This window comes from Sphingobium boeckii (genome assembly GCF_014199215.1).
Taxonomy (GTDB): Bacteria; Pseudomonadota; Alphaproteobacteria; order Sphingomonadales; family Sphingomonadaceae; genus Sphingobium_A; species Sphingobium_A boeckii.
Genome location: NZ_JACIJC010000005.1, coordinates 56190 through 512795 on the forward strand (window position 1 = coordinate 56190; position 456606 = coordinate 512795).

Genomic DNA, 456606 nt, shown 5'->3' on the forward strand with positions numbered 1-456606 from the left:
TCTTGCCGCCCACCGACGAATCGACCTGCGCGAGCAAGGTGGTGGGAATCTGCACGAAGCCGCAGCCGCGCTTCAGGATGGCGGCGGCAAAGCCGACGAGATCGCCGATCACGCCGCCGCCCAAAGCGATGACATGATCGCCGCGCTCCACCTCCAGGGTCAGCAGCAAATCGGTCAACGCTTCAATCTGCGCCCAGCTCTTGGTGGCCTCACCAGGTTCCAATATCACCGTCTCGATCGTCAAGCCCGCAAGAGCCGCCGACAGCCGCGACATTTGCGCGCTCGCCACATTTTGATCGGTGATGATCACCGCACGGCCGCGGCTGAGCCAAGGCGCGAGCAAATCCCCCGCCCGGTCCAGCGCACCGTTTTCGATTCTCACGTCATAGCTGCGATCGCCAAGCGAAACGGGGATGATCGTCATGGCTGTGCGGCCCTTTCGGCAAGCGCGTGGAGGATATTGTCCACGGTGATGTCATGAGGCGACGGCTGGCTGCGGATATGGATCGGCGCGAGCGCATAGACGGGATTGCGGATCGCGGCGAGTTCTCCCAGCACGGTCTCTGGATCCTTGTCTTTCAGCAGCGGACGGCTGTCGCGCCGGCCCACGCGATCGGCCAGCACCGCGATATCGGCATCGAGCCAGATGGCCAGCGCGCGCGCCAGGATCAGCGCGCGGGTTTCCTCCTGCATGAAGGCGCCGCCGCCGGTCGCGATGATCTTGGGTGTGCCGTCGATCAGCCGCGCGATCACGCGGCGTTCCCCGTCGCGGAAATGCGCTTCGCCATAGCGTTCGAAAATCTCGGTGATGGAGAGTCCTGCGGCTTCCTCGATCTCGTGATCCGCATCCACGAACGGCAAGTGCATCCGGCTCGCCAGACGCCTGCCCACGGTCGATTTGCCCACGCCCATCAGGCCGACAAGCACGATCGGCTGGTTCGGATATGAAAGAGGGGCGGTTTGATGCTGCATGGCGGCGCGGGCTATACACAAGCGGAGGGGGGCACGCAAAAGGGGAGGCTTGAAACGACAAGAAAGAGAAGGTCCACCCCCAGCCCCTCCCGGAAAGTCGGTAGGGGAGAAATAACGCGCGATCTCGCTCCCCTTCACGCTTTCGTGGAGGGGCTGGGGGTGGGCTTTCTTCCCTTTTCCCCTTGCCGCCCGCGCGCAGCGGCAGCATAGGAGCGGCATGTCCCGCAGCGCCACACTCCTGATCATTGTGCTCGTCGTCATCATCGGCGGGCTCTATGTCCTTTCCACCATCGACGCCGAGCAGCCGCAGACGCGTGTCGAAAAGCCCATCGCCAATGAAGCCCTTGCGAAATAGGGTTTCGCGCCTTGCCCTGATCGCGGCCGGGATCGGCCTGGTCATCGGCATCCCCGCGATCGGCCAGGACGCGCCGGAATCGCTGTTGCCACCGGGGTTTGGCGATCCCGTCACCGCGCCGCCACCGCCGCCCGTGTCGTCACAGCGCCCTTCCACGGCGACACCCGCGCCTGATAGCGCCACGCCACGCCCGTCCGCCTCAGATCCGCTCGCGCTTGACGGGCTTGAGGAGACGGCCGACGAAGCACTCGAGACTGTCGCATTGCCCACCATGCCCGTGGTGCCGCTGGGCAATGTCGGTCCGCTGACCGCTATGGACGGTGGCCTGCCGGCGGATGCGTTCGGCGGAACCAGTGGCGCGTCTCTGGCCACGATGATGCACCGGCTCGATGCGCCCTTGCCGTCGCGCTGGGCCTCGATCCTGCTGCGCCGGACCCTGCTTTCCAATGTGCCGACGCCGGCGGGGATCAAGCCGGCGGACTGGATTGCGGAGCGTTCATGGCTGTTGCTGCGCATGGGCGAGGCCGACTCGGCGCGTCTGCTGGTGCAAAGCGCGGATCCGAGCCAGTTTTCACCCTATCTCTTCGAAATCGCGATGCAGACCTATCTGGCGCTGGGCGATCCGGGTGGTCTGTGTCCGCTGGCCGATCCCGCCTCCGGGGTCAGCCGGGAAACCGCCTGGATTCTGGCGCGTGCGATGTGCGCCGCGCTGGGCGGCGAGCCGGGCACCGCAAGCGCAGCGATCGATCAGGCCCGGCGCGCGCGCCTCGACGGACGGCGCACCTTCGATCTGCTGCTGGCTGAGAAGGTGGTCGGCGCGGGTGTCGATGGTCGCCGCTCCGTCACGATCGAATGGGAGGGCGTGGACCGGCTGACAAGCTGGCGCTATGGGCTGGCCACTGCCACGGGCGTGGCCATTCCCGCGCCGTTGCTGACCGCAGCGCCGTCGCGCGTGCAAGGCTGGCGTGCTTCTGCGCCTCTGCTGCCGGATAGCGAGAAACTGGATGCGGGGCGTCGTGCCGCTGTGCTCGGCGTGCTCTCCAGCGCGGCGCTCATCGATCTCTATGGCGGGGTGCTGGACCGCACCGATCCGTCCGAAATCTCAGCCTCGCCAGCGACCAAGGTGCGCCGGGCCTTTACCGGCAGTGACGAGGGGCAACGCATCGAAGCGATGCGCGATTTGTGGACCGCATCGGAAGATCGCACCGAACGCTATGCCGCGCTGATCCTGACGGCGCGGGCGGCCGCGATGGTGCCCGTGAATCAGGATTATGCCGAGGATGCGCCGCGCCTGATCGGCGCGATGCTGAGCGCCGGTTATGATACGCGCGCGGCGGGCTGGGCCGATGTGGCCGGAAGCGGCGAAGGCTGGGCCTTGCTGGCGCTGGGCGCGGCGCGGCCGGTGGTGCCGGTCAGCGCGTCTGGTTTCGGGAGCTATGCGGGCAGCGTGGATCCCGTGAAGGCGCGGCTCGTGCTGGCGGGGCTGGCGGGGCTGGGCCGGTTGAATGCGCAGGATGTCGCCGCCGCGGCGGGCGATCTAGACGTGAATTTGAACGCGGAGAGCCCTTGGAGCCTTCTGCTCGAATCGGCGGTGACGGCGAGGCAACCGGGGACGGTGGTGCTGCTGGCAGCGATCGGGATGCAGACGTCGGACTGGCGCAATGTGCCGCCGGCGCACCTCTATCGCATCATATCGGCGTTGCGGCGGGTGGGCCTTGAGCCCGAGGCCCGCATGATCGCGGCGGAGGCGGCCGCGCGGCTGTGACCGGGGGGGGCGGTCAGGATCGTGCGCTGATCGACCGATTTCTGGAGATGCTGGCGGCGGAGGCGGGTGCCGCGCGCAACACGTTGATGGCTTATGGCACGGATCTGAACGGCGCATCATCGCTGCTGGGCGGCAGGCTGGGCGATGCGGATAAGGACGCTCTGGGCGCACTGGCCGAATCCTGGTTGCCGCTGGCACGGTCCACGGTTTCACGAAAATCCGCGGCGCTGCGCCGTTTCTACGCGTTTCTGCTTGATGAGGGTCTGCGCCCGGACGATCCCTCCGCGGCGCTGCCGCGTCCGACCGCGGTTCGGCCGTTGCCCAGGATCTTGGGCCATGAGGATGTCGGCCGGATCTTTGCCGAGATCGATCGCGCGCTGACGGAGGCCCATGCCGGCCCGGCTGCCTATCGCCTCGCGGCCTTGATCGAGTTGCTTTACGGCTCCGGCCTGCGCGCGACCGAGCTTGTCTCCTTGCCGCGCAAGGCGATTTCGCCGGATCGGCCTTTCCTGATCCTGCGCGGCAAGGGCGGGCGGGAGCGGCTGGTGCCGATTTCGGATCGTGCGCGTCATGCCGTGGCGACATGGGGGGCATTCGTTCCCGGCGATTCGCTCTGGCTGTTTCCCTCGGGCAAAACGCATCTCAGCCGGGTGCGGCTCTTTCAGTTGATCCGCGAACTGGGCGGGCGGGCGGGCATTCCGCCGGAACGGATCAGTCCGCATGTGTTGCGTCATGCCTTCGCCACGCATCTGCTGGAGGGCGGCGCGGATCTGCGCGCATTGCAGGCTATGCTTGGCCATGCCGATATCGCCACCACGCAAATCTACACGCATGTGGACAGCCGCCGCCTGGTGGAACTGGTCAACAGCCGCCATCCGCTGGGCGAGATGAAGCCACGCGTTGACGCCGGCGCGCGCCCGGCTTAACCGCCAGAGCAATGACAAGCTTTCTCGATTTTGAAAAACCGATTGCCGAGCTGGAAGCGCGGATCGCCGATCTGCGCGAGACCGCGGAGACCGGCATAGACATAGACGCCGATGTCGCGCGGCTTCAGGTGAAGTCCGACAAATTGCTGCGCGAGACCTATGCGCGGCTGACCCCGTGGCAGAAGACGCAGGTGGCGCGACACCCCGAGCGTCCGCATTTCAAACATTATGTGGCCGGGCTTTTCGATACGTTCATGCCATTGGCGGGCGACCGCGCCTTTGCCGACGATCAGGCGATCATGGGCGGACTGGCGCGGCTGAAGGGCCGCCGCGTGATGGTGATCGGCCATGAAAAAGGCGACGACACGACGAGCCGGCTCAAGCATAATTTCGGCATGGGGAAGCCGGAAGGGTATCGCAAGGCGATCCGGCTGATGCAATTGGCCGATCGCTTCGGCATTCCGGTGGTAACGCTGGTCGACACATCGGGCGCATTTCCGGGGGTCCAGGCCGAAGAGCGCGGGCAGGCCGAGGCGATTGCGCGATCGACGCAGCAATGCCTGGAACTGGGCGTGCCGATGATCGCCGCCGTGGTCGGCGAGGGCGGATCAGGTGGTGCGGTGGCGCTGGCGGCGGCGAATCGCGTGCTGATGTTCGAACATGCCGTCTATGCCGTCATCTCGCCCGAAGGCTGCGCCTCGATCCTGTGGCGGACGGCGGACAAGGCGGCCGATGCGGCCGAGGCCATGCGGATCACCGCGACCGATCTTCAGCGGCTGGGCGTATGCGATCGCATCGTGCCGGAGCCGATGGGCGGGGCGCATCGCGATCCTGCAGCGGCGATCGTGTCACTGGGCGATGCGCTGAATGCGGAGCTTGATGGCCTTGCCGGGCTGTCCGCAGACGAATTGCGGCGGCAGCGGCGTCAGAAATATCTTTCCATCGGCGGCATCTGACGCGGGATATTACGGAACCGTCCCTATTCCGGCCCGTTTGTATCGGGCATAGCCCACCATCGAGGGGCATACGGAAAAGGGGAGCCTGACATGGCCAGAACGAGACTGATTGCCGCCATATCGCTGGCGAGCCTGACGACGCTTGCGCTGGCCGCAGCGCCGGGCGGGGCGCAGACCCAGACGGTCAACACCATTTCCGCCAAGGACAAGCAGACCGGCGCGCAGGCACATCCGGAATTGCTGCAGGAATTCGGCGGTGCCTATAATGGCAGCCAGGCGAATTACGTAACGCGCATCGGTCAGAAGATCGCATTCCAGTCCGGCATCGCCGGGAGCGAGCGGGAATTTACCGTGACGCTGCTCAATTCGCCGGTCAACAACGCTTTCGCCATCCCCGGCGGCTATGTCTATGTCACACGCCAGTTGATGGCGCTGATGAATGACGAGGCCGAACTCGCGTCCGTGCTCGGCCATGAAGTCGGTCATGTGGCCGCCAGACATGGCCAGCAGCGGCAGAAGACGGCGAGCCGCAATGCGATTATCGGCGCGATCCTCCAGATCGCGACTGGCGTGGCGCTTGGCGGCGATTCGCAAGTGGGTCAGTTGCTCCAGCAGGGGATCGGCAGCGGCGTGCAACTCGTCACCCTGAAATATGGTCGGACCCAGGAATATGAAGCCGATGATCTCGGCATCAGCTATCTTGCGCGCGCGGGCTATGATCCCGCTGCGGCATCCACGATGCTGGCGTCGCTTGCTGCGCAAACCGCGATCGAAGCACGGGTGCGCGGTGGCGATGCGCGCTCCACGCCCGAATGGGCCAGCACGCACCCCGATCCCGGAAGCCGGGTGAAGCGCGCGTTGACCAAAGCCAAGGCGACGGGAAAGATCAGGGGGGTGCGCAATGCTGATCCATTTCTGACGGCACTGAACGGCGTGTTGTATGATGACGATCCGCGCCACGGGATCACCGAGGGGCGTAATTTCCTATATCCCGATGGCCGCTTCCAATTCACCGTGCCGCAGGGTTTCGGGATGGCGAACGGATCGAACGCCGTGGCGATCACCGGCAACGGCGGCAGCCAGGCGCAATTTGCCGGCGGGCCGATGCAGGGCGGAACCTTGGCGGCGCATGTGGATTCGGTATTCCGTGGGCTGGCGGGCAAGAATGCCGCGATCAATTACGGTCAGATCCAGCGCACGCGGATCAACGGCATGGATGCGGCCTATGCTTCGGCGCAGGCCAAGGCCAATTCCGGGCAGGTGCAGGTCACGGTGTTCGCCTATCAACTCGACGGCAACACCGCTTATCATTTTCTGACGCTCACGCCCGTGGGCTCAGCGAACGGTTTTGATGGGATGTTCCAGAGCTTCCGGCGGATGACCACGGCGGAAGCGGCCGCCGTGCGTCCGCGCAAGGTTCAGGTGGTTTCGGTGAAACGCGGAGACACGATCGCCTCACTGTCGGCGCAGATGGCGTATGACAGCTACCGGCGGGAGCGGTTCCTGGTGCTCAATGCCCTGACGTCCGGCGCGGCGCTGCGGACGGGCCAACGGGTGAAGATCGTCACCTATTGAGCGCGTTGCGGCAGGCATAGAAAAAGGGCGGTGGATCGCTCCACCGCCCTTCTGTCTGTAAATTCAGGCTTCTTACGAAGTCTTCATCTTGGCTGCAGCGTTGTTCATCGTCGAACCGATCTGGTTGCCCAGAGTCTGGAACGCGGCAACGCCAGCAACAGCGATAAGAGCGGCGATCAGGCCGTATTCGATTGCAGTCGCGGCCTTGTTGTCGCCGAACAGCTTGCGCAAAATCTTCATAACTAGTCTCCTTGGTCCAACTTCATTTCCCGGTCGATGTAAAGTTGCCTCCAATCGACGATTCCGGATTTAAGCCGCGGGCGTTACGAAAAGGTAAACCCGCGAGATATTTTAATTTACATGTTGGTTTTGGCGGCAGTGGCAATGTTGCCCCATGCCCCATGAACCGAATCGCCGAGCGCGGAGAATGCGCCAACGCCGGCGACGGCGATCAATCCGACGATCAATCCATATTCAATGGCCGTAGCTGCCCGGTTATTGGCAGCAAACGCGGCGATTCCTCGATGAATCCGCATCATGGCTAGTATTCCTGTTCCCTGGTCCCTCCAGAATACGTTACCGGAAGTTAACAACTTATTGTCGGGGTCGAGATTGCGGATGGACATGTTGCTGGTGGTCGCTGCGGCGCTGATTGATCGCGATGGGCGCGTGCTTGTGCAGCAGCGCAGCGCATCACGATCAATGGCGGGGCTTTGGGAATTTCCCGGGGGAAAAGTGGAGCCTGGCGAAACTCCGGAAGCAGCCTTGGTGCGTGAATTGCACGAAGAACTGGGGATCGATACGGAGACTGCGTGCCTCGCGCCCGCCGGTTTTGCCAGCGAACCCCTGGGCGGGAAACATTTGATGCTATTGCTCTATTTGTGCCGGAAATGGCGCGGCGTGCCGGCGGCGCTCGATTCGGACGGTCTCAAATGGATGCGGCCGCTTCAATTGCACGGGCTGGCGATGCCGCCCGCTGATCGCCCCTTGATCGGATTGCTGGAGGCGCTGGTCTAATTTCTGGGTTTGAGTGCAGCCGCGAGCGAGGTGGTGGCGCTGCCGCGGCGGGCGGGCAGGGGCTGCTCCGGTCCCGGCGACCATGCGGTCAGGCAGACAAGGTCGAATCGCTCGCTGACCTTGCCATCCAGATCGGCGCGATCCGCGAAAGCCGCGGCGACTGCGGTCAACCAGGTGCGCGTGAGCGGCGTGCGCGTGGAGGGGAGCAAATTCGTGAGACCCATGCCGCGCAGATCGGCGAACAGCGTGAAGATATCGGAATAGCGCACCGCAAGACTGAGGCCGTCTGATACCGGCAAGGCGAAGCCGGCGCGGGCGAGCAGATCGCCCCCGGCGCGCACGTCGATCTGCGGGTGAATGCGCGCGTAGACGCTTTTGCCTGTCGCCATATCCGCTGCGATCATCGCCCCCTTGAGCATCGCCAATGTGCCTGCGCCGGGAAAAACCGCCAGAAACAGCCCATCCGGCTGCAGCACCCGGCGGATCAGCGTCAGCGCGCCGGGCAGATCATTCACCGATTCGAGTCCACCCGCCGAGATCACCAGATCGAAGCTGGCATCGGCAAAGGGCAGATGATCCTCGTCACACAGCACGCCGCCCGAAGCGTGCGCGAAATCGAAGCCCGGATCGGCGGTGGTCACCCGAATGCCGCGCCCGCGCAACGCGGCCGCTAAAACGCCATCCGCCACACCCAGATCGAGCGCGTGCGCGAATGTGCGCTTCACCCCATCCAGCCGGTCGAGCAGTTCCTCCTCCATATGGCGGCGCAGGAAATCATGATCGCGAAACAGGCAGGCAGCCCGATCCCGGCGGATACGGCGCAAATGGCGATCGAAGATTTCGGGGGCGGATTCGGACACGCCGGGCTTGTGCAACGTGCCCGCGCGATGGACAAGAGCGGGATGAACGCCGCTTCGGTTCTTTTGCGTGTCGCGCGCGATTTTGCGCTGCCGGCGCGCTGCCCCGGTTGCGGCGTGGTGGTAGAGGGGGATGATCGCTTCTGCCTGGAATGCTGGAGCGCGCTCGAATTCCTGTCCCGCGACGGATGCGATCTGTGCAACATGCCGATGGGCGGTGTGGAGGGCATGACCTGCGGGCGCTGCCTGGCGCAGGCGCCCAGCCATGATGGCGTGCGCGCGGCGGTCGGCTATTGCGATATTGCACGGGGTGTCGCGCTCAAGCTCAAATATTCGGGACGCCCGGCCATGGCGCGGCTGATCGCGGCGCAACTCGTTCGGCATTTCGATCCCGCGCCGGGCGATCTTCTGATCCCCGTGCCGCTCCATCGCTGGCGCATATGGTCCCGCGGCTACAACCAGTCCGTGCTGATCGCGCGGGCGCTGGCGGGGCGGGCAGGGGGTGACCTTGCGATCGACGCGCTGATCCGCACGAAGCGCACGCCGCTGCTGCGCGGGCTGGGCGCGGTGGAGCGCGCGAAGATGATGCGCGGTGCGTTTGCGGTGCGCAAGGATGCCAGAGCAAGCCTCGCGGGGCGGCACATCTGGCTGGTGGACGATGTTTATACCAGTGGCGCCACGGCAAACGCCTGCGCCAAGGCGCTCAAGCGCGCCGGCGCTACCCGTGTGACGATCCTGTGCTGGGCGCGGGTTTTGCGCGCAGATGATTGACATTGCGCGGATGGCCTCTCACCTGAGTGGAGAAGCGATTGGACATCATGATGGCGAAAATCGAAATCTATACCAAGGCGTTCTGCGGCTATTGCGCGCGGGCCAAGGCGTTGCTCGGCAGCAAGGGCGCTGCGTTCGAGGAATATGACATCACCATGGGCGGCCCGAAGCGCGGCGAAATGCTGGAGCGCGCCAATGGCCGTACCACCGTGCCGCAGATCTTTATCGACGGGCGGCATATCGGCGGATCGGACGATCTGTCCGCGCTGGATAGGCGCGGCGAACTCGATGGTCTGCTGGCGGGCTGATCCGGCATAATGCGCGTCGCCCTGTTACAGATGACCAGCGGGATCGATCCCGCGCGCAATGCTGCCGCCCTGGTCTCTGCGATTGCGGACGCAAAGGCGGGCGGGACAGATATGCTGTTCACGCCCGAAATGTCCGGCCTGCTCGATCGGGATCGCAAGCGCGGATCGGGGCATCTGTGCAGCGAGGCTGACGATCCGGTGTTGCAGACGGTGCGCCACGCCGCGGCCGCGGCGGGCCTGTGGGTGCATATTGGATCGCTGGCGCTGAAGGGCGAGGGTGCGGACGGGCGGCAGGTCAATCGCGGCTTCATCATCGATGATTGCGGTGCCATTTGCGCGCGTTACGACAAATTGCACCTGTTCGACGTCGATCTGCCGAGCGGAGAAAGCTGGCGTGAATCGGCGGCTTATGCGCCGGGCGCGCGCGCTGTCGTCGCTGATACACCCTGGGCACCGGTCGGTCTTTCGGTCTGCTATGATCTGCGTTTCGCCGCGCTTTATGCCGCGCTGTCCGACGCGGGGGCGACCATCCTGACGGTGCCCGCCGCCTTTACCGTGCCGACCGGGAGCGCGCACTGGCATATATTGCTGCGCGCCCGTGCGATCGAATCCGCCTGCTTCGTGATCGCCGCCGCTCAGGCGGGCACGCATGAGGATGGGCGCGAGACTTTCGGCCATTCGCTGGTGATCGATCCCTGGGGTGAGATCTTGCTCGATATGGGCGACACTCCGGGCCTGGGCTTTGCCGATCTCGATCTCGCAAGGATCGCGGAGGTGCGCGCGCGCGTGCCCGTGTTGAAGCATCGCCGCGCCATTCCCGTTGTGGAGCGCGCGCAATGATCGTGTTCGATCTGAAATGCGGCAATGCGCATGTGTTCGAAGTGTGGTTCGGATCGAGCGAGGATTATGAGGCGCAGCGCGCGCGCGGACTGGTGAACTGCCCTTATTGCGGGGACGGGATCATCGAAAAGGCGGCTATGGCGCCCCGCGTCTCGGCCAAGGGCAATACGACGGCCGCGCCATCGCAATCGCTGCCCGTCGCCATGCCGGATCAGACGCCCGCGCCGGCCGAGATGAAGGCGATGCTGGGCGCGCTGGCGCGGATGCAATCCGAAATGCTCTCGAAATCGCAATGGGTCGGCCGGAAATTCGCGGACAAGGCGCGCGCCATGCACCTGGGCGAAACCGATCACAGCCCGATCCATGGCGAAGTCTCGATCGGCGACGCCAAGGCGCTGCAGGAAGAGGGCGTTCCCGTCGCCGCCTTGCCCTTTCCCGTGGTGCCGCCCGAAGCCCAGAATTGACGCCGAGGACTTGGCCCGGAATTGACCGGCGCGTCGCGTCCGCCTAACCAGCCCAAGGCGCACCCGTAGCTCAGCCGGATAGAGCATCAGATTCCTAATCTGGGGGCCATGGGTTCGAATCCCGTCGGGTGCACCAATCTCCTCCGAAACGGATCAGACGGCAGGTCGGGCATCTCGACTTGTTGGAAAATGTTGCTGATATGTTCTCATTCCATCGGCGAGTGAGGCGGATAAATGCGCGCCCCTTATTACATCGGATCTCCTCAAAGGCTGGATGCCGTGGACGCGTGGTTTTGGACCAATGGTCAAATCCAGCTTAAAGTTCGAAAATAAACGGAAGAGCGGAAAATGACGGGCAGGGAACGCGCACCCATCGACGAAATTGGAGAGTTTCTGGTGTCCGTGGCAGAGGGGTCGAAAGGTGACATTTTGCTTTTTGCTGAACTCGACTACGGCGTGATCGGGGCATCGATTTTCGTCGATAAAGGTAATTATCTGAAATATGTAGATTTTCTTGAAATGGATGGCCGATTTTCCGACGCGGTATTCGAATTGTGGGAAGCGCAAAAGACGAAGGACCGTTGGGCGGAAATCGAGTATTTCATACATGAAGGGCGTTTCGAGATCCGCTATATCTATGCCGAGGAAGTCGGCGACGAACCCTACAGATTGGAGCGCCGCGAAGCCGTGCTGCGCAGATATTTCGGAGATAAGCCCGCGGTCTATCCGCCGCCGCCCGATGATATCCATACGTACAAATTATAGCGTCTGGCGCATGATGACTCCAGGTCGATCCACCCCCGTCATTGCGAGCGCAGCGAAGCAATCCAGAGCGGCATATGCCCCCCTGGATTGCCGCGTCGCTACGCTCCTCGCAATGACGGGTTCAACTCACGTCATCACGCTCTAGCGCCGCGAGCTCTTAACGCCCGCCATCCTTGGCAAAAGCTGAAAGCGCGCCCAAAACGCCGCCCTTGATGAAGGGCAGCCACAGCAATGTGATCCCGATCATCAGCGGAAAAATGATCGCCAGAGATTGCCACAGCGGCATCAGCCAGAAGGCTTCGATCAAGAGCACCGGTGCCAGAATGAGATGGCCCACCAACAGCACGGTGAAATAGGATGCAGCGTCGTCGACGCGGTGACGGCCATTATCCTCGCCGCACTGCGGACAGGTGGGCGTTACCTTCAGATAGGCATGAAACAGCGGCGCGTCGCCGCACGCCGGACAGCGCTTGAGCAGACCGCGTTTGATCCGGGTCGACGTGGATAGTGCTGTATTCATGCGTCGTCACCTCGCGCCCGTCCAAGACTCAATCGCACTCGCCGGGGAAAGTTTCGGTGTCTATCTGGGCCTGCAGCGCAGGCGGATAGCGGGTGCCGCGTATCGCATCGCCTTCGAACAGGGAATCGATCCGGGCGAGAATGTCCGCGCCGATCACCATATCGCCCGCGGCCATGTTGTCTTCAAGGTGTGCGATACTTCGCGTTCCGGGAATCGCGACGATATCGCGGCCGCGCGACAGCACCCAAGCCAGCGCAAGCTGAGCGGGCGTGCAACCGGCCTCCGCCGCCAACGCATTGAACTGCGCAACGGCCTTCAAATTGTGGCCGAGCTGCGGTTCCACGAACCGGGGCATCCCGGCGCGGATATCGCCTTTGGCATAATGATCGTCATGCACAGCATCCGCCAGCAGACCCCGTGCGACGGGGGAGAAGGCAACGAAGCCGATGCCGAGGTCGCGGCAGGCGTCGAGCACGGCGATCTCGGGATTGCGGACGCAGGGCGAATATTCGGTCTGCACCGCGGCGACGGGATGCACGTCATGGGCGCGACGGATCGTGGCAGCAGACATTTCGCTCAGCCCAATCGTGCGGATCTTGCCCGCCTCCACCGCGCGCTTGAGTTCGCCGACCGAATCCTCGATCGGCACGGCCTTGTCGAGCCGGTGCAGATAATAGAGATCGATCACATCGGTGCCGAGCCGGATCAGCGCATCGTCGAGCGTCTTGCGGATGGCGGTGGGCGATCCGTTCAGGCCGCGCTGGCCATCATACATGTCGAGCACGCATTTGCTGGCAAGCGTGAATTCCGATCGGCGGTGCATCACGGCCTTGTTGAGGAGGCGCTCGTTATGGCCCATGCCATAAAGCGCGGCGGTATCGAGGAAGGTGCAGCCCAGATCCAGCGCGCGATTGAGCAATGCGATCGCATCGGCCTCCGATGGCGGCACACCATAAGCATGATTGAGGTTCATACAGCCAAGGCCGATGGCCGAAACGCTGAGGGGGCCGATCTGGCGATTGTGCATGAAGGCTCGCTTTACAGTCTGGATGGGCGCTCTCTACGGCATTTCGCGAGGCGCGGAAATGGCGGGACTCGCCCTTTGCGAATGCGGGCGATCACTGACGTTCGATTATTTGCGCGGACGCCAGAAGATCACGCGCCACACATAGGCCGCGATGATCACGATGATGACCGCCATAGAGACCGGGCCGACATAATCGTCCACCCTGTGAAAATTGCGGCCCAGCACCCAGCCGGCGGTGGCGAGAACCGCGGTCCATCCGGCGGTGCCGATCGTCGACCACAATACGAACGTCCAGAGCCGCATCCGCAGCAGCCCGGCGGGGATCGAGATGAGCGAGCGCATCGTCGGCAGCATCCGGCCGAAGAAAACGAAAGCGGAGCCATATTTGCCGAACAGTTTTTCGGCGCGCTCCACCTCATACCAGTCGATCGTGAGCCATCGGCCCCAGCGGTCGATCAGCGGCTTGAACCGGTCGATCCCGATCACGCGCGCGGCGAGATACCAGAAATAATTGCCGAGCATCGCGCCCGCCGTGCCCGCGGCGATCACGATCGGCAGCGAGAGATTGCCCTTCGCCGCCTGCAATCCTGCCACCGACATGATCACTTCGGACGGGATCGGCGGGAAGACGGTTTCGAGGAACATGAGAAAGGCGACGCCAAGATAGCCGCTCTGTTCGATGAGATTGACGATCCAGTCGCTCACCGCGCGGCCACGCGCTTTTCGATCGCGTCCCAGATCATCGCGCTGGTGTCGGTGCCGTTAAAGGCGTCGATCGCGACGATTCCGGTGGGGGAGGTGACGTTGATCTCGGTCAGCCATTCGCCGCCGATCACATCGATCCCGACGAAAAGCAGGCCGCGCTTCTTGAGCGCAGGCCCGAGCACGGCGCAGATCTCATGCTCACGCGCGGTCAATGCGGTCTTCGCCGCGACTCCGCCCACCGCCAGGTTGGAGCGAATTTCGCCTTCGCCGGGGATGCGGTTCACGGCCCCCGCAATCTCGCCATCCACCAGCACGATGCGCTTGTCGCCCTTGGTGACCGAGGGGATGAAGGCCTGGATCATGTGCGGCTCGCGATAGGCGGTGTTGAACACCTCGATCAGCGACGAGAGATTCGCGCCGTCGCGGCCCACCTTGAAGATCGCCTTGCCGCCATTGCCATGCAGCGGCTTGACGACGATCTCGCCGTGCTGGGCGAGAAAGGCGCGGGCGTCGTCGATCGAGCGGGTGACCAATGTGGGCGGCATGAATTGCGGATAATCCAGCACGAACACCTTTTCCGGCGCATTGCGCACGGAAGCCGGATCATTGACCACCAGCGTCTGGTCAGCGATCCGCTCCAGCAGATGCGTCGCGGTGATATAGCCGAGATCGAAGGGGGGATCCTGCCGCATCAGGACAACGTCTATATCGCTGCCCAGATCGATCCGGGTGCGCGGGCCGAAGCTGTAATGATTGCCGGCCAGACGCTGCACGGTAACGGGATCGGCCATCGTCCATACGTGGCCATCGGCATAGCTGAGATCATGCGCGGCATAATGAAACAGGCTGTGCCCGCGCGCCTGGGCGGAGAGCATCAGCGCGAAGGTGGAATCGCCCGCGATATTGATGCTGGCAATGGGGTCCATCTGGACCGCGATCCTGAGGCTCATGACATTCTCCGCTGTGATGATGCGCCTTTAGGCGAGGGCAGGGGCGCTGTCACCGCCTGATCACCCATGCCAGACATTGGTCAGATGGCGCGGCCAGGCCCAGGGGTGGATCAGCATCACATCGATGCGGATGTCCACGCCATCCGGCGCATAGCGGGCGGCGAGCAAATTTGCCGCGGCGGCCACGCGCGTCAGGCGACGGCGGTCGATCGCGATATCGAGTTCGGCCAGCGTGGCGCGGGTCTTCACTTCGATGAAGGCGATCATGTTGCCACGCCGCGCAATCAGATCGACCTCGCCAAAACGGGTCTTGGCGCGGGTGGCGAGGATGCGCCATCCATGCAGGCGGAGCCACCAGGCCGCGATGATTTCGCCGCGCCGCCCGCGGATTTCGGCGCGCCGGCGTTTCACCCGCCGTCTTTCAACTCCATCGCCCGGGCATAAAGCGTGCGGCGGTCCAGCCCGAGCGCCTTGGAGACTTCGCCGGCGGCGCGGGCGGGGGAGAGGCGCGTCATCGCTTCCGCCAGCGCGGTATCGCCATCGGCTTCGCTGGCGGGCGCGGCTTCGCCCGGCGGGGCGACAACGATCACGATCTCGCCTTTGGGCGGGGCATCGGCATAGCGCGCGGCGAGCGCGGAGAGGCTGTCCGTCACGCATTCCTCGAACCGTTTGGTGATCTCCCGCGCTACGCCGGCCTCGCGGTCTCCCAATCCTTCGGCCAGCGCGGCGAGCGCGGAAGACAGGCGCGGACCCGATTCGTAGAATACCAGTGTCGCGCGCACCGCCGCGATCTCGGCAATAGCATCGGCCCGCGCTTTCTGTTTCGAAGGCAGGAAACCCATGAACAGGAAGCGGTCGCTCGGCAGGCCCGCCAGCGTCAACGCGGCGATGGCGGCGCAGGGGCCGGGGATCGTCGTCACGGTTACGCCCGCCGCGCGTGCATCGCGCACCAGCTTGAAGCCCGGATCGGAAATCAGCGGCGTGCCCGCATCGCTCACCAGCGCCACCGATTCGCTCGCCATCCGCGCAATCAGAGCCGGGCGCACCCGATCGGCATTGTGATCATGATAGGGGGCCATGCTTTTCTTCACGCCCATGTGATTGAAAAGCTTGGCGGTTACCCGGCTATCCTCGCAGGCTATCACGTCTGCGGCAGCAAGCGTCGCAGACGCGCGCGGCGAAAGATCGGAAAGATTGCCGATGGGCGTCGCGACGATGTAAAGGCCGGGTTCTAGTTTTGCGTTCATAAGGGGAGTGTCATGGCAGAGGCGGTGCTCAAGCTGCAACCGGCGCGCGAAAAATCGCGGCAATCAATCTGGACTGTGGCGGCATTGTCGGCGCTGATGCTGGCATCCGCCTGCCAGATGGTGCCCAAGGGCAAGGGGCCGATCACCACCGCGCCGCCGCCCAGGGATGTGGTGACGCCGATCGGCGAACTGCCCGAGGATCAGCAGCGCCATCGCATCGCCCTGCTCGTGCCGATGACCGGCGCGGACGCGGGTGTCGGTCAGTCGATCGCCAACGCCGCCAACCTTGCGGTGCTGGACACCGGCGGCAAGGCGATCCGGGTGACCACTTATGATACCGCGCTCGGCGCGGCGGCGGCGGCGCAAAAGGCGATTGCGGATGGCAACAAGCTGATCCTCGGCCCGCTGCTCGCGGCGGATGCGACGGCCATCGCGCCCATCGCGCGCAAGGCTGGCGTGCCATTGCTCAGCTTTTCCAACGATGTGAGCGTGGCGGGCAATGGCACCTATGTATTGGGCTTTACGCCGGTGCAGTCGATCGAGCGTGTGGTCGATTATGCCCGCTCAAAGGGTGTCGATAGCTTTGCCGCGCTGATCCCGAGCGGGGTTTATGGCCAGCGGACGTCCACCGCTTTTCTGCGCGCGGTGGAATCCTCGGGCGGCCGCGTGGTTTCGATGCAGAATTATGATCGCTCGCAAAAATCGATCAATGCGGCGGTCACCAAGCTCCAGCAATCCGGCTCCTATGATGCGCTGATGATCGCCGACAGCGGCGGCGTCGCCATCCAGGCCGCACCGCTGGTCCGCCAGAAGGGCGGCGCGGCGGCGCGTATCCTCGGCACCGAATTGTGGAACACCGAGCCACGGCTGCTGACCGCGCCGGCGCTGCGCGGTGCATGGTTCGCCAGCGTTTCCGACACACTTTATACCCAATTTGCCACCAAATATCGGGCGCGTTACGCCCGCGCGCCCTATCGGCTCGCGAGCCTTGGCTATGATGCGGTGTTGCTGGTGGTGCGTGTTGCGCGGGACTGGAAAGTCGGCAGCGCATTCCCGGCCCGACAATTGTCAGACAGCGGCGGCTTTGGCGGCGTCGACGGGGCTTTTCGCTTCGGCAAGGATGGCGTGGCGGAACGGATGCTGGAAGTGCAACAGGTCGATGCTGGCAAGCTGACGATCCTTTCGCCCGCGCCGGGCAAGTTCGGGCAGTAAGGCAAATTAAACCCGCTTGTTTCGAGCGAAGTCGAGGGCCTGTCACGTGACAGGCCCTCGACTTCGCTCGGGACAAGCGGAAACCGATTAAACCGCCACGATCTCGGCCAATATCCGGTCCAGCACCGGCATACCCTGATCGGTCACCATCAGCGCCGACCCTGCGCGCCTCATGAGCCCATGGCCTTCCAGCCGCGCCACCGCCGTGCCATCCACCAGCGTGTCTTCCGCAATCCCGGTGACCCCGGCGATCCGCGCGAGATCCACGCCTTCCCGCAGCCGAAGCCCCATCAGCAGCGCCTCGGATGCGCGCTCCGCGGGTGCCAGCGCACCCTCGCTCTGATTGCCATGGCCGTTGCGCGCCACGGCATTCAGCCAGTTTTCGGGCTTCTTGTGCCGGATCGTCGCCATGCCGCCGCGCCGCCCGTGTGCACCCGGACCGACGCCGGCATAATCACCGTAGCGCCAATAGGTGAGGTTGTGGCGACTCTCCTGGCCGGGGCGGGCGTGGTTGGAAATCTCATAAGCGGGCAAACCTGCCGCGGCGGTCTGGGCGCGGGTCTGTTCGAACAGATCCGCGCCGTGATCGGGATCGACCGGCGGCAACTTACCCTGCGCCGTCAGCGTTGCAAAGCGCGTGCCGGGTTCGATCGTAAGCTGATAAAGCGAGAGATGGCCGGTGCCGAAAGCCAGCGCGCGCGCGAGTTCGGCCTCCCAATTCGCGAGCGATTGTCCGGGACGGGCATAGATCAGATCGAAGGTGGTCCGTCCGAAATTGGCTTGTGCGGTATCGAGCGCGGCCAGCCCTTCCTTCACATCGTGCGCGCGGCCGAGGAAGTGCAAAGCCTCATCATCAAGCGCCTGAAGACCGAGCGAAACGCGGTTGATCCCGGCCAGCGCCAGATCAGCGAAGCGCGCGGCTTCAACGGAGGAGGGGTTTGCCTCCAGCGTGATCTCTACGTCCGGGGTGAAGCCCCAATGCCGGTCGGCCGCCTCGATGAGCGCGGCCACAGTAGCGGGCGGCATCAGCGATGGCGTGCCGCCGCCAAAGAAGATGGAGCTGAGCGGACGCCCAGGGATCAGCGCGGCTTCATGCGCCAGATCGGTGAGAAGCGCGGATTTCCAGGCGTGCTGATCCACCTGCTCGCGGACATGGCTGTTGAAATCGCAATAGGGGCATTTGGAGACGCAAAAGGGCCAGTGGATGTAGAGGGCAAGCGGCGCAATATGCCCACCCGCTCGGGCTGAGCCTGTCGAAGCCTCTTCCTTTGGCAAATCCGGAAGAAGGGAAGGCTTCGACAGGCTCAGCCCGAACGGTGGTGGGGAGGTGCCCAATGCTTTCAGAAAACTGCCGCGACGAGCTTGGCGAAGGCATCCGCCCGGTGGCTCATGGCATGTTTCTTCGCCGGATCCATCTCGCCGAACGTCACTTGATGACCATAAGGCTGGAACACCGGATCATAGCCAAAGCCATGCTCGCCACGCGGCGGCCAGACCATCACGCCATCCACCCGGCCCTCGAAGCTCTCGATATGCCCATCGGGCCAGGCGAGCGACAGCGCGCAGATGAAATGGGCGTCACGGCCCACATCCTCGCCCACGGCTTCGATCTTCTGTTCAACCAGCCGCATCGCTTCGCCGAAATCCTTGTCGGGTCCCGCCCAGCGCGCGGAGAAGATCCCCGGATCGCCGCCCAGTGCCTCCACGCACAGGCCGCTATCGTCGGCCAGCGCGGGAAGGCCCGAAAGATCGGCGGAAAAGCGCGCCTTCAATTCGGCATTGGCGATAAAGGTCGTGCCCGTTTCCTCGGGCTCTGGAATGTCCAGTTCGCCCGCGGAGACCGGCTCCACGCCATAAGGGGCCAGCAGCGCGGCGATCTCGCGCAGCTTGCCCTTGTTATGGCTGGCGATCACGAGCTTGCCGGGAGCGAGCTTGCGGATCGCCTGCGGGCCGGGTTCACCACTCATTTCGCACTCCTCATTTTGCGCTGCTCATTTAGCAGTTGCCGCCGCCTGCGCGGCGAAGATGTCCTTGCAACCCATGCGGGCGAGGCGAAGCAGACGCAGCAGCGCTTCCTCGTCATAGGTCTCGCCCTCGGCCGTCGCTTGGGCTTCGGCGATATTTCCGTCTTCGGTCAGCACGAAATTGGCATCGGCCCCGGCATTGCTGTCTTCGATATAATCAAGATCGAGCACGGGTGTCCCCTGATAGATACCGCAGGAAATGGCGGCGACCTTCTGCTTGATGGGATCAACCGTCAGCAGCTTCTTGTCCATCAGCGCGTCCACGGCCAGGCGCAGAGCCACCCACGCACCAGAGATCGACGCGGTGCGCGTGCCGCCATCGGCCTGGATCACGTCGCAATCAATCGTGATCTGGCGCTCACCAAGTGCCTTCATATCGACCACGGCACGGAGCGAACGGCCGATCAGGCGCTGGATTTCCTGCGTGCGCCCCGATTGCTTGCCCTTGGCGGCTTCGCGGCTGTTGCGCGTGTTGGTCGCGCGCGGCAACATGCCATATTCGGCCGTGACCCAGCCTTCACCCTTGCCGCGCAAGAAGGGCGGAACCCGCTCTTCGATCGATGCGGTGACGAGCACCTTGGTATCACCGAAACCGATCAGGCACGACCCTTCGGCATGTTTGGTGAAACGCGGTTCGATGCTGATCGTGCGCATCTGATCGGGGGTGCGGCCGGATGGGCGCATGAAACTCTCCTTCGGGATGATGTGGCGGGCGCTTTAGCATTCCTTGTGCGTCATGCTAGCGAAAGCTGGATCGGATGGCGGAAGCGTGTAGCGTTCGGTCTTGAAAACAAGAGGATGCCACCGATGAAAATTCTCAAGACTCTGCTCATCATTATTGGGGTGTTGGCCGCGCTGATGGGATTGCTGTGGATCGGGCAGGGAACGGGATGGGTCCGCTGGCCGGCCAGCAGCTTCATGATCGACCTGTCCGAATGGACCGTGCGGGGCGCGATTCTGGCGGTGATCGGGCTGGCGATGATCCTGATCGCGCGGCGGATTCGCTAAGCAGGGTTGGGCATTTGGGGAATCGGCCCTAGATAGGGGCGGATGACATCAGCCCCCGTATCCGAATTGACCGACCGCGCCCGCGACATTTTTCGCGTGGTGGTGGAAAGCTATATCGAAAGCGGGCAGCCGGTCGGATCGCGCACCATCTCCAAATTGTCGGCGCTCAACCTGTCTCCCGCCTCGATCCGCAACGTCATGCAGGATCTGGAGGAGTTCGGCCTGCTCGCCGCGCCGCATACGTCGGCCGGCCGGATGCCGACCGAGAGCGGTTTGCGGCTGTTTGTGGATGGCATGATGCAGGCGGCCGAGCCCTCGGCACAGGAACGCGCCGCGATCGAATCGCAGGTGCAGGGCGCCGGGCCGATCGAGGAGGCGCTGGCGGGCGCGACGGCCGCATTGTCCGGCCTGTCCGCTTGCGCGGGGCTTGTTCTGGTGCCCAAGCGCGAACCCATTTTGAAGCAATTCGGTTTCGTCCAGCTTTCGCGTCAGCAGGCGTTGGCCGTGCTGGTGGGCAGCGATGGCTCGGTGGAAAACCGCGTGGTCGAACTGCCCATGGGCATGACGCCCTCCATGCTGAGCGAAGCAGCGAATTTCATGAGCGCCACCCTGTCCGGCCTCACGCTCTCCGAGGCGCGTTTGCGGATGGAGCGGGACATCGGTCGGGACAGGCAGGCGCTGGACGCGGCGGCGCACGAACTCATCACGCGCGGGCTGGCGGTATGGTCCGAAGATGGCGCGCAGCGCCCGGTGCTGATCGTGCGCGGTCAGGCGAATCTGATCGATGCGGACACGGCTGCCGATCTGGATCGGGTGCGGCAATTGCTCGACGAATTGGAGGGCAAGGAAGAGATCGCGCGCCTGCTGGATAGCGCGCGCAGCGGCGCGTCCACCCGCATTTTCATCGGTTCTGAAAATAAACTCTTTTCGCTTTCCGGCTCGTCCGTGATAGCGGCCCCCTATCGTGGACAGGATGGCAGGGTGATCGGCGTCGTCGGCGTGATCGGTCCCACCCGCTTGAACTATGCCCGCGTGGTTCCCATGGTGGATTTCACCGCACAAACCTTATCGAGATTGATCGGATGAACGAAGAACAGAATCTGGACGAAACCCTGCGTGAAGAGACGGCAGAGGCGGCCCCCGAAGTGAAGGAGCATGACCGTCTGGCTTTGCTCGAAGAGCAATTGGCCGAGGCGAAACAGGCCGTGCTCTATGCGCAGGCCGATACGCAGAATGTCCGTCGGCGCCTGGAAAAGGATGCGCAGGATGCCCGTGCCTATGCCGCGACGAATTTTGCGCGCGATGTGCTGTCGGTGGCCGACAATCTCCAGCGCGCGCTGGAGGCGATCCCGGCCGAGCTGCGGACCGATGAAAAGTTCAAGGGACTGGTGATCGGGCTTGAGGCCACGGGCAAGGAATTGATCAACGTCTTCGAACGCAACGGCATCACGCGCATCACCGCGCTCGGCGAAACGCTCGATCCCAACAAGCATCAGGCCATGATCGAACTTCCCAGCGCCGACGCCGAACCCGGCACGATCGTGCAGGAAATGCAGGCCGGCTACATGATCAAGGATCGCCTGCTGCGGCCGGCACTGGTGGGCGTTGCCAAGGCAGGGTGATTTTCGTCCGGCGGCAGGGATCTGGGGGCGTGAGCATGGTTTATCAGATGTTAGGGCTCCGCCCCTTATTGCCATCGGCATGATGAACGCCATGATCGGGGCTGCGAAACGCATGAGCTGGCGCAGGTTGTATGGCATGGCGACCAGCAACACTGGCATGGTCGCCAGCACTGTGATTATCCAGAATTTGATCCGGTTGATCAGCAGCCTGATCCTGACGCGCCTTCTCGATGCCGAAGTCTATGGCGTGGTCGGCATTGTCATGGCGGTCGCCGTCGTGTTTGGATTGCTGTCCGATCTCGGGTTTGTCGCCTTTCTGATCAGGAGCGACAAATCGGTCGATTCCGATTTCCTCGATGAAATATGGTCGCTGCGGCTGATCCGATCGATCATCCTGACAATTCTCGTGATCGCGGGCTCCGGCCCTATCGCCGGCTATCTGGACAAGCCGGAACTGCAAATGGCCATTGCCGCGTCTGCCGGCATTTTCATCACTGAAGGTCTCACGTCTCTGGGTTTCGCAACAGCGGTCCGGTCAGGCAAAATTATTAAAATTACCATCTATGATCTTACCAGCGGCATCCTCCAGACCATCGTAACCATCATACTTGCCTATTATCTGCGAAACTATTGGGCGGTGATCGGTGCTATTCTAATCGGTGGTGTCTTAAGGGGTTTCTTGAGTTATATCGTATTTCCCCAGAGTGGCCGGCGCTGGAAGTTCAGCAAATCTCGCGCGATTGAGCTAGGGCGTTTCTCGCGCTATATCGTCGGCTCGAGTGTGCTCACCCTCATATTAGGGCAGGCTGACAAGGTTTTGCTGGCTCGATTTCTGACGCTGGAAGCGCTGGGCTTTTATATCATCGCATCCACACTCGCTCAAATCCTCAACGGATTTGCAGGCCCGTATAGCGAGCGCATTTTATATCCCAATTTCTCGCGGATCATGCGGGAAGAGCCTGGCGAAATCAGACGGCAATACTATGCGTCGCGGACCAAGATCAATTTCCTATACCTGCTGGCTGCGGGCGGGCTGATTACATCAGCGCCGCTTATCATCGAGATGCTCTACGATCCCCGCTATCGTGAGGCTGCTATCTATATGCAATTACTTGCTTTTTCTGGCGTGTTTTCGCTAAATAATCAGGCGGCAAACTGGGTTTTGATCGCGCTGAACCGGATGTGGATCACCATGATGGTCAATGTCGTCCGGATTATTTGGCTGGTTGGTGGCGGAGCGCTGGGCTATTATTACTACGGCAGCCTCGGCTTTGTGGCTGCTGTGGGCAGTGTCGAATTTTCCGCCCAACTTTACAGCTGGTGGGCGCTCTATCGCGCCGGCTTGTTAAGCATACGCCAGGAGGCTGCCATGATAGGTCTCGTCCTTGTCGGTGCGCTGATGGGTTATGCCGTGAACATGTTAGGGATGGAGATGATTGGTGGTATTTGACCAGTTAATATTTTATGTGATGATAATCAATTTTTAGATGAATAGATCAATGGTGCGTAATAGCCGATCTTCCGACAAGTAAAACCCTTCTCCTGAGGTATCCGCCGTCGCTTGCGCGTACCTTAATCCTACGATGTCGCAATGCGCCTTTAATATCCAGTCGACTCGGGAAGGAGGTTGAATAGCGAAGACCGTACTATTGTGTGGCAGGGTCATGATAGCGTGGCAGAGCGCTGATCCTTCGACAGAAATCACGAAAGGCGCATTGAGGAGTAGTGGCAAAAAGATTTCCGGTCTTTCCTCATGGGGGGTAGCAATAGCAAAACCCCGCCTTGCCAGTTTTTCCGCCAGTTCATCCTGATTCACCAAAAGCCGCGCTTTTCCACCAACTCGCTTCAGAAATACTGGCGCGCCTTGAGGGAGTTCCGGATATTGGGCTCTTATCCTTTTTCTGAGACGCAGTGACCGCTCAACACGACCTACATTGGCGCCCATATCGTCGACGATCCATAGATTTTCTATCTTTACGTTATCAAATAGCTCCAGGCTAGTATTCGTCATACTTCTATAGAAAGGCTCATCTGTCCAAGGCGCACGCGTAAGGCCCATTGGCTTTTTTACGAGATCATCGGCAAGTAATTCCAAGGCCTGTCCGTCAGTAAGCCAATGCCCGAAATACTTTTCACAGACATAATTTGTTGCAAGCATTGCGTTGCTAATCTCGGCTGATTTACTGATTAAAATGCCACGTCTCGGCACATCTGTTATGGCCTCATAGGCGTTGTTCAAATATACGGTGCCATCAATGATGCGTGCGTTTTTATAACATCTGCCAATGGTCGCAGCGTGAATTTTAGAACCGCCAGCTGCTATGCTGTGGTATTGATCAATCGACATTCCTGGCGTGAATGCTTTCCACCGATCAGGGTCGTCAGGCAGATGAATGATGGGAGCGGAATAGCTCTCGGAAGATGGCGAAATTTCCACTACTTCGTCTGCTAATCCAGCGAGCGAGTTGGCTTTCACGATTTTGTTACGGATGCGGGACCATGCCGGTAGCGCTGATATCATATTTGCCGCCGATGTTCTGTTTTTCGGCCGACATCCATTTTTGCCAGCCGAACCAGATGTTCGACTCGGTTGATAAAAGTACTTTCTACGTCGTTTCGCGAAGAGAGATTTCGGGCTTCCCACATCATTTTCCCTAATGTAGCTCTATCTGCATCAAGGGCAAGCACCGCGCGAGCCAGAGCATATGGGGATCCCATCCGAGCAGACCGCCCTATTGGCGCGAGGTTGAGCAGGCCCATGAACGCTTTGTTTCCATAACCTGAAATAGGAACTCCGCATCCCATTGCCTCCATATATGTGCAGGATGGATCCGCCTGTCGGTGGCAGCACAGGAAAAGATCAATGTCGTTCCGGAAGAAGGGCACGAGTGCTGTTTTAAAATCGATAGGCGGGTGGATCCGGACATGGCTTGCGAGTTGGGATTGTTTTATCCGGTCTTGCATGGATTGTTCCAAGGACCCGGAACCAAAAATATCGAGCGAAAAATCGCAACCTGCGAGGCGTAACTTCTCGGCAGTATATATGAGATGGTCAGAGCCCTTCATGGGATCCAACCTTCCGGAAAATCCGAGACGGAGCGGCTGGCCCGCTTTCAATCTTTCTATTTTTCTTTCGATCTCAACATCGGTCGCCATTAAGGCGCGCGGCATCCGGGTGTCGAAATAAGTTATCAAATCCGGTGTCAGCGAGGCGTATGCGTTGCCGGCCGGTGTCCCGTTGGCCTGAAGACCTGAAGCTTTGCGGAAGGCGCGCCTCCGATCCCTTTCGGACAAACATGTCCAGACAGCGGATTTAATTTTGGAAAATTTTGTGCCTTTATCGAGGGCAATAATCTGTAGACGTGTTTCGAGAATATATTCGATGAAATACACCAGTGGAACGTCAATTTTTTTACAAATGTCGGCTAAAGGAAAATCGAGAAAATTGTCTCCGGACGCGGCTATTATCGCAGCATTAGTCAAATTGATCTCGTCGATTTCGCCATTATTTGTTACTATTTGAACATCAAAAGGCAAATCTTCCAAGGTATACTCCCGGCCGAATAGGATGGCTGATCGATCGCCTTCGCGGAATAGGGTCAGCACACGACCCGGCCAAAACCTCGCGTATAGTTCGAGGCCAAGTACCGCTTTTTCATCCAGATAATATCCCGAGGTGGTACGGTTGCCCGGCACACTGGGAATGATGAGAAGCATGGGGGCATCCGCTGCGATTGGCTTGTTCATACGCAGATTCTTGCAATGAATGGATGAAGATACGCTTCACACCCCTCAAAATTCCTCATGCGCCACATCCACCTCACGCACCCTGCGCTTCTGTCGCGCCGCGTCGATCAGCACGCGCAGTTCTTCGCGGCGGGCCTTGGCGTTGTCGATATGCGGGAGCGACAGTGGTGCCGTGCGCGTCGTTTCGTCGCTGGAGGTGAGCGTGATCGTGCCGATGTTGGCCCATTGATTGATCAGCGTGAAATCGAGTCGGATGTCCTTCACGCGGTAAAGCTCCACCTCGTCGATGCTTTTGACGAAGATGCCGCGGCGGACGATCAGGCGGTCCGGCGTTACGTCATAGGTGGTGGCGAGATTCTGGATCCATTTGACCAGCACGATGATCAGGCCGATCCCCACGAGGCACAGCAACAGCGTCGCCCAGCCCGCGATTGTGCCGCGCAGCCAGCCCCAGGTGGAGGAACGGAAGCTGTCTAATATCTGGCTGGCCATGCAATTCTCCCCGCGAATCCAGTGGTTGATAACAGATCAGGTGCGAAAGGGCAGTATGCTCTCATATTGCGCGAGCGGCGGCGCGCCGCGCACCAACGCGCCCTCCCGCAGCATCCAGGCGTGCTTGACGATTTCCGCCTGCTGCTCGATGCCATAGCGTTCAAGCGCCCATCCGGGCTTGAGACTGTAATCATAGCGGCAGAAGGGGTGGCGCTTGAGCGGCAGGAAGATGCCCTTTTGATATTGCCACACATGAGTCATCTCATGAATGAACAGCGCCTGGTCGGACAGGCCGGCCTGGCAGAAATCGTCGCAAAACAGCCCGCCCTTGGGATGGAAATGGATATGCCCCATCGGTGCCATGGTCACGCGCCTGGGCTGGAAGGGCCACCATTTGCTATCATGCAGGCGCACGCGGTCATAATCGATCGCGCTACCGAACACCGACGCCGCGAGCCCGGTTTCCGCCGGGGTGAGCGGGCGTCCGCGGCTCAAGGCTTGTCCTGATCCTTCGGTCCCTGGCCTGCGGCATAGATGGGCGCGTCCACGATCAGCCGGTCTCCGCGTTGAAAGGTGAGCACCATGCGCAGCGCGCCGCCGGGCTTGGCGGTGGAGCGCAGCTCGAAGAACATCACATGCTTGCCGCCAGGCTTGAATTCCACCGTGGATTTGGCGGGGACGGGGACATTGCTGAGGGGCTGCATCGTCATCATGCCGCCATGGCTCATGCTCTCGTGCATTTCAGTGCGGATCGCTGTGTCGGTGGTTACCGAAATGAGCGCGTCATCGGCCGGTCCGCCGTGAATCGTGAAATAAGCGGCCGCAGGATTGCCGCCGACCGCCGGAAGCGTCACCCAACTCTTGTCGACGTAAAGTTCCTCTTCCTTGGCGCAGGAAGCCAGCATTACTGCGGCGATCGGGGCTAAAGCGAGCAGACGGATACGCATGAATTCGGCTCCTGAATCGGCAAGGCGAACAAACTAGGCGCGCGATACGCTTGCGACAAGAAAAAGCCCACCTATATCGCCCCGGTAACATGGGTGTTGCGGGGAAACAGCCGCGCACCCGTTTGAAGATCAATATGGGGCGAATGAGGACGATTATGGGTAAAGTTATCGGGATCGATCTGGGCACCACCAATAGCTGTGTGGCTGTCATGGAGGGCGGCAAGCCCAAGGTGATCGAAAATGCGGAAGGCGCGCGCACGACGCCGTCGATCGTGGCTTTTGCCAAGGATGGCGAGCGTCTGATCGGCCAGCCGGCCAAGCGCCAGGCTGTGACCAATCCGGAAAGCACGATCTTTGCGGTGAAGCGCCTGATCGGCCGCCGCTTTGACGATCCGATCACCAAGAAGGACACTGAATTGGTGCCCTATACGATCGTGAAGGGTCCGAATGGCGACGCATGGGTCAAGGCGGGCGAGGATTATTCGCCTTCGCAGATCAGCGCCTATATCCTGCAGAAGATGAAGGAAACCGCCGAGAGCTATCTGGGCGAGACCGTGACCCAGGCCGTCGTCACCGTGCCGGCCTATTTCAACGATGCCCAGCGTCAGGCGACCAAGGACGCCGGCAAGATCGCCGGGCTGGAAGTGCTGCGCATCATCAATGAGCCGACCGCAGCAGCGCTGGCTTACGGGCTTGAGAAGCAGGACGGCAAGATCATCGCGGTGTATGACCTTGGCGGCGGCACGTTCGACATCTCGATCCTCGAGATCGGTGACGGCGTGTTCGAAGTGAAGGCCACCAATGGCGATACCTTCCTGGGCGGCGAAGATTTCGACGCCAAGCTGGTCAGCTTCCTCGCGGAAGATTTCAAAAAGGCCGAAGGCATCGATCTCACCAAGGACAAATTGGCACTGCAGCGTCTGAAAGAAGCCTCGGAAAAGGCGAAGATCGAGCTGTCTTCCGCGGCATCGACCGAGGTCAATCTGCCCTTCATCACCGCCGACGCCAATGGGCCGAAGCATCTGGTGAAGAACATCACGCGCGCCGATCTGGAGCGTCTGGTGGATGATCTGATCAAGCGCACGCTCGACCCGTGCAAAAAGGCGCTGGCCGATGCGGGCCTGAAGGCTGACGAGATCGCCGAAGTGGTGATGGTCGGCGGGATGACCCGTATGCCCAAGGTGCGCGAAGTGGTGAAGGGCTTCTTCGGCAAGGAGCCGCACACCGGCGTGAATCCCGATGAAGTGGTCGCCATGGGTGCCGCCATTCAGGCGGGCGTGCTTCAGGGCGATGTGAAGGACGTGCTCCTGCTCGACGTGACCCCGCTGTCGCTGGGCATCGAGACTTTGGGCGGCGTGTTCACGCGCATGATCGATCGCAACACCACGATCCCGACCAAGAAATCGCAGACCTATTCGACCGCTGACGACAATCAGCAGGCCGTGACGATCCGCGTGTTCCAGGGCGAGCGCGAAATGGCGGCGGATAACAAGATCCTCGGCCAGTTCGATCTCGTCGGCATCCCCGCCGCACCGCGCGGTGTGCCGCAGATCGAGGTGACGTTCGATATCGATGCCAATGGCATCGTCAACGTCCATGCCAAGGACAAGGGCACGGGCAAGGAGCAGCAGATCAAGATCCAGGCATCGGGCGGTCTCTCCGATGCGGATATCGATCAGATGGTCCGCGATGCCGAGCAGTTTGCCGAGGAAGACAAGAAGCGTCGCGAGGCGGCCGAAGCGAAGAACAACGCCGAAAGCCTGATCCACACGACCGAGCGTCAGCTTGAAGAACATGGCGACAAGATCGACGAAGCGCTGAAGGGTGAAATCCAGTCGGCGATCGACGAAGCCAAGGCGGCGGTCGAAGGCGGCGAGCCCGCGACGATGACCGAAAAGGCGCAGGCGCTTGCGCAGGTTGCCATGAAGCTCGGCCAGGCGATCTATGAGAAGGAGCAGGCTTCGGCTGCATCTCCTTCCGCCGACAGCGAAGAGAAGAAGGCCGATGACGATGTCGTCGATGCCGAATTCTCCGAAGTGGACGACAACAAGGCATAAGCGTGACACGGTTCTCGACTTCGCTCGAGCCAAACGGCTTTGGGGTTGAACCCTGTCCGTTTGTCCCGAGCGAAGTCGAGGGACGTTGTTTAGCGGGGGCGGCATGAGCACGCAGACCGATTATTACGAACTCCTCGAAATCGAGCGCACCGCCGATGACGGGACAATCAAATCCTCCTATCGCAAGCTCGCGATGCGGTTTCACCCGGACAAGAATCCGGGCTGCGATGATTCCGAGGCAAAATTCAAGGCGATCAGCGAAGCCTATGATTGCCTGAAGGATCCACAGAAGCGCGCCGCTTATGACCGGTTCGGCCATGCGGCGTTCCAGAATGGCGGGCCGGGCGCTGGCGGCGGCGGACAGGGCTTTGAAGGCTTTACCGATATCTTCGAAACGATCTTCGGCCAGGGCTTTGGCGGCGGCGGGCAGCGGCAAAGCAGCCGCCGCGGCGCAGACCTGCGCTATGATCTCGAGATCACGCTGGAAGAGGCGTATAACGGCAAGCGCACCGATATCACGATCGACGTGTCGGCCGCGTGCGAACCCTGCGAAGGGACGGGTGCCAAGCCCGGCACCAGCGCCAAGGCCTGCACCACCTGCAAGGGGCATGGCAAGGTTCGTGCGCAGCAGGGCTTCTTCGTGGTCGAGCGGGCGTGCCCCGCCTGCCACGGCGCGGGTCAGGTGATCGCCGATCCATGTCCGTCATGCCGCGGCGAGGGCCGGGTGGACAAGGAAAAGACGCTCGAGGTCAACATCCCCGAGGGAGTCGACGAAGGCACGCGCATCCGCCTGACCGGCGAAGGCGAAGCCGGGGCGCAGGGCGCGCCCGCCGGCGATCTCTATATCTTCATCCATGTGAAGCGGCATTCGGTGTTCCAGCGCGACGGGACGACATTGTTCGCGCGCGCACCGATCAGCTTCACCACCGCCGCGCTGGGCGGCAGCATCACCGTTCCGGGTCTCGACAAGGTGGAGCATGAAATCCGCATTCCCGCAGGAATCCAGTCGGGCAAGCAGATCCGTCAGCGCGGTGCCGGTATGCCCGTGCTCCAGGGCCGCGGCAATGGCGACATGGTCGTCCAGATCGAGGTGGAAACGCCGACACGGCTCAGCACCAAGCAGAAGGAATTGCTCCAGCAATTCCGCGAGACCGAGACCGGGGACGAATGCCCGGAATCGCAGGGCTTTTTCTCGAAGATCAGGAATATGTGGGACGATCTGACGGACTGAGGCGCGTTGTCTCCTCAACCGTTTGTCCCGAGCGTAGTCGAGGGACGTGGTTAGGGGGACTGACGTCCCTCGACAACGCTCGGGACAAACGGCGCGGGTGGCTATCGCTCATCCCCCCGAAACAACAAAGCCCCGCCGGGCGATTGCCGGGCGGGGCTTCGGTAGGGGTGAAGGCATCACCCCGATCGCACGCCGCAGCGTGCCATCCTTTACACGATCAGAACGGTGCTGAGCGCGAGGGCCTGGGTAGCCAACAGCAATACGATGCTGGTGACAGCTTCAAACGTCTTCATTTTCATTACTCCAAGGCGGACGATTGCGCCCGCGCCATCGCTCATGTCTTGCGATGTGGTCGACATAAGATTATTTCGCTTCGTCGCAACTTTGAAACGTGCAATCGCAGATGCAATAAATGCAATCGTATGGCATGATTGCGGCGACGGCACGTTGCGGCGCAGCAAATCGTAGCTCCAGCCTGTCATCCCCGCGAAAGCGGGGATCCCGCTGCCATTTTAGAGCGCGATGACTTTAGGTCGATCCAACCCGTCATTGCGAGCGTAGCGAAGCAATCCAGGGCGGTTTTGCCATGCTTGGATTGCCGCGTCGCTGCGCTCCTCGCAATGACGGAGACATGTAATGTCATCACGCTTTAACTGCAGCATAAAGAAGAAGCGGGATCCCCGCATTCGCGAGGATGACGGAGGAATCGGAAAGCTTACGCCGTCTTGCCGAACACCCGCGTGAAGATCGTATCGACATGCTTGAAGTGATAGCCGAGATCGAATTTCGCCTCGATCTCCGCGTTGGAGAGCGCGGCGGTCACTTCGCCATCGGCCTTGAGCAGTTCGAGCAGCGAGAGTTCGCCGTCCGATTCCCACACCTTCATCGCGTTGCGCTGGACTAGGCGATAGGCATCTTCGCGGCTCACGCCAGCCTGGGTCAGGGCGAGCAGCACGCGCTGCGAATGGACCAGGCCACCCATCTTGTTGAGGTTCTTCTCCATCCGCACGGGATAGATGACGAGCTTGTCCATCACGCCGGTCAGGCGCTGGAGCGCGAAATCGAGCGTGATCGTGGCATCGGGGCCGATATAGCGCTCCACCGAGGAGTGCGAGATATCGCGCTCATGCCACAGCGCTACATTCTCCAGCGCGGGCACGACATAGCCGCGCACCATGCGCGCAAGGCCGGTGAGATTTTCGGTCAGCACCGGATTGCGCTTGTGCGGCATCGCCGACGAACCCTTCTGGCCGGGCGAGAAATATTCCTCCGCCTCAAGCACTTCGGTGCGCTGCAGATGGCGGACCTCGGTGGCCAGGCGTTCGATCGACGAGGCGATGACGCCCAGTGTCGCGAAATACATGGCGTGGCGATCGCGCGGGATCACTTGGGTGGAGACGGGCTCGACCGACAGGCCCATCTTTTCCGCCACATGCTCTTCCACCTGCGGATCGATATTGGCGAAGGTGCCGACGGCGCCGGAAATGGCGCATGTGGCGATGTCGGCGCGTGCGGCGATCAGTCGTTCGCGATTGCGCGCGAATTCGGCATAGGCTTGCGCCAGCTTGAGCCCGAAGGTCACCGGCTCGGCATGGATGCCATGGCTGCGCCCGATCGTGGGGGTCAGCTTATGCTCCATCGCGCGGCGCTCGATCACCACCAGCAATTTGTCCAGATCCTCGATCAGAAGATCCGATGCGCGGGCGAGTTGCACATTGAGGCAGGTGTCCAGCACGTCCGAACTGGTCATGCCCTGGTGCATGAAGCGCGCCTGATCGCCGACATTTTCGGAAACCCAGGTGAGGAAGGCGATCACGTCATGCTTGGTGACCGCTTCGATCGCGTCGATCGCGGCCACTTCGATCACCGGGTTGGTCGCCCACCAATCCCACAAGGCCTTGGCGGCTGCCTTGGGCACCACGCCGAGATCGGCCAATTTGTCGGTGGCGTGGGCTTCGATCTCGAACCAGATGCGGAATTTCGACTCGGGCTCCCAGATCGCGGTCATGGCGGGGCGGGAATAACGGGGGACCATGGGAACCTTTCAAGATGTAAATCGCGCCGTCGCGTTTCGCGCACGGCTCTGGCTGGGGCGGGCGATAGCAGGGGCGGGCCGGGGCTTCAATCATCGCCAGCGCACGACATGTCGTCCAAGAAAGGGCTGTGGCGGATACGGGCCGGAAGCGCCCCTCGCCGCATGAAATCATCAGTCGGAGAGTATCGATATGTTGCGTCACCTCATCGCCATCGGCGCGCTGGCCATCGCCGCCCCCGCTTTCGCGCAGGACGCTGCGCCCGCGCCGACCGCGCCGCCGGATATCGCGGCGATTGTCCAGGCGGATTGGCCGGCCTATGATCAGGGGGCCAAGGGCTATCTGAACCAGGCCGAATTCTCGACCTGGCTGACAGCGCTGAAAACTAATTCGGGCGGCGCGGACGATCCCGCCAAAACCACGAAATGGGTCAGTGATTCGTTCAAGGTGACCGACAAGGACAGCAACGCCCAAGTCACACCCGCAGAATTGACGGCCTTTTTACAGTCTAAAGCCAAGCCGCGTTGACGAAATCGGCTCGACCCCGTGCCGGCGATCTGCCGAATCAAACACTTCGGGGTCGAGTCGAGTATGGCAGACGGTGAACAGACTTGTGTGTCAGGAACCATCACCCGCTGCACCCGTTATTCTTGTGTCCGCTATCACACGATTTCCCTTGATCGTTGCGACACACGAACACTTGATTCAGGAGAGTTATCATGATTCGTACAGTTCTTCTTGCGAGCGCCTTCGCTTTCGCCTCGCCCGCTCTGGCCCAGCAGACCGAAATGCCCGCAGAGCCTATGATGGATGCGCCGGCCGAGGCGACGACCGAGGTCGTGACCGAGACCCCCGCGCCGGATGGTGCGATGCCTGATACGGCGACGACCACCACCACGGCGGAGGCGACCGCACCGGCCAATGCGACGACCCAGGTCGCTCAGGTCGTCGAGGCTGATTTTCCGAGCTATGATCTCGATAAGAATGGCGAGTTGAGCCAGGCAGAGTTTGCGGAATGGATGCTGAAGCTGAAGGCCGCATCGCCAGCGCAGCAGGGCGCGACCACGGCGGAGGCCGATCTGAAGGCCTGGACTGGTCAGGCGTTTGCGCAGGCCGATGTCGATAAGAGCCAGGCCGTCAGCAAGGGTGAGTTGACCACCTTCCTGTCTGGCTGATCGAACCAGAGTTCGTCACGCGGCGGGCGGCTTCGAAAGGAGCCGCCCGTTGTGATTCCGGCATGTTTCGCATCCGATGCGTCCCGACTCTCCTCCCGGCCTTCCGGAAGGACGCTCGATGAAGACTCCCCTCCCGGCCTTCCGGGAGGGGCTGGGGGTGGGCCTTTTTCTGATCGCGATGAAAAAGAGCCACCCCCGACCCCTCCCCGAAGGCGTGGAGGGGAGTTAGAAAGGAAAAGGCTTCGACAGGCTCGGCCCAAACGGAATTATGGGCGTCCTCTCCATTTCACAGCAGCCCCGGCGCGCTTCACAGCAACCCCAGTGCGCGCAGGCTCGCATGGCCCTGCGCGCCGATGATGATATGATCGTGCACCGCGATGCCGAGCTTCTTGCCGGCTTCCGCGATATCGCGTGTCAGTGCGATATCCTGTCTGCTGGGGGAGGGATCGCCCGAGGGGTGATTGTGGACCAGGATGATGGAGGCGGACCCCAGGTCGATCGCCCGCCGGATGACCTCGCGGACATAGATCGCCGCCTGATCGACCGATCCTTCGCTCACCATCTCGTCGCGGATCAGCATGTTGCGGCTGTTCAGATGGAGCACGCGCACGCGCTCCACCCCGATATGCGCCATGTCCGCGCGCAGATAATCGAGCAGCGCCTGCCAGCTTCCCAAAATGGGACGTTCTGCCACTTCGGCGCGGAGCAGTCGGAGCGCGGTTGCCTGCACGATCTTGATCGCAGCAATCGCGCCTTCGCCCACGCCATCCACACGGCGGAGCGATTCGGCATCGGCCGACACCAGCCCGCCAATGCCGCCGAACTCGGCAAGCAATGTCTTCGCCAGCGGCTTGGTATCCCGCCGGGGAATCGCGGTGGCGAGCAGATATTCGATCAGTTCGTGATCCAGTAGGGCATCGCCGCCGCCCTCGATCAGTCGCTTGCGCAGGCGCGCACGATGCCCCGCATTATCCGCCGCGCCGGCTTCATCCCGTTCATCCCCGCTCATGGAATGCAAGCCTATAAGGCTCGATACGCAATCGCAACGCTTGGACGGAATCGATTGATCCAAATGCGGAAATGGTGCGTTGTGATCGTCTGAGAGGAAACAGGCTTCATGGGTCGCACGGGCAGGGATAACGACAGGGCGTGAGCGAGAAGGACGGCCTGATCGAAGACATTGCGGACGAGGTGGAAGCACTTGCGCAGGCGGCGGCGTGGCCGAAGCGCAGCCGCAGGCGTCGCAATGTCGCGCTTGGTGTGGCCGTGGTAGTGCTGGCCGGGCTGCTGATCGTGTGGACCCAGCGCAAATCGATCGCGCAGAATTTCGTGGCGGATGCGCTGGAAAAGCGCGGCGTGGACGCGCGTTACGAAATCACCAGGATCGGTTTCCGCACGCAGCGCCTCGAAAAACTGTCGCTCGGCAATCCGCGCGATCCCGATCTAACCGCAGACTGGGCCGAAATTACCACCAGCGTCGGCCTTGGCAGCGTAACAGTCACAGGCATCCGTGCTGGCGGCGTTCGGCTGCATGGCACATTGGTGGGCGATACCTTCTCCTTCGGCCAGATCGACAAATTGCTGCCCGCGCCCACGGGCAAGCCCTTCACGCTCCCTGATTTCGATCTGGCGCTGCAGGATGCGCGGATGCGGCTCGATCTGCCCAATGGACCGATCGGTCTGAAGCTGGAGGGGAATGGCAATCTCACCGGCGGATTCAAGGGCAAATTGGCGGCGGTGACGCCTTCTTTGACCTTCGGCGATTGCGCGCTTTCGGGGGCGACGGCCTGGCTCGATCTCTCCGTCGCCAATCGCCAGCCCAAGGTGTCCGGACCGGTGCGGGCCGAGAGCTTCGCGTGCAAGGAGTCCGGGCTCGCGCTGACGAAGCCGGAGGCGAATGTCGACGCGCGGCTGAACGAGGCGCTCAATAGCTGGAAGGGCAATGCCCGGCTTCAAATGGCGCGCGCCAGTTATGCCGGCAATGTGCTGGATTCGGTGAGCGGTGCGGTCGGCTTCGATGGCGGACGGCGTGGCACCAATGGCGGCGTGGATATGCGCGCGCGGTCCGTGTCCGCGGCCACGGTCAGCGGGCAGGAATTGCGGCTTGATGGCAAATACACGCTGGGCAAGCAACGCGGTGGTGGCCAGTTGATCGCGCTCGGCGGCAAAATTTCGCTGGAGAAGGCCGCGCTGGATCGCGCGACGCTCGCGCGGATTGCCGGCTATGGCGATGCGGCGGATGGCACGCCCGTCGCGCCGCTAGTGAAAGCGTTGGTCGATGCGGCCACGCGCGCGGGAAAATCGGCGCGGATCGATGGCGATTTCGCGGTGGAGCAGGCGGGCGGAGCGGGTTCTCTGAAGATCGCGGCGCTCTCCGTGATGAGCGAGAGCGGGATGCGCATGGCGCTGAACGGTGGTGACGCCAGCGCCGTCGCCCTCGGCTGGCCCGGCGCCGGCGCGATCCAGGTCAATGGCCGGCTGTCGCTGGGCGGCGGCGGCTTTCCGACAGCGGACGTTCAATTGCAGCAGGCCGCACCCGGCGCAGCGGTCCGCGGGGTCGCCACGATCCAGCCTTATGCCGCAGACGGCGCGCAACTCGCGCTGACGCCGGTGCGTTTCGATGCCGGCCCCGATGGGCGCACCCGCTTCGATACGCGGATCACGCTGGATGGCCCGTTGGGCGACGGTCAGGTGTCCGGGCTGACCTTGCCGGTAAGCGGCCGGCTGGACGGGCGCGGTGGCATGTCCATCAATCCCGGCTGCGCGCCGCTCTCGATCGCCTCGCTCAGCGCCGCGGGGCTCGTGCTGGGCGCGAACCGCGTCAATCTGTGCCCGCATGATGGCGCGGCGCTGTTTGCGATGTCGCCCAGCGGCCGGATGAGCGGCGGGGTGCGGATCGCGGCACCGCGCCTCACGGGGCGCATTGGCGCAAATCCGGTGACGATCACGGCGGGCGGGCTTCAGTTTGCGCTCGCCAGTCAGGCCATCACGGCACAGACGGTCGCGGTGCGGCTGACCAGCGAGACTGCGGTCACCCGGCTCGATATCGGCACGCTGGACGGGCATTTCGGCCGCAAAGGCGGGGCAGGGCGCTTTGCCGGCCTTGGCGGGCAGATCGGCGCGGTGCCTCTGATCATCTCCGAAGCGTCTGGCGGCTGGGGCTTCGCGAATGGAGCGCTCAATCTGGATGGCGGGCTGCGCCTCTCCGATTCCGCCGTCGAGCCACGCTTCAATCCCTTGCTGTCGGACGATTTCAAACTCGATCTGGTCAATGGCAAGATTGCAGCGCGCGGGCTTTTGAAAGAGGCGCGCACGGGCATTGCGGTCACCGGCGTGACGATCGCGCATACGCTGGGCAATGGTATCGGTCATGCCATGCTCGATGTGCCGTCGCTCACCTTTGGCGACGCATTTCAGCCCGATACGCTGACCCCGTTGACGCTGGGCGTGGTCGCCAATGTGACCGGCACGATGAAGGGGCAGGGGCGGATCGACTGGACGGCAAACGGTGCCACCAGCAGCGGCGTTTTCAGCACGACCGGCACCAATCTGGCGGCGGCGTTCGGCCCCGTTACCAATCTGAGCACGGAAATCCGCTTTACCGATCTGCTTGGCCTTGTCACCGAGCCCGGTCAGCGCGCCACGATCGGGGAGATCAATCCCGGCATTCCGGTGAAGGATGGCGTGGTCCGCTATCAGTTGCTGCCCGAGCAGCGCGTGCGGATCGAGGGTGGCGACTGGCCCTTCGCCAATGGACATCTGACGCTGGATCCCACCACGCTCGATATGGCGGCCACAAAGCCGCGCAATCTGACCTTCCGGGTGAGCGGCCTCGATGCCGCGGCCTTCCTCCAGAGCTTCGAATTCCAGAATATCAACGCCAGCGGCATATTCGATGGCGTACTGCCCATGGTGTTTGACGAGCATGGCGGACGGATCGTGGATGGCCGCCTCGTCGTGCGCCAGGGCGGCGGAAATCTGGCCTATATCGGGGAAGTCTCGAAGGAGAATCTTGGCCTATGGGGCAATTTCGCCTTCGATACGCTGCGGTCGGTCGATTATCGCACGCTGGAGATTTTGCTGAGCGGCGATCTGGCGGGAGAGATGATCACGCAGATCGGTTTCACCGGGCTGAGCCAGGGGGAAGGCACCAAAAGCAATTTCCTCACCCGCAAGATCGCGGCGCTGCCGATCAAGTTCAACGTGCGGATCGCAGCGCCCTTCCGCCAGCTCGTGTTTTCGGCACGGTCCTTTTACGATCCCACCTTGCTGATCGAGCAGAATCTGGGCGCATTGATCAGCGCGCAGGAGGGCGGTCCGCCCTCGTCCGGCGGCGAAACGCCCGATCCCGTCGTTCAGCCGTCAGAAAGCGAGACCAAGCCATGAAGCGTGCGATGTTGACCCACAGGCGATCCGGTGCGACTCCAGCGCTTATGCTGAACCGAACCGGACTGATGATCGGCCTTGGAGCCTTGATGTGCGCAGCCCTTTCCGGGTGCATCACGTTGAAGGCACCCGAAAAGCCGATCGAGATCAACCTGAACATCAACATCAAGCAGGAAGTGGTCTATCGTCTCGATGGCGAGGCGAAGAATCTGATCAAACAGGAAGCGGATATTTTCTGATGAAACGCGTGATGACGATTGGATTTGGCTTTGCCCTGGCCGTATCGGCTTTGGCGGGCGCGGCCCATGCGCAGCGCGATCCGGCCTATGAAGCTGCGCGCGCCTCGGGCCAGGTCGGCGAGCAGCTCGATGGCTATCTCGGCGTGGTGGGCGCGCAAAGCGGCGATATCCGCAAATTGGTGAGTGCGCTGAACATCAAGCGCCGGGACGCCTACACCAAAAATGTGCCCCAGGGATCGTCGATCGAGGATTTCGCGTTCATCACGGGCTGCAACCTGATTGCGAAAACGACCGTCGGCGAAAAATATCAGGCACCCGATGGTCAGTGGCAGACCCGTGGCAGCGCCGCGCCGCAACGCCATTCGCGCTGCCCGTAAGCCGATTCGCCTGTCGACCCGGTCCGGCGGGCCGGCGACGCCGCGACGCCGTTGTCCTTTTGACCGCTATTTTCAAAGCGCGTGAGCGGTCGGCGTTGGATTTAAGCGCATCACCCGCGCGATAAATGCCCGGTTTCCCGGTGCTGCGCCACAGCGGTTGACTTGAATGCACTCCCTTCCTAAACGGACCGCGCCTTGGCGGGCTCGCTCGTCGGTTATGCCGCGTCCCGGCTTCAATCTGGAGAATGGACTGGCATGACGGAACGCGAGACCGGACAAGACCCCATCGGCGAAGATGCGCGGCTCCAATCGCTCGAACAGCGGTTGAAACAGGCGCATCAGGACGAAGCGGTCAGGACAGGGGCAGCAAACGCAGGCCAGGATGCGAATACGCGTCTGGGCAATCGGGTGCTGGCCGAACTGATCGGGGGTATGGTCGGCGGCGCGCTGATCGGCTGGGTGATTGATCGCTTTGCCGGCACATCGCCCTGGGCACTGTTGGTGATGCTGTTCCTCGGAATTGTCGTTGCCTTCAGGAACATCATCAGGATTTCGAACCAGCGCCCGGATTAGTTTTCGGGCGCTTTGGTTGCATAATTGGGAATTTTCGCGTGGCGGCTGAAGCAGGTAAAGTCGATCCGATGCACCAGTTCACGATCGAGCCGTTATTCGGCACCGATCACTGGGCGATTGCGGGTCACAATATCGCGTTTACGAATTCCGCCCTTTGGATGGCGATCACGGCCGTGGTGCTGTGGCTGTTCATGCTTGGCGGGATGAAGCGGGCGCTCGTTCCCGGTCGCTGGCAGATGGCGGTCGAGAGCATGACCGGCTTCATTGATGGGATGCTGTCGGCGAATGTCGGCCCCGCGGGCAAGAAATACGTGCCCTATATCTTCTCGATCTTCATGTTCATTCTCTTCGCCAACCTTTTGGGATTGCTGCCTTTGGGGCTGATCGGGGTGCATCCGTTCACCTTCACCAGCCATTTCACGGTCACCGGCGTTCTGGCGATCCTGAGCTTCTCGATCGTGCTGATCGTCGGCTTCTGGCGGCACGGCCTGCATTTCTTTTCGCTTTTCGTGCCGCATGGCACGCCCTGGTGGCTGCTGTGGCTGATCCCGTTCATCGAACTGGTGTCGTTCATGGTCCGCCCGTTCAGCCTCGCGCTGCGGCTGTTCGTGGCGATGATGGCGGGTCACGTCCTGCTTGAAGTGCTGAGCAGCTTCGTGATCAACAGCACCAATGCCGGCGCCGGCTTCGGCCTGGCGATCGGTGTGCCCAGCTTCATCCTGATGATCGCGATCTGCGCGCTCGAAATGCTGGTCGCCGCGATCCAGGCCTATGTGTTCGCCTTGTTGACGTCGCTTTATATCAACGATGCGGAAAATCTTCACTGATCCGGGAAATTCCCTGATTTCAATCCACTAGAATCTGAATTTAAGAAAAGGAGTTATTATTATGGACGCAGAAGCAGCAAAGCTCATCGGTGCGGGTCTGGCAGCAATCGGTGCCGGCATGGCCGCCATCGGCGTGGGTAACGTGTTCGGTTCGTTCCTCGAGAGCGCCCTTCGCAATCCCGCAGCCGCAGACGGCCAGCAGGGTCGTCTGTTCATCGGCTTCGCGGCTGCCGAGCTTCTCGGTCTGCTCGCATTCGTCGTCGCGATGATCCTGATCTTCGTCGCCTGACCTCAAACCGTTCGCCCCGATCCCGTCGAAGCGCTGCTTTGACCGGGGCCGGGGCGTGCGGAGCTAAACGGACCCTGAAATGCCCCAGATTGCCCAGATAGCCGCAACCTATGCGTCGCAGATTTTCTGGCTGCTGCTGATCTTCGGCGCCGTCTTTTTCGTGATCGGCCTGGGCATGGTGCCCAAGGTGCAGAGCACGGTGGACGCCCGTGACAAGCAGATTGCCGGCGATCTCGCCGCTGCCGAGCAAGCCCGCAAGGATGCGGACGCGCGCGAGGAAGCCTATCGGGCCAAGACGGACGCCAACCGCGCGGAAGCGCTGAAGGTCACCCAGGCGGCCAAGGCCAAGGGCATATTCGACTCCGAAACGGCGCTTGCCAAGGCCGATGCCGAGATCGCAGACACCGTGTCTGCGGCCGAAGCGCGGATCAAGGCAGCGTCCGATGCCGCCAGCGCGGGCATCGAAACCATCGCGGCGGAAGCGGCGCAGGCTATGGTTGCCCGGTTGTCCGGTGCCAATATTACCCCGGCCCAGGCGGCCATTGCAGTAAAGGCGGCTCTGGCCAATGGCTAACGCAGCAGCATCCGGCTCGGCCGAAGTGGCAGCCAATCTCGCGCACGCGGATACGTCGGAAGGCCTTGAGGCCCATGGCGGTGTCCATGCACCGGAACTTTCGGCGCTGGGTCTGAACCCGGCGGCATGGGTATCGCTTGCGATGCTCGTGTTCATCCTCATCCTGCTCTGGAAAAAGGTGCCCGCCCTGCTGGGTGGCGCGCTCGACAAGCAGATCGCGACCATCCGCGAGCAGCTCGACGAAGCCAAGACGCTCCGCGCCGAAGCCGAAGCACTGCGCGCGGAATATGAAGCCAAGGTGAAGTCCGCCGAAGCCGAAGCGACCGTGATGCGCGAACATGCCGAAGCCGAAGCGAAGCAGATCCTGGCCGATGCCAAGGATCACGCCAAGGATCTCACCGCGCGCCGTACCAAGATGGCCGAAGACAAGATCGGCGCTGCCGAACGCGCGGCGATCGCCTCGGTCCGCACCAAGGCCGCCGAAGCCGCCGCCGCTGCAGCAGCCTCGCTGATCGCGCAAGGCCATGGCGCCGCACAGGACAAGCCGTTGGTCGATCAGACCATCGCCGGTCTGGGCACGCGCCTGAACTGAGCGCTCGGGCATCATCGGCGGCACGCAAACGGGCAGCCATTGGCTGCCCGTTTTCGTTTGTATCTTGTCCCATCGCGCGATGGGCTTGCGTGCCGATCAGGCGGCGAGTTGATAGAGTTCTTTCTCGCGGGCGATGAGGATGTCGGCAAGCAAGCCATACGCCTCGCCCCAGGCTGACAGAACCTCATCCGTGGCTGCGTCGCCCAGGATATCGCGGATGGCCGGTAATAGCGCGGCTGCAACCATCGGATAATGCTCGGGCTTGACCCCAGTCTGAATATGGCGATGCGCCATGCGCTCTACCGCACCGGAGAGCGCTTCCAGCTTGTCTACATTTTCGGCAAATCCAAGAATCGCCTGGGCTAGGCGCTTGGGTTGCTCGCCGCTTTCCTGAGCAGCCTGATCGAACAAGGCGCGGACGTCGGGATCGACAAATAGGCGCTCATACATGCGTGTTGTGATCTCCAGGCCATGCTTGCGCAGGGCAGGGGCCGTGGCTTTCACGATTGCGATGGTTTCGGGCTTTAAGGTGTCGCTCATGTCGGGCTCCTAAAGATGTAATTGAAATAAATCTATAAGCTGAAGAAAGATGGAAGCGCAATATATCTTTGTTGGCGCATTCGCTTTCCGCTGCTAGTTTTGGACTATGCGATTGACGCTTCACACGGATTACGCGCTTCGCGTCCTCATTTATCTGGCGGCGCATGAGGGCCAGCGCTGCTCCATCCCTGCCATCGCGCAGGGCTACGATATTTCGCGCAACCATCTGATGAAGGTGGTCCATGTTCTGGGCCGGGGCGGTTTTATCAAGACGGTGCGGGGTCGTGGCGGCGGCTTTCAGCTTGCCCGGCCGGCATCCGAGATCAATATCGGCGCCGTCGTGCGCCACACCGAAACCGATCTTCGGATCGCCGATTGCGGCGCGTGCGTGATTGGTGGCTCTTGCGGTCTTACAGGCGTGCTTGGCCAAGCCGTGGCGGGGTTTTTACAGGTGCTGGACGGTTTTAGTCTGGCCGACATCGCTCGCGACACCAAGGGCTTTAGCGAATTGATGTTTCCGCGCACGCGTCCTGATGTTGGGGCACCGGCATAGCCGACGGACGCACGACCATTGTTTCGGGCCGCTGATTATTCGATTTGGTGCCATTAAGGTGCGCGTGCGGTTTGCACGCCGGACTTTGCGCCCCTAAATCCCCTCCATGTCAGCGCCCCAATCTCCCGACCGGTTCAATGAAGACAAGGCGACCTATGCGGTGCGCGGATCGGACAAGCCCGATCTCGATGCGGGGGTGGCGGCGATCCGCAATGTGCTGGCCACGCTGCCGACGCGGCCCGGCGTCTACCGGATGCAGGATGCACGCGGCGATGTGCTTTATGTGGGCAAGGCGCGCGCGCTGAAGCACCGGGTGACCAATTATACCCAGGTCAATCGCCTGCCCAAAAGGCTGCAGCGGATGGTCGCGCAGACGCGATCGATGACGATCGTGACGACCAACAATGAGGCCGAGGCGCTGCTGCTGGAGGCGCAACTCATCAAGCGCTATCGCCCGGCGTACAACGTGCTGCTGCGCGACGACAAGAGCTTCCCCTTCATCCTGCTGCGCGCCGATCATGCCTTTCCGCGCATCCAGAAGCATCGCGGCGCGCGCAAGGCGAAGGGGCATTATTACGGCCCCTTCGCCAGCGCCGGAGAGGTGGGGCGCACGTTGAATGCGCTGCAGAAACTGTTCCTGTTGCGAAGCTGCACGGACAGTTTCTTCAACAATCGCGATCGGCCGTGTTTGCTTTATCAGATCAAGCGCTGCTCGGCCCCGTGCGTCGACCGGATCAGCCGGGAGGATTATGCCGGGCTGGTGTCCGAAGCGAAGGATTTCCTCGGCGGCAAGGCGACCCAGGTGCAGGCGCGGCTGGGCAAGGCGATGGAGCACGCCAGCCTCAATCTCGATTTCGAGCAGGCGGCCGTGCTGCGCGACCGGCTGAAGGCGCTCACCTTCATCCAGGGCAGCCAGGCGGTGAATGCCGAAGGGGTGGGGGATGCCGATATCTTCGCGCTGGCTAACAAATCCGGGACGATGTGCATCCAGGCCTTCTTCATCCGCGGTGGGCAGAATTGGGGACATCGCAGCTTCTTCCCGGCACATACGCAGGACGTGCCCGAGGATGAGGTGCTCGCGAGCTTTCTCATGCAATTTTACGAGGATGTGCCGCCGCCGCGCACGATCCTGATCGATCGAGAATTGCCCGAGGCCGAACTGGTGGCGGAGGCTTTGTGCGAGCGCGCGGGGGGCAAGGTGGCGATCTCCGTCCCGCAGCGCGGCGATCGCGCGCGGCTGATGCGGCAGGCCAGCCGCAACGCGACGGAAGCGCTGGACCGGCATCAGGCTGAAAGCACGACGCAGGCCAAGATCTTCCGTGAAATGGCCGAATTGTTTGAGCTGGAAGGCCCGCCGGACCGGATCGAGGTCTATGACAACAGCCATATCCAGGGCAGCAATGCCGTGGGCGGGATGGTGGTCGCGGGGCCGGAGGGGTTCCGCAAGGGCGCCTATCGCAAATTCAATATCAAGCGGCCCGACACCGCGCCGGGCGATGATTTCGCGATGATGCGCGAGGTGATGGAGCGCCGCTTCGGCCGCGTCCAGCGCGAGGATCCGGATCGCGAGGGGCAGGAATGGCCCGATCTGGTGCTGATCGACGGCGGCAAGGGGCAGGTGAGCGCGGTGAAGGCCGTGCTGGACGAACTGGGGATCGAGGATGTGCCGATCATCGGCATCTCCAAGGGGCCGGATCGCAACGCCGGGCGCGAAACCTTCCATTTTCCCGATGGTCGTGAATTCACGCTGCCCGTCAACGCGCCGGTGATGTTCCATCTCCAGAGACTGCGCGACGAGGTGCATCGCTTCGCGATCGGCGCGCACCGGGCCAAGCGCGCCAAGGCGATCGTGACGAGCACGCTGGACGAGGTGCCCGGCATCGGCCCGGCGCGCAAGAAGGCGCTGCTGATGCACTTCGGCACGGCCAAGGCGGTGAAGAATGCCGCGCTGGAGGATCTGCAAAAGGCACCGGGCGTCTCCACCGCGATGGCGCAGGGGATTTACGATTTCTTTCATGGGGGCGGGTGAGTGGGTGGGGATGGCGGGAGTCTAACTCACCCTCTGCCAAAAACGCGCTTCGCCCTCCGGATCACACGATAGGCCACGGATTTGCCGATATTATGGTCCGGAAAAGCCTTGGGTGCTTTCGGCTCAAGGCCCAGTCCGCGCAGCACATGGTTCATGCCGCGCGCATCGGCCTCCTGATAGCTCCAGCGCGAGCGCCAGGTGATCGAGAAGGAGATGGAGACATCCGGCCCGTTCTTCACCCAATGCGGCGCTTTGACCGGCACATGGAGCGCATCGCCGGGCGTCAGCCGGAAGGCTTCCGCCTTGGTGCTGAAATCGTCGCGCCACGGCAGGTTGCGATGGCCGCCCATGTGGAAGGTTTCGTGATGCTCGCCCGGCACGATGCGCTCGTCATGCGCGGGGCAGACGGTCATCACCTTGTCGCCGCGGATCTGGAGCAGGATATTATGCTCGGGATCGAAGTGGAAGGGGGTCACGGCGTCAGGGGAAGAGATGAAGATGAACCCGGCCTGCGTCAGCATCGGCCCCGTGGCGGGATCGGTCACGGGATGAAGCGCGGCCAGCGTCTCTTTCAGCAGCGCCCGATAGGCGGGATCCTGCTCGACGAATTTGAGCACCATCCACGATCCGTTGCGTTCGATCGAACGGATCGTCTCGGCGATCGACAGCCTATTGGCCGGAATATCCGCAGGATCGATACCGATGGGCAGATCGGCGCGGTTATATTCCACCGTATCGGGTGTCATCCGCTGGGCCAGCGCGACCAGCGCGTCGAGCCTCAGCAGAGGATGGTCCGTCAGATCATGGCGCAGCAGCCCCGGATGCGCGGGATAGAGCGTTGCGAAGTCATCGAGCGATGCGGCGGAGAAAACGGGCTTCATCATGAGCCTATGCGCCGTCGCGCCGGGCCGGCATGACCCGCCGGACGAAGACGAGCGCGTTTTCGGCCATGCGGCAGCCATGGAACAGCAAGCCGCGCCGGACCCCGCCGAGCGGGATCGAGACGCGGACAAGCGCCCGGCGCTCCGCCCACAGGCTGTTGATCATCGGATGATCCTCCACCGCGCAGCTATCCATCCAGGCGATGCCGGGGCGCTCGAGCATGTTCAGATTTTCAAGCTGGATGAGCACGCCCGGCGAAAAGCGGGCATAGGCTTCGTCAAAGGCGATCTTGAACGAGAAACTGCCCGGCGGGCTGAGCAGATTGAGCAGCATCGCGATCGGCTGGCCATTCAGAGAGAGCTTCACGAAATCGAGCTGTCCCGCCGTGGCGGCACCCTTGACGATCGCGTCGAGAAAGGCGCGGGTTGCGGCGGTGCATCCCAGCGCGGATCCCGAGCGCCCTTTCCAGCCGCTCATCTCCAGCGCCAGAAATGCATCGCACCAGCGCGCGGGATCATCGCCGGGACCAAAGCGCGCATGGCTGACCGTGCCCTTTTCGGCGAGGCGGGCGGCGAGGCGGGCGATCTCCTTGCGCTTCTTCTTGCGCACGGTCGCTTCATAATAGGCCGTCGGGCCGAGATCGCTCTGCAGCATCGCACGGGCGACACGGTGCACCACATCCACGCGGCGGCCCGTGGCGCGCAGCCCGGTCATCACCGGTCCGTCCTCCACCAGTCCGTTGATATGCAGAAACCCCGGTGCCCATTCGGCCTGATCGAGCGATTCCAGGATCGCGGTCCAGACATCGGCCTCATGGCCCGCCCGGATCAGCGGCGTGCCCAGAAAATTGTGAAAATGCAGCCAGTTCTGCACATGGCGCACCGGCGCACGGCCATAGTTCCGGGCGATCGTGACAGGCATGAGCCCGATCAGCGCGCGTCCCTGCCATATGGCGAGCATCCGGATCGGACCGTCCCCTGCCAGATGCCGGATGGCGGGCATCATGAACCAGCGCGCGGCAAAGCAATTGGGTTCGGCGGCATGGGCGGCCAGATCATCCCATAAGGGTGCCCAATCCTCCGGAATGTCGCGGATCGCGCGCACTTCGACGGAGGGCGCAGGGCCGAGCGGGCTGGGGGCCGGCGTCGCCCCGGCAAAGGCGCTGGCGGGCGATTGCTTCATGCGCCCGCCCGATCGAGCGCTTGCACGATCTCCGGCCCCCTGATGGCGGCCACGCCCTCGCGTGCGAACAGCGCAAACACACCGTCCCACCACGCCCAGAAGCGCTTCAGATCGGCGGCGTCACGCACATAGGGCGTATGACCGATCTCGACGCTGGGGGTATGGAAGGACAGGCTGAACAAGCGATGCCCCGCGCCCAGCAGGATCCGGATCGCCTCCAGCACATCGGGCAGCGGCATATCCTCGGGCGTCAGCGCGATGCGGTTGAGTAGACCCAGCCGGGCAAGCGGGCCACGCAAGGCGGGGGAAGCGTGCAGACCGGGAAAGCGCCGCAATCCGCCCAGCCATGCAGCGGTCAGCGGCGCTTCCCACAAAGGCCCGGCCACATGCCATGGCCAGATCGGATGATGCGAAAAATCAGCGCCGCCGGCCGCGCGGTAATCGAACAGCGCGCGCACCGAGACGTCGAGCCGATATCCCGCCTCGATCAAAAGATCGGCGGTGTGTTCGCCAATGCCATAGCGGCCAGCGCGATAGATGATCGGGCGCTGGCCTGTCGCCTGTTCGATCCTGTCCGTCAGCGCATGGAGCTTGGCGCGTTGCAGCGGGCGGGGCAGATTGCCGGTGAAGCTGTTGCGATCGCTGATATCCTCGTCGAACGGCGGGTTGACCCAGGGGTGAAGCTGCGTGCCGATGTCGCAGGCGTCGCCATCCGCCATGGCGCGCAGGATGGTGGCGCTGCGGGGGTTATCCACCACGGGATAATCGACCATATAGCAGGGGATCGCCCCGTGATCGTTGAAGCGGCGCGTCGCCTCAGGCAGGCTGGCGATGGCGCTGGTAGCGATATTGGTGCGGGCGAAGGGCGCGTTCCAGTCAAACTCTTCCTCCGCATCGCCGAAGATCACGAAGCGGCGGCCGAAATCGGCGGGCAATGGCGCGCGCTGGTCCGCGCGCGGCGGCATATCCAGCCGCGCAGGGGCGCGGCGCGCGGCAAAGGCTTCGTGCTTCATGCCGCTGCTTCTAGCGGGCAATGGTTACCGCCCGCTTGCCAGCGCGCGCATATCGCATAGGAAGTAGGTCATGCGTATCGAGGCCCAGGCTATCATCTGCGCCGTGCGATCGCATGGCGAACATGGCGCGATCGTGCGCGCCATGACGGAGGCGCACGGTCTGCTCGGCGGCTATGTCCGCGGCGGGCGTTCGCGCACGATGCGCCCCGTGCTGATGCCATCCAACATCGTGATGGGCGATTTCCGGGCGCGGACCGAGGATCAACTGGCCGGGCTGACCGTGGAATTGATCCACAGCCGCGCCCCGCTGATGGCCGAGCCGCTGGCCGCCGCAGCGCTGGATTGGGCCACCGCGCTCACCGCCAGCGCGTTGCCGGAGGGGCAGCCCTATCCGCATATCTATGGCGCGCTGGATGGTGTGCTGGGCGCGATCGAAGCCGCGCCCGCCGCGCGCGGCTGGGCCGTGGCGCTGGCGCGTTATGAGGTGCTGCTGCTGGCGGAACTCGGCTTTGGCCGCGCGCCATCCGTGGTGATGCCCGCGGATCCGGAATGGCGCGATATATTGGGCGCATTGCGTGAGACCGGGCAGGCTTTATCGGCCAATATCTTCGCTGAACGCCGGATTGACGTCATGGCGGCGCGGGAACGTCTGGTAGACCGGCTGAAAAGGGCGGTTGCGTGACGCGGTGAGGGAGGGCATTGGCTTTCGCAACTGACACGCACATCGTTTGCCCGGAGCCTGTCGAAGCGATTTCTTCTCCTTTCCAGCAAGATTGCGAAGAAGAAATGGGCTTAGACCGGCTCAGCCCGAATGGATCTTTGGAGATTTTAGAACGCCATGTTGATTGCCCTGCTGCCCGGAGACGGGATCGGACCCGAAGTGATCGCCGAAACCGTGCGCGTGCTGGATGCGGCGGGATGCGGGCTGGTGTTCGAGACCGCGCCGGTGGGCGGGGCGGCTTATAAGTCCACTGGTCATCCGCTGCCCCCGGCCACGCTGGAACTGGCGCGGCAGGCGGATGCGATCCTGTTCGGCGCGGTGGGCGATCCCGATTGCGATGCGCTGGAGCGGCATCTGCGCCCCGAACAGGCGATCCTCGGTCTGCGCAAGGAATTGTCGCTCTTCTCCAACCTCCGCCCCGCCAAGCTGTTTCCCGAGCTGGCCGATGCTTCCGCGCTGCGCCCCGAAGTCGCGCGCCAGATCGATATGGTCATCGTGCGCGAACTGAATGGCGACGTCTATTTCGGCGAAAAGGGGATGCGCAAGACCAAGGACGGTCTGCGCGAAGGCTATGACATCATGAGCTATAATGAGTCCGAAGTGGCGCGGATCGCGCATTCGGGTTTCAAGACGGCGCAGGCGCGGCGCGGCAAATTGTGTTCCGTCGATAAAGCCAATGTGCTCGAAACCTCGCAATTGTGGCGCGATGTGGTGATCGAAGTGTCATCGGCCTATCCCGATGTGGAATTGAGCCACATGTATGTGGACAATTGCGCGATGCAGCTCGTGCGCAATCCCGGCCAGTTCGACGTGATCGTGACGGGCAATCTCTTTGGCGACATCCTCTCCGATCAGGCCAGCATGTGCGTCGGATCGATCGGGATGCTGCCCTCGGCCTCGCTCGATGCGGCGGGCAAGGGGCTGTATGAGCCGATCCATGGTTCCGCGCCCGATATCGCGGGGCAGGGCAAGGCCAATCCGCTGGCGACGATCCTCTCGGCCGCGATGATGCTGCGCTATTCGCTCGATAGGCCCGAACCGGCGGACCGGATCGAGGCCGCCGTGAGCAAGGCGCTGGCCGGTGGCGCGCGCAGCTTCGATCTGGGCGGCACGATGAGCACGGCCGCGATGGGCGAAGCCGTCATCGCCGCATTGACCTGAACACCCAAGGGAATAGAGAAACACGGCGATGAAGAGAAAGACCGGCCAGGATCGTTCGATCACCAAGCATTGGCGTCCCGCCACCCAGGCGGTGCGCGGCGGCACGGCGCGTTCCGAATATGGCGAGACGAGCGAGGCTTTGTTCCTCACTTCGGGCTATGCCTATGATTGCGCGGGCGATGCCGCGGCGCGCTTTGCGGGCGAACAGCAGGGGATGACCTATAGCCGCCTGCAGAACCCGACCACCGAGATGCTGGAACAGCGCATCGCCCTGATGGAGGGTGCCGAAGCTTGCCGCGCACAGGCTTCGGGCATGGCGGCGATGACCGCGGCGATGCTGTGTCAATTGTCGCAGGGCGATCATGTCGTGGCCGGGCGCGCCGCCTTCGGCTCGTGCCGCTGGTTGACGGATAGTCTGATGCCGCGCTTCGGGATCAGCACCACGATCATCGACGCGCGTGACACACAGGCGTGGCAGGATGCGATCCAGCCCAATACCAAGGTGTTCTTCTTCGAAACCCCCGCCAATCCCACGATGGATATCGTGGATATCAAGGCCGTGTGCGATATCGCGAAGAAGGCCGGGATCACCACGGTGGTGGACAATGCCTTCGCCACGCCCGCGCTGCAGCGGCCGATGGAATTCGGCGCCGATGTCGTTGCTTATTCGGCCACCAAGATGATGGACGGGCAGGGCCGCGTGCTGGCGGGTGCGGTGTGCGGCACCGAGGATTTCATCAACAACATTTTGCTGCCCTTCACGCGCAACACCGGGCCGACGCTCAGCGCGTTCAACGCCTGGGTGGTGCTGAAGGGGCTGGAGACGCTCGATCTGCGGATCAACCGCCAGAGCGAGAATGCACTGAAGGTCGGCGCGTTCCTGGAGAGCCGCGTACCGCGCGTGCTGCATCCGGGGCTTGCCAGCCATCCCCAGCATGAGCTGGCGATGCAGCAGATGAGCGCCTGCGGACCGATCTTCTCGCTCTATCTGGATGGCGGACGCACACAGGCGCACGGCCTGCTCGATGCGCTCAAGCTGGTCGATATTTCCAACAATATCGGGGACAGCCGCTCGCTGATGACTCATCCCGCCTCCACCACGCACGCGGGCTTGAGCGAAGAGACGCGGCTCGCCATGGGCGTGGATGAGGGGATGCTGCGCCTCAATGTCGGGCTTGAGGATCCGCAGGATGTGATCGAGGATTTCGACCAGGCTTTGAAAGCCGTGGGGCTTTGAAGGCGCTTTTCCCTTATGCGGAAACGACGCGCGGCGTGGTCGTGCGGGTGTCGGTCAGCTATCTGCCCGAACAGTCGGAGCCGGATAAGGGGCGCTGGTTCTGGGCCTATCATATCCGGCTGGAGAATGAGGGCGAGATGACCGTGCAATTGCTCACCCGCCATTGGGTGATCACCGACGGACGCGGCGCGCGGCATTCCGTGGAAGGCGAAGGCGTGGTGGGCGAACAGCCCGTGCTCGCGCCGGGCGGCTCCTATGACTATGTCTCCGGCTGTCCGCTCGCCACGCCCACGGGCGCGATGCAGGGCAATTATCATATGGTGGGCGAAGATGGCTCAGCATTCGATGTGAAGATACCGCGCTTTCCTTTGCTCGCCCCGGTGAATGCGGGATGACGTTGTTGTTCCAAACACCGTTTGTCCCGAGCCAAGTCGAGGGACGTTTGTCGCGTCACCAACGTCCCTCGACTTCGCTCGGGACAAACGGCATGGGGTTGCCATTGTGAAACGCACCCATCTCCCCCTGAACGGCCTGCGTGTGCTCGATGCCGCCGCACGCCATCTGAGCTTTACCCGCGCGGCCGACGAACTGGCGGTGACCCCCGCCGCCGTGGGCCAGCAGATCCGCGCGCTGGAGGATACGCTGGGCGTGGTCCTGTTCCGCCGCACCGCCAAGGGGCTTGAACTGACGCCCGAGGGCGAAGGCGGGCTGGGTGCGTTGCGGGCGGGCTTCCTGCAATTCGAGGAATCGGTGCGTGCGATGCAGGCCGGGCAATCCTCCAAATCGCTGACGATCGCAGCGCCGCGGGATTTCACGGCGAAATGGCTGGCCTCGCGCCTCGCCAAATATGGCCGCACCGACGCCGATCTGCGCTTCACCCTGATTGCTTCCGAAGGCGAGATGGATTTCACCGAGGCCAATCTGGATCTCGCGATCCGCCTGGCCGAGGGGCCGGGTGAAAATGAGGGCTTGAAGCTCGCGGACGGGGCCTTCGTGACCATAGCCGCGCCCGAAGGCGCTGCGGACACGCGCATCGCCTGGCCGGGCTGCCCCGCAGACGAAGCCGGGGCGATGCTGCGGGTTTCGGATGCCGGTCTTGCGATCGAGGCCGCGATCAACGGCTTTGGCCGTGCCTGCGTCCCGCAATTGCTCGCCGAGACGGATATCGCCGCAGGCCGCGTGAAGGAAAGCGGGCGTCAGGCGTCGCCTTTGGCCTATTGGCTGATCGCGCCGCTGCCGCAGTGGCGCCAGAAAAAGGTGAAAGCGCTGGTGGAAGCGCTGACGGCCGCGTGAGGCCGCCGCCGCCCGATCTGTCCGATCCCGTCCAGCGTGCCGCATATTCGCGCGAGCTGGCGGGCGTGGCGCGCAAGACGCGGCTGCTGGGCATCGCCATCGCGCTCGCAGGGGCGGGCATGGCCTATTATACCAAGATCCACGACACCAAGCCGAACCGGCTGGCGACGATCCTGATCGTGGCGACCGGCTTCGGTGTGCTGGGCTTCGGGCTGATGCGGCGAAAATTCCATCATGTGATCCGGATGCTGCCGCCGCCGGAATGATCACGCGGCGAGCGTTGCCAGACGCCGGATGGACCGGCTGTAACAGGCCATCGCCTCCCGGTTCCAGCCTATCGCTGCGCAGAGCGCACTGGGGATCACGCCCGCCCAATAGGTTTTCAGCCACACGCGCTGCGCATCGGGCCGCTCGTTGATCCGCGCGATCATGGCCGGAGCCAGCGCGTAATAATCGCGGATCAACGCGTCGCCGCCGGGCAGGCGGGGCAAAGCGGTGTCGCGGAAGCGGCGCAGCGTCTCCAATTCCCAGCAATCGTCGGCCAGTCCGATCGTCTCCACCGCAGCGGTGGTCACGAAACAGCCGCTCCCGCCCGTCGATATGGATTTCTTGACGCATCCCGGCGGCAATGCGCTTTCGACATAGGGCTTGCCCATGATGGCGTTGTGATTGGCATCGCGATATTTCTTTGCGTTCAATCTGGCGGTGTCGAAGCCATAGTCGGCCACCTGAACGCCATTGCTCAGCACCACCACGCGGATCTTTTTCTTGAAGATCGCCGGTGATGATCCGTCATCGAATTTGCGTTCCAGCGACACAAGCTGCGGCGTCGCGCTGGCGAAGGGCACCACATCATTCTGCCAGACCAGTTTCTTGCCCTGATAGATGGCGACGCGGATCGGCATTCGGGCTGTGCGGCCGGGCACGGAGAGCGAGAGATACAATATGTGCGATGCCTGATGGAAGCCGCTCACAGGATCGAGTCCATAATGCTCTTCGATAAAGGCAGCGCGGCCGCCGTAACGGTCAGCCGTGCCGACGGACCGGCCGCCGGTCGCGAATTTGGCGGAGAGCGGCGTGATGGTGGATTTTCCGGTCGGTGCGCGATCAAGCGTATAGCGCCCGCCAATCACGTCATAAACGCCCTGATATGTGCTTGTGACGCCTTTTACGGTGACGGTGCGTTCACAGCCGATGCGATAGCCGATGATATCCGATTGCGCCCAGGCAGAGACGGGAAGGCCAATCAGCGCAAGTCCGGCCAGCATCCGTCGGCGGGTGGCGGTAAAACGAGTCATGCGAAAATTCCCCCAGACAAATGAACGCGGTGCGACCCGTTTTTAAGATGCCTGTTGAAAGGAAAAGCCGCCAGCGAAAAATGCGGGCGAGAACGCCGGGATCAGGCGTCGATCACCTCTTCGTCCACCTGCGCCGCATTTTCCTGGATGAACTGGAAGCGGTGTTCGGGGTGCTTGCCCATCAGGCGATCGACCAGATCCTTCACCAGCGCGCGCTCTTCATATTCCTGCGGCAGCGTGATGCGCAGCATATTGCGGCTCTTGGGGTCCATCGTCGTTTCGCGGAGCTGGATCGGGTTCATCTCGCCCAGCCCCTTGAAGCGGCTGACCTCCACCTTCTTGCCCTTGAATTCCTTGGCCTCGATCTCGGCGCGGTGGTCGTCATCGCGCGCATAGGCGCTCTTGCTGCCCGCCACGAGCCTGTAGAGCGGCGGCTGCGCCAGATAGAGATGCCCGCGCCGCACCAGCTCGGGCATTTCCTGGAAGAAGAAGGTCATCAGCAAAGTGGCGATATGCGCGCCGTCCACATCGGCGTCGGTCATGATCACCACGCGCTCATAACGCAGGTTTTCGGGGATGCACTTGTCGCGCGTGCCACAGCCCAGCGCCTGGATCATGTCGGCGATCTCGCTATTCGCGCTGATCTTGTCGCGATTGGCGGAAGCCACGTTCAGGATCTTGCCACGGATCGGCAGGATCGCCTGCGTCTTGCGATCCCGCGCCTGCTTGGCGCTGCCGCCGGCGCTGTCACCCTCGACGATGAAGATTTCGGTGCCGGCGGGATCATCGGACGAGCAATCGGTCAATTTGCCGGGCAGGCGCAATTTGCGCGCGGAGGTGGCGGTCTTGCGCTTCACCTCGCGCTCCGCCCTGCGGCGCAGGCGCTCGTCCATCCGCTCCAGCACGAAGCCCAGCAGCGCCTTGCCGCGGTCCATATTGTCCGAGAGATAATGATCGAAATGGTCGCGCACCGCCTTTTCCACCAGCGTGGCGGCTTCGGGCGAGGTGAGACGATCCTTGGTCTGGCTCTGGAATTGCGGATCGCGGATGAATACGGAGAGCATCAGCTCGGATCCGGTCATCACATCTTCCGCCGTGATGTCCTTGGCCTTTTTCTGGCCGGTCAGCTCGCCGAAAGCGCGTATGCCCTTGGTGATCGCGGCGCGCAGGCCATTTTCATGCGTGCCGCCGTCGGGCGTCGGTATGGTGTTGCAATACCAGCTATAGCTGCCCTCGGACCATAGCGGCCAGGCGATCGCCCATTCCACACGGCCCTGTTCATTGGCGAAATCCTGGCGGCCCGAGAAGAATTCGGCCGTCGCGCATTCGCGCGGGCCAAGCTGTTCGCGCAAATGATCGGAAAGGCCGCCGGGAAACTGGAACATGGCCTCGGCGGGCGTGTCGTCGGTGATCAGTTCGGGCGCGCATTTCCAGCGGATTTCGACGCCGGCGAACAGATAGGCCTTGGAGCGGGCCAGTCGATACAGCCGTTGCGGCTTGAATTGGAGAATGTCGCCGAAAATTTCGACATCGGGCACGAAGGACACGCTGGTGCCGCGCCGATTCTGCGTGGGGCCGAGCTTTTCGAGCGGGCCGAGCGTCAGCCCCTTGGCAAAGCGCTGGCGAAACAATTGCTTGTTGAGCGCCACTTCGACCACGGTGTCTGACGACAGCGCATTGACCACGCTGATGCCCACGCCGTGCAGGCCGCCCGATGTGGCATAGGCCTTGCCCGCAAACTTGCCACCCGAATGCAGCGTGCTCAGGATCACTTCCAGCGCCGATTTGCCCGGAAACTTCGGGTGCTCATCCACCGGAATGCCGCGGCCGTTATCGACGATGGTCAGCCGGTTGCCCGCGTCCAGAGTCATCTCGATCCGCGTGGCATGGCCTGCCACCGCTTCGTCCATGGCATTGTCGAGCACTTCTGCCGCCAGATGATGCAGCGCGCGTTCGTCGGTGCCGCCCACATACATGCCGGGCCGGCGGCGCACGGGTTCAAGCCCTTCGAGCACTTCGATGGACGAGGCGTCGTAAGCGCCGCTGGTCTGGGAATTGGAAGCGAACAAATCGTCGGACATGACGATGCTATAAGGGGTGCGGAGTCACGCTGGCAAGCGGCGCTTGGCCAAGGGCGCGCGTGGCAAAAAAGTCACGGTTTTACATTTTCGTGAAATATCCGGGATCGAATGCTGCAGTGCGGACGTTAGGGGGCCGCTATCAAGCCAGTAGGAGTTGCGTATGCGTACCAAGTTTATCGTTTCGGCATTGGCCCTGAGTATGGGTCTCGCCGCAACACCAGCCTTTGCCCAGTCCACCGCGGAAGAGACCGGCTATAACGGCGTCTATGTCGGCGGATCCTTCGGGGCCAGCCTCCAGGGCAATGACAATGGCTCGAGCATCCTTTTCGACAACAATCTCGACGGCACGTTCGGCGATACGGTCAACACCGCGGCCGTCCCCCCGGTCAATGCCTTTTCGCCGGGTTTCTGCAACGGCCGTCCGACCAGCACCGCGCCTGGCACGGGTTGCACGAACGACAAGGACGATATCGAATATTACGGCAATATCGGCTTTGACCGTCAGATGGGCAGCTTCGTGATTGGCGCGGTCGGCGAATTCGGCAAGAGCGAACTCAGCGACAGCGTCACCGCATTCAGCACCACGCCCGCATCCTACACGATGACCCGCAAGCTGAAGTATAATGCGGGCCTGCGTCTGCGCGCCGGTTACACGCCGAACAACACCACATTGTTCTACGTCACGGGCGGCGGTGCCTATGCCAAGGTGAAGAACAGCTTCACCACCACCAACACCGCGAACAGCTTCAGCGACAACGGCAATTCCGACGCCTGGGGCTATAGCGCCGGCGGTGGCGTGGAGCAGAAGATCGGTCAGAATTTCTCGATCGGTCTGCAATATCTCTACACCGATCTGAAGGACAATGATTATCGCGTCGCCGTAGGGCCGGGCACGGCATTGCCGACCAATCCGTTCCTGCTCGCCAATCCGGCAGGCACCGATTTCCGTCGTAGCGACGATAATTTCCGCTTCCACAGCATCCGGGCGACAGCAGCGTTCCGCTTCTGATATCCGGATCTCGCTCAAATGGGGTCGGCGCTTCGCGTCGGCCCCTTTTTTGTCTTTGCCATAGTTACGGATACGATATGATATGATCTCGGGCCTGCGAATGGCTTGGGCGCACGTATCCGGGGAATATTTCATTTACCCGAAATATTAACCCGCCCTACACCCGCTTGCCCAAGAAGCGGCGTCGCCCCGTGCGAGCGTGATCCGTCTATAAAGGATCGCAGTCGTGGGGTGCGAAAACGATCAATTAAAGGGGTCGCACCCGGATCGCTGACGAAAACAGGGGCATTTGGGGGGGGCACTCATGCCGGAAAAACCGGTGACGACGACCGCGGCCAGCCTGAGCCGCAATTTCGGGCTCTGGCAGGAAAAGGCCATGAACCAGCCGGTGATGGTCACGCATCATGGCCGGCCCCGGGCTGTGCTGATCTCCGTGGAGACCTATAACAGCTATAAGGCAGGCGGCGGGGGCGATCCCGCGCCCGATGGCGACGATTCCCTCGTGATTGATGCCGTGGCGCAGTGCTTCGTGGCGCTCGATCGCGATTTCATCGTCCGCCGGGTCAATCGTGCCGCGACGGTCTATTTCGGCCGGAGCGCGGCGGCGTTGCTGGGGCGCCCGCTCACAGCGCTCTATCCAGCGGTTCAGGATATGGCGCGTGCGCGGAGTTTTGCGCGGGTCTTGCGCACGCGCCAAAGTCATAGCTTCGATATTTTGTCGATCGTCCATCCAGACCAGCGCATCAGGGTGGATGCCTTTCCCTATGGCAGCGGTGTCGGCTATCTTTTTCAAGCGCTTCCGGGCGATGAGGCGAAGCAGCAGGCGGCGGAAATCGAAGCATTGAAAGATCTGTTTGGCGCGCACGGATCGGCGGCGATGATCCGGCTATCTTTGCGGGGCTGCATGACGCGCTTCGACGACACCCTGATGCGGATGACCGGTCTGGCGGAGGAGCGACTGATCTCGGCACCGCTGGCCGATATCGTAATTGCGCAAGATCGCACGGCGCTGTCCCGCGCGGTAGAAAAGGTGCTGGAAGGGAAGGGGGCAACCGCCCTCGCGGCCGCGCTGGTGCGCGGATCCCTCGTCACCATCGCCATCGCGGAGACGCGCAGCGATTATGCCATCGACGGCGCGACGGTGCTTGTCACACCGCGCGCGCCGGATGAATAGGGCGAATTAGCGGACCCGCGGGCCGCCGAACGGCAGCGGCGGCGGGGGACGGCGATCGCGGCGCGGAAGCTGCGCCTGATAAGCCTGGCCGCAATGCTGGACGCAATAGGGGAAGCCGGGGTTCACCTGCACGCCGCAGAAATGGAAATCGGGCTCGCCCGGATGGCCGATCGGCCATTTGCAGATGCGTTCGTTCAGATCGAGCAGGCTGGTCTTGCCCGCCATCTCCGCGCTGGGCTTGGCAGGGACCAGGCGGCGCGGCGGTGCGGGCGGGATCGGCGGCTGCTGATCACCCGGCCCCTGACGCAGGAAGCCACCGGGGCCGACCGAACGCAAGACCGGTTCGCGGGGCGCGACGGGCGCATCGCCCGCTGCCGGTGCAGCGCCGATCGGTGCGGATGCGGCTGGCGCAGGTGCCGGGCGCGGCGCGGGCGGCGGCGCAGCCACGGGGGCGGCGGCCGCCGGCCTCGGTTCACGCGGCGGCACCGGCTTGCGCACGGCGGGCGCGGAAGCCGTTTTGCCTTCCTTCTCCTTCACGGGCGACGGACGTGATTGCAGGCCAAGGCGATGCGCCTTGCCGATCACGGCGTTGCGGCTCACGCCGCCGAGTTCCTCGGCGATCTGGCTCGCGGTCAAACCCTTTTCCCACATCCCCCTAAGGCTATCGATGCGTTCGTCGGTCCAGGCCATTGCTGCTCCTAAATAAACAAAACGGAATCCGAAGATTCCAGACCCGCTATGGCGGCTTGCGGGGGAAGCCGACAGCCGATAGGCGATCAAGGCATGAACGACCAGCCCGAATCCGCCCCGCATAGCGCATTTCACCACGCCCCGGGCGAGCCGGTCATCCGGAACGTCAATTGGGGCGGGCTGAAGGCTCTCTATATCAAGGAGGTGAGGCGGTTCTTCAAGGTCCAGCTCCAGACTATCTGGGCACCGGCCATCACAACACTGCTTTTTCTGGTGATTTTCACGGTGGCGCTCGGTGGGTCGGGCCGCACCGTGCTCAATGTGCCCTTTCCGGATTTCATCGCGCCGGGGCTGATCATCATGGGGATGATGCAGAACGCGTTCGCCAATTCGAGCTTTTCGTTGCTCGTGGGCAAGATCCAGGGGACGATCGTCGATTATCTGATGCCGCCGCTGTCCACCGCTGAATTGCTGGTGGCGCTGGCCGGCGGCGCGCTGACCCGCGCCATTCTGGTCGGCCTCGCGGTCTGGGCGGCCATGGCGCTGTGGCCGGGCGTGCATGTCACCCCGAAACATCCGTGGGCGGTGGTCTGGTTCGGGGTGATGGGATCGCTGTTCCTCGCGCTGCTCGGCATCCTCACCTCGATCTGGGCGGAGAAATTCGATCATGCCGCCGCGGTGAGCAATTTCGTCGTCGCGCCGCTGTCCTTGCTGTCAGGCACATTCTATTCGGTCGACAAACTCGCGCCCTTGTTTCAGACGATCAGCCACGCCAATCCCTTTTTCTATGTGATCTCCGGCTTCCGCTACGGTTTCTTGAGCGAGGCCGATTCGCCCGTGCTGTTTGGCGCCGGCCTGATCCTGGCAATCAACGCGGCGCTGGGTGGTTTGTGTTACGCTTTGCTCAAGTCCGGCTGGAAGCTGAAGAACTGAACGAAAAGCGGTCCGGATCGCCCTTTGAGCGGGGTAACGGCGCGCTCGCCGTCACCCCGGGGTAAACAGCGCATCAAGTTGACGCCTCGCCCGGCATAAAGGTATATGCCCGCTCGCGTCAGGCGACCGTCATGGGTCGCCTTTTTGCGTTTTCGGCAATTCTGCCAGATGCAGGAGTTTCCTTCGATGACCATTACGCCCCTGATGCCCGTCTACCCGCGGTGTGCAGTGCGTCCGGTCCGAGGCGAGGGCTGCTATCTGATCGGCGAGCGCGGCGAACGCTATCTGGACTTTGCCGCCGGCATCGCTGTCAACGCTCTTGGTCATGGCCATCCGCATCTGACCCAGGCGATTGCCGAGCAGGCGGCGACGCTGATGCACGTCTCCAATCTTTATGGTTCGCCGCAGGGCGAGGCGCTGGCGCAGCGCATCGTGGACGTGAGCTTCGCCGATACGGTGTTCTTCACCAATTCTGGAGTCGAGGCGATCGAATGCGCGATCAAGACCGCACGCCGCTATCATTACGTCAATGGCAATCCGCAGCGGCACAAGCTGATCACCTTCAAGAACGCCTTCCACGGCCGTTCGCTCGGTGCGATCTCCGCTACCGACCAGGCCAAGATGCGTGATGGCTTCGAACCGCTGCTGCCGGGCTTCGCTTATGCCACGTTCAACGATCTCGAGGGCGCGCTCGCGCTGATCGACGACGAGACCGCTGGCTTCCTGGTGGAGACCGTGCAGGGCGAGGGTGGCATGACCGCGGGCACGCCGGAGTTCATCCAGGGACTGCGCAAGGCGTGCGACGAGCATGGCCTGTTGCTGATCCTCGACGAGATCCAGTGCGGCTATGGCCGGACCGGCAAGATGTGGGCCTATGAGCATTATGGCATCACGCCCGATATCATGACCGTGGCCAAGGGCATCGGCGCAGGCTTTCCGCTGGGCGCGTGCCTGGCCACCGAGGATGCGGCCAAGGGCATGGTCGCTGGCACGCACGGCTCCACCTATGGCGGCAATCCGCTGGCGATGGCGGCCGGGCAGGCCGTGCTCGATGTGATGCTGGAAGACGGCTTTCTCGATCATGTCGTCACGATGGGCGATCGGCTGCGGCAGGCGTTCGAGCAATTGATTCCCAATCACGATCATCTGTTCGAGGAAATCCGCGGCAAGGGGCTGATGCTGGGCATCAAGATGAAGGAGCCCGCGATCAGCCGCGATTTCGTGGCGCATCTGCGCGATCATCACGGCCTGCTGACCGTGGCCGCGGGCGAGAATGTGTTCCGCGTGCTCCCGCCCCTAGTGATCGGTGAAGACCATATCGCCGAGTGTATCGAGAAATTGTCGGCAGGTGCGGCAAGCTATCAGGTGCCGGGCACATGAGTGCGAACCCACACCACACACCGTTCACCCTGAGCCTGTCGAAGGGTTTTATTTCCTTCTTCGGCAGGCAAATGAAGGGCAGGGCTTCGACCGGCTCAGCCCGAACGAGTGTGTTTGCATCCATCTCCGGGAGCGCTGTTCCATGACGCGGCATTTTCTCGATCTCGCGGATGCGGGCGGAGACGCGATTGCCGCGATGATCAACGATGCGATCGATCGCAAGGCGGCGCGCAAGGGCTGGCCCAAGGGCAAGGTGGACGCCGATGCGCCGCTGGCCGGTCACACGCTGGGCATGATCTTCGAGAAGAATTCGACGCGCACCCGCGTGTCGTTCGATATGGCGATCCGGCAATTGGGCGGCACCAGCGTCGTGATGGATGCCGGCACCATGCAGCTTGGCCGCGGCGAAAGCGTGGCCGATACCGCGCGCGTGCTCAGCCGCTATGTCGACGCAATCATGATCCGCACGGACGATCATGCCAAGGTGCGCGAAATGGCGGATTATGCCAGCGTGCCGGTGATCAACGGGCTGACCGATGTATCGCATCCCTGCCAGATCATGGCCGATCTGCTCACCGTGATCGAGCATGATAAGGCGCTGCCGGGCTCAAAATGGGCGTGGCTGGGCGATGGCAATAATGTGCTGCATTCGATCGTCGAGGCGGCAGGGCTGATGAAATTTTCGGTCGCGATCGGCTGCCCCCAGGGCTATGATCCCGATGGCACCTATGTCGAGGCCGCGCGGGCGCGCGGCGCGGATATCCGCATTTGTCGCGATGCGCGCGAGGCCGCTGCCGATGCCGATGTGGTGGTGACCGATACCTGGATTTCCATGGGCCAATTACATGCCGAGGAGAAATTGGCGGCGATGATGCCCTTTCAGGTGTCATCAGACCTCATGGCCCGGGCGAAGCGCGATGCGCTGTTCCTCCATTGCCTGCCCGCGCATCGCGGAGAGGAAGTGGTGGATGCGGTGATCGACGGTCCGCGCTCCGTGATCTGGGATGAAGCGGAGAACCGGCTTCATGCGCAGAAATCGGTGCTTTTGTGGGCGTTCGGCAAGCTTGGTTGAAGACGGGATGATAAACCCCATCTTCGTCATTCCCGCGCACGCGGGAATCCCGCTTTTCCTTGAAGTATCATAAGAAGAAAGAAGCGGGATTCCCGCGTGCGCGGGAATGACGTGAAAGTGAACTGATGGATACTAATCTCGATACCCTGATCGGCTTCACCATTCCCGCCCGCCATGCGCGGGGACGGGTGGCGCGGCTTGGTCCGGTGCTGGACGAGGTGCTGGCGGCGCATGGCTATCCACCGGCGGTTGAAAAGGTCCTGGCGGAGGCGCTGACGCTGACGGCGCTCCTGGGATCCACGCTCAAGAATGACGACGGCCAGATGACGCTGCAGGCGCAGACCGAAAAGGGCGTGATCGATCTGCTCGTCTGCGACTATCGCGGCGGCGCGGTGCGCGGCTATCTCAAATTCGATGCCGAGCGGCTGGCCGAAATGCCCGCCGATCCCACGCTCTTCGCCCTGTTCGGCAAGGGCTATCTGGCGATCACGTTCGATCAGGCGGAATCGGGCGAGCGCTATCAGGGCATCGTCCCGCTGGAAGGCGCGTCGCTGGGCGAAGCCGCGCAGAATTATTTCTGCCAGTCCGAACAGATCCCCAGTTTCGTGCGCATCGCCACCATGCACGGCCCCGATGGCTGCCGTGCGGGCGGGATATTGATCCAGCATCTGCCCGAGGGGGAGGAGGGGCGCGAACGCCTGCATGTGCGCCTTGATCATCCCGAATGGGATCATGTGCGCGCGCTGGGCGAAACCATCGCCGATGCCGAACTGGTCGATCCCGCGCTCGCGCTTGATGATCTGGTTTGGCGGCTGTTTCATGAAGAAGATGAGGTGCGCATCATCCCCAGCGCGCCGATCGCCAAGGGCTGCCGCTGCAATGCCGCGCATATCGCCGATGTCATCGGCCGTTTTCCGGAAGACGAGCGCCGCGCCATGGCCGACGATCAAGGCATCATCAGCGTGGATTGCGCCTTTTGCGCGCGCGTCTTTCCGATGCCGCTCACGCTGGTGCAGAATTAACGGTCAACATCGCCTTGTAGCGGACGAAACTCTTATTATCTTATCGTAACGAGTGAGTCGTGGTGTTCTGGGACGCAACCACGGCGGCCGGCTCTTCGAGGGGTTTAATGATGCGTTCTGTCCGTTTTCCTGCGCGCCTGTCGGCGTCGATCGTTCTGGCGGCCGTGAGCCTGCCGGCGTCCTCCCAGCCTGCGCCGCCGCCGCTTGCCGCGCTGAAATCAATCGAACATGGCCTGTGGGAATTGCAGGAAAAGGGCAGCAAGGCCGCACCGCAGCGCCTCTGCGTGCGCGATCCGATGATGTTGATGCAGGTGCGCCATGGCGCGTCCGTCTGCTCGCGCTTCGTGGTCGAAAATGCGCAGACGCGCGGGACGGTCTATTATACCTGCCCTGGCGCTGGGCATGGCCAGACGTCGATCCGCGTGGAATCTCCGCGGCTGTTCCAGCTCGATTCCCAAGGGATCATCGACAAATCCCCCTTCAATGCGAGCTATGAAGGGCGTTTTGCCGGGGTCTGCCGCTGACGCTCTGGCCGTTAACTATATCTTCAGCGCGCCTATGCCATGCAGTGTAGGTGCGGTTTTCGGCACATTTTCCTCCCAAGCAGGGTAACACCCCTAAACTGGGCCGCTTCTCCGAAATGGAAGCGGCCCTTCTGTTATGCCATGCAGGGTCTTGCCAGTGATGACCGCAGGGCGTAGCGCCGCGCGCATCATGGAAAATACCGCACCCTCGGGCGCCCGGCGCGCCGTCGTCCTGCTCTCGGGCGGTCTCGATTCGATGGTCTGCACGGGATTGGCGCGCGAAGCGGGGTTCAGCGTGCTGGCCCTGACGGTGGATTACAACCAGCGCCACCGGATCGAACTCGCCGCCGCGGCGCGCGTGGCCGCGGCGCTCGCAGTGGAGCGCCATATCGTGCTGCCGCTCGATCTGCGCGGCTTCGGCGGCTCGGCGCTCACCGCCGATATTGCGGTGCCGCACCATGGCGTGGACGATACCGGCATCCCGGTCACCTACGTGCCTGCGCGCAATACCATCTTCCTGTCGGTCGCTCTGGGTTGGGCCGAGGCGGCGGGCGCGCGCGATATCTTCATCGGCGTCAACGCACTTGATTATTCGGGCTATCCCGATTGCCGTCCCGAATTCATCGCCGGCTTTGAAAAGCTGGCCGATCTGGCAACCAAGGCGGGTGTCGAGGGCGAACCCTTTCGCATTCATGCCCCGCTCCAGCATATGGGCAAGGCGGAGATCGCGCGCGAGGCCGCCCGGCTGGGCCTCGATAGCGGCATGAGCTGGTCCTGCTACGATCCAACGCCTCAGGGCAAACCCTGCGGCACCTGCGACAGTTGCCGCCTGCGCGCCAAGGGCTTTGCCGAAGCCGGGCTGATCGACGCCGGGGCCGCATGAGCTATGCGGTCAAGGAAATGTTCCTGACGCTCCAGGGAGAGGGGCGGCAGGCGGGACGCCGCGCCGTCTTCCTGCGCTTTGCCGGCTGCAATCTGTGGACCGGACGCGAACAGGATCGGGCGGACGCCGTCTGCCGGTTTTGCGATACCGATTTCGTCGGCATGGATGGCACTGATGGCGGGCGCTATCCCGACGCCGCGGCGCTGGCGGCCAGGGCCGCCGCGCTCTGGGGCGATGATCGCGCCATGGCCTATATCGTGTGCACCGGGGGCGAACCGCTGCTCCAGCTCGATCGCGCGCTGATCGATGCGCTGCAAAATGAGGGCTTTGCGGTGGCGGTGGAAACCAATGGCACGATCGCCGCGCCGGCGGGGTTGGACTGGATCTGCGTCAGCCCCAAGGCGGGGAGCGATGTGCTCCAGCGCTCAGGCAATGAACTGAAGCTGGTCTGGCCGCAGCCGGGCAGCGATTTCGAAGCGATGGAAGGCTGGGATTTCGAGCATTTCCTGATCCAGCCGATGGACGACGAGCGCGGCGCGGCCAATGTGCAGGCCGCGATCGATTTCGCGATGCAGCGGCCACTGTGGCGCTTGTCGCTGCAGACGCACAAGGCGCTGGGGCTGCGGTAAGGGCGATATTTCCTTTAAACCGTTTGGTTTTATTGAAATCTATTGCGAGAGCCGCCCTCAGCTTTTCTTGCACTTCTTCTCGCGCCCCTTCTTGTCATAGCAGCGCGTGTCCACGGCGGGCACGCTGCCTTGATATTCGGCAACGTAGAAACGCCGGATATGCTGATCCCATGCGGGGCTCAGGCTCTTGCGCAATTCCGCCAGCCGGGCGGCGGCGAGCGTGCCGAGACCGCCCTTGGGCGTGAACAAGGCCGCGCGGCCGATGTGGCTAGCGGTGCGGCAAAAGCCATATTGCCCGCCCACGGTGGAATAGCTGATCGACACCTTGGTGCCATATTTATCCAGCGCGACCAGACCGGCACCCGGGCTCTTGCTGGTGCGCTTGAAATAATTCTTCAGCGTTTCGTAAGAGCTGTTCAGCTCCGCCTTATGGTCTTTCAGCAGCACCACATATTGGTTCACGGTGAGCAGCGATTCCTGAAACTGGCATTGCAGCGCGGCCAGATTGAGGCCGGTGCGCAGGCTCCAGACCATGGCGGCGCGCAATTCCTCCGGTCGTGCACCGGGCAGGGGCACGAACAGGCCCGTCTCAGTGCCGGTCACCGGCGCACCGCGATAATCGGGCGGTTTTATGAAGAATTGCGCAGCGGCGGGGCTTGCGGCCATGAAGGACATGGCGAGGGTGATGGCGGCGCGGGAAAATTGCATCTTCTGGCGGACCGTTTTGGTAAATGACATGGCGCTATGCCTAACCGATTTTATCGCAGGCTCAAGGGCGAAGGACGAATTTGTCGCCGAACCGATGGCCCGTCCGCCCGGCATAATTGTTACGGATATGAAAATGGCCGCCCGGTCTCCCGGACGGCCACATCGGCTTTCCCCAAAAGGAAAGCGAACGGATCACATCGCGTTCGAGGCGTTCGACGCATTCATGTCCATGGCATTCACGTCAGCAGCCATATTGCCGTCCATGGCGTTGGTGCCGTCCATGGAGGTCATGCTGTCGTTGGTCGTGCCGTTCATCATGGTGTCGTCCATGGCGTTCAGCTCGGTCACATTCACGCTGTTGTCGGCGGCCGGCTCGGTCTTGCCGCAAGCGGAAACCAGCAGAGCGGCGCTGGCGATCATCGCCCCGGTCATCAGCTTCGAGATCGTGTCACGCATTAGAAACTCCTTAGTTTGTTCGGATCTGGATGGCCCTGTTGCCCTGTGCCAAATCTGCGCGAAGGGTAAACACAATCTATCCGGGCCTCAACCCTGTGTTTGTGCGGTCTCCAGCCGGGTCAGAAAATCGGGAAACCGGCGTTCAAGCGCGCGATCCAGCGCTTTCATGTCTGCAGCATGACCCAGTTTCGCCAGGCTGGTGACGGGATATTCGGCGATCCCGCACGGCACGATGCCCTCGAAATGGGACAGGTCGGGGTCCACATTCACCGAAAAGCCATGGAAAGTGACCCAGCGGCGCACGCGCACGCCGATCGCGCCGATCTTGGCTTCGCGCCCATTATCATTGGTCCAGATGCCGATCCGGCCGGGCGCGCGCCATGATTTGACGCCGAGATCGGCCAGCGCATCGATCACCCAGCCCTCGATCGCATGGACATAGCAGCGCACGTCGCGACCGCGCGCCGCCAGATTCATCATGACATAGCCGATGCGCTGCCCCGGCCCGTGATAGGTATAGCGTCCGCCGCGGCCCGCGGAGAAAACGGGAAAGCGCGGATCCAGCAGTTCGACGGGGTCAGCGCTGGTGCCGCCGGTGTAAAGCGGTGGGTGTTCGAGCAGCCACACAAGCTCTCGTGCATCGCCCGCGAAGATCGCGGCCGCGCGTGCTTCCATGGCCGCCAGCGTTTCCGGATAGGCGGCCAGCGCATCCGAAACGCGCCATTCGACCGAGTCTGTCGTGATCATGGGCTTCCTTGACTTGGGAAGGGCCAGCGATCAAGTCTGCGCCGCCGCGCCGGTCTCCGGGCGGGCGCGTTCCAGGGGAGTTTCAATGGCGGGTTTGTCGATCAGCAAGGCTTGGGATGAAACCGCGGCCTTTGTTGGCAGGGAAGGGGGGCTGCTCTTTCCCGTGGCGTTCGTTTTCCTGGCGCTTCCGGCGATCATCGTCGGCCTGATGATGCCCACCCAGCTCGAATCCGCCAAGACCATGACCGAAATGATGGCGTTGATCCAGCCGATCCTGCCCCGGATCTTGGGCGCTTTCCTGATCACCACGATTATCGGGCTGCTTGGCGGATTGACGCTCTACACGCTGACTCTGAAGCCCGCGGGCACCAGCGTCGGCGAAGCGATCGCCTTCGCCATGTCGCGCTTCGTCGTGGCACTCGGGGCCACCCTGATCCTGTTCCTCGGCTGGATCGTCGCCTGCATTCTCCCTTATGCCATAGCGCGTTCCGGCGCGGGGCCAGTGGCCGGCTTGCTCATTCTGGCGATGCTGCCGCTGGTGATCTTCGTCGCGATCCGGATGATGATCATTTCCGCGGTCGTCATCGGCGAAAACCTGGGGCCGGTGGGCACGATCCAGCGCGCCTGGGCGCTCACGAAAGGCGCGTTCTGGAAATTGTTCGGATTCGTCTTGGTGTTCGGGATCGTCGTGATTATCGTCTCGCTCGTCGGCGATATGCTGTTCGGGCTGGTCGATCTGGTGATCGGGCAAAACACTACGGGGATCGTATCGCTCATCGGCGGCGCGCTGCTCAATACGGTGATCAACGTCTATATGCTGGTGATGACCGCGCGGCTTTATCGTCAGCTTGCCGCCTGAAGCATCGGCACATGCGGCGCTGTGTCGCGCGGCAGGATGCCCAGCACGCGCGGATCGTCGAACGTCTCCACCGAGCGCGCAAACGGCTTGAACCCGGCTTTCTGGTAAAAGCCCAGCGCGCCGGGGGAATCGAGCGTGCAGGTGTGCACCCACAGCCGTGTGATCCCCTTGCGCCAGCCCAGCGCCATGGCCTGCGCCATCAGCCAGCCGCCATGGCCCTGGCCGGCAAGCTCCGGGATCAGCCCGAAAAACCCCAGCTCGCATTCGCCGCTTTTGCGGAAATCGAGTTCCAATATGCCGACTTCGATTCCCTGCCGGTCGCACACCGCGTAAATCTCCACCAGCGGATCGTGGATGATCGCGATCAGCCGCGCCTCATCCATGATCAGCCGGGAAAACCAGAGCCAGGGCGCGCCGATTCGCCGGAAGAGCTGGCGGTATTTATCCGCCGCGGGCGCTGTCCAGCGGTTCAATCGCAGGATGGATTGAGGCATTGGCCGCGCGCGCGGACGCTCCAGCATTTCGAGCGACGTCACCACGCACGCCACCTGATGCGTCGCGACCGGGATCAGCCCCACGCCATCACCCCCATGTGGCTTCGGGCGGCAAGCTCATCAGGATCGCGTCGATATTGCCCCCGGTTTTCAGGCCGAACAGCGTGCCGCGATCATAGACGAGGTTGAATTCGGCATAGCGCCCGCGCCACGCCAGCATCTGCGCGCGGTCCTCGGCGGTCCAGGCCAGGCCCATGCGCCGTCGCACGATCTGCGGATAGATATCGAGAAACGCCTCACCCACATCGCGGGTGAAGGCGAAATTGGCGTCGAAATCGCCCTCCAGATGATCGTAGAATATCCCGCCTACGCCGCGGTGCACCTTGCGATGCGGGATATAGAAATAATCATCCGCCCATTGGCTGTAACGCGCATAATAATCAGCGCCATGCGCGTCGCAGGCGATCTTCAGCCGCGCGTGGAAGTCCTGGGTGTCCTGTTCATAGGGCAAGGGCGGGTTCAAATCCGCGCCGCCGCCGAACCAGCGTTTGGTGGTGTTCAGGAAGCGCGTGTTCATATGCACCGCGGGCACATGCGGGTTCGCCATATGCGCGACCAGGCTGATTCCAGTGGCGAAGAATTTGGGATCTTCGTCTGCGCCATGGATGGTCTTGGCGAAATCGCCGTCCAGCGCGCCATCCACCGTGGACACGTTGACGCCCACTTTCTCGAATACCTTGCCCTTCATCACCCCGCGCACGCCGCCGCCGCCCGGCGTGCCATCCGGGTTCGCGCGGTCCCATGGCAGATATTCGAACGTGGCATCGCTGCCGGCCTCGCGCTCGATCGCGATGAAGGCAGCGCAAATCCGGTCGCGCAGGGATTCGAACCAGGCGCGCGCCGCCGCCTGTTCGGGGTCGAAATGTGTCAAAACAGCGGTTCCATCCAATGGCCGTTTGTCCCGAGCGCAGTCGAGGGACGTGGGATTATGCACAAACGTGTCTCGACTGCGCTCGACACAAACGGAATTTGTCGCGGTTGAGGGCTCAGCGGGGCGCTCACTCCGGGAGCCCCCCGGTCTGTCTCAACGCTTCGGTGAGGGCGATGCCAGCAGCCATGCCGACATTCAAGGATCGAAAGCCGGCGCGCAGCGGGATCTTGATGCGCAGATCGACTCCGGCGTGCACGGCCTCGGGGACACCGCTGCCCTCCGATCCCATCAGAAGAATGTCATCGGGCGCGAATCGGGCGTCGTGCAGTCGCTCGGCGCCCTTGGTGGTCATCAGCACCAGCCTTCCGGTGCGCTGCGCCTGGAAATCGGCCCAGCTTGCATGGCGCATGATTTCCGCTTCGACGGCATAATCCATGCCTGCACGCGCCAAGCGCTTGTCCGAGAACGCGAATCCGCAGGGTTCGATGATATCGACAGGCACGCCGTAACAGGCGGAAAGGCGCAGGATCGCCCCCACATTTCCCGCAATCTCCGGCTGATAAAGAGCAATCCGCATCCGGGCTGATTAGGCCAGTCGGCATGTCCGTCACAAGCCCGTCAAATTGGCTGTTGGAATGTCGCGATTCCTTGGCTATCAGGCCCGCGAGCCGCGTCGGTCGACGGGGCGTGCTGAGGGGCATTGTCGTTTACCAAGCGCAACAGCGCAGGCGATGTCTCTCGGAATTTCGTTTCGAAGCGCAAGGGCATTTGAATGGCAACGCTTGAACAGGGCGCACCCGCGGACGCGGAGCATGGCGATGGCGTAAGACGTCGCGACTTCATCAATATAGCTGCGGTCAGCTTTGCGGGCGTTGGTGCCGCGACGCTCGTCCTGCCGCTGGTCAACCAAATGAACCCGTCGGCTGACGTGTTGGCGCAGGCATCCGCCGAAGTGGATGTCTCCGCGATCCAGCCGGGTCAGGCGATCAAGACCATTTTTCGCAAACAGCCTTTGTTCGTGCGTCATCTGACGCCCGCAGAGATCGCCGCTGCCGATGCGGTGGCGGTCGATTCGCTCCGCGATCCGCAGACGCTCGAAGAGCGCACGGCCGCCGGCAAGTCGCAGTGGCTGATCACCATGGGCGTGTGCACGCACCTCGGCTGCGTGCCGCTGGGCGCGGCCGAAGGCGAGAATCGTGGCGAATTCGGCGGCTATTTCTGCCCCTGCCACGGCTCGCATTACGATACGGCTGGCCGTATTCGCAAAGGTCCAGCACCGCTCAATCTGCAGGTGCCGGAATATACGTTCACGTCAGACACCGTCGTTCAGGTCGGGTGAGGTAGAAACAGATGAGCTTTCCCTGGGCTGAGCAATATGCGCCGAAGCATCCCTTCATGCGCTATATGGACGAGAAGCTGCCTTTGCCGCGGCTGGTGTTCAACGCGGTCGGCGGCGGTTATCCCGTTCCGCGCAATCTGAACTATTTCTGGAATTTCGGCGTTCTCGCCGGCGCGGCGCTGATGATCCAGATCATCACGGGCATCGTGCTTGCGATGCACTATGCCGCCAATGCCGGTGTCGCCTTCGATAGCGTCGAGCATATCATGCGCGACGTGAATTCGGGCTGGCTGCTGCGTTATGCGCACGCCAATGGCGCATCCATGTTCTTCATCGTGGTCTATCTCCACATCTTCCGCGGCCTTTATTACGGATCGTATAAGGCACCGCGAGAGATGGTGTGGCTGCTCGGCCTCGTCATCTTCCTGCTGATGATGGCCACCGCCTTCATGGGCTATGTGCTTCCCTGGGGGCAGATGAGCTTCTGGGGTGCCAAGGTGATCACCGGCCTGTTCGGCGCGATCCCGCTGGTGGGCGAGCCGATCCAGACCTGGCTGCTGGGCGGCTTTGCGCCGGACAACGCCGCGCTGAACCGCTTCTTCTCGCTGCATTTCCTGCTGCCGTTCGTGATCCTGGGTGTCATCATCCTCCACATCTGGGCGCTGCACATCCCCGGTTCGTCCAATCCGACGGGCGTGGCCGTGAAGGGGCCGCAGGATACCGTGCCGTTCCATCCATATTACACCGCCAAGGACGGCGTCGGCCTCGGCGTGTTCATGATCGTGTTCTCGCTGCTGCTGTTCTTCGCGCCGAATTTCCTGGGCCATGCCGATAACTATATCCCGGCCAACCCGCTTTCGACGCCGGCGCATATCGTGCCTGAATGGTATTTCTGGCCGTTCTACGCCATCCTGCGCGCTTTCACGGTGGATTTCATCCTCCCGGCGAAGCTCTGGGGCGTGCTCGCGATGTTCGCATCGATCCTGCTGCTGTTCTTCCTGCCCTGGCTCGACAAGTCGCCGGTGCGCTCGGGCAATTATCGCCCGCTGTTCAAGAAGTTCTTCTGGTTCGGCCTGATCCCCTGCGTGCTGATCCTGGGCTATTGCGGCGGTGCGCCGGCGGAGGAGCCCTATGTGATGATCTCGCAATTGGCGTCCGCTTATTATTTCGCGCACTTCCTGATCATCCTGCCGATTATCTCGAAGATCGAACGGCCGCTGCCGCTGCCCAATTCCATCACTGAATCCGTGCTGGCCAAGCACACCGACGGCACTCTGGGCGATGCAACGCCCGCGCCTGCGGCATAAGGGAAAGATCCATGGTTCGCATTCTCGGTCCCATCGTCGGCCTCGGCTTCGTAGGCGTCCTGCTCTGGTCGCTCATGTGGGGTGCCATCGCCTTTGTTCAGGAGCCGCCCAAGGCGACGGCTGAACATGAATTCCACAAGCATCCCGAAAAGGTGGACTTTTCGTTCAACGGGCCATTGGGCAAGTTTGATCAGGCGCAGCTCCAGCGCGGCCTTCAGGTTTACAAGGAGGTCTGCTCCGCCTGTCACTCGCTGCGTCTGGTATCGTTCCGCGACCTGACCGCGCTTGGCTATACCGATGGCCAGGCCAAGACGCTGGCGGCCGAATGGTCGACCGAAACGCCGAGCATCAATCCGGAGACGGGCGAACCCGCCACGCGCAAGTCGATTGCGTCGGATCGCATTCCTTCGCCTTTCCCGAACGAAGTGGCCGCCCGCGCCGCCAACAATGGCGCGCTTCCGCCTGATCTCTCGCTGATCACCAAGGCGCGTCACGATGGCTCGAACTATGTTCACGCCCTGTTGACGGGTTACAGCGCGCAGCCAGCGGCATTGCTCAAGCATTTCCCTGAAGCCAAGACGGGTGAGGGTCTGCATTACAATCCGTATTTCGCAAACTTGAACCTTGCCATGGCACCACCGCTGACGGCCGAGGGCCAGGTGAGCTATGCGGATGGCACCAAGCCCACGGTCGACCAGATGGCGAAGGACGTTTCGGCGTTCCTCACCTGGACTGCCGAGCCCAAGTTGCAAAACCGTCATCGCACCGGCCTGGCAGTCCTGATCTTCCTGGTGATCTTCACCGGGCTGACCTGGATGGCCTATCAGAACGTCTGGCGCGACAAGAAGCATTGATCGGGGTCAGCGCCGCAGATCCCAGGCGGATCTGAAAGGCGCTCACCTGAACCCTACCGGATTTCCCGCAACAGGATCCGGTGCGCGGTTTGATTTGATCCCGCCCCGTCGCGTGCTGATCGTCAAGGATCTGATTGCCACCGGCCGCTCGCAGCCATCAAGCTTGGCCGGCTGCAAGACTGCAGACAGCCGGTGTGATGGTGCGAGCCTGGTGGCTTTTGACGGGGATTAGAGCGCAAATGCGGCTCAAATTCACCGTTTGTCCCGAGCGAAGTCGAGGGACGTGGGGCTTTGGTCTAACTCTCCGGCAAAGGCCGCGTCGCCACCATCGCGATCGTCGTATAGACCATCACCGGCTCATCCTTCTGGTTCAGCACGGTGGTCTTGGTCTTGAACGTGCCCATTTCCGGGCGACTGCGCGATTGTTTCTTTTCCAGCAACTCGGTTTCCAGGCTCAGCACATCGCCGGGATAAACCGGCTTCAGCCAGCGCAATTCGTCCACACCGATGCCGCCGAGGCTGGCCATCTTGCTCACGTTGAAATTGTCGACGATCATCCGCATCGCCATGCCCGTGGTATGCCAGCCGCTGGCGGCGATCCGGCCGAAATGGGTCTTGGCGGCGGCCTCGTCCGACAGGTGAAAGGGCTGGGGGTCGTATTTCGAGGCGAAATCGATCACGTCCTCGCGCGTCACCTCATGCCGGCCAAAGCGCGCGACCGTGCCGACAACCATATCCTCGAAATATTGCATCAACGCCTCCGGTTAGGCGTCTCTTCAAGCGGAGGTGCGCGCAAAGATCAATTGCTGTCTGCCCGAAGGATCGCGCCCAGCGTCCGCATGTCGCCGTCATTGGAGTGGGGCGTCACCCCGATCAGCCGGGCCAGCATGGGATAGACGTGCACATTGTCGAAGCGATCGAGCCGCAATCCTGTGTGGAAGGCGGGGCCGGCGGCGATGAACAACGCCGCGATGCGCGCATCGTCCGGATCATAGCCATGTTCACCCTTGATATAGGTCTTGGGATTTTCGGGGAAGCTCCAGCCGGTATCGGCCAGGCAGAGGAAGGGTGGGCTGCGCGGATGGGTGCCGAATTTGAAGCGGGCGGGAATGTCCTTGCGCGCCCAGCAGGACAGATGCGGCGGTGGATCAGCGAGCCGCGCGGCGACCTCGGCCTCCTTGCCGGGCAGGGGATAGATATCAAGCAGCGGCCCTTCGGTGATCGATTCCATGATCGCGGGATCCACCACCAGGCTGCGCGGCCGGATATGCTCGGGCGGGACGGGGGCCATGCCATGATCGGACACGATCACCAGATTGGCCGGCTGGTGCAAGGCGGCCAGCGTATCGACCAGCCGGCCGATCTGGCCATCGACCTCGCGGATCGCATCCTGCTCCTGCGGTGATCCATAGCCCTGATTGTGAGAGCGCTGGTCCACCACATCGAAATACAGCGTCATGAACGCCGGGCGTGATGCGATGGGACGCCGCACCCAGTCCAGCACGGTCTCTACGCGCTGAAGGCTCGTAATCGCGCTATCGAATGGCCACCACCAGGACGGGCGCTGGCCACGGATCGCGACGTCGGAACCCACCCAGTGCATCATGCCGGTGCGAATGCCCGCGCGTTCGGCCTGCAGCCATATGGGATCGACCGCATCCCACCAGAAGGGATCGCGATTGGTCAGCGGATCGGAATTGCGGAAGGTGACGCCGGGCCTGGCGGGATCGCGCATCTTCTGATCCACGATGCCATGCTTGTCGGGGCGCAGCCCGGTGACGAGCGTGATGTGATTGGGGAAAGTGTTCGACGGGAAACTCGGCCGCATCGATCCGCTAACACCCGCGGCCGCCAGCGCATCCAGCCGCGGGGTCACACCCTGACCCAGCCGGTTTGCACCCAGACCGTCGATCGAGATGAGGATGGTGACCGGCGGGCGAGACTCCTGCAGCGCCAATGCGGGCGGCGCGGCGCGGGGCAGGGTGGCGCATCCGCCCAGCAGGGCGGCGGCCAGCGCGGCGATTATCAAACGAAGCAAGGCAATCTCCCGTGACACGACAGCCGATGGCGCGTTGGTGCTACAAGAGGATGACAGGATTCAAAACCATCCTGTCATTCCCGCGCAGGCGGGAATGACAGAAGAAAGGCAATAGACCTCAGACATTGAACCTGAACAGCAGCACATCGCCATCGTGCACCACATAATCCTTGCCCTCGGAGCGCAATTTGCCCGCATCGCGGGCACCGCTTTCGCCCTTGTAGGTCACGTAATCGTCAAAGCCGATCGTTTCGGCACGAATGAAGCCGCGTTCGAAATCGGTGTGGATTTCGCCGGCCGCCTGCGGGGCTTTCGCGCCCTTGTGCACGGTCCAGGCGCGCGCTTCCTTCGGCCCCACGGTGAAGAAGGTGATCAGGTGCAGCAATGAGTATCCGGCGCGGATAACGCGGGCGAGGCCGGTTTCGGCCAGCCCCAGATCGGAGAGGAATTCCGCGCGATCGGCGGGGTCCATCGTGGCGATTTCGGCCTCGATCGCGGCAGAGACGACCACCGCTTCGGCGCCCTCGGCCTTGGCCTTTTCGAACACCTTGGCGCTGAGCGCATTGCCCTCGGCCGCGCTCGATTCCTCGACATTGCAGACATAAAGCACCGGCTTCGACGTCAGCAATTGCGCCTGATCGAACACGCGCTGTTCGTCTTCATCCTTGGGGACCGTCAATCGCGCGGGCTTGCCTTCACGCAGCAGATCGAGCGCCTGACCCAGCACGGAGGCTGCCACCTTGGCCTCCTTGTCACCCTGCATCGCTTTCTTGGCGAAGGCGGGAACGCGCTTTTCGAGGCTTTCGAGATCGGACAGCATCAATTCTGTTTCGACCGTCTCGGCGTCGGCGATCGGGTCCACCTTATTTTCGACGTGCTGGATATCGTCATCGATGAAACAGCGCAGCACATGGACGATCGCATCGACCTCGCGGATATTGCCGAGAAACTGGTTACCCAGTCCCTCGCCTTTGCTCGCGCCGCGCACCAGGCCCGCGATATCGACGAAGCCAAGCTGGGTTTCGATCTTCTTGGCCGAACCCGCAATTTCCTGGAGCTTGTCGATCCGCGGATCGGGCACCGCGACATTGCCCACATTGGGCTCGATCGTGCAGAACGGATAATTGGCCGCCTGCGCCGCCGCGGTCTGCGTCAGCGCGTTGAAAAGCGTCGATTTGCCGACATTGGGAAGCCCAACGATGCCGCAACGAAAACCCATCTAAAAATCCTTCTGGTGTCATCCTCGCGAAAGCGGGGATCCAAGGATGCCCGTGCGAGTCTCGAATATCGTATGGATTCCCGCTTTCGCGGGAATGACAATGCGGGTCAATCGGAGGATTTGAGCCGCAATGCCACGTCGCTCATGAACCGCGCATCATTGCCCTGCGCCAGCCACGCCGCCTCTGCCGCGATCGCGCCGAGCATGTCGCTCAGATCCTCGATCTCCGCCTTGGTATAATTGCCCAGAACATAGCCGTGGACGCGGTCCTTATGACCGGGATGGCCGATGCCGATGCGCACGCGGCGGAAGTCGGGGCCGATATGCGCGTCCATTGAACGCAGACCATTATGCCCTGCCGTGCCGCCGCCGGTCTTCACCTTGACGCGGAAGGGATCGAGATCGAGTTCATCGTGAAACGCGGTCACGTCGCCCGGCTCCAATTTGTAGAAGCGCATGGCCTCGCCAATGGATCGGCCGCTTTCGTTCATGAAGGTGGCGGGTTTGAGCAGCAGGATCTTTTCGCCGCCGATGCGGCCTTCCTGGGTCCAGCCCTGGAACGCCTTTTTCACGGGGCCGAAATCATGCACTTCGGCGATGGCGTCCACCGCCATGAAGCCCGCATTGTGACGGTGCATCGCATAGAGCGCGCCGGGATTGCCGAGACCTGCCCAGATTTGCATGTGCGGTCCCCGGTCTCAATCCTCTCCCCGCAAGGGGAGAGGATCAGAGGTGTTATGCGCCTTCGGCTTCGCCCTCGGCGTCAGCCGCAGCGTCTTCGCTCGAACGCAGCGCGGATGGCGCGACGATCGTGGCGATGGTGAAATCGCGATCGGTGATCGCGGATTCAACGCCCTTGGGGAGCTTCACGGCCGAGATGTGGATCGAATCGCCCACATCGAAGCCGGCCAGCGAGATTTCGATCTGCTCGGGGATTTCCGCCGCATCGCAGTTCAATTCCAGCTCGTGACGCACGACGTTGAGAACGCCGCCGCGCTTGATGCCGGGCGAAGTCTCTTCATCGCTAAAGTGCACGGGCACAGCGACGGTGATCTTAGAATGTTCGCTGATGCGCAGGAAATCGACATGGATCGGGCGATCGGTCACGGGATGGAAAGCCACGTCCTTGGGGAGCGTGCGCACTTTCTTGCCGCCCAGTTCGAGCATCACGACCGTGTTCATGAAGTGGCCGCTTTGCAACTCCTTCACCAGTCGCTTCTCCTCGATATGAATCGAAACGGCGTCTTCCTTGTTTCCGTAAATGACGGCAGGTACGCGGCCCTCGCGACGATGGGCACGGGAGGCTCCCTTGCCAGCCCGATCGCGCGCTTCAGCCGACAGCGTAAGCAGATCGCTCATGTCATGTCTCCAAATTGCTTGGTTGGTTCACTATGCCCCGCCGCGCCTCCAGGGATGACCATGACGGGGAACGCGCGCCTATACGGGGCAGGGCCGGGAAAAGCAAGGGATGGGGTGGATTGCGCTGCCCACCTCATTCTACGCGCATCAGAAATCTCCGTTTGTGCCGAGCGCAGTCGGGGCGCGTTGCCGCAAGTGCAGGTGTCTCGACTGCGCGCGACACGAACGGTTTTGGATAGCCCTAGGCAAGCCTCACTGCACCCGCGTGACCTTGAGCCCGTCCTTCGCCAGCATCGCCTGCACCGAATCCGCACCCACCAGATGCCCCGCGCCGACCGCGACCATCACGGTGCCGGGCGTTGCCAGTCGCTGCTTTACCCAGCTCGCCCAATTGGCGTTGCGCTTGGTCAGCAAAACGTCCGCCAGTTCGGGGGAGGCCTTCATCTCGTCATCGAAGGTAGCCGCGATCCGCTGTGTGTCGCCGCTCGCCCAAGCGGCGATCATCTGCGTGAATTCGGCGCTGGCGTCCTTGTTGCTGTTGACCACGCTGCTCAGGAACGCGCGCTGCGTCGCTTCGGGCAATGTGTCGAAATAGCCGAGCTGCTGGGTCACGGTTTCCAGCCCTGAAATGGGCTTGTTCGCCGCGCGGAAGGTGGCGGTCAATTGCCGCTCCACGCCATTGTTCGGGCTCAGATTGAGGTCTGCCACCATATTGGAGGCCAAAGCGAGCGATGCGGCCCATGTCTCCATCCGGTCCAGCGACGCCATCGGGATCTTGCTGCTGGCGACCAGATCGCTCAAGGCAGGGCGCTCGGCAGCGGGCACCCGATCGAGCAGCGGGGGCAGGCCGGGGGATGTCGCCAGCGCCTGCATGGTCTTGGGATCCTGGGCCTCCGCGCCATCCACCACGATTTCCAGCACCAAGCTGTCCGCGGTGGCCAGCGCCGCTTCGAACGGGCGGGTGCGCCATTGATAATCCTTGGGCAACACATGGATCGTGCCGAAGAGATAGATGGTGGTGTCCGCATCGGCCACCTTCCACAAGGCGGGCTTGGCCTCGGACACCGCGACCTCGGCGGCTGAACAACTGGCGACCAGGGGGAGCGCGGCGAGGGCGGCAAGCGCCTTGCGGATAAAACGGATCATGGAGCGGGATATCGGGAGCGGGGGCGGGCGGGGCAAGGGGAGTGGATGGAAAGCATGGGGTTTCCCCCAAAGACCCGTTGTCCCGAGCGAGTGGAGGGACGTGGGTAACAGTTCCAACGTCCCTCGACTACGCTCGGGACAAACGGTTTAATTTTTATATTTTACCCGCACCGCTTTCAGCTTCATCGCCTTGAGCTTCGCCTGCACGCTGTCGCGCCCCGCCAGATGGCCCGATCCCACCGCGACGAACACCGTGCCGGGCGCCTCCAGTCGCGCGGCGATCCAGTCCGCCCAGCGCATATTGCGGTCCGCGAGCAACAGTTTGTTGAGGGCGGGTGTCATGCCGTCTGCTTCGTTCATATCGGTCGCCAGCTTGCGTGTCTTGCCTCTGGCCCAGAGCGCGACGAGCGAGTCGATCTGCGCCACCATATCGGGCATCCCCTTCACGGTGGCGTTGAGATAGATGATCTGGTCCGCCTCGGGAAGCGCGTCGAACAGGCCGAGTTGCTCGTCCACCGTCTCCAGCCCGGATACGGGTTTCCCCGCGGCGGTGGCGGCTTCGGTCAACACGGTCTCCACGCCGTTCGCTGCGCCATAGCCCGCATTCTGCAAAGGCAAGATGCCAATCGTCACCGCCACGAACCACGGCTTGAACGCCTCGAACGCCTGATAGGGGATATGATGGGCCTCGATCGCCGCGAGATAGGCGGTGCGATCGGTGTCGGACAGGCGCGTGGTCAGCGCGCGCTTCTGCGGGTCCACCGCATATTGATTGACCTTGCCCAGCATCGCGGCATCCGAAGGCGTCACCATCTCGATCACCAACTCGCCCGAAGCGTCGAACGCGGTCTTCACCGCATCGTCGAACCAGGAGAGGCCGGGTTTGAGCACATGGATCGTGCCGAACAGATAGATCGTCGTATCTGCATCCTTCACCACCCATAAAGCGGGATCGGCGTCCACCAGCCGGACGGCCGGCGCTTGGGCCAAAGCGGGGGCGCTGCCGATCAGGAGCATGGCGGCGAGGGCGGTCAGGCGGCGTTTCAAAATGCTGGGCTTTCTTTCGTCTTTGGCTTTCGTCTCTGGAACAGAGCGTTACACGGCGACTCCTTAACGAAGAAGCGCCAATCATGCGGGCGGCTGTTGACCCTCAACGCCCCATGCGCCAAAGCGCGCGCGTAATTTACTGCATATGCGAAGGCATGGAATTGACCGAATCGAAGCCCCTCAGCTTCCAGGATCTCATCCTCACGCTACATGCTTATTGGGGCAAGCAGGGCTGCGTGATCCTTCAGCCCTATGACATGGAAGTGGGCGCGGGCACGTTTCACCCGGCGACGACGCTGCGCGCGCTCGGCCCGAACCATTGGAATGCGGCCTATGTCCAGCCCAGCCGCCGCCCGACCGATGGCCGCTATGGCGAAAATCCGAACCGGCTCCAGCATTATTACCAATATCAGGTGATCATGAAGCCAAGCCCTGCCAATCTGCAGGAGCTGTATCTGGGTTCGCTTGTCGAGATCGGAATCGATCCGCTGGTGCACGATATCCGCTTCGTCGAGGATGATTGGGAAAGCCCGACGCTGGGCGCCTGGGGGCTCGGCTGGGAAGTGTGGTGCGATGGCATGGAGGTCACGCAATTCACCTATTTTCAGCAGATGGGCGGCTTCGATTGCAAGCCGGTCGCGGGCGAACTGACCTACGGGCTCGAGCGCCTCGCCATGTATATCCAGGGTGTGGACAGCGTTTACGATCTGAAATTCAATGATGCCGGCGTGACCTATGGCGATGTGTTTCTCGAAAATGAGAAGCAGATGTCCAAATGGAATTTCGAGATTGCCGATACCGAGAAGCTCTTCCGCTGGTTCAAGGACGCCGAGGCCGAATGCCAGAAGTGCATCGCTGAGGATGTGCCGCTGGCCGCTTATGATCAGGCGATCAAGGCGAGCCATGTGTTCAATCTCTTGCAGGCGCGCGGCGTGATCTCGGTGCAGGAGCGCGCCAGCTATATGGGCCGCGTGCGCGATATGGCCAAGGGCAGTTGCGAGGCCTGGATGGCTGGCAACGGGTGGGCGGCGTGATGCGGTTTCAACCTAGAACCGTTTGTGTCGAGCGCAGTCGAGACACGTCTGTCGCTGCACCACGTCCCTCGACTTCGCTCGGGACCAACGGGGTAGAGGTCAACCCTTTATGACTGATTTCCTGCTCGAACTGCGCTGCGAGGAAATCGCCGCGCGGATGCAAGTGAAGGCGTCGGATGATCTGGCGCGCCTGTTTGCCGAGGAACTCGCCAAGGCCGGTCTCAAGCCCGCGTCGATCGAGAGCTTCGTCACGCCGCGGCGGCTCGCGCTGATCGCACGCGGCTTGCCTGCGCAGACCGAGGCGGTGAGCGAGGAACGCAAAGGCCCGCGCGCCGATGCGCCCGAACAGGCGCTGGCGGGGTTTCTGCGCTCTACCGGCCTCACGCGCGAGCAACTGGTGGAGCGGCCCGATGCCAAGGGCGTCGGCATCCTTTTTGCGGTGATCGAAAAGCCGGGTCGCGCCACCGCCGACGTGCTGGCCGAAGCCGTGCCCGCGATCGTGCGCGCTTTTCCCTGGCCCAAATCGATGCGCTGGGGCGCGGCGAGCCAGACGACCGAGAGTCTCCGCTGGGTGCGTCCGTTGCAGGGGATTGTCGCGCTGTTCGGCGACGATCTGGTGCCGCTGGAGATTGACGGCCTTGCGAGCGGCTACACCACGGTCGGCCACCGCTTCCATCATCACGGCGAGATCACGATCGGCAATGCCGATGATTATGCCGTGAAATTGCGCGCGGCGCATGTGATCGTCTCGCATAAGGAGCGTCAGGCGATCATCGCGGAGAAAGCCGCCGAGGCTGCGGCTTCAAAGGGTTATACGCTGATCGAGGATCAGGGGCTGGTCGCGGAGAATGCGGGGCTGACCGAATGGCCGGTGCCGCTGATCGGCGCTTTCGATCCGGCCTTTCTGGAGGTGCCGCCCGAGGTGATCCAGTTGACGCTGCGCATCAATCAGAAATATTTCGTGCTGCGCGATGGTGCCGGCAAACTTGCGCCCGCCTTCATCTGCACCGCCAATATCGAGGCGAAAGACGGCGGCGCCGCGATCGTGGCGGGCAATCGCAAGGTGCTGGCAGCACGGCTGTCGGATGCGCGCTTCTTCTGGGAGCAGGACAAGAAGACCCGGCTTGAGGATCACGCGAAGAAGCTGGAGCGGATCACCTTCCACGAAAAGCTGGGCACCGTGGCCGACAAGGTGGAGCGGGTGGCGAAGCTGGCACGCTGGCTGGTGGAAGAGGGGATTGTCGGGGGAGAGAATACCTCTGGCACATCCAATCCCGTTGGTGTCGAGCGCAGTCGAGACACGTCCGGTGCGGGCGACCAACGTCCCTCGACCCTTCGGCTTCGCTCAGGAGAGCCTTCGCTCGGGACAAACGGTGATTTGGCCGATCTCGCCGAACAGGCCGCGCGCCTCGCCAAGGCCGATCTCGTCACCGAAATGGTCGGGGAATTTCCCGAACTCCAGGGCGTGATGGGCGGCTATTACGCCCGCGCCGAAGGCCTGCCCGATGCGGTCGCCGACGCGATCCGCGATCATTACAAGCCGGTCGGCCAGGGCGATGATGTGCCGACCGCGCCGGTGACGGTGGCGGTGAGTTTGGCGGATAAACTGGATACGATCGTTGGATTTTTTGCTGCTGGCGAGCAGCCGACGGGATCAAAGGATCCTTATGCCATCCGCCGTGCGGTTTTGGGCATCTTGAGAACTATTCAGTTGGGCGATTATCGAGTTCTGATGATCAAAGTGCTGGCACGTGCGGCAACACCTATTTTGGGCCAATTGTTGGAAGAGCCGTATTTATCGAATTACGATGCTCATAATTTAGTGGGGCGCGGTTTTGTTTCTCAAAAGCCATATCTCGACGATAACCAGAAAATTACGGGAGCGGGTGCCTACTTTCGATCGACCGTGGTGCATGGGTTGCCAGCGCTTGCGTCCTTTTTCGCAGACCGTCTTAAGGTTCAGCAGCGTGAAGCCGGCGTCCGTCACGATTTGATCGACGCCGTATTTGCGCTGGGCGGAGAGGACGATCTTGTCCGTCTGCTTGCGCGGGTGAAGGCGTTGCAGGCGTTTGTGGAGACCGGGGAGGGGGCGAACCTGCTGGCGGGTTACAAGCGCGCTGCGAATATTCTGAAGAAAGAAGGCTTCTCCAATCCCTCTCCCCCTTCAGGGGGAGAGGGGGGAGCCGCGACAGCGGCGGAGGGAGAGGGGGACCGTTTGGTGTCTGGCGACTCCCCCCGCTCCCCGGCTCGCGAGGCTCGCCGACCCTCTCCCCCTGAAGGGGGGGAGGGTTATGCACCCGAACCCGCGGAAGCCGCGCTGCTCGCCGCGCTCGATGCCGCCGAACCCGCCGCCGATGCAGCCATTCAGGCGGAGAATTTCGAAGGCGCGATGGCGGCGCTGGCCAGCCTGCGCGCGCCGATCGATGCGTTTTTCGAGCATGTGACGGTGAATGATGTCGATCCGGCCAAGCGGGCAGCGCGGCTGGGAATGCTCGCGCGGGTGCGCGATGCGGTTCACCGCGTGGCGGATTTTTCGAAGATAGAGGGGTAAAGCCCTCTTTCCTTTAGGGGCGAGGGTTGGGAGAGGGGCGTTTTCATCGACAAAAGGGCCGGCGCGCGAGGACACTCCCCCTCGCCCCGGCCCTCTCCCCCAAAGGGGAGAGGGAGCAAGAATGACCCAATATGTGTATCGTTTCGGCGGCGGTGTTTCCGAAAGCGGCGAGCGCGACAAGAATCTGCTCGGCGGCAAGGGCGCCAATCTGGATGGCATGGCCTCGATCGGCCTGCCGGTCCCGCCGGGCTTCACCATCACCACGGAAATGTGCACGCGCTATTATGACGATGGCGAGGTCTTTCCCGAGAGCCTGCGCGCCGAAGTCGCCAATGGCATCGCGCATATCGAGAGCGTGACGGGCAAAAAATTCGGCGACAATGCCGACCCACTTCTGGTGTCGGTCCGTTCGGGCGCGCGCGTCTCCATGCCCGGCATGATGGATACGGTGCTCAATCTGGGTCTCAATGACGAGACGGTGAAGGGTCTGGCGGATGTGTCCGGCGACGCGCGTTTCGCCTGGGACAGCTATCGCCGCTTCATCCAGATGTATGCCGATGTGGTGCTCGAACTCGATCATGGATCGTTCGAAGAAGCGCTTGAAATCGCCAAGGAAGACAAGGGTTTCTTCCTCGACACCGAATTGACCGCCGAAGATCTGAAGGCGCTGGTCGGCGCATATAAGCAACTCGTGCAGGATCAATGGGGCAAGCCCTTCCCGCAGGATGTGCATGACCAGCTCTGGGGCGCGGTCGGCGCGGTGTTCGGATCGTGGCAGTCGGAGCGCGCGAAGGTCTATCGCCGGCTCAATGCGATCCCGCATGATTGGGGCACTGCGGTCAATGTGCAGGCGATGGTGTTCGGCAATATGGGTGAAACCTCCGCGACGGGCGTGGCCTTCACGCGCGATCCCGCGACCGGCGAGCGCGCTTATTATGGCGAGTTCCTGATCAATGCGCAGGGCGAAGATGTGGTGGCGGGCATCCGCACCCCGCAATATCTGACCACCGCCGCGCGCACCCGCGCCAATGCCAAGCCGCTGTCGATGGAAGAGGCGATGCCGGAGGTGTTCGGTGAGCTGGCCAAGGTGTTCGATCTGCTCGAAAATCATTACACCGACATGCAGGATATCGAGTTCACCGTGGAACGCGGCAAGCTCTGGATGCTGCAGACCCGTTCGGGCAAGCGCACTGCCAAGGCGGCGCTCAAGATCGCGGTCGATATGGCGAGCGAAGGGCTGATCACGCAGGAAGAAGCGATTGCGCGCGTCGATCCGTCGGCGCTCGATCAATTGCTCCATCCCACGCTTGATCCCAAGGCGGTGCGCGATGTGCTCGCCAAGGGGCTGCCGGCTTCTCCTGGCGCGGCCTCGGGCATTGCGGTGTTCGATAGCGACACTGCCGAGAAGCGCGCGGAGATGGGCGAAAGCGTGATCCTGATCCGCACCGAAACCTCGCCGGAAGACATTCACGGGATGCACGCAGCCCGTGGCATCCTCACCGCGCGCGGCGGGATGACCAGCCACGCCGCCGTGGTGGCGCGCGGCATGGGACGTCCCTGCGTCTCCGGGGTCGGCACGCTGGCGATCGACGCCAAGGCGAAATTGATGCGCGTGGCGGGCCGCGAGGTGCGTGAGGGCGATGTGGTCACGATCGACGGCTCCACCGGCGAAGTGATGTTCGGCGCGGTCGATACGATCCAGCCGGAGCTGGCAGGCGATTTCGGCACTCTGATGGTGTGGGCGGACAAGGTCCGTCGCCTGAAGGTGCGCGCGAATGCGGAAACGCCGCTGGATTGCACAGTGGCGCGGGAATTCGGCGCCGAGGGCGTGGGCCTGTGCCGCACCGAGCATATGTTCTTCGACGCTGCGCGGATCACCGCGGTGCGCCAGATGATCCTGGCGGATAGCGAGGCCGGACGCCGTGTGGCGCTGGAGAGACTGCTCCCCGAGCAGCGCAAGGATTTCACCGAGATTTTCGAGGTGATGGCGGGCCTGCCCGTGACGATCCGCTTGCTCGATCCGCCGTTGCACGAATTCCTGCCGCATGAAGAGGCCGAGTTTGACGAAGTGGCCAAGGCTGCTGACGTTTCGGTGGATACGCTCAAGCGCCGTGCGGCGGAGCTGCATGAATTCAATCCGATGCTCGGCCATCGCGGCTGCCGACTGGGCGTGACCTATCCCGAGATTTATGAGATGCAGGCGCGCGCGATCTTCGAGGCCGCGCTCGATGTGGCGGAGACGCCGATTCCGGAGATCATGATCCCGCTGGTGGCCACGCGGCGCGAGCTGGAGCTGATGAAGGATCTGGTCGATCGGGTGGCCAAGGAGGTGTTCGCCGAACGCGGCAAGACGATCGACTATCTGGTCGGCACGATGATCGAACTGCCGCGCGCGGCGCTGATGGCGGGCGAGATTGCCGAAGTGGGCGAATTTTTCTCCTTCGGCACCAATGATCTGACGCAGACCACATTGGGTGTCTCCCGCGACGATGCGGGCCGTTTCCTCACCACCTATGTCGACAAGGGCATCTTTGCGCGCGATCCGTTCGTGAGCCTGGACGTGGAAGGCGTGGGTCAGTTGATCACGCTGGCAGCGGAGCGGGGGAGGGCGACGCGCCCCGACATCAAGCTCGGCATTTGCGGAGAGCATGGAGGCGATCCCGCCTCGATCGCCTTTTGCGAGGAAACCGGCCTCGATTATGTATCGGCCTCGCCCTATCGCGTGCCGATCGCGCGGCTGGCTGCGGCTCAGGCGGCGCTCAAAGCCCGCTGACACGAAAACGGGGGCTGGTTTTACCCGGCCCCCGATCGTTTTACGCTTAATCTACTCTTACACGAACGCCGATACAGGGGCGGCTTACATCTTGCCGCCGATCAACGTGTCGGAGATCTGACAGGCCGCCGGGCCAAGAATGACGACGAACAACACCGGCAGAATGAACAGGATCAACGGCACGGTCATGATCGCCGGAAGGCGCGCGGCTTTTTCCTCGGCGCGCATCATACGCTCGTTGCGGAATTCGGCTGAAAGCACGCGGAGCGCCGAGGCGAGTGGCGTACCGTATTTCTCGGTCTGGATCATGGTGGTCACCACGCCGCGCACAGCTTCCAGATCAATGCGGCGTCCCAGATTCTCGAAAGCCTGGCGTCGTTCGCTCAGGAATCCCAGCTCGATCGCGGTCAGCGTGAATTCGTCGCCCAGTTCGGGATAGGCCTTGCCCAACTCCTTGGCGACGCGGCCGAAGGCGGCGTCCACGGTCAAGCCGGCCTCGGCGCAGATCACGAGCAGATCGAGCGCATCGGGCAAACCCTTGCGGATCGCGTCGGTGCGCTTGGAGATCAGGTTCTGGACATAGAGATCGGGTGCCTTGTAGCTCAGGATCAGCGATCCCGCGGCCAGGCCGAGCTTCTTGAGCGAACTCCAGTCTGGAAACCAGTCGAGCAGATAGACGCCGATGCACACGGTGCCGCCCAGAACGATCGGCAACAACAGCCGGCTGAAGATGATCGTGACCGCGAGATCCTTGGAGCGGATGCCGGCCTGCGCCAGCTTGACCTGTGCGGTCTTCAACTGCTCGTCCTGAAGCACTTTCAGCGACTTCAGGAAGGCGCGCATCCGATCGGTGGTTTCGCTTTGATGGACCAGCTTGACGCGGCGTTTCGCGGTGGAGGCGACGATACCGGCCTTCAATTGTTCGCGGCGTTCGTTGAGCGCCTTCACGCGCTTGGCCATGGGATCGCGCACCGTGGTCGCCGCATAGAGCGCCACGAGGATCGCCAGCGTCGCCACGGCGGACAGCAAGGTTGCGACCCAGAGGATATCGACGCCCAAAAGCGTCGGTCCGGCGGATGGTTCGTTCATGATATTATCCTCCCGCCCGTTAAATTTCGAAGCTGACCATCTTGGCCATGATGCCGGCACCGATGCTCATCCACACCAGGCCGCCGATGCCCGCCACGATCAGGCGCGGCTCGCTGAAAAAGCCACCCATATAATCGGGGCTGATCGAATAGATCAGGCCGAACACCGCAAAAGGCAGCACGCCGACGATATAGGCCGAGGCCTTTGATTCCGACGACATGGCCTTGATCTTGAGCTTCATCTGCGCGCGCTTGCGCAGCACTTCGGACAGGTTGGAGAGCGTTTCGGAAAGGTTGCCGCCCGTCTCGCGCTGGATCGCCAGCGTGATGCAGAAGAACTGGAATTCAGGCGTGCCGATCTTGTCGGCGGTTTCCTGAAGAGCGGCGTCCATCGTTCGGCCGATCCGCATCTTGTCGACCACGGCGCTGAATTCCTCACCCACGGGGCCGGGCAATTCGTTGGACACCACGCCCAGCGTCTCCGAGATCGGCAGACCGGCGCGCAGACCGCGCACCAGCAGATCGATCGCATCGGGAAAGCGGACGTTGAACTGGGTGATGCGCCGCTTGATCAGGAAATTGACCGCCATGTGCGGGATCGCCAGCCCGGTGAGAACGCCGATCAGCAGACCCAGCGCCAGCGGTGCGCCTTTAAGGATGACCAGCCCGCCGAAGACGAATGCTATGGCCAAAGACGCCGTGCCATATTGGCTCATCGTCCAGGATTTGCCGGTGCGCTTGATCCGCGCCTTAAGCATTTCGGGGCGCGGCAGGAATTGCGCGGCGAGGCCGTCCATCTTGGTGCCACCCAGGCGATTGTTGATCGCACGGCGCATCTGCGCCTCGATCATCGCGCTGCCGGAACCGGCGTGGCGGTCCTTCATTTCGGACAGCCGGCGCGATTGGATCTTCGCCTGATCCGGCCCGGAAAAGGCCATGAACACCATGAACGCGGTCAGCACGATGCCGCACGCCATCAGGACGGGGAGTAAATTCTCCATCTTTTGCCTACCGCCTCCAGCCTAGTTCCAACATAAGCGCCCGCCAATCAGAGCAGAACGCCGATCAATTCTTCGCAGGCTTCGTGCCCTTTTTGGGCATGAGCGATTTGAAATCGCCGATCTTGCCCAGAAGCGACCTGTTCTTGCCTGCTGCGCCAGCGTCTTCCGCCTCGGTTTCCACCGCAGCGAGCAACCGGTTGGACAGATCGACGATCGCCGCCGAAATCTTGGAGCCCTTGCTGGCTTCGGCCAGCGGCTTGCCCAGCTTTGCGGCCTGGGATGCGAGCTTCTGATCCATCGGGATCACCAGATCGATCTTGCGCTCGATCGAGCTTTCGAAATCCTTGCGCGCCACTTCGGGAGCGCCGGTCGAAGGGACGCGATTGGCCACCACGATCACGCGGCATTGCGGCGCATTGCTCTTCAACCAGGAGAGGATCCGGATCACGTCGCGCGCGGCCGCCAGCGTCAATTCGGTGACGATGACGCAGGCATTGGCTTCCTGCAGAAGATGCGGATGCTGGACCAGCATGTTGCGCGGCAGATCGATGACCGTGCATTCATAGACCGCACGGATTTCTTCCTGAAGTTGGAAATAGGCGGAGCCATCGGTCAGCATCGTCTGGTTGAGCGGGGCTTCCGCCGACAGGATCGCGAGCTTGTCATTGGCGCGGACCATGGCGCGCTCGATGAAGAGGCCGTCGATGCGGCTTGGGTTTTCGATCGCATCGGTCAGGCCGCGGCCAGGCTCGAGATCGAGCGCCAGCGCCCCGGTGCCGAAATGTACGTCGAGATCGAGCAGCGCGGTCGATCGCTGTGATCTTTCGCCAAACAGCCATGCGAGCGATGTCGCGATCGTCGATGCGCCCACGCCGCCACGCGCGCCGATGACCGCTGTCATCAGATGCGGGCGCTCCACCGAAGCCTCGGCATGTTTGGGTGCATTGATGATCGACTGCGCATTCGCAAAGCTATCGCGAAGCTGATCGGCGCTGAAGGGCTTGAGCAGATAATCCTGAATGCCGCTCGCCACGAGATCGCGGTAAAGGCGCACATCGTTGACCTGGCCGGCCGCGATTACAACCGTACCCGGCTCGCAGACCTCGGCCAGCGCGTTGATGTCGTTCAGTGGATCGCCGGATTCGGACAGATCGACGAACAGGATGTTCGGGCTAGCGGAAACGGAGAGGGACTGGACCGCATTGCGCAGCCCGCCCTTGTTCACCTTGTCAGGTGACCAGCCCAGTTCGACCGCCACATTGCGGATCATGTCGGCCGTGGGCTCATCGCAGACATAGGCGTTGAAAGGCTCGCGCAATGCCGCGGCACGAGCTGGATTCCAGGGTGCGTTCATGACTTACTGACCTTTCGATGATACGGCTTCGATAGCACCCGCGCCGGTCGGTGCCTTGTCGCGGAAGGCCTTGATTGCCTTGGACGAAGCACGGCCATCGGTGCCGCTATTCCCCGTCTGGCCCTGGATCAGGTCTACCGGATTTGCGATCATCGCCGCGAGGTTTGCATTGGTGGCGCAGCCGTAATTGGACATGGACGAACCGCCAAATTCGGGCTGGGCCGGCCGGCTCCAGTCAGGGCATCCCGGCACCGAAGCGCTCATGCGGCTGACCACCACGCGGACCATCCCGTCTCCGACCGTTCCGGCAGTCACCGGCGCGGTCTCACTGGTCAGGAGTCCGTAGCGCGCCGCCGCACTGGCGACATCTTCGCGGCTTGCGGCATTGCCATATGGGTTTCGATCGTCGACAGAAACCTGATCGCCATAGCCCAGTCGCAGAGACTCGAACCAGTCATTCAGACGCTGTTGCTCGCCGCTCGCGAGGCCGCCATTGCCACCCTGCCGTAGATCGAGCGCATAATCGACGCGCGAGACGACCGGCTGATGCACGGATTCAACCGTGGGATTGTAGGTGCCGGCACCGCAGCCGCCCAGAGCCAGGCTCAGGGCGAGCATTGCAGGAGCCGCAGCGTTGCGCAGAAGAATGTTTTGCATCTTTTCGCTCCCGATCATTCGAAGGTGAAGCCGGGGGCCGCGCTTGCGCTGGCCTTGCCCGCTTCACTGGATTTGGTGGCGAGCGCCACGCGCTCCGGCATCGTGCCTGGCGCAGGTGCGGGCGTCTCGTTCGCGGGCAAGGATGCCGTAGGATCGATGCTCATGCCCGGCTGCACGGTTTGCGGATTGCCCATGGATGGCACGGGACGCTTGCCGCCGGTGACGCCTTTGAAAGACTGACCCAGCAAAAAGCCTTCGGCATCGTTCGGCGTTCTGTTCCCGTCGATCGGCAGCGCGATCTGGTTGGCAGACACCGGCTTGACCAGATAGGGCGTCACCACGATTACAAGCTCGGATTCCTGACGCTTGAAGCTCTTGGAGCGGAACAGCGCACCAAGGATGGGCAGGTCGCCGAGAAAGGGCGCCTTGTCGATCGTGCTGCTGGCGCTGTTGCTCAGAAGGCCGCCGATCATGAAGCTCTGGCCGGAACCCAGCTCTACGGTCGTTTCCGCCCGTCGCGTCAGGATACCTGGAACGTCGAAATTGTTCAGCCTGATGCCGCCGGTGGTGGATAGTTCCGACACTTCGGGACGCACACGCATCGAGATGCGGCCGTCGGCGAGCACGGTGGGCGTGAATGCCAGGCTGACACCATATTGCTTATATTCGATGGTGATCTGACCAAGCTGCTGCGCCAGCGGGATCGGGATTTCGCCGCCTGCCAGAAAGCTGGCGGTTTCGCCCGACAGTGCAGTCAGATTGGGATTGGCCAGCGTGGTGACGAAGCCATCCGTTTCAGCCAGATCAAGTGCTGCCTCGACATTGACGCCGAGCAGGTTTTTGATGAGGCCGAGCGTGGAACCCGAACCCGTACCTGTAATGATATTGACCGGGCCACTGGTGTCGAGCGCGTTCGCGCGCCCTTGCGTAAAGACGAAGCCGCCGCCGCTCGCCAGCAGGTTCAAACCCACGGACTTCGAGAACCCGCGGCTCACTTCAGCGATGCGCACCTGCAAATTCACCTGCAGCGGGGTCGCCGTCTTGAGCCGGCTGATCACCTGCGTGCCCGTGCCGACAAAAGCCTGTGCGAGACGCTCGGCTTCCGCCGCATCGTCCGGGCTGGCGACGGTGCCGGTGAGCAGCACCAGGCCGTTCATCGGGGTCGCCTTAATCTCCGAATCCGGCATGGCCAGTTGGAGCATGGAATCCACGGTGCTGATGTTCAGGCCGACGCGAACATTGGCGGAATAGGCCACTGCGCCCGATTTGGTGGTGGCATAGACCGTGGTCTCGCCCGGACCCTTGGCGAAGATGTAGAGCTGCGTTGGCGAACGAACCTGCACATCGGCCACGGCGTCATTCGCGACGAACAGATCGGACATGGGCGACGACAGCGTGACCAGAGTGCCACGACCCGTCGACAAATTCAGCGTGTTGGCGGGCTGCGAAGCCCCCGTAGGCGCGGCGTCGGCCGGCGTTGCCGCCGTGCTCGCCATCCCGAGCACCAGAACCGCGGCGAGCGCGCTCCCGAGCGATCGGTGCATCATCGTGTTGGCAATGCGCATGTTACTTCCCCCCCACCGGAACGACGGTGACATTGTTGCCGCGTGCAACCCGGACAATCGGGCCTGTCGGCTGGCTCATGACGACGGTGGCACCGTCGGCGGTCGCCGTGACTTTGACGGCCACCGGAACGCTGCGCCGCGAAAAGCGGGATACGTCGGCACCGGTGACGAATGTCGTGCCGGAGTCGCTGGGACGCGTGGCGATGGACGCCAGCATCTGCTTCTCGGCTTTCGGATCTTTGCCCTCGGGCAGCGTGACTTCGCCGGCGGCGATGGCGCGCTCAAGCTCGGCCGTATTGTCGGCGATCGAACGCAGCGACAGAGACAGCGAGCCCATGGTCTGGGCGACCGCGATCTTTTCGGCGATCTTCGGCGTGGCTTCGAGCGTGATCGAGGAGAAGGTCTTGACCTCGGTCTTGCCTTCCTCGTTCGTCGAGTCCGTGCGCTGATCGGTGGCGAGCACGCGCAAGTTGCGCAGGATCGTTTCTGACGCCTTCAAGGACTGGCCTTCGCCTTCGATCTGCTGCGACAGCAGAAGATCGATGCGATCGCCCGGAAACACGAAACCGGCAACGCCGCTCTGCGTGGAGACCGAGACGGTCACGGCCCGCATACCGGGGCCAAGCGCTGCAGCAAGGAAGCCGCGATCGCCGGGCTTGACGAGTGCGCCCTGCGTGATCGGCTGGCCGGCGGTGATCGCATAGCGCACCACGGTGCCCGTCATCGCGGCGGGATCGGCCTCGCCCTTGATATAATAGGCGCTCTGGATCAGCTCCTTGGGCCAGGGCTGGAAGCGAAAGGCGTCCGGCTCGATGATCGTGCCGACGGGCAAGGCCCGCGTGGCGACCAGCACCTGGGGACCATCAACCACTGCCGCGGCTTCAGCCGTCGGCGCGGATGAACCGCTGAACATGTTCTTTGCCATGATGGCCGTGACTGCTGCGATCAGCAGCGCACCCACCAGCAACGCGATCTTCTTTACATCCATGACGACTAACGCCTCCTGAGAAGGACCCCCCAAAGGCCCTTGGTCGCTGTTTCAAGCAAAATGGTTAAAATTCGATGCACCTAAAACCCAGAGCCCCCCGGCTGCGATCGCGACCGCGTAGGGGATTTCCAGATTGTCTTTTGATTTCCTGATCTTGTGCACGACGGCCATGGCCGCCGTAAGCACGCCGCCGGCGATCGACATCACCAGCAGCATGAAGATGAGCTGTTGAAACGGGAGCCATAAGGCGAGGGCGCCGATCAGCTTCACATCGCCGCCGCCCATCGCGCCGATGGCGAACACGCCCGCGAAAATGGCGAAGACCAGCGCCGCGACGGCGATCTGGATCGCCATATCCGGCCAGAGCTGATAGCCGCTCGCCCACCAATAAAGCGGGGCGGCCAGCGCGATACCGGCGTTCAGCCAGTTTTCGACGATGCGGCCCCGGATATCGGTGAATGCAGCAAGGAGCAGCGCGCAACCGAGCGCCGCCACCATCAACTGCGTAAGAATTCCCCCATTCATGGCTCTGGGGTCTAGACGCTATGCCTTACGAAACCGTAACCACGACCTATGCAAAGCGTAAACACTTTCCGCCGTGTGATTCCCCAGGATGCGGCGCTTTCGATGCTGCCCGCGGCGGATGGATGGCCCCTGCGGCGCTTCCTCTGGCCCGTGGCCGACGCGCCGCGCGGTGCGCTGCTTTTTGCCGGCGGGCGCGGCGACATATTGGAGAAATATCTCGAGGCGCTGCACCATTGGCATGACCGCGGCTGGCATATCGAAAGCTTCGATTGGCGCGGGCAGGGCGGCTCGGGTCGGCTGGGTCCGGACCCGCGCGTCGGTCATGTCGAGGATTTCAGTCTTTGGATCGATGATCTTGCGGACCGGTTCGCCGCGATGAAGCGGGAACAACCCGGCCCGTATGTGATCGTTGCACACTCCATGGGCGGGCATCTGGTGATGCGCGCGCTGATCGAGCGGCGGATCGCGCCCGATGCGGTGGTGATGTCGGCACCGATGCTGGGGCTGCAAAGCGCGCCCTTCACACCGGGCATCGCGGCGCGCGTGGCGCATTTCATGACGCGGATCGGCGCACCGGCGCGGGCGGCCTGGAAAACCAATGAGCGGCCGGCGCGTCCTGGTGCATCGCGCAGAGCGTTCCTCACGCATTCGCAGGAGCGCTATGAAGATGAACTCTGGTGGAAGGCGCAGCAGCCGGATCTCGCACTCGGGCCGCCAAGCTGGCGCTGGCTGGAGCGGGCCTATCGCTCCACGCTCGACAGCTTCCTGCCGGGGCGGCTTGAATCGGTGGAAATCCCGATTCTTTTGCTATGCGCCGATCAGGATCGGTTGGTGAGCCCCAAGGCGATCCATGAGGCGGCGAAACGCCTGCCGCACGCCCGATTGATCCGCTTTGGCAATGAATCCGCACATGAGATCTTGCGCGAAGTGGATAAAGTGCGCGAACGGGCGTTGCAGGAGGCCGATATTTTTCTGGATGAAATGGCGCCAAAGCTGTGAACGGATATGATGTCGCCATCATCGGCGCGGGGATTGCAGGTGCCAGCCTGGCGGCCGAGATCGCGCCTCATGCGCGTGTCGTTCTGCTGGAGGCAGAGGCCCAGCCGGGCTATCATTCCACAGGGCGATCGGCCGCGTTCTGGAGCGAAACCTATGGCGGGCCGCTGATCCAGCCCCTGACCAGCGCCTCCGGCCCGGCGCTGCGCGATGGCGGGTTTCTGGAGCCGCTGGGGTCGCTGCATATCGGACGGAAAGAGGATCGTGCCAAAATGGACGCCTTTATCGCGGCGTTCGAAGGCAGCGGCATTCCGCTCGAGCCGACCGATCCGGCCAGGCTGGTGCCGGGGCTGCGGCCTGAATGGAGCGAGGGGCTGCTCGAACAGAGTTGCGCTTACATCGATGTGGCAGCGCTGCACGCGCACTTTCTGGCCACGGCGCGCCGGCATGGCGCGGAATTGCTGTGCCGCGCCGCGCTGACGGGCGGGCAGCGGCTGGGTGCGTCCTGGTTACTGGAAACCACGGCGGGCGCGGTGCGCGCGGGCGTGGTCGTGAATGCGGCGGGCGCTTGGGCGGATCCGGTGGGCGTGATGCTGGGCGCAAAACCGCTGGGCATTCAGCCCTACCGGCGCACGTTGGTCCAGCTCCGCACCGAACCGGAATCGGTGATGGGAATGCCGCATGTCGTCGACATTGGTGGATCATTTTACTTCAAGCCCGAGGCGGGCGGAAAATTATGGCTGAGCCCGCACGACGAAACCGCGGTGATGGCGTCTGATGTTGCGCCCGAAGAGCTGGACGTGGCGATCGCGATCGACCGGTTCGAACAGGTCGTCGATTGGCGCGTCGCCGCAGTCGAACGCAAATGGGCGGGCCTGCGTAGCTTCGCGCCCGATCGGCGGCCGGTTTATGGCTTCGATCCGCTTTTGCCGGGCCTGTTCTGGTGCGCGGGCCAGGGCGGCTTCGGCATCCAGACCGCGCCGGCCGGGGCGAAGGTGGCCGCTGCGCTGCTGCTCGATCGCACACCCGATGCGGCGGTGCGGGGGATCGACGGTCAGGCTTATGGCGCATATCGCTTCAACACTCTTTGACAATTGAAGCTTGGCTTAGGCGATGCGGCCCGGTTACGCTGCGCGTTCCTGCATCCATGGAGAGACCCGATGGCGCACAAATTCGTGATCGAAAAGAACAAGTCCGGCGAGTTCGTCGCAAAGTTCAAATATAACAATGAGATCATCTTCTGGACCGAGGGCTATGCCAGCAAGGCCTCGGCGCAGAATGCCATCGACTCGATCCTGAAGAACGGCCCCGGTGCCGAAGTCGAAGACAATAGCTGAGCGTTCCGCCCCGCGCTGGTGTCAGGGCCGGGCGAAGCTGTCCGCCGCCGCGCTTGCCAGCCGGTCTGCGCGTTCATTGTCGACATGGCCCGCATGGCCCTTCACCCATTTCCATTCGAGCCGATGGGGCTTGGCGGCCGCCAGCAATTCCTGCCACAGATCCGCGTTCTTCACGGGCTTGCGGTCCGCCGTGCGCCAGCCATTCTTCAGCCAGCCGTGGATCCATTTGGTCAGACCATCCATCACATAACGGCTGTCGGTGGTCAGCGTGACGCGGCACGGGCGCTTGAGCGCCTGAAGCGCGCGGATCGCACCCATCAGCTCCATGCGATTGTTAGTGGACAGCGCCTCGCCGCCCGAAAGGTCCTTTTCGCGTTCGCCCATGCGGATCACCGCGCCCCAGCCGCCGGGGCCGGGATTCCCCTTGCACGCGCCATCGGTGAAAATCTGGACGTGTTCCATCTCGTCGCTCATCAGTCGATCAGCGATCCGGCAGGTGCATCGCGATAGAAATCGAGACGACGCAGAAAGGCGAGCGGATCCTTGCGCGTTACCATCGCGTCCGCGGGCGTGTTCAGCCAGTCCCAGGCGCGGGTGAGCAGGAAACGCAGGCACGCGCCCCGCGCCAGCGCGATGAACGCCGCGCGCTCTTCCGGCGAAAGGCCGTGACTGTCCTCATAGCCGGCGATCAGCGCATCGGAGCGGTCACGGTGAAAGCCGCTGCCATCGTTTTCGAAGCACCAGGCGGCATGGGTGACGGCCACATCCCAGGCGCGGATTTCGGTGCAGGCGAAATAGAAATCGATCACGCCGGTCACCTGATCGCCCAGCATCAGCACATTATCGGGAAACAGATCGGCATGGACCACGGAGCGGGGCAGGTCGGTGGGCCAATGCTGGTCGAGATAAGTCAACTCGTCCGCCACGCGCGCGCCAAGGCCCGGCGCGATCGCGTCCAGATCATCGCCGCAGCGCGCCGCGAGTGCGTGCCAGTCGCCGATGCCCATCGTATTGGGCCGTGCGCCCTCGAACCCGTCCAGCGCCTTGTGCATCTGGCCCAGTGCCGCGCCGGCCGCACGCGCCTGAGGGGCGGTCGGATGGCTGACGGAGACGCCCGAGAGAAATTCGATCAGGCAGGCGGAGCGCCCCGCCACCTGCTGGATCTGCACGCCCTGCTTGTCCTTGATCGCGCGTGGCACGGGATTGCCGGCATCGGCCAGATGATCGAGCAATTTCATGAAAAAGGGCAGATCGCCCACATCGACGCGCTTTTCGTACAGCGTCAGGATGAAGCGGTCCGTGGTCGTATCGACCAGATAATTGCTATTCTCCACACCCTCGGCAATGCCCTTGGCGCTCACCAATGTGCCGGCATCATAACGCGCCAGCAGCACGCCCATCTCTTCGGCGGAGACCTGAGTATAAACAGCCATGGGAAACGCTCAGGCGGCTTCGAGGCCGCGGGGGAGCTTGAAGGCGATATCCTCGGTGGTCGTCGTCACCTCGCGTTCGGTCACAGTGTAGCGTTCGGCCAGCCGCTCGACCAGTTCGCGCACCAGAATCTCCGGCGCCGATGCGCCCGCGGTGATGCCCAGGGTCTTTACGCCCGCCAGCCATTCAAAATCCAGATCGGCGGCGCGCTGGATCAGGCGTGCGGAAACGCCTTCGCGCGCGGCGACTTCCACCAGCCGCACGGAATTGGAGGAATTGGGCGCGCCGATCACCAGCATCGCCTCGCAGGCATGAGCGATCGTCTTCACCGCGGCCTGGCGGTTGGATGTGGCGTAGCAGATATCTTCGCCGCGGGGCTGCTGGATTTCGGGAAAACGCGCGAGCAATGTGCTCACGATTTCGGAAGTGTCGTCCACGGACAGTGTGGTCTGGGTGAGGAAGGACAGGTTCGCGGGATCGTCCGATTTCAGCGCCTGCGCATCTTCTACCGTCTCGACCAGGGTCATCGAGCCTTCGGGGACCTGGCCAAAGGTGCCGATCACTTCGGGATGGCCCTTATGGCCGATGAAGATGATGTGCCGGCCCGCCGCGACCAGCCGTTCGGCTTGGCGATGGACCTTGGAAACCAGCGGGCAGGTGGCGTCGAGATAGGAAAGCCCGCGCGCCGCCGCCTTGGCGGGAACCGCCTTGGGCACGCCATGCGCGGAAAAGACCACGGGCACGTCATCGGGCACTGCATCCAGCGATTCCACGAAAACCGCGCCCTTGGCCTTCAGGCTGTCCACCACGAACTTGTTATGAACGATTTCATGACGGACATAGACCGGCGCACCATATTTCTCGATCGCCAGCTCGACGATGCGGATAGCGCGGTCCACGCCCGCACAAAAGCCGCGCGGCGCGGCGATGAGAAGGTCCAGGGCGGGGCGCTGTGCGGAGATTTCTGTCATCGCCGACGCCTTTACGCGATTGCTTGCTTGCGCGAAAGCCGCTTCCTATTATCCCGACAACCTCTTACCGGAATATTCACCGAATTTGCAAAGTTTCGAGGATTTCGCCTGTGCATCGTTTCAAGCCGCTTATCGTCTGCTCCCTCATCGCCCTGCTTGCAGGCTGCGCCAAGGATGGGGATATCGACGCCACCGGTGGCATCACGGTCACGCGCACGGCCTGTCCCGCGGTCGGCATCCCACAATATACCGGTGATATCACGGTGTTCGATCCCGTCACGAGCCGCGCGGCCAGCGCGATCGACGTGGTCGCATCCATTACCAATCTGCGTTCCACCTGCAGCGGTGATACCGGCGCAGATGTGGTGACCAACGCCACGTTCGACGTATTGGCGACACGCCGCAACACCAGCGGCGCACGTCAGGTGACCTTGCCCTATTTCTCCACCGTGATCCGCGGCGGCCGCGCCGTCATCGCCAAAAGGCTCGGCCGAATCACGCTTGATTTCGCCGATGGCCAGGCGCGCGCATCGGTCAGCGGATCGGCCAGTTCGGTCGTGAACCGCGCCGCCGCCACCTTGCCCGACGACATCCAGAAACAGATCACCAAGAAGCGCAAGCCCGGAGATGCGGACGCGGCGATCGATCCGCTGGCGCTGCCCGCGGTGAAGGAAGCGGTCAGCCGCGCGAGTTTCGAATTGCTGATCGGCTTCCAGCTCACATCGGATCAGCTCCAATATAACGCGACGCGCTGAATAAAGCCGGATTGACTCGAATCACCTGCCCGCCCAAGGCTGGGCGGGTCATCGGCGGGCAACCGCCGGGGATCGCGCGGGAGAGTGTTTGACGGGCTTGCCCATCGATCCGCCGAAGGAGCAACCGCCCCGGAATCTCTCAGGCCAAAGGACCGCGCGAACCGAGTGACACTCTGGAAAGAGTTCCGGCATCAAGCTGGAGCCGCCGAAGGGGTAAGTGCAGGCGCTCAGGCGCGGCATGAAAGCTCTCAGGTTCCGTGACAGAGGGGGCAGTGAGGCAGGGTGCGTCGATGCGCCGCGTCTTGCTGTCTGCCATGATTGTCCGGAGTGCCCATGATGAGCGAAGTCCCGAGCGAAAACGCTGAAATCGAAGATGAGGTGATCGACACCGAGGCACCGTTGCCGCTCGATGCGTGGCACCGCGCGCGCGGCGCACGCATGGTGGCCTTCGCGGGCTATGCCATGCCGATCCAATATGAAGGGATCATGGCCGAGCATCTGTGGACGCGCGAACAGGCGGGCCTGTTCGATGTGAGCCACATGGGGCAGGTGCTGTTCACCGGCGAAGGCGCGGCGCAAGCGCTGGAGGTGATGCTGCCCGGCGAGATCCAGGCGCTCAAGGCCGGTCAGATGCGCTATTCGCTGCTGCTGAACGAGGAGGGGGGCATCCTCGACGATCTCATGATCACCCGGCGTGCGGACGATCTTTACATGGTCGTGAACGGCGCGACCAAATATGACGATATCGGCACCTTCCGGGATGAGTTGCCCGATGCGGTGACCATCAATTTCCTGGAGGATCAGGCGCTGATCGCGCTGCAGGGGCCGAAAGCGGTGGACGCGCTGGCGCGGATCGTGCCGGGGGTGGAGGCCTTGTTCTTCATGCAGGCGGCCGGTTTCGCCTGGCATGAGACACCGCTCTGGATCAGCCGTTCGGGCTATACCGGCGAGGATGGTTTCGAGATTTCAGTGCCCGCCGATGCCGTGGTGGCGTTGGTAGAGGCGATTGCCGCCCAGCCCGAGGTGAAGCCGATCGGGCTTGGCGCGCGGGATTCGCTGCGGCTGGAGGCGGGGCTGCCGCTTTACGGTCATGATCTGGATGAGAACGCCAATCCCGTGATCGCCGATCTCACCTTCGCGATCCAGAAGCGCCGCCGCGCGGAAGGCGGCTTCCATGGCGCTGAGACGATCCTGCACCAATTGGCCGAAGGTGCGCCCTCGAAGCGCGTGGGGCTGACGGTCGCCGGGCGTATGCCCGTGCGCGAGGGCGCGAAACTGTATCAGGGCGATGCACTGGTTGGCACGGTGACCTCGGGCGGCTTTGCGCCCAGCGTGAACGCGCCGATCGCCATGGGCTATGTCACCGTCAATCTTGCCATTGCCGGCACCGCGCTGGAAGCCGAGGTGCGCGGCAAACGCGTGCCGGTCACGGTCGCGTCCATGCCTTTTATTCCCCATCGCTATCATCGCAAAGGAGCTGCGAAATGAGCCGTTATTTCACCGAAGATCACGAATGGATCGATGTTGACGGCGAAGTCGGCACGGTCGGCATCACCGAATATGCGCAGGAGCAATTGGGCGACATCGTGTTCGTCGAAGTGCCCGAGGAGGGCAAGGAACTCGCCAAGGGCGATGACGCCGCAGTGGTTGAATCGGTGAAGGCCGCTTCGGATATCTACGCGCCGGTCTCCGGCACGGTATTGGAAGGCAATTCCGATCTGGCCGATGAGCCCGCGCTGGTGAACACATCCCCGGAAGAGGATGGCTGGTTCTTCAAGCTGACGCTGAGCGATGCGGAAGAGCTGGAAGGGCTGATGGACGAAAGCGCTTATCAGGCTTTTGTCAGTAAGCTTTAGCCAGAGAAAAAGCCGTTTGTCCCGAGCGAAGTCGAGGGACGTACTGCGGCCGGGTGTCTCGACTTCGCTCGACACGAACGGATTTTTGAATGCGATATCTCCCCCTCACCAACGAAGACCGCGCTGCCATGCTCGCGCGGATCGGTGCCTCCTCGATCGACGATCTGTTCGTGGACGTGCCCGAAGCCGCGCGCCTGTCCGGCCCGATCGCGGGTTTGCCGAACCACGCCAGCGAAATGGCGGTCGAGCGGCATATGGCCAAGCTCGCCCGGCAGAATCTGTCGGCGGGGGAAGCGCCCTTCTTCCTGGGGGCGGGAGCGTATAAGCATCATGTGCCCGCATCGGTCGATCATCTGATCCAGCGCGGCGAATTCCTGACCGCCTACACGCCTTATCAGCCGGAAATCGCGCAGGGCACGTTGCAGATGCTGTTCGAATTCCAGACGCAGGTCGCGCGGCTCTATGGCTGCGACGTGGCCAACGCCTCCATGTATGACGGATCGACCGCCTGCTGGGAGGCGATCGTGATGGCACGGCGCGTAACTAAGCGCGGCAAGGCTTTGCTGTCATCGGGTCTGCATCCGCATTATGTGTCGGTGGCGGAGACCATGGCCAAATTCACCGGCGACGCGCTGCAGACCGCATTGCCCACGCTGTCCGCAGAAACCGATGCGGAGGCGCTGCTGGAGGCGATCGATCGCGATACATCCTGCGTGGTGGTGCAATATCCCGATATCCTCGGCCGCATCGCCGATCTGTCCGCCATCGCGGCGCGGGCGCATGAACATGGCGCGCTGCTAATCGCGGTCGTCACCGAACCCGTCGCTTTGGGTGCGTTGAAGGCACCGGGCGACATGGGCGCGGATATCGTGGTGGGCGAAGGCCAGTCGATCGGCGTCGGCCTGCAATTCGGCGGACCCTATGTCGGTCTGTTCGCTTGCCAGGAACGCTTCGTGCGCCAGATGCCCGGCCGCCTTTGCGGCGAGACCGTGGATGCGGAAGGCAAGCGCGGTTTCGTTTTGACTCTCTCCACGCGCGAGCAGCATATCCGCCGCGAGAAGGCGACGTCCAATATCTGCACCAATTCTGGGCTGTGCGCGCTGGCCTTCTCGATCCACATGACCCTGCTCGGCGAGCGCGGCCTGCGCGATCTGGCGATGCTCAATCATGGATTGGCGGTGCAGGCGGCGGAGACGCTGGCGGCGGTGCCTGGGGTCGAACTGGTCAATGACAGCTTCTTCAACGAATTTACGCTCAAGCTCTCCAAGGAAGCGCGTCCGGTGGTCCGCGATCTGGCGGAGCGCGGCATATTGGCCGGCGTGTCACTGGGGCGGCTCTATCCGGGGGCGGACGCGCTGGCGCACGGGCTGATCGTCGCGGTGACCGAGACGACCACATCGGAGGATATCGCGGCGCTGGCCGCTGGCCTGAAGGAGGCGCTGGCATGAGCATCAACCAGAGCGGATGGAAGCCCGCGATCGGCGACACCCAAGCGCCCGCCGCCGCCACCTACACCGGCAATCGCGCACTGATGCTGGAAGAGGCGCTGATCTTCGAGATTGGCGACACCCGGACCACGGGCGTCGATTTTTCTCCCTCTCCCCTTCAGGGGAGAGGGCCGGGGAGAGGGGAAGTCGGCGCAAGTGCAGGTGACGAAAATGCCCCTCTCCCAACCCTCTCCCCTGAAGGGGAGAGGGCTAACAGGCTCGGTGGACTCGAACGCACCGCGTCCTTCGGTCTGCCCGGCCTGTCCGAACCCGAAACGGTGCGCCATTATACGCGCCTCAGCCGCCAGAATTACGCGATCGACCTCGGCCTGTTTCCGCTCGGCTCCTGCACGATGAAGCATAATCCGCGCCTCAATGAAAAGGTGGCACGGATGCCCGGTTTCGCCGATCTGCATCCTTTGCAGACGATGGACACCGTGCAGGGCGCGCTCGGCGTGATTCACGAACTCGCGCATTGGCTCAAGACGCTCACCGGGATGCCAGCGGTGGCGATGAGTCCCAAGGCCGGCGCGCATGGCGAACTCTGCGGCCTGCTCGCGATCCGCTCTGCGCTGGAAGCCCGCGGGGACGCGCGTTCGGTGATCCTCGTCCCCGAAAGCGCGCATGGCACCAATCCGGCGACCGCGGCTTTCTGCGGCTATGGCGTGGAGAATATCCCCGCGACCGCCGAAGGACGCGTCGATCTGGCGGCGCTGACGGCGCGGCTGGGTCCGGATGTGGCGGCGGTGATGATCACCAATCCCAACACCTGCGGCCTGTTCGAGCGCGACATGAAGGCGATTTCGGATGTGGTCCATGCAGCGGGCGCGCTGGTCTATTGCGATGGCGCGAATTTCAATGCCATCGTCGGTCGCGTGCGGCCTGGCGATCTCGGTATCGACGCGATGCACATCAATCTGCACAAGACCTTTTCCACCCCGCATGGCGGCGGCGGTCCCGGCTCCGGCCCGGTGGTCTTTTCCGCCGCGCTTGCACCTTTTGCGCCGCTGCCCTTCGTCGAAAAGACCGACGCCGGCTATGTGCTGGTGGAGGAGGAGACCGCGGGCGAGCATCATGCGCAGAATTTCGGGCGGATGACGGCGTTCCATGGTCAGATGGGCATGTTCACCCGCGCGCTCGCTTATATCATGAGCCATGGCGCGGATGGCTTGCGTCAGGTGGCCGAGGATGCAGTGCTCAATGCCAATTATATCTTGCGGAGCCTGGACGGCGTGCTGGATGCGCCCTTCGGTGCCAGCGGCCCTTGTATGCACGAAGCGCTGTTCGCCGATGATGGCCTGGCCGAAGGGTTCAGCACGCTGGATATCGCCAAGGGGCTGATCGACGAAGGCTATCATCCGATGACGGTCTATTTCCCGCTGGTCGTCCATGGCGCGATGCTGGTGGAGCCGACCGAGACCGAGAGCAAGGCTGCGCTTGATCAGTTCATCGGCGCGCTGCGTTCGGTGGCGGAACGGGCCAAAGCGGGCGACGCTGCGCTCAAATCCGCGCCGCATTTTGCGCCGCGTCGCCGGCTCGACGAGACCCTGGCCGCCAGAAAGCCAGTGCTGGTGTGGAAAGAGCCGGTCGTGGCCGAGGCCGCGGAGTAAATGGAGGCGTGACCGGATCAGAGCCCTGGTTCGTGGCCGAGGCCGGGCCGGAGGCGAAGAAATATGCGCCCGCCACGCTGCGCAATCGCGATGCGATCGTGGACGTGTTGCGCGGAATACTCCCCGAAACCGGCCTCGTGCTGGAGATAGCGAGCGGGAGCGGGGAGCATATCGTCCATTTCGCGCACGCCTTTCCCAAGCTGGACTGGCAGCCGAGCGATCCGGATGCGGAAGCGCGGCGCTCGATCGCGGCATGGACGGCTGAATCGGGGCTCGCCCATATCCGCCCGCCGATCGATCTGGACGCTGCCGCCCCGGATTGGCCGATCGCACGGGCCGATGCGATATTGTGCATCAACATGATCCACATCAGCCCCTGGGCGGCGACCGAGGGGTTGATCGCAGGCGCGGCACGATTGCTGTCGCCGGGCGGCGTGCTCTATCTCTATGGACCGTTCATCCGCGCGGGCGTGGAAACGGCGGAGAGCAATCTGGCGTTCGATGTCTCGCTCAAGAGTCGCGATGCGGAATGGGGCATCCGTGCGCTGGAGGATGTCACCATGCTGGCGGCGGGGCAGGGGCTTCGGCTTGATCAGGTCGAGGAGATGGCCGCGAACAATCTGTCGGTGGCGTTTCGGCGGGAAGATAGGCGGAGGGACTGAGCCGCAACGGACGTCATCGCCGCCGAAAACAGTCCGCGCTGTGATCGTTCACGATCCCCACCGCCTGCATCCAGGCATAGACGATCACTGGTCCGACGAATTTGAAACCGCGCTTCTTGAGCGCCTTGGACATCGCTTCGGACAGATCGCTCCTGGTCGGGAAGGTCACGCCGTCGCCGATGATCGGCTGGCCGCCCGCCATGCCCCAGACGAAATCCGCGAAATCCTCGCCCGAGTCCTGCATCGCCAGATAGGCGCGCGCATTGCCGATCGTCGCCTCGATCTTGGCGCGGGCGCGCACGATCCCGGCGTCGCCCATCAGCCGCTCCACATCCTCCGGCCCGAAGGCAGCGACCTTCACCGGATCGAAATCGGCAAAGGCGGCGCGAAACGCGGCGCGCTTGCGCAGGATGATCAGCCATGAAAGCCCTGCCTGAAAGCCATCGAGCATCAATTTTTCCCAGAGCGCACCACCATCCCGCTCTTCCACGCCCCATTCGGCATCGTGATAGGCGCGCATCAGCACGTCATTGTCGGCCCAGGCGCAGCGCGTGTTCATGCCAAGCTCCTTGGTGCCAGCAGGATGACACCCGCGCCCGCCAGGCAAAGCGCCGCGCCCGCCAGATCCCAGCGATCGGGCCGCACGCCCTCGATCCGCCACAACCACACCAGCGAGGCCGCGATATAAACCCCGCCATAGGCTGCAAAGGCGCGTCCCGCGGCGGCGGTGTCCACGCGCGTGAGCAGCCAGGCGAACAGGATCAACGCCGCAATTCCTGGCACCAGCCACCAAGCGGATTTGCCCAGCTTCAGCCAGGCCCAGAAGGCGAAGCAGCCGGCGATCTCCGCAAAGGCAGCGGCGCTATAGACGAAGGCGGTGGTCATCGCGCCGGAGTGCCGCGACGCGCGGCGGGGCGCAAGCCCGTCAGTGCGGTCGATAGAGATAATCGTCCGGCAGTCCAAGGCGACGGCAGGACTGGATCGCGGGGGATTCGCGCAGCATCAGCCGTTCGCTGGAGCGTGCCACAGCACGGACCAGCGCGCGTTCGCCGGGTTTCAGAGACCAGTCCGCGCCCAGATCGAGCCGCTCGCGCAGCCAGCCTGGCAGGATATCGATGGCGGCGCGGATCAGCATCCGCTGCATCGGACGCGCGACCGCCGGAAAGGCGGGCACATGGGCCATGATATCCAGAAATTCCGCTATGATCGGCGATCCGACCAGCTTGCGCTCCATCCCCGCAAACAGCGTATCCAGCGCCACCTGCGATCGCGGCGCACCAATTGCACCGTAAAGCCGTGCGGCGGCATATCCTTCCTCCAGCATGGCATTGCGGTCTGCCAGATTCAGCGGGCGGACGAAGCCGTGATAGGCCTCCATAAAGCCATAGCTCGCGGTGGCCTGCACCCAATCGAGCAGTTCGGGATCATTGGCATCATAGGCGATGCCGCCGCTGGTGTGACCTGTCACCCGGCCGTGCGCGCTGACCACACGGGCGATCATCGTTTCCGCCTTGCTGCGTGGGCCATAGACCGTGACCATCGCAGCCAGACCCGTGCGCTGAAGCCGGGCGAGCGCATCAGTGCGGAAATTGCTATGCTGCCACACGCCATCGCGCACGCGCGGTTCGGCAAGTTCGAGCAACACGGCGGCGATGCCGCCGATGAACAGCGAAACCGGATTCTTGAACACGCGCCAGGAGACGGATTCGGCCGCAATCAGCGCATTTTCGCCGCGCGGTCCAGCAAAATCAACGACCGGCCCGGCCGCGGGCTGCAGAAAGGCGTGCGCCATGCTGTCCATGCGGCGTTGCAGCGGATTGGGCAGTGCCAGGGCACCTGTGGATTGAAACATTGGCATATCCTCCGCTGCATCAATGCTTGAGCGCGTCAGATGGGTGCAAAGACCTGATTTGATGGAACGCCGTGCGCCTCGATCAGGCGCTAATCCGCTGCGGCCGTGATCGTCGCTGTATTCTGGCGGGATAGCCGGTGTTCACGCCACACGATGTAAAGCCCGCTGGCGATGATGAGCGGCGCGCCCAGCCAGGTGCTCGTGCCAGGCAGCACGCTGAACAGCACATAGCCATAAAGCGTGGCCCAGATCAGGCTCGAATAATCCATCGGCACCACCACCGAGACGGGTGCCCAGCGCAGCGCAGCGGTGAGCGCCATCTGCCCGAGCCCGCCGACGGTCCCGATGCCCGCGAGCAGCGCCCAGCTTGCCGTGTCATGCGCTTGCGCGAAAAAGAGATAGGCGGTGCCGAATACGGGCACGGACAGGAGCGAAAACCAGAAGACCGTGGTCGGCGCGGTTTCGGTCTTGCCCAGTTCGCGCAACTGGATGCTGATCACCGCGACCATGAATGCCGCCATCAGCCCCACCAGACCCGCATAAAGCGGGAAATGCCCATGGCCGGGCTGCACCACGATCAGCACGCCGATGAATCCCAGGATCACCGCACCCCAGCGGTGGATCCCCGCCACTTCCTTCAGGATCAGAACGGAGAGGATCGTGGCGAAGATCGGCACGGTGAATTGCAGCGTCGTCGCCTCCGCCAGCGGGAGGAGCACCACCGCCCCGAAATTGAAGGTCATGCCGATCATGCCGAAGATAGTGCGCGTGATATGCCGCGGCAGACGGCGGGTTTTGAGCGAGAGGATGCCCGGACCGAGCAGCACCCACAACAGCACCACCGGCACCGCGAGTAATTGGCGGAAGAACATGATTTCCACCAGATGCACGCCGCGCGCCGAGGCCAGCTTGATCAGCGCCCCCATGCTCGCGAGGCAGAATATCGCGAGCAGGCGAAGGCCGAGCGCATAGAAACGGCGTTCGACGCGGGGGGAGGGGGCTGACGGCATGGGGCGCTTTGGAAGGTTTTGCTTCAAAAATACATCCCGTGGTTTAAGGCGACGCGATCAAAATCCGAATTCGTTCGACCCAATGGAAAGTGGCTCCCCTTGAAACACGCGCTCAACATCACCCGCGAACAGGATTTCGCCGCCTGGTATCAGGCTGTGATTTCGGAGGCCGATCTGGCCGAGGAATCGGGGGTGCGCGGCTGCATGGTGATCCGGCCCTGGGGCTATGGCATCTGGGAACGCATCCAGAAATTGCTCGACGCCGAGATCAAGGCGACGGGACATGAGAATTGCTATTTCCCGATCTTCATCCCGCTCTCTTATTTCGAGAAGGAAGCCGAGCATGTGGAGGGGTTCGCCAAGGAGATGGCGGTCGTCACGCATCATCGGCTGAAGGCGGACGGTAATGGCAAGCTCGTCCCCGATCCCGAATCGAAGCTGGAAGAGCCGCTGGTGGTGCGCCCCACGTCGGAAACGGTGATCGGTACGGCTTTTGCCCGCTGGGTACAGAGCTGGCGCGATCTGCCCGTGCTGATCAACCAATGGGCGAATGTGGTGCGCTGGGAAATGCGCACGCGGATGTTCCTGCGCACCAGCGAATTCCTGTGGCAGGAAGGCCATACCGCGCACGCCTCGGCCGATGAAGCGCGCGAAGAGACGTTGAAGATGCTGGAGGTCTATCGCCGCTTTTCGGAAGAGTGCCTCGCCGTGCCCGTGGTCGCCGGCGAAAAGCCGGAGAATGAACGCTTCCCCGGTGCCGTCGCCACCTATTCGATCGAAGCGATGATGCAGGATGGCAAGGCGCTGCAGGCGGGCACCAGCCATTTCCTCGGCACCAATTTCGCCAAGGCGCAGAATATCCGCTTTCAGAACAGCGCGGGCGAACAGGAACTGGCGAACACCACGAGTTGGGGCGTTTCCACCCGCATGATCGGCGGCGTGATCATGGTCCATGGCGATGATGATGGGCTGCGCGTGCCGCCGGTGATCGCACCCTATCAGGTGGTGATCGTGCCGATGCTGCGCGATACGGACGAGGATGCGGCAATCCTCGATCATTGCAAGGCGCTGGCGCTAGAACTCAAGGCGCTGAGCGCGTTTGGCGAGCCGATCCGTGCGCTGGTGGACGGAAAGTCCGCCAAGGCCAAGCGCTGGACCTGGGTCAAGAAGGGCGCGCCGCTGATCGTGGAGATCGGCCCGCGCGACATCTCCGCGGGCAATGTCTCCCTGATCCGTCGCGACCGTCTGTATGACGCCAATGGAAAACTGGCCGGCGCGGCGGTGTCGCGCGGCGATTTCGTGGCCCAGGCCGCCGCGCTGCTGGTGGAGATTCAGGATGCACTGCACGGCGAGGCGACCGCACGACTGCACGCCAATATCGTGCGCGGCGTGACCGATTTCGCAGGCTTGGAACAGCATTTCGCCAGGGGCGGAAAATTCCCCGGCTGGGTGGAAGTCCAATGGTCCCGCCCCACGGGCGCGGGGCTGGAGGCGGTGGCCGAACGGCTCAAGAAGCTGAAGCTCACCATCCGCAACACCCCGCTCGCCGCCGCGCCGGCCGACGGCACCTGCGTGTTCAGCGGGGAGCCGGCGGTGGAGCGGATCCTGATCGGGCGGTCTTATTGATATGTCGCTGAAGCATCTTGCCCTGTTCGCTTTGGCCTTAGCCGCACCCGCCATGGCGCAGACCGATGCGCCGCAGGGCGTCCCCGCCGCTGAGACGCCCAGGCCCGTGACCGTCAAGGTGACGCTGACCACCAGCCAGGGCGCGATCGTGGTCGAGGTGGAGAAGGAACGCGCGCCGATCACCGCGGCCAATTTCCTGCGATATGTCGATCAGAAGCGGCTGGATGGCGTGACCTTTTACCGTGTTATCAATCAGGGCGGTGATTTCGGGCTGGTGCAGGGCGGCGTCTCCAACGATCCCAAACGCGTCCTCAAAGCCATCGCGCATGAGCCTACTAGCAAGACCGGCCTTTCGCACGTGGACGGCGCGATCTCGATGGCGCGCGGCGCGCCCGGATCGGCTTCGGGCGATTTTTTCATCACCGTGGGCCGGATCGAGTCCTTCGACGCCCATCCCGAAAATCCCGGCGACAATCTGGGCTATGCCGTCTTTGGCCGCGTGGTCGAGGGGATGGACGTAATCCGCAAGATCCTGATCGAGCCCACCTCGCCCACCGCGGGCGCGGCAGCGGGGATGCAAGGGCAGATGCTTGTTACGCCGGTCAAGATCCTGACCGCGCGGCGGGCGAATTAGGGGTGCTGGCGGGTGTTGCCGTGCGGCCGGTTGCCGGCTTGGCTCATACGGACGACATGACGACATAAGCGCCCACCGCCAGCACGACGCCCGCAAAACCTCGCTCCAGCATTCCTTTTCGCGCGCTGAGGGCACGGCCCAGCGCAATGCCGGCGATCGTCCCCGCGACACCGCCTGCCACCAATACGGACGTTATGGTCCAGTCGACCAGGCCCGAGGCGGCATAGGAAAACGCGGTCGTCAGCCCCAGCGCGCTCACCACCATCAGCGAGGTGCCGATCGCATAAGGCAGCGGCATTGCGGTCGCCAGGATCAACCCTGGTACGATCAGGAACCCGCCGCCGATGCCGAAGAAGCCGGCGGCCAGACCGACGCCCAGCCCGATCGGCACCAGCCGTGGCAATAAAGCCGCCGCACTGTCGCGCGTCAGCCGCACGTCCGGCATCTCCATCATGCGGCGCTTGCGGAGCATCGATAGGCCGACACCGATCATCAGCAGCCCGAACAGAAGGATCAGTCGCTTGCCGTCGATCGCCTTGCCCACTTCCGCGCCCAACGCAGCGCCCACCACGCCAGCCCCTGCAAACACGCTCGCACAGCGCCATTTGACTCGTCCGGCACGGGCATGGCCGACAAGGCTCGCAAACGCATTGACCGTCACTGCCACCGCAGCGGTTCCGATCGCTGCGTGGGGCGAAGCCGCGCCCACCACGTAGATCAGCAGCGGCACCGCGAGGATCGATCCACCCCCGCCGACCAGACCGAGAACGAGGCCGATCAGTCCGCCAGACGCCAAGGCCGCCAGGATGGTGATGGTATCCATTGCCGCTTTAGGCCGTCGTGCGCCGATTCCAGGGCATGATCCGGAGCAGGTTCGCCATGCCGAACCAGCCCGTCGCGCCGGCAAACATCAGCCCAGCGCCGACGAACGCCGACAGCGCGAAATAGCCTGGCGCGACGAACAGGCCGAGCAGCACGCCTGTCAGCACCAGCGCGCCTGCAGTGATCTGCACCTGACGCATGATCTCCATCGGCTGCGAGCGATCCGCGACCGTCGCAAGCCCCGCACGCCGCCAGGCATCGAGTCCGCCATCTAGGATATAGGCCGGGGCATCGCCCGCTGCCTTGGCCAGATGCGCCGCATTCGTCGCCGTCCGCATTCCGGAGCGGCAATGGAATATCACCGGCCGGCTTTCTTGCGAGAGATCACTGATGCGCGCGAGCGGCAGGCTGGTCGCGCCGGCGATCCGCTCGCGTGCATGTTCGTCAACATCGCGAATGTCGATCAGTCGCGCGCCGGCGTCGATCGCGGCGCGGGTTTCGGTCGGGGAGAGCGTCTTGATCATCGCATCAGTCCTTGCAGTAAAGTTCGTAAAGGGTTGCAAGCAGCGCCTCGACCCGTGGATCGGCGATCCGATACCAGAGCGTCTGGCTTTCGCGTCGGAAGGCGACAAGATCTTCGTCGCGCATTTTCGCCAGGTGCTGCGAGCAAGCCGATGGCGACAAGCCCACGTCACGGGCAAGGTCACTCACCGTCATTTCGCCATGTTCGACCAGCTTGCAAAGCAGCATCAGCCGCCGCCTATTGCCGATTGCCTTCAGCATATTCGCGACCAAGCCGGCCTTTGTCTCGAATGCCGCGAGGTCCATCGGTGGTTTCAGCATCTTGTCACTCCATTAGATATTGCTAATGTAGAATTATCTAATATATAGTCAAGGCAGAATGGAGAACAATCATGACCCAGCCCCATATCGAGGCCTTTTTCGACGCGCCGACCAACACGATCAGTTATCTCGTCGGCGATCCAGCAAGCCGCACCGCGGCTGTCATCGACCCGGTGCTTGATTTTGATCTTGCCAGCGGAGTCGCCGACACGCGCTCGGTGGAGCGCATCCTGGCCTTCGCACAAGAACATGATTGGCGAATCGAGATGGTGCTCGAGACGCACGCGCACGCCGATCACCTCTCGGCAGCCCCCTTCATCAAGGCGCGCATGGGTGCCTGGATCGGGATCGGCGTGCACATCCGCGACGTGCAGCGTATCTTCCGTCCGGTCTTCGCCATGACTGATCTCAAGACCGATGGTTCCGACTTCGACCGGCTCTTCGAGGATGGTGATCGCTTCGCCATCGGCGCGCTGGAGGTCGAGATATTGCATGTTCCCGGCCATACGCCGGCGGACATCGCCTATCGGATCGGTGATGCCGTCTTCGTGGGTGACACGCTGTTCATGCCCGATTACGGCACAGCACGCGCCGATTTCCCCGGCGGAGATGCACGCACCCTCTATCGGTCGATCCGCCGGCTGCTGTCATTGCCCGAAGAGACGCGCCTGTTTCTGTGTCACGATTATAAAGCGCCGGGCCGCGACGATTATCGCTGGGAAACCAGCGTTGGCGAACAGCGGCGTTCGAGCGTTCACATCCATGACGGGATCGATGAAGACGCTTTCGTGGCGATGCGTGAAAGCCGCGATACGCAATTGCCGGTGCCCAAACTCCTGCTGCCGTCGATTCAGGTCAACATCCGCGCCGGTCACTTCGCGGAGGCCGAGGCGAACGGAGTCACATATTTACGGATACCGGTAAAATGGCGGAACGAGACTGAGAATAATTGAAGCGCGTTACCTCGTTACCAACTTTCGAGACCTCGACCTTCGAACACTCATCCCAGATCGGTCATTTCATAGAGAGGCCGGATTTCGATCTCGCTGGGGCCGGGCATCGGATTGGGGCAGCGTTTCGCCCAGGCGAGCGCTTCGTCCATGTCCTTGACGTTCCACAGCCAGAAGCCCGCGACCAGTGTGTGGGGGGCAGCGAACGGCCCATCTGTGACGGTCCGGCCGGGGCCATCGAATCCAACGCGTTTGCCCTCGGCGCTGGGCTTGAGGCCATCGGCCATGATCAGGATTTCGGCATCGCGCAATGCGTCGTTGAACCGGCCCATCGCCGCCATCATCTCGCTGGTCCAGGGCTCGGGAAACAAACCCCGTTCGCTGTCCTCGGTCGCCTTCACGAACACCATCACCCGCATCGTCCGTCTCCTGTTCGGGCCGGTCGCTCCCTAGCGCGCCGCGTGCGCCCACCATGTTTCAAAACGGGCGCGCTCCTCTGCCGTCATGTGCAGCCCGATCCGGCTGCGCCGCATCAGGCAATCCTCGGGCATCTTCGCCCATTCGCGCGTCCGCATCCAGCGCGCCTCGATGGCGGTGAAGCCGGCACCGAAGGCCTCGCCCATGTCGCTTTCGCTATGCACCGCCGCCAGCATCTCATGCAGCAACATCCCATAGCTCTGCGCCATCCGCTCCGCGCGCGCCGCGCCAAGGAAGGGCCAGCGGGCGTTCACCTCGGCCAGGAAATGCCGGAATTGCGCGATCGCGCCGCCGGGGAAAATCCGCGCGCGGGTGACGGGGTGCGGATCCACGCCGATCGACGGTGCCAGTTTTTCCAGCGCCTCCTCCGCCAGATGCCGCGCGGTGGTGATCTTGCCGCCGAAGACCGACAGGAGCGGGGGACCGGCGGTGTCCAGTTCGAGCACATAATCGCGCGTCACCGCCTTGCTCTCCGACGCGCCATCGTCATAGAGCGGGCGCACGCCGGACCAGGTGGTTGCAACGTCCGCGGCGGTCACCTGCTGCGTGAAATAGCGATTGGATGCGCCGACCAGATAGGCGATTTCCTCCTCCGATATCTGCGCATCTTCGGGGCGCTTCACTGCGATATCGGTGGTGCCGATCATCGTAAAGCCCTCCTGATAAGGAATGGCGAAGACGATGCGGCCGTCCGCCTGCTGCAGCATATAGGCATGGTCGCCCGCAAACAGGCTGGGCACGACGATATGGCTGCCCTTGATCAGGCGGACATGGCTGCGGCTGTTCGATCCCAGCCGGGTCAAGGCTTCCGCCACCCATGGCCCGGCGGCGTTGACCAGTGCGCGGGCGGAGACGATGCGTCCGTCGGATAGCGTGGCGCTCCACAGGCCGTCTTCGCGGCGGGCCGACACGAGTTCGGTCCGTGTCGCGATCTCGGCACCATTGTCCGCTGCGTCCATCGCGTTGAGCAGCGTCAGGCGGCTGTCGTCCACGCGGCAGTCCGAATAGACAAAGCCCTTGCCCGGCCGCTGGAGCGGCGCGTTGAAGGCGGTGTCATGCCGGGAAAGCCCGCGCGAGCGGGGCAGGCTGATCCTGCCGCCGATCCAGTCATAGAGCACCAGCCCCAGTCGCACGAGCCACCAGGGCCGCACCGCATTTTCATGCGGCAGCACAAATTGCATCGGACGGATGATGTGCGGCGCGGCCTTCAACAGCAGTTCGCGCTCCTTCAGCGCCTCGCGCACCAGCTTGAATTCGTAATATTCCAGATAGCGCAGCCCGCCATGGATGAGCTTGGTGGAAGCCGACGAGGTATGCGACGCCAGATCGTCCTTCTCCACGAGCAGGACGGAGAGGCCGTTCAGCGCCACCTCGCGCGCGATCGCGCACCCGTTGATGCCGCCGCCGATGATGAGGAGATCGAAGCTCATGGCCTCTTGATAACGCCAAAAACGACGCTGTCATTCCCACGAACGCTGGAATGCCGCTTTTTTGTCTTGCGCTGTCATAGCAAGAAGCCGGATCCCCGCCCGCGCGGGGATGACGGAAGGGTGCGGAGTGGCTATCTCTGTCTCATGCCTAAAACAAAACACATCGGCCTGCCGTCCAAAAAGCAGATCCTCGAATTCATCACCACATCCGAAACCGCCGCCGGCAAGCGCGAGATTGCCAAGGCGTTCGGGCTGCAGGGCAATGAGAAGATCCTGCTGAAGGCGTTGCTGAAGGACATGGCGGACGAGGGACTGATCGACAGCGCGCCCGGTCGCGCCTTTCACAAGATGGGCGGTATTCCCAAGGTCACCGTGCTGCGCGTCACCGATGTGGACGAGGATGGGCAGGCCTGGGCCGTGCCGGAGCGCTGGGAGGCGAGCGGCCCCGAGCCGCGGCTGCGCGTGAAGGAGAAAAGCCGCAAGGGCGCGATGGGGATTGGCGATCGCTTCCTCGCGCGGACCGAGGAAGCGGGCAGGGGCTGGATCGCGCATCCGATGAAGCAACTCGCCAAGGGCTCCGAACTGATGATGGGCGTGCTCCATGATGAGGGTGGCACGCTCTGGCTCAAGGGGCTCGACAAGAAGGAACGGCGCGACGTGCCCGTCTCCGACGCGGGCGGGGCCGGGGCGGGCGATCTGGTGATGGCTGAAAAGACGGGCCGGCCGCCGCGGATCACGGCGCGGGTAACCGAAAAATTGGGCGATCCGTTCGAACCGCGCAGTTTCTCGCTGATCGCGATCCACAAATTGGGCATCCCCCATGTGTTCGACGTGGATGTGATCGAGGACGCGGAACGGGTCGCCAAGCTCGATCTCGGTCAGAATCGCGAAGATCTGCGCCATCTCCCGATCGTTGCGATCGATCCCGCCGACGCGCGCGATCATGACGACGCGGTGTGGGCCGCGCCCGATGACGATCCCAAGAACCCCGGCGGCTGGAAGGCGATCGTCGCCATTGCCGATGTGAGCTTCTATGTGCGCCCCGGCTCGGCGATCGATCGCGAGGCCAAGAAACGGGGCAACAGCGTCTATTTTCCCGATCGCGTGGTGCCGATGCTGCCTGAGAGCCTGTCCGCGGACATGTGTTCACTCAAGCAAGGCGTGGATCGCGCGGCGATGGCTTGCCACCTCACGATCGCCGCGGACGGCACGCTCAAGGGCTGGCGCTTCACCCGCGCGATCGTGCGGCTGGCGGCGAACATCGCCTATGAGGATGCGCAGGCGGCGATCGATGCCCATCATCTCCGTTTGTCCCGAGCGCAGTCGAGAGACGTGGGGACAGATCGGGATGATGTCTCGCCTGCGCTCGACACCAACGGATTGGGGGATCTGCTCGAGACCGCCCTGGTGCCGCTCTGGGCCTGCTGGAAGCTGCTGTTCGCCGCTCGCGAGAAGCGCGCGCCGCTCGATCTCGATCTGCCCGAACGCAAGATCTCGCTCGACGAAATGGGTCGCATCCTCTCGGTCGCACCGCGCGAGCGGCTCGATGCGCATAAATTGATCGAGGATTATATGATCGCGGCCAATGTCGCGGCGGCCAAGGCGCTGGAGGGCAAGAAGGCACCGGTGATGTACCGCGTCCACGAACCGCCCTCGCGCGAGAAATTGGTGGCGTTGAAGGAATATCTCAAGACGTTCGAGGTGGAGTTTGCGCTTGGTCAGGTCGTGCGTCCCGATACCTTCAATCATGTCATCCGCCGCGTCGGCGATGCCGATTTCAAGCCGCAGATCATGGAGCAGATCCTGCGGACCCAGACCCAGGCCTATTATGCGCCGATCAACCAGGGGCATTTCGGTCTCGCGCTGGGCAGCTATGGTCATTTCACGTCGCCAATCCGGCGCTATGCGGATCTGATCGTCCACCGGTCTCTGGTCACGGCGTTCGGGCTGGGCGAGGGCGGGCTGACCGCCGATGAGGCGAGCCGGATGGAACCCATCGGCGAGATGATCTCCACGCTTGAACGCCGCGCGATGGAAGCAGAGCGCGATACCACCGATCGCTATGTCGCGGCCTATCTCAGCGAGCGGGTCGGCCAGATCATGGACGTGCGGATCACCGGTGTACAGAATTTCGGATTTTTCGCCACGGTGGAAGGCCTGGGCGGAGACGGGATCGTTCCCGTGCGCGATCTGGGCGGCGAATATTTCCGTTATGACGAAGCCACGCACAGCCTGACCGGCGAAGATACGCAGACGCGCTACGCCAGCGGGCAAAGGCTGCAATTGCGGCTGGCGGAAGCCAATCCGGTCAATGGCGCGCTGCGCTTCGAATTGCCGGAAGGGAAGGGGGCGGCGGGGCCGCCGCGGGGCGGCAAGGGCAAGCATGGCCGGCCGATCATCCACCGCGGACGGCCCGCGAACATCCGGCATCAGGGACGCAAGCGCTGATGCGCCTCGATGGACGGCCGGAGATCGATTGGCGGCGGCTGGCGGATGGGACATTGGTGTATGAAAAGCCGTTCGCCGCGCTGGACGGGGAGCGGTTCGAGCGGATCGCGCGCGGCTTTGGCGAGCATTATGACACCCAGTGGTTGAGCCCGGACAGCTTCTCCTTCGCGCGCGGCGAAGGCTATACCCGGCTCGAACGCTGGGATGCGTTCGGCTATGTCGACGGCGGCACCGTGGAGCGGCTGCGCAATGAGGAACTGCCTGCCCTTGGCGACAATATCGCCGTATTGCCCGCCGGGTGGAAGGCGATCCGCTTCGCGCTCAACATGCGCGTGATCCTGATCTTCTGGGCCTTTCTGCTGCTGATGGCGCGGCTGTTCACCGGCGAGGGGCATGTGGCTTTGTGGCTTGGCGGCTTCATCCTTATCTATGCGCTGCATGTGATGCTGATCATGCGCAGCCTTGATGGGAAGCTGGCCACGTGGATGGCGCGCAAGAGCTGGAATTAGGGTTTTTGACGGATTTGTGCTAAGCAGCATTCTTTCCCGGGAATAACGCTGACCAGCGCCCTAAAACAGGAGACGCTGATATGAGCCGCGCCATCAATCTGAACGCCACCGAAGATGCCGTCCGCACCGCCTGCACCAGCCTGAGCGTGCAGATCAGCGCGATCGAGCCGTTGTTGTCGGGCGGCACCCGCGTCGTGCTCTCCACCAGCGTTGGCGCAGAAGCCCTGCGCATCAAGATGAAAACGAAGATCATGCAGGGTCGTGTGGAGCGCTCACCTTTCTATATGGCGCGTTGATCGGGCTGATGCAGGTTAATATGTGCGGCCATGGCCGCCGATAAATCTGCACGTTAAGACGCCGGTTGCAAAATACTGGCGCTTGGCCTATATTCAAATCGCTAACGTCGCCTGCGACGGAAAATTACGCCTTTTTGGCAAAATTCTTCCTCTCCACGCTACTGGCTCTCCGGGCGCATTTGTTCGGGGAAACCTTTATTTTTCCTGGAAAGGAAGAAATCATGCCAATCGGTACAGTCAAGTTTTTCAATGCGGACAAGGGCTATGGCTTCATTCAGCCTGAAGATGGCGGCAATGACAGCTTCGTGCACATTTCCGCTGTTGAGCGTTCGGGCATGGCCACGCTGAACAAGGATCAGCGCGTCAGCTATGACGTCGAGCAGGATCAGCGCGGCAAGATGTCCGCGGTCAATCTCTCGGCAGCTTGAGCCTAAAGACATGGCCAAAGAGGATCTGATGACCCTCGAGGGCCTGATCGAAGAAATTCTTCCAGACGGACGCTTTCGCGTCTGTCTGGAGAATGACCACAGAATCGTGGCTTATACCGCGGGCAAGATGCGCAAATTCCGCATCCGCAGTGTGGTCGGCGATCGGGTTCATGTCGAAATGACGCCCTATGATCTCGACAAGGGGCGTATCGTTTTCCGCGAACGCACTCCCGGCGGCGGCAATGGCCCTCCGGGTCCGCACAACAAGCGTCGTCGTTAAAGACACCGCTTCGCTTCACTCCAGCCGTCATGCCAGCGCAAGCTGGCATCTCGTTTCTTCTTCACAGGCCCGCGCAGGATCGCCGGTATAAAACCGGGCGAACCGCAAGGCGGCCATGAAAGGCAACGGCCCAATGTCCACGCTCGAATTCTACCGTAGCCGCGCCGATCAATGCGCCCGCGAAGCCGAAGAGGCCAAGCTCGATAACGTCCGCGATCGCTGCTTGCGCGCGCAAGCAGCCTGGGAAGAAATGGCCGGCCGCGCCGAACGCGGCCAGACGATGCGCGACAAGCTCGCCCGGGATAAAGCCGAAGCGGAGGGCTGAGCGGCGCTGGCGCGATCGTTCGAACGATTAAGGCTGGCCAGGCTACTATCAGCACCCCGTGTTATATTGAACCTGAACTCACGCCACGCGCGTGCTCAGCGCAGCGCGGGTTGCCTGCGCCAGGGCATCGATCCTGAAGGGCTTTCTGATCACCGAGTGAAACAGATTCACCCCCTGACTTTCCTCCACTTCGGCATAGCCGCTCGCAAGAATGATCGGCAATCGCGGGGCCAATTTGTGCGCGGCCTTGGCGACATCGACACCGGTCAGGCCTGGCATCGCAAAATCGACGATTAGGATATCGGGCTCTGCCGAGGCGATACTCCGCAACCCGGCCTCACCCCCTTGTGCCTCGGTCACCGTATAGCCCAAGCTTTCAAGGCTCTCGACGATGAAGCGGCGGACTTCATCATCGTCATCGACCACTAGGATCGTTCCGTGGCGTAACGTGTCCGTCTCAGGTCGATCGTCTCCCGGCGACGCCGATCGAGCGGGCCTTTCAGCGAGCGGAAGAAAGATGCTGACCGTGGTGCCGTGACCCTCAGCGGTGTCGATCCGCGCGATGCCGCCCGATTGTTGAGCGATGCCGAACACCTGACTGAGCCCGAGGCCGGTGCCCTTGCCGACATCTTTGGTGGTGAAAAAGGGATCGAACACCTTGGGCAAAATATGCTTTGGAATGCCGGCGCCATTGTCCATCACCCGCACCACGCCATAGCGGCCCTCCATCGCCCCTTCAGGGACGCCATCGGCAATCCCCGTTTCAAAGGTCAGTTGGCCCCCGCCTGGCATCGCGTCACGCGCGTTGATCGCGAGATTGAGGACCGCCAGTTCAAGCTGGTTCACATCGGCCATCACCCAGGGATTGCCTTGATCGAACGATCTGACCTTCTTGATCTGCGGCCCGATCGTGCGCTCGATCAGATCATTCATGCCCTCCATCAAACCATTGAGATCGACCGGTGCCAAGGTGAGTTGCTGGGTTCGAGAGAAGGCCAGAAGCTGATGCGTGAGCTTGGCGGCGCGATCAACCGCGTGGCGGGCAAATCCTGCATTGCGTGAGATGCGTTCGTCTTTGGCCCTGAGCTGTATAAGCTCGATATTGCCGGAGATGACCGTCAGAAGATTGTTGAAATCATGCGCGATGCCGCCGGTGAGCTGGCCGACGGTCTCCATTTTCTGGGCTTGCACAAGTGCGGCCTGGGCACGCTCGCGCTCCGCGATTTCCTGCATGAGCTGATTGTTCGCGCGCGACAGTGCTTCGGTCCGTTGCTCGACCCGCGCTTCCAAGGATCCGTTCAGCAAACGAAGACCTTCTTCCGCCGATTGCAGCGCCAGCAGGCGGCTTCTGGCTTCATATTGTCGCGCCCGTACCCGAAGTGCGGAATTGACCGCGCTGGACAGCGTGTCACTGTGGATCGGCCGTTCCAAGACGATCACGTTCCCGAGACGGCCAAGCGCTGTCTGCGCTTCCCCTGACCGGCTTCCCATGCGTTTGGTGGCGAGCAGAATGAACGGAAAATCGGACCAGGAATCCTGGCTCGCCAGCCAATTTTCGAGCGGGCTTCGATCCGCGCCGATCAGAGACTCTTCGGTAATGATCGCCGTACCCGCGCCCTGCACCAACGCATCGGCAATTTCTGCAGGGCTGGAGCAGACAATTGTCTTATGATTTTTGCCAAGGAGTTGCGAGAGGACGACGGCATCTCTGCCGCGCAACGCGAGCAACAAAATTCGGCTTTCCATGCTCAGTCCCCGCTCACCGCTGTGTCTGACGCCAAAAGTGCCGTTTTTCCCCGATAGGATGGCAGACCGGTCAACACGCCCTCGAAATCGCGCAGGGGCTCACCGATCTGAATCCCGTTCGAACCCAGGCGATATTCTCGGATGCTCGCCTCATGCGGCGTCGTCCGGCTTTTCGCGACCGAGACCGCTTTCAGCATCTCGCCTTGCGCCTCGAAATAGCGAAACAACATGATCGTGTCGGAGAGATAGCTCAGATCGACATCGGCCCGGACGTCGCCGATGATTCCATGCTGGCCTAGGATGAGGAGCGTGATGACTCCCTGCTGATTGAGATAGCTCAGCATCTCGTGCATCTGCAAGATGAGGTATTTCTCGCCTGGCATCGCCTGCAGAAAGGCGTTCAGGCTGTCGATCACGATGAATTTGACACCATCGCCCTCGACGGCGTTGCGGACCCAGCTCGCGAATTCTCCAGGCGACAGTTCCGCCGGATCGATCTGTACGACATCGAGAGCGCCGGACTCGATATGCGGAGTGAGGTCCATGCCCATCGCCTTGGCGCGCGCCAGCATCGTCGCGCGGCCCTCGTCAAACAGAAAATAAGCTGCCTTTTCGCCCCGCTCTAGCGCAGTGAGGCTGCACCGGATGGCCGTGCTGGTTTTGCCGACGCCCGATGGCCCGCTCAGCAGCGCGTTGGTGCCGGCAGAGAGGCCACCCCCCAGAATCTGATCGAGCCGCGCCAATCCGGTCGATCTCAATTCTTCGGTAAATTGACTGTGATGTTCGGCCGCGATCAGCCTCGGGAATACGGCCACGCCGCCGGTCTCGATGTTGAAATCGTGAAAGCCCCCGCGATATTTCACGCCGCGCATTTTCACGACGCGCAGCCGGCGTCTTTCCGTGCCGTAATCCTGTGCGGCCTGCTCCAGCGTGATGACGCCGTGGGCGATGCTGTGAAGTTGCAGATCGCCAGGGTCGGAGCTTCTGTCATCCAGCATGAGCACCGTGCACTGGCGCAGCGAGAAATATTGCTTGAGCGCCAGGATCTGCCGCCGGTATCGCAGCGAATTCTGGGCGAGCAGCCGCATTTCCGAAAGGCTGTCGAAGACGACGCGGATCGGCTTGAGCCGATCGACGCATTCCATAACGCGCTGGATGGTCTCGCCCAGTTCGACCTCGGAGGGCTCGAGGATCGATTGCTCCGCTTCAGGATCGAGCCCTTCGCCACTCACCAACTCGAACAATTCGATGTCGGACAGATTCCATCGATGGCTGGAGGCCACCTCGCGCAATTCCGCCGCGGTTTCGGACAGCGTGATATAAAGACCGCGCTCGCCCTGCTTGGCACCCTCCAGAAGGAATTGCAGCGCAATCGTCGTCTTGCCGCTGCCCGGCGTGCCTTCAAGGAGATAGGCACGCTTGCTCGTGAGGCCGCCTCCCAGAATGTTGTCGAGGTCGACGATGCCCGTCGACACCATCTGAGTCTGGTCGCGATTTGCCGTTGTGATCGCCATATTTTCCGGCGCTCCTGTCCATTGCTGTTAGGACGATCAACTCGCTAGTCTTGATTTGGCTGCAATTTTTCCGCGAGACGGGTCGCGTCGTTCGTATCGCTTCACGCGGATTCGATGATTTTCTCCACATCCGTGATCGAATGGCCGGTCAGGTCTTTGGCGATTTCACCCACCAGGATGGTCGAGAGCGCCTTGTGATAATGCTTGCGCAATTCTCCCAACGTCCGGGGCGCGGCCACGACGATAAGGCTATCGATGCTCCCATCGAGAACATGGCGATTGAGAATTTCGGCGGTGCCGGCGGCAAACGCATCTTCCTCTTGCTGACTGTCTGCCGGATTGGCGGAACTGCTCTGATGACGTCCACCGGAGCCCTTATTGTGGGTATCGATCGCCTGATCCGGCAAAGCCATCAGTGACGGTGACGAGTCATCGCTCGTGTTGCGATACAGGTTCAATTGCTCGCCATCGGCCACTGCGACGGTCGCACCCTTGGGAATTTTCATGAGATGTCCTTTATGCTTGGACCGACGAAACGCCTGGCCATCCCAAATGGGCTCATTGGTCGAGACACGTTTTCAAAAGGTTATCGCATCAAGCCCGCATTGCGCAGGGCGGTCTCGATGATCGTGCCCACGCGCGTATCGCCGGCGGGAGGTGGCGCAGCATCCGCTTGAGAGGGCCGATCGATAGCCGGTGATCGGGTCTCGGTCTGAGAGGCGGGGGGCTTGGCTCTCGGCTGGTCGTCCACGCCCCAGAAGCGCGCGATCTGGCGTGTCGAAGAGATGCCGGCTTCGATCATATAGGGGCCGCTTGTCCCACAAGCCTGCGGCCCACTCGTTCGCAACGGGGTGCCATGCCCCATGCCTGCCACATCCAGGGCTTCGATCACGGGCTGACCTGCCGCATCATGCCAGGTTCGGCGCCGACACCCATCGAGCGTATCGCAAAGCGGTGCCGTCGCGGTGAGGCCGTGCACGCCGCGCCACTGCGCGATGATGCGCTCTGCATTGGACGGCGCCACGGTGGTGTCGGCACTGCCTTGCCAGACGGCAATTCGGGGCCAGCGCCCTTGATGGCTCGATGCCCGGGCGACACGGTCGGAGAGATCCGCGTCATCCGGATAGCCGTGGCCCCGCATCCGGGCCAAGGCGTCGCTCACCGAGTCCGCGCATCCGAAGGGAAGCCCGGCAATGATGGCCCCTCCTGCAAAAACCTCGGGATATGTGGCGAGCATGATGGATGCCATGGCACCGCCCGCAGACAGACCCGTGACGAAAATCCGGTCCCTGTCGATGTGATGCGCATCGGCCATGGCAGCGATCATCTGCCGGATCGAAAGCGCTTCGCCCGCATCGCGACGCGCATCTGCCGGGGTAAACCAATTGAAGCAGAGATTGGGATTATTGGCGCGCTGCTGTTCGGGCAGGAGCAGCGCGAAGGCATGTTCGTCCGCCAATTGAGACCAGCCCGCGCCATGATCATATCCGCTGGCGCTCTGGGTGCAACCGTGCAGGACCACCACGAGCGGTCGCCCGGCGGGCAGGTTTTCCGGCACATAGGTCCGCGCTCCCAGCGCCCCCGGATTGGTGCCGAAGGATGACAGCGTTCCCAGTCTATCGCCGGCCTGCACAGGCAGGCCGAGCCCGGCCATCGTCCTGAACTTTGCCAGTTGCGCCAAAGTGGAGCTCAATCCCGCCATGTCGAATATCCTTTGCGCTGCAGCCGCCCTGTCCTGAAACGGCTTTCACCGCTCCGGTATTTTGCTGCACTGCACAATAGATATGCGATCATCACTGAAATGCCAGCCCCGAGACCGTTATTCGTATTGATCGCGATCAACGGCGTTGGTGGCGACGCCCTTCATCCCTGGATGAAAGAGGTGGATTTCAGCACGTCGCCAACCGGATCGTCACAGGATCAGATGGGTTTCGCTGGCCGCGGGTGAGAATGCCGTCTCTTGATGCGCCGCGACTGGCTCGTCACGCCCACCCGGCTTGCGTTTCGCAATTTGATCCTTGGCCTGAGCGACTTGATCCTTTGCCTGTGCGACCAGACTGGCCGTGGCCGCTTCGATCTGCGTGCGCCCGAACCATATCGCGATCCCGCCGACCAGAAGCCCCGCAGCGCCGGCCAGCGCAGCCGCGACGCCGTTGATCGGCACCTCGCCCTTGCCGGATCGACCAGCGGACCGCGATGAGGGCTTGGAGACATTGCGCTTGCCAGAGGATGAGCCGGCTGCACGGGGCGATGATTTCGGCTTGCTGTCTGAAGCGCGGGCGGCGGATTTGGCATTCGTGCTCTTCGCGGAGGCCTTTTTGCGGGGCGAGCTTGTCGGCTTGGCGGCAGCTTGGCCGCCTTCGGCTTCGGCGATTGCGGACGGGTTTGAATTATCGACCATGCTCATTCTCCACTGATTGTCGCGACACAACCAGTTGGCGGCACGTCGGTTCCGAAAGTGATCTGGATCAATCAGTTAGCGAAGGAACAACCGGCCGGGGCGGTGGTTTACAGGATCGATGCCCGCCGAAAGGGTCCGCCAGGGCACCGCGCCCGACCGCCCCGTCCGCGGCTCGAAGATTTAATGAAATCCCCAAGCAGAAAGGTCGATCATGTCCAACGATATCAGCACGCTCAACAGTCTCATCGCCACCACCATTGATAGTGTCGAGGGCTATACCGAAGCCGCTAAAGATAGCGAAAGCGGCCGATTTGGTGCCATATTTTCTGATCGCGCGTCTGAAAGACGTCAGGCGGTGACGATCCTGCAGACCGCGGTGACCCAGCTTGGTGGCAATGCCGAAGACGACGGCACCGTGCTGGCGTCCGCCCATCGCGTCTTCCTCAATCTCAAGTCGGTGGTCACCGGCAAGGACGACAAGGCGATCGTCAACGAAGTCGAGCGCGGCGAGGATCATATCAAGGCGAAATTCGAGGATGCTCTCAAAGAGGACACGCTTGCGGCATCGACCAGGGCAGCGATTGAGCAGGCCTATGTTTCGGTGAAGCAAGGCCATGATCAGATGCGTGATCTGAAACATTCTCTGGAAGGCGCGCGCTGAATGTCACGGGCGGAGCCATGCTCCGCCCGTCTTCGCGCCACCCGTGACAAAATTTGAGCTGCGCGGGAATGCTTACAGCATCCGGCTCAGGATGACGCCGGTCTCTTGCGGCGATGAGCCTCTCTTCATCTCTTTTCTAATGCACTGGAGAAGCGAGACAAAAGCGGCATTCATTTTTGTTTAGGTTCGTTGCAGTTGGGTCCACAGGGGTGCCATGGCAAAGTCCAAACAAACAGTGAGTGTTGGCAACAGGTTTGAGCTGCTTGTTCAGAGCGTCACCGATTACGCCATCTACATGCTCGATCCGCACGGGCGGGTTTCGAGTTGGAATGCCGGCGCGCGCCGTTTCAAGGGGTATGATCCGGACGAAATTATCGGTGCCCATTTCTCGATCTTCTATACGCCGGAAGAGCGCGCGCTTGAAATTCCGCGGATCGCGCTGGAGACAGCAGAGCGCGATGGGCGGTTCGAAGCGGAAGGATGGCGTCTTCGGAAAGACGGAACCCGTTTCTGGGCGAACGTCGTGATCGACCCGATACGCGATCCCGAGGGTCATCTTCTGGGTTTCGCCAAGGTGACCCGCGATCTCACAGAGCGGCGGGCGGCGGAAGAGGAGCTTCGCCGAAGCGAAGAGCGCTTCCGCTTGCTGGTCCAGAGTGTGACCGATTACGCCATCTACATGCTCGATCCCGAAGGGCATGTCACAAGCTGGAATGCGGGTGCCGAGCGATTCAAGGGCTATCGGGCCGATGAGATCATGGGGCAGCATTTTTCCCGTTTCTATTCCGATCTCGACAGAGCGGCGGGTATACCCGGTATCGCACTCGAAACGGCCAGGCGGGACGGCCGGTTCGAGGCCGAAGGCTGGCGAATCCGCAAGGACGGATCCCGATTCTGGGCGAGCGTCATCATCGATCCGATCCGGAACGACGACAACCAATTGATCGGCTTTGCGAAGGTCACGCGGGATCTCACCGAAAAGCGCGCGATCGAGGAGCAATTGCGTCAATCCCAGAAAATGGAAGCGGTGGGTCAGTTGACCGGGGGGCTGGCGCATGATTTCAATAATCTTCTGACCGGGATCAGCGGCAGTCTCGAAATGATGCAGATCCGATCCGCACAAGGTCGCACTTCCGATTTCGACCGCTATTTCACATCAGCCCAAGGGGCGGTGAAGCGGGCGGCGGCGCTGACACATCGTCTGCTGGCATTCTCCAGGCGGCAGACGCTTGATCCCAAGCCGACCAATGTCGATCGGCTTCTCCATGGCCTTGAAGAGCTGATCCAACGCACCGTCGGCCCGGGCGTCGAGGTGGTGCTGGCCGGCGCAGATCGCCTGTGGCCGACGCTGATCGACCCCAATCAGCTCGAGAACGCGGTCCTCAACCTTTGCATCAATGCGCGCGACGCCATGCCCGATGGCGGGCGGGTCACGATCGTGACGGCCAATCAATCACTCGACGAGCGTGCCGCGCGCGAACAAGGCTTGAACGCGGGTGATTATGTGGCGGTTTCCGTCACCGATACGGGCACCGGAATGCCGCCCGAGATTATCGCGAAGATCTTCGATCCATTTTACACCACCAAGCCGATCGGCGAGGGCACGGGGCTGGGGCTCTCGATGATTTACGGTTTCGCGCGTCAGTCGGGTGGCCAGGTCAGAGTGGAATCCCAAATGGGCCGGGGGACCATGATGCGTCTTTATCTGCCGCGTCATTCGCACGACGCGCAGCCCGATGCGAATCCCGATCAGGCATTATCGCTCACAGCGGCCCGGGATGGGGAGGTTGTGCTCGTCATCGATGACGAGCCCACGATCAGAATGCCTGTGTCGGAGGTTCTGGCAGATGCGGGTTATGCGGTGATCGAGGCCGCCGACGGTCCTGCCGGGCTTGAAATATTGAACTCGAGCGCGCGGATTGATCTGCTCATTACCGACGTAGGATTGCCGGGCGGATTGAACGGCAGACAGGTGGCCGATGCCGCACGCACGACCAGGCCCGAACTCAAGGTGTTGTTCATCACCGGCTATGCCGAAAATGCGGCTGTCGGCGGTGGCAAGATGGATAAGGGCATGTTCGTGCTGACCAAGCCGTTCCAGATGAAGGATCTGGCGGATCGCATTCGCGACATCATCGAAAGCTGAGGCCGCTCTGTCCATGGGATCGGCCGCGGTGCTCGCTTCTTGCAGGAGCCTGTGATATGGCCCCCCGGTCTCGCGACAGACTGCCATGTTGATGCCATCCAGGCAGCCGCTCCCTGTCCTTCCCGCGCGGCCGGAGAAGGCATGTCGAGCGAGAATGGTGTAATTTGGGACGAATCTGCGCTCCGGCGCGCGATCGAGGCGGCCGAGGTCGCGCTTTGGACCTGGAACGTCGATACCGATGCGCTTCAGCTCGATGCACGCGCTTATGCCCTTTGGGGCATCGCCGACGGGATCGCCGTGGCCTTCGAAGATCTCTCGACGCACATTCATCCCGCCGACCGAGACCGCGTGCGGGCTGCATTCACCGCCACCCGCGCAGGGCCGGGTGCTTATGAAATCGATTTCAGGATCATCTTCAACGATGAAATCCGCTGGATATCCGCGCGCGGTCAGGGCGGCGACGTGGGCATCGTCGCACGCACGATGTCGGGCATTTTCCTCGATGTCACCGGGCGCAAGCGCGCCGAGGAAGGCAATGAGTTGCTCGCCGGCGAGATGAGCCACCGGGTCAAGAATCTGCTGGCGATTGCATCGGGATTGACGACGATCACGTCGCGCTCCGCGGAAAGCGCCCAGGATATGGCCGAACAATTGATCGGCCGGCTCACGGCGCTTGGGCGGGCACATGATCTGGTTCGCCCGATCAAGGGGAGCGATGGCCACGCCACGCTGCTGGGTGACCTGCTGACCGTCCTGCTCGCCCCTTATGACGACAAGGGCGCTTTTGCCGGGCGTATTCGGGTCGCCGTGCCGCGCATGGGCATCGGCGAAAACAGCTCGACCTCGCTGGCCTTGGTCATTCATGAAATGGCCACCAACGCACTCAAATACGGCGCTCTATCCGATGAAGCCGGGGCGCTCGACCTGAGTTGCATCGCCGAAGACGACGATGTGGTGCTGATCTGGACCGAGCGCGGCGGCCCGACGGTGACGCCGCCGTCCGATGCCGATGGTTTCGGCAGTGGCCTCATCAAACGCTCCGTGGAGCGGCAATTGGGCGGATCGATCGATTACGACTGGTGTGCCGATGGCGTCATCATCACCCTGCGCATGGAGCGCAAGCGGCTCGCAGCCTGAGCCGCCCGATATGGCGAACGGTTTGTAACGCTGTGGTCAATCCAGCACCTTGAACGTCAGTCCCGCATTCCTCTCCAGCCGCGCTGCCAGCGCATCGCCCATCGCGCTGGCGGGCGTCCAGATCCCGCCCGGTCCCTCCGGCACGTCGCGGACCAGGCACAGCGCGCTTTCGGCGATCATCTTGCTGGTGGAGCCATAGCCCGGATCGCGGTCTCCGGTGACGGCCAGCCGGATAACGCCGCCGCCGGGCATCTCTCCGGTGAAAAGAATGTCGTAAAAGCCGCTTTCGCGCTCCTCCTTGCTCGGGCCTTCGCCGGGTTCGGGCATCTTGTCGCCGCCGAACGGATTGATCTTTGCGATCGCCTCGGCCGCCGCGTGCGCCGCTTCGCCCAAAGTGGTGAACAGCATTTCATCATAGACGAAATCCTCGCCCCAGGCATGATCGAGCAGCGCGTTGGAGCGATGGACATTCTTGGTGTTGATCGGGGCCATGATGAACGGGACGGCCCAGACGCCCGCAGCGCGATCATATTCGGGAATGAGCCCGCTCGGCTGGGGCGGTCCGGCAAAGCCCGGCGTCAGCGCGAAGGGATCTTTCAGCAGCCGGACGATATCGAAATTCTTCGCTGCGGCGGCCATCGTCGCCTTCATGCTGGCGACCGTGCCGCCCGATGCGCCGCCCTGCATCTTGCGCACGCGCCCCTTCACCCGCGGGGCGGGCTTGCCGAATTTCTCCCGTGCCGCCTTCTGCAATTCATACACGCCCAGATCGAACGGGATGGAATCGAAACCGCAGGAAAAGACGATGCGCGCGCCGGATTTCTGCGCCGTGGCCTGGTGCGCGTCGATCATGGTGCGCATCCAGGCAGGCTCGCCGCACAGATCGACATAATCCGTGCCATGCGCGGCACAAGCGGCGACCAGTTCATTGCCATAAAGCTGATAGGGGCCGACGGTGGTGAGGATCACCCTGGTCTGCGCCACCATGTGGGCGAGTGAAGCCGGATTTTCCGCGTCGGCTTCGATCAGCGGGATCGTGTTAGGCGCACCAATCTCTGCGCGGACTTTGGCGAGCTTGTCCTTGGAGCGCCCCGCCATCGCCCATTTCGGCGCATCCGGCCCGGCATGTTGGGTAGCGAGATATTCGGCAACGAGCCGCCCGGTAAAGCCCGAAGCACCATAGACGATGATGTCGTATTCGCGGGGAATGCTAGCCATGGTGTCTCTCCTATTTTCAGGCAGAGTGCATGGACGGAGCGGGTTCGTCAAAGGGCGGAAAGCGCTCTAGATGCAGCGTGGTTGAACTCCGCCACCACAGGCGCTAAGTGGCGCGCTTGTATTCTCCTGACAGCTTGGCCGCCATATCCATGTTTACCTTCCTGCTCGTCGTTCATGCCATCATCGCCGCCGCGCTTGTCGCGGTGATTCTCATGCAGCGCTCCGAAGGCGGCGGGCTTGGCATGGGCGGGAGTCCCTCTGGGCTGATGTCCGCCCGCGGTGCCGCCGATTTCCTGACGCGGGCCACCACGGTGCTCGCGGCGCTGTTCGTGGCGATGTGCATCTTCCTGGCGGTTCTGGCGGCAACGCGCGGCGGATCGACCACGCTGGACGATTCGCTGGTGGCTCCGGCCGGTGCACCGGCACCCGGCGGCGGCGCGCTGGCACCGGCGGCCATCCCCGTGCCGGCAACAAACGATCCGCTGGCGGGCGGCAATGCCGCTGCGCCCGTGACTGCGACGCCGGCACAGCAGGCCGTAGCACCCGCGGCGAAGGTCGAGAAGGCTCCCGCCACACGCAGCAATCCGGACCCGGTCACCGCGACCAAGGCACCCGCCAGCAGCGGCAATGCTGCGGCAGCGCCCAAGCTCGCGCCGCCGCCCGTCGTGTCCACCACGCCGGCACCTACGAACGGCGTGACCCCGCCGCAATAACAGCATATTCCGTGCGCCTTTTACGGGCTTGACGCACATTTTTGCGTCAGGTCCGGATTCGTGCGCTTGCCGACAACACCAAAGCGAGGCTAAGCCTTTTCTCCCATGGCGCGGTTCATTTTCATCACCGGCGGCGTGGTCTCCTCGCTTGGCAAAGGTCTCATGGCAGCATCGCTTGCTGCCTTGCTCCAGGCGCGTGGCTACACGGTCCGTATTCGCAAGTTCGATCCCTATCTGAACGTGGATCCGGGCACGATGTCGCCCTATCAGCATGGTGAGGTCTATGTGACCGATGATGGCGCGGAGACCGATCTGGATCTGGGCCATTATGAGCGCTTTACCGGCGTTCCAGGCCGCCAGACCGACAATGTGACATCCGGCCGCATCTATCAGACGATCATCCAGAAGGAACGCCGGGGCGACTATCTGGGCGCGACCGTCCAGGTGATCCCGCATGTGACCGACGCGATCAAGGAATTCGCGCGCAACGAGACGGACGATGTGGATTTCGTATTGTGCGAGATCGGCGGCACCGTCGGCGATATCGAATCGCTGCCGTTCATGGATGCGATCCGCCAACTCCGGAACGATCTGGGCCGGCTGATGAGCGTGTTCGTGCACGTTACGCTGGTGCCCTATATCGCGGCCGCGGGCGAATTGAAGACCAAGCCGACGCAGCATAGCGTGCGCGATCTGACCTCGCTGGGCATCCAGCCGGATGTGCTGGTCTGCCGGTGCGAGCGCGAGTTGCCCGAAAGCGACCGCGCAAAGATCGCCTTGTTCTGCAATGTGCCCAAGGAAGCCGTGATCCCCGCGCTGGACGCTAAATCCATCTATGGCGTGCCGTTGCAATATCATGCCGAGGGATTGGACGAAGCGGTGCTATCGGCCTTCGCAATCGATCCGGGCGACAAACCCAATTTGGCGCGCTGGGACGACATCATGGACCGGCTGCACAATCCCGAGGGCGAAGTGACGATCGGCGTGGTCGGCAAATATGTCGGGCTGGCGGATGCGTATAAGTCGCTCAATGAAGCGCTGGTGCATGGCGGCATCGCCAATCGGGTGAAGGTCAACGTCAAGTGGATCGACGCCGAACTGTTCGCGCAGGACGAGGCCGAAGTGGCTGCGGCGCTTGAGCCCATGGACGCGATCCTCGTGCCCGGCGGCTTTGGCGAACGCGGTAGCGAAGGCAAGATCGCCAGCGTGCGCTTCGCCCGCGAACGCAATGTGCCTTTCTTCGGCATCTGTCTGGGAATGCAGATGGCCTGCATCGAAGGTGCGCGGAACACGGCCGGGATTGCGGACGCCTCCACCACCGAATTCGGCCCCACGTCAGAGCCGGTCGTCGGCCTGATCACCGAATGGATGACCGGCGAAGGCTTGCAGAAGCGCGAAGAGGGCGGCGATCTGGGCGGTACGATGCGGCTGGGTGCCTATGATGCCAAGCTGACGGGCAACAGCCATGTCGCGAGCATCTACGGCACCAATGACATCAGCGAGCGCCACCGTCATCGCTATGAAGTGAACGTGCATTACCGCGATCCGCTCGAAAAGGGTGGGCTGGTGTTCAGCGGCATGTCACCCGATGGCACGCTGCCGGAAATCGTGGAGCGGCCGGATCATCCCTGGTTCGTGGGCGTGCAATTCCATCCGGAACTCAAAAGCAAGCCCTTTGACCCGCATCCTTTGTTCGCAAGCTTCATCGAGGCGGCATTGAAGCAAAGCCGGCTGGTTTAAGTTGTCGAACAGGAATTTTTAGGGACTAAGCTTTCACTTAATAGACCATCATTTTCGTTTGGGCGCGGGCTGATTGAGGGACGGACAATGCTAAGAGAAAAGCTAATCGGATCGCTATTTGAAAATCATATCATCGGCACGCGCAATTTTTTTGATTTGGTGAAATTGGCCGCCGTCCGATCTGAGGGCATTGGCGATGCCTATAACAATCAGCTTGCCAGCAAACTGGTCACCGCAATTGCCAAACCAGGAAGCACTTTCTTAGATATTGGGGCTCATATCGGCTCAGTCGTTTCGGCAGCTCTGCGTCGGAAATCACTCAATGTGATCGCCGTTGAGGCCATTCCGGCCAAGGCGGAGCGGCTTACAAAGAAATTTCCGATGGTCGAGGTTCATTGTTGCGCGCTGTCGGACACGGATGGCGAGGCTTCATTTTTCATTAACCTCAATGCCAGCGGGTTTAGCTCTCTCGCGCGCAACGGCACCAATGTGCAGGAGATCAAGGTTTCTTTGAAAAGGCTCGATCAAATTGTTTCGGCCGATGATGTCGATATGATCAAAATCGACGTCGAGGGGGCTGAATTAGGCGTGCTTAAGGGCGGCGAGCATTTGCTCAAACGGTGTCGGCCGACTGTGATGTTCGAGAGCGGCCCCGAAGAAGTACTGGGGTTTACGAATGTAGCCATGTGGTCGTGGCTCAATGAGCACGATTACGCAGTTTTTGCGCCAGATCGGCTGGGACACACTGGGCCGCCGATGGGATTAGATGTATTTTTGGACAGTCATTCCTACCCACGCCGCACGACGAATTATTTCGCGGTGCATGAAAGCAGAATCGAAAAAATACGTGTCTTAGCTTCCAACCCGCTCTGAAAATAAATTCGGATGATACTCGCAGTGTTTTGACGGTCGCGGGCCTTTCAAAACGCGGTCGAGCGCCTGCCCTTATGGCATCTTACGTCATCTTATCGTCATCCGACAATGTTTCGGACCAACGCTGCCGCCTTCAACCCGGCCATTGAGGTTGCACGTGTAGCATTGGTGGCGCTGATTCAAGAGGCGAGGGGCAGGGGGCGTTTCGCCGCCTGAACCCCGTCACCTGCTTTACTTCGTTGCGAACTGGCCGGTTTCGGCGCCAAACGCATCGCGTGCATGGCCTTTGGCGGCGTGCGCGGTCTTGAAGGTTTCGGGCTGGAGCGTCGCCGTAACCAGGGGATAGCCCTGTCCGTTGTAGCGCGTCTCGCGGACGGTCACACGGAAGAGACCTTCTTCATCCTTGGCGATGAGGAATGGCTTGAGCGGTGTGGTGATGGCGATAATCGGTCTCCAATGAGGTGGGGGAACGCGCTCCATAGCAGAAGATGCGCGCAAAGCGGAGGGATTTCCCCATTCCATCGTTATGCGGAGGGACCGGGGATTTGCCTCGGGGGATTACAACGCGTTAAACGTCGTTAACCGTGACTGTGATTTCCGTCACACGCACGACACTCAAAGTCTGTCATTCCTCTGTGCAACGGCGAATCGGAAAGCATCCGGGCCGGAAAGGGAAGCGATGAAAGCCGAACACCTCGCCGCATTATTGCCCCAGCATTCGCTCTTTGCTTCGTGCAGCGAAGACGAACTGGCCGCCATCATCCTGCACGGCACGCTGCAGACCTTCTCCAAGGGCAAGGATATCGTCACCCAGGGAGACGAGGGCGCGTCGCTGATCATTTTGCTCACGGGCACGGCGCGCATCTCGATGGTATCAAGCAATGGCCGCGAGATCATTCTCGATTATGCCGAGCCGGGCTCGGTCATCGGCGAGATCGCGCTGCTGGACGGCGGCGAGCGGACCGCTTCAGTCACCGCGCTTGAGCCGGTGAGCGGGCTGCGCCTGTCGCGTCATTCCTTTGAGACCATCATGGCCGAACACGCCGGCATGGCGCTACGCATCTTGCGCGAGCTGGCGCGGCGGTTGCGCCAGGCGAACAGCACGATCGAGAGCGATCGCGCTTACGCGTCCGGCCCAAGGCTCGCGCGATTTCTGCAGCGCCTGAGTCTGGCGGGTGCAGCTGATGGACGATTGCGCATGGATTTGAGCCAGAGCGAATTGGGGATGTTCGCCGGCATGTCACGCGAGCAGATCAATCGCCAGCTTGGTGCCTGGGCGGATGCCGGGATCGTCGCGATCGATGCGGGCAAGATCAAGATATTGGATAGCACCTTGTTGTCGGAGATCGCCGAAACAGCCGATTGAAGGCGTATCACGGCCTTTTGCGACCCGGGCCGTGATGCGCCGTCCATCGGTGACGATCAAAGATAGGGTGCTTAGGGCAGCCGGACCTTCTGCGGACCGGCTGCCCTTTTTTTGACGATGCACAACAAAATCGCCCCAACCTCATCATGGTTAATTATTGTTTGTAATGCCTTAGCCGCCTGCTATGGTGCGCCGCACAATTGTGGGGGAAATAAGCCATCTGTGCTTGCGTCCCGGAATATCGAGGAATTTCAGATGAAGACCATGGCTCTTGCCCTTTGCTTGCTTTCGACGGCTGTTGCGGCCCCCGCCCATGCGGCGGTCTTTTCTGTGAGCCCCAATGCTTCGAGCACATCGCTTGGCGTGCTTCTGGCGGGCCAGCAATATAGCATCACGGTGACGGGCATCGTCGATCTGGTGGGGGATGCGATCCCCGGTCGGTTCGATGTGGACGCCAATGGCGTTCCGACCAGCCCGGTGACCTATCCCGGTTATGCCGCGTTCAATCCCACAGGCTCCTTCGTCGCTGACGGCCAGTTCGGGCCGGCAGGCGCGGCGATCAAGATCGGTGCCCTTGCCGGCAGCTTCGACAATGCCAATTATTTCCTGATCGGCACCAATTTGCTGATCACCGGCACCGGCCAGGAATTGTTCGGCCGCGTCAACGATATCAACGCCAATAACAGCGGCAGCTTTACGGTGAACGTCGCGGCTGTGCCCGAACCTGCCATGTGGGCGTTGATGCTCATTGGCTTCGGCATGGTTGGTTTTGCGATGCGCAATCGCCCGAAGGTAACCGTCGCCTATTCCTGATCCTTCCGGAATCGAAAAAAAGCGCCGCGCACCCACCGGGTTCGCGGCGCTTTTTGTTGTGATGTTCGAGAGCCGCTATTTCGAGAAAGGCTGAAACGGGAAGTGCCCGGATCGTTTCCGATCCGGGCACCCGCGTGACGAATGCTCGTCAGCCCCCTTTTTTGGCTTCAGCACACTGGCATTGTCGCTCCCTTAAACGACGCTGCCGGGCGAAGCCCTCCCCGAACCACGGCCGTTGCCTGCGTTTCAGAAGTTGGACGCTACGCAAAGGCCGGTGGCTTGTCATTGCCGGAATCGCTTTACTGCTACGATTGGCTTGCGCCTGTGTTCAAATGGCAACAGCGCAAAATGTTGCCAGTTTGGCTGAGCGCCCCTAGAGCAGCGTCCATGTCTTGCTGCCCTGGGCCGAACCCATGATCCTGTCCCGCTATGAGCGGATGATCGCCAAACGCTATCTGTTGCCGGGCAAGGGGGAGGGGTTCATCTTCCTCGTTGCCGGGATCAGCCTGTTCGCCGTGATGCTGGGCGTCGCCGCGCTCATCATCGTGATGAGCGTGATGAACGGCTTTCGCGCCGAACTGTTCGACAAGATCGTGGGGCTGAACGGCCATGCTGTGGTGCAGGGCTATGGCGGGCAGTTGAACGACTGGCGCACCGTGCTCGACGAGGCCAACAAGACGCCGGGGGTGACGGTCGCCACGCCACTGATCGAGCAGCCGCTGATGGCGAGCGCCGCGGGTCGTGTCGAGGGTGTACTGGTGCGCGGCATGACCATGAAGGACATCATGGAAACGCCCGAGATCACGCGCAATGTGAAGCAGGGGCGCTTGTACGATCTGAAGCCGGGCGTGGACAATGTGGCGATCGGGATTCGGCTGGCCGAGCAACTGGGCGTGCAGGTGGGCAGCCAGATCAGCCTGATCAGCCCGCAGGGTCAGACGACGCCGTTCGGCAGCGTGCCGCGCATCGTGAGCTACCGCGTGGCGGCGATCTTCGAGGTTGGCGTCTATGATTATGACAAGGCGTTCGTCGTCATGCCGATGGAGAATGCACAGATATTGCTGCTGATGGGTGACGCCGTGGGCATGATCGAGGTGACCACCAGCGATGCCGATCAGGTGGGAACGATCCTCGCACCTCTGGTCGCCAAGGTGGGCAATCGCGCGGTCGTGTCGGACTGGCGTTCGATGAATGCTGAATTGTTCGAGGCGCTGGCGGTGGAGCGGGTGGCGATGTTTGTCGTGCTGTCGATCATCATCCTGGTCGCGGTGTTCAACATCCTCTCCTCGCTGATCATGCTGGCCCGCGCCAAGGCGCGCGATATAGCAATCCTGCGGACGATGGGCGCGACGCGCGGCGGGATATTGCGGATATTCATGACGGTGGGCGTGATTATCGGCGGGCTCGGCATATTGGCCGGCGTTGGCCTCGGCTTCGTGTTCCTGTTTTTTCGCCAGTCGGTCGTCAATCTGATCCAGTTGATCACGGGGCAGAATCTGTGGGATCCCTCGATCCGCTTTCTCACCGAATTGCCCGCCAAGACCGATCCGTTCGAGGTGATCGGGATCTGCGTGATGGCGCTGGTGTTCAGCTTCCTCGCCACGCTCTATCCGGCGTTCAAGGCTTCGAGCACCGATCCCGTGCAGGTGCTACGTTATGAGTGACATTCTTTCCACCGGCGATCTGCGTCGGAGCTTCATCCAGGGCGAGACGGAAATCCACGTCCTGCGCGGGGTGAATCTCCATGTCGGCCCCGGCGAGATCGTGGCGCTGCTGGGGCCATCGGGTTCGGGCAAGTCCACGCTGCTTCAGGCTGTGGGGCTGCTCGAAGGCGGTTTCGAAGGCTCGATCCGCATCCGCGGCGAAGAGGCGGCCAAGCTCAACAATGACGGCCGCACGCGCGTGCGCCGCGACTCGCTGGGCTTCGTCTATCAATTCCATCACCTGCTGCCCGATTTTACCGCGGTGGAGAATGTCGTGCTGCCGCAACTCATTCACGGGGCCACCAACGAAGACGCCAAGACGCGGGCGGAAAGCCTGCTTTCGTCGCTCGGTCTCGGGCATCGCCTCACCCACCGACCCAGCCAGCTTTCGGGCGGCGAGCAGCAGCGCGTGGCGGTGGCGCGCGCGCTGGCCAATCGCCCGGCGCTGGTGCTGGCGGACGAGCCTACGGGCAATCTGGACGAGGCGACCGCCGATGTGGTGCTGGCCGAGTTTTTGCGGCTGGTGCGAGAAGAGGGATCGGCGGCGCTGGTGGCCACGCATAATGAGCGGCTGGCGGCGAAGATGGACCGCGTGGTGCGCCTGCACGACGGGGTGCTGGGCTAGCGGCCTTTGCGATAGCGCCAGGCGGTGATCACCGTGACTGTCGAAGCTGCAATCCACAGATAGGTGATCACCATCAGCGGTCCGATCGGCCGGTATAGAATGGCGTCAATTGCGTGCAGCGAGATCATTTCAAGCAGAAAAAGCCCAACCAGTGTCATCGTGGCGCTGGCAGCAAGCCGCGTTGAAGCTTTGATTTTGCCCAAGCGCATTAAATAAAGACCCATGGCTGTCAGGATGACGATGGCCAAGGCCGCAATCAGCATCTCCTGCAAGCCTGAGCGGGCGGAATATTCGCCCGTGATCTTCAGCAGTGCGTTGACAAAATCGTGGATTCGATGGCGCATTGCGGCGATCATTTCGATCGCGAGCAGACCATAAACAATCGAGAGCCCACGCCAGATGGACAGATCACGCGATTTCCGACGCGCGCCGCTTGCGATGAGGCAAGCCAATGACGCAATGACGAATGCCAGAATCCCGGCAATTTGCGTAAGGTTAAACCCGAATCTTTCGATCATGCGTCAATTGATGGCGCATAAATCGGGTCTTCGTCCAACAGGAAAGCGAAATGGCCTGTGATCGAGGCTGTATTTGCCGGCTTCGCGCTGATCGCCATCGCCCTATTCTTTGCGCTGCCGCCCGGTCGGGCGGTGATCGCCGTCTGCATATCGGGCTGGATATTGCTGCCCGTCGGTCATTTTCCAGCCGGCTCAACAGCGACGAATTTTCCGGACTGGATCGTGGGCGCTGCGGTGCCCACGGATATGCTGCTTACCAAAATGTGGTGGCCGCCTGTTGTCGCACTGACACTGGCGCTCACGCGGGATTGGGGGACGATGAAACTATGGCGTCCGACGACGATGGATTTGCCTGTCGCGCTTTGGTGTCTCTGGCCTTTAGGGCAATCGGCGTTCGTCGCCGATCAGGATTCCGCGCCCGTCATCTCCGCGCTCTACCTCGCGGGCACTTGGGGTGCGCCCTGGCTGTTGGGGCGCGTGTATCTGGCGGGAAAGGGGGCAACGGACCTGTTTGCTGCTCTGGCGATCGGCTTGCTGATTCTGTTGCCAATGGCGCTGATCGAAGGCGTGGCCGGACCGATCGTCTACGATCTGGTCTATGAACCGCATCCCTATCGCTACGAAGGCCATATCCGTTACATCGGATTCAGGCCGCTCGCCTTTTTCGAACATGGCAATCATTATGGCATCTGGATCGCCATGTCGGCGCTGGCCGCGGTGTGGTTGTGGCACAGCGCTCCGGATCGGCGGATGCGAGGGCGGCAGGCGGGCGTAGCGGCGCTGGGCATCATGATGACCGTCATCGCCCAGTCGGCGGGTGCGATCATCTGGATGATCGGGGGGCTGATCACCGTGTTTGCCGCCGGGCGCTTTCATTTCCGCAATATTCTGATCGCCACGGGGCTTGTCTGCGCGGTGGGCGGGGTGGCGTATATTTCGGGCGCGTTGCCGCTGCGTGCCATCGCGATGGAAACGGCGGTAGGGCGTCAGATGGTCGATGCGGTGCGATCGACCGGGCGCTCCTCCTTCACCTATCGGGTCGCACGGGATCAGGAGGCCATTGCCCTGATCGCGCAGCATCCTGTGGCGGGTTCAGGGCATTGGGATTGGTGGCGGGTCAATGGACGACGGCCGTGGGGCTTGGCCTTCCAAATCTTGGGCCAATTCGGCCTGATTGGCTTGTTTCTGGCTTTTGGCACGCTGCTTTGGCCCGCGGTGAAAGCGCTCGCGAGCTATCGTTACAAGGCAGGCGCAAACCCGATCGCCCTGCCTTTGGCGACCATCGTCCTGATGGCGGTGGGGGATGCGCTGCTCAACTCGTTCCTCTTCTATCCAGCGCTTCTGGCGGCGGGCGCGCTGGCCACGGGGCTCAGCGTATCCCCACCCGGTCAAGCATCGCGTCGATCCGCGCCAGCGCAGCCTGATATTTCCGGGTCTCGATCGTCTGATAGTGATCGGTGAACGCCTTTTCGCTCAGGCCTTCCTCCAGCGCGAGCACTTCGGGCGGGAGGATTTGGGCGGAGGAGGCGGTTTGCAGCGCGGTGCGGATGCGGACCGCCTGATCCGGATCGGACGCCAGGCGCGCCATACGCAGGCCTGAACGGTCTGCTGCCAGATCGGCAAAGGAGAAGCCTGAGCCGGAGGGCAGGCTGTCCGACAGTTCCTTCCATTCGCCCATCGCTTTGGAGATGTCATTGCCCAGCATGGCGCCCATCGCGGCCGAGAGCGACCAATGTTGCGGCAGATCGCTGCGTCCCTCCAGCAGCAGCAATGGCGCGGGCTGGCGGCAGGATGCGCTTTCCTTCACCGCGCCGCCGGCCAGTTCGCCCGCGCGCTCGTCCACCACGAACATCGCGAGCGCGACGAAGGCTGCGCGATTGATCTGCTCCGGCGGTTCGGTTCCGGCATATTGGGCCACAGTAAACGCTCGCCGCAATTGGACGGTGAAATTGCTTTCTGGTTGGCGTTTTTGCGCCTGGGTGAGCGCGCAATAGATTTTCGCCACTGTCTTTCCGCTGACCGGGCCGGTCTTCAGGCCGGCAAACTGGCGCAACAGCGTATCGCCCCTAGACGGCGGGAGTTCGGCTTCGAGCACATCTTTTTTTACCGCAGTCTTGCGTACCACGCTATCGAGCGGCGGCACATCGGCACCGCGCAGCCGGAGAATCTGGCGAATAAGCTCGGCAAAGGGGCGCGAGACCGATGGCGGCAAAGGCAGGCGACCGATCTTCAGCCGCAGCGCCGGAAAGCCCCGGCTTTCACCCGCGATGTCCGCGCGGACGTTGATCCAGGCACCAAGCGGGAAGGGAATGCTCATTTCGCCGGTGAATAGGCCGTCCTTCACCGTGGCGTTGATCCGGTCCATCTTCAACGCATTGGCGGCGAGCGCCATCATGCCATCCAGCGCATCGTTATCAAAGCGCACCTGCGTGGGGCCGGTTGCGGTGGCCGCGCGGAGATCGCGCAATTGCATCGCTGCCATTTTGCCGTTGCGCACCTGTTCGGCGGTCGGCGCGCTTCGGGCGGGAACATTGGGGCTGAAACTGACCGTGAGCAGGATCGAAACCGTCAGGATCAAAAACATTCCCAAAGCGATCCGGCGGATAATTCTCATGAAACGCGAATCCCGGAGACTGTTGGACGCTGGCATGGCAGGCTATTCGCATGTGCCGCGGAATCAGGGAAGCGAACTCCTGTGCATTCGGTGTGTTTATACGGTGGATCGCCAAAGGATCCGGCGTGATGGGAGGATGAGATGGCGGTCACTGATTATGCGGTAAAGCTGCCAGACGGGGCGGAAAAGCACATGGCGGATTATGCAGGCAAGGTTCTGCTGATCGTCAATGTGGCCTCCAAATGCGGGTTTACACCGCAATATGAGGGGCTGGAGGCGCTGTATCGCCAATATAGGGACCGCGGTTTCGAGATCCTCGCCTTTCCGTGCAACCAGTTTGGTGCGCAGGAACCCGGTGACGCGCAAGAGATCGCCAGCTTCTGTTCGCTGACCTATGACGTGACCTTTCCGTTGTTCGACAAGGTCGAGGTCAACGGAACGGGCGCTGCGCCGCTGTTCGATTATCTCAAATCGGCTCAGCCGGGTGTGCTCGGCACCACCGGGATCAAATGGAATTTCACCAAATTCCTTGTCGATCGCGCGGGCAAGGTGGTGGAGCGCTATGCACCGACAACCAAGCCGGGGGATCTGGCGAAGGATATCGAAGCGCTGCTGTAGGCGCCGTTAAGGGTTTCCCGAATCGCTCCGCGGGTCTTAGGGTGAGCCATGCCGCACGCCTCCTTCGTTCCCCTCCGCATCTTTTCGTCCTTCACCATGCTCGATGGCGCGATCGAGCCGAAGGCGATTGCCAAGCGCGCGCGCGAACTGGGTTTTCCGGCGGCCGGGCTGACCGATCGCAACGGCCTCTACGCCGCCATGGCATTTTCAGATGCGTGCAAGGATGCGGGGATTCAGCCGATCATCGGCACGATGCTGAGCGTGCAGCGGCCGGGGATGCCCGAGGGCGTGGAACCCGTCTATGACTGGATCGCGCTCTATGCGCAGGACGAGACCGGCTATGGCAATCTATGTGCTCTGGTGTCCGCCGCGCATCTCGATCGGCCGGTGGAGCAGCAGGCGCATGTCACCTTCGACGCTCTCCAAGGGCAGACGGATGGGCTGATTGCGCTGACCGCCGGCAATGAAGGCGGGCTTGCGCGGATGTTCGCCGAGGAACAGATCGATCGCGCGCAAGATTATTGCGATCGGCTGCAGACACTGTTTCCCGATCGGCTCTATATCGAGATCGTCCGGCGGCTGGACGAGATCGAGGGCCGTGCCGAACCGCATCTGCTCGATCTGGCCTATGCGCGCAATCTGCCGTTGGTGGCGACCAATCCCTGCTGCTATTCCGAAGAGAGCTTCCACCCCGCGCATGATGTGATGCTGTGCATCGCGGGATCATCCTATGTGGAAAGCGAAGACCGCAGGAAAAGCTCACCCGACGCGTGGATGAAACCCGCCAAGGACATGAAACTGCTGTTCGACGATCTGCCCGAGGCGTTGGCGAACACGATGGTGGTGGCGCAGCGCTGCGCGGTGATGGCCCCCAAGCGCGATCCGATCCTGCCCAGCCTGGCGGGCGACCGCGACGCGGAATCGGCCAAGCTCAGGGTGGACGCGCACGCCGGACTGATCAGGCGGCTGGAGAAGATCGACGGGATGCACCCGCGGGAGGGCGCTGGCTTGCTCGCAGAACGATATGCTGAATATTTCGAGCGGCTCGATTTCGAGCTGAACGTAATCATCCAGATGGGTTTTCCCGGCTATTTCCTGATCGTGGCGGACTTCATCAAATGGGCCAAGGATAACGACATTCCCGTGGGGCCGGGGCGTGGTTCGGGCGCGGGCTCGGTGGTGGCATGGTCACTGACGATCACCGATCTCGATCCGATGAAGCTCGGGCTGCTGTTCGAACGCTTCCTCAATCCCGAACGCGTCTCGATGCCGGATTTCGATATCGATTTCTGTGAAACGCGGCGCGAAGAGGTGATCCGTTACGTCCAGCAGAAATACGGCCGCGATCATGTGGCGCAGATCATCACCTTCGGGCGGCTGAAGGCGCGCGCGGTGCTGAAGGATACGGGCCGCGTATTGCAGATGAGCTATGGCCAGGTTGATCGGCTGGCGAAGCTGGTGCCCAATCATCCGACCGATCCCTGGACGCTTCACCGCACCATGGAAAAGGGCGGGGTCGCCGAATTTCGTCACGAATATGAGAATGACCGCCAGGTGAAACGGCTCGTCGATCTGGCGATGAAACTGGAAGGCCTGCCGCGGCACAGCTCTACCCATGCTGCGGGCGTGGTCATCGGGGATCGGCCGCTGGCGCAATTGGTGCCGCTCTATCGCGATCCGCGCTCGGACATGCCCGTCACCCAGTTCGACATGAAATATGTCGAGGGTGCCGGTCTGGTAAAGTTCGATTTCCTCGGATTGAAGACGCTCTCCGTGTTGCAAAAGGCGGTGCAGTTGCTCGCCAAGCGCGGGGTGACGATCGATCTGGAGGCGCTCGAATGGGATGATGAGGGCGTTTATAAATTGCTGCAGAAGGGCGACACGGTCGGCGTGTTCCAGCTCGAATCCGAAGGGATGCGGCGCACGCTGGCGGCAGTGAGACCGTCCAATTTCGGCGACATCATCGCGCTCGTCTCGCTCTATCGCCCTGGCCCTATGGATAATATTCCGATGTTCGGCGCGCGCAAGAACGGGCGCGAGGCGATCGAATATCCGCACCATCTGCTCTCCGGCATTCTGGAGGAGACCTATGGAATCTTCGTCTATCAGGAACAGGTGATGCAGGCCGCGCAGATTCTGGCGGGCTATTCGCTGGGCGAGGCCGATCTGCTGCGCCGCGCCATGGGCAAGAAGATCCAGGCGGAGATGGATGCGCAGCGCGCCCGTTTCGTCGAAGGCTGCGCGGCGAATGATATCGCGCCGCCCAAGGCCAATGAGTTGTTCGATTTGATCGACAAGTTTGCCGGCTATGGCTTCAACAAGAGCCACGCGGCGGCCTATGCGCTGCTCGCTTATCAGACGGCTTGGCTGAAGGCGCATCATGCGCCCGAATTCTTCGCCGCTTCTATGTGCTTCGATATGGCGCTGACCGACAAACTCGGCGTGTTCGTCGAGGATATGCGGCGCATGAACGTCCCCTATCTCCCGCCCTGCATCAATGCGAGCGAGGCCGAATATTCGGTGGAGCAGACGGAAGAGGGGCTGGCCGTGCGCTATGCGCTCGCCGGGCTGAAGGGCGTGGGCGAGAAGGCGATGGAGACGCTGATCGTGGAGCGCGCGGCCAATGGTCCTTATCAGTCGCTCGATGATCTCGCAAACCGCGTCGATCCCAAATTGCTCAACCGACGGCAGATGGAAAGCCTGGCCGGTGGCGGCGCCTTCGATGGCGTCGATCCCGATCGCGCGGGCGTCTTTGCGGTGGTGGAGACGATCCTCGCGGTAGCGTCCCAGGCGGCGGAAACGCGCAACAGCGGGCAGCATGGTTTGTTTGGCGAAGGCGAGGCCAAGGCGACCTCGATCCAATTGCCCGCCAGCGCACATTGGTCTCTGGCGGATCGCATGGCGCAGGAAAAGGAAGCGTTCGGCTTCTATTTCTCTGCCCATCCGGTGGACCGCTATCTGCATCTCGCCAATGCGCATGGCGCGCGCAGCTATGCAGCGTTGTGTGCACAACCCGGCTCGGCCGATGGCAGCCGCACTGGCGCGGTGATGGCCGGGCTGGTGGAGGATGCGCGCTGGCGGACGTCCGCGCGTGGCCGCCGCTATCTGATGGCGACCTGCTCGGATGCCTCGGGCCAGTTCATCGCCACCTGTTTCGAGGAGAGCGTAGCCGCCGATCTGGAGCAGGCAGCCAAGGACGGGAATTGCGCGTTGCTGACCGTGGAACTGGACCGTCGGCCCGGCGAGGAAACGCCGCGCGTGACGGTGAAGCGCAGCCAGCCATTTGATCAGCTTGCCGGCAATGTCCGGCTGACGCTGGAGGTGGCGATCGCTGATCCTTCCGCATTGGCGGGGCTGGCCGATCTGATGTCCGGCCAGCGCGGCGGGCGCGGTGAACTCATGCTGCGTGCGGACATGGGCGACGGGCACGAGGCCTGGGTGCGGCTGGGCGCGGATTATATGCTCGACGCCGAACTGGCGGCGCGGATCGAGGCGCTGCCTGGCGTGTTGAGCGTGGCGCTGCGCAGCGCCGAACCGCCAAGGCTTCGACTGGTCTCCTGATCCTGCTGGCAAATCCGATCGGTTTCGCTAGTCTTGCGAAAACGAAAAATGGAGAGCCGGATGCTGGGCGGAATGCAGGATTTCGAGCTGCGGGTGCCACGCCTGATCGATCACGCCGCGCGCGAACATGGCCCGCGCGAGATCGTGACCTATTGGGCGGATGGCAGCGAGACGCGGACCGATTGGGCGGGGATCGCGCGCGATGCGCGCAAACTGGCGCAGGCGCTGGAACGGATGGGGATGAAGCCGGGCGACCGGATCGGCACGCTGGCGATGAACCACAGCCGGCATCTCGTCGCCTGGTATGGCGCGATCGGGATGGGCGGGGTGATCCACACGATCAATCCGCGGCTGTTCGACGAGCAATTGGTGTTCATCGCCAATCATGCCGAAGATCGCGTGCTGCTGTATGACAAGGCGTTCCAGCCAATCGTCGATCGGTTGAAGCCGCAATGGACGCATATCGATCATTATATCTGCTTCGATGGCGCGGGCGATGAGAGCTTCGAAGCGGTGATCGCACGCGAGAGCGGTGATTATGCCTGGGTCGAAGGGCCGGAGCGCGATCCGTGTATGCTCTGCTACACCAGCGGCACCACGGGCCATCCCAAGGGCGTGCTCTATACGCATCGCTCGACGGTGATCCACGCCATGGCCGAGGTCGCGCCCGATGTGTTCGATCTGTCGTCGAAATCCGTATCGCTTCCGATCGTGCCGATGTTTCATGCAGCCTCATGGGGTCTGCCCTTCGCCGGCGCATTGGCGGGGTCCAAATTCGTTTATGCCGCCGTCAATGATCCCGTGGTGCTTTGTCGCTTGATGAATCAGGAGAAGGTCACCCATTCCGCGGGTGTGCCGACCGTGTGGCTTTCCATGTTCCAGCATATGGATGCGACGGGCGAAGTGCCGCAATATCTGAAGCTGGTCAGCATCGGCGGGTCTGCGGCACCGCGCGCGATGATCGCGCGGCTGATGAAGATGGGCGTGCGTGTCGCGCATCTCTGGGGGATGACCGAAACCTCTCCCGTGGGCACGTCGGGTGCGCCCCTTCCCAATTGGGACGCACTGAGCTTCGACGAGCAACTCGATCAGATTTCCAAACAGGGCCGGGCGCCTTTTGGCGTCGAACTGCGGGTGATCGACGAGGAAGGCCGCGCGCTGCCGCGCGACGGGGTCAGCGCCGGCCGGCTCCAGATCCGTGGCCCCTGGGTGGTGAAGCGCTATTTCCAGGCGGAAGAGGATGCGATCGACTCGGATAATTGGTTCGATACGGGCGATGTCGCGGTGCTTCATCCCTGCGGCACGATGCAGATCACGGACCGGTCCAAGGATGTCATCAAATCCGGCGGCGAATGGATCAGCTCGGTCGAATTGGAAAATGCCGCGGTCGGCTGCCCCGGCGTGGCTGAGGCGGCGGCGATCGGCATCCATCATCCCAAATGGGACGAGCGGCCGTTGCTGCTGATCGTGCGGAAAGAGGGCGCTGCCGTGAGCGCGGGTGACGTGCGGGATCATCTGGCGGACAAGGTCGCCAAATGGTGGCTGCCCGATGAGATATTGTTCGTCGGCAGTCTGCCGCATACGGCGACGGGGAAATTGCTGAAGACCGCATTGCGGGCGCAATATAAGGATTTCCGCTTCGAGACGGCTTAATCCCTCTCCCGCTTACGGGAGGGGACTACAACAGCCGCATCTGATCGCCCTCGGGCGGCACGAACAGATCCGTGCGCAGCTTCATCCATTCGCGTTTGCGCAACCCATATTTGCGACAGGCGATCTGGAAACGGGTGCGCAGAAGATCGGCCCATGGGCCTTCGGATTTCATGCGCGAATGGAAATTCGGATCATTGTCTCGCCCGCCGCGCATGTCGCGGATGATCGTCATCACCTTGCCCGCGCGATCGGGGAAATGCGCATCGAGCCAGGCACGGAATAGCGGGGCCACTTCGAAAGGGAGCCGCACCGGGATGTAGGAGGCGTTCAGCGCGCCCGCTTCGGCCGCCGCCTGAAGGATATGCTCCATCTCGTGATCGGTGATCGCGGGAATGATCGGCGAGATGGAGACGGTCACCGGTATCCCCGCATCGCTCAGTGCCCTGATCGCCGCGATCCGGCGCGCTGGGCGGGGCGCGCGCGGCTCCAGCGTCATCGCGATCTTCGGATCGAGCGAGATGACCGAAATCATCACGCCGACCAGTCCGCGCGCCGCCATGGGGGCCAGCAGATCCATGTCACGGACAATGCGGTCTGATTTGGTGGTGATCATCAGCGGATGGCCGGTCTCGCTCAAAATCTCGACGCATTGGCGCATGATCCGCCATTCGCTCTCGATCGGCTGATAGGGATCGGTGTTGGTCCCCATTGCGATCGGGCCGACGACATAGCCGGGCTTCATCAATTCCTTGCGGAGCAGGACGGGGCCATCGGGCTTGGCGAACAGCTTGGTCTCGAAATCCAGGCCGGGGGAGAGATCGAGATAGGCATGGGTCGGCCGGGCGAAGCAATAGATGCAGCCATGTTCGCAGCCGCGATAGGGATTGATCGAGCGATCGAAGGCGATGTCGGGCGATTGATTGCGCGTGATGATCGTCCGCGGCTTTTCCACCGTGACAATGGTCCGCAATTTGGGCGCGTCGCCGTCCACGCTGGCGCGCGCATCCAGCCAGTCGCCATCGGCTTCCCGCGCGGGAAGATGGAAGCGGTCGCTCGTCCGATTGACGGTCGCGCCGCGCGCAGGGCGGAGCTTTGAATCCATGATGTCTTGTGCACCCCGCGATAGAACATATCAAGAACAATTGCGATCAGATACGCGATCGCCTAGCCTGTCACGGTGACCCGCTTCATCAGCCTCGGCCGCCATTGCCAGGCGGCGCACCAGATCGACCGGGTGACCGGGCCGGGGCGTCCCGCGCAGTTTTTCGATTGGCTGATCACGCCGCATGAGGGGCTGATCGCCTTGTTGAAGGGTGGCTTCGGTGGTTTCCTCGCACCCCATAATCTGCGGTCGCAGGGCGAACATGAGGGGTTTCACGCTGTGACAGATGCGGCGTTCGGGGTGGAAATGCTGCACGATTTTCCTTTCGACGCGCGGATCGACGTGCGGCTGGCGGGCGTGCAGGCGAAATATGCGCATCTGGCGCAGCGGTTTTTGACATTGCCGGGCGGCAGGGAGTGCGTGTTCATGCGTCAGGTCGAGGCCTTCGATCCAATCCAGGCCGGCGCGATCTTTGCGGTGCTCGGCCAATGGTTCAAACCCGGCTTCAGGCTGGCGATCCTGGCGGATTCAGAGATCGCTGATCAGCCGGTGATGCCCGATATCCGGGTGGTGCATGTGCCGCAACCCGCTCCCTATGTCTGGAAGGGCAGTGATCCGGCATGGGACAAGGCGTTCAAAGCGCTGGAATAAACCGCTTGCGGGGTGCGCCGCGTCCAGCCAGATTGTTGCGCGGAAAATGGGGGGATCAGATGCGAATTTTGAAAATATTTACAGCGGCAGCATTGGGTTTCGCGACGCCGGCCTGGGCGGCTGATGATGGGCCTTGCGGACAGGGAATGGTGTGCGCCAGCGCCCCGCAGACGATCGCCGACGCCATGAAGGCGGCGGGGCTGGAGGCTGATGTCGAAAAGCAAAGCGACGGGAAAATCGCGGTGAAAAGCGAGGCCGGCGGCTATGAATATGGCGTCTATCTCAAAGACTGCAACGATGCTGAAAAAGCGTGCGCGGCGGTCCTGTTCGAAGCCGGTTTCAGCGCCGACGACGCACATACCACCGAATTGGCCAATCAGTGGAACCGGGACAAGCGCCTCGCCAAGATGTGGATCGCCGCGGACAAGGCGCTTTACGTGCAATATGATATCGCCACCGTGGGCGGCCTCAACCAGACCCAATTCAGGGATACCGTGGCCTGGTGGAATTCGATGATGGACGAGCTTGGCGATTTCTTCGACGAGAATCTGGAGCCGTGATCTGGCTCAACGTTCCATTAGGCGGGGCATGAGCTCGACGAAATTGCAGGGTGTGTGGCGGCTATCGAGCTGGCTGGCGAGAATGTCGTCCCACCCATCCTTCACCGCCCCAGTCGATCCGGGCAAAGCGAAGATATAGGTGCCGCGGGTCACACTGGCGCAGGCGCGAGACTGAATGGTGGAAGTGCCGATCTTGGCGAAGCTCAACCAGCGGAACAGTTCGCCGAAGCCGGGAATATCCTTGCCACCAAGCCGGTGAAGCGCTTCGGGGGTCACATCGCGTCCGGTCACGCCAGTGCCGCCCGTGGTGATGATGCAATCCACCTCGGGATCATCGACCCAGGCATGAAGCCGCGCCACGATCTCGTCGATATCGTCATGCACGATTGCACGATCAGCCAGGATGTGGCCCGCCGCTTCAACGCGACCCGCCAATATGTCGCCGGAGGTGTCGTCGGCGCGGCTGCGCGTGTCGGAAATCGTGAGCGTCGCGATCCTGACGGGCAGGAAGACGCGACTTTCGTCAATCGGCATGGCTGTCAATCGGCACTGGCGATCTTGCCGCTATTGTCCATGCGGACCGCACTGGCACCGCTCATCCCGGGAAAGCGCGGCCACATGCCCTGGGACATGGCGGCGAGGCTGGGCGCGGGCTGGCCGGCGTTGCGCTGATACATCCAGTAATTGCGCAGCACGATCGTGACGTAGCCGCGCGTCTCCCAGAACGGGATGGATTCGATGTAGAGCAAGGGATCAGCGCGATCGATGCCAAGCTCATTCCATTTCTTTACCGAGCCGGGGCCGGCGTTATACGCGGCGATCACCTTGGGCAGCAGCCCCTCCGTGGCGGAGAAATCGCGCATCTGCTCCAGATAGCTCTGGCCATATTCGATATTGGTGGAGGGCTCGGTCAGCCGCGCCTTGGAATAGGTTTCGCCCTTGCGGCGCGCAATCAATTGCGCGGTGCCGGGCATGATCTGCATCAGGCCATAAGCACCGGCGGGGCTCACCACATCGCGGCGGAAGTTCGATTCCTGCAGTGCATGGGCGAAAACGAGCGACTTATCGACGCGCCAGCCGCCATCCGGCGTCCAGGCCGGTGCGGGATAATGCTGACTGTTGGCCACTTTCGCGCCATTGGGGCCGTTATGCGCCAGCCATATCTGGGTTTCGGGCAAGCTGAGCCTGCTCGCCACGCCGAGCAGCGCGCCATGATCCTCGCGCGACCCGATCCGCGCCTGATGCCGCAGCAGATCGTTCGCCAGGGCATATTCGCCAATCTCGGTCAGCGCGACCGCGGCGCGGACATTGGGGCGGGACGAAAGCCGTTTCCAGTCTGCGCCGCCCCGATCACCATCCATCGCGCGCGCGGCGCGGATGCCGAGCATTTCGCCCGCCAGCATCCCGTAGAACGTGTCGTCCATCTTCGATGCGATGCGGAGACGCGGCTGCACCTTTTGCGGTTCGCCCAGCGCCATGTCGGCGCGCGCCGCCCAATAGAGCCCGGCCGCGCGCATGTCTTCGTCTGGCGCGCGGCGCGATACCGTCTCGAACGCCTGCTGCGCGGCGCGATAGTCGCGCTGCCGCCATGAGGCGAGACCCATGATCCAATCGGCCTGAGAGGACCATTCGCCCGTGCCGCTTTGCGCCTTGGCGGCGATCGCGCGGCAGGCGGCGTCATTGCCCGCCTGATAATGCGCCCAGGCGATCTTCTGCTGCCATTCGGTCAGGGCTTCGGGCGTGAGCGTGGTTTCGGCGCCGGTCAGCAGCAATTCGGCGGCGATCGGATCGTTCGCCTTGATCAGCGGCATGATCTTCGCGCCCAGCGCCGCGCCGGCGGTGTCGCCCTTGGTGGTTGCGGTGCGCGCCCGGCTCGGCTTGCCGCCCAGCCAGATCATGCGCTGTTCCTGAGGGAAACTGGGAATCTCGATTGCGCCGCGCTTTCTGGCGATGGCGGCGATCTTGTCGGCCTCGGGCAGTTCGGGGGCGCTGACGAGCAGCGTCATCAGCGCTGGCGTTTCCACCTTGGGCGACCCCTTGGCCAGATAGAGTTCGGAACGCGCCACATCATGCAGCGGCCCCTGTTTCATATCGTCCAGCTTCTTGGCCGCCTCGGCCCAGGCCTTGGCCCGGATCGCCGCGAACACCGCGCGATAGGCATCGCGCTCTTCGCCCGAAAGCTGGCGCGGCAAAGCGGTGTTGGCGGATTTCGCCTCGCCCTTGCGGACGGAGGACAGGTCTTCATTGGCCGCAACGGCCGGAATCACGGGCAGTGCGATCAGCGCACAGGCAAGCGCGAACCTCAACTTCAAAACTCGATACCCCCGATCAGCAATCGCAGATCCCGCCAGGCGTCCGCCTTGCGGGCGGGGCTCTGAATCAGGAAGCGCGGCGCAAATGTCGCGACAGCCTCCGTCTTGGCACCATCATGGTTAACCCCGTGTAACTTTCCACGCGCGGAGATGAGTTCCGTCCCGAGAATGGCACGACTGACCGCCTGACCCATCAAAAGTAAGCGTTTCGGCGCGGCCAGAGCGATGTGATGGCGGGCGATTTCGCCCATCCGCACGATCGCTGCCGGGTTGGTCTGGCCGCCGATGGGGCGTTCGAAACAGAGCGACGCGAAATAGACCGAGGCGCGATCGCGCCCGATCGCGGCGAGCATCTTATCGAACAGCCGGCCCGAATCATCGGACAGCAGCGATCCCGCGGCACCATCGGCCGGCTCCGGCATGTCGATCATCACCATGATCCCGCTGATCGCATCGCCTGAAGGCAGGATGCGGCGGCCCTGGCGCGATCCATCCGCCATATCGGGCGCTTCCGCGATCCACTGGTGAAAACCGGCAAGCGTATTGGGGAGCGCGGCCGGAGCGGCTGCGACAGAAATTGCGGGCGCCGTAGCGGCGGTGACGCGGTGTTCGGCAAGCCAGTTGCGCGGCTCCTCGGCGATCGGGGTATCGACCCCCGCGCTTTGCCACCAATCGAGCGCGCTCAGCGCACCCGTGATATCCAGCATATCTGCCCCCGCTTGCATGGGATTGCTTAGAGTCATGGTTGACGGCAGGGTCAATCAGAGTGCACCGGCAACATGACAAGGCGTTGTGCGGACGCGACGACAGGAAGGCGCGCGCTGCGGATGGAAGGGAATGACGATGAGTGAACGGGAATCCATGCCCTATGACGTGGTGATCGTCGGCGGCGGCCCTGCCGGGCTGGCGGCGGCGATCCGGCTGAAACAGCTTGCCGGCGAAAAAAGCGGCGAGATTTCAGTATGCGTATTGGAAAAGGGCTCGGAGATCGGCGCGCATATCCTCTCCGGCGCGGTCGTCGATCCCAAGGCGCTGGACGAATTGCTGCCCGATTGGCGCGAAACCTGCCCGATGGCGCAGGTGCCCGTGGTGGAGAACCACCATTGGGTGCTGACCAAGACCGGCAAATTCGCCATGCCGCACATCTTCATGCCGCCTTTCATGAACAACAAGGGCACTTATACCGGGTCGCTCGGCAATCTCTGCCGCTGGCTGGCGGAGCAGGCCGAAGCGCTGGGCGTGGAGATTTTCCCCGGCTTCGCGGCTGCCGAAATCCTGTTCAACGAGGATGGCTCGGTGAAGGGCGTCGCCACCGGAGACATGGGCGTCGCGCGCGATGGCACGCACAAGCCCGATTATATGCCGGGTATGGAATTGCACGCCAAATACACCTTCTTCGCCGAGGGCGTTCGCGGGCATCTGTCCAAGGAACTCAAGCGCATCTTCAATCTGGAATCGGAGTGCCAGCCACAGACCTATGGCATCGGTATCAAGGAATTGTGGGATATCCCGGCGGACAAGCATGTGCCGGGACGGGTGATCCATTCGCAAGGCTGGCCGCTCACCGAAGAGGCCGGGGGTGGATTCCTCTATCACCAGGCCAATGGCCAGGTGGCCTTGGGCTTCGTGGTCGATCTGGATTACAAGAATCCCTATCTCTCGCCCTTCGAGGAGTTCCAGCGCTGGAAGCAGCATCCCGCGATCCGCGCGGAGATCGAGGGCGGCAAGCGCATTTCCTATGGCGCGCGCGCGATCAACGAAGGCGGCTGGCAGGCGGTGCCCAAATTGGTGTTCCCCGGTGGCGCGCTGATCGGCTGCTCCGCCGGCTTCGTGAACGTGCCGCGGATCAAGGGCAGCCATACAGCGATGAAATCGGGGATGCTGGCGGCCGAAGCCGCATTCGACGCGATCGCCGCCGGTCGCGAATTTGACGCACTTTCGACCTATCCGGACGCACTCGATGCAAGCTGGATCGCGACGGAGCTTAAGATGGTGCGCAATGCCGGGCCGGCGATCCAGAAATTCGGACCGGTGGGCGGCACGCTCGTGGCAGGCATGGACATGTGGATGCGCACGCTCAAGATCGGCCTGCCTTTCACGATTCGGACGCATAAGGACAATGAAAGCCTCTGGCGCAAGGATATGGTCCAGAAGATCGACTATCCCAAGCCCGATGGCGTGATCAGCTTCGATCGCCTGTCCTCGGTGTTCCTCTCAAACACCAATCATGAAGAAGATCAGCCGATCCATCTGACATTGAAGGATCCGGACGTTCCGATCGCCTATAATCTACCCATGTATGACGAGCCTGCGCAGCGTTATTGCCCGGCAGGCGTGTATGAGGTGGTAGGACAGGATGAGGGCAATCCCCGGTTCCAGATCAACGCGCAGAATTGCGTCCATTGCAAGACGTGCGACATCAAGGATCCTACCCAGAACATCAACTGGGTGGTGCCAGAGGGCGGCGGGGGGCCGAATTATCCCAATATGTAAACGCCTTGGCCTGACGGCGCTGGCCCTGTCCGCGCTCATGTCGCCCGTGACGGCTCATGCGTCGGATGCGGAGGCGATGGCGGATTATATCCGCGCGCGTATCGCGGATGGGGACGGGCAGCCCGATGCCGCCGCCGCGGCTTATGCGGCCTTGCTGACCGCCCAGCCGGGCGATGCGGCCATGGCGCTGCGCGCCTATCGCGGCGGGATGGCTGCCGGAGACAAGGCGCTGGCGCTGCGCGCGGCACGGGTGCTGGTGGCTCAGGGTGCCTTGCCCGCCGAGGGGCGTCTGCTGCTGCTGGCCGAAGCGATCAACGCCAGCGATTGGCGCGCCGCCGATCGAGCCGTGGATGCGTTGCGCGACGAGGGCAATTTCGACTTCGTCGGCCCGGTGCTGCGCGCCTGGGTGCATTTCGGCGCGGGCCGCAAGGATGCGCTCACCTTTCTCGAAGCGCCGCAGACGAGCGGTCTTACCGCCGCTTATGCGGGCGAACATCGCGCGTTGCTGATGATCGCGGGCGGCCATGCGGATCAGGGCGTCGCCATTTTGCGCACGCTGCCCACCAGCGGCACCGGCTTCGCTGGGGCGGCCGTGCGCATTGCAGCCGCCTCGGCGCTGGTTAAAGGCGGACGCCGGGCCGACGCACTGGCGATCCTGACGGGCAATGATCCCGCAGTGGTGGCCGCACGATCCAGTCTTATGGCCGGCAAGGCGCTCAATGTGCGCGCCGATACCGCCTCGCGCGGCGCGGCCTTGCTGCTGATGCGGCTGGCCGAAGATATCGGCGGGCGGCAGGCCGGCGCGCTTTCGGTGTCGCTTGCGCGCATCGCGACCTTTCTCGATCCCGCCAGCGACGCGGCCTGGGTCGTGACCGCCGATCTGCTGCGCAATCAGGGGAATCCCGGTGCGGCTCTCGTCGCGGTCAGCCGGATCAATGCGAAAGGCCCGTGGCGCACCCAGGCGACCGATTTGCGCGTGGCGCTGCTGGCGGGCAGCGGTGACGGCGTTTCGGCGCTGGCAGCGGCGACCGTGGCGGCGAAAGCCCGCAATGCCTCGAGCGGCGATTTCACCCGGCTGGGCGATCTACTGAGCGTGGATGATCGTCATGCCGATGCGGTCAGCGCCTATCGTATGGCGATTGCGAAAGCGGAGACCGAGGGCGCGCCCGCCGCATGGTCCCATTGGCTGATGCTGGGCAGCGCGCTGAAAGATGCGGGCGATTGGGATGGAGCGAAGGCGGCGCTGGAGCAGGCGCTGGCATTGGCTCCGGATCAGCCCGTCATCCTCAACTATCTCGGCTATTCGCAGCTCGAACGGCGCGAAAATCTGGCCGAAGCGGAAACGCTGATCGCGCGTGCCAATGCGATCAGCCCGGATGACGCCTCCTTCATCGATTCGCTCGGCTGGGCCTATCATGTGCGCGGACAGACCAAGCGCGCGATCGAGACACTGGAACGCGCGGTCAATGTGGTGCCCGCCGAATCGATCATGAACGAGCATCTGGGCGATGCCTATTGGGCGGCCGGGCGCAGGATCGAAGCGCGTTATGCCTGGCAATCGGCGCTGGTGACGGCGGACGAGGATGCCGCGGTGCGTCTGAAGGCCAAGACCGATATGGGCTGGACCACCGCGACCGCCGCGCCATAAGCGCCGCCATGATGCTGCGTGAAACTGCCTGGGCAAAGATCAATCTGGCGCTCCATGTCCGCCGCCGCCTGGCTGACGGCTATCATGATATCGAAAGCCTGTTCGCCTTTGCCCGGGATGGCGATGCGGTTTCGCTTGCGCCGTCCGGTGATCTGACGCTCGCGATCGAAGGGCCGTTTGCGGCGGGGCTGGACGCCGGTCCGGATAATCTGGTGCTCCGCGCGGCAGAGGCCTTGCGCGGTGCGTTCGGGATATCGGACGGCGCGGCGCTGAGGCTGGTCAAAAATCTTCCCGTGGCGGCGGGCATCGGCGGCGGATCGGCGGATGCCGCGGCAGCGCTCAGATTGCTGATCCGGCATTGGCGGATCGATCCGCGCGACTTGCGCATTGCCGCCATCGCGTCTGCGCTGGGCGCGGACGTGCCGGCCTGCCTTGAAAGCCGCACCCTGCGCGGCGAAGGACGCGGCGATGCCATGGCAATGCTCGATGAGCCGGAACTGGCGGAGATGCCGCTGTTGCTCGTCAATCCGAAGATCGCGCTGGCCACAGGCCCGGTGTTTGCCGGATGGGATGGCGTAGACCGTGGCCCGCTGGATGGCGGCCCCGCGCTGGCCGCCGCGCTGGCCGGGCGCAATGATCTGGAGCCGCCGGCTGCCGCGCTCGTGCCCGAAATCGCCACGCTGGTGGACGCGCTTCAGGCGCTGGAGGGCGTGAGGCTCGCGCGTATGTCGGGATCAGGCGCCACCTGCTTTGCCCTGTTCTCGGATGCGGCGGCGCGCGCGCGAGGCACATGCGTGATCCGGATGCGATGGCCCTCTTATTGGTGTCTCGAAACGGCGCTGAAGTGACCCGAATGTTCCATATCGGGACAGGGATTTCTGGAAATTGCACGCAATTGCGTCGTTTTTGAACTGGCACGGCGTTTGCGGCGTTGGTTGCGATCGGATCGATCACGCGTCTCGCAGCGCAGATCCATTCGGCCATGGTCCACGCCGACGGTGTGCATCATATTCGGGGCGGCAGGCCAAGGCTTGCCGCCCCGAAATCATTCCGGCACAGACGGTCGCATGAATCCCCTCCATATTCCCGGCGATCCCGCGTCGGGCTTGCTCATCATCGCCGATCACGCGTCGAACGTCGTTCCAGCCGGCGTCGATCTCGGCGTGCCGCCTGCGGTGATGGGCCAGCATATGGCGGTAGACGTCGGCACATGGGATCTAGCGCATCGTCTGGCGGAAAAGCTCGACGCGCCCGCGGTGCTCGCCACGCTCTCCCGGCTGGTCGTGGATCTCAATCGCGAAGCCGATGCGCCCGGCGTTGTGCCGCTGGTGAGTGACGGAGTGGAGATTGCCGGCAATGCCGCGCTGGATGCCGATGAACGCGGGGCGCGGATCGATCTCTATTGGCGGCCCTATCATGCCGAAGTCGCGCGCCTGATCGCGCATTATTCCCCCGCAATGCTGATATCGCTGCACAGCTTTACCCCGCAATTGACCACCGATCCGCATCAAGCACGACCATGGGAGATCGGCGTCCTCTATAATCGGGATGATCGTGCAGCGCGGCTCGCGATTCCCCTGTTAGGCGCTGCGGGCGTGGCGACGGGGGATAATCTGCCTTATTCCGGAAAAATACTGAATGCGACGATGAACGCTCATGCGGAAGCCGCCGGATTGCCCTATCTTGGTCTGGAAGTGCGGCAGGATCTCATATCGGATACGGCCGGCATCTCTCGCTGGGCGGACATAATCGCACATATTATCGGCCACACACGTAATAGTCTTGCGTAAAACCCGGTCTTTGAGACATAGGGCGCGCATGAAGGATGAAACATGACCCATATTTTCGATAAATCAAAGCTCCCCAGCCGCTATGTCTCCGTTGGCCCCGAAAGCGCACCCCACCGCAGCTATTATTATGCCATGGGCCTCACCGAGGAAGAAATTAACCGGCCCTTCGTCGGCGTGGTCAGCGCGGGAAATGACAGTGCGCCATGCAATACCACGCTTGATGCGCAGGCCGACTGGTGTCGCCAGGGCGTGCATGATGCGGGCGGGTTGCCGCGCCGGTTCAACACCATCACCGTCACGGATGGCATCGCCATGGGTCATCAGGGGATGAAGAGTTCGCTGGTCAGCCGTGAGGTGATCGCCGATTCGGTCGAACTTTCGGTCCGCGGCCATTGCTATGACGGGCTGGTCACCTTTGCGGGATGCGACAAATCGCTCCCCGGCATGATGATGGCCATGCTGCGCCTGAACGTGCCGTCGATCTTCGTTTATGGCGGCTCGATCCTGCCGGGCCGCTATCAGGAACGCGATCTGACCGTGATCGACGTGTTCGAGGCGGTCGGCCGTTATTCGGCCGGGAAATGCCCGCTCTCCGAGGTCACTGCGATCGAGAAGGCGGCGTGCCCCGGCCATGGCGCGTGCGGTGGCCAATATACCGCCAATACCATGGCCTGTGTGGGCGAAGCGATCGGATTGTCCTTGCCGAACAGCAATATGGCGCCCGCGGTTTACAAGAGCCGCGAGGAGATCGCGGTCGCGGCTGGTCGTCAGGTGATGGAATTGCTCAAGCTCAATCTGCGTCCGCGCGACATCTGCTCCCGTGATGCGTTCATCAACGCGGCGCGCATCGTGGCGGCCACGGGCGGTTCCACCAATGGCGCGCTTCACTTGCCGGCGATGGCGAGCGAATGCGGGATCGAATTCGATCTGTTCGACGTGGCGGAAATCTTCAAGACGACACCGTATCTCGCGGACCTCAAACCCGGCGGTAATTATGTCGCCAGGGACATGTATGAGGCGGGCGGGATCTACATGCTGATGAAGACGCTCCATGCCGAGGGCTTGCTGCACGGCGATTGCATCACCGTGACCGGCAAGACGCTGGCGGAGAATATCGACGAGATTACCTGGAACCCCGATCAGAAGGTGATTTACGATGCTAGGACCCCGATCACGCCCACGGGCGGCGTGGTGGGTCTGCGGGGCTCGCTGGCCCCCAATGGCGCGATCGTGAAGGTGGCAGGGATGAAGCGCCTGCAATTCACCGGAACGGCCAAGGTGTTCGAGCGCGAGGAGGATGCCTTCGCCGCGGTCGAGGCGCAGCAGATCGTGGACGGGGATGTCGTCGTGATCCGTTATGAAGGGCCGAAGGGCGGCCCGGGGATGCGCGAGATGCTGTCGACCACCGCGGCGCTTTACGGACAGGGCCTGGGCGAGACGGTCGCCTTGGTTACGGACGGACGCTTTTCCGGCGGCACGCGTGGTTTCTGCATCGGTCATGTCGGCCCGGAAGCCGCGGAAGGCGGACCGATCGCGCTCATCGAAAATGGCGACACGATCGCGATCGATGCCGAAGCCGGCACGATCGATCTGGTGGTGCCGGAGGATGTTCTGGATGCGCGCCGCGCGGCCTGGACGCCGCGCAAGACCGATTATCAATCGGGTGCACTCTGGCGCTATGCGCAGAATGTCGGTCCGGCCTATAAGGGAGCGGTCACGCATCCGGGAGCCAGCGCCGAAACCCATGTCTACGCGGATATCTGATTCAGCCCCATGCGACCCTTATCCTGAGCATGTCGAAGCACATCGCCGTCTCTCTTCATATTGGAAGAGAGGGAAAAGCCTTCGACAGGCTCAGCCGGAGCGGTGGGGCGGAGCGATCATTTGTTTGCTGCTCGCCGCCTGCGGGGCGGGCGGCGGTGATCCGACGGCGAAGGCGGAGGATCTGATCGCCTGCATGGTGGACGGCGCAACCGTGTTCGCGCGGGTCTGCGCCCTGGAGCGCAGCATCTCGGATGCGGGCGCGTTGATGCTGGTGGTTCGCCATCCATCGGGCGCGTTTCGCCGGATGACGGTGCCGAAGGACGGCCGCGGTGTGAGTGCCGCGGATGGCGCAGCGCCGGCGGAGATTACGCCGGTGGACGATCAATGGGTCGATGTGACGCTGGCGGGGGACCGATACCGGTTGCCCGTCGCGATGAAGCCATGAGCCGCGGCCGCGCGATCCTGACAGCCGCCGCCATGCGCGCGGCGGAAGACCGTGCAATCGCGCGCGGTGCATCCGTGGAAAGCCTGATGGCGCGCGCCGGAAAGGCGGTGGCCGAAGCGGCATGGCGCTTCGGCGGCGGACGTCCCGTGCTCATTCTGTGCGGCCCCGGCAACAATGGCGGCGATGGCTATGTCGCCGCGCGGGTTCTGAAAGCATTGGGGGCGAATGTGCGGGTGGCTGCGCCGTGCGATCCGCAATCGGAGGCGGCGATCCAGGCGCGGCGGGGCTGGGACGGGCCGGTCGAGCCGCTGACCGACACCACACCTGCGCCCATGCTGGTCGATGCGCTGTTCGGCACCGGACTGTCCCGGCCGCTGCAACCGGACGTGGCGGACGCCCTCATGCGCCTGGTGTCGCGCGCGCATCTTGCGTTGGCGGTGGATCTGCCGAGTGGTCTGGCGACGGACACCGGAGCCTTGCTGGCACCCGTGCCTCATTTTTCGCTGACGCTGGCGCTGGGTGCGCTCAAACCCGTGCATCTGCTGCAGCCCGCCGCGCATCTGTGCGGCGCGGTGCGCGTGGCTGATATCGGGATCGCCACGGAGAGTCTGATCACCGAACTGGCGCGGCCACACCTTGCCGCGCCGGGACCGGCGGATCACAAATACAGCCGCGGTTTCGTGGCCGTGGTCGGCGGCGGAATGCCCGGCGCGGCGCGTCTGTCGGCCACAGCGGCGCTGAGAGCGGGATCGGGCATGGTGAAGCTGCTGGGCGGCCAGGGTGGACCCGATGCGCTCGTGTGCCGCCCAATCGAGGAACTCGCCGCCACCCTGGCGGACAAGCGCCTGAATGCGGTGGTGATCGGGCCGGGCTTGTCTCCCGATGCTGCCGGCCGGAGCCTGCTGGACCAGGTGATGGCTGGCCGTGCCCCCGCGGTGATGGATGCAGGCGCTTTGCGGCTGATCGGGGATATGGGTGCAGAGGCATTGAAGGGGCTGCCCGCCATGGCGATCCTCACCCCGCATGATGGAGAATTCGAATCGCTCTTTGGCAAAGGGCAGGGGAGCAAGATCGATCGCGCTGGCCAGGCCGCCGCGGCCTCGGGCGCGGTGATCGTCTTCAAAGGCGCGGATACAGTGATCGCGTCGCCCGATGGCCAGATTGCCGTTGCGCCTGATGCCTCGGCCTGGCTCTCGACCGGCGGCACGGGCGATGTGCTCGCGGGAATCGTCGCCGCGATGCGCGCGCGGGGGCTTGATGCGTTCGATGCGGCCTGCGCCGGCGTATGGCTCCATGGGGATGCCGCACGCCGCGCCGGGCCTGCCTTTGTCGCGGATGACCTTGCCAATCACCTCCCGGCCGCTATTGCCGCCTGCCTGTGACTGAAACTGCTGAGATCATCCGCATCGCCGCGCGCGGCGACGGCGTTACCGCCGACGGCCGCCATGTGCCCTTCGCCAGCGTGGGTGACGTCGTGACGTCAGAGGGCGTGATCCTGCCCGGTCTGCGCCATGCCGCGCCCGCCTGCCCGCATTTCGGGGATTGCGGTGGATGCCAGCTCCAGCATCTCGATGACGAGAGCTATAAGGATTTCGTGCGGGACCGGATCATCACCGGCCTGGGCGCGCAGGGCATCGCGCCGCCGCCTTTCGCCCCCGTGCATCTCTCGCCCCCGCGCACTCGCCGCCGCGCCAGCCTGAAGGCAGAGCGGCGCGGCAAGAAAGTAACGATCGGGTTCAATGCCGGGAGCAGCCACCGGATCGTGGACATGGTGGATTGTGCGATTCTCCATCCCGCGCTGTTCGCGATGATTGCCCCGCTGCGGCGGCTGCTCTCCACCACGCTCCCCGAAAAGCGCGTGGCGAACATCACGATGACGCTGGCGGATCAGGGCGTGGACATGGTGATCGACGGGATCAAGGCCGATACGCTGGCCGCCGCCGAAGGCCTGTCGGACTTTGCCGATGCGCAAAAGATCGCGCGCCTGTCGATCGACGACGGGTTCGGCCCGCAGACGCGCTGGGAGCCGGAACCGGTGACCATCACCTTTGGCGGCGTGCCGGTGCCATTGCCGCATAACAGCTTTCTCCAGGCGACGCTGGATGGCGAGGCCGCGCTGGTCGCCGCGGTGCTGGCGTCGGTCGGCGACGCGGGCGCGGTGGCGGATCTTTTCTGCGGGCTGGGCACGTTCGCGCTGGCGCTCTCCACCACGCGCAAGGTCTATGCGGCCGAAGCCGGGCGCGATTCGGGCATGGCGCTCAAGATGGCCGCCGGGCGCGCGCAAAGGCAGGTGTTTTTCGAGCATCGCGATCTCTATCGTCGTCCGCTGACGGTGGCGGAAATCAACCGCTTTGGCGCGATCGTGCTCGATCCGCCGCGCTCCGGAGCGGAGGAGCAATGCCGGGCGCTGGCGGAATCGAGCGTTCCGCACATCGCCTATGTTTCCTGCAATCCCGCCACTTTCGCGCGCGATGCGAAGATATTGGTGGAAGGTGGCTATCGGATCGAGATGATCAGCCCTGTGGGCCAGTTTCGCTGGTCGACGCATGTGGAACTGGCGGCAGCTTTTGTGAAGCAAGATTTTCAAAATTGAACCGTTTGTCCCGAGCGTAGTCGAGGGACGCAGGTGCAAGTGACCACGTCTCTCGACTACGCTCGGGACAAACGGGGCGAGGGTTTGGCCTGTTTTCGGTCAGAAAACCAAAATTGCCGCCCTTATAACCAGCGCGACAAGTACGAGGCTTGCAAGAAGGAATATCCCGAAGCGGATCGTCACCTTGTTCACCATCGCTTGAACCAAGCTGTGGACCACGCGCAAACCGACATAAACCCAGGCGAGCTGAAGGTTCAGGCCGTCGCCCGCGCCCAGCAAGGCTAGGCTGAGCGCCACGGCGTAGAAAACCGTGGGCTGCTCCATCAAATGATTGTAATTATGCGCCTTCCACTGGACCGTGGCGGGCAGCATCTCATCGAGCTGCTTGCCGGTATTGCCCACCAATTTGTCGGGATCGACCTTGGCCCTTTGCATCGCGGGAATGCGTGTGGCGTACATCCATAGCCACATCACCATCGTCCAGGCCGTGAGCGCGATCACGGGCGCGAGTATCTGCGTGCTCATCAGAAAACACCCTCTCCCTTGTTTTCAAGGAAGAGGGTGCTTCAGTTCGTTTCGAAGGTCAAATGCGCGTTACAGCCGCTTGATGGACACCACGGTGCCGGGCTTGCGCACGGGGTCTTCGCTCTCGTCCATATAGAGGCTCGCCATGGGCTCATCCTCGGCTTCCACGGTCTCGACATCGCCGAAACCGTTAAAGGCCGTGCGCATGGCGCAGCCATAGGCACCCAGCATCCCGATCTCGATATAGTCGCCCGCCTTGGTGTCGCCAGGCAGCATGAACGGACCCGCCATATGATCCATATCGTCGCAAGTGGGGCCATAGAAGCTGAACGGCATGTCGCGCGTGTTGCTTTCCGGTTCGCGCAGCAGCTTCACCGGAAAGCGCCAGCCGACATGCGCCGCATCAAACAGTGCGCCATAGGCGCCATCGTTGATATACAGTTCATCGCCCCGACGGCGTTCGACACGAACCAGCAGGCTGGCATATTCAGCGCACAAAGCCCGGCCCGGCTCGCACCAGAGTTCGGCCGAATAACTGATCGGCAGGCTCTCGAACGCATCATGGATCGCCTGGAAATAGCCTTCCAATGGTGGCGGTTCCATGCCGGGATAGACGGATGGAAAACCGCCGCCGACATCGATCAGATCCACCGTAACGGCGGCTGCAACGATCGCCGCGCGCACCTGCTCCATCGCTTCCAGATACGCCTTGGGCGTCATCGCCTGGCTGCCGACGTGGAAGCAGATGCCCAAAGTGTCGGCCGCCTGACGCGTGGCCATCAGCAATTCCGCCGAATCGCGCGCATCAGCGCCGAATTTTGCGGCGAGGCTGAGCTTGGAGTGATCTGAGGAGACACGCAGACGCACTGCCAGCGTAAGATCGCTGGCGTGGCGGGTGGCGCGCTGGATCTTTTCCAGTTCCTCGATCGTATCGAGCGAGAAGGTCTTTACGCCATGATTGAAATAGGCCTCGCGGATCGCTTCCTCGGCTTTCACCGGGTGCATGAAGCAAAGCTCGGCTTCAGGCAGGATCTTCGAAACCAGTCTCACTTCCGCGATCGACGCCACGTCGAAATGCGTGATGCCGCTATCCCAGAGAATCTGGAGCAGATCGGGCGACGGATTCGCCTTCACCGCATAAAGCGACCGGCCCGGAAACTTCTCCACGAAGAAGCGGGCGGCGCGCTGTGCAGCGTGCGGACGAATGAGCGTGACCGGTTGAACCGGACGAAGGGCGGCAGCTAGCCCCAGCGCGCTATGATGCTTGTGCAACTCAAGGGACCTCCAGTGTAGTCAACGAAAAGCTGCCTTGCGGTGGAAGTCCCATGGGGCAGCGGGGAAGCGCGATATATGAGGAGGGGGTCCCGGTGTAAAGTGGGTTTGCACATGCAAATCTCGCAATATGTCATTTGCATGACACATGCGCGGGCCATAGCGCCTCGTTTCAGGACAAACGGTCTCGAAAATCCTCATAGCCGAATGATTTGATGAGCTTGAGCGAATCGGTCTCGCTGTTCCACAAAGCGATCGCGGGCAGGGGGACGCCGTTGAACGTGTTGGTCTTCACCATGGAATAATGACCCTGATCGAGAAAGGCGATGCGGGTGCCGGGCGGGGGCGTGTCGGTGAAGGTATAATCCCCGATGATGTCGCCCGCGAGGCAGGACGGGCCGCCCAGTCGCATCGTGACGCCGGCGTCCGCCTCGCCCAGCAACGCGGGACGATAGGGTGCCTCGATCACATCGGGCATGTGGCAGGTGGCGGAAATGTCGGTGATCCCGACCGGCAACGTGTTTTCGAACGTGTCGAGGATTTCGCCCACCAATATGCCCGCGTCGAGCGCCACCGCTTCGCCGGGTTCGAGATAGAGATCGAGACCCGTTTCGTCTCTGACCTGTTGGAGATAGGTGATCAGATCCTCGCGCTGATAATCGGCGCGGGTGATATGATGTCCTCCCCCAAAATTCAACCATTTCACTTGTTTGAAATGCGGACTTAACAAAGGTTTCAAGCTGTCCCAAGTGCGGCGGAGCGGTTCGAAATCCTGTTCGCACAAGGAATGGAAATGCAGACCGCTGACGCCCTCCAGATGCGCGGGGCGCAGTTGCGAGACCGGAAAGCCAAGCCGTGATCCGGGCTGGCAGGGGTCATATTTGGGGACTTCACCTTCGCTATGCTCGGGGTTCAGGCGCAGCCCGATGTCGAACACCGCCCCTGCCGCGCGCGCCGCGGCAATCTCGGGTGCGAAACGCGAATGCTGGGCGGGAGAATTGAAGATGACGTGATCGGAAAGGCGGAAGATTTCCGGCAAATCCTCGGCCTTATAGGCGGCGCAATAGGTTTCGACCTCGCCGTAGTAATGTTCTCGGCCCAGTTTGGCCTCCCACAGGCCCGAGGCGCAGACGCCGTCGAGATATTCGCCCACGACATCGCCCAGGGACCACATGGAGAAGGCCTTGAGCGCGAGCAGCACCTTCACCCCCGAACGATCGCCCACCTCTTTCAGGATGGCGAGATTGCGCCGGATTGCAGCTTCGTCGACGACGAAACAGGGCGAAGGGACGCGGGTAAGATCGAAGCGCGCGAACGCGCCGGGATCACCGGCTTTGGTTTCCATGATCAATACTCCTGCCGTCATTCCCGCGAAGGCGGAAATCCCGCTTTTCCGTGAAGCATCCGAAGAAAGAAGAAGAGGGATCCCCGCTTTCGCGGGGATGACGGTGTGATCCTAGAACCCAAGCGGCCCGTCCAGTTCCTTTACCTGCCAGGGCAGGCCGTGGGTGTTGAGCATGTCCATGAAGGGGTCGGGATCGAACTGCTCCATGTTGAACACGCCCTCACCCTTCCAGGCACCGGTCAGCACCAAGGCAGCGCCGATCATCGCGGGGACGCCGGTGGTATAGCTCACCGCCTGATTGCCGGTTTCGGCATAGGCCTCCTCATGATCGCAGATTTGATAGACATAGACCGTCTTGGGCTTGCCGTTCTTTTCGCCGGTGGCGATGTCACCGATATTGGTCTTGCCCTTGGTCGTCACGCCGAGCGACGCGGGCTCGGGCAACACGGCCTTCAGGAATTGCAGCGGGATGATCTCGCGGCCTTCGTGCATCACTGGATCAATGCGGGTCATGCCGACATTCTGCAACACTTCCAGATGCTTGAGATACGCATCTCCGAACGTCATCCAGAAGCGGATCCGCTTGATCTCGGGATAGTGTTTCGCCAGCGATTCCAGTTCCTCATGATACATGAGATACATATTCTTTGCGCCGACCTGCTCGAAATCGAACACCTGCTTGGTGGAAAGCGGCGGGCTTTCGACCCATTGGCCATTTTCATAATGACGCGCCGGCGCGGTCACTTCGCGGATGTTGATCTCCGGGTTGAAATTGGTCGCGAAATGCTGGCCGTGATCGCCGCCGTTGCAATCGAGGATGTCGAGCGTGTCGATCCGGTCCAAATGGTGTTTTTTCAGATAGCTGGCGAACACGCTGGTCACGCCGGGATCGAAGCCCGAGCCGAGCAACGCCATCAGGCCGGCTGCCTTGAAGCGCTCCTGATAGGCCCATTGCCAGCTATATTCGAACTTGGCCTCGTCGCGCGGTTCGTAATTGGCGGTATCGAGATAATTGACGCCGGTCTTGAGGCAGGCGTCCATGATCGCCAGATCCTGATACGGCAATGCGAGATTGACGACGAGCGCAGGTTTCACGCGCGCGATCAGCGCGGCGGTCGCCTCGACATCATCGGCATCCACTTGCGCGGTGTCGATCACGACGCCGGTGCGCGCCTTGACCGATTCGGCGATGGCGTCGCATTTGGCGACGCGGCGGCTGGCGAGCGTGATGTGCGAAAAGATGTCCGAATTCATCGCCATCTTGTGCACCGCGACCGAGCCGACGCCACCCGCGCCGATAACCAGAACCTTGCTCAACTCTCTCTCCAATTGCCGGAATTCAATGGGGCTATATAGGGATCCATCATGACAGGGCAAAGTCTCGCGGTGTTCGATGGAGGTCCAATGCGTAAACCGACAGCCCAGGGCGTCATCGAGGCCGCGGCAAAAGTGGCGCAGATCGTCCCGGTCACACCGCTGCTGCCACTCGAAACGCCCGCGGGCACGATCTGGTGCAAGGCCGAATCGCTTCAGCCGATGGGCGCGTTCAAGCTGCGCGGCGCCTGGCATCGGCTGAGCGCGCTGAGCGCCGCCGAGCGCGGCGCGGGCGTAGTGGCCTTTTCATCGGGCAATCATGCGCAGGGCGTGGCCTGGGCCGCAAGCCGGCTGGGCATGGCGGCGACGATCGTGATGCCCGCCGATGCGCCCCGCCAGAAACTCGAATCGACGCGCGCGCTGGGCGCGGAGGTCTTGCTCTATGACCGCGTGACCGAAAGCCGCGAGGCGATTGCAGGCGCGTTGGCGGCCGAACGCGGGTCTGTGCTCGTGCCGAGCTTCGACGATCCCTGGGTGATCGAGGGGCAGGGCAGCGCGGGGACAGAGGCGGCGGCGCAGATGGCCGCACTGGCGGGCGGCGCGCCGGACCGGATCATCATACCGTGCGGGGGCGGCGGATTGGCCGCTGGGATCGCGCTGGCCTGTCCGGATGCGGAGATTATCGTGGCCGAACCCGAAGGCTGGGATGACATGACCCGATCGCTGGAGGCCGGCGCGATCGTTCCGGTCGGCCCGAATCCGCCCAGGACCGCCTGCGATGCGCTCCAGACCCTGCGCGTGTCTCCGCTGACCTTCGACATTCTGAACGCGCGCGGCGCGACCGGCGTTGCGGTGAGCGAGGACGAGATTGCGGAAGCGATGCGCGTGGCGTTCAGCCAAATGCGGCTGGTGATCGAGCCGGGCGGCGCGGTGGCGCTGGCGGCGGTTCTCGCGGGGCGGGTGGCGCTGACAGAGCGGACGCTGGTCATCCTGTCCGGCGGCAATGTGGATCCGGCGGATTATGTGCGAATATTGGAAGGAGGGGCGGGGTGATGCAGGCGGTTTTGGGCAGCATCGTGCAATTCGCGGTCAGCGTGGGGCCGGCTTTGCTGATGATTGCCGTGTTCGTGCTGGTGCTTGGCGGGGTGCGCATCATCCGCGCGGGAAACCGGCAGAAGGGTGTGCTGATGCTGGTGTGCGCGCTGGTGTTTTTCGTCAACGTGCTGCTGCTGACGCTGTGAAGCGGCAGATCGCGCCGCAGTGGCGGGCGCGCTAATCCTCCCCATCTGCGATGGGGAGGATTGAGACGGTCACTTGATCGGCGAATTCGGATCCAGCCGCATATCGAGATAATTGTCCACCGAGCGCATCAGATCGGGCATTTCATGCTCGAAGAAATGGTTGGCGCGGGGAATTTCGTCGTGATGGATCGTGATGTGCTTTTGCGTGCGCAGCTTTTCGACCAGTTTCTGCGTTGCGAGCGGAGTCGCGACTTCATCGCCGGTGCCCTGGATGATGATCCCCGACGAGGGGCAGGGCGCGAGGAAGGTGAAATCATACATGTTCGCGGGTGGCGCGATCGAGATGAAGCCCTTGATCTCCGGACGGCGCATCAAAAGCTGCATACCGATCCAGGCACCGAAGCTGAAGCCCGCGATCCAGGTGGTCTGCGCTTCGGGATGGAAGCTCTGCACCCAATCGAGCGCAGACGCCGCATCGGACAGCTCGCCGACACCATTGTCGAACGTGCCCTGCGATTTGCCGACGCCGCGGAAATTGAAGCGCAACGTGGCGAATCCGCGGCGCACGAACGTCTTGTAGAGCGCCTGGGTGATGCGATCGTTCATCGTGCCGCCGCCCTGGGGATGCGGATGGAGGATCATCGCGACAGGCGCGCGAGGACGGGGAGGGGGGCTGAAACGCCCTTCGAGACGGCCTTCTGGGCCGGGAAAAATGACTTCGGGCATGGCACCTTCGGATAAAAACAGGATTTTGGCGCGGCTCCAAGAGGCTTGGGGCTGTGCACCGTCGCGCCAGCCTATATAGAGACGCGCAAGGGTTTCGCAATCATCGGGAGCTTTTGCGTGGGCGACCGTCTTTATCTGGATCATGCGGCGACGACGCCGATGCTCCCCGCCGCACGGGATGCGATGGCCGGCGCATGGGCGCGCTGGGCCAATCCCTCATCGCCGCACGCCGAAGGCCGCGCCGCGCGTGCCGCGCTGGAGGACGCCCGTGCGCGCATTAAAAGCGCGCTCGGCTGGAGCGGCGACCTGATCTTCACCAGCGGCGCGACCGAGGCGATCGCAATCGCGCTCAAACGGACGCGGAGCGACGCAGTGCTGGTCTCCGCGGTCGAGCATGACGCGGTGCATCGCGCCGCGCCCAAGGCGTTTTTTCTGCCGGTGCAGGGCGACGGCACGGTGGCGGGCCATGCGCTCACCGGGCGGCTCGGCGCACTGGGCGCGAGCAACCCGCTGGTCGTGATCCAGTCCGCCAATAACGAGACGGGCGTGATCCAGCCCTTGGCGGAATTGGGCGCGATCGTGCGCGTCAATAAAGGCGCCTTGTTCGTGGATGCGTCGCAATCGGCGGGCAAGATGGCGCTGCCGGAGGCGGATATGATCGCGGTGTCCGCGCATAAATTGGGCGGGCCGCCGGGGATTGGGGCGCTGCTGATCGGGAATCTCGGGCTGATCGATCCCGATGGCGGGCAGGAAAAGGGCTATCGCGGCGGCACGGAGAATTTGCCCGCCGCGCTGGGCTTCGCGGCCGCGCTCGAATCGTCCAATGCCTGGTTCAAGCGGGCCGAGGATCTGCGCGCGCATCTGGACGGCGCGATCGAGGCGTCTGGCGGACAGATCGTGGCGCGCCGCACGCCGCGGCTGGCGACGATCGCCGCCTATCGGATGCCGGGCATGGCGTCCTCTGCGCAATTGATCCAGTTCGACATGGCCGGGATTGCGGTGTCGGCCGGGAGCGCCTGTTCCTCAGGCACGCTCAAGCCCAGTCATGTGCTCGCGGCCATGGGCTGGGATGCGGGCGAGGCGGCGGAGGTGATCCGGGTGAGCTTCGGGCCGGACACCAGCCGCGCCGACGTCTACCGTTTCGTCGAGCAATGGCAGCGGCTGGCGCGCGAGGCGAAGGCGCGCGCGGCATGAGCAGCGCGGACATCTATCTCGATTATCAGGCGACCACACCGCTCGCGCCCGAAGCGCTGGCGGCGATGATGCCCTGGCTGCGCGATGGGTTTGCCAATCCGCATTCGCCGCACAAGGCGGGGCGCGCGGCGCACGCGGCGGTGGAGGTGGCGCGGGAGCGCATCCTTTCTGCGCTTCACAATTTGTCCCGAGCGACGGCTTTCGTGAGCGAAGCCGAAGGGTCGAGCGACGCGGGGACCGGTGCGGGCGGTGTCTCGACCGCGCTCGACACAAACGGAATGAAGGAAATTCCAAAGGGTCAATTGATCTTCACCTCCGGCGCGACCGAGGCGGCCAATATGGCGCTGCAGGGCGCGCTGGCGCTGGCACCCGCCGGGCGCCGCAAGATCGTGACGATCGCGACCGAACATGCCTGCGTGCGCGATACCGCGCTATGGCTGGGTGCGCATGGCCATCAATGCGTGATGCTGCCGGTTCATGCGGATGGGCTGGTCGATCTGCAGGCTGCCGCGGCGGAGATTGACGGCGAGACCGCGCTCGTCGCGGCGATGCTGGTCAACAATGAGATTGGCGTGATCCAGCCGATAGAGGCGCTTTCCGCGCTGGCGCGTGGGCAAGGCGCGCTGTTGTTCTGCGACGCGGTGCAGGGCTTCGGTCGCGTGCCCTTGCCGGTCGATGCGTGCGACATGATCGCGCTGTCGGCCCACAAGATCCATGGCCCCAAGGGTGTGGGGGCGCTCTGGCTGCGGGACGGCGTGGCAATCGGGCCGATCATCCATGGCGGCGCGCAAGAGGGCGGATTGCGCTCGGGCACGCTCAGCCCGGCCTTATGTGCCGGTTTCGGCGCGGCGGCGGAACTGGCGGACGCGCGGGCTGCGCCGGACGCCGCGCATGTGAGCGCGCTGGCCGCGCGGCTGTGCGAGCGTTTGAGCGGCTGGACGGTCAATGGATCCACTGACCAGCGCTATGCCGGCAATCTCAATCTGCGACTGCCCGGCCTGGATGCGGCGCGGCTGATCTCCGAGCTGCGTTCGGTCGCCTTTTCGGCGGGCTCGGCCTGCGCCAGCGGATCGGGGCGGCCCAGCCATGTGCTGTCCGCGCTCGGCCTGACGGATGCGGAAGCGCGCGCGAGCATTCGGCTGGGCTTCGGACGCTACACCACGATGGATGAAATCGACCGAGCGGCGGCGTTGATCGCCGAGGCCGCCGCGCGGCAGGACGCGCTGGCGGCATGACTTTGGTGCGCTTTCTCAATGGCGGCGGGATCAGCGAAGTCACCGGCCAACCCGGCGACAATCTGCTGACGCTTGCCCAGAATGACGGCCAGCCGCTGGAAGGCACATGCGAGGGGCAGATGGCTTGTTCCACATGTCACGTGATCGTGGCGGCCGAGGATTTCGGGAAATTGCCGCGCGCGTCGGAAATGGAAGAGGATATGCTCGATCTGGCGGCAGGCGCGACGCGGACGAGCCGGCTGGCGTGCCAGATCCAGCTCACCGAAGCGCTGGACGAACTCACTGTCCGCATCCCCGGCGAAGTGCGGAACATGCAGGGTCGTTGACAAACTTTGGCAAGAATGAGAAATTTTCTGTCATGGCAACGATGAACATCTCACTCCCTGATGAAATGAAAGCTCGGGTTGAAGAGCGCGTCAAATCTGGTGTCTATGCCGATGTGAGTGATTACGTCCGCGACCTGATCCGGGACGATCTCAGCGATCCTGACCGTTGGATATCACCTAATATCGCCAGCATAATCGAAGATGGAGAGGAAAGCGAAGACAGTGAAAAAACGCTGGAACAGATTTTTGCCGAGGCGAAATCACAATATCGCTCAAGCTGAAAATCAGCAGGCGTGCTGAACGCGAGTTGATCGAAATCTGGCGCTATACGGCGCGCGAATGGGGCGTGGCGCAAGCCGAGCTTTACGAAACCGAAATTCTCGAGGCTGCGGGAATTTTGTGCAAGCACCCCAACATCGGCAGCCCACGCCTATTCAAAGATAAAGTCTATCGAAAATTGACCGTCGGGCGGCATGTGATCATTTACCGACGCGAGCGCAGCAATATCCGTATTCTGAGCGTCGTCCATTCGGCAACGGCAGAAGCAAAGGGAAATGCCTGACCCCTTGTCTCCCGCCTCGACTTCGCCCATATGCGCCGCGGGAGTCGGGCGGACGGAGCAGTCGCCAACCCGGTCAGATCCGGAAGGAAGCAGCCGTAACGAATTCGCCCCGGGTCGTTCCGGCTCCCACCTTCCCCACGCCGCCTTCGACAAAACTGGCCCTTCGACAAAAGCGGCGTCAGTCCCTAGATTGATGCGCGATGTCCGAATCTCCCCAACCTTATCGCGTGCTTGCGCGCAAATACCGACCGCAGAGCTTTGCCGAACTGATCGGCCAGGATGCGATGGTCACCACGCTTGGCAATGCGATCAAGCGCGACCGGCTGGCGCATGCCTTTCTGCTGACCGGCGTGCGCGGTGTGGGCAAGACCTCCACCGCGCGGTTGATCGCCAAGGCGCTCAACTGCATCGGGGCTGACGGGCAGAGCGGTCCGACGATCGCGCCCTGCGGCGTGTGCGAACCCTGCATCGCGATCGCCGAGGGGCGGCATATCGATGTGGTGGAAATGGACGCCGCCAGTCATACCGGGGTGGACGATGTGCGTGAGATCATTGAGGCCGTGCGCTACGCCGCGGTCTCGGCGCGCTACAAAGTCTACATCATCGACGAAGTGCACATGCTTTCCAAGAACGCGTTCAACGCGTTGCTCAAGACTCTGGAAGAGCCGCCGCCGCATGTGAAATTCCTGTTCGCCACCACTGAAGTGAATAAGGTGCCGGTCACGGTGCTTTCGCGCTGCCAGCGTTTCGATCTGCGCCGGATCACCGCGGACATGCTGGCGACGCATTTCGCGAAGATCGTGCGCGCCGAAGGCGTCGAGGCCGAACCCGAAGCTTTGGCGCTGGTGGCGCGTGCCGCGGAAGGCTCTGCGCGTGACGGGCTTTCGATCCTGGATCAGGCGATCGCCCATGCCGATATGGAAGGCAGTCATGGCGTCACTGCGCAACAAGTGCGTGAGATGCTTGGGCTTTCCGATCGTGGCGCGGTGCGCCGTCTGTTTGGTCACATGGTCGGCGGCGATGCTGTCGCGACCTTGAAAGCCTTGCGCGACCAGCATGATCTGGGGGTTGAGCCGGTGGCGATCCTGCGCGCGTTGCTGGAGACGGTGCATGGCGTGACGCTCGCCAAAGTGGGAGGGTCGGACGATCCGGCGCTGTCCGCCGAAGAGCGCGAAGCCCTGCAGGACTGGTCAAGTCGCTTATCCTATGCGGCGCTGCACCGGCTGTGGCAGTTGCTCCTGAAGGGGCATGATGAGGTGGTGCGCGCGTCCTTGCCGATCGAGGCGGCGGAAATGGCGCTGTTGCGCGTGATCCACGCAGCGCAGCTTCCCGATCCGGGCGAACTTATTAAAAAGCTCAGCAATGGCGAGGCCGTGGCGACGCCCGTCCAGCAAGGGGCGGCGTCCGGTCAACCCAGTCCGCCGCCGCCGTCGCAGACGCTGCCTGCGGATATGCCCGCATTGGTGGCGCTGCTGGAAACGGGCGGACGACACCGTCTCGCGCAAATTCTGCACGATGATATCGGCCTGATCCGGCTTGAGCCGCCCGTGCTCGATATCCGGCTGCTGCGGCCGCAATCGAGCGAAGTCGTGCGCGATCTGGCGGTGGAGCTGAAGGCGCTGACCGGTGCGGCCTGGGAGGTCAATTGCCTCGATGGTCCCGCGGCGCCCAGCCTCAAGCAGCAGGATGAAGCGCGCGAGGATCGCGCCCGTGCGGCGATCATGGCCACGCCGATCGTGAAAGCGGCGTTTGAAACATTTCCCGGATCCGAAATGGATTGGGAGCGGACTGAATTACGGAGTGCACAAGCATGAAAAGTCTCGATGACATCCTGAACATGGCAAAAAACGTGCAGGACGAGTTGGAAAAGGCGCAGGCCAATCTCGATACGATCGAGGTGGAAGGCGCATCCGGCGGCGGGCTGGTGAAGGTGAAGGCCAGCGCCAAGGGCCGCATCATCGCGGTTACCATCGACGAAAGCCTGCTCGCGCCGTCCGAAAAGCAGATGCTGGAGGATCTGGTGGCCGCGGCTTTCAACGATGCGCGCGCGAAGGCGGATGCGGCGTCGAGCAGCGAAATGAGCAAGATGACCAGCGGCCTGCCGCTGCCGCCGGGCTTCAAGCTGCCCTTCTGATCCAGCCGGGCCATTCCGCCCATGGAACGTCCTTCGGCGGGCGGCGTTGATCCTCCATATTGAAAAAGGAGGATCATATGTCTGAAGAACGGATCACCGAACGCACCGACGCCAGTGGCAATGTCACCGAGCGCGTGATCGAGCGCGGCACCCCCGGTCTCACGGTCGTGGAACGACGCGGCGGCGGTGGTGGCGTGGTCGTGGGGCTGATCATCGTCTTCGCACTGGGCATCCTCGGCTTCTTCCTGTTCGACATGAACAAGAGCGAGACGGCGAAGGATGATGCCATTACGCAAGCCGTGGGCAAGGTGGGCGACGGCGCGCAGAAAGTGGGCGACGCGGCGGATCGCGCTGCGGACAAATTGACGGGCGATGACACGAAGTAAGACCTTGTAATTGCCGCCTGCGTGGGAATGACAGATCAGCGCAGGCAGCGATCATAGCCGTCGCGGCGGATGACATTGACCCAGCGCGCCAGACGATTGCCGTGTTTGCGCGTAAAACCGCCCGGATCGATCGCGGCGCGCTTTTTCGGCAAGGGGAGCACAGCCGCGATCCGCGCGGCCTCTGTGGGCGTCAACCGGCTCGCGTCATGACCGAAATAGCGCTGCGCCCCGGCATTGGCACCATAAGTGCCGATGCCGGTTTCGGCGACGTTGAGATACACCTCCATGATCCGCGGTTTTCCCCAGATCCATTCGATCAGCAATGTGAAATAGGCCTCAAGCCCCTTGCGGAAAAACCCGCCGCCCTGCCACAGAAACGCGTTTTTCGCGGTCTGCTGGCTGATCGTCGAGCCGCCGCGAATCCGCCCGCCCTTGGCATTGCGCTTGATCGCATCCTCGATCGCATCGGCATCGAAGCCCGAATGCGTGCAGAATTTCCCATCCTCCCCCGCGATCACCGCGCGCGCCATATTAGGGTCCATGCGCGACAGCGGCATCCAGTCCTTCTCGATCCCGCGCCCGGCGGTCCAGTCCCCGATCATCGTGAAGGTCATGGGCGGCGGCACGAATTTGTAGAGCAGCACCCACAGCAATGAGCCGATGAAAAAGATCGCGATCCCGCGGCAGAGCCAGCCGAAGATACGACGCGGCCAGGAGCGTCTGGATCGGGAGCGGGTGGGCTTTGCGCGGCGGGCCATGGTGTAGCGATACGGGGATAGGGCGGGGCTTGGCAATTGCGATGTGGCGGATCGGACGAAACGTCGCTCTGGCAGCGCCGTCGATCCCCATCACTCATCTTTTGCCTTGGAGATTATTTGGTTCGTGGTGGCTTTGCATCTAACTTTGGATTTTGCGCGGAAACCGGTCTTGAAATAACGACCGTACCGCTTGAAGTTGTTACAAATTCCAGGCCGGACGACTGATCGAACGCGATCTCTGCATATGAGAGCCTTGCGGGCCCGTCACCTGTCAACGCATGATGGTCTGCCCAAAGAACGATTGGGCAATGTTCAGGGCGCGGCAATTTTACCACTCCCTCAAGGGGGAGCAAAGTGACGGAAAAGCCAGCTTCATGGGATAGCCGTTTGTAAATGGAATATAATATTTCGCTCTCGCGCTTTGCAACCTTTGAATATCGTCCTCCGGACCCACGCCAAGAACTAGTCGCAAAAACTCTTGTGTCAGGACAATTATGGACGATGTTTGCGATGAGCGCTTGACCCTCATACCAGCCCAAATATTTCGAGGATTTATAGCCATTGTACATGACGGAAGTGATCGCGGCCGTCAGAAAAAGAAAGAAATACAACTTTCGTTTCAATATGTGAGATGCTGACAAAGCAGTAATCAGACCGCATAATATGACTGACCATATCGTCAGGTATCTCTGATCTATTACAGGCTTGAAATAATGTATTGAAAGCAATAATGTTGCCGATATGAGCAGGCTCAGCGCTAAAATCACGATGAAATTATTTTCATTATTTGGATGAAGCGTGGAATTCCAATTTCTGAATGAATATATTGAAGAAAAATTGGCGACTGGATTTGCGATAAATATTTTTATTGCAACAATGCCAAACAAGAATACACTATGTATTACAGTTGTTTTCAGCCAGCTATAGTCAAAGTCGTTCACAATATAGGGAAATTGTAGGCTGACGAATAACAGGGTTACGCACCATGCGAAAATCGCAGGGATAGCAATGATCAAAAACCAGAATTTGCGGCGCCAATATATCAGATAGGCCAAAAATAAACCAACGACAGTGCTGACGATCAGGCCAGTCAAAAAATGTATGCTGATACCAAATGCTATGGAGACAATACCAAGCGCCGTTATCAACAAATTTTTGAAAGGACTCTCATTTTCTGCACGCAAAATTACATGAAATACGAATTGTATAACAATTCCGATAAGGCAAAGTTGAAAAAAATACGATCTGAATTCCGAAAATGAATTCATAAAATAGGGTAATGAAGTAATATATACTGAAAATAATATAAAAAAAGGATGTTTGTTATTGGCCCGCCACATCGAGAATGACGAAAAATATAATATAAAGAGTGGGGGTGTGTTTAGAATCAGTCTTAAAAAATGTATGTTTTCAAGACCAATTCTCATACTGACGTAATAGAGCGCATTTGCAAATACGGGATGGGTATCTCTAAGCCAGCGATCATGAAGCGCTGTTGCAAAGGAAATTTTCAGATCACCAAAATGCAACGACCAGAATTCATCCAGTCCAACACCCCGTAACTGGGTCACGCCGATCATTACAGCGATACTGAATACAAAAAACAGGATAAGCGAGATTTTTTCGTCGCGCGAGCCAAGGGCTCGCTTCTGAATATCGTTCACTGTTGTTCCCCCAGCCATCGTTATATGAGGCTTTGGGGCGGCGGCAACACGAAAAGACCATCCGCTCCATATCAGGAGCGAATGGTCTTTCAAGACATACACCCGACGTCATTGCACGAGACCGGGTTGATTTCAGATTATATCGATAGCGGCAGCAGCCTCTTTTCGCCCGCAAGCCGCATCATCGCCTTCTGCAGCTTCTCAAACGCGCGCACCTCGATCTGGCGGACGCGCTCGCGCGACACGCCATAGACCTGGCTCAGTTCCTCCAGCGTCTTGGGCTCTTCGGCCAGACGGCGTTCGGTCAGGATATGCTGTTCGCGCTCGTTCAGATCGTCGAGCGCTTCGGTCAGCATCGTATGCCGCACGTCCTTTTCCTCGGCATCGGCCAGACGCTCGTCCTGCAAAGGATCGGTATCGACCAGCCAATCCTGCCACTGGCCATCGCCATCCTCGCGCATGGGGACGTTCAGCGAAGTGTCACCGCCCATCGCCATGCGACGGTTCATGCTGGTCACATCATCTTCGGACACGCCCAGATCGGTCGCAATCTTGGTCAGATGTTCGGGCTTCAGATCACCATCCTCGAACGCATCGAGCTTGTTCTTCATCCGGCGCAGGTTGAAGAACAATTTCTTCTGCGACGCGGTGGTGCCCATTTTTACGAGGCTCCACGACCGCAGGATGAATTCCTGGATCGAGGCGCGGATCCACCACATGGCATAGGTCGCCAGACGGAAGCCGCGATCGGGCTCGAATTTCTTCACGCCCTGCATCAAGCCGATATTCCCTTCGGAAATCAGCTCCGACACGGGCAGGCCATAGCCGCGATAGCCCATCGCGATCTTCGCCACGAGGCGCAGATGCGAGGTGACGAGTTGCGCCGCGGCTGCGGGATCCTGATGCTCCTGAAACCGCTTGGCGAGCATATATTCCTGCTCGGGCGCGAGAATGGGGAATTTCTTGATCTCGGACAGATAGCGGTTGAGGCTTTGTTCACCACCCAAAGCGGGGATCGTCGCGGGGACGTTGGTGTTGCCGGCCATAATCTTTCTTTCTCCCTGGTCGCGTCCCGGACTCGGGGGCGACTGTGTTGAACGTCTATACCACTAATAGGCTGAACAGTTCCTGCATATCGTCAGGAATTTCGCTATCGAAGGATAAAGCCGCGCTTGTGACGGGGTGGATAAAGCCCAGATGCGCAGCATGAAGCGCCTGCCGCCGGAAATCCAGCCTCTGGATGATCGCGCGCTGATTGCCGCGCGGACGCCCGTAAACGGGGTCGCCGATCAAAGGGTGACCGATGGAAGCCATGTGCACGCGAACCTGATGCGTGCGCCCGGTCTCCAGCCGGCATTCGACCAACGCGGCGTCCCTGAGCGGGCGGATCGTGCGATAATGAGTCACTGCGCGCTTGCCGCCCTGGACGATGGCGATCTTCTTGCGATTGTTGGGAGCGCGCGCGAGCGGGGCGTCCACCGTGCCCGAGGTGGGACGGAGCAGACCGTTCACGATCGCGCGATAGCGCCGGTCTATGCTGTGCGCGGCGAATTGCTCCGCCAGGCCGATATGCGCCGCATCCGTCTTGGCGGCGACCATCAGGCCGGAGGTATCCTTGTCGATTCGGTGGACGATGCCAGGCCGCGCCACGCCGCCGATGCCGGAGAGGCTCCCGCGGCAATGATGGAGCAGGGCGTTCACCAAAGTCCCGTCCGCATTGCCCGCCGCGGGATGAACGACCAGCCCGGCAGGCTTGTCGATCACGATCAGATGCTCGTCTTCATAAGCGATATTGAGCGCGATATCCTGGGCTTCATTGTGAAGCGGCGTGGGGGCGGGAATATCGAGGCGGAAAGCCGCGCCCGCCCTGGCCTTGGCGGAGGGATCTGACACGGATGCGCCCGCTTCGTTGCGCACCTGCCCACCGGCGATCAGCGCCTTGATCCGCTCACGCGAGAGATCGGGGAGCGCGTCGGCCAGCGCCTTGTCCAGCCGCCAGCCATCGGCCTTGGTGCCTATCAGTGCGTCAACAGTGGAAAGCCCCCGTTCCATTGGCTAGGATGTGGGCATGGCCGTGCACATATCAAGAGCCTTGATGGACCGAATTCTGGATCACGCGGCGGGATCGCCCACTCGCGAGGTCTGTGGGCTGCTGCTGGGCGATGAAGGCCGAATTCTGGATGTGGTCGCCGCCGCCAACGTCGCCGCCGAACCCGAGACGCGGTTCGAGATCGATCCCGCCATCCTTTTTGCGGCGATCAGGGCCGAGCGTTTGGGCGGACCAAGGGTGATCGGCCATTATCATAGTCATCCAAATGGGATCGCCGCGCCTTCTCAAAGAGACGCGGCGGATGCTGGCGATCGGGCGCGGCTCTGGCTGGTGATTGCGAAAAAACAGACGACGCTGTGGCATTCCGGGGTGGTTACAGGGCTTCACGGGTGCTTCGCGCCGCTCGAACTGAGCATCGAAAGCGGCTGCGCGGTTGCATGATGCGGCGCGCTTCGCCAGAAGGGCCGCCAATCAGAACGTGTTTCCTTTGAAAGGGGCCGAATGTCGATCAACGCCGTGGATTTCGCCAGCCTGCTCTGTTCACGGCTGTGCCACGACCTGCTGAGCCCTGTCGGCGCGCTCAACAACGGGCTGGAGCTGCTCGCGGACGAGCATGATCCCGAGATGCGCGCGCGCTGCCTGGATCTGCTGTCCGAAAGCGCGCGGACATCGGCCAACAAGCTCAAATTCTTCCGGCTCGCCTTTGGCGCGGCGGGCGGTTTCGGCGAGGAAGTCGATACGCGCGAGGCCAAGGCGGCGATCGAGGGGCTGTTCGGCGTGGATGGCCGGGTCGAACTGGGCTGGCTGGTGGCCGAACAGGCGCTGAGCAAGACCGCGATCAAGATATTGCTCAATCTGGCGCTGATCGCGGGCGATGGCCTGGTGCGCGGCGGGCGGCTTGATGTCGGTGCCGAAAAAACCCCGGACGGGACCGAGATCGTGGTGCGCGCCGAAGGCCCGCGACTGGTGCTCGATCCCGAACTGCGCAAGGCGCTGCTGGGCGAAACGCCTGAAGATGCGCTCACCCCGCGCGCCGCCGCCGCCTGGCTGGTTCACCGCATCGCCGCGGATACGGGCGGATCGATCCAGGTCTCCGAGCCCGATGCGCCATTCTTGCTGTTCGGCGCGCAAATCGGGAATGGGTGAATGAACACCAGCCTCAGGCTGCTATTCCGGCATAGAAATCAAACAATATGTGCCTGGAACGGTTGTAGATATTCCGGAACCAATCTAGGCATCGACCCTTGGGTGGCGGATTTATTTTCCTGCCAAAAAATCCAGTACGGCCCGGCGCTTCGGTGTTTCGCTCAGCGGTTGACCCGCATATTCGCGGATGCCCCAAGCACCATATTGCGAAATTCCGCCGGTTGCCGAAAACATGACCATTAAGTCGCCGGAATTTGACTTCCAGTCGGCCATATAAGTTTTGTAGATGTCGTACATTCGCTGATCCCGATTCAGGGCGGCAAGGGTTGGCTGGTTGCCTGGAGCGACAATGTGCTGGCCCGCTTCATAAGTGATATACCGCTTCCGGTATTTTGTGGCCGCGGCCTTGTTCTCGGAAGTTTTATCAGCCATCACGTTCTTGGCTTGCGCAGCCAAGAGCGCGAATAGTTTGTTCAGATCTGTCTCGGCGGCGTTTGCGCCGGCGAGAAGATCATGCCCGAAATACGGAGCTGTTGCGAGTGCATCGACATATTGCGCGGTATCACCAAAGCCGAGCACCTCTCCGGCTTGCCACGGATTGTCATGTTGGGTCGCCACGACGCGAACCAACCGATCGGGGTTAGCGGCAAATACCTCCGTCCAGATTTTGAGCGCCCATGCAGATTTCTGCGCGTAGCGATATAGCAGCCCTTGATACTTGTCGGTGGCAAGATTGGCTGCGACTGCTTCGGCCAAAATTTGGTTAAAAACGGGGAAGGCCGCGTTCCACATTTCGTTAGTCAGCTCGACATAAACCTTCCGGTCTGGCGAAAGGCGATCTCTAACGAGCGTCGCGAAATTGCGAATATAGGTTTCATCGGCATTCCATGGGATGGTGAACCATGGGTCAGTTTGGGTCTGATTTGCCAAGTCGATCATATGTTCGATCGCAACGCCCTGGGCTCCCGTTTGAGAAACGTTCGACGGCAGCGTGCGGATCGACCAGTTTACGACCGCAGGATTGGTATTGGCGGGCATCCAGTCTAGAAATCGCAAAACCTGAAACGGTCTCAAGGATTCGATGAATTCCGGCGCGAACAGAAGATTGCGATCCATGTCGGCTTCGCGACAGTCAAGGTTACGCAATGGATTTTCGGGATTTGTTTTATTCAAATATAGAAATGTTTTTGTCGCCGTTGCTATCCAAGTGAATTCGATCCCATTTTGGATTATCTCCATGGGGCGAGGATAAAATCCATCATAGGATAAAGATCCTTCGCCGCTATATGTGCAACGGATGCGGACGTCTTTGCCTTGCATCTGCTCGGCGGGTCGCGCCAAATTTATGGCCGCTTTTTGTCCAGCGTTCAGGGATTTAACGGTGCCGTTTTCGTCAATTTGACTTGGGTCAAGCGCGCCCCAGCCTGCGGTACCTGGGTCGGTCCAATTTCCTCCCGATGCCAAGTTGGCGAAACTGCGTTCGCCACTCCAATAAGAAGTACCAGCGACGTTGATACCGACGTTCGCCTTGGACGCCCTGGGGGGCGTCGGCGTCGGCGCAGGTGTCACCACCACGGGATCCGGGCCGGCTGGTTCGACGATGCTGCCGGTGTCCGTCTGGGGCGCGCCGGTGGCGCCTTCTCCGCCGCAGGCGGCGGTGGCGAGGCAGGTGGCGAGTGCGATATGACGCAGCGCCTGGAGACGGTTGAATTTCGTTGTCGTGGAACGACGAAGCATATGCAGGTATCCTTACCCGAAAGAGCGTTGCTGCTCTCGTGCACGGGAAAAGTGAATTTGTGGTAAATGCGCGAACGCGTCGAAGATATAATTTCCGAGCTTGTGCGCGGGTTTGATTGGTTAACAATTAACACTCTTGGCAAGGTTTCCGAAACCCCATGAAAATGAGGCTAACCGCTTCTTAACCACCATTGGTCGAAAAGATGGCCGGGAACATGCCTGGATCGGGCAGGTCGGAAAGTGGCGGCAGCATGGACGAGATACTTCAGGAGTTCATTGCAGAGACGCGCGAGACGCTGGAAGCCGTGGCAGGGGAACTCGTGGCCTGGGAAGCGAATCCCGAAGACCGCAACCGGCTCGATACCATTTTCCGGTTCGTTCACACGGTGAAGGGCAGTTGCGGGTTTCTCGATCTGCCGCGACTGGAGCGGCTGAGCCATGCTGCCGAAGAAGCTTTGTCCGAAGCCCGCGACGGCAAGCGTCGGGCGAACAGCGCCATGGTGAGCGCGGTGCTGGCGGTGATCGACCGGATCGGCGAATTGACCGAGGCACTGGATACCGGCGAAGCCGTGCCCGATGGGGGTGATGAGCGTTTGATCGCGGCGCTCCGGGTTGACGCGATCATGCCTGATGGCGCCGTGCCAGCGGCGGCAGCGGCCAAGGGCAATATCCGCAGCATCCGGATTTCACTCGATCTGCTCGACCGGATGATGAACGGCGTTTCCGATCTGGTCCTGTCACGCAATGAAGTGTCCCGCCGCTTGCAGGAGAGCGAAGCCGATCCGGCGCTGGGCGGTGCATTCGACCGTCTCTCGGCCTGTGTGGCGGATATGCGCGACGCGATCACGCGCACCCGGATGCAGCGGATCGAGAAACTATTTTCATCGGTGCCGCGCCTGGTGCGAGATGTGGCGGGGGATCTGGGCAAGCTGGTTGACCTTGAGATCGATGGCGGCGACGTCGAACTCGACCGCGAAATGATCGAGATGATCCGCGATCCGCTGACTCATATCATCCGCAACGCGCTTGATCATGGCATCGAATTGCCCGACATCCGCGAGATCGCGGGAAAGCCTCGTGCGGGACGGTTGCGGATCACGGCGCGACAATCCGGCAATCAGATATTGATCGGCGTTTCCGACGATGGTCGCGGCATAGATCCGGCGCGGCTGATGGAAAAGGCGATTGCCGCCGGCGTCGTCAGTGCGGAGCGCGCGGCGCGATTGAGCCCCGAAGCGCGGCTGGCGCTGATTTTCGAACCTGGCCTGTCCACGGCGGACGGCGTTACCCAGCTTTCCGGGCGCGGCGTCGGGATGGATGTGGTCCGCTCCAACATCGAGACCATTGGCGGTGTCGTGGAAATCGACAGCCAGCCTGGGCGGGGCCTTACCCTCAATATGCGCGTGCCGCTGACGCTGACGATCATCCCCGCGCTCACGGTGAGTGTGGCGGATCAGCATTTTGCCATCCCGCGCTCCGCCATTCAGGAGATCGTGCGCGAAACCAGTGAATCGGTGCGGATCGAACGGATCGGCAGCGCGCTGATCGCGCGTATCCGCGATCAGCGCATCCCCGTCGTCAGGCTGGAAAGCGTGCTGGGGCTGGATGAGGGAGAGGGCGCCGCGCCGCGCTGTCTCGTCGTGCTCAATCCGGCGGGCGGCGCGGTCTATGCCATCAGCGTGTCTGCGGTCCACGATCATCAGGAGTTGGTGATCCGTCCCTCCTGTCCGGCAATCATGGGAACGGGCGTCTATGCGGGCATGACCCTGCCGGACACGGGTGAACCGATGCTTTTGCTCGACCCCGCCGGGATTGCCGAGAAATCGGGCATTGCTGCGATCGACATTGCCGATGAGGCGGACAATGCGCCGGATCCCGCCCAGATGCACGAACGCGTGGCGATGCTGTTGTTTCGCGATCTGGACGGCGTGGAGCGCGCGGTGCGGGTCGGCGTGGTCGAGCGGATCGAGGATGTTTCGGGTGATCAGATCCGGTTCGCCGCCGGTCGGTTGCGCCTGTCGATCGATGACCGGATCATCCCGTTGGTCGGTTTCGACAAACTCACCGATCGCGCCGCCGTCACCGTGCTGCGGCTGAACGACGGCACCGTGGAACTGGCTTACGCAATCGATGAAGTGATCGATATCGTGACGCTCCCTCCCGTGATCGAGCGTGCGGCCAGGCCGGGTGTGATCGAGGGTGTGGCGCTGATCGATGGTCGCCAGGTTGAATTGCTGGATCCCTATTGGCTGTTTTCGGAAGCCATGGACATATCGACCGCCGGCCCAGCGACGGCGCGCCCCTTGTGCCTGCTTCCGGCTGGAGATGATCATTGGACGCGCGAAGTGTTGCGCCCGCTGGTGGAAGCGGCGGGGTATCGCGTCGCCTTTGCCGGAGACGTTTCGCCCGAGGATGCCGATTTCGTGATCGCGAGCGACGACGCGCCGTCCGCATTGCCTGCAGGATCGGGCAAATTGCTCACACTGCGCAAGGATCTGGGCAATCGCGATGCCGATCCGGCCAGCGTCTATCGCTATGATCGGGCCGGATTGATGTCCGCGCTCCAGATCAACCGCACGCGGGCCAAGGGGTAAAGCGATGAAAAACCTCTATCTGATCGCCAGCCTCTCTGGCCAGCGCATCGCCTTCGATGTGGCGTGCGTCGATTCCGTGGTGAATGTCGCCGCGATCACACCCGCGCCGCTCGCGCCGCCGCATGTGTGCGGGCTGGCAGCGTTGCGCAGTCGGGTGATCACCATGATCGACTGCCGCACCGCATTGGCGCTGGACTCCGGGCCGAAGCCCGATGTGAAGCGGACGATCGTCGTCAATCTAGATGGCCATCAATATGGCCTGATCGTGGACCAGGTGGAGGATGTGTGCGCGATTGCGGGCGGAACCGCGCCGGTGCGCGCGCGGCTGGGCAAAGGCTGGGCACGCGCCGCTATCGGCATGTTGGATCATGAAGGACAATCCATCCTTCTGCTCGATCCCGCGGTCGTGGTTTCGGGCAGCGTGGCCGTGGGCGCATAATTTGGCCTTAACGGGACGCTTACCCTTCCGTTCTATACAGTGTGTAACACTCCGTTGAGGCAGCCCCATAATGTCCAAGAAATGTCTGGTCGTCGATGACTCCAAGGTCATCCGCAAGGTTGCCCGTCACATTCTCGAAACGATGAATTTCACGGTGGATGAGGCCGTGGATGGGCGCGATGCGCTCGCCCAATGCCTGCATATGCCACCCGATGTGATCCTGCTCGATTGGAACATGCCGGTGATGAGCGGGATGGAGTTTCTGCGGGCGCTGAGGGAGAGCGATCTGCCGGTGCGGCCCAAGGTTGTCTTCTGCACCACCGAAAACGGGCTTGGCCATATCCGCGCCGCGATCGAGGCGGGCGCGGACGAATATGTCATGAAGCCGTTCGATCGCGAAACGCTGGAAAGCAAATTGCAGATCGTCGGCATGGCTTGAGGCGGCGAGTTTATGGGCGGCGCGCTTATCATTGAGAATCGCGGGTCCTCTGATGGGGCGGCCCGCAGGATAAGACTGCTCATCGTCGATGATTCAGCGGTGGCGCGCGCCGTGTTGGCTCGGATGGTGTCCCAAAATCCGGCATTCGAGATCGTGGATGCCGTGTCCAGCGCGCGCGAAGCGCTGGCGCTGCTCGAGCGCGAGACCGTCGACGTCATCCTGCTCGATATCGAAATGCCCGGTCGCACGGGGATCTCGGCGCTGCCCGACCTGATCGACAAGAGCCGCGGCGCACGCGTTCTGATCGTATCGGCGCTGGCCGAGGATGGTGCCGCCGCCACGGTGGAAGCACTCACGCTGGGGGCTGCGGATACGCTCGCCAAGCCGGGGCGGGGCACGTTCAGCGGCAAATTCTCCGAAATATTGTGTGAACGCCTGATCCGGCTCGGGCAATCCGACATGGGGCAGGGGATGATCCGTAACCGCGCGCCGGATCATCGCGAGGTGCCGATCACTCCTGCCGCCCCCCATATCAAGCGTGGCGCGGTGGCGTGCGTGGCAATCGGGGCGTCCACGGGCGGATTGCACGCCATCGCCGAATTCTTCAAGCATCTGCCCGCCGATTTTACGGCCCCCATTCTGATCACCCAGCATTTGCCGGCGGTGTTCATGCCCTTTTTCGCACGTCAGATCGAAACCGGATCGGGGCGCAGAGCAATGGTGGCGCGTGACGGGATGGCGCTCGAACCGGGGCTGATCCATATCGCCCCGGGCGATGCCCATCTGTGCCTGCATCGTAGCGGCGATCGTGTGTTCGTGCGCCTGAGCCGCGTCAAGGCGGTTTCCGGTTGTCTGCCCTCGGTCGATCCCATGTTCGTATCGGTTGCAGACATATTCGGCGATCGCGCCGTGGGCGTGGTGCTGAGCGGCATGGGCAGGGATGGCACGATCGGTGCCGCGGACATGGCCGCCAAGGGCGCTGAACTGCTGGCGCAGGATGTGGAGACATCGGTGGTGTGGGGGATGCCCGGCAGCATCGCGAAGGCCGGGCTGGCCACCGGGGTGATGACTCCTGGCGCGATCGCCCGCCATATCGGGCAGCGCGCGGTGCGGGCGTGAGTCAAAGCGCGGGTTCGCTCCGTATCCTGGCGGGGCTGCTCGAAGCGCGCACGGGGCAGCAACTGGCCACCAGCCGGGTGTGGCGGATTGAGACCTCGTTGAGGCCGCTGGTGCGCGAACGCGGATTCGCGTCGATCGACCAGCTTGCGAGCGAGGTGCTGACGGGCCGCCAGCCCGATCTGGTCGATCGCGTGATCGATGCCCTGCTGAATAACGAGACCTTCTTTTTCCGCGATCATGGCGTGTTCCAGCTTGTCGACAGCCAGGCGCTCGAGATGCTGCGCGCTGCGCGTCAGGCCAAACAGCGCTTGCGGATATGGTGCGCCGGCTGCTCCACTGGGCAGGAAGCCTATTCGCTGGCGATGATGATCGCGGATGATGCCGCGCGATGGGCCGGATGGACGGTCGATATCGTGGCGACCGACATTTCCGGCGGTGCGATCGCGCGCGCGCAGGCGGGCATCTATTCGCAATTCGAGATCCAGCGCGGCCTGCCGATCAGGATGATGGTCAATTGGTTCGATCAAGATGGCGAGACCTGGGCGGCCAAGCGCGATCTGAAGCGCAAAGTGCAGTTCCGTCGCCACAATGTATTGGATCACCCCCCGGTGCCGGGGCGGTTCGATCTGATCCTGTGCCGCAATGTGTTGCTGTATTTTCCCGCGCCGGTGCGGACGCGCGCGTTCGATCGGCTGCACAGCGCCATCGAACCCGATGGCGTGCTGATGCTGGGTGCCGGCGAAACCGTGCTGGGGCAGACGGACAAATTCATCTCCGAACGCGAATTGCGCGGGCTTTATCGCCCGGGTGGCGTGGCGCGCGCGCGCGCCGGAAAAGCCGCCTGAACGGGGCTGACGCAACGGGCGGGCGCGGCTATGGGCGGATCGTGACCATAAAAACCGCCCCCGGATTCGATACGCGCGATATCCTCGTGGCGATCATGATGAATGTGCTGTGGGGGCTCAATATCATCGCCGTGAAAATGGGCGTCGCGGCGATCGGCCCCTTTACGGCGGCGACGCTGCGCCAGGCGATCGTCTTCGTGATCTGCGCCAGCGCGCTCCGGATCGTTCCCGGCAAGATGCGCGAGCTGATCGGCCTGGGCGTTCTTTCCGGCGCGCTCTTTTATGTCTTCATCAACGCATCGGTGGCGGTGGCGGACAATCTGAGCGCGCTGGCGATCGCGGGGCAGGTGGGCGTGCCCTTCTCGCTGATCCTGGGCGTCGTGTTTCTGGGCGAAAAGATCCATCGCACCCGGATCATCGGCATGGCGCTCTCTTTCGCCGGGATCGCGATGCTGCTTTTCGATCCCGCCGTGCTCGACGAACTGCCGGGATTGATGCTCACGGCGTGCGGCAGTTTCATCTGGGCGGTCTCGTCGCTGGTCCAGCGGCGGCTGCGGGGCGTGCCGGTTGTCACCATTTATGCTTGGATGGGGCTGGTCGGCACATTGTGCCTCGCGCCGCTCGCCTGGATCTTCGAACCCGAACATGTCCGCGCGCTGCCCGATGTGCCCTTGCGATCGTTCGCCTGGGTGGTGTTTTCGGCGATCGGCTCCACCATGCTGGGGCATGGCGCCATGTCATGGCTGCTCCAGCGCCATCCGATCAGCGCCGTGACCCCGCTGACGCTGGCCAGCCCTATCATTTCCGTCATCGTCGCGTCGCTTTTCTTTGCCACGCCGCTTACGCCGCTTATGATCGCGGGCGGGACAATCGCGCTCGTGGGGGTGGCGATCGTCACGATCCGCACGGCACGGGCGAAGGAGAGACAGGTTTGAAGGATATCATCGAGCGCCCATCGCCCAATTTCGACGAGCGCGCGCTGCCCGTATCGATGATCGTTCTTCACTATACAGGCATGGAAGATGCCGAATCCGCGATCGAACGCCTTTGCGATCCCGCATGGGCGGTATCCGCCCATTATGTGGTGCTCGAGGATGGCCAGGTGATCCGCATGGTGCCCGAGGACAAGCGCGCGCGCCATGCCGGCATCTCGCACTGGCGCGGGATCAGCGACGTGAACAGCGCCTCCATCGGCATCGAGATCGTCAATCCCGGCCATGACTATGGCTATCGGGAATTTCCCGAGGCGCAGATCGAAGCCGTCATCCGGCTCGTCTCCGACATCAAGGAACGCCATGCGATCACGCGCGGCAATATCGTGGGCCATTCCGATGTCGCGCCCGCCCGCAAGCGCGATCCGGGCGAACTCTTTCCCTGGAGCCGGCTGGCCAGGCTCCGCCTCGCGCTGCCCCGGCCCACCAAGAATCTGATGGACCCGGAATGGACCGAAGGCGGCTTCCTGCTGGCGCTGGAGCGCTTTGGCTATGAAGTGACGGAGCGGATGGCGGCCATCATGGCGTTCCAGCGCCGCTTTCGCCCCGAGCTGATCGATGGCGAGATCGATGGCGAATGCCGCGCGATCCTGCTCGCCTTGCTGCTGCCCAAGCCGCAGGGGGATGACTGACGGCGATTATGGCTCTAAGGCACGCCGGTCAGAGGGTCGGGCGGCCGCGGCCCCGTTGTAAGGACGGGGGCGAGGAAAGTCCGGGCTCCACGGAATGAAGGTGCCGGGTAACGCCCGGCGGGGTCAGGGAGCGATTTCTGGCCTCAGGGACAGTGCCACAGAGAGCAGACCGCCTCCTGCGCAAGCATGAGGTAAGGGTGAAAGGGTGCGGTAAGAGCGCACCGCGGGACTGGCAACAGGACCGGCATGGTAAACCCCACCTGGAGCAAGACCGAATAGGGGTGGCATATGGCTGATTCCGGCCCGCCGCCCGGGTTGGTTGCTTGAGGCGCGGAGCAATCCGCGTCCTAGAGGAATGGTCGCCGAACCCCGCAAGGGGGGAACAAAACCCGGCTTATAGGCCCTCTGACAATTTATTGAGGATTGCTCGCGGCTTACGCGCGTTAATCCGTGTTGCGTCGCGCGCCGGTAATGATAATGCGAAGCGCATGACGGGGGACAAGCTATCCTGGCGGGCGTTATGGCCCATCCTGCTCGGCTTTGCCGTGTTGACGGGGATGGTCGGCGCGAGCCTGTGGCTGGCGCGCGGCCAGGAAGCGGCCGGCGTCGAAGCGGGGCGGTTGTTCGACTATCAGGCGTCCCTGCTGGAAGCGCTGTCCGCCACCAAGGATGCCGAAATCGGCCAGCGCGGCTATGTGTTGACCGGCGCGCCTACCTATCTGGCACCCTATGAATCGGGCGCTTCGCGCGCCGGGGCCGCGCTGGACGATATCGCCCGGCACGGCGGGACGCATGGCGTTGCGGTGGCGGCCGCGTTGAGGCCGCTGGTCAACGCCAAAATGGCCGAGATGCGCGACACCGTGGCGCTGACGGCCAAGGGCGATCATATCGGCGCGCTGGCGATCGTGCGATCGGACCGCGGCATGGCGATCATGGACCGCATTCGCGCCACCGTGGGATCCGAAGTGCGCGCCACGCGCGCGCGTCTCGAAGCGAGCCGCACCGCCGCCGCAATGCAGGCTCAGGCGCTCAATGTCGGCTTGGTCGCTGGTCTGCTGGTGGTGCTGCTCACCGCCTATTTCTGGATCCGCTCCAGCCGCCAGCAATTGATCGGGATGAGGGCCGCGCGGGATGAAGCGCGCATCACCTATAATGCGCTGCGCAGCGAGAATACGGCGCGCGAAGCGGCCGAGGGCCAGGTGCGCCAGATGCAGAAGATGGAATCCATCGGGCAGTTGACTGGCGGCATCGCGCATGATTTCAACAATATGCTGGCGATCGTGATCGGCAATCTCGATCTGGCCGCGCGCCGGATCGAAAGCGATCCCAAGAAGGCGCTCCGCTCGATCGCCGGGGCGCAGGAAGGCGCGGAACGCGCGGCGACGCTCACCGCACGGCTGCTGGCCTTCTCGCGACAGCAGCCGCTCGCGCCCGAAGCGCTGGACGCCAACAAGCTGGTCACCTCCATGTCCGAATTGCTCCGGCGCACGCTGGACGAGCAGGTGCCGATCGAAACCGTGCTGGCCGGCGGCCTCTGGCGCACGATGGCAGACGCCGGGCAGCTCGAAAACGCCATCGTCAATCTGGCGGTGAATGCGCGCGATGCGATGCCCGATGGCGGCAAGCTGACGATCGAGACGGCAAATGCCCATCTCGATGACGCCTATGCCGCCTCGCGCGCCGAAGTGACGCCCGGCCAATATGTGCTGATCTGCGTGAGCGATACCGGGACCGGCATGGCACCCGAGGTGATCGAACGCGCCTTCGATCCGTTTTTCACCACCAAGGCCGTGGGCAAGGGCACGGGGCTGGGGCTGAGCCAGGTCTTCGGCTTCGTCAAGCAATCCGGCGGCCATATCGCCATCTATTCGGAAGTGGGCGATGGCACCACGATCAAGATGTATCTCCCGCGCGCGTTCGGCACGGTCGATGCCGCCCGGCCGGCGGAGAGCGAAGATGACGTGCCGCGCGGCCGCACCGAGGAGGTGATCCTGGTGGTCGAGGATGAAGAGCGCGTGCGCCATTTTGCCGTCGATGCGCTGCGGGAACTGGGTTACACCACGGTCTCCGCGGGATCGGGCGCGGAAGCGCTGAAAATCCTGGCCGAGCAGCCGAGCGTGGCGATGCTGTTCACCGATGTCGTGATGCCGGAAATGGACGGCCGCCGTCTGGTGGAGGCCGCCAAGATCGACCGGCCCGGCCTGAAAGTGGTCTACACCACGGGCTATACGCGCAACGCTGTGGTCCATAATGGACGGCTGGATGCCGGCGTCAATCTGCTCGCCAAACCCTATTCGATCGCCCAACTCGCCCGCAAGATCAGGGGCGCGCTCGACGAGATATAGGCGGTGCGCCTCGCGATATCGTTACGGCTGCGGCCATGGCTTTACACTGTGGCAACAAAGCGTCAGGTTGCGCGATCTGGCAAACAGGGAGCCTCATCATGAGCATAGTCGATCGCGCGAAGAATATCCTGCTGACCCCGAAGACCGAATGGCCGATCATCGCTGCCGAACCGGCGACGACGGGCAGCATCATGACCTATGCCGCCATTCTTGGTCTGATCCCCTTGCTCGGCTCTCTTCTGGCCGGCCTGCTTTTTACCGGCAGCATCGGGCTCGGCTTCAATTTCATCCTGATTTCCGGACTCGTCAGCTATGCCATCGGGCTTGGTATCCTGTTTCTCATGGGGATCATCGCTTCGGCGCTGTCGCCCAGCTTTGACGGGCAGAAGGACCAGATCGCCGGCCTCAAGCTGATCGTTTATGCGGCGACCCCGGTCTATGTGGCGGGCATATTGAACATCGTGCCGGGCCTGAACGTCATCGCCGCGATCGCCGGCCTCGCCTATGGCATCTATCTGATCTATCTGGGTTCCGGCCCCGTCCTCGGCATTCCGGCGGTGAAGACCGGCGGCTTCACCGCCGTGGTGGTGGTGATCTGGATCGTGCTGCAGATGGTGATCTCCGGCATCATCCTGGCGGCGGTGATGAGCGCGATCTTTGGCGGCATGATGCTGGGCGGCGCGGCGCTGGCGGGCTGATCAGCCCGGATTTCCGGCAAATAAATGACGGCGGCCCTTTGCGCTTTGCGCGGGGGCCGCTACATCGGGGGGAATGGCACGTTCCTCCTCCCGATCCTCCGACTGGGGCTTTCCCCGCTGGCGCGGCTATGAATCCTCGCGCGAGGCGGTGAAAATCCGGCTGTGCGACCGGCATAATTGCGACAAGCCGGGCGATCGCCCTGCGCCCAAATCCCCCAACAGCCCCGATCGCTGGTATTTCTGCGAGGAACATGCCGGCGAATATAATCGCAATTGGGATTATTTCGAAGGCCTCTCAGCCGAGGAGGCCGCCGCGCGCGAAGCCAATGAGCGTCGTGACGCCGCCGGCTTCGAAGCCTCGCGTCACTATGGCTGGGGTGGTCCGGGAGACGGCAGCCGCTCGCGTGACGAGCTTCATGCGCTCAAGGCCCTCGATCTGGACGATGAAGCCGATTTCGAAGCGGTGAAGAAAGCCTGGCGCACGCTCGCCAAGGAAAATCACCCCGATGTGAAGCCCGGTGATGCGATGGCCGCCGTCCGCTTCCAATCCGTGCAGGCCGCCTATGAGGTGCTCCGCTCTGCCGAGGAACGGCGGCCGCGTTGAACCGCCATATCCGGGCCGACTGGGAGACCGCGCTGCTGGTCTGCCGCAAATGCTCGAAAAAGCTGGATGGCGGCTTCGGCCTCAAGGGCAAGACGCCGCTCGCCAAGGCCTTGAAGAAGGAACTCGGTGCCAAGGGTGGCCGAAAATCCAAAATCGGCATCGTCGAGGTGAAATGCCTCGGCATCTGCCCCAAACATGCGGTGACCCTGATCGACGCGCGCAAAAGCCGGGATTGGCTGATCGTGAAGCAGGGGACGGATGCGGGGGAATTGGTGGCGGAATTGGGGTTGAAGGGGTAGGATCAGCCCTTATTCCATTGGCCGTTTGTCCCGAGCGTAGTCGAGGGACGCAGTCATCTGCCCCAACGTGTATCGACTGCGCTCGACACAAACGGTTTTCTTTAAGCTACCTGCCCTCGGTAACGCTCCGCCGTTTCCCGGATAAGTGCGATCATGTTCGGGATGCCCTGCGTCCGGTTGGAACTGAGCTGGTTCTTCAGATCGAACGGTGCCAGTTCGCTCTCGATATCAGCGGCAAGGATCTCGGGGGCGGTGCGATCCTGTACGATCTGCAGGATCAGCGCGATGATGCCCTTGGTGATCGCCGCATTGCTGTCCGCCAGGAAATGGAGCCGGTCGCCCTGCTGCATGGGATAGACCCAGACCGAGGCGGAGCATCCGCGCACGAGCGTGGCGTCGGTCTTCAGCGCATCGGGCATGGCGTCCAGCGTGCGACCCAGATCGATCAACAGGCGATAGCGGTCATCGGCGTCCAGAAATTCATATTCGTCGCGCAGATCGGAGAGGGAAGGGCTGTCGGTCATCCGCCGCGCTTAGCGGGGGGCGGGGGCAGGGGCAATGTCTGGAGGATTTTGAGGGGCGTCAAATGCCGCTCGGGTGAGTCTGTCAAAACCTCTTCCTCTATCTTCCTTCCACGCCTTTGTGGAGCGGCCGGGGGTGGTTCTTCTTCTTTCGTAGATTCTTGGAACCAGAAGAAGAAAGAAGCTGCCACCCCCAACCCCTCCAGCAAGGGCTGAAGGGGAGTTAGAAAGAGCAGGGCTTCGACAGGTTCAGCCTGAACGGGGTGGGAATGATGTGGCGCTCAAAGATCCACGCCGGCAGCGATTGCTTCCAGTTTGCGGATGCGTTCCTTCAAATCCGCCACTTCGATCCGCGATCCTGCGGAGGGCGTGGCGCTTTCCAATCGGGTCTGCTGCAGTTCAGCGCGTTTCAGCTCCAGCCAACCGCGCCATCCGCGCAGCGAGGCCAAAGCGATGATGCCGATCGCAGCGAGGCTGCTCATGGCGATGGTCAGGGCGATATATGGGTCAGTCATTGGTCTTCCCCGTCTTTCCTGTTGCGGTCGGGTTTACACCCGGTCCTTGTCGCGCAGCTTTTCGATCTCGCGATCCAGGCTGCTGGTGCTGTCTGTTGCCAGGCGCTCAAGAACGGCGATCCGCTCCTTCAACTGCCTGATCTCGTCCTTCATCCGGCCTGCGTCGGGATCACGCGGGATGACATCATTGCCATGCCCGTCCCGGTTCATGTGGCGGCGGTTGCTGATCACCTTGCCGATCGTGACGATGGCGATGATCAGGACGACCATTTCAAATGGGTTCATTTCGAATTCTCCCTGAATTCTAAAATCGGTTGATTTGGCCCGTCAGGGCATTTGTACGAAAGCGACGCCATTTTTCGACCAGAGGCCTGCACTCTTCGATCAACGTCAGCCTTTAGCGCAGGCTGTCGATCTCGTTAGCGAGGCTGGTGTTGCGGCTGGTGTAATACAGCTCGACATCAGCCAGGCGGCGATCGATGTCGCGGAATTTGGAGCGGACATCGCGGGTGGTGCGCGCCGGAGACTGGCGCACGCCCTGCCAGAATTTGGCATCCTCGGGATCGTTATACAGGCCGTAAGGCCTGGGATTGGCCACCCAGGCGGTCGCGACATAAGCGATCAGCGTCCAGGGAAAGCCCCCGAGAAGCGTGAGGAGCACCGCGCCGACGCGGACCCAGGTGACATCCACCCCGGTATAATCGGCGATGCCGGAGCAGACGCCCTTCCATTTGGCATTCTGCTTGTCGAGGTAGAAATTGGTGCGGCTTGCGGACATGTCATTCTCTCCCTGCGAGAAAATCGGTGAATGGAATTAGTGGCGGTTGTCGATCCTGGGGGCGGGGGCATTCAGATCCCCCGCTTTCCAGTTCGGATTGTCGATCGTCATGATCCGCTCGATGGTATTGAGCCGGTCGTCGAGCCGCCGTGCGGTGTCGTGCAGCTCGTCGAGCAGATTTTCATCCTCCCGCGTGATGCCGCCGGCGCGCTTCCACTGGGTGACATAGTGAAGGATCAGCCAGGGCATTCCGATGAAGATCGAGACGATGGCGATGAGCGGGATCAGATTGTCCATGATCTCAGCCCTCCTGGCCGGCGGCCTTGGCCTTCATCGCTGCCAGTTCGGCATCGACCCGCTCATTGGAGCGCAGCTCGGCAATCTCTTCCTCAAGCGTCTTGCCGGGGGCGCCCAGCGCCAGCGCATCGGCGCGGCCCTCGGCCAGATCGGCGCGGCGTTCGAGCAGTTCGAAGCGCGAGAAAGCGTCTTCCACCTTTTGCCCGGCATAGGCTTCGCGGACCTTGGCGCGGTTATGCGCGCTTTCAAGACGGGTCTGGATCGAATTCTGGCGGGCGCGGGCCTCACGCATCTTGCCCTGGAGCTTGGCGATATCTTCTTCCGAAGCGCGCAGCGCATCGTCCAGCACCTGGATTTCGCCCTGAAGCTGATCCGACATGTCGGCCGCCTTCTGCTTTTCGACCAGTGCGGCCTTGGCCAGATCCTCACGATCCTTGGACAGCGCCAGATGGGCCTTTTCGGTCCAGCTTTCCTGAAGCTTGTCCAGCTTCACGATATGGCGGCGCATTTCCTTCTGGTCCGCGATGGTGCGGGCGGCGGAGGCGCGCACTTCGATCAGCGTCTCTTCCATTTCCAGAATAATCATCCGGATCATCTTTGCCGGATCTTCCGCCTTGTCGAGCAGGTCGGTCATGTTGGCGGCGATGATGTCACGGGTGCGAGAGAAAATTCCCATATTGGCTACTCCTGAAACGGTCTGGTCGGGAAGGGGTGCCGGGGCGGAAGCAAGGGGAAATTCCGCCCCGGCTGGGGGATGTCGTCAGGCGAGGGGCCGGACGACGGGTGAAGGGGTATGGCCGTCCGCAGCCTTGGCCGGGGCCACCGCGCTCAGCACGCAGGTGGTGCTGAAAAGGATGGTGCAGACGATGGCGGTAAAGGTCTGGCTGAACTTGCTGCTGGTGTTGATCATCGTGGTAACTCCCTGAAACCTTGAATGGTGCGCTGCTTCATCAGCAGCTTGTCTTTTGCTTTGCAGGGGGCGTGCCAATCCGCGGAAATGGCGGGAATCTGTCATTTTTAATCCAGTCCAACCTCGATCAAGCGATTTTTCCTTGCCAAAAAATAGGAAATAATCCTAAGATTTGGGAATGGATCGCGAAAATCATTTCATCGGTCAATCGACCGCCTTTCTGGACTCGGTCGAGCGTGCCAGCCGCGCCGCCGCGCTCAACCGGCCGGTGCTGGTGATCGGCGAACGCGGCACGGGCAAGGAGCTGGTGGCCGAGCGTCTCCACCGCCTGAGCCCGCGCTGGGATGGCCCCTTGGTCACGATGAATTGCGCGGCGCTGCCGGAGACGTTGATCGAGGCTGAATTGTTCGGGCATGAAGCGGGCGCGTTCACCGGCGCGACCCGGGCGCGGCAGGGGCGGTTCGAGGAAGCGGATGGCGGGACGCTGTTTCTGGACGAACTGGCGACGCTTTCGGCTTCCGCGCAGGAGCGGCTGCTCCGCGCGGTCGAATATGGCGAGGTGACGCGGATCGGCTCCAACAAGGCGATCCGCGTGGATATCCGCATCGTGGCAGCCACCAACGAGCATCTGCCCGGCCTGGTCGATCAAGGGAAATTCCGCGCCGATCTTCTGGACCGGCTGAGTTTCGAAGTGGTCACGCTGCCGCCGCTGCGCAATCGCGAGGGTGACGTGCCCGTGCTGGCGGATCATTTCGGACGGCGCATGGCCTCTGAACTGGGATGGCCCTATTGGCCGGGCTTTACCGAGGATGCCGCCGAGGCGCTGCTCGCGCATCCCTGGCCGGGCAATGTCCGCGAATTGCGCAATGTAGTCGAGCGCGCAGTCTATCGCTGGGATGATCCCGAACGCCCGGTGGCCGAGATCGTGTTCGATCCCTTCGCCTCGCCCTGGCGGCCCGAGGCGGCTGCGGTCGAAGACAAGGGCGCGCCGGTCGTCCCAGCGGCGGCCGCCGTGCCACCGGCCGCGGCGGTGACGGATGTTACGGATTTCAAGCAGGCGGTGGATGCGCATGAGCGCATGATCCTGGAAGGTGCCCTGGCGCGCAGCCGCTACAATCAGCGCGCCGCCGCCAAGAGCCTGAATCTCAGCTATGATCAGCTTCGCCACGCCTTGAGACGGCACGATCTGCTCTGACGATCAGGCTGATCGAAAAAAAGCGCCAAGGTCCGCCCTTTTTGCGCTTGCCGCGGTATATTTTTTCCTCTCCGAGCGTTGGGCATTCATACCCGATCACTGGAGGAATACATGGCTTTCACACTGCCCGCACTGCCCTATGCCAAGAATGCGCTTGAGCCGCATATGTCCGCGGAAACCTTCGACTATCATCATGGCAAGCATCACAAGGCCTATGTCGACAAGGTGAATGGCTGGATCGAGGAAAAGGGTCTTGCCAATTTCTCGCTGGTCGAGACCGTCGAGAAGGCCAAAAATGATGGCGACAAGGGGCTGTTCAACAATGCCGCGCAGATCTGGAACCACAGCTTTTTCTGGCAATGCCTGACCCCCGATGCCGCCAAACCCTCCGCCGCGCTGCAAAAGAAGATCGACGATGCTTTCGGTTCGACCGACGATCTGCTTGCTAAGCTGAAGGAGGAATCGATCGGCCATTTCGGTTCGGGCTGGGGCTGGCTCGTGCTGAAGGACGATAAGCTGGCGATCACCTCCTATCACGATGCCGACACGCCGCTCGTCCATGAAGGCGTGAAGCCGTTGCTCACGCTCGATGTGTGGGAACACGCTTATTATGTCGATTATCGCAATGCGCGGCCGAACTATCTGGATGCGGTGTTGAAGAACCTCGTCAATTGGGACTTCGTCGAGCGGAATCTGGACGGCAAGGGCGCAGGCCGGGCCGATCAGGAACAATAAGGCGTAAAGTTCTCTCCCCTAAAAAGGAGAGAGCTTTCCTCACGACCCGTTTGGGCTGAGCCTGTCGGAGCCTTTCCTTCTTTCGATATCGTCAGAAGTGAGGGCTTCGACAGGCTCAGCCCGAATGGCGCTTTTTCTGATTACCCCTGCGGTGGAGCCTGTTCGGCAACATCGTCAGCGCCAACATCCAGCCCGTGCTTCATCATCATCGGCACATTGGCGATGGCGAACAGGAAGGACAGGATCGTGACGCCCCAGACCTTCAATGTCAGCCAGGTGTCGAAATCGAAACTGGCGCGGATGGCCTCGTTCACGCCGGCCATGGCCAGGAAGAAGATCGCCCAGTTGCGCGTGAGCTTCATCCAGCCCGCATCGTCCAGCCCGTCATAGGCCGCCTGCAGCAGATATTTGAGTAATGGCCGCTTGGTGGCCACACCAAAGAACAGGCCGCCGGCGAAGAGCAGATAGATGATCGTCGGCTTGATCTGGATGAAGCGCTGATCGTGGAAATAGATGGTGAGCCCACCAAAGCCGAGCACCAGAGCCGCGGAAATCCAGAGCATCGGTGAAATCTTGCCCAGTTTGATCTTCGAGATGAGCAGCGCTGCCACGATCGCGACCATGAAGGCACCCGTGCCCGCAGTGATCGCCTTGATCGCCTGCACCGGATTATCGACCGGCCCGTTCAGCCGGTAGGTGAGGAAAAAGATCAGCAGCGGCCCGAAATCGAGCGCGAAGCCCAGCCAGCCGGGCTTCTTTTCTGCAACATTGCTCGTGGTCATCGATTACTCCCGGCGATCACATCCGCCACTTCCTTCGCATCGAACGGGCGAAGATCCTCAATGGTTTCGCCCACGCCGATCGCATGGATCGGCAGTCCGAATTTTTCCGCCGCCGCCACGAGCACGCCGCCGCGCGCCGTGCCATCCAGCTTGGTCATGACAAGGCCCGTGACGCCCGCCACTTCCTTGAACACCTCGATCTGGGAGAGCGCATTCTGGCCGGTGGTGGCGTCCAGCACCAGCACCACGTCATGCGGCGAGGCAGGGTTGAGCCGGCCGAGCACGCGGCGGATCTTGGCCAATTCGTCCATCAGTTCGCGCTTGTTCTGCAGCCGTCCGGCGGTGTCGACGATCAGCACGTCGATCCCGGTTTCGGTCGCCTGTTTGACCGCTTCGAACACGATTCCTGCGGAGTCACCGCCTTCGGCACCGCTCACGATCGGCACGCCCAGGCGCTCTGCCCAGACCTTCAACTGCCCGATCGCGGCCGCGCGGAAGGTGTCCCCCGCGGCCAGCATCACGCCGTAATCCTGCTCGATGAAGAGATGCGCCAGCTTGGCGATGGTGGTCGTCTTGCCCGAACCATTGACGCCGATGACCAGGATCACCTGCGGGCGGGGAAAGGCCTCCACCTCCAGCGGCTTGGCGACAGGGGCCAGAACCTGTTCGATTTCCTCGGCCACCAACGCGCGGACGCCGGCTTCATCGATGCCCTTGTCAAACCGTCCGTCGGCCAGCTTGGCGCGCACGCGCGCGGCCATGGCGGGGCCGAGATCGGACATGATGAGGGCTTCCTCGATCTCATCGAGCGTCTGATCGTCCAGCGCGGATTTCGTGAACAGGCCGGTGAGGTTTTCGCCCAGCTTGTCCGACGTACGCTTGAAGCCGCCGAGCAGCTTCTTGTGCCATGGGGTGTCGCTCATAGGGGAGTGCCCGTCAGTTGTGCGCCTTCAACGCCCGTAATCTTCACGCTTGATAATCCTCCCACGGCATTGCCGAGATAGTTCGGGTTATGAAAAGGCCGGAGGCGCGCGAAATTGGGCGCGTGGCCGCCGCCGTCCTTTTCCACCAGCACATCCTGGACACTGCCCACCAGGGATTGCAGCCAGCGCGTTTGCCAATCCGCGGCCGCCTCACGCAGCCGCTTGGCGCGCGCTTTCACCCTGTCGCGCGGCACTTGCGGCATCCGGGCGGCGGGCGTGAATGCGCGGGGCGAGTAAGGGAAGATATGGCCATGGACCACATCGCAATCCTCGATCAGGCGCAGCGTGCTTTCGAACATGGCGTCTGTCTCGGTGGGAAAGCCCGCAATCAGGTCCGCGCCGACCGCGATCTCCGGCCGCGCGGCCTTCAGGCGCTCGACGATCTTAACCGCATCAGCACGGCTGTGACGGCGCTTCATGCGTTTGAGGATCATGTCGTCGCCCGATTGAAGCGAGAGATGGAGGTGCGGCATCACGCGCCGCTCCTGCGTGACCAGCGCGAACATCCGGTCATCGATCTCGATCGAATCCAGCGAGGATAAGCGCAGGCGGGGGAGGGCGGGCACATATTTCAGTATACGCTCGATCAACACCCCAAGCGACTGATCGCCCGGCAGATCGGGACCATAGCTGGTCACGTCCACCCCGGTGAGCACGATTTCGCGATAGCCCTGGTCCACTAGCGCCGCGATCCGGTCGATCACCGCACCGGCGGGCGCCGAGCGGCTGTTGCCGCGGCCATAAGGGATCACGCAAAAGGTGCAGCGATGATCGCAGCCATTCTGGACTTCGACGAAGGCGCGGGCGTGATCGGCAAAGCCGGAGACGAGGTGGGGTGCAGTTTCCTGGACGGCCATGATGTCGGAGACGCGGACATCGGCTGGAATAGGAAAAAAACCGTTGGTGTCGAGCGAAGTCGAGACACGTTTCGAACTGTCCCCACGTCCCTCGACTTCGCTCGGGACAAACGGTGTGGGCGGAGACAGGAGAACTTCAAAATTCTCCGCGAACATCTTTTCGCGATTGCCCAGCACCCGGCTGACTTCCGGCATGGCCGCAAATGTCTCCGGCTCGATCTGCGCCGCGCAACCCGTGACGATCACGCGCGCGTCGGGCCGCGCACGCTTGGCGCGGCGGATGGCCTGGCGGGTCTGGCGCACGGCTTCCGCGGTCACGGCACAACTGTTCACGATCACCAGATTGTCGTCCGCCCCGGCCAGTGCGCGCATCGCCTCGCTCTCGGCGATGTTCAGCCGGCAGCCGAGCGTGATCAGCTCGGGTCCGCTCACGCCAGCCAGCCCTCGCTGAGTTCGCCGGTGAAGACATGGGTGGCAGCCCCCGTCATGCTGATTGTTTCGCCTGGACGCCAGTCGATCTCCAGATCGCCGCCGGGCAGCGTGACCGTGACCGGCCCCGTGACCAGTCCAAGCCGGATCGCTGCCACTGCGGTGGCGCAAGCACCCGTGCCGCAGGCGCGCGTGATGCCCGCACCGCGCTCCCATACTCGCAGCGTGATCGCATGAGGGCCGGTCACCGTGGCGACGTTGACGTTGATGCGCTCGGGAAACAGGGGGTCGGTCTCGATGCGCGGCCCCAGCGTTTCCAGCGGCACGGCATAAGTATCGGGCACGAAGAAGATCACATGCGGATTGCCGACATTGGCGACCGTGGGCCGCTCCAGCGCATCCCAGCTCACCGGCATGTCGCGTGTGTCCATGGCATAGGCGAGCGGGATGGTTTCCCAATCGAAACGCGGCACGCCCATGTCGATCGTCGCGTCGTCGCCGATCATGCGCCCGTGCAGGATGCCGCCCAGGGTTTCGATCCGGGCGTCATGGCCGATCAGCCGCGTGACGCAGCGCGTGGCGTTGCCGCAGGCCTCGACTTCGCCGCCATCCGCGTTGAAGATCCGCATCCGCACATCGGCCACGCTGGACGGTTCGATCAGGATCAACTGGTCACAGCCGACCCCGGTGTGCCGGTCCGCCAGCGCGCGGATGCTGGCTTCGCTGAGCGCGATCGGCCCGGCGCGTCCGTCGATGACGACGAAATCATTGCCCAGCCCGTGCATCTTGTGAAAGCGAACGCTCATGCGCGCGATCTAGGGTGCCGATGCGGCGAAGTCCACCGGCGGTGTCAGGCGGTCTTGCGGAAATCACCATCCGGCTGCGGCGCGGCGCCCTCGCGCTCCGCATTCCACTGCCGCAGCGAGGGGATCAAATTCTTCTCCGCCAGCAGCTTGCGAATCTGCGTGATCGGCATGGGCTTGCCAAAATGCCAGCCCTGACCCTTGTGCACGCCCAGCACGCGCAGGCGTTGTTCGATCTCGGCATCCTCAATGCCCTCGGCGGTGATCGGCAGACCGAGACTGTCGCCCAGCCGCGTGATCGCATTAACGATCGCGGCGCTTTCGGGATTCTGGTTGATCGAGGAAACGAAGCTGCGATCGATCTTGATGCGGTCGAACGGCAAAGCGCGCAAATGCGCCAGAGAGCTGTAGCCTGTGCCGAAATCATCCAGCGCCAGCTTGATCCCCTGATTCTTGAGGCTGCCGACGATGGATTGGGCGAGCGAGAGATTTTCGAACAGCGAGCTCTCGGTGATCTCCACTTCGAGCCGCTCGGCCGGATAACCGGTTTCCACGAGCAGCTTTACCAGCTTTTGCGCCAGCCAGGGATCCTTGAGCTGGGTCGGGGAGATGTTGACCGAAATCGTGAGCGAGGGATCCCAATCCCGCCCATGCTCCATCGCCTGACGGATGACGGACATGGACATGTCGCCGATCATGCCGGTTTCTTCAGCCACCGGGATGAACAATTCGGGCGAGACCAGTCCCTGAATGGGGCTTTCCCAGCGCGCGAGCACTTCGAAGCCGTGAAGCCGTCCGGTGGTGAGATCGATCTGTTGTTCATAATAAGGGACAAATTCCCCCTTGGGGATCCCGCTGCGCAGGCCCGCCTCCAGCGTGTTGCGCACCTGGAGGTCGCGCTCCATCGAAGCGTCAAACCAGCAATGACGGTTGCGGCCCGAGTTTTTTGCCGCATACATGGCGATATCGGCGCGGCGCATCAGGGCGTCCACGGTGTCGCAATCCATTTCCGAACGCGCGATGCCGAGCGAGACGCTGATGTGCGCGTGAACGCCATTGGCGTCGAACGGCTTGGCGAGGCGCGACACGATCTGTTCGGCCACGCGGCTCACGGTTTCGGGCGCGGTGGGATCGAAGAGAAAGGCGCAGGCGAATTCGTCGCCGCCGAGCCGGGCGGCCAGCGCCACCGGGGGCAGAGCTTCGTCGATCGCGGCGGCCACCTGCTTGAGCAGCGTATCGCCGGTGGCATGGCCGTGCGCGTCGTTCACATTCTTGAAGTGATCCAGATCGAGCATCAGCATTGCCACGCTTTTCTGGCGCCGCGCTGCGCGCGCCAGCATCGCTGCGCCGGTTTCGGCCAGCGAACGACGATTGAGAAAGCCGGTCAACGGATCCTTGGACGCGAGTTCGCGGGCGCGCTCCTCGGCCATGGCGCGGTCTTTCACCTCACGGGTAAGATCCGCATAGCGCCGCCAGCCAAACAGGATGAGCGCGATATTGAGCAGAAGTGCGATCACCAAAACGCGGTCCGCGCCGCCGCCCACGCCCGTAATCGCATTGATGGTCGAGGTGGCGACGCTGCCCCCGGTGCCGACAAAGAGCAGAATGGCACCGACCGTGACCCCGCCGGTGACGATATCGCGCCGCGCGCCGCTGACGGCGGACCCGGTTATGCTGGTCGATCGCTTGCCGATCCGGTTTCTCATTCAATCATGTCCCAATCCCCACGCGAATGGCTCTGGCGCAAAACCGTGTAAATCCGGTTAAGCACCTCTGTGGCTTGCATCCGCGGGACGCCGCGTGTAAGCGCGCTGCCATATCGTTCCATCCAGAACGAACGCGCAGCATATCTGAACGATATGCAGGCCGGCCGACGAGGTTTCGTCCGCCGGCTCATTTTGCGTTTGGGCGGATGGCGCGGAAATGGAGCGTAACGATGTTTGAATCACTGAGCGAAAGGCTGGGCGGCGTCTTCGAGCGTCTTCGCGGGCGCGGTGCGCTTGGCGAGGCGGACGTGCGTGCGGCCATGCGCGAAGTGCGTATCGCATTGCTGGAAGCCGATGTCGCGCTTCCGGTGGTGCGCGATTTCATCGAAAAGGTGACCGAGCAGGCCGTCGGCCATCAGGTGGTCAAATCGGTCACGCCGGGCCAGCAGGTCGTCAAGATCGTCAATGACGCTCTGGTCGAAATGCTGGGCAGCGAGACGGCCGAGCTTGAGCTGGACGTATCGCCACCCGCAATCATCATGATGGTGGGCCTGCAGGGGTCGGGCAAGACGACCACCAGCGCCAAGATCGCCAAGCGGCTCACCGAAAAGGACCGCAAGAAGGTTTTGATGGCGTCGCTGGACGTCAACCGTCCGGCCGCGCAGGAACAGTTGGCGACGCTGGGCACGCAGGTGAACGTCGCCACGCTGCCGATCGTGGCCGGCCAGCAGCCCGTCGATATCGCGCGCCGTGCGCTGCAGGCTGCCAAACTCCAGGGCTTTGATGTTCTGGTGCTGGACACCGCAGGCCGCCTTCACGTCGATCAGGCGCTGATGGACGAGATGAAGGCTGTGGCCGATGTCGCGCAGCCGCAGGAAATCCTGCTGGTGGTCGATTCGCTCACCGGCCAGGATGCGGTCAACGTCGCCAAGAATTTCTCTGAGCAGGTGCCGCTGACCGGTGTGGTGCTCACCCGCATGGATGGCGATGCGCGCGGTGGCGCAGCGCTGTCGATGCGCGCGGTCACCGGCAAGCCGATCAAATTCGCGGGCATGGGCGAAAAGCTCGATGCGCTGGAGCAATTCCACCCCAGCCGCGTGGCCGGCCGCATCCTTGGCATGGGCGACGTCGTGTCGCTGGTCGAGCGCGCCACCGAAACCATCAATGCGGACGAGGCCGAAAAGCTCGCGCAGAAGATGGCCAAGGGCCAGTTCGACATGAACGATCTGCGCGCGCAGCTCGATCAGATGAAGCGCATGGGCGGCATGGGCGCGCTCGCCTCGATGATGCCCGGCATCAAGAAGGTGCAGAATGCCATGGCCAATGGCCAAGTGGACGATCGCATTCTCGTGCGCATGGATGCGATGATCGGCTCCATGACGCCCAAGGAGCGCAGCAAGCCCGAATTGCTCAATGCCAAGCGCAAGATCCGCGTTGCCAAGGGCAGCGGCACCACGGTGCAGGACGTCAACCGGTTGCTGAAGATGCACCAGGAAATGTCCAGCGCGATGAAGAAGATCCGCAAGATGGGCGGCCTGAAAGGCCTGGGCGCGCTTTTTGGCAAGAGCGGCGGCATGGGCGGGATGCTGGGGGGTGGTGCGCCCACCGGCGGCATTCCGGGTCTGCCTGGCCTTGGCGGCGGATCCCCGCCGGGGCTTCCACCCGGTTTCGAGAAATTTCTGAAGAAATAAGTTTGAACTGATTGTAAAAGAAGGAATTATATCATGGCAGTTTCCATTCGTTTGTCGCGCGGCGGTTCCAAGAAGCGTCCTTATTATCGCATCGTCGTGGCCGATGCCCGTTCGCCCCGCGATGGCAATTTCATCGAAAAGATCGGCACCTATAACCCGCTTCTCGCCAAGGATTCGCCCGATCGCGTGAAGCTCGACGCTGATCGCGCCAAGCATTGGATCTCGGTCGGCGCGCAGCCTACCGATCGTGTCGCCCGCTTCCTGGACGCCGCCGGCGTGATCGAGCGCGCCGCGCGCAACAACCCGAACAAGGCGAAGCCCGGCGAAAAGGCCACCGAACGCGCTGAAGAGCGTGCCGAAAAGGCGACCGCCGCGGCCGCCGCTGCTGCTGAAGCTGCCGCAGCGCCTGCGCCTGAGCCGATCGTTGAAGAAGCGCCTGCGGTCGAAGAAGCACCCGCTGTCGAAGCCGTTGCCGAAGTGGCTCCCGAAGCCCCGGCGGCTGAAGAAGCCCCCGCTGCCGAAGAGCCGGCTGCTGAAGCTGCGCCAGCCGCTGAAGAGGCACCTGCAGCCGAAGCGCCTGCTTCTGAAGAAAAAGCCGAGGGTTGATCCTTGGCTGATCGCCCCGTCACGCTGGCCGTCATCATCGGCGCGCATGGCGTGATGGGGGAGGTGCGCCTCAAGCTGTTCGCGGACAATGCGGACAGCTTGAAGGCGCACACCTCTTTCAATGGCGGTGCCTTGACGCTCAAGAGCCTCCGCCATGGCAATAATGGCGCGATTGCCCGCTTTCCCGAGATTGCGGACCGGACCACGGCCGAAAAGATGCGCGGCACCGAACTCACGGTTCCGCGCGATGCCCTCCCGCCGCTGGGCGAGGGCGAATATTATCACATGGATCTGATCGGCCTGCCCGCCGTCTCCACCAATGGCGATGCGCTGGGTATTGTCATCGCGGTCGAGAATTTCGGCGCGGGCGATGTCATCGAGATCGAGCGGCCTACGGGCAAGCGCTTCATGGTGCCGATGAAGCCCGAAGCCGTCCCTTCATGGGGCGAAACCGTGCTGATTGACGCGGATTTCGTGGAATAGTATATACATTGCGTATATACGGAGCGGGACATGAGCAAGGAATATAAAGCGAAGGTTTTCAAATCGGGCAATTCGCTTGCTTTGCGCCTGCCGAAGGCGCTCGGGCTGGTCGATGGCGATGAGATGGTGTTGCGCGAAGAGCGGGGCAAATACTCTTTTGAACCAACCCTCACAAAGCCAAGGACGATCGATCTGACCGGGATTTATGGCTCCATGCCGGGCCTGAAGGCTTTAATATCCGATGACAGGATGATGGAGCCGCGCGATCTGGATTGGGATGGGAAGCTGCTGCGGCGTGGTTGATCCGCTTTTTCTGCTGGATTCCAACGCCTGCATCTATATTCTCGAAGGGCTGTCTATCCCGCTGCGGCAGCGTGTGGAAGCGCTTGAACCTGGACGAATTGTAACATCATCGATCGTCTATGCCGAAGTCATGCGCGGTATCGATCGAGATGATCAGGAGGCGAATGCAAAAGCGTCGCGTCTGTTCGAATTGATTCCGGCACTAGCGTTCGACACGAACGCTGCGGAGGTTTATCGGTGTATTCCGTTCAAGCGGGGCAAGTTCGATCGGCTGATTGGTGCTCATGCGCTTTCTCTCGGTTTGACGGTTATCACGAATGACATAAGTGATTTCGATGATATCCCCGGCTTGAATATCGAAAACTGGACGCTTCCGCTTTGACCTTCGCCGCGACGATCCTCACGCTATATCCCGAAATGTTTCCCGGACCGCTCGGTCAGTCGCTGGCGGGCAGGGCGCTGTCGGAGGGGCGGTGGTCATGCGACCCCGTCCAGATCCGTGATTTCGCGACGGACAAGCATCGCTCGGTGGATGATACGCCCGCAGGTGGCGGCGCGGGAATGGTGCTGCGCGCCGACGTGATCGCATCGGCTGTGGATCATGCGCTCGACAGCCAGCCGGAGGCGCCGATTTTGGCGATGACCCCGCGTGGCAATCCGCTGACGCAAGAGCGCGTCCGTGCGCTTGCCGCTGGCCCCGGTGTCACGATTCTCTGCGGGCGGTTCGAGGGATTTGACGAACGCATTTTCGAAGGCCGGCCGATCGAGCCGGTTTCGATCGGTGATTACGTGCTTTCGGGCGGGGAAAGCGCCGCGATCGTGCTGCTTGATGCTTGCATTCGGCTGCTGCCCGGCGTAATGGGCGCGGCTTCTAGCGGTGATGACGAGAGCTTCGAAACGGGGCTGCTCGAATATCCGCATTATACCCGACCTGTTGAATGGGAAGGGCGCACGATTCCCGAAGTGTTGCGATCGGGGGATCATGCGAAGATCGCGGCATGGCGGAAACGCCAGGCGGAGATCGATACACGGCTAAGGCGGCCGGACCTTTGGGAGCGCCATGAGGGGGCTCGGGTCAAGTCGCCCTCTGGTGCGCACGACAAGAAGAAGGAGCGATGAGCATGAACCTCATCCAGACGCTCGAAGCCGAGCAGATTGCCAAGTTTTACGAGAGCAAGAAGGTTCCCGAATTCCGTCCCGGCGACACGCTGAAGGTCGGTGTGAAGGTTGTTGAAGGCGAACGCACCCGCGTCCAGAATTACGAAGGCGTGTGCATCGCACGTTCGAACAAGGGCATGGGTTCTTCCTTCACGGTTCGCAAGATTTCGTTCGGTGAAGGCGTGGAGCGCGTGTTCCCGCTCTATTCGCCCAATATCGATTCGATCGAAGTGGTCCGCAAGGGTGCCGTGCGTCGGGCGAAGCTCTATTATCTGCGTGGCCGCACCGGCAAGCGCGCCCGTATCGCCGAGCGTCGCGATACGCGTCCTGCCAAGGGCAGCGTCGAAGCCTGATCGACTGATCCAGACTTTCGTAAGGGCGTCGGCAGCGATAAGGCTGCCGGCGCCCTTCGTCGTTTAGGGGCGTGTTATTCAGGATGATCGGATGCGGACATTATGGCTGAGTGCGGCAACGCTTTTTCTGATGACGGCGGAAACCCCCGCAATGGCTGAGCCGGTTCAGCCCCCACTTACCCTAGAACGCATCTTCGCCAGCCCGGATCTGAACGGCCCGCGCCCGCGCGCGCTGAAGATCGCGCCCGATGGCTCGGTGGTGACGCTGCTGCGCAACCGGCCTGACGACCGCGACCGCTATGATCTCTGGACGATCGATACGACCAGCGGCAAGGCGAAGATGCTGGTCGATTCCGAGAAGATCGGGAGCGGGGCAGAGATTTCCGAAGCCGAAAAGATGAAGCGCGAGCGCGCGCGGATCGGGGGAACCAAGGGCATCGTCGATTATAGCTGGGCACCAGACAGCCAGGCGCTGCTGGTGCCGATCGACGGAGATCTGTTTCTGGCGTCGCGCGACGGCGATGTCCGTCGCCTGACCGAAACGCAAGGGACAGAGCTTGATGCCACGATCAGCCCCAAGGGCGGGTTTATCTCCTTCGTGCGCGATGCCGATCTTTGGGCGCTTGACCTGAAAAGTGGCAAGGAGCGCAGGCTGACCGTCGACGGCGGAGATGCAATCACCTGGGGCGTCGCCGAATTCGTGGCGCAGGAAGAGATGCACCGCACGCGCGGCCATTGGTGGTCGCCCGATGACAGTCATATCGCGGTGGCGCGGGTGGATGAGAGCGGCGTGATGATGATCAGCCGCGCGGCGATCGGGGCCGATGGCACGAAGCTCTACGAACAGCGCTATCCCCGCGCCGGCACGCCCAATGCCAAGGTGGATCTCTATGTGATGCGCGCCGACGGATCGCAGGCCTATAAGCTCGATCTGGATGATGCGCCCGATCATTATCTCGCTCGCGTCAATTGGGCACCCGATGGCAAGGCACTCTATGTGCAATGGCAAAATCGCGCGCAGACCGCACTCAAACTGCTGAAAGTGGATATCTCGACCGGCAAGATCACCGTCGTGATCGAGGAGAATGCAAAAAGCTGGATCAACCTCCACGATAATCTGCGCCTGTTGAACGACGGCAGCCTGATCTGGTCGTCCGAACGCAGCGGCTACAATCATCTCTATCACTGGAAGCATGGTGCCCTGACCCCGCTGACCAGCGGCGATTGGATGGTCAGGGATGTGGCCGGGGTCGATCAGGCCAGAGGGCGCGTTTTCTTCACGGGCAATCGCGAGACGCCTTTAGAACAGCATCTCTATGCGGTGGACATCGCAAAGCCTGGAATCGTCTCGCGGCTGACCGACGCGGGAACATGGAACAGCGCTGTAATGGATGGCAAGGGCAGCCGCGCGATCATCACGCGTTCAAGCCCCACCCAGCCCGAGCAGGTTTATCTGGCCGATGCCGCGGGCAAAAGGCTCGCCTGGATCGAGCACAATGCGCTGACGGGCGCGCATCCCTATACGCCGTTCGTGGCGGATCATGTGGCACCGCAATTCGGCACGATCACGGCGGCCGATGGCTCCATCCTGCACACCAAATTGCTGACGCCTAGGATGGAGCCCGGCAAACGCTATCCCGTGTTCGTTCAGGTCTATGGCGGGCCGGGCGGGGGGCGTCAGGTGACGGCGGCATGGGGCGGCGCGCTTCAGCAATATCTGGTCGACAAGGGCTGGATCGTGTTTTCGGTGGATGGGCGCGGCACACCCGATCGCGGCCAGGCTTTCGAGAGCCAGATCCACCGGGCCATGGGCAGTGTCGAGGTGCAGGATCAATTGGCGGGTGTGGCGTGGCTGAAAAGCCAGGCTTTCGTCGATCCCGACAGAATCGCGGTCTATGGCTGGTCCTATGGCGGTTATATGACGTTGAAACTGCTCGAAGCGGCTCCGGGTGCTTTTGCGGCGGGTGTGGCGGGTGCACCGGTGACGAAATGGGAGCTTTACGACACCCATTATACCGAGCGCTATATGGGCAATCCCTTGACCGATCCTGCGGTTTACATCCGTTCCGGAGCCATATCGGACGCAATAAGGATTGCGGACCCGCTGCTGCTGATCCACGGCATGGCGGACGATAATGTGCTGTTCGAAAATTCGACCGCGCTGATGGCGGCGTTGCAGGAAGCGGCGCACCCGTTCGAGACGATGGTCTATCCTGGTCAGACCCATCGACTGGCGGGCGAGGGGGTGAACCTCCATCTGTGGAAGACGATCGAAGCTTTTCTGGCGCGGCAGACGGCGCGGGATTAGCGATCGTCTGCTGGATAGGATTGCGCACTGGTTCGTTATCTAATCTTCACTGAAGCTGTTTGCGTAAGGATATATCTTGTCGGGCATGACGGCTGATCCGAAACTGAACGACGAACCCGCACGCATTGCGGCACTGCACCGCTATGAGGTGCTCGATACTCCTGCCGAAGCGCCGTTCGACAAGATCACCAATCTGGTGCGCGCGGTTCTGGGCGTGCCGATTTCAGCGGTGTCGCTGATTGATTCAGACCGGCAATGGTTCAAATCGCACCCTGGGATCGACGCGGAAGAGACGACCAGAGACATTGCTTTTTGCGATCACACCATTCGATCGCGCAATCCGTTGATCGTGGCGGATGCCAGCCTGGATGATCGGTTCAAAGGCAACCCACTGGTGATGGGGGATCCCAATATCGGAAGCTATGCGGGTGTTCCGCTGGAGACACCGGATGGCTATAATATAGGCTCGCTTTGCGCGATCGATACGCGCCCGCGTCATTTCGATCCCGCGCAGATTGACGTGCTCAAACGCCTGGCCGCTCTGGTGGTCGATCAACTGGAATTGCGCCGTATCGCCGAGCGCGATTATCTCACCGGCGCACTCACCCGTCGAGCCTTCGTGGCGGAACTCGATCGCGCGATCGCGCTGCACAAAAGGCATGAGCGTCCCGCAGCGCTGGTGCTGATCGATATCGATCATTTCAAGGCGGTGAACGACAGCCACGGTCATCCGGCAGGAGATCGGGCGATCTGCGCTTTGGTCGATTGCGTAAGCGGCATGAAGCGGCCGAGCGATGTCTTCGGCCGGATTGGCGGAGAGGAATTTGGGCTGCTGCTGCCAGAAACATCCCAGAGCGACGCCTTCCAGGCGGCCGAACGCTATCGGGAAGCCGTGGTTGAACTGATCGTGGCCAATGGCGAGCCATTCGGGCTGACGGCGAGCTTCGGCGTGGCCGGGCTGATGGATGCGGATAGCGAACTCTGGTTCGAGCGGGCCGATGGTGCGCTTTACGATGCCAAGAGATCGGGGCGGAACCGCGTTTGTGTAGCGAAGCCGGAACTGGATCGCACCACAGCCTGACCCCCATTTTGCGCGCTGACACTGGACAATTGCGGCAGGCGCGCTAGATCGCGCTTCTCGCTTAATTGGAGTGCGTGAATAATGGGCTACCGGGTGGTGGTTGCCGGTGCGACCGGCAATGTCGGGCGTGAAATGCTGAACATTCTGGCGGAACGCGAATTTCCGCTGGACGAACTGGCCGTGCTGGCATCAGCGCGCAGCCAGGGTGACGAGATTGATTTCGGCGAAACCGGCCGCAAATACAAGATTCAGAATATCGAGCATTTCGATCCCAAGGGCTGGGACATGGCGCTGTTCGCCATCGGCTCCGAAGCGACCGCGATCTATGCGCCCAAATTCGCCGCCGCCGGCTGCACCGTGATCGACAATTCGTCGCTTTATCGGATGGACCCCGATGTGCCGCTGATCGTGCCCGAGGTGAATCCGGAAGCGATCGACGGTTACAAGAAGCGCAATATCATCGCGAATCCGAATTGCTCGACCGCGCAGATGGTGGTGGCATTGAAGCCCCTGCATGACGCCGCGAAGATCAAGCGCGTAGTGGTCTCCACCTATCAGTCCGTATCCGGCGCCGGCAAGCAAGGCATGGACGAACTGTTCGAGCAGAGCCGCAACATCTTCGTCGGTCAGGCCGTTGAGCCGCGCAAATTCACCAAGCAGATCGCGTTCAACGTGATTCCGCATATCGACAGCTTCCTGGATGATGGCTTCACCAAGGAAGAATGGAAGATGGTGGTGGAGACCAAGAAGATCCTCGATCCCAAGATCAAGGTCGTCGCCACCTGCGTGCGCGTGCCCGTGTTCGTCGGCCATTCGGAAGCGATCAACATCGAGTTCGAGGATGAAATCTCCGCCAAGCAGGCGCAGGCGATCCTGCGCGAGGCACCCGGCGTGATGCTGATCGACAAGCGCGAGGACGGCGGATACGTGACGCCGATCGAAAGCGTGGGCGAATATGCCACGTTCATCAGCCGCGTGCGCGAAGATCCGACCGTGGACAGCGGCCTTGTGCTGTGGTGCGTGTCTGACAATTTGCGTAAAGGTGCCGCGCTGAACGCGGTGCAGATCGCCGAATTGCTCGGGCGCAGGCATTTGCAGAAAGCGGCCTGAGCCACCCTGCTTCATAACGAATCAACCCCGGCCGGCGATCAACCGGCCGGGGTTTTTCATGGTCAGGCGAAGCGGACCGACACCTTGGCCTTGCGGCGCATTGCGCCACCGACGAAGCCGAAGCCGGTGATCATCATCGCCCAGGTGGCGGGTTCAGGCACGGCGGCGACCTGATCGAGCGTGACGTTATCGAAATATTGGCCGCGCACGTCCTTTGCCGGGCCATAGGGACGCACAACCTGAAGCTGGAGCGTGTGCTGCCCTGCGCTCAGATTGGTCGAGAATGACAGGGTATTGCGGGTTGTGCCCGCGACTGTCGTGCCGAAATCATAGGCATCCAGCGCGACGCCATCGAGCAGGACGCTGAAGATGCCGCCCGTGTCGGTGCGCGTTCCCCAGAAGGCGATATCGGCGGTAAAGGTGGCGAGCCCTGCCAGCGATGTGAAGATCTGCGAAACGCCGCCGCCTTCGTAATTCTGACCAAAGAACTGGCCAGGGCGGGTCTGATATTCGCCGGCGTTCAGCCACAGCGCGTTTGAGGTGCCCGAACCCGTGACATTGAACGACGCCGTTTCGGCCTGTTGCACGGTGTAAGGCGATCCGCCCGAATTGGGCGTGGTGGGCGAGATCGTGCCGTAATCCACGCTGGTGACATAGGATGTCCAGCCCGTGAGGCCGCTGCTGAAATTGCCGTTCTGCAGCAATTCCGTGGCGTGCGCCGGCATCGCGGTCGCGGCCAGCGTCAGCGCGAACGCTGATAATAAGACCCTGTTTTTCATGACGTGATAACTCCGATGGACAATGGATACGCATCTCCGAAGGCATCGCTTCAGAAACCGTCCGATCGGATACTTTTCACGCTTTCGTGACTCGTTAGTGAAGAATTAACTTTGTTTTCAAGACTGTGTCAGCGCTGTCCGATTTTGGCACGCTCGCCAACGTGCGGGCGGGTGATGACGATGGCGAGGCGTTGTTCCGAACACGCAAAAGGCCATGGTTCCGATCCGGCTTGAAGCTATCATGGCAGGCGCGTGGATTTGGATGAAGGAGCGCCAGAGATGAACCGGACCATGACCGGCGGATGCCAGTGCGGCACGCCGCTGGGCTTTGCCTTTCCCGATGGCGAGACTGTAGATCTCACCGTGGGGAGTTTCGATGATCCATCGCATTTCCGCCCGGTCCATCATTTCGGCGTGGAAAGTCTGCACGAAGCCTGGATCGACACAGCGGATTTGCCGCGCTACCGCGCGGACGAGTATGACGCCCTCAATGAACGCTGGATCAGAGCCATTGGCACACGCCCCGATTAAAACCGAACGCCATCATTTCACCGGACCGGGCGGTGTCGCACTCGCCTGGCACGAAATGGGCGAGGGGCATCCGCTGATCCTGATCCATGGCTATTTCTCCAACGCGCAGACCAATTGGGTGCGCTATGGCCATGCCGCGCTGATCGCCGCCGCCGGCTTTCGGGTGATCATGCCCGATCTGCGGGGGCATGGAGACAGCGCCAAGCCGCATGATGCCGCTTCTTATCCGCCCGATATCCTGGCGGCAGACGGCTTTGCGCTGATCGCGCATCTGGGCCTGACCGATTATGATCTGGCGGGCTATTCGCTGGGCGGGCGCACCGTGACGCGGATGCTGGCCCAGGGGGCCAGTCCGCGCCGCGCCATATTGTGCGGCATGGGACTGGACGGGATATTGAACACGGGCGGGCGCGGCGGATATTTTCACAATGTGCTGACCAATTTGGGCAGCTTCGCGCGCGGATCGAGCGAATGGCTCACCGAAGCGTTTCTGAAAACCACCAAGGGCGATCCGCAAGCCCTGCTGCTGATCCTGAACACCTTTGTCGATACCACGCGCGCCGAACTGGCGGCGATCCGATGCGATGTATTGGTCGTGACGGGGGAGGATGACGATGACAATGGTTCGGGAGCGGAACTGGCCGCGGCGATCCCCGGCGCGCGGTTTGCCAGCATCCCCGGCAACCACATGAGCGCCGTTACCAAGCCCGAACTTGGCGCGGAAATTCTTGCGTTTCTGGTGGCTTGACCATCCGCCGGGGCCGGTCCAGTCTGGCTGCAAGACGATGTTCCAAGGGGTTCAATTCCATGAAAGTCATGATTTCAGCACTTGCGCTGGCCACCATGCTGGCGAGCGCCGGGCCTGTTTTTGCCAAAAAGGCCGACACGCCCGTCTCCGAAGCCGCCAAGGCACCCACGCCGGTCGATGTGGACCGCTTCCTCGCCGCCGCGGAGAAGGAGCTTTACGATTATACCGTGGACGCGAGCCGCACAGCCTGGGTCAACAACACCTATATCACCGATGACACGGACGCGCTGGCCGCTGAGAGCGGCGCCGAGGGGACGGAGAAGGCGGTGCGGCTCGCGCTGGAGGCGGCGAAATATCAGAAGGTGACGGGGCTTTCCGACGACACCAAGCGCAAGCTGGATATCCTGCGCGGCGGCATCGTGCTGCCCGCGCCGACCACGCCGGGCGCTGCGACCGAACTTAACCAGATCGCAACGCGGCTGAACTCAACCTATGGGAAGGGCCGTGGCACGCTGGACGGCAAGGAGATCAACGGCAGCGATATCGAAGCGGCCATGGGCGAGAGCCGAGATCCCGCCAAGCTGCAGGAGATGTGGGTAAGCTGGCATGACAATGTCGGCGGCCCGATGCGTGAGGATTATGCCAAGATGGTCGCCATCGCCAACAAGGGCGCGGTGGAACTGGGCTATAAGGACGTGGGCGCGATGTGGCGCTCGCAATATGACATGCCGGCGGATGAATTCGCCAAGCTGACCGACAGGCTGTGGGCGCAGGTGAAGCCGCTCTATGACGATCTGCATTGCTATACGCGCACCAAATTGAACGAGAAATACGGCGACGAGGTGCAGGCCAAATCCGGCCCGATCCGCGCCGATCTGCTCGGCAATATGTGGGCGCAGGAATGGGGCAATATCTATGACGTGGTCGCGCCCAAGGGCGCGGGCGATATCGGTTACGACATTGGCGAACTGCTGGCCAAACGTGGTGATGATCCGATCAAGATGGTGAAGGTGGGAGAGGGTTTCTACAGCTCGCTCGGTTTTTCGCCCTTGCCCGAGACCTTCTGGAAACGGTCACAATTCACCAAGCCGGCGGATCGCGAAGTGGTGTGCCACGCCTCGGCTTGGGACGTGGACAATAAGGACGATCTGCGCATCAAGATGTGCATCAAGGTGAATGCCGATGACTTCATCACCATCCATCACGAGCTTGGCCACAATTATTACCAGCGCGCCTATAACAAGCAAAGTTTTCTGCATCTGAATGGTGCGAACGATGGCTTTCATGAGGCGATTGGCGATTTCGTCGCGCTTTCGATCACGCCTGATTATCTCGTCAACATCGGCTTGCTCGATCAGACCAATGTGCCCGCGGAAGACAAGGATATCGGCTTGCTGCTGCGCCAGGCGATGGACAAGGTGGCCTTCCTGCCATTCAGTCTGCTGGTGGATAAATGGCGTTGGGGTGTGTTCAACGGGACGATCCCGACGCGCTTCTACAACACGGCCTGGACCGATCTGCGCCTGCAATATCAGGGCATCACACCCCCGGTGGAGCGCAGCGAGGCGAATTTCGATCCGGGCGCGAAATATCATATTCCTGGCAACACGCCCTATTCGCGCTATTTTCTGGCGCGTATCCTGCAGTTCCAATTCTACAAGGCCGCCTGCGAGCAGGCCGGATGGACCGGGCCGCTGCATCGCTGCTCCTTTTATGGCAATAAGGAGGTGGGTGCGAAGCTGAACAGGATGCTGAAAATGGGGGCGTCCAAGCCCTGGCCCGACGCGCTTGAGGCCTTCACCGGATCACGCGCGATGGATGGCCGCGCGATGCTTGATTATTTCGCGCCGCTTCAGGCGTGGTTGAAAAAGCAGAATGAAGGCAAGCAGTGCGGCTGGTAAGATGAAGTCAGGCGCGACCATGGCGGAAGGGCGGACCGGGCGTTGAATATCGCACTCACGAATCTCGCGATCCTGATCAGCACGGCGTTGATGCTGTGTCTCGCGATGAGCCTGTCCTGGCTCTATTTCGGGCGGCAGCGTTACGCGCTGATCTGGGCGGTCGCGGCTGGCGGCGGCGCATTGCACTGGACCCTGAATGCCGCCGCTCGCGCATCGGACAACAATGCGGATTGGGTGATGATCGTCTCCGGCATTTTGGTGGTGATCGATGCCACGCTGGTGGCGGTCGGGAGCCGGGAGCGCACCGGCCTGCCACTCCGCCTGCCACTGTTCGTCAGCCTGGCGGCGATCGCGATCGCCGGCGTCCTGATGATGGTGCTCATCTATGACAATATCGGGCTGCGCGGCTTCATCACCAACAGCTATTGCGCGATCATGATGGTCGTGGCGGGCGGGGCTGTGTTTCCGCGGCACCGCGTCGTCTCGGTTCCAGAGATCCTGGTGTTCGTGGTGCTGCTGATTTTCGCATTGCTCTGCATGGCGCTGGCGATGCTGTCTCTGGGGGCAGGGCGCAGCGGTTCGGGGGCCGGGGCCGACGTGTTTCGGGCAGTGCTCGTGGTCGGTCTGCCCTCGGCCTATTCGGCGCTGGGCATCGCCATCATGTTTCTGCTCGCCACCGATCTGAACGAGCAGATGAAAGCGCTGATCACGCGCGATCCGCTGACCGGCGTGCTCAACCGACGCGGCTTTGCGCATCAGGCGAATGCCGCCATCGCCAATGCGCGCCGGCGTCAGCAACCCATTGCGCTGGTCATGACCAATATCGATGGGTTCAAATCTCTGAATGCCCGGCGCGGCTATCCTTTCGGTGACAGGGTGCTCGCCGGCTTTGCCGATCTGATCTGCACCAACGTGCGCGAGGAAGATGTGGTGGGCCGGACGGACGGCAATGTGTTTTCGCTGGTGTTGATCGATTCCGATGCCGATCAGGCGCAGGACGTGGTTGAGCGGGTGCGCCGCGATCTGGCGCTCCTCTCCATCGATGGCGAAGCCGATCTTGGTCTAAGCGCCAGCTTCGGCATCGCCTCCGATCTGTCTGACGACATCACCATGGGTTCGCTGGGCAAAAGAGCGGACGATGCGTTGCAAGGTGCCCGTGTCGCGCGCGCGCATCACGCGATCGCGGCTTGAGGCCGAGGCAATGAATCCGGCGGTCGTCATCCTGTCCGTGCTGTTTTTCACGAGCGGCATCATGTGTGCGGCGATGATCATGGCCTGGATCCATTTCGGGCGAGATCGTCACGCGGCGACATGGGCCTGCGCCTTCGGCCTGGGTGCGCTGCAATGGATCGTCAATGCGGTCGGCGTGATGGCGATGCCCGGCCAGGTCGCCCCCATCATCCTGGCCAGCGCGATCGTGATCGTGACCAGTTCACTGGTCGCGATCGGTGCGCGCCAGCGTTCGGGATTGCCCGCGGCATGGGGCAAGTTCGCGCTGTCCGGCGGCATCGCCATTCTCGTGATCGTGGTGATCTACACCCGTCTCGATCACATGGGCCTGCGCGCCGGCTTCACCAATCTCTATGCTGCGGCGATGATGCCGCTGGCGGTGGCGGCCGTGATCCCCCGTGATCGCAAGGCCAATGCCCCGGAGATCGCGTTCGCGACCATGATCACGATCTTCGCCATCTATCAACTCATGCTGGGGCTGGTCGGCCTGAGCATCGGCAGGCTGCCCAATCCGGCGGGGCTTGAGCATTATCGCACGGTGCTCGGCATCGGTCTGCCCGCGGCCTATGTCGGATCGGGCGTTGCGGTGCTCTTTCTGCTGGCAGGCGACCTTTCGGAAAATCTGCGCGCGCTTGTGACGCGCGATCCGCTCACCGGGAGCCTGAACCGGCGCGGGCTGGAACAGGCGGCGACGACCGCGATGGCCACGGCGCGGCGGCATGGACAGCCCCTGGCGGTGGTGGTGGGCGATATCGACCGGTTCAAGGCGATCAATGACCGGATGGGCCATGCCGCGGGGGATCGCGCGCTGGTGGCGTTTGCGGATCATGTTCATGCCGGCGTGCGGGAGGAGGATCTGTTCGGGCGGCTGGGGGGCGACGAATTCTGTCTGGTGCTGATGGACGCGTTGCCGGAACAGGCAGCGGACGTGATCGAGCGCACGCGGCGGGAGATCGCCGCGCTTGAGATCGACGGGCCACCGCGTTTTTCACTGACCGCCAGTTTCGGCGTGGCGGGCTTTCTGCCCAGCGATCTGTGTTTCGCCGACATCCTGACGCGCGCGGATTATGCGCTGTACGAATCCAAGGCGGCGGGCCGCAATCGCACCACGGTCTCAGCGCCGCTATCGCCGGTCAGCGGAACGGCGGCTCGTTAAACGCGCGCAATTTGCGGCTGTGCAGCTTTGATCCTTCGCGGCGAAGCTGTTCGCATGTCTCGATGCCGATCCGCATATGCTCGCTGATCGCACGCTCATAGAAGCGGTTGGCCTGGCCGGGCAGCTTCAACTCACCGTGCAGCGGCTTGTCCGATACGCAGAGCAATGTGCCATAGGGAACGCGGAAGCGATAACCCTGTGCGGCGATGGTCGCTGATTCCATGTCAATCCCGACGGCGCGGGACAGCGAGAAACGCAGCGCCGATTTCGAATAGCGCAATTCCCAATTGCGGTCGTCGGTGGTCACGATCGTGCCGGTGCGCAGACGGCGCTTGAGATCCTCGCCGCTCTCGCCGGAGACTGTCTCGGCGGCGCGCGCCATGGCAACCTGAACCTCGGCGATGGCGGGGATCGGGATTTCGGGTGGCAGCACATCGTCCAGGACATGATCGTCACGCAGATATGCGTGCGCCAGCACATAGTCGCCGATCCGCTGGCTGGGGCGCAGACCGCCGCAATGGCCGATCATCAGCCAGGCTTCGGGCCGCACCACGGCGAGATGATCGGTGATCGTCTTGGCATTGGATGGGCCGACGCCGATGTTGACCACGGTGATGCCGGAGCGATCGGGTGCCATCAGATGATAGGCCGGCATCTGGTGCCGCCGCCATGCGCTATCCGCCACCACTTTTTCCGGATCCGCTGTTTCCGCCGTGACCATCACGCCGCCCGCACCGGACAGCGCGGTATAGCGGCTGCCCTCGCCAAGCTGCGCGCAGCCCCAGCGGACGAATTCGTCGATATAGCGATGATAATTGGTGAACAGGATGAAGCGCTGCACATGCTCGGGCGGGGTCCCGGTGTAGTGCCGCAACCGGGCGAGGGAGAAATCGGTGCGCAGGCCATCGAACAAAGCGAGCGGACGCGCCTCATCGGGCATCCCCACAAAGAGACCGTCGGCAATCTCGTCGCCGATATGCGCCAGTTCGGTGGCCGGGAACCAGCGGGACAATTCGGTCGCGCTCACATCGTCGAGCGTCAGATCATGACCGGCCTCGAGCACATAGGGAAAGGGGATTTCCTGCTTGCCAGGAACGGCTTCCACCTCGACATCATAATCCTCGATCAGCAGATTGAGCTGTTCCACCAGATAATCGGCGAACAGCGCCGGCCTGGTCACGCTGATCGCATAGATGCCGGGTTCCACCAACCGTCCGAACGACCGCATCGGCGGCGGCAGACTGTCCTGCCCCTTATAGGTCAGGCGGATCTCGGGATAGCAGAAGGCCCCGGTCGCGCGGAGACCCGGATGCGGCCGTTCACCCTTGGTGATGAACGCCTGAAGCGCATGGCGAAGGCGATCGACCGACGCGCGATAGAGCGTGTCGAGTTGCTGAACGATGGTTTCTGCTTGGGTCATCCCAAGCATCTATCCGATCCATCGTTACGCTTGCAAGTCGGTCCGCTCCATCGCGCATTCGATCACCACAGATCAGTCGAGACGAACTGCCTCTGGCAGCGATTGGGGATCGATCGACGTTGCAAGATCATCCGGGCTGTCCGCATCATCCTGTGCACCGATCCGGTGTGCGATTACCGAGGCACCATAAGCGGTCGCCGCCACCGTCGCCACCACGCCCGCGCCGATCGCGGCCGTGCGCCAAGGGTTTTCCTGCGCGGCGGTGAAGGTCGCGTCCAGATATTCGCGGCCCTTGCTGCGCCAGGACCCGATCACGGAATCGCCGGCTGCGTTTTCAGGAAAGTCGATGATCTTGTTGGGGGTCGTCATCACCATGTCAAAGCTCCTTTGTCAGATGCACTTCATCCAACACAGGAGCTTCGGGACGGTTCCGGCCCGCGGCGGGAACGGTCGCCTTATTGCGCCGTCCCGTCGCAGACCGAAAATTTTAGAGCTGGCCGAGCATATATTCGGCGGAGCTGACCTTATATTCGCCCGGTCCTTCCACGTTCAACTGCTCGACCACGCCATCGTTCACGATCATCGAGAAGCGCTGGCCGCGCGTGCCCAGACCGAATTTGGAGCCGTCCATTTCAAGCCCGACTGCCTTGGCGAAGGCGCCATTGCCGTCCGCCAGCATGGTCACCTTGCCATCGGCGGCATTGGCCTTGGACCAGGCACCCATCACGAAAGCGTCGTTCACGGCCGTGCAGGCAACAGCATCAATGCCCTTGGCTTTCAGCGCATCGGCATTGTCGACATAGCTCGGCAGATGCTTGGCGGAGCAGGTGGGCGTGAAAGCACCCGGCACCGAAAAGAGCGCCACCTTGCGGCCCTTGAAGAAGCTCGCGCTGTCCACGGGCTCGGGGCCGGTTTCGGTCGGCGTGGTGAAATGGCTCTCTGGAAAAGTATCGCCAGCCTTGATCGTCATGCTCGTCTCCTGTGCTTCATCGCCCCGCGCGGGGTTCGCCGCCGGATATAGGGGGGCAGGCTTTGCGCCGCCAGCACCGCGGATAGATTTTTGCGTCGACGCGATCCGCGCCCTATACGCACATCATGGATATGCCTGCCTTTCTCAGTGGAAAAATGCTGCTCGCCATGCCGGGAATCGGCGATCCGCGGTTCGAGCATGCGGTGATCGCGATGTGCAGCCATGATTCCCAAGGCGCGCTGGGCGTGGGCATCGGGCATGTCATCCGTGGCATGGGGTTTCACGAACTGCTCGCGCAATTCGATATCGCGCCCGGCGTTGCGCCTGACGTGCCTGTCCATGCCGGCGGGCCGGTGGAGCCGCAGCGCGGGTTTATCCTGCATGGCAATGATTGGGGCGGGCAGGATAGCATTCATGTCGGCGATCGCTGGGTGTTGACCGGGACGATCGACATCCTGCGCGCCATCGCGGCTGGGACGGGGCCGCGCCAGTGGATCGCAGCGCTGGGCTATGCCGGATGGGGGCCGGGGCAATTGGAGGGAGAGCTGACGCGGCATGGGTGGTTCGTGGCCGATGGCGATGCGTCCGCCTTGTTCGATCGCCGCACCGAGGAACGCTGGCGCGCGGCTTATGCGGCGGCCGGCGTGGATGCCAGCCTGTTGGCACCTGCGGCCGGGCGCGCCTGACTCGCAATTGAACATATAAAGACATCTTTATATTTGCGTTTGGAACGATGCAGCGCTATTTGCGCGCCATCGGCCGCCCCTCGTTCAAAGCGTGCGTGGCCTGAATGATTTGCCTTTCAGGAGAAAATTTGTGGCTACTGCCCCCGTTGTCGATACGAACGATTATGTGATCGCCGATATCTCGCTCGCCGAATTCGGCCGTGCGGAGATGAACATCGCCGAAACCGAAATGCCCGGCCTGATGGCGCTGCGCACCGAATTTGGTGCCAGCCAGCCACTGAAGGGCGCGCGGATCACCGGATCGCTGCATATGACGATCCAGACCGCGGTGCTGATCGAGACGCTGACCGCTCTGGGCGCGGACGTCCGCTGGGCGACCTGCAACATCTTTTCCACCCAGGATCATGCCGCCGCCGCCATCGCCGCATCGGGCGTGCCCGTGTTCGCGATCAAGGGCGAGAGCCTGGCGGACTATTGGGATTATGTGGGCAACATCTTCGATTGGGGCGACGAAACCTGCAACATGATCCTCGACGATGGCGGCGACGCCACGATGTTCGCTTTATGGGGTGCCAAGCTCGAAGCCGGCCAGACCATGCCCGAGCCCGACAATGAGGAAGAGGTGGAGATGCAGCGCGCCTTGAAGGCGTTCATCGCCAAGCGCCCCGGCTATCTCACCGAGACCGTCAAGAACATCAAGGGCGTCTCGGAAGAGACCACCACCGGCGTTCACCGTCTCTACGCCATCGCCAAGAAGGGCGAACTGCCTTTCCCCGCGATCAACGTGAACGACAGCGTCACCAAGTCCAAGTTCGACAATCTTTATGGCTGCAAGGAATCGCTGGTCGACGCGATCCGTCGCGGCACCGATGTGATGCTCGCCGGCAAGGTCGCCTGCGTCGCCGGCTTTGGCGATGTCGGCAAGGGTTCGGCCCAGTCGCTCCGCAATGGCGGCGCGCGCGTGCTGGTGACCGAGGTCGATCCGATCTGCGCATTGCAGGCCGCTATGGAGGGCTTTGAAGTCGTCACGATGGAAGAAGCCGTGACCCGCGCCGACATCTTCTGCACCGCCACCGGCAATGCCGATGTGATCACCGCCGATCACATGAAGGGCATGAAGAACATGGCGATCGTCTGCAACATCGGCCATTTCGACAGCGAGATCCAGATTGCGGCGCTCTCAAACTACAAATGGACTGAAGTGAAGCCCCAGGTCGATCTGGTGGAATTCCCGGATGGCAAGCAGATCATCATCCTGTCCAAGGGCCGTCTGGTGAACCTCGGCAATGCGACCGGCCATCCCAGCTTCGTGATGTCGTCGAGCTTCACCAATCAGGTGCTGGCGCAGATCGAGCTTTGGGGCAATTCCAGCGCTTATGGCAATGACGTGTTCGTCCTTCCCAAGCATCTCGACGAGAAGGTGGCGATGCTTCATCTCGAAAAGCTGGGTGTGAAGCTCACCACGCTGAGCCAGAAGCAGGCCGATTACATCGGCGTGCCGGTCGAAGGTCCGTTCAAGCCGGATCATTACCGCTACTGATCAATCGCAACGCGATCGAGGCCGAGGGCCGCAGCGACATTCCGCAAGGTTTGTCGCTGCGGCCCTTAGCATGTGATGAATAGCGCAATCTTAACCATTTTTAGAGGTTAGAAAGGCATAGCGAAGCGGCAAGTATCAGGTTCGGGAGCAACCATGTCTTATCGTCTCGCCATGCGCCGTCGTCTTTATGCAGGCATTTCGCTTGCCGGCGCGCTTTGTGCAGCCCATCCGGCTTTCGCCCAGGCGATCGAAGCCGATGACGGCGGCGATGAAATCGTCGTCACGGGATCGCGCATCCCGCAGGCGGACATCGTCACGGCCAATCCCGTTTTGTCGCTGGATTCAGGAACGATCCAGGCATCGGGCACGATCAACATCACCGACGTGCTCATCAATTATCCAGCGCTGGTCGGCTCTTCGACCGCGTCCGACAATTCGGGCGTTCGCGCGTCGATCGGCAATGCCGGTCTCAATCGCCTCAATCTGCGCAATCTCGGCCCCGATCGCACGCTCGTGCTGGTCGACGGCCGCCGCCATGTAGCGAGCCTGCCGGGATCGTCCGCGGTCGATATCAATGTGCTGCCGACCGATTTGATCGAAAGCGTCGAAATCCTCACGGGCGGCGCGTCCGCGATTTACGGTGCCGATGGCGTATCCGGCGTGGTCAATTTCAAACTCAGGCAGGATTTCCACGGGATCACAGCGCGCGTCCAATCCGGCATTTCGGAAAAAGGCGATGCCGGGCAGCGCCTGGCGGCGATCACGATCGGGCATAATTTTGCCGGCGGGCGCGGCAATGTCGCGCTGGCTTATGAATATGGCAAGGAAAGCCGGCTCGAAGCCAGCGATCGCAGCTATCTGAGCGGCAGTGACGCGATCAATTTCGTGCGCAACCCGGCCGATCTGATCGCTGGCGTGGATAATCCCAATGTTCCCGATTATGTGCCGCTGGCCAATATCCGCTATGTGAACAGCGCGCGCGGCGGGACAATCGACGTTGATTTCGATGGTGCTCCCGATTTCAACGGCGATGGCACGCCTTACGAATATGGGATGCCGATCCCGCCATTCTCGCTTTATGGCAATATGCAGGGGGGCGATGGAACGCTCGTGTCCGATTATGAGGGCGATCTGCTGCCTGAAGTGCGCCGCCATGTGGTCAATGCCCTGGCGCATTTCGATGTGTCGGACGCTCTGACGCTCTATGCCGAAGGCAAATATGCCAATGTCCGCACGGTCTCATACCGCCAGCCGACCTATGATTATGATCTGCTGATTTTCGGCTACAATCCTTATCTGCCGCAGAATTTGCAGGATATGGGCGTGCCCGCCGTTCTCGTGAATCGCGATAATTTCGATCTGGGACGGCGCGGTGAGGATGTGGAGCGCGAAACCTACCGGGCCGTGCTTGGTGCGCGCGGTGCGATCTCCCCGAGCGTGAACTATGATCTCTCCTTCGTCTATGGCCGCACGGACATCACCAACCGCTATATCAACAACATGTATAACGATCGCTTCTATGCGGCGATCGACGTGGTGGATGGTCCGAACGGCCCCACCTGCGTTGCCAATCTGGATCCGACCTGGGCACCGTTCCAGCCCATGGCCAGCCGTGGGGCCACGGGCGCGACGCTCAGCTTCACGCCGGGCCAGTGCGTGCCCTTGAACCTCTTCGGCGAGGGCCAGGCATCCCAGGCCGCGCTGGACTTTCTCCGTGCCGACACGGTGGATCGTTCGCGAATCGAGCAATATGTGGTTTCCGGCGCGATAACCGGCGATCTTCGCACGCTCTTCTCTCTGCCGGGCGGCGAACTCGGTTTTGCGATCGGCGGTGAATATCGCAAGGAAAAGAGCCGTTTCACGCCCGATGCGATCGCATCGCAGGGGTTGACGTTCACCAATGCGCTCTCCGCCACGCAGGGACAATTCGACGTCAAGGAGGTGTTCGCCGAACTGAGCGCACCCATCCTGAGCGATGTGCCACTGGCGCATGAACTGAGGCTGGGCGCGGCGATCCGCTATTCGGACTATTCCACGATCGGCAGCACGACCACATGGAAATTCGACGGCGCCTATGCGCCGGTGCGCGATATCAAATTGCGCGCGACTTATTCCCAGGCCGTCCGCGCGCCGAACATCGGCGAATTGTTTGGCGGCGCGAGTGAAAGCCGCGTCGCGATCAACGACCCCTGCGCCTTCTTCAACGTCGACAGCGGTTCCGCATCGCGCGCTGCCAATTGCGCGATATTGCTGGCCGATGCTGGCGTGGCCGATCCTGCCACTTTCACCGGCACCAGCCCCACCACGCAGATTTCCGGGGGCTTTATCGGCAATCCGAACCTATCGGAGGAAAAAGCGAAAACCTGGACAGCGGGCCTCGTGGTGCAACCGCGCTTCGTGCCGGGCCTCACGCTTTCCGCCGATTGGTATGACATCAAGCTGCGTAACGCCGTGAATACGGTGACGGCACAGCAATTGACGGAATTGTGCGTCGATCAGGCCAGCGTCAATAATCAGTTCTGCGACGATGTGTTGCGCGCGCCCACGACGGGACTGATCTCCACGTTCCGTTTGCAGCCGCAGAACGTCTCCCGCTTCAAAACCGCGGGGCTCGATCTCGCGGTCAATTATGTGCTGAAGCCTGACTGGAATTACGGCGGCTTCAATATCCGCATGACTGCCAATTATCTCGATAAGCTGAGCCTGATCGGCACGCCAGGTGCAGCGCCCACCGATTTGCGTGGCATCATCTACGCGCCCAAATATCAGGCCAATCTCGACGCCACATGGCAGATGGATGGTTTCGCGCTGAATTACGGCCTGTCATGGTTCGACAAGACCCAGCGTTATTCGGCCAATGAAATGGCGGCGGATCCCGATATCGTCGAAGCGCGCTATCTTTATTATAAAGAGCGCTGGCAGCATGACATCTATGCCAGCATCGACGTGGATGCGCGGTTTCAGCTCTATGGCGGGGTGAATAATTTCACCAATGCCAAGCCGGATATCGGGCAGAATCGCTACCCCGTCAGCGCGGTGGGCCGCTTCTTCTTCGTCGGTGCCAAGGTGAAGCTCGCGGACATCCTCTAGGCATTGATGATCGGCTGACCCTCGGGAAAGGAGCAGCCGATCAATCTCTTGGGTGCAACGAATATTTGCATGGCGGCGGCGTTCTTCTAAGGACGGTGTTCATGCACCGCCTTGAATCCTTCCGCACAGATACATGACCGGGTCGCCGCTGATGCCGCTTGTCGCCGGCCTTGTTATGGCGGCGTGGCTGGGCGGAGCAGCGTGGGCGCTGGTGACGGGGCTCAGGATGCGGCGCGGGGCGCGAATCCTGGGCACGCAGGCTGAAAAACTCCAGCAATTGCTCGATTCCGCGCCGGCTCTGCCGATGATGGTGCGGCCCGATGGGCGGATCGAAGCGCCCGAGCGGCTGGCGGACTGGCTGGGGCTGGCGCGGATGCCCAATTTCCTGGCCGATCTCACGGGGGCGGACAAAGGCCTGACGGAGGATGACGCCGCCGGACTGGCGCGCGATGTCGCCGTGGCGCAGAAATCGGGCAAGGCCTTCACGCGCGCGGCGCGGGCGCAGGGATCTTCGCGGACGCTGCTGATCCGGGGGGCTGCGGCGACCTCGGCGCTTTCGGAACCCGGCGGCGTGATCTTGTGGTTTTTCGATGCAACCGAAAGCCAGGCCGAGATCGGCCGGCTGGGCCAGGAAGCGGCGCGGCTCGCGCGTGCGTTCGATGCCCTGTCCGGCCTGATCGAGGCTTCGCCCTTTCCGATGTGGCATCGCGGCCCCGATCTGCGACTGACGCTGGTCAATTCGGCTTATGTGAAGGCGGTGGAGGGGCATGACGCGGCAGACGTGATCGCGCGCGGGCTTGAACTGGTGGAGACCAGCGGCGGGCGTTCCCCGCTGGCGCTGGCGGCGTCGGCGCGTGACGGCAAGGCCGTGGTGACGCGCACCGTACCGGCCACGATATCGGGTGAGCGCCGGATGATGCGCGTGGTGGATGTGCCGCTGGGTGATGCGGGCGTGGCGGGCTATGCAATCGATATCGAAGAGACCGAGCAGGTCCGCAGCGCGTTCAAGCGGTTCAGCGATGCCCAGCGCGACATGCTCGATCTGCTGTCCGCCGGCGTGGCGCAATTCGGCCCCGATCGCGCGCTCGCTTTTTCCAATCAGCCGTTCCAGCGCATCTTTGCGATGAAGCCCGAATGGATCGCCGATCGCCCTGAATTCGATCGCGTGCTCGATCGGATGCGCGAGACCGGTCGCATCCCCGAGAGCCGGGATTTTCCGGGCTGGAAGGCCGAGCGGCGCGAATGGTTCACCGTGCCCGAAGGCGTGGCGGAGGAAAGCTGGCTGCTGCCGGGCGGCACGCATCTGCGCGTCGTGGCCCAGCCGCTGCCCGATGGCGGGTTGCTGCTGATCTTCGAGGATCGCACCGAGGAGGTGCAATTGGCCAGCGCGCGCGATACGCTGCTGCGCGTGCGCACCGCCACGTTCGACAATCTGTTCGAGGCGGTGGGCGTGTTCGCGGCGGATGGGCGGCTCAATCTGTGGAACACGCGTTTCCGCCAGGTCTGGGATTTCGAGGAGGATTTCCTGGCGACCCATCCGCGCGTCGATGTGCTGGCGGAGGCAGCGGGCGAGCGGCTCACCAATCCGGCGCGCGCCTCGCTCATCCGCGAACTGGTGCGGATCGCCACGGTGGAGCGGCAGCAGCGCAGCGGGCGCGTGGCGCTGAAGAATGGCAAGCATTATGAATTCGCCGCGGTGCCGCTGCCCGATGGCAATGCGCTGTTTACGATGCTCGACATTTCCGACAGCCGCCAGATCGAGCGCGCTTTGCGGGACCGCAACGAGGCGCTGGAACAAGGCGATAAATTGAAGACCGCCTTTGTCGAGAATATGAGCTATGAATTGCGCACACCGCTCACATCGATCGGCGGGTTCGCCGAGATGCTGAAGGAAGGCTATGCCGGGCCGCTGGAGGATCGGGCGGTCGACTATGTGGCTGCGATCCTCGAATCGGTGGCGAGATTGGGGCTGCTGATCGATGGCGTGCTCGATCTCACGCAAAGCCAGGCGGGCGTGCTGCCGCTGGAATTGCAGCCGGTGAACCTGATCGCGATGGCGCAGGAAGCTGCCAAAGGATTTACCGATGCGGCGGCGACGAAATCGATCGACTTCGCGGTGGACCTGGATCCCTCTCTGGGCGGCATCCGGGGGGATGCCAAGCGTCTGCGCCAGGCGATCGAGCATCTGCTTGAACATGCCATCGCCGGCACGGCGGCGGGCGGGCGCGTGCTGCTGCACGGTAGCGGCGATGACCGGATGGCGCGCATCGTCGTCTCCGACAATGGCCGCGGGATGAGTGCGGCCGAACAGGCGCGCGCGTTCGACCGGTTCAACAAGGCGGAATCGGCACGCAATGGCGGAGACAGGCTGGGGCTTGCGCTGCCGCTCGCCAAGCAATTCGCCGAGGCGCATGGCGGTTCGGTGACGCTCTATTCAGAGCCGGGCGCAGGGACTGTGGTCTCCATCGAACTGCCACGCTGATGCGGCTGGCCGATGAAGCGGCGACTCTGGCGCTGGGTGTGCGGATCGCGGCGGTGGTCCGGCCGGGCGATGTGATCGCCCTGTTCGGCGATCTGGGGGCGGGCAAGACCACGCTCTCACGCGGACTGCTCTCAGCCCTCGGGCTTGAAGGCGAGGCACCCAGCCCGACCTTCGCGATCGTGCAGCCTTATGTCCCGCCCGAAACGCGCATCCCCGTGGCGCATATCGATCTGTACCGGCTCGACGATGCGGCGGAGGCCGAAGAGCTGGGGCTGGACGATCTGCTGGAGGATCATGTGCTGCTGATCGAATGGCCCGAGCGACTGGGTGATGCGCTCTGGCCCGACGCCCTGCGGCTCACCCTTATCCGCACCGATGACGGCGCGCGCTGCTTGACAGCCGCGGTGCCGAAGGCATGGGAAGACCGATGGCCGCTGACATGATTCCCCCGCCCGCCGCTCCCGCTTTCCTGGCCGCTCATGGCTGGGAGGGTGCAGAGATCCTTCCTCTGGCCGGCGATGCTTCGTTCCGCCGCTATTTCCGAGCGATCGCGCCCGGTCGTCAGGCGGTGTTGATGGATGCGCCGCCGCCGCATGAGGATCCGACCCCCTTTATCGCAATCGCGGAGCATCTGACGCGGATCGGCTTTGCAGCACCCGCCATTCTGGCGAGCGATCTGGATGCCGGGCTCGTGCTGCTCGAGGATTTCGGTGACGCGCGGATGCGCGAAGTGGTGGATGCCGCGCCCGAGAGCGAGGAGCGGATCTATCGCGATGCGGTCAGCCTGATCGCGCGTCTCGCCGGACACGAACCCGCGGACGTGCCGCCTTATGATCGCGAGCAATATCTGCGCGAGGCCAATCTGCTGACGGAATGGTATTGCCCCGCGGTGGGCATCGAACCCGATCAGGCGGCTTATGCTGCGGCATGGGACGCGGCCTTGGCCCCGCTTTATGGCACGGACGCGCGCAGCGTGACGGTGCTGCGCGATTATCATGCCGAAAACATCATGCTGATCGAAGGGCGTGAGGGCGTGGACGGTCTCGGTCTGCTCGACTTTCAGGACGCGCTGGCAGGGCATCCGGCCTATGATCTCGTCTCATTGCTGCAGGATGCGCGGCGTGACGTGCCGCCCGCTCTCGAAACGCGGATGCTGGCGCATTACAAGGCCGAAGCCGCGCCCGATGCCGGCTTCGAGACAGCATATGCGTTGCTCGGCGCGCAGCGCAACGCCAAGATCGTGGGCATTTTCATGCGGCTGTGCAAGCGCGACGGCAAGGCGCGCTATCTGTCGTTCCTGCCGCGCGTGTGGGGCTATCTGGAGCGCGATCTGGCGCATCCGGCGCTGGCACCGGTCAAGTCCTGGTTCGACGCGCATATCCCGGCAGACAAGCGCGCCGCGGCATGGGCCGATCTGTGACGCCGGCGAAGAAAACACTCGCGATCCGGCCCGATCCGGGCGGGCTGAAACTGCGCACTGCGATGGTGATGGCCGCTGGTCTGGGCAAAAGGATGCGACCGCTGACCGCCACGCGGCCCAAGCCGCTGGTGGAATTGAACGGCAAGGCGCTGCTGGATCATGCGCTCGATCGGCTGCGCTCGGCGGGCATCACCCGCGCGGTGGTCAACGTCCATTATCTGGCGGATTCGCTCGAAGCCCATCTGAAAAGCCGGGCGGGCGATCTGGAGATCGTGATATCCGATGAACGCGCGGAATTGATGGAGACCGGCGGCGGGCTGGTGAAGGCGCTGCCGCTGATCCCGGATGACCCGTTCCTGTGCGTCAATAGCGATAATCTGTGGGTCGATGGGCCGATCGACGCGATCCGCCTGCTCTCCGCCCGCTGGGATCCCGATACGATGGACGCGCTGCTGCTGGTGGTGCCGCTGGCGCGCGCAAATTGCCACGGCGGGCAGGGCGATTTCAACATGGATCCGCAGGGGCGGATCACCGGACGGCGCGTGCGCGGCAAGGTGGCGCCCTTTGTCTACACCGGTATCCAGATCGTCTCGCACCGGTTGCTGCGTGATGCGCCGGAAGGTCCGTTTTCGACCATGTTGTTCTGGGAACGCGCGATCGCCGAGGGCAGGCTCTATGGCCTTGTCCATCAGGGATTGTGGTTCGACGTGGGAACGCCCGTGGCGATCAAGAAAACCGAGGCGATGCTCGCTTATGGATGAGCGGAACCAGCCGCGCGTCTACACCATCCCGCATCATCGCGCCTTTGCCGATGCGCTGGCCGAAGGTCTGCTGAAAAGCCACGGTGCCGATCCGCTGGGGCTGGCGCGGGGCATCATTCTCGTTCCCAACAACCGCGCGGCGCGGGCGATCACCGATGCGTTCGTGCGCCGCGCCGAAGGTGGGCTGCTGCTGCCCCGGCTGATCCCGATTGGCGATCCCGAATTGGACGAGCGGCTGGGCAGTGCGCTCGATCCGATCGGGGCGGGGGATATGATTCCGCCCGCGGTGGAGCCGATGCGGCGGCGGATGATGCTCGCCCGGCTGGTGCAGCAGGAGCGCCAGCGGGCGGGGGAGCCGGTGGATGCTGCCGAGGCGATCCGCCTCGCGACCGAATTGGCGCGGACGCTCGATCAACTGCTGATCGAGGGCGTCGATCCGAAACGCCTGCACGCGATCGAGGTGGAAAGCGAGCTTTCCGCGCATTGGCAGAAATCTTTGGCGTTGCTGTCGATCATTCTCGATCGCTGGCCGGAAGAACTCAAGCGCATCGGGCGGATCGACATGGCGGACCGCCGCAATCGCCTGCTCGACAAGGTGGCGGCGCGCTGGAAAGAAGCGCCGCCGCCGGGCTTCGTGATCGCTGCGGGGATAGACAGCACGGCACCGGCCGTTGCGGGGGTGTTGCGCACCGTTGCGCGTATGGCGGGCGGCTCGGTGGTGTTTTCCGGACTGAGCCTGAGCGACGAGATGGCGGAAGAGGAATGGATTGCGCTCGGTCCGTTCCAGCCCGATCCCCTGACCGGCTTTCGCAAGCGATCCGTCGAAACGCACCCGCAATTTCATCTGAAACTGTTGCTCGACCGGATGGATGTTGCGCGCGGTGAAGTGGCGCTGTGGCGCTGGGGCGGCGGGCATGATGCGCGCGCGGTGCGCAGCAAGGCGATCGCCAACGCGCTGACGCCTGCCGAATTTACCGACAAATGGGGCGATCCCGAAACGGAGCGCAAGCTGAGCGGGATCCGGGCGCTCGAAGTCGCCACGCCGGCCGAAGAAGCGCAGGCGATCGCGATCGCATTGCGCGAGGCTCTGGAGACACCCGAGCGAACGGCGGCGCTGGTCACGCCCGATCGCGCGCTGGCGACACGGGTTTCGGCGCATCTGCAACGCTGGGGAATCGTCGCGGATGATTCCGCAGGTCGCCCGCTGTCCACCAGACCCGAAGGCGCGCTGCTGCTGGCGCTGGCCGAAGCGGTGGCCGAGGATTTCGCACCCGTGGCTCTGCTGGCGCTGCTCAAGCATCCGCTGGTGAAAAGCGGTGAGGGGCGGCTGGACTGGCTGGAGAAGGCGCGCTGGCTCGATCTGGCGTTGCGTGGACCCAGGCCGCCCGCTGGGCTGGCCGGCGTTACTGCCTATTTGGCGGGCGGCAATGATCGAGAGCGCTATGCGCGCGACAAGGCGGCCAAGGGCTGGCCCGATATGGCGACATTGCTTGAACCACTGGAAAATGCGTTCCGCCATGCCTCCAGCCTGTCGGCGTGCCTGGCGGCGCTGCGCGATGCGGCGACGACGCTGGCGGGCGATGCGATCTGGAGCGGAATTGCCGGGCGCGCGGCGGCGGAGCTTTTGTCCGACGTGGAGGCGCACGCCCCCGATGGCCCCGCGGGTGTGCGGATCGACAGCATCGCGCCGCTGCTGCGCCGCTTGATGGATGAGATCGCGGTGCGTCCGCCGCAGGGCGGGCATCCGCGCATCTCGATCTGGGGTCTGATCGAGGCGCGGCTGCAGCAGCCCGATCTGATGATCGTGGCAGGGCTGAACGAGGGCGTCTGGCCCGCTCTGCCCAGCCCGGACCCGTGGCTGGCACCGCGCGTGCGCAGCGAATTGGGATTGGCCAGCCTCGAACGGCGGATCGGGCTGTCCGCTCATGATCTGGCGGGGGCATTGGGCGCGCCGCAGGTGGTCGCGACGCGCGCGCGGCGCGATGCGGCCTCGCCCGCGATCGCCTCGCGCTTCTGGCTCCGCATGGAGGCCATGGCGGGCGGGCTGACGCCGGTGGAAGCACTGGGCTCGCTGGCGCTCGAGATCGACAAGCCGCCGGATTTCGCGCCGGAGAAACAACCAGCGCCGACGCCGCCAACCCTTGATCGTCCCAAGCACCTGAGCGTGACGCAGGTCGATCGGCTCAAGGCCGACCCTTATGCCTTTTACGCGCAGAAAATGCTTTCCCTGCGGTCTCTCGACGCGATCGACGCCGATCCGAGCGCCGCATGGCGCGGCACGGCGGTGCATGACATTCTGGATCACTGGGCGAAGGATGGCTGGAAGCGCGATGCCCTGATCCCGCTCGCGGAGAGCTTCTTTACAAGGCCCGAGGTGCATCCGCTGCTCCGCGCCTTGTGGCAGCCGCGCGTGATGGAGGCGCTGGCCTGGATCGACGCGCAGATCGCCGAGGGACGGATCGAGGGGCGCGAACCCCTGTGCGCCGAGGAAAAGGGAAAGGTGACGCTCGGCGGCGTGGAATTGAGCGGCACCGTAGACCGGATCGACCGGCTGCCCAACGGCAGACTCGCGATCGTCGATTACAAGACCGGCAAGCCACCGTCCGATATCGCGGTGGCCGAAGGCTTTGCGATGCAGCTCGGCCTGCTGGGCGTGATCGCCGAAAAGAGCGATTTCGCGGGCTTGAACGGCGTGGCGGGTGCGTTCGAATATTGGTCTTTGGCAAAGGCGGGCGGACAATTCGGCAGTCGCCGGTCGCCGGTCGATCCCGATGGCAAGCGCGGCAAGATCGTGACGGACGATTTTACCACGCGCGCGGCCGCGAACTTCCTCGATGCCGCAGGGCGCTGGCTGACGGGGAGCGAACCCTTCACTGCGAAGCTCCATCCCGAACATGCGCCTTATGGCGATTATGACCAGTTGATGCGGCTCGACGAATGGTATGGCCGGGAGAAGAGCGCGTCATGAACCCGCCCATCACCCTGAAGGGCAATCAGAAGCGCGCTTCCGAACCGCGCGAGAATGTGTGGCTCTCCGCCTCGGCGGGCACGGGCAAGACGCAGGTCTTGACCGCGCGGGTGATGCGGCTGCTTTTGAGCGGGGCCGATCCGTCTGGCATATTGTGCCTCACCTTTACCAAGGCGGGCGCGACCGAAATGGCGGACCGCATTCATAGCAAGCTGGCCTCTTGGGTGCGGATGAAGGATGCCGATCTGGCGCAGGAACTGATGGCGCTGGGCGAACCGCATGATCCTGCCATGCGCCAGGCCGCGCGCAAGCTGTTCGCCAAGGTGCTGGACGCCAGTGGTGCGGGGCTGCGCATTCAGACGATCCACAGTTTCTGCCAGACCTTGCTTGCGGGCTTCCCCGTCGAGGCCGGGCTGATCCCCGGTTTCCGGCCGCTGGAGGCGCGCGAGGAGACCGCGCTGCAGCGGCAGACGATGGCGGATATGCTGGTGGCCGCGGAAGCGGGGGGCGATGATGCGCTGATCCCCGCGTTGCAGGCCTTGAGCTTGCGACTGGGCGAGGGCGGTGCGGAGAGCTTTCTCGCCAATTGCGCGCGCGCGCCCGATGCGATGGAGGCGCTGGGTGAGGATATCGGCGCGGCGGTGCGTGGTGCACTCGACGTTCCCGAGGGCGATGTGGAAGCCGCGATCGCGGCGGCGTGCGACGATGATCTGTTCGACATCGACGCCCTATGCTTCATCGAAGGCGCGAATGCGGCCTGGGCGACCAAGGGCGGGCAGGGGCGCTCGGCGGTCATTCGCCAATGGCTGGAATCCGCACCCGCAGACCGCGCGGCCAAGCTCGACGAACTCCATCTGGTCTGGGCCAAGGCCGATGGTGATCCGCGATCGTGCAAATCGGGGCAGGCGCCGCAAGTTGAGGGCTATCCCGACGCGTGCGAAGGGCTGTTCGAAGCGGTGTCCGCATTGCTCGGCCTGCGCGCGCGCGCCGGGCTGGCGGCGTTGCTGACGCAGGGGCTGGGCGCGGGGCGGACCTATGCGCGCGCCTATGCGGAGGCCAAGCGCCAGGCCGCGGTGGTCGATTTCGACGATCTGATCCGCAAGACCGTGTCGTTGCTCGGCCAGTCGCGCATGGCCGAATGGATCCGCTTCAAGCTGGATCAGGGGATCGATCATATCCTGGTCGATGAGGCGCAAGACACCAATGCGCGGCAATGGGCGATCATCCGGGCGCTGGCGGAGGAGTTTTTCACCGAGGAATTGCCGGATGACGGCCCCGCGCGGGTGCGAACGCTATTTTCCGTGGGCGATTTCAAACAGGCGATCTTCGGCTTTCAGGGCACGGATCCCATCAACTTCAGCGCGATGCAGCGCTATTTCACGGCGCGGGCGGAAGAAGCCGGACGCGAAGTGCACGGACTTTCGCTTGTGGAATCCTATCGCTCCACCGCGCCCGTTCTCGAACTGGTCGATGCCGTACTGGACGGGCTGGGCGAGGGCGCATTGAGCGCGATGATCGATCTGGAGGCGCACAGAAGCGGTGTGGAGGGGCCGGGGCGCGTGACGCTGTGGCCGCCGGTCTCGCCCGAGGCCGCGGATGGGGAGGAGATAGAGGGCGAGGAAAGCTGGGTCTCGGATTCCACGCGGCGGTTTGCAACGCAACTCGCGCGGCAGATCAAGGCCTGGCTCGAGGATGAGATCTGGATCAACAATCGCGGCAAGCCCAAGAAACTCGAGCCGCAGGATATCCTCATCCTCGTGCGTCGGCGGAGTGAACTCGCCGCTTTGATCGTCGCGCGGCTCCATGCCGAAGGTGTGCCGGTGGCGGGGGTGGATCGGTTGCGGCTGAATGCGCCGCTCGCGGTGCGCGATCTGTTGGCGGCGGTGCGCTTCGTGCTGCAGCCCGAGGACGATCTCAATCTGGCGGCCTTGCTCGTGTCACCGCTGATCGGCTGGTCGCAGGACGATCTGTATCAGGCGGCGCATGGCGAGCGCGGGGCGCTGTGGCGGCATCTGGGTGCGCGCCAGCCCGAGGCTTTGCGCGACATGCTGGCGCGCGCGGATTTTTCCACGCCCTACCGGTTTCTGGAGGAAATCTTGTCCGGCACGCTCGACGGGCGCCGCAAGCTCCTCCGGCGGCTGGGCCATGAAGCGCGCGATCCGATCGAGGAATTGCTGAACGCCGCGCTGCAATTCGAAAATGATGCCACGCCTACGCTGCAGGCGTTTCTCGATCGCTTCGAGCGTGAGACCGAGGATATCAAGCGCGATCCTTCCAAGCCGCTCGATGCCGTGCGAGTGATGACCGCGCATGGCGCCAAGGGGCTACAGGCACCGATGGTGATATTGGCGGATGCCACGGTCGATCCCGGCAGCAGCCCGCAGCGCAAGCTCGATTGGCCGATGGTGGAGGGCGCGGAGGATGTGCCGATCTTCCGCCCGCGCAAGGCCGAATTGACCGGATCGCTCCAGACTGCGGCGGACCAGGCCGATGCCAAGGACATGGAGGAGCATTGGCGGCTGCTCTATGTCGCGCTCACCCGCGCGGAGGAATGGCTGGTGATCGGCGGCGCGCTGGGGCCGAAAGCCAAGGGGGTTGCGCCCGAGAAAAGCTGGCACGCGGCGGTGGAGCGCGCGATGACGGCGCTTGCGGTGACGGCCGAGGACGATGGCGCGCGGCATTGGCTGGGGCAGTTGCCGGCACCCGCCATAGTCCCGCAGCCCCGCGCGCAGACCGCGCTCCCGCCGCGCGCAGCCTTGCCGGCCTGGCTGACCGCGCCCGCGCCGCGCGAGGCCCGGCCGCCACGGCCGCTCGCGCCTTCGTCCCTGGGTGACGATACCGAATCCGATCCGCCGCCCGGCCCGGCCATGCGCCGCGCAGCCGAGCAGGGCCGGTGGCTCCATGCACTGTTCGAGCGTCTGCCCGATCTCGTGCCCGAAGCGCGGCGCGCTGCGGCGTTGCGTTGGCTGGAGCATAGCGCGGGGGTGAGCGATGAAGCGGAGCGCACCAGCATCGCTGATCGCGCGCTGGCGGTGATCACGGATCCTGCCCATGCGGCATTGTTCGCGCCGGGCGCGCTGGCCGAAGCGCCGATTGCGGCGGTGGTCGGCGGCGACGTGATTTCCGGCACGGTCGACCGGCTTCTGGTTGGCCCCGATCTGATCCGGCTGATCGATTTCAAGACCGGACGGCGCGTGCCGGCCAGCGCCGAAGCCGCGCCGGTCCACCATCTGCGGCAGATGGCGGCCTATGTGGAGGCGCTGAAGGTGATCTTTCCCGGCCGGCGCGTGGAGGCGGCATTGCTCTACACATCCGGCCCGAAGCTGCTCGATCTGCCCGCCGATCTGCTCGCGCTGCACAAGACCGGCTTGCAAGGTGCGGAGCAAAGCTTGGGCATTGGCGGTTGAGCAAAGGCGCAATGCTTCCTAGATACGTTTTCGACACAAGGAGATCAGGCGATGGCCACCAAGCAAATCAGCGATGCGAGTTTCAACAGTGACGTGATCGAGGCCGCTGGCCCCGTGCTCGTCGATTTCTGGGCCGAATGGTGTGGCCCCTGCAAGATGATTGGCCCGTCGCTGGAAGAGATTTCGGAAGAGCTGGGCGAAAAGGTGACGATCGCCAAGCTCAATATCGATGACAATCCCGATGCGCCGGCGAAATATGGCGTGCGCGGGATCCCCACGATGATCCTGTTCAAGAATGGCGCGCCAGCCGCTACCAAGGTGGGCGCAGCGCCCAAGAGCCAGCTCAAGGGATGGCTCGAAGGCGAGCTTTGATCGGGTGAAGGTGCCAGGCGAAGTTATCGCCTGGCATTTTCGCACTATTGTATAGGTGGCGCTGCAACGGTGGTTTGATCGACTAACGGCGCTATTGCCGCCGCTGCGGGAGCAGGAGCCGTTGTAGCCATGCTTGCTCGAAGAAACACGGCTTGGTCGATTTTCTCGAAAGCTTCTTGATATACGATGGGGTCCAAAATCGGCTCTTCATCTTGAGCGCCGGCACCGTAAATTGTGCTTTTCAATTTTCCCATCACGAAATTTATACGAACTCGGGTAATGCCTGGACCGATTTGTTCAATGTAGGCAGAGACAATAGGTGTCTTTTTAGATTTACCGAAGCCCATGAATAAATTGTAAGTCACTTTTCCAGAAGTCGATCCCAAGCCCGTTATAAGACCAGTGTCTTTGTCCGCGGCCTGAATGCGATATCCTGCATCCTGAAATACCGACATAACTGCACCAAAAACAATTTCCTTTGATCCCTCAATGTCTTTTGATTGCATTTGTTGAAGTTCTAAACCGGAAATTTTGGGTTCTTTTTTCGCATGAGCGTGCGTTATGCTTAACGTGGTTGCGATCAATGCCGTAATTATTGCCGATTTTTTCATGTGGATCTCCCCCGAAGTATATTTTTAAAACGAGCTGCTGCGGCTCTTAAAATCAGACACAGTTTTCTTTGCATCAAATTTGATAATTAAAGTCATTGTTCGACTTGATTGGCTGGATTTTGATTTTTTCTTGCCAAATCCGAGGCCGCCGCCGCCTCCGACGTCTCCGCCTCCGCCACCCAAAAGCATCCCAATGGAAAATCCCGAAGAAGAGTCAGAGGCTACTGTGGCGTGCCGGTCGTAAACCCACATCTCTTGACCGCTTCCGTCCATAGTGGTGATGTTGGGAGCGCCAAAGGTTTCCAAAATCTCGGATTGCCTTGTTTCCCCCACTCGAAGTGTCATCTGCACCATGCCGTGCGTAAGGGTGTTCGCGTTGTCGGCGGCTAAAACGAGTGCTGGTGCCACCAGCATCGCGGCGGCTACTAAATATCGAATCATTTTTCTTTCCCCCAATGTGAGGGGTATGATCGTAATTACTAAGAAATCAAAGTATCAGGGCGTCTATTTTTTTCAAATACTTAGGATCGGCGCGCGCGATTTTATCGACTGCCGTCCACCCATCCCTGATTTTAGCTCCGGTAATCAGCGTTGATCGCGATATAGCCATGGGTCAGGTCGCACGTCCAAACCGTCGCGCGGCCTGATCCCAGGTTCAGATTGACGCCGATCTCGATCTCGCTGCCTTTCAGATGCGCCGACACGGGTGCCTCGTCATAACCTTCCACCGCAAGACCGCCTTCGGCCACCTGCGTCGTGCCGAAGCGGATGGCGAGCTGGTCGCGTTCGGCGGGTTCGCCCGCCTTGCCGATCGCCATCACGACGCGGCCCCAATTGGCATCCTCGCCGGCGATGGCGGTTTTTACCAGCGGCGAATTGGCGATGCTGAGCGCGATCGTGTGCGCGCTCTTGTCCGATGTGGCCCCCTCCACCGCAATCTCGATGAACTTGCTGGCACCCTCGCCATCGCGCACGACCAGATGCGCAAGCTGCAGGCAGAGATCGGACAGCGCGGCATGAAAGGCCTCCGCGCCCTCGTCGTCCATGGTCGCAAGCGGCGCATTGCCGGCCTTGCCCGTCGCGAACGCCAATACGGTGTCGCTGGTCGAAGTGTCGCTATCCACGGTGATGCACGAAAAGCTCTTGCCGTTGGCGGCGGAGAGCATCCCCTGCAGCAGCGCCGGCTCCACGGCGGCGTCGGTGAAGATGAAGCCGAGCATCGTCGCCATATCCGGCGCGATCATGCCCGATCCCTTGATGATGCCGATCAGATGGACCGTGCGGTCACCGATGATCGCCTTGGTTGCCGCGGCCTTGGCGAAAGTGTCGGTGGTCATGATCGTGGCGGCGGCCTCTTCCCAGGAGCAGGGCGCGGCGGCGAAGGCCGCGTCAAGCCCGGCTTCGGCCTTGTCGATCGGCAATGGCACGCCGATCACCCCAGTGGAGGCGATGAAGATGTCCGAGGGCTGGCAGCCGAGATGGCCGGCCGTGCGCGCGGCGATGGCCTCGACCGCGGCGCGGCCACGATGGCCGGTAAAGGCGTTGCTATTGCCCGCATTTACCACCAGCGCGCGCGCCTTGCCGAGCGGGAGCGCGTCGCGACACCATTCCACCTCGGGCGAGGGGCATTGGCTCTGCGTGGTGACCCCCGCGATCGCGGTGCCTTCATCCAGCGTGATGAAGGTCAGATCGCAGCGATCCCAGCTCTTGTAATGCGCGCGGGCAATGCGCGGGGTGACGCCGGCAATGGCGGGAAGAGCGGGAAAGCCAGCAGGCGCGAGCGGGGAGCGGGTATCGGTCATGGCGCGGCGATGGCACAATGCAGGGCTCGGGGACAGTCCATATGGCTTGACCAAGCTGCTTGGCCAAGGTAATTTTCCTCTATGACCATTCATGTCAACATTGGCGAAGCGAAGACCCGGCTTTCGGAGCTTGTGGCCGCCGCTGTGCGTGGCGAGGAGGTGGTGCTGTCAAAAGCCGGTGCGCCGCAGGTGCGGCTGGTCGCAGTGGCCGATGCGAGCCTTGAGGAGCGCAAGAGGGTCGCCGAGAAGCGGGCGGCGGCGATCGGCATGTGGGCAAAGGAATTTGAAGGCTGGAGCACCGACGTTCCGCCATCCATGACCGATGAGGATATGGACGCGCGCTGGCGGAGGAAATTTGGACCTTCTGCTTGATACGCAGACGATCGTCTGGATCATCAGTGGCGATCCACGACTTTCGAGCGCGGCGCGCCAAGCCATGGTCGCCGAGGATAGCCGGATTTTCATCAGCGCCGTCACGGCATTCGAATTTTGGGATCTGGAAGTGCGCGGCCGTTTTCCCGATGCGGTCAGATTTTCGGTCGCCTGTGACACGCTGAGTGCCGGGTTGCTCGATTTTCCGGCGGAGGCCTGGAGTTTGATCGCGGCATTGCCGATGCTGCATCGTGATCCGGTCGATCGGATGCTGATCGCCCATGCCATCCATGCAGATCTCACGCTGGTGACGGCGGATACGATCATGCGGGACTATCCGGTCAAAAGCCTGTGGTAATGGGCCGTCCGTTTTTGATTAGACGAATGCGCTTGCGGCAACTAAGGCGGTTCGCCGCGCTATAACGGGATCACACTTGGAACTGCTGCTCTTCCTTTCAGCCTTGCTGTCCGGCCTGACCGGGGTGATTTCCGGCGAGCGCAAGGCGGAGCAGGCGCAGGTGCAGCGCAGCGCCTCGGAAGCCGCGATCGGCATCATCGCCGAGGCGGCGGTCAAGCGGGTTCTTCCCGGCCGACATGCGGTGACCATTGCGGTTTCACTGGCCGATCAGGCGCAGCCGCCGCTCGATTGGAGCGTGCAGACGGCCGATATCGCGCAGGATGTGCGGCTGTTGAGCGAGAAGCGGCAGGAATAGCCGCGCCGGGGCGGCTGGTTTCTTAACCTGGCACCCCCATATCCACAGATCAGATTCACGCGCGCAAGGGACGACCCGCGCTGCGCTATCCCAATTGACAAGACAGGATTTCCTCCATGTTCGGTGGCATCGCCAAAGCTATTTTCGGTTCGTCCAACGACCGCTACGTCAAATCGCTCGACAAGATCGTGGCGCAGATTGCCGCTTTCGAGCCTGCGATGCAGGCGCTTTCCGAAGACGAGCTTTCGGCGCAGACCGTGAAGTTCCGAGGGATGCTGGAAAATGGCAGCACGCTCGACGATATCCTGCCCGAAGCCTTTGCCACCGTGCGCGAGGCGGGTGTGCGCGTGCTGGGGATGCGGCATTTCGATGTGCAGATGGTGGGCGGCATCGTGCTCCATCGCGGCGAGATCGCAGAGATGCGCACGGGCGAGGGCAAGACTTTGGTCGCCACGCTGGCCTGTTATCTGAACGCGCTGCCGGGGACAGGCGTGCATGTGGTGACGGTCAATGACTATCTGGCGCGCCGCGATTCCGAATGGATGGGCCAGGTTTACCGTTTCCTCGGCCTCAGCGTCGGCGTGATCGTGCCCAATATCGGCGATCAGGCGCGCCGCGATGCTTATGCCGCGGACATCACTTATGGCACGAACAACGAATTCGGCTTCGATTATCTGCGCGACAATATGAAATATGAGCGCGGCCAGATGGTGCAGCGCCCGTTCAATTTCGGCATCGTCGACGAGGTGGATTCGATCCTGATCGACGAGGCGCGCACGCCACTCATCATCTCCGGCCCGACCGACGACAAATCCGATCTCTACAAGCGCGTCGACGTGGTGGTGAAGCAACTCGCGGCCGAGGATTATGAGGTCGATGAGAAGCAGAAGTCGATCATCCTGACCGAGGATGGCACCGAAAAGGTGGAGCGGATGCTGGAAGCGGCCGATCTGCTGGAGGGCAGCAACCTCTATGATTACGAGAATACGCAGGTGGTCCATCATTTGAACCAAGCGCTGCGCGCCAACGTCATCTTCAAGCGCGATACCGATTATATCGTGAAGGATGAAAAGGTGGTCATCATCGATGAATTCACCGGACGCATGATGGACGGGCGGCGCTGGTCCGATGGGCTTCACCAGGCAGTGGAAGCCAAGGAAGGCGTGAATATTGAGCCGGAAAACCAGACGCTCGCCTCGATCACCTTCCAGAATTATTTCCGCATGTATCCCAAACTCTCGGGCATGACCGGCACCGCGGCGACCGAGGCCTCGGAATTTTACGATATCTACAAGATGAATGTCGTCTCCATCCCCACCAATGTCGGCGTGCAGCGCATCGATGAGGAAGATGAATTCTACAAGAACACGATCGACAAGTTCGGCGCGATCGCCAAGGGCATCCGCGAAAAGGCAGACAAGGGTCAGCCTGTGCTGGTCGGCACCGTTTCCATCGAAAAATCCGAATTGCTCTCCGAATTCCTGGTGAAGGAAGGCGTGAAGCATGAGGTGCTCAACGCGCGCTTTCATGAAAGCGAAGCGCATATCGTGGCGCAGGCCGGGCGCATGGGCGCCGTGACCATCGCCACCAACATGGCGGGCCGCGGCACCGATATCCAATTGGGCGGCAATCTCGAATTCCGTATCGGCGACGAGCTTTCCGACCTGCCCGAAGGGCCGGAGCGCGTTGCCGCGATCGAGCGTCTGCGCGTGGAGATCGAGGCGGAAAAGGCGGCTGTGCTGGCGGCCGGCGGCCTGTTCGTGCTGGGCACCGAACGGCATGAAAGCCGCCGCATCGACAATCAACTCCGCGGCCGTTCGGGCCGTCAGGGCGATCCGGGTCTGAGCCGCTTCTATCTGTCGCTCGACGATGATCTGCTGCGCATCTTCGGGCCGGACACGTTGTTCGCCCGGATGATGAACAAGAATCTGGAGGATGGCGAGGCGATCGGCTCCAAATGGCTCTCCAAGGCGATCGAGACCGCGCAGAAGAAGGTCGAGGCGCGCAATTACGATATCCGCAAACAGGTCGTCGAATATGATGACGTGATGAACGATCAGCGCAAGGTGATCTACGAGCAGCGCAGCGACATCATGGACGCCGATACGGTGGACGATGTGGTGGTGGACATGCGCGCGGAGACGGTGAACGGCCTGGTCGCCGATGCCTGCCCGCCCGATACCTATCCCGAGCAATGGCATATCGAGGAACTGAAACAGCGCCTGTCGGACGTGCTGGATCTCCACCCGGATCTGGATGCGTGGCTGAAGGAAGAGGCGGTCGATCCCGAAGTGATCGAGCAGCGCCTGCAGGATATGGCGGACGCCTCGATCGCGGACAAGACCGCCGATCTCGATCCCGAAAGCTGGAAGCAGGTGGAAAAGAGCATCCTCCTGCAGTCGCTCGATCATCACTGGAAAGAGCATCTGGCCACGCTCGATGCCTTGCGTCAGGTAATCCATCTGCGCGCCTATGCGCAAAAGACGCCGATCAACGAATATAAGCAGGAAGCCTTTGCCTTGTTCGAACGGATGCTCACGCTGATCCGCGAGGATGTGACCAAGATTCTCGCCCATGCGCGCTTCACGATGGAAGAGCCGCCCGAACTGCCGCAGATGCCCGATTTCGTGACCACGCATTATGATCCGCTGACCGGCGAGGATAATAGCGCGGACATTGATAGCGGTTCGCTCGGCCTGATTAACACGCGCATTCCGCCGCTGCAGATGATCCAGCCCGATATCAGTGCCGAACTGGGCGATGATCCCGAAACATGGGGGGCGCAGGTGAGCCGCAACGCCGCCTGTCCCTGTGGGTCGGGCCGGAAATATAAGCATTGCCACGGGGCGCTTTAGTCCGGGAGCGGACTCCCTGCGCGCGCGGGGTGACGGGAGAAATGGTCGATGCTCGTTCTAGCCGCGCTGTTTGCGCTCACCGCCGCGCTTTATGCCACGGTGGGGTTCGGCGGCGGATCGACCTATAATGCGCTGCTGGCGCTGCACGGCACGGATTACCGCATTCTCCCGGCGATCGCGCTGACCTGCAACATCATCGTGGTGACGGGTGGCACGATCCGCTTTGCGCGTGCGGGGCTGATCCCGTGGAAGCGGATCTGGCCGATCCTGTTGCTGTCCGCGCCGCTGGCCTGGGCAGGCGGATTGACCCCGATCTCCCAGACGCTCTTCCTTGGCCTGCTGGGCGGGGCGCTGCTCATCGCCGGCCTGCTGATGCTGTTCCAGCGCGATGCGTCCGACGCGGCACCGCTCCGGGATTCGCCCTGGATCGCGCCGGGCGCGGGGGCGGGGATCGGCTATCTCTCCGGACTGGTCGGCATCGGCGGGGGCATCTTCCTCGCGCCCCTGCTGCATTTGCTCCACTGGGATCGCGCCAAGCCGATCGCGGCGACCGCATCGGTGTTCATCCTGGTCAATTCGATCACCGGACTGATCGGCCAGACGATGAAGATCGGCACGCTCGGGCTTGCGGGCGACGTTGCCGCGCATTGGCCCTTGTTCGTGGGCGTGCTGATCGGCGGGCAGATCGGCAGCATCGCGAGCCTGAAGCTGTTTTCGCAAAGAACCGTGAAGCGGCTGACGGCAGTGTTGGTGCTGTATGTGGCGGTGCGGCTGCTATGGCAGATCGCCACCGGGGCGTGATGATTGTATGGCGCTCATAAGCCAGGATATTCAGTCGGCGCGCTACCTGATCCGTCGGCCAACACACTTGGGCGCAGCACGCAAACCGTAAACAATGGTCAAATGACGGGCTTCGGTCAGCGACGGCAACCAGCCATTATGGTTTCGCAGCGCATGAATAGCCAAAGGTGAGCGGCATCCACCGGCCCTGCCGCGGGAATGGGGCCGAACACTTTCCTGTGTCGTGAGCGTGCGGATCGGCATAAGCTGGAAAAAATGGCCAAAACGGCGGGCAGAGGCGTGTCATGAAATTAGCGATTGTCGATGACAGCAAGGATCATGCGGATTTCGCGCGCGATATCCTGCAGCACGCCGGCCATGCCGTGGAGAGTTTTCAATCCATCAGCGATTTCCAGCGGCGGATCCGGCGTGACACCTTCGATCTGGTGATGCTGGACTGGACGATGCCCGAAATGAGCGGGCTCGATGTGCTGCGCTGGCTGCGCGAGACCGGCGCGCCGGGGATGCCGGTGATCATGGTCTCCTCGCGCGCCGATACGGATGATATCGCCCAGGCTCTGGAAGCGGGTGCCGACGATTATGTCACCAAGCCGTTCGATCGCGCGATCCTGCTGGCGCGTCTGCGCGCGGTCGCACGGCGGACGTTCGAAAAGCCCAAGACCGATGCGCCGATCGAGGTGAAGGCGATCCGCCTCAAGCCCGGATCGGGCCAGGCCTGGGTGGGCGATGAGGAGGTGTCGCTGACCGCCAAGGAGTTTGAGCTGGCCGCGATGCTGCTCACCAATCTCGCGCGGCCGCTGTCACGCGGCTATCTGCTCGAAATGATCTGGGGCAAGCATCAGGATGTGGTGACCCGCACGCTGGACGCCCATGTGTCCAAGGTGCGCACCAAGCTGCGGATGCGCCCGCAGGACGGCTTCGCGCTGACGACGATCTATGGCTATGGCTACCGGCTGGAGCTGATCGACTAGCTGCGTGGTGCAGCGACGCCTATCGTCCCGATGTGCGGATATTCGAACGCGCCCGGCATGGCCAAGAAGCTCACGGGACGAGAATGATCTTTCCGGCGCGGGCCTCGCCCGTGCGGGCGGCGTGGCGGAGGGCTTCGGGAGCCTGATCGAAGCTGTAGACAGCGGCGATCTCTGCGTTCAGCGGTTCTGTGGCGATGAAGCTTTGCAATGCTTCAGCCATCCGGTCGCGGCCTTCGCGGCCGATCTTCTGGACGGCGCGGTCGATCATCATGGCTTCCAGGCGGACGTTGCGGAACATCGCATCGGGATAGTCGAGTTGATAGGGCTGTTCGGACAGGAAACCATAGGCGAGCACCAGTCCGTTATCTGCTGTGACATTGCCCAGCCGGGCGGTGGCATCACCACCGATGGCATCGAGCGACAGGCGCGGGCGCGCGCCGAGCTTTTCGCAGATTGCCGCAATCGCTTCCCGTGTATCAAGCGCGACGTGGATCCGCCCGCTTTCCTTGAGGGGCTGGATCAGCTCTGGCCGGCGGACAAGGTCGATCATCCCGATGCCGCACGAGGCGGCGAGCGCGGCGGTATAGCCTGTCACGTTGGAATTGGCTGCATTCTGGATGATCCAATCGCCCGGCTGCAGATCGACATAGGCATTGAGCAGCAGCCAGGCGGTGGTGAGGTTGATGCGCACCAGCGCAAGCTGTTCGGCCGGAACATGATCGGGCGCGTGCCACAGGTCTTGCGCGGCGACGGCGCGATGTTCCCGCCACGCACCGTAGGCCAGCGGGAGGATCACGCGATCTCCGACTTTCCAGCCGTCCACATGGGCACCGCATTCGATGATGCGGCCCACGCCTTCGAAACCCGGTGTGCCCGGCCCTTGCGGGATGAAGGCAAGGCCACCTTCGATCGCCTTGAGATCGGCGATATGGACCGGTGCGGCTTCAAGCGCGACGATCACCTCATTCCCGGCCGGCTCGGGGGTGGGGCGTTCGATCTGGCCGATGACGTCCCATGCCGCGCCGTTGGATAGATATTCGAGACAGCGCATAACGATCCCTGAATCCAAGAAAAAGGAGGACGGGTTCTCACCCGCCCTCAGCTTTTACTCCTTCATGCGTTCCGAAGGAGGTTCATCAGAATTTGTAGCGGAAACCACCGCGCCAGATGCGGGGTTCTGCCGGATACAATGTGCCGAACACGCCCGGAATGAACACCAATGCGCTCACATAATCCTTGGAGTTGGTTACGTTGGTGGCCTGAAGGTAGATGTCGAGATGCTTGTCCGCCGTTGTGTAGGTGATCGAGGCGTTACCCCGGTCGATCGCTTTGACCTCGCTGAAGGTGTAGAGCGGCACCTGTGTGTTGAACCGTCCGCGATAGTTGTAATCGGCGGCCAGCATCACCGATCCCGCGTCGCCAAGGCCAATCTCATAGCTGCCGCCAAATTGATATTGCCAGCGCGAGATCATCGGCAGGCGCGTGGCACCGTTCAACGCCGCCTGGCTGCCCGGATCCAGCTTCTGATATTTATCAAAGGTATAGGCACCGCTGACGAACAGCGAGAGTCCCGTTACCGGCTTCAGTCCGCCTTCCCATTCGATGCCCTGCACCTTGGCCTTCGCCGCATTTTGGATGGTGAAGCAGCCATTGCCGCAATCGGTGAGCGTCTGCAGATCGCTGAGCTGCTCGTGATAAGCCGCGATGTTCAGATACGCCTTGCGATTGGCTGTCTGCGCTTTGAGGCCAAACTCATAGGACCAGGCGAATTCCGGGGCATAGGGCGAGCCGAAATTGGCCGGATCGGCGATCACGAGTGAGTTGAAGCCACCTGCGCGATAACCACGCGATACGGTGGCATAGGCCATGATATCCGGCGTGAAATTATACTGGATGTTGACCTTCGGGGTCCACACATCGGCCTTGGTGCCCGTGAGACTGGCGGCCAAAGGCGCACCCAGGCCAGGCGCGGTGGGGGACAGGCCATCGAACGTCTTCTTATCGTTGGTGTGACGGATGCCGACCGAGACCTTCAGGTCGTCGATGATCTCGTAATCCGCCTGCGCATAGAAGGCGAGGCTCTTCGACGTGGTATCGAAGACGCTCGGCTCATAGGTCAGGAAAAAGGCGGCCAGATCGTCGTTCAGGAAGCTCTGGCTCGCCTTTTCCTTATAATAAAAGGCACCGACGATCCAGTTCAGGCGATTGTCGAATGCCTTGCCAAGCGCCTGGAATTCCTGGGTGAACTGATTCTGTTTGCCGGCACTGCTGCGGAAGAAACCGGCGATCGTGGTACCGGTGAAGGGCGAGTCATAACCGCCGGAGAAATCCAGCGCCCAATTGTCCTTCATCTCCTGATAGGCGGTGATCGAGCGGATCGTTATGTCGCCCACGTCATAGCCCAGGCGCAGCGATACGCTTTTCTGGCGGTTGTCACCGTCGGCGTCGTCGCGCGGCGTGCGGGTGTTATACACGCCGCCCGCGAGGTTGCCGCCGGTCGTCAAATCCAGGGGAGCATAATGCTGGCCATCGCTCAAACCGGCGACATAGCGGCCGGTCAGAACCGCTTCGACACCCGGTATGTCGTAAAGGCCGACCGCAAGCTGGACACCATATTTCTTGAAGGTGCTGACCCGCTTGTCGAGCACTTCATTATACTGCCATCCTTTGCCGCGCTGATTGTAAAAGGCCGAGGCCGCGACCGCGATGTGGTCCGTCACCGGTCCACCGACGCTGACCTTGGCCTTGGTTTCCTGAAAGGAGGCATAGCTCACATCGGTGTTCAGCCAGGTCTTGCCGTCGGGCTGGCGGGTGATCAGCTTGATCGCACCGGTCATGGAATTCCGGCCGTACAAAGTGCCCTGCGGGCCGCGCAGCACTTCGACGCGGACGATGTCGGCCAGATCGTAATTCGCACCGCTGAGACGCGACTGGTAGACGTCGTCGATATAGATGGCGACCGGCGATTCAGCCGTGATCGTGCCGCCATTCTGTTCAAGCGCACCGCGCATCGAGATCATGATGGCGTTCGGCGACGCTGTGATCGGTGTGATGTTTAGGCCGGGCGTGCTCGCGGCGATATTTTCAAGCTTGGTCACGCCGCGCTGCTCGAGCATCGTCGCCGTGAAAGCGCTGACCGCGACCGGCGTCCTTTGAAGCGATTCTTCGCGACGCTGCGCCGTGACGACGATCTCGCCGGTGTCTTCGGCCTGAGCCTGTGCGGCCGTGTCCTGCGCAACCGCGGGCTGGGAGATGAAGCCCGCAACGAAGAGGGCATTGGCTAACGGCCACGTCCGGTAAATGGTCATGATATTCCCCTTGGTTTTGGCGGCATTTTGCTGTTTTTTTGAAACTCTCACGACGGGTCATGCCGGGACAGTCGCAACGAGAAGTTGTTCGCTGGTCGGAGAATATGGGGCTGGCGGGTCGGCGATCCGGCGGCCTCGCGCGGCGAATAAATCAGGCTTGGATGCCCAACAGCCGCGGAACAGGCGATTTCGCCGATCGTTGCTATGCCGTCCCATAGCGAAGAGGTTCCCAATATGCTGTCCAACGAAGCCGCCACTGTCCTTGCGCGTCTCGGGTTTGCTGCGCGCGGCCTGGTCTATCTGATCATCGGGTGGTTCGCGGTTGATGCCGCCATGCGGGGTGGGGCGGCTGCGGATAATCAGGGGGCGATTGCGACGCTCGCGCACCAGCCCTTTGGCCAGATCCTTTTGTTCATCGTGGCCGCCGGTTTGGCGGGTTACGCCGTGTGGCGCCTGACCGAAGCGGCGGCCAATCCCGAGCAAATCGCTCATGACGCGCACGGCAATTTGAAGCGGATCGGTTCAGCGGTGAGCGGCATCGCCCATGTGACCCTGGCCTGGACCGCTGTAAAACTGGCGTCGCATAGCGGCAGCGCATCGGGGGCGCGCTCGCCGGGAGACGACAATGCCCGCGATTGGACGGCATGGCTTCTCTCCCAGCCTTTCGGAAGGCTGCTCGTTGCCGCGGTGGCGATCGGGCTGTTCGCGGCCGCCTTTCAACAGGGAAAGAAAGCCTGGACCGCCAGCTTCACCGCCGAATTGAAAGGCGATACGCCCGTTCCAGCCTATGTTACCCTGATGGGAAGGATCGGATATGGCGCGCGTGCGATCGTCTTTACCATCATCGGTGGCTTTTTCACCGCCGCCGCATGGCAGGCGCGCGCGAGCGAGGCCGGCGGCATGGCCGATGCGCTGGCAAAGTTGCAGGGCCAGCCCGGTGGAAAATGGCTGCTGATGGCGATGGGGATCGGCCTGGCTCTCTTTGGTATTTTCAGTCTGATCGAATCCCGCTTTCGTCGCATCGATGTGCGTCTGCCACGTTGAAACGCGTTGATGCGTGAGAGAGATGGGACGGCAGGATGCTTGTGCTCCAGCACGGTCATCGGGGCCTTGACCCCGATTCCGGCCTGACCACTGTGTCATTTCGGGACGACGCATTTGGCTGCGTTAAATCCGGAACACTTTGAAGATGCGGGCGTTCAGCGAATTCCTAACAATTCGTTAATGCGAGTGATGCGGGTCAATAACCGATCCAAAGATCGGGGTTCCGGCGAGCTCGAAATACCCGATTGTCGCGTAAAGGGGTTATCATGATCAAGCCAATGCTGGCAGCAGCGTCTGCCATTTTCCTATCCAGCACAGCCCATGCCGCCGTTACGGTATCGATCACGTCCGGCCCGACGGCTTTCGCCGCATCGGGCGTCACATCCGGCACGGACAAGATCGTGACGTTTGATTATGTCGATGGTCAGGCAGGCCTGCCTTCGGGCATTGCAGCATCGGGCATTTCCTGGGCGAACGATATCAAGATCGGCTCGTCGACAGGCAATTGGCTGACCCCAACAGGCGATTCGAGCCAATATCTGCGCGTGCAGACCACGAGTGCTGATAGCAAGGGCGGCGTCTCTTTCGCGGCCACGGGATCGCAAAATCCATTGTTTGACACCGTCAGCCTCTATTGGGGTTCGATCGACAACCAGAATGTCGTTTACGTCTATGGCACTGGCAATGAGGCCATCGCCGCGTTCACGGGAGCGCAGATGCTGAAGCTCGCCGGGCTTGCGACCAGTGGTTCGGAAAGCCTTCTGGTCTCGTTCACCAATACGGACGGGGCGATCGGGAAGATCAGCCTGGCATCGCCGCATATCCCGCTTGAGGTCGACAACATCCGCTTTTCCAACGCGAATTCCACCGCGGTCCCCGAACCCGCCACTTGGGCGATGCTCCTCGTCGGCTTCAGTGTTGTCGGCTCCACTATGCGCCGCCGCAAAACCATGAAGCGTTCTTTCATCTAGAGCGCGATGACTTTCGGTCGATCCAACCCGTCATTGCGAGCGTAGCGAAGCCATCCACAGCGGTTTCTGTCCAGCTTGGATTGCCGCGTCGCTGCGCTTCTCGCAATGACGGAGCCATGTAATGTCATCACGCTCTAATTGGGGGCGTTGACAAATTGATGCCCTCGCGGGGCCGGGCAGATAGCTAGCGCCGGACCAGTCCCTTGGGCTGGACGATTCCGATATCGAAATGCGTCACGACGCCTGCGGGGGCGTCGCAGACATCGGGCACGACGTTGCAGCCGACAAGCCCCGTCCAGGGAATGCCCAGGAAGGGATGGTGCCCGTCGGCGTCTTCCATCGCCATGAGATGACATTCGAGCGGTGGATCGCCATGGATGCGCACCCGGTATTTGGCCTCGCCCTGTTCCCAGAGCGGCTCGATTTCGGTGCCGAGTTGCCAGTAAAAATGATAGACGATCAATGGCTTGCCCTGGCACCACGCGGTCCACTCATAATGCTGCCCGCCGCAGGTTCCTGCTTTCACCAGTCCGAATTCATGGCTGATGTCCACCTTGGCCCTGGAAACTTCGAACTTCACCGTGACGTCATCGATCTCGACACCAAGCCCGTTGGCAATTGCGGTCATCGACGAAAAGAAATGCTTGTAGGTTTCGGGCGAACGGCGCGGGTTGGCGAGCAGGTCGTCACAGTCCGTGCCGAAACCCATGATCTCGGTGTAGATCATCGGATTGCGCACCTTGTCGATGATCTCGGCCACCTCGATGCAGTCGATCCGGCTCATCAGCCGGGCGAGCGTCAGGGGCAGGATGTCCCCCGCAAAGCCGGGGTGAATGCCGCAGCCGTGGAACGATGTGTTGCCCTCCTTGCAGGCGGCTTCCACGCGCGCGGCATGATCGGGGATGAATTTGTTAGGCAGAAACGGCCCTGCCGGAGAAACGACATTCTTGCCGGAAGCCAGCAGGCGGCAGACCATGTCGATGGGCGGTGTCATCATCGAAGGCGCGAACAATACGCAATCCGCCGGCATGGCGATGATGGCCTCTTCGTCATCGGTGCAGCGCACACCGGTCTTCGGCAGACCGACAATGTCTCCGGCATCTTTGTCGACTTTGTCCGGATTGGTGACAAGCACGCCGACAAGCTCGGTCAGGGGGTTCTCGATGAAATATTTGAGCGCCGCCTTGCCGACCGTGCCGGTGGCCCATTGGATGACCTTATATGTCTTTTGCGCCATGGCGACACTCCTCAGTTAAGTCCGCGGACCTGTCCGCCGTCGACGCGGTAGTTCGCACCGGTGATGAAGCCATTGGCCGGGCTGGCGAGCAATGCTGCCACCATCGCCAGTTCACGCGGCAGCCCGAAGCGTCCGGCTGGCGGCACGTCGAACACGGCTTCGGCGGCGAGCCGGGCGTTCACCTCGTCGGCGGTCATGTCGGGATCGCCGAATTTGGCCCGCCCGAAGCGGACCAGCCCGTCGACCATGATGACGCCCGGAGTCAGCACGTTGGCGGTCACGTTCACGCCGCGCAGCGATCCTGCCAGGCTGACGGTGTAATTGTTGAGCGCCGCCTTGGCCGCCGAATAATCCGCGCCCATGAAGTTAGGCTGCATGGCGACAGCACTGGACACGTTCACGATCCGCCCGAACTTGGCCGCAACCATGTCGGGCACGCAAAGCTGGCACAATTGCACGGCACCGAGCGCATTGGCCTTGTAATTGGAGAGAAAGTCGGGCGCCGAAATCGCGGCCGGAGGCTTGGAGGTGTTGCCTGCGGAATTGCCACCCGCATTGTTGATGAGGATTTCGATGCTGCCGCCCAGCGCGGAAACCGCCTCGCCGTGGATCGAAGCGGCCCCATCGTCAGCGACCAGTTCGCCAATGGCAACGCCCGCCGCGCCGATCTGGGCAGCGACCGCCTCGGCCCGTTCGCGATTGCGCCCATGGACAACCACCCGCGCACCCTCTTCGGTGAACAATCGCACGATGGCCTCACCGATACCGCTGCTGCTCCCCGTGACCAGCACGCGGCGGCCTTTCAGATGTAAATCCATCCATTCCCTCCTCAATCAGCACGCTCTCGTCGTGACATGCTCTCCGGCATATCCACAGTGAGAACGAGTTACCCGTTATTAACATGGGCCTTCATGTTGGTACGCTTGGTAGAAGCCTTGATACAAGCCTTGATACAAGGCGTTACAAGGGAGACTGGCTGGAAAAAACCTTCTTCTATAACGGTGGGAGGCGGTTTGTGTGGACGATGCCGCAACCATGCTCACGTCGGCGCCTGTCTTTCATGGGGCATCAGACCAGCAATAGACGCCATTTGGCCCAGCTCTCAGAATGCCAATCTGCAGGTTCGTGAGGGCTGGCCGTCCGGGTGGCGACCTGCGGATCGTGAAAAAGCCGCATCGCTAGCTTGTTTCAGTCACATCCGGGACAAAAATCCCAAGATAAACGAAATGGCTCCCCGAGTTGGATTCGAACCAACGACCAAGTGATTAACAGTCACCTACTCTACCGCTGAGCTATCGGGGAACACTAACGGAGGCGTGCCTATAGCAGCGGGATTCGCGGCTTGGCAAGCGGTTCAGATCACAAATTGTTCCATCGCGATGCGATCGTCCAGCGCATGTTCGGGATCGAACATCAGGCTGAGCGTGCACGACCGATCAATCGCGACGTCCACCTTCACCACATCGCGGATTTCGCGCTGATCGGCCACCGCGCTGATCGGGCGCTTCTCGGGATTGAGCACGCGAAAGCCGAAGCGCGTCTTTTCAGGCAGGATCGCGCCGCGCCAGCGACGGGGGCGGAACGGGCTGATCGGGGTGAGCGCGAGCATCGCCGATCCCAGCGGCAGGATCGGCCCTTGCGCAGAGAAATTATAGGCGGTCGATCCTGCGGGCGTGGCCACCAGCACGCCATCGCAGACAAGTTCGGGCAGAACGATATTGTCGTTCACCTTCACCTCGATCTTCGAGGTCTGACGCGTCTCGCGCAGCAGCGAGACCTCGTTGATCGCGGGCAGCGAATAGCTTTTGCCTTCGATGGTTTCCACATCCATGCGCAGTGGCGTCACGCTGAACGTCCGCGACCGCGCCAGCCGGGCGTCGAGCAATTCGGGATTCCATTCGTTCATCAGAAAGCCGACGGTGCCCAGATTCATCCCGAACACAGGCACGATCCGGCGGCGTTCGAGCATGGCGTGCAGCGTTTGCAGCATGAAGCCGTCGCCGCCGAGGACCACGATCATGTCCGCGCGCTCGGGCTCCACCCAATGGTAAAGCTCACGCAGCGTCTTTTCCGCCTGCTTGGCGGCTTCGGTGGGGGAGGCGATCAGACCTCGTGTCTGTTCGCTCATCCGCCGGTCACGCTCATATGCCGCGTGACGGCAGGGGCGGCTTCGCGGGTTTCGATCCGGAAATCATGGCGCGCGGGCTTTACGCGCAGCGCGTCATCAATCGCTACATCCACCGCATCCATCCCGCCGGTGCGCAGCGCATCCTTCAGGTCGACGCGATCTTCATGCCCCAAGCACATGTAGAGCTTGCCCGATGCGGTGAGCCGGATGCGATTGCAGCCATCGCAGAAATTGCGCGTCAGCGGCGAGATCATGCCCAGGCGCACCCCGAGCGGCTCCACCCGGCTGTAACGCGCCGGACCGCCGGTGGAGAAATCGAGCGGGACCAGCGTGAACTCCTGCTGGAGCCGTTCATGGACATTGGTCAGTGGCAGGAAGCGGTCGGTCCGGTCTTCATCGATATGCCCCAGCGGCATCGTCTCGATCAGCGTAAGGTCGAACCCCTCGTCGGCGCACCAACGCAACATGGGCGCGATCTCATCCTCATTCAGCCCTTTCAACGCCACCATGTTGATCTTGATCGCGAGCCCCGCCTGCTTGGCGGCAGCGACGCCGGCGAGCACCTTGTCCACATCGCCCCAGCGGGTGATGTAGCGAAACCGATCGGGATCGCGCGTGTCGAGGCTGATATTGATCCGGCGCACCCCCGCATCGCGCAGGGGGGCAGCCATCTCGGGGAGCTTGTTGCCATTGGTGGTGAGCGTCAGTTCGTCCAGACCGCCGCCATCCAAATGACGGCCGATCGTGGACGCCAGCCCCTCGAAACCGCGGCGCACCAGCGGTTCGCCGCCGGTCAGCCTGATCCGGCGAATGCCGCGCGCCACGAACCGGTCCGCGATCGCCGCCATTTCCTCCAGCGACAGGATGGCGCTCCGCGGCATGAAATCCATCTTTTCGGACATGCAATAGCGGCACCGCAGATCGCAGCGATCGGTCACCGACAGGCGCAGATAGCTGATCCGGCGGCCGATGCCGTCGATCAGCGGTGCGGGCGCGGCGGGAAGCGCGGTTTCCATGAGGTCTAGCTAGGCGTTCGGGCGCGCCGCGGCAAGACAAAGGCGATTGGCGAATACCATTACGCTCGCTAAGCATGGCAGCGTGGGGGATTGGGCTGACGATGGAAACCGGAGAATCGCCTGGAGCGCGGCGTCAGTCGCCGCTTTTGCTGCTATCGTTCCGGCATCGTGACGAACTCGCGGCCTCGGCGGAAGCCGCGGGCTGGCGCACGATCGCTGCACGCCGGGCCGAGGGCATTGAGCGGCGGTTTCTGGCGAGCGGTGCCGCGGTGGCGGTGGTCGACGCCCGCGGCGCGCTGGAGGAAGGCCTGGCGGCGGCGCGGTTGCTGTGCGACACCGTGGAGACCAATGCCGCCGCGCTGCTGGTGCTGCTGTCGCGCAATGATGTGGTCGCACTGGATGACGTGTTTGCGGCGGGCGCCACTCATTACCTTGCCAGCCCCTTTGGCGACGCTGAATTCACCCAGGCTTTGCGCTTTGCCGAACGTCATGCCGAGCGGCTGACCGGCGGGACCGGTGGCGCGCTCGATCGCGCGCGTGCCGCGGTCAGCGAGATGCTGGGTTGGCATTATGCACGGGAGACGGGGTTGCGCATCGGCGCACCGCTCAGCGAGTTGCTCGGCCTCGATACGAACAAGCCTTCGCGCCCCGCTTCGCTTTACCGTTTGCTGTCGCTCGAAGGGCGCGAGGCGGCGCGCGGCGCGATGCTGCGGATCAAGGCGGGCGCGCGCGCCACCGCGTTCGCGCATGATATGCCGGGGCCGGGCGGAGAGCGCGTGGCGCATCATCTGCGGATCGATCCGGCCGATGGCGCGATCCTGGGCAGCATCGAAACACTCGATACGCTGGGCGACGACGATATGCTGGCCGAGCGCGGGCGGCGCGATGCGCTGACGGGGCTGCGCGACGGCATCGCGACACGGCGCTGGATCGAAGTGCAGGTGGAGGCGCAACGCCCCCTGTCGCTCATGCTGCTCTCCATCAACCGGTTCGAGATGATCAATGCCGCGTTCGGGCGCGACACGGGTGACGCGATATTGCGTTCCGTGGCGCGCCGGATCGAGCGGCTTGCGACGGCGGCTGCGGGCCGCAAGGCGCTGGTCGCCCGGATCGCGGGCGCTGAATTCGCGGTGGGGCTGGACGCCAATGTCGCGTCGGAAAACGTCCGCATTCTGGCGCACGAGCTGTCCCATTCGCTAGCGCGGCCCTTTGTATCGGGCGAACATGTGGTGCCGCTCGCCTGCCGGATCGGGCTGGCTGAAAGCGCTGGCGGCACGGAGGACGCCACCGGATTGCTGCGCCGCGCGAGCGCCGCGCTGGCCGAGGCAAAGGCATCCGACGGCAATCCCATCCGCATCATGACCGATGCCGAAGCGGGTGTGGTAGAGCGGGACAATCGGCTGGAAATCGATCTGCGCCGGGCGCTGGATCAGGACGAGATCGAAATCGTGTTCCAGCCGCAGGTTTCGGTCAGCAGCGGGAAGATCGTGGGTGTCGAGGCGCTGGCGCGCTGGCGGCATCCCGAGCTTGGCGAACTGGGCGCGGCCACGCTGTTTGCCGCAGCGGAGCGCTCGACCTATCTCGTGCAACTTTCCGATCATGTGCAGAAACGCGCGATCACCCAGGCCGCGGCGTGGCGACCGGCGCTGTCCGGATTGCGGCTTTCGGTGAACGTGACCGCGGCGGACATCGCGGTGCCGGGCTTTGCCGAACGCTTCATCACGCTGGTGGATGAGAGCGGCTTCGCGCGGAACCGGCTGACGGTGGAGATCACCGAGAGCGGGTTGATCGAGGATCTGGGCGCGGCAGCCTCGTTGCTCGCCGCGTTGCGCCAGGCGGGGTTCCGCGTGGCGATCGACGATTTCGGCACCGGCTATTCGAGCCTGGCCTATCTGAAGGCGCTCCCGCTGGATTATCTGAAGATCGACAAGAAGCTGGCGGAGGATATCGAAGGATCGAGCCGCGACCGGGTGGTGGTGCGCGGGGTGATCGAAATGGCGAAATCACTCGGGCTGAGCGTGGTGGCCGAGGGGGTCGAAACCGAGATGCAACTCACCTTGCTGGCGCGCGAAGGCTGCAATTATTATCAGGGGTTCCTGTGTTCGGAGCCGGTGGATGCGGCTGTGCTCGAAGTGCTGCTGGCGCAAGGGACGGTCTAAGCCGCGCCCCAGGCGCTACGCAAGACGGCGCGCTGCCGCCGCGCTTCATGAATATCTTCGAGATTATACAGCATTGCGCCGATCGTTCGCGACAGCATTTCGAGATTGGCCAGCGTTTCGGCGTCGGTTGCGCCGGTTCGCGTCCAATAAGCGCCGACTGCGCCCACGGGTGCCCCGATCCCGAACGGGAACATCGCCATGCTGCGCACGAACGTCGGACGGTAAAGATGATGCGGCACGCGCGGATCGAGCATTACATCGGCGATCACGATAGGTTTGCGCTCCAGGATCGCCAAGCCTGATATGCAGGTCTCTATCGGAAAGGCGTGCCCGGTCCACAGCGGACCGACAGCATCCTCGGCGACATAGCGCACGCTTTCATCCTCGCGGCGGATGATGGCGATGCCGTCGGCCTGAGCCAGTGCGCGGGCGGAGGCGCGGACGGTTTCGATGATGGCGTCCGTCGTGCGGCAGGCGTGAAGTGCGTCGATGGCGAGCAGCAGGTCTTCATGGCGGTTTATGGCATTAGACGCCATCCTGCGGCTCCCATTCTCGATATTCAATGTGATCACACAAGCGTTAACGGTCCGCGCACGCCCCAATTTAGCCCGCAACCTTCGCCAGCCCCTTGGACATTTGCAGCGCGCCGTTCAGCCGCGCGCGGGCGTCCGGCCAGGATCGGGTGATCACGAGCTTGCTATCCGGCCGCAATTTGGCGGTGCCCTGCAGCCGATCGACATAGGCCAGCAACCCCGGAATGTTGGGGAATTGATCGTTGAAGAAGCTGACCAGCGCACCGCGCGGGCCGACGTCGATCTTGGCGATGCAGGCCTTTTTCGCATTCAATTTGATCTCGATCACCTTGAGCAAATTTTCGGTCGCGTCGGGCAATTTGCCGAAACGGTCGATCAGTTCGGCGGCGAAGGATTCGATGCCTGCGCTGTCTTCCAGCTCGTTCATCCGGCGATAGAGGCTCATGCGCAGATCGAGATCGGGGACATAATCGTCGGGGATCATGATCGGCGCGTCCACGGTGATCTGCGGTGAGAAGGCCTCGCGCGGCGCTTCCAGACCGGCACCGCCTGCGCGCGCCTCCAGGATCGCATCCTCCAGCATGGATTGATACAATTCGAAGCCCACTTCCTTGATGTGGCCCGATTGTTCGTCGCCCAGCAGATTGCCCGCGCCCCGGATATCGAGATCATGCGACGCAAGCTGGAAACCAGCGCCGAGGCTATCGAGATCGGACAACACCTTCAGCCGCTTTTCAGCGCCCTCGGTCATGATCCGCTCCGAGGCCGTGGTGAGATAGGCATAGGCCCGCGTCTTGGCGCGGCCCACGCGCCCGCGAATCTGGTAAAGCTGCGCCAGGCCGAAGCGGTCTGCGCGGTGGATGACCAGCGTGTTGGCGCTGGGAATATCGAGCCCGCTCTCGATGATCGTGGTGGAGAGCAGCACGTCATAACGCTTGTCGTAAAAAGCCGACATGCGCTCTTCCACCATGCCGGGTGCCATCTGGCCATGCGCGGTGATGGCGCGGATCTCGGGCACCTCGTCCCGCAGGAAGTCCTCGATCTCGGGCAGATCGGCGATGCGCGGAGTGACGAAGAAACTCTGCCCGCCGCGATAATGTTCGCGCAGCAGCGCCTCGCGCAGCACCACGGGATCCCAGGGCATGATATAGGTGCGCACCGCGAGACGATCGACCGGCGGGGTCTGGATGACGGACAATTCGCGCAGGCCTGACATCGCCATCTGCAGCGTGCGCGGGATCGGCGTGGCTGTGAGCGTCAGCACATGGACGTCGCTCTTCAGCGCCTTCAGCCGCTCCTTGTGAGTCACGCCGAAACGCTGTTCCTCGTCCACGATCACGAGGCCGAGCCGTTTGAAATCAATGCCCTTGGCCAGCAGGGCGTGGGTGCCGACGACCACATCGATCGTGCCGTCTGCAAGGCCTTCCTTCACCGCCTTGGCTTCATTGGCGGGCACCAGGCGAGAGAGGCGACCGATGTTGAGCGGAAAGCCCTGGAAGCGTTCGGTGAAGTTCATCGCGTGCTGGCGTGCGAGCAGCGTGGTTGGGCAGACGATCGCCACCTGCTGGCCGGCCATGGCGGCGACGAAGGCGGCGCGCAGCGCCACCTCGGTCTTGCCGAAGCCCACATCGCCCACGACCAGACGGTCCATCGGCGTGCCGCGCGCCAGATCGTCGAGCACGTCGCTGATGGCGCGGTCCTGATCCTCGGTTTCCTGATAGGGGAAGCGATCGACAAAGGCCGCATAGCTCGCGACCTCCGGCTCGAACACCGGGGCCGGCCGCAGCACGCGCTTGGCGGCGGTGGTGAGGAGTTCGCCCGCAATCTCGCGGATGCGCTCCTTCATCTTGGATTTGCGGCGTTGCCAGGCTTCGCCGCCCAATTTGTCGAGCGTGGCGATCTCGCTATTCGCGCCATAACGCGAGAGCACGTCGATATTCTCGACCGGGACGAACAATTTGTCGCCGCCGGCATAGGTCAGCCACACGCAATCATGCGGGCTCTGGCCGACCGGGATCGACGTCAGCCCTTCATAGCGGCCGATGCCATGATCCTGATGCACCACCAGATCGCCGGGGCTGAGCGTCGCAAGTTCATTGAGGAACGCGTCCGCGCTCTTCTTGCGCCTGGCGCGGCGGACGAGCCGATCGCCCAGCATATCCTGTTCGGTGAGGATCGCGACATCGGGCGCGGTGAAGCCGTGATCGAGCGGGAGCACGACCAGCGCGACCGCGGACGCCGCCATGCCCAATGCGTGTTGCCAATTCTCCGCCTCGCGCGCGCCCTTCAGGCCGTGATCTGCAAGCAGGCCGGACAGACGCTCGCGGGCGCCGCCCGAATAGCTGGCGAGGATGAGCTTCTTGCCGGCCTTCTTCAGCGCGGCGGCATGACCGGCGACGGCCTCATAGACATTGACGTTTTGCGCACGCTCGGGCGCGAAATCGCGCGGGCCTTCGACATCGAAGTCGATGACCGTCGCGCTTTCGGGTTCGTGGAAATTGGTGGTCAGGTGGATCGGGCGAGCGGCCACCATGTCCGCCCATTCCGCCGCGTCGAAATAGAGCGCGGTGGGCGCGAGCGGGCGATAGCTGCCCGGATCGCCGGATTGGGCGCGCTCGCGATTGGCGTGATAATCGGTGATCGCGTCGAACCGCTGTTCGGCCGCGGCGATGCTGCCACCGTCGCGGATGATCACCGCATCCTTGCCGATGTGATCGAACAAGGTGGAGAGCTTCTCCTCGAGCAGCGGCAGCCAATGTTCCATGCCCGCCAGACGGCGGCCCTCGGAAATCGCCTGATACAAGGGATCGCCCGTCGCCGTCGCACCGAAGATTTCACGATAGCGGCTGCGGAAGCGCTTGATGCTGTCTTCGTCGAGCAGGGCTTCCGAGGCGGGGAGGAGGGTGAAGCCGTCGATCCGTCCGGTGGTCCGCTGATCCGCGGGATCGAAACGGCGGACACTTTCGATCTCGTCGCCGAAGAAATCCAGGCGCAGCGCCTGATCTTCGCCCGAGGGGAAGAGATCGACCAGAGATCCGCGCACCGCAAATTCGCCCGCATCCGCCACGGTATCGGTGCGGACATAGCCATTGGCCTGGAGCAATGCAGCCAGCTTGTCGCGGTCGATCCGCTCACCCGGCGCGAGGCTGGCGACCAATTGGCGAATGCGGAAGGGGGTCAGCGTGCGCTGGGCGGCGGCGTTGATCGTGGTGATGACAAGCTGCGGCTTGGCCGGCGCTTTCTGCAGCCGGTGCAGCGCGGCGAGTCGCTCCGATGTGGCCCGCAAGGAGGGCGAGGCCCGGTCATAGGGCAGGCAATCCCAGGCCGGAATGCTGATGATTTCAAGCTCGGGCGCGAAATAGGCCGCAGCTTCGGCAAGCGCGCGCATCGCCACATCGTCCGAAGCGATGAACACGGTGCGCTTGCCACTGACATGCGCCGCGCGCGCGATATCGGCGGCCAGCCAGGGGAGGAAGCCGGTGGGCGCGCCGGACAGCGTAAGCGGCTGGCGGGCGGAGAGGATGCGGTTGAAATCAGTCACGGGGTTTGTTCGTCACCATCCGTTTGTCCCGAGCGAAGTCGAGGGACGTCGTCACCTGCACCAACGTGTCTCGACTTCGCTCGACACAAACGGAATTGGGATATGCGGGGCTCAACGCGCCACCGGAATATAATCGAGCTTCTTCAGCGCATTCATCATCGTTCCTTCGAACGCAACGGGCACGGGCTGCGCATTCATCGCCCAGCCCATGATATCCACATCCTGTTCTTCGATGAAAGTCTCGAACCAGTCCATTTCGGCGTCGGTCCAGCCTTCGCCATAGGCATCGAAAAAGCCGCCGACCATGAGATCGGCTTCCTTGGTGCCGCGGTGCCAGGCGCGGAAGCGGAGACGTTTGAGGCGGATGTCGCGGTCCATAGGATTCCATCGGCTAATGGCCCGCTGAACGCTGGCGGCGCGTGCGGGCTTGGGATAAGCGGTCCAGATAGACATGAGACCCGAAACACTCAATCCACTGTTCGCCGAAATCACGGCGCTCAAGGGCATCGGCCCGGCCCTGGCACGTCCGCTGGAGCGGCTCGGGCTGGCGCGCGCGATTGATGTAGCCTTTCACCTGCCCACCGGCTGGATCGACCGCAAGGCCGTGGATGAGCTGGCGATGAGCGATGCGGGCCAGGTGATCACCATCCAGCTCACGCCCGTGGATTACAAGCAGGGCGGCCCGCGCGGCCCGTTTCGCGTGCACGCCACCGATATGCACGGCAATTATGTCACCCTGGTCTATTTCGGCGGCAATCCCGGATGGGCCAAGAAATTGCTGCCGCTGGGCGACGCGCGAATCGTATCCGGCAAGCTGGAAAGCTATGGCCAGGAATTGCAGATGGTCCATCCCGATCATGTGCTCCCGCTCGAAGACGCCGCCAGCCTGCCGCAGCGCGAGCCGGTCTATCCGCTTTCGGAAGGGATCACCGGCAAAAGGATCGCGCATCTGGCTGAACAGGCGATCGAACGTGCGCCTGATCTGCCCGAATGGATCGAGCCGAGCGTGCTGGAGAAACAGGGCTGGCCGACATGGCGCACAGCATTGGCACGCATCCATGCCAATCCGGCGGACACCGCCGCGCGCAATCGCCTGGCCTATGACGAAATTTTCGCCAACCAGCTCGCGCTGATGCTGGTGCGCGCCTCAGCGCGCAAGCGCCGGGGCAGAGCGCTGAAGGGCGACGGGCACCTGCGTGATGCGCTGAAGCTGCCCTATGTGCCCACGGGTGCGCAGCAGCGGACGATCGGGGAGATCGAAGGCGATATGCAGCAGGACCGCCCGATGCTGCGATTGCTGCAGGGTGATGTCGGCTCGGGCAAGACTCTGGTGGCCTTGATGTCGCTGCTGGCGGCCGTTGAGGCGGGCGCGCAGGGTGCGTTGCTCGCGCCGACCGAAATCCTCGCGCGGCAGCATTTCGAAACCATGTCCAAGCAATTGGCCGGGCTGCCGGTGACGGTCGCGATCCTCACCGGACGAGATAAGGGGCGGGTGCGCGAATCGACGCTGATGGGGCTGGCCGACGGCTCGATCGACATCTTGATCGGTACGCACGCGATCTTTCAGGAAGCAGTCGCCTATAAGTCGCTCGGCCTGGCGGTGGTGGACGAGCAGCATCGCTTCGGCGTGGCGCAGCGACTGATGCTGGCGCAAAAAGCGGAGCGCCCGCCGCATCTGCTGGTGATGACCGCCACCCCGATCCCGCGCACGCTGACGCTCACCCATTATGGCGAGATGGATGTGAGCCGGCTCGACGAAATGCCGCCCGGGCGTCAACCGATCGATACGCGCGTGATGTCGGATCAGCGGCTGGATGAAGTGATCGACGGCGTCGCGCGGCATCTGTCGGCTGAAGGACAGGCCTATTGGGTCTGCCCGTTGGTGGAGGAAAGCGAGAAGAGCGATCAGGCCGCCGCCGAGCAGCGCGCCGAAGCGCTGCAGATGCGGTTCGGCGATCGGGTCGGGCTGGTCCATGGGCGGATGAAGGGGCCGGAGAAGGACGCGGTGATGGCGCGATTTCAGCGCGGCGAGGTCAAGCTGCTGGTGGCGACCACGGTGATCGAAGTGGGGGTCGACGTGCCCAATGCCACGCTGATGATCATCGAGGGGGCGGATCGCTTCGGGCTGGCACAATTGCACCAGTTGCGCGGGCGCGTCGGGCGCGGGACGGCGCATTCGGTATGCCTGCTTTTGCGCGGCAATTCCCTCAGCGAAACGGCGCGGGCGCGGCTGGCGTTGATGCGGGAGACCAATGACGGCTTCCGGATCGCCGAAGAAGATCTGCGGCTGCGCGGTGCGGGCGAAATCCTCGGCACAAGGCAATCGGGCGAGGCGCGCTTCAGGCTGGCGACACCGGAGCATCTGCAAGCGTTTCTGCAGATGGCGACGGATGATGCGCGGCTGCTGGTCGATCGCGATGGCGGGTTGCAAGGCGCGCGCGGTCAGGCGGCGCGGACGGCGCTCTATCTGTTCGAGCGCGAGGCGGGCGTGGAATTGCTGCGATCGGGGTGATGACCAAAGGCCGTTAGGGCTTAGTCCGAACGGGGTTCGGAGGATTCAGCCAGAATTTCCAGTAGTCCTTCATAGACCGCCGGGTCGATCGGATTGAGAAACTCCCCACCGATCGTGTTTTCCATCGACCAGACCTGGCGTGCCTTCAATTCGCCAATCCCCGGCAGATCGATCGACACCAATTTGCCATCCATCGCATCGAGCATGACGCGCGCCATGAATCCCAGGCGCGAGATGTTCACGAGATTGGCGGCCACCGAATCCCCGAAGGGTGGCGATTTGCGGCGCATCTGCGTGGGATAAAAGACGTCGCTGCGCTCAGCGCGTCGCTGATCGATGCTGTGAATATGGCTGGCCAGCGTGCTCAAGAAAAGCAAATCCCCAAATTTCCCGGTGCGTTACCATAGCCGCATGAGGCACCGGAAAGCGCTAAGATCTGTGCTTAACGCGGCGGTAACCGCTTCATCTTCACGATCGCCAGATCCAGCGCGGAGAGGAAGCGCGAGCGATCGGTCTTGGAGAAAGGTGCCGGGCCGCCGCGCACCTGATCCATGGCGCGCAGATCGGCCATGAGCGCGCGGGTTGCCACGGCCGCGCCGATCGAGGCCGCGTCGAACGGACGGCCATTGGAGCCAAGCACCGTCGCGCCCGCCTTGATGCAGCGATCCGCCAGCAGGATATCGGCGGTGATCACGATGCTGCGGTCATCCGCGCGCTCCGCGATCCAGTCATCCGCGGCGTCGAATCCGTCGCTGACCAAGATACGCTCGATCAGCGGATCTTGCGGAATCCGGATAAAGCTGTTGGTAACCAGCTTCACCGGCACCGCATAACGCCCTGCTACACGATAGATCTCGTCCTTGACCGGGCAGGCGTCACCATCGACCCATATGATCAAGGGCGGCGATGCCGATCATTGGTCTTGCGATAGGGCTTGGGCGCATATTTGTTGCGCGGCGGGCCGTTGCTCGGACCATTATTGGGGCCATTGGGACGACGACGCCCACCCTGGACGGGGGGCGGCGCATCGCCGGCAGCCTCGATCGCCACGTCATCCTCGGGCGATGCCGTTTTCTTCAACGCCTGATTGAAGCGATCGGCGACGCCGCGCGGAATCTGGAACAGGGTTTCGCGGTCCCCGATGCGGATCGCGCCGATCTCGCTCTTGGTGATATGACCGCGACGGCACAGCAGGGGCAGGATCCAGCGCGCATCGGCATTGCCATTATTGCGGCCGACATTCATGCGAAACCATACGGTGTCTTCAAAGCCGGGGCGTGGACCTTCCATCTTGGCGGGACGTTCGTCGGCACCACTGGTGAAGAGATCCTCGGGCTCGGGCAGACGCTGACGCGCGGAACGGACGAGCGCGGCGGCGATTTCCTCGGCGCTGTGACGCTCGAGAAGCTGGCGGGCGACCACCAGATCCTCTTCCATCGCTTCGCCGGGTGTGATCGTCTCGAGCAGACGCTCCTGATCCTTGGCGCGGATATCCTCGGGCGTGGGCGCTTCCACCCATTGCGCGTTGACATTGTTGGACCGCAGCATCCCTTCGGCGCGGCGGCGTCGCGAATAAGGGACGATCATCACGCAAATGCCCTTGCGGCCCGCGCGGCCGGTGCGGCCAGAGCGATGCTGCAGCGTTTCGGCGTCGATCGGAATTTCGGCGTGCACCACCAGCCCGAGATCGGGCAGATCGATGCCGCGCGCGGCGACATCAGTCGCCACGCACACACGCGCGCGGCGGTCACGCAACGCCTGCAGCGCATGGGTGCGCTCATTCTGGCTGAGTTCGCCCGACAATGCGACCGCAGAAAAACCACGCTCGACCAGGCTGGCATGAAGACGGCGGACGTTCTCGCGCGTGGCGCAGAAGACCATCGCGCCATTGGCTTCATAGAAACGCAGCGTGTTGACCACGGCATGTTCGATATCGGCCGGTGCGACGGCAATCGCGCGATATTCGATATCGGCATGGGCCTTGCCGGCGGATGCGGTGGCGATGCGCAACGCATCTTTCTGATAGGTTTTGGCCAGATTGGCGATCGGCTTGGGGATGGTGGCCGAGAACAGCAGCGTGCGGCGATCCGCCGGCGTGACGTCGAGAATTTCCTCGATATCCTCGCGGAAACCCAGATCGAGCATCTCATCGGCTTCGTCGAGCACCACGACCTTGAGGCCACTGGTGATGAGGCTGCCGCGTTCGAGATGATCGCGCAGACGACCCGGCGTGCCGACCACGATATGCGCGCCGCTCTGAAGCGCCCGCTGTTCCTGGCGGACGTTCATGCCGCCGACGCAGGATGCGACGCGGCCGCCGGCCTTGCCATAAAGCCAGGCGAGTTCGCGCTGCACCTGCATCGCGAGCTCGCGGGTCGGCGCGATGATCAGTGCGAGTGGTTCGCGGGCGAAACCGAAGCGTTCTTCACCACCCAGCAGTTCGGCAACCATGGCGAGGCCATAAGCGACCGTCTTGCCGGAGCCGGTCTGGGCGGACACGAGCAGATCGCGACCGGCGGTTTCGGGAACGATGATAGCGGCCTGAACGTCAGTGGGGGCGGCATAACCACGTTCGGCCAGCGCCTCGCCAACAGCGGCGGGCAACGAAGAAAAGGGCATCTGAATTCCAATTTTGGGGCGCCGTTCGGCAAGCGATTCCCGGCGAAGGGGCGGGCTATAGCAGATGGTGCAGCGCAATACCACCGGGGTGTTGCGCGAGCGCGATGGATGGGGGAGAGCAGGGCTCCCCCTTACCGTTTGTCCCGAGCGCAGTCGAGGGACGTGGGTGCGTGATACCACGTCCCTCGATTGCGCTCGGGGCAAACGGAGTAATGGATCGCTTGAGCTTACAACACCTGCCCTGCGGCCACCCCGCTCGCCCAGGCCCATTGGAAATTATAGCCGCCCAGCCAGCCGGTCACGTCCACCGCCTCTCCGATGAAATAGAGCCCCGGTATTTTGCGCGCTTCCATCGTCTTGGATGACAGCCCGGCGGTATCCACGCCGCCGACCGTCACTTCGGCCTTGGCATAGCCTTCGGATCCGTTGGGCACGAACCGCCATCCATTGAGCCTTTCGCCGGCTGCGCCCAATGCCTTGTCGGCAATATTGGCCAGTTCGCCGTTCAGGCCGAGTGGTTCGGCAAGAAGTTCCGCCAGCCGGGCGGGCAGGAGTTCGCCCAGGATCGTGCGGATCTGCGTGCGCGGGCGTTCGCGTTTGGCGGCGATCAACGCTGCGGCGGCATCCCGGCCGGGCAGCAGATCGAGCAGGATGGCTTCGCCATTGCGCCAATAGGATGAGATTTGCAGGATCGCGGGGCCGGAAAGGCCACGGTGCGTAAAGAGCGATGCCTCATGGAAGGATTGCTTGCCGCAGCGTGCGATGGAATCGACCGCGATGCCCGAGAGACCACGGAACATCATCGCCTCGCCGGAAAGGGTGAGCGGGACGAGGGCAGGGCGGGGTTCGACCACCTTCAGGCCGAATTGCCGCGTGACATCATAAGCGAAGCCGGTCGCGCCCATCTGCGGGATGGAGGGGCCGCCGGTGGCGATGACCAGTGACGGTGCCGCGAAGGTGCCCCGATCCGTGGTAACGGAGAAGTCATCGGGTTTCGAGATAGCCGTTATTGCGTGCTGCACGCGGATATCGACGCCGCCCGCCGCGCATTCGTCGGTGAGCATCGCGACGATCTGGCGCGAGGAGCCGTCACAGAAAAGCTGTCCCAGCGTCTTTTCATGCCAGGCGATGCCGTGACGATCGACCAGATCGATGAAATCCTGCGGCGCATAGCGGCCGAGCGCGGATTTTGCGAAATGCGGATTGGCGGAGAGGAAGCGGTCGGCCGCTGTATGCACATTGGTGAAATTGCAGCGTCCGCCGCCGGAGATCAGGATCTTCTTGCCGGGCTTGTCGGCATGATCGAGCAGCAGCACGCGGCGGCCACGTTGGCCCGCCGTGAGCGCCGCCATCATCCCCGCCGCACCCGCGCCGAGGATGATCGCGTCAAATCTTTCCATGAGGACGCGCGGTGGCGAGCGCGGCGAGTTCCTTGATCATCTTCGCCGCCAGAATTGCGGTCATGCCATTGATATCGCGATCGGGGTTGAGTTCGACCACATCGGCACCGACGATCGGCGCTTCGATCGACAGCAGAACATTGGTGATCTCGCGCGCGGTCAGCCCGCCGGGTTCGTGATGCGAAACGCCGGGGGCATGGGCCGGATCGAAGCCGTCCATGTCCACGCTGATGTAGAGCGGGCCATCGAAGGCGGGCACGCAGCCGGGGATGAAATAGCGCGCTTCGATAATCTCGACGCCGAAGCGCTGCGCTTGGTCGCGCTGATGCGCATTCAAGGTGCGAATGCCGACCTGAACGAGACGCTTGGCCAGCCCATCCTCCATGATCCGCGCAAAGGGCGAGGCATGAGAGCGGCGATTGCCATCGAGTTCATCATAGAGATCGGGATGCGCATCGAAATGGAGGATGTTGACCGGGCCATGCGCCGCCGCGATCGCCTTCAGGATCGGATAGGTGACGGCATGATCGCCGCCCATGCAGAGCGGGATCGCCCCACGCGCGATCGAGGCCGCGATGGCACCGGTGATGCGGTCATCGTCATCCGGGCCTTCATCCAGCGCCAGATCGCCCCCGTCGATCAGATCGATCTCAACACCGATCTCGGTCCCCCGTTCGCTCGCAGGATTGCCATGATCGCTGAACAAGGCGGCGCGGATCAGCGCTGGCGCCTTGGCAGGACCACGCAGGTAAGAGGAATGCTGGTCGGTCGGCAGGCCGATGAGATGGATCGGTGTCATGCCCGGTTGAGCACGCCATGCGCCTTCTTGCCCGCCGAAATGCGGACCGGGGCATCGCCGACCGTGACGGTCAGCGCCTCGTCCTCAATCTTCTCACCATCCACGCGCGCGCCACCCCCCTTGATCAGGCGGCGGGCCTCACCCTTGGATGCCGCGAGGTTCAGCCCGACCAGTGCATCAACGATGTTGATGCTGCCTTCAGGCACACAGAGCGTGGGCAGATCATCGCCCGCAGCGCCTTCGGTAAAAGTCTTGTGCGCGGTCTGGGCCGCGGCCTCCGCCGCTTCCCGACCGTGACACATGGCCGTCGCCTCGTCCGCCAGGCGCTTCTTCACATCGTTGATCGCGCTGCCCTCGGCCTTTTCCAGTTCGGCGATCTCTTCCACCGGCACATCAGTGAACAGGCGCAGGAACCGGCCGACATCATTATCCTGGGTGTTTCGCCAGAATTGCCAATAATCATATGCGCTGAGCATATCGGCATTGAGCCAGACCGCGCCGGCCATGGTCTTGCCCATCTTGCCGCCATCCGCGGTGGTGATGAGCGGGGTGGTGAGGCCGTGGACCTGCACGCCGTCCATGCGGCGCGTCAGTTCGACGCCGTTCACGATATTGCCCCATTGATCCGATCCGCCCATCTGGAGACGGCAGGCGGCGCGCTGCGACAATTCGCGGAAATCATAGGCCTGCAGGATCATGTAGTTGAATTCGAGGAAGCTCAGCGATTGCTCGCGATCGAGCCGGAGCTTGACGGAATCGAAGCTCAGCATCCGGTTGACCGAGAAATGCTGGCCCACTTCGCGCAGGAAGGGGATGTATTCCAGCCGGTCGAGCCATTCGGCATTGTCGAGCATCACCGCATCGCTCGGGCCATCGCCAAAGGTCAGGAATTTCTCGAAAATGCGTTTGATCGAAGCCACATTGCCCGCGATGACGTCATCGGTCATCAGCTTGCGCGCTTCATCCTTGAAGCTGGGATCGCCGATCTTGCCGGTGCCGCCGCCCATCAGCACGATCGGCTTGTGTCCGGCCTGCTGAAGCCGACGCAGCATCATGATCTGGACCAGACTGCCCACATGCAGCGACGATGCGGTGGGATCGAAGCCGATATAGCCCGGCACGATTTCCTTGGACGCCAGCGCATCAAGCGCCGCTGCGTCGGTCATCTGGTGGATATAGCCACGCTCGCTGAGCAGGCGGAGGAGATCGGAGGAATATTCGGTCATGATGCGGCGGCGCTTAGCATGGGTGGGTGTGGTCTGCCATACATCCCGTCATCCTCGCGAAAGCGGGGATCCCGCTTCTTCTCCTTTCGAATGCTTCAAGGAAAAGCGGGATTCCCGCGTGCGCGGGAATGACGTAGGTGAGGTGGATGAGCTGGTTTCTCAAACCCCATCCCGATACGCCAAGCGCGGGTGCAATTTCCATTGGCGTGACCGTCGAACGCAACGCTGCCAATCTCCTGCGGCTGCGATATCAAGTCACGGGCGATGTTTCAGGCATCGCCTTTCCGCCGATCGGAGAGGGCGTGCGTACAGATGGCCTCTGGCAAACCACCTGTTTCGAGGCGTTTGTGCGGACCGGTGATACCGAAGGCTATGAGGAGCTGAATTTCGCGCCGTCGGGCGATTGGGCGGGCTATCATTTCGAAACTTATCGCGAAGGGATGCAAGAGGCAGCGCTCTTTCCGTCGCTGGATTTCAATCGGGAGAATGCGATCCTGACCGCCACGATCCAGCTGTCACCCGCCACATCGATCTGGCATCTCGGCCTGTCCGCCGTCATCGAGGAAAAGAGCGGCACCAAATCCTATTGGGCGCTCGCGCATCCGCCGGGCAAACCCGATTTCCATCACAGGGATTGCTTTGCGCTCGATCTCCCGGCAGCGAAGGCACCATGAAATTCGGAATCGACCGGCTGCTCGCCGACCCCGCTCTACGCACCCCGCTTGAAGGCAAGCGCGTTGCCTTGCTCGCCCATCCCGCTTCGGTGACGGCGGATCTGACGCATTCGCTCGATGCGCTCGCCGCGTGCCACGGCATCAATGTCACTGCCGCCTTCGGGCCGCAGCACGGACTGCGCGGCGACAAGCAGGATAATATGGTGGAATCCCCCGATTTCACCGATCCGGTGCTCGGCATTCCGGTGTTCAGCCTTTATGGGGAAGTGCGTCGGCCCAGCGGGCAGATGATGGGGACGTTCGATACGATCCTGATCGATCTGCAGGATCTGGGCTGCCGCATCTATACCTTCATCACCACGCTGCGTTATGTCCTCGAAGCCGCGGCACAGCATGGCAAAGCGGTCTGGGTGCTGGATCGCCCCAATCCGGCGGGCCGACCGATCGAAGGACTGACGCTGCGGCCGGGCTGGGAGAGTTTCGTGGGTGCCGGGGCCATGCCGATGCGCCACGGGCTGACGCTTGGCGAACTGGGTCTGTGGTTCATCGATACGCTGAAACTGGATGTGGATTACCGGATCATCGAGATGGAAGGCTATGCGCCCGATGCAGCGCCGGGCCATGGCTGGCCGCTGGGTGAACGCATCTGGATCAATCCCAGCCCCAATGCGCCCAATCTCTGGATGGCGCGCGCATATGCCGGCACGGTGATGCTCGAAGGCACCACGCTCTCGGAAGGCCGGGGGACCACACGGCCATTGGAGCTGTTCGGTGCGCCCAATATCGACGCGGCGCAGGTGATCCGTGAAATGCGCGCGCTGGCACCGCATTGGCTGGAAGGCTGTTCCTTGCGCGAATGCTGGTTCGAACCGACCTTCCACAAGCATGTCGGCCAGCTTTGCAGCGGCGTGCAGATCCATGCCGAGGGCGCGGCCTATGATCATCACACCTTCAAACCCTGGCGGCTGCAGGCGCTGGCGTTCAAGGCGATCAGGACGCTTTATCCCGATTATCCACTGTGGCGCGATTTCCCCTATGAATATGAACTGGGCAAATTGGCGATCGATGTGATCAACGGTGGTCCGGCGCTCAGAGAATGGGTGGACGATGCCGCTGCACGGCCACACGATCTGGACGCGCTGACCTTGCCGGATGAGCAGGCCTGGGCACAAGAGCGCAGAGCCTATCTGCGCTATTGATCGGGCGAGGATGCTCTCTTGCACGGCGACGTGGCAAGGTTTCCAATTTGCTAACTAATATATGCGAAGACGGGGTGAACCATCGAGTATCCCTATGCCGTTTCGCCGGTTTTCGAACAAAAAATCTGTCCGGGACAATCGGGCAAAGATCCTGATCTGGGCCACCCTGATCGGCCTGATTTGCGGCGTCATCGACTTTGGCGAACCGATTGAGAACATTTGGCGCAGCGGCCGCAATGTGGCGCGCAGCCATCCTGCAGATCAGAGCATAGTGGTGGTCGGGATCGATGATCGCAGCCTGGAAGGGGTCGACAAATGGCCTTGGCCGCGCCGCTATAACGCGCAAATGGTCGATAATCTGCGCGCGATGGGGGCCAAGCGGATTGCGTTCGACTACATATTCTCGTCTTATTCGACGTCGGCAGATGACCGGATATTTGAGGAATCCCTGAAGAAGGCCAAGGGCACTGTCATCCTTCCCGTCCGCTTTTCGATCGATCCCGTGTCCGAGAAGCGCGTGGACGTCACCGCGGCGCCGGAATTCGCCCGCCATGCCAAACTCGCCAACATCAACGTCTGGCGCAATCCGTTCGGCGAAGTCTGGGAGATGTATTTCGGCATCAAGATCGATGGCCGAGACTATCCGTCTTTCTCATCCTTGTTTTCAAACAAGCGGGGTGAGGCGGAAACCCTTTTTCCGGTTGATCTGTCGATCGACGTCAAGACCATTCCGGTCGTCAGTGCGATCGATGTGATCCACGGCACCGTCTCTCCTGACAGGATCAGGGGCAAGGATATCATTATCGGATACGCCTCGGACCAGCTTGGCGATATCCATATGATGGCGGGCCGTGGCTTGGTGCCCGGCGTGTATTTTCACGCGATCGGTGCACAGACACTGAAGCAGGGTATTCCTGTGTCACCCGGCTGGTTTCCGGCCTTTGCGGCAGCGTTCCTGCTGGCCGGGCTGCATCTGTTTTCGAAGAAACGCGCGCTGTCCCGTCTCGCGGCACTGCTCGGCTTTCTGCTACCGATCGGGCTGCCATTCTTCTTGGATAGCCGGCTGATCTTCGCGCAGTTCGTGCCGGGCACCCTGTTGTTCATCATCGCTGCCAGTGCGTATGCCTGGTCACGCTTCAAGCAGCGTGGCGCGACCACAAACGCGATCTCGGGCCTGCCCAATCTCAACGCCTTGCGGGATGCGCCGCTGGCACCCAGCACCTCGCTCGTCGCGGCGCGCATCCAGAATTTCGCAGAAATCACGTCGACATTGCCGCAAGATATGGAGCGCATCCTGGTCGAGCAGATTGCCAGCCGGATTGCGCTGGGCGCGGACGGCTCCAAAATCTATCAGGGCGATGAGGGCATATTCTCCTGGCTTGTGAGTAACGGGCCGACCACATCGCTGGGCGATCAACTCGATGCGCTGCACGCTTTGTTCAGAAGCCCGGTGATCGTGGGCGAGCGCCATGTCGACCTCGCCATAGCGTTCGGCGTTGACACCGCGAGTGACCGCACATTGCCCAACCGCCTTGGCAGCGCGCTCGTGGCGGCCGACGAAGCCGTGGAGGAGGGCGCGCGCTGGAAGGAATATGATCCCGCCAAATTGCAAGATGCCGAATGGAAGCTGTCATTGCTCGGCCGGCTCGATGCGGCGATCGACGGCGGTGAGATCTGGGTCGCCTATCAACCCAAAATGGATATGAAAACCAAGGCGATCTGCGGTGCCGAAGCGCTCGCGCGCTGGTCGCATCCTGAAAAGGGCGAGATCAGTCCGCAGGATTTCGTGCTGGCGGCCGAGCAGCACAACCGGATCGAGAAATTGACGAACCATGTGCTGAACGACGCCATTCGCGTGGCGGCTGAAATCAATCGCCGCGGGCTCGATTTCGACATGGCGGTCAATTTGTCGGCACGGGTGCTCGACAATCCGGATCTGGTATCGACGATCCAGTCGATCCTCGCTCGCCACGGGCTGGAGCCGCGGCATCTGACACTGGAGGTCACGGAGTCCGCGGCCATGACCAGCAGCGGGCGATCGATAGAATTGCTGGAAAACATGCGCGCTCTAGGCATCCAGATCTCGATCGATGATTATGGCACCGGTTTTTCGACCCTGGAATATCTCAAGAAGATACCCGCCACGGAAATCAAGATCGACAGGAGCTTCGTCAGCGCCATGGACAAGAGCCAGAGCGACAAGTTGATGGTTAATTCCACCATTGCTCTTGCGCATTCTCTGGGACGTACTGTCGTCGCCGAAGGTGTCGAGAAGGAAGATACGCTGCGCGCGCTCGAAGAGATGGGCTGTGACCGTGTGCAAGGCTATCTCATTGGTAGACCAATGCCTTACGAAAAGCTTTCAGCGCTGATTCCCACGGTTAAAGCCATTATGGTTGCTTAATATAGTAAATATCTTGTTAACCACGATTCGGATTGTTATACCGCTACTGCAACGGACCCGATTCTCCGGTGTCTGCGAGTGCCGTAGGGGAATTGATTATGAAGAATCAGAAAAGCCGCCCTGTGCGCGGTTTCTGGGATTGGCTGTTCGGCGGTAGCGGTGGCGCTGCCGGCGGCAAGGGCTGATTTCCAGTCTAAAAACAAAAAACCCCGGTTAACGCCGGGGTTTTTTTCTGCCTGTTTCAGACGGGACAGTGATGCCACCGGATCTGGATTTCCGGCCCGTCCATATCTTGCTTTTGGCGAGTCGCTAATTCTTGCGGGTCAAGGCCCGCATCGCGTCATCAAGCCCGCTCAAGGTTAACGGAAACATCCGGTCGTTCATCAGTTCGCGGATGATGGTCACTGATTGCGAATAGCCCCAATGATCCTCTGAAACCGGGTTGAGCCAGGCGGCGGCGGGGTAGGTCGTGGTCATCCGCTGGATCCACACCGCGCCCGATTCCTCGTTGAAATGTTCGACCGAGCCGCCCGGATGCGTGATCTCATAAGGGCTCATGGACGCGTCTCCTATCAGGATCAGCTTGTAATCATGCCCATATTTATGAAGCAAATCCCACATCGCGGTGCGTTCGATAAAGCGGCGACGATTATCTTTCCACACGCCTTCATAAGGACAGTTGTGGAAATAGAAGAATTCCAGATTCTTGAACTCGCTGGTTGCCGCGCTGAAAAGCTCTTCGCACAGCTTGATATGCGGATCCATCGAACCGCCGACATCAAGGAATAGCAGGAGTTTGACCGCATTATGCCGTTCGGGGCGCATCCGGATATCCAGCCAGCCCTGCCGCGCTGTGCCGTCGATCGTGCCGTCGATATCCAGCTCGTCCGCTGATCCTTCGCGCGCAAACCGACGCAGACGGCGCAGCGCGATCTTGATGTTGCGCGTCCCCAATTCCTTGGTGGAATCGAGATTCTTGAACTCACGCTTGTCCCACACTTTGATCGCGCGGCCATGACGGCCTTCTTCCTGCCCGATCCGCACGCCTTCGGGATTATAGCCATGCGCGCCAAAGGGTGAGGTGCCGCCCGTGCCGATCCATTTGCTGCCGCCCTGATGGCGTTCCTTCTGTTCCTCCAGACGCTTTTTCAGCGTCTCCATGATCTCATCCCATGATCCGAGCTTCTCGATCTCAGCCATCTGCTCGGGTGTCAGATAGAGTTCGGCGACCTTGCGCAGCCATTCTTCGGGAATGTCCGCGGTTTCGGTATCAAAGCGCGTCTCCAACCCTTTGAACACTTTGGCGAAGACCTGATCGAAACGGTCGAGCAGTCCCTCGTCCTTCACGAATGTCGCGCGCGCCAGCCAATAGAATTCCTCCGGACGGCGCTCGATCACGTCTCGGTCCAGCGCCTCCAGCAGCACCAAATGCTCCTTCATCGAAGCGGGGATGCCGGCGGAACGCAGCGCGTCGAGAAAATTGAAGAACATCGGTAAGTCTTAGCGCCGCCCCATCCGCGCCGCCAGTGGCCAAATCCCGTCTTGGTTAAGGGGCTTTCAACCATTGGCGCATAAGGTGCCGGGCAACAGGTCTGTTCCCAGGGGTTTTCATGGCAAGCGCGATTGCGGCAATCGAAGCGAACGGCAGTGCCATCGACGATGTCGCGCGCAATTGCGGCCAGGTCGCGGTCGGCTGCAGCGACGCGGCGGGTTATATTGCAGGCGTGTCCGACAGGATCGGCAAGCATCTGGAAATGCTTGCCGAACTGGAGCGCGTGACGGCGACGCTGGAAGCCGATCAGCGGCGCGTGGCGGATTCCACAGATGAGGCACGCTTATTGTCCGAACAGGCGCGCCATAAGCTCGATCGCGGGGCCGAACTGATCAACGCCAGCGTCGGAGACTTCGGCGGGTTGACCGATCTGGTATCGCGACTGGGCGAACATATGACCAGCTTTGCCGCGGCGATGGAGCAGGTGCAGCGCGTCTCCGCCGGGATCGATGCGATCGCACGCAAGACCAATATGCTCGCGCTGAACGCCACGATCGAGGCGGAACGCGCAGGGGATGCGGGGCGCACCTTTGCAGTGGTTGCCAGCGAAGTGAAGAAATTGGCGCAGGAGACGCGCAGCGCCACGGACGAGATCGCCACCACCATGGCCTCGCTCACACGCGAGGCGGGGATGGTGATTTCCGAAATCAACGATGGCGTGGAAAAAAGCCATGCCGCGCAAAAGGGCTTTGCCACCATCAACGAAACCGTGCGGGCGGTGGCGGAGATCGTTGGCCAGGTGGACGAGCAGACCGACGGCATTGCTCGCTCCACCGGGATGATCCATGTCAGCGTCGCGCGGGTGCAGGAGGGGCTTTCGAGCTTCGCCGGCGACGCGCGCGATAATGGCGATCAGCTCGTCAGCGCGCATGACCGGCTCAATCGGCTTGAATTGCTTTCGAACGATATGCTCGATCGGCTTGCGCACAGCGGTGTTCGGATCGCCGACACCGCTTTTGTCGAAATGAGCCTTGCGGCCATGGAAGAGGTTCGTGCGATCGTCGACGCGGCGCTTGGCGATGGCAGCCTGAATGCGCGCGATGCGTTCGACACCGATTATGTGCCGGTTGCCGGATCGGATCCCCAGCAATTCGAAAACCGGTTCAACGGCTTTGCCGATCGCTACATCCAGCCGATCCTCGACCGGATCGCCAGAACGGACGATCGCATCCTTGGCGTGGCCTGCACGGATATCAACGCCTATCTGCCCACGCACATGAGTTCCACCAGCCAGCCGCAGCGGCGCGGCGATCCCGCCTGGAACGCGCTGCATTGCCGCAACAAGCGTATCTTCATGGACGACGCGACGGAGCGTGCCATTCGCTATGAAGGCGATTTCATGCTGGTCACGTACCGTCAGGATCTGGGGCAGGGGCGCTATCGTGCAGTGAAAAGCGTGTTCGTGCCCTTATGGTTCGATGGTCGCCGCTGGGGCAATTTCGAACTGGCCTATGCCGATTAGCGCTGCTGGCGCTTGGCCATGAAGGCCAGCCGCTCGAACAGCATCACATCCTGCTCATTCTTGAGCAGAGCGCCATGCAGCGGCGGGATCGCCTTGGTCGGATCGCGCGATTGCAGCACGTCGAGCGGCATATCCTCGTTCAACAGCAGTTTCAGCCAGTCCAGCAATTCGCTGGTGCTCGGCTTTTTCTTCAGCCCCGGAACGTCGCGGACTTCGTAGAAGATATCCATCGCCTTGTTGACGAGGATCTTCTGAATGCCGGGGAAATGCACATCGATGATCGCCTGCATCGTCTCGCGGTCCGGGAATTTGATGTAATGGAAGAAGCAGCGGCGCAGAAAGGCGTCCGGCAATTCCTTTTCGTTATTCGACGTGATCACCACGATCGGCCGCTCGACCGCCTTCACCGTCTCACGCGTTTCATAGACATGGAATTCCATGCGATCGAGTTCCTGAAGCAGATCGTTCGGGAATTCGATATCCGCCTTGTCGATCTCGTCGATCAGCAGCACGGGGAGGACAGGGGCGGTAAATGCCTCCCACAATTTGCCCTTGCGGATATAATTGCCGATGTCGTGGACGCGCGCGTCACCGAGCTGGCCGTCGCGCAGGCGGGCGACCGCATCATATTCATACAGGCCTTGCTGCGCCTTGGTGGTGGATTTCACGTTCCATTCGATCAGCGGCGCACCCGCAGCCTTGGCGATCTCATGCGCGAGCACGGTCTTGCCGGTGCCGGGTTCGCCCTTCACCAGCAGGGGGCGGCGCAGCGTGACGGCCGCATTGACGGCAACCTTCAGATCGTCTGTGGCGACATAATCCTGAGTGCCGCTAAACCGCATGTTTCGCCCTTTTCATTTCCGTTCACGTCAAGAAGAACGGCGATAGGGGCGGGCTGGGACGGGCGCAAGGCCCGTTGCTGGCTCAGAGATCGACGCGCGCCAAGCGCCGGGCCTCGAGAATATCCCAAAGGCCGCGATGCTGCTGGAGAATTTGCTGGGCACCAAAGGCCATGGCGCGCTCCACGCCCGAGGTTTCGGCGACGGCCATGGCGACGGTGCGCGTTTCGCGATCGTCAGGCAGCTTCACCTGCGGGATCATCAGCCCGAGACGCTCGGCGGTGTGATCAAGGACGTGGCGGATCGCGGACCAATCCAGCACGAGCGCGATTGCAGCGCCCAGCGCGCAGCCATTGCGATCGGACTGGGCGAGCATCTCCAGTGCATGGCGCTGGCCCATGACCGCGGATTCACATTCGGCCTGGCCCGGCGTACTCGGAATCGGCCCTGCGGCAACGGTCAGCTTGGTGAGATAGGCGCGTTCGCGGGCAAAGCCGTCCCCCGCTTCGATCAACCAGTCGCGGGCGGCGGGATGCGCGGTCTTGGTGGCGGCGAAATCGATCACGCCGGGATGACGGCCGTGCAACACGCACAGATAATGTGCGGCATCGGCCAGATTGCGCGTGGCGTGCGATCCGCGCAGCAGTTCGGCCGAGCCGACATGCCGGTGCGCGCCGCTGCCCTCGGCCTCGACCAGCGCATCGAACATATCGCCGATTCCGCCCGACTGGGCCGATTGAAGTGTGTTTACCTGCATTGCCTGCCCCCAAAAGAGCGAACCGCGACCAGCGCCCGTCCGAAATATCCGATGGAGCAAGTCTTATACCGAAGCGCGTAAAGACGCGGTTTATCCGGCGTTAGCTAAGAATTTGCAATTGGGGGCAAAATCGCCCCGATCGTCTCATATCGGCACAGGCCAAAGGACGATCGGGGCGTAAAGCGTTATTATTGATCGAGGAAACTGCGCATCTTGCGTGAGCGGCTCGGGTGCTTGAGCTTGCGCAGCGCCTTGGCTTCGATCTGGCGGATGCGTTCGCGGGTCACGCTGAACTGCTGGCCAACCTCCTCAAGCGTGTGATCGGTGTTCATGCCGATGCCAAAGCGCATCCGCAGCACCCGTTCCTCGCGCGGCGTGAGCGACGCAAGGACGCGGGTGACCGTTTCCTTCAGATTGGCCTGGATCGCGGCATCCACCGGGATGATCGCATTCTTGTCTTCGATGAAATCGCCGAGATGCGAATCCTCCTCGTCGCCGATCGGCGTTTCGAGGGAGATCGGCTCCTTGGCGATCTTCATCACCTTGCGGACCTTTTCGAGCGGCATCGACAGGCGCTCGGCCATTTCTTCCGGAGTCGGCTCGCGACCCTGCTCGTGGAGGAACTGGCGGCTCGTGCGGACCAGTTTGTTGATCGTCTCGATCATGTGCACCGGGATGCGGATCGTGCGCGCCTGATCGGCGATCGAGCGCGTGATCGCCTGCCGAATCCACCACGTCGCGTAGGTGCTGAACTTGTAACCGCGGCGATATTCGAACTTGTCCACCGCCTTCATCAGGCCGATATTGCCCTCCTGGATGAGATCCAGGAACTGAAGGCCGCGGTTCGTGTATTTCTTGGCGATCGAGATGACGAGGCGGAGATTGGCTTCCACCATCTCCTTCTTCGCGATACGCGCTTCGCGCTCGCCCTTCTGCACCATATTGACGATGCGGCGGAATTCGTTGAGCGACATGCCCGTCGCCTGTGCGATTTCGCCGATCTCGGCACGGATGCGGTCTACGGCATCGGCTTCAGCGGCGACAAAGGCCGCCCATTTCTTGTCGATCTTGACGACGCGCTCAAGCAGCCCGTCATCCAGCTCGCGATTGACATATTCCTCGAGGAACGACTTGCGCGGCACCTTGTGACGCTCGGCCAGACGCAGCATCTGGCCGCCGAGTGCGGTCAGGCGGCGGTTGTAGGAATAAAGCTGATCGACGAGATATTCGATCTTGGCGCCATGAAACTGGACGCTTTCGACCTCGGCGGTCAGCTCTTCGCGCAGCTTCTGATATTTGCGCTCGTCGGCGGTGCCGAAATCATTGCCCACGCCCAGCGCATCCAGACGCGCGGCCTGGAGCTTGGAGAATTTCTTGTAGAGCGAGGTGATATTCGCGAATTTCTCGAGCGCCTGGGGCTTGAGCGTCTCTTCCATCTGCGCCAGGCTGAGGGTGTTATCCTCTTCCTCGTCATCCGAAGGGCGCTTCGCGCGCCGCTCGGTCATGGAATCCTCTTCATCCCCATCGGCCGAAGCCTCTTCGGGCTCTTCCTCTTCCTTGAACGATGGCCCGGCGGTCTTTTCCGAAATCTCGCCATCGGCATCCTCATCGTCGTCGGTGAGGCTTTCGGGGGCGGGATCCTTGGAGAGCATCGCATCGAGATCAAGAATCTCGCGGAGCTGCATCGTGCCCTCGTTGAGCGCGGTGGACCAGTCGATGATCGCGTTGAACGTGATCGGGCTTTCACACAGGCCGAAGATCATCGTGTCGCGGCCGGCCTCGATGCGCTTGGCGATGGCGATTTCGCCCTCGCGGCTCAACAACTCGACGGCCCCCATCTCGCGCAGATACATGCGGACCGGATCGTCCGTGCGGTCGATCGTTTCCTTGCGCTTTTCGGCGACATTGCCCGAAGAGCCGTCATCGGCATCCGCGTCGGCGGGCTCGGCCTCTTCATCCTGGGCGGGCTGATCTTCCGAATCTTCGCCGGCTTCGTCATTCTCGACGATGTTGATGCCCATTTCGTTCAGCGAAGACGTAATGTCCTCGATCTGGTCGGACGACATGACATCCTGAGGCAGCGCCTCGTTCAACTGGTCATAGGTGATATACCCGCGCTTCTTTGCACGGGCGATCAGCTTTTTCAGCGAAGCCTCATTGAGGTCGATCAGGGGTGCATCACCGCCTTCGATTGCCTCGGGGGTCTCCGCTGTGGTGGTCTTTGCCATGTATTCGCCTTGTTCAATATCACGCTACGGCGTCGTCATCGCCACCTGTCAGCGCTGCGAGCCGCATATTTGCTTCATTTCGGGCGGCTACCAGCCTGACTTGTTCGTCGAAGCAGCCATCGTCCGACATTATACTCAATTGCTCGGTAGCCTCGGATATGGCTGCGTCAAGCTCAAGCCGACTCGCAATCGCTTCTACAGCCATTTTCAAATCCCTGAGCGCCGTTCCGGTTTCATCCGAATCGCGCGAAAATGAAAATCTCATCCGATTGGCCTTGAGCAATACAGACGCCAGCGCGCCATATCCTGCTTCCGCCAATATGGGGCCAAGCGCATCGCGTTCAAGCGGCTGCGATCGAAAAGCGATATCGACCAGGAATCCGCGCAACCCATCCAGCGCCGGGTCGCCGATCGCCAATACCGAGAGCGTATCGGAGCATTGTGCCAGCGCCGCGGGATAACGCAGGAAGCCGGCGAGGATTTCCTTACCCAGCACCGGGCCGATCCCCTCGGACTGGATCGCGCGCGCCGATCCGGAGACCGGCCGATCGGGGGGCATCCATTTGCCGTTGCGATCTTTCTTGAAGCCCCCGCTTTTCTGGGGAAATTGGCCGGCACGCGGCGCGAAATCCCGGCGCTGATTATAGGCGTCGTCAAACCGGTTGCGGAATTCGTTATAATATTGATCGCGGACATCAGGGTCTTTCACCGCCTTGGCGTGCTCGTTCAGCCGCCGCCTGAGCCCGGCGCGCGCTTCCGGCGTGTCCAGCGGCTCGGCCGCCTGTTCGTGCCGCCATAGCCGGTCCGCAAGTCCTTCGGGGGCGGCGAGCAACGCCTCCATCGCCGCTTTGCCCCCGGATTTCACCAGATCGTCGGGATCCTGCCCTTGCGGCAAGGTGATGAAACGCAGTGAGCGTCCGGGTTCGAGATGGGGCAGCGCGCGCTCGGCGGCGCGAATACCCGCTTTCTGCCCCGCATTGTCGCCATCGAAGCATAGGATCGGCAAGTCGCTCATCCGCCACAACCGCTCGATCTGCATCTCGGTGAGCGCGGTGCCCAGCGGCGCGACGCATTCCTCGATCCCCGCCTGAGCCAGCGCGATCACGTCCATATAGCCCTCGACGACCAGCACCCGATCGGCCTTGCGGGCGGCGGGCGAGGCCCGATCCAGATTGTAGAGCGTGCGGCCTTTGTCGAACAGCGGGGTATCGGGGGAATTGAGATATTTCGGTTCGCCAGCGCCCAATATGCGCCCGCCGAATGCGATTACCCGCCCGCGCTGATCGCGTATGGGGATCATCAGGCGGCCGCGAAACCGGCCATAGGGCTCACGGCCCTCTTCCTCGGGCTGGATCAGCAGACCGGCTTCAATCAGTGCGGCATTTCCAAAATCACGCAAAGCGATCTTGAGTTTGCTTTTCGAATCCGGAGAAAATCCAAAACCGAAAGCGCGACGGGTTGCATCAGAAATCCCCCGCTTTTTAAGATATTCTCTAGCTTGGCTACCGTCGAGACCACCTAATTGCTCCTCAAACCAATGCGCGGCTGCTTCCATCACCTCATGCAGGCCCGACGCCCGCTCTGCGCGCTCTGCTGCCTTGGGATCGGGGGCCGGGACGTCCATCCCCGCATTCTGCGCGAGTTCCTTCACCGCATCGATGAAGGGCAACCCGCGCTGATCGGTCATCCAGCGGATGGCATCGCCATGCGCCCCGCACCCGAAGCAGTGGTAGAAGCCCTTTTCGTCGTTGATCGTGAAGCTGGGCGTCTTTTCCTGATGGAAGGGGCAGCAGGCTTTGAATTCGCGCCCCGCGCGCTGGACCTTCACCGTCTTGCCGATGAGGGTGGACAGCGTGGTGCGAGCGCGCAGTTCGTCGAGGAATTGCGGGGTAAGGGTCATACCTGGAGTGACTCACGTCCCTCGACCCTTCGGCGTCGATCAGGAGAGCCTTCGCTCGGGATAGGCGGGAGAATGGGCACGACCTCCTCCCCCACACCGTTTGTCCCGAGCGCAGTCGAGGGACGTTCTTTGGGTGGCTTGGCGTAAAAGGACACAGCGCCCCAGTCACCCCGAATCAACGCCTCTTTTTTCGCGCGCGACCAGGGTTTGATCCGCATTTCCGCTTCAAGCGCTTCGATGCGCGTCTGGAAATATTCGGTCCACACAAGTGCAATCGGCCGTCGCCTTGATGTGAAATCGCAATATCCGCCAGTTTGATGTTCAGCCATGCGCCGTTCGAGATCATCCGTTTGGCCAGTGTAATAACGGCCGTCCGAGCATTTCAGAATATAGACCCAGAATGCCATGCTTCACGCGTGTCCCCCACGTCCCTCGACTGCGCTCGGGACAAACGGCCTAAAGGAAGTATAGCCTCCACCACACCGTCTGTCCCGAGCGAAGTCGAGGGACGTGGGGCTCAATTCAAGACAAAGCCGCCTTCACCAGCCCGCTCGCCTTGCTCATGTCGAGCTGGCTCGCATGGCGTTCCTTCAGAACGGCCATCACCTTGCCCATGTCCTTCACTGATTCGGCACCGATCTCGGCCTTGATCGCCTGGATCGCGGCGGCCGTCTCGGCTTCGCTCATCTGCTGCGGCAGGAAGGTCTCGATCACAACGACTTCGGCGGCTTCGGCCGCGGCGAGTTCGGCGCGATTGCCCTTTTCATACATCTCGATCGATTCGCGGCGCTGCTTGACCATTTTCTGCAGCACTTCGACCACCAGAACATCGTCATCGGCGGGTGCCTTGCCGGTCCGCGCCTCGATGTCGCGATTCTTGATCGCGGACTGGATCAGGCGGATCGTGCCGGTTGTGGCGGGATCGTGCGCTTTCATGGCGGCGATCTGCGCAGCTTTGATATCGTCGCGAATCATGGGGACGCTTTCGGTTTGAATGATGCAAACCATGGCCATAGCCAGCGCGCCCGGACTTTAATAGATTGACGCTGCGGCGGGCGATCACTAGGCGGCTCAATCTTAGCGACATTGCTGCAAAAAACCTACCGGAGCGACCTCATCATGGCCGAAGCCAATCACACGTCTGCGCCACTCGGAGCGACGGCGGTATTGGTGCTGGCGGATGGCGCGATCCTGTGGGGCCGGGGCTTTGGCGCGGAGGGCGCCGCGGTCGGCGAAATCTGCTTCAACACCGCGATGACCGGCTATCAGGAGGTGATGACCGATTCTTCCTATGCCGGGCAGATCATCACCTTCACCTTTCCCCATATCGGCAATGTCGGCACCAATATCGAGGATGTGGAGGCGCTGAACCCGCACGCCCTGGGCATGATCGTGCGCGAGGACGTGACCGATCCGAGCAGCTTCCGCTCCACCAGCCATCTCGACCAGTGGATGAAGACCAATGGCCGCATCGGCATTTCGGGCATCGACACCCGTGCGCTCACCCGTCGCATCCGCATCGCGGGCGCCCCCAATGGCGTGATCGCGCATGATGCCAATGGCGCGTTCGATTTGGATGCACTGCTGGCGCAGGCCAAGGCGTGGCCGGGCCTTGAAGGCATGGATCTGGCGAAAGAGGTCTCCACGCTGCAGAGCTACAAATGGGATCAGGGGCTTTGGGCGCTGGGGCAGGGGTATGAAGGTGTCTCGACTGCGCTCGACACGAACGGAGTGGGGGAGGATTCTGAGAATACGCCGTTTGTCCCGAGCGCAGTCGAGGGACGTGGGGTTCGCCCCCATGTCGTCGCGATCGATTATGGCCTGAAGCACAATATCCTGCGCAATCTGGTCGCTGCGGGCGCGCGCGTAACCGTGGTGCCCGCCACCGCCACCACCGAAGATGTGATGGCGCACAGGCCCGATGGCGTGTTCCTCTCCAATGGCCCCGGCGATCCCGCGGCGACGGGGGAATATGCCGTGCCGGTGATCCGTGACGTGCTGGACAAGGGATTACCCGTGTTCGGCATTTGCCTCGGCCATCAATTGCTCGCCCTCGCGGTCGGCGCGAAAACGCTGAAGATGCACCAGGGGCATCGCGGCGCGAACCATCCGGTCAAACGGCTTGAGGATAATGCGGTGGAGATCACCAGCATGAACCACGGCTTCGCGGTCGATGCGGTGACGCTCCCCGCCAACGCCAAGCCGACGCATGTGAGCTTGTTCGACGGCTCGAACGCGGGCTTCGAACTGACCGACAAGAAGGCGTTTTCCGTGCAATATCACCCCGAGGCGAGTCCAGGGCCGCAGGATAGCCATTATCTGTTCGAGAAGTTCGTGGGTGGCTTGAAGTGATAGGCAGTGGTTCCCTATCCCTCACCCCCTTTAGGGGGAGAGGGAAGAGCTGCGCAGCGGCGAAGGGAGAGGGGGGGGGCTGGGGCCACTCAAGCCTCGCCTTTGCCCAAGGCGATCAAAATCGCCGTCGTGACGCCCTCGGCATTGTTCAAGATTTCGCTGTTGGTAAAGTGGATCACGCGAAATCCTTGGCTTTCGATGAATGCGGTTCTGGCCGCGTCATAGCTTTCACGACCGGCATGGCTGTCGCCGTCAAGTTCGATCACCAACCTGTGCTCGCGCGCGGCAAAGTCTGCGATGTAGGGTGCCATTACCATCTGTTTGACGAACTTGGTGCCGAGCCGACCGGCACGCAGGATGTTCCACAATTTGATTTCGGGCGGAGTCATGGCTCTACGCAGAGCTTTGGCGCGTGCGCGGGTTTCGATGTTGCGCTTCAAGGCACAGACTCCCCCCTCTCCCTGGCGTCACTCCGTTCCGCCGTCCCTCTCCCCCTGAATGGGGCGAGGGGTTCTGTGCGACATCCCGCCGACAATTCATCCTTTTCATGCCATAGCGAAAATCGGTTATTCTGTAATGCCCAAACGCACTGACATCTCCTCCATCCTCATCATCGGCGCTGGCCCGATCGTTATCGGCCAGGCTTGCGAGTTCGATTATTCGGGAACGCAGGCGTGCAAGGCGCTGAAGGAGGAGGGTTACCGGATCATCCTGGTCAATTCCAATCCCGCGACGATCATGACCGATCCAGACATGGCCGACGCCACCTATGTCGAGCCGATCACGCCCGCGATCGTGGCGAAGATCATCGAGAAGGAGCGGCCTGATGCCGTGCTGCCCACCATGGGCGGGCAGACCGCGCTGAACACCGCGCTCGCTTTGTTCAACGATGGCACGCTGGCAAAATATGGCTGCCAGATGATCGGTGCGGATGCCGTGGCGATCGACATGGCGGAGGACCGGCTGAAATTCCGTCAGGCGATGGACCGGATCGGGCTGGAAAGCCCGCGCTCGGCGATCGCGCATACGCTGGAAGAGGCGATGGCGGGCCTGGATTTTGTCGGCCTGCCCACGATCATCCGCCCCAGCTTCACCATGGGCGGCACCGGCGGCGGCATTGCCTACAACAAGGATGAGTTCCGCAAGATCGTGGCGGGTGGGCTGGATGCCAGCCCCACCAGCGAAGTGCTGATCGAGGAATCGGTGCTGGGCTGGAAAGAATATGAGATGGAGGTGGTCCGCGACACTAAGGACAATTGCATCATCATCTGCTCGATCGAGAATATCGATCCGATGGGCGTGCATACCGGCGATTCGATCACCGTCGCGCCCGCGCTGACGCTGACCGACAAGGAATATCAGATCATGCGCAACGCATCGATCGCGGTGCTCCGGGAAATCGGCGTGGAAACCGGCGGCTCCAACGTGCAGTTCGCGGTCAATCCCGCCGATGGCCGTCTGGTCGTGATCGAGATGAACCCGCGCGTATCGCGTTCGTCCGCACTGGCTTCCAAGGCGACCGGCTTTCCGATTGCCAAGGTCGCCGCCAAACTGGCGGTGGGCTATACGCTCGACGAGATCGACAATGACATCACCGGCGCGACGCCTGCGAGCTTCGAGCCGACGATCGATTATGTCGTCACCAAGATTCCGCGCTTCGCCTTCGAAAAGTTCAAGGGATCGGAGCCATTGCTCTCCACCGCGATGAAATCGGTGGGCGAGGTGATGGCGATCGGCCGCAACATCCATGAATCGATGCAGAAGGCACTGCGTGGTCTGGAAACCGGACTGTCGGGGTTCAATATCGTCGATCATCTGGTGGGCGCGCCCAAGGACGATATCATCGCCGAATTGTCGCGCCCCACGCCGGATCGGCTGCTGGTGGCGGCGCAAGCCTTGCGTGAGGGGCTGAGCGTCGATGAAATCCACCAGATCGCCAAATATGATCCCTGGTTCCTTGATCGACTGGCGGAGATCGTCGCGGCAGAAAAGGAAGTGCTGGACGGCGGCCTGCCGCGCGATGCGCAGGGGATGCGTCGCCTGAAAGCCATGGGCTTTTCGGACAAGCGCCTGGCCTGGCTGGCGCTGCAATCGGCCAATCTGCGGGGCGGCTCCAGCATGGAGCGCGCCGTGGCGCGGGGTTCGGGGCTGATCCGCGAAGCGGTGGTCGCGATGACCGGGGGCGTGACCGAGCAGGACGTGCGCGCGCTGCGCCACAAGCTCGGTGTGCGGCCCGTATTCAAGCGGATCGACACCTGCGCTGCCGAGTTCGAGGCGAAGACGCCCTATATGTATTCCACCTATGAGGCACCGCTCTTTGGCGAGCCGGAGTGCGAGAGCGCGCCGAGCGACCGGAAGAAGGTGGTCATCCTGGGCGGCGGTCCGAACCGGATCGGGCAGGGGATCGAGTTTGATTATTGCTGCTGCCATGCGTGCTTCGCGCTGGAAGAGGCGGGCTATGAGACGATCATGATCAACTGCAATCCCGAAACGGTGAGCACCGATTATGACACGTCCGATCGGCTCTATTTCGAGCCGCTGACGGCGGAGGACGTGCTGGAGATCCTGCATGTCGAAATGTCCAATGGGACGCTGCATGGCGTGATCGTCCAGTTTGGCGGGCAAACCCCGCTGAAGCTGGCACAGGCGCTGGAAGACGCCGGCATCCCGATCCTCGGCACGTCGCCAGACGCCATCGACCTCGCGGAGGATCGCGAGCGCTTCGCCGCGCTCATCAACAAATTGAGACTGCTCCAGCCCGCCAACGGCATTGCGCGCAGCCGCGAAGAGGCGATCGCGGTGGCCGAACGCATCGGCTATCCCGTGCTGATCCGCCCGTCCTACGTGCTCGGTGGCCGCGCGATGGAGATCGTCGACGGCCTCGCGCAGCTTGAGGATTATATCCAGACCGCGGTGCAGGTTTCGGGCGACTCGCCCGTGCTGATCGACCGCTATCTGCGCGATGCGATCGAAGTGGATGTGGATGCGATCTGCGATGGCGAGGATGTCGTCGTGGCCGGCGTGCTTCAGCATATCGAGGAGGCCGGGGTGCATTCGGGCGACAGCGCCTGCACGATCCCGCCTTACAGCCTGCCTGCGGAGATCATTGTCGAGATCGAGCGCCAGACCGAGCTTCTGGCCCATGCGCTCGAAGTCCGCGGCCTGATGAACATCCAGTTCGCAGTCAAGGACGGCGCGGTCTATCTGATCGAGGTCAATCCCCGCGCCAGCCGCACCGTGCCCTTCGTGGCCAAGGCGATCGGCATTCCCATCGCCAAGATCGCGGCGCGCGTGATGGCGGGCGAGAAATTGAAGGATCTGCCCAGGATCGACCGCAACATCGCGCATATCGCGGTGAAGGAAGCCGTTTTCCCGTTCGCGCGCTTCCCCGGCGTCGATCCGGTGCTGTCACCCGAAATGAAGTCCACCGGCGAAGTGATGGGGATCGACAATGATTTCGCCATCGCGTTTGCCAAGGCGCAGCTCGGGGCCGGCGATGAACTGCCACAGGCCGGCACGGTGTTCGTCAGCGTGAAGGAGAGCGACAAAGCCGTGATCCTGCCAGGCGTGACGCTGCTGGCCGATCTGGGCTTTTCGATCATCGCCACCGACGGCACGGCGAAATTTCTGGAAGCATCGGGCATCAAGGTCGAGCGCGTCAATAAGGTGGCGCAAGGGCGTCCGCATATCGTGGACCGAATTATCGACGGCGAAGTGGCGTTGATCTTCAACACCACCGAAGGCTGGCAGAGCCACAAGGACTCGGCGTCGATCCGCGCATCCGGCCTGAACAAGAAGGTTCCGTATTACACGACGGCCACCGCGAGCGTCGCTGCGGCGCAAGCAATTGCTGCAATGCGCAATCAAAACCTTGAAGTCAGGTCTCTCCAGTCATATTATTCATCTTCGCACGGCTGATCCCGAAAATATGACGCGCGACGGACTGCTCCATTAGAACGGGCGGTCCGGGGGAATTTTTTGGACGAAGGACTTGGGGTATGGCGACGGTCGAAAAGATGCCGATGCTGCAGGAGGGTTATGATTGGCTGTCGGAGGAACTGCGCCGGCTGAAAACCGAGCGCCCGCTGATCGTGGATGCGATCGAGGAAGCGCGTGCGCATGGCGATCTCTCGGAAAATGCCGAATATCATGCCGCCAAGGAGCAGCAGGGCCAGAATGAGGCCACGATCTCGGATATCGAGGACAAGCTCTCCCGCGCGCAGATCATCGATCCCAAGACGCTGTCGGGCGACAAGATCATCTTCGGCGCGACCGTGACGTTGCAGGACGAGAATGAAAAGCCTGTGAAATATCAGATCGTCGGCCAGACCGAAGCCAATGCGAACGCGGGCCGCATCTCCTATAACTCGCCGCTGGGTCGTGCGCTGATCGGCCGCAAGGTGGATGAGGAAATCGAGGTCACCGTGCCCGCCGGCGAACGCTATTATCTGGTGTCCAAGATCGAGTTCATCTGACCGGCATGGATTTGCCGCGCGGACGCCTGACAGACTTCATCATCTGGGTCACCTTTGCGGCCTGGGCGATCGTGTTCGGCATGGGCTGGCAACAGCAGGCCGATATGATGTTCGGCTTCATCCCCGCGGAGATCACCTCGGGCGCGTGGCGGCTTGCGCCGCTCCGCGCGGCTTTGTCTCCGCTCACCGCCACGCTGGTGCATGGTGGGCTGATGCACCTGCTGTTCAATCTGCTGACATTGCTCGTCTGCGGCCGCTTCGTGGAGCGCGCGCTGGGCATGTGGGGCATGGGCGCGCTCTATGTGGCGGGCGCCTACGCCGCCGCACTCGCGCGCATATTGGTCACGCCGGAATCGCCCGTGGTCGGGATCGGTGCCAGCACCTCGGTCTCCGCGATCATCGGCGCTTATGCTGTTTTGTTCAGCGTCTCGCGCGCCAAGGCGATCGGGCCGATCCCCGCCAAGGCGGTGCAGGTGATCTGGCTTGCACTCGCGTGGATCGGGATTCAGTTGCTCACGGGTCTGGCCACGCGCGGCTTCGGCACGCAGATCGACATCGTGTCGCACATCGGCGGATTCCTGGCGGGGATACTGCTGGCCAGGCCGCTACTCAGGTTCCGTTTCCGGAAAGCCTGAGCCTCAGTCCTTGGGCGCGGCGGCGACCATATCGGGTTCCACCAGCCGGTGCAGATGGACCACCACATATTTCATCTCGGCATCGTCCACCGTGCGCTGCGCGGCCGAACGCCACGCCTTTTCGGCGCTTTTGAAATCCGGATACATGCCGACAATGTCGATCGACGTCAGATCGTCGAAATCCAGCGTCTGGGGATCGGACACGCGCCCGCCGAAAACGAGGTGCAATTTGCTCATGATTTGGGTGACCCGATTACAGTGGAAATCGCGCCTCCCCTAACATCCTCGCCTCGGTGGTCAATGTTGACGCTGTGGAATCAGCGCTTCTTGGCGGCCTTTGCCGCAGCTTTTCCCGCCGCGCTGCTGGCTTCGGTTGCCGCCTTGGTCACGGTGTTCAGCAGTTGATTGACCTGCGCCTTGGCCGCGTCCTTGCTGATGCCCATGGATTCCAGCTTTCTGCTGCCTTCCGCCTTGGCCGCGGTCGCCGCCTTGCGCGCTGTGGTGTTGATCTTCTTGCCCGTCGGGCCGAGCAATTTGCCTTCCTGATCGGTGCGCGGCAGCAGCGCGCCGATGAGCGCACCGATGGCGATGCCGCCCGCAATGAAGGCGAGGGGGTTGTTGTCCAGTTCCTGCCCGGTGCGCGCCTTGGCCTTCACCGCGCTCTTCTTCGCGGAGCCATAGGCCTTGTTCGCTTTGGCGCGCGATGCGGCGTAAGCGGCCTCCGCCTTGACGCGAGACGCCTCATATTTCGCCTTGGTCGTTTCCAGCACTTCTCCGGCCTTGGCCTTGGTGGTTTCGAGCGCATCGTGCACGCCGTCCTTGGCGGTATCGAGCGCTGCGCTGGCGGCGTCTCGCGCTGCGGTGGCCTTTTCGCGGACCTGCTCGCTCGCCGCGCCGATTTTCTCACCAGCAATTTCGCCGGCTTTGCGCGCATTATCGGTGATCGTGCTCATCGCTCATTCTCCATTGTGGCAGCCCCAGGGGCCGTATCGCCTTCATCGTCAAACTCTTGGTCCGCACGCGCGGTTTCGCGGGCGCGGGAAAATATCGCGACCAGCGTGTCGAACACTCTGTCGCGAAACAGATAGACCAACGCCGCCGCCACGATCCCGGCCGCAGTCGCCGGACGGGCCTTGACGAATGCCAGTGCCTCTCGCGCGCCTTCGGATGCGCGCTCGCGTAATTCGTCCACCGCATCTTCGATCAGCGCCGCCGGGCGCAACCGCGCCTGCATCTCGACCATCGTGTTGGTCAGCCGCGCCCGCGCCCGTTGCGAATGGAGGCGCGCGCGGATCAGGCGGAGTTCAGTATCCTTCATGCCGGCATGTCCGCTTCGTCATCCGCCTGATCTTCCTGCCGCATATCGTCATGAAATTTCGCGAATATGGCGATAAACAATGATGCCGCGCAAGCGATCGACAGCATGGCGACGATCACGGCCGCCCAAGCCGGCCCGGCGTAAGGTGCCAGCGCGAACACCAGTGCCATCAGCAACAATATCACCGCGCAAAAGCTGAGCAACGCGCCCACGGCACCCATCGCGATGAGCCATTTGAACGACTCGAGGCGATGAAAGGCCTCCGCACGGTAGAGCTTGACCTCGGTCCTGACGAAATGCTCGGCATCGTCCACCAAGCGACCGAACAGGTCGCCGATGGTATCGTCATCATCATCGTCCGGCTCCGGACGCCCTGCTGCCCCGGCGTCGTTCACCGATCAGGCTTTGGGCTTGGCCACAGAAGATTTGGCGGATGCGGTGCGCGTGGCGGATTTTTTCGCAGCAGCGCGCGGCTTCGTCTTCGCCTTGGGCGCTTCATCGCTGCCCGCCTTGACCAGACGCGCGATCACGAAGCCCAGCGCGGCCGCGGCCCCGATGGCGACAGCCGGACTTTTCTTCACGAAATCCCCGGCATCCTTCACGATATCATCCACCTGCTTGCCCTTCAGCGTCCCGGCAAAGGTCGCCACGGCCTCGGCAGCCTTGCGGGTGTAATCGCCATATTGCACGCCAACCTTGTCATCCACAGTGCCGGCGGCGTCGCCGATCAGCTTGGCGACATTGTCCAGCGCCACACCCGCGCGATCCTTGCCCTGCGTTGCGACGTCGCGCGCGCGGCTCGTCGCCTGATCGCGCAGCGCCAGCGCCTCTTTTTTCACGGTGGCGGTGGCTTCGGTCGCCTTGGCTTTCAGATTGGCCGTCGCACTGGGAACCGGCTTTGCCCGGGGCGCGGCGCGCGTCGCACCGGCTTTCAGAGGCGCGGCCTTGATCGCGACGGGCTTTCCAGCGGGCTTCGCCGCCGCTTTCGCTACAGCAGGCTTGCGGGTTGCGGCCTTGGCAGCGGGTGTCCGGCCCGGCTTTTTCGGGGCCGCGGTGCTGGGCGTGGTGGGCTGGGCCATGATGTGATCTCCTAAATGGGACGTTCGATTCACCGGCACCAACAATCGCGGTTGCCTTCCGGTTCCGCAACGACTTTCGTGGGCGTTGCCTTGATCGCCGATGCTGGATACAGGCGGGCGATCCCATTGCAGCCAATCGAAAGCGAATACATGACCGCGATCATAGACGTACATGCACGCCAGATCCTGGACAGCCGCGGCAATCCGACAGTCGAGGTGGATGTTTCGCTGGAAGACGGCAGCTTCGGCCGCGCCGCCGTGCCCTCGGGCGCATCCACCGGCGCGCATGAAGCCGTGGAAAAGCGCGATGGGGACAAGAGCCGCTGGGGCGGCAAGGGTGTCACGCAGGCGGTCGATCTTGTGAATGGCGAAATCGCCGAACATATTCTGGGTCTCGAAGCCGAGGATCAAGGCGAGATCGACGCCGCCATGATCGAATTGGATGGCACGCCCAACAAGGGGCGGCTTGGTGCCAACGCCATCCTCGGCGTGAGCCTGGCGGTGGCGAAGGCGTCCGCGGATTCGCGCGGTCTCCCGCTCTATCGTTATGTCGGCGGCGTCTCCGCGCATCTGCTGCCCGTGCCGATGATGAACATCATCAATGGCGGCGAACATGCCGATAACCCCATTGATTTTCAGGAATTCATGGTGATGCCCGTGGGGGCGGAGAGCCTGGCCGAAGCCGTGCGCATCGGCTCCGAGATTTTCCACACGCTGAAAAAGGGTTTGCACGACAAGGGTCTCGCGACCTCCGTGGGGGACGAAGGCGGCTTCGCGCCCAATCTGGCCTCCACCACCGATGCGCTCGATTTCATCATGCAATCGATCGAGAAGGCGGGTTACACGCCCGGCGACGATGTGGTGCTGGCACTCGATTGCGCTTCCACCGAATTCTTCAAGAATGGCAAATATGAGATGGTGGGAGAGGGCAAGAGCTTCTCGCCCGCCGAAATGGCCGATTATCTGGCCGATCTCGCCGCGCGCTACCCGATCAAGTCGATCGAGGATGGCATGGCCGAGGATGATTTCGAGGGCTGGAAGATCCTGACCGACAAGATCGGCGCCAAGGTTCAGCTCGTGGGCGACGATCTGTTCGTCACCAATCCCAAGCGCTTGTCGCAGGGGATCAAGGATGGCCTGGCCAACTCCCTGTTGGTGAAGGTCAATCAGATCGGGACGCTCAGCGAAACGCTGGAAGCGGTGTCGATGGCGCAGCGCGCGGGTTATACCGCGGTGATGTCGCATCGCTCGGGGGAAACCGAAGACGCGACGATCGCCGATCTGGCTGTCGCCACCAATTGCGGACAGATCAAGACAGGCAGTCTCGCACGCTCGGACCGGTTGGCGAAATACAACCAGCTTATCCGCATCGAAGAGCAATTGGGGTCAGTGGCGCGTTACGCCGGGCGCAGCATTTTCGCACGCTAAGCGCAGCATCCTCTCCCTCGATCGGGAGAGGTGCTTGCTCACAAATCTGCAAGAAATCCGCTGAATCCCCTTGATTCGGCGAGTCGCTTGTGATTCAAGGATCGCCATGTCACGCGCCGTCACCTTTTTGGCCCTGTTGCGCTCTGCTGCACCGGCCGCACTGATGATGCTGGTGATCGCCTTTTTCGGCGGTTATGCCCTGATCGGCACCAATGGCGTGATGGCCTGGGGCGATTACAGCCGTCAGCTCGAACAGCGCCGCATTGCGCTGGTGAAGCTGGAAAAGGAAAAGGCCATTCTCCAGAATCGCGTGACTCTTCTGGACCGCAGAAGCGTCAATCCGGATATGGCGGATGAGCTTGTGCGCCGCGAACTGGGTTTGACGCATCCGGATGAAGTGATCATCCCGCTCGATTGACTTTTCGTTATGGACAGAAAATTTCAACGGCTTGAACGATGCTTGCCGTTGCGGAATCCATCGTCCCGCGCCTATAGACCGGGCGTCACTTTCCTCGATCCAGGATGAATTCATTGGCCAGAGCATCGACCGCCAAGCCGGCAAAAGGCGCAGCAAAGCCCACGCCGGCACCCGCCTCAAATCGCGAACGTCCGGCAGAGCCGGTGCGCTATGAGGCGAGCAAGGACGAACTCATGGCCTTTTACCGCGAGATGCTGCTGATCCGGCGCTTCGAGGAAAAGGCGGGCCAGCTTTACGGTCTGGGCCTGATCGGCGGCTTCTGCCATCTCTATATCGGCCAGGAAGCGGTGGCCGTCGGGCTTCAGTCCGCGCTCGAAGTGGGCAAGGACAGCGTGATTACCGGCTATCGCGATCATGGCCACATGCTCGCATACGGCATCGCCCCCAAATTGATCATGGCCGAACTGACCGGACGCGAAGCGGGCATCAGCCGCGGCAAAGGCGGATCGATGCACATGTTTTCGGTCGAGCATAAATTCTACGGCGGGCACGGCATCGTCGGTGCGCAGGTGTCGCTGGGCACCGGCCTCGCGTTCAAGCACAAATATGCAAATGATGGCGGCGTGGCGATGGCCTATTTCGGTGACGGCGCATCGAACCAGGGCCAGGTCTACGAGAGCTTCAACATGGCTGAGCTGTGGAAGCTGCCGATCATCTTCGTGATCGAAAACAACCAATATGCCATGGGCACCAGCGTCAACCGCTCCTCGGCCGAAGACCAGCTCTACAAGCGTGGCGAGAGCTTCCGCATTCCCGGCCTCCAGGTGGACGGCATGGACGTGCTCGCGGTGCGCGGCGCGGCCAATACTGCGGTCGAATGGGTTCGTGCCGGTAAGGGGCCGATCCTGCTTGAACTCAAGACCTATCGCTATCGCGGCCATTCCATGTCCGACCCCGCGAAATACCGTTCGCGCGACGAGGTCCAGGCGGTGCGCGACAAGTCCGATCCGATCGAACATGCCAAGCGCGATCTGGAAGCGCTGGGCGTGACCGAGGCGGACTTGAAGGATCTGGACAAGGAAATCCGCAAGATCGTGAGCGAAGCGGCCGATTTCGCCGAAAGCTCGCCCGAGCCCGGCCTGGCCGAACTTTATACCGATGTTCTGGTGGATACTTACTGATATGGCTGTCGAACTGAAAATGCCCGCACTCTCCCCGACGATGGAAGAGGGCACGCTCGCCAAATGGCTGGTGAAGGAAGGCGATACCGTCAAATCCGGCGATATCCTGGCCGAGATCGAGACCGACAAGGCGACGATGGAATTCGAGGCCGTCGACGAAGGCACCATCGCCAGCATCCTGGTCGCTGAAGGCACTGACGGCGTGAAGGTCGGCACCGTGATTGCTTTGATCCAGGGCGAGGATGAAGAGGCCGCAGCGCCCGTCACCAAGGCACCGGAGCCTGCCCCTGCGCCCAAGACCGAAGAGCCCGCCGCTGCAGAAGCGCCCAAGAAGGCCGCATCAGGCACCGAGAAGCTCGCGAGCGACGCCAAGGCGGTCGTGGCTGATCCCGATATTCCCGCAGGCACCGAAATGGTGAAGACCACGCTGCGCGAGGCTTTGCGCGATGCGATGGCCGAAGAAATGCGCGCGGACGATCGCGTGTTCGTGATGGGCGAGGAAGTCGCCGAATATCAGGGCGCGTATAAGGTCACCCAGGGACTGCTCGAGGAATTCGGTCCGCAGCGCGTGATCGATACGCCGATCACCGAATATGGCTTTGCCGGCGTCGGCACCGGCGCGGCCATGGCGGGCCTGCGCCCGATCATCGAGTTCATGACCTTCAATTTCGCGATGCAGGCGATCGACCACATTATCAATTCGGCGGCCAAGACCAATTACATGTCCGGCGGCCAGATGCGTTGCCCGATCGTGTTCCGCGGCCCCAATGGCGCGGCCAGCCGCGTGGGCGCGCAGCACAGCCAGAATTACGGCCCCTGGTACGCCAGCGTCCCCGGCCTGATCGTGATCGCGCCTTATGACGCGGCGGATGCCAAGGGGTTGCTGAAAGCCGCGATCCGCTCGAACGATCCCGTGGTCTTCCTCGAAAACGAACTGCTTTATGGCCGCACCTTCGACGTGCCCAAGCTGGACGATTATGTCCTGCCGATCGGCAAGGCGCGGATCATGCGCGCCGGCAAGGACGTGACCATCGTGAGTTATTCGATCGGCGTCGGCCTGGCGCTCGACGCGGCCGAGAAACTGGCTGCCGAGGGCGTCGACGCCGAAGTGATCGACCTGCGCACGCTGCGCCCGCTGGACACCGCAACCGTGCTGGCAAGCCTGAAGAAGACCAACCGCATGGTGGTGGTCGAGGAGGGTTGGCCCACCTGCTCGATCTCAAGCGAGATCCTCGCCGTGGCGATGGAACAAGGCTTTGACGATCTGGACGCCCCCGTGCTGCGCGTCACCAATGAAGACGTGCCGCTGCCTTATGCCGCCAATCTGGAGAAGATCGCATTGGTGGATGTGGATCGGGTGATCAAGGCGGTGAAGACGGTGACGTATAAGGGCTGAGCCGGTGAAAGCTCAGACGTTATAGGCGCTGCAGAGTGATTTGGCGCTGTCCGCGAGACTGCCACCATTCTGCATCGTCTGCACCACACGGTCGCGGACCGAATAGGCCGAAGAATAGTTCATCGTGATTGGACCAAAGAATTTATCGGTGATGATGGGCTGATATTTGTAGATAATCTGCGCAAAAATCACGGGATTTCCGGGCTTGGCGGCGATTTGTGTTCCGTTAGCCGTGACAGGAGCGCTCAGGGTCGGACCCTCCGGAACTTTGACGTCACCGCTGGCTGGGACTTCCTTGCCTTTGCAGCGTCGCCAAGTCACAGTCTGGTCATCGGCTGTTGCGGTTGCAGCATTGTCTTCGACCGTCGAAATCATGATCCTGCCGTAATTCGTAATATCAATCCCCTGGCCCGCGAATTTCGCGCCGACCATCAATTCGTTGATATCAGCCTCGTCGATACGATCGCGGACGCGCGCGGCACCATCGGCCATCATGCTGGCAATATTGCTGACTCGCGCATTCGTTATCGCGATATTGGCGAGTTCGACCCCGTACATGCAAAGCAGGATGAAAATCGGAAGCGAATAAGCGAATTCGATATAGGCCACGCCGCTGCGGCAGTCCTTCAACGCGCCGAGAACGGTGGTTTTCAACGGGCTTGCCGCCGCGCTGTCATGTTGGTTCTGCATGATCATACCCCGCATTTGACGGGTGGATCGACAACACCCGCATAAGGCTCACTGCGCAGGAAAGCGCCACGGCCGATGGTCACCGGATCATCCATCCCCACCATTTTTGCCAGTGGGGTGAGGCGTTTGTAACTCACCGTCACCTGATAGCGAACGATGTCTTCAGCATCGCCGATGCCGTTGCGGCCCTGGCTGCTCGTGTCATAAGCGTTGTTCAGATTGTCATCGATGAAGCAATCCGGCCCCAATTTATCATAGGAGCCATTGCTGTTGACATCAGTGGTCAGTTTTTCGGGTTTGCCGATCTTGCTATATTGCTCGAACGCCGCTGATTGCACGGTGATATCAGCGGGTTTGGCGATCTGGCTGAGCTGGCCCTTGACGAAAGTCTCCAGCGTTGTCGCCGAAGCATTCTCCAGCGTCGCCTTGCGCGCTGCCGTGTTGACCGTCCCCTGCAAAACGGCGGTCGCATAGGCTTGATAGGCCAGGTCCATGCCGCCGAACATGAAGGTGAACAGCGGCAGCGCGATGATGGCGAATTCCATCGCGGTCGATCCGCTTTCGTCGCGGCCTAAAAGGCGGAGCTTTGGCGCTGTCACTGACCAATCCTGAGATTGCCGACCTTGTCCGAAATCTTCTTGAAGGCGTCCGCCAGATCCTGAGCGTCGCTCACCAGAATGGCCTGATCCGCATTCGATGCGCAGCCGGACAGATAGCTGTCCATAGCGTGATCAAGCATGGCGACCACCCAGACGTCGATGTTCAGGGGATCGGATTTGGCCTTGGCGCACATCAGCTTGAACCGATTGACGTGGATCAGTTCCAGATTGGCGTCGGAGGTTCCGGTTGAAGCGACACGCCCCGCGTATCTGGCAACGGAATAAGCGCTATAGCCCGACCTGTTCGGTGCCATGTCGCCATCGGTCATGAAGACGATGGTGCGGCGCACTTTGACATTATTATATTTGTCGGGATTGTCTGCGCCGAAAATACCGGTGTTGGCGATCATCCTGACGCCCCAGTTCATCCCGATATCATGATAGGTGTTGCCGTCACCCTGGAGGATCGTATCGACCTGCGTATTGAATTCGGTGGTGCTGGCCCATGATTTCATGGCGACCGCTGGCTTGGGACAAGCCGAATCGTAGTAATTCGAAGTGCTTTTGCTCTTTTCCGAGGATTCATCATACGGCCCCCAGCGTGTGGCATCGCTGTCGGGGATTTTGGCGATGTCGAGATCATAGGCAGCCGCAGGGATGCTTGTGCTGTCTTTGGTAAGTGCAGTGGTCGTCTGTCGTTCTTCGATGCAGCCCAGCCAAGTTCCGGTGAACCATGCGGCCGCCCGGTTTGTGGCGGTATCGGCTGTGCCATCGGACTTATAATAGGTATAAGGATTGCGAATATACGCGCTGTTCTTGGCATAGACCAGCTTACCGACATTCGCCGTGCTCGAATATTGGACCATGCCGATCCGCATCCGCAGGCTTTTGGCCTCCAAGGCCAATTGGGCGGGACGCAAGCTGACATAGAGCGCCTTCAGCGCGTCCCGCAATTCCAGCATCTTGGCTTTTTTGGTGCCGTTGGTCGTTTTCTCGGTCGATTGATGGCAGCTCGTTGCGTCTGACAGATAGCAGTTCATCGAGCCGGTGGTATCCAGCACCATCATCAAGTCGGTATTGACGTAATATTCCTCGGCTTTGCACGCCACATCCACGCGCATTTCGTTCATGCCCACGACGCGCAGCAATGTCGTCGGCACGGCGGTGGTCGCGGACATTTCAAACTGCTTGTCGGCGCTCAGCGCGGTGGACACGCGGTTGACAGCGGAATCATTGTCATCGACCAGCGTGGTCGAGCCCATCGTATTCTGTGGAAAATTGAAATAGAAGAAGCGAAGCGCTTCCTGCTTATCCGTCGTGGTCACGGTGGTGCCAGACATGGACCGTCTGCCCGCCAGTGCGCCCGCGTCGCACGCCTGCTGCATCCGCGCCTTGACGAGATAGGCACGGCTGAGATCGACTGCGCCGCCGACCATGCCGGCTACGGGTATGACGGACATCGCGGTCATGAACATCACGTTGCCGCTTGTGTTCGTGCGCAGGCGCGAGAGGAATGTGCGCGGTTTTGCGCGCCTTTCCTGATTCCCCATCCTCGACATTTTCCGTTTACCCCATGGAAAGAAACTGCATAGGCTTCCGGCTATGACGGCGAATGGCAAAGCAGTGTTGAACGGGGATGGTTAACGCAAAATTTGCCACGAATAGGGAGGGTGCCGATCCGGAAATCCAGCTTGCGCTGGCTTATGTCCCGGCATCGAAACGATCCGCCATGGCCGCGATGTGGGCGCTCGATGCGCAATTCGCCGGGATCGTCCGCAGCACGACCGAGCCACTGATCGGCGAGATGCGGCTGACGTGGTGGCATGATGCGGTGACGGCGCTGGGCACCGGCGGCGCGCCGGACGAGCCGTTGCTGCAAAGATTGTCCGCGGTGCTGGGCGGCACGTCTGCCGACTTTGAAGCGCTGGCGGGGATGGCCGATGGCTGGTCGGCGGTGCTTGAACCGCTGCCGCTGGATGACCTGACCTTGCGCCATTTCGCTGCGGGGCGGGGCGGGGCGCTGTTCCGGCAATTGGGTGTCTTGCTCGATGACCGCCCGTTCGAAGCGCTGACCACGGCCGGGGAGGGCTGGGCGCTGGTGGATTTCGCCTTTCGCTGCAGCAACCGCGAAACCGCCGAACGCGCGGTGGCCATGGCCTGGTCCGAATTGGAGTCATCTCTCGCCCATCGCTGGCCCAAACCCCTCCGGCCCTTGGGAATGCTGGCCGCTCTGGCGCTGCGGGATGCCCGCGGCGGGCTGGACACACCGCGGCGGCAGGGCGCGCCGGCCCGGCTGCTGCGGATGATGCGGCACAATTTGACCGGGCGCTGACTTGCCCCGACGCCCTTTTCCGGACTAGCATCGGCCATGGCCGGGGAGGGCCGGGGGATGGGACGCTTTATCGCCGGGGTCTGCTCGGCCTTGCTGCTCGCGGGCGCGGGCTTCTTTATCTGGACCAGCCGGGCGGATGTGAAATCGCCGATCGGCGCGCCGGCCGCAGCGCAGGTCGGTCTGCCTTTGCTCGGCGATCCGGTGGGCGAAGCGCCGTCGGCCACCGACAAGACCCGTGAGGAAAAGCGCTTCGGGCGGATCGACAAGGACAAGAATGGCACGATCACCGCCGAAGAATATTTCGCCAGCCGCTCCAAGGCCTTCCTCAAGCTGGACGTGAATGGCGACGGGCGGCTCTCCTTCGACGAATGGGCGGTGAAGACGCGCGAAAAATTCGCCAAGGCGGATGGGGATCGGTCCAAGACGCTGAACGCGGCGGAGTTTGCGACCACCGCGGTGGTGCGCAAGACGCCGGTGAAGCCGAAATGCGATTGCCCGGCCGTGGTGGCGGTGGCGGAGGAGGATTGAGTTTCAAGACTATTGGCCCTTCTCCCAATCCGGTCATCTCCCAATCCGTTTGTGTCGAGCGCAGTCGAGACACGGACTTTGCAGGTGACACGTCCCTCGACTTCGCTCGGGACAAACGGGGTGGGGGCGTTTGGTTGTTGATCCCTCGACCGCGCTCGGGATGAGCGGATTGGGGGGGAGTGACGGTTGCTGACTGAGATTCATCCCCCCATCCACTCCGCCATCGCCTCCCGCGCCCTGGCGGTCATCATCAATTTGCGTTCGCCCTTCTTGGTTTTCTTGCCCTCCAGCGCCAGCGGCGGGAACAGGCCGAAATTGACGTTCATCGGCTGATAATTGTCAGCATCGGCGCCGCCGGTGATGTGCGACAGCAGAGCGCCCAGCGCGGTGGTCGGCGGGGGCGGGGTGATCGGCTGACCCAATATCTCGGCGGCGGCGAAGCGCCCGGCGAGCAGCCCGATCGCGGAGGATTCGACATAGCCCTCGCAGCCGGTGATCTGCCCGGCAAAGCGGATGTGCGGCGCGGCCTTCAGGCGCAATGTGGGATCGAGCAATTTGGGGGACTGGATGAAGGTGTTGCGGTGCAACCCGCCCAGCCGCGCAAATTCGGCATTCTGCAGGCCGGGAATGGTGCGGAACAGGCGGACCTGCTCGGCATGTTTCAGCTTGGTCTGGAAGCCGACGATGTTCCACAAAGTGCCCAAGGCATTGTCCTGACGGAGCTGGACCACGGCCCAGGGCCAGTGCCCGGTGCGCGGATTATCGAGCCCGACGGGCTTCATCGGGCCGAACCGCAGCGTATCCAGCCCGCGCTCGGCCATCACCTCGATCGGCATACAGCCCTCGAAATAGGGCGTGTTCATCTCCCATTCCTTGAACTCGCCCTTCTCGCCATCGAGCAGCCCCTGATGGAAAGCGAGATAGTCCGCCTTGGTCATCGGGCAATTGATATAATCCTTGCCGTCGCCCTCCGGCCCCACTTTATCCCAGCGGCTCGCCATCCAGCAGATATCCATATCGATGCTGTCACGGTGGACGATGGGCGCGATCGCATCGAAAAAGGCCAAAGCATCCTCGCCCGTCTGCGCGCCGATCGACTGCGCCAGAGCGGCATCGGTGAGCGGGCCGGTGGCGATGATGGTGAAGCCGGTTTCGGGCACCGCATCCACCCGCTCGCGCACGATCTCCACATTGGGGTGCGCGGCGAGCGCGGCGGTCACGTCATCGGCAAAACCATCGCGGTCCACTGCAAGCGCGGACCCGGCGGGCACCTTATGCACATGCGCCTTGGCCATGATGAGCGAATCGAGCGCGCGCATTTCCGAATGGAGCAGGCCGACCGCATTGCTGTTCGCATCATCGGAACGGAAGCTGTTGGAACAGACGAGCTCGGCCAATTTGTCGGTCTGATGCGCAGGCGTCATCTCCCCCGAACCGCGCATTTCCGAGAGGCGCACTTTGACGCCCGCATTGGCCAATTGCCACGCGGCCTCGGATCCGGCGAGCCCGCCGCCGATGATATGGATTTGATGTGTCATGGTCGCGGGCGATAGCGGGGAATGGACGGGGATGCGAGGGGGGCGTGTCGCATGGCGGGGGCGTTTTGGGCAAAGGTCACACGAAGATCACGCTGTCGGAATGTGGGACAGGGCCGCATGGGGGGCGGACACTGTCTACCTGGGGTGGACCAAGGTCACACCGTGCTGGGTGGGTGATGATTACGTTGAAACGTGCAGTTTCGTCGTTGAACGGAGTGGCGGCCGGGCGGACGGAAACACGGCGCATGGGCCAATCGGCTTGGCGCGCGGTGGCCCGTCTCTGCTGTCGCCTTTTGCGGGCGACGGCAAGTGCGGCATTCCAGGCGGCGCGGAAGCCTGGTTCGTTCAGCCGCGCCTTATAGACGCCCGATTTGGACACGCCAGCCGCCGCAGCGGCAGCGCTGACGGGCTGGCCAGAACGGAGCGCGGCGAGGAAGACATCGTGCCACGATCGGGCGCGGGGCTGGAGAAAAGCGGCGCGCTGTTCGGCAATTTCCTTGAGCGCGGCGGCTTGGCGGAGGGCGAAGGCGCGGATGGCGGATTTGCGGCGGGGCTTGGGCATGAGTGGAACGTATCATGAACATGGGAGTGTAGGAAAGCGGTGGTGCCAAGCAGCAGTCCAACCGTCCAGAAGGAGGAATTGAAACACAATATCCAAGACTAACTATCTGAAATTCAGTGGATTTTTGATATCAGATAATCGGTGGCTCTCCGCAACATCGTTGGCGAGATGTATTTTCGATGCACAAAGGATATGGCCGCCATGTAGAAACGCCCGAACAGATTCCGGCATTTGACCGAAGTGCCGAGCGTGATCCTGACATGTTTCTGGCTGGTCATTTCCACGCCGATGCACGATCTGAAAATCAGATGCTTGTCCTTCGCGCCGAGGACGACTTGCGCAAGCGAGCCATCCGCCGCGACCATCTGATCCAATACGGGATATTGCCCAGCAAACAGATTACTTCTGTCGTCTGACAGGAGCGATGAAACCGGACACCCCAGGGGAGAAGTCCGCAACCCTATAGGTCTGACCAGAAAATTCCGGATCAACATGAGCCGTGAAACCCCGCGCGGGGCGTTGTTCAAAAACCCTTCGAGCAGAAATTCTAGAATTTGGTGGGCTTTGAGATCGCGAAAATCGACCCCGCTCAAGGTCACCATGAACGTATCTTGATGATGAGCATCACCGGATTCGAATTGCTTCCTCAAGAGAGAATGAGCGGGGACACCTTCGAGTTCGACCACCGTTTTTGCGACATCTGCCCTGGAAATATACCCGCCAGGGCCATATCGGTTACTCCAGAAGCCGCGCATCAGACCCATGCTTCCCCGGAATGTGTCGCAAACCTTGTGGTGTATCGTTCCCGCCGGTGCGTCCAGGGACAGTGTGGTGGTGGGAATGACCTGCTGCAGAAAATCCTTATTGTGGATCAGTTCTGCCACCGCTTGGGGTAAGACTTCGGTCAGGGTCGGGATATCCGCCTTATTCGCCTTGATCTTGGATTTCAGATCATCCGACAAATCTCCGCCCAATTCATCGGTGTGGCTTGAAAGCGCGAAGAATACGGGATGCAGTGAGTTCTTCGATAATGGCCAGAATTGATGCCAGGTTTCCCCTCCAAAACGGACGCAAAACATGCAATCTGGCGGAATATTGATAAAATGCAGCGCTTCCAGAAATTTGTGTGGATCACACGCCATCTCTTCGGTCGTTGCCATTGAAAAGCGCAATTGCGCGCCACCGCTGCCGGAAACAGCCGTAAAAATCCGATGTCCAGCATGACGATGAAAGGGATGTCCTTGGGGGCCGACGATGAACGAATAAAGCGCCGTAGTGTCGCCGAGATCGAAATTGGTGCCCCCGAGTTTGGCGGAAGGCTCCTCGAGCGCATCGACATATTCGGCATGCGCCCTTTGCCGGGCAGCAATGCTGTAAAACAAATGACTTCCTGCCCCGTGCCCCAATTGTGCGATGAGCGATACTTCGACTGGAAGTCCATTTCGTGCATGTGGAATGACGGCCGTCGGAAATGTATCAACGACGCTAGTCAGGTGCGGCATGGAGTCCTCACAGTTTGGGTGGCGGCCAAGTCGCGGCATTCCTGTTATACATTTCCGGCATCAACGCCAAGGTATGAGCCTTGAACCCCTTACTTCACATTGTCTAAAGCGCCAGTGCCGAAGGCTGCACCACAACCTTCCCCCGCACCAGCCACGCCCGCCAGAGAATCAGCGCCGTGACCAATATCGCGCCGCCCGCAAGCGCCGCCGACGGGATCGAGATCAATTGAACGAAAATCCCGGTCCAGGCCGCGCTCTGGCCCACGGTCTCGAGCTGGATGATCTGCACTGCTGACAGCGTCGCTACCCAGAGGAACGGTCGCCCGTCGCCCGGTCTCAATCGCCAGAGGATCAGGCCTACCACCAGCGCGATGCCGTCGCTGGCGTGGAAATGGAACGGGATCGGGAGGATGCGTTCGAGGATCGGGGGGACGACGAGCAGCACCGTTGCCAGCATGTGCGCGGCATGGCTGGCGATCCGCCGCCGGTGGATCAGCGCCCCGCGCACCAGCGCGACGAAGGCGATCGTGGAGAGCAGATCATAGAGACCGAGGCGTGGTCCCATCTCGGCAACGAATGAGTCCGCGCCGCCTGCGAATTTGCCCGCCATGCTCTGCATCGCCAGCGCCGCCGCCCCTGTGAACAGCGGCGCGAGGATGAACACCGCCAGACCGGCGGTGCGGTGCAGCGCATTCCGGCGCGCGTGGATCGTCCAGCTTTGCGCGGCGACCAGGGCGATCCAGCAGGATGCGGTGATGCCATGCGCATGCAGCGCGAAGGCGGCGGTGGGCACCATCCCGAAATAGCCGGGCCAGAAGGCCCAGAGGATGAGCGGCACCAGCAGCAGGATGACTTTATGCGCGTGACGATATGGCAAATGCGTGCCCCCGCGATCATGCGGCCCGCCCCCAGGCCGTCTCTCAGCCCATGGTATAACCGATTTTACGGATCGACCAAGCAGGGCGGATCGGGAGGATACGATGCGCGCATTTCCTTTTCCGGCAAGGGGTTTAAGCCTGTCGGGCGCGTCGGGCGCGTCGGGCATGTCGGGCGTGGCAAAGGGGCGAAAATATGGGTGAGGGCAGGACGAAGTGGCTGGTCGCGGCGAGCGCGCTGTTTGCGTTCAGCTATATGGCGATCTGGAACCTCGATCTGCCGCAACCCGTGCCGATCATCTGGAAGGGATTGCCCGTGGCCTTGCTCGCGCTGGCGGCGGCGGGTCTGGCCAAAGGCACGGACGGCTGGCTGCTGGCGGCGGTATTGGGATTGGGCGCGCTGGGCGATATGCTGCTGGAGCTGAGCCTGGTGGCGGGGGCGCTGGCCTTCATGGCGGGACATGGCGTGGCGATCTGGCTTTATGCGCGCAACCGGCGCGGGGCCATGAGCGGGAGCCAGAAAGCGCTGGTGCTGCTGGTGGTGCCCCTGTCGGTGGCGATCGCCTGGATGCTGCCCGCCGACCGGGCCGGGGCGGCGGGGGTGGCGGTCTATGCGCTGTGCGTGGCGGCGATGGCGGCGATGGCGTGGCGCAGCCGCTTCCCGCGCCTGCGCACCGGGCTGGGCGCGATGCTGTTCCTCATCTCCGATCTGGTGATCTTTGCACGCATGGGGCCGGCGGCGGGGGCGCTCTGGCCCGCGTTCGTGATCTGGGCGCTTTATTATGGCGGGCAATTGCTGATCTTTGCCGGGGTGAGCGGAACGCTAGGCTCCGTCCGGCACCGTGCCTGAAAATGCCACCACCGCATCCATGGGCAGATCGCCATAGAGATGCGGGAAGAGCTGGCCGCCGCGCGACGGCTCCAACCGCACCGCGTCGCCCAGCGCGGCGAGATCGAACGTGGCGAAGACCAGCCCGGTCTGCCCCGCGAAATGCCTGGCGGCGGTTTCGGCGACCTGCGCCGCGGTGGACATGTGAATATAGCCGTCCGCCAGATCCACCGGCGCGCCCTTGAACACGCCGGTGGCCTGGAAATCCGCCCATTGGGCCGCCGTCAGGATCTTATAGGCCAGGCTCACGCGTCGGTTTCGGGGGTCTCTGGCGTTTCGGGTGCCTCTGGGGTTTCGGGCGCGTCTGGGGCTTCCGGCGTCTCTGGAGCGTCGGGTGCCTCGGCGTCGGTGATGCCCTCGTCTTCGCTCTCTTCGGCCTCGTCGATCTTGGCCGCGCTCACGACATGTTCGTTATCCGCCACGTTGAACAGGCGGACGCCCGCGCTGTTGCGGCCGATGACCCGCATCGTGCTCAAACCCAGGCGGATCAATTTGGCCTGATCGGTGACCAGCATGAGCTGTTCGCCGGCATGGGCGGGGAAGCTGGCGACCACCGGGCCGTTGCGCGCGATATTGTCGATATTGCCGATGCCCTGGCCACCGCGATTGGTGCGGCGATATTCATAGGCCGATGTGCGCTTGCCATAGCCATTGGCGCAGACGGTGAGGATGAACTCTTCGGCCGCCGCAAATTCGGCCATGCGCTCCGGGGCGAGCGTCGGTTCGTTCTCATTCTCCTTCCACTTGGCCGCGCGGAGGTATGCCTCGCGCTCTTCGGTGGAGGCCTCGAAGCTGCCTAGGATCGAAAGCGAGATCACCTCGTCATTGTCCTTCAAGGTGATACCGCGCACGCCGGTGGAGGTGCGGCTCTGGAACTCGCGGACCGCGGTGGATTCAAAGCGGATCGCCTTGCCCTGCTTGGTCGCGAGCAACACATCGTCGCTCTCGGTGAGCAAGGCCACGCCGATCAGCCGATCGGTCGCGTCCTCGTCGAAGCGCATCGCGAACTTGCCGTTGGTCGGGATGTTGGCGAAGGCGTCCATATTGTTGCGCCGCACGCCGCCATGCGCGGTGGCGAAGATCACATGGAGCTTGGCCCATTCGGCCTCATCCTCGGGCAGCGGCAAGACGGTCGAGATCTTCTCGCCCTCGGCCAGCGGGAGAAGGTTGACCATCGGGCGGCCGCGCGTGGCAGGTCCGCCTTCGGGCAGCCGCCAGACCTTCATGCGATAGACCTTGCCGTGCGTGGAGAAGAACAGCACCGGCGTGTGCGTGCTGGTCACGAACACGTTGGTGACGGCATCTTCGTCCTTGGTCGCCATGCCGGCGCGACCCTTGCCGCCGCGGCGCTGCGCCCGGAAGGTATCGAGCGTGGTGCGCTTGATATAGCCGCCCATGGTCACGGTCACGACCATCTCCTCGCGCTCGATCAGATCCTCGTCGTCAATGCCGTCCCAGGCGGGGGCGATGATCGAACGGCGCGGGGTGGCGAATTCGCGCGACACCGCTTCCAGCTCTTCGCGCATGATGGCGTAGAGCTTCACCCGGTCTCCCAGGATGGCGAGCAATTCCTCGATCTGATCGGCCAGACCCTGAAGCTCGTTGCCGATCTCGTCGCGGCCCAATGCGGTGAGGCGATGAAGGCGCAGATCGAGGATCGCGCGAACCTGAAGCTCGGAGAGCTTGTAAGTGTCGCCATCGATCTCGGGTTCGACCGATTCCACCAATTTGATGTAAGCGGCGATCTCGGCCACCGGCCATTCGCGCGCGAGCAAGGCGGCGCGCGCCTCGGCAGGGCTGGACGAACTGCGGATGATGCGCACGACTTCATCGAGATTGGTGACCGCGATGACGAGGCCGAGCAACAGATGCGCGCGTTCCCGCGCCTTGTTCAGCTCGAACTTGGAACGCCGCGTGATCACTTCCTCGCGGAATTTCACGAAGCTCTCGATGATGTCGCGCAGATTGAGCGTTTCCGGGCGGCCGCCGCGGATCGCGAGCATGTTGGCCGGGAAGCTCGATTGCGCGGGTGTATGGCGCCAAAGCTGGTTGAGCACCACTTCGGGCGTGGCATCGCGCTTCAGATCGATGACGATGCGGACGCCGAGACGGTTGGATTCGTCGCGGATATCCGAAACGCCCTCAATGCGTTTGTCCTTGGCGGCTTCGGCGATCTTTTCGACCAGATTGTTCTTGCCGGTCTGATACGGCACTTCGGTCAGCACGATCGAACGGCGATCGCCACGGCCTTCCTCAACCACATGCTTGGAGCGCATGATGATCGAGCCCTTGCCCGTGTGATAGGCCGATTTCGCGCCATGCTGCCCAAGGATCAGCGCGCCGGTGGGGAAATCGGGGCCGGGGACGATCTCGATCAGCTCGTCGATCGTGATCGCGCCATTGTCCATATACGCAAGGCAGGCGGCGATGACTTCGCCCAGATTGTGCGGCGGGATATTGGTCGCCATGCCGACCGCGATGCCGCCTGCGCCATTGACGAGCAGATTGGGAAAGCGCGCGGGGAGCACCTGCGGCTCGCTTTCGGAGCCGTCATAATTGGGCGTGAAATCGACCGTATCCTTGTCGAGATCCTCAAGCAGCGCATTGGCCACCTTGGCGAGACGCGCCTCGGTATAGCGCATGGCGGCGGGATAATCGGGATCCATCGAGCCGAAATTGCCCTGGCCATCCATCAGCATGACGCGCATCGACCAATCCTGCGCGAGGCGGGCAAGGGCCATATAGATCGCGTTATCGCCATGCGGATGATATTTGCCCATCACGTCACCGACGATGCGGCTGCACTTGCGATAGGGCTTGCCCGCGACATAGCCCGCTTCCTGGCAGGCATAGAGAATGCGGCGATGAACGGGCTTCAGGCCATCGCGCACATCAGGCAGCGCGCGGCTCACGATCACGGACATCGCGTAATCGAGATAGCTGGTCTTCATCTCGTCGACGATATTGATCGGGGTAATATCCGAAGGATCGGCGAGCAGGGTCTCGTCGGTGCTCAATTTGGTGCTTTCAGGTGTGTTTCAGATGAATGACAACCATAGCCGGGCGCGCAGGGGAATGCGAGTCTTTCAGGCTTTCGCTATGGCGCGATTTCCTCGCCGTCCCAGGCGAAGAGCTTGCCCGAATCCTTGACCTTGAGCCCCTCGATCACATCGAGCAATTGCAGCGCCGCGCGATCGGCGTCGAACAGTTTTCCGGGGGCGACATTCGCCTGAAAAGGTTGGCTCAACGCCGTGTCGACCGTGCCCGGATGAAGGCCGACGATGATCGAGCGATCATTGGCGCGGCGCGCCTCGATCGCGAGATTGCAGATCAGCATGTTGAGCGCGGCCTTGGACGCGCGATAGGCGTGCCATCCGCCCAGCCGATTATCCGAAATGCTGCCGACGCGCGCGGACAAGGCCGCCAGGATCGGCGTGCCCGTCTTGGGCAGCAGCGGCAGGAAATGCTTGGCGACCAGAGCCGGGCCGATCACGTTGATCGCGAAATTGCGCGCCATCCATTGCGGATCCAGATCGCGCACCGATTTTTCAGGCCGGCGATCGCCCTCATGCAGCAGGCCGGTGGCGATCACGATCAGCGACGGTGCCGGACCCTCAGCCACGGCGGCGGCCGCGGCGGCGATGCTGGCTTCGTCCGTCAAATCGAGATGCTGCGCGCCGGGGCGGCTGCGGGCAAACCCCCAGACCTGATCGTAAGCGCCTTCCTCGATCAGCGCCGCCTCAAGCGCGCCGCCGATCCCGCCAGACGCCCCGATGATGATGGCGCTGCCGCTCACCGGCGCAGGAATCGCCAGGTGTCGCCATCACTATTGTCGGCGTCATATTCATAGCCATCGGTATCGAAGCCCTTGAGCGCGTCGGGGTCGGTCAGCCGGTGTTCGCAGATATGGCGGGCCATCATGCCGCGCGCACGCTTAGCGGCGAAGCTGTTGAACCGAAGGCCATCGGGGCCGATCTCGCGAAAATCGATCGTAATGACGCGCACATCGGGCGTGAACTTGCCCTCGACCGCCCCCCAATATTCCTTGCTGGCGAGATTGATGATCGTGTTCGATCCTTCCGCCGCCAGATCGGCCATCACCAGATCGGCAATGCGCTGGCCCCAGAAGCTATAGAGCGTGCCGCTGCCCGGTGCCCAGCGCGTGCCCATTTCCAGCCGATAGGGCCGGATCGCGTCGAGCGGACGCAACAGGCCATAAAGGCCGGACAGGATGCGCACATGATCCTGCGCGAAGTGGATGGCGGGTTCGTCGAGGCTCTTGGCCTCGAACCCGATATAGACGTCTCCGGCAAAGGCGTAGATCGCCGGGCGGGCGGGCAAATTCTCGAAATTCGCATAGCGCTCGGCATTCAGGACCGCCAGATTTTCCGAAATATCCATGATGTCCATCAGCCGCGCCGGCGAAAGCTCGGCCGCGGCGGTGGCCAGGATCATCGATTCGGCCTCGAAACGCGGATCGGTCTGGGTGAAATCGGGGATGACAGAGGCATAGTCGAGCGACTTGGCCGGAGACAGGAATGCAAGCATGGGCCGGCGCGTAGCGGAGCGGGGGTGGCGCGTCAAAGCAAGGAATCCTTGTGACGGCGCAATGACACGGTTCAACCCGCGTTCAGTGGACGGAACTACAAGGCTGAATGGCGGTTGAGAGGGTTGTGCGCACAAAGGCGTGGGACTAGTCAGCTACAACGGATGCACGCCGCAGAGCGTGGAGCCCCAAAGATCATATGGAGACATCAATTGAGGAATCTGGTTTCGAAGGCGGCGCTCGGCGCGGCGCTGGCGCTTGGCTCGCTTTCCATGACGGTCGCGCTTCCCGCTCATGCCGCCAAGGAAAAAAAGCCGAAAAAGGGCGAGGAAGCGGCGGTGGCCACCGGGCCGAAGCTGACCTTGAGCAAGGAATTCCAGGCAAAGCTCCAGCCGGTCGTCAAATCCTATAGCGAAGGCGTTGCATTGAACCAGAAGCTGGGCGCAGCCGCGGCTGCTGACAAGCCTGCGATCGATGCCCAGAGGAAGGCGAAATGGACCGAGGTCAAATCCGGGCTGGATGCGATGGGGCCGGGCACCACGCCTGACGAAATCTATCAGATCAACGACATCCGCCTGCAAGCGGGTATCGGCCTGGGTGACACCAGCCTGCAGGCCAGCGCGATCGATTCGATGCTCTCGACCAATCTGGTCGGGCCGGAGCGTCTGGGCGTCTTCCAATTCTATTCCGGCAAATTCGCTTATGAGCGCAAGGAATATCCGCGTGCGGAAGCCGCGTTCAATGCGGCGGCAGCGTCGGGCTATGTCAATCAGGAGCTCTATTTGACGCAGGCACGGCTTTATAGCGATGCCAAGCGCCCGGCCGATGCCAATATCGCCATGGAAAAGACCGTGGCCGAATTGCGCAAGGCCAACACCAAGGTTCCCGAAGCCTATTATACGTTCGGCATCCAGCAGGCGTATAACGCCAAGCAGATGCCGTCTTTCGTGAACTGGACGACCGCGCAATTGCGGGATTATCCGACCGCCGACATGTGGCGCACCAACATCCAGAACTATATCGGTGCCACCAAGAACATGTCCGCCGACAAAAAGGGATTGGGCGGCAAGGTCTATCTCGACGCCTATCGCCTGTTGCGCGCGGCCAATGCCTTTGCCGGCGATGATGACGTGTATGACTATGCCTATCAGGCCAATGCCGCGGGTCTGCCGCTGGAAGCCAAGGCCGTGCTCGAACCCGCCAAAAAGTCCGGCAAGATGAGCCCTGAAGTGAATGAATTCTACACGCTCGTCAGCGGCCGCGCCGCGGGCGATCAGGCCGCCTTTGCCAAGATCAGCGCGCAAAGCACGGTCTCGGCGGACGCCGATCTCGCGCTTGCTGGCGGAGATTATGCGAAAGCCGCCACCATCTATCAGGCGGCGATCGCCAAGGGCGGGCTGAGGGATGCCGAAGAAACCCAGATGCGTTTGGGCATCGCGCTGGCCATGTCTGGCCAGAAGGAGCCGGCAAAGACCGCGTTTCAGGCCGTGAAGGGCGTGCGCGCGGATATCGCGAAATATTGGCTGACCTATCTCGACGTGCCGCCGCAGCCGGCAAATCCCATGACCACGGGGCAATAAGCGCCGGACATATCGAGGAAACGGCGGGGCTGAGGCTCCGCCGTTTTCGGTTGGGAGTCAGGCGGGCGTGTCGTCCAGCGGCACACCGGGTTCGTATTTGGAGCGGCGGATGGTGAGCGATGTCTTCACGCTGGCCACATTGGGTGCGGTGGTCAGTTGCGAGGTGAGCAGATCCTGGAAGCTCTGGAGATCGCGCGCCACGATCTTGAGCAGGAAATCGATCTCGCCGTTCAGCATATGACATTCGCGCACTTCGGGCAGCCCGGCGATATGCTTTTCGAATGCCTGAAGATCGGATTCGGCCTGGCTGCGCAGGCTGACCATCGCGAAGATGGTGATGCCATAGCCCAGCGCCGCCTGATCGAGCCGGGCGTTATAGCCCTGGATGACGCCGGCATCCTCCAGGCTGCGCACGCGGCGCAGGCAGGGCGGGGCGGTCAGCCCGATCTTGTTGGCCAATTCCACATTGGTCATGCGGCCATTGCCCTGCAGATGCGCGAGTATCTGCCGGTCGAGTTCGTCGATAGACAATTGCGCCATTTATATCGCTTCCATTCCTGATAATCCCCGAAGCTATAATTTAATTACCAGCCATTGCAATTGTCCCACATTGTTACGCGCTTTTTTGACGGGTTACGCAGAGCGCCCGGCGGCGCTATCGGAAGGGACAGCAGGAATATTGCAATCATAAACTAAGGGATTCGCGACGTGCGGTTTAACGACATGGTGGCCACGGTGATTGCGCAGGCAGGCGCAACCTCCGGCGCGCGCGATGTCGCATGGCGTCAACTCGTCGACATGCTGGCCCAGGGGCGCGGCGATGCAGACGAGCAGGATGCGGTCATCGATACGCTGAGGGCGTGGCGCCCGGGCATCGCCGAAGAACAGCGGCTGATCGCGGCGCGCGCGCTGGCGGGGCGGCGCATCACGCCCGCCTTGCTCGTGCTGTTCGCCGAAGACCGTGTCAGCGTGGCCGCGCCGCTGGTCCGCAGCGTGCAATTGCGCGCGGAGGAGTGGATCGCGCTTCTGCCCGCGCTGCCGCCGCCGGTGCGCGCCTTGCTGCGCCACCGCGAGGATCTGGAGCCCGATGTGCGTCATGCGCTCGCGGTGTTCGGTGCGGCCGATCTGATCATAGAAGGGCCGGCGACCGCAACGGTGGCGATGGATGGCACGATCATGCCGCTCGCCAGCCTGGCGGATTCGCCGGTCGGTGGTGTGCGGATCCGCGATCTGGTCAACCGGATCGAGGCCTATCAGCGGGAGAAATCGCCCGAACGCTTCGCGCCGCCCGCCGAGACGCGCACGCCGCCCGAGCGCGCGGAAAGCTTCAGGTTTGAAACCAGCAGCGATGGCATCATGGTCTGGATCGAAGGCGCGCCGCGCGGTGCGCTGATCGGCCTGAGCATCGCCGCCACGGGCGAAGTGGTCGACGGCGGCGTGGACGGGCATGTGGCGGGCGCCTTCCGTCGCCGCGCGCCGTTCAAGGATGCGCGGCTGACCGTGGCCGGAGCCGGCGCTTCGGCGGGCGAATGGCGCATTTCCGCCGTGCCGTTCTTCACCGCGCAGGAGGGGCGCTTCACGGGCTATCGCGGCACCGCGCGGCGACCGCGGATCGACGAGGTCGCGCGCCCCGCGGGCCTGTTCGGATCGGGGTTCAGGCCGGAATCGCTGCGCCAGCTCGTGCATGAGCTGCGCACCCCGCTCAACGCCATTCTCGGCTTTTCGGAAATGATCGACGGACAGATCCTCGGCCCGGCGGCGCAGGATTACCGCGTCCATGCGCAGGAAATCCGGGGCGAGGCGCGGCGGCTGATGGCCGCGGTCGATGATCTGGACACCGCGGCGCGCGCCGATTCCAACGCGCTCAGGCTGGAGCAGGCCGATCTGGATGGCGGCGCGGTGCTGACCGATATCTGCACCGGACTCGCGCCGCTGACCGACGAACGCGGCGTGACCCTGCGGATTTCGGTCGCACCGGCGCTGCCGCTGCTCAGCGTCGATCCGCTGGCGCTGGAACGCATGTATGGCCGTCTCATATCGAGCATCATCGCGGTCTCCGCCGCCGGCGAGATATTGCCCGTGTCCCTGGCGATGGATGACGCCAGCCCGCTGATCGCGCTGCGCGTGAAACGGCCCGGCGCGCTGGTGGGGCAGGCGGAGCGCGCCTTGCTCGATCCGGGTTACAGCCCCGAGGGTGATTGGCCCGATGCGCCGCTGCTGGGACTGGGATTTGCGCTCAGACTCGTGCGCAATCTGGCCGAAGCGGCGGGCGGTGCTTTTGCGATCGGTGCGGAGGATTTCGTGTTGCGGCTCCCCGCGATGGCGGGCGGCGCGGAAGTCGAAGGCCGGCGTTGAACGCATCAAGTGGAAAATAGCGCGATTGCGCGCTTGCCATCCGCTGCATCGCTCCGTAGTGCAGCGCCAGCGCATGGCGGGGCCTGTAGCTCAATGGTAGAGCCGGCCGCTCATAACGGCTAGGTTGGGGGTTCGAGTCCCTCCGGGCCCACCAGTGCGGGTCCGCTGGAGCGGCCCGGTCGTGGCGCGGAAGAGAGTGTCGGGGAGTGGCGCAGGCTGGTAGCGCACCTGGTTTGGGACCAGGGGGTCGCAGGTTCGAATCCTGTCTCCCCGACCATCTTCTGAAATTCCCAATGCGGGCGCGGCTCCGCGTCAGATCTGCAGCGTGGTGAGAAATGCGCGGGTTGCTTCGGGGATGGGGCAGCTTTTGTTGGTCTCGCGATCGACATGGACATGGACGAAAAAGCCCTCGGCCGAGGCGCGATCTTCATCCCCGCGGAACAGCCCGATCTCATAGCGCACGCTCGACGTGCCGAGCTTCGCCACGCGCACGCCGGCATGGACCCGATCGGGAAAGGCGATGGGCGCGAAATAGCGGCACCCGGTTTCCACGACCAGGCCGATCGCCGGGCTGTGCGCGATATCGAGCACCCCGGCGTCGATCAGCATCTGGTTCACCGCGGTGTCGAAGAAGGAATAATAGACCACATTGTTGACGTGGCGATAGGCGTCATTGTCCATCCAGCGCGTCGTGATCGTGCGAAAGGCGGGATAATCCGCCCGCACGGCGCGGCCCGGCTCAGCCATGGTTAAACCTCCCCCCAAGCGTTCTTCGTCCTGCGCCGGTCAGGCTGCCGGCAGCGATCGGATCACCTTGTCCAATGTCAGCGGATAATCGCGGATCCGCACGCCGCACGCGTTATAAATCGCATTGGCCACCGCCGCGCCCGCGCCGCAAATGCCGAGTTCACCGACACCCTTGGCCTTCATGGGCGACGATTTGTCATCGAGTTCATCGACGAACAACACATCCTGCTCCGGGATATCGGCGTGAACGGGCACCTGATATTCGGCCATGTCGTGATTGACGAAATAGCCGAAGCGCGTGTCCACGGTCAGTTCCTCCATCAGCGCCGCACCCACGCCCATCGCCATCGCGCCGATCACCTGGCTGCGCGCCGCTTTGGGATTGAGGATCCGCCCCGCGGCAAAAGCGCCGCCCATCCGGCGCACGCGGGTTTCGCCCGTGTGCATATCGACGCCCACTTCGCAGAAATGCGCGCCGAAGGTAGCCTGGGCATAGCGCTTGCTCAGATCACCGAATTCGATTTTGTCTTCGGCGGACGCGCCATCGCGCCCCGCGGCCTGCTTGAGCGGGATAGCCTTGCCCGCGGCCTTGATCATGCCATCTTCGAATTCGGCGTCCTCGGCATTGAAGCCGGCTTTCTGCGCCAGGATGCCGCGCAAAACCATGCACGCGGCATAGACGCCCGCGGTGGAGCTATTGCCGCCCCATTGCCCGCCCGAGCCGGCCGATACCGGATATTTGCTGTCGCCCAGACGGACCGTGACCGCCTCCATCGCCACGCCCAGCATTTCCGCTGCGGTCTGCGCGATGATCGTGTAGCTGCCCGTGCCGATATCGGTCATATCCGTCTCGACCGTGACCTGACCCTTACCATCCACCGACACGCGCGCGCCCGATTTGGACGCGATATTGTTGCGGAAAGCGGCGGCCACGCCCATGCCGACCAGCCAATGCCCGTCGCGCACCTGGCCGGGCTTGGGATTGCGCTTTGACCAGCCGAAGCGATCTGCCCCCTGGCGCAGGCATTCGATCAATTTCCGGCTCGAAAACGGGCGCTTCGGCCCGACTTCGGGATCATATTGCACATCGTTGCGGATCCGCAGCTCCACAGGATCGACGCCGCATTTTTCTGCCAGCTCGTCCATCGCGACTTCAAGCGCGAGCAGGCCGACGGCCTCGCCCGGCGCGCGCATGGCATTGCCTTCCGGCAGATCGAGCACGGCGAGCCGGTGCGCGGTCATCCGGTTCTTGCCGCCATAGAGCAACCGGGTCTGCATCGCCGCGCTTTCAATGCCGCCGCCGGGCAGATCGCCGGACCAGACTTCATGCCCGATCGCGTCGATCACGCCATTCTTGTCCGCGCCGATGCGGATGCGCTGGATCGTGGCGGGGCGGTGCGTGGTATTGTTGGGAATCTGGGGCCGGGCGATCGCCACCTTGACGGGCCGGCCCGCAGCGCGCGCGCCGAGCGCCGCCAGCACCGCGTCTGCGCGCAGGAACAGCTTCGATCCGAAGCCGCCGCCGATATAGGGCGACATCACATGGATATCCTCGGGTTTCATCTTGAGCGTGAGCGCGAGTTCCTTGACCGCCCAGGCAATCATCTGATTGGAGGTCCATAATGTCAGCCGGCCACCCAGCCAGGCGGCAGTGGACGCATGAGGCTCCATCATCGCATGGCTATGATCGGGCGTGGTATAGGTGCGGTCGATCTTGACGGCCGCACTGGCAAACCCTGCATCGAAATCGCCCGCGGCGGAATCGGGCTGGGTGCCCCAGGAGACCGGCGGCTTGACCGCCTTGTCCTTTTCCGCCGCCAGCTCGAACTGGCCCTCTTCACGGGCATAGTCGATCCGCACCAGCCTGGCGGCGTCACGCGCCTGCTCCAGCGTGCCAGCGACCACCAAGGCCAGCGCCTGATCGAAATGTTCGATCCGCGGCCCGCCCAGCAGATGCGCGGTGTTCATCTCGCCTTTTCCCAGCGGCCCGGCATTTTCATGCGTGACCACGGCGAAGACGCCGGGCGCGGCTTCAGCCGCGCGCGTGTCGATCGCGCTGATGCTGCCCTTGGCGATGGCGGATCCGACGATCCAGCCATAAGCCGCATTGGGCGCGACATCATGCCGTTCATAGGCATAAGGCGCCGTTCCGGTGACCTTGGCGGGGCCATCGATGCGATCGTGCGCGATGCCGATCACGCGGCCGCGATCGATTGGATTGAGGGTGGCGGGCTGATCGAATTTCATGGCCGGGCCTCCTGGGCATAGACGGACGCCAAAGTGCGCGCGGTCAGATCTTTCTTGAACGCATTGTGCCGGGTGACCGACGCGCCGGCGAGCGCGGCTTCGGCCACGGCACCCGCGCCGTTTTTCGCTGCGGCGTCCGCAGCATCCACCCGCCATGGCTTGGGCGCGAGTCCGCCAAAGGCGAAACGCGCTTCGCCATTCTTGCCGAACACCGCCGCGACGGACACCAGCGCAAAGGCATAGGATGCGCGATCGCGCACCTTGCGATAGACATGCGTGCCGCCGAGCGGCTTGGGCAGCGTCACCGACACGATCAATTCGCCGGGCGCGAGCGCGCTTTCGAGATGGGGCGTCTCACCGGGCAGCCGATGAAAATCGGCGATCGGGATGATGCGTTTGGTGCCATCGGGGGATACGGTATCCACCTGCGCGTCGAGCAGGCGCATCGCGACGGCCATGTCCGAGGGATGGGTGGCGATGCAGGCGTCGCTGGTGCCCATGATCGCCAGATTGCGGCTGAACCCCTTGATCGCAGCGCAGCCGCTGCCGGGCTTACGCTTGTTGCAGGGCTTTGTGGTGTCGTAGAAATAGGGGCAGCGCGTGCGCTGGAGCAGATTGCCTGCGGTGGTCGCCTTGTTGCGGAGCTGGCCCGACGCGCCGGCGAGCAAGGCGCGGCTCAACACGGCATAATCGCTGCGCACCCGCTTATCCCCCGCCAGATCGCTGTTGCGGACGAGGGCACCGATGCGCAGGCCGCCCTCATCGGTCGGCTCGATCCGGTCGAGCCCCAGCCGGTTGACATCGATCAGATGCGCGGGCGTCTCGATCTGCAGCTTCATCAGATCGAGCAGATTGGTGCCGCCCGCGATGAACCGGGCACCGGGACGGTCGGCGGCAGCGCTGGCGGCCGCGGCGGGGCTTGTCGCGCGTTCATACGTGAAAGTCTTCATGCGTCCTGCTCCGCCACGTCGCGGATGGCGGCGACGATATTTGAATAAGCGGCGCAGCGGCAGATATTGCCGCTCATCCGTTCGCGCACCTCGGCATCGGAAAAGCGCACCTTGTCCAGATCCGCAGTCACATGGCTGGGCAGGCCGGCCGCGATCTCGTCGAGCATGGCCACAGCGGAGCAGATCTGGCCGGGGGTGCAATAGCCGCATTGATAGCCATCATGCACCACGAACGCCTTTTGCATCGGATGCAGTTTTTCGGGCGTGCCGAGCCCTTCGATCGTCGTGACGGACTCGCCATCGTGCATCACGGCCAGCGTGAGGCAGCTATTGATGCGGCGACCTTCGACGATGACGGTGCACGCACCGCATTGGCCGTGGTCGCAGCCTTTCTTGGTGCCGGTCAGCCGCAGATGCTCACGCAAGGCATCGAGCAGCGTGGTGCGCGGATCCAGATCGAGGTGCAGATGCTTGCCATTCACCTTGAGGGTGACGGGCAGCAGGCCTTGCGCACCGGGCTTCTTGGCAGCGGAGGCCGGCACGGCGGCTGTTGCTGCGGGTGCCGCGCAAATGGCGGCGCTGGCTCCCAGGATTGTCCTGCGGGAGACCCTGTTAAAGTCCTCGGTTGTCATCTGGCCCTCGATTTTTATGGCTTGCGCATAAACAGACGAAGAAGACCGCATTTCGATCCAACTGCCAAGGCGATAATGCGGAAAAATCCGAAATGGCTAGCTGGCGAGATCGTCCGGCGTGTCGATGTCCTTCAGCATCGCCGCGCTTGCCCGAACCAGCGTGGCGCGGTTCAGCAGCGCGCGCGCGCCGGCATCCCCGCGAAGCTGGCGCAGTGCCGTGAAATGCGCGCGGCCGAAGAGGGCGGGTGGCATCGGCGTGCCGCCATAGGCCGAGGCTGTGATCGCATCGGCTCCGCCATCATGCGAGTCGCGCAGCGCTTCGATGTGAGCGATGGTCACCATCGGCATGTCCGCCAGATGCACCAGCACCGCATCGGGATCGAACGTCTGCGCCGCAGCCATGCCATCGGCCAGCGATTGCGCCATGCCCGCATCAGCCACAGAGACCGGCACGACCCTGAACCCCATGGCCGTCAGCATCTCAGCTAGCGGCGATTCGGGCACGCACACGGCGATCAACGCCTGGAACCCTGCCGCCGCGAGCATCGCCGCCGCATGGCAGGCCAGCGGGCGGCCATCGAATGGCGTCAGCAACTTGTCGTCTTGCCCGAACCGCGCGGACCGTCCCGCGGCGAGCAGGATGGCGACGGTGCGGTCAGCCGCGATCATTAAACGCCTGGATCATGCCGGCCGCGATCGACAGCGCAATTTCAGCGGGGCCGACCGCGCCGATATCGAGACCGGCGGGACCGTCGATCCGCGCCAGATCCGCAGCCGAAAAGCCGAGCGCGCCGAGGCGTTCAAGCCGCGCGGCCTGGCTTTTGCGCGATCCGAGTGCGGCGATATAGCCGGTCTGCGCCGTCAGCGCCGCAATCAGCGCAGGATCGTCGATCTTGGGATCATGGCTGAGCGTGATCACCGCGGTCGCCGCATCGGGCGCAAAGGCGGTGATGGCGTCATCGGGCCAGCGATCGTCGAGCGTGACGCCGGGAAACCGTTCCTCGGTGAGAAACCGGCCGCGCGGATCGATCAGCACCGGGCTCACCCCGATCGCGCGACACAAAGGAGCGAGCGACTGGGCGATCTGCACCGCGCCCACGATCAGCACACGGCGGGGGGGCAGATAATCATTGATGAATTGCCCTGGTGTCGCGCCTGTTTTGCTCAGGCCCGTCGCCAGATCGGTCGAGACGGGAAAGCGCTGGCCCGCCGTGCGCGCGGCAGCGATGGCGTCGAACAGCGCGGGCGGAAAACCGGCCTCGCCCACGGGTTGCACCAGCACGCTGATCTCGCCGCCGCAGGGCAGCCCAGCCACCCAGGCATCATCATCGGCGACGCCATAGGATCTGACGCGGCTGACGCCATCGGCGATCGCATCGGCGGCGGCCTGAAGCACATCCGATTCGACGCAGCCGCCCGAAACCGATCCTTCGAACCGGCCATCGGCATTGACCAGCATATGACTGCCCTTGGGCCGCGGTGCGGAACCCCAGGTGGAGATTACCGTGGCCAGGGCAAGCCCGTCTTGTCGCCATTCGCGGGCGCGCACGCATAATGTTTCAAGGTCATCCATCAGCGCCCCATATCAGATATGAAGGGGCGGGGGAGGGGGTATCCCCGTTCTATCCCGCAAAGGCCGATTTCGGAATATGGCTGATGCGGCAGGCCAGATCGGCCTCGCCCGAGGCCACGATATAATGATCGCCCGCATCGACGATGCCGGTGGTGAACACCACATCATGCAGATACATGCGCTCCGCCAGCGGCGCGGTAAGCGCGGGCGCGGCTTCGAGCAGCGGCATATGGCTGGTGCGGATCAGTTTCGACGGATCGGTGGCGTCGAGCAACGACCAATAGGTGCGGTAAATGCCCACGCCGCCATTGGGCTCCACCCCATGCCACAGCGAAAGCCAGCCTTCCGGCGTCAGGATCGGCGGCGCGCCACCGCCCATGCGCGCGGTGGCCACCGTGGCCGCATGGGGGCGGATGCCCGGATGGAGATGGGGGCGCCAGTGAAGCGAATCGGGTGACGTCGCCAGGTTGATGGATGGCCCGGCACGCCAGTCGCTGCCCGGTGGATAAGCGAAATAGACATGGCCGAGCGGACGGGTCTGCGCCCAATATTGCCCCTCGATCAGCCCTTCGAAGACCAGCATATCCTTATTCTGATGATCGAGCACGATCGCCTCGAACGTCCAGTGGAGCGCATCGATCGAGCTGTAGAGCGTGGTCGAATGCCGTTCGGGGCTGACCGAACAGGTCGTCATCAGATAGCGACCGTCGACCCGGCTTATCCGCGCATCCTCGATCCCGTAACATTGGAAACTCGCGTGCGGGGCGATCGCCTTGTCATAATGGACGGCAACCACCTCCAGCCCATCGGGCGTCAGTTCGACCGGGAGCAGCCAGGAGAGCGAGGTGAGCGCCATCACTTTCCATTCGCCGCCGTGCAGCGTGAATTGCCGCGGATCGGACGTGTCGGCGGCGGACAGGGGCCAGGCGTCGAGCTTGTAGGCACCGTCGTCCCAGCGGATCGCATGAACCTTGCCATGAAAGATCGGCATCTTGAGCGCTTCCGCCACGCGCACCATCATCAGCAGATTGCCGCCGGGCATCCGCGTGAAGCCGGGATTGAACGCGCCGAGCACATAGGTTTCGACGGCGAGATGGCCGGCCAGCGGAGAGCGCGAGAGATCGACCTGATCGGGCGTGAAGATCAGGCGGTCGAGGCTGCATTGGGTCATAGAACCGTCCGTTCCAGATACGGGAGCGGGGATCATGACAGGCACCGAGGCGCAGGGAAAGCACGCGCGATGCCAGCCGTGGCGGCCTGAGGGTCCACCAAATCGGTAGACAAAAGAAAACGGGCAGACCTCTCGGCCTGCCCGTTTCCTTTACCATTCCGTCAGCCGAAGCCGACAGAGCGGGAATTACATTGCGTTTGCGGTGTTCGCAGCAACGTTATCGATCGCATTTGCGGTTGCTTCGACAGCATTGGTCGTTGCATCCGTTGCGTTCTCGGAGATGTTCTCAGCAACGTCGCTGAGGTTCTCAGCAGCGGCTTCGACGTTATCCGCAGCGTTCTCAGCAGCGTTTTCAGCAGGCTTGTTGCAGGCGGCCAGTGTCATCAGGCCGGCGGCAGCGAGAACGAAAGACATTTTCTTCATTCGATTTGCTCCCAAGCAAAGTGTTCGCGGACCGGCCCGAATGCCGACGCGAGCGACTTCAATTAGCGGCGAATCCTGCACGGTCAACGATAAAGTGAAGTTCACTATTCGACCCGCCCGAAATCCTCGGCGGCATTTGCTGCAATGGCGAGCATTGCGGTCCATGCCGCAACATTCTGGCGCAGTGCTTCGGGATCGACCTTGTCCAAAGTATCGTCAGGCGTGTGGTGCAGATCGAAATAGCGCGTTCCATCCTGATGGAGATCGATCACGGGAACGCCGGCCTCGACCAGCGGACTGATATCAGCGCCGCCATGGGCTTCGCCGGCTTCAAAGGCGATGCCGAGCGGCGCGAGCACGCTGGACAGGCGGGCTTCGACCGGCTTGGCGCCCGCGCCCAGCTTGGCGGTGACGCTCCAGATCCGGTCTGCGCCGAAATCCGATTCGGCGGTGAGCACATGGCGTTCCGCTTTGTGGCGTTCGTAATAAGACGGGCCACCGCAGCCGGCGACTTCCTCGGCCCCGAACCAGACCACGCGAATCGTGCGACGCGGCTGTCCGGCAGCCATGATGCGTTTGGCGGCAGCGGCGGTGATGGCCACGCCGGTGGCGTCGTCGATCGCGCCCGTCCCCAGATCCCAGCTATCCAGATGGCCGCCGATCACGATGATCCCCGCCTTGGGATCGCTGCCCGGCACTTCGGCGATCACATTGCCCGATTGGCCCCTGGCATCGAAGGTGGGCGTGAGCAGCAGCTTCATCCGCACGGGCTTGCCACGCGCCAGGATGCGTTCCAGATTCTCCGCATCGGGAATCGAGAGCGCGGCGGCGGGAATGGGCGTGACGCCCGCCGCGAAAGCGGTATTGCCCGCATGGGGATTGCGATGATGATCCGTGCCGATCGAACGGATGACAATCGCCGTCGCACCCTTTTGCGCGGCGATATTGGGGCCGATGCGGCGCGCCTGACCAAAGGGACCATAGCTTGATCCATCCTGCGTCGGGCGCATGGCATGGCTGACGAAAGCGATCTTGCCTTTGAGGCTGCCGTCCTTGGCGGCTTCCAGATCGGCCAGCGTCGGGAAATAGACGATTTCGGCCTCCAGTCCCCCGGCGGGTGTCGCCGCGCTGTTGCCGAGCGCGGTCAGCGCCAGCCGGGCGGGGAAGGGCGCGATGATCTCCCCGCTTTCCGCGCCGCGCCGCCACACCGGCATGTCGCAGGTTTCGATGCGCACATTGCTGAACCCGAGCGCCTTGAGCTTTTTGGCGGACCATGCCCGCGCGCGCGCCTCGGCCTCGGTGCCCGCCAGGCGCGGACCGACTTCGGTGGTCAGCCCCTCGGTGATCTCCCAAGCGACATCGTCCTTCAGCGCGGCGTCGCGCAGCGCTTCGGGGGTGGCGGGGGCGGCGACGGCCGCGGTGGAGGCGCAGAGCGCGAGCAGGATCAGCTTTTTCATGGGGGAGGGCTTAAGCAGCGCGGCCGGGTTTGCCAATCCGCGGCCTCTCCGCTAGGGGAACGCCCAAATCCCAGCACTATCTTATCGACGGAGTTTCGCGCCGATGGCCGCACAATACGCCTTTGTCATGAAAGACATGACCAAGACCTTCCCCGGCGCCCCCAAGCCGGTGCTCAGCAACATCAACCTGCAATTCTATCAGGGTGCCAAGATCGGCATCGTCGGCCCCAACGGTGCCGGCAAATCGACTCTGATGAAGATCATGGCGGGCATCGACACCGATTTCTCGGGCGAAGCCTGGCCGGGCGAGAATATCACCGTCGGGTATCTGCCGCAGGAACCGCAGCTCGATCCCAATAAGAGCGTGCTCGAAAACGTGAAGGATGGCGCGCGCGAAACCGCCGATCTGGTGGACCGCTTCAATGCGATCTCGGCCGAAATGGGCGATCCCAAGGACGATACCGATTTCGACGCGCTGATGGAGGAAATGGGCGAGCTTCAGGGCAAGATCGACGCCGTCGACGGCTGGAGCCTCGACAATCAGCTCGAGATCGCGATGGAAGCCCTGCGCTGCCCGCCCAGCGACTGGCCGGTGGACAGCCTTTCAGGCGGCGAAAAGCGCCGTATCGCGCTTACCCGCCTGCTGATCCAGAAACCTTCCATCCTGCTGCTCGATGAGCCGACCAACCATCTCGATGCCGAAAGCGTCAACTGGCTGGAAAACCATCTGAAGGAATATGCCGGCGCGGTGCTGATGATCACGCATGACCGCTATTTCCTCGACAATGTGGTGGAATGGATCCTCGAGATCGATCGCGGCAAATATTTCCCCTACGAAGGCAATTATTCGACCTATCTCGAAAAGAAGGCGAAGCGCCTCGAGCAGGAGGATCGCGAGGACCAGAGCCGCCAGAAGGCGATCAAGGACGAGCTGGAATGGATCCGGGCCGGCACCAAGGGCCGCCAGACCAAGAGCAAGGCGCGCATCAAGGCCTTCGACCAGTTGGTCGAATCGAGCGAGACGCGCAGCGCCGGCAAATCACAGATCATCATCCAGGTGCCCGAGCGCCTCGGTGGCAAGGTGATCGAGGCCAATGGCATCTCCAAGGCCTATGGCGACAAATTGCTGTTCGAAAATCTCTCCTTCCTGCTCCCGCCCGGCGGCATCGTCGGTGTGATCGGGCCGAACGGCGCGGGTAAATCCACGCTGTTCAAGCTGATCACCGGCCAGGAGCAGCCGGATTCGGGCACGCTCCAACTCGGCGAGACCGTGCGTCTGGGCTATGTCGATCAAAGCCGCGATCATCTCGATCCGGCCAAGAACGTCTGGGAGGAAATCTCCGAGGGCCACGATTATATGAAGGTGAACAAGCAGGACATGAGCACGCGCGCTTATGTCGGCGCGTTCAACTTCAAGGGCGCGGATCAGCAGAAGAATGTCGGCAAGCTCTCGGGCGGCGAACGCAACCGCGTGCACATCGCCAAGATGCTCAAGACCGGCGGCAACGTGCTGCTGCTCGATGAGCCGACCAACGATCTCGATGTCGAGACGCTGCGCGCGCTGGAAGAAGCGATCGAGAATTTCGCAGGCTGCGCCGTGGTCATCAGCCACGACCGCTTCTTCCTCGATCGCCTCGCCACGCACATTCTCGCCTTCGAAGGCAATAGCCATGTCGAATGGTTCGAGGGCAATTTCGAAGCTTATGAGGAAGACAAGCGCCGCCGCCTGGGCGATGCAGCCGATCGCCCGACCGCGCTGGCTTACAAGAAACTGACTCGCTGAACCCACTCCGTTTCGGTGCAGGCTCATGCGAGTTTGCGCCGAAACGGAGGATGTTTAAAGCGTCATCGGGCCGCGCCCCCGCTAGCCTTGGCTCTCATCAGTGGGAGACAATGACATGGCAGGGGAAGCGATCGCGATCGCGGCTGGGGAAACCAAGGAATTTGGCGACGAGGGCGTGGATGCTCTGGTCGCCGGCCCATTCGTCCGTGCGACCAGGGTGGCGGTGTCCGCCTGGCATCGGGGCGGGGATAAATCGAACGTCAACAACACCGCATGGCTGCGCCTCAATCTCGACGGCGGTCTGTTCGCGTCGGCCGACGATAAAATCTTCGACAATTATAATCTGTCGATCGAACGCGTGGTCGATTTGCCGGCGCTCGCCAGCGTCTCGCTCGCGATCGAATATGGCAATACCAGTTGCACCAAGACCCATAGCGGATTGAAGTTCCGCGCGACGGGACTTTAGCCAACGGCGCATTGATAGGGCGGCGCATTGCCTTACACCTTGAGTGATCACTCAGGGAGATTCGCCATGCGCCGCCGCACTTTCCTCGCCGCCGCCCCCGCGGTTGCCGCTGCCGCCACGCTCAGACCGGCAGCGCTCTCTGCCGCCGAACCGAGGCCAGCGTTCCAGCCAGCGGGCGACGAGATTTTCACCCGGTCCGATGTCCGCGGTGGGGATCGGCCGGTGGGCGCCAGCTTCGCTTCGCGCTCCGCCGTTTACGGACGATCGGGCGCGGCCGGAACCTCCCAGCCGCTCGCGACATTGGCGGGAATCGAAATCCTGAAGAAGGGCGGATCGGCGGTGGATGCCGCCATCGCGATCAATGCCTGTCTCGGTTTTCTGGAGCCGACCGCCTGCGGCATTGGCGGCGATGTCTATGCGATGCTGTGGGATCCCGCCGCAAAGACAGTGGTGGGGATGGCCGGATCGGGGCGTTCGCCGCGCGGGTTGAGCCTGGAGACGGTGCGGTCGCGCGCCAAGGGCGGTGCGCTCCCGGCTTATGGCGCGCTCAGCGTCTCTGTGCCCGGCGCGGTGGATGGCTGGTGGACGCTGCATCAGCGCTACGGACAATTGAAATGGGCCGAACTGTTCGAACCCGCCATCGCTTATGCCGAGGGCGGCGTGCCGGTGCCCGACATCATCAGCCATTATATGCGCCGCGCCATGGCCAATTTCCTGAAACCCGGCATGGGCATAGAGGAGACCGCCAATGCCGTGAAAACCTTCGGCAAGGGACCGAGGGCTGGCGAGATTTTCCGCAATCCCGATCTGGCGCGCACCTATCGCATGATCGCACAGGGCGGGCGCGACGCTTATTATGAGGGGCCGATCGCCAAGACGGTTGACGCCTATTTCAAGCGGATCGGCGGCTGGATCGACCGCGCCGATCTGGCCGCGCATAGGTCCGAATGGAGCCAGCCCTTTGCGACCAATTATCGCGGCGTGGACGTCCATGCGCTGGCCGCGAATACGCAAGGCATCGCGACGCTCCAGATGCTCAACATGATCGAGCAATTCGACATGCGCGGCGCGGGATTCCAGTCCGCGCAATCCATCCATCTCCAGATCGAGGCCAAGCGTCTGGCCTATGAAGACCGCGCGCGTTATTATGCCGATCCGGATTTCGCCGATGTGCCGAACGCCTGGCTGGTGTCGAAAGATTATGCTGAGGCGCGCGCGAGACTGATCGATCCGCAGCGGATCAATCCGTCGGTCCGTCCGGGGCAGGCACCCAGCAAGGGCGACACCACCTATTTCACGGTGGCCGATGCCTCTGGCATGATGATCTCGATGATCCAGTCCAATTTTCGCGGCATGGGATCGGGGCTGGTGGCGGACGGGCTCGGCTTCATGTTTCAGGATCGCGGTCAGCTTTTTTCGCTTAAGGACGGCCATCCCAATCTCTATGCGCCGGGCAAGCGCCCGTTCCAGACGATCATTCCGGGGTTCGCCACCAAGGACGGCGCGCCCTGGCTGTCATTCGGCGTGATGGGCGGCGATATGCAACCGCAGGGACAGACGCAGATCATCGTGAACCGCGTGGATTATGGTCTGGACGTTCAGGCCGCGGGCGACTCGCCGCGCTGGCATCATGAGGGGTCGTCTCAGGCGATGGGCGAAGATTCGCCGGGCATGGGGCCGCTGGGCCTGCTCCGGCTCGAAAGCGGCGTTCCCGATGCGACCAGACAGGCGCTGATCGATCGGGGCTGGACGCTGGGCGAATCGGATGGCGGCTTCGGACGCTATCAGTGCGTCGAGCATCGGATGAGCGGCGCAGAGCGGGTCTATGCCGCTGCCAGCGAAATGCGCGCGGATGGGCTGGCGCTGGCTTATTAGGGCGTGATGACATTACATGCCTCCGTCATTGCGAGGAGCGCAGCGACGCGGCAATCCAAGGTGGCGAAAACCGCTATGGATTGCTTCGCTACGCTCGCAATGACGGGTTGGATCAACCTAAAGTCATCGCGCTCTAGGATTGGATCTATTCCCAAAAATCCGTTTGTCTCGAGCGCAGTTTTCGGCGCCACGTCCCTCGACTGCGCTCGGGACAAGCGGGAAGGGTGTCGGTTGGCGGGCCGGCTCTAGGCCAGGTAAAATTCGCCCGTCGTCTCGTCCAGCGAATGAAGCTGGCCATCGGCGATTGCGAAATACGCACCGTGCAGCGTGAGCGTGCCCGCCGCTTCGCAGCGCTGGACGCACGGAAAGGTGCGCAGGTTTGCGATGCTGACGCGCACGGTCTCCAGTTCGAGCGCATGGATCGCCACATCGCCCTGGCCATGTTCCGCGGTGATCCGATCGCGCGCGTCGTCCAGAAGATCGATCCAATGCGCGATGAAGCCGCCTTCGCCGGGGCGAGCATGTTCGAATTTGCGGGTGAGCGCGGCATGGACGCCGCCGCATTGGCCGTGGCCCATCACCACGATTTCGGGCACCTCAAGCTGGGACACCGCGAATTCCAGCGCGGCGGACACGCCATGCCGGCCGCCGCCCAGCTCGAACGGCGGCACCAGATTGGCGATGTTGCGCACGACGAACATCTCGCCGGGCGCGGTATCGAAGATGATGCTGGGATCCACGCGACTGTCCGAACAGGCGATCACCATCACCTTGGGCGATTGCGCGGCCGCCAGTGCGTCCCATCGCTCGCGCTGTTCCACCCAGCCGGCGTTGCGGAAGCGGTGATAGCCTTTGAGCAGCGTGTTATAATCAGTCATGCGATGTCCGTTAGCCGGTGCAGGGCAGGGGTGGCAACCGGGCGCGTTAATCGCTATCTGCACGAGCATGTCTGAAGCCGATCCGATCGCCATCCCCGCCGCCCGTCCCGAACGCCAGCGCAAGCCCGACTGGATTCGCGTGAAAGCGCCCACCAGCGTGGGTTTCGCAGAGACCAAGGCGATGATGCGCCGGCTCAATCTGAATACGGTGTGCGAAGAGGCGGCGTGCCCCAATATCGGCGAGTGCTGGACGAAAAAGCACGCCACGGTGATGATTTTGGGCGATGTCTGCACGCGCGCCTGCGCCTTTTGCAATGTGAAGACGGGGATGCCGCGCCAGGTGGATGCGCTTGAGCCGCAGCATACCGCCGACGCGGCCGCCGAGCTTGGGCTTGAGCATATCGTGATCACCTCGGTCGATCGCGACGATCTGCCCGATGGCGGCGCGTCGCAATTCGTGAAGGTGATCGAAGCGCTGCGGCGGACCACGCCCAGCACGACGATCGAGATTCTGACCCCCGATTTCCGCAACAAGCATGAGCGCGCCGTGGAAGCGATCGTGGCGGCGCGGCCGGACGTCTATAATCACAATCTGGAGACGGTGCCGCGGCTGTATCCCACGATCCGGCCCGGCGCGCGTTATTATGCCTCGCTGCGCCTGCTCGAATCGGTGAAGCGGCATGATCCTTCGATCTTCACCAAATCGGGCGTGATGCTCGGTCTGGGCGAAGAGCGGCTCGAAGTGCATCAGGTGATGGACGACATGCGCTCGGCCGATATCGATTTCCTGACGATGGGCCAATATCTCCAGCCGACACCCAAACACACCAAGGTGATGGATTTCGTGACGCCCAAGGCGTTTGATGCCTATGCCGCGATTGCGCGCGCCAAGGGCTTCCTGCTGGTCGCGTCAAGCCCGCTCACGCGTTCGAGCTATCACGCCGGCGACGATTTCGCGCGGATGCGTGGGGCGCGCGAGGCGAAGCTGGCACGGAGCTGATCGGCCATGCCCCGTCACGCCGAAACCCGTCATCTGCCCTATTCGCCCGAACAGGTGTTCGATCTGGTCGCCGACGTGGCGCGCTATGGCGAGTTTCTGCCCTGGGTGAGCGCGGTGCGCGTGCGATCGAATAGCGAGACCGAGATGGTCGCCGATCTGATCGTGGGCTTTTCCGCGCTGCGCGAGACCTTCACGTCCAAGGTCAACAAAGTGCGACCTTCTGAATTGAGCGTCGATTATGTCGACGGGCCGCTCAAGCATCTGCGCAATGAATGGGCGTTTCGGCCGGATGGCCAAGGCGGCACCATTGTCGATTTCAGCGTGGATTTCGCCTTTCGCTCTACCCTGTTTGAGCGGATCGCCGGGCAGATGTTCGATCGCGCGCTGCGCAAGATGATCGGCGCGTTCGAGGAACGGGCCAAGGCCCTTTACGGCAGCGACGGCTCGGGCATCAGCAGTTCGAGCGCGCACAACGCCGCCTGAAGCCGGATCCCGCCCCGGCCGAGATCGCCAAAGGCGCGCGTATCGGCCATGATGTCATCCTGAGGCGCGCCCTTTTCGGCGCGCGCGAAAACCACGGTGCCCACGGGCTTTTTCTCCGATCCACCCTCCGGCCCGGCAATCCCCGTGATCGCCACCGCAATATCGGCACCCGAGCGCTCCTGCGCGCCGCGTGCCATGGCCCAGGCGACCGCGATCGACACCGCGCCGAAGGTTTCCAGCACATCCAGGCTCACGCCGAGCTGCCTGATCTTCGAATCATTGGAATAGGTGACGAAGCCGCCTTCGAATACGTCGGATGAACCCGGTATTTCGGTCAGCGCCGCGCTCACCAGACCGCCAGTGCAGCTTTCTGCCAGCGCGATCGTGCGTCCGGCGGCGCGATTGGCCTCGATCACCTTGCGGGCCGCGGTGACGAGCGTTTCGGGAAGGAGCAGGTCCATAGGGTTACAGATCTTCGGTAAGGGGACAGATATCGGGATCGCTCTTCTTGCGCTTCTTGCCGGATTTCTCCGCTTCGTCACGCGCGACGATCTGCAGGATGGTGGCGATCGCGCCCGCCATGTTTTCGGGCGGCAGCGGTTCGAACAATTCGATCATCCGGTTGATCGCGCCGCAATCCTTCAGCGCGATCTCCTTCGTCAATTGGGGCACGAGCATCTCGGTCATGAGATCGAGCCCGGCTTCGCCCATCCCGGCGACCGCCTTCTCTCCGCCTGCGACCTTGACGAAGGCGGATTGCGCCAACGCCATGCTGGTCGCGCTCTGCGCCTGATACCGCGCGAAAATCGGCGCATCGGGCCGATTGAGCAGGGCCGATTGGGGCAGCACCGGCGCGCAGGTTTCGGCCACCGCTTTCAGCGCATGGGGCATCAGAACCAGCGCGAGCGCCTGGACTTCATCGCCCGTGACACAGCCTTTGCTGGCGGCGTGCGCCTGCCCGGTCAGCAGAGCGATCACCGTCGCGGACGAAATCATGATCCCGCGCAGATATCTCATATGTCCCCCAAAATACGCACCGTCGCGACGGCCTGCGCCGCAATGCCTTCTCCGCGCCCGGTGAAACCTAGCCGCTCGGTCGTGGTCGCTTTCACGCTAACCCTGCCCAGGTCCAGCCGCAACAGCGCTGCGATGCGCGCGCGCATGGCGTCCCGATGCGGGCCGATTTTGGGGGCTTCGCAGATGATCGTGACATCCACATGATCGACGATCCCGCCCGCCTGCGCGATCAGGCCGGCGGCGTGCTGGAGAAACCGGTCCGAAGACGCGCCGCGCCACTGCGCATCGGACGGTGGAAAGTGCATCCCGATGTCGCCCGCGCCGATCGTGCCGAGCAGCGCATCGGTGAGCGCATGGAGCGCCACATCGGCGTCGCTATTCCCTGACAGGCCATGGGTGTGCGGGATCCGGATGCCGCAGAGCCACAGCGTTTCGCCCGCCACCAGGCGGTGGACATCATAGCCCATCGCGGTGCGCGTGGTGGCGCGCGCCGCCAGACGGGTTTCGGCGCTGACGAAATCCTGAGGGTGGGTGATCTTTTCCAGAGCGGGCTCTCCCTGCACGATCGTCACGGCGAAACCCGAAGCGCGCGCCATCTGCGCATCGTCGGTCGCTTCGTCTGCAGCATTCCAGTTCCGGTGTGACGTCATGATGGCAGGAAAGCGGAAAGCCTGGGGGGTCTGGACACGGACCAGCGCATCGCGGGCTATGGTTTCGCCCAAGATCCCGTCATCGCGCGCCAGCGTGTCGGCCACGGGCAGGGCAGGGACCGCGCCTTCATGATCCTCCAGCGCCGCCAGCAGCCGGTCGATCACCGCAGCCGGCAGCAAAGGCCGCGCGGCATCATGGATCAGCACACGGCCTGCGCCACCCGCGGCAGCGATGGCGTCAAGCCCCGCACGGACCGATTCGCGCCGGGTCGCGCCGCCGATGATCGGGGGCGGGAGATCGCGACCGGCCACGGCCTGTGCCAGCAATACTTCCTGCCCCGCGCCGATGACGATCAAGATCGAATCGATGCGGGGATGCATGGCGAAGGCATCCACGCTATGCGCCACCACGGCCTTGGAGCCCAGGCGCGCATATTGCTTGGGCAAGTCCCCACCGGCACGCGCGCCCTGTCCGGCGGCGACGATCAGGGCAATGGTTGGGCCATCAGCGGTCATGCCCGCCGCCTAATGGAAAACGGGCGGGGTGCAAGCCTTTGTAGGAAGCCCTGTTGCATCGTCACGCGACAGGGCGCGTGTCCGCAAGCCTTGCCCCCAAACCGCATAACCGCTAAAGGCCTTCCTCTTTTTCAAGCAGATCATGACGACACTTGCTCCCATCCATATCGGTCCCGTGCGGATCGAGACGCCCGTGCTGCTGGCGCCGATGACGGGCGTCACCGATCTGCCGTTTCGCAAGGCCGTGCGCCATTATGGTTCGGGACTGAACGTGACCGAGATGGTCGCCAGCCAGGCGGCGATCCGCGAAACCCGCCAGTCGATCCAGAAGGCGGCGTGGGACAAGGTGGAAGAGCCGATCTCGATGCAGCTCGTGGGCTGCACGCCTTACGAAATGGGCGAGGCCGCCAAGCTGAGCGAAGACCGCGGCGCGGCGATCATCGACATCAACATGGGTTGCCCGGTCCGCAAGGTGACCAATGGCGACGCCGGATCGGCACTGATGCGCGATCTGAAAAACGCCGCGACGATCATCGACGCCACGGTGAAGGCGGTCTCCGTGCCGGTGACGCTCAAGATGCGGATGGGCTGGTGTCACGACAGTCTCAATGCCCCCGAACTCGCGCATATCGCCGAGGATCTGGGCGCGAAGATGATCACCGTTCACGGGCGGACGCGCAATCAGATGTATAAGGGATCGGCGGACTGGGCGTTTATCCGCACCGTGAAGGACGCGGTTTCCATTCCCGTGATCGCCAATGGCGATATCTGCACGGTGGAAGACGCCGCGGATGCGCTCGCGCAATCGGGCGCGGATGGCGTGATGATCGGGCGGGGCGCTTATGGCCGGCCCTGGCTACTGGGGCAGGTGATGCGTTATTTGACCACGGGGGAGCGCATTCCCGATCCCTCGATCGATGAACAATATCACCTGATCCTCAATCACTATCGCGCGATGCTCGATCATTATGGCGAGTTCACCGGCGTGAACATGGCGCGCAAGCATATCGGCTGGTATACCAAGGGGCTCACCGGCTCCGCCGAATTCCGCAACACGGTCAATCAGCAGCCCGACGCGCAGGTCGTGCTGGCGATGCTCGAGACATTCTATACGCCATGGCTCTCCCGGGCAGCGGCCTGATCCGGCTGGGGCGGCGCGCCGCCGCCACGCCCGATGTGCGGATTCCCGCCTTTGCGGAGCTTTTCGCCGTCTTGCCGACGCCTTTCATGGTGGTGGACCCGGCGGGGATGGTGGCCGAAGCCAATATCGCGAGCGAAACGCTGCTCAATGTGGGCCGCACCGCGATCATCGGCCGCATGATCGAAGACATGATCGGGCATCCGCTTACCTCGATGCGCAATGATGCGCCGTTCGCGGCCTATGATCTGGAGATCGTGCTGCCCGATGGCCGGCATCGCCGCGTGGATCTGATGGCCGCACCTCTGCCCGATCATCAGGGCTGGCGCTCGATCACGCTGCACAGCCGCGTGCCGGCGCATATCGTGGGGCGGCGTGCCGAGCGGGAGGGGGGCAAGATGACCGCGATCGGCGCGGCGGCGATGCTGGCGCATGAGATCAAGAACCCGCTTTCCGGCATCCGCGGCGCCGCGCAATTGCTGGAATCGAGTGTGGACGAAGGCGCGCGCGATCTGACGGTGCTGATCCGTGACGAGGTGGACCGGGTGACCAAGCTGATCGACCGGATGGAGGGCTTTACCGACACCCGCAGCCTGGACCTCAAGCCGCAGAATATCCATTCGATCCTCAGCCATGCGTGCGAAGTGGCGCGGCAGGGGTTTGCGCGCGACATCAGGATCCGGGAATCCTATGATCCCTCATTGCCCGAGGTGATGGGACACCGCGATTCACTGGTGCAGGTGATCATCAATCTTTTGAAAAATGCCGCCGAAGCGATCGGAGACCGGGACGACGCCCGCATCGTGCTGACCACCGCCTATCGCCACGGCGTCTCCTTCGTGAAGCAGAATGGCTTTGGCAAGCTGTCGCTGCCGATCGAAGTATGCGTGATCGACAATGGCCCCGGCGCGCCGCCCGAAATCGGCGAGCATCTGTTCGATCCCTTCGTGACATCGAAGCGCACCGGCAGCGGGCTGGGCCTAGCGCTGGTGGACAAATTGATCACCGATCAGGGCGGGATCGTCGAATATGCGCGCGAAGGGCGGCCTGCGCTGACCGTGTTCCGCCTTTTGCTGCCGAGAGCGCGATGAGCGCGGGCCGCATCCTGGTGGTGGATGACGATGCCGCGATCCGCACCGTGGTGCGCGAAGCGTTGCGGCGGGACGGCCATATCGTGGAGACCGCGGCGTCCGTGGCCGAGCAGCGCCGCGCGCTGGCGAGCTTCGATCCCCATGTGCTCGTCACCGATGTGATGCTGCCCGATGGCAACGGGCTTGATCTGGTTCCGGAGATCCTGGCCGGCCATCCCAATATGCCGATCATCGTGCTCTCCGCGCAGAACACGCTGGCAACGGCGGTGCGCGCGACCGAGCAGGGTGCTTTCGAATATCTGCCCAAGCCGTTCGATCTGGCAGAATTGAGCCGGGTGGTGGCGGATGCGCTGGCGATGCGCAGCGCCGCCAGCGGCGCGGATGACGTGTCTCCGCCCGCCGAGGATATCCCGCTGATCGGCCGTTCGCCGCCGATGCAGGAAGTGTATCGCACGATCGCGCGGGTGGTGGCGAACGATCTCACCGTGCTGATCCTGGGCGAATCGGGCACGGGCAAGGAATTGGTGGCGCGCGCGATCCATGATCTGGGGCGGCGCAAGACCAAGCCGTTCGTGGCGATCAACATGGCCGCGATCCCGCGCGAATTGATCGAATCCGAACTGTTCGGCCATGAACGCGGCGCGTTCACCGGTGCTCAGATGCGCACCGCGGGCAAATTCGAACAGGCGCAGGGCGGCACGCTCTTCCTCGACGAGATTGGCGACATGCCGATGGAGGCGCAGACGCGGCTGTTGCGCGTGCTGCAGGAAGGCGAATTCACCACCGTGGGCGGCGCGCGGACGATCCGCGCGGATGTCCGCATCATCGCCGCGACCCACAAGGATCTGCCCGCGATGATCGCCGCCAATGGCTTTCGCGAGGATCTGTTCTACCGCCTGAACGTGGTGCCGATAGCCTTGCCCGCGCTCCGCGACCGTTCAAGCGACATCGGGGAACTGGCGCGCCATTTCCTGGACAAGGCCGCGCAGGAAGGCCTGTCCCGCAAGCGGCTGGGCGAGGATGCGCTAGCGCGGCTGGCGGCGCATGGCTGGCCCGGCAATGTCCGCGAGCTGGAAAATCTGCTACGCCGTCTGGCTGCGCTCAGCCGCGAAGACGTGATTTCCGGGCGGATGATCGATCAGGCGCTGGCGGGCGGCGGCGCGGAGCCGATGCCACAGCTTTTCGCGGGCAGGGGGCTGGAAGATTCGATCGAAACGCATCTGTCCGCCTATTTCGCCAGCTTCGGGGCGGATTTGCCGCCCGACGGGCTTTACGATCGCATCCTGGCCGAAGTGGAAGCGCCCTTGCTGCGCATGACGCTGGCGGCGGTGAAGGGCAATCAGCTTCGCGCCGCCGATCTGCTGGGCATCAATCGCAATACGCTGCGCAAAAAATTGACCGACCATGCGATCGATCCGGGCCGGTTGCGACGAAGCGGCCCGGCATAGCGCCCGTTCCTCGGGAAAAAATGCGACCCTGTGTTGGTCTTGCAACGCGAATGTTGTATGGATGCAACGGTGAGTGCAGTTTTCAGTGACACTTCTGTGAAAACCTCCCGCTGGCGGCGTATCCTGTCGGTGGTGGCACGCCGCAACAACATCATGCCCTGGATCGAACTGGCCACGCTGGGCCTGGCGATCGGGATCGCCGTGGCCAGCTATTTCGTGGTCGAAGGCGAACCCGATAGCCAGCGGCTGCTGTCTCCGGCGCTGATCGCGCTGCTGCTCGTCGCCAATCTCGTCCCCGGCGTGGCGCTGTTGGTGCTGATCGGGCGCAGGATCGCCAAGAAGCGCGCGGCGCGATCGCCGATGGGCGGCGGCGGCAAGCTCCATGTGAGGCTGGTCGCGATCTTTTCGGTCATCGCCAGCGTGCCGATGCTGCTGGTGGTGATCTTCGCATCGCTGCTGTTTCAATATGGCGTCGAATTCTGGTTTTCGGACCGCGCGCGCTCCATGCTGGAAAACGCCAGCCTGATCGCCGAGCAGACCTATCAGCGCGAAGTGGACCGGGTTTCGAGCGAAACGGTCACCATGGCGAGCGATCTGGGCTATTATCTGGACGAAACCTCGATCGAGAACCCCGAATTTCCCGAATATTTCGGACGGCAGGTGCTGTATCGCAATCTCTCGGAAGCGATCATCCTGACCGTGACCAAGGAACGCGGCATCCAGGCCTTTGCGCTCGTCAATCCCTATGATCGCCCGCTGGACAAGATCATCACGCCGCAGATCGTGGCTGAATTCGAAAAGGATCAAAAACGCGTCGTGATCCCCGTGAGCGGGGCGGACCGGATCGGCGCGCTTACGCGCATGAACGGCGCGCTCAATACCTATCTCTACGCCTCACGCGTGTTCGAGCCGCAGATGGCGGCGAACGTCAAGCGCGGCGAAGCCGTGCTGGCGGATTACAAGGCGTTGCTCGGACGATCGCGTGCGCTGCAGCTTCAGTTCAATCTCGCCTTGCTGGTGATCTCGCTGCTGCTGGTGGGCGCGGCGGTGTGGATCGCCTTGCAGGTGGCGGACCGGCTCGTGCGCCCGGTGGGCGATCTGGTGGCCGCGGCACAGCGGATTTCGGATGGCGATCTCTCCGCCCGTGTGGAAACGCCGCTCCGTCAGGACGAGCTTGGCCGCCTGGCCAGCGCGTTCAATCACATGACCCGCAGATTGCAGGAGCAAACCGGCGCGCTGGAAAGCCGCCGCGCCTTTATCGAGGCGGTGCTGACCGGGGTCACCGCCGGCGTGATCTCGATCGATCCGGCGCGCAAGGTGCTGCTGATGAACAGCTCGGCCTCGCTGTTGCTCAAGACCAATGGCGCGGAGCCGACCGGGCGCAATCTGGCCGATCTGGCGCCGGAGCTGGACGAATTGGTGGGGACGGGGGATCGCAACGAGATCGTGCAGATCAACACCGGGGGCGAACCGCGCACGCTGGCGGTGAAAGTGGTGTGCGACGACTCCGGCCATGTGCTGACCTTCGACGATATCACGCAGCAGGTGCTCGATCAGCGCCGCGCCGCCTGGTCCGATGTGGCGCGACGGATTGCGCATGAGATCAAGAATCCGCTCACCCCGATCCAGCTTGCCGCCGAACGCCTCCAGCGGCGGTATGGCAAGCAGATCGTGGACGATCCGTCCACCTTCGAGCGGCTGACCTCCACGATCGTGCGCCAGGTGGCGGATCTGCGGCGGATGGTCGATGAATTCTCGTCCTTCGCGCGGATGCCCAAGCCGCTGTTCCGGCAGGAGTCGCTCACCGACATCGCGCGTCAGGCGCTGTTCCTGCATGAAGTGGCACATCCCGACATCCGTTTCGCGCTGGAGCAGGATGGCGAGATCGTATCGCTGGTGTGCGACCGCCGCCAACTGGGGCAGGCGCTCACCAATCTGGTCAAGAATGCGATCGAGGCGATCGAGCAAAAGCTGGAAGCACCGAACAGCGCGCATGAGCAGGGGCAGGTGATGCTCTCCATCATGCGCGCGGCCGACGGGCAGCGGCTGATCGTGAGCGTGGCCGATAACGGCATCGGCTTGCCCGAAGAGCGCGATCGCCTGGTCGAGCCCTATGTCACGACGCGGGTGCGCGGCACCGGCCTCGGGCTCGCCATCGTCAAGAAGATCGTTGAAGAGCATTTCGGCACGATGCAATTCGCGGACAATCCCGGGGGGGGCACGATTATTTCGATGACGTTCGATCCAGCCATGCTCGACAGCGTGGCCGAGGATCCCTCCGCCGCGGGTGACGGCGATGGGGAACGGACACCCAGGGCATTGATGCGAAAAAGGAACGACTGAGCATGGCGCTAGACATTCTGATAGTCGATGACGAGCAGGATATCCGCGATCTCGTCTCGGGTGTGCTCGAGGATGAGGGCTATGCGGCGCGCAGCGCGGGCAATAGCGATACCGCGCTGGAGGCGATCGCCGAACGACGGCCGTCGCTGGTGCTGCTCGACGTGTGGCTGCAGGGCTCGCGTCTGGACGGGCTCGATCTGCTGGAAGAGATCAAGCGGCGCGACGCCTCTCTCCCCGTCTTGGTGATGTCGGGCCATGGCAATCTGGACACCGCCGTCGCCGCGATCCGGCGTGGTGCTGTCGACTTCATCGAAAAGCCGTTCGAGGCGGCGCATCTGCTCCATCTTGTTTCGCGCGCGACCGAGACCGAGCGGCTGCGGCGCGAAAACGCGTCGCTCAAGGCGCAGATCGGCCGCGAAGAGGAATTGACGGGCAATTCGGCGGCGATCAACACCGTGCGCGCCACCTTGAAGCGCGTCGCCGCCACGGGCAGCCGCGTGCTGATCACCGGCCCTGCGGGTGTCGGCAAGGAAGTGGCCGCGCGCCTGCTGCATATGTGGAGCAACCGCGCCACCGCGCCGTTCATGGTCGTCAGCTCGGCGATGATGGAGCCCGAGCGGGTGGAGGAGGAATTGTTCGGCGTGGAAGAGGGGGGGGAGCTCGTCCGCCCCGGGCTGCTCGAACAGGCGCATGGCGGCACGCTGTTTCTCGACGAGATCGCGGATATGCCGCTCACCACGCAGGGCAAGATCCTGCGGGTGCTCACCGATCAGAGTTTCACCCGCGTTGGCGGGCAACGCATCGTGAAGGTCGAATTGCGCGTGGTCTCCGCCACGTCGCGCATTCTGGCAGAGGAAATCGCGGCCGGGCGTTTCCGCGAAGATCTTTATTACCGGCTCAATGTCGTTCCGGTGCATCTGCCGCCACTGGCCGAACGCCGCGAAGACATTCCCCCGCTGATCGAACATTTCGTGGCGCGCTACGCCAGCGAACGCCGCGTGCCCGCGCCGTTGGTGGCGAGCGATGCGCTGGCGGCGCTGCAGGCTTATGACTGGCCGGGCAATGTGCGCCAGCTTCGCAACATCGTGGAGCGCACGATCATCCTCGCGCCCGGAGACCGGATCGGCCAGATCGACCTCGATATGCTGCCCGGCGAAATCCGCGAGGAGCAGGGCGGCGGGGTCGGCAACGCCACATCGGCGATCATGGGTGCCCCCCTCCGCGAGGCGCGCGAGACGTTCGAACGCGAATATCTGCGCATCCAGATCCGCCGCTTTTCGGGCAACATTTCGCGTACCGCGACGTTTATCGGGATGGAACGCTCGGCGCTCCATCGCAAGCTCAAGCTGCTCGGCATCGCCGAAGTGAAGGTGGATGGCGAAGAATAAGCACCGCCGCGATGGACGAACGGGCGGAGAGCACCTAAATGGATGCCGCGACACTGCAAATCTGACGCCCCTTGACAGGCGCAATCGCGGGCCATGACCCGCCAAGAAAAAGGAATGGTAGCTAATGCCAGAAAAGATGAACAACCTTCAGGATATCTTCCTGAACACACTGCGCCGCTCGAAAACGCCAGTGACGATGTTCCTGGTCAAGGGCGTGAAGCTGCAGGGGATCATCACATGGTTCGATAATTTCTCGGTGCTGCTGCGCCGCGATGGCCAGTCGCAGCTTGTCTACAAGCACGCGATTTCCACGGTGATGCCATCGGGTGCGATCGATCTCCGCCCGATCGAGGCGGCGTTCGTCGAAGGCGGCAAGAAATCGAAGCTGCTGCAGGAGGTATTCCTTCACGCGGTTCATCGGTCAGGCGCGCCGGTCACGATGTTCCTTGTGAATGGCGTGATGCTTCAGGGCGAGATCGTGGCCTTTGATCTGTTCTGCATGTTGCTCCAGCGCGATGGCATGTCGCAGCTTGTCTACAAGCACGCGATTTCCACGGTGCAGCCGTCCCAGCCGATCAATCTGGCCGAAGAGACGGATTCGGACGAAGATTGAGCGTTTTTGACCGCGCCGATGATGACGGGCTCGCGCGTGGCGCGCGGGCCGTGATCGCTCTGCCCGATACGGGCCAGTCTTCCCGAGACGCGGATGCGCGGCTCGAGGAAGCGGCGGGCCTTGCAGCGGCGATCGGCATCGATGTGCAGGACCGGCTGCAATTCCGCATCCGCGCCGCCAAGCCCGCGACGCTGTTCGGCAGCGGGCAGGTGGAGCAGATCGCGACGGCGGTGCAGCAGGCCGAGGCCGAACTGGTCATCGTGGATGGCGCGCTGACCCCGGTTCAGCAGAGCAATCTCGAAAAAGCGTTCAAGGCCAAGGTGATCGACCGCACCGGGCTGATCCTCGAAATCTTCGGCGAGCGCGCGGCCACCGCCGAGGGGCGACTGCAGGTCGAACTCGCGCATCTCGATTATCAGGCGGGGCGGCTCGTGCGGAGCTGGACCCATCTCGAACGGCAGCGCGGCGGCTTCGGCTTTCTGGGTGGTCCGGGCGAAACCCAGATCGAAGCGGACAGGCGGATGATCCGTGACCGCATGGCGAAATTGCGCAAGGAATTGCAGGAGGTGAGCCGCACGCGCGGCCTCCACCGCGACCGACGCAAGCGCGCGCCCTGGCCGATCATCGCGCTGGTGGGCTATACCAATGCCGGAAAGTCTACGCTTTTCAATCGGATGACAGGTGCTGCCGTCATGGCGGAAAATCTGCTCTTCGCCACGCTCGATCCCACGATGCGGCAGATCCGCCTGCCCGGCATCGACAAGGCGATCCTGTCCGACACGGTGGGGTTCGTTTCCGATCTGCCGACGCAATTGGTTGCGGCGTTTCGCGCCACGCTCGAAGAAGTGACGGCGGCGGATCTCATCATCCACGTCCGCGATATCGCGCATCCCGATAGCGACGCGCAAAAGCATGATGTGGAGCAGGTGCTCAAAGACATCGGCATGGTCATCGAAGGGGAAGGGGCCGTTCCCGTGATCGAGGCGTGGAACAAGATCGACATGGCGGACGCCGATACCCGCGAAGCGCTGGAGGGGGAGGCGGCCCGTCGCGCTGACGTGGCGCTGCTCTCCGCCATGACCGGCGAGGGCGTGGAAACGCTCGGCGAAACGGTTGCCACGATGCTGACGGCGCGCAACACGGTGCGCACGGTCCGCGTCGCGCAAAGCGACGGTGCTGCGGTTGCCTGGCTCCATGCGAATGGCGAGGTGATCTACCGTGCTGAGGAGGGGGAAATGATCCGCTTCGACGTGCGGCTGTCCGATATCGACTGGGGACGGTTCGAATCGCGCGGGTGATTTTGGTATAGGGTCATGCCCACCCCAATCCGTCCATCCCGAGCGAAGTCGAGGGACGCACAGTGCAGGTGGGGCGTCCCTCGACTGCGCTCGGGACAAACGGATTGTGGGGTCAGTTGCGGCTATTCCTGCCGCTTGGCCCGCTGCCAGAGCGTTTCCTTGGCCTCAAGGGAAAGGTCTGCGAACGCATCGCCGGCGATGTCCTCCATCACCCTGAACCGCCCCTCGAACTTCCGATTGGCCCGGCGCAGCGCGACCTCGGGATCAATGCCCCGATGGCGCGCCCAATTGACCACGGCGAAGAGCAGATCGCCAAATTCATCCTCAAGCGCCTCCGCGCTGTCGGCCTGTTCGATTTCAAGCACTTCCTCGTCGATCTTCGCACGCGCGCCCGAGGGATCGGGCCAGTCGAAGCCGGTGCGCGCGGCGCGCTTCTGCAGTTTTTCCGCACGCATCAGCGCCGGGAGCGCCAGCGCGACACCCGCCAGTGCGCTCTGATCGTCCTTCTGGCCGCGCTCGGCGGCCTTGATGACCTCCCATTGCGCATGGCCATCCGCACGCGGATCGAATCCGAACACATGCGGATGACGGCGCGTCATCTTGTCGCAGATGGCGGTTACGACATCGGTCAGCGCGAAATGACCGGCTTCCTCGGCGATGCGCGCATGGAACACGACCTGCAGCAGCAGATCGCCAAGCTCGTCCTTGAGATCCGCCATATCGTCGCGCGCGATCGCGTCGGCCACTTCATGCGCTTCCTCGATCGTATACGGCGCGATCGTCGCGAAACTCTGCTCGATATCCCAGGGGCAACCCGTCTCGGGATCGCGCAATCGGACCATGATTTCGACGAGAGGGGTGATCATAGGGGGCACGCCTTGGATGGATATAAAAGTTCGATAATATACATTATGTAAAATTCAGAGCGATCAGGATTCAAGGATGAGGGTGCTCCCCTCAACCCGCCAGCTCTTGAGAGAGCTCAGGAAATTCATCCCGAGCAAATTCATCTCGCTCATGCCGGGCATCACGATCACGCCGACATCCGCGCGTTTGATCGGGCCGAGTTCGATCGTTGCCATCCGCGCGCGCCGGCCTTCGGCCATGCCATTGGCGGTATCGACGATCACCGGATAGCCGCTTTCATCGACCGCGACGTTCGCGGCCTTGGCTGCATCCGAGGTCAGCGACGTCGTCGTCGCGCCGGTGTCGATCATGAAGCGCACCGGGCGTCCGTTGACGCTGGCGTTGACGCTGAAATGCCCATCATCGCCGCGCGCGATCCTGAGTGTGCCGCCGACCGCATCCTCGCTCTGGCCTGCGCCGGCGAGCTTCACGCGGTTCCAAAGGCCGCCGAAATCATCCTTGAGCGCGTAGAGCATGAAACCGAAGCCGAAGATCGCCACCCAGGCCAAGGCCATTTTGGCGGTATCCTTGAGCGGCAACCGTCGCGCGGCGAGCGAACTGGCGACCAGCACGAGGCAGCCCAAGGCTGCGACCAACTGCATATTGTCGCTCTCGCTCATCCGATCTCGATCTCCAAGCCGTCCCATCCCGGCTCCACATTATCCGGCAGCGCCGCCGCCAATGTGGCATAATCCATGGATTGGTCCATATGCGTCAGCACCGCATGACGCACATCGAGCGCCGCAATCCAGCCCAGCGTTTGCGCGAGATGCGGGTGTGTCGGATGCGGTCTGTAGCGCAGCGCATCAACCGCCCAAAGATCCAGGCCTTCGAACAGTTTCTGCATATTATCAGTCAAGATATTAAAATCAGTTGAATATCCGATCGAACCTTCGGGGCCATCGAAGCGCAAGCCGGCCGAGGTGATGGTCCCATGCGGCTGATCCGTGACGCGGATGCGGATATCACCGATGGTCCAGTCATCCTCGAGCAAGGCACCGGACACCGTGGGCGGATAACCGTCGCGACCGTAAAAGGCGTAAGCGAAACGGTGTTGCAGCGAGGCCAGCGTGTCAGGCCGCGCATAGCCGGTGACCGGGCGGCCGCGCGCGTGGAACAACTGCCGCAGATCGTCGATCCCGTGGCAATGATCGGCATGGTCATGCGTCCAGATCACCGCATCCACATCGTCCACGTCGGCGCTCAGCAATTGTTCGCGCAGATCGGGCGACGTATCGACCAGAATGCGTGTGGTTTCACTTTCGACGATGATCGAGGCGCGGCGTCGGCGGTTTTTGGGATTGGTCGGATCGCAATCGCCCCAGTCATTGCCGATCCGCGGCACGCCCGATGATGTGCCGCACCCGAGGATGCGCAGCTTCACGCGGTCGCCCGGCTGAACAGTGTGCGGAAATTGCGGCTCGTCTGTTCGGCCAGTGTCTCCACGCTGACACCGCGCAACGTGGCGAGAAACCGCGCGGTATCCGCGACATAACCGGGTTCGCAGGTCTTGCCGCGGTGCGGCACGGGGGCCAGGAAGGGCGAGTCGGTTTCGATCAACAGCCGGTCCGCGGGCAGCCGCGCGGCGGTGTCCTGCAGATCCTTGGCGTTCTTGAACGTCACGATGCCGGAAATGGAGATATAAAGTCCCATTTCCAGTGCCTTGTCTGCGAAGGCTCCACTGGCTGTGAAGCAATGGATCACACCGGGATAAGCCCCCTTCCCCATTTCCTCCGCCATGATCGCGGCGGTATCCTCCTCGGCATCGCGGGTGTGAACGATCAGCGGCAGCCCGGTCTCGCGTGAGGCCGCGATATGGCTGCGGAAGCTCGTCTGCTGCCGGGCGCGGTCCGAATGATCGTAATAATAATCAAGGCCGGTCTCGCCGATCCCGATCACCCTGCGGTGCGCGGCCTTGGCCACCAGTTTGGCGGTATCCACATCGGGATGCTGATCGGCCTCATGCGGATGGATGCCGACCGTGGCCCAGACGTCCGCCGCGCGCTCGGCGGTGGCGATCACATCATCCCATTCGCTTTCGCGCGTGGCGATGTTGAGCATGGTGCTGACCCCAGCCGCCCGCGCGCGTGCCAGAACGCCGAGCTGATCCTCGATCAATCCCTTATAATTCAGGTGACAATGGCTATCGATGAACATGGGACTCAGGCCTCTGCCGGCATTTCCAGCCGCGGGAAGATGCCCGTGGGCGGCGCGAGCGTAAAGCCTGAGGCGGCTAGACGGTCATACCATTGCTCATCCTCCAGCGCGGCATAGTCGCGGCCCTCGGCGTTCAACTGATCGAGCAACCGCGCCGAGGCGTCCGGGATGATCGGGCTGATCGCGATGGCCAAATCGCGGATAGCGCGGACCAGCGTCTCCAGCACCGCGTTCATCCGCTCCGGATCGGTCTTGCGCAGCGCCCAGGGTGCCTGGGCGTCGATATATTGATTGCAGGCGAACACGCCGCGCAGCCATGCCTCGATCCCCTGCGAAAGCCCGAGATCGGCAAATGCCGCCGGGACATCCTTGCGTGTGATCTGCGCGATCTGGTTGCGCAATTCAGTGTCCGCCGGCTCGCTGCGGCCACCAGTGGGCAAAGTGCCAAGGTTTTTCGCGATAAAGCTCAAGGTGCGCTGGGCCAGATTGCCGAAGCTGTTGGCCAGATCGGCATTGCAGCGCGATACAATCGCTTCGGCGCTATAGCTGCCATCGTTTCCGAAGGTGACTTCGCTCAGCAGGAAATAGCGCAATTGATCGACACCGAAGCGTTCGGCAAGCTCGATCGGATCGGCGACATTGCCGAGCGATTTGGACATCTTTTCCCCGCGATTGAGCAGGAAGCCGTGGCCGAACACCTGTTTTGGCAGAGGAATGTTCGCAGACATCAGGAAGGCCGGCCAGTAAACAGCATGAAAACGCACGATATCCTTGCCGATGATATGCACGTCTGCCGGCCAGAATTTGCGGAAATTCTCCGTATCGTCGGGATAGCCGAGGCCGGTGAGATAATTGGTCAGCGCATCGACCCAGACATACATCACATGTCCGTCGCTGCCCGGCACCTTTACCCCCCAATCGAAGCTGGTGCGCGAGATCGAGAGATCGGACAGGCCCCCCTCCACGAAGCGCATCACTTCGTTGCGGCGGCTTTCGGGGCGAATGAAATCGGGATTGTCCGCATAGAGCTTGAGCAAGGGCTCCTGATATTTGGAGAGACGGAAGAACCAGGTCTCCTCGGCAGTCCAGGTAACGGGTGTCCCCTGGGGCGAGAGCTTAATGCCCCCTTCCCCGTCGGTCAGTTCCTTCTCGTCATAATAGGCTTCGTCGCGAACCGAATACCAGCCTTCATAGCGATCGAGATAGAGATCACCGCTGGCTTCCATCGCCCGCCAGATCGCCTGGCTCGCGGCATGGTGCGCGGGTTCGCTGGTGCGGATGAAGCGATCGCACGAAATATTGAGGGCGGCGACCATATCCCGGAAATAGCCGGACATTTCTTCCGCCAGCGCGGGCGTCTCCACGCCCTTGTCGCGCGCGGTCTGCACCATCTTCAGGCCATGTTCGTCGGTGCCTGTCATGAAGAAGACGTCGCGGCCCATCAGCCGCTGGAAGCGCGCGATCGCGTCGGTGGCAATGGCCTCATAAGCATGGCCGATATGCGGGCGGCCATTGGGATAGCTGATTGCGGTGGTGATATAGAAAGGGTCTGCCATGAGCGGGCTTTAGGGGGCGGACGGGATGGGATCAAATCAAACCTGTCATTCCCGCGCGGGCGGGCAAATCCAGCCTTTTCATGAGGCATCCGAAAGAAAGAAGAAGCTGGATTCCCGCCTGCGCGGGAATGACAATGTGACTAACGCGCGGCTTTCGGTGCCAGTCCGGACAGTATCGTCGCCAGTTCGAACACCACGCCCTGCGGATCGAGCGACAGGCCAACCGCGCCCCCGGCCAGGTTGCGCGCCTCTTCCCAGCGGCCGAGTGCGTCGTGCAGTGCGGGACCGCTCCGCTCTTTGGCGCGCGCGGCGATGAAGGCGGGCACGCGCTGGAGAAAGGCTTCATAGCGCATCTGCGCGGCCTTGGTGGCGAGGCTCTTGGCCAGTGTGGCGCGCGCGGCATTATACGGATCGCCGGTGCGCGCGATCTCGTCCATCGCACGATCCAGCGTGCCGATGTCCAACCCGGCATAGCCCATGGCGCGGCCGGGGGAGCCCTCCCCCGCCTTCACCAGCGCGTCGATCTCGTCGGGCGCGGCATCATCCAGCGTCTCGCGGAGGATGCGGCCCACCACCGGATCCGCCAGCGGACCAAAGCGTAGCACGCGACAGCGCGAACGGATCGTGGGCAGCAGACGCCCCGGCGCATGACTGACCAGCAGGAACAGGCTGTCCGTCGGCGGCTCTTCCAGATTCTTCAGCAGCGCATTGGCCGCCCCACGCTCCAGATCGTCGATCGAATCGATCACGATCGCGCGTCGCGTGGAAAAGCTCGGCGTGGTGGCGAACAGCCCCTGCAATCCGCGCACCTGCTCGATATTTATGTTGCGCGCATAGTCATTGGTCTTGTCGCGGAAGATGCGTTCAAGCCGCTGGAAATCGGGATGGCTCCCCGCCGCGATATAGCGCGCCGCGGGATGTTCGGCGGGAACCTCGATCCCGGGTGCGGAGACCGGCCCCATGCCTTCGGCCAGATAGCGCAGCGCCGCCATGTCCGCGAAGCGCGCCTTGCCGACACCCTGCGGACCGGTCAGCAGCCAGGCATGGTGCATCCGCCCGCTGCCGATCGCATCGGAAAAGGCGGCGATTTCAGTGTCATGGCCATAAAGCGACGTCATGGCGTCAGATCCGCCAGGGCATCAAGCAGCCGCGCGGTCACCGCGTCCGGCGCACCGGTGGCATCGATGGCTCGGAAGCGCTGCGGATCCCCGGCGGCATATTGCGCGAAGGCAGCCGCCACGCGCGCATGATAGGCCGCATCGCGTCCGCCGATCCGGTCACTGTCGCCGCGATCGCGCAGAGACGCCCGCCGGGTGGCCTCCGCCTCGGGCAATTGCAGCAGCAAGGTGCGGTCCGGCAGACGGCCCTCGCTCCCGATCCGGTGCAGCGTCAGGATATCCGCATCCTCCAGCCCGCTCGCGCCCGACTGATAGGCGCGCGAGCTATCGAGGTATCGGTCGCTCAGCACCCATTGGCCCGCGGCGAGCGCCGGCAGGATCGTCTTTTCGAGATGATCGGCGCGGGCGGCGGCGAACAGCAAGGCCTCGGCCCGCGGCCCCCAGCGCCCGGCATCGCCCTCCAGCAGCAAGCGGCGGATCGCCTCCGCCCCCTCGCTCCCGCCCGGCTCACGCGTGACGATCAGATCGATCCCGCGCGCCCGAAGTGCCGTGGCGAGGGCTGCGAGCTGGGTGGACTTGCCGACCCCTTCCCCGCCTTCCAGCGTGATGAACCGGCCCGGCCTTCCGGTCACGCGCCGAAGATCGAGAGCAACCCGGCCCAGGCGCGACCGAAGAAACCCGCCTCCGCCACATCGTTCTCGGCCACCAAAGGCATCGTCTGCGGCGGGGTATCAGGCGTGGTGACCACGATATCGGCGATATGATCGCCCTTCTTGATCGGGGCTTTGATCGGGCCGTTATACACGACGCTGACCTTCATATTCGCCGATGCGCCCGTGGGCAGGGTCACCGCAATGTCGCGCGGCGCGATCAGGCCCACCTCGCCATCCGATCCCAATTGCACCTCGGCGGTCTGCACGCGCTTGCCCGCAGCCACGATCGGCATCGAACTCCATGCCTTGAAGCCCCAATCGATGAACTTCACCGATTCCTCGATCCGGCCGTTGAAACTGTCCAGCCCGGCCACGACCATCACGATGCGGCGGTTGTTCTGCACGGCCGAACCCGTGAAGCCATAGCCGGCCTCTTCGGTATGCCCGGTCTTAAGGCCGTCCGCGCCCGGAATGCGGCCGAGCAAGGGATCGCGATTGGCCTGATCGATCACCTTGCCATCGCTCAGCGTGCGGACGAAATTGGGGCGCGCATAATATTGCTTGTAGAGCTTGGGATGGGTTTCGATCGTCGCCTTGGCGAGCTTCACCAGATCGCGCGCGGTGACATAGGAGCGGCCTTCATCGGGCCAGCCGTTCGATGTGCCGAAATTGCTGTTTTTCAGCCCCAGTTCCTTGGCGCGTGCATTCATGCGGGCGACAAAGGCTTCCTCGGTGCCGGCAATGCCCTCGGCCAGAACGACACAGGCGTCATTGCCTGAAAGCGTGACCACGCCCTGAAGCAGATCGTCCACGCTGACCATCTCGCCGGTTTCGAGGAACATGGTGGAGCCGGCTTCGGGGCCATGCCATTTGCGCCAGGTTTCGGGGCGGACCTGGAATTTCTGGTCGAGCTTCAATTTGCCGCTCTGGATCAGATCGAACACGACCATCACGGTCATCATCTTCGCCATGGATGCCGGCGGCATCTTCGTGTCCGCGCCCTTGTCGTAAAGCACCGCGCCGGAGGACAGATCCTCCATATAAGCGATGGGCGCAGCGGACGTGTAGGGCGGTGCCGCAGCGCTGGCGGGAAGGGACAACGCGATGGCGAGAAGCGACGGGATCAGGACGGGTTTCATCGAAATCTTTCAGTAACCGGAATCAGCGCCCCGCATCACGCGAGAGCCGTGCTTCCCGATACCCCTTCGCATTGGCCGAACGCAACGCCTCTTTGGCCTGGGCCTCGCTGGGAAAGGGACCAAAGCGGACGCGGCGGAGCTTGCCCGCCACATCGGTGCGCGCACCGGCCCGTTTCGCAAGCGCATCGGCGCTGGCCGCGCTGGAAAAGGCACCAAGCTGGACATACCATGTGCCCGTGATCGCGGATTTGGCGGCAGGTTTCGTGGGCGCGGTCTTCGGCTTCAAGAGTTGTGGCGGTGCCGCCTTGGCGGGCTCTTCGATGATGAAGCGCCCGGTGGGCTTGGCGGTTTGGGCTTGGGCCAACGCGGTGGCGGACGGCCTTGGCGCGGGCCGGGTCACGATTTCGATCGGCGCGCCGCCCAGCTTGCGGCGCAGCGCCACCAGCAGCGACTTGGGGCTTTCGAGGCGCTCGGGCGCGGCGGCTCCGGCGCGCAGTGCGCTGCGCTCCTGCTCGGGCGGGTTCACCCGGCGCACGCGCACCGGGGCATGGCCCGTGCCCGCAATCCCGAGCTGACGCGCTGCACCCTGGGAGAGATCGATCAGCCGATCGCCGGAAAATGGACCCCGATCATTGATGCGCACGAGGATCGTGCGCCCCGTATCGAGCGCTGTTACCTCGACATAGCTGGGCAATGGCAAGGTGCGATGCGCTGCCGAGATCCCATCGGGATTGAACGCTTCGCCATTGGCCGTGCTGCCGCCACGCAGTTCATCGCCATACCAGCTTGCATAGCCCACTTCATCGTAATTGGGGATATCGGCGGGCACATAGGTTTTGCCGCCGGCCTCATAGGCCTGGCCGATCTTGACGGGATTATCGGAGACGATGCCGCCCTGCCCCACCCCCATAAGGGGACGTTGAACGATCGTCCGGTCCCCATTGCGGTCAACCACCGCACAGGAGCACAGGATCAGCAGCGCGCACGCCGCGGTCATTCGTTCAGCGTTTGATCTCATCAGCCAGCAGCCCCACCGAAAGCGCATAAAGATTGGAACAATTATATTCCAATATCACGCGATAGTTACCGGTGAGCAAATAGGCGGGCGTGCCGGGGCCATCGGGCTCCATCAGCGCGGCCTGCTCGTCATCGCGGATCACCGCGGCACCCGGCTGCGGCAACACGCCCAGCCGCCGCCATTCGGCCATGCTCTTCCACTGGCTGTGGCGCGAGAAGACTCGCGGGCAGCGCGGCGCCACCAGCTTTGTCGCGATGGCAGCGCGGTTGAACCCCGCGGGCACCGTGGCCGCCACACCCCAGGGCGATCCGGGCCGCCAGCCCGCCATCACGAAATAATTGGCGATGGAGGCCAAAGCATCGGTCTCGTTAGACCAGATATCGGCGCGGCCGTCCCCGTCCCCGTCGCGTGCCAGCTTGATATAGACCGATGGCAGGAATTGGGGATAGCCGGTCGCCCCCGCCCAGCTTCCCACAAGCTGGCTGCGCGACACGCCGCGATCGATCATCTTCAATGTGGCGAGAAATTCGGTGGTGAACAGATCGCGGCGGCGCCCATCATAGGCCAGGCTGGCGAGCGAGCGCAGCAGATCGAAATTGCCGGTATAGCCGCCATAATTGGTCTCATGTCCGTAAATGGCGAGCATGATCTCCTCGGGCACGCCCGTCTCACGCTCGATCCGCTCCAGCCTGGGGCGCAGATCGACATATTTGGCATGGCCGCGGCTGATCCGCGCCGAATCGACATGGCTGCGCTTGTAAGCCGCAAATCCGATCGCGACGGAGGGCGTGGTGTCACTGCCCGGCTGCGCCTTGTCCAAGGCGATCACGCGCGGGTTGAAGGTGAGCGTGGGCAGCACCGCGTCCAGCGTGGTGCGGCTGATGCCCTCGCCTTGTGCCCGACCGCGCAGGCCGTTCAGAAAGGATTGGAAGCCCTCTTCGGACTGCGCCTGCGCCGGCATGGCCCATCCCGCCATTGGCAGCATGAGCGACAGCGCCACGGCCATGAGTGATTTACGCTTGAACATGCCGACATACCTCCGGGAAGCCCCAGAGTGACACATTCGGGCCGCAAGAGGAATCCCGTTTCATCCGACGGGATGCACAAAAGACCGTTTCGCAGGATTTCAGCCCGTGGATTCGCGCCGCCGCGCCGCCTCCGCGATGGCGGCCACGTTGCGCATAGGCGGGCCGTTGCGACAGAAATCCACCAGTGCGAAATCGAGCGCGTAAAGCCGCTGGACCCGCGCCAACTGGTGCGGCGACAGCGCAATCTTGTCTCCCGCGCCGCGGTTCAGATGCTCCAGGCGATGGATATCGAAGGGCTTGAGGAACCGCGCCACGCTTTGGCCATCCTCCAGCATCAGCAGCCGATCGATCGCGATCGTGCCGTCCCGCCGGGAGATATACCAGCTTTGGGGCCGGAAAATATGATCGACATGATAAAGGCTCGCGGCGCTTTCGAGATGATCGAGTGCATCGTCGATCGAGCGGAACGCCCGATAGCGCGTCGCAAAGGGCTCCGAAATGGGCTTGAGCCGGCTGCCGCCGGCCCGTCCGAAATGATAGGCCGACAAAAAGCGCTGCACCGGATCGCGCAGGATGGCGAAACTTGGGACATTTTCGAGCAGATCGGGTGCGACGCTTTCATAATAACGCAGCGACGCGTGCTTGATCTGGCGACCATAAAGCGCGTTGCTGATCGACGTGCCCGCATTTTTGGGGATGTGGATGAACAGCGCCCCGGCGGCGCGAATCGCCCCAAGGCGGGCGCGGCGACCGCCGTCCAGCGGTAGCCTCCAGCCCATGTCGCACAGTCTTTCCCTGAAATCGCTGCGCAGATGCACATCGAACAGGCTATGGGCGATCCAGCGTTCGATCTGCTTCTTCATGGTAAGCGGCGCACCTGCGGGGATAGGAAGCCCCCCACATGACGCATCACCGTCTCACCGGGATTTCATTCCTATGCCCATTTGTTTCAACCGTGCCGCACCGCCGGGCTTCCCCTTTGCCTCTCCCGAAGTTATGGCTGCGATCGCAGCGGACAGGTGGCCGAGTGGTTTAAGGCAACGGTCTTGAAAACCGTCGTGGGTGGAAGCTCACCGTGGGTTCGAATCCCACCCTGTCCGCCAATGCGTCCGCCGCAATCTGCAGCCGGGCCGCTGCTCTGACCATGAAGCGGGCCATCGGTGTCGCCAGCGAATGGCTGAGGGCCGGTGCTGATCTAGAAACCGGGCAATGGCGACGACGCAAGCCGCGCGAAATGCGAGTGGTGGATTATGGCCCGATCCGCCAAGCTGAAATGACGCGGTTGCCGATTGATCAGCATCAAGGCGCGGCCCTCCGCAATCTGCTATTCGTCTTTCATGGTCCCGCGCCCATTGGCCGCGGGCAGCGTTTTCAGGAGATGTTCATGCCTGTTTCCGATCATCGGGATTATTACGCCCGCCGCGAGAGCGAAGCGCGGGCCTTGGCCGAAGCCTGCAAGGACGCGGGCGTTCGCAAGATCCACCTCGGCATGGCGGAGCGCTATGCGCAGATCGCCCAGACCGAACCCGTCATTACGACAAAGCCCGTAGGAAATCATTTCGATCTGCTGTGATTGCGGCGCGTCCATCCCGCAGATAATGCTGCGGGATGCGCTATAAACCTTCGTCGCTGCTGGCCTTTGCCCTGATCCATGCGCTATCGTCCGTCGCCGTGAGCGCCGCACCGACAGACATGACCGCGCCGCTGCCGCCCGCCCTCCCCTGGACCGGGCGCAGCGAAGCATTGATCGCCCGTGCCGATGACCCCTGGGTCACGCCCGCCGAGCAATCGGGCTTCGAACACACGCCCAGCTATGCCGAGACACGCGCCTGGCTCGCGCGGCTTGATGCGGCATCGCCGCTGATCGCGATCGAGAATTTCGGCACATCGCCCGAGGGCCGCGCGCTTTATTCCGTGCGTGTGTCCAAGGGCGGTGGCAAGAAGCCGGTGCTGCTGGTGCAGGCGGGGATCCATGCCGGCGAGATCGATGGCAAGGACGCCGGCATGATGCTGCTGCGCGACATCGCGTTCGGCGGCAAGGATGCGCTGATCGACGCGGTGGATATGGTGTTCGTGCCGATCTTCAGCGTGGACGGGCATGAGCGCACATCGCCTTATAGCCGGCCCAACCAGCGCGGCCCGCAATCGCAAGGCTGGCGGCACAACGCGCAGAATCTCAATCTCAATCGCGATTATCTGAAGGCCGATACGCCCGAGATGCAGGCGATGCTGGGCCTCATCGAGCGGATCGAACCCGCGCTCTATCTTGATATCCATGTGACGGACGGCGTGGATTATCAATATGACGTGACCTATGGCTTCAACGGCTCCAATGGTCGCTATGCCGTGTCCAAAGCGATCGGCGCCTGGCTGGATACGCGCTATCGGCCTGCGGTGGATAAGGCGCTGGCCGATCATGGCCATATTCCCGGCCCGCTGATCTTTGCGCTGGATGATCGCAAACCCGATCTCGGCATCATCGAATTTCCCGGATCGCCGCGCTTTTCGCAAAGCTATGGCGATTTGCGGCATATGCCGAGCGTCCTGATCGAAAATCATTCGCTCAAGCCGCACCGTCAGCGCGTGCTGGGCACCTATGTGCTGATCGAAGCCTCGCTGAAACTGCTCGCCGATGAACAGGCGTCTTTGGCGAAGGCGATTGCGAGGGACTCAGCGGCGCGACCCGAGACCCTCATTGTGGCGTGGCAGCCGATGAAAGCGCCCGTGAGCGAGATGGTATGGAAGGGTGTGGCGCACGAAAGCTATGTCTCGGCGGCATCGGGCGGCGAGGAAATCCGGTGGCTGGGCAGGCCCGTCGACAGCCGGATGAAGGTCTATGCGCAGGAACCCGCGCGGATTCTGGACGTGCCCGTCGCTTATTGGGTGCCCGGAACGCGGCCCGATGTAATTGCCCGGCTGAAAGCGCACGGTATCGCCACGGAAGCGATCGAAACGCCGCAGACCGTGACTCTAGATATGGTGCGGCTCGGCGATGTGAAACTGGGTGAAGCTAGCGAAGGCCATATCCCGATCGCTTCCGCCAATTACCATCATGAACAGCGCAGCGAGACGTTCATGCCGGGTTCGGTGCGCGTGCCGACCGATCAGCCGCTGGGGCTGGTTGCGGTGGCGTTGCTGGAGCCGGAAAGCGCGGAATCCCTCCTATCCTGGGGATTTTTCGCTGAAATTCTCCAGCGGGTGGAATATATCGAAGGCTATGCGATCGCGCCGCTGGCGGATGCGATGCTGGCCGGCGATCCGGCGCTCAAGGCCGCATTCGAAGCGAAACTCGCCGCCGATCCTGCCTTCGCCAGCGATCAGGATGCGCGACTGGGCTGGTTCTATGAGCGCACCCGCTATTTCGACGCGCGCTATCTGCTTTACCCCGTGGGCCGCGAAATCCGCTGAAGGACTCTGAAATGATCGATGCGATCAAGCCGGCGGCCGACGATGCCACGGCGCTGCTCAAGGCCATGGGTGTAAAGGATGCGCTGTGGCAAAGCGGCGATCGCCCGGTCCATTCCCCGATTGATGGCGCGCGGATCGGCGGTGTGCCTGATGCCACCGCTGACGAGATTGCGGCCGCGGTGGCCGCGTCCGAACGCGCCTTTGCGGTGTGGCGCACCGTCCCTGCCCCGCGTCGCGGCGAATTGGTGCGGCTGCTTGGTCAAGTGTTGCGCGTGCATAAAGAGGCGCTCGGCCGGCTGGTGACGCTCGATTGCGGCAAGCCGCTGTCCGAGGGATCGGGCGAAGTGCAGGAGGTGATCGACATTTGCGATTTCGCGGTCGGCCTTTCCCGCCAGCTTTACGGCCTGACCATCGCGAGCGAGCGTCCGGGGCACCGCATGATGGAGACATGGCACCCGCTGGGGCCTGTGGCGATCATCACCGCCTTCAACTTTCCGGTGGCCGTCTGGGCGTGGAATGCTGCGCTGGCTTTGGTGTGCGGCAATCCGGTGATCTGGAAGCCTTCGGAAAAGACGCCGCTGACCGCGCTCGCGGTGCAGGCGCTGTTCGAACGCGCGCTGGCGGACTTTGGCGATGCGCCTGCCGGCCTGTCGTCCGTGCTGATCGGCGACGGCGACGTGGGGGCGGCGCTGGTGGCGCATCCGGCGATCCGGCTGATTTCCGCGACCGGGAGCACACGGATGGGACGGATCGTGAACGAACAGGCGGCGCAACGCTTTGCCCGTGTCCTGCTCGAATTGGGGGGCAATAATGCGTCGATCGTGTCCCCGTCCGCGGACGTCGACCTCGCCCTGCGCGCCTCGGCCTTCGGCTTCATGGGCACCGCCGGGCAACGCTGCACCAGTTTGCGGCGGCTGTTCGTCCACCGCTCGATCCATGACGATTTCCTGGCCAGGATGCGGGCGGCCGCCGCGTCGATCGCGATCGGGGATCCGCGCGATCCGGCGATGCTCGTCGGTCCGCTGATCGATGCCGGGGCCGCCGCGGCGATGGATCAGGCGCTGGCCGATGCGCGCGCCGCCGGCGCCACGATCTCCGGTGGGGATCGGATCGCCGGCTTGGGCGACGGCGTCTATGTACGCCCGGCCGTGGTGTCGCATCTCGCCCATACCGGGCCGGTGCTGCGCGAGACGTTCGCGCCGATTCTTTACGTCTTCGCCTATGATGACCTGGACGACGCGATCTCGCTTCAGAACAGCGTTGATCAGGGACTGTCATCCAGCATTTTCACCGCCGACATGCGCGAGGCGGAATTGTTCGTATCGGCAGCGGGGAGCGATTGCGGCATCGCCAATATCAATATCGGTACGTCGGGCGCGGAGATCGGCGGTGCGTTTGGCGGCGAGAAGGAGACGGGCGGCGGCCGCGAGTCCGGATCGGATAGCTGGCGCGCCTATATGCGACGGCAGACCAATACGGTGAATTATTCGGGCGCGCTGCCGCTGGCACAGGGCGTGAAGTTCGAGATTTAGCCCAAAGGCCTAAGGCTGCGCATTGGCCGTGGCGATCAGCGCGAGCAGACCGACGGTGAGGCCTTTGACGCTCTCGCCCTTTTCCACGTCGATAAATTCATCGGGGGCATGGGCGCGGTCTCCACGGCCGCCCGATCCGATCGTGACCGCCGGAATGCCCAGGCTGATGGGCATATTGGCGTCCGTGGAGGAGGCGTTGAACTGCGGCCGATAACCTTGCGCCTTGGCCGCCGCCGCGGTGAGCGTCACGATATCGGCATGGGCCGCGGTCATGCCCGCGGGCCGGTCACCAATCTGTTTCTTGTCGGCGGTGATCGATCCGGCGCGGGTGGAGCGCGCCGCATTCTCGCCCGCCACGGCCTTGTCGATGATCGCCAGGAAGCGCTTTTCCAGCCCGGCGAGTTCGACCGCGCTTTCGGAGCGCATATCGAATTCCATATAGGCCGAATCCGGAATGGAATTGACCGAAGTACCTCCGCCCGTGACAGCGGCGGCGAAGGTGGTCTTGGGATTGGTGGGCGGCACAACCTCGTAAAGATCGGTCACTGCCTTGCTCATCGCCACCATCGGATTGACGATGCCGAACGCGCCGAAGCTGTGGCCGCCCGGTCCCTTAAAGGTGACGCGGTAACGCTTCGATCCGACGGCGCCGTTGGTGACGCGAGAGGGATCGATCCCGTCGAGCGAGAAAAAGGCCGCCACGCGGTTCCGATACGGTCCCTTGGTGAAGAAATATCGCATCCCGCGCAGATCGCCCGGACCTTCCTCACCCACGGTGGCCACGAACAGGATATCGGATTTCGTCTCGACCTGCCCGGCGTCCAGAGCGCGGGCATAGGCCAGAAGCGCGGCCAAACCGCGCGAATCATCACCAATGCCGGGGGCGGAAAGCCGTGTGCCCTGCCGCTTCACCTTCACATCCACGCCGGCGGGAAACACGGTATCGAGATGCGCCGAGATCACGACGAGCTTGCCGCCCGGCGCGCCCGTGCCACGGCGCAGCCCCATCACATTGCCTTCCGCATCAGTCTCGATATCGGTCAGGCCGGAGCCGGCCAGCAGCGCGCGCCAGGCCAGCCCGCGCTTTTCCTCGCCAAAGGGCGGAGCGGGAATTTCGGTGAGCGCCACGATCTCGTTGACGAAGCGATCATGGTCGCGGTCGAGCGATTGCACCGCGCTTTGATAAGCGGGCGATTTCTGGATGCCGGCGATGATCCGGTCTCCAGACACCCGTGATTGCGCCGCGGCCGGGGCCGCAGCGCCAATCATCAGTAAAACAGCGAAACCGCCGACGGAAAAGAACCTTTGAGGGCGTTTACCGCAGGCGGACGCCATGCTTACTTCTTGCCGAGCGTGAGGCCGCCGAAACGCTTGTTGAAGCGTGCAACCTGGCCGCCGGAATCGAGCATCGCGCCCTTGCCGCCGGTCCAGGCCGGGTGGACCGAAGGATCGATGTCGAGCTGGAGCGTATCGCCTTCCTTGCCATAGGTCGAACGTGTCTCATACACGTCGCCATTGGTCAGTTGGACCTTGATCATGTGATAATCGGGATGGATGTCTTTTTTCATGTCGATGCTCCGAAAATGGCTGGTTCCGACCAGCCTGGGAATGCGAAGGCGCGCCTTTACGGCAGATTCGCGGGCTTTTCAACTGCATCATTCCCGCCCCTGCGGAAATGCGGCGCGTCAGGCCGGCGGATCGGCGATCATGGCGGTGAAATTGGCCTGAGCCGCCACCTTGCCATCCAGCAGCGCCTTACCCGTGAACTTGCACACGGTGTTGCGGCGCTGGGCGAATTCCACCTCGAGCGTGAGTAACACGCCCGGCTCGACGGGGACGCGAAACTTCACCTCGTCGATCGCCATGAAATAGACGAGCTTGCCCGAGCCGGCGAGGCCAAGCGATTCCACCGCGAGCACGCCCGCGGCCTGTGCCAGTGCCTCGACGATCAGCACGCCTGGCATGATCGGGCGACCGGGGAAATGCCCCTGGAAGAACGGTTCGTTGATCGTCACCGCCTTGATGGCGCGGATCGATCGATCGAGGACAAGCTCCTCGACGCGATCGACCAGCAACATGGGGTAGCGATGCGGCAGGGCCGCCAGGACCCGTTTGATGTCAAACGGGCCGATGGCGCCCCTGTCAGTCTGCACGTCGCTCATCCGAGGATCAGCGGCCCGCGGGCTTGGCGGGGGCAGGCGCGGCCTGCGCACCCTGACGACGCTGTTGCTCGGCGATCTGCGCGCGCACCTGTGCGGGGAGCCAGCCCTGCGGCGGCACCACGCCCACGCTGGGCACGGACGCATTGAGTTCGGTCACGACGTCCGGGGTCAGATCGGACGCGGGCGCCGCCTTCACCGTGGCCTGCGGCACCAGCACGATCGCGACCTTCTTGGCAGCCATCACCTTGTCGAGCGCGGGCTCGAGCTTGTCCATGATCTGCTCGCCGACATAGGCGGTGGCCAGGTCGATCGGCTCGCGGAGCTTGTCGACTTCCTGCTGACCGGCCTGCGCTGCCTTTTGATAGGCTTCCTGCTGCGTGCGCAGCGTGGCGGCATTGGCGTTGGGCACCTTGCTGGCGGCGACGAGCGCATCCTGCATCGGCTTCAGCCGGGTGTTGATCTCGGTCGCCTTGGCATTCGCCTGATCGATATTGGGCTTGTAGGTGGTCGCAATCAGCTTCATCGCATCGGTATAGGCCTTGCTTGTGGCGACCGCGCGCTCGGTATCGAACACGCCGGCATTGGACTGGGCCGACGCCGTGGACACCATGGCTACCGAAGCCGGGATCGTCAGGGCCGCCAGAGCAGCCGCTTTGTAGATGGTTTTCATCAGAATTGGGTTCCTACGTTGAATGTAAACAATTTGGTATCATCCCCTGGTTCTTTGAGCAGCGCGCGGGCGACGTCGATGCGGAACGGGCCGAAAGGCGAATTCCAGTTCACGCCGACGCCGACGGAGACGCGTGGCTTGGGCGAATCCCCCAGATAGGTTTCCTTGAAACCAGGGGTGACGCCGTTGAGTGTCTGCCCCGTTGGGCAGGTGATGGCATTGGGAATATTGGTGGTGACGCCCGCAGTGGTCGTGCAGCTTGCGAACGTCTGAATATCGTTCAGGCCGCCATTGGCCGTGGTCAGATCCTTGAGCCCGAACACCGCACCGGCATCGACGAAGATCGACGGACGCAGGCCCAGTTCGCGTGCGCCCGAGCCCAACGGGATTTCCAGTTCGGCGCGGCCCATATAATAGGCCCGGCCGCCCAGAGCGTCATCCTGCACATTGCTTCTGTCGGTCGAGAGCGAATAGGTGCCGTCTGCGTTGGCGATATAGCTCGTGCGCTGGACGCGCGGCCCGATCCCGCGAATATCGAAGCCCCTGATCTGCGGCTCGCCGAGGAAGAAACGATCGGTGAGGCGCACGGCGTCGCTCGTCGCGCTGCCATTCTTGCCGATGGGATGGATATAACCGCCCTCGGCATTGAGCGAGAAGATGAAATTGCCCAGCACGCTCCAATATTTCGATGCCTTGGCAACCGTGCGGACATATTTGACGCTGCCGCCAAGCCCTGCGAAATCCTGATTGAGGCTCAGGCGGTTGCCCGCCGAAGGCCGCAGGCGATTGTTGGTGTTGTCGAACGCCAGCGTATAGCCCAGCGACGATGTGGTGCGTTCGCCGATCGCATCGCACAGATAGCGGCCCGCCAGCAGCGGATCGCACACCCCATTGGTGTAGAATGTGCCCTCGGCCAGCGTCACGTCATCCAGCGTGAGGCCGTAACGCAACTGGCCCTGCCAGAATTCGGTGATCGGCACGCCCACGCGCACGGAGATGCCAGTGGAGACCTGCTGATAGGTCGTGTTGCGATCATTGTTGATGTAATTGAACGAGTTATAGTCGCGGCGGAAGATGTTGCCGCCCAGCGCGATGTTGCGATCGAACAGATAGGGCTCGGTGAAGCCCAGCTCGATCGACTTGGAATAGCTGGAATAATTGACGGAGGTGCTGAGCGTCTGCCCCTTGCCGCGGAAGTTGCGCTGCGTGATCGAGGCGTTGACGATGAAGCGTTCGAGGCTGGAGAAGCCTGCCGAAAGCTGAAGCTCGCCGGTCGCCTTTTCCTCGACATTCGCCTCAAGGATGATGCGATCCGGCGTGGACCCCTGCTTCTGCTCGATTTCCAGATTTTCCTGGAAAAAGCCGAGCGAATTGATGCGGTCCGCCGAGCGCTTCACCTGGAAGCTGTTGAACGCATCGCCTTCCGCCAGGCGGAATTCGCGGCGCACCACCTTGTCCTGCGTCTGCGTATTGCCATTGATGTCGATCCGCTCGACATAGACGCGCGGCGCATCCCCCACCTTGAAGGTGAGGTTCATTTCCTTGGCGTCCTTGTCACGATTGAATTCGGGACGGACGTCGGCAAAGGCATAGCCGAACAGACCGGCGGTCTCGGTGATGCCGTCCACCGTGTCTTCAACGGCCTTGGCATTATACCAATCGCCCTTTTTCAGGCGGATCAGGCGCTTGACCGTGTTGGAATCGAAATCGCGGAGCTCGCTTTCGGTCTTCACATCGCCGAATTTATAGCGGTCGCCCTCTTCCACCACATAGGTGATGATGAAATCTTCCTTGTCCGGGGTCAGCTCGGCCACCGCGGAAATCACGCGGAAATCGGCATAGCCTTCGGTCAGATAGAATTGGCGCAATTTCTGCTGGTCATAGGCGAGGCGATCGGGATCATAGCTCGTGCCCGAGCTGAAGAAGCGATAGAATCGCGCCTGCTTGGTCACCATCTGCGCGCGGACTTCGCCGTCGCTGAACTTCTCGTTGCCGATGACGTTGATCTGGCGGACCTTGGATTTCGGGCCTTCGCGCACTTCGAACACGATATCGACGCGGTTCTGATCGAGCTGGACCATTTTCGGCTCGACCGTGGCGGCGAAGCGGCCCTGGCGGCGATACAGTTCGATGATCCGCGCCACGTCCGCACGCGCCTTGGAACGCGTGAAGATTTGCCGCGGGGCCAGGCGGATTTCGGGGCGGATCTTATCTTCCTTGATGCGCTTATTGCCTTCAAGGATGATGCGGTTGATCACCGGGTTTTCGCGCACTTCGATGGTCAGCACGCCCGCATTGTCGCGGATCTGGACGTCGGCGAACAATTCGGTGGCGTAGAGATCCTTCAGCGCCTGATCCACCGCTTCGCGGCTGTAGGACGCGCCGGGGCGCAGCGTGGTGTAGGACCGCACGGTATCGGGCTCCAGACGCTGCGAACCGATCACCTCGATCGAGCGGATCGTGCCGATGCCCGTGGTGCTCGAAACCGGCGGCGGCGTCACCGGCGCGACAGGCGCAGGCTGCTGGGCCAGAGCGGCCGCAGGAGACAGGCCGGTCAGCACGGTGCCTATAAGCAGGACCGCCATGTTGCGCTTGCCGAAGCTCATCAGATTGTTCGCAGTCAACGGATGCCACCTTAAAGAATTCATACGCCGTCACCGTGACGGCTCGATTTTGCAGAAACGCCCTGCCCCAAGCACGTCAGCCGATCAAGCCGGACAGCCGATCCCAAACGCCGAAAGACGACAAATCATTGAAGGTCACGAAGACCATCAACGTGAGCAACACCAACAGCCCCGAACGAAACGCCCATTCCTGCGCCATGATGCTGACGGGTTTGCGTCGCACCGCTTCGATCGCATAAAAGAGCAAATGTCCGCCATCCAGCATGGGGACTGGCAACAAGTTGATGAATCCCAGATTAATCGAAATCAGCGCGATGAAAAAGATGAAGGTTTCCGGCCCGATATTCGCCATCTCGCCCGAGACTTGCGCGATCTTCAGAGGCCCGCCGAGTTCTTTCACCGAGCGTCTGCCGGTGATGATCTGCCCCAGCCCGTCCACCATCATCTGCATGATCTGGCCCGTCTGGCGCACCGCCGCCGCCGGCGCTTCGAGCAGATTGATGGAAACCCGAACCGGTTCGACCGGCATCAGGCCGAGCAGACCCATTTTGTAGGTGTTGCCGAAACGGTCTTTTTCCACCTCGACGCCGGGCGCGGCGACGATATTCTGAACGCGGCCGCCGCGCAGGATCTGGAAATCCAGCAATTCTCCGGGCCGCGGCTTCACGATGCGCACGACATCGCCGAAACTGTCGATATCGCGCCCGGCGATCTGCTGGAGCGTATCGCCGGGAAGGAAGCCCGCCTGCGCCGCGGCGCTGCCGGGCTGCACGGCCTTGATGACGGCGGGTGTGCGGTCTTCACCATTGACCATGAGCAGGCCGGCGAGGATGATGATGGCGACCAGAAAATTGACGGCAGGCCCGGCCAGAACGATCAGGGCGCGCTGCCACACGGGCTTGGCCTGAAACGTGCGCGCGCGCTGTTCAGGAGGAAGCGTGAGCCATTCCTGCGTGGGCTGGCTGGCCGGGCTCATATCGCCGGCGAAGCGGACATAACCGCCCAGCGGCATCCAGGCGAGCTTCCAGCGCGTGCCGCGTCTGTCCGTCCAGCCCTTGATCTCCTTGCCGAAACCGATCGAGAACACTTCGGCATGAACGCCGAAGAAGCGACCGACGAGATAATGGCCCATTTCATGAATGAAGACGAGCGGCCCGATGACAAGCGCAAAGGCCAGGATCGTCAGGATAATGCCGGGGTTTTCGGTCACGAGTTGGAAATCGCCTGATTTGTTGAGACTGAAGTTTGGGTTCGGGACAGGGACTTGATCGCCTGCTCAGCCTTGGCGCGCGCCTCTCGATCAATGGCGAAGACGTCATCGAGCGTGGCGGGAGCAGGCGCGTCATAGCCGTCCAGCACGGTCTCCACAACAGCAACAATGTCGGCAAAGCCGATCCGGCGCGAGAGAAACGCGGCGACCGCGATCTCATTGGCGGCGTTCAGCACGGCGGATGCCGAGGGATTGCCAGCCACGACAGCGCGGGCCAGCCTGAGCGCGGGAAATCGCTCGGGATCCGGCGCCTCGAAATCGAGGCGACCAACCGTTGCGAAATCGAGCTGCTCACCCGGCACGTCCATGCGATAGGGCCAGGCCAGCGCATGGGCGATCGGAGTCCGCATATCCGGCGTGCCAAGCTGCGCCAGCACCGATCCGTCGCAATATTCGACCATCGAGTGGATCACGGATTGGGGATGCACGATGATCTCGATCCGCTCCGATCCGATCGGGAACAAATGATGCGCCTCGATCAGTTCGAGCCCCTTGTTCATCATGGTGGCGGAGTCGACGGATATTTTCGCGCCCATCGACCAATTCGGGTGCTTCACTGCCTGTTCGGGCGTCACCCCGGCCATATCCGCGCGGCTCCAGGTGCGAAACGGGCCACCACTGGCGGTCAGGATAATCCGCCGGATGCTGGCGGGGGCGGCACTGTCATAGCATTGGAAGATGGCGTTATGTTCTGAATCGACCGGCAGCAGTCGCGCCTTGTGCCGCGCCACCGCGTCCGTCATCAGCGCGCCGGCGGAGACCAGCGCCTCCTTATTCGCCAGCGCCACGGTGCCGCCGCGCCTGACCGCTTCCATCACCGGCGGCAGGCCGGCGCAGCCGACGATCGCGGCCATCGTCCAGTCCACCGGGCGCGCCGCGGCCTCGCAAATCGCGGAAGCGCCGCCCGCGGTTTCGATGCCCGTCCCCGCCAGCGCCGCGCGTAACGCTGGCAAATGGGCTTCGTCGGCGACCACCGCGAGCCTGGCGCGCGTGCGCCGCGCCGCGCTGGCCAGCCCATCCACATCGCAATGCGCGGTGAGCGCGTCGACCGCAAAGCGTTCGGGTTCGCGCTCGATCAGATCGAGCGTCGAGGTGCCGACCGAGCCGGTGGCACCCAGGATCGTGACGGTCTTCACAGCAAAGTTTCCAGCAATATGATGAGGGCGACGGCGGGGGCGACCGGCACCACGCCATCCAGCCGGTCCATCACGCCGCCATGGCCGGGCAGGATCGTGCCGCTGTCCTTCACGCCCGCCTGGCGCTTCAGCGCGCTTTCGAACAGATCGCCGCCTTGCGCCAGAGCCGCAAGGACGGGGCTTGTGAGCGCCAGCCCCATGGGCAGCCCGCCCCAATGATGGAAGCCAAGCCCCGTGAGCAGCGCAGCGATCATGCCGCCGATCAGGCCCGCCCAGGTCTTGCTCGGGCTGATGCGCGGGAGCAATTTGGGGCCGCCGATCAACCGGCCGGAGAAATAGGCACCGATATCGGTCGCCCAGACCAATGCCAGCGTCCAGAAGGCCAGCACCAGTCCATCAGGCTGCATCCGCAGATAGAGCAATGCGGCGGCGGGAAATCCCACATAAGCCAAGCCCCATCCCAGCCGGCCATGCCGCGCGACGATCGCAACGAAAAACGCAGCGCCTGCGATCAGCCCGAGCGCGAAGAAATCGGGGCCGGCGGCGAGTGGCGACAGGATTGCGAGCGGCACCGAGACCGCAAACAGCGCAAGGCGCTTGTGCGCCAGAGAGACTTTGGCGAGATCGGCCCATTCGGCCATCATCACCAAACCGGCGACGGACATCAAAATCCACAGGGCGATGCCGCCCAAGACAAGCGCGCTGACGGCAACGACGATCAGGATCACGCCGACCAAGGCCCGGCGCGGCAAATCCCCCATCCATTCCCGCTTGACCTTTGCGGTCATAAACCTCCGAACCGACGCTCACGCTGGGCGAATTGATCGAGCGCCGCTGCCAGATCGGCCTTGCCGAAATCGGGCCACAGCGTGTCGACGAACATCATTTCGGCGTAAGCCGATTGCCAGAGCAGGAAATTGGACAGACGCTTTTCGCCTGAAGTGCGGATCAGCAGATCCAGTTCGGGCAGGCCTTCGGTATCGAGCAGCCCCGCGATCGCCGCTTCGTCGATCGCCGCCGGATCGAGATCGCCCGCCTTGGCGCGCTCCGCCAGTGCGCGGGCAGCGCGGACGATTTCGTTTTGCGATCCATAGTTGAGCGCGATCACCAGCGTGGTGCGCTCATTATGCGCGGTGCGCGCGATCGCGCCGTCGATCATCTTGACCAGATCGGGTGCGAGCGCGCGATAATCGCCAATCACGCGCAGACGGACGCCATTATTGGCGAGTTCGTCGATATCGGTGCGGATGAACACCCGCAGCAAGCCCATGAGATCGCTGACTTCGGCTTCGGGCCGTCGCCAGTTTTCCGAGGAAAAGGCGTAGAGCGTGATCACTTCGATGCCGAGTTCGCCCGCCGCACGGACGGTGGCACGTGCGGCCTCCACGCCCTTTTTGTGTCCGGCGATACGCGGGAGCATCCGCTTCTTGGCCCAGCGGCCATTGCCATCCATGATGATCGCGACATGACGGACGGCGCGCGCCCCCTGCCCGCGCTCCGTCTGCACCGCCTCGCTGGCGCGCGCTGCCTTCACTGGCCCAGAATTTCCTTTTCCTTGGCCGTGGCCGCGGCATCGATATCGGCGATCGTGCTGTCCGTCAGCTTCTGGACATCGCCTTCGAGCTTCTTGCGCTCATCTTCGCTAATCTCGTTCTTCTTTTCGTCGAGCTTCAGATTGTCCATCCCGTCGCGGCGCACGTTTCGGGCCGCGATGCGCGCATTTTCGGCATATTTGCTGGCCAGCTTGGCGAGTTCCTTGCGTCGCTCCTCGGTCAGATCTGGGATCGGCAGACGCAGCGTCTGTCCATCGACGATGGGATTGAGGCCGAGCCCGGCCGAGCGGATCGCCTTGTCGACCGGGCCGACATTGGTTTTGTCCCACACCTGGACCGAGATCATGCGCGGCTCCGGCACTGAGACGGTGGCCACCTGATTGAGCGGCATCGATGCGCCATAGACCGTCACGGTCACCGGATCGAGCAGCGAGGTGCTGGCGCGGCCCGTGCGCAGGCCCACGAGATCGCCCTTCAGCGATTCCAGGGCACCCGTCATGCGGCGTTCCAGATCGGCCTTGTTATAGGCTGGCATCCTCAATTCTCCTCATTCTGCACGATCGTGGCCGTGCCGTCTCCGCTCAGCACGCGGGCAAGATTGCCCTCGTCGCGGATATTGAACACAACGATCGGTATATTGTTATCGCGGCACAATGCCACTGCGCTTGCATCCATCACCTTCAGATCATCCGAGAGCACCCGGTTGAACGTGACGGTGTCATAGCGCTTGGCGGTCTTCACCTTCTTGGGATCGGCATCATAGACGCCATCCACCGACGTGCCTTTGAACAAAGCATCGCAATTCATCTCTGCTGCACGCAGGGCAGCGGCGCTGTCCGTCGTGAAATAGGGATTGCCGGTGCCCGCCGCGAAGATGACGATGCGGCCCTTCTCCATATGCCTTTCCGCGCGGCGACGGATGAAGGGTTCGCAAACGGTGCTCATCGGGATGGCGGATTGCACACGGGTATCGACCCCGATCTGCTCAAGCGCATTCTGAACCGCGAGCGCGTTCATCACGGTGGCGAGCATACCCATGTAATCCGCGCTGGTGCGCTCGAACCCCACGGCCGCCGCAGCCAGACCGCGGAAGATATTGCCGCCGCCCACCACGACGCAAAGCTCGTGCCCGGCCTCCTTGGCGGCCTTGATCTCGCCCGCGACGCGCGCGACGGTCTCGGGATCGATGCCGAACTGGCCGGAGCCCATCAGCACCTCACCCGAAAGCTTGAGCAGGATGCGATTAAAGCGTGGCCGGGTCATTGCGCCAGGGAGTCCGATCGTAACTGGAAGAGGCGCGGACCTTAATCAGGCCGCGCCTTCATGCCAAGCGTGAGGATGTGGATTTTTGATGCAGGAAAACCTGCGTCCCGTCATCCCCGCTTTCGCGGCGATGACGGTCGATATTCAGATCAGGAAACGCCCGCTGCCGCAGCCACTTCGGCCGCGAAATCGCTCGTTTCCTTTTCGATGCCCTCGCCAAGCTGGAAACGGACATAATCCGTCAGCGTGATCGATGCACCCGCATCCTTGGCGACCGCGGCCACCACGTCTGCGATCTTGGTCTTGTTGTCGATCACGAAGATCTGGCTGAGCAGCGCATTTTCCTTGCGGAATTTCGCGATGGAGCCATCGACCATCTTGGCGACGATCTCGGCAGGCTTGCCGCTTTCCGACGCCTTTTCAGCCGCGATCGCGCGCTCGCGCTCGATCAGCGCGGGATCGAGATCGGCTTCGTTCAGCGCCAGCGGGAAGGCCGCGGCGATGTGCATGGCGATCTGCTTGCCCAGGCTTTCCAGCTTGTCCGCCGGCGCATCGGATTCGAGCGCGACGAGCACGCCGATCTTGCCGAGGCCAGGAGCGGCAGCATTGTGGACATAAGGCACGATTGCGCCCTTGTTCACAGAAATGCGGCGCGCGCGGCGCAGATTCTGATTCTCGCCGATGGTCGCGATGTTGCTCGTCAGCTTCTCGGAGACGGCGACGCCTTCGGGATGCTGTGCGGCAGCCAGCGCGTCGATATCGTCACCGGTTTCCAGCGCGATGTTGGTCACGGCGCGGACGAAATCCTGAAACTGCTCGTTCTTGGCGACGAAATCGGTCTCGCTATTCACTTCGACCGCGGCGCCGGTGGTGCCCGAAACGGCGACGCCGACCAGACCTTCGGCAGCCTGACGGCCCGCTTTCTTGGCGGCGGCGGCAAGACCCTTGGTGCGCAGCCAATCGATCGAGGCTTCGATCTCTCCGCCATTCTCCATCAGCGCCTTCTTGCAATCCATCATGCCCGCGCCGCTGCGCTCACGCAGATCCTTCACGAGTGCTGCGGTGATTTCCGCCATGATAATGTCCTTTTCAAATGCGGTTAAAAACGAGACGGGGCAGCCACGCTTTCGCGCCCTACCCCGCCTGTATTGCAGTATCGCTACGCTCAGGCGTCGGTCTGGACTTCAGCCTCGGCAGCAGCAGCGGCAGGAATCTGCTCGTCTTCGGTTGCCGGGGCAGCCAGAGCCGGCTCGACCGGTGGCTCCACCATCGCGCCGATATCCACGCCGCGGGCCTGCTGTGCACCCTGGTTGCCCTTGGTGGCGGCTGCAGCGATCGAATCGCAGTAAAGGCGGATGGCGCGGCTCGCGTCGTCATTGGCGGGAACCGGGAAAGCGATGCCATCGGGCGAGACGTTCGAATCGAGGATTGCAACCACTGGAATACCCAGCGTGTTGGCTTCCTTGATCGCCAGTTCTTCCTTATTGGCGTCGATCACGAACATCACGTCGGGAATGCCGCCCATGTCGCGGATGCCACCGAGCGACAGCTCGAACTTGTCGCGTTCGCGGGTAAGCTGAAGCACTTCCTTCTTGGTCAGGCCATGCGTGTCGCCCGAAAGCTGCTCTTCGAGCGCCTTGAAGCGCTTGATCGAACCGGAAATGGTCTTCCAGTTGGTGAGCATTCCGCCCAGCCAGCGATGGTTGACATAATGCTGACCCGAACGACGGGCGGCCTCGGCGATCGGCTCCTGCGCCTGACGCTTGGTGCCGACGAAGAGAACCTTGCCGCCACGCGCGACGGTCTGATCGACGAAATCGAGGGCGCGCGCGAACAGCGGCACGGTCTGCGAGAGGTCGATGATGTGGACGCCGTTGCGATCGCCGAACAGATACGGCTTCATCTTCGGGTTCCAACGGTGGGTCTGGTGGCCGAAATGGGCGCCAGCCTCAATCAATTGCTGCATCGAGACGACAGGTGCCGCCATAATAGTTCTCCTTCCGGTTGTTCCTCTGGAAAGCAAGAACCGCAACTTGCGCCGCGGCACCGGTATGTGCGCTTCCCATGTGGGATGGCGGGCCGCTTAACCGGGTCGCCTGCGAAAATCAAGCGCGGGAAAATGCAGACAGCCGCAAAAAGGCTGATTGACACCAGAACACAATGAGAACATATCGTTGTTCATGATCCGTTCCGGAACTTATCCACAGGTCATGCTGTTATTGTGGATAAGAGCGCGGGGACCGGTCGAAGGCATATGGGTTCAGGAGTCGCAAAATGGTCCAGATTTTCGCAGCTTTGCTTTTTATGAGCGCTTTGGTCGTATCGTTCGGCGTGATTATTTACATGCTGATGGCCAATGCGGAGCGGATCACCGCAGCCCTCAATCGTGATCCCCAACCTGCGCCGTCGGTGCGCGTTCACACCCATCCGATCCGGCCGCGCGCGGCCCGCCGCGAATTCAGCCGGGGACCGAGCCGGCAGCAGTTGCTGCGCGCCGCCGCTTGACCCGGGCATAGCTTCTGATGCCGAACGGGATCATGAGCAGATAGACTGCGCAGACCACCGACAGCGTGGCCCATGGCGCGGAAAAGAGCGCGCCGCCGATCAATGCGACCAGAGCGATCATCTCAAGCCGGATATTCCGCCGCAGCCGTAGCGACGACCAACTGAAGGTCGCCACGTTCGAAATCATCAGGAATGCAACGAAGGCGGTCCAGGGGGCCACGATATAGGTGGCCTTGAAGATCGGCAGGCCGAGCCACAGAAAGAGGAAGAGCGGCATCAGCGCCAGCCCGGCAGCGGCCGGGGCTGGAATGCCGGTGAGGAAACCCGCCGATTTATGAGGCTGATCCTTTTCGTCGATCGCGGCATTGAACCGCGCCAGGCGCAGCGCGCAGCATACGGCATGGGCCAGCGAGAAGACCCAGCCGAATTGCGGCAAATATTGCAGTGACCAGAGATAGATGATGATCGCCGGTGAAACCCCGAAGGCGATCACGTCGGACAGCGAATCGAGTTCGGCCCCGAATCGGCTCTCGCCCTTCAGCATCCGGGCGATTCGGCCGTCCAGTCCATCCAGCACGCCGGCGACGATGATCATCATCGCGGCGCGTTCCCAATCCCCCGCGATGCCGAAGCGGATTCCGGTCAGTCCGCAGCAGAGCGCCAAGGCGGTGACCGCATTGGGCGCTAGCGCGCGGAGCGGGATCCCGCGGCGTGGATGGGGATCGGGGGCAAGGCTCATTGGGGGATGCCGGTCAGTCTGTCATTTTCGCCGATGACGGCCAGGATCGTCTCGCCCGCCACGATGCGCTGGCCCAGCGCAACACGCGGCGCCGTGCCCGCGGGCAGATAGACGTCCACGCGGCTGCCGAACCGGATCAGCCCGATGCGCTGCCCCGCGGCGACGATATCGCCGGGCTTTACAAACGGCACGATCCGGCGCGCGACCAGCCCGGCAATCTGCGTGAAGCCGATGCGCACGCCATCGCCGCGCTCGACCAATATGTGTTGCCGCTCATTGTCTTCGCTCGCCTTGTCCAGATCGGCATTCAGAAATTTTCCAGCGATATAAGTGACTTGCTTGACGGTTCCGCCGATCGGCGTGCGGTTGATGTGGACATCGAACACGCTCATGAAGATGGAGACGCGGATCATCGGATCATCGCCCAGCGCATCCGGCCCGGTCATCTCGCGCGGCGGATGCACGTTCTGGATCAGCGTGACCATGCCATCCGCCGGTGCCACCACCAGATTGTCGCCCTGCGGCACGGTGCGGATCGGATCACGGAAGAAGGCCGCGACCCACAACGTGACCCCAGCCATCGGCCATGCCAGCGTTTCCCAGGCCATGAAGGCGAGGAAGGCCGTGATACCACCGGCAATGAGAATGAATTTGCGACCCTCGGGATGCACGCTCGGCCAGCGCCATTTGACGCCCACGGCCGTGCTCTCCGGCTTTGTTAAATCTGTCATGCGCATTCTTTAGGCGGGCTATGGCGCATATACAACGCCGGTCCGTCGATCCCGCAGTTGATCAGAAACGCAGCACCGCTTAGGGGGATGCCCATTCATCCCCAGAGAAAGAGCGTATTCATGGCAAAGATCAAGGTGAAAACCCCCGTCGTCGAGATCGATGGCGATGAAATGACCCGCATCATCTGGGAATGGATTCGCGAGCGCCTGATCAAGCCCTATCTCGATATCGACCTGAAATATTACGATCTCGCGGTGGAAGTGCGCGATGAGACCAATGACCAGATCACGGTCGATTGCGCCAAGGCGATCCAGCAATATGGCGTCGGCATCAAATGCGCGACGATCACGCCCGACGAAGATCGCGTGAAGGAATTCGGCCTCAAGAAGATGTGGAAATCGCCCAACGGCACGATCCGCAACATCCTGGGCGGCGTGGTGTTCCGCGAGCCGATCGTCATCAAGAACGTGCCCCGGCTGATCCCGGGTTGGACCGATCCGATCGTGGTCGGCCGTCATGCTTTTGGCGATCAATATCGCGCGACCGATTTCAAGGTGCCCGGCCCCGGCAAGCTCAAGATGATCTGGGAAGGCGAAGACGGCCAGCGGATCGAGGAAGAGGTGTTCGATTATCCGTCCGCCGGCGTGGCGATGGGCATGTACAATCTCGACGATTCGATCCGCGATTTCGCGCGCGCCAGCATGAATTATGCGCTCGATCGCAAATGGCCGCTCTATCTTTCCACCAAGAACACGATCCTCAAGGCCTATGACGGCCGCTTCAAGGATATCTTCCAGGAAGTGTTCGATGCGGAGTTCAAGGACAAGTATCGCGATGCGAACATCGTCTATGAGCATCGCCTGATCGACGATATGGTCGCGTCCGCGCTCAAGTGGAGCGGCCGTTTCGTGTGGGCCTGCAAGAATTATGACGGCGATGTGCAGTCCGATCAGGTGGCGCAGGGCTTCGGCTCGCTCGGCCTGATGACCTCGGTGCTGATGACGCCGGATGGCAAGACGATCGAAGCCGAAGCCGCGCATGGCACGGTCACACGCCATTATCGTATGCACCAGCAGGGCAAGGCGACCTCGACCAACCCGATCGCGTCGATCTTCGCCTGGACCGGTGGCCTGAAATTCCGTGGCAAGTTCGATGATACGCCCGATGTGGTGCGCTTCGCCGAAACGCTTGAGGAAGTCTGCATCAAGACGGTCGAAGATGGCGGCATGACCAAGGATCTCGCGATCCTGATCGGCCCCGATCAGGCCTGGATGACCACGGAGCAGTTCTTCGAGGCGATCCGTCTGAATCTGGAAAAGGCCATGGCCGACTGGAAGTAACCCCTTCTCCTATCCTGCGGGTTCCGTGAAAGCGGAGCCCGCAGAACTTTATCGATGTGAGAGACGTTGAGGCATCCTATGGTTTCCGGTGCCCTGCCGGAACGATGAAGGGGAATGAGGCCTATGGCCCGCACCGGCAAGATCCGTCTCGAAGTCCGCAATGCGGCCCCGTCCGATGTGGTGGCGATCCAGCGGCTGATCGCCCGCGCCTATCCCGAATTGCCCGGCTACAGCCAGGGTGTGATCCGCGGCCAGATCAACAATTATCGCGAAGGCGTGTTCATCGCGCTCTATGATGGCAAGCTCGTCGGCTATTGCGCCTCCATGCGCGTCCCCGCAGCGCTTGCGCTGGGGCCGCATGATTGGGACGAGATCACCGGCAACGGATTCGGATCGCGCCATGACCCCACCGGCGACTGGCTCTATGGCTATGAGATGTGCGTCGATCCCAAGCAGCGCGGGCTGCGGATCGGCCAACGGCTGTATGATGCGCGCAAGGCGCTTGCCGAACTGCTCGATCTGTCCGGCATCGCCTTTGGCGGGCGCATCCCCAATTATGCGCGGTTTCGGCGCAAGGTCGAAGGACCGGAAGATTATCTCCGCAAGGTGGTCGAAGGCAAGATCGGCGATCCCGTGATCGGGTTCATGCTGAAAAATGGCTATGAACCCATCGGCATATTGAAGAACTACCTGCCCGAGGATACGAAATCCGCCGGCAATGCGGCCCATATGATCTGGCGCAATCCCTATGTGGAGGCCGACGCCCCCAAGGAATTCCGGGTGCCCCGCGGCGTGGAAGGCGTTCGCCTCGCCACCGTCCAGTTTCAGGCGCGCGCGGTGAAGACCTTCGAGGAATTCATCAAATCGGTCGAATATTTCGTCGATGTCGCGTCCGAATACCGATCCGATTTCGTGGTGTTCCCCGAACTCTTTACCCTGCCCCTGCTCAGCTTCGAAACGCGCAAGCTGTCCCCGATGGAGGCGATCGACGCGCTGACCGAATATACCCCGCGGATCATGGCCGAATTCAATCGCATGGCGCTGGCCTACAACATCAACATCATCGGCGGATCGCACCCGACCCGCGCGGAGGATGGCGATATCCAGAATGTCGCCTATGTCGCGCTGCGCGATGGCTCGACCCATTCGCAGGAAAAGATCCATCCGACGCCCAACGAGCGTTATTGGTGGAATATCAAGGGCGGCGATTCGATCGACGTCATCCAGACCGATTGCGGCCCGATCGGGGTGCTGATCTGCTATGACAGCGAATTCCCCGAACTGGCCCGCCGCTTGGTGGATCAGGGGGCGCGGATCATCTTCGTGCCCTTCTGCACCGACAGCCGCCAGGGCTATCTGCGGGTGCGCTATTGCAGCCAGGCGCGCGCGATCGAAAACCAGTGTTTCATGGTGCTTTCAGGCAATGTCGGCAATCTGCCGGGCGTGGACAATATGGACATCCAATATGCGCAAAGCTGCATCCTGACCCCTTGCGATTTCCCGTTCGCGCGGGACGGCATTGCGGCCGAGGCCAGCGAGAATGTGGAAACACTCACGATTGCGGACGTCAATCTGGCCGATCTCACCTGGGCGCGCGCCGAGGGCACGGTGCGCAATCTGAACGATCGGCGCTTCGATCTCTATCATATCGAATGGGACGCCGCGAAAGGCCATGGCGCGGATGCGCCCAGCGGTCCGCCCCCGGCCGCCACGCACAGTCCCGGCGGGGGCTAGGCGCCTTTCAAGGCCTGATCGAGCATCTTGCGCGCGATTTCCCGCTCACCCATGATCGTGAGATCGGCACCGAGCTTTTCGAGATGCGCCACCTCCTCATCGGAATGCGCCCGCGCGATGATGCGCAGCTTCGGATTGATCTTGCGCGCCTTCTGCACGATCTGGCCGGCTTCGAAACTTTGCGGGATCGCGACGAACAGGAGCCGCGCGTCGGCAATCTCCGCGCTGTTCAGCATGTCTGCGCTCGCAGCGTTGCCCACCAGCACGGTGGCGAGCGGATCCTGCGGCAGCCCGGCAACATCATCCTCGGCCTCGATCACGGTGAACGTCTCTCCCGCTTCGATCAGCGTATCGCCCACCATCTTTCCGACCCGACCATAGCCGATCAGCACGATATGCCCGGTGACCGACGGCTTGGGCTGGCCGCCGATCGGATGGTCTTCGCCCACCGCCTTCCCCACGACCCGGTCGATGATGGTGAAGAGCAGGGGATTGAGGACGATGGAGAGGATCGCGCCCGCCAGGATAAGATCGCGCCCTTGCGGCGGCAGGAGCAATAATGAGGTGCCGAGCGTCGCCAGGATGAAGGAGAATTCGCCGATCTGCGCGAGGCTGGCCGAAATGGTGAGCGCGGTCTTGGTCGATTTGCCGAACGCGCGCACGATCACGAAGGCGGCGACCGATTTGCCCAGGATGATGATCGCAATCGTCGCCAGCAGCGGCAGCGGCATCTCGACGATGATATGCGGATTGAACAGCATCCCCACGGACACGAAGAACAGCACCGCGAACGCATCCCGCAGCGGCAGCGTTTCCTCCGCCGCGCGCTGGCTGAGCGGCGATTCGGCCAAGATCATGCCCGCGAAGAAGGCACCCAGCGCAAAGGACACGCCGAACAGCATCGCCGCGCCAAACGCCACCCCAAGCGCGATGGCGAGCACGGCAAGACGGAAAAGCTCGCGCGATCCGCTATGCGCCACATGATGCAGCGCCCAGGGAATGACGCGCTGGCCGACGATCAGCATGAAAGCGACGAAGCCCACGACCTTGCCGATCGTAAGCGCCAGCGTCGTCCCGATATCGCCCCCGCCACCGGCCAGCGCCGGCAGCAGCACCAGCGCCAGCACCATCACCAGATCCTCGACGATCAGCCAGCCCACCGCGATCTTGCCGCGCTCGGTATCCATGATGCGCCGCTCCTGCAGCGCGCGCAGCAGAACGACCGTGCTGGCGACGGACAGCGCCAGACCGAAGACGAAGCCGCCCGCCAGCGTCCAGCCCAGCAGATGCGCCAATCCCATGCCCAGCACGATCGCCACGCCGATCTGCACCAACGCGCCGGGAATGGCGATCTTGCGGACGGAGAGCAGATCCTTGATCGAGAAATGCAGCCCCACGCCGAACATCAGCAGGATCACGCCCAGTTCCGCCAGTTCGTTGGCGATATTCTGATCGGCAATATAGCCCGGCGTAAAGGGACCGATGAGCACGCCGGCGAACAGATAGCCGACGAGTGGAGTAATACGCAGACGATGGGCCAATGCGCCGAAAATGAACGCCAGCACAAGGCCGGCCACGATGGTTGCGATTAACGGCGTGGCGTGCGGCATCGGTGCGGTGTTCTCCTGGTGATGATGGCCTGTCCTAAACGACTACCCCCGCTTTTTCGACCCATTCGGACAAACTTCTACCGAATCGCTAGAAATTGTCGCGCGGGGCCGCGACAAGGGGCCATGGCCTTTACCTCCGATTCCCACGCATTCAGTGATTCGCTCGTTATCCTCGGCGCCGCCGGGCTCGTCATCCCGGCCTTCGCCCGCTTCCGCGTCAACCCCGTCATCGGTTTCATCCTGGTCGGGATGTTGGTCGGCCCGGCGGGGCTTGGCCGCTTGGTCGATGACGCGCCCTGGCTTTACTATCTGACGATCTCGGACGGGGAATCGATCAAGCCCTTTGCCGAACTCGGAATCATCCTGCTGCTATTCTCGATCGGCCTTGAACTGTCTTTCAAGCGCCTGTGGACGATGCGACAACTCGTTTTCGGGCTGGGCGCGGCGGAACTGGCGATTTCCGGTCTCGTGATCGCCTTTGCATTGTTTTTGATGGGGCAGCCATGGGCGGGCGCGGTCGGCCTCGGCCTTGCGCTGGCGCTGTCCTCCACCGCGCTGGTGCTGCCGATGACGGGCACGGTCAGCCCCGTCGGCCGGACCGCCTTCGCCATGCTCTTGTTCGAGGATCTCGCCCTGGTGCCGATCATCTTCGCGCTGGGCGCCATGGCCCCTTATGCGCAGGAAGAGGGCTGGCACGGGATCGTCGACACGCTGTGGAAGGGCGGGCTCACGATCGTCGTGATGATGGTCTTTGGCCGGCTGCTGCTGCCGCGCCTGTTCGCTCAGGCCGCCCGCACGAAAAGCCCCGAGCTGTTTCTGGCGGCGAGCCTGCTGGTCGTGATTCTCGCCAGCATCGCCACCACCGCGGTCGGCCTCTCGCCCATCGTCGGCGCGCTGCTCGCCGGCCTGCTGATCGCCGAAACCGAATATCATACCGAGGTCGAAGTGATGACCGCGCCGTTCAAGGGGCTTGCGCTCGGCGTGTTCCTGATCACGGTCGGCATGTCGCTCGATGTGCAGGTGATCGCCGCGAACTGGGTCAGCCTGACCACGGCCGTCGTCGGCGTGATCGTGGCCAAGACCGTGATCACCGCGCTGTTGCTGCGCTTCAAGGGCGAGCGGCGTGGTGTCGCGATCGAGACGGGACTGCTGATGGCCTCACCATCGGAAACCACGTTGATCGTGCTCACGGCAGCGGCGCAGGCCAAGCTCATCATGCCCTCCACCGCCGCCTTCTGGCAGATCGTGACCGCGCTCGGCCTGACGATCACGCCGCTGCTCGCGCGCGTCGGGCGCGACGTGGCCCGGCGGATGGAATTCAAGGGCATGGCCGTGTCGGTGGAAGATGAAGGCGATGGCCCGGATGCGCCGCGCGCGGTGGTGATCGGATTCGGCCGTGTGGGGTCGCTGGTCGCGCAGATGCTCAAGGTGCATAATAAGGCGCTGCTGGCGGTCGATGCGGATATCGATGCGGTTGCCGCCGCCCGGCGGGAAGGAATGCCCGCCATGTATGGCGATATCGGCCGCCCCGGCATGTTGGAACGGTTGGAGCTTCACCGGGCCAGCGCGCTGATCCTGACGATGGATGAACCGGTGCAGGTCGTGCGGATCACCGCGCAGGTGCGGAAACTCTATCCCGATCTGGCGATCGTGGCCCGCGCGCGCGATACCGATCATGCCGCCGAACTCTACCGCGCCGGCGCGACCGATGCCGTGCCCGAAACGCTGGAAAGCTCGCTGCAATTGTCCGAAGCCGTGCTGGTGGATCTCGGCGTCGCGATGGGACCGGTGATCGCCTCGATCCACGAAAAGCGCGACGAATTCCGCAAGATGATCAAGGATCAGGGCGAAATGGACCGCGAGCCGCGGCTCAGGCGGACAAAGCTGAGCGAGGTGGAGGGGTAAACGCCCGTTTCACCCAAATCCGTTTGTGTCGAGCGCAGTCGAGACACGCTGCACGATGTCCACGTCCCTCGACGTCGCTCGGCACAAATGGTGTCAGGGATTTACGCTGGCACGCGCTCCAGCACTGCTTTGACCGCCGCGATCGCCTCTGCGCCCTTATCCCCATCGGGTCCGCCGCCCTGCGCCATATCCGGGCGGCCACCGCCGCCCTGCCCGCCCAGCGCCGCCACGGCCGCCTTGACGAGATCGACCGCATTCACCGCACCCGCCAGATCGGCGGTGATGCCAACCGCCACGGAGGCCCGGCCTTCATTGACCGCGACCAGCGCGGCAATGCCCGAAACAACGCGCGCTTTCATCTCGTCGACTGCGCCGCGGAGGCCTTTGGGATCGAGCCCTTCAACGATCTGGCCCAGGAAAGCGTAGCCACCGACCTGTTCCGGCCCGGCGGTTTCGGCAGCGCCAGCCCCACCGCCCATGGCGAGCGCCTTTTTCGCCTCGGCGAGTTCACGCTCCAGCTTCTTGCGTTCATCCATCAGCGCCGCGACGCGCGCGGGAACATCATCCGGCGCGGTCTTGAGCGCAGCGGCCGCCTCGCGCAGCCGCTCATCACGCGCGACCAGCCAGAGCCGCGCCGCTTCGCCCGTCAGCGCCTCGATCCGGCGGATACCGCTTGAAACCGCGCTTTCGGAGATGATCTTGAGCAAGGCGATATCGCCCAGCGCGTTGACATGGGTCCCACCGCACAGTTCGACCGAATAATTATTGTCCGTGCCCCGGCCCATCGAAAGCACGCGCACTTCATCACCATATTTTTCGCCGAACAGCGCCAGTGCGCCCGCTGCGACCGCATCATCCGGGGTCATCAGCCGTGTGGTCACGGCCTCATTGCCGCGGATCTGCGCATTCACATCGGCTTCAATATCGGCGATCTCGGCGGGCGTCAGCGCCGCATTGTGCGAAAAATCGAAACGCAGTCGATCGGGCGCGACCAGCGACCCCTTCTGGCTGACATGGCCGCCGAGCCGGTTGCGCAGCGCCGCATGGAGCAGATGCGTCGCGCTGTGATTGGCGCGCACCTGATCGCGGCGCGTGACGTCGATCGCGAGTTTCACATTGTCACCCACGGAGATCGCACCGCTTTCAATGCGGGCCTTCATCGCATGAAGCCGGCCGAGCGGCTTTGACGTATCTTCGACAATGGCTTTCAGGCCGCTGTCGTTGCTGACGATCCCGGCATCGCCCATCTGGCCGCCGCTCTCGCCATAGAAAGGAGTCTGGTTGGTCAGGATTACCACGCTGTCACCGGCTTCGGCGCGCTCTATGCGCTTGCCATCCTTCACCAGTGCGACCACCTGGCCCTCACCCTCGCTGGAGGTATAGCCAGTGAATTCGGTGCCGCCGGCTTCCTCGGCCACGTCGAACCAAACATCGTCCGATGCCTTGTCGCCCGATCCCTTCCAGGCGGCGCGCGCGGCGGCTTTCTGTTCGGCCATCGCCGCATCGAAGCCGGCGCGATCGACCTGGAGCGATTGCGCACGCAGCGCATCCTCGGTCAGATCATAAGGAAAGCCGAACGTGTCGTAGAGCTTGAAGGCGGTTGCGCCGGGCAGCGTGTCACCGGCATTCAGGCCGGCGGTCGCCTCGTCGAGCAGGCGCAATCCGTTCTGCAGCGTCTGGCGGAAGCGGGTCTCCTCCTGCGCCAGCGTGGCTTCGATCAGCGGTTGCGCGCGCACCAGTTCAGGATAGGCACCGCCCATCTCGGCCACCAGCGACGGCACGAGACGGTGCATCAGCGGTTCTTTGGCACCGAGCAGATGCGCGTGGCGCATCGCACGGCGCATGATGCGGCGGAGCACATAGCCGCGCCCTTCATTCGCGGGCAGCACGCCATCCGCCACCAGAAAACCTGCGGCGCGCAAATGATCGGCGATCACGCGGTGGCTCGCCTGATTATCGCCGGTCGTGAGCGTCTGGGTCAGAGCGCCCGATTCGGCGATCAGTGCCTTGAAGGTGTCAGTGTCATAATTGTCGGTCACGCCCTGCAACACGGCCGCGACGCGCTCCAGCCCCATTCCCGTGTCGATCGAGGGCTTGGGCAATGCGAGCCGGTCACCGCCCAATATCTGGTCATATTGCATGAACACCAGATTCCAGATCTCGACGAAGCGGTCGCCATCCTCGTCGGGAGATCCAGGAGGCCCGCCGAAGATGTAATCGCCATGATCATAGAAGATTTCGGAACAGGGGCCGCACGGGCCGCTATCGCCCATCGCCCAGAAATTGTCAGACGTCGCGATGCGGATGATCCGGCTTTCGGGGAGTCCCGCGATCTTCTTCCAGAGATCGAACGCCTCGTCATCGGTATGATAAACGGTGACCGTCAGCCGGTCTCCGGAAATGCCCCATTCGCGGGTGATCAGATTCCAGGCGAGCGTGATCGCGCGTTCCTTGAAATAATCGCCGAACGAGAAATTGCCGAGCATTTCGAAGAAGGTATGATGCCGCGCGGTATAGCCGACATTATCCAGATCATTGTGCTTGCCGCCCGCACGCACGCATTTCTGCGACGAGGTGGCCGTCACATAGGGACGCTTCTCAAGCCCGGTGAACACGTTCTTGAACGGCACCATGCCCGCATTGACGAACATCAATGTGGGATCATTGTGCGGCACCAGCGGCGCTGACGGGACTCGCTCATGGCCTTCCGATGCGAAATAATCGAGGAACGAGCGGCGGATATCATTGGTCGATGTCATGATTGCCACTTAGGCGGCTGTCGCCGTCTTCTCAAGCGGCTGATCGTGCACTTCTCCTTTTGACACGACAACCGCAGCCGTGAGGTCGCCAGTGACGTTCAAAGTGGTGCGGCACATATCGAGAAACCGGTCTACCCCGAGCACAAGGCCGATGCCTTCGGGCGGCACACCGACCATCCCAAGGATAAGCGCCACAACGGGCAATGAGCCGGCTGGTACACCAGCGGTGCCAATCCCTCCCAATATGCACACGAGCAGCACCGTCGTCTGCTGCATCAGGCTGAGTTCGACGCCGAAAAACTGTGCGAGAAACAGCACAGTGACACCTTCGAAAATCGCAGTGCCGTTCTGATTTGCGGTTGCCCCGATCGTGAGGACGAACCGCGCGACACGCGGCGGCAGCATGAGCTTGTCTTCAGCCACGCGAATAGCCGTCGGCAAAGTGGCATTTGACGAGGCCGTGGAGAAGGCCATGACCATCGCTTCCTGGATCGAACGGAAGAAATGCAGCGGAGACATGCCCGCAAATAAGCGGATGACGATCGGATAGACCACGAACATCTGGATCACCAGCGCCAGCAGCACGACACCGACATAGGCACCCAGCTTGATCAGCAGATCCCAGCCGAACAGCGCCGCCAGATTGAACATGAAGCAAGCAACGGCAAAGGGCGCGAGTTGGATGACATAGCCGATGAGCTTCATCGTTACATCGAAAATGCCCTGCACCGCGTCCTGCAGCGTGTCCGCCGCCTTGCCCTGCACCGCAAGCAGGCCAATGCCGAACGCCAGCGCAAAAAACATGACGGCCAGAATGTCATTGTCCGCCGCCGCTTTCACGACATTATTGGGAATGATGGCAAGAACCGCGGCGATTCCGGAGGGCTTGTCGGGGCTCCCCGCGACGATCGCCTGCGCGCCGGCGCGGCCATCCGCCAGCATACGCTGAGCAAGCTCGGGATCAACACCGGCCCCGGGCTGAAGCAGATTGACCACGGCCAAGGCCACAACAACCGCAACCGAAGAGACAAGGACCGTGAAAATCAGCGTGCGTATGCCAACGCGCTTTAGCGAACGAATATCGCCCATTTCAGCGATGCCAGTGACCAAAGCTGAAAAAAGCAGCGGGATAACGAGCATGAACAGCAGCCGGAGGAAAATCTGGCCGATCGGCTGCGTGACATAGGTGGTGACCGTTTGTACCCAATCGGCACCGGCAGACGTTGCATGGACGATCAATCCCAGGACGAGGCCAAGCGCGAATCCGATGCCCATGCGCATCTGCAGGGACATGCCCTTGCCTTCATTTTCGATGTTCATGCACGCCCTTTTATTTTGCCAGACCTTTGCGAGAACCCTAGCCTAAATCAGGCAAAAGCATAGGGGCCGCCTTTCACCAGCGCGGCCTGATAGGCCGGGCGGGCATGGATACGATCGAGCCAGGCGGTCAGATGGGGGCGGCTGCCGTCGAGCCCGCCGCGCTGGCGGGCGGCTTCGAGCGGAAAGGACATCATCACGTCCGCTGCGGTGAATTGATCGCCCGCAAACCAGTCACGCCGCGCCAGTTCGGTTTCCAGATAATCGAGATGCTGATCGAGCATCGCCTGGATGCGCGGCTTGGCGGGCCGGCCCAGCAGCCCCATGCGATTGATGACGAGCATCATGAGCAATGGCGGCATCAGCGAGCCTTCGGCATAATGCAGGAATTGGCGATACCGCAGCACATCGTCGCGGTGCGCGGGTGGGCCAAGGCGGCCATCGGCCTTGTCGACGATATATTCGATGATCGCGCCCGTTTCGGCAACGACCCGGCCATCGTCGTCGATCACCGGGGATTTGCCGAGCGGATGGATCTTCTTGAGTTCGGGCGGCGCGAGCATGGTCTTGGCGTTGCGCGCATAGCGCTTCACCTCATAAGGCAGGCCAAGCTCCTCCAGCAGCCAGAGAATCCGCTGCGAGCGGGAATTCTCGAGGTGATGGACGGTAATGGTCATGAGGCTCTCTCCTGCGCTTCATTCCATGGAACGCACATCCTCGCATTGTTCACGCATATCGCGAAAGATTATTTGGAAAACAGTTTGGGCGGGCGAGCCACGATGTCACGGCTTGGCCGCCATCACGATGACATGATCATCCAACACCGTTCGGCCGAGCTTGTCGAAGCGATCATTGGCCGTAAGGTCACACCAAGTTCACACCATCCATCGTGTCTGACATGATCATTCCCACAATCCCCTCAACGCAAAAGGCCCGCCGACGCACGACGGGCCTTTGCTGTGCTTGAAGCGAACAGGGATCAGAGATCCTCGTCTTCGTCCGCCTCGGGTCCGGTCATCATCTCTTCGGCCACCTTGTCGGTGCGCGTGCGGATCGCCGCTTCAAGCTGGTTCATCAGCTCGGGATGTTCCTTGAGATAGGTCTTCGAATTTTCACGGCCCTGGCCGATGCGGATCGAATCATAAGAGAACCAGGCTCCCGATTTCTCGACGAGGCCGGCCTTGACACCGAGATCGAGAATTTCGCCGACCTTTGAGACGCCCTGGCCATACATGATATCGAATTCCACCTGCTTGAACGGCGGGGCCACCTTGTTCTTCACGACCTTCACCCGGGTGGTGTTGCCGACGATTTCCTCGCGATCCTTGATCTGGCCGGTGCGACGGATGTCGAGGCGGACCGAGGCGTAAAATTTCAGCGCATTGCCGCCGGTGGTGGTTTCCGGATTGCCGTACATCACGCCGATCTTCATGCGGAGCTGGTTGATGAAGATCACGATGCAGCGCGAGCGGCTGATCGAGCCGGTCAGTTTGCGCAGCGATTGCGACATGAGACGCGCCTGCAGGCCAACATGGCTATCGCCCATCTCGCCCTCGATTTCGGCGCGCGGCACCAATGCGGCGACCGAATCGACCACCAGCACATCGATCGCGTTGGACCGCACCAGCGTATCGACGATTTCCAGCGCCTGCTCGCCGGTATCGGGCTGGGAAACGATCAGTTCGTCAATATCCACGCCGAGCTTCTTGGCATAGACCGGATCGAGTGCATGTTCGGCATCGACGAACGCGGCGGTGCCGCCCGCTTTCTGCGCTTCGGCGATGACATGCAGCGCCAGCGTGGTCTTGCCCGAGCTTTCGGGACCATAGATTTCGACGACGCGACCGCGCGGCAGACCGCCAATGCCCAATGCGATATCCAGCCCGAGCGACCCGGTGGAAATCGCCTCGATCTCCATCGCCTCGCGCGATCCCAGCTTCATCGCCGAGCCTTTGCCGAATGCGCGGTCAATCTGGGCGAGCGCCGCCTCCAGAGCTTTTTGCCTGTCCATATTCCCTGTCTTCTTGCCGGAATCGATGACTTTAAGTTGTGCCGCCATGGCTGCTTCCCTTCGTAGATCGAACAGGTGAATCGTTCAACGCATGTCAGCTTGTATGCGATTTGTTCTCACGGAACAAGAGTGGAACATAAATTATTTCTACCCGGCTGAATGCCCCGGAATAGGCCCAATTCAGCCGATGATGCGCTGCAACGCATCTTTCACGGCGTCCATCGTGAATGGCTTGGACAAGGTGGGCGCACCGGCATGGGCGTCGGGCGTGGTTTCGCCCGATCCGCCGGTGGCCAGGATGAAGGGCTTGCCCGCCGCGGCGAGGGCGTCGGCCACAGGCCAGGATCGTTCTCCGCCGCGCAGATTGACGTCCAGGATGCACAGATCGAATTCGTCCGCGGCGACCAGGCCCAGCGCGGTTTCCACGCAATCGGCGGTGCCGGCATGGCCATGCCCCAGCAATTCGACGAAATCCTCGATCATCATGGCGATGAGCGGTTCATCTTCGACGATCAATATGCGGCGGGCGTTCGACATTGCCTGCTTCATAGCAGCGCATGTGATTGGGGATAGAGGCTATTTCGGCGTGATCGCGGCTTTTGCCGCTTCGGCAAGCTGATGCACCGAAAAGGGCTTGGGCAGGAAGGCCACGCGATCGAGGTCGATCGATTTGCGCAATTGTTCCTCCGCATAGCCCGACATGAAGAGGATCGGCATATCGGGAAAGGTTTCGCGCGCGATCTTGACCATCGTCGGGCCGTCCATGGTGGGCATCACGACATCGGAGACCAGCAGATCGATCGCGATGTCGCCGGCCAGAACCTCCAGCGCTTCCTCGCCATTGGTGGCCGTCAGCACGGTATAGCCGTGGCGGGTCAGCGCGCGTTCGGCGACAGCGCGGACCATATCCTCATCCTCCACCAGCAGGATCGTGCCCGATCCCCATAGCTCGCCTTGCTTGGCCTTTTTGGGCGTGACCGCTTCGACGACGGCCTCCGCCTGATGCACCGGCAGATAGATGGTAAACACCGTCCCCTCGCCCAGTTTCGAATCGGCGAAGATGAAGCCGCCCGATTGCTTGACGATGCCGTAGACGGTGGAGAGGCCGAGGCCCGTGCCCTTGCCGACTTCCTTGGTGGTGAAAAAGGGTTCGAAGATCTTGGAGAGGATTTCGGAGGGGATGCCGCTGCCATTGTCGCTCATCTTGAGCGCGGTATAATTGGCGATCGGGAGGATTTCGCTGCCGAGCGCGCGCACTTCGCTGGCGGGCAAGGCATAGGTCTGGATCGTGAGCGTGCCGCCCGAGCTGCGGGACTGCATCGCATCGCGCGCATTGACCGCGAGATTGACGATCACCTGTTCGAGTTGCCCCGGATCGGCGCGCACCGCGCCCAGATCGCGACCATGGTTGATCACCAGATTGACCGTTTCCCCCAGCAGCCTTTTCAGAAGATTGGACACTTCTGACACCGCATCGGGCAATTGCAGCACCTGCGGACGCAAGGTCTGTTGCCGCGAAAAGGCAAGCAACTGGCGGGTCAGATTGGCAGCGCGGCTCGAATTGCTCTTGATCTGCTGGATATCGTCATAATCGCTGTCGCCGGGCTGATGGCGCATCATCATGAGATCGCAATGGCCGATGATGGCGGTGAGGATATTGTTGAAATCATGCGCCACGCCGCCGGCAAGCTGGCCCACCGCCTGCATCTTGGTAGCCTGTTCCGCCTGCCGCTTGAGCTTGGATTCCTCGCTGGTGTCCTTCAGGCTGAGCAACACCGCCGCTTCGCCCAGGCCGCGCGCGCCCGCAATGGTGAGGGCCACGGGCTCTTCGGGATGATTGAGCAGCCGCACCGCGATGTCACCCGAGAGCGCCTGCTGCCCCGTGCCGAAGCGCCGCACGGTATCGGCCACCGCCGCTTTGTCTTCGCCCACCACGAGGTCGCCTGGATAGACGGGCATGGTGCCTTCCTCCAGCCCGGCAGCGCGCGCGAAGGCATCGTTGACGAAGAGGAAACGACCATCCCGGTCCGTCAGCGCCAGGCCGAGCGGGAGCATGGAGAGCAGAGCCTGCAAATGGCTGCCCGTGCCGCCCTTGCCCGCGATGCGGCCCGAGGCGGCATATTCGTCGTCGATCAGAAACAGCAACGTCGGCGTATCGATTACGCCGGTTTCCAGCGGCATCTGCATCAGGCGGAGCGCCGTGCCCTTGGCACCTTCCTGCGCGAAGCGGATCACGCCCTCCCGGTCCGAGACCAGCAGTGTCACGAAATCGCGTCCTTCGATCGGTGCATCGGGCCGTCCGGCGGCGCGCGCATTGAAGGCGCGATTGGCAGCGCGGATACGGCCCTCCCCGCCCACCAGCGCAACCATGATCCCGGCCTCGCCCAGGCGGTCTCCGCCTTCGCCTTCGATCAGGCGGCGCGATTCGGTGCGCAGATCCAGCGTGCGATGACGCGTGACTCGCCACAAAAGATGGTCCTCTGTCCGCCCGGCGCGCATCACGCGCGCGGCGTAGCGGGCACCATTGGCCTCGATCAGATCGACCTGCCCTTCCCCATCACGCCAGGCCTGGCGCGCGGCGGCGGTCAATTGGGAGACACCCCCCTGCCCCACGGGCAATCCCGGCGGCACCGGAAAGCCCTGAAACCATTCGCCGAACAGATCATTGGCGCACACCAGCCGCCCGGCCCGATCCGTGATCGCAATCGCCACGCCTTCATTGTCGGCGGCGGCACGGGTCAGTGCCCAATCGATCGCCCCATCCCCGACGCCTTGTGGCGGATAAAGTTTGCGGAAAACCAGCATCAGCGCGCATGCGGCGATCAGCGCTGCGGCAAAACCTGCAGCCAGCGCGACATTGCCCGCCGCCCACAGCAGCAGCAGCCCGCTCACCAGCGCCGCGCCCGCAACCAGCCCGGCCAACGCACGATCCGGCAGGAGCGTGGCGTCAGTGGCGCGGGACAGGGAATCCGGCAGGGCGATAGGATTGGGGAGCGATTTCATGGCGTGACGCCCTCTTCGCCCCCGCCCTGATTGGCGTCAAGCCGGATCGCAGGGGCCGGGCGGCCTGAAGCCACGCCTCAGCCAATACTGACCCGATCACCGGGCCACGCCCAAGCCATGCTTAGGGCTCGATGGCCGAAACTGAAATGCTGCCATGGCCGCGGCGACGCCATTTCGCGCCGATCCACCAGCGCCAGAACAAGGCAGCCAGCACATAGCCCACCGCCGCCGACACCACCGAGATGACCAGCAGGCCGGCCACCAGCCCGAGCGCGACATCGGAGAATATCCACCCCATCCACTGGCTCGCCGTCGCGCCTTCGTTGAGCAGCGTCATGAAGGTGCTGACGTCGGCATGGAGGCCGAACATGCTGTTACCGACCCAGATCGCGCCGGGCAGGATGAGCAGCGGCGTGGTCGCGGGATTGCTGAGGAAGGTCATCGCCGCGCCGATCGGAATGTTGGCGCGACAAGGCAGAGCGAGCATCACCACGCCGATGATCTGAACACCAGGGACCAACAGGAAGATGCCCACCAGCAGCCCGAGCGCGACCCCGCGCGGCACCGAACGGCGGGTGAAGCGCCACAGTTCGCTATGCGCGATCCGATGCGCGAACGGCTTGAGCCACCGGCTTTCCACCAGTTCCTCCCGCCGCGGGGAATTGCGTTTCACCCACGCTGCAAAGCCCGTCTGTTCAGCCACGGTCGCGCATGATCCTGCCCTGTTCACGCTTCCAGTCGCGCGCCTTTTCGGTGTCTCGCTTATCGTGAATCTTCTTGCCCTTGGCGAGCGCCAGTTCGACCTTGGCGCGGCCACGGCTGTTGAAATACACCGCCATCGGGATCAGCGTCATGCCCTCGCGCTGCACCGCGACGCGCATCTTGTTCACCTCGCGCTCGTGCAACAGCAGCTTGCGCGGGCGCTTGGGCTCATGATTGTGACGGTTGCCATGGCTGAATTCAGGGACATTGGCATTGACCAGCCACACCTGGCTATCCTTCACCTCGGCATAGCTCTCGGCAATCGACCCCTCGCCGAAGCGCAGGGATTTGACCTCGGTGCCCGTCAGCGCGATCCCCGCCTCGAAGAATTCCTCCAGGAAATATTCATAGCGCGCCCGCCGGTTCTCGGCGACGACCTTAACCTTGTCGAATTCCACGGGGCGCGGGCGGGCCATCAGACCAGCCCCAAACTTTCAAGCGCAGCATCCACCTGCACGCGGCTCGGCGGGCGCGGCTGGGTCATGGGAAGACGGACATCGGGCAGGAAATCAGGACGCATACGATGGAGCGCATATTTGAGCGGACCGGGTGAAGCATCGCTGAACAAGGCAGTATGCAGCGGGAACAGACGATCCTGAAGCTCCAGCGCGATATCCCAGTCTCCGCTGGCGCAGGCAGACTGAAAATCGGCGCACAGCCGAGGCGCGACATTGGCCGTCACCGAGATGCAGCCCACGCCGCCCATCGCCATGAAGCCAAGCGCCATATCGTCATTGCCCGAAAGCTGGACGAAATCCTGGCCGCAGGCGAGCCTTTGCGCGGTAACGCGCACGGCATTGCCCGACGCATCCTTGACGCCGATGATCGAGGGGATTTCGGCAAGCCGCCCCATCGTCTCCGGGCCGATATCCGTAATCGTGCGCGAGGGCACGTTGTAAAGAATCATCGGCAGATCGCAGTGGTCCGCCAGATAGGCGAAATGCGCGTAGACGCCTTCGAAATTGGGCTTGTTATAATAAGGCGCGACCACCAGCGCGGCGGTGGCACCGTGGGCCTGCGCCGATTTCATGTGCGCCAGCGCGGTCATCGTATCGTTGGAGCCGCAGCCCGCGATCACGGGCACGCGGCCGGCGGCCTGGTCGATCGTCATCACGACGACGGCATTATGCTCTTCGATCGACATGGTGGCGGACTCGCCCGTAGTGCCGCAGGGGACGAGTCCCTTGCTGCCTTGGTCGATCTGCCAGTCTATAAAGCTCCGAAACGCGGGTTCATCCACCATTCCGTCGCGAAATGGCGTCGCAAGAGCCGGTATCGAACCGGAAAACATTCCGAAGCTCCTTCAAATCCCGGTCACGGCGCGTCATAAGAGCGCGCATGACCATAACCATGTTTCGTTCAGCGCCTGATAAGGACGCAAATCGTAAAATGTCCAGTATGCTTGCAAAGATCATTGCCACCGGACTGCTCTTTTCTTCGTCCGCCGCCCTGGCGGACACGCTCAATGCGCAACAAAAGGCCTATTACCGCGCCCAGATGAGCGGCCTGCCCGCCTCGCCCACCGCCAGGACCGATCCGGTCGGCGACGCGCTGGTGCAGTGGAACCGGCTACGCCGTCCCGGCGGCTACACCTTCGACTCCTATGCAAACTTCCTGATCCGCTATCCCGACTGGCCCGGTGCCGAGGCGATGCGCAGGGCCGCGGAAAAGGCGATCAATCCGGCCGCCTATCAGCCGGCACAGGTGCTGAACTATTTCGACCGCCTTCCCGCGCTCACCACAATGGGCGAAGTGCGTTACGCACTCGCGCTCCAGGCGGCGGGCCGGCGCGACGAAGCGCTGGCTTCGGCGCGTCGCGCCTGGACCGGTGGCACACTGACCCCCGATGATGAGGGCCGCATCCTCGCGCTGTTCGCCGCCAATCTTACCGAGCGCGATCATGACAAGCGGATGGAAAAATTGTTGTGGGACAAGGCCGCGAGCAGCGCGGTACGGCAGATGCCGCTCACCTCCCAGGCCAATCGCCCGCTTTACGCCGCGCGGCTCGCGCTCCAGCAGAAGGCGGTGGATGCCGCGAGCAAGGCGGCATTCCTCAATGCCGCGCAGCGCAACGATCCCGGCTATATTCTGGATCGCGCCAATTGGCTGCGGCTGACCGGGCAGAGCGTGGCGGCGCGGGCATTGTTGGCTGAGCCCCGCACGCTGACGAGCCCGCCGCAGGACGCCAATCGCTGGTTCGAGGCGCTGTTGGCCAATGCGAAGGCGGCTGTGATCGATAGTCAATATGGCGTGGCCTATGACATCGCGTCCAAGGTGGACGACGCCTATCCGGCAGGCGTGAGCGTGAGCGACCAGAGCTATGCCGAGCGGGACAAATATACCGATCTGGTCTGGCTGGCGGGTACCGTGGCGATGCAGAATCGCAATCGCCCGCAGGATGCTATCGGCATGTTCGATCGCTATGCGCGGGGATCACGCACTGCGCAGACTCGTGCCAAGGGGCTTTATTGGGCGGGGCGCGCGGCCCTTTCAGCCGGGCAGCGTGATGCAGCCAATGGCTATTTCACACGCGCGGCCGCCATGCCCGATCAATATTATGGTCAGCTTGCGTCCGAGCGGCTGGGCCTGAGGCTGGCTGCGCCGGTCGATGGCGGCAAGCTCGAGGTGACCCGCAGCCAGCGCGATGCGTTCGAGGATCGCGGGATCGTGAAAGCCGCCAAGTTGCTCGGCGAAATGGGCGATTGGAAGGATCAGTCGCTCTTCCTGCGCGAGATCGCCAACACCGCCAATACCGATCTGGAGCATCATTTTATCCACGAGCTGGCCGAGGATGTGAAACGGCCCGACTTAAAGGTGATGATCGGTCGCCGCGCGCGCGTGGCGGGCTTTGACGCTTATGTGCGCGATGGCTTTCCCGAGGTGAAAGTACCTTCGGGCTATGGCGACAATTTCACGATGATCCATGCGATCACGCGACAGGAAAGCCAGTTTGATCGTCAGGCGCAAAGCCCGGTCGGCGCGCGCGGGCTGATGCAGCTCATGCCCGGCACCGCGCGCGAGCAGGCGGGCAAGCTGGGCATCCCCTATGCGCTCGAATCGCTGACGGCGGACACGGATTACAATATCCAGCTCGGCTCGAGCTATTTCGATCGGATGCTCCGCCAGTTCAATGGCAGCTATCCGATGGCCGTGGCGGCCTATAATGGCGGGGCGGGCAATGTGCGCAAGTGGATCGCAGCTAATGGCGATCCGCGCGGCGAAGGCGGCGACATGGTCGGATGGATCGAAAAGATTCCGTTCGCCGAGACGCGCAATTATGTGCAGCGGGTGCTTGAAAATGCGGTGGTCTATGATCTGATCCACCCCGAACGCGCGCGCAGCAAGAGCATTGCCGCGCCGCTGTCCTGGTATTTGGGGAAGAAGACGCCGGGCTGAATTTCTTCACCCTCGCCCATGCAAGTCATTCCGCTTCTTTCTCCGCGCCTTCGCGTCTCCGCGCGAACCTTTTATATTCACGCGGAGACGCGAAGGCGCGGAGCGGACAGAAGACGCGAGGTTGCCGCTTTCGCGGGAATGACGGTAAATGGCACGATGATCGACCGCCCGAATTACATCACAGCTGCGGGCTATGCCCGGCTCCACGGCGAATATGATGCCCTGCTGTCCGACGAGCGGCCCAAGCTGGTCGAGGTAATTTCATGGGCGGCGGGCAATGGCGACCGTTCGGAAAATGGCGACTATATCTATGGCCGCAAGCGTCTGCGCGAGATCGACCGCCGGCTGGGCTGGCTGTCCAAGCGGATGAAGGCGGCCAAGGTCATCGATCCCACCCGGCAGGAGGATCACAGCCGGGTCTATTTCGGCGCGACCGTCACCATCGCCGACGCCGAAGACAATGAGCGCATCCTGACTCTGACCGGCGATGACGAGGCGGATGCGAGCCATGGCCTGGTCGGCTGGAACTCCCCGATCGCGCGCGCGCTGCGCGGCGCTGCGGTGGGTGATGTGCGGCGGGTGGAGCTTCCGGTGGGGATTAAGGAATATGAGGTGATGGGGATCCGTTATCCGGAATAGCTCTCCCTCTCACCGTTTGTCCCGAGCGACGTCGAGGGACGTGGTCACAGTTCCCGCGTCCCTCGACGTCGCTCGGGACAAACGGTTTAGAAGTCAGTTCTCTGCCTTCGGCGCATAACCCAGTGCATCTTTCGCCAGCGCGAGCACTTCGGGATCGATCTCGGGCGGGTCCATCTTCACCGCGGCCTCGAGCCGGTCTGCAACGTGCATCATCACGGCGATACGGGCGGCTTTCTTGCTGTTGGCGTCTATCACCTTCCACGGCGCCCAGCGCGTGTTGGTCTGCTTGAACATGTCGTGCATCGCGGCGAGATAGTCGGCGCGGCGGGCACGGTTGCGGAAATCCTCCTTGCCCGTTTTCCAGCGTTTCCAGGGGTGATCGAGCCGGTCGATCAGGCGCTTGTCCTGCTCTTCCTGCGTGATGTGGAGGAAGAGCTTGGCGATCACCGTGCCGCTGTCTTTCTGCTGGGCCTCGAACTCGTTGATCTCGTCAAAGCCGCGCTTCCATTCGGCGTCCGTGGCAAAGCCCTCGACGCGCTCCACCAGGACGCGGCCATACCAGGAGCGATCGAAGATCGCTATATCGCCGGCGCCGGGCAGCTTGGTCCAGAAACGCCACAGGAAATGGCGTTCCTTTTCGGCCTGGGTGGGGGCGGAAATCGGCCAGACTTCGAAATAGCGCGGATCGAGTTCGGAGGTGAGCCGCCCGATCGCGCCGCCCTTCCCCGCCGCGTCCCAGCCTTCGAACACCAGGATCGCGCGCCTGCCCTGGCTGATATAGGCGGCCTGCACGCGCGAAACCCGCTCCTGCGCGGCCTTCAGCGCGGCATCATAATCACCCTCGAATTTCTCGCCTTTTTCATAGTCGGAAAGATCGATGGTCATCATAAACTCCGTTCGGACCGACCCTGTCGAAGTCCTATGTGCTTCATCTGCTTTGGGAGAGAAAAATAAAAGGGCTTCGACAGGCTCAGCCTGAACGGTTTTGGGACATGCCGGGAATAGATCAGCCCTTTGGCCCGTCCGCGATCCGGATATTCAGCTCACGCAATTGCTTCGCGCTGACCGCGCTTGGCGCGCCCATCATCAGATCCTCGGCCTTCTGGTTCATCGGAAACAGGATGACCTCGCGGATATTGGGTTCGTCGGCCAGCAGCATCACGATCCGGTCGATCCCCGGCGCCGAACCACCATGGGGCGGCGCACCGAATTTGAACGCGTTGATCATGCCCGCAAAATTGGTGTCGACATCCTGCTGCGAATAACCGGCGATCTCGAACGCCTTATACATGATTTCCGGCTTGTGATTCCGGATCGCGCCCGACGATAGTTCGATCCCATTGCACACGATATCATATTGATAGGCCAGGATATCCAAGGGATCCTTGGTCTCCAGCGCGCCCATCTCGCCCTGCGGCATGGAGAAGGGATTGTGGCTGAAATCGACCTTCTTCGACTCCTCATCATATTCAAACATCGGGAAATCGACGATCCAGCAGAAATCGAACTTGTTCTTGTCGATCAGCTCGAGCTGCTCGGCCACCCGGGTGCGCGCCAGGCCGGCGAGCTTGGCGGCCTGCGCTTCCTTGCCCGCAGCGAAGAAGATGCCGTCATCGGGGCCGAGGCCCAGCGTTTCGGCGAGCTTGCGCATCCCCTGCTCGCCATGGTTTTTGGCGATCGGACCGCCGAATTCACCGGCCTTCTGGGTGGCGTACCCCAAGCCGGCAAAGCCCTCGGACTGCGCCCAGCTATTCATGTCGTCGAAGAATTTGCGGCTCTTTTCCGCGGTGCCTGGTGCCCTGATCGCGCGGACGACATCGCCGTTCGAGACGATATCGGCGAAACGGCCGAAGCCCGATCCGGTGAAGTGATCGGAGACGTCCACGATCACGATGGGATTGCGCAAATCAGGCTTGTCATTGCCATATTTCAGCATGGATTCGCGATAGGGAATGCGTGGGAACGGCAGCGGGGTCACGCTGCGGCCCTTGGCGAACTCCTCGAACACGCCATGAAGAACCGGCTCGATCGCATTGAAAACATCGTCCTGCGTGACGAAGCTCATCTCGAAATCGAGCTGATAGAATTCACCCGGCGAACGATCTGCGCGGCCATCCTCGTCGCGAAAGCAGGGTGCAATCTGGAAATAGCGGTCGAACCCGGCCACCATCAATAGCTGTTTGAACATCTGCGGTGCCTGCGGCAGCGCATAGAATTTACCGGGGTGGACGCGGCTGGGCACGAGATAGTCGCGCGCGCCCTCGGGGCTGGAGGCGGTGAGGATCGGGGTCTGGAATTCGGTAAAGCCCTGTGCGGTCATCCGCTGGCGCAGGGAAGAAATCACGTTGGAACGCAGCACGATATTGTTGTGGATGCGTTCGCGGCGCAGATCGAGATAGCGATAGCGCAGGCGGATTTCTTCCGGATATTCGGCGTCGCCGAACACCGGCATCGGCAGTTCCTGTGCATGGGATTGCACTGTCACGTCGCGTGCGCGCAACTCGATCTCGCCCGTGGGCAGATTGGGGTTCACCGTCTCGGCAGACCGGGCGACGATATCGCCGGTCACGGTGATCACCGATTCGGCGCGCGCGCCGTCGATCGCCTTGAACGCCTCCGAATCGATGTCGGTCACGATCTGGGTGATGCCGAAATGATCACGCAGATCGACGAAGAGCAGTCCGCCATGATCGCGTTTGCGATGAATCCAGCCGGAAATGCGAACGCTCTGGCCGACATGGGCGGCGCGCAATTCTGCGCAATTATGGGTGCGATAGGCGTGCATGATGCTCTTCAATCTCTGGTTCTGCGGCTAGGCCGTGGAAAACGCGGGTAACACAAGGGCAAAGGCGCTTTGTCAAGCCGACGGACCCGTATATGGGGTCGTCATGCATATCCACCCCCTGATTACCGATTCCCAGTCCCTCGCCGATCTCTGCGCCCGCTGGTCCCAGTCTCCGTTCATCGCTGTCGATACCGAGTTCATGCGGGAAAACAGCTATTGGCCGGAGCTTTGCCTGATCCAGATCGCGGATGAGACCGAGGCCGCAGCGATCGATCCGATGGCCGCGGGCATGGATCTGAAACCCCTGCTCGATCTGATGACCGAGAATGAGGATGTGCTCAAGGTGTTCCATGCCGGCGGGCAGGATATCGAGATCGTGCATAATCTCACGGGCAAGACGCCGCATCCTTTGTTCGATACGCAGATCGCGGCGATGGCCCTGGGCCAGGGCGATCAGGTGGGCTATTCCAATCTCGTTGATAGCTGGCTCGGCATCACGCTGGACAAGGGCGCGCGCTTCACCGACTGGAGCCGCCGTCCGCTCGACAAGCGCCAGATCGAATATGCGATCGGCGACGTGACGCATCTGGCGACGATCTTCCCGCGAATGCTGGAAAAATTGCGCAAGACCGGGCGTGGCGGCTGGCTCGATCAGGAGATGGAGAAGATCGCCGACCCGAGCAATTATGTGACCATCCCCGAAGAGGCCTGGCACAGGATCAAGATCCCCAGCCGCAAGCCCGAAGTGCTCGGCCGGCTTAAGGCGCTGGCGGCGTGGCGCGAGCGCGAGGCGCAGAACAAGAATCTGCCGCGCGGCCGGATCGCCAAGGACGAAACCGTCGCCGATATCGCGGCGCATCCGCCCAAGGTGCAATCCGATCTCTCCAAGGTGCGTGGCCTGTCTTCAAGCTGGGCGGGCAATGATATCGGCGGGCGCATGATGGCTGCGCTGGAGGCCTCTGCGCCCCTGACCGCCGCCGAAATGCCCGCGCGCGACGATCGCAAGCCCGGCCTCGGCCGCGAAGGCGCTTTGGTCGCCGATCTGCTCAAACTGCTGCTCAAAATCCGGGCGCGCGACTCGGGCGTGGCCCCGCGGCTGCTGGCGCGGACCGAGGAACTGGAATTGCTGGCCGCCGGACGGCGCGAAGGGCTGGCGATTCTGGAAGGCTGGCGCTTCGAACAATTTGGCGGCGATGCGCTGGCGATGGTCGAGGGCAGGCTTGCCTTTGGCGTGCGCGGTGGCAAGCTGGTGATGACACGCACCAAGACCGAGGAGACGGGCGATGCGCAGGCTGTTGATCTTGATGCCGATGATGCTGGCTGGATGCACGACAGCGACCACGCCTGACCCTGCGGAGGCCACGCCGGCGCAGGGCGTATGCGCGCCCGAGGGGCTGGATCGTTTCCTGAGCCAGACCGCGACTGCCGAATTGGCCGGCGTGATGATGAAGGCCAGCGGCGCGGCGACGCTCCGCTGGGTCGCGCCAGGCAGCGCGGTGACGATGGACTTCCGGCAGGACCGGCTGACGGTGAGCTATGACGAGAATTACAGGATTTTGCAGGTGAGTTGCGGCTAACGATCAAGGTCCGTTGGTGTCGAGGTACATTTCGGATGTGCCCCCGTCCCTCGACTACGCTCGGGACAAACGGGTCCGGGCGTGATCACCCTTTTCCCTTGACCACCATCCGGTGCGTCAGCCCCAGCGCGCTCGCCAATTGCTTGTGCCGGCGCTCGACAGCTTCGCCATAGAGCATGGCATCCGCCGGATCGATCGTCATCAGCAGCAAACCGGCCTCGCGCGACAGACGGCTTGCCAGCAGGGGCTCCGCGATCCCGCCGCTGAACCGCTGGCCGAGCCGCATCGCCAGCCCCCAATGCACCGCACCGCGCAACGCAGTCTCGCCGGCCAGGGGGATCAGATACCCGAGCGGGGCGACGCCCGCACCGAAGCTGGTCGCCAGCGCCTGCCCCATCATCGCGCGGCCAGCACCATCCACGCCGACCCAATTGCCGTGTAGCGCCATTTCCAGCCCGCGCTCGGCGCGAAATTCAGGATTCGCGCGCCAGCCCACATCCGCCAGCAAACAGGCCGCATGACGGATGCGCGCCACGACCGGCGGCTCGGTTTGGAACAAAGGCGCGATCCAGCGATCGAGCAGATCGCCATGCTCGGGAAAACGCCCTTGTCGGACGCCCTCCTCGCGCGTGGCGGCGATCAGCGGATCCTCGCGCCGGCGTTCCCCGTCCAGCATCTCATAGAGCAGGCCTTCGCGCAGGCCCGAGGCGGACACGATCAATTCGCTCGTCTGAAGCTCTCGCACCAGATTGGAAAGCAGGGCGGCGGCGTCGTTCAATGTCGGGATGCGCGAGGTGGACAAGGTCGGCAGCGCCTGGAGCTTCTTGCGATCCACCTTGGCGAGCGAACGCACGAGATGCGCGGCGCGCTCGGGGGCCATGCGATAGTGATGGATGATCGGCAGCGGATAATCAGACAGGTGCATGTCGAGCCGGGCCAGCGCGCGCCAGGAACCGCCGACCATATAGAGCGGCAGCCCCTTGGCCTGCTTCAACCAGTCCTGCTTCTTGAGCATCTTGGCCACCGTCTGGCGCAGCGCCAATTTGCCCTTCCCGCGAATCGCCGCGATCCGCAGCACGCCCAAAGGCAGCGAGATTGAACCCAGGAATTTGCCGTTGCGCACGCGGATCAGTTCGAGGCTGCCGCCGCCCAGATCGCCCACCAAGCCATCCGCATCGGGAATGGCGGACAGCACGCCATAGCCAGCCGCCTCGGCCTCCTGCTTGCCGGAGAGCAATTCGGGTTCAAGCCCGATCGCACGGATTTTCGCGATGAGATCGGGGCCGTTTTTGGCATCGCGCACCGCGGCGGTGGCGACGGTGCGCAGGCTCGAGACGCCCATTTCGATCGCAAGCTGGCGGAAGCGTTGCAGCGCGCGGATGCTGGTCTTGATCGACGATTCGGAAATGAGGCCATCGCCTGACAGCGTGCGCCCCAGCCCGGCCATCACCTTTTCATTGAACAGCACCGCGGGCAGCCGTTCCGGCCCATCGAACACCACGAGGCGGATCGAGTTCGATCCGATATCGATGATCGCGCGGCGGTTGCGATCGTTCGGCAAAGCCGCGGTGGGAATCGGGAGCCGGGCCGTGGACATGCGTCCATCTAGCCGATTATCAGCGCGGGTCGAGACAATCCTGATCGATCCTAGCGCCGCCGCCTAAGGCTGAGCTTGGGCACCGCATCGCTGTTGCGCAGCGATGCGCCGCGGCCGGAGAGCGACGGATTGGTCATGAAATAGCGGTGCAGGTTAAACGGCCGGTCGCCCGGATCGAACCGCTGATATTCGCCGTCCGGCTCCAATTCCCAGCTCTGCTCATTATCCAGCAGATTGGCGAGCATCACCTGATCCATCACCTGATCATGCACCGTGCGATTCTCGATCGGCAGCATATATTCCACGCGGCGGTCGAAATTGCGCGGCATCCAGTCCGCCGAGGAAATATAGAGTTTCGCCCCGTCATTGGGCAATTCCTTGCCATTGCCGAACGCCCAGATGCGGCTGTGCTCCAGAAAGCGCCCGATCACCGATTTGACGCGGATATGCTCGGACATGCCGGGCACGCCGGGACGCAGACAGCAAATGCCGCGGATGATGAGATCGATCTGCACCCCCGCATTGCTCGCCTCGTACAGCTTTTCGATGATCGCGGGATCAACCAGCGAATTCATCTTGGCCCAGAGCGCGCCGGGCCGGCCTTCGCGGACATGCGCGATCTCCGCATCGATCAATTCGCACAGCCGCGTGCGCAGCCCCTTGGGCGACATGGAGAGCATTTCGAGCCCGGTCGGCTCCACATAACCGGTGATGTAATTGAAGATCTGCGCCGCATCGCGGCCCGCGCGCGGATCAGCGGTGAAGAAGCTCAGATCGGTATAGATGCGCGCGGTGACGGGATGATAATTGCCCGTGCCGAAGTGGCAATAGGTGCGGTAAGCCCCGTTCTCCCGGCGCACCACCATCGAAATTTTCGCATGGGTCTTCCAGTCGATAAAGCCGTAGACCACCTGAACGCCAGCGCGTTCCAATGCCGAGGCCCAGAGCAGATTCTGCTCCTCATCGAACCGCGCCTTCAATTCCACCACCGCGGTGACGGATTTGCCCGCCTCGGCCGCATCGCACAGCGCTTTGATCACGGCGGATTGCTTGCCCGCGCGATACAGAGTCTGCTTGATCGCCACCACATCGGGATCGCCCGCTGCCTGTTTCAAAAAGGCGAGCACCACCTCGAATGTCTCATAGGGATGATGCACCACGATATCCTTGGCGCGGATCGCGGCAAAACAGTCCCCTGCATGTTCGCGGATTCGCTCGGGAAAGCGCGGGGCATAAGGAATGAATTTCAGATCGGGTCGATCCTCGTCCACCAACTGCTCAAGCTCGCCAATGCCCAGAAAACCGGCGGTTTCGGTGATCAGCGCGTCGCTGCCGCCCAGCTCCAATTTGACCAGCGCCTCCACCTGGGGCGTCATCCCGCTTTCCAGCTTGAGACGGATCACCCGGCCCCGCCGCCGCCGCTTGATCGCGCTACGGAAATGGCGGACCAGATCTTCGGCCTCTTCCTCGATTTCAAGATCGCTGTCGCGGATGATGCGGAACGCGCCCGATCCCATCACTTCATAGCCCGGAAAGAGCATTCCCGAAAAACGGCGCAGCATCGTCTCCATCGAGACATAGCGCGCGGCCTCGCCCGGCATCCGCACGAAGCGCGGGATGGTGGCGGGCACCATCAGCAGTTCGCGGATATTCTCCCCATCCGATTTGCGCTTGAGATCGAAAATCACGCTCAGCCCCTTATTGGGGATGAAGGGAAAGGGATGCGCCGGATCGAGCGCCTGCGGCGTGAGGATCGGAAAGATCTGATCACGGAAATGAATCTGCAGCCAATCCGCCGCGTCGCCATCGATATCGTCGACGCCCAGCACATTGATATCGGCCGCGCCCAATTCATCGCGGATAGAGAGCCAGATGCGCTGCTGTTCGCCCATCAGCCGGTCCGCCTGCACCGCGATCTCTGCGAGTTGCTGAGACACGGTCATGCCGTCCGCCGAGCGCTGCTCGACATCCTGCAATTGCTGGCCCTTCAGGCCCGCGACGCGGACCATGAAGAACTCATCGAGATTGTTGCCCGAAATGGAAAGGAAGCGGAGCCGCTCAAGCAACGGATGCGCGCGATTGGTCGCTTCCTCCAGCACGCGGCGATTGAAGGCGAGCCAGCTCAGCTCGCGGTTGAAATAGCGTCCTACCGTTTGCGCCGGAGCGTCGAGATCGTCGTCATTGGTCGGGTGGATCGGTAGGAGATTGCTGCTCATCATCCCCTTTTAGACGAATTTCTATGACTCGTCGATGACGCCCATCTCCGCCAGCACCTGTTTTGCCAGCGGAATGCCGATCTTGACGCGCTGCGCCAGCGCCGCCTGATCGACCATGTCGATGAAGCGCAGCACCGCGACGAAGCTCCGCTCGATCCGCGCGACGACGAAGCTGCGAAATTCCGGTCGGGTGAACACGCCCCGCGCAGCCAACTGCTTTTCGATCAGAAGATCGATGAGCACGTCATCGGGTTCTTCAAGACGGATCGCGGGCGTGGCCGAGAGGCGCGAGCGCAGATCGGCGAGGCGCGGCTTCCATTCGGGCGGCGCTCGATGGGAGACGATGAGCAGCGGATGGCGCGTTTCCTGCGCCGTGTTCCACGCATGGAAGATGCGCTCCTCCGATTGATCTTCGGCATTGTCGATCAATGTGCCGCCAGATTTCAGCACGAAGATGCGCGCGAGCAGGCTCCGCCCCGATTTGCGCGGCCCTGTGAGCAAGGTCGCCCAGACCGGCCAGGTGCCAAGATGCTCGAGATGCTTGACTGCGGCTGCGTTGGAGCTGCTGACGATGAAATCCGCATCCGTTTCGTCCGCCGGCCAATCGAGTGGCAGCGCGATCTGGCTCATTGCGATCAGCCGCCCGTCACATTGTCGCCCGCGGGCGGTGTGGACGGTGCGGGCGCGCGGCGGATGCGCAGATTGCCGCCCGATTCCTCCACACGCCATCCGCGCGCCGCAAGCGCCGAACGCAGCGCGGCGAGATCACCGGCATAGGTGACGCGCATCACTGAATAACCGCCGATGGCCAGGCTGGTGGTCTGCGCGCCGCCGATGCCGGGTACGCCGCGCACCGCGCTCTCGCCGCGGGTGACCGATCCTGCATCGGGTGTTTCGAACTGGATGATGACAGAGGTGCTGCCAGCCGCTGGATTCAGGGGATTCTCCGCACCCGGCAGGGCTTCTTCCAGCACGCCTTCTTCTTCCTCCAGCGTATCGGGATCGACCGGCTGCTCGATGATCAGGGTGGCGTCGGGCCGCAATTGACCGCTCGCCTGCGCTTGCGAATAGGTCTCGTCCATCCGGCGCACGCCCTCATCCAGCATTGGGCCAAGCCCTGCCGCCGTATCGGTGCGCAAGGTGAAGCGGGTCAACACCTTGTCGTCCGGGCCGTAACAGGCTGTAAAATAACCGATCACCGGGCCGCCCGGCCATTGCCGTTCGATCCGCACCTTGGGGCTGAGCACGTCCGCCGCACCATATTGATCGAGCAGGGCGCGCCACCACACACGGCTGCGGCGGCTGACCTGCCCGGCGTTCAGCAGCAGCGAATCGGGGCCAGTGCCGCGCGGCCGCACATAATCGATCGATCCGCTGCCCGCGCGGAAGCGTGCCCAGGCCGCCTGCCATTCGGTGTCCGCAAAGGTCTGCGCGCGCCCGCCCGACCATTGCAGGGGAATCACCAGCAGCGGCAAGGAGCGCGCAACCCCGCCGCCCACGCCCAGAATCTGTCCGGCGCGGGCACGATCGAAGAGGATCCCGAGCTTGGCAATATAGCGATTAGGCCCGATCTGCTCGTTTTCGATCTCAATTCCGGTCACGATCGAATCGAGCGCGCTGTCAGACAGCGCGGGCACGCCGGTGCCGGCATGATATTTGCCCCAGAGCAGACGCCAGGCCTTGCGCTGCGCCACGCGCCATCCGCCAAAGCGCGCGGCGTCGGCGGTTTTGCCATAAACATCGACGGTTACGCCCGTCACTTCGAAGCTGCCCGACGTGTCGATCGGCGCTATACCGCGCACGCCGCTTTCGATCTGGGCGACCACGATCGCACTGGCACCGCCGAGGAGGGCAAGGCCGAGCAGGATCGGAAACGGGCGAAAAAGGCGTTTGGGGACAGTCACGGCGTCCTTTTGACGAGTTGGGCGTGGAAATCCAAGCAGGATATGAGTAGGCGGCTTTGCATGGTGAACAACACGCACAATCCCGAACCCTATACCTACGCCAAAGCGGGGGTCTCGATCGCCCAGGGCAATGCACTCGTCAAGGCGATCGGCCCGATGGCGAAAGCCACGCGCCGCGCCGGGGCCAATGCCGAACTCGGCGGCTTCGGCGGCTTTTTCGATCTGAAGGCGGCGGGCTATAATGATCCGCTGCTGGTGGCGGCCAATGATGGTGTGGGCACCAAGCTCAAGCTGGCGATCGATCATGACCGGCATGACGGCGTGGGAATCGATCTGGTCGCGATGTGCGCCAATGATCTGATCGTCCAGGGGGCTGAACCGCTCTTCTTCCTTGATTATTATGCCACCGGAAAATTGGAGAGCGGCGTCGCCGAGCGCGTGATCGCCGGCATCGCCCAAGGCTGCATCCTGGCCGGCTGCGCGCTGATCGGCGGCGAAACCGCCGAAATGCCGGGCATGTATGCGCCGGGCGATTATGATCTGGCGGGCTTCTGCGTCGGGGCGGTGGAACGCGATCAGGCTCTGACCGGAAACCGCGTGGCCGCGGGCCAAGTGATTCTCGGGCTGGCTTCGTCGGGCGTGCATTCCAACGGTTTCTCGCTGGTGCGGCGTCTGGCCGAAGACAAGGGCTGGAAGATGGACCGCCCTGCCCTGTTCGATCAGGACGTGATCCTGATCGACGCGCTGATGGCGCCAACGCGCATCTATGTGAAATCTCTGCTGCCCGAAATTCGCAACGGCACGATCAAGGCATTGGCGCACATCACCGGCGGCGGGCTGCTGGAAAATATCCCGCGTGTCCTCCCAGAGGGACTGCACGCGCATGTCGATGCTGCTGCTTGGGAACAGCCACGATTGATGGCGTTTCTGCAGGCGCAGGGGCATATCGAGCCCGAGGAAATGGCGCGGACGTTCAATTGCGGGATCGGCATGGCGCTGGTGGTGGATGCAGTGGATGCCGCATCGGTGAAGCAGGCGCTCGAAGCCGCCGGCGAGATGGTGTTCGCGATCGGCCGGATCGAAGCGGGTGAGACCGGCTGCACGGTCTCCGGCCCTGAGGAATGCTGGAGCGCGCGCGCGCCGTGGAGCGCCACGCATAATGGGTGACTTTTTGCCCCGTATGTCCCGAGCGAAGTCGAGGGACGCGAGGACACGCCGTGAGGTGTCTCGACTGCGCTCGACACGAACGGGTTTTGGGGCAAGGCAGTGATCAAAGCCCGCGTTGCCGTCCTTATCTCCGGTCGTGGCTCGAACATGGCGGCGCTGGTCTATGCGGCGAAGCGCGCGGATTGCCCGTTTGAGATCGTGCTGGTCGCGTCCAACGATCCCGAAGCAGAGGGACTGAAATTCGCCGCCGCCGAGGGCCTCCAGACCTATGCGCACAGCCATAAGGGCATGAAGCGCGCCGAATTCGATCATCTGATCGATGTCGCGCTGCGCGAGGCCGGTGCGGATTATGTGGCGCTCGCGGGCTATATGCGGCTGCTCTCGCCCGCATTCGTCGAGGGCTGGGCGGGCCGGATGCTCAATATCCATCCCTCGCTGCTGCCCAAATATAAGGGACTCGATACGCATGAGCGCGCCTTGGCCGCGGGCGATCAGGTCGCAGGCTGCTCGGTCCACGTCGTGACGGCCGAACTGGATGACGGCCCCGTGCTGGGTCAAACGGAGGTGGCCATCATCCCCGGCGACACGCCCGACACATTGGCGGCACGCATCCTGATCGCCGAGCACCAGCTTTATGCCCGCGTGCTGGCTGATTTCGTGAGCCGCGGAACCGATCGGGACCGGCTGGAAATAGGATAGCCGCGCTGATCGAAAAATGGGCCGCCGGATCACTCCGGCGGCCCATTTTTTCAGCGCCCGTCACCCGTTCGGGCTGAGCCTGTCGAAGCCTTCCACTCCTCTTGGATCGAAGCAGAAAAAGAATCCTTCGACAGGCTCAGGGCAAACGGAGATGGTTTCAGCCGACCAGTTCTTCCGGCTTGAAGAAATAGGCGATCTCGATCGCTGCATTCTCGTCGCTGTCCGAACCATGGACCGAATTGGCTTCGATCGATTCGGCCAGTTCCTTGCGGATCGTGCCGGCGTCGGCATTTTCGGGGTTAGTGGCACCCATGATGTCGCGGTTGCGCTGGACGGCGTTTTCGCCTTCCAGCACCTGCACGACGACCGGGCCGGAGATCATGAAGCTGACCAGATCGTTGAAGAAGGGACGCTCGCTATGCACGGCGTAAAAGCCTTCGGCCTGTTCCTTGGTCATCTGGATGCGCTTGGAGGCGACGACGCGGAGGCCCGCTTCTTCCAGCATCTTGGTGACCGCGCCGGTCAGGTTGCGACGCGTGGCGTCGGGCTTGATGATCGAGAATGTGCGATTTGCGGCCATAGCCGTCACAGCTCCATATATTAGGATGGTTGGGGGATAGATCGCGGTCCCTTTAGCCGCGCTTCATGAAACCCGCAAGATCAGGCCATCTGGCTCCATTTGCCATCATCATCCAGCGCCCAGTAACGCCGCTCCACGCCTTCGCGATCGTTGAGGCCACGCCACGCTGCCCGCGCGGCTTCCACCGTTTCGCCATCGAAGAAATGAAAGGCGCGATCGAAGTCCAGCGCCTGATCGCGCCATTGTCCGTCGATGAGCGCGATATTGCGCGCGCCATTGGGGGCTTCGGGCGTGAAAGAGAGCAGGATCGGCTGGCCTGCATCATCCACGCCGTCGGCAATGGCGTGCGGCAGGAAGGAGTCGGGCTTCCATCCCCAGAGTGCGTTGTCGAGCAGCGCCAGTTGCGCTTCGATACCAGACACCACCAGCAGCCGCGCGCCGCTTTCCACCAGCCTTTCGGCGATCCGCGGCAGCACCTGCTCCACCGGACGGCTTCCAAGCTGATAGAAATCGACCTGCATTTCGCTTACTTTTCGAAATTGTCCGCGATGAAGCGATTGAGCAGGCGCACGCCATAGCCAGTCGCGCCCTTGTCCCACACGGGGCCGGGCTTGTCCGCCCAGACCATGCCTGCGATATCGAGATGCGCCCATTTCACGCCCTCCTCCACGAAGCGCTGGAGGAATTGCGCGGCGGTGATGGACCCCGCCCCCTTCGCACCGACATTCTTCATGTCCGCGATCGGCGAGTCGATCAGCTTGTTATAGGCGTCGGACAGCGGCATCCGCCACAAGGGGTCGCCCGCAGCCTTGCCAGCCTCCATCAGGGATTCGGCGAGCGCGTCGTCATTCGCGAAGATGCCGGCATATTCGGTGCCCAGCGACACGATGATCGCGCCGGTGAGCGTGGCAAGATCGACCAGGAATTTCGGCTTATATTTGCGCTGCACCCAGGTCATCGCGTCGCACAGCACGAGGCGGCCTTCCGCGTCGGTGTTGATCACCTCGATCGTCTGGCCGGACATGGATGTCACCACATCGCCGGGCCGCTGCGCCAGGCCATCGGGCATATTCTCTACAAGACCGCAAATGCCGATGACATGCACCTTGGCCTTGCGCGCTGCGAGCGCCTTCATCGTGCCGGCGACCGCACCTGCGCCGCCCATATCCCATTTCATGTCTTCCATGCCGGCGGCAGGCTTGATCGAGATACCGCCGGTGTCGAAGGTCACCCCCTTGCCCACCAGCGCCACGGGCGTCTTTTCAGTGCCCCCGGTGCCATCCCAGCGCAATGCCAGCAGCCGCGCAGGCCGGGCCGAGCCGAGCGACACCCCGAGCAGCGATCCCATGCCCAGCTTTTCCATCGCGGGTTCATCGAGAATCTCGATCTCCACGCCCAGCTCCGCCAGATGCTGGCACCGTTCCACGAAGCTTTCGGGATAAATGATGTTCGCAGGCTCGGTGACGAGCGTGCGGGTAAACATCACGCCTTCTGCAAGCGCTGCATAGCTTTCCCAAGCTTTCAGCGCCGCCGCGCCGCCACCGACGATCACGATCTCTTCAAGCGTCGGTTTGGATTTTGCGGGCAGCTTGGTGCGATAGATGTCATGGCGCCAGCCACGCAGAAGCGCGCCGAATGCCAGCCGCGCCGCTTCGTCCCCTGTGGCCACGGCGGCCGAAAGGTCGACGACCAGCGTCTTTTCACCGGACACCAGCAACCGTGCCGTCAGGGCACCGCCCACACGCTCCCATGCCAGCGCATCGGGCTTTTCGCCCAGGCCCACCAGTACCACCCGGCGGGTACCCTGGCCCGCGGGCACCATTGTTTCCGCCGTCGCCGCCGCATCGCCTTCGAAGCGCGCCGCCTTGGCCGCGGCAGCCGCGAGCACGACGCCCCCGGCCTCGACACCGGGCAGGGTCGCCGGGAAATCAGCGCCCTTGCGCAGAGGCAGAGCAAGCGCAAATGCGCCTTCGGGCTGGCTGTCGGCAAAGATGATCCGCATCGGGAGAAGCGCCTTTCTGGGACACGTAATGAGAGAGGATGGGCGGCTTACTAGGCCAGCCGTGCGCAAACGGCAAAACAGGAATTTGCGCACTGCGTTCACCCGTGTTGCAGCCGCGCGTTTCCGGTGCGATATGCGGGCGGCCCAGGGCCATGCCGGATTGCAGGATCAAGTGACGCTAAAAAACCGATTTCTCTGGACCGCCTTGCCTTTCGTGCTGCCCGTCGCCCTGTTGGCCGCTTCGCCCGGCCAGGCCCAGGATCTGCAAACCCCCGCCACCGATCTTCCCGCCGCGCCCAACGCGGCGCTGACGCCCGCTACCGACGAGGAAATCACGTTCAGCGCGTCGGGGCTGGAATATGACAGCAATAATGAGATCGTTACCGCATCGGGCGATGTGCGCATGTTTCGCGAAGGCAACCGCCTGGCCGCGGATACGGTGATCTGGAATCGGAAAACCGGCGAAGTGCGCGCCGAGGGCAATGTCGCGATCGTCAATCCGGGCGGCGATACCGCTTATGGCGATTCCGTGATCCTCACCGACACGCTGCGCGACGGCGTGGTGGACAATCTTCTGGTTGTGCTGGACGATGGCAGCCGCCTCGCCGCGGTCAAAGGCACGCGCAGCGGCGATCTGTTCACGCTGGAACGCGCCGCTTATTCGCCCTGTTCGGTGGTGGACAGCAAAGGCTGCCCAAAAGATCCGACGTGGAAGATCACCGCGGTGCGGGTGACCTATGATTCGCTACAGAAGCGCGTGAAATACAAGGGCGCGCGGATCGAGCTGTTCGGCATTCCGTTCATCCCGCTGCCAGGGCTGGCGCATCCTACAGGGGGCGAAGCCGGATCCGGCCTCATGATGCCTGATATCCGCTATGACCGGGTCAACGGGTTCGAACTGGCGCTGCCGTATTACTGGCGGATCGAGCCCGACCGCGACCTGACGATCACGCCGCATGTCTACACCGAATCGCTGCCCATGATCGAAGCGCAGTTTCGCGCGCTGGCCGATCAGGGCGCGCTTCAGGTGACGGCTTATGGCACGCATGGCAAACGTCAGCCGATCAGCTCGCTGGTGCCCGGCAATGACGAGGAGGGCTTTCGCGGCTATTTCGACGCCAGCGGCCGCTTCCAGCTCGACCCCTATTGGAGCGTGACCGGATCGGCGCGCGTGGTGAGCGATCGCACCTTCCTGCGCCGCTATGATATCTCGCGCGATGACCGGCTGCGCACGACGGTGAATATGGAGCGCGTCGGCGTCGACAGCTATTTCTCGCTCGCCGGCTGGGCGACGCAGACGCTGCGCGCCAACACCGTCCAGGGCCAGCAGCCGATCGCGCTGCCGGTGATCGATTACCGCCGGCGGATGAATGACGGCCTGTTGGGCGGCAAGATCGAATTGCAGGCCAACAGCCTGTTCCTGTCGCGCACGGCGGGGCAGGATACGCAGCGGGTGTTCGCCAGCGCGCGCTGGGATCTGCGGCGGCTGACCCCATGGGGCCAGGAAGTGACCTTCACGGCCTATGCGCGGCAGGACGCCTATCATACCGACGAGATCCTGAGCACATTGACGCCATCCTATCGCGGCTCGGCCGGTTGGTCCGGCCGGACCGTGGCATCGCTGGCCGCGGACATGCGTTGGCCCTTCGTGGGCGAGGCCTTTGGCGGCACGCAGCGTTTCACCCCGCGCTTTCAGGTGGTGGCGTCTCCCGTGGACGGCAATATGCGCGTGCCCAATGAGGATTCGCGCGCCGTCGAACTGGAAGACAGCAACATCTTCGCGCTCAACCGGTTTCCCGGCTATGACCGCTATGAAGATGGTGCGCGCGCCACATACGGCTTTGAATGGGGGCTGGACCGGCCCGGCCTCTCCATCCAGTCCGTCATCGGACAGAGCTACCGGCTTTCAAGCGAGCCTGCGCTCTTTCCCGATGGCACCGGCCTTTCAAACCGCACGTCGGATGTGGTGGGCCGCACCGTGGTCAAATTTCGCCGCCTGGTATCGCTGACGCATCGTTACCGGCTGGACAAGGACAGTCTGGCGATCCGCCGCAACGAAATCGACGCCACGGTGGGCACGGAAAAGACCTATGTGACCGCTGCCTATCTCCGGCTGAATCGCAATATCACCGCCCAATTGGAGGATTTGCGCGATCGCGAGGAAATCCGTCTCGGCGGTCGTCTGCAATTCGCCAAATACTGGTCGATCTTCGGATCCACCACGATCGATCTGACCGGCGCGCGCGAAGATCTGCTGACCGATGCTGATGGGTTCGAGCCGGCGCGCCATCGTCTGGGCATCGCTTATGACGATGAATGCCTGGAGTTCGGCCTGACCTGGCGGCGTGACTATGAGGATCGCGGCGACGCCAAGCGCGGCAATAGCTTCCTGTTGCGGGTAGCTTTCAAGCAATTGGGCCGCTAAGCCTCCGTTCAGCCACCGGGGCGCATTGACCCAGCGACGTGGAGACGAACACAAGTGAGCCGGAACAGAATGGCATTATTTCAGACTATCAGACGCACCCGCGTCATCGGCCTGCTCGTGGCAGGATCGCTGAGCGCCAGCATGGCCCTGGCGCAGGGCGGCCGACCCGCCGCCGCGCCGGCACCAGCCCCCCAGCCCGCGCCGAACAATCTGAACATCCCGGCCAATGTCACGGTCTTTGGCGACACGGATCCCAATCTTTACAAGGCCACGGCGCGCGTGAATGGCGAGGTGATCACCGCCACCGATATCGATCAGCGCCTTGCGCTCGTGCTGATCTCGAACCAGGCGAAGATCGGCCCCGAAGAACGCGAGCGGCTGCGTCAGCAGATCCTGCGCAATCTGATCGACGAGACGCTGCAGATCCAGGAAGCCAAGGCGCTTGAGCTTGAGGTGAAGAAGGATGAGGTCGATCAACGCTACAATCTGGTGGCGCAGAATTTCAAGCGCACGCCCAAGCAGATGGCCGAATATCTGAACCAGAACGGCTCTTCCGAGCGCTCGATCAAGCGCCAGATCGAATCCGAGCTGGCCTGGCAGCGCGTCTTGGGGCGCAAGGTCACGCCGTTCATCAACGTGAGCGAGGAAGAAGTCCAGTCGATCATCACCCGCCTCAATGCCTCAAAGGGCACCAAGGAATATGATCTGGGCGAGATCTTCATCTCCGGCACGCCTGAAACGCTGGCGGAAACGACGCGAACCGCATCGCAGATCATGCAGCAATTGCAGCAGAGCGGCTCCTTTGCCGCTTATGCCCGCCAATATTCGGAAGCCACCACGGCCGGCGTCGGCGGACGCCTGGGCTGGATCCGCGCCGAACAGCTTCCACCCCAGCTTGCCGAGGCCGCGCAGAATATGCAGATCGGCCAGGTGGCCGGCCCCATCCCCCTGCCCGGCGGCGTCTCCATCCTGTTGATGTATGACGAGCGTCAGGTGCTGACCGCCAATGCGCGCGACGCGGTGCTGAGCCTGAAGCAGCTTGCGATCAGCTTCCCCGCCGGCACCACCCAGGCGCAGGCCAGCCCGATCGTCGAGAAATTCGCGATCGCCACGCGCAACATCAAGGGCTGCGGCCCCGAAGGCGGCGCCCAGCAGATCGCGACCGAAACCAAGGCCGAGATGGTCGACAATAATGAACTGCCGGTGCGCGATCTGCCGCCGCAGCTTCAGGACATGCTTCTCGGGCTTCAGGTGGGTCAGGTGACCCAGCCTTTCGGCTCGCTGGAAGATGGCGTGCGCGTGCTCGTGCTGTGCGGCCGTGACGATCCCCAGGTGGCCAATGGCCCTTCGGCGGATCGCATCCTGGCCGATCTCGAGGAAGAGCGCACCAACCGCAAGGCCCGCAGCCTGTTGCGCGATCTTCGCCGCGATGCCGTGGTGGATTATCGCTAAGGAGCGCTACCCCATGAGTGCGATCGCCATATCGCTGGGGGATCCCGCAGGCATCGGCCCCGAAATCACGGCAAAGGCGTGGGAACAGCGCGAGCGTCACAAGCTCACGCCGTTTTTCGCCGTGGGTGATCCACGCTCGATCGAGGCGGTATGGGGCGGCAATGTGGTGCGCATCACGGATCCGGGCGAAGCCCAGGTGGCGTTCCGCGTCGGCCTGCCGGTGCTCCAGATCGAGGATGCGGGCGAAATCATTCCCGGCAGACCCGATATCGAAGGCGCGCGCTGCTCGCTCGATGCGCTCGAGGTGGCCGCGGGGATCGCCCGATCCGGCGCGGCGTCCGCGCTAGTGACTGGCCCCGTATCCAAGACCCAGCTTTACGCCGTGGGCTTCCGTCACCCAGGCCAGACCGAATTCGTGGCGGAACGCTGCGGAATTTCGCCCGAAAATGCGATCATGCTGCTTGCGGGGCCGACGCTGAAAGTGGTGCCGATGACCACGCACATGCCGCTGCGCGACGTGGCCGACACCCTTTCGATCGAGCTGATCGTGGCGCGCGGCATTGCCACCGCCAAAGGACTGACCCGCAATTTCGGAATTGCGCAGCCAAGGCTCGCCTTTGCCGGCTTCAACCCGCACGCCGGCGAAAATGGCGCGCTGGGCCGCGAGGAAATCGATCTGCTGATCCCCGCGATGGAGATTTTGCGCGAACAAGGCATCAACGTCGCCGGCCCGTTCGCCGCCGATGCGATGTTCCACAAGCGCGCCCGCGCGCGTTATGACGTCGCGATGTGCCTCTATCACGATCAGGCGCTTATTCCGCTCAAGACGCTGCATTTCGACGAAGGCGTAAACATGACGCTGGGTCTGCCGTTCGTCCGCACCTCCCCCGATCACGGCACGGCGTTCGATATCGCCGGCACCGATTCGGCCGAGCCCGGCGCGATGATCGCCGCGCTGCGGATGGCGGCGAGCGCTGCCAAGCACCGGGCTGCGGCGGCGGTGTGAGCGATCTTCCGCCGCTGCGCGACATCATCCAGCGCTACGGCCTGAACGCCTCAAAGGCGCTGGGCCAGAATTTCCTGCTCGATGCGCAATTGCTGGACAAGATCGCGCGGGTGCCCGGTGATCTGGCGGGGGCGATGGCTTATGAAGTCGGCCCCGGCCCCGGCGGGCTTACCCGTGCGTTGTTAAAGGCAGGCGCGCAGGTCGTGGCCGTCGAGCGCGACCGGCGCTGCATCCCCGCGCTTGCCGAACTGGCCGAATGGAAGCCCGGCGCGCTGCAGGTGATCGAAGGCGATGCGCTGGAGCAGGACGAGGCCGTGCTCGTGCCGGGCGCGCATGTGGTGTCCAACCTGCCTTATAATGTCGGCACCGCGCTGCTGGTGCGCTGGCTCACCGCGCCGGTGTGGCAACCCTGGTGGGCGTCCTTGACGGTGATGTTCCAGAAGGAAGTGGCCGAACGCATTGTTGCCGCGCCCGGCAGCGGCGCTTATGGCCGGCTCGCCGTTCTCGCGCAGTGGCGCAGCAGCGCGAAGCTTGCTTTGCCGGTGCACCGTTCGGCCTTCACCCCGCCGCCCAAGGTGATGTCGGCGGTCGTCCACATCCTGCCGCAGGATGCCCCCGCGGGGGTGAGGGTCGTTACGATCGAAAAGCTGACCGCAGCCGCCTTCGGTCAGCGCCGCAAGATGCTGCGCCAGAGTCTCAAAGGGCTGCCCGGTGCCCTGGCCGCGCTCGACGTATGCGGTATCGATGCGACGCGGCGCGCGGAAACGCTGGAGATTGCGGAATTCGTGGCGGTCGCACGCGCGATGGATGCAGCGGGTTAGATCCCCAATGAGAGCCGTTTGTCCCGAGCGAAGTCGAGGGACGTGGTGACAGTTCCGACGTCCCTCGACTTCGCTCGGGACAAACGGCTTACAATAACCCCGGCGCTCTTGGCGCCTCAGTTCTTTTCCTGCGCCTTTTCGATCACCGGCTTGGGCGTGACCGATTCCGCCGTGCGCACTTCGGGCTTTGGTCCCTTGGCAATGGCGGAGGCCAGCACGGTCTTTTCGCTGCACTGGGTGAGACACAATTTCTCGATCCGCGCGAGATTTTCGCGGGCCTTTTCCACCGCGCCCTTGGCGACGAGCGCTTCGCCCTGCCCCGCCAGCGCGTTCAGGTCATTGGGCTCCATCTTCAGCGCTTCGCGGTAGAAGCGGATGGCCTTGCCGTTCAAATCCTGCTTTTGCGCCACGCGCGCGAGCGAAACATAGGCACTGCGATTGCGCGGATCGGCGACCAGTGCGCTTTCTAGACTGTCGGTGGCGCCCGCAAAATCACCCCTGGCCGCGAGCGCTTCGCCAGCTTGCTGCAGCGCGACCGAACGCGGGTCGATCTTCGCGTCCGGTGCCTGACCGCTGACACTGCTCGAAACCGTCGCAAAAGCGAGCGCAAGCACACAGGCGGCAGGGGCAAAACGCATAAGTGTCTCCAATACGGGCAGCATCGCCCTTCGTATCACGCCTTTTTGAGCCTTGCGACGAAAAATCCGTCGGTCTGGTCCGTGACCGGGCTCAACAGGGTTCCGGCCCCGCTGCGGCGTCCCGCCCCGTCCAGGCTCGTTTGCGGCAGCAGGGATGAATGCCGGGTGAGCGCGGCCGACACCTGATCCGCGCCTTCGCTCTCCAGCAGCGAGCAGACCGCATAGACGAGCACGCCGCCCGGCTTGAGCAAAGGGACCGCCAGATCGATGATATGCGCCTGCAAGGCCTGCAGCGCCTCGAGCCGGCGCGCGTTCAGCCGCCAGCGCGCCTCGGGATTGCGCCGCCATGTGCCCGTGCCGGAGCAGGGCGCATCGACCAGCACGATATCGGCCACGCCCTTCAGGTCAGCCAGATCCTCCGCCTCATGCCCGCCATCCAGCAATTTGGTCTCGATCATGGTCGCCCCCGCCCGTTCGGCGCGGGGCTTCAGATGATCGAGCCGCGAGCGCACAGTGTCGGACGCGATCAGCCGGCCTTCATTGGCCATTTCAGCGGCGAGCGCGAGCGTCTTGCCACCCGCGCCGGCGCACAGGTCGATCACGGTCATGCCGGGCCGTGCCTTGCACGTAAGCGCCAGCAACTGGCTGCCCTCATCCTGAATTTCGATCTTGCCTTCGGCCCACAGATCATGTGCCTCGATCGCGAAGCCTTCGGGCAGGCGGATGCCAAGCGGCGAATGCGGGGTTGCCGCGCCCTCGGGCAGCGCCGCAAGCACCTCATCCCGCTCCGCTTTCAGCCGGTTGACGCGCACGTCGAGCGGCGCGCGGCCGAGCAGCGCCGCGGGTGCCTTCGCCTCGATCTCGGGCAAACGCTTCTGCAGCCATTCGGGCACGGGGCTGACCGGCGCGGTGCCTTCATTCTTGCCGAGCTTTTTCGGCCCATGCGCGACGCCGTCAAACAAAGCGGCGAGTTCCGGATTGCCGACCGCCAAGCCCGCCATCGCTGCTCGTCCCGTTTTGGGACGTGCGCCGAAAGCGCGGATCGCGGCATAGACATGCTCGCGCACTGCCCGGCGATCCTTGGAGCCCGCATAGCGCCGCGTCTTGAAATAGCGCGCGATGATCGTGTCCGCGGCTGCGCCGCCATCCTGCGCGGCGACGATGATCGCGTCGAGCAGTTCGATGGCGGCCATGAGTTGTGCGGAAGGTGTCATGATGAAAAGTCTCTCTCCCCTCCGGAGAGAGGACTGGGTTTAACGTGTCGGATAATTGGGGGCTTCGCGGGTGATCGCCACATCATGGACATGGCTTTCGGACAGACCCGCATTGGTGATCTGCACGAAACGCGCGCGCTTCTGCAGATCGGGGATGGTGGCCGCGCCGGTATAGCCCATGGCTGCCTTTACCCCGCCCACGAGCTGATGGATCACATCTCGGGCCGGCCCCTTATAGGCCACTTGCCCCTCGATGCCTTCGGGAACCAGCTTGAGCTGATCCTTGATATCCTGCTGGAAATAGCGGTCAGCCGAGCCGCGCGCCATCGCGCCGACAGAGCCCATGCCGCGATAGGATTTGTAACGACGCCCCTGATAAAGGAAGGTTTCGCCCGGCGCTTCCTCTGTGCCCGCCAGCAGCGATCCGACCATCACGGTGGAGGCGCCCGCAGCCAGCGCCTTGGCGAGATCGCCCGAGGTGCGCAGCCCGCCATCGGCGATCACCGGAATGCCCGATTTCGCGGCTTCTTCCGCCGATTCCATGATCGCGGTCAATTGCGGCACGCCGACCCCGGCGACCACGCGCGTGGTGCAGATCGAGCCCGGCCCGATGCCCACCTTGATCCCGTCAGCGCCCGCGCCGATGAGCGCGCGCGTGGCTTCGCCCGTCGCCACATTGCCCGCCACGATCTGGACGCTGTTCGAAATCTTGCGGATGCGTTCCACCGCCAGCGCGACCATCTTTGAATGGCCATGCGCGGTATCGACCACGATCAGATCGCATTCGGCATCGATCAGCGCCTCGGTCCGCTCGAAACCGGCATCGCCCACCGTGGTGGCCGCGGCGACACGCAAACGCCCGGTGCCATCCTTGGTGGCGTTGGGATAGGTGACTGCGCGCTCCATGTCCTTGACCGTGATCAGACCGACACAATGATAGCTTTCGTCCACCACCAGCAGCTTTTCGATCCGGCGCTGATGCAGCAGCCGGCGCGCATCTTCCTGGCTGACCCCCGCCGGGACGGTCGCCAGATTCTGGCTGGTCATCAATTCGGAGACGGGCTGGGCGGGGTTTTCCGCAAAGCGCACGTCCCGGTTGGTGAGAATCCCCACGAGCTTGCCGCTGCGTTCGACCACGGGGACACCGGAAATGCGGTGACGCTCCATCAGCGCGCGCGCCTCTGCCAACGGCCGATCCGGCGCGATGGTGATGGGATTGACCACCATGCCCGATTCGAATCGCTTGACCGCGCGAACGGCGGCCGCCTGCTCGTCCACCGTCAGATTGCGGTGAAGCACGCCAAGTCCGCCCAATTGGGCCATGACGATCGCCATATCGGCTTCGGTCACGGTATCCATGGCGGATGAAAGAATGGGGATGTTGAGCGAGATATCCCGCGTCACGCGCGTGCGCGTGTCCGCCTGGCTCGGCAGCACTTCGGACTCACCGGGCCGGAGCAATACATCGTCGAAGGTCAGGCCAAGGCTGATGTCCATTTTTTCGCTCACAATCCCAATGCGTCCGAGTTGAAAGAAGCGCCCCTAAAGGCGGTTTGTGTCCTATGTGTGATCATCCGCCCAGATCCGCCGCATTGGCGAGCATTCGTGCGAGCACCACATGCAGCGTGGCATCGTCCGCCGCTCCGCCCAGGTCCAGGGTGTCCGTAAGCGCGTCGTCGGGGCCATGATAGGTGCTTTGGAGATATTTCTGCGCCAACGCCATATCGCTGAACGTACCGCCGATCATGACGGCGGGAATCTTTTCGCGTGCAAAGGCCCAGCCATCCTGGCGCTGCACCATGATATCGGCGTCGCCATCGGGATCGACTTTACGGCCGACCACCGCCGCCGCGCGCGCAATGAAAGGATCGAGCACAGTCCCTTTGCCGATCACGGCGATCGTGGCGCCCTTCCCTGCCACCGCCACGGTGTCTGCATTGAGCACCGCGCGGATATCGGCGCGCGGCAATAATGGATCGGCAATAAAGCCCAGCGCGCCGAGCAGGCCGCGCTCTTCGGCGGTAGTCGCCATGAAATAGATGGAGCGCCGGGGTTTCGGCCCGTGCGCCAGATGTCTTGCGGTCTCGATCAGCAATGCGACGCCGCTGGCATTGTCGATCGCGCCGTTGCAGATCCGATCCGCCGCCCCCTCTTCACGGCACAGGCCCAGATGATCCCAATGCGCGGTCAGCATGATCGCACCGGCCTTCGGATCGCGGCCCGCAACCTTGCCGATCACATTATGGCTTTCAAACGCGCGGACGTCGGTGCCGATCTTCAGATCGGCCTGGATCCCCAGCGCCACACCGGCATAGCCCGGTTGCGCAGCGTCCTCGATCAGCGCGGAGACATCCTTGCCCGCCTCGAACGCCAGCGCGGAGGCTGCCTCCAGAGTCATCATGCCCTCTGCGCCGGAATCGACGCCCGGCGCGAGCACTGTCACCGGGGCCAGCATGGTACGCTCCAGCGCATCGAAATCGAAATCCGCCGCGACAATCCCGATCACCGCCTTCGCGCCGCGCCTGAGCACCGCATTGCGGCGGACGCGGTAATCCGATCCGTCCGGCGCTTCCTGCAGGATCATCGCCACTGCACCCGCCGGGTCGAGTCCCTTGGAATTATTTCCATAGCCCAGGAATATGAGCGGAGCCTTTTCGATCTCGGTGCGCGCCGCCGAAGCGCGCAGCACGAAATTGGAGGCGTCCACCGCGATCGGCTTGCCCTGGCGCGTAAAGGAATAGCCCGCGGTTCTCGGCGTCCGCTCGATCAGCTTGACCGGCTGAAACCAGCCCTGGGTGCCTGAACCCTGGCTCAGCCCGACGCGCGCGAATTGATCGGCGATATAATGGATGGTCTTGGTTTCGCCCTCGGTCCCCGGCGCGCGGCCTTCAAAGGCATCGCTGGCGAGCACCGCGATATGGCCGCGCAGATCGGCTTCGCTCACGATATCGGCGGGCGCGGCATTGGCGACGATCAGCGGCAACAGTGCCGCGATGCACAGGCTCTTCATTGCGGGCCTGTGGCAGTTTATGGTGCTTCGGGCAAGCCCTGCCGTTCAGCCACGGGCGATCAGCCGCTCCGCACTGGCGACGTGCATGGCTTCGATCATGCGATCACGAAACCGCTCCGCGCCGCCCTTGAAGGCTGCGATAAGCGCGCGGGCGTCTTCAAGCTCCGCCTCGCTCGGCCCGAAAGCGCGGTTGGCGATCTCGATCTGATTGGGATGGATCAGCGTCTTGCCATCAAAACCAAAGCACCGGCCTTCGCGGCATTCCGCCTCGAGCCCGTCCGCATCGTCAAGCCGGTTCCACACGCCATCCAGTGCCAGCACGCCCGCCGCGCGCGCCGCCAGCACGATCGTCTGCAGCGCCAGTGTCAGCCCGCCGCGACCGGTGCCCGGCGGCAGACGCAGGTCGTGGGCGATGTCATTGGTGCCCGCGATCAATCCGGACACGCCCAGCGCTGCTGCGATGGCCGGCGCATTCAGCAGACCCGCCGGCGTCTCGATCATCGCCAGCAGCGGCTTGCCGAGCCGCGCAGCGACAGCCGCGGCGACGGCGGCGCTTTCCACCTTCGGGAGCACTGCCACGGCGGCGGCCGATCCGGCGACCGCGGCGAGATCCGCCTCATGCCATGCGGCGTCCGGTCCGTTGATCCGGATGGCGGCGATCCGCCCGCCAAAGCCTTCGCCAATTGCGGCGACCGCAGCCGCCCGCGCCGCGTCCTTTTTCTCGACCGGAACGGCATCTTCCAGATCAAGGATGATCATGTCCGCGGCAAGGCCACGCGCCTTTTCGATCGCGCGAGCGTTGGAGGCGGGCAGATAGAGCGCGGTGCGCGGCGGCAGGAAATCGCTTTGGGTCATGCACCGCCTTTTGCCCGATTATGCTTGGCGAACAAGGCCGGAACGGGCAATATCGCGCGCAGATAGGGGAGAGCGGCTATGGAAATCTTTGTGCTCGTCATTGCCGTGCTGGCGATTGCATTCGTATTTGCGGGCGTCACGGTGGTGCGGCAGGGGTTTCAATATACGATCGAGCGTTTCGGCCGCTTTACCCATGTCGCGTCGCCGGGCTTCAATCTGATCGTGCCCTTCGTCGATCGCGTCGGCCGCAAGATCAACATGATGGAGCAGGTACTCGATATTCCCGGCCAGGAAATCATCACCAAGGACAATGCCATGGTCGCGGTGGATGGCGTGGTGTTCTTCCAGGTGCTCGATCCCGCCAAGGCGGCCTATGAAGTTTCCGAACTGTATGTGGCGATCCTCCAGCTCACCACCACCAATTTGCGCACCGTGATGGGCTCGATGGATCTGGACGAGACGCTCTCCAAGCGCGACGAGATCAACGCGCGGCTGCTCTCGGTGGTCGATCATGCCACCACAAGCTGGGGCGTGAAGATCACCCGCGTCGAGGTGAAGGACATCCGCCCGCCCGCCGATATCGTGAACGCCATGGGCCGGCAGATGAAGGCAGAGCGCGAGAAGCGCGCGGTGATCCTCGAATCGGAAGGCAGCCGCGCATCGGCCATCCTGCGCGCCGAGGGCGAGAAGCAATCCCAGATTCTGGAGGCCGAGGGCCGCCGCGAAGCCGCCTTTCGTGACGCCGAGGCGCGCGAACGCTCCGCCGAGGCGGAGGCCAAGGCGACCCAGGTCGTATCCGAAGCCATCGCCGGTGGCGGCGCGCAGGCGATCAACTATTTCGTCGCGCAGAAATATGTCGAAGCCGTCAGCCAGTTCGCCACCTCGCCCAATGCCAAGACGATCCTGTTCCCGGTCGAAGCCACCGCGCTGATCGGCACGCTGGGCGGGATCGGCGCGCTGGCGAAGGAAGCGTTCGGCGATGGCCCGACCACGCCCCCCGCGCCGAGCAAGCCGCGTCGTGCGGGTCCGTTCGAACAGGCCTGAGAGGTATCGCGATGATGAACCTGTTTCCGATCGAAGCGCATTGGGTCTGGATGATCCTGGCGGCAGTGCTCGCCACGGCGGAGATCATCGTGCCGGGATTTTTCCTGATCTGGATCGGCTTTGCCGCGCTGATCACGGGATTGGTCACGCTGATGCTGGGGATAACCGAGGCGCTTCAGTTCGCGCTATTCGCGATGCTCGCCATCGCCGCGGTCTTCGCCGGGCGGCGCTGGTTCGCGCTCAATCCGATCGAATCGAGCGATCCGTTGCTCAATGACCGTGCTGCACGGCTGGTGGGCGAGCATGTCACCGTGGTGGAGGCCATTGACGGCGGCGAAGGCCGGGTCCGCGTGGGCGACGGCGTATGGCCCGCCCGCGGCGCGGACGCCGCCATCGGCACACGGCTGCGCGTGACCGGAATCGAAAAGGGCGCGCTCCTGGTGGAACGCGCCCTTTAGGATCAGTGGCGGTGCGAGATCACCCGACGAAGGCGCGTTCGATCACATAATGGCCCGGCTTGGCGTTGGAGCCTTCTTCAAAACCCAGCGCATCCAGATCGGCGGCCAGATCCTTGATCATCGCCATCGATCCGCACATCATGATGCGATCGGTTTCCGGGCTGAGCGCGCGCGGGCCGGTGGACCGGCTGCCGAACAATTTGCCGTTTTCGATCAGATCACCGATTCGCCCCGTGGTGTGGAAGGGCTCGCGCGTCACGGTGGGCACATATTCGAACTGGAGCAGTGCCTGATCCTGCACCAGCGGATCGCCGGCAAGCTGGCTCTCGAGCGTGTCGCGAAACGCGAGATCGCTTACGCGGCGCACGCAATGCACGAGGATGATCTGGCTATACATATCATACACATCGGGATCGCGGATCAGGCTGAGGAACGGTGCCAGGCCGGTTCCGGTGGATAGCATGATGAGACGCCCGCCCGGCAGCAGCGCATCGGTCACCAGCGTGCCGACGGGCTTGCGGCCGAGAAAGATCTGATCGCCCGGCTCGATCTTCTGGAGCCGGGATGTCAGCGGACCATCCTCCACCTTGATCGAGAGGAATTCCAGCTCGTCGGCATAGGAAGGGCTGGCGATCGAATAGGCGCGCAGCAACGGACGGCCCTCGCCGGGCAGGCCGATCATCACGAATTCGCCCGAACGGAAGCGGAAGCTGGGCGGCCGCGTGATCGTGAAACTGAACAGATGTTCGTTCCAATGCTTCACCGTGAGAACTTCCTCCACGGTCAACGCCGCGGACGGCGCCAATGCCGTCATTTCCGAATTCCTGTCGCTCATTATTCACTATTCCCTGCCGAACGCCCCTGTTGCACAGGCGCTTCCGGTAACAAGCCAGCCTGGGCCAGCCTAAACGCGATTGCGGTTAGCGCCGTAAACCCGTGCATGAAAGCAATTTCATCTATCATACGCCCTAGTTCTCGTGCCTGCCGCCACCAATCGCGCTCCAAATGGCCACTTATGCGAATGGTTCGCAATAATGCGATTAATGCAGCCATGACCAAGCGTCAAGCCGGTGCCGCCGCCATAGGCTGGAGATCGGGGGCGATGAAATCCTTCCGCGCGGCTACCGAAAGCAGCGTGTCTCGACGATAAAAACGCAACGGCCAGTCCCGCCGCCCGCGATCGGACAGCAGCAGAGCGTTGACACTTTCACGCAGCGGTTCGTCGGCGGGGCGCTCCGCCAGATGCTGCCTTACCGCGATGATGAAGCGCGCGTGATGGTCTCGTGATACCCCTGCATATCGTCATTCACGCCGCCCACGCTGGCGTTATACCTGCTGATGATATCGCGCATCTCGCATTCTGGCGCGATATCAGGCCGTTCGCGCACGATGAACGCACAGGCGCCCAGATGGGCCTCATGCGTCCATTCGGCCTTGGGCAGGGTCTGCAGGATCAGCCCCTCCCCCACATGGCGGATCGCGGCGTCGCTGGTGAACAGTCTTGGTGTGTGATCGGTCATATCCGGGCTTTCTTCTCAGAAGGCCCGGATATCTGACCGGGCCGTATCAGGCGGCTGTCGGAGCAGCCTGGCGCACGCCTTCATCAACATGCTCTTCGAATTGCTCGAAATTGTCGATAAACTGCTTCACCAGCTTTTGCGCGGTGGCGTCATAGCCTTCCTTGTCCGCCCAGGTGGAACGGGGATCGAGGATCGCGCTGTCCACGCCCGCCACGCTTACCGGCACCTTGAAGCCGAAATTGGGATCGGTGCGGAATTCCGCATCGTTCAAACTACCGTCCAGCGCCGCGTTCAGCAGGGCACGGGTTGCCTTGATCGGCATCCTTTTGCCGGTGCCATATTGGCCGCCGGTCCAGCCGGTATTCACCAGCCAGCAATCCACGCCGCCCTTGGCGATGCGCGATTTGAGCAGATTGCCGTAAACCGAAGGGTGGCGCGGCATGAACGGCGCGCCGAAACAGGTGGAGAAGGTGGCCGATGGCTCGGTCACGCCGATTTCGGTGCCCGCGACGCGCGCGGTATAGCCCGAAAGGAAGTGATACATCGCCTGATCCGGCGTCAGCTTCGCGATCGGGGGCAGCACGCCATAGGCGTCTGCGGTCAGCATGATCACATTCGCCGGAACCGGCCCCATATTGTCTTCAGAGGCATTGGGGATGAATTCGATCGGATAGGAGCCGCGGCTGTTTTCGGCCAGGCTGTTATCGTCAAAGTCCAGTTCACGCGTCTCTGGATCAATCACCACATTTTCCAGCACCGTGCCGAAGCGCTTGGACGTGGCATAAATCTCGGGTTCGGCCTCCGCCGACAGATTGATCATCTTGGCATAACAGCCGCCTTCGAAATTGAAGACCGCCGTATCGGACCAGCCATGTTCGTCGTCACCGATAAGCGTGCGCGAGGCGTCTGCCGAAAGCGTCGTCTTGCCGGTCCCCGAAAGCCCGAAGAAGATCGCCGTCTTGCCGTCTGCGCCGATATTGGCGGAGCAGTGCATCGGCATAATGCCTTCCACCGGCAGCTTGTAGTTCAGGATGCCGAAGACGGATTTCTTCATCTCACCGGCATAAGCCGTGCCGCCGATCAGGATGAGCTTTTCGGTGAAGTTGACCGCAACCACGGTTTCGCTCCGGCAGCCGTGACGCTCCGGATCAGCGCGGAAGCTGGGAAGATCGATGATCGTGAATTCCGGTACGAAGCCGGGCAGATCGGCCGCATCCGGGCGCACCAGCAGCGTTTTGATGAACAGATTGTGCCAGGCCAATTCGTTGATCACGCGCACGTTCACACGGTGCTCGGGCTGAGATCCACCGAACAGATCCTGGACGAAAAGCGTCTTCCGCTCGCCAACGGCCTTCAGGAAATCTTCCTTCAGCGCGGCGAAATGCGCAGGCGTCATGCCCTTGTTCGTCTTGCCCCACCACACGGTGTCTTCGGTTTCGGCGTCGCGCACGATGAACTTGTCATTGGCGGAGCGACCAGTGTGCTTGCCGGTGGCCACGACCAGCGGGCCGTCCTTCGCCAATATGCCTTCGCCGCGGCTCAGCGCCTGCTCCACGAGCGGCGCGGTCAGCAGATTCCAGTGAACCTCGGCCTGGGTTGCAATGCCCTGATCGGCGAGGGAATAACCGGGTACACGGTCTGCCACTTTGAAATCCTCCTGGATGCGCTGGAACCCGCTTTGAACAGGCGGTAGTCCCCGTAATTTCTCGGCGCATATCGCGTGCTGGACCACTGGTCAAACCGCGGGAAACCTGACACCGGTGTCAAAAATCCCGATCTTGGAATTGCCCGTGACGCGCGCTTGCTCTAAGCGAATGGGAGCAAGGGAGCAGCCGTCCACATGTCCGCCACGATCGCGCTCGTCGATGACGATCGCAACATCCTGACTTCGGTGTCGATCGCGCTCCAGGCCGAAGGTTTCACGACGCGACTCTATACGGACGGCGAAAACGCCCTGAAGGCTCTCAGCGAAAACCCGCCCGATCTGTGCGTGTTCGATATCAAGATGCCGCGGATGGATGGGCTGGAGCTGCTTCGCCGCCTGCGCGAGAAGAGCCATGTCCCCGTGATATTTCTCACGTCCAAGGATGATGAGCTGGACGAGGCGCTTGGCCTGGCCATGGGGGCGGACGATTATATCGCCAAGCCCTTTTCCCAACGCCTGCTGATCGCCCGGATCCGCGCCATTTTGCGCCGCACCGAATTGGCGGCGCAGCCCGCGGGCGCAAGCGAGGAGCCGGTCGAGCTGCTGAGCCGTGGCCGTCTCGAAATGGACCCCGCCAAGCACCGGGTCCACTGGGCCGGCGCGGATGTGACGCTTACCGTGACTGAATTCCTGATCCTCGAATCGCTCGCGCGGCGACCCGGCGTCGTCAAATCGCGCGACCAGCTCATGGATGCCGCCTATACGGAAGATATGTATGTGGATGACCGCACAATAGACAGCCACATCAAGCGCCTGCGCCGCAAATTCCGGCAGGTGGACGGGGAGTTCGACGCCATAGATACGCTGTACGGCCGTGGATACCGATTTACGGAGGAGTGACGAGAGCGATCTGTCGCTCGTCTGGTCGGGCCGGCTGTCGCTCACGCGCCGCATTCTGGCGGTCAATATCTTTGCGCTTGCGCTTCTGGCGGGCGGGTTCTTCTATCTGGACAGCTATCGCACCCGCCTGATCGACGAGCGCAGCGCCCAGGCGGCGCGCGAGATCGAGCTGATGTCGCGTGCAGTCACGCTGGCGGACGTACGCGATCGGGACCGGCTGATCGCATCGCTCGCCGAGGAAAGCGAAGGCCGGTTGCGCCTCTACGCGCCCGATGGTGCGTTGGTGGCGGATAGCTGGCGGATCATCCGCCCCAATTATACGCTGCGTGATCCCGATGACGAACGCTGGCAGCGGCATGTCGCGCGCTTCCTCGATCGCGCGCTCGATGCCGTGGTCAGCGCCAAGCGCCTCGAAGCTTATGTCGAGCCCGCGGTGGATCGCGCCACCAACTGGCCCGAAGTACGCGCCGCGCTCGCCACCCGCACGGCCACGACCGAGTTGCGCTATGCGCCGGATCGCACGCCGATGCTGTCTGCGGCCATCCCGGTGCGCGGCACCAAGGGTGGCGCGTTGCTGTTTACGGAAAACACGCGCGACATAACGCGGATCGTGCGCGCCGAGCGCTTTCGCCTGGGCATCGTCATCGCGGTGGTTTCGATCGTCTCGGTCCTGCTCTCGCTTTTTCTCGCGCGCACCATCGTACGGCCGCTGCGCCGCCTCGCCTGGGCGGCGGTGCGGGTCAGGCTGGGGCGCGCACGCGATGTCGAGGTGCCCCGCCTGCCCTCTCGTCGCGACGAGATCGGGATGCTCGCGCGCGCGCTTTCGGATATGAGCCATGCGCTCAACAGCCGGATCGACGCGATCGAGGCCTTCGCCGCCGATGTCACGCATGAGCTGAAAAATCCGCTCGCCTCGTTGCGTTCGGCGGTCGAAAGCCTGCAGATGGTCAAGGATCCGGGGCTGCAGAAGCAATTGCTCGATATCGTGAACGATGATGTCCTGCGGCTGGATCGGCTGATCACCGACGTGGCCGATGCGTCGCGCCTGGACGCGCAGCTTTCGCGCGCCGCGTTTGAGCCGGTCGATCTCGGCCGGATGATCGAGGATATGCTCAAGGTACGCGAAGCCCGCGCGCCGGCAAGCGAAACCCGCATCGCCTTCGCCCGGCCGCGCAAGAGCACCGCCGTGGTGATGGGCGATCCCGCCAAGCTCGTGCGCGTGGTGGAAAATCTTTTGGACAATGCCGTGTCCTTCTCGCCGCCCGGCGGACTGGTACGGGTGGACGCGACGCGCGACGCAGACAAGGTGCTGCTCTCCGTCGAGGATGAGGGGCCGGGCGTCCCCGTTCATGCGCGCGAGGCGATCTTCAGCCGCTTCCACAGCGACCGGCCGGAAGGCGAAGCGTTCGGCCGTCACTCGGGTCTTGGTCTTTCCATAGCCAAAACGATCGTGGACGGGCATAATGGCACGATCACAGTGCACGATCGCGCCGGGTCTCAACAGGGCGCGCGTTTCCTCGTCACGCTTCCGGTTGCGGAGATATCCTGAGTGACGGTGCCGTCTTCCGAAATGCTTCATGCCTCCACTGTGGCGATTCATGGCCATGCCGTGCTGATCGCCGGCCCATCGGGCAGCGGAAAATCCGATCTCGCGCTGCGCCTGATCGATCGCGGGGCCACGCTGGTCAGCGATGATTATACGCTGGTGAAGAATGACGGCGCAGGATTGATCGCCTGCGCCGCGCCGAACATCGCGGGCCGGATCGAAGTGCGCGGGATCGGGATCATCGAGACGGCCTTTGTCGATGCACAGCCGGCTTCGCTCTTCGTCCAATTGTCGGAAGACGTGATCCGGATGCCGGGGGAAGACGATATCCGGATGATTGCCGGTATCGGGGTCGCCTGCATCACGCTCAATGGTCTCGAAGCATCCGCCCCGATCAAGGTGGAAATTGCGCTGAACGCAGTGCTCGGCCGATGAGCACACGGCCCAAAAGGATCTTGCTGGTCACGGGCATGTCCGGTGCTGGCAAATCCACGGTGATGAACTGCCTGGAGGATATGGGCTGGGAAGCGGTGGAAAATCTTCCGCTCGGCCTGCTCGATCGTCTGCTAGCCGCGCCGCAAGCCTTAGGCGCGCTGGAGGATGATCGTCCGCTGGCGCTGGGCATCGACAGCCGCACCCGCGGCTTCGACGCCGATCGGATCATCATGCGGATCAAGCAGCTCCGCGAATTGCATGGCTTTGATGTCGAAACGGTGTTTCTCGATTGCACCGGAGCCGAACTGGAGCGGCGCTTTTCGCAGACCCGCCGCCGCCATCCCATGGCGCTTGATCGCCCGGTATCAGACGGCATCGCACGGGAACGCGAATTGCTTGGCCCGTTGCGCCATTGGGCCGAGCATATCATCGACACCACCGAAACCGGCACCAACGAGCTTCAGCAGCGTATCCGCGCGCGTTTTGGAGAAACCAAGGCGGAGGAACCGACGCTGACCGTGATGTCATTCGGCTATTCCCGCGGCGTGCCGCGCAACGCCGATCTGGTGCTGGACATGCGCTTCCTGCGCAATCCGCATTGGGACCGGCTGTTGCGCCCTTTGACCGGGCTTGATCCCGCGGTCGGCGCCTATGTGGCCGAAGATCCGGCTTATGATCAGGCGCTGTCCCAGATTGAATCGCTGCTTCTTTTGCTTCTGCCACGTTACCGGCATGAGGGAAAATCCTATATAACCATTGCCTTTGGCTGCACCGGGGGGCGACATCGCTCAGTTCATGTGGCGGAAACGATCGCTGGGCGGTTGCGCGACGCAGCATTTTCGCCCACGGTCGCGCACCGCGATCTGGCCTCGACTCCGCTGGACGCGATGGAGGGGGCTCCTGTCGGACCTGTGTGACATGCAATTACGGATGACTTCATGATCGGATTGGTATTGGTGACCCATGGCCTGCTGGCCAAGGAATTCGTGGTCGCCATGGAACATGTCGTTGGCCCTCAAACCGCGATCGAGGCGATCTGTATCGGCCCCGAGGACGATATGGACCTGCGCCGCAAGGATATCGCCGCCGCCATCGCGGCAGTGGACACCGGCAAGGGGGTGATCCTGCTGACCGATCTGTTCGGCGGCACGCCTTCGAATCTCGCCATCTCGCTGATGCAGCCGGGCAAGATCGAGGTGATCGCCGGCGTCAATCTGCCCATGCTGATCCGGCTGGAAGGCGCGCGCCGCGCCATGGCCGTGAAGGAAGCCGTCGCCGCCGCGCGCGAGGCGGGGCGCAAATATATTTCGGTCGCGTCCGAGGTGCTGGGAGAATCGGTATGAACAACCCCACCCGCACGGTGCTGATCACCAACAAGCGCGGCCTGCACGCGCGCGCCAGCGCCAAATTCGTCACGCTCGCCAGTCAGCAGAGCGCCAATGTCGAAGTGGCGAAAGACGGCCAGCCCGTCACCGGCACATCGATCATGGGCCTGATGATGCTGGGTGCCGCCATGGGCGACAGCGTGACCATCAGCGCCACGGGCGACGGCGCGGAGAAAGCCGTGCAATTGCTGGCGGAACTGGTCGAATCCAAGTTCGGCGAGGAATGAGGCGCACCTGCGCTTGATCCGCCCGCCCGCACCCTTGTGTCATCCCCGCGAAAGCGGGAATCCCGCTTCTTCTGCTTACCCCGTTCGTTTCCAGACGAAGAAGCTGGATTCCCGCTTTCGCGGGAATGACGAGGGGAGGAAGGCACATCATGCCCCGTGAAATTACCGCTTTTTCCAACGAGACGGTCAAGCGCGTCCGCTCGCTGCGGGACAAGAAGCACCGCCGACGCGAGGGGCTGTTCCTCGCCGAAGGACTGCGCATCCTGACCGAGGCGGAAGAGGTCGGGCATCTGCCGGAAATCCTGTTCTATGCCAAGGCCTCGGCCGAACATCCGATCGTCCAGCGCCTCACCGCGGCGGTGGAGGATATGGGTGGTGATGTGATCGAGACGATTCCCGACATCCTGCACAAGCTTTCGGGCAAGGATAATCCGCAGACCGTGATCGGCGTCTATGCTGAACGGCTGACACCGCTCAAGGCGATCGACCGCAGCCTTGCGGACATCTGGATCGTGGCGCAATCCTTGCGCGATCCCGGCAACCTCGGCACCATCCTGCGCACCGGCGATGCCGTGGGCGCGGGCGGACTGATCCTGATCGACGATTGCGTCGATCCATTTTCGGTGGAGGCGGTGCGCGCCAGCATGGGCGCGCTCTTCACGCAGAGCATCGTGCAAACGCGCTGGGAGGATTTCGTCCCCTGGCTGCGCGAAGGCCCTGGGCAGTTGATCGGCACCAGCCTCAATACCGACACGGATTATCAGACACCGGTCTATGATCGCCCGGCCTTCATCATGGTCGGCAATGAAGCGCGCGGGTTGCCGCCCGAATATGAAGCCGAATGCGATTTGCTGGTGAAGATGCCGATGCGCGGGAAGGCGGATAGCCTCAACGCCGCGGTGGCCACCGCCGTGATGGCCTATGAGATATTGAACCAGCATCGCCGCGCATGACCGCGCGGAACTTCTGCGCTGCTTCATTGTTCAACCGATATGAAAAAACTGGCTCCGCTTGCGCTGGCAGCGCTGATCTCCGGCTGCACGATCATTCCGCAAGGTGATGGTCCCCCGCCCCGCACGCCCGTTGAAGAGCCAGTGACCTTGCCCGGTGCCTCGCCCGTCTCGATCGACGGCACCCAATGGTCGATCGAAAGCGTGGGCGGCATCGCCATCGTCGGTGACACCCCGCCCCTGGTGACCTTCTCCGATGGGCGTATCGCCGGCAGCAGCGGCTGCAACCGCTTTTCCGGCACCTACGATCTGAACGCAACCGCCATCACCTTCGGCCCGATCGCCGCAACGAAGATGGCCTGCCCTGGCCCGGTGATGGCGCAGGAGACGCGGCTGTTCGGTCTGCTGACCGGCACGCTCGGCATGGCGTTTCGCGATGAAGGCATGATTCTCATCCTCACGGCGGCCAATGGCCAGACGGTGATGCTGAGCCGTTAGACCAGCGCTAAAATCCCGCTCATTAGAGCGTGATGACATTACCTGGCTCCGTCATAGCGAGGAGCGCAGCGACGCGGCAATCCAAGGTGGCATAACCGCTCTGGATGGATTCGCTACGCTCGCAATGACAGGTTGGATCGACCTCAAGTTATCGCGCATAAGTCCGTCTGTCCCGCGCGTAGTCGAGGGATGTGTCATCTGCAAAGTGCGTGTCTCGACTTCGCTCGACATGCGCGGATTTTTTTGAAATCCTTTTATTCCGCCGCCTCGTCGCGCGTTTCCAACAAAGCCGGTGCGTCGCCCAGCCTTGCCAAAGTCTCCACCGGCGACACATCATCCAGCGCGCGCGCGCCCGTTTCGATATTCAAATCGCGAAACTTGCGCCCGGTGGACACCAGGCGCCCGTTGAAGCTGGTGGTCGCCTTGTTGAAATGGGAGACGGCGCTGTTCAGGCCTGAGCCCACCCGACCCAGATCCTCGCCCACCTTGGCCAGACGATCATACAATTCCTTGCCCAATTCGCCGATCTGCCGGGCCTCTTTCGCCAGTTTCTCCTGCCGCCACACCGCCGAGACGGTGCGCGCAATGGCGATGAGATTGGTCGGAGTCGCCAGCAACACGCGCTTTTCGAATGCGAAATCCCAGAGCGTCGGATCATGTTCAAGCGCGGCGGACAGAAAATGTTCGCCCGGCACGAACATGATCACATAATCAGGGGCATCCGCGAACTGGCTCCAATAGGCTTTATTGCCCAGCGCATTCACATGCGCGCGCATCGCGGCGGCATGACGGCCCAGCCCGATGTTGCGCTCAGCTTCCTCAACCGCGCCAAAGGCATCCTGATAGGCGTTGAGCGACACTTTGGCGTCGATCACCAGCGCGCGCCCGCCGGGAACGCGAACGATCGCATCCGGCCGCAACCGGCCCTCCTCGCCTTCCACGCTCACTTCGGTCTGGAAATCCGCATGTTCGGACAGGCCACAGGTTTCCAGCACGTTCTTCAACTGCTGCTCACCCCAGCGGCCGCGCGATTTGGGCGCATTGCGCAGCGAATTGACGAGCTTGGCGGCTTCGCTGCTCACCTTCTCCTGGCCGATCCGCATCTGCTCGATCTGACCCTTCAATTCACCAAAGGCATCGCGGCGCGCTTCCTCCACCTTTTCCACGCCTTTTTCATAGCGTTCGAGCCGTTCGGTCACGGGCTGGAGCAAGGCCTTCAGCCCCTGCCCCGCAGTCTCCTCCGATTGCTTGAACCGCGCGTCGGCGCGTTCCAGAAACTGCTTTTGCGCATCCTCCAAAATCTTCGCGCCCACCGCGGTGAATTGCGACGAGAGCGATTCCTTGGCCTCCACCAGCGCCTTGATCTGTTCCTGAAACCCGCGCTCCCGCGTTTCCAATTCTGCGCGCAGACCCGCAGCCTCCGCCCCAAGGCTGGCCAGCGATTCGCGCAACGCCGGCACGTCGCGCGCGCGCTCCTCCATCATGGCCAGATCGCTGATGGCCTGGCGAAACCGGTCCAATTGCTGATCACGCTCGGCGCGTGCTGCGGCGGCCCCGCGTCCACCGAGAAACCAGCCGAGCCCGATTCCGCCCAGAAGCGCAAGGATCAGGATGATGAGGACGGACGGTTCGATAGCGGCTCTCCCAAACGGAACATTCGGGGAACTTTTGCCCACTCGGCGTCGCTTTGGCAAGGCACGTTATGGGGCAAGACGCCCCCTCATGCCGCGCGCGCGCGTTCCTTGTGCATCTTGGCGATCTTTTTCAGGATCATGTCCTTCTTCAGGCGCGACAGATGATCGATGAAGAGAATGCCCTCCAGATGATCCATCTCATGCTGGAGGCAGGTCGCCAGCATTCCGTCGATCCGTTCCTCATGCGGCTTGCCGTCATAGTCCAGCCAGCGCGCGGTGAAAGCGGCGGGGCGCTCCACATCGGCATATTGATCGGGAACCGAAAGACAGCCCTCGCTATAGACTGTCATCTCGTCGGAAGGATCGAGGATTTCCGGGTTGATGAACACCAGCGGCTTGCGCACCACGGGGCCGTCTTCCTCTTCCGGCTCCTGCAGATCGATCACCAGTACGCGCTTGGCCACGCCCACCTGGATCGCCGCGAGACCAATGCCCGGTGCGTCATACATGGTATCGAACATGTCATCGATCAGCTTGCGCAGATCATCGTCCACCTTATCGACGGGGGTGGATATCACGCGGAGCCGGGGATCCGGCGTTTCGATAATGGGAAGGATGGCCATGCACCCTAATTAACGCCGGCCGGCCGATTTTTCAAGATACGGGGCGGCGTGCGCGCAGCGCCTGCGCCAGCGTGCCCTCATCGAGATAATCCAGCTCGCCGCCTACGGGAAGGCCGTGCGCTAATTGCGTGATCCGCACCGGGAAACGCTCGATCCGCTCGGCGATATAATGCGCGGTGGTCTGCCCCTCCAGCGTGGCGTTCATCGCGAGCACCACCTCGTCAATGCCGCCCACCTCGATCCGGCGAACGAGCGTATCGATTCCCAGATCTTCGGGCCGTATGCCCTCAAGCGCTGAAAGCCGCCCGCCCAGCACATGGAATTTTCCGGGGAAAAGCCGGGACCGATCCAGCGCCCAAAGGTCGGACACCTCCTCCACCACGCACAACGCCCGCGCGTCGCGGCGCGGATCGACACAGATGCCGCACGGGTTGATGGTATCGACATTGCCGCAGATCGCGCAGGATTCGAGCCGCTCATTGACGGCTTCGAGCGCGCGCAGCAGCGGCCCCATCGCCCCTTCCCTCTTCTTCAACAGATGCAACACGGCCCGCCGTGCGGATCGCGGGCCAAGACCCGGAAGCCGTGCCAGCGCCTGTGTGAGGGTTTCGATTTCGTGCGATGCCATAGCTCGTCACATAAGCACCCTGTCATTCCCGCGAAAGCGGGAAACGCTAGTACGGCGCAGCCAATCCCGCTTCTTCTTCGGATGATGCAAGGAAAAGCTGGATTCCCGCGTGCGCGGGACTGACAGATGAGAGGCGAAGGACTTGATCTCCACGGCCAAGCAGCCGAGAGAGCCGCCATGCGCATTGCCTTCATGGGAACCCCTGATTTCGCCGTCCCCACGCTCGACGCTCTCGTGGCGGCGGGCCATGAGGTCGCGGCGGTTTACAGTCAGCCGCCTCGCCCTGCAGGCCGTGGCAAGGCGTTGCGACCCTCGCCCGTCCATGCCCGCGCCGACGCGCTGGGGATTGCCGTCATGACGCCGGCCTCTCTCAAGTCGCCGGAAGAGCAGGATAAATTCGCGGCGCTCGCTCTCGATGTTGCCATTGTAGCGGCTTATGGTCTCATTCTGCCACGCGCGATCCTCGCTGCGCCAATGCAGGGTTGCCTCAATGTGCACGCCTCGCTCCTGCCGCGCTGGCGGGGTGCCGCGCCGATCCACCGCGCGATACTGGCGGGCGACGCCAGAACCGGCGTCACGATCATGGGGATGGAGGCCGGACTGGATACAGGGCCGATGCTGGCGACGGTTGAAACCGATGTGGACGGCAAGACGGCGGGTGCTTTGACGGCCGAACTGGCCGCCAAGGGTGCGGCGCTGATGGTGCAGGTTTTGGCCGATCTCTCTGCTTATCCACCCCTCGCCCAACCTGAAACGGGCGTCACTTATGCCGCAAAGATCGACAAGGCCGAGGCCCGGCTGGATTTTACCGCAGACGCCGTGGCTGCAGAGCGTCAGGTGCGCGCCTTTAATCCGGCACCGGGTGCGTTTTTCGAACTGAATGGCGAACGTATCCGCATCCTTGCCGCCGATGTCGAAACCGGATCGGGCGATGCCGGCACGGTGGTCGACAATCACCTGGGCATTGCCTGCGGTGTCGGCCTCCTCCGCCCCACGCTGGTTCAGCGCGCCGGCAAGGGCGCGATGCCCGTCGCCGATCTCCTGCGCGGCTACGCCATTCCCGCCGGCACCCGCCTCGCATGACCCGCTTTGCGCTCACCGTGGAATTTGACGGCCGCCCCTTCATGGGATGGCAGCGGCAGGCGCATGGGCCGAGCGTGCAGCAGGCAATCGAGACCGCCGCCAAATTGGTCACGGGCGAAGATGTGATCGTCAACGCCGCCGGGCGCACCGACGCAGGCGTCCACGGCCTCGCGATGCGCGCCCATCTGGACATTGAAAAGTCGCTGACGCCCTTCCGCCTGATGGAGGCATTGAACGCCTGCGTCCGTCCCCATCCGGTGGCCATCCTGGCGTGCGAGATCGTGCCGGATGACTGGCACGCGCGCTTTTCCTGCATCGGCCGCCGCTATCTCTATCGCATCGTCAACCGCCGCGCGCCGCTGACGCTGGAGGCCGGTCGCGCCTGGCGGATTCCGGCCGAACTGGATGCCGACGCCATGCACGACGCGGCCGCGGTGCTGGTGGGTCTGCATGATTTCACCACCTTTCGCTCCGCCCATTGCCAGTCCGCCAGCCCGGTCAAGACACTCGACCGGCTGGATGTGGTCCGCAGCGGCGATCGGATCGAGATCCACGCCGCGGCGCGGTCATTCCTGCATCATCAGGTGCGTTCGATGGTCGGTTGCCTGGCGCTGGTCGGCGAAGGCAAATGGAGCGCGGATGATCTTGAGGATGCGCTGGAGGCCCGGGACCGTGCGGCCCTGGGCTTCAACGCCCCGCCGGACGGGCTGTATTTCGCACGGGCTGTCTATCCGGATTGATACCACCCGCGCTCAAACGGCTCTGGAGGATTACCGCCCCAAACCGAACAGCTTTCCCAGTGACCCGTCCAGCATCATGAGCTGCCACAATAGCCGACCGTGATCGCGCCGCCCGCTTTTATGCGCCGCGGCCACGCCTTCCAGCGCGACCATATCGAACCAGCCCGATTCGGCCAGCGCGGCGCTGCGGGATATCCGCTCGGCTTCGCCCGCCAGCGGCCCGCGAAACCAGGCGCTGATCGGCGTCACGAACCCCATTTTCGGGCGATACAGCACCTCGTCGGGAAGATAGCGCGCCATGGCCTTTTTCATCAGCCATTTGCCCTCGCCACCGCGCAGCCGTAAATTCACCGGCAAGGACGCGGCGAACTGGATCAGCCGGTGATCGAGCCAAGGTTCGCGCGCCTCCAGACCAACAGCCATGCTCATCCGGTCTACCTTGGTGAGGATGTCGCCCGGCAGCCAGATCTTCAGATCGGCATATTGCGCGCGGTCCAGCGCATCGCGCCCGGGCGCGCCGCGCATGATTTCCACATAGCGCGCCTCCGCCCGGTGCCCGCGGAGTTCGCGGGGCACGTCAGCGCTGAACAGCCGCGCGCGCATCTCGGGCGGCGTGACGCCCACGGCGCGGGCGTAAGCCTCCTCGCCCGAAAGGCCCAAAGCCTGCAATGTCGCCTTGGCGCGCAGCGGGCGTGGTGCCCAGTCAGCCTTGGGATAGAATTTGCCCAGCGCGCCGAACAGCAGTTCGCGCACGGCGGCGGGGATGAACCCGCGCACCCGTTCCTCCCCCTGCTGAAAGGCATAGCGGCGATAGCCGGCGAAGGCCTCGTCCGCGCCATCGCCGGACAGCGCCACGGTCACGCTCTCGCGCGCCAGTTGACACACCCGATAGGTGGGCAGGGCCGAGGCGTCGGCAAAGGGCTCGTCGAACGCATCCACAAGCGTATCGATCAGCGCATAATCATCCACCGCCACGGCCCGCTTGCGATGATCGGTGGCGAAGCGCTGTGCCACCAGATCAGCGTAACGAGATTCGTCCAGATCACTCTGGTCGAATCCGATCGAACAGGTCTTCACCGCGCGGCTGCTCGCCTCCGCCATCAGCGCGACCACAGCCGAACTATCGACCCCGCCCGAAAGAAATGCGCCCAGCGGCACATCCGAGACCATGCGTGAAGTCACCGCCGCGCGCATCCGCTCAACCAATTCCTCTTCGAGCGCCTTTTGCGATCCCTCGGCGCGCAGCCCGAAATCGACGTCCCACCAGCGCACCGGCCGCACCATCGCCTTGCCACGCGTGATCAGCAGATAATGGCCGGCCGCCAATTTCTCCACGCCTGAAACGATACAGGCATCATCGGGCACATAGCCGAACGCCATATAATCCTCGATCGCGCGCAGATCAGGCGCGCGGCGCAGGGCAGGATCGACCAGCAGACCTTTCAGTTCGGAGGCGAAAGCCAGGCTGTCATCGGAGAGCCGCGCATAATGCAGCGGCTTTACACCCAGCCTGTCACGCGCCAGGAACAGGCTCTGCTTGTGCGCATCGAACAGCGCGAAGGCGAACATGCCGTGAAAACGGCTGAGGCAATCCACGCCCCATTGCCGCCAGCCATGCAGGATGACCTCGGTATCGCTGTGCGTGCGGAAGACATGGCCCAGTCGCTCAAGCTCGGCGCGCACCTCGGCGAAATTATAGACCTCGCCATTGTAGCTGATCGCGATCCGCCCATCCGCGCTCACCATTGGCTGCGCGCCACCGCCCAGATCGATCACCGACAGCCGCCGATGCCCCAGCCCCACGCCTGGCGCGGTCCATACGCCCGATCCATCCGGCCCGCGATGCGCCAGCACATCGCTCATCGCCGCCACCCGTGCGGGATCGACGGGCTTTGGCGTGTTCAGATGAAAGATGCCCGCAATGCCGCACATGAAGGACGCCCTATCGGGCGGTGGCACGCGCGGCAATGCCGTCCGCCAGTTTGTCCAGGGGGCCGAGCGCTGCGATGAACCGCCCGATCGCGGCATGGGCGTCGTGCCCCGGCATTTCCTCGGCCGAGACCATGATGGCCACTGCTCGCTGATCGCCGCCGGTGAGCCGGACTTTGAGTGTTGCGAGCTTCACGCGCGCCGGGCTGCCGGTCAGCACGTCGCCCGCGCGATAGAACGTCATGACTTCGCGTACCACCGGTCCGGGCGCGGTGATCCGCGCGCCTTGCCCCCCGGCGATGGAGGGCGCAGGCGATGTCCAGGCCCAGTCGCTGGCGGGATCGATCGCGCCCTGCCCATAACCCACCAGTTCGCGGCCTTCGGCCTGCCAGCCATAGACGAAGATGCCGAGATCCACCGCGTCGCCTGCGGCGTTGCGGTAGCGGCCGAACAGCCGGTGATCCGCGCCGTCGAAGCGTGGCATCCAGGGGTGCCGCGTCGAGATCGGGGCACGCTGCCAGCCCGCAAGTTCGGGCAGTTCGACAGGATAGGGCAGATCCGTGCGACCAGCCGCAGTGACCACATTCGCCCACAGCATCGGGGCCGCCACGATGGCCAGCGCCGCCAGGGCGACGGCATAAGGCCATGACGGCGGCGGCGGTGTTTCGACAGACGGGAAGCGGTGGAGAAAGGGATCGTCTGCCGCGCGATCGAAAAACGGCCATGCCGCCGCCATCACGATCGCCAGCACCAGGCCGAAGAAGATCCAGCCATAGACGATATGATCGAAGCCGGCGGCGAAATCTAAGCTGGTCGCGTGCGAGATCGCGATCGTGCCCCAGGCGCGGACCCCGTTGGCGAGGATCGATGTGGCGACCGCGAACAGCACGAAGCTGATCCGCCGTGTCCAGCTTTTGAAACAGACATTGGCGACCAGCACGGCAAAGGCGAGCATCGCGATCAGGAAATTCACCCCAGAACACGCCTCCGCCACCTCGAAATAGCCCGCCGACGTGGTGATGAACACACCATCGATGCGCGCGGGAATTCCGATCCAGCCCAGCATCGCCATGCACATTTGCGCGGTGAGCGTCTGAAGCGGGGGCACCAGTGGCTCCCCGAAGGGGATCATGAAGATCATATAGCCCAGCGGAAACATCAGCACACGCGAGACCGCGGGACCGAGCAGCGTCATGACGGCACCCTGCAGCATCATGACCAAGCCCAGATGCCGCGCCAGTGCCACCCCCGCCGCTTCGCCGAGCAGCCAGCCAAAGGCACCTGCGGCCAAGATCGCCAATGCCGCTGTCCAGCTTCGCGGCGTGATCGTGACCATCGCTTGCCGGCGCAGCCACACCAACCACCCCAGGATCGGTGGAATGAGCAGGCAATGGCCGAAGGTGGAACTGGTCCACCAGATGGAGACGAGCGCGGCGGCGTCATGAAGGAAGATGAGCAGGATGGCCGCCACCATGCCCCCGAGCAACCAGAGCTGACGCGGCCAGACGACGTTCTCCCCTCCATCCCTTGCCGGAGGGGTTGGGGGTGGCCCCTTTTTCTGCCTTCCGCGACGGGGGCTAAGAGCAGGAGGGGCCACCCCCGCCCCCTCCACGAAGGCGTGGAGGGGCGTTGCATCGTCCCTGCCTCCCGAAGCCATCACCCTATCCCCACGATCGCAGGCAATCCGCTCAGCCGCGCGTCCCAATCATAAGCCACCCGCACCTGCGCCCGCGCCGCCCGCCCCATGCTCGACGCACGATCGGGATCAGCCATCAGCCCCAGAACGGCCTTCGCTTCCGCCACCGCCCCATCCGCCACCAGCAGATCACGCCCCGCCGCGGCCTCGATCCCTTCGAACGCCGCGGTGGATGCGACCACGGGCCGTGCCATCGCCATCGCCTCCAGCACCTTATTCTGGATCCCGCGCGCGATGCCGAGCGGCGCCACCACGACGTCCGCCGCCGCCAGCCAACCGCGGACATCGGCGACTTCTCCGGTGACGATCACGCCCGGCAATGCCGCCAGAGCGGTGACGGCGGCAACGGGCTTGCGACCGACGATCGCAATGCGCGCCTTCGGCTGGGCCGCCCGGATCAGGGGCAATGTCTCGCGCGCAAAGCGGGTCACCGCGTCCACATTGGGCCGGTAATCCATCTGCCCGGTCAATACGATCAATGGCCCATCGAATGCCGGCCGATCATAAGCGCCGGCGGGATCGAAGAAGGCGGCGTCCACGCCATTTGGCAGCGCGCTGACATAATCATTGCCGCTCAAACGCCGGAACAGCGCGGCCTCAGCCTCGCTCACGAACAGATTCACATCGGCCCGCGCCGCGGTCTCCTGCTCGAATCTCGCCAGCAGACGCGCCTCGCGCGCATAAACCCGCCGCATGACCGGCCCGGCGCTCTGCGCATAACTCTTGAATTTCTGCGAATCCACATCGACGAAATCCATCACGAACCGCACATCCCCGCGATCTTGCGGCACGAATGGTGCCATCTGCGCAGAAAAACCGAAGATGCAGCCAATGTCCCGCGTGGCGAGCGTGTGGGCGACGAAGGCCCGGATTTGCGCGCTGTCGAACAGGCTGAGCGAAAATGGCCGCCCCGTCAGAACCCCCGAGGCTACGCCGCACAGGCGCGTGCGTGTCCGCTGCACAACGCAGCGCCTGGCTGCGAAGGAATCGAGCGCGTCGGCATGGGCCAGTTCTTCGGCATCATCCGCGAAGCACGCTACATGCACCGGCGCGATCTGCGCCAGCCGTTTCAGCAAATGCCAGGATCGAATCTTGTCGCCCCGATCGGGCGGCCAGGGCAGGCGATGCGCCAGAAACAGGATTTCGCGCATCAGCCCAGCCCACGGGCGATCGGCGGCCCCAGGCGATTGGCGATCCACAGCGGCAGCCTGCGCCACAGGGCGATCCTGAGCCGGTATTGCGGGTGGAGCGGATTGATTTCGCGCGGCGCGGCACCATCGGCGGTGCGCACGGCATAGCGTAACGGTTGCGGATCGAAGCCCCAGTTCTTCTTGAAGGTATAGGCTCCGCTGCCGATCTTCGATCGTCCGAAATCGAAGCGCGTGCAGCCCCGCGCGCGCGCGTGGTTCATGAGCGCATAATACATCAGATCGTTCGCGCGCCATGTTCGCGCGTCCGCCGTGCCGCCGCCCCAATAGGGCATCACCGCGCCGTTGAAATACAGGCTCAGCACGGAGGCGACCGGCTTGCCTTGTTTGAACACCGTCAAGATATCGGCCTCGGCTGCGAATGCGTCGAGCATCTCATCGAACAGCGCCCGCGGAAATACCGGTGTTCCCAGATTGCGCACGCTTTGGGCATAGACCGCATGATGCGCATCTCGGTCACCCTGTGTCGTTCCAATCTCCACGGTCAGATCGAACGCTAAAGCGCGGCGCACCTCGGCGCGCTGCTTGCGCGGAATGGCGAGCAGTTCAGCGGCGTCATCTGCGGCCAGCGCACGTGAGAAACCCGCATGGACGCCATGCGTATTCTGCCAGCGCGGATCGGCCACTTCCCCGCCGCGCAATTCCACGGTGGAGCAATGCAGCTTATCGCCCAGCGCCCAGGCGGCATCGGCAAGCTGCGCCGCCACCGCATCATCATCCGCCAAGATGCCACCACCGACTGCAAAGCCCGATGACACCAGCGCATGGCCGAACAGCCGCGACCTGATCTGCGTGAGTGGCACCAGACCGGCAATCGCGCCATTGGCCCGCTTGGCCACCAGATAATGCGCGGTCTGGCGGCATCCTGCGGCGACGGCCTTGCTCCATGCCGTCAAATGAAACGGTGTCGCCGAGTCATGCGCGCGGACGAAAGCATCGATCCGTGCACGCGTCTTGACGTCGTCCAGATCGGCCCGTGCGATATCGACAAGGGGATGGCGCAGCGGGGCGTTCATCCCAGCCGCGCCGCTTCCGCCGCCGCGACGGCATCGGTGCGCCCCCAGCGAAATTCTACGAACAACCGCTCCAGCCGTGCCTCCATGGTGCCAAGGCGGCTGTAATGGCGCAGCTTCGATCGGATGGGGGCTGCACCCACGCGCGGCTGCGCAGGATCGATCTCCCAAGGATGGAAATAGAAGATGGCGGGGCGCTTGGCGGCGTCATTGGCCTGCCTGATCGCCCAGCTTGAAAAGCGATAGGGCAGCAGTCGAAAGAAGCCGCCCCCCCCCGCCGCCAATGTCCGTCCGGCGATCCGCGCCGTCGTCACCGGCAATTCGATCAGCGCACTGCCCTTCACCGGACGAAAGGCGAAGCGCGGCGCATCGGGCCAGCCATAATGATCGTGCACGATCGGCGCGACGCTGGAGGAATAGGCATAGCCCTCCGCCGCCAAGATCTCATGCGCCCAGGGCGTCCGCGCGTCGATCGAGAAGCTCGGCGCGCGATAGCCCGTCACGCGCTGGCCGGATAGCTGCTCGAGCAATGTGCGGGTGCGCGCGATATCGGCCCGGAACGCCGTCGGCGTCAGCGCGGAGACCCTTTTGTGGTCCCAGCCATGGCTGGCGATCTCATGCCCCGCTTCCGCGATCCGGCGGATCAGCGCGGGATGACGCTCCGCCACCCAGCCCAGCGTGAAGAAAGTCGCCTTGACTTCGGCACGCTTGAAAAGGGCGAGCACCGCATCGCTGTTGCGCGTCACGCGAGACTCCAGACCATCCCAGTCATCGCGCGCGATCGTCTTTTCAAACGCACCGACCTGAAACCAATCCTCTATGTCTACCGAGAGCGCGTTGCGCATGATCGTCCCGCCCCTTCGCGGTTCAGATGCTCCGGATCGAATGACGATCGGGCTTGTCCCGGTCTCCATCCACCCAGTCCACCAGCAACGTCAGGATCCGGCGGATCGCCGCATCCTGCTCTTCCAGTCGCGATTCCATGAGCGCGATGCGGGCCTTGAGCGATTGCTCCACTGCCTGTGCCGCTTCATCGGCGGCCGCAGGCAGCGGCTTGGGCGCGAGCCGCACCACCGGCTCCGGCGCGGCGGGTTGCGGTTTGGCCACGACATCCGGTTCGTCGCCCTGCATGTCCGCGATCACCGCCGCCACGTCGGCACCATCGATCACGGCGAGTTGCTCGATCGAACCCAGCAGCAGCACCCGGCTCGCCAGCGCGTTCAGCCGGCGCGGCACCCCCTCGCTGTGGCGATACATGGCGGCAAAGGCTTCGGGCGTAAAAATGGGATTGCGTGCCCATCCCACCAGCGAAAGCCGGTGCACGATATAGGGTTCGATCTCGTCCGCGGTCATCGGCTCCAGATGATGCGTCGCGATCACGCGCTGGCGCAATTGCTCCAGCCGCTCGGTGCCATGAAGTCGCTCGCGGAATTCAGGCTGCCCCAGCAGGAATATCTGCAGCAGCGCCTGCCCGCCGGCCTGGAAATTGGAGAGCATCCGCAGCTCCTCCAGCGCCGATACCGGCAGATTCTGCGCCTCGTCCACGATCAGCAGCGTGCGCTTGCCGCTGCGCGACTGTTCGCCCAGCATCCGCTCCACCCGCTCCAGGATCTGCGCCTTTTCCAGCCCGTCGGTGGAAAGCCCCATGCCCTGCGCCGCCATGCGGAGCATGTCGTCGCCCTCGATCTGGGTGGAGACGATCTTGATCGCGGTCAGCCGCGACGCATCGATCGTCGCCATCAGATGGCCGACCAAAGTGGTCTTGCCCGTGCCGATGTCGCCGGTGATGACGATGAACCCTTCGCCCTGCGCCAGACCATAGCCGAGGTAGGCCATCGCCTTGCGATGCGTGGCGCTGTCGAAATAGAAGCGCGGATCGGGCGTGAGCTGAAAAGGACGCCCGCTCAGGCCATAATGATCGTCATACATGTGCATTCTCCACGGCCGTCACCGTATCGTCTCCCTCAGAAATCATAGCGCAACCCGGCCAGCCCCGCCGCCGTCAGGCTCGAATCGAACCCTTCGACGTCGCTTGAATACAGGCCGGCGGAGAGCGAGCCGGTCAGCCGCGGCAGGAACGTCCGGTAATAGGAGCCGGTAACCCCCGCCGCGGTCACGCTGGGTGCGCCCGCGATGCCGCTGTCGAAATGGTTGAGATAGACATTGCCATCCACGCTGGAGACGCTGTCGATCGCATAACCGACATAGCCTTCGGCGGAATAGCTTTCGTCCCTCACGCCATCCACGCTGAAAAAGCCCGCGATCCGCGGTGCGACATAGGCGCGCCGTGCATAGCCGATTCCAGCGCCCAGCGAGAGCGGTCCGCGCGAGGCTGAATAGACCGCGTTGATGCCGCGCGCGCGGAAATTGGCGGTGCTGATCGACTGAAACGCATCATTGAGACAGCCGCCCGCCCCCGCATCGCCAAACACGCAGCCGCCAAAGCCTTCGGTGAGCGGGTTGCGGGGCGGTTGGAAACTGGTCGGCAGCCGCGCAACATTGTCGCCCAGCAGCCGGCCGAAGCTCTGGATGCCGTCATAGACCGAGATGCGGATCGCCGATGCAGGGCTCAATTGATGGCTGAAGGAGCCGATATAGGTCGTGCTGCCATAACGCTTGCCCACCCGCGCCTCAAGCTGGGTGCGGCGGCTGGGTTTCCACAGAATCCCCGCATCCCAGATCAACCCGTCCGTGTCATAGGCCAGCAGACGCGGCGAAGATTTATCCGTGACGAACCGCCCGTCATTATCGACAATCGGAACACCGTTCAGATCGCGCACGGCATCGCGCTGGCTGATCTCGATATCTTCATAGCCCACGCCGCCGACCAGCGCGAGCGTGCGACTGACCGGCAGCGTGACATCCGCGCGGACGAACTTGCCGTCATAGCGCTGATCGAGTTGTCCGGCATCCTCGCGCTCCCAAGCACCGCTGACGCCCCAGCCAAAGGGCAGCCCGGTCGCGCCCGGTGCCATGCCGACGCTCGCGGTGGCGAACTGGCTCACCGAATCGTCATAGAAATCGAGGCGTTCCTGGCCGGCCGGCAAAAACACCGGCGCGCTTTGCTCCACCTTGGTATAGCCAAGCCGGTAGGCCGCGGTAACGTCGAGCGCGCCCGCCCGCGTGGTCAGCGTCGGCCCGGCATAAACCGCATAGACCTGTGATACATTGTCGATCCTGCCAGCGCCGAGCAAGGGCGCAGCGCCGCGGATATCGGTGCGCGCGCGGGTCGCAATGGCGCCGGCCTCCACGTTCAGGAGGTTCGGCACGATCTTGACCTCGGCGCGCGCCAGCCCGCTGTGGACGTCGCTATCGCCCACATCCTTGCGGTAATCGATCCGCCGTTCGTAACGATAGCTGATCTGCGCCTGCGCACGCCGGTTCTGAACCGAAGCGTCCACGCCGGCCGCGATCATGCTGTAGGTCAGCAATTCGCCGCCATCGTCCAGTTCCGCGATCAGCACCTGACCCACCTCGATATAAGGCGATATCTCCGTGCGGTTCTTGGCCAGCGCTGGTGCGCCCGCCGTCATGACGGCGACGAGGCCACACAGGGCGCGCAGGATGGAAGACAGCCGCATCTCAGTCGCCATAGCCATAATAAGCACCGAACCGCCGCCCGCCCGCCGCCATCTGCACGCCGTTCAGCAGCAACTGGATCGTCTCGCAGCCGGACAGCAGGCCGATGGCGTCGCGCAGATCGGATTCGCTGGTCTGGTCCGCACGCACCACCATCAGCACCTGCCCCGCGTGCAGCGCGAGCACCGAGGCCGGCGACGCCGCCAGCGCCGGTGGGGAATCGATGATCACGATCCGCGCGGGATCGTGCGCCAGCAGGCTTTCGAGCACCGCCTGGGTATGCGCCGACGCCAGTTGTTCGGTATCATTATGGGTCTGACGTCCCGCGGGCAGCACCGAGAGCCCCGGTATATCGGTGCGGATCACGCAACGCTCCACATCCAGCGCAGGATCGGCGAGCGCATCCATCAGCCCCGGCCCCGTTTCAAGACCCAGGATGGCCGGAATTTCGGGCTTGGCGAAGTCACCGTCGACCAGCAACACGTCGACATCCTTTTCCGCCGCGATCGACAGCGCCAGATTGATCGCGCAAAAGGTCTTGCCCTCATTGGGCTGCGCCGAGCAGACGAGGATCATGCGACCCTTCGGAAGCGGGCCGGCGGCATCGCCCCGCGCGGCGATCAGCAATTGCCGCTTGGCGATCCTGAATTCCTCGCTCAGCGCGCTCACCGGCGCGTCGGGCACGATGAACCCGGCTTCGGCCAACGCTTCGCGATCGATATGCCCCGTGCGATCGGCCTTGGGTGCGGGAACCGGAACCGCCTCCGGCTTCGCCAGCGTGAACGGCACTGGCGTCATCGGGACCCATCTTGGGGCCACGCTTTCCATCCGCACCGGCGGCGCGACGGCGATTGGCGCGGGCTGGGCCTCGACTGGAGGAATCTCGGCTTCCGGCGTAGCTGCGGGCGGTGCAAACAATTTTTGAAAATCATAGGCTTCGGCCGCGCGTTCCAGCAGCGAGCCCCGCGCCTTCAATGATGTGTGCTTGTTCATCCCCGCCCCCTCACGCGACCATGCCGCGCTGCACGAATTCGACGAGCAGCAGCAAAGCGAACACACCCGCCAGGCTCCCCAACCCGCCGGCGAACCATAGATTGCGCTTGCGCTGCTCATCGCGCTCGGCCGTGGTCAGCACGGTGCTGATCGATCCGATCACCGGCAACCCGCTGGCTTTTTCCAGCCGCTGCGCCGTGGGATAGGTGGTGTTGAGCTGCCCCTTGACGAACGCCGTCGCCGCGCCCGCGCCAATCCCCAGCACCAGCACGAGCGCCAGCAGCAAAGGCCGGTTCGGCGCGGTCGGAATGCGCGGGCTTGAGGGCGGATCGATCACGCGGAATTTCACCGCGTCGGTATCGCTCTGCACATCGCCGCGCAGACGGACATCCTCGCGATCCTGGAAAATCTTGTCATGTTGCGCCTTCAGCACATCATAATTGCGGCTGATCTGCGCCTGTTCGGCCACGATGCCGGGTTCGGCGGTCTGCTTGGCGACGATCTGCGCCAATTCGCTTTGAAGCTGGTTCTTGCGCGCGTTCAATGCGGCGACATTGGCCTGTTTTTCGGCCTGTATGGTGCGAAGCGAATACCACATCGGGTTCTGCGCGCCACCGCCGCCGCTCTTGCGTTCGCCAGCCGCCGCCGCGCGCGCCGCGCCAAGCTGATTGCGCAGCGCGATCACATCGGGATGATTGTCGGTCCAGCCTTTGGAGCGCGCATCGGCCAATTGCCCCTCGATCGTCGCCAGACGCGCGCCCGCCGGGCCGGTATAGGCCGCGCCGGGCTCGCTCGCGGGCGTCGCCGCCATCTGTCCGTTCACCGTTCCGAGCGCGCTCTGCGCCGCGGCGAGGTTCGAATCCACCTGCACCAATTCGGCGCGCGCCGCGCTCATCCGATCACTCACCGATCCGGTGCCGGGCAGCAGGTCCATGAACTGCTGATCGAACGCCATGCGCTTCTGCTCGGCCTCCTGAAGCTGCTTTTCGCGCTGGGCGAGCTGCGTATCGAGGAAGCGCAGCGTCTGCGCGGTGTCGTTGCGATTGCCCGTGATATTCTCCTCGACGAAGATATCGATCAGCTTTTGCACCACATCATGAGACAGTCTGGCATTGTCGGCGTCGGACAGGCCCGGCATCGCAACGGCTGCGGTGATCGTGAACAGATTGTCCTGCAGCGAATCCACGCGGATCCCTTCGGCCAGCTTGGTCACCATCTCGGCCACATCGCGATCGCTCGCTACATGATGAGCGAGGTCGGTGCCGCGCACCACCTTCTCCAGATTGACCCCGGAACCCAGCGTCTGGCGAACCCGGTCCACCTCCTGCTGTTGCTGCACCGGGGTGATCCCAATCGAATCCGGCAGGATCGGGCGCTGCACGAAGATGCGCGCCTGCGATTCATAGGCATTGGGGATCATCGAGACGATCAGCCAGCCGGCCAGGCACACCGCCCAGCCTACCGCCAGCGCCAGCCAGCGGCGTTGCCAGATCCCGTGGAGCACGATCCGGAACTCGTCATACAGACCGTTCATCGATCAGAATGCGCTTTCGGGAATGATGATCACATCGCCCGGCTCAAGCCGCACATTGGATCTGGAATCGCCATCCTTCAGCAATTTGCCGATCCGCAGCGAATATTCCTTCTGTGCGCCCACCGCCTTGTCGAACCGGATCAGCCGCGCGCGGTTTCCGGCGGCATATTCGGACAGACCTCCCACAGCGATCATCGCGTCCAGCAGCGTCATGTTGGCGCGATAGGGGATGGAGGCGGGTTTCTCTGTGGCGCCGACGATGCGCACCTGCTGCGAAAACGTGCCCGAAAAATTGTCCACGATGACGGACACCAACGGATCCTTGATATATTCGGACAGCGCGATCTTCAGATCAGCGGAGAGCATCGCCGGGGTCTTGCCGACAGCGGGCATATCCGTGATCAGCGGGGTGGTGATGCGGCCATCGGGACGGACCTGGACCTTCGCGCCCAATTCGGGATTGCGCCAGACGAAGATGGTGAGCTGATCCAGCGGTCCGATCAGATAATCCTCGCCCGGACCTTCCTGCAGCGAAACGAATTGCGCGGGGGGCAATTGCGGGCTGTTTCCGCCCGAAGCGCAGCCCGACAGGCTGATCGCCGCAAGGCTCGTCCCGAGCAGCAGCTTCGAAATCCCCGTTTTCAAACGCATCGCCTCACACCTTCTCGCGCGCCCGCCCGTGCCGGATCGCGCAGAAAATGCGGAGGCGCGGCGGGCAGAGTCTCCAGCGCGCTATCGCGGAAATAGGTGAAAATAGTGTTAGGATGGGCCTGTGGACGACCGTCAGGGTCAGCCGCCGAGCAGGATTTCCGGGGCCGGACCATGGCCCAGAAAGGCCGATGGGCTGGCGCTGGCGCCATAAGCGCCGGCCATGAACACCGCGATCACATCACCCACATCGGCGCGCGGCAACGCGATCTGGTCACCCAGCTTGTCGAGCGGGGTGCACAGGCAGCCCACCACGGTCGCCGTCTCCTCCGCCGGCGCACCAAAGCGGCTGGCGACCGCGATCGGATAATTGCGCCGTACCACGGTTCCGAAATTGCCAGACGCGGCCAATTGATGATGCAGCCCGCCGTCCGTGACCAGGAAAGTCTCCCCCTGGCTTTGCTTCCGGTCGATGACCCGCGTCAGGTAAACGCCACATTCGCCCACCAGCCAGCGCCCGAGTTCGATTGCGAATCCGGTGTCCGCCAGCACCGCCGGACGCGCCGCCAGCGCGCCGCCCAGGGCAGCGCCGATCCGTGCGATATCCAGTGGCTGTTCCTTCGCGAAATAGGGAATGCCGAACCCCCCACCCAGATTGAGATGCGGCGGCGAGGCCCCCGCCTCGTCCGCGAGCCGTGCGGCCAGAGCCAGCGTGGCGGCCTGCATTTCGATGATCGCATCGGGATCCAGCGCCTGCGAACCGCTATAGATATGAAAGCCGCGCCAGTCCGCGCCTTCGGCCATGATTTGTCGCACCAGCGCAGCCACTTGCGGGGAATCGACGCCAAAGGCGGTCGCCCTGCCGCCCATGCGCATCCCCGATCCTTTAAGCTCGAAATCGGGATTGACGCGGATCGCCATTTTTGCGCGCCGGCCCATGCGTTGCATGATGGCCAGCGTGCGCGCCGCCTCGCCCGCGGATTCGCAATTGAGAGTCACCCCGGCCGCGATCGCGGCTTCCAATTCGGCATCGCGCTTGCCCGGTCCGGCGAACGACATATGCGCCGGATCCGCGCCACATTGGATCGCCAGCCGCATCTCGCCGATCGAGGCCACGTCGATCCCGTCTGCCAGCGCGCTCATCGCGGTCACCAACGGCGAAAAGGGATTGGCCTTCATCGCATAATGCAGGGACAATTCGGGCGGCATCGCAGCGCGGAGGGCGGCAAAGCGCGCTCGAACGATCTGGAAATCGTAAACGAACAGCGGCGTCTCGCCCGCCGCTGCGATGATTGCTGATGCGGGCTGTCCACCGATCAGAAGTTCGTCATTCAATGCTTTAAAATCAGACGGAATAGTGCCCATCGGCTTCATGATCCATGCTCCCGCTTGATCGCCGCCCGATCGAGCTTGCCGTTCGGATTGCGCGGCAAGGCGTTCAGCAGCAAGATGCGCGCCGGCACCATATAGCCCGGCAGTTCGGCCTTCATAGCGCGCAGCAGCCGTTCCTCTGCGTCCGTCATGGACAGCGCGGGCCGCGCGACCAGCAGGATCGCCTGCCCCAGCCGGACATCGGGCACGCCCAGCGCGACCGCCTCGGACACCGCACCCGTGGCGATCGCGGCCTCCTCGACCTCGGTGGGGCTCACCCGATTGCCCGATGTCTTGATCATCTCATCCGCACGCGCGACGAAGCTCAACAACCCGTCGCGGCGCCGCACCGCGCGGTCGCCGGAATAGACGGCCATCCCGCCTTCCCTGGAAAAAGCGGGCGCTGGCTTGAACCGTTCGGCGGTGCGTTCGGGATCGTTCCAATAGCCCTGCGCCACCAAAGGGCCGGCATGAACCAGCTCGCCTGGCTCGTCATCCGCGGTTTCGCTGCCATCGGGGCGAACGATCATCACCTCGGCAAAGGGGATCGCCTTGCCCATGCCGGCGGGATGCCTATCCACCAGCGCGGGATCGAGATAGGTGGATCGAAACGCCTCGGTCAGGCCATACATCAGATAAAGATCGGCCTGGCTGAACAGCGTGCGCAATTTGCGGACCAGCGGCACCGGCACGGCTCCGCCCGAATTGGTCAGGCGCCTGAGCCGCGTCGCGGTCTCCGGCGGCCATTCGGCTTCGGCCAATTGCACCCAGAGCGGCGGCACACCTGCAAGCGTGGTGATCTCGTGACGCTCGACCGCCTTGATCACGTCGCGCGGGGTGAGATAATCGAGCGGCGTCGCGCACCCACCCGCCGCCCAGGTGGAGAGCAATTGCGACTGGCCATAATCGAAACTGAACGGCAGCACGGCCAGCACCCGGTCCTGCGGCGTCAGCCTGAGATAATGTGCCACGCTCTGCGCCCCGAGCCAGAGATTGGCATGGCTCAGCATTACGCCCTTGGGTCGCCCAGTCGATCCGGAGGTATACAATATTTCAACCAGTTCAGACGGGTCTCTGGCAGAATATGGCAAGCAATTATCCCCGACCAGCGAGGCGTCGTGCTCGTCGACGATGCGCCCATCATGAAGATCTCCGGCGTCCAGCGTCTCCGCGCGTACCGCCCCCGTCACCAGCAATCGCGCCCCGCTATCGGCCATGATATGCGCGACCTGTGCGCGCTTAAGCAGCGGATTGATCGGTACATAGACCAGCCCCGCCCGTGCGCAGGCCAGCGGCAAGAGGCACGCCATGCGCGTCTTGGGCAACCATGCCCCCACGCGGTCTCCGGGTTTCATGCCCTGCGCCAGCAGTCCGTGCGCCAAGCGGCCCAGCGATTCGTGCAATGCAGCATAGCTGATCGTCCCGAAACGGGCCGAAATTGCAGGCGCATCGCCGCGATTGGCGTCAATCAGATGGTCCAATGGCCTGGGATCGCGGCTGGGGGCTTGCACTGTGGCTCCATTATGCGTCATCGCATCAGCGGGGAGATAGCGTCTTGTGGGTCAAAGGTGAATATTTCGATCAGTTCGACGCCGCGGCCCTGGCCGCGCGCGGCCTGCTCGATCGTGACGCCCAACCCGAAATGTTCGATCGGCTCGCCTGGTTTCGCGCCACATGGGCGCATATCGCTCCCGGCATCAGCCCGCTCATCGTCCGCGCGGTCAGCGAAAAGGCACAGGCCTGGCTGTTCTTCGCGCGACAGGCCGATGGCTCGCTCACCGCACTTTCAAGCTGGTATACGCTCGCCTTCTGTCCGGTTTACAGCGGCGCGCCCGATGATGTGGTGAAGCTGCGCCTGCTCACCGCCATTGCCAAGAGGATGCGCCACCCCGCGATGAAAATCGGCTGCATCGCGCTGCGCCCGGTTCCCGTGGAAGATGGCACGGCCGCATTGATCGCCAAGGCCTTCGTGCGTGCCGGCTGGGGCGCGACCCGCTCGCCCGCCACGGTGAACTGGATCGCCGATCTGACGGACAAGGATTTCGAGACCTATTGGGCCGAACGACCCGGCCAGGTCCGCAGCACGGTCGGCCGCAAGGGGCCGAAGACGCAGATGGAAATCACCATCTTCGACCGGTTCGATGAGCCGGCCTGGGCGGATTATGAAGCGGTCTATGCGACAAGCTGGAAACCCGAAGAGGGATCGCCCGCCTTCGTGCGCGCCATGGCGGAGAGCGAAGGCTCGGCGGGCACTTTGCGGCTGGGCATCGGCAAGATCGCGGGCGAGGCGGTAGCAGCGCAACTCTGGACCGTGGAGAACGGAAAAGCGATCATTCACAAGCTCGCTTATGCCGAAGCCGCCACCGAACTCTCACCCGGCACCTTGCTCAGCCATGCGATGTTCAAGCGCGCGATCGAGCAGGATCAGGTGACCATGATCGACTATGGCACGGGCGATGACGGCTACAAGGCCGGCTGGATGGACCGCGCCCGCCCGCTCGAACAGATCAGCCTGTTCAACCTCCGTCGCGCCTCCGGATTGATCGGCTATGCGCGGGAACGGCTTTCCGGCCTTGTCCGCCGCGCGCCGGTCGATTAGGGGACGCGCAGATAAGCATAAGCCAAGGGGTTCGCGCGTGGGTTCTGATGATGCGGCGCTGGTCGAGCAGACGGTGAGATCCGTGTTGCGCGACGTTCTGGGGATCAGCGAAGCCCGCGCAGCGGGTTTCGCTGCCGATACGCCGCTCTTCGGCGCGGTCCCCGAGCTTGATTCCATGGCCGTCGCCGGGCTGCTGACCGAGATTGAGGATCGTCTGGGGATCATCATCGACGATGATGAGGTGGATGGAGAAATGCTCGAAACCTTCGGCAATCTGGTCACCTTTGCGCGCGACAAGGCGCTGGGGTGAGCCCAGCCCCGCTCGTTCATCTCGCCTATCCATGGCGCGGAGCGAGCGAAAGACTGATCCGGATCGGCGATGGCGGCCCCGCGATCTTGTTCATCGCGCCGCTGTTCGAAGAAGCCAATCGCATCCGCCATTTCATGATCGAGGCGATGCGCGGTGTGGCCGCAAAGGGATATGCCTGTTTTCTACCCGATCTGCCGGGCACACTGGAAAGCGCAACCCCGCTGGAAACGCTGGACTGGGATAACTGGACCGGCGCGATCGGCGCGGTTGTCGCTGCGATCGGCAAGCCTCGCCTGACCGCATCCTTTCGCACCGGCTGCCTGCTCGACGGCTGGGCACAATCCGATGCGCGCTGGCGTCTGGCGCCGCAGGACGGTGCGAGCGTGATGCGCGAGCTCATCCGCATCCGCATGGCAGCCAATCGGGAGAACAGCATCGTCACCACTATGGCGGAGATCGATGCCGAAGCGATGGACGGCGTTTTCGAAGTCGCCGGATACCGCCTCTCACCCAAACTGACCCGTGGACTGAAGGCGGCGCAGGTCGAACCGTCCGGAACAGTGCGCCTTGTGAGGCTTGAAAGCGATATCCAGCCGGCAGACCTGACAATCACCGCGCAGCCCTTGTGGCGGCGCAGCGAGCCGGATCATGATCCCGTTTTTTGTCAGTCTGTTATTGATGATATCTCATATTGGGCATCATTATGCGCCGCTGGCTGACGTTTCGCTGTTCTGGCGAGATGCTGGCCGCGACGCTTGACGATGCGCCGGGCAGCGCCGGGTTGCTGATCGTCTCGGGCGGCAATGAAGCCCGCAGCGGCGCGCATGGCGGCATGGCCCAGCTTGCCGCCGCCATCGCCACGGCCGGCCATCCCGTGTTTCGCTACGATCGGCGCGGCGTGGGAGACAGCAGCGGCGTGAATGGTGGGTTCGAGACGGCTGGTGCGGATATCGCCGCCGCGATTGCTGCTTTTCGGGAGGCCGCGCCGCAATTGCACACGCTTGTCGCGTTCGGCAATTGCGACGCCGCCACCGCGCTGGCGCTGCTTGAAGACCGGAGCCGGCTTGCCGCACTGGTTCTTGCCAACCCCTGGGTGATCGAAACGCCATCCGATCTGCCGCCGCCCGCCGCAATCCGCGCGCGCTATGCCCAAAAGCTGCGAGACCCAAGGGAATGGCTGCGTCTACTGGGTGGCGATGTCAATTTCAGGAAATTGATCAAAGGTTTGGGAAGGATTTCTGCGCCATCAAGCGAGAGTGACCTGGCCGAGCGACTACGCGCAGGCCTCACGGGCTATGCAGGCCGGATCGCGATCATCCTCGCGCGACGCGATGCGACGGCGCTCGCCTTCCAACGAGAATGGAATCAGCCCGGTTTCGCAGCGCTTCGCAGCCGGTGTGAACTCACGCTGATCGAGAGCGCGTCGCATAGCTTCGCGCATCCCGCAGATCAGGCCTTGCTCCAGACGCGGTTGCTGTGCTCCTTGGCGAACGGCGCGGCCTAAGCCGCCACCATCTCGAAATCCGCCTCGGCCAGGAAGCGCTCGGCATCGAGCGCGGCCATGCAGCCCATGCCCGCCGCCGTTACCGCCTGGCGATAAATCTTGTCAGTGACGTCGCCTGCGGCAAAAACACCCGGAATATCGGTGTGCGACGTGCCCTTGTCGACGACGAGATAGCCTTCATCCAGCGCCAATTTGCCTTCGAACAATTCCGTCGCCGGATGATGCCCGATCGCCACGAACGCACCGTCCGTCGCGATGTGCGAGGATTCGCCGGTCACGGTGTCACGCAGATCGACCCCGACCAGCCCCTCGGGATCCCCACCGCCGACAAAACGCTCGACCGCCTTGTTCCACAGCACCTTGATGTTGGGATGCGCATGGAGCCGGTCCTGCAGGATTTTCTCGGCGCGCAGGGAATCGCGGCGATGGATCAGCGTCACGTGATGGCTGTGATTGGTCAGGTAGAGCGCTTCCTCCACCGCAGTATTGCCGCCGCCGATCACGACGACCTTCTTGCCGCGATAGAAGAAACCGTCGCAGGTGGCGCACGCCGATACGCCCTTGCCCTGAAGCAGAACTTCGCTTTCCAGCCCCAGCCATTTGGCCTGAGCGCCCGTCGCGATGACCAGCGTATCGCAGACATAGACCGCACCGCCATCGCCATGAAGCCGGAATGGCCGCTCGGAGAGATCGACGTCCACGATCTGGTCATAGACGAACTGGGTGCCGACATGCTCGGCCTGTGCCTGCATCTCCTCCATCAGCCACGGCCCCTGGATCACATCGCGGAAACCGGGATAATTTTCGACATCGGTGGTGATGGTAAGCTGACCGCCGGGCTGCATACCCTGCACCACGATCGGCGCCATGCCGGCGCGCGCCGCATAAATGGCGGCGCTGAGGCCGGCGGGGCCGGAGCCGAGGATCAACATGCGGGTGCTGTGCGTGGCGGTCATTGCGGTCCTGTTTCAATGCAGGGGATGGAGACGCCAGATAGTGTCTCCACCCCCTGCTATGCAAGGTCCGAACTGGGATCGGACTGAGGGGTCAAAACCGGACGCTGGCCCCCACGCGAATATCGCGACCCGCCAGCGGCGCATAGTCCGCCAGAAACGACGCATGACGCCGCGCCTCAACGTCGAAGATATTGTTGGCCGCCAGCCGCAGGCTCAGCAGGCCACCCTTGCCCATCGGCTTCCATTCGATCCGCGCGTTGGCGAGCGTAAAGCCGGGCGTGGTGGTCTCGAACGCCGCCACCTTGTCCTGCTTCGTCGCATGTTCGACCTCGCCGCGCACGACCAGGCCGCCGGATTGATATTCAAGCCCGCCGAGCACGCGCAAGGGCGGGATGAACGGTGCAGACCCCTGCCCCTCTATCTTCACGCGAACATAATCGATCAGGCCATCGGCGACGATCGCAGCGTCGCCGATATGCGCCAGCGTGATATTCGCCTCCGCTTCGAAGCCATATTGCTTGGCCCCAGCCGCCGCGAAGCCGTAAACGGGCAACCCATCCTCTTCATCGCCGGTGGGAGACTGATAGATGAAGTTCGTAAAGTCGTTGTAATAGGCTGAAATCTCGAACGAATATTCAAGCCCGCGGCCGCGCAACAGCACTTCGGCCCCATTGCTCTTTTCCTTGCCGAACAAGGGATTGCCAACCTCGAATGCCTGGGTCGCCAGATGCGGACCATTGGCGAACAGTTCTTCGGCCGTCGGCGCGCGTTCGGTGTGCGTCAGATTGAGGCCGAACTTCACATTGGGCGCGAACTCCAGCAGACCGCCCAGCGACCCGGTGAAGGTGGAGAAACTGCGCTCTGCATCGGGCGTGCCCAGCGCGTCGCTGGCGGTCGCGATCACATTGGTGTGTTCATAGCGTGCGCCAGCCTCAGCGCGGAAATGACCGAAATCGAAATTCTGGACGGTGAAGAGGCCGCCCTGCTCGGTGCTGGTCGGCGGCAGGAACGCCTCTTCGCCGATCACCTTGAAATCGCGGGTGAGATATTGTGCGCCGAATGCGCCGCTCCACGCACCCTTTTGCCGCTGGGAGAATTCGAGCCGCCCTTCCATGCCCTTGTTGAGGAACGTCGTGGCGATCTCGCCCGTGTCCTCGATTTCGAAATGGCGATAGTCGCCATAGCCTGCGCGAAAGCGGATCGCATCGAGAAAGCCGCTGGCCGGCGTGATCTCCGCACGCAGATCGGCGCGATATTGCTTCACGTCCAATGTGGGCGCTTCGGCTTCCACATCGGGATCAAGCGAAAAGCGGATCGGCACGCCATAGCGATTGTCCAGCCGCGAGACCGAAAAGCCGATGTTCCCGCCATCGCCGATATAGGCCGCGCCCAGCGCGACCTCGTGCGATTCGGAGGGTGTATTGGGCAATTTCCCCTTGAGATCGGCCAGTTCCTGTATCTCCGCGATCGGAGATGCCGCTGCTTCGGCCCGCAATGGCTTGCTCAGCAGATAACCGCCGGTGCGCAGATCGTCCGTCTTCGTATAGCTGCCATCGGCATGGATCACGAAGCCGCCGCCCAGTGCGACATCGGCAGAGGCTGCACCGCGCCGTTCCTCGGCGGCACTGCCATAATCCGCATCCGCCTTCAGGCGAATTCCATTGGCGGGGACACTGCGCGGAATGCGGCCGTCGATCACGCTCACCACGCCGCCAATCGCCGAGGATCCATAAAGGAGCGCGGTCGGGCCGCGCAGCACTTCGATCCGCTCCGCCGTGAGCGGATTGATCGCCACCGCATGATCGACGCTTGATCCGGACGCATCGAAGCTCCCGATCCCGTCGATCAGCACGCGGATGCGATCGGCCTGGAGGCCGCGCAAGACGGGGCGTGACGCCACCGGACCAAAGGATGTCGCGGATACACCGGGCAGGCTGGCCAGCGTATCGCCCAGATTGCTGCGCCGCGCCGCATCCAGATCGCCAGCGCTCAAGACCGAGGTGCCGCCGAGCAGATCCTCGCGGCTGCGGTGCATCGCGGTGACCACGATCTCCACCGGATTGTCATCATGCGCCGGCAAAACCGTCTTGTCGGTTCCGGCATCGGCCGCATGATCGGATTGCGCGACAGCCGGTGCGGACGCCCCAGCGAGCAGAATGGCCATTAAAGTGAATTGAGATTTCATGACGTTTCCCTTCACCGCGGCCTCTTAATGAGACTTTATATCATGTCAATATGCCATGGTGCGACGCGGGCGCTATCAGCCTGCCAAGCTGCACGGTGGATGAACGGAAGATAATAGGACGGGCCTGAGCCCCACTAGATCAGGGCTGAACGGCGCGAACCGTAACCCCTTCATATTTTGCGTTTGCCGCGTCGAATACGGGCTGGATGGTAAAGGGTTCGCCGCTCAGCGAGGCACCATTGATTCCCGCGAGCTTGAACGTCCCCAGCTTCAATTCGGCGGGTGCCTTGCCATCCCGCTGTAATACCACTGCATCGACGAACAATTCGTCATGCTTGGTGTAGAGGATATGGGGCGACAGCAGCATCGCGCATTTATTGTAGACCGCGGTGACACACAGCTTCCGATCAATCGCGATCCGGAAGATATCCGCATTCGATGCCTGTGGCTGGGACGGGTCCGCGCCATAGGCCGAACGCACGCTGAGGGTCTTGCGAACTTGCTGCATCGCAACAGGAATACCGGGGTCGCCCGCCACTGGCAAGGGCGGGCGCGCTCAAGCCAGGGAAAATCTGCGATTGAAAACGCTCTCGATTCCCTGATTGGGCCGCTTTATTCCTCCCGCACCGATCTTGGCCGCCGCAATTGCTGGACCATCAGGTCGATCAAGAACACCGCTATCAGCGAGAGGCCGAGCAGCGGCATCACCACGCCCGCGATGATGAGGAGGGCGATCGCCCCTTTCATCCGCACGTCCGATATCGACGGCGGCGCGCCCAGGCGACCCGCCGGTCGCCGTTTCCACCACATGATCACGCCGCTCACCACAAGCAGCACAATACCGATGCAGGGGATGAGCATGAGTATCTGATTGGCGCGGCCGAAATAATTGCCCATGTGAAGCTGAACGCCAAGCTCGATCGCCTTGGCGGCCCAGCCATAATCGGCATAGCGGATCTCGCGGATCAGATGGCCCGAATAGCGATCGAAATAGAGCGTGCGCTGGCCCTGCGGCTGATCGGGATAGGTATAAGCGGTATAGACGCCCTCCGGCCCCGCGGGCAGAAACAGACGATAGCCGCTGGCCAGCCTGTGATCCGCCGCCGCTTGCACGATATCATCAATGCCAGAGACGGCGGCTTCGTCCTGCATCGCCGGCATCAACCCGTGCCCCGGATGATCCGCATGAGTGGCATCGGAGACTGGCATGGGCGCATCCTCCAGCGTCCAGGGCGCTTCGCGGAGCGCCGCCTTCATCGGTACGCTCTTGGGCGCGCCATAGCCGCGGGTCGAAGCGGGATAGCCGATGTCCGCGGCCGCGGTAACCTGCTTGAGCAGATCGCCCTGCACGCCCGCCCAGGGCAGGCCGGTGAGGATCAGGAATGCGATCAGCGCCACGGTCCAGACCCCGACGGAAGCATGAAGATCCCGCCAGAACAGACGGCCCTTGGCCCACAAACGTGGATAAAGGAGCCCCGCCGGTCCCTTGCGGCTGCGCGGCCACCACAGATACAGGCCGGTGGCGATGAGCACCAGCGCCCAGCACGCCGCCAATTCCACAATCCGGTCGCCGATCGTGCCGATGGTCAAAGATCCGTGCATGTCGTCGGCAAACCCGACCAATGTTCGCTCATAGACATAAGACCCGAGCACCCGCGCGTCGCCCGGATCGACAGCAATTCGCAGCGCCTCGCCCGCATCGGGCGTGACGAACACCGTCGCGGCGCGATCCGGCGTTGCGGGCAGATCGATGCGCGTCGCAGCCCCTGGATGCGCCGCCAGCGCCGCGCGGATCATATCGGACACCGGCGTGGGCGCGGCGCGCGGAATTACGAAGCGCAGTTCCGGACTGAGCGCATCGTTGATCTCCTCATTGAACAGATAGATCGCGCCCGTCACGCTGAGGATCACCAGAAAGGGCGCCACGATCAGCCCGGCATAGAAATGCCACCGCCAGATCGCGCGATAAGTTTTCGACAGGGATGGGACGGTTGCCATGATCGCTGGTCCGATCAGAAGTGCGTGGAGAGCGAGAGTTCGGCGCTGCGGGGCGCGCCGATATAGATGTTCGTGCTCGGATATCCCGAATATTCGCCGTAAAAGGCATCGGTCAGATTACGGCCGCGCAACATCACCACCGCCTTCGGGGTCAGTCGCCATGCGATCGAGGCGTCGAATGTTGTATGGCCCCGCACGAAATAGTTATTGGCGGTATCGGTGTAGAAGCCAGTCGCATGGCGCACGAAGGCGCCCAGCGTGATCGGCAGCGCCGCGAAGCCGTATAGCGCCGTGCCGTTGAGCGTGGTGGACGGCGTGTTGATCGGCCGGTTGCCGGAGCGATCGACGCGGACGCCGGCGATCAATTCGCTCAACTGATCATATTGCGCATCGACATGGGAAATACCGCCCGAAAGCGAAAGCCGCGGGGTCACGGCGGCCCCGATGCTGAGTTCAACGCCCTGCGACGATTGTTCGCCGCCCTGGATCGCTTGGGACGGATTATTGGGATCGCGCGTCAATATGTTCTTCTGTTCGATCCGATAGGCCGCCCCCGTCAGGGTCAGTCGCTTGTCAAAGGCCGAGGCCTTGAAACCGGCTTCATAG

442 protein-coding genes, 5 tRNA genes, 2 other RNA genes, 3 pseudogenes and 1 riboswitch (2 of these 453 running past the window's edge) are annotated in these 456606 nt (G+C 62.7%); of the genes and pseudogenes, 223 read left to right on the forward strand and 229 right to left on the reverse strand.

Annotation, left to right across the window (positions count from 1 at the left end; all coding sequences use genetic code 11):
• Together aroB and FHS49_RS14745 are read right to left on the reverse strand one after the other, a co-directional pair.
• Nucleotides 1–424, reverse strand: partial view of a 3-dehydroquinate synthase gene (aroB, locus tag FHS49_RS14740; protein WP_184019984.1) — the 5' end (the start) only. The gene continues 674 nt to the left of window position 1, outside the view; only the first 424 of its 1098 coding nucleotides appear in the window; its start codon is at nucleotides 422–424; its stop codon lies off the left edge, out of view.
• The gene (locus FHS49_RS14745; protein ID WP_184019986.1) at nucleotides 421–972 is read right to left on the reverse strand and encodes a shikimate kinase; all 552 of its coding nucleotides are present in this window, start codon (nucleotides 970–972) and stop codon (nucleotides 421–423) included. Before FHS49_RS14745 ends, aroB begins: the two co-directional genes overlap by 4 nt.
• Nucleotides 973–1189: 217 nt before the next feature.
• Between FHS49_RS14745 and FHS49_RS14750 the strand changes: the two genes are divergently transcribed.
• From FHS49_RS14750 to FHS49_RS14770, 5 genes are all read left to right on the forward strand, one after another.
• The gene (locus FHS49_RS14750) at nucleotides 1190–1327 is read left to right on the forward strand and encodes a hypothetical protein (RefSeq protein WP_184019988.1); all 138 of its coding nucleotides are present in this window, start codon (nucleotides 1190–1192) and stop codon (nucleotides 1325–1327) included.
• The gene (locus FHS49_RS14755; protein ID WP_184019990.1) at nucleotides 1308–3092 is read left to right on the forward strand and encodes a hypothetical protein; all 1785 of its coding nucleotides are present in this window, start codon (nucleotides 1308–1310) and stop codon (nucleotides 3090–3092) included. Before FHS49_RS14750 ends, FHS49_RS14755 begins: the two co-directional genes overlap by 20 nt.
• On the forward strand, nucleotides 3089–4018 hold the full coding sequence (locus FHS49_RS14760; RefSeq protein ID WP_343052993.1) for a tyrosine-type recombinase/integrase: 930 nt from the start codon (nucleotides 3089–3091) through the stop codon (nucleotides 4016–4018). The genes FHS49_RS14755 and FHS49_RS14760 overlap by 4 nt, the downstream gene beginning before the upstream one ends.
• 11 nt (nucleotides 4019–4029) lie before the next feature.
• On the forward strand, nucleotides 4030–4974 hold the full coding sequence (locus FHS49_RS14765; protein ID WP_184019992.1) for an acetyl-CoA carboxylase carboxyltransferase subunit alpha: 945 nt from the start codon (nucleotides 4030–4032) through the stop codon (nucleotides 4972–4974).
• A gap of 90 nt (nucleotides 4975–5064) precedes the next feature.
• Nucleotides 5065–6549 (forward strand): M48 family metalloprotease, encoded by a 1485-nt coding sequence (locus tag FHS49_RS14770; RefSeq protein WP_184019994.1) that lies wholly within the window; start codon nucleotides 5065–5067, stop codon nucleotides 6547–6549.
• Nucleotides 6550–6621: 72 nt separating this feature from the next.
• On the opposite strand, the gene FHS49_RS14775 is transcribed toward FHS49_RS14770, so the two are convergent.
• Entirely contained in the window at nucleotides 6622–6789 is a 168-nt protein-coding gene (locus FHS49_RS14775; RefSeq protein ID WP_184019996.1) for a Flp family type IVb pilin, read from the reverse strand.
• A gap of 116 nt (nucleotides 6790–6905) precedes the next feature.
• On the reverse strand, nucleotides 6906–7088 hold the full coding sequence (locus FHS49_RS14780; RefSeq protein ID WP_343052994.1) for a Flp family type IVb pilin: 183 nt from the start codon (nucleotides 7086–7088) through the stop codon (nucleotides 6906–6908).
• Between the two features lie 79 nt (nucleotides 7089–7167).
• Between FHS49_RS14780 and FHS49_RS14785 the strand changes: the two genes are divergently transcribed.
• Nucleotides 7168–7566: a (deoxy)nucleoside triphosphate pyrophosphohydrolase gene (locus FHS49_RS14785; protein ID WP_184019998.1), complete on the forward strand. Its 399-nt coding sequence runs from the start codon at nucleotides 7168–7170 to the stop codon at nucleotides 7564–7566.
• Here the strand turns inward: FHS49_RS14785 and FHS49_RS14790 are convergent.
• On the reverse strand, nucleotides 7563–8426 hold the full coding sequence (locus tag FHS49_RS14790) for a methyltransferase domain-containing protein (RefSeq protein WP_184020001.1): 864 nt from the start codon (nucleotides 8424–8426) through the stop codon (nucleotides 7563–7565). The two genes, FHS49_RS14785 and FHS49_RS14790, sit on opposite strands and share 4 nt — an antisense overlap.
• Here FHS49_RS14790 and FHS49_RS14795 point away from each other — a divergent pair.
• From FHS49_RS14795 to FHS49_RS14820, 6 genes are all read left to right on the forward strand, one after another.
• Nucleotides 8391–9194 (forward strand): double zinc ribbon domain-containing protein, encoded by an 804-nt coding sequence (locus FHS49_RS14795; RefSeq protein WP_343052995.1) that lies wholly within the window; start codon nucleotides 8391–8393, stop codon nucleotides 9192–9194. The two genes, FHS49_RS14790 and FHS49_RS14795, sit on opposite strands and share 36 nt — an antisense overlap.
• Nucleotides 9195–9244: 50 nt before the next feature.
• Nucleotides 9245–9502 carry a glutaredoxin 3 gene (gene grxC, locus FHS49_RS14800; protein ID WP_184021122.1) on the forward strand — a complete coding sequence of 86 codons (258 nt, stop codon included), beginning with the start codon at nucleotides 9245–9247 and terminating at the stop codon, nucleotides 9500–9502.
• 9 nt (nucleotides 9503–9511) lie between these two features.
• The gene (locus FHS49_RS14805) at nucleotides 9512–10342 is read left to right on the forward strand and encodes a carbon-nitrogen hydrolase family protein (RefSeq protein WP_184020003.1); all 831 of its coding nucleotides are present in this window, start codon (nucleotides 9512–9514) and stop codon (nucleotides 10340–10342) included.
• Nucleotides 10339–10806, forward strand: a complete 468-nt coding sequence (locus FHS49_RS14810; protein WP_184020005.1) for a DUF1178 family protein — start codon at nucleotides 10339–10341, stop codon at nucleotides 10804–10806. The genes FHS49_RS14805 and FHS49_RS14810 overlap by 4 nt, the downstream gene beginning before the upstream one ends.
• Nucleotides 10807–10865: 59 nt before the next feature.
• Nucleotides 10866–10942 (forward strand) — tRNA-Arg (locus FHS49_RS14815).
• A 212-nt stretch (nucleotides 10943–11154) separates the two neighbouring features.
• Nucleotides 11155–11571, forward strand: coding sequence for a hypothetical protein (locus tag FHS49_RS14820; protein ID WP_184020007.1), 417 nt, complete (start codon nucleotides 11155–11157; stop codon nucleotides 11569–11571).
• Nucleotides 11572–11728: 157 nt separating this feature from the next.
• Here FHS49_RS14820 and FHS49_RS14825 read toward each other — a convergent pair whose 3' ends face one another.
• The 6 genes from FHS49_RS14825 to rsmI all read right to left on the reverse strand — a co-directional run bounded on the left by FHS49_RS14825 (nucleotide 11729) and on the right by rsmI (nucleotide 16020).
• On the reverse strand, nucleotides 11729–12091 hold the full coding sequence (locus tag FHS49_RS14825; protein ID WP_184020009.1) for a DUF983 domain-containing protein: 363 nt from the start codon (nucleotides 12089–12091) through the stop codon (nucleotides 11729–11731).
• A 28-nt stretch (nucleotides 12092–12119) separates the two neighbouring features.
• The gene (locus FHS49_RS14830) at nucleotides 12120–13118 is read right to left on the reverse strand and encodes an aldo/keto reductase (protein WP_184020011.1); all 999 of its coding nucleotides are present in this window, start codon (nucleotides 13116–13118) and stop codon (nucleotides 12120–12122) included.
• A gap of 105 nt (nucleotides 13119–13223) precedes the next feature.
• The gene (locus tag FHS49_RS14835) at nucleotides 13224–13823 is read right to left on the reverse strand and encodes a VTT domain-containing protein (RefSeq protein ID WP_184020013.1); all 600 of its coding nucleotides are present in this window, start codon (nucleotides 13821–13823) and stop codon (nucleotides 13224–13226) included.
• Nucleotides 13820–14773, reverse strand: a complete 954-nt coding sequence (gshB, locus tag FHS49_RS14840) for a glutathione synthase (RefSeq protein WP_184020015.1) — start codon at nucleotides 14771–14773, stop codon at nucleotides 13820–13822. The genes FHS49_RS14835 and gshB overlap by 4 nt, the downstream gene beginning before the upstream one ends.
• Before the next feature lie 60 nt (nucleotides 14774–14833).
• A complete protein-coding gene (locus FHS49_RS14845) occupies nucleotides 14834–15184 on the reverse strand; it encodes a YraN family protein (RefSeq protein ID WP_184020017.1) in 351 nt (116 codons plus the stop codon).
• On the reverse strand, nucleotides 15181–16020 hold the full coding sequence (rsmI, locus tag FHS49_RS14850) for a 16S rRNA (cytidine(1402)-2'-O)-methyltransferase (RefSeq protein ID WP_184020019.1): 840 nt from the start codon (nucleotides 16018–16020) through the stop codon (nucleotides 15181–15183). The genes FHS49_RS14845 and rsmI overlap by 4 nt, the downstream gene beginning before the upstream one ends.
• Nucleotides 16021–16032: 12 nt before the next feature.
• Between rsmI and FHS49_RS14855 the strand changes: the two genes are divergently transcribed.
• A complete protein-coding gene (locus FHS49_RS14855; protein ID WP_184020020.1) occupies nucleotides 16033–17232 on the forward strand; it encodes a penicillin-binding protein activator in 1200 nt (399 codons plus the stop codon).
• Nucleotides 17233–17319: 87 nt separating this feature from the next.
• Here the strand turns inward: FHS49_RS14855 and hemW are convergent, their stop codons facing one another.
• The 3 genes from hemW to rph form a co-directional block, all read right to left on the reverse strand.
• Complete coding sequence (gene hemW / locus FHS49_RS14860) at nucleotides 17320–18459, reverse strand: radical SAM family heme chaperone HemW (RefSeq protein WP_184021124.1); 1140 nt, start codon at nucleotides 18457–18459, stop codon at nucleotides 17320–17322.
• A 113-nt stretch (nucleotides 18460–18572) separates the two neighbouring features.
• Nucleotides 18573–19199 carry an RdgB/HAM1 family non-canonical purine NTP pyrophosphatase gene (gene rdgB / locus FHS49_RS14865; RefSeq protein ID WP_184020021.1) on the reverse strand — a complete coding sequence of 209 codons (627 nt, stop codon included), beginning with the start codon at nucleotides 19197–19199 and terminating at the stop codon, nucleotides 18573–18575.
• Nucleotides 19200–19223: 24 nt separating this feature from the next.
• Nucleotides 19224–19940, reverse strand: a complete 717-nt coding sequence (gene rph / locus FHS49_RS14870) for a ribonuclease PH (RefSeq protein ID WP_184020022.1) — start codon at nucleotides 19938–19940, stop codon at nucleotides 19224–19226.
• Between the two features lie 123 nt (nucleotides 19941–20063).
• Between rph and FHS49_RS14875 the strand changes: the two genes are divergently transcribed.
• The 4 genes from FHS49_RS14875 to FHS49_RS14890 all read left to right on the forward strand — a co-directional run bounded on the left by FHS49_RS14875 (nucleotide 20064) and on the right by FHS49_RS14890 (nucleotide 23336).
• Nucleotides 20064–20264, forward strand: a complete 201-nt coding sequence (locus FHS49_RS14875) for a hypothetical protein (protein ID WP_184020023.1) — start codon at nucleotides 20064–20066, stop codon at nucleotides 20262–20264.
• A 42-nt stretch (nucleotides 20265–20306) separates the two neighbouring features.
• Nucleotides 20307–21350 (forward strand): heat-inducible transcriptional repressor HrcA, encoded by a 1044-nt coding sequence (gene hrcA / locus FHS49_RS14880; RefSeq protein ID WP_184020025.1) that lies wholly within the window; start codon nucleotides 20307–20309, stop codon nucleotides 21348–21350.
• Nucleotides 21347–21886 carry a nucleotide exchange factor GrpE gene (grpE, locus tag FHS49_RS14885; RefSeq protein WP_184020027.1) on the forward strand — a complete coding sequence of 180 codons (540 nt, stop codon included), beginning with the start codon at nucleotides 21347–21349 and terminating at the stop codon, nucleotides 21884–21886. Before hrcA ends, grpE begins: the two co-directional genes overlap by 4 nt.
• Before the next feature lie 79 nt (nucleotides 21887–21965).
• Nucleotides 21966–23336 carry an oligosaccharide flippase family protein gene (locus FHS49_RS14890; RefSeq protein ID WP_184020029.1) on the forward strand — a complete coding sequence of 457 codons (1371 nt, stop codon included), beginning with the start codon at nucleotides 21966–21968 and terminating at the stop codon, nucleotides 23334–23336.
• Between the two features lie 33 nt (nucleotides 23337–23369).
• Here the strand turns inward: FHS49_RS14890 and FHS49_RS14895 are convergent, their stop codons facing one another.
• From FHS49_RS14895 to FHS49_RS14915, 5 genes are read right to left on the reverse strand one after another with little or no spacing between them, the layout of a single operon-like run.
• Complete coding sequence (locus FHS49_RS14895; protein ID WP_184020031.1) at nucleotides 23370–24407, reverse strand: glycosyltransferase 61 family protein; 1038 nt, start codon at nucleotides 24405–24407, stop codon at nucleotides 23370–23372.
• A complete protein-coding gene (locus FHS49_RS14900; protein ID WP_184020033.1) occupies nucleotides 24404–25633 on the reverse strand; it encodes a glycosyltransferase in 1230 nt (409 codons plus the stop codon). The genes FHS49_RS14895 and FHS49_RS14900 overlap by 4 nt, the downstream gene beginning before the upstream one ends.
• A 45-nt stretch (nucleotides 25634–25678) precedes the next feature.
• Nucleotides 25679–26125 (reverse strand): PH domain-containing protein, encoded by a 447-nt coding sequence (locus FHS49_RS14905; protein ID WP_184020035.1) that lies wholly within the window; start codon nucleotides 26123–26125, stop codon nucleotides 25679–25681.
• Between the two features lie 36 nt (nucleotides 26126–26161).
• Nucleotides 26162–26620 (reverse strand): vgr related protein, encoded by a 459-nt coding sequence (locus FHS49_RS14910; protein WP_184020037.1) that lies wholly within the window; start codon nucleotides 26618–26620, stop codon nucleotides 26162–26164.
• Nucleotides 26617–27072, reverse strand: coding sequence for a copper chaperone PCu(A)C (locus FHS49_RS14915; RefSeq protein ID WP_184020039.1), 456 nt, complete (start codon nucleotides 27070–27072; stop codon nucleotides 26617–26619). Before FHS49_RS14915 ends, FHS49_RS14910 begins: the two co-directional genes overlap by 4 nt.
• Nucleotides 27073–27227: 155 nt before the next feature.
• Here FHS49_RS14915 and dnaK point away from each other — a divergent pair, with 155 nt between their 5' ends.
• A complete protein-coding gene (dnaK, locus tag FHS49_RS14920) occupies nucleotides 27228–29129 on the forward strand; it encodes a molecular chaperone DnaK (protein WP_184020048.1) in 1902 nt (633 codons plus the stop codon).
• Between the two features lie 103 nt (nucleotides 29130–29232).
• A complete protein-coding gene (gene dnaJ, locus FHS49_RS14925) occupies nucleotides 29233–30360 on the forward strand; it encodes a molecular chaperone DnaJ (RefSeq protein WP_184020050.1) in 1128 nt (375 codons plus the stop codon).
• 209 nt (nucleotides 30361–30569) lie between these two features.
• Here dnaJ and FHS49_RS14930 read toward each other — a convergent pair whose 3' ends face one another.
• A complete protein-coding gene (locus tag FHS49_RS14930; RefSeq protein WP_184020052.1) occupies nucleotides 30570–30821 on the reverse strand; it encodes a hypothetical protein in 252 nt (83 codons plus the stop codon).
• A 254-nt stretch (nucleotides 30822–31075) separates the two neighbouring features.
• The gene (gene purB, locus FHS49_RS14935) at nucleotides 31076–32395 is read right to left on the reverse strand and encodes an adenylosuccinate lyase (protein WP_184020054.1); all 1320 of its coding nucleotides are present in this window, start codon (nucleotides 32393–32395) and stop codon (nucleotides 31076–31078) included.
• Between the two features lie 190 nt (nucleotides 32396–32585).
• Between purB and FHS49_RS14940 the strand changes: the two genes are divergently transcribed.
• Together FHS49_RS14940 and FHS49_RS14945 are read left to right on the forward strand one after the other, a co-directional pair.
• Nucleotides 32586–32921 (forward strand): hypothetical protein, encoded by a 336-nt coding sequence (locus tag FHS49_RS14940; RefSeq protein ID WP_184020057.1) that lies wholly within the window; start codon nucleotides 32586–32588, stop codon nucleotides 32919–32921.
• Nucleotides 32922–33112: 191 nt separating this feature from the next.
• Complete coding sequence (locus tag FHS49_RS14945; protein WP_184020059.1) at nucleotides 33113–33568, forward strand: EF-hand domain-containing protein; 456 nt, start codon at nucleotides 33113–33115, stop codon at nucleotides 33566–33568.
• A 307-nt stretch (nucleotides 33569–33875) separates the two neighbouring features.
• Here the strand turns inward: FHS49_RS14945 and radC are convergent, their stop codons facing one another.
• Nucleotides 33876–34577: a RadC family protein gene (gene radC / locus FHS49_RS14950; protein ID WP_184020061.1), complete on the reverse strand. Its 702-nt coding sequence runs from the start codon at nucleotides 34575–34577 to the stop codon at nucleotides 33876–33878.
• Between the two features lie 140 nt (nucleotides 34578–34717).
• Between radC and FHS49_RS19905 the strand changes: the two genes are divergently transcribed.
• The 8 genes from FHS49_RS19905 (at nucleotide 34718) to FHS49_RS14990 (ending at nucleotide 41425) form a co-directional block, all read left to right on the forward strand.
• Complete coding sequence (locus tag FHS49_RS19905; RefSeq protein ID WP_184020063.1) at nucleotides 34718–37954, forward strand: intermembrane phospholipid transport protein YdbH family protein; 3237 nt, start codon at nucleotides 34718–34720, stop codon at nucleotides 37952–37954.
• Nucleotides 37955–38001: 47 nt separating this feature from the next.
• Complete coding sequence (locus FHS49_RS14960; RefSeq protein WP_184020065.1) at nucleotides 38002–38193, forward strand: YnbE family lipoprotein; 192 nt, start codon at nucleotides 38002–38004, stop codon at nucleotides 38191–38193.
• The gene (locus tag FHS49_RS14965; protein ID WP_246350821.1) at nucleotides 38193–38570 is read left to right on the forward strand and encodes a YdbL family probable chaperone protein; all 378 of its coding nucleotides are present in this window, start codon (nucleotides 38193–38195) and stop codon (nucleotides 38568–38570) included. Before FHS49_RS14960 ends, FHS49_RS14965 begins: the two co-directional genes overlap by 1 nt.
• Nucleotides 38571–38825: 255 nt before the next feature.
• Nucleotides 38826–39143, forward strand: a complete 318-nt coding sequence (locus FHS49_RS14970; RefSeq protein ID WP_184020067.1) for an AtpZ/AtpI family protein — start codon at nucleotides 38826–38828, stop codon at nucleotides 39141–39143.
• Nucleotides 39144–39181: 38 nt separating this feature from the next.
• A complete protein-coding gene (locus FHS49_RS14975) occupies nucleotides 39182–39970 on the forward strand; it encodes a F0F1 ATP synthase subunit A (protein WP_484592889.1) in 789 nt (262 codons plus the stop codon).
• A gap of 61 nt (nucleotides 39971–40031) precedes the next feature.
• Entirely contained in the window at nucleotides 40032–40259 is a 228-nt protein-coding gene (locus FHS49_RS14980; protein ID WP_017670380.1) for a F0F1 ATP synthase subunit C, read from the forward strand.
• 79 nt (nucleotides 40260–40338) lie between these two features.
• Nucleotides 40339–40833 (forward strand): F0F1 ATP synthase subunit B, encoded by a 495-nt coding sequence (locus tag FHS49_RS14985; protein WP_184020069.1) that lies wholly within the window; start codon nucleotides 40339–40341, stop codon nucleotides 40831–40833.
• Complete coding sequence (locus tag FHS49_RS14990) at nucleotides 40826–41425, forward strand: F0F1 ATP synthase subunit B family protein (protein ID WP_184020071.1); 600 nt, start codon at nucleotides 40826–40828, stop codon at nucleotides 41423–41425. Before FHS49_RS14985 ends, FHS49_RS14990 begins: the two co-directional genes overlap by 8 nt.
• A gap of 96 nt (nucleotides 41426–41521) precedes the next feature.
• Here the strand turns inward: FHS49_RS14990 and FHS49_RS14995 are convergent, their stop codons facing one another.
• Nucleotides 41522–41965, reverse strand: a complete 444-nt coding sequence (locus FHS49_RS14995; RefSeq protein WP_184020073.1) for a globin domain-containing protein — start codon at nucleotides 41963–41965, stop codon at nucleotides 41522–41524.
• A 106-nt stretch (nucleotides 41966–42071) separates the two neighbouring features.
• Here FHS49_RS14995 and FHS49_RS15000 point away from each other — a divergent pair, with 106 nt between their 5' ends.
• On the forward strand, nucleotides 42072–42518 hold the full coding sequence (locus tag FHS49_RS15000; RefSeq protein WP_184020075.1) for an RrF2 family transcriptional regulator: 447 nt from the start codon (nucleotides 42072–42074) through the stop codon (nucleotides 42516–42518).
• 106 nt (nucleotides 42519–42624) lie between these two features.
• On the forward strand, nucleotides 42625–44547 hold the full coding sequence (uvrC, locus tag FHS49_RS15005; protein WP_184020077.1) for an excinuclease ABC subunit UvrC: 1923 nt from the start codon (nucleotides 42625–42627) through the stop codon (nucleotides 44545–44547).
• Nucleotides 44548–44573: 26 nt separating this feature from the next.
• On the opposite strand, the gene FHS49_RS15010 is transcribed toward uvrC, so the two are convergent.
• Genes FHS49_RS15010 through FHS49_RS15020 form a run of 3 tightly spaced genes read right to left on the reverse strand, consistent with a single transcriptional unit; the run spans nucleotide 44574 to nucleotide 47624 of the window.
• A complete protein-coding gene (locus FHS49_RS15010) occupies nucleotides 44574–45431 on the reverse strand; it encodes a cupin-like domain-containing protein (RefSeq protein ID WP_184020079.1) in 858 nt (285 codons plus the stop codon).
• A gap of 4 nt (nucleotides 45432–45435) precedes the next feature.
• Entirely contained in the window at nucleotides 45436–46611 is a 1176-nt protein-coding gene (locus FHS49_RS15015) for a GNAT family N-acetyltransferase (protein ID WP_184020081.1), read from the reverse strand.
• Nucleotides 46608–47624 (reverse strand): polysaccharide deacetylase family protein, encoded by a 1017-nt coding sequence (locus FHS49_RS15020; RefSeq protein WP_246350824.1) that lies wholly within the window; start codon nucleotides 47622–47624, stop codon nucleotides 46608–46610. The genes FHS49_RS15015 and FHS49_RS15020 overlap by 4 nt, the downstream gene beginning before the upstream one ends.
• 70 nt (nucleotides 47625–47694) lie before the next feature.
• On the opposite strand from FHS49_RS15020, the gene recO reads away from it, so the two are divergent.
• The 6 genes from recO (at nucleotide 47695) to FHS49_RS15050 (ending at nucleotide 52302) form a co-directional block, all read left to right on the forward strand.
• Nucleotides 47695–48306 carry a DNA repair protein RecO gene (gene recO / locus FHS49_RS15025; RefSeq protein WP_184020083.1) on the forward strand — a complete coding sequence of 204 codons (612 nt, stop codon included), beginning with the start codon at nucleotides 47695–47697 and terminating at the stop codon, nucleotides 48304–48306.
• A 156-nt stretch (nucleotides 48307–48462) separates the two neighbouring features.
• A complete protein-coding gene (gene leuB, locus FHS49_RS15030; RefSeq protein WP_184020085.1) occupies nucleotides 48463–49506 on the forward strand; it encodes a 3-isopropylmalate dehydrogenase in 1044 nt (347 codons plus the stop codon).
• A gap of 28 nt (nucleotides 49507–49534) precedes the next feature.
• Nucleotides 49535–50743 (forward strand): trans-sulfuration enzyme family protein, encoded by a 1209-nt coding sequence (locus FHS49_RS15035; protein WP_184020087.1) that lies wholly within the window; start codon nucleotides 49535–49537, stop codon nucleotides 50741–50743.
• Nucleotides 50740–51138, forward strand: a complete 399-nt coding sequence (gene apaG, locus FHS49_RS15040) for a Co2+/Mg2+ efflux protein ApaG (RefSeq protein ID WP_184020089.1) — start codon at nucleotides 50740–50742, stop codon at nucleotides 51136–51138. The genes FHS49_RS15035 and apaG overlap by 4 nt, the downstream gene beginning before the upstream one ends.
• 106 nt (nucleotides 51139–51244) lie before the next feature.
• A complete protein-coding gene (locus FHS49_RS15045; protein ID WP_184020091.1) occupies nucleotides 51245–52036 on the forward strand; it encodes a LysR family transcriptional regulator in 792 nt (263 codons plus the stop codon).
• The gene (locus tag FHS49_RS15050) at nucleotides 52033–52302 is read left to right on the forward strand and encodes a hypothetical protein (protein ID WP_184020093.1); all 270 of its coding nucleotides are present in this window, start codon (nucleotides 52033–52035) and stop codon (nucleotides 52300–52302) included. The genes FHS49_RS15045 and FHS49_RS15050 overlap by 4 nt, the downstream gene beginning before the upstream one ends.
• Here FHS49_RS15050 and FHS49_RS15055 read toward each other — a convergent pair whose 3' ends face one another.
• Entirely contained in the window at nucleotides 52303–53334 is a 1032-nt protein-coding gene (locus FHS49_RS15055; RefSeq protein WP_184020095.1) for a CFI-box-CTERM domain-containing protein, read from the reverse strand.
• A 101-nt stretch (nucleotides 53335–53435) separates the two neighbouring features.
• The gene (gene parE / locus FHS49_RS15060; RefSeq protein ID WP_184020097.1) at nucleotides 53436–55415 is read right to left on the reverse strand and encodes a DNA topoisomerase IV subunit B; all 1980 of its coding nucleotides are present in this window, start codon (nucleotides 55413–55415) and stop codon (nucleotides 53436–53438) included.
• Between the two features lie 160 nt (nucleotides 55416–55575).
• On the opposite strand from parE, the gene FHS49_RS15065 reads away from it, so the two are divergent.
• Nucleotides 55576–56424: an outer membrane protein gene (locus FHS49_RS15065; protein WP_184020099.1), complete on the forward strand. Its 849-nt coding sequence runs from the start codon at nucleotides 55576–55578 to the stop codon at nucleotides 56422–56424.
• A gap of 304 nt (nucleotides 56425–56728) precedes the next feature.
• Nucleotides 56729–57598 carry a PAS domain-containing protein gene (locus FHS49_RS15070; protein WP_184020107.1) on the forward strand — a complete coding sequence of 290 codons (870 nt, stop codon included), beginning with the start codon at nucleotides 56729–56731 and terminating at the stop codon, nucleotides 57596–57598.
• Between the two features lie 6 nt (nucleotides 57599–57604).
• Here the strand turns inward: FHS49_RS15070 and FHS49_RS15075 are convergent, their stop codons facing one another.
• A complete protein-coding gene (locus FHS49_RS15075) occupies nucleotides 57605–58288 on the reverse strand; it encodes a GcrA family cell cycle regulator (protein ID WP_184020109.1) in 684 nt (227 codons plus the stop codon).
• A gap of 93 nt (nucleotides 58289–58381) precedes the next feature.
• Between FHS49_RS15075 and FHS49_RS15080 the strand changes: the two genes are divergently transcribed.
• The 7 genes from FHS49_RS15080 to queE all read left to right on the forward strand — a co-directional run bounded on the left by FHS49_RS15080 (nucleotide 58382) and on the right by queE (nucleotide 64731).
• Nucleotides 58382–59221 carry an ABC transporter permease gene (locus tag FHS49_RS15080; protein WP_184020111.1) on the forward strand — a complete coding sequence of 280 codons (840 nt, stop codon included), beginning with the start codon at nucleotides 58382–58384 and terminating at the stop codon, nucleotides 59219–59221.
• Nucleotides 59222–59407: 186 nt separating this feature from the next.
• Nucleotides 59408–60601: an aspartate aminotransferase family protein gene (locus tag FHS49_RS15085; RefSeq protein ID WP_184020113.1), complete on the forward strand. Its 1194-nt coding sequence runs from the start codon at nucleotides 59408–59410 to the stop codon at nucleotides 60599–60601.
• Nucleotides 60602–60743: 142 nt separating this feature from the next.
• On the forward strand, nucleotides 60744–61673 hold the full coding sequence (gene argF, locus FHS49_RS15090) for an ornithine carbamoyltransferase (RefSeq protein WP_184020115.1): 930 nt from the start codon (nucleotides 60744–60746) through the stop codon (nucleotides 61671–61673).
• Between the two features lie 125 nt (nucleotides 61674–61798).
• On the forward strand, nucleotides 61799–62695 hold the full coding sequence (gene hslO, locus FHS49_RS15095; RefSeq protein WP_184020117.1) for an Hsp33 family molecular chaperone HslO: 897 nt from the start codon (nucleotides 61799–61801) through the stop codon (nucleotides 62693–62695).
• Between the two features lie 107 nt (nucleotides 62696–62802).
• Complete coding sequence (locus FHS49_RS15100; protein ID WP_184020119.1) at nucleotides 62803–63219, forward strand: hypothetical protein; 417 nt, start codon at nucleotides 62803–62805, stop codon at nucleotides 63217–63219.
• 190 nt (nucleotides 63220–63409) lie between these two features.
• Nucleotides 63410–64102 carry a 7-cyano-7-deazaguanine synthase QueC gene (queC, locus tag FHS49_RS15105; RefSeq protein WP_184021141.1) on the forward strand — a complete coding sequence of 231 codons (693 nt, stop codon included), beginning with the start codon at nucleotides 63410–63412 and terminating at the stop codon, nucleotides 64100–64102.
• Complete coding sequence (queE, locus tag FHS49_RS15110; protein ID WP_184020121.1) at nucleotides 64099–64731, forward strand: 7-carboxy-7-deazaguanine synthase; 633 nt, start codon at nucleotides 64099–64101, stop codon at nucleotides 64729–64731. Before queC ends, queE begins: the two co-directional genes overlap by 4 nt.
• Nucleotides 64732–64788: 57 nt before the next feature.
• Here the strand turns inward: queE and FHS49_RS15115 are convergent, their stop codons facing one another.
• From FHS49_RS15115 to lipB, 3 genes are all read right to left on the reverse strand, one after another.
• Nucleotides 64789–65469, reverse strand: a complete 681-nt coding sequence (locus FHS49_RS15115; protein ID WP_184020123.1) for a hypothetical protein — start codon at nucleotides 65467–65469, stop codon at nucleotides 64789–64791.
• 162 nt (nucleotides 65470–65631) lie between these two features.
• The gene (locus FHS49_RS15120) at nucleotides 65632–65895 is read right to left on the reverse strand and encodes a hypothetical protein (protein WP_184020125.1); all 264 of its coding nucleotides are present in this window, start codon (nucleotides 65893–65895) and stop codon (nucleotides 65632–65634) included.
• 87 nt (nucleotides 65896–65982) lie between these two features.
• The gene (lipB, locus tag FHS49_RS15125) at nucleotides 65983–66642 is read right to left on the reverse strand and encodes a lipoyl(octanoyl) transferase LipB (protein WP_184020127.1); all 660 of its coding nucleotides are present in this window, start codon (nucleotides 66640–66642) and stop codon (nucleotides 65983–65985) included.
• Between the two features lie 85 nt (nucleotides 66643–66727).
• Between lipB and FHS49_RS15130 the strand changes: the two genes are divergently transcribed.
• A complete protein-coding gene (locus FHS49_RS15130) occupies nucleotides 66728–67501 on the forward strand; it encodes a hypothetical protein (RefSeq protein WP_184020129.1) in 774 nt (257 codons plus the stop codon).
• On the opposite strand, the gene FHS49_RS15135 is transcribed toward FHS49_RS15130, so the two are convergent.
• The 3 genes from FHS49_RS15135 to FHS49_RS15145 all read right to left on the reverse strand — a co-directional run bounded on the left by FHS49_RS15135 (nucleotide 67486) and on the right by FHS49_RS15145 (nucleotide 69503).
• Nucleotides 67486–68079, reverse strand: a complete 594-nt coding sequence (locus FHS49_RS15135; protein ID WP_184020131.1) for a GNAT family N-acetyltransferase — start codon at nucleotides 68077–68079, stop codon at nucleotides 67486–67488. The genes FHS49_RS15130 and FHS49_RS15135 overlap by 16 nt on opposite strands.
• Before the next feature lie 4 nt (nucleotides 68080–68083).
• Nucleotides 68084–68926, reverse strand: a complete 843-nt coding sequence (gene hemF / locus FHS49_RS15140; RefSeq protein ID WP_184020133.1) for an oxygen-dependent coproporphyrinogen oxidase — start codon at nucleotides 68924–68926, stop codon at nucleotides 68084–68086.
• A 127-nt stretch (nucleotides 68927–69053) separates the two neighbouring features.
• The gene (locus FHS49_RS15145) at nucleotides 69054–69503 is read right to left on the reverse strand and encodes a tRNA (cytidine(34)-2'-O)-methyltransferase (RefSeq protein WP_184020135.1); all 450 of its coding nucleotides are present in this window, start codon (nucleotides 69501–69503) and stop codon (nucleotides 69054–69056) included.
• 195 nt (nucleotides 69504–69698) lie between these two features.
• Here FHS49_RS15145 and petA point away from each other — a divergent pair, with 195 nt between their 5' ends.
• Genes petA through FHS49_RS15160 form a run of 3 tightly spaced genes read left to right on the forward strand, consistent with a single transcriptional unit; the run spans nucleotide 69699 to nucleotide 72426 of the window.
• Nucleotides 69699–70265, forward strand: coding sequence for a ubiquinol-cytochrome c reductase iron-sulfur subunit (gene petA, locus FHS49_RS15150; protein ID WP_184020137.1), 567 nt, complete (start codon nucleotides 69699–69701; stop codon nucleotides 70263–70265).
• Nucleotides 70266–70276: 11 nt separating this feature from the next.
• A complete protein-coding gene (locus FHS49_RS15155) occupies nucleotides 70277–71572 on the forward strand; it encodes a cytochrome b (protein WP_184020139.1) in 1296 nt (431 codons plus the stop codon).
• Between the two features lie 11 nt (nucleotides 71573–71583).
• Nucleotides 71584–72426, forward strand: coding sequence for a cytochrome c1 (locus FHS49_RS15160; protein ID WP_184020141.1), 843 nt, complete (start codon nucleotides 71584–71586; stop codon nucleotides 72424–72426).
• Between the two features lie 296 nt (nucleotides 72427–72722).
• Here the strand turns inward: FHS49_RS15160 and FHS49_RS15165 are convergent, their stop codons facing one another.
• The 7 genes from FHS49_RS15165 to FHS49_RS15195 all read right to left on the reverse strand — a co-directional run bounded on the left by FHS49_RS15165 (nucleotide 72723) and on the right by FHS49_RS15195 (nucleotide 79235).
• Nucleotides 72723–73178, reverse strand: coding sequence for a MaoC family dehydratase (locus tag FHS49_RS15165; protein WP_184020143.1), 456 nt, complete (start codon nucleotides 73176–73178; stop codon nucleotides 72723–72725).
• Between the two features lie 47 nt (nucleotides 73179–73225).
• Nucleotides 73226–74464, reverse strand: coding sequence for an alkaline phosphatase family protein (locus tag FHS49_RS15170; RefSeq protein WP_184020145.1), 1239 nt, complete (start codon nucleotides 74462–74464; stop codon nucleotides 73226–73228).
• Between the two features lie 118 nt (nucleotides 74465–74582).
• Nucleotides 74583–75683: a redox-regulated ATPase YchF gene (gene ychF / locus FHS49_RS15175; protein ID WP_184020147.1), complete on the reverse strand. Its 1101-nt coding sequence runs from the start codon at nucleotides 75681–75683 to the stop codon at nucleotides 74583–74585.
• A 107-nt stretch (nucleotides 75684–75790) separates the two neighbouring features.
• Nucleotides 75791–76366 (reverse strand): aminoacyl-tRNA hydrolase, encoded by a 576-nt coding sequence (gene pth / locus FHS49_RS15180; RefSeq protein WP_184020149.1) that lies wholly within the window; start codon nucleotides 76364–76366, stop codon nucleotides 75791–75793.
• Between the two features lie 52 nt (nucleotides 76367–76418).
• The gene (locus FHS49_RS15185) at nucleotides 76419–77042 is read right to left on the reverse strand and encodes a 50S ribosomal protein L25/general stress protein Ctc (RefSeq protein ID WP_184020151.1); all 624 of its coding nucleotides are present in this window, start codon (nucleotides 77040–77042) and stop codon (nucleotides 76419–76421) included.
• Nucleotides 77043–77294: 252 nt separating this feature from the next.
• Nucleotides 77295–78188, reverse strand: a complete 894-nt coding sequence (locus FHS49_RS15190; protein ID WP_184020153.1) for a TraB/GumN family protein — start codon at nucleotides 78186–78188, stop codon at nucleotides 77295–77297.
• Nucleotides 78189–78335: 147 nt separating this feature from the next.
• Nucleotides 78336–79235, reverse strand: a complete 900-nt coding sequence (locus FHS49_RS15195; RefSeq protein ID WP_246350827.1) for a TraB/GumN family protein — start codon at nucleotides 79233–79235, stop codon at nucleotides 78336–78338.
• Between the two features lie 161 nt (nucleotides 79236–79396).
• Here FHS49_RS15195 and FHS49_RS15200 point away from each other — a divergent pair, with 161 nt between their 5' ends.
• The 3 genes from FHS49_RS15200 to ppdK all read left to right on the forward strand — a co-directional run bounded on the left by FHS49_RS15200 (nucleotide 79397) and on the right by ppdK (nucleotide 85593).
• Nucleotides 79397–80269: a glycine--tRNA ligase subunit alpha gene (locus FHS49_RS15200; protein WP_184021144.1), complete on the forward strand. Its 873-nt coding sequence runs from the start codon at nucleotides 79397–79399 to the stop codon at nucleotides 80267–80269.
• A gap of 109 nt (nucleotides 80270–80378) precedes the next feature.
• Complete coding sequence (gene glyS / locus FHS49_RS15205) at nucleotides 80379–82820, forward strand: glycine--tRNA ligase subunit beta (RefSeq protein WP_184020155.1); 2442 nt, start codon at nucleotides 80379–80381, stop codon at nucleotides 82818–82820.
• A gap of 121 nt (nucleotides 82821–82941) precedes the next feature.
• A complete protein-coding gene (gene ppdK, locus FHS49_RS15210) occupies nucleotides 82942–85593 on the forward strand; it encodes a pyruvate, phosphate dikinase (protein ID WP_184020157.1) in 2652 nt (883 codons plus the stop codon).
• Nucleotides 85594–85677: 84 nt separating this feature from the next.
• Here ppdK and FHS49_RS15215 read toward each other — a convergent pair whose 3' ends face one another.
• From FHS49_RS15215 to FHS49_RS15245, 7 genes are all read right to left on the reverse strand, one after another.
• A complete protein-coding gene (locus FHS49_RS15215) occupies nucleotides 85678–86682 on the reverse strand; it encodes a type II secretion system F family protein (protein WP_184020158.1) in 1005 nt (334 codons plus the stop codon).
• A 19-nt stretch (nucleotides 86683–86701) separates the two neighbouring features.
• Nucleotides 86702–87682, reverse strand: coding sequence for a type II secretion system F family protein (locus FHS49_RS15220; RefSeq protein WP_184020160.1), 981 nt, complete (start codon nucleotides 87680–87682; stop codon nucleotides 86702–86704).
• 64 nt (nucleotides 87683–87746) lie between these two features.
• Nucleotides 87747–89036 (reverse strand): pilus assembly protein CpaE, encoded by a 1290-nt coding sequence (locus FHS49_RS15225; RefSeq protein WP_184020162.1) that lies wholly within the window; start codon nucleotides 89034–89036, stop codon nucleotides 87747–87749.
• Between the two features lie 3 nt (nucleotides 89037–89039).
• A complete protein-coding gene (locus tag FHS49_RS15230; protein WP_184020165.1) occupies nucleotides 89040–89693 on the reverse strand; it encodes a CpaD family pilus assembly protein in 654 nt (217 codons plus the stop codon).
• A 14-nt stretch (nucleotides 89694–89707) separates the two neighbouring features.
• Nucleotides 89708–91258, reverse strand: a complete 1551-nt coding sequence (locus FHS49_RS15235; protein WP_184020167.1) for a type II and III secretion system protein family protein — start codon at nucleotides 91256–91258, stop codon at nucleotides 89708–89710.
• A gap of 1 nt (nucleotide 91259) precedes the next feature.
• Nucleotides 91260–92246 carry a Flp pilus assembly protein CpaB gene (gene cpaB, locus FHS49_RS15240; protein WP_184020169.1) on the reverse strand — a complete coding sequence of 329 codons (987 nt, stop codon included), beginning with the start codon at nucleotides 92244–92246 and terminating at the stop codon, nucleotides 91260–91262.
• 51 nt (nucleotides 92247–92297) lie between these two features.
• On the reverse strand, nucleotides 92298–92744 hold the full coding sequence (locus FHS49_RS15245; protein ID WP_246350830.1) for an A24 family peptidase: 447 nt from the start codon (nucleotides 92742–92744) through the stop codon (nucleotides 92298–92300).
• A 75-nt stretch (nucleotides 92745–92819) separates the two neighbouring features.
• Between FHS49_RS15245 and FHS49_RS15250 the strand changes: the two genes are divergently transcribed.
• The 3 genes from FHS49_RS15250 to FHS49_RS15260 all read left to right on the forward strand — a co-directional run bounded on the left by FHS49_RS15250 (nucleotide 92820) and on the right by FHS49_RS15260 (nucleotide 95104).
• Nucleotides 92820–93770, forward strand: coding sequence for an alpha/beta fold hydrolase (locus FHS49_RS15250; protein WP_184020173.1), 951 nt, complete (start codon nucleotides 92820–92822; stop codon nucleotides 93768–93770).
• Entirely contained in the window at nucleotides 93767–94858 is a 1092-nt protein-coding gene (locus tag FHS49_RS15255; protein WP_184020175.1) for an FAD-dependent oxidoreductase, read from the forward strand. Before FHS49_RS15250 ends, FHS49_RS15255 begins: the two co-directional genes overlap by 4 nt.
• 69 nt (nucleotides 94859–94927) lie before the next feature.
• The gene (locus tag FHS49_RS15260; RefSeq protein WP_184020177.1) at nucleotides 94928–95104 is read left to right on the forward strand and encodes a YegP family protein; all 177 of its coding nucleotides are present in this window, start codon (nucleotides 94928–94930) and stop codon (nucleotides 95102–95104) included.
• Between the two features lie 21 nt (nucleotides 95105–95125).
• Here the strand turns inward: FHS49_RS15260 and rnhA are convergent, their stop codons facing one another.
• Genes rnhA through ispH form a run of 3 tightly spaced genes read right to left on the reverse strand, consistent with a single transcriptional unit; the run spans nucleotide 95126 to nucleotide 97506 of the window.
• Complete coding sequence (gene rnhA, locus FHS49_RS15265; RefSeq protein ID WP_184020179.1) at nucleotides 95126–95578, reverse strand: ribonuclease HI; 453 nt, start codon at nucleotides 95576–95578, stop codon at nucleotides 95126–95128.
• On the reverse strand, nucleotides 95578–96537 hold the full coding sequence (gene thrB / locus FHS49_RS15270) for a homoserine kinase (RefSeq protein WP_184020181.1): 960 nt from the start codon (nucleotides 96535–96537) through the stop codon (nucleotides 95578–95580). The genes rnhA and thrB overlap by 1 nt, the downstream gene beginning before the upstream one ends.
• Nucleotides 96538–96546: 9 nt before the next feature.
• On the reverse strand, nucleotides 96547–97506 hold the full coding sequence (gene ispH, locus FHS49_RS15275; protein WP_184020183.1) for a 4-hydroxy-3-methylbut-2-enyl diphosphate reductase: 960 nt from the start codon (nucleotides 97504–97506) through the stop codon (nucleotides 96547–96549).
• A gap of 110 nt (nucleotides 97507–97616) precedes the next feature.
• On the opposite strand from ispH, the gene FHS49_RS15280 reads away from it, so the two are divergent.
• The 6 genes from FHS49_RS15280 (at nucleotide 97617) to FHS49_RS15305 (ending at nucleotide 103876) form a co-directional block, all read left to right on the forward strand.
• Nucleotides 97617–98261 (forward strand): hypothetical protein, encoded by a 645-nt coding sequence (locus FHS49_RS15280; RefSeq protein WP_184020185.1) that lies wholly within the window; start codon nucleotides 97617–97619, stop codon nucleotides 98259–98261.
• A gap of 67 nt (nucleotides 98262–98328) precedes the next feature.
• A riboswitch (glycine riboswitch) is annotated at nucleotides 98329–98426 on the forward strand.
• Nucleotides 98427–98597: 171 nt separating this feature from the next.
• Nucleotides 98598–99749, forward strand: coding sequence for a glycine cleavage system aminomethyltransferase GcvT (gene gcvT / locus FHS49_RS15285; RefSeq protein ID WP_184021146.1), 1152 nt, complete (start codon nucleotides 98598–98600; stop codon nucleotides 99747–99749).
• On the forward strand, nucleotides 99746–100117 hold the full coding sequence (gene gcvH / locus FHS49_RS15290; protein WP_184020186.1) for a glycine cleavage system protein GcvH: 372 nt from the start codon (nucleotides 99746–99748) through the stop codon (nucleotides 100115–100117). The genes gcvT and gcvH overlap by 4 nt, the downstream gene beginning before the upstream one ends.
• 89 nt (nucleotides 100118–100206) lie before the next feature.
• Complete coding sequence (gene gcvPA / locus FHS49_RS15295) at nucleotides 100207–101565, forward strand: aminomethyl-transferring glycine dehydrogenase subunit GcvPA (protein ID WP_184020188.1); 1359 nt, start codon at nucleotides 100207–100209, stop codon at nucleotides 101563–101565.
• Nucleotides 101562–103214, forward strand: a complete 1653-nt coding sequence (gene gcvPB / locus FHS49_RS15300) for an aminomethyl-transferring glycine dehydrogenase subunit GcvPB (RefSeq protein WP_184020190.1) — start codon at nucleotides 101562–101564, stop codon at nucleotides 103212–103214. The genes gcvPA and gcvPB overlap by 4 nt, the downstream gene beginning before the upstream one ends.
• Before the next feature lie 8 nt (nucleotides 103215–103222).
• The gene (locus FHS49_RS15305; protein WP_343052996.1) at nucleotides 103223–103876 is read left to right on the forward strand and encodes a DUF938 domain-containing protein; all 654 of its coding nucleotides are present in this window, start codon (nucleotides 103223–103225) and stop codon (nucleotides 103874–103876) included.
• Between the two features lie 13 nt (nucleotides 103877–103889).
• Here the strand turns inward: FHS49_RS15305 and FHS49_RS15310 are convergent, their stop codons facing one another.
• The 4 genes from FHS49_RS15310 to FHS49_RS15325 all read right to left on the reverse strand — a co-directional run bounded on the left by FHS49_RS15310 (nucleotide 103890) and on the right by FHS49_RS15325 (nucleotide 106738).
• The gene (locus FHS49_RS15310) at nucleotides 103890–104435 is read right to left on the reverse strand and encodes a DNA-3-methyladenine glycosylase I (protein WP_184020192.1); all 546 of its coding nucleotides are present in this window, start codon (nucleotides 104433–104435) and stop codon (nucleotides 103890–103892) included.
• On the reverse strand, nucleotides 104432–104761 hold the full coding sequence (locus FHS49_RS15315; RefSeq protein WP_184020194.1) for a YnfA family protein: 330 nt from the start codon (nucleotides 104759–104761) through the stop codon (nucleotides 104432–104434). Before FHS49_RS15315 ends, FHS49_RS15310 begins: the two co-directional genes overlap by 4 nt.
• 40 nt (nucleotides 104762–104801) lie before the next feature.
• Nucleotides 104802–105728, reverse strand: a complete 927-nt coding sequence (locus FHS49_RS15320; RefSeq protein ID WP_184020196.1) for an oxygenase MpaB family protein — start codon at nucleotides 105726–105728, stop codon at nucleotides 104802–104804.
• A gap of 89 nt (nucleotides 105729–105817) precedes the next feature.
• Nucleotides 105818–106738: a DMT family transporter gene (locus FHS49_RS15325; RefSeq protein WP_184020198.1), complete on the reverse strand. Its 921-nt coding sequence runs from the start codon at nucleotides 106736–106738 to the stop codon at nucleotides 105818–105820.
• Between the two features lie 99 nt (nucleotides 106739–106837).
• Between FHS49_RS15325 and proS the strand changes: the two genes are divergently transcribed.
• Both proS and FHS49_RS15335 read left to right on the forward strand, forming a co-directional pair.
• Entirely contained in the window at nucleotides 106838–108364 is a 1527-nt protein-coding gene (gene proS / locus FHS49_RS15330; RefSeq protein ID WP_184020200.1) for a proline--tRNA ligase, read from the forward strand.
• Between the two features lies 1 nt (nucleotide 108365).
• Nucleotides 108366–108998 (forward strand): peptidylprolyl isomerase, encoded by a 633-nt coding sequence (locus tag FHS49_RS15335; protein WP_184020202.1) that lies wholly within the window; start codon nucleotides 108366–108368, stop codon nucleotides 108996–108998.
• Between the two features lie 43 nt (nucleotides 108999–109041).
• On the opposite strand, the gene FHS49_RS15340 is transcribed toward FHS49_RS15335, so the two are convergent.
• From FHS49_RS15340 to FHS49_RS15350, 3 genes are read right to left on the reverse strand one after another with little or no spacing between them, the layout of a single operon-like run.
• A complete protein-coding gene (locus FHS49_RS15340) occupies nucleotides 109042–109821 on the reverse strand; it encodes a sulfite exporter TauE/SafE family protein (RefSeq protein WP_184020204.1) in 780 nt (259 codons plus the stop codon).
• 7 nt (nucleotides 109822–109828) lie between these two features.
• On the reverse strand, nucleotides 109829–110344 hold the full coding sequence (locus tag FHS49_RS15345) for a rhodanese-like domain-containing protein (RefSeq protein ID WP_184020206.1): 516 nt from the start codon (nucleotides 110342–110344) through the stop codon (nucleotides 109829–109831).
• 4 nt (nucleotides 110345–110348) lie between these two features.
• Nucleotides 110349–110663 carry an ArsR/SmtB family transcription factor gene (locus tag FHS49_RS15350; protein ID WP_184020208.1) on the reverse strand — a complete coding sequence of 105 codons (315 nt, stop codon included), beginning with the start codon at nucleotides 110661–110663 and terminating at the stop codon, nucleotides 110349–110351.
• Nucleotides 110664–110734: 71 nt separating this feature from the next.
• On the opposite strand from FHS49_RS15350, the gene FHS49_RS15355 reads away from it, so the two are divergent.
• A complete protein-coding gene (locus FHS49_RS15355; RefSeq protein WP_184020210.1) occupies nucleotides 110735–111616 on the forward strand; it encodes an MBL fold metallo-hydrolase in 882 nt (293 codons plus the stop codon).
• 47 nt (nucleotides 111617–111663) lie between these two features.
• Here the strand turns inward: FHS49_RS15355 and FHS49_RS15360 are convergent, their stop codons facing one another.
• The gene (locus tag FHS49_RS15360; RefSeq protein ID WP_184020212.1) at nucleotides 111664–112032 is read right to left on the reverse strand and encodes a YciI family protein; all 369 of its coding nucleotides are present in this window, start codon (nucleotides 112030–112032) and stop codon (nucleotides 111664–111666) included.
• A 30-nt stretch (nucleotides 112033–112062) separates the two neighbouring features.
• Nucleotides 112063–113520 carry a glycerol-3-phosphate dehydrogenase gene (gene glpD, locus FHS49_RS15365; protein ID WP_184020214.1) on the reverse strand — a complete coding sequence of 486 codons (1458 nt, stop codon included), beginning with the start codon at nucleotides 113518–113520 and terminating at the stop codon, nucleotides 112063–112065.
• Nucleotides 113521–113664: 144 nt separating this feature from the next.
• On the opposite strand from glpD, the gene FHS49_RS15370 reads away from it, so the two are divergent.
• The 6 genes from FHS49_RS15370 to FHS49_RS15395 all read left to right on the forward strand — a co-directional run bounded on the left by FHS49_RS15370 (nucleotide 113665) and on the right by FHS49_RS15395 (nucleotide 117806).
• Complete coding sequence (locus FHS49_RS15370; protein WP_184020217.1) at nucleotides 113665–115968, forward strand: ribonuclease R family protein; 2304 nt, start codon at nucleotides 113665–113667, stop codon at nucleotides 115966–115968.
• Nucleotides 115968–116477 (forward strand): hypothetical protein, encoded by a 510-nt coding sequence (locus FHS49_RS15375; RefSeq protein ID WP_184020219.1) that lies wholly within the window; start codon nucleotides 115968–115970, stop codon nucleotides 116475–116477. The genes FHS49_RS15370 and FHS49_RS15375 overlap by 1 nt, the downstream gene beginning before the upstream one ends.
• A gap of 80 nt (nucleotides 116478–116557) precedes the next feature.
• Nucleotides 116558–116773 (forward strand): hypothetical protein, encoded by a 216-nt coding sequence (locus FHS49_RS15380; protein WP_184020221.1) that lies wholly within the window; start codon nucleotides 116558–116560, stop codon nucleotides 116771–116773.
• A 221-nt stretch (nucleotides 116774–116994) separates the two neighbouring features.
• Nucleotides 116995–117201, forward strand: a complete 207-nt coding sequence (locus FHS49_RS15385; RefSeq protein ID WP_184020223.1) for a cold-shock protein — start codon at nucleotides 116995–116997, stop codon at nucleotides 117199–117201.
• A 10-nt stretch (nucleotides 117202–117211) separates the two neighbouring features.
• A complete protein-coding gene (gene infA, locus FHS49_RS15390) occupies nucleotides 117212–117481 on the forward strand; it encodes a translation initiation factor IF-1 (protein ID WP_184020225.1) in 270 nt (89 codons plus the stop codon).
• Nucleotides 117482–117614: 133 nt separating this feature from the next.
• Nucleotides 117615–117806, forward strand: coding sequence for a hypothetical protein (locus FHS49_RS15395; RefSeq protein ID WP_184020227.1), 192 nt, complete (start codon nucleotides 117615–117617; stop codon nucleotides 117804–117806).
• Between the two features lie 78 nt (nucleotides 117807–117884).
• Here FHS49_RS15395 and FHS49_RS15400 read toward each other — a convergent pair whose 3' ends face one another.
• The 5 genes from FHS49_RS15400 to FHS49_RS15420 form a co-directional block, all read right to left on the reverse strand.
• A complete protein-coding gene (locus tag FHS49_RS15400; protein ID WP_184020229.1) occupies nucleotides 117885–119552 on the reverse strand; it encodes an ATP-binding protein in 1668 nt (555 codons plus the stop codon).
• A gap of 2 nt (nucleotides 119553–119554) precedes the next feature.
• Nucleotides 119555–121066 carry an ATPase domain-containing protein gene (locus FHS49_RS15405; protein ID WP_184020231.1) on the reverse strand — a complete coding sequence of 504 codons (1512 nt, stop codon included), beginning with the start codon at nucleotides 121064–121066 and terminating at the stop codon, nucleotides 119555–119557.
• Nucleotides 121067–121167: 101 nt separating this feature from the next.
• Nucleotides 121168–121572, reverse strand: a complete 405-nt coding sequence (locus FHS49_RS15410; protein ID WP_184020239.1) for a host attachment family protein — start codon at nucleotides 121570–121572, stop codon at nucleotides 121168–121170.
• A gap of 80 nt (nucleotides 121573–121652) precedes the next feature.
• Nucleotides 121653–122768: an extracellular catalytic domain type 1 short-chain-length polyhydroxyalkanoate depolymerase gene (locus FHS49_RS15415; protein ID WP_184020241.1), complete on the reverse strand. Its 1116-nt coding sequence runs from the start codon at nucleotides 122766–122768 to the stop codon at nucleotides 121653–121655.
• Nucleotides 122769–122978: 210 nt separating this feature from the next.
• Nucleotides 122979–123467: a hypothetical protein gene (locus FHS49_RS15420; protein ID WP_184020243.1), complete on the reverse strand. Its 489-nt coding sequence runs from the start codon at nucleotides 123465–123467 to the stop codon at nucleotides 122979–122981.
• Between the two features lie 211 nt (nucleotides 123468–123678).
• Between FHS49_RS15420 and FHS49_RS15425 the strand changes: the two genes are divergently transcribed.
• The 3 genes from FHS49_RS15425 to FHS49_RS15435 all read left to right on the forward strand — a co-directional run bounded on the left by FHS49_RS15425 (nucleotide 123679) and on the right by FHS49_RS15435 (nucleotide 127411).
• On the forward strand, nucleotides 123679–124128 hold the full coding sequence (locus FHS49_RS15425; RefSeq protein ID WP_184020245.1) for a PA2169 family four-helix-bundle protein: 450 nt from the start codon (nucleotides 123679–123681) through the stop codon (nucleotides 124126–124128).
• 214 nt (nucleotides 124129–124342) lie between these two features.
• Entirely contained in the window at nucleotides 124343–126274 is a 1932-nt protein-coding gene (locus FHS49_RS15430; protein ID WP_184020247.1) for a hybrid sensor histidine kinase/response regulator, read from the forward strand.
• 141 nt (nucleotides 126275–126415) lie between these two features.
• Nucleotides 126416–127411 carry a sensor histidine kinase gene (locus FHS49_RS15435; protein WP_184020256.1) on the forward strand — a complete coding sequence of 332 codons (996 nt, stop codon included), beginning with the start codon at nucleotides 126416–126418 and terminating at the stop codon, nucleotides 127409–127411.
• Between the two features lie 36 nt (nucleotides 127412–127447).
• Here the strand turns inward: FHS49_RS15435 and FHS49_RS15440 are convergent, their stop codons facing one another.
• Nucleotides 127448–128629 (reverse strand): saccharopine dehydrogenase family protein, encoded by a 1182-nt coding sequence (locus tag FHS49_RS15440; RefSeq protein ID WP_184020258.1) that lies wholly within the window; start codon nucleotides 128627–128629, stop codon nucleotides 127448–127450.
• Between the two features lie 149 nt (nucleotides 128630–128778).
• On the opposite strand from FHS49_RS15440, the pseudogene secG reads away from it, so the two are divergent.
• The 3 genes and pseudogenes from secG to FHS49_RS15455 all read left to right on the forward strand — a co-directional run.
• Nucleotides 128779–129135, forward strand: a pseudogene (gene secG, locus FHS49_RS19690) (preprotein translocase subunit SecG); the annotation flags it as partial.
• A 312-nt stretch (nucleotides 129136–129447) separates the two neighbouring features.
• The gene (gene pyrG, locus FHS49_RS15450; protein WP_184020260.1) at nucleotides 129448–131082 is read left to right on the forward strand and encodes a CTP synthase; all 1635 of its coding nucleotides are present in this window, start codon (nucleotides 129448–129450) and stop codon (nucleotides 131080–131082) included.
• 87 nt (nucleotides 131083–131169) lie between these two features.
• Nucleotides 131170–131955 carry an FkbM family methyltransferase gene (locus FHS49_RS15455; RefSeq protein ID WP_184020262.1) on the forward strand — a complete coding sequence of 262 codons (786 nt, stop codon included), beginning with the start codon at nucleotides 131170–131172 and terminating at the stop codon, nucleotides 131953–131955.
• 231 nt (nucleotides 131956–132186) lie between these two features.
• Here the strand turns inward: FHS49_RS15455 and FHS49_RS15460 are convergent, their stop codons facing one another.
• Complete coding sequence (locus tag FHS49_RS15460) at nucleotides 132187–132435, reverse strand: hypothetical protein (RefSeq protein WP_184020265.1); 249 nt, start codon at nucleotides 132433–132435, stop codon at nucleotides 132187–132189.
• Between the two features lie 199 nt (nucleotides 132436–132634).
• On the opposite strand from FHS49_RS15460, the gene FHS49_RS15465 reads away from it, so the two are divergent.
• The 4 genes and pseudogenes from FHS49_RS15465 (at nucleotide 132635) to FHS49_RS15480 (ending at nucleotide 136462) form a co-directional block, all read left to right on the forward strand.
• On the forward strand, nucleotides 132635–133321 hold the full coding sequence (locus FHS49_RS15465) for a Crp/Fnr family transcriptional regulator (RefSeq protein WP_184020267.1): 687 nt from the start codon (nucleotides 132635–132637) through the stop codon (nucleotides 133319–133321).
• 699 nt (nucleotides 133322–134020) lie between these two features.
• Nucleotides 134021–134134: pseudogene (locus FHS49_RS20010) on the forward strand (PEPxxWA-CTERM sorting domain-containing protein); the annotation flags it as partial.
• 413 nt (nucleotides 134135–134547) lie between these two features.
• Entirely contained in the window at nucleotides 134548–135798 is a 1251-nt protein-coding gene (locus tag FHS49_RS15475) for a lipoprotein-releasing ABC transporter permease subunit (RefSeq protein WP_184020271.1), read from the forward strand.
• Complete coding sequence (locus tag FHS49_RS15480; protein ID WP_184020273.1) at nucleotides 135791–136462, forward strand: ABC transporter ATP-binding protein; 672 nt, start codon at nucleotides 135791–135793, stop codon at nucleotides 136460–136462. The genes FHS49_RS15475 and FHS49_RS15480 overlap by 8 nt, the downstream gene beginning before the upstream one ends.
• Here the strand turns inward: FHS49_RS15480 and FHS49_RS15485 are convergent.
• Complete coding sequence (locus tag FHS49_RS15485; protein ID WP_184020275.1) at nucleotides 136459–136980, reverse strand: hypothetical protein; 522 nt, start codon at nucleotides 136978–136980, stop codon at nucleotides 136459–136461. The two genes, FHS49_RS15480 and FHS49_RS15485, sit on opposite strands and share 4 nt — an antisense overlap.
• 57 nt (nucleotides 136981–137037) lie before the next feature.
• Here FHS49_RS15485 and FHS49_RS15490 point away from each other — a divergent pair, with 57 nt between their 5' ends.
• Nucleotides 137038–138441 (forward strand): O-antigen ligase family protein, encoded by a 1404-nt coding sequence (locus FHS49_RS15490; RefSeq protein ID WP_184020277.1) that lies wholly within the window; start codon nucleotides 137038–137040, stop codon nucleotides 138439–138441.
• On the opposite strand, the gene FHS49_RS15495 is transcribed toward FHS49_RS15490, so the two are convergent.
• A complete protein-coding gene (locus FHS49_RS15495; protein WP_184020279.1) occupies nucleotides 138350–139594 on the reverse strand; it encodes a YfiM family lipoprotein in 1245 nt (414 codons plus the stop codon). The genes FHS49_RS15490 and FHS49_RS15495 overlap by 92 nt on opposite strands.
• 141 nt (nucleotides 139595–139735) lie before the next feature.
• Here FHS49_RS15495 and FHS49_RS15500 point away from each other — a divergent pair, with 141 nt between their 5' ends.
• Genes FHS49_RS15500 through FHS49_RS15510 form a run of 3 tightly spaced genes read left to right on the forward strand, consistent with a single transcriptional unit; the run spans nucleotide 139736 to nucleotide 145426 of the window.
• Nucleotides 139736–140212 carry a glutathione peroxidase gene (locus FHS49_RS15500; RefSeq protein ID WP_184020281.1) on the forward strand — a complete coding sequence of 159 codons (477 nt, stop codon included), beginning with the start codon at nucleotides 139736–139738 and terminating at the stop codon, nucleotides 140210–140212.
• A 48-nt stretch (nucleotides 140213–140260) separates the two neighbouring features.
• Nucleotides 140261–143773: a DNA polymerase III subunit alpha gene (gene dnaE / locus FHS49_RS15505; RefSeq protein ID WP_184020283.1), complete on the forward strand. Its 3513-nt coding sequence runs from the start codon at nucleotides 140261–140263 to the stop codon at nucleotides 143771–143773.
• 48 nt (nucleotides 143774–143821) lie between these two features.
• Nucleotides 143822–145426, forward strand: coding sequence for a long-chain fatty acid--CoA ligase (locus FHS49_RS15510; protein WP_246350832.1), 1605 nt, complete (start codon nucleotides 143822–143824; stop codon nucleotides 145424–145426).
• Nucleotides 145427–145451: 25 nt separating this feature from the next.
• On the opposite strand, the gene FHS49_RS15515 is transcribed toward FHS49_RS15510, so the two are convergent.
• Entirely contained in the window at nucleotides 145452–146528 is a 1077-nt protein-coding gene (locus FHS49_RS15515; RefSeq protein WP_184020285.1) for a PA0069 family radical SAM protein, read from the reverse strand.
• Between the two features lie 75 nt (nucleotides 146529–146603).
• Between FHS49_RS15515 and FHS49_RS15520 the strand changes: the two genes are divergently transcribed.
• Together FHS49_RS15520 and FHS49_RS15525 are read left to right on the forward strand one after the other, a co-directional pair.
• Nucleotides 146604–147179, forward strand: coding sequence for a DUF1796 family putative cysteine peptidase (locus tag FHS49_RS15520; protein WP_184020287.1), 576 nt, complete (start codon nucleotides 146604–146606; stop codon nucleotides 147177–147179).
• Nucleotides 147180–147247: 68 nt separating this feature from the next.
• Nucleotides 147248–147739: a YbjN domain-containing protein gene (locus FHS49_RS15525; protein ID WP_184020288.1), complete on the forward strand. Its 492-nt coding sequence runs from the start codon at nucleotides 147248–147250 to the stop codon at nucleotides 147737–147739.
• A gap of 6 nt (nucleotides 147740–147745) precedes the next feature.
• On the opposite strand, the gene moaB is transcribed toward FHS49_RS15525, so the two are convergent.
• The 3 genes from moaB to FHS49_RS15540 are packed head-to-tail and all read right to left on the reverse strand — an operon-like array spanning nucleotide 147746 to nucleotide 150776.
• Complete coding sequence (moaB, locus tag FHS49_RS15530) at nucleotides 147746–148273, reverse strand: molybdenum cofactor biosynthesis protein B (protein ID WP_184020290.1); 528 nt, start codon at nucleotides 148271–148273, stop codon at nucleotides 147746–147748.
• A 5-nt stretch (nucleotides 148274–148278) separates the two neighbouring features.
• Entirely contained in the window at nucleotides 148279–150045 is a 1767-nt protein-coding gene (locus FHS49_RS15535) for a lytic transglycosylase domain-containing protein (protein ID WP_184020292.1), read from the reverse strand.
• Between the two features lie 2 nt (nucleotides 150046–150047).
• The gene (locus FHS49_RS15540) at nucleotides 150048–150776 is read right to left on the reverse strand and encodes a uracil-DNA glycosylase family protein (RefSeq protein ID WP_246350833.1); all 729 of its coding nucleotides are present in this window, start codon (nucleotides 150774–150776) and stop codon (nucleotides 150048–150050) included.
• 118 nt (nucleotides 150777–150894) lie between these two features.
• On the opposite strand from FHS49_RS15540, the gene FHS49_RS15545 reads away from it, so the two are divergent.
• The 8 genes from FHS49_RS15545 to FHS49_RS15580 all read left to right on the forward strand — a co-directional run bounded on the left by FHS49_RS15545 (nucleotide 150895) and on the right by FHS49_RS15580 (nucleotide 160784).
• Nucleotides 150895–152544, forward strand: coding sequence for an electron transfer flavoprotein-ubiquinone oxidoreductase (locus FHS49_RS15545; RefSeq protein ID WP_184020294.1), 1650 nt, complete (start codon nucleotides 150895–150897; stop codon nucleotides 152542–152544).
• A gap of 37 nt (nucleotides 152545–152581) precedes the next feature.
• Complete coding sequence (locus tag FHS49_RS15550) at nucleotides 152582–154192, forward strand: tetratricopeptide repeat protein (protein WP_184020296.1); 1611 nt, start codon at nucleotides 152582–152584, stop codon at nucleotides 154190–154192.
• Between the two features lie 11 nt (nucleotides 154193–154203).
• Nucleotides 154204–155040, forward strand: a complete 837-nt coding sequence (locus tag FHS49_RS15555; RefSeq protein WP_184021167.1) for a 4-(cytidine 5'-diphospho)-2-C-methyl-D-erythritol kinase — start codon at nucleotides 154204–154206, stop codon at nucleotides 155038–155040.
• 219 nt (nucleotides 155041–155259) lie between these two features.
• Complete coding sequence (locus FHS49_RS15560; protein WP_184020298.1) at nucleotides 155260–155982, forward strand: N-formylglutamate amidohydrolase; 723 nt, start codon at nucleotides 155260–155262, stop codon at nucleotides 155980–155982.
• Between the two features lie 42 nt (nucleotides 155983–156024).
• Nucleotides 156025–157746 carry a dihydroxy-acid dehydratase gene (gene ilvD / locus FHS49_RS15565; protein ID WP_184020300.1) on the forward strand — a complete coding sequence of 574 codons (1722 nt, stop codon included), beginning with the start codon at nucleotides 156025–156027 and terminating at the stop codon, nucleotides 157744–157746.
• A gap of 124 nt (nucleotides 157747–157870) precedes the next feature.
• Entirely contained in the window at nucleotides 157871–158191 is a 321-nt protein-coding gene (locus tag FHS49_RS15570) for a hypothetical protein (RefSeq protein WP_246350835.1), read from the forward strand.
• A complete protein-coding gene (locus FHS49_RS15575; protein ID WP_184020302.1) occupies nucleotides 158188–159573 on the forward strand; it encodes an NAD(P)H-hydrate dehydratase in 1386 nt (461 codons plus the stop codon). The genes FHS49_RS15570 and FHS49_RS15575 overlap by 4 nt, the downstream gene beginning before the upstream one ends.
• Complete coding sequence (locus FHS49_RS15580; protein WP_425502700.1) at nucleotides 159570–160784, forward strand: class I SAM-dependent RNA methyltransferase; 1215 nt, start codon at nucleotides 159570–159572, stop codon at nucleotides 160782–160784. The genes FHS49_RS15575 and FHS49_RS15580 overlap by 4 nt, the downstream gene beginning before the upstream one ends.
• A gap of 99 nt (nucleotides 160785–160883) precedes the next feature.
• Here FHS49_RS15580 and FHS49_RS15585 read toward each other — a convergent pair whose 3' ends face one another.
• From FHS49_RS15585 to FHS49_RS15600, 4 genes are all read right to left on the reverse strand, one after another.
• Nucleotides 160884–161309 (reverse strand): MAPEG family protein, encoded by a 426-nt coding sequence (locus tag FHS49_RS15585; protein ID WP_184020304.1) that lies wholly within the window; start codon nucleotides 161307–161309, stop codon nucleotides 160884–160886.
• A gap of 69 nt (nucleotides 161310–161378) precedes the next feature.
• On the reverse strand, nucleotides 161379–162581 hold the full coding sequence (locus tag FHS49_RS15590) for a type III PLP-dependent enzyme (RefSeq protein ID WP_184020306.1): 1203 nt from the start codon (nucleotides 162579–162581) through the stop codon (nucleotides 161379–161381).
• 172 nt (nucleotides 162582–162753) lie between these two features.
• Nucleotides 162754–163926 carry a carboxynorspermidine decarboxylase gene (locus FHS49_RS15595; RefSeq protein WP_184020308.1) on the reverse strand — a complete coding sequence of 391 codons (1173 nt, stop codon included), beginning with the start codon at nucleotides 163924–163926 and terminating at the stop codon, nucleotides 162754–162756.
• 111 nt (nucleotides 163927–164037) lie between these two features.
• Entirely contained in the window at nucleotides 164038–165243 is a 1206-nt protein-coding gene (locus FHS49_RS15600; RefSeq protein ID WP_184020310.1) for a saccharopine dehydrogenase family protein, read from the reverse strand.
• An 87-nt stretch (nucleotides 165244–165330) separates the two neighbouring features.
• Here FHS49_RS15600 and FHS49_RS15605 point away from each other — a divergent pair, with 87 nt between their 5' ends.
• Nucleotides 165331–166293 (forward strand): threonine ammonia-lyase, encoded by a 963-nt coding sequence (locus FHS49_RS15605; RefSeq protein WP_184020312.1) that lies wholly within the window; start codon nucleotides 165331–165333, stop codon nucleotides 166291–166293.
• Nucleotides 166293–166481 carry a hypothetical protein gene (locus tag FHS49_RS15610; RefSeq protein ID WP_184020314.1) on the forward strand — a complete coding sequence of 63 codons (189 nt, stop codon included), beginning with the start codon at nucleotides 166293–166295 and terminating at the stop codon, nucleotides 166479–166481. Before FHS49_RS15605 ends, FHS49_RS15610 begins: the two co-directional genes overlap by 1 nt.
• Before the next feature lie 69 nt (nucleotides 166482–166550).
• Here the strand turns inward: FHS49_RS15610 and FHS49_RS15615 are convergent, their stop codons facing one another.
• A complete protein-coding gene (locus FHS49_RS15615) occupies nucleotides 166551–167207 on the reverse strand; it encodes an alpha/beta hydrolase (protein WP_184020317.1) in 657 nt (218 codons plus the stop codon).
• A 117-nt stretch (nucleotides 167208–167324) separates the two neighbouring features.
• Between FHS49_RS15615 and FHS49_RS15620 the strand changes: the two genes are divergently transcribed.
• The 9 genes from FHS49_RS15620 to FHS49_RS15665 all read left to right on the forward strand — a co-directional run bounded on the left by FHS49_RS15620 (nucleotide 167325) and on the right by FHS49_RS15665 (nucleotide 173044).
• Nucleotides 167325–168401 carry a cysteine desulfurase family protein gene (locus FHS49_RS15620; protein WP_343052997.1) on the forward strand — a complete coding sequence of 359 codons (1077 nt, stop codon included), beginning with the start codon at nucleotides 167325–167327 and terminating at the stop codon, nucleotides 168399–168401.
• A complete protein-coding gene (locus FHS49_RS15630) occupies nucleotides 168398–169636 on the forward strand; it encodes a cysteine desulfurase family protein (RefSeq protein WP_246350838.1) in 1239 nt (412 codons plus the stop codon). Before FHS49_RS15620 ends, FHS49_RS15630 begins: the two co-directional genes overlap by 4 nt.
• Entirely contained in the window at nucleotides 169633–169962 is a 330-nt protein-coding gene (locus FHS49_RS15635) for a 2Fe-2S iron-sulfur cluster-binding protein (protein ID WP_184020318.1), read from the forward strand. Before FHS49_RS15630 ends, FHS49_RS15635 begins: the two co-directional genes overlap by 4 nt.
• 41 nt (nucleotides 169963–170003) lie before the next feature.
• Nucleotides 170004–170243, forward strand: a complete 240-nt coding sequence (locus FHS49_RS15640; RefSeq protein WP_221240538.1) for a ribbon-helix-helix domain-containing protein — start codon at nucleotides 170004–170006, stop codon at nucleotides 170241–170243.
• A 26-nt stretch (nucleotides 170244–170269) separates the two neighbouring features.
• Nucleotides 170270–170524: a type II toxin-antitoxin system RelE/ParE family toxin gene (locus FHS49_RS15645; protein ID WP_184020322.1), complete on the forward strand. Its 255-nt coding sequence runs from the start codon at nucleotides 170270–170272 to the stop codon at nucleotides 170522–170524.
• Nucleotides 170525–170560: 36 nt separating this feature from the next.
• An RNA gene (ffs, locus tag FHS49_RS15650) (signal recognition particle sRNA small type) lies at nucleotides 170561–170658 on the forward strand.
• Nucleotides 170659–170724: 66 nt separating this feature from the next.
• Nucleotides 170725–172338, forward strand: a complete 1614-nt coding sequence (locus FHS49_RS15655; RefSeq protein ID WP_184020324.1) for a DNA polymerase III subunit gamma/tau — start codon at nucleotides 170725–170727, stop codon at nucleotides 172336–172338.
• Complete coding sequence (locus FHS49_RS15660) at nucleotides 172335–172658, forward strand: YbaB/EbfC family nucleoid-associated protein (protein WP_184020326.1); 324 nt, start codon at nucleotides 172335–172337, stop codon at nucleotides 172656–172658. The genes FHS49_RS15655 and FHS49_RS15660 overlap by 4 nt, the downstream gene beginning before the upstream one ends.
• A 77-nt stretch (nucleotides 172659–172735) precedes the next feature.
• On the forward strand, nucleotides 172736–173044 hold the full coding sequence (locus FHS49_RS15665; protein WP_221240539.1) for a hypothetical protein: 309 nt from the start codon (nucleotides 172736–172738) through the stop codon (nucleotides 173042–173044).
• A 35-nt stretch (nucleotides 173045–173079) separates the two neighbouring features.
• Here FHS49_RS15665 and mtgA read toward each other — a convergent pair whose 3' ends face one another.
• From mtgA to FHS49_RS15685, 4 genes are all read right to left on the reverse strand, one after another.
• On the reverse strand, nucleotides 173080–173802 hold the full coding sequence (gene mtgA, locus FHS49_RS15670) for a monofunctional biosynthetic peptidoglycan transglycosylase (RefSeq protein WP_184020328.1): 723 nt from the start codon (nucleotides 173800–173802) through the stop codon (nucleotides 173080–173082).
• Nucleotides 173803–173915: 113 nt separating this feature from the next.
• Nucleotides 173916–175559, reverse strand: coding sequence for a hypothetical protein (locus tag FHS49_RS15675; RefSeq protein ID WP_184020330.1), 1644 nt, complete (start codon nucleotides 175557–175559; stop codon nucleotides 173916–173918).
• A 44-nt stretch (nucleotides 175560–175603) separates the two neighbouring features.
• Nucleotides 175604–176512, reverse strand: coding sequence for an RNA polymerase sigma factor RpoH (rpoH, locus tag FHS49_RS15680; protein ID WP_184020332.1), 909 nt, complete (start codon nucleotides 176510–176512; stop codon nucleotides 175604–175606).
• A 55-nt stretch (nucleotides 176513–176567) separates the two neighbouring features.
• Nucleotides 176568–177518 (reverse strand): RluA family pseudouridine synthase, encoded by a 951-nt coding sequence (locus tag FHS49_RS15685; RefSeq protein ID WP_184020334.1) that lies wholly within the window; start codon nucleotides 177516–177518, stop codon nucleotides 176568–176570.
• A 43-nt stretch (nucleotides 177519–177561) separates the two neighbouring features.
• On the opposite strand from FHS49_RS15685, the gene FHS49_RS15690 reads away from it, so the two are divergent.
• Nucleotides 177562–177957, forward strand: coding sequence for a M67 family metallopeptidase (locus FHS49_RS15690; RefSeq protein WP_246350841.1), 396 nt, complete (start codon nucleotides 177562–177564; stop codon nucleotides 177955–177957).
• Nucleotides 177958–178017: 60 nt separating this feature from the next.
• The gene (locus tag FHS49_RS15695) at nucleotides 178018–178662 is read left to right on the forward strand and encodes a histidine phosphotransferase family protein (RefSeq protein ID WP_184020338.1); all 645 of its coding nucleotides are present in this window, start codon (nucleotides 178018–178020) and stop codon (nucleotides 178660–178662) included.
• Between the two features lie 111 nt (nucleotides 178663–178773).
• Here FHS49_RS15695 and FHS49_RS15700 read toward each other — a convergent pair whose 3' ends face one another.
• On the reverse strand, nucleotides 178774–180399 hold the full coding sequence (locus tag FHS49_RS15700) for a hypothetical protein (RefSeq protein ID WP_184020340.1): 1626 nt from the start codon (nucleotides 180397–180399) through the stop codon (nucleotides 178774–178776).
• A gap of 251 nt (nucleotides 180400–180650) precedes the next feature.
• Here FHS49_RS15700 and FHS49_RS15705 point away from each other — a divergent pair, with 251 nt between their 5' ends.
• From FHS49_RS15705 to FHS49_RS15760, 12 genes are all read left to right on the forward strand, one after another.
• Nucleotides 180651–182993 carry a chemotaxis protein CheA gene (locus tag FHS49_RS15705; protein ID WP_184020342.1) on the forward strand — a complete coding sequence of 781 codons (2343 nt, stop codon included), beginning with the start codon at nucleotides 180651–180653 and terminating at the stop codon, nucleotides 182991–182993.
• A gap of 4 nt (nucleotides 182994–182997) precedes the next feature.
• Nucleotides 182998–183432 carry a chemotaxis protein CheW gene (locus tag FHS49_RS15710; protein WP_184020344.1) on the forward strand — a complete coding sequence of 145 codons (435 nt, stop codon included), beginning with the start codon at nucleotides 182998–183000 and terminating at the stop codon, nucleotides 183430–183432.
• A 70-nt stretch (nucleotides 183433–183502) separates the two neighbouring features.
• Nucleotides 183503–183871 carry a response regulator gene (locus tag FHS49_RS15715; RefSeq protein ID WP_184020346.1) on the forward strand — a complete coding sequence of 123 codons (369 nt, stop codon included), beginning with the start codon at nucleotides 183503–183505 and terminating at the stop codon, nucleotides 183869–183871.
• Between the two features lie 12 nt (nucleotides 183872–183883).
• The gene (cheB, locus tag FHS49_RS15720; RefSeq protein ID WP_184020348.1) at nucleotides 183884–184990 is read left to right on the forward strand and encodes a chemotaxis-specific protein-glutamate methyltransferase CheB; all 1107 of its coding nucleotides are present in this window, start codon (nucleotides 183884–183886) and stop codon (nucleotides 184988–184990) included.
• Nucleotides 184987–185835, forward strand: coding sequence for a CheR family methyltransferase (locus FHS49_RS15725; RefSeq protein WP_343052998.1), 849 nt, complete (start codon nucleotides 184987–184989; stop codon nucleotides 185833–185835). Before cheB ends, FHS49_RS15725 begins: the two co-directional genes overlap by 4 nt.
• A 41-nt stretch (nucleotides 185836–185876) precedes the next feature.
• A complete protein-coding gene (locus tag FHS49_RS15730; RefSeq protein ID WP_343052999.1) occupies nucleotides 185877–186770 on the forward strand; it encodes a DMT family transporter in 894 nt (297 codons plus the stop codon).
• Nucleotides 186771–186826: 56 nt separating this feature from the next.
• A complete protein-coding gene (locus FHS49_RS15735; protein WP_184021189.1) occupies nucleotides 186827–187459 on the forward strand; it encodes an N-acetylmuramoyl-L-alanine amidase in 633 nt (210 codons plus the stop codon).
• A 28-nt stretch (nucleotides 187460–187487) separates the two neighbouring features.
• Nucleotides 187488–187872: RNase P RNA component class A (gene rnpB, locus FHS49_RS15740), an RNA gene on the forward strand.
• A 75-nt stretch (nucleotides 187873–187947) separates the two neighbouring features.
• Nucleotides 187948–189804 carry a CHASE3 domain-containing protein gene (locus tag FHS49_RS15745; protein WP_184020350.1) on the forward strand — a complete coding sequence of 619 codons (1857 nt, stop codon included), beginning with the start codon at nucleotides 187948–187950 and terminating at the stop codon, nucleotides 189802–189804.
• 98 nt (nucleotides 189805–189902) lie between these two features.
• Complete coding sequence (locus FHS49_RS15750; RefSeq protein ID WP_184020352.1) at nucleotides 189903–190502, forward strand: Yip1 family protein; 600 nt, start codon at nucleotides 189903–189905, stop codon at nucleotides 190500–190502.
• 73 nt (nucleotides 190503–190575) lie between these two features.
• Nucleotides 190576–191106, forward strand: a complete 531-nt coding sequence (locus tag FHS49_RS15755) for a J domain-containing protein (protein ID WP_184020355.1) — start codon at nucleotides 190576–190578, stop codon at nucleotides 191104–191106.
• A complete protein-coding gene (locus tag FHS49_RS15760; RefSeq protein WP_184020357.1) occupies nucleotides 191103–191405 on the forward strand; it encodes a (2Fe-2S) ferredoxin domain-containing protein in 303 nt (100 codons plus the stop codon). Before FHS49_RS15755 ends, FHS49_RS15760 begins: the two co-directional genes overlap by 4 nt.
• A gap of 101 nt (nucleotides 191406–191506) precedes the next feature.
• Here FHS49_RS15760 and FHS49_RS15765 read toward each other — a convergent pair whose 3' ends face one another.
• From FHS49_RS15765 to FHS49_RS15795, 7 genes are all read right to left on the reverse strand, one after another.
• A complete protein-coding gene (locus FHS49_RS15765) occupies nucleotides 191507–191929 on the reverse strand; it encodes a SufE family protein (RefSeq protein WP_184020359.1) in 423 nt (140 codons plus the stop codon).
• 278 nt (nucleotides 191930–192207) lie between these two features.
• A complete protein-coding gene (locus FHS49_RS15770) occupies nucleotides 192208–192441 on the reverse strand; it encodes a hypothetical protein (protein WP_184020361.1) in 234 nt (77 codons plus the stop codon).
• Nucleotides 192442–192474: 33 nt separating this feature from the next.
• Complete coding sequence (locus FHS49_RS15775; RefSeq protein WP_184020363.1) at nucleotides 192475–192726, reverse strand: hypothetical protein; 252 nt, start codon at nucleotides 192724–192726, stop codon at nucleotides 192475–192477.
• Nucleotides 192727–192838: 112 nt separating this feature from the next.
• Nucleotides 192839–193219, reverse strand: a complete 381-nt coding sequence (pspC, locus tag FHS49_RS15780; RefSeq protein ID WP_184020365.1) for an envelope stress response membrane protein PspC — start codon at nucleotides 193217–193219, stop codon at nucleotides 192839–192841.
• 36 nt (nucleotides 193220–193255) lie between these two features.
• A complete protein-coding gene (pspB, locus tag FHS49_RS15785; RefSeq protein WP_221240540.1) occupies nucleotides 193256–193516 on the reverse strand; it encodes an envelope stress response membrane protein PspB in 261 nt (86 codons plus the stop codon).
• 4 nt (nucleotides 193517–193520) lie between these two features.
• Complete coding sequence (pspA, locus tag FHS49_RS15790; protein WP_184020367.1) at nucleotides 193521–194192, reverse strand: phage shock protein PspA; 672 nt, start codon at nucleotides 194190–194192, stop codon at nucleotides 193521–193523.
• An 84-nt stretch (nucleotides 194193–194276) separates the two neighbouring features.
• Complete coding sequence (locus tag FHS49_RS15795; RefSeq protein ID WP_184020369.1) at nucleotides 194277–194426, reverse strand: hypothetical protein; 150 nt, start codon at nucleotides 194424–194426, stop codon at nucleotides 194277–194279.
• Nucleotides 194427–194604: 178 nt separating this feature from the next.
• Between FHS49_RS15795 and pspF the strand changes: the two genes are divergently transcribed.
• A complete protein-coding gene (pspF, locus tag FHS49_RS15800) occupies nucleotides 194605–195621 on the forward strand; it encodes a phage shock protein operon transcriptional activator (RefSeq protein ID WP_184020371.1) in 1017 nt (338 codons plus the stop codon).
• 111 nt (nucleotides 195622–195732) lie between these two features.
• Nucleotides 195733–196356: a superoxide dismutase gene (locus FHS49_RS15805; protein WP_184020374.1), complete on the forward strand. Its 624-nt coding sequence runs from the start codon at nucleotides 195733–195735 to the stop codon at nucleotides 196354–196356.
• 140 nt (nucleotides 196357–196496) lie between these two features.
• Here the strand turns inward: FHS49_RS15805 and ispZ are convergent, their stop codons facing one another.
• Genes ispZ through FHS49_RS15830 form a run of 5 tightly spaced genes read right to left on the reverse strand, consistent with a single transcriptional unit; the run spans nucleotide 196497 to nucleotide 201916 of the window.
• A complete protein-coding gene (ispZ, locus tag FHS49_RS15810) occupies nucleotides 196497–197138 on the reverse strand; it encodes a septation protein IspZ (protein WP_184020376.1) in 642 nt (213 codons plus the stop codon).
• Entirely contained in the window at nucleotides 197135–198061 is a 927-nt protein-coding gene (gene ftsY / locus FHS49_RS15815) for a signal recognition particle-docking protein FtsY (protein ID WP_184020378.1), read from the reverse strand. The genes ispZ and ftsY overlap by 4 nt, the downstream gene beginning before the upstream one ends.
• Entirely contained in the window at nucleotides 198058–199410 is a 1353-nt protein-coding gene (gene mtaB / locus FHS49_RS15820; RefSeq protein ID WP_184020380.1) for a tRNA (N(6)-L-threonylcarbamoyladenosine(37)-C(2))-methylthiotransferase MtaB, read from the reverse strand. Before mtaB ends, ftsY begins: the two co-directional genes overlap by 4 nt.
• Nucleotides 199407–200213, reverse strand: coding sequence for a diaminopimelate epimerase (gene dapF, locus FHS49_RS15825; RefSeq protein WP_184020382.1), 807 nt, complete (start codon nucleotides 200211–200213; stop codon nucleotides 199407–199409). Before dapF ends, mtaB begins: the two co-directional genes overlap by 4 nt.
• 44 nt (nucleotides 200214–200257) lie before the next feature.
• Nucleotides 200258–201916 carry a putative bifunctional diguanylate cyclase/phosphodiesterase gene (locus tag FHS49_RS15830; protein ID WP_184020384.1) on the reverse strand — a complete coding sequence of 553 codons (1659 nt, stop codon included), beginning with the start codon at nucleotides 201914–201916 and terminating at the stop codon, nucleotides 200258–200260.
• A gap of 230 nt (nucleotides 201917–202146) precedes the next feature.
• Here FHS49_RS15830 and ffh point away from each other — a divergent pair, with 230 nt between their 5' ends.
• The 10 genes from ffh (at nucleotide 202147) to FHS49_RS15880 (ending at nucleotide 211009) form a co-directional block, all read left to right on the forward strand.
• Nucleotides 202147–203607 (forward strand): signal recognition particle protein, encoded by a 1461-nt coding sequence (gene ffh / locus FHS49_RS15835; protein WP_184020386.1) that lies wholly within the window; start codon nucleotides 202147–202149, stop codon nucleotides 203605–203607.
• 33 nt (nucleotides 203608–203640) lie between these two features.
• Nucleotides 203641–204213: a 30S ribosomal protein S16 gene (gene rpsP / locus FHS49_RS15840; protein WP_184020388.1), complete on the forward strand. Its 573-nt coding sequence runs from the start codon at nucleotides 203641–203643 to the stop codon at nucleotides 204211–204213.
• 3 nt (nucleotides 204214–204216) lie between these two features.
• The gene (gene rimM, locus FHS49_RS15845) at nucleotides 204217–204696 is read left to right on the forward strand and encodes a ribosome maturation factor RimM (RefSeq protein WP_184020390.1); all 480 of its coding nucleotides are present in this window, start codon (nucleotides 204217–204219) and stop codon (nucleotides 204694–204696) included.
• A 30-nt stretch (nucleotides 204697–204726) separates the two neighbouring features.
• Entirely contained in the window at nucleotides 204727–204999 is a 273-nt protein-coding gene (locus FHS49_RS15850) for an AbrB/MazE/SpoVT family DNA-binding domain-containing protein (RefSeq protein WP_184020392.1), read from the forward strand.
• Nucleotides 204992–205381 carry a type II toxin-antitoxin system VapC family toxin gene (locus FHS49_RS15855; protein WP_343053001.1) on the forward strand — a complete coding sequence of 130 codons (390 nt, stop codon included), beginning with the start codon at nucleotides 204992–204994 and terminating at the stop codon, nucleotides 205379–205381. The genes FHS49_RS15850 and FHS49_RS15855 overlap by 8 nt, the downstream gene beginning before the upstream one ends.
• On the forward strand, nucleotides 205378–206118 hold the full coding sequence (trmD, locus tag FHS49_RS15860) for a tRNA (guanosine(37)-N1)-methyltransferase TrmD (RefSeq protein ID WP_184020396.1): 741 nt from the start codon (nucleotides 205378–205380) through the stop codon (nucleotides 206116–206118). Before FHS49_RS15855 ends, trmD begins: the two co-directional genes overlap by 4 nt.
• A 2-nt stretch (nucleotides 206119–206120) precedes the next feature.
• Nucleotides 206121–206510: a 50S ribosomal protein L19 gene (rplS, locus tag FHS49_RS15865; RefSeq protein WP_184020398.1), complete on the forward strand. Its 390-nt coding sequence runs from the start codon at nucleotides 206121–206123 to the stop codon at nucleotides 206508–206510.
• 91 nt (nucleotides 206511–206601) lie between these two features.
• Complete coding sequence (locus tag FHS49_RS15870) at nucleotides 206602–208818, forward strand: S9 family peptidase (RefSeq protein ID WP_425502701.1); 2217 nt, start codon at nucleotides 206602–206604, stop codon at nucleotides 208816–208818.
• An 85-nt stretch (nucleotides 208819–208903) separates the two neighbouring features.
• Entirely contained in the window at nucleotides 208904–209899 is a 996-nt protein-coding gene (locus FHS49_RS15875) for a sensor domain-containing diguanylate cyclase (protein ID WP_184020400.1), read from the forward strand.
• Nucleotides 209900–209980: 81 nt separating this feature from the next.
• Nucleotides 209981–211009, forward strand: a complete 1029-nt coding sequence (locus tag FHS49_RS15880; RefSeq protein WP_184020409.1) for an aspartate-semialdehyde dehydrogenase — start codon at nucleotides 209981–209983, stop codon at nucleotides 211007–211009.
• A 62-nt stretch (nucleotides 211010–211071) separates the two neighbouring features.
• On the opposite strand, the gene FHS49_RS15885 is transcribed toward FHS49_RS15880, so the two are convergent.
• Nucleotides 211072–211788 (reverse strand): PEPxxWA-CTERM sorting domain-containing protein, encoded by a 717-nt coding sequence (locus FHS49_RS15885; protein ID WP_246350847.1) that lies wholly within the window; start codon nucleotides 211786–211788, stop codon nucleotides 211072–211074.
• A 279-nt stretch (nucleotides 211789–212067) separates the two neighbouring features.
• On the opposite strand from FHS49_RS15885, the gene FHS49_RS15890 reads away from it, so the two are divergent.
• Genes FHS49_RS15890 through FHS49_RS15910 form a run of 5 tightly spaced genes read left to right on the forward strand, consistent with a single transcriptional unit; the run spans nucleotide 212068 to nucleotide 217354 of the window.
• On the forward strand, nucleotides 212068–212319 hold the full coding sequence (locus FHS49_RS15890) for a hypothetical protein (RefSeq protein WP_184020411.1): 252 nt from the start codon (nucleotides 212068–212070) through the stop codon (nucleotides 212317–212319).
• Complete coding sequence (locus FHS49_RS15895; protein ID WP_184020413.1) at nucleotides 212279–213067, forward strand: alpha/beta fold hydrolase; 789 nt, start codon at nucleotides 212279–212281, stop codon at nucleotides 213065–213067. Before FHS49_RS15890 ends, FHS49_RS15895 begins: the two co-directional genes overlap by 41 nt.
• A gap of 59 nt (nucleotides 213068–213126) precedes the next feature.
• On the forward strand, nucleotides 213127–214968 hold the full coding sequence (locus tag FHS49_RS15900) for a M2 family metallopeptidase (protein WP_184020415.1): 1842 nt from the start codon (nucleotides 213127–213129) through the stop codon (nucleotides 214966–214968).
• Between the two features lie 42 nt (nucleotides 214969–215010).
• Entirely contained in the window at nucleotides 215011–216159 is a 1149-nt protein-coding gene (locus FHS49_RS15905; RefSeq protein ID WP_184020417.1) for a GGDEF domain-containing protein, read from the forward strand.
• The gene (locus tag FHS49_RS15910) at nucleotides 216107–217354 is read left to right on the forward strand and encodes a GGDEF domain-containing protein (protein WP_184020419.1); all 1248 of its coding nucleotides are present in this window, start codon (nucleotides 216107–216109) and stop codon (nucleotides 217352–217354) included. Before FHS49_RS15905 ends, FHS49_RS15910 begins: the two co-directional genes overlap by 53 nt.
• On the opposite strand, the gene FHS49_RS15915 is transcribed toward FHS49_RS15910, so the two are convergent.
• The 3 genes from FHS49_RS15915 to FHS49_RS15925 form a co-directional block, all read right to left on the reverse strand.
• Complete coding sequence (locus FHS49_RS15915; RefSeq protein WP_184020421.1) at nucleotides 217332–218774, reverse strand: AMP nucleosidase; 1443 nt, start codon at nucleotides 218772–218774, stop codon at nucleotides 217332–217334. The genes FHS49_RS15910 and FHS49_RS15915 overlap by 23 nt on opposite strands.
• 72 nt (nucleotides 218775–218846) lie before the next feature.
• The gene (locus FHS49_RS15920) at nucleotides 218847–219149 is read right to left on the reverse strand and encodes a hypothetical protein (protein WP_184020423.1); all 303 of its coding nucleotides are present in this window, start codon (nucleotides 219147–219149) and stop codon (nucleotides 218847–218849) included.
• A gap of 112 nt (nucleotides 219150–219261) precedes the next feature.
• Entirely contained in the window at nucleotides 219262–219744 is a 483-nt protein-coding gene (locus FHS49_RS15925) for a peroxiredoxin (protein ID WP_184020425.1), read from the reverse strand.
• A gap of 125 nt (nucleotides 219745–219869) precedes the next feature.
• Between FHS49_RS15925 and FHS49_RS15930 the strand changes: the two genes are divergently transcribed.
• From FHS49_RS15930 to trxA, 10 genes are all read left to right on the forward strand, one after another.
• Nucleotides 219870–220430 (forward strand): YqgE/AlgH family protein, encoded by a 561-nt coding sequence (locus FHS49_RS15930; protein ID WP_184020427.1) that lies wholly within the window; start codon nucleotides 219870–219872, stop codon nucleotides 220428–220430.
• Nucleotides 220431–220560: 130 nt separating this feature from the next.
• Nucleotides 220561–221970 (forward strand): adenosylhomocysteinase, encoded by a 1410-nt coding sequence (gene ahcY / locus FHS49_RS15935; protein WP_184020428.1) that lies wholly within the window; start codon nucleotides 220561–220563, stop codon nucleotides 221968–221970.
• Nucleotides 221971–222123: 153 nt separating this feature from the next.
• Nucleotides 222124–225060 carry a TonB-dependent receptor plug domain-containing protein gene (locus FHS49_RS15940; protein ID WP_184020430.1) on the forward strand — a complete coding sequence of 979 codons (2937 nt, stop codon included), beginning with the start codon at nucleotides 222124–222126 and terminating at the stop codon, nucleotides 225058–225060.
• Nucleotides 225061–225193: 133 nt separating this feature from the next.
• Nucleotides 225194–227542: a PAS domain-containing sensor histidine kinase gene (locus tag FHS49_RS15945; protein WP_184020432.1), complete on the forward strand. Its 2349-nt coding sequence runs from the start codon at nucleotides 225194–225196 to the stop codon at nucleotides 227540–227542.
• Nucleotides 227542–227985: a tRNA (adenosine(37)-N6)-threonylcarbamoyltransferase complex ATPase subunit type 1 TsaE gene (tsaE, locus tag FHS49_RS15950; RefSeq protein ID WP_184020440.1), complete on the forward strand. Its 444-nt coding sequence runs from the start codon at nucleotides 227542–227544 to the stop codon at nucleotides 227983–227985. Before FHS49_RS15945 ends, tsaE begins: the two co-directional genes overlap by 1 nt.
• Nucleotides 227982–228962, forward strand: a complete 981-nt coding sequence (locus tag FHS49_RS15955; RefSeq protein WP_184021202.1) for an aminoglycoside phosphotransferase family protein — start codon at nucleotides 227982–227984, stop codon at nucleotides 228960–228962. The genes tsaE and FHS49_RS15955 overlap by 4 nt, the downstream gene beginning before the upstream one ends.
• Nucleotides 228947–229723 carry a nucleotidyltransferase family protein gene (locus tag FHS49_RS15960; RefSeq protein WP_184020442.1) on the forward strand — a complete coding sequence of 259 codons (777 nt, stop codon included), beginning with the start codon at nucleotides 228947–228949 and terminating at the stop codon, nucleotides 229721–229723. The genes FHS49_RS15955 and FHS49_RS15960 overlap by 16 nt, the downstream gene beginning before the upstream one ends.
• Complete coding sequence (gene addB / locus FHS49_RS15965) at nucleotides 229716–232691, forward strand: double-strand break repair protein AddB (RefSeq protein WP_184020444.1); 2976 nt, start codon at nucleotides 229716–229718, stop codon at nucleotides 232689–232691. Before FHS49_RS15960 ends, addB begins: the two co-directional genes overlap by 8 nt.
• A complete protein-coding gene (gene addA, locus FHS49_RS15970) occupies nucleotides 232688–236098 on the forward strand; it encodes a double-strand break repair helicase AddA (RefSeq protein ID WP_184020446.1) in 3411 nt (1136 codons plus the stop codon). Before addB ends, addA begins: the two co-directional genes overlap by 4 nt.
• A 51-nt stretch (nucleotides 236099–236149) precedes the next feature.
• Complete coding sequence (trxA, locus tag FHS49_RS15975; RefSeq protein ID WP_184020448.1) at nucleotides 236150–236470, forward strand: thioredoxin TrxA; 321 nt, start codon at nucleotides 236150–236152, stop codon at nucleotides 236468–236470.
• 44 nt (nucleotides 236471–236514) lie between these two features.
• Here trxA and FHS49_RS15980 read toward each other — a convergent pair whose 3' ends face one another.
• The 3 genes from FHS49_RS15980 to argJ form a co-directional block, all read right to left on the reverse strand.
• Nucleotides 236515–237081 (reverse strand): hypothetical protein, encoded by a 567-nt coding sequence (locus tag FHS49_RS15980; RefSeq protein ID WP_246350850.1) that lies wholly within the window; start codon nucleotides 237079–237081, stop codon nucleotides 236515–236517.
• A gap of 24 nt (nucleotides 237082–237105) precedes the next feature.
• On the reverse strand, nucleotides 237106–237522 hold the full coding sequence (locus FHS49_RS15985; protein WP_184020450.1) for a hypothetical protein: 417 nt from the start codon (nucleotides 237520–237522) through the stop codon (nucleotides 237106–237108).
• A gap of 131 nt (nucleotides 237523–237653) precedes the next feature.
• Entirely contained in the window at nucleotides 237654–238883 is a 1230-nt protein-coding gene (argJ, locus tag FHS49_RS15990; RefSeq protein ID WP_184020452.1) for a bifunctional glutamate N-acetyltransferase/amino-acid acetyltransferase ArgJ, read from the reverse strand.
• 81 nt (nucleotides 238884–238964) lie between these two features.
• On the opposite strand from argJ, the gene FHS49_RS15995 reads away from it, so the two are divergent.
• From FHS49_RS15995 to FHS49_RS16020, 6 genes are all read left to right on the forward strand, one after another.
• Nucleotides 238965–239255, forward strand: a complete 291-nt coding sequence (locus FHS49_RS15995) for a type II toxin-antitoxin system Phd/YefM family antitoxin (RefSeq protein WP_184020454.1) — start codon at nucleotides 238965–238967, stop codon at nucleotides 239253–239255.
• Nucleotides 239239–239613, forward strand: coding sequence for a type II toxin-antitoxin system VapC family toxin (locus tag FHS49_RS16000; RefSeq protein ID WP_184020456.1), 375 nt, complete (start codon nucleotides 239239–239241; stop codon nucleotides 239611–239613). The genes FHS49_RS15995 and FHS49_RS16000 overlap by 17 nt, the downstream gene beginning before the upstream one ends.
• Nucleotides 239614–239689: 76 nt before the next feature.
• Nucleotides 239690–239968 carry a hypothetical protein gene (locus FHS49_RS16005; RefSeq protein WP_184020458.1) on the forward strand — a complete coding sequence of 93 codons (279 nt, stop codon included), beginning with the start codon at nucleotides 239690–239692 and terminating at the stop codon, nucleotides 239966–239968.
• A 116-nt stretch (nucleotides 239969–240084) separates the two neighbouring features.
• Nucleotides 240085–242823 (forward strand): preprotein translocase subunit SecA, encoded by a 2739-nt coding sequence (gene secA / locus FHS49_RS16010; protein ID WP_184020466.1) that lies wholly within the window; start codon nucleotides 240085–240087, stop codon nucleotides 242821–242823.
• Nucleotides 242824–242871: 48 nt separating this feature from the next.
• Nucleotides 242872–243624, forward strand: a complete 753-nt coding sequence (locus FHS49_RS16015) for a sulfite exporter TauE/SafE family protein (protein WP_184020468.1) — start codon at nucleotides 242872–242874, stop codon at nucleotides 243622–243624.
• Between the two features lie 284 nt (nucleotides 243625–243908).
• Nucleotides 243909–244595 (forward strand): response regulator transcription factor, encoded by a 687-nt coding sequence (locus FHS49_RS16020; protein ID WP_184020470.1) that lies wholly within the window; start codon nucleotides 243909–243911, stop codon nucleotides 244593–244595.
• A 70-nt stretch (nucleotides 244596–244665) separates the two neighbouring features.
• Here FHS49_RS16020 and FHS49_RS16025 read toward each other — a convergent pair whose 3' ends face one another.
• Nucleotides 244666–245646 (reverse strand): zinc-dependent alcohol dehydrogenase family protein, encoded by a 981-nt coding sequence (locus FHS49_RS16025; RefSeq protein ID WP_184020472.1) that lies wholly within the window; start codon nucleotides 245644–245646, stop codon nucleotides 244666–244668.
• A gap of 85 nt (nucleotides 245647–245731) precedes the next feature.
• On the reverse strand, nucleotides 245732–247903 hold the full coding sequence (locus FHS49_RS16030) for a TonB-dependent receptor (RefSeq protein ID WP_184020474.1): 2172 nt from the start codon (nucleotides 247901–247903) through the stop codon (nucleotides 245732–245734).
• Between the two features lie 234 nt (nucleotides 247904–248137).
• Between FHS49_RS16030 and FHS49_RS16035 the strand changes: the two genes are divergently transcribed.
• Together FHS49_RS16035 and FHS49_RS19695 are read left to right on the forward strand one after the other, a co-directional pair.
• Nucleotides 248138–248947, forward strand: a complete 810-nt coding sequence (locus tag FHS49_RS16035; protein ID WP_184020476.1) for a DUF1206 domain-containing protein — start codon at nucleotides 248138–248140, stop codon at nucleotides 248945–248947.
• Nucleotides 248948–249213: 266 nt separating this feature from the next.
• On the forward strand, nucleotides 249214–249918 hold the full coding sequence (locus FHS49_RS19695) for a PEPxxWA-CTERM sorting domain-containing protein (RefSeq protein ID WP_246350853.1): 705 nt from the start codon (nucleotides 249214–249216) through the stop codon (nucleotides 249916–249918).
• Nucleotides 249919–250102: 184 nt separating this feature from the next.
• On the opposite strand, the gene FHS49_RS16045 is transcribed toward FHS49_RS19695, so the two are convergent.
• From FHS49_RS16045 to moaA, 5 genes are all read right to left on the reverse strand, one after another.
• Nucleotides 250103–251155, reverse strand: a complete 1053-nt coding sequence (locus FHS49_RS16045; RefSeq protein WP_184020478.1) for an NAD(P)H-dependent amine dehydrogenase family protein — start codon at nucleotides 251153–251155, stop codon at nucleotides 250103–250105.
• An 11-nt stretch (nucleotides 251156–251166) separates the two neighbouring features.
• Entirely contained in the window at nucleotides 251167–251973 is an 807-nt protein-coding gene (locus tag FHS49_RS16050) for an SDR family NAD(P)-dependent oxidoreductase (protein WP_184020480.1), read from the reverse strand.
• A 409-nt stretch (nucleotides 251974–252382) separates the two neighbouring features.
• Nucleotides 252383–252457 (reverse strand) — tRNA-Asn (locus FHS49_RS16055).
• Between the two features lie 52 nt (nucleotides 252458–252509).
• The gene (locus tag FHS49_RS16060; protein ID WP_184020482.1) at nucleotides 252510–253283 is read right to left on the reverse strand and encodes an NAD kinase; all 774 of its coding nucleotides are present in this window, start codon (nucleotides 253281–253283) and stop codon (nucleotides 252510–252512) included.
• Nucleotides 253280–254299: a GTP 3',8-cyclase MoaA gene (moaA, locus tag FHS49_RS16065; RefSeq protein ID WP_184020484.1), complete on the reverse strand. Its 1020-nt coding sequence runs from the start codon at nucleotides 254297–254299 to the stop codon at nucleotides 253280–253282. The genes FHS49_RS16060 and moaA overlap by 4 nt, the downstream gene beginning before the upstream one ends.
• Nucleotides 254300–254373: 74 nt before the next feature.
• On the opposite strand from moaA, the gene FHS49_RS16070 reads away from it, so the two are divergent.
• Nucleotides 254374–256458: a putative bifunctional diguanylate cyclase/phosphodiesterase gene (locus FHS49_RS16070; protein WP_425502702.1), complete on the forward strand. Its 2085-nt coding sequence runs from the start codon at nucleotides 254374–254376 to the stop codon at nucleotides 256456–256458.
• Here the strand turns inward: FHS49_RS16070 and FHS49_RS16075 are convergent.
• From FHS49_RS16075 to FHS49_RS16085, 3 genes are all read right to left on the reverse strand, one after another.
• A complete protein-coding gene (locus tag FHS49_RS16075; RefSeq protein ID WP_184020486.1) occupies nucleotides 256455–256994 on the reverse strand; it encodes a GAF domain-containing protein in 540 nt (179 codons plus the stop codon). The genes FHS49_RS16070 and FHS49_RS16075 overlap by 4 nt on opposite strands.
• A gap of 67 nt (nucleotides 256995–257061) precedes the next feature.
• Nucleotides 257062–260532 (reverse strand): transcription-repair coupling factor, encoded by a 3471-nt coding sequence (mfd, locus tag FHS49_RS16080; protein ID WP_184020488.1) that lies wholly within the window; start codon nucleotides 260530–260532, stop codon nucleotides 257062–257064.
• Between the two features lie 111 nt (nucleotides 260533–260643).
• Nucleotides 260644–260910 carry an FAD assembly factor SdhE gene (locus FHS49_RS16085; RefSeq protein WP_184021214.1) on the reverse strand — a complete coding sequence of 89 codons (267 nt, stop codon included), beginning with the start codon at nucleotides 260908–260910 and terminating at the stop codon, nucleotides 260644–260646.
• A gap of 73 nt (nucleotides 260911–260983) precedes the next feature.
• Here FHS49_RS16085 and recG point away from each other — a divergent pair, with 73 nt between their 5' ends.
• A complete protein-coding gene (gene recG / locus FHS49_RS16090; RefSeq protein ID WP_184020490.1) occupies nucleotides 260984–263044 on the forward strand; it encodes an ATP-dependent DNA helicase RecG in 2061 nt (686 codons plus the stop codon).
• 20 nt (nucleotides 263045–263064) lie between these two features.
• Here recG and FHS49_RS16095 read toward each other — a convergent pair whose 3' ends face one another.
• The 6 genes from FHS49_RS16095 to tyrS form a co-directional block, all read right to left on the reverse strand.
• Nucleotides 263065–263412: a PilZ domain-containing protein gene (locus FHS49_RS16095; RefSeq protein WP_184020492.1), complete on the reverse strand. Its 348-nt coding sequence runs from the start codon at nucleotides 263410–263412 to the stop codon at nucleotides 263065–263067.
• A 74-nt stretch (nucleotides 263413–263486) separates the two neighbouring features.
• Nucleotides 263487–263942 carry a YaiI/YqxD family protein gene (locus tag FHS49_RS16100; RefSeq protein WP_184020494.1) on the reverse strand — a complete coding sequence of 152 codons (456 nt, stop codon included), beginning with the start codon at nucleotides 263940–263942 and terminating at the stop codon, nucleotides 263487–263489.
• Entirely contained in the window at nucleotides 263939–265663 is a 1725-nt protein-coding gene (locus FHS49_RS16105; RefSeq protein WP_184020496.1) for a DEAD/DEAH box helicase, read from the reverse strand. Before FHS49_RS16105 ends, FHS49_RS16100 begins: the two co-directional genes overlap by 4 nt.
• A gap of 227 nt (nucleotides 265664–265890) precedes the next feature.
• Nucleotides 265891–267063: a BaiN/RdsA family NAD(P)/FAD-dependent oxidoreductase gene (locus FHS49_RS16110; protein ID WP_184020498.1), complete on the reverse strand. Its 1173-nt coding sequence runs from the start codon at nucleotides 267061–267063 to the stop codon at nucleotides 265891–265893.
• Entirely contained in the window at nucleotides 267050–267862 is an 813-nt protein-coding gene (locus FHS49_RS16115) for an agmatinase family protein (protein WP_184020500.1), read from the reverse strand. The genes FHS49_RS16110 and FHS49_RS16115 overlap by 14 nt, the downstream gene beginning before the upstream one ends.
• Nucleotides 267859–269088: a tyrosine--tRNA ligase gene (gene tyrS, locus FHS49_RS16120; protein WP_184020502.1), complete on the reverse strand. Its 1230-nt coding sequence runs from the start codon at nucleotides 269086–269088 to the stop codon at nucleotides 267859–267861. The genes FHS49_RS16115 and tyrS overlap by 4 nt, the downstream gene beginning before the upstream one ends.
• 146 nt (nucleotides 269089–269234) lie before the next feature.
• Here tyrS and FHS49_RS16125 point away from each other — a divergent pair, with 146 nt between their 5' ends.
• The 3 genes from FHS49_RS16125 (at nucleotide 269235) to FHS49_RS16135 (ending at nucleotide 273365) form a co-directional block, all read left to right on the forward strand.
• Entirely contained in the window at nucleotides 269235–269762 is a 528-nt protein-coding gene (locus FHS49_RS16125; protein ID WP_184020504.1) for a DOMON-like domain-containing protein, read from the forward strand.
• Entirely contained in the window at nucleotides 269759–270961 is a 1203-nt protein-coding gene (locus FHS49_RS16130) for an exo-beta-N-acetylmuramidase NamZ family protein (protein ID WP_184020506.1), read from the forward strand. Before FHS49_RS16125 ends, FHS49_RS16130 begins: the two co-directional genes overlap by 4 nt.
• Nucleotides 270962–271055: 94 nt before the next feature.
• Nucleotides 271056–273365 carry an EAL domain-containing protein gene (locus FHS49_RS16135; RefSeq protein ID WP_184020508.1) on the forward strand — a complete coding sequence of 770 codons (2310 nt, stop codon included), beginning with the start codon at nucleotides 271056–271058 and terminating at the stop codon, nucleotides 273363–273365.
• Nucleotides 273366–273674: 309 nt separating this feature from the next.
• Here the strand turns inward: FHS49_RS16135 and FHS49_RS16140 are convergent, their stop codons facing one another.
• Entirely contained in the window at nucleotides 273675–274856 is a 1182-nt protein-coding gene (locus FHS49_RS16140) for a vWA domain-containing protein (protein ID WP_184020510.1), read from the reverse strand.
• A gap of 119 nt (nucleotides 274857–274975) precedes the next feature.
• On the opposite strand from FHS49_RS16140, the gene FHS49_RS16145 reads away from it, so the two are divergent.
• Entirely contained in the window at nucleotides 274976–276379 is a 1404-nt protein-coding gene (locus tag FHS49_RS16145) for a methyl-accepting chemotaxis protein (protein ID WP_184020512.1), read from the forward strand.
• On the opposite strand, the gene FHS49_RS16150 is transcribed toward FHS49_RS16145, so the two are convergent.
• The 6 genes from FHS49_RS16150 to FHS49_RS16175 form a co-directional block, all read right to left on the reverse strand.
• Nucleotides 276376–277221: an AAA family ATPase gene (locus tag FHS49_RS16150; protein WP_184020514.1), complete on the reverse strand. Its 846-nt coding sequence runs from the start codon at nucleotides 277219–277221 to the stop codon at nucleotides 276376–276378. The two genes, FHS49_RS16145 and FHS49_RS16150, sit on opposite strands and share 4 nt — an antisense overlap.
• A gap of 82 nt (nucleotides 277222–277303) precedes the next feature.
• Nucleotides 277304–277975 (reverse strand): DUF6975 family protein, encoded by a 672-nt coding sequence (locus FHS49_RS16155; RefSeq protein WP_184020516.1) that lies wholly within the window; start codon nucleotides 277973–277975, stop codon nucleotides 277304–277306.
• Between the two features lie 188 nt (nucleotides 277976–278163).
• Nucleotides 278164–280203: an RNA polymerase sigma factor RpoD gene (gene rpoD / locus FHS49_RS16160; RefSeq protein ID WP_184020518.1), complete on the reverse strand. Its 2040-nt coding sequence runs from the start codon at nucleotides 280201–280203 to the stop codon at nucleotides 278164–278166.
• A gap of 19 nt (nucleotides 280204–280222) precedes the next feature.
• Nucleotides 280223–282103, reverse strand: coding sequence for a DNA primase (gene dnaG / locus FHS49_RS16165; RefSeq protein WP_184020520.1), 1881 nt, complete (start codon nucleotides 282101–282103; stop codon nucleotides 280223–280225).
• Nucleotides 282100–282510, reverse strand: coding sequence for a GIY-YIG nuclease family protein (locus FHS49_RS16170; protein WP_184020521.1), 411 nt, complete (start codon nucleotides 282508–282510; stop codon nucleotides 282100–282102). Before FHS49_RS16170 ends, dnaG begins: the two co-directional genes overlap by 4 nt.
• Before the next feature lie 115 nt (nucleotides 282511–282625).
• Complete coding sequence (locus FHS49_RS16175) at nucleotides 282626–283078, reverse strand: GatB/YqeY domain-containing protein (RefSeq protein ID WP_184020523.1); 453 nt, start codon at nucleotides 283076–283078, stop codon at nucleotides 282626–282628.
• 144 nt (nucleotides 283079–283222) lie between these two features.
• On the opposite strand from FHS49_RS16175, the gene carA reads away from it, so the two are divergent.
• Nucleotides 283223–284455: a glutamine-hydrolyzing carbamoyl-phosphate synthase small subunit gene (gene carA, locus FHS49_RS16180; RefSeq protein WP_184020531.1), complete on the forward strand. Its 1233-nt coding sequence runs from the start codon at nucleotides 283223–283225 to the stop codon at nucleotides 284453–284455.
• A gap of 89 nt (nucleotides 284456–284544) precedes the next feature.
• Here the strand turns inward: carA and FHS49_RS16185 are convergent, their stop codons facing one another.
• Nucleotides 284545–284895: an endonuclease domain-containing protein gene (locus FHS49_RS16185; protein ID WP_246350856.1), complete on the reverse strand. Its 351-nt coding sequence runs from the start codon at nucleotides 284893–284895 to the stop codon at nucleotides 284545–284547.
• 136 nt (nucleotides 284896–285031) lie between these two features.
• Here FHS49_RS16185 and carB point away from each other — a divergent pair, with 136 nt between their 5' ends.
• The 3 genes from carB (at nucleotide 285032) to FHS49_RS16200 (ending at nucleotide 289565) form a co-directional block, all read left to right on the forward strand.
• Nucleotides 285032–288373, forward strand: a complete 3342-nt coding sequence (gene carB, locus FHS49_RS16190) for a carbamoyl-phosphate synthase large subunit (protein ID WP_184020538.1) — start codon at nucleotides 285032–285034, stop codon at nucleotides 288371–288373.
• Between the two features lie 80 nt (nucleotides 288374–288453).
• Nucleotides 288454–288930 (forward strand): transcription elongation factor GreA, encoded by a 477-nt coding sequence (greA, locus tag FHS49_RS16195; protein ID WP_184020540.1) that lies wholly within the window; start codon nucleotides 288454–288456, stop codon nucleotides 288928–288930.
• A 5-nt stretch (nucleotides 288931–288935) separates the two neighbouring features.
• Nucleotides 288936–289565, forward strand: coding sequence for a rhomboid family intramembrane serine protease (locus FHS49_RS16200; RefSeq protein WP_184020542.1), 630 nt, complete (start codon nucleotides 288936–288938; stop codon nucleotides 289563–289565).
• Between the two features lie 3 nt (nucleotides 289566–289568).
• Here the strand turns inward: FHS49_RS16200 and FHS49_RS16205 are convergent, their stop codons facing one another.
• From FHS49_RS16205 to FHS49_RS16225, 5 genes are all read right to left on the reverse strand, one after another.
• Nucleotides 289569–289802: a DUF4170 domain-containing protein gene (locus FHS49_RS16205; RefSeq protein WP_184020544.1), complete on the reverse strand. Its 234-nt coding sequence runs from the start codon at nucleotides 289800–289802 to the stop codon at nucleotides 289569–289571.
• Between the two features lie 80 nt (nucleotides 289803–289882).
• On the reverse strand, nucleotides 289883–290518 hold the full coding sequence (locus FHS49_RS16210; RefSeq protein WP_184020546.1) for a hypothetical protein: 636 nt from the start codon (nucleotides 290516–290518) through the stop codon (nucleotides 289883–289885).
• The gene (locus tag FHS49_RS16215; protein ID WP_184020548.1) at nucleotides 290515–290883 is read right to left on the reverse strand and encodes a DUF3618 domain-containing protein; all 369 of its coding nucleotides are present in this window, start codon (nucleotides 290881–290883) and stop codon (nucleotides 290515–290517) included. The genes FHS49_RS16210 and FHS49_RS16215 overlap by 4 nt, the downstream gene beginning before the upstream one ends.
• A complete protein-coding gene (locus FHS49_RS16220; RefSeq protein WP_184020550.1) occupies nucleotides 290880–291278 on the reverse strand; it encodes a phage holin family protein in 399 nt (132 codons plus the stop codon). The genes FHS49_RS16215 and FHS49_RS16220 overlap by 4 nt, the downstream gene beginning before the upstream one ends.
• Nucleotides 291279–291281: 3 nt before the next feature.
• Nucleotides 291282–291962, reverse strand: a complete 681-nt coding sequence (locus tag FHS49_RS16225; RefSeq protein ID WP_184020552.1) for a hypothetical protein — start codon at nucleotides 291960–291962, stop codon at nucleotides 291282–291284.
• 150 nt (nucleotides 291963–292112) lie between these two features.
• On the opposite strand from FHS49_RS16225, the gene eno reads away from it, so the two are divergent.
• The 4 genes from eno (at nucleotide 292113) to FHS49_RS16245 (ending at nucleotide 296385) form a co-directional block, all read left to right on the forward strand.
• A complete protein-coding gene (gene eno / locus FHS49_RS16230) occupies nucleotides 292113–293390 on the forward strand; it encodes a phosphopyruvate hydratase (protein WP_184020554.1) in 1278 nt (425 codons plus the stop codon).
• A 106-nt stretch (nucleotides 293391–293496) separates the two neighbouring features.
• Nucleotides 293497–293808: an FtsB family cell division protein gene (locus FHS49_RS16235; RefSeq protein ID WP_184020556.1), complete on the forward strand. Its 312-nt coding sequence runs from the start codon at nucleotides 293497–293499 to the stop codon at nucleotides 293806–293808.
• A 233-nt stretch (nucleotides 293809–294041) separates the two neighbouring features.
• The gene (gene pdhA, locus FHS49_RS16240) at nucleotides 294042–294989 is read left to right on the forward strand and encodes a pyruvate dehydrogenase (acetyl-transferring) E1 component subunit alpha (RefSeq protein WP_425502709.1); all 948 of its coding nucleotides are present in this window, start codon (nucleotides 294042–294044) and stop codon (nucleotides 294987–294989) included.
• A gap of 1 nt (nucleotide 294990) precedes the next feature.
• Nucleotides 294991–296385, forward strand: a complete 1395-nt coding sequence (locus FHS49_RS16245) for a pyruvate dehydrogenase complex E1 component subunit beta (protein ID WP_184020560.1) — start codon at nucleotides 294991–294993, stop codon at nucleotides 296383–296385.
• A 12-nt stretch (nucleotides 296386–296397) separates the two neighbouring features.
• On the opposite strand, the gene FHS49_RS16250 is transcribed toward FHS49_RS16245, so the two are convergent.
• The 3 genes from FHS49_RS16250 to FHS49_RS16260 are packed head-to-tail and all read right to left on the reverse strand — an operon-like array spanning nucleotide 296398 to nucleotide 299149.
• Nucleotides 296398–297081: a TadE/TadG family type IV pilus assembly protein gene (locus tag FHS49_RS16250; protein WP_184020562.1), complete on the reverse strand. Its 684-nt coding sequence runs from the start codon at nucleotides 297079–297081 to the stop codon at nucleotides 296398–296400.
• Nucleotides 297078–297674: a TadE/TadG family type IV pilus assembly protein gene (locus FHS49_RS16255; RefSeq protein WP_184020564.1), complete on the reverse strand. Its 597-nt coding sequence runs from the start codon at nucleotides 297672–297674 to the stop codon at nucleotides 297078–297080. The genes FHS49_RS16250 and FHS49_RS16255 overlap by 4 nt, the downstream gene beginning before the upstream one ends.
• Nucleotides 297671–299149 carry a TadE/TadG family type IV pilus assembly protein gene (locus FHS49_RS16260; protein ID WP_246350943.1) on the reverse strand — a complete coding sequence of 493 codons (1479 nt, stop codon included), beginning with the start codon at nucleotides 299147–299149 and terminating at the stop codon, nucleotides 297671–297673. The genes FHS49_RS16255 and FHS49_RS16260 overlap by 4 nt, the downstream gene beginning before the upstream one ends.
• Nucleotides 299150–299310: 161 nt before the next feature.
• Between FHS49_RS16260 and FHS49_RS16265 the strand changes: the two genes are divergently transcribed.
• Both FHS49_RS16265 and FHS49_RS16270 read left to right on the forward strand, forming a co-directional pair.
• Nucleotides 299311–300006 (forward strand): squalene/phytoene synthase family protein, encoded by a 696-nt coding sequence (locus tag FHS49_RS16265; protein WP_184020568.1) that lies wholly within the window; start codon nucleotides 299311–299313, stop codon nucleotides 300004–300006.
• 36 nt (nucleotides 300007–300042) lie between these two features.
• Nucleotides 300043–300534, forward strand: a complete 492-nt coding sequence (locus tag FHS49_RS16270) for an EF-hand domain-containing protein (protein WP_246350859.1) — start codon at nucleotides 300043–300045, stop codon at nucleotides 300532–300534.
• Between the two features lie 200 nt (nucleotides 300535–300734).
• On the opposite strand, the gene trmFO is transcribed toward FHS49_RS16270, so the two are convergent.
• Nucleotides 300735–302072, reverse strand: coding sequence for a methylenetetrahydrofolate--tRNA-(uracil(54)-C(5))-methyltransferase (FADH(2)-oxidizing) TrmFO (gene trmFO, locus FHS49_RS16275; RefSeq protein ID WP_184020570.1), 1338 nt, complete (start codon nucleotides 302070–302072; stop codon nucleotides 300735–300737).
• Between the two features lie 100 nt (nucleotides 302073–302172).
• On the opposite strand from trmFO, the gene FHS49_RS16280 reads away from it, so the two are divergent.
• Nucleotides 302173–302652: a hypothetical protein gene (locus FHS49_RS16280; protein WP_184020572.1), complete on the forward strand. Its 480-nt coding sequence runs from the start codon at nucleotides 302173–302175 to the stop codon at nucleotides 302650–302652.
• A 95-nt stretch (nucleotides 302653–302747) separates the two neighbouring features.
• Here the strand turns inward: FHS49_RS16280 and FHS49_RS16285 are convergent, their stop codons facing one another.
• Nucleotides 302748–304136, reverse strand: coding sequence for a DUF2867 domain-containing protein (locus FHS49_RS16285; protein WP_184020574.1), 1389 nt, complete (start codon nucleotides 304134–304136; stop codon nucleotides 302748–302750).
• Between the two features lie 103 nt (nucleotides 304137–304239).
• Entirely contained in the window at nucleotides 304240–305013 is a 774-nt protein-coding gene (locus FHS49_RS16290) for a hypothetical protein (RefSeq protein WP_184020576.1), read from the reverse strand.
• A 194-nt stretch (nucleotides 305014–305207) separates the two neighbouring features.
• Between FHS49_RS16290 and FHS49_RS16295 the strand changes: the two genes are divergently transcribed.
• Nucleotides 305208–305861 (forward strand): lysoplasmalogenase family protein, encoded by a 654-nt coding sequence (locus FHS49_RS16295; protein WP_184020578.1) that lies wholly within the window; start codon nucleotides 305208–305210, stop codon nucleotides 305859–305861.
• Here the strand turns inward: FHS49_RS16295 and FHS49_RS16300 are convergent.
• The 4 genes from FHS49_RS16300 to yaaA all read right to left on the reverse strand — a co-directional run bounded on the left by FHS49_RS16300 (nucleotide 305835) and on the right by yaaA (nucleotide 310448).
• Nucleotides 305835–306149, reverse strand: a complete 315-nt coding sequence (locus FHS49_RS16300; RefSeq protein WP_184020580.1) for a DUF952 domain-containing protein — start codon at nucleotides 306147–306149, stop codon at nucleotides 305835–305837. The genes FHS49_RS16295 and FHS49_RS16300 overlap by 27 nt on opposite strands.
• The gene (gyrA, locus tag FHS49_RS16305; protein ID WP_246350862.1) at nucleotides 306146–308917 is read right to left on the reverse strand and encodes a DNA gyrase subunit A; all 2772 of its coding nucleotides are present in this window, start codon (nucleotides 308915–308917) and stop codon (nucleotides 306146–306148) included. Before gyrA ends, FHS49_RS16300 begins: the two co-directional genes overlap by 4 nt.
• A gap of 80 nt (nucleotides 308918–308997) precedes the next feature.
• Nucleotides 308998–309696 (reverse strand): SDR family NAD(P)-dependent oxidoreductase, encoded by a 699-nt coding sequence (locus tag FHS49_RS16310; RefSeq protein ID WP_184020582.1) that lies wholly within the window; start codon nucleotides 309694–309696, stop codon nucleotides 308998–309000.
• Nucleotides 309693–310448 (reverse strand): peroxide stress protein YaaA, encoded by a 756-nt coding sequence (gene yaaA / locus FHS49_RS16315; RefSeq protein WP_184020584.1) that lies wholly within the window; start codon nucleotides 310446–310448, stop codon nucleotides 309693–309695. The genes FHS49_RS16310 and yaaA overlap by 4 nt, the downstream gene beginning before the upstream one ends.
• 210 nt (nucleotides 310449–310658) lie before the next feature.
• On the opposite strand from yaaA, the gene FHS49_RS16320 reads away from it, so the two are divergent.
• Nucleotides 310659–312026 carry a hypothetical protein gene (locus FHS49_RS16320; RefSeq protein WP_184020586.1) on the forward strand — a complete coding sequence of 456 codons (1368 nt, stop codon included), beginning with the start codon at nucleotides 310659–310661 and terminating at the stop codon, nucleotides 312024–312026.
• Between the two features lie 57 nt (nucleotides 312027–312083).
• Here FHS49_RS16320 and FHS49_RS16325 read toward each other — a convergent pair whose 3' ends face one another.
• Nucleotides 312084–312566 (reverse strand): Lrp/AsnC family transcriptional regulator, encoded by a 483-nt coding sequence (locus FHS49_RS16325; protein ID WP_184020588.1) that lies wholly within the window; start codon nucleotides 312564–312566, stop codon nucleotides 312084–312086.
• 168 nt (nucleotides 312567–312734) lie between these two features.
• Between FHS49_RS16325 and FHS49_RS16330 the strand changes: the two genes are divergently transcribed.
• From FHS49_RS16330 to FHS49_RS16340, 3 genes are all read left to right on the forward strand, one after another.
• A complete protein-coding gene (locus FHS49_RS16330; protein ID WP_184020590.1) occupies nucleotides 312735–314381 on the forward strand; it encodes a histidine kinase dimerization/phospho-acceptor domain-containing protein in 1647 nt (548 codons plus the stop codon).
• A gap of 79 nt (nucleotides 314382–314460) precedes the next feature.
• Nucleotides 314461–314535, forward strand: a tRNA-Ile gene (locus FHS49_RS16335).
• A gap of 46 nt (nucleotides 314536–314581) precedes the next feature.
• A tRNA-Pro gene (locus tag FHS49_RS16340) sits at nucleotides 314582–314658 on the forward strand.
• 35 nt (nucleotides 314659–314693) lie between these two features.
• Here FHS49_RS16340 and FHS49_RS16345 read toward each other — a convergent pair.
• The 9 genes from FHS49_RS16345 to FHS49_RS16385 all read right to left on the reverse strand — a co-directional run bounded on the left by FHS49_RS16345 (nucleotide 314694) and on the right by FHS49_RS16385 (nucleotide 323581).
• Complete coding sequence (locus tag FHS49_RS16345; protein ID WP_184020592.1) at nucleotides 314694–315128, reverse strand: acyl-CoA thioesterase; 435 nt, start codon at nucleotides 315126–315128, stop codon at nucleotides 314694–314696.
• A 39-nt stretch (nucleotides 315129–315167) separates the two neighbouring features.
• Nucleotides 315168–317375: an aldehyde oxidoreductase molybdenum-binding subunit PaoC gene (paoC, locus tag FHS49_RS16350; RefSeq protein WP_184020594.1), complete on the reverse strand. Its 2208-nt coding sequence runs from the start codon at nucleotides 317373–317375 to the stop codon at nucleotides 315168–315170.
• Complete coding sequence (locus FHS49_RS16355; RefSeq protein WP_184020596.1) at nucleotides 317372–318325, reverse strand: FAD binding domain-containing protein; 954 nt, start codon at nucleotides 318323–318325, stop codon at nucleotides 317372–317374. The genes paoC and FHS49_RS16355 overlap by 4 nt, the downstream gene beginning before the upstream one ends.
• The gene (paoA, locus tag FHS49_RS16360; protein ID WP_184020598.1) at nucleotides 318322–318957 is read right to left on the reverse strand and encodes an aldehyde dehydrogenase iron-sulfur subunit PaoA; all 636 of its coding nucleotides are present in this window, start codon (nucleotides 318955–318957) and stop codon (nucleotides 318322–318324) included. Before paoA ends, FHS49_RS16355 begins: the two co-directional genes overlap by 4 nt.
• A gap of 96 nt (nucleotides 318958–319053) precedes the next feature.
• Nucleotides 319054–319626 carry a nucleotidyltransferase family protein gene (locus FHS49_RS16365; RefSeq protein ID WP_184020600.1) on the reverse strand — a complete coding sequence of 191 codons (573 nt, stop codon included), beginning with the start codon at nucleotides 319624–319626 and terminating at the stop codon, nucleotides 319054–319056.
• Nucleotides 319613–320530, reverse strand: a complete 918-nt coding sequence (locus FHS49_RS16370; protein ID WP_184020602.1) for an XdhC family protein — start codon at nucleotides 320528–320530, stop codon at nucleotides 319613–319615. Before FHS49_RS16370 ends, FHS49_RS16365 begins: the two co-directional genes overlap by 14 nt.
• 49 nt (nucleotides 320531–320579) lie before the next feature.
• Nucleotides 320580–321701, reverse strand: a complete 1122-nt coding sequence (locus tag FHS49_RS16375) for a glycoside hydrolase family 130 protein (RefSeq protein ID WP_184020604.1) — start codon at nucleotides 321699–321701, stop codon at nucleotides 320580–320582.
• Between the two features lie 186 nt (nucleotides 321702–321887).
• Nucleotides 321888–322124, reverse strand: coding sequence for a hypothetical protein (locus FHS49_RS16380; RefSeq protein ID WP_184020606.1), 237 nt, complete (start codon nucleotides 322122–322124; stop codon nucleotides 321888–321890).
• A gap of 104 nt (nucleotides 322125–322228) precedes the next feature.
• Nucleotides 322229–323581, reverse strand: a complete 1353-nt coding sequence (locus tag FHS49_RS16385) for a M20/M25/M40 family metallo-hydrolase (RefSeq protein ID WP_184020608.1) — start codon at nucleotides 323579–323581, stop codon at nucleotides 322229–322231.
• 103 nt (nucleotides 323582–323684) lie between these two features.
• On the opposite strand from FHS49_RS16385, the gene ettA reads away from it, so the two are divergent.
• From ettA to FHS49_RS16400, 3 genes are all read left to right on the forward strand, one after another.
• Nucleotides 323685–325364 (forward strand): energy-dependent translational throttle protein EttA, encoded by a 1680-nt coding sequence (gene ettA, locus FHS49_RS16390; protein WP_184020610.1) that lies wholly within the window; start codon nucleotides 323685–323687, stop codon nucleotides 325362–325364.
• Nucleotides 325365–325479: 115 nt separating this feature from the next.
• Entirely contained in the window at nucleotides 325480–325830 is a 351-nt protein-coding gene (locus FHS49_RS16395) for a hypothetical protein (protein WP_184020612.1), read from the forward strand.
• Between the two features lie 66 nt (nucleotides 325831–325896).
• Nucleotides 325897–327705: a gamma-glutamyltransferase family protein gene (locus tag FHS49_RS16400; protein ID WP_184020614.1), complete on the forward strand. Its 1809-nt coding sequence runs from the start codon at nucleotides 325897–325899 to the stop codon at nucleotides 327703–327705.
• A gap of 245 nt (nucleotides 327706–327950) precedes the next feature.
• On the opposite strand, the gene FHS49_RS16405 is transcribed toward FHS49_RS16400, so the two are convergent.
• On the reverse strand, nucleotides 327951–328583 hold the full coding sequence (locus tag FHS49_RS16405) for a carbonic anhydrase (protein WP_184020616.1): 633 nt from the start codon (nucleotides 328581–328583) through the stop codon (nucleotides 327951–327953).
• A gap of 67 nt (nucleotides 328584–328650) precedes the next feature.
• Between FHS49_RS16405 and lipA the strand changes: the two genes are divergently transcribed.
• Nucleotides 328651–329583 (forward strand): lipoyl synthase, encoded by a 933-nt coding sequence (lipA, locus tag FHS49_RS16410; RefSeq protein ID WP_184020618.1) that lies wholly within the window; start codon nucleotides 328651–328653, stop codon nucleotides 329581–329583.
• Nucleotides 329584–329589: 6 nt separating this feature from the next.
• On the forward strand, nucleotides 329590–330066 hold the full coding sequence (locus FHS49_RS16415) for a type II toxin-antitoxin system RatA family toxin (RefSeq protein WP_184020620.1): 477 nt from the start codon (nucleotides 329590–329592) through the stop codon (nucleotides 330064–330066).
• Here FHS49_RS16415 and FHS49_RS16420 read toward each other — a convergent pair.
• The 3 genes from FHS49_RS16420 to FHS49_RS16430 are packed head-to-tail and all read right to left on the reverse strand — an operon-like array spanning nucleotide 330012 to nucleotide 332249.
• Nucleotides 330012–330527, reverse strand: coding sequence for a CinA family protein (locus tag FHS49_RS16420; RefSeq protein ID WP_184020622.1), 516 nt, complete (start codon nucleotides 330525–330527; stop codon nucleotides 330012–330014). The genes FHS49_RS16415 and FHS49_RS16420 overlap by 55 nt on opposite strands.
• A 4-nt stretch (nucleotides 330528–330531) precedes the next feature.
• On the reverse strand, nucleotides 330532–331083 hold the full coding sequence (locus tag FHS49_RS16425) for a hypothetical protein (protein WP_184020624.1): 552 nt from the start codon (nucleotides 331081–331083) through the stop codon (nucleotides 330532–330534).
• A complete protein-coding gene (locus FHS49_RS16430; protein WP_184020626.1) occupies nucleotides 331080–332249 on the reverse strand; it encodes a bifunctional 2-C-methyl-D-erythritol 4-phosphate cytidylyltransferase/2-C-methyl-D-erythritol 2,4-cyclodiphosphate synthase in 1170 nt (389 codons plus the stop codon). Before FHS49_RS16430 ends, FHS49_RS16425 begins: the two co-directional genes overlap by 4 nt.
• Nucleotides 332250–332391: 142 nt before the next feature.
• On the opposite strand from FHS49_RS16430, the gene dusB reads away from it, so the two are divergent.
• The 7 genes from dusB (at nucleotide 332392) to hflX (ending at nucleotide 341568) form a co-directional block, all read left to right on the forward strand.
• Nucleotides 332392–333390 (forward strand): tRNA dihydrouridine synthase DusB, encoded by a 999-nt coding sequence (dusB, locus tag FHS49_RS16435; RefSeq protein ID WP_184020628.1) that lies wholly within the window; start codon nucleotides 332392–332394, stop codon nucleotides 333388–333390.
• Nucleotides 333366–334478 carry a two-component system sensor histidine kinase NtrB gene (locus tag FHS49_RS16440; protein WP_184020630.1) on the forward strand — a complete coding sequence of 371 codons (1113 nt, stop codon included), beginning with the start codon at nucleotides 333366–333368 and terminating at the stop codon, nucleotides 334476–334478. Before dusB ends, FHS49_RS16440 begins: the two co-directional genes overlap by 25 nt.
• Nucleotides 334475–335926 carry a nitrogen regulation protein NR(I) gene (gene ntrC / locus FHS49_RS16445; RefSeq protein ID WP_184020632.1) on the forward strand — a complete coding sequence of 484 codons (1452 nt, stop codon included), beginning with the start codon at nucleotides 334475–334477 and terminating at the stop codon, nucleotides 335924–335926. Before FHS49_RS16440 ends, ntrC begins: the two co-directional genes overlap by 4 nt.
• Before the next feature lie 153 nt (nucleotides 335927–336079).
• Nucleotides 336080–338269 carry a sensor histidine kinase gene (locus tag FHS49_RS16450; protein WP_184021226.1) on the forward strand — a complete coding sequence of 730 codons (2190 nt, stop codon included), beginning with the start codon at nucleotides 336080–336082 and terminating at the stop codon, nucleotides 338267–338269.
• 2 nt (nucleotides 338270–338271) lie between these two features.
• Entirely contained in the window at nucleotides 338272–339657 is a 1386-nt protein-coding gene (gene ntrX, locus FHS49_RS16455; protein ID WP_184020634.1) for a nitrogen assimilation response regulator NtrX, read from the forward strand.
• Nucleotides 339658–339781: 124 nt separating this feature from the next.
• The gene (gene hfq / locus FHS49_RS16460; protein ID WP_184020636.1) at nucleotides 339782–340270 is read left to right on the forward strand and encodes an RNA chaperone Hfq; all 489 of its coding nucleotides are present in this window, start codon (nucleotides 339782–339784) and stop codon (nucleotides 340268–340270) included.
• Nucleotides 340267–341568, forward strand: a complete 1302-nt coding sequence (gene hflX, locus FHS49_RS16465; RefSeq protein ID WP_184020638.1) for a GTPase HflX — start codon at nucleotides 340267–340269, stop codon at nucleotides 341566–341568. The genes hfq and hflX overlap by 4 nt, the downstream gene beginning before the upstream one ends.
• 122 nt (nucleotides 341569–341690) lie before the next feature.
• On the opposite strand, the gene mazG is transcribed toward hflX, so the two are convergent.
• From mazG to FHS49_RS16520, 11 genes are all read right to left on the reverse strand, one after another.
• Nucleotides 341691–342434: a nucleoside triphosphate pyrophosphohydrolase gene (gene mazG / locus FHS49_RS16470; protein WP_184020640.1), complete on the reverse strand. Its 744-nt coding sequence runs from the start codon at nucleotides 342432–342434 to the stop codon at nucleotides 341691–341693.
• A 63-nt stretch (nucleotides 342435–342497) separates the two neighbouring features.
• Nucleotides 342498–343076 (reverse strand): retropepsin-like aspartic protease family protein, encoded by a 579-nt coding sequence (locus FHS49_RS16475; RefSeq protein WP_184020642.1) that lies wholly within the window; start codon nucleotides 343074–343076, stop codon nucleotides 342498–342500.
• Between the two features lie 14 nt (nucleotides 343077–343090).
• Nucleotides 343091–343858: an MBL fold metallo-hydrolase gene (locus tag FHS49_RS16480; protein WP_184020644.1), complete on the reverse strand. Its 768-nt coding sequence runs from the start codon at nucleotides 343856–343858 to the stop codon at nucleotides 343091–343093.
• Nucleotides 343855–344631, reverse strand: a complete 777-nt coding sequence (locus FHS49_RS16485; RefSeq protein WP_184020647.1) for a TatD family hydrolase — start codon at nucleotides 344629–344631, stop codon at nucleotides 343855–343857. Before FHS49_RS16485 ends, FHS49_RS16480 begins: the two co-directional genes overlap by 4 nt.
• 5 nt (nucleotides 344632–344636) lie before the next feature.
• On the reverse strand, nucleotides 344637–346187 hold the full coding sequence (gene metG / locus FHS49_RS16490) for a methionine--tRNA ligase (RefSeq protein WP_184020649.1): 1551 nt from the start codon (nucleotides 346185–346187) through the stop codon (nucleotides 344637–344639).
• Between the two features lie 140 nt (nucleotides 346188–346327).
• The gene (locus tag FHS49_RS16495) at nucleotides 346328–347305 is read right to left on the reverse strand and encodes a DNA polymerase III subunit delta' (RefSeq protein ID WP_184020651.1); all 978 of its coding nucleotides are present in this window, start codon (nucleotides 347303–347305) and stop codon (nucleotides 346328–346330) included.
• Nucleotides 347302–347937, reverse strand: coding sequence for a dTMP kinase (tmk, locus tag FHS49_RS16500; protein WP_184020653.1), 636 nt, complete (start codon nucleotides 347935–347937; stop codon nucleotides 347302–347304). The genes FHS49_RS16495 and tmk overlap by 4 nt, the downstream gene beginning before the upstream one ends.
• Nucleotides 347934–349097, reverse strand: coding sequence for a D-alanyl-D-alanine carboxypeptidase family protein (locus tag FHS49_RS16505; RefSeq protein WP_184020655.1), 1164 nt, complete (start codon nucleotides 349095–349097; stop codon nucleotides 347934–347936). The genes tmk and FHS49_RS16505 overlap by 4 nt, the downstream gene beginning before the upstream one ends.
• 22 nt (nucleotides 349098–349119) lie before the next feature.
• The gene (locus FHS49_RS16510) at nucleotides 349120–350094 is read right to left on the reverse strand and encodes a septal ring lytic transglycosylase RlpA family protein (RefSeq protein ID WP_246350865.1); all 975 of its coding nucleotides are present in this window, start codon (nucleotides 350092–350094) and stop codon (nucleotides 349120–349122) included.
• Between the two features lie 4 nt (nucleotides 350095–350098).
• Complete coding sequence (locus FHS49_RS16515; protein ID WP_184020657.1) at nucleotides 350099–351142, reverse strand: lytic murein transglycosylase; 1044 nt, start codon at nucleotides 351140–351142, stop codon at nucleotides 350099–350101.
• A 99-nt stretch (nucleotides 351143–351241) separates the two neighbouring features.
• Nucleotides 351242–352006, reverse strand: coding sequence for a sulfotransferase family 2 domain-containing protein (locus FHS49_RS16520; protein ID WP_184020658.1), 765 nt, complete (start codon nucleotides 352004–352006; stop codon nucleotides 351242–351244).
• A 150-nt stretch (nucleotides 352007–352156) separates the two neighbouring features.
• Between FHS49_RS16520 and FHS49_RS16525 the strand changes: the two genes are divergently transcribed.
• The 4 genes from FHS49_RS16525 to amaB all read left to right on the forward strand — a co-directional run bounded on the left by FHS49_RS16525 (nucleotide 352157) and on the right by amaB (nucleotide 356083).
• Nucleotides 352157–352246: transfer RNA gene (locus FHS49_RS16525), tRNA-Ser, on the forward strand.
• Nucleotides 352219–352716: a hypothetical protein gene (locus tag FHS49_RS16530; RefSeq protein WP_184020660.1), complete on the forward strand. Its 498-nt coding sequence runs from the start codon at nucleotides 352219–352221 to the stop codon at nucleotides 352714–352716. Before FHS49_RS16525 ends, FHS49_RS16530 begins: the two co-directional genes overlap by 28 nt.
• Before the next feature lie 35 nt (nucleotides 352717–352751).
• Entirely contained in the window at nucleotides 352752–354551 is a 1800-nt protein-coding gene (locus tag FHS49_RS16535; protein WP_184020662.1) for a M14 family metallopeptidase, read from the forward strand.
• 11 nt (nucleotides 354552–354562) lie between these two features.
• Nucleotides 354563–356083: an L-piperidine-6-carboxylate dehydrogenase gene (amaB, locus tag FHS49_RS16540; protein ID WP_184020664.1), complete on the forward strand. Its 1521-nt coding sequence runs from the start codon at nucleotides 354563–354565 to the stop codon at nucleotides 356081–356083.
• Between the two features lie 9 nt (nucleotides 356084–356092).
• Here amaB and FHS49_RS16545 read toward each other — a convergent pair whose 3' ends face one another.
• The 13 genes from FHS49_RS16545 to rpsB all read right to left on the reverse strand — a co-directional run bounded on the left by FHS49_RS16545 (nucleotide 356093) and on the right by rpsB (nucleotide 368748).
• On the reverse strand, nucleotides 356093–357313 hold the full coding sequence (locus FHS49_RS16545) for a M20/M25/M40 family metallo-hydrolase (protein WP_343053003.1): 1221 nt from the start codon (nucleotides 357311–357313) through the stop codon (nucleotides 356093–356095).
• Between the two features lie 107 nt (nucleotides 357314–357420).
• Entirely contained in the window at nucleotides 357421–357651 is a 231-nt protein-coding gene (gene rpmE / locus FHS49_RS16550) for a 50S ribosomal protein L31 (RefSeq protein WP_184020668.1), read from the reverse strand.
• 117 nt (nucleotides 357652–357768) lie between these two features.
• Complete coding sequence (gene fabZ, locus FHS49_RS16555) at nucleotides 357769–358236, reverse strand: 3-hydroxyacyl-ACP dehydratase FabZ (protein WP_425502704.1); 468 nt, start codon at nucleotides 358234–358236, stop codon at nucleotides 357769–357771.
• Nucleotides 358237–358252: 16 nt separating this feature from the next.
• Entirely contained in the window at nucleotides 358253–358915 is a 663-nt protein-coding gene (locus FHS49_RS16560) for an OmpH family outer membrane protein (protein WP_184020672.1), read from the reverse strand.
• On the reverse strand, nucleotides 358915–361521 hold the full coding sequence (bamA, locus tag FHS49_RS16565; protein ID WP_184021232.1) for an outer membrane protein assembly factor BamA: 2607 nt from the start codon (nucleotides 361519–361521) through the stop codon (nucleotides 358915–358917). The genes FHS49_RS16560 and bamA overlap by 1 nt, the downstream gene beginning before the upstream one ends.
• Nucleotides 361522–361615: 94 nt before the next feature.
• Nucleotides 361616–362749, reverse strand: coding sequence for an RIP metalloprotease RseP (gene rseP / locus FHS49_RS16570; RefSeq protein WP_184020674.1), 1134 nt, complete (start codon nucleotides 362747–362749; stop codon nucleotides 361616–361618).
• Nucleotides 362746–363945, reverse strand: coding sequence for a 1-deoxy-D-xylulose-5-phosphate reductoisomerase (locus tag FHS49_RS16575; RefSeq protein WP_184020676.1), 1200 nt, complete (start codon nucleotides 363943–363945; stop codon nucleotides 362746–362748). Before FHS49_RS16575 ends, rseP begins: the two co-directional genes overlap by 4 nt.
• Nucleotides 363942–364733, reverse strand: a complete 792-nt coding sequence (locus tag FHS49_RS16580) for a phosphatidate cytidylyltransferase (protein ID WP_246350871.1) — start codon at nucleotides 364731–364733, stop codon at nucleotides 363942–363944. The genes FHS49_RS16575 and FHS49_RS16580 overlap by 4 nt, the downstream gene beginning before the upstream one ends.
• The gene (locus FHS49_RS16585) at nucleotides 364730–365479 is read right to left on the reverse strand and encodes an isoprenyl transferase (protein WP_425502705.1); all 750 of its coding nucleotides are present in this window, start codon (nucleotides 365477–365479) and stop codon (nucleotides 364730–364732) included. The genes FHS49_RS16580 and FHS49_RS16585 overlap by 4 nt, the downstream gene beginning before the upstream one ends.
• Nucleotides 365476–366033 carry a ribosome recycling factor gene (frr, locus tag FHS49_RS16590; RefSeq protein WP_184020678.1) on the reverse strand — a complete coding sequence of 186 codons (558 nt, stop codon included), beginning with the start codon at nucleotides 366031–366033 and terminating at the stop codon, nucleotides 365476–365478. The genes FHS49_RS16585 and frr overlap by 4 nt, the downstream gene beginning before the upstream one ends.
• A gap of 2 nt (nucleotides 366034–366035) precedes the next feature.
• A complete protein-coding gene (pyrH, locus tag FHS49_RS16595) occupies nucleotides 366036–366761 on the reverse strand; it encodes a UMP kinase (RefSeq protein ID WP_184020680.1) in 726 nt (241 codons plus the stop codon).
• A 149-nt stretch (nucleotides 366762–366910) separates the two neighbouring features.
• A complete protein-coding gene (gene tsf, locus FHS49_RS16600) occupies nucleotides 366911–367837 on the reverse strand; it encodes a translation elongation factor Ts (RefSeq protein ID WP_184020682.1) in 927 nt (308 codons plus the stop codon).
• Between the two features lie 89 nt (nucleotides 367838–367926).
• Nucleotides 367927–368748 carry a 30S ribosomal protein S2 gene (gene rpsB / locus FHS49_RS16605; protein WP_184020685.1) on the reverse strand — a complete coding sequence of 274 codons (822 nt, stop codon included), beginning with the start codon at nucleotides 368746–368748 and terminating at the stop codon, nucleotides 367927–367929.
• A gap of 287 nt (nucleotides 368749–369035) precedes the next feature.
• Here rpsB and FHS49_RS16610 point away from each other — a divergent pair, with 287 nt between their 5' ends.
• The gene (locus FHS49_RS16610; RefSeq protein WP_184020687.1) at nucleotides 369036–369266 is read left to right on the forward strand and encodes a hypothetical protein; all 231 of its coding nucleotides are present in this window, start codon (nucleotides 369036–369038) and stop codon (nucleotides 369264–369266) included.
• On the opposite strand, the gene pssA is transcribed toward FHS49_RS16610, so the two are convergent.
• Together pssA and FHS49_RS16620 are read right to left on the reverse strand one after the other, a co-directional pair.
• Nucleotides 369220–370005 carry a CDP-diacylglycerol--serine O-phosphatidyltransferase gene (gene pssA, locus FHS49_RS16615; RefSeq protein ID WP_184020689.1) on the reverse strand — a complete coding sequence of 262 codons (786 nt, stop codon included), beginning with the start codon at nucleotides 370003–370005 and terminating at the stop codon, nucleotides 369220–369222. The two genes, FHS49_RS16610 and pssA, sit on opposite strands and share 47 nt — an antisense overlap.
• Complete coding sequence (locus tag FHS49_RS16620; protein ID WP_184020691.1) at nucleotides 370002–370736, reverse strand: phosphatidylserine decarboxylase; 735 nt, start codon at nucleotides 370734–370736, stop codon at nucleotides 370002–370004. The genes pssA and FHS49_RS16620 overlap by 4 nt, the downstream gene beginning before the upstream one ends.
• A gap of 120 nt (nucleotides 370737–370856) precedes the next feature.
• Between FHS49_RS16620 and FHS49_RS16625 the strand changes: the two genes are divergently transcribed.
• Both FHS49_RS16625 and FHS49_RS16630 read left to right on the forward strand, forming a co-directional pair.
• The gene (locus FHS49_RS16625) at nucleotides 370857–372077 is read left to right on the forward strand and encodes an NADP-dependent isocitrate dehydrogenase (RefSeq protein ID WP_184020693.1); all 1221 of its coding nucleotides are present in this window, start codon (nucleotides 370857–370859) and stop codon (nucleotides 372075–372077) included.
• A gap of 123 nt (nucleotides 372078–372200) precedes the next feature.
• Complete coding sequence (locus FHS49_RS16630; protein ID WP_184020695.1) at nucleotides 372201–373811, forward strand: bifunctional GNAT family N-acetyltransferase/carbon-nitrogen hydrolase family protein; 1611 nt, start codon at nucleotides 372201–372203, stop codon at nucleotides 373809–373811.
• Here FHS49_RS16630 and ybaL read toward each other — a convergent pair.
• A complete protein-coding gene (ybaL, locus tag FHS49_RS16635; protein WP_184020697.1) occupies nucleotides 373808–375421 on the reverse strand; it encodes a YbaL family putative K(+) efflux transporter in 1614 nt (537 codons plus the stop codon). The two genes, FHS49_RS16630 and ybaL, sit on opposite strands and share 4 nt — an antisense overlap.
• Before the next feature lie 123 nt (nucleotides 375422–375544).
• On the opposite strand from ybaL, the gene FHS49_RS16640 reads away from it, so the two are divergent.
• Complete coding sequence (locus FHS49_RS16640) at nucleotides 375545–377326, forward strand: cation:proton antiporter domain-containing protein (RefSeq protein WP_184020699.1); 1782 nt, start codon at nucleotides 375545–375547, stop codon at nucleotides 377324–377326.
• Between the two features lie 101 nt (nucleotides 377327–377427).
• On the opposite strand, the gene alaS is transcribed toward FHS49_RS16640, so the two are convergent.
• The 9 genes from alaS to dapA all read right to left on the reverse strand — a co-directional run bounded on the left by alaS (nucleotide 377428) and on the right by dapA (nucleotide 388469).
• Nucleotides 377428–380085 carry an alanine--tRNA ligase gene (alaS, locus tag FHS49_RS16645; protein WP_184020701.1) on the reverse strand — a complete coding sequence of 886 codons (2658 nt, stop codon included), beginning with the start codon at nucleotides 380083–380085 and terminating at the stop codon, nucleotides 377428–377430.
• A 9-nt stretch (nucleotides 380086–380094) separates the two neighbouring features.
• Entirely contained in the window at nucleotides 380095–381405 is a 1311-nt protein-coding gene (locus tag FHS49_RS16650; RefSeq protein WP_246350874.1) for a dicarboxylate/amino acid:cation symporter, read from the reverse strand.
• A 47-nt stretch (nucleotides 381406–381452) separates the two neighbouring features.
• Entirely contained in the window at nucleotides 381453–382079 is a 627-nt protein-coding gene (locus FHS49_RS16655; RefSeq protein ID WP_184020703.1) for a glutathione S-transferase family protein, read from the reverse strand.
• Nucleotides 382080–382381: 302 nt separating this feature from the next.
• Nucleotides 382382–383461, reverse strand: coding sequence for a recombinase RecA (gene recA, locus FHS49_RS16660; protein WP_184020705.1), 1080 nt, complete (start codon nucleotides 383459–383461; stop codon nucleotides 382382–382384).
• A gap of 132 nt (nucleotides 383462–383593) precedes the next feature.
• Nucleotides 383594–383950, reverse strand: a complete 357-nt coding sequence (locus tag FHS49_RS16665) for a response regulator (RefSeq protein WP_184020707.1) — start codon at nucleotides 383948–383950, stop codon at nucleotides 383594–383596.
• Nucleotides 383951–383989: 39 nt separating this feature from the next.
• On the reverse strand, nucleotides 383990–386416 hold the full coding sequence (locus tag FHS49_RS16670; RefSeq protein WP_184020709.1) for a hybrid sensor histidine kinase/response regulator: 2427 nt from the start codon (nucleotides 386414–386416) through the stop codon (nucleotides 383990–383992).
• Nucleotides 386417–386537: 121 nt separating this feature from the next.
• Complete coding sequence (locus tag FHS49_RS16675; RefSeq protein WP_343053005.1) at nucleotides 386538–387089, reverse strand: DUF2062 domain-containing protein; 552 nt, start codon at nucleotides 387087–387089, stop codon at nucleotides 386538–386540.
• Nucleotides 387090–387111: 22 nt separating this feature from the next.
• The gene (smpB, locus tag FHS49_RS16680) at nucleotides 387112–387594 is read right to left on the reverse strand and encodes an SsrA-binding protein SmpB (RefSeq protein WP_184020720.1); all 483 of its coding nucleotides are present in this window, start codon (nucleotides 387592–387594) and stop codon (nucleotides 387112–387114) included.
• On the reverse strand, nucleotides 387594–388469 hold the full coding sequence (gene dapA / locus FHS49_RS16685) for a 4-hydroxy-tetrahydrodipicolinate synthase (RefSeq protein WP_184020722.1): 876 nt from the start codon (nucleotides 388467–388469) through the stop codon (nucleotides 387594–387596). Before dapA ends, smpB begins: the two co-directional genes overlap by 1 nt.
• Before the next feature lie 98 nt (nucleotides 388470–388567).
• On the opposite strand from dapA, the gene FHS49_RS16690 reads away from it, so the two are divergent.
• A complete protein-coding gene (locus FHS49_RS16690) occupies nucleotides 388568–390574 on the forward strand; it encodes a lytic transglycosylase domain-containing protein (RefSeq protein WP_184020732.1) in 2007 nt (668 codons plus the stop codon).
• Between the two features lie 156 nt (nucleotides 390575–390730).
• Complete coding sequence (greB, locus tag FHS49_RS16695; RefSeq protein ID WP_184020734.1) at nucleotides 390731–391213, forward strand: transcription elongation factor GreB; 483 nt, start codon at nucleotides 390731–390733, stop codon at nucleotides 391211–391213.
• A gap of 93 nt (nucleotides 391214–391306) precedes the next feature.
• Here greB and FHS49_RS16700 read toward each other — a convergent pair whose 3' ends face one another.
• Both FHS49_RS16700 and aspS read right to left on the reverse strand, forming a co-directional pair.
• Complete coding sequence (locus FHS49_RS16700) at nucleotides 391307–392098, reverse strand: polyphosphate kinase 2 family protein (RefSeq protein ID WP_184021244.1); 792 nt, start codon at nucleotides 392096–392098, stop codon at nucleotides 391307–391309.
• Nucleotides 392099–392219: 121 nt separating this feature from the next.
• A complete protein-coding gene (aspS, locus tag FHS49_RS16705; RefSeq protein WP_184020736.1) occupies nucleotides 392220–393998 on the reverse strand; it encodes an aspartate--tRNA ligase in 1779 nt (592 codons plus the stop codon).
• A gap of 103 nt (nucleotides 393999–394101) precedes the next feature.
• Between aspS and rnd the strand changes: the two genes are divergently transcribed.
• Both rnd and FHS49_RS16715 read left to right on the forward strand, forming a co-directional pair.
• The gene (gene rnd, locus FHS49_RS16710; protein ID WP_184020738.1) at nucleotides 394102–395346 is read left to right on the forward strand and encodes a ribonuclease D; all 1245 of its coding nucleotides are present in this window, start codon (nucleotides 394102–394104) and stop codon (nucleotides 395344–395346) included.
• Nucleotides 395282–395575, forward strand: coding sequence for an I78 family peptidase inhibitor (locus tag FHS49_RS16715; protein WP_184020740.1), 294 nt, complete (start codon nucleotides 395282–395284; stop codon nucleotides 395573–395575). Before rnd ends, FHS49_RS16715 begins: the two co-directional genes overlap by 65 nt.
• Before the next feature lie 85 nt (nucleotides 395576–395660).
• Here FHS49_RS16715 and FHS49_RS16720 read toward each other — a convergent pair whose 3' ends face one another.
• The 4 genes from FHS49_RS16720 to FHS49_RS16735 are packed head-to-tail and all read right to left on the reverse strand — an operon-like array spanning nucleotide 395661 to nucleotide 401292.
• Nucleotides 395661–397172, reverse strand: coding sequence for a Ppx/GppA family phosphatase (locus tag FHS49_RS16720; protein ID WP_184020742.1), 1512 nt, complete (start codon nucleotides 397170–397172; stop codon nucleotides 395661–395663).
• Between the two features lie 50 nt (nucleotides 397173–397222).
• The gene (locus FHS49_RS16725; RefSeq protein WP_184020744.1) at nucleotides 397223–399391 is read right to left on the reverse strand and encodes an RNA degradosome polyphosphate kinase; all 2169 of its coding nucleotides are present in this window, start codon (nucleotides 399389–399391) and stop codon (nucleotides 397223–397225) included.
• Nucleotides 399392–399409: 18 nt separating this feature from the next.
• Nucleotides 399410–400018 carry an HdaA/DnaA family protein gene (locus FHS49_RS16730; protein WP_184020746.1) on the reverse strand — a complete coding sequence of 203 codons (609 nt, stop codon included), beginning with the start codon at nucleotides 400016–400018 and terminating at the stop codon, nucleotides 399410–399412.
• 5 nt (nucleotides 400019–400023) lie between these two features.
• Nucleotides 400024–401292 (reverse strand): heavy-metal-associated domain-containing protein, encoded by a 1269-nt coding sequence (locus FHS49_RS16735; RefSeq protein WP_184020748.1) that lies wholly within the window; start codon nucleotides 401290–401292, stop codon nucleotides 400024–400026.
• Between the two features lie 60 nt (nucleotides 401293–401352).
• Between FHS49_RS16735 and purM the strand changes: the two genes are divergently transcribed.
• Together purM and purN are read left to right on the forward strand one after the other, a co-directional pair.
• Nucleotides 401353–402459, forward strand: coding sequence for a phosphoribosylformylglycinamidine cyclo-ligase (gene purM, locus FHS49_RS16740; protein WP_184020750.1), 1107 nt, complete (start codon nucleotides 401353–401355; stop codon nucleotides 402457–402459).
• Nucleotides 402460–402558: 99 nt separating this feature from the next.
• Nucleotides 402559–403146, forward strand: a pseudogene (gene purN, locus FHS49_RS16745) (phosphoribosylglycinamide formyltransferase); the annotation flags it as partial.
• A gap of 169 nt (nucleotides 403147–403315) precedes the next feature.
• Here the strand turns inward: purN and ndk are convergent.
• The 3 genes from ndk to FHS49_RS16760 all read right to left on the reverse strand — a co-directional run bounded on the left by ndk (nucleotide 403316) and on the right by FHS49_RS16760 (nucleotide 405740).
• Entirely contained in the window at nucleotides 403316–403738 is a 423-nt protein-coding gene (gene ndk / locus FHS49_RS16750; protein WP_184020754.1) for a nucleoside-diphosphate kinase, read from the reverse strand.
• Between the two features lie 80 nt (nucleotides 403739–403818).
• Complete coding sequence (locus FHS49_RS16755; protein WP_184020756.1) at nucleotides 403819–404259, reverse strand: DNA polymerase III subunit chi; 441 nt, start codon at nucleotides 404257–404259, stop codon at nucleotides 403819–403821.
• Between the two features lie 5 nt (nucleotides 404260–404264).
• Nucleotides 404265–405740 (reverse strand): leucyl aminopeptidase, encoded by a 1476-nt coding sequence (locus FHS49_RS16760; RefSeq protein WP_184020758.1) that lies wholly within the window; start codon nucleotides 405738–405740, stop codon nucleotides 404265–404267.
• A gap of 133 nt (nucleotides 405741–405873) precedes the next feature.
• Here FHS49_RS16760 and FHS49_RS16765 point away from each other — a divergent pair, with 133 nt between their 5' ends.
• The 4 genes from FHS49_RS16765 (at nucleotide 405874) to rsmA (ending at nucleotide 411444) form a co-directional block, all read left to right on the forward strand.
• Nucleotides 405874–408165 (forward strand): LPS-assembly protein LptD, encoded by a 2292-nt coding sequence (locus tag FHS49_RS16765; protein ID WP_184020760.1) that lies wholly within the window; start codon nucleotides 405874–405876, stop codon nucleotides 408163–408165.
• A gap of 69 nt (nucleotides 408166–408234) precedes the next feature.
• A complete protein-coding gene (locus tag FHS49_RS16770; RefSeq protein ID WP_184020762.1) occupies nucleotides 408235–409617 on the forward strand; it encodes a peptidylprolyl isomerase in 1383 nt (460 codons plus the stop codon).
• A gap of 13 nt (nucleotides 409618–409630) precedes the next feature.
• On the forward strand, nucleotides 409631–410623 hold the full coding sequence (gene pdxA, locus FHS49_RS16775; RefSeq protein WP_184020764.1) for a 4-hydroxythreonine-4-phosphate dehydrogenase PdxA: 993 nt from the start codon (nucleotides 409631–409633) through the stop codon (nucleotides 410621–410623).
• Nucleotides 410620–411444 carry a 16S rRNA (adenine(1518)-N(6)/adenine(1519)-N(6))-dimethyltransferase RsmA gene (rsmA, locus tag FHS49_RS16780; protein ID WP_184020766.1) on the forward strand — a complete coding sequence of 275 codons (825 nt, stop codon included), beginning with the start codon at nucleotides 410620–410622 and terminating at the stop codon, nucleotides 411442–411444. The genes pdxA and rsmA overlap by 4 nt, the downstream gene beginning before the upstream one ends.
• Before the next feature lie 116 nt (nucleotides 411445–411560).
• Here rsmA and FHS49_RS16785 read toward each other — a convergent pair whose 3' ends face one another.
• From FHS49_RS16785 to FHS49_RS16805, 5 genes are all read right to left on the reverse strand, one after another.
• The gene (locus FHS49_RS16785) at nucleotides 411561–412082 is read right to left on the reverse strand and encodes a tetratricopeptide repeat protein (RefSeq protein WP_184020768.1); all 522 of its coding nucleotides are present in this window, start codon (nucleotides 412080–412082) and stop codon (nucleotides 411561–411563) included.
• Nucleotides 412083–412117: 35 nt separating this feature from the next.
• Entirely contained in the window at nucleotides 412118–413296 is a 1179-nt protein-coding gene (locus FHS49_RS16790) for an RsmB/NOP family class I SAM-dependent RNA methyltransferase (RefSeq protein WP_184020770.1), read from the reverse strand.
• Nucleotides 413297–413335: 39 nt separating this feature from the next.
• Nucleotides 413336–414793: an IMP dehydrogenase gene (gene guaB, locus FHS49_RS16795; RefSeq protein WP_184020772.1), complete on the reverse strand. Its 1458-nt coding sequence runs from the start codon at nucleotides 414791–414793 to the stop codon at nucleotides 413336–413338.
• Between the two features lie 73 nt (nucleotides 414794–414866).
• Nucleotides 414867–416306 carry a M28 family peptidase gene (locus tag FHS49_RS16800; RefSeq protein WP_184020774.1) on the reverse strand — a complete coding sequence of 480 codons (1440 nt, stop codon included), beginning with the start codon at nucleotides 416304–416306 and terminating at the stop codon, nucleotides 414867–414869.
• A 45-nt stretch (nucleotides 416307–416351) separates the two neighbouring features.
• Nucleotides 416352–417161: an HpcH/HpaI aldolase/citrate lyase family protein gene (locus tag FHS49_RS16805; RefSeq protein WP_184020775.1), complete on the reverse strand. Its 810-nt coding sequence runs from the start codon at nucleotides 417159–417161 to the stop codon at nucleotides 416352–416354.
• 78 nt (nucleotides 417162–417239) lie between these two features.
• Here FHS49_RS16805 and FHS49_RS16810 point away from each other — a divergent pair, with 78 nt between their 5' ends.
• Both FHS49_RS16810 and FHS49_RS16815 read left to right on the forward strand, forming a co-directional pair.
• Entirely contained in the window at nucleotides 417240–418205 is a 966-nt protein-coding gene (locus FHS49_RS16810) for an SPFH domain-containing protein (RefSeq protein ID WP_184020777.1), read from the forward strand.
• An 11-nt stretch (nucleotides 418206–418216) separates the two neighbouring features.
• A complete protein-coding gene (locus FHS49_RS16815) occupies nucleotides 418217–418663 on the forward strand; it encodes an NfeD family protein (protein ID WP_425502706.1) in 447 nt (148 codons plus the stop codon).
• Between the two features lie 19 nt (nucleotides 418664–418682).
• On the opposite strand, the gene FHS49_RS16820 is transcribed toward FHS49_RS16815, so the two are convergent.
• The 3 genes from FHS49_RS16820 to FHS49_RS16830 all read right to left on the reverse strand — a co-directional run bounded on the left by FHS49_RS16820 (nucleotide 418683) and on the right by FHS49_RS16830 (nucleotide 421828).
• Nucleotides 418683–419477: a ferredoxin--NADP reductase gene (locus FHS49_RS16820; RefSeq protein WP_425502707.1), complete on the reverse strand. Its 795-nt coding sequence runs from the start codon at nucleotides 419475–419477 to the stop codon at nucleotides 418683–418685.
• Nucleotides 419478–419913: 436 nt separating this feature from the next.
• A complete protein-coding gene (locus tag FHS49_RS19910; protein ID WP_343053006.1) occupies nucleotides 419914–420183 on the reverse strand; it encodes a hypothetical protein in 270 nt (89 codons plus the stop codon).
• Between the two features lie 46 nt (nucleotides 420184–420229).
• On the reverse strand, nucleotides 420230–421828 hold the full coding sequence (locus FHS49_RS16830) for a phosphoenolpyruvate carboxykinase (RefSeq protein WP_184020781.1): 1599 nt from the start codon (nucleotides 421826–421828) through the stop codon (nucleotides 420230–420232).
• A gap of 195 nt (nucleotides 421829–422023) precedes the next feature.
• On the opposite strand from FHS49_RS16830, the gene FHS49_RS16835 reads away from it, so the two are divergent.
• The 8 genes from FHS49_RS16835 (at nucleotide 422024) to FHS49_RS16870 (ending at nucleotide 427769) form a co-directional block, all read left to right on the forward strand.
• A complete protein-coding gene (locus tag FHS49_RS16835; RefSeq protein ID WP_184020783.1) occupies nucleotides 422024–422728 on the forward strand; it encodes a response regulator transcription factor in 705 nt (234 codons plus the stop codon).
• Entirely contained in the window at nucleotides 422703–424277 is a 1575-nt protein-coding gene (locus FHS49_RS16840; protein ID WP_184020785.1) for a stimulus-sensing domain-containing protein, read from the forward strand. The genes FHS49_RS16835 and FHS49_RS16840 overlap by 26 nt, the downstream gene beginning before the upstream one ends.
• A 21-nt stretch (nucleotides 424278–424298) precedes the next feature.
• Entirely contained in the window at nucleotides 424299–424709 is a 411-nt protein-coding gene (locus FHS49_RS16845; protein WP_184021250.1) for an HPr kinase/phosphorylase, read from the forward strand.
• Complete coding sequence (gene rapZ / locus FHS49_RS16850; protein ID WP_184020787.1) at nucleotides 424706–425626, forward strand: RNase adapter RapZ; 921 nt, start codon at nucleotides 424706–424708, stop codon at nucleotides 425624–425626. Before FHS49_RS16845 ends, rapZ begins: the two co-directional genes overlap by 4 nt.
• A 21-nt stretch (nucleotides 425627–425647) precedes the next feature.
• Nucleotides 425648–426052 carry a PTS sugar transporter subunit IIA gene (locus tag FHS49_RS16855; protein WP_184020789.1) on the forward strand — a complete coding sequence of 135 codons (405 nt, stop codon included), beginning with the start codon at nucleotides 425648–425650 and terminating at the stop codon, nucleotides 426050–426052.
• Nucleotides 426049–426321 carry an HPr family phosphocarrier protein gene (locus FHS49_RS16860; protein WP_184020791.1) on the forward strand — a complete coding sequence of 91 codons (273 nt, stop codon included), beginning with the start codon at nucleotides 426049–426051 and terminating at the stop codon, nucleotides 426319–426321. The genes FHS49_RS16855 and FHS49_RS16860 overlap by 4 nt, the downstream gene beginning before the upstream one ends.
• 149 nt (nucleotides 426322–426470) lie before the next feature.
• Nucleotides 426471–427274, forward strand: coding sequence for a TrmH family RNA methyltransferase (locus tag FHS49_RS16865; RefSeq protein WP_184020793.1), 804 nt, complete (start codon nucleotides 426471–426473; stop codon nucleotides 427272–427274).
• A gap of 39 nt (nucleotides 427275–427313) precedes the next feature.
• Nucleotides 427314–427769: an META domain-containing protein gene (locus FHS49_RS16870; protein WP_184020794.1), complete on the forward strand. Its 456-nt coding sequence runs from the start codon at nucleotides 427314–427316 to the stop codon at nucleotides 427767–427769.
• A gap of 254 nt (nucleotides 427770–428023) precedes the next feature.
• Here the strand turns inward: FHS49_RS16870 and FHS49_RS16875 are convergent, their stop codons facing one another.
• From FHS49_RS16875 to recR, 3 genes are all read right to left on the reverse strand, one after another.
• A complete protein-coding gene (locus FHS49_RS16875) occupies nucleotides 428024–429403 on the reverse strand; it encodes a DNA recombination protein RmuC (protein WP_184021254.1) in 1380 nt (459 codons plus the stop codon).
• Between the two features lie 86 nt (nucleotides 429404–429489).
• Nucleotides 429490–430026, reverse strand: a complete 537-nt coding sequence (def, locus tag FHS49_RS16880; protein WP_184020796.1) for a peptide deformylase — start codon at nucleotides 430024–430026, stop codon at nucleotides 429490–429492.
• Between the two features lie 31 nt (nucleotides 430027–430057).
• The gene (gene recR / locus FHS49_RS16885) at nucleotides 430058–430654 is read right to left on the reverse strand and encodes a recombination mediator RecR (RefSeq protein ID WP_184020798.1); all 597 of its coding nucleotides are present in this window, start codon (nucleotides 430652–430654) and stop codon (nucleotides 430058–430060) included.
• 177 nt (nucleotides 430655–430831) lie between these two features.
• Between recR and fmt the strand changes: the two genes are divergently transcribed.
• Nucleotides 430832–431737, forward strand: a complete 906-nt coding sequence (gene fmt / locus FHS49_RS16890; protein ID WP_184020800.1) for a methionyl-tRNA formyltransferase — start codon at nucleotides 430832–430834, stop codon at nucleotides 431735–431737.
• Nucleotides 431734–432477 carry a tRNA pseudouridine(38-40) synthase TruA gene (gene truA, locus FHS49_RS16895; RefSeq protein WP_184020802.1) on the forward strand — a complete coding sequence of 248 codons (744 nt, stop codon included), beginning with the start codon at nucleotides 431734–431736 and terminating at the stop codon, nucleotides 432475–432477. Before fmt ends, truA begins: the two co-directional genes overlap by 4 nt.
• Nucleotides 432478–432507: 30 nt before the next feature.
• Here truA and FHS49_RS16900 read toward each other — a convergent pair whose 3' ends face one another.
• The 12 genes from FHS49_RS16900 to FHS49_RS16955 form a co-directional block, all read right to left on the reverse strand.
• Entirely contained in the window at nucleotides 432508–434409 is a 1902-nt protein-coding gene (locus FHS49_RS16900; RefSeq protein ID WP_184020804.1) for an XrtA/PEP-CTERM system amidotransferase, read from the reverse strand.
• A gap of 10 nt (nucleotides 434410–434419) precedes the next feature.
• The gene (xrtA, locus tag FHS49_RS16905) at nucleotides 434420–435880 is read right to left on the reverse strand and encodes an exosortase A (RefSeq protein WP_246350877.1); all 1461 of its coding nucleotides are present in this window, start codon (nucleotides 435878–435880) and stop codon (nucleotides 434420–434422) included.
• 182 nt (nucleotides 435881–436062) lie between these two features.
• Complete coding sequence (locus tag FHS49_RS16910; protein ID WP_184021257.1) at nucleotides 436063–437256, reverse strand: TIGR03087 family PEP-CTERM/XrtA system glycosyltransferase; 1194 nt, start codon at nucleotides 437254–437256, stop codon at nucleotides 436063–436065.
• Nucleotides 437253–438326 carry a FemAB family XrtA/PEP-CTERM system-associated protein gene (locus FHS49_RS16915; protein WP_184020808.1) on the reverse strand — a complete coding sequence of 358 codons (1074 nt, stop codon included), beginning with the start codon at nucleotides 438324–438326 and terminating at the stop codon, nucleotides 437253–437255. Before FHS49_RS16915 ends, FHS49_RS16910 begins: the two co-directional genes overlap by 4 nt.
• Complete coding sequence (locus FHS49_RS16920; RefSeq protein ID WP_184020810.1) at nucleotides 438323–439168, reverse strand: XrtA system polysaccharide deacetylase; 846 nt, start codon at nucleotides 439166–439168, stop codon at nucleotides 438323–438325. The genes FHS49_RS16915 and FHS49_RS16920 overlap by 4 nt, the downstream gene beginning before the upstream one ends.
• Nucleotides 439169–439190: 22 nt before the next feature.
• Nucleotides 439191–440252: an XrtA/PEP-CTERM system-associated ATPase gene (locus tag FHS49_RS16925; RefSeq protein WP_184020812.1), complete on the reverse strand. Its 1062-nt coding sequence runs from the start codon at nucleotides 440250–440252 to the stop codon at nucleotides 439191–439193.
• Nucleotides 440253–440287: 35 nt separating this feature from the next.
• On the reverse strand, nucleotides 440288–441922 hold the full coding sequence (locus FHS49_RS16930) for a BRCT domain-containing protein (protein ID WP_246350880.1): 1635 nt from the start codon (nucleotides 441920–441922) through the stop codon (nucleotides 440288–440290).
• Entirely contained in the window at nucleotides 441906–442895 is a 990-nt protein-coding gene (locus FHS49_RS16935) for an AAA family ATPase (RefSeq protein ID WP_184020814.1), read from the reverse strand. The genes FHS49_RS16930 and FHS49_RS16935 overlap by 17 nt, the downstream gene beginning before the upstream one ends.
• A gap of 10 nt (nucleotides 442896–442905) precedes the next feature.
• Entirely contained in the window at nucleotides 442906–444429 is a 1524-nt protein-coding gene (locus FHS49_RS16940; protein ID WP_184020816.1) for an XrtA system polysaccharide chain length determinant, read from the reverse strand.
• 3 nt (nucleotides 444430–444432) lie between these two features.
• Nucleotides 444433–445080, reverse strand: a complete 648-nt coding sequence (locus FHS49_RS16945) for an XrtA/PEP-CTERM system exopolysaccharide export protein (RefSeq protein WP_184020818.1) — start codon at nucleotides 445078–445080, stop codon at nucleotides 444433–444435.
• A gap of 138 nt (nucleotides 445081–445218) precedes the next feature.
• On the reverse strand, nucleotides 445219–446451 hold the full coding sequence (locus FHS49_RS16950; RefSeq protein ID WP_184020820.1) for a pyridoxal-dependent decarboxylase, exosortase A system-associated: 1233 nt from the start codon (nucleotides 446449–446451) through the stop codon (nucleotides 445219–445221).
• Complete coding sequence (locus tag FHS49_RS16955) at nucleotides 446448–447980, reverse strand: acyl-CoA ligase (AMP-forming), exosortase A system-associated (protein ID WP_184020822.1); 1533 nt, start codon at nucleotides 447978–447980, stop codon at nucleotides 446448–446450. Before FHS49_RS16955 ends, FHS49_RS16950 begins: the two co-directional genes overlap by 4 nt.
• Here FHS49_RS16955 and FHS49_RS16960 point away from each other — a divergent pair.
• From FHS49_RS16960 to FHS49_RS16975, 4 genes are read left to right on the forward strand one after another with little or no spacing between them, the layout of a single operon-like run.
• The gene (locus FHS49_RS16960) at nucleotides 447929–449047 is read left to right on the forward strand and encodes a GNAT family N-acetyltransferase (protein WP_246350883.1); all 1119 of its coding nucleotides are present in this window, start codon (nucleotides 447929–447931) and stop codon (nucleotides 449045–449047) included. The two genes, FHS49_RS16955 and FHS49_RS16960, sit on opposite strands and share 52 nt — an antisense overlap.
• 37 nt (nucleotides 449048–449084) lie before the next feature.
• A complete protein-coding gene (locus FHS49_RS16965; protein ID WP_343053008.1) occupies nucleotides 449085–449357 on the forward strand; it encodes an acyl carrier protein in 273 nt (90 codons plus the stop codon).
• Nucleotides 449354–450076: an alpha/beta hydrolase family protein gene (locus tag FHS49_RS16970; protein WP_184020828.1), complete on the forward strand. Its 723-nt coding sequence runs from the start codon at nucleotides 449354–449356 to the stop codon at nucleotides 450074–450076. The genes FHS49_RS16965 and FHS49_RS16970 overlap by 4 nt, the downstream gene beginning before the upstream one ends.
• The gene (locus FHS49_RS16975) at nucleotides 450061–450861 is read left to right on the forward strand and encodes a hydrolase 1, exosortase A system-associated (RefSeq protein WP_184020830.1); all 801 of its coding nucleotides are present in this window, start codon (nucleotides 450061–450063) and stop codon (nucleotides 450859–450861) included. The genes FHS49_RS16970 and FHS49_RS16975 overlap by 16 nt, the downstream gene beginning before the upstream one ends.
• On the opposite strand, the gene trxB is transcribed toward FHS49_RS16975, so the two are convergent.
• The 5 genes from trxB to FHS49_RS17000 all read right to left on the reverse strand — a co-directional run.
• Nucleotides 450858–451817, reverse strand: a complete 960-nt coding sequence (trxB, locus tag FHS49_RS16980) for a thioredoxin-disulfide reductase (protein WP_184020832.1) — start codon at nucleotides 451815–451817, stop codon at nucleotides 450858–450860. The two genes, FHS49_RS16975 and trxB, sit on opposite strands and share 4 nt — an antisense overlap.
• A gap of 91 nt (nucleotides 451818–451908) precedes the next feature.
• The gene (locus FHS49_RS16985; RefSeq protein ID WP_184020833.1) at nucleotides 451909–453981 is read right to left on the reverse strand and encodes a TonB-dependent receptor; all 2073 of its coding nucleotides are present in this window, start codon (nucleotides 453979–453981) and stop codon (nucleotides 451909–451911) included.
• A gap of 160 nt (nucleotides 453982–454141) precedes the next feature.
• A complete protein-coding gene (locus FHS49_RS19915; RefSeq protein WP_343053009.1) occupies nucleotides 454142–454510 on the reverse strand; it encodes a hypothetical protein in 369 nt (122 codons plus the stop codon).
• Between the two features lie 104 nt (nucleotides 454511–454614).
• Nucleotides 454615–456000: a PepSY-associated TM helix domain-containing protein gene (locus FHS49_RS16995; protein WP_184020835.1), complete on the reverse strand. Its 1386-nt coding sequence runs from the start codon at nucleotides 455998–456000 to the stop codon at nucleotides 454615–454617.
• Nucleotides 456001–456014: 14 nt separating this feature from the next.
• On the reverse strand, nucleotides 456015–456606 hold the final stretch of the coding sequence (locus tag FHS49_RS17000; protein WP_246350886.1) for a TonB-dependent receptor. It continues 1790 nt past the right edge of the window; only the last 592 of its 2382 coding nucleotides appear in the window; its start codon lies beyond the right edge, outside the window — the gene reads right to left on this strand; the stop codon is at nucleotides 456015–456017.

Coding starts and splice junctions, on each gene's coding strand:
- FHS49_RS16925 (WP_184020812.1), bottom strand. CDS start 440,252: ATGTATGACGATCATTATGGCCTGAGCGGGCGTCCTTTTCAGCTCACG.
- smpB (WP_184020720.1), bottom strand. CDS start 387,594: ATGGCCCGCCCGCGCCCCGTGGAATTCGACAAGGTTAAGGTCGTCGCC.
- parE (WP_184020097.1), bottom strand. CDS start 55,415: ATGTCCGACGATTTGTTCGCTTCCAATTCCCAGACCAGCGGCGCTTAC.
- FHS49_RS15495 (WP_184020279.1), bottom strand. CDS start 139,594: ATGAGAATTATCCGCCGGATCGCTTTGGGAATGTTTTTGATCCTGACG.
- FHS49_RS16440 (WP_184020630.1), top strand. CDS start 333,366: ATGGCTCTCCCGGGCAGCGGCCTGATCCGGCTGGGGCGGCGCGCCGCC.
- FHS49_RS16170 (WP_184020521.1), bottom strand. CDS start 282,510: ATGGCATTCTGGGTCTATATTCTGAAATGCTCGGACGGCCGTTATTAC.
- FHS49_RS15555 (WP_184021167.1), top strand. CDS start 154,204: ATGCTGCGTGAAACTGCCTGGGCAAAGATCAATCTGGCGCTCCATGTC.
- thrB (WP_184020181.1), bottom strand. CDS start 96,537: ATGGCTGTTTATACTCAGGTCTCCGCCGAAGAGATGGGCGTGCTGCTG.
- FHS49_RS15235 (WP_184020167.1), bottom strand. CDS start 91,258: ATGCGCATTGCCAACACGATGATGCACCGATCGCTCGGGAGCGCGCTC.
- FHS49_RS15075 (WP_184020109.1), bottom strand. CDS start 58,288: ATGGCCTGGACCGACGAACGCATCGATAGCCTTAGGGGGATGTGGGAA.
- FHS49_RS16810 (WP_184020777.1), top strand. CDS start 417,240: ATGGAAATCTTTGTGCTCGTCATTGCCGTGCTGGCGATTGCATTCGTA.
- FHS49_RS15750 (WP_184020352.1), top strand. CDS start 189,903: ATGAGCATAGTCGATCGCGCGAAGAATATCCTGCTGACCCCGAAGACC.
- FHS49_RS15415 (WP_184020241.1), bottom strand. CDS start 122,768: ATGGCGGGATTGAGCTCCACTTTGGCGCAACTGGCAAAGTTCAGGACG.
- FHS49_RS15440 (WP_184020258.1), bottom strand. CDS start 128,629: ATGGCTAGCATTCCCCGCGAATACGACATCATCGTCTATGGTGCTTCG.
- argJ (WP_184020452.1), bottom strand. CDS start 238,883: ATGACCGATACCCGCTCCCCGCTCGCGCCTGCTGGCTTTCCCGCTCTT.
- FHS49_RS16050 (WP_184020480.1), bottom strand. CDS start 251,973: ATGGATTTACATCTGAAAGGCCGCCGCGTGCTGGTCACGGGGAGCAGC.
- secA (WP_184020466.1), top strand. CDS start 240,085: ATGTTCGGTGGCATCGCCAAAGCTATTTTCGGTTCGTCCAACGACCGC.
- FHS49_RS16765 (WP_184020760.1), top strand. CDS start 405,874: ATGCGGGCGGCCCAGGGCCATGCCGGATTGCAGGATCAAGTGACGCTA.
- ettA (WP_184020610.1), top strand. CDS start 323,685: ATGGCCGCACAATACGCCTTTGTCATGAAAGACATGACCAAGACCTTC.
- eno (WP_184020554.1), top strand. CDS start 292,113: ATGACCGCGATCATAGACGTACATGCACGCCAGATCCTGGACAGCCGC.
- FHS49_RS16425 (WP_184020624.1), bottom strand. CDS start 331,083: ATGAGATATCTGCGCGGGATCATGATTTCGTCCGCGACGGTGATCGCT.
- FHS49_RS15215 (WP_184020158.1), bottom strand. CDS start 86,682: ATGAACGAACCATCCGCCGGACCGACGCTTTTGGGCGTCGATATCCTC.
- FHS49_RS15870 (WP_425502701.1), top strand. CDS start 206,602: ATGCGGACATTATGGCTGAGTGCGGCAACGCTTTTTCTGATGACGGCG.
- leuB (WP_184020085.1), top strand. CDS start 48,463: ATGTTGATTGCCCTGCTGCCCGGAGACGGGATCGGACCCGAAGTGATC.
- FHS49_RS15315 (WP_184020194.1), bottom strand. CDS start 104,761: ATGACCACCGCCTTCGTCTATAGCGCCGCTGCCTTTGCGGAGATCGCC.
- FHS49_RS14965 (WP_246350821.1), top strand. CDS start 38,193: ATGAAACGCGTGATGACGATTGGATTTGGCTTTGCCCTGGCCGTATCG.
- FHS49_RS15940 (WP_184020430.1), top strand. CDS start 222,124: ATGTCTTATCGTCTCGCCATGCGCCGTCGTCTTTATGCAGGCATTTCG.
- FHS49_RS15375 (WP_184020219.1), top strand. CDS start 115,968: ATGCGCCTCGATGGACGGCCGGAGATCGATTGGCGGCGGCTGGCGGAT.
- recR (WP_184020798.1), bottom strand. CDS start 430,654: ATGGCATCGCACGAAATCGAAACCCTCACACAGGCGCTGGCACGGCTT.
- hrcA (WP_184020025.1), top strand. CDS start 20,307: ATGACATCAGCCCCCGTATCCGAATTGACCGACCGCGCCCGCGACATT.
- FHS49_RS15065 (WP_184020099.1), top strand. CDS start 55,576: ATGCGTACCAAGTTTATCGTTTCGGCATTGGCCCTGAGTATGGGTCTC.
- greB (WP_184020734.1), top strand. CDS start 390,731: ATGATCGACCGCCCGAATTACATCACAGCTGCGGGCTATGCCCGGCTC.
- FHS49_RS15885 (WP_246350847.1), bottom strand. CDS start 211,788: ATGAAAAACAGGGTCTTATTATCAGCGTTCGCGCTGACGCTGGCCGCG.
- FHS49_RS16175 (WP_184020523.1), bottom strand. CDS start 283,078: ATGATTCGCGACGATATCAAAGCTGCGCAGATCGCCGCCATGAAAGCG.
- FHS49_RS16950 (WP_184020820.1), bottom strand. CDS start 446,451: ATGAAGCCGATGGGCACTATTCCGTCTGATTTTAAAGCATTGAATGAC.
- FHS49_RS16125 (WP_184020504.1), top strand. CDS start 269,235: ATGAGCTGGTTTCTCAAACCCCATCCCGATACGCCAAGCGCGGGTGCA.
- FHS49_RS16995 (WP_184020835.1), bottom strand. CDS start 456,000: ATGGCAACCGTCCCATCCCTGTCGAAAACTTATCGCGCGATCTGGCGG.
- FHS49_RS15605 (WP_184020312.1), top strand. CDS start 165,331: ATGCGTAAACCGACAGCCCAGGGCGTCATCGAGGCCGCGGCAAAAGTG.
- FHS49_RS16510 (WP_246350865.1), bottom strand. CDS start 350,094: ATGACCGCGGCGTGCGCGCTGCTGATCCTGTGCTCCTGTGCGGTGGTT.
- tyrS (WP_184020502.1), bottom strand. CDS start 269,088: ATGACCGAATATTCCTCCGATCTCCTCCGCCTGCTCAGCGAGCGTGGC.
- FHS49_RS15500 (WP_184020281.1), top strand. CDS start 139,736: ATGGCGGTCACTGATTATGCGGTAAAGCTGCCAGACGGGGCGGAAAAG.
- gcvPA (WP_184020188.1), top strand. CDS start 100,207: ATGCGATATCTCCCCCTCACCAACGAAGACCGCGCTGCCATGCTCGCG.
- FHS49_RS16075 (WP_184020486.1), bottom strand. CDS start 256,994: ATGGCGTCTAATGCCATAAACCGCCATGAAGACCTGCTGCTCGCCATC.
- FHS49_RS16395 (WP_184020612.1), top strand. CDS start 325,480: ATGGCAGGGGAAGCGATCGCGATCGCGGCTGGGGAAACCAAGGAATTT.
- FHS49_RS16210 (WP_184020546.1), bottom strand. CDS start 290,518: ATGAGCACGATCACCGATAATGCGCGCAAAGCCGGCGAAATTGCTGGT.
- FHS49_RS15735 (WP_184021189.1), top strand. CDS start 186,827: ATGATCGTTCTTCACTATACAGGCATGGAAGATGCCGAATCCGCGATC.
- ispZ (WP_184020376.1), bottom strand. CDS start 197,138: ATGACCACGAGCAATGTTGCAGAAAAGAAGCCCGGCTGGCTGGGCTTC.
- gcvPB (WP_184020190.1), top strand. CDS start 101,562: ATGAGCATCAACCAGAGCGGATGGAAGCCCGCGATCGGCGACACCCAA.
- FHS49_RS16155 (WP_184020516.1), bottom strand. CDS start 277,975: ATGCAGGTAAACACACTTCAATCGGCCCAGTCGGGCGGAATCGGCGAT.
- FHS49_RS16650 (WP_246350874.1), bottom strand. CDS start 381,405: ATGAACATCGAAAATGAAGGCAAGGGCATGTCCCTGCAGATGCGCATG.
- FHS49_RS15460 (WP_184020265.1), bottom strand. CDS start 132,435: ATGGAGCGCGTTCCCCCACCTCATTGGAGACCGATTATCGCCATCACC.
- FHS49_RS15655 (WP_184020324.1), top strand. CDS start 170,725: ATGTCCGAATCTCCCCAACCTTATCGCGTGCTTGCGCGCAAATACCGA.
- FHS49_RS16145 (WP_184020512.1), top strand. CDS start 274,976: ATGGCAAGCGCGATTGCGGCAATCGAAGCGAACGGCAGTGCCATCGAC.
- FHS49_RS15615 (WP_184020317.1), bottom strand. CDS start 167,207: ATGCCCGAAGTCATTTTTCCCGGCCCAGAAGGCCGTCTCGAAGGGCGT.
- FHS49_RS16860 (WP_184020791.1), top strand. CDS start 426,049: ATGAACAACCCCACCCGCACGGTGCTGATCACCAACAAGCGCGGCCTG.
- FHS49_RS15430 (WP_184020247.1), top strand. CDS start 124,343: ATGGCAAAGTCCAAACAAACAGTGAGTGTTGGCAACAGGTTTGAGCTG.
- FHS49_RS14805 (WP_184020003.1), top strand. CDS start 9,512: ATGCGCGTCGCCCTGTTACAGATGACCAGCGGGATCGATCCCGCGCGC.
- FHS49_RS15985 (WP_184020450.1), bottom strand. CDS start 237,522: ATGATTCGATATTTAGTAGCCGCCGCGATGCTGGTGGCACCAGCACTC.
- rdgB (WP_184020021.1), bottom strand. CDS start 19,199: ATGAGTGGTGAACCCGGCCCGCAGGCGATCCGCAAGCTCGCTCCCGGC.
- FHS49_RS14825 (WP_184020009.1), bottom strand. CDS start 12,091: ATGAATACAGCACTATCCACGTCGACCCGGATCAAACGCGGTCTGCTC.
- FHS49_RS16380 (WP_184020606.1), bottom strand. CDS start 322,124: ATGAAGAAAATGTCTTTCGTTCTCGCTGCCGCCGGCCTGATGACACTG.
- moaB (WP_184020290.1), bottom strand. CDS start 148,273: ATGCCGATTGACGAAAGTCGCGTCTTCCTGCCCGTCAGGATCGCGACG.
- aspS (WP_184020736.1), bottom strand. CDS start 393,998: ATGCACGCCTATCGCACCCATAATTGCGCAGAATTGCGCGCCGCCCAT.
- FHS49_RS16415 (WP_184020620.1), top strand. CDS start 329,590: ATGCCCCGTCACGCCGAAACCCGTCATCTGCCCTATTCGCCCGAACAG.
- mazG (WP_184020640.1), bottom strand. CDS start 342,434: ATGATCACCCCTCTCGTCGAAATCATGGTCCGATTGCGCGATCCCGAG.
- FHS49_RS15890 (WP_184020411.1), top strand. CDS start 212,068: ATGAACCGGACCATGACCGGCGGATGCCAGTGCGGCACGCCGCTGGGC.
- FHS49_RS16420 (WP_184020622.1), bottom strand. CDS start 330,527: ATGGACCTGCTCCTTCCCGAAACGCTCGTCACCGCGGCCCGCAAGGTG.
- FHS49_RS16520 (WP_184020658.1), bottom strand. CDS start 352,006: ATGAAGAAGCAGATCGAACGCTGGATCGCCCATAGCCTGTTCGATGTG.
- FHS49_RS16265 (WP_184020568.1), top strand. CDS start 299,311: ATGGTTAACGCAAAATTTGCCACGAATAGGGAGGGTGCCGATCCGGAA.
- FHS49_RS15945 (WP_184020432.1), top strand. CDS start 225,194: ATGACCGGGTCGCCGCTGATGCCGCTTGTCGCCGGCCTTGTTATGGCG.
- FHS49_RS15930 (WP_184020427.1), top strand. CDS start 219,870: ATGGATATGCCTGCCTTTCTCAGTGGAAAAATGCTGCTCGCCATGCCG.
- FHS49_RS15100 (WP_184020119.1), top strand. CDS start 62,803: ATGATGCGTTCTGTCCGTTTTCCTGCGCGCCTGTCGGCGTCGATCGTT.
- FHS49_RS15225 (WP_184020162.1), bottom strand. CDS start 89,036: ATGAACGCACCCTGGAATCCAGCTCGTGCCGCGGCATTGCGCGAGCCT.
- FHS49_RS16030 (WP_184020474.1), bottom strand. CDS start 247,903: ATGACCATTTACCGGACGTGGCCGTTAGCCAATGCCCTCTTCGTTGCG.
- FHS49_RS15765 (WP_184020359.1), bottom strand. CDS start 191,929: ATGACCGACAGCCCTTCCCTCTCCGATCTGCGCGACGAATATGAATTT.
- cpaB (WP_184020169.1), bottom strand. CDS start 92,246: ATGGATGTAAAGAAGATCGCGTTGCTGGTGGGTGCGCTGCTGATCGCA.
- FHS49_RS15805 (WP_184020374.1), top strand. CDS start 195,733: ATGGCTTTCACACTGCCCGCACTGCCCTATGCCAAGAATGCGCTTGAG.
- FHS49_RS14945 (WP_184020059.1), top strand. CDS start 33,113: ATGATTCGTACAGTTCTTCTTGCGAGCGCCTTCGCTTTCGCCTCGCCC.
- FHS49_RS15130 (WP_184020129.1), top strand. CDS start 66,728: ATGGCGGGTTTGTCGATCAGCAAGGCTTGGGATGAAACCGCGGCCTTT.
- ndk (WP_184020754.1), bottom strand. CDS start 403,738: ATGGCCGCAAATCGCACATTCTCGATCATCAAGCCCGACGCCACGCGT.
- recO (WP_184020083.1), top strand. CDS start 47,695: ATGCGTATCGAGGCCCAGGCTATCATCTGCGCCGTGCGATCGCATGGC.
- FHS49_RS14905 (WP_184020035.1), bottom strand. CDS start 26,125: ATGGCCAGCCAGATATTAGACAGCTTCCGTTCCTCCACCTGGGGCTGG.
- FHS49_RS15850 (WP_184020392.1), top strand. CDS start 204,727: ATGAGCAAGGAATATAAAGCGAAGGTTTTCAAATCGGGCAATTCGCTT.
- pssA (WP_184020689.1), bottom strand. CDS start 370,005: ATGAGCCTTGCCCCCGATCCCCATCCACGCCGCGGGATCCCGCTCCGC.
- FHS49_RS16495 (WP_184020651.1), bottom strand. CDS start 347,305: ATGACGTCGCTTTATGGCCATGACACTGAAATCGCCGCCTTTTCCGAT.
- FHS49_RS16325 (WP_184020588.1), bottom strand. CDS start 312,566: ATGGCGCAATTGTCTATCGACGAACTCGACCGGCAGATACTCGCGCAT.
- FHS49_RS15160 (WP_184020141.1), top strand. CDS start 71,584: ATGGTTCGCATTCTCGGTCCCATCGTCGGCCTCGGCTTCGTAGGCGTC.
- FHS49_RS15220 (WP_184020160.1), bottom strand. CDS start 87,682: ATGGAGAATTTACTCCCCGTCCTGATGGCGTGCGGCATCGTGCTGACC.
- FHS49_RS16580 (WP_246350871.1), bottom strand. CDS start 364,733: ATGACCGCAAAGGTCAAGCGGGAATGGATGGGGGATTTGCCGCGCCGG.
- FHS49_RS15455 (WP_184020262.1), top strand. CDS start 131,170: ATGCTAAGAGAAAAGCTAATCGGATCGCTATTTGAAAATCATATCATC.
- FHS49_RS16700 (WP_184021244.1), bottom strand. CDS start 392,098: ATGACCATCGATCTTTCCGACTATGAAAAAGGCGAGAAATTCGAGGGT.
- FHS49_RS16045 (WP_184020478.1), bottom strand. CDS start 251,155: ATGGCGCAAAAGACATATAAGGTCATCCAATGGGCCACCGGCACGGTC.
- FHS49_RS14785 (WP_184019998.1), top strand. CDS start 7,168: ATGGACATGTTGCTGGTGGTCGCTGCGGCGCTGATTGATCGCGATGGG.
- FHS49_RS15695 (WP_184020338.1), top strand. CDS start 178,018: ATGTCGATCAACGCCGTGGATTTCGCCAGCCTGCTCTGTTCACGGCTG.
- FHS49_RS15545 (WP_184020294.1), top strand. CDS start 150,895: ATGAGTGAACGGGAATCCATGCCCTATGACGTGGTGATCGTCGGCGGC.
- FHS49_RS15685 (WP_184020334.1), bottom strand. CDS start 177,518: ATGGAACGGGGGCTTTCCACTGTTGACGCACTGATAGGCACCAAGGCC.
- FHS49_RS16655 (WP_184020703.1), bottom strand. CDS start 382,079: ATGACCATTACCGTCCATCACCTCGAGAATTCCCGCTCGCAGCGGATT.
- rsmI (WP_184020019.1), bottom strand. CDS start 16,020: ATGAACGCAAAACTAGAACCCGGCCTTTACATCGTCGCGACGCCCATC.
- rnd (WP_184020738.1), top strand. CDS start 394,102: ATGCATATCCACCCCCTGATTACCGATTCCCAGTCCCTCGCCGATCTC.
- FHS49_RS16955 (WP_184020822.1), bottom strand. CDS start 447,980: ATGACGCATAATGGAGCCACAGTGCAAGCCCCCAGCCGCGATCCCAGG.
- FHS49_RS15880 (WP_184020409.1), top strand. CDS start 209,981: ATGGGCTACCGGGTGGTGGTTGCCGGTGCGACCGGCAATGTCGGGCGT.
- FHS49_RS19915 (WP_343053009.1), bottom strand. CDS start 454,510: ATGCAGCAAGTTCGCAAGACCCTCAGCGTGCGTTCGGCCTATGGCGCG.
- pspA (WP_184020367.1), bottom strand. CDS start 194,192: ATGGGAATTTTCTCTCGCACCCGTGACATCATCGCCGCCAACATGACC.
- FHS49_RS16915 (WP_184020808.1), bottom strand. CDS start 438,326: ATGAACGCCCCGCTGCGCCATCCCCTTGTCGATATCGCACGGGCCGAT.
- FHS49_RS14875 (WP_184020023.1), top strand. CDS start 20,064: ATGAAAATTCTCAAGACTCTGCTCATCATTATTGGGGTGTTGGCCGCG.
- FHS49_RS16345 (WP_184020592.1), bottom strand. CDS start 315,128: ATGGCTGAGCCGGGCCGCGCCGTGCGGGCGGATTATCCCGCCTTTCGC.
- FHS49_RS15405 (WP_184020231.1), bottom strand. CDS start 121,066: ATGGCGATCACAACGGCAAATCGCGACCAGACTCAGATGGTGTCGACG.
- FHS49_RS15665 (WP_221240539.1), top strand. CDS start 172,736: ATGTCTGAAGAACGGATCACCGAACGCACCGACGCCAGTGGCAATGTC.
- recA (WP_184020705.1), bottom strand. CDS start 383,461: ATGGCGGCACAACTTAAAGTCATCGATTCCGGCAAGAAGACAGGGAAT.
- FHS49_RS15700 (WP_184020340.1), bottom strand. CDS start 180,399: ATGCTTCGTCGTTCCACGACAACGAAATTCAACCGTCTCCAGGCGCTG.
- FHS49_RS14775 (WP_184019996.1), bottom strand. CDS start 6,789: ATGAAGATTTTGCGCAAGCTGTTCGGCGACAACAAGGCCGCGACTGCA.
- FHS49_RS14750 (WP_184019988.1), top strand. CDS start 1,190: ATGTCCCGCAGCGCCACACTCCTGATCATTGTGCTCGTCGTCATCATC.
- FHS49_RS15340 (WP_184020204.1), bottom strand. CDS start 109,821: ATGGATACCATCACCATCCTGGCGGCCTTGGCGTCTGGCGGACTGATC.
- FHS49_RS15610 (WP_184020314.1), top strand. CDS start 166,293: ATGCAGGCGGTTTTGGGCAGCATCGTGCAATTCGCGGTCAGCGTGGGG.
- FHS49_RS15120 (WP_184020125.1), bottom strand. CDS start 65,895: ATGCGTGACACGATCTCGAAGCTGATGACCGGGGCGATGATCGCCAGC.
- rph (WP_184020022.1), bottom strand. CDS start 19,940: ATGCGCCCATCCGGCCGCACCCCCGATCAGATGCGCACGATCAGCATC.
- FHS49_RS15560 (WP_184020298.1), top strand. CDS start 155,260: ATGAATCCCCTCCATATTCCCGGCGATCCCGCGTCGGGCTTGCTCATC.
- FHS49_RS16940 (WP_184020816.1), bottom strand. CDS start 444,429: ATGAACGGTCTGTATGACGAGTTCCGGATCGTGCTCCACGGGATCTGG.
- FHS49_RS14820 (WP_184020007.1), top strand. CDS start 11,155: ATGACGGGCAGGGAACGCGCACCCATCGACGAAATTGGAGAGTTTCTG.
- FHS49_RS15465 (WP_184020267.1), top strand. CDS start 132,635: ATGAAAGCCGAACACCTCGCCGCATTATTGCCCCAGCATTCGCTCTTT.
- FHS49_RS16505 (WP_184020655.1), bottom strand. CDS start 349,097: ATGAAACCCGTCCTGATCCCGTCGCTTCTCGCCATCGCGTTGTCCCTT.
- dapA (WP_184020722.1), bottom strand. CDS start 388,469: ATGTTTTCCGGTTCGATACCGGCTCTTGCGACGCCATTTCGCGACGGA.
- FHS49_RS15895 (WP_184020413.1), top strand. CDS start 212,279: ATGAACGCTGGATCAGAGCCATTGGCACACGCCCCGATTAAAACCGAA.
- FHS49_RS15310 (WP_184020192.1), bottom strand. CDS start 104,435: ATGAACACGCGCTGCGCCTGGGCCGACAATGACGTGCTGATGCGCGCC.
- FHS49_RS16790 (WP_184020770.1), bottom strand. CDS start 413,296: ATGACACCTTCCGCACAACTCATGGCCGCCATCGAACTGCTCGACGCG.
- FHS49_RS16535 (WP_184020662.1), top strand. CDS start 352,752: ATGCGCTATAAACCTTCGTCGCTGCTGGCCTTTGCCCTGATCCATGCG.
- FHS49_RS16845 (WP_184021250.1), top strand. CDS start 424,299: ATGCTTCATGCCTCCACTGTGGCGATTCATGGCCATGCCGTGCTGATC.
- FHS49_RS16785 (WP_184020768.1), bottom strand. CDS start 412,082: ATGCGTTTTGCCCCTGCCGCCTGTGTGCTTGCGCTCGCTTTTGCGACG.
- petA (WP_184020137.1), top strand. CDS start 69,699: ATGGCAACGCTTGAACAGGGCGCACCCGCGGACGCGGAGCATGGCGAT.
- FHS49_RS15635 (WP_184020318.1), top strand. CDS start 169,633: ATGACTTTGGTGCGCTTTCTCAATGGCGGCGGGATCAGCGAAGTCACC.
- FHS49_RS16835 (WP_184020783.1), top strand. CDS start 422,024: ATGTCCGCCACGATCGCGCTCGTCGATGACGATCGCAACATCCTGACT.
- infA (WP_184020225.1), top strand. CDS start 117,212: ATGGCCAAAGAGGATCTGATGACCCTCGAGGGCCTGATCGAAGAAATT.
- FHS49_RS16760 (WP_184020758.1), bottom strand. CDS start 405,740: ATGCGGATCATCTTTGCCGACAGCCAGCCCGAAGGCGCATTTGCGCTT.
- rpoH (WP_184020332.1), bottom strand. CDS start 176,512: ATGGCCGGCAACACCAACGTCCCCGCGACGATCCCCGCTTTGGGTGGT.
- pyrH (WP_184020680.1), bottom strand. CDS start 366,761: ATGACCCGGCCACGCTTTAATCGCATCCTGCTCAAGCTTTCGGGTGAG.
- carB (WP_184020538.1), top strand. CDS start 285,032: ATGCCCAAACGCACTGACATCTCCTCCATCCTCATCATCGGCGCTGGC.
- FHS49_RS16245 (WP_184020560.1), top strand. CDS start 294,991: ATGGCTGTCGAACTGAAAATGCCCGCACTCTCCCCGACGATGGAAGAG.
- FHS49_RS16060 (WP_184020482.1), bottom strand. CDS start 253,283: ATGAGCGAACAGACACGAGGTCTGATCGCCTCCCCCACCGAAGCCGCC.
- FHS49_RS14980 (WP_017670380.1), top strand. CDS start 40,032: ATGGACGCAGAAGCAGCAAAGCTCATCGGTGCGGGTCTGGCAGCAATC.
- FHS49_RS16110 (WP_184020498.1), bottom strand. CDS start 267,063: ATGGAAAGATTTGACGCGATCATCCTCGGCGCGGGTGCGGCGGGGATG.
- FHS49_RS15710 (WP_184020344.1), top strand. CDS start 182,998: ATGAAAAACCTCTATCTGATCGCCAGCCTCTCTGGCCAGCGCATCGCC.
- FHS49_RS16450 (WP_184021226.1), top strand. CDS start 336,080: ATGCCCTGGATCGAACTGGCCACGCTGGGCCTGGCGATCGGGATCGCC.
- dnaG (WP_184020520.1), bottom strand. CDS start 282,103: ATGACCCTTACCCCGCAATTCCTCGACGAACTGCGCGCTCGCACCACG.
- FHS49_RS15875 (WP_184020400.1), top strand. CDS start 208,904: ATGACGGCTGATCCGAAACTGAACGACGAACCCGCACGCATTGCGGCA.
- FHS49_RS16920 (WP_184020810.1), bottom strand. CDS start 439,168: ATGCGCAACGCGCTCTCGGTAGACATAGAGGATTGGTTTCAGGTCGGT.
- argF (WP_184020115.1), top strand. CDS start 60,744: ATGACGCGGCATTTTCTCGATCTCGCGGATGCGGGCGGAGACGCGATT.
- FHS49_RS15435 (WP_184020256.1), top strand. CDS start 126,416: ATGTCGAGCGAGAATGGTGTAATTTGGGACGAATCTGCGCTCCGGCGC.
- xrtA (WP_246350877.1), bottom strand. CDS start 435,880: ATGGTGGCGGCCATCCTGCTCATCTTCCTTCATGACGCCGCCGCGCTC.
- FHS49_RS16665 (WP_184020707.1), bottom strand. CDS start 383,950: ATGTCGAACGCCCGCCGCATATTGATCGTCGAAGATGAACCGCTCATC.
- FHS49_RS16135 (WP_184020508.1), top strand. CDS start 271,056: ATGCCGTTTCGCCGGTTTTCGAACAAAAAATCTGTCCGGGACAATCGG.
- FHS49_RS16670 (WP_184020709.1), bottom strand. CDS start 386,416: ATGAAATCGCTCCCCAATCCTATCGCCCTGCCGGATTCCCTGTCCCGC.
- gcvT (WP_184021146.1), top strand. CDS start 98,598: ATGAGCGAAGTCCCGAGCGAAAACGCTGAAATCGAAGATGAGGTGATC.
- FHS49_RS15410 (WP_184020239.1), bottom strand. CDS start 121,572: ATGAAAATTCCCAAGGGTGCGACCGTCGCAGTGGCCGATGGCGAGCAA.
- FHS49_RS16285 (WP_184020574.1), bottom strand. CDS start 304,136: ATGCCGCACCTGACTAGCGTCGTTGATACATTTCCGACGGCCGTCATT.
- FHS49_RS15055 (WP_184020095.1), bottom strand. CDS start 53,334: ATGACTCGTTTTACCGCCACCCGCCGACGGATGCTGGCCGGACTTGCG.
- ffh (WP_184020386.1), top strand. CDS start 202,147: ATGTTTGAATCACTGAGCGAAAGGCTGGGCGGCGTCTTCGAGCGTCTT.
- fmt (WP_184020800.1), top strand. CDS start 430,832: ATGCGCATTGCCTTCATGGGAACCCCTGATTTCGCCGTCCCCACGCTC.
- FHS49_RS15640 (WP_221240538.1), top strand. CDS start 170,004: ATGAACATCTCACTCCCTGATGAAATGAAAGCTCGGGTTGAAGAGCGC.
- FHS49_RS16070 (WP_425502702.1), top strand. CDS start 254,374: ATGGCAGCGTGGGGGATTGGGCTGACGATGGAAACCGGAGAATCGCCT.
- FHS49_RS16620 (WP_184020691.1), bottom strand. CDS start 370,736: ATGACAGATTTAACAAAGCCGGAGAGCACGGCCGTGGGCGTCAAATGG.
- hfq (WP_184020636.1), top strand. CDS start 339,782: ATGCCAGAAAAGATGAACAACCTTCAGGATATCTTCCTGAACACACTG.
- FHS49_RS15020 (WP_246350824.1), bottom strand. CDS start 47,624: ATGAAGCACGAAGCCTTTGCCGCGCGCCGCGCCCCTGCGCGGCTGGAT.
- FHS49_RS15015 (WP_184020081.1), bottom strand. CDS start 46,611: ATGAAGCAATCGCCCGCCAGCGCCTTTGCCGGGGCGACGCCGGCCCCC.
- FHS49_RS15335 (WP_184020202.1), top strand. CDS start 108,366: ATGTCGCTGAAGCATCTTGCCCTGTTCGCTTTGGCCTTAGCCGCACCC.
- FHS49_RS15185 (WP_184020151.1), bottom strand. CDS start 77,042: ATGAGCGATCTGCTTACGCTGTCGGCTGAAGCGCGCGATCGGGCTGGC.
- FHS49_RS16515 (WP_184020657.1), bottom strand. CDS start 351,142: ATGTTCAAGCGTAAATCACTCATGGCCGTGGCGCTGTCGCTCATGCTG.
- FHS49_RS15035 (WP_184020087.1), top strand. CDS start 49,535: ATGAAGAGAAAGACCGGCCAGGATCGTTCGATCACCAAGCATTGGCGT.
- FHS49_RS15245 (WP_246350830.1), bottom strand. CDS start 92,744: ATGGTGGCGGCGCTCGGTTGCGCGCTGCTCCTTGCTGCATTCACCGAT.
- FHS49_RS16625 (WP_184020693.1), top strand. CDS start 370,857: ATGGCAAAGATCAAGGTGAAAACCCCCGTCGTCGAGATCGATGGCGAT.
- FHS49_RS16855 (WP_184020789.1), top strand. CDS start 425,648: ATGATCGGATTGGTATTGGTGACCCATGGCCTGCTGGCCAAGGAATTC.
- dapF (WP_184020382.1), bottom strand. CDS start 200,213: ATGAGCGTTCGCTTTCACAAGATGCACGGGCTGGGCAATGATTTCGTC.
- FHS49_RS15770 (WP_184020361.1), bottom strand. CDS start 192,441: ATGACTGACCCATATATCGCCCTGACCATCGCCATGAGCAGCCTCGCT.
- FHS49_RS15085 (WP_184020113.1), top strand. CDS start 59,408: ATGACCATTACGCCCCTGATGCCCGTCTACCCGCGGTGTGCAGTGCGT.
- glyS (WP_184020155.1), top strand. CDS start 80,379: ATGACTGATTTCCTGCTCGAACTGCGCTGCGAGGAAATCGCCGCGCGG.
- FHS49_RS16945 (WP_184020818.1), bottom strand. CDS start 445,080: ATGCGTTTGAAAACGGGGATTTCGAAGCTGCTGCTCGGGACGAGCCTT.
- FHS49_RS16375 (WP_184020604.1), bottom strand. CDS start 321,701: ATGACCCAATGCAGCCTCGACCGCCTGATCTTCACGCCCGATCAGGTC.
- FHS49_RS16280 (WP_184020572.1), top strand. CDS start 302,173: ATGTGGGACAGGGCCGCATGGGGGGCGGACACTGTCTACCTGGGGTGG.
- glpD (WP_184020214.1), bottom strand. CDS start 113,520: ATGAGCTTCGATCTCCTCATCATCGGCGGCGGCATCAACGGGTGCGCG.
- FHS49_RS16370 (WP_184020602.1), bottom strand. CDS start 320,530: ATGGATGACCTTGAAACATTATGCGTGCGCGCCCGCGAATGGCGACAA.
- FHS49_RS15380 (WP_184020221.1), top strand. CDS start 116,558: ATGAGCCGCGCCATCAATCTGAACGCCACCGAAGATGCCGTCCGCACC.
- pspB (WP_221240540.1), bottom strand. CDS start 193,516: ATGGACAATCTGATCCCGCTCATCGCCATCGTCTCGATCTTCATCGGA.
- FHS49_RS16430 (WP_184020626.1), bottom strand. CDS start 332,249: ATGACCGCTGATGGCCCAACCATTGCCCTGATCGTCGCCGCCGGACAG.
- FHS49_RS16805 (WP_184020775.1), bottom strand. CDS start 417,161: ATGACCCAAAGCGATTTCCTGCCGCCGCGCACCGCGCTCTATCTGCCC.
- FHS49_RS14810 (WP_184020005.1), top strand. CDS start 10,339: ATGATCGTGTTCGATCTGAAATGCGGCAATGCGCATGTGTTCGAAGTG.
- FHS49_RS15230 (WP_184020165.1), bottom strand. CDS start 89,693: ATGCAAAACATTCTTCTGCGCAACGCTGCGGCTCCTGCAATGCTCGCC.
- FHS49_RS14770 (WP_184019994.1), top strand. CDS start 5,065: ATGGCCAGAACGAGACTGATTGCCGCCATATCGCTGGCGAGCCTGACG.
- FHS49_RS15955 (WP_184021202.1), top strand. CDS start 227,982: ATGATTCCCCCGCCCGCCGCTCCCGCTTTCCTGGCCGCTCATGGCTGG.
- FHS49_RS14745 (WP_184019986.1), bottom strand. CDS start 972: ATGCAGCATCAAACCGCCCCTCTTTCATATCCGAACCAGCCGATCGTG.
- FHS49_RS19910 (WP_343053006.1), bottom strand. CDS start 420,183: ATGACCGATCACACACCAAGACTGTTCACCAGCGACGCCGCGATCCGC.
- FHS49_RS16215 (WP_184020548.1), bottom strand. CDS start 290,883: ATGAAGGATACTGAACTCCGCCTGATCCGCGCGCGCCTCCATTCGCAA.
- FHS49_RS16270 (WP_246350859.1), top strand. CDS start 300,043: ATGGCCGGGGAGGGCCGGGGGATGGGACGCTTTATCGCCGGGGTCTGC.
- FHS49_RS14985 (WP_184020069.1), top strand. CDS start 40,339: ATGCCCCAGATTGCCCAGATAGCCGCAACCTATGCGTCGCAGATTTTC.
- FHS49_RS16900 (WP_184020804.1), bottom strand. CDS start 434,409: ATGTGCGGCATTGCGGGCATCTTTCATCTGAACACGCCAAAGCCCGTC.
- recG (WP_184020490.1), top strand. CDS start 260,984: ATGAGACCCGAAACACTCAATCCACTGTTCGCCGAAATCACGGCGCTC.
- pspF (WP_184020371.1), top strand. CDS start 194,605: ATGGATCGCGAAAATCATTTCATCGGTCAATCGACCGCCTTTCTGGAC.
- FHS49_RS16200 (WP_184020542.1), top strand. CDS start 288,936: ATGGATTTGCCGCGCGGACGCCTGACAGACTTCATCATCTGGGTCACC.
- FHS49_RS16730 (WP_184020746.1), bottom strand. CDS start 400,018: ATGAGCCAGATCGCGCTGCCACTCGATTGGCCGGCGGACGAAACGGAT.
- tsaE (WP_184020440.1), top strand. CDS start 227,542: ATGCGGCTGGCCGATGAAGCGGCGACTCTGGCGCTGGGTGTGCGGATC.
- FHS49_RS14890 (WP_184020029.1), top strand. CDS start 21,966: ATGATGAACGCCATGATCGGGGCTGCGAAACGCATGAGCTGGCGCAGG.
- FHS49_RS15775 (WP_184020363.1), bottom strand. CDS start 192,726: ATGAACCCATTTGAAATGGTCGTCCTGATCATCGCCATCGTCACGATC.
- pth (WP_184020149.1), bottom strand. CDS start 76,366: ATGCAAATCTGGGCAGGTCTCGGCAATCCCGGCGCGCTCTATGCGATG.
- FHS49_RS16020 (WP_184020470.1), top strand. CDS start 243,909: ATGAAATTAGCGATTGTCGATGACAGCAAGGATCATGCGGATTTCGCG.
- FHS49_RS14830 (WP_184020011.1), bottom strand. CDS start 13,118: ATGCACAATCGCCAGATCGGCCCCCTCAGCGTTTCGGCCATCGGCCTT.
- FHS49_RS16755 (WP_184020756.1), bottom strand. CDS start 404,259: ATGCAGGTCGATTTCTATCAGCTTGGAAGCCGTCCGGTGGAGCAGGTG.
- FHS49_RS16865 (WP_184020793.1), top strand. CDS start 426,471: ATGCCCCGTGAAATTACCGCTTTTTCCAACGAGACGGTCAAGCGCGTC.
- FHS49_RS15000 (WP_184020075.1), top strand. CDS start 42,072: ATGCGATTGACGCTTCACACGGATTACGCGCTTCGCGTCCTCATTTAT.
- FHS49_RS15320 (WP_184020196.1), bottom strand. CDS start 105,728: ATGTTTCAATCCACAGGTGCCCTGGCACTGCCCAATCCGCTGCAACGC.
- FHS49_RS16250 (WP_184020562.1), bottom strand. CDS start 297,081: ATGATCATGCAGAACCAACATGACAGCGCGGCGGCAAGCCCGTTGAAA.
- moaA (WP_184020484.1), bottom strand. CDS start 254,299: ATGGAAACCGCGCTTCCCGCCGCGCCCGCACCGCTGATCGACGGCATC.
- bamA (WP_184021232.1), bottom strand. CDS start 361,521: ATGAGCTTCGGCAAGCGCAACATGGCGGTCCTGCTTATAGGCACCGTG.
- FHS49_RS16295 (WP_184020578.1), top strand. CDS start 305,208: ATGGGTGAGGGCAGGACGAAGTGGCTGGTCGCGGCGAGCGCGCTGTTT.
- dnaK (WP_184020048.1), top strand. CDS start 27,228: ATGGGTAAAGTTATCGGGATCGATCTGGGCACCACCAATAGCTGTGTG.
- FHS49_RS16560 (WP_184020672.1), bottom strand. CDS start 358,915: ATGAAAACCATCTACAAAGCGGCTGCTCTGGCGGCCCTGACGATCCCG.
- FHS49_RS15925 (WP_184020425.1), bottom strand. CDS start 219,744: ATGACGATCAAGGCTGGCGATACTTTTCCAGAGAGCCATTTCACCACG.
- FHS49_RS14900 (WP_184020033.1), bottom strand. CDS start 25,633: ATGAACAAGCCAATCGCAGCGGATGCCCCCATGCTTCTCATCATTCCC.
- FHS49_RS16105 (WP_184020496.1), bottom strand. CDS start 265,663: ATGCCCTTTTCTTCGTTGCCCGCCGCTGTTGGCGAGGCGCTGGCCGAA.
- truA (WP_184020802.1), top strand. CDS start 431,734: ATGACCCGCTTTGCGCTCACCGTGGAATTTGACGGCCGCCCCTTCATG.
- FHS49_RS15165 (WP_184020143.1), bottom strand. CDS start 73,178: ATGCAATATTTCGAGGATATGGTTGTCGGCACGGTCGCGCGCTTTGGC.
- rpmE (WP_184020668.1), bottom strand. CDS start 357,651: ATGAAAAAAGACATCCATCCCGATTATCACATGATCAAGGTCCAACTG.
- FHS49_RS15585 (WP_184020304.1), bottom strand. CDS start 161,309: ATGAGCACGCAGATACTCGCGCCCGTGATCGCGCTCACGGCCTGGACG.
- tsf (WP_184020682.1), bottom strand. CDS start 367,837: ATGGCGGAAATCACCGCAGCACTCGTGAAGGATCTGCGTGAGCGCAGC.
- FHS49_RS15915 (WP_184020421.1), bottom strand. CDS start 218,774: ATGACCCAAGCAGAAACCATCGTTCAGCAACTCGACACGCTCTATCGC.
- FHS49_RS16225 (WP_184020552.1), bottom strand. CDS start 291,962: ATGGCCCAGCCCACCACGCCCAGCACCGCGGCCCCGAAAAAGCCGGGC.
- FHS49_RS15250 (WP_184020173.1), top strand. CDS start 92,820: ATGCAAAGCGTAAACACTTTCCGCCGTGTGATTCCCCAGGATGCGGCG.
- lipA (WP_184020618.1), top strand. CDS start 328,651: ATGTCTGAAGCCGATCCGATCGCCATCCCCGCCGCCCGTCCCGAACGC.
- FHS49_RS15515 (WP_184020285.1), bottom strand. CDS start 146,528: ATGGATTCAAAGCTCCGCCCTGCGCGCGGCGCGACCGTCAATCGGACG.
- FHS49_RS16975 (WP_184020830.1), top strand. CDS start 450,061: ATGCGCCGCTGGCTGACGTTTCGCTGTTCTGGCGAGATGCTGGCCGCG.
- FHS49_RS15010 (WP_184020079.1), bottom strand. CDS start 45,431: ATGATGAAGCCCGTTTTCTCCGCCGCATCGCTCGATGACTTCGCAACG.
- rplS (WP_184020398.1), top strand. CDS start 206,121: ATGAACCTCATCCAGACGCTCGAAGCCGAGCAGATTGCCAAGTTTTAC.
- def (WP_184020796.1), bottom strand. CDS start 430,026: ATGGCCATCCTTCCCATTATCGAAACGCCGGATCCCCGGCTCCGCGTG.
- FHS49_RS16610 (WP_184020687.1), top strand. CDS start 369,036: ATGGTCCAGATTTTCGCAGCTTTGCTTTTTATGAGCGCTTTGGTCGTA.
- FHS49_RS15995 (WP_184020454.1), top strand. CDS start 238,965: ATGACCATTCATGTCAACATTGGCGAAGCGAAGACCCGGCTTTCGGAG.
- gshB (WP_184020015.1), bottom strand. CDS start 14,773: ATGAGCCTCAGGATCGCGGTCCAGATGGACCCCATTGCCAGCATCAAT.
- FHS49_RS15395 (WP_184020227.1), top strand. CDS start 117,615: ATGTCCACGCTCGAATTCTACCGTAGCCGCGCCGATCAATGCGCCCGC.
- addA (WP_184020446.1), top strand. CDS start 232,688: ATGAACCCGCCCATCACCCTGAAGGGCAATCAGAAGCGCGCTTCCGAA.
- FHS49_RS15425 (WP_184020245.1), top strand. CDS start 123,679: ATGTCCAACGATATCAGCACGCTCAACAGTCTCATCGCCACCACCATT.
- FHS49_RS15370 (WP_184020217.1), top strand. CDS start 113,665: ATGCCTAAAACAAAACACATCGGCCTGCCGTCCAAAAAGCAGATCCTC.
- FHS49_RS15475 (WP_184020271.1), top strand. CDS start 134,548: ATGATCCTGTCCCGCTATGAGCGGATGATCGCCAAACGCTATCTGTTG.
- purB (WP_184020054.1), bottom strand. CDS start 32,395: ATGGTCCCCCGTTATTCCCGCCCCGCCATGACCGCGATCTGGGAGCCC.
- FHS49_RS14855 (WP_184020020.1), top strand. CDS start 16,033: ATGGCAGAGGCGGTGCTCAAGCTGCAACCGGCGCGCGAAAAATCGCGG.
- FHS49_RS16405 (WP_184020616.1), bottom strand. CDS start 328,583: ATGACTGATTATAACACGCTGCTCAAAGGCTATCACCGCTTCCGCAAC.
- FHS49_RS15550 (WP_184020296.1), top strand. CDS start 152,582: ATGTCGCCCGTGACGGCTCATGCGTCGGATGCGGAGGCGATGGCGGAT.
- trmFO (WP_184020570.1), bottom strand. CDS start 302,072: ATGACACATCAAATCCATATCATCGGCGGCGGGCTCGCCGGATCCGAG.
- uvrC (WP_184020077.1), top strand. CDS start 42,625: ATGTCAGCGCCCCAATCTCCCGACCGGTTCAATGAAGACAAGGCGACC.
- FHS49_RS15350 (WP_184020208.1), bottom strand. CDS start 110,663: ATGCTGAAACCACCGATGGACCTCGCGGCATTCGAGACAAAGGCCGGC.
- ybaL (WP_184020697.1), bottom strand. CDS start 375,421: ATGCCGCACGCCACGCCGTTAATCGCAACCATCGTGGCCGGCCTTGTG.
- ilvD (WP_184020300.1), top strand. CDS start 156,025: ATGACCCATATTTTCGATAAATCAAAGCTCCCCAGCCGCTATGTCTCC.
- rnhA (WP_184020179.1), bottom strand. CDS start 95,578: ATGAGCGACGAGATGGAACACGTCCAGATTTTCACCGATGGCGCGTGC.
- FHS49_RS15400 (WP_184020229.1), bottom strand. CDS start 119,552: ATGGAAAGCCGAATTTTGTTGCTCGCGTTGCGCGGCAGAGATGCCGTC.
- FHS49_RS16770 (WP_184020762.1), top strand. CDS start 408,235: ATGGCATTATTTCAGACTATCAGACGCACCCGCGTCATCGGCCTGCTC.
- pspC (WP_184020365.1), bottom strand. CDS start 193,219: ATGTCCGCAAGCCGCACCAATTTCTACCTCGACAAGCAGAATGCCAAA.
- amaB (WP_184020664.1), top strand. CDS start 354,563: ATGATCGATGCGATCAAGCCGGCGGCCGACGATGCCACGGCGCTGCTC.
- FHS49_RS16150 (WP_184020514.1), bottom strand. CDS start 277,221: ATGCGGTTTAGCGGCACTCAGGATTATGTCGCCACAGACGATCTGAAG.
- FHS49_RS15960 (WP_184020442.1), top strand. CDS start 228,947: ATGGGCCGATCTGTGACGCCGGCGAAGAAAACACTCGCGATCCGGCCC.
- frr (WP_184020678.1), bottom strand. CDS start 366,033: ATGCCAGCCTATAACAAGGCCGATCTGGAACGCCGCATGACGGGTGCC.
- FHS49_RS16720 (WP_184020742.1), bottom strand. CDS start 397,172: ATGTCCACGGCCCGGCTCCCGATTCCCACCGCGGCTTTGCCGAACGAT.
- FHS49_RS15910 (WP_184020419.1), top strand. CDS start 216,107: ATGCGTTGCAAGGTGCCCGTGTCGCGCGCGCGCATCACGCGATCGCGG.
- dnaJ (WP_184020050.1), top strand. CDS start 29,233: ATGAGCACGCAGACCGATTATTACGAACTCCTCGAAATCGAGCGCACC.
- FHS49_RS14940 (WP_184020057.1), top strand. CDS start 32,586: ATGTTGCGTCACCTCATCGCCATCGGCGCGCTGGCCATCGCCGCCCCC.
- FHS49_RS15705 (WP_184020342.1), top strand. CDS start 180,651: ATGGACGAGATACTTCAGGAGTTCATTGCAGAGACGCGCGAGACGCTG.
- FHS49_RS15145 (WP_184020135.1), bottom strand. CDS start 69,503: ATGCGGATTGCTCTTTATCAGCCGGAGATTGCGGGAAATGTGGGGGCG.
- FHS49_RS15360 (WP_184020212.1), bottom strand. CDS start 112,032: ATGCGGGTGATGGTGTTCGTGAAGGCGACCGAGGACAGCGAACGGGGT.
- mtgA (WP_184020328.1), bottom strand. CDS start 173,802: ATGGCCCGCCGCGCAAAGCCCACCCGCTCCCGATCCAGACGCTCCTGG.
- FHS49_RS16205 (WP_184020544.1), bottom strand. CDS start 289,802: ATGAGCAAATTGCACCTCGTTTTCGGCGGGCGCGTGTCCGATCCCCAG.
- paoC (WP_184020594.1), bottom strand. CDS start 317,375: ATGAAATTCGATCAGCCCGCCACCCTCAATCCAATCGATCGCGGCCGC.
- gcvH (WP_184020186.1), top strand. CDS start 99,746: ATGAGCCGTTATTTCACCGAAGATCACGAATGGATCGATGTTGACGGC.
- radC (WP_184020061.1), bottom strand. CDS start 34,577: ATGAGCGGGGATGAACGGGATGAAGCCGGCGCGGCGGATAATGCGGGG.
- FHS49_RS15420 (WP_184020243.1), bottom strand. CDS start 123,467: ATGGTCGATAATTCAAACCCGTCCGCAATCGCCGAAGCCGAAGGCGGC.
- FHS49_RS14995 (WP_184020073.1), bottom strand. CDS start 41,965: ATGAGCGACACCTTAAAGCCCGAAACCATCGCAATCGTGAAAGCCACG.
- FHS49_RS16935 (WP_184020814.1), bottom strand. CDS start 442,895: ATGAACAAGCACACATCATTGAAGGCGCGGGGCTCGCTGCTGGAACGC.
- rpsB (WP_184020685.1), bottom strand. CDS start 368,748: ATGGCGGCACCTGTCGTCTCGATGCAGCAATTGATTGAGGCTGGCGCC.
- FHS49_RS16355 (WP_184020596.1), bottom strand. CDS start 318,325: ATGAAGACTTTCACGTATGAACGCGCGACAAGCCCCGCCGCGGCCGCC.
- ntrX (WP_184020634.1), top strand. CDS start 338,272: ATGGCGCTAGACATTCTGATAGTCGATGACGAGCAGGATATCCGCGAT.
- FHS49_RS15540 (WP_246350833.1), bottom strand. CDS start 150,776: ATGCAAGCGGGGGCAGATATGCTGGATATCACGGGTGCGCTGAGCGCG.
- FHS49_RS16130 (WP_184020506.1), top strand. CDS start 269,759: ATGAAATTCGGAATCGACCGGCTGCTCGCCGACCCCGCTCTACGCACC.
- FHS49_RS16820 (WP_425502707.1), bottom strand. CDS start 419,477: ATGACGGCATTGGCGCCGTCCGCGGCGTTGACCGTGGAGGAAGTTCTC.
- FHS49_RS16235 (WP_184020556.1), top strand. CDS start 293,497: ATGTCACGCGCCGTCACCTTTTTGGCCCTGTTGCGCTCTGCTGCACCG.
- FHS49_RS15830 (WP_184020384.1), bottom strand. CDS start 201,916: ATGAGAAACCGGATCGGCAAGCGATCGACCAGCATAACCGGGTCCGCC.
- FHS49_RS14990 (WP_184020071.1), top strand. CDS start 40,826: ATGGCTAACGCAGCAGCATCCGGCTCGGCCGAAGTGGCAGCCAATCTC.
- FHS49_RS15900 (WP_184020415.1), top strand. CDS start 213,127: ATGAAAGTCATGATTTCAGCACTTGCGCTGGCCACCATGCTGGCGAGC.
- FHS49_RS15630 (WP_246350838.1), top strand. CDS start 168,398: ATGAGCAGCGCGGACATCTATCTCGATTATCAGGCGACCACACCGCTC.
- addB (WP_184020444.1), top strand. CDS start 229,716: ATGGATGAGCGGAACCAGCCGCGCGTCTACACCATCCCGCATCATCGC.
- FHS49_RS16930 (WP_246350880.1), bottom strand. CDS start 441,922: ATGGCTATGGCGACTGAGATGCGGCTGTCTTCCATCCTGCGCGCCCTG.
- FHS49_RS16085 (WP_184021214.1), bottom strand. CDS start 260,910: ATGGACCGCGACATCCGCCTCAAACGTCTCCGCTTCCGCGCCTGGCAC.
- FHS49_RS16815 (WP_425502706.1), top strand. CDS start 418,217: ATGATGAACCTGTTTCCGATCGAAGCGCATTGGGTCTGGATGATCCTG.
- FHS49_RS16035 (WP_184020476.1), top strand. CDS start 248,138: ATGCTGTCCAACGAAGCCGCCACTGTCCTTGCGCGTCTCGGGTTTGCT.
- FHS49_RS14755 (WP_184019990.1), top strand. CDS start 1,308: ATGAAGCCCTTGCGAAATAGGGTTTCGCGCCTTGCCCTGATCGCGGCC.
- yaaA (WP_184020584.1), bottom strand. CDS start 310,448: ATGCTTGCATTCCTGTCTCCGGCCAAGTCGCTCGACTATGCCTCTGTC.
- FHS49_RS16140 (WP_184020510.1), bottom strand. CDS start 274,856: ATGTTCTTCAATTTTCTCGACGCGCTGCGTTCCGCCGGCATCCCCGCT.
- FHS49_RS15745 (WP_184020350.1), top strand. CDS start 187,948: ATGACGGGGGACAAGCTATCCTGGCGGGCGTTATGGCCCATCCTGCTC.
- FHS49_RS16385 (WP_184020608.1), bottom strand. CDS start 323,581: ATGAAAAAGCTGATCCTGCTCGCGCTCTGCGCCTCCACCGCGGCCGTC.
- FHS49_RS15345 (WP_184020206.1), bottom strand. CDS start 110,344: ATGATCAAGACGCTCTCCCCGACCGAAACCCGCGCCGCGATCGACGCC.
- FHS49_RS15575 (WP_184020302.1), top strand. CDS start 158,188: ATGAGCCGCGGCCGCGCGATCCTGACAGCCGCCGCCATGCGCGCGGCG.
- FHS49_RS14795 (WP_343052995.1), top strand. CDS start 8,391: ATGGCGATCGAAGATTTCGGGGGCGGATTCGGACACGCCGGGCTTGTG.
- lipB (WP_184020127.1), bottom strand. CDS start 66,642: ATGATCACGACAGACTCGGTCGAATGGCGCGTTTCGGATGCGCTGGCC.
- ftsY (WP_184020378.1), bottom strand. CDS start 198,061: ATGAGCGACACCCCATGGCACAAGAAGCTGCTCGGCGGCTTCAAGCGT.
- paoA (WP_184020598.1), bottom strand. CDS start 318,957: ATGACAACCGAGGACTTTAACAGGGTCTCCCGCAGGACAATCCTGGGA.
- FHS49_RS15480 (WP_184020273.1), top strand. CDS start 135,791: ATGAGTGACATTCTTTCCACCGGCGATCTGCGTCGGAGCTTCATCCAG.
- FHS49_RS15980 (WP_246350850.1), bottom strand. CDS start 237,081: ATGAAAAAATCGGCAATAATTACGGCATTGATCGCAACCACGTTAAGC.
- cheB (WP_184020348.1), top strand. CDS start 183,884: ATGGGCGGCGCGCTTATCATTGAGAATCGCGGGTCCTCTGATGGGGCG.
- FHS49_RS15715 (WP_184020346.1), top strand. CDS start 183,503: ATGTCCAAGAAATGTCTGGTCGTCGATGACTCCAAGGTCATCCGCAAG.
- purM (WP_184020750.1), top strand. CDS start 401,353: ATGGTGAACAACACGCACAATCCCGAACCCTATACCTACGCCAAAGCG.
- greA (WP_184020540.1), top strand. CDS start 288,454: ATGGCGACGGTCGAAAAGATGCCGATGCTGCAGGAGGGTTATGATTGG.
- FHS49_RS16025 (WP_184020472.1), bottom strand. CDS start 245,646: ATGCGCTGTCTCGAATATCTATCCAACGGCGCGGCATGGGACGTCATC.
- FHS49_RS14915 (WP_184020039.1), bottom strand. CDS start 27,072: ATGCGTATCCGTCTGCTCGCTTTAGCCCCGATCGCCGCAGTAATGCTG.
- FHS49_RS15355 (WP_184020210.1), top strand. CDS start 110,735: ATGACCCAGCCCCATATCGAGGCCTTTTTCGACGCGCCGACCAACACG.
- FHS49_RS16630 (WP_184020695.1), top strand. CDS start 372,201: ATGGCCCGCACCGGCAAGATCCGTCTCGAAGTCCGCAATGCGGCCCCG.
- FHS49_RS16365 (WP_184020600.1), bottom strand. CDS start 319,626: ATGATCGCGGCTGACCGCACCGTCGCCATCCTGCTCGCCGCGGGACGG.
- FHS49_RS16870 (WP_184020794.1), top strand. CDS start 427,314: ATGAAAAAACTGGCTCCGCTTGCGCTGGCAGCGCTGATCTCCGGCTGC.
- FHS49_RS16960 (WP_246350883.1), top strand. CDS start 447,929: ATGGCCTGGGATCGCGGCTGGGGGCTTGCACTGTGGCTCCATTATGCG.
- FHS49_RS14765 (WP_184019992.1), top strand. CDS start 4,030: ATGACAAGCTTTCTCGATTTTGAAAAACCGATTGCCGAGCTGGAAGCG.
- FHS49_RS14895 (WP_184020031.1), bottom strand. CDS start 24,407: ATGATATCAGCGCTACCGGCATGGTCCCGCATCCGTAACAAAATCGTG.
- FHS49_RS16800 (WP_184020774.1), bottom strand. CDS start 416,306: ATGAAGAGCCTGTGCATCGCGGCACTGTTGCCGCTGATCGTCGCCAAT.
- rpsP (WP_184020388.1), top strand. CDS start 203,641: ATGGCAGTTTCCATTCGTTTGTCGCGCGGCGGTTCCAAGAAGCGTCCT.
- ychF (WP_184020147.1), bottom strand. CDS start 75,683: ATGGGTTTTCGTTGCGGCATCGTTGGGCTTCCCAATGTCGGCAAATCG.
- queC (WP_184021141.1), top strand. CDS start 63,410: ATGGAAAATACCGCACCCTCGGGCGCCCGGCGCGCCGTCGTCCTGCTC.
- carA (WP_184020531.1), top strand. CDS start 283,223: ATGGCCGAAGCCAATCACACGTCTGCGCCACTCGGAGCGACGGCGGTA.
- trxB (WP_184020832.1), bottom strand. CDS start 451,817: ATGACCGCCACGCACAGCACCCGCATGTTGATCCTCGGCTCCGGCCCC.
- FHS49_RS15795 (WP_184020369.1), bottom strand. CDS start 194,426: ATGATCAACACCAGCAGCAAGTTCAGCCAGACCTTTACCGCCATCGTC.
- pdxA (WP_184020764.1), top strand. CDS start 409,631: ATGAGTGCGATCGCCATATCGCTGGGGGATCCCGCAGGCATCGGCCCC.
- FHS49_RS16725 (WP_184020744.1), bottom strand. CDS start 399,391: ATGATGAGCAGCAATCTCCTACCGATCCACCCGACCAATGACGACGAT.
- FHS49_RS16115 (WP_184020500.1), bottom strand. CDS start 267,862: ATGACACCGATCCATCTCATCGGCCTGCCGACCGACCAGCATTCCTCT.
- ntrC (WP_184020632.1), top strand. CDS start 334,475: ATGAGCGCGGGCCGCATCCTGGTGGTGGATGACGATGCCGCGATCCGC.
- FHS49_RS16475 (WP_184020642.1), bottom strand. CDS start 343,076: ATGCAGTTGGTCGCAGCCTTGGGCTGCCTCGTGCTGGTCGCCAGTTCG.
- metG (WP_184020649.1), bottom strand. CDS start 346,187: ATGGCAGACCCTTTCTATATCACCACCGCAATCAGCTATCCCAATGGC.
- dusB (WP_184020628.1), top strand. CDS start 332,392: ATGACGACACTTGCTCCCATCCATATCGGTCCCGTGCGGATCGAGACG.
- FHS49_RS16985 (WP_184020833.1), bottom strand. CDS start 453,981: ATGGCCATTCTGCTCGCTGGGGCGTCCGCACCGGCTGTCGCGCAATCC.
- FHS49_RS19695 (WP_246350853.1), top strand. CDS start 249,214: ATGATCAAGCCAATGCTGGCAGCAGCGTCTGCCATTTTCCTATCCAGC.
- FHS49_RS15325 (WP_184020198.1), bottom strand. CDS start 106,738: ATGCCGTCAGCCCCCTCCCCCCGCGTCGAACGCCGTTTCTATGCGCTC.
- FHS49_RS16400 (WP_184020614.1), top strand. CDS start 325,897: ATGCGCCGCCGCACTTTCCTCGCCGCCGCCCCCGCGGTTGCCGCTGCC.
- rapZ (WP_184020787.1), top strand. CDS start 424,706: ATGAGCACACGGCCCAAAAGGATCTTGCTGGTCACGGGCATGTCCGGT.
- FHS49_RS15690 (WP_246350841.1), top strand. CDS start 177,562: ATGGACCGAATTCTGGATCACGCGGCGGGATCGCCCACTCGCGAGGTC.
- FHS49_RS15920 (WP_184020423.1), bottom strand. CDS start 219,149: ATGGTGATGACGACCCCCAACAAGATCATCGACTTTCCTGAAAACGCA.
- pdhA (WP_425502709.1), top strand. CDS start 294,042: ATGGCCTTTTACCGCGAGATGCTGCTGATCCGGCGCTTCGAGGAAAAG.
- trxA (WP_184020448.1), top strand. CDS start 236,150: ATGGCCACCAAGCAAATCAGCGATGCGAGTTTCAACAGTGACGTGATC.
- FHS49_RS16260 (WP_246350943.1), bottom strand. CDS start 299,149: ATGTTCATGACCGCGATGTCCGTCATACCCGTAGCCGGCATGGTCGGC.
- FHS49_RS16485 (WP_184020647.1), bottom strand. CDS start 344,631: ATGTTCATCGATAGCCATTGTCACCTGAATTATAAGGGATTGATCGAG.
- FHS49_RS16015 (WP_184020468.1), top strand. CDS start 242,872: ATGCTCGTTCTAGCCGCGCTGTTTGCGCTCACCGCCGCGCTTTATGCC.
- FHS49_RS15755 (WP_184020355.1), top strand. CDS start 190,576: ATGGCACGTTCCTCCTCCCGATCCTCCGACTGGGGCTTTCCCCGCTGG.
- hslO (WP_184020117.1), top strand. CDS start 61,799: ATGGATACTAATCTCGATACCCTGATCGGCTTCACCATTCCCGCCCGC.
- rpoD (WP_184020518.1), bottom strand. CDS start 280,203: ATGGCAAAGACCACCACAGCGGAGACCCCCGAGGCAATCGAAGGCGGT.
- FHS49_RS16715 (WP_184020740.1), top strand. CDS start 395,282: ATGCGCAGGCTGTTGATCTTGATGCCGATGATGCTGGCTGGATGCACG.
- FHS49_RS15080 (WP_184020111.1), top strand. CDS start 58,382: ATGAACGACCAGCCCGAATCCGCCCCGCATAGCGCATTTCACCACGCC.
- FHS49_RS14970 (WP_184020067.1), top strand. CDS start 38,826: ATGACGGAACGCGAGACCGGACAAGACCCCATCGGCGAAGATGCGCGG.
- FHS49_RS15660 (WP_184020326.1), top strand. CDS start 172,335: ATGAAAAGTCTCGATGACATCCTGAACATGGCAAAAAACGTGCAGGAC.
- FHS49_RS15485 (WP_184020275.1), bottom strand. CDS start 136,980: ATGATCGAAAGATTCGGGTTTAACCTTACGCAAATTGCCGGGATTCTG.
- FHS49_RS14960 (WP_184020065.1), top strand. CDS start 38,002: ATGCTGAACCGAACCGGACTGATGATCGGCCTTGGAGCCTTGATGTGC.
- FHS49_RS15260 (WP_184020177.1), top strand. CDS start 94,928: ATGGCGCACAAATTCGTGATCGAAAAGAACAAGTCCGGCGAGTTCGTC.
- ppdK (WP_184020157.1), top strand. CDS start 82,942: ATGACCCAATATGTGTATCGTTTCGGCGGCGGTGTTTCCGAAAGCGGC.
- FHS49_RS16640 (WP_184020699.1), top strand. CDS start 375,545: ATGGCCTTTACCTCCGATTCCCACGCATTCAGTGATTCGCTCGTTATC.
- FHS49_RS14780 (WP_343052994.1), bottom strand. CDS start 7,088: ATGATGCGGATTCATCGAGGAATCGCCGCGTTTGCTGCCAATAACCGG.
- dnaE (WP_184020283.1), top strand. CDS start 140,261: ATGCCGCACGCCTCCTTCGTTCCCCTCCGCATCTTTTCGTCCTTCACC.
- FHS49_RS15155 (WP_184020139.1), top strand. CDS start 70,277: ATGAGCTTTCCCTGGGCTGAGCAATATGCGCCGAAGCATCCCTTCATG.
- FHS49_RS15595 (WP_184020308.1), bottom strand. CDS start 163,926: ATGGAAACCAAAGCCGGTGATCCCGGCGCGTTCGCGCGCTTCGATCTT.
- FHS49_RS15070 (WP_184020107.1), top strand. CDS start 56,729: ATGCCGGAAAAACCGGTGACGACGACCGCGGCCAGCCTGAGCCGCAAT.
- grpE (WP_184020027.1), top strand. CDS start 21,347: ATGAACGAAGAACAGAATCTGGACGAAACCCTGCGTGAAGAGACGGCA.
- FHS49_RS15190 (WP_184020153.1), bottom strand. CDS start 78,188: ATGATCCGTTTTATCCGCAAGGCGCTTGCCGCCCTCGCCGCGCTCCCC.
- pyrG (WP_184020260.1), top strand. CDS start 129,448: ATGGCGCGGTTCATTTTCATCACCGGCGGCGTGGTCTCCTCGCTTGGC.
- queE (WP_184020121.1), top strand. CDS start 64,099: ATGAGCTATGCGGTCAAGGAAATGTTCCTGACGCTCCAGGGAGAGGGG.
- guaB (WP_184020772.1), bottom strand. CDS start 414,793: ATGGACATCAGCCTTGGCCTGACCTTCGACGATGTATTGCTCCGGCCC.
- FHS49_RS16690 (WP_184020732.1), top strand. CDS start 388,568: ATGTCCAGTATGCTTGCAAAGATCATTGCCACCGGACTGCTCTTTTCT.
- FHS49_RS15115 (WP_184020123.1), bottom strand. CDS start 65,469: ATGTCATTTACCAAAACGGTCCGCCAGAAGATGCAATTTTCCCGCGCC.
- alaS (WP_184020701.1), bottom strand. CDS start 380,085: ATGACATCGACCAATGATATCCGCCGCTCGTTCCTCGATTATTTCGCA.
- FHS49_RS15510 (WP_246350832.1), top strand. CDS start 143,822: ATGGAGAGCCGGATGCTGGGCGGAATGCAGGATTTCGAGCTGCGGGTG.
- grxC (WP_184021122.1), top strand. CDS start 9,245: ATGGCGAAAATCGAAATCTATACCAAGGCGTTCTGCGGCTATTGCGCG.
- ispH (WP_184020183.1), bottom strand. CDS start 97,506: ATGACAGAAATCTCCGCACAGCGCCCCGCCCTGGACCTTCTCATCGCC.
- FHS49_RS15385 (WP_184020223.1), top strand. CDS start 116,995: ATGCCAATCGGTACAGTCAAGTTTTTCAATGCGGACAAGGGCTATGGC.